General features: G+C 48.2%; 440 protein-coding genes, 5 tRNA genes, 1 other RNA gene, 3 pseudogenes and 1 riboswitch (2 of these 450 running past the window's edge). Of the genes and pseudogenes, 225 read left to right on the forward strand and 224 right to left on the reverse strand.

Features of this window, described 5'->3' with window-relative positions; translation table 11 throughout:
• Positions 1 to 1000 carry the 5' portion of a hypothetical protein gene (locus KME11_00565; GenBank protein MBW4513699.1) on the reverse strand. The gene continues 23 nt to the left of window position 1, outside the view, so 1000 of the gene's 1023 nt are visible here — the first part of the coding sequence; the start codon lies at positions 998 to 1000; its stop codon lies off the left edge, out of view.
• 119 nt (positions 1001 to 1119) lie between these two features.
• Between KME11_00565 and KME11_00570 the strand changes: the two genes are divergently transcribed.
• Both KME11_00570 and KME11_00575 read left to right on the forward strand, forming a co-directional pair.
• A complete protein-coding gene (locus KME11_00570) occupies positions 1120 to 1680 on the forward strand; it encodes a YIP1 family protein (GenBank protein MBW4513700.1) in 561 nt (186 codons plus the stop codon).
• A gap of 348 nt (positions 1681 to 2028) precedes the next feature.
• Entirely contained in the window at positions 2029 to 2862 is an 834-nt protein-coding gene (locus KME11_00575; protein ID MBW4513701.1) for an ion transporter, read from the forward strand.
• A 326-nt stretch (positions 2863 to 3188) separates the two neighbouring features.
• On the opposite strand, the gene KME11_00580 is transcribed toward KME11_00575, so the two are convergent.
• From KME11_00580 to KME11_00610, 7 genes are all read right to left on the reverse strand, one after another.
• A complete protein-coding gene (locus tag KME11_00580; protein MBW4513702.1) occupies positions 3189 to 6299 on the reverse strand; it encodes a leucine-rich repeat domain-containing protein in 3111 nt (1036 codons plus the stop codon).
• Positions 6300 to 6520: 221 nt separating this feature from the next.
• Positions 6521 to 7204 carry a class I SAM-dependent methyltransferase gene (locus KME11_00585; GenBank protein MBW4513703.1) on the reverse strand — a complete coding sequence of 228 codons (684 nt, stop codon included), beginning with the start codon at positions 7202 to 7204 and terminating at the stop codon, positions 6521 to 6523.
• Between the two features lie 79 nt (positions 7205 to 7283).
• Positions 7284 to 8642: an amino acid permease gene (locus tag KME11_00590; GenBank protein ID MBW4513704.1), complete on the reverse strand. Its 1359-nt coding sequence runs from the start codon at positions 8640 to 8642 to the stop codon at positions 7284 to 7286.
• A gap of 710 nt (positions 8643 to 9352) precedes the next feature.
• Positions 9353 to 9934, reverse strand: a complete 582-nt coding sequence (locus tag KME11_00595; protein ID MBW4513705.1) for a dCTP deaminase — start codon at positions 9932 to 9934, stop codon at positions 9353 to 9355.
• Positions 9934 to 10467, reverse strand: a complete 534-nt coding sequence (locus KME11_00600; GenBank protein ID MBW4513706.1) for a P-loop NTPase family protein — start codon at positions 10465 to 10467, stop codon at positions 9934 to 9936. The genes KME11_00595 and KME11_00600 overlap by 1 nt, the downstream gene beginning before the upstream one ends.
• A 214-nt stretch (positions 10468 to 10681) precedes the next feature.
• Positions 10682 to 11059, reverse strand: a complete 378-nt coding sequence (locus tag KME11_00605) for a type II toxin-antitoxin system RelE/ParE family toxin (GenBank protein MBW4513707.1) — start codon at positions 11057 to 11059, stop codon at positions 10682 to 10684.
• Entirely contained in the window at positions 11031 to 11618 is a 588-nt protein-coding gene (locus tag KME11_00610; GenBank protein MBW4513708.1) for a DUF4065 domain-containing protein, read from the reverse strand. Before KME11_00610 ends, KME11_00605 begins: the two co-directional genes overlap by 29 nt.
• Positions 11619 to 11790: 172 nt before the next feature.
• Here KME11_00610 and rph point away from each other — a divergent pair, with 172 nt between their 5' ends.
• Together rph and KME11_00620 are read left to right on the forward strand one after the other, a co-directional pair.
• Positions 11791 to 12543, forward strand: a complete 753-nt coding sequence (gene rph, locus KME11_00615; GenBank protein ID MBW4513709.1) for a ribonuclease PH — start codon at positions 11791 to 11793, stop codon at positions 12541 to 12543.
• A gap of 124 nt (positions 12544 to 12667) precedes the next feature.
• Positions 12668 to 17455 carry a translocation/assembly module TamB domain-containing protein gene (locus KME11_00620; protein ID MBW4513710.1) on the forward strand — a complete coding sequence of 1596 codons (4788 nt, stop codon included), beginning with the start codon at positions 12668 to 12670 and terminating at the stop codon, positions 17453 to 17455.
• On the opposite strand, the gene KME11_00625 is transcribed toward KME11_00620, so the two are convergent.
• Positions 17452 to 18813 (reverse strand): cobyrinate a,c-diamide synthase, encoded by a 1362-nt coding sequence (locus KME11_00625; GenBank protein MBW4513711.1) that lies wholly within the window; start codon positions 18811 to 18813, stop codon positions 17452 to 17454. The two genes, KME11_00620 and KME11_00625, sit on opposite strands and share 4 nt — an antisense overlap.
• 195 nt (positions 18814 to 19008) lie before the next feature.
• Here KME11_00625 and KME11_00630 point away from each other — a divergent pair, with 195 nt between their 5' ends.
• Entirely contained in the window at positions 19009 to 19167 is a 159-nt protein-coding gene (locus KME11_00630) for a hypothetical protein (GenBank protein ID MBW4513712.1), read from the forward strand.
• 49 nt (positions 19168 to 19216) lie between these two features.
• On the forward strand, positions 19217 to 22939 hold the full coding sequence (cobN, locus tag KME11_00635; GenBank protein MBW4513713.1) for a cobaltochelatase subunit CobN: 3723 nt from the start codon (positions 19217 to 19219) through the stop codon (positions 22937 to 22939).
• Positions 22940 to 23336: 397 nt separating this feature from the next.
• Here the strand turns inward: cobN and KME11_00640 are convergent.
• The 11 genes and pseudogenes from KME11_00640 to pilM form a co-directional block, all read right to left on the reverse strand.
• Positions 23337 to 23668, reverse strand: a pseudogene (locus KME11_00640) (DUF5615 family PIN-like protein).
• Positions 23665 to 23895: a DUF433 domain-containing protein gene (locus KME11_00645; protein MBW4513714.1), complete on the reverse strand. Its 231-nt coding sequence runs from the start codon at positions 23893 to 23895 to the stop codon at positions 23665 to 23667. The pseudogene KME11_00640 and the gene KME11_00645 overlap by 4 nt, the downstream one beginning before the upstream one ends.
• Before the next feature lie 26 nt (positions 23896 to 23921).
• On the reverse strand, positions 23922 to 24605 hold the full coding sequence (locus KME11_00650) for a lecithin retinol acyltransferase family protein (GenBank protein ID MBW4513715.1): 684 nt from the start codon (positions 24603 to 24605) through the stop codon (positions 23922 to 23924).
• A gap of 97 nt (positions 24606 to 24702) precedes the next feature.
• Positions 24703 to 26619 (reverse strand): pre-peptidase C-terminal domain-containing protein, encoded by a 1917-nt coding sequence (locus KME11_00655; GenBank protein ID MBW4513716.1) that lies wholly within the window; start codon positions 26617 to 26619, stop codon positions 24703 to 24705.
• 182 nt (positions 26620 to 26801) lie between these two features.
• Positions 26802 to 27203 (reverse strand): type II toxin-antitoxin system VapC family toxin, encoded by a 402-nt coding sequence (locus tag KME11_00660; GenBank protein MBW4513717.1) that lies wholly within the window; start codon positions 27201 to 27203, stop codon positions 26802 to 26804.
• Positions 27191 to 27427, reverse strand: coding sequence for a hypothetical protein (locus KME11_00665; protein MBW4513718.1), 237 nt, complete (start codon positions 27425 to 27427; stop codon positions 27191 to 27193). The genes KME11_00660 and KME11_00665 overlap by 13 nt, the downstream gene beginning before the upstream one ends.
• 21 nt (positions 27428 to 27448) lie before the next feature.
• A complete protein-coding gene (locus KME11_00670; protein ID MBW4513719.1) occupies positions 27449 to 27727 on the reverse strand; it encodes a hypothetical protein in 279 nt (92 codons plus the stop codon).
• A 127-nt stretch (positions 27728 to 27854) separates the two neighbouring features.
• Complete coding sequence (locus tag KME11_00675) at positions 27855 to 30239, reverse strand: AMIN domain-containing protein (protein ID MBW4513720.1); 2385 nt, start codon at positions 30237 to 30239, stop codon at positions 27855 to 27857.
• Between the two features lie 42 nt (positions 30240 to 30281).
• Positions 30282 to 31127, reverse strand: a complete 846-nt coding sequence (locus tag KME11_00680; protein ID MBW4513721.1) for a hypothetical protein — start codon at positions 31125 to 31127, stop codon at positions 30282 to 30284.
• On the reverse strand, positions 31124 to 31975 hold the full coding sequence (locus KME11_00685) for a PilN domain-containing protein (GenBank protein ID MBW4513722.1): 852 nt from the start codon (positions 31973 to 31975) through the stop codon (positions 31124 to 31126). The genes KME11_00680 and KME11_00685 overlap by 4 nt, the downstream gene beginning before the upstream one ends.
• A complete protein-coding gene (gene pilM / locus KME11_00690; GenBank protein MBW4513723.1) occupies positions 31976 to 33094 on the reverse strand; it encodes a type IV pilus assembly protein PilM in 1119 nt (372 codons plus the stop codon).
• Between the two features lie 916 nt (positions 33095 to 34010).
• Here pilM and KME11_00695 point away from each other — a divergent pair.
• The 6 genes from KME11_00695 (at position 34011) to KME11_00720 (ending at position 39667) form a co-directional block, all read left to right on the forward strand.
• Positions 34011 to 35456 carry a lipid-A-disaccharide synthase gene (locus tag KME11_00695; GenBank protein MBW4513724.1) on the forward strand — a complete coding sequence of 482 codons (1446 nt, stop codon included), beginning with the start codon at positions 34011 to 34013 and terminating at the stop codon, positions 35454 to 35456.
• Between the two features lie 105 nt (positions 35457 to 35561).
• The gene (locus KME11_00700) at positions 35562 to 36017 is read left to right on the forward strand and encodes a hypothetical protein (protein MBW4513725.1); all 456 of its coding nucleotides are present in this window, start codon (positions 35562 to 35564) and stop codon (positions 36015 to 36017) included.
• A 1082-nt stretch (positions 36018 to 37099) separates the two neighbouring features.
• Positions 37100 to 38185 (forward strand): RNA polymerase sigma factor, RpoD/SigA family, encoded by a 1086-nt coding sequence (locus KME11_00705; GenBank protein MBW4513726.1) that lies wholly within the window; start codon positions 37100 to 37102, stop codon positions 38183 to 38185.
• Between the two features lie 107 nt (positions 38186 to 38292).
• Entirely contained in the window at positions 38293 to 38787 is a 495-nt protein-coding gene (locus KME11_00710; GenBank protein ID MBW4513727.1) for a GNAT family N-acetyltransferase, read from the forward strand.
• A 92-nt stretch (positions 38788 to 38879) separates the two neighbouring features.
• A complete protein-coding gene (locus KME11_00715) occupies positions 38880 to 39083 on the forward strand; it encodes a glycogen debranching protein (protein ID MBW4513728.1) in 204 nt (67 codons plus the stop codon).
• 233 nt (positions 39084 to 39316) lie between these two features.
• Positions 39317 to 39667, forward strand: coding sequence for a metalloregulator ArsR/SmtB family transcription factor (locus KME11_00720; GenBank protein MBW4513729.1), 351 nt, complete (start codon positions 39317 to 39319; stop codon positions 39665 to 39667).
• 145 nt (positions 39668 to 39812) lie between these two features.
• Here KME11_00720 and KME11_00725 read toward each other — a convergent pair whose 3' ends face one another.
• From KME11_00725 to KME11_00735, 3 genes are all read right to left on the reverse strand, one after another.
• The gene (locus KME11_00725; GenBank protein MBW4513730.1) at positions 39813 to 40487 is read right to left on the reverse strand and encodes a GerMN domain-containing protein; all 675 of its coding nucleotides are present in this window, start codon (positions 40485 to 40487) and stop codon (positions 39813 to 39815) included.
• 174 nt (positions 40488 to 40661) lie between these two features.
• Positions 40662 to 41453 (reverse strand): DUF2993 domain-containing protein, encoded by a 792-nt coding sequence (locus KME11_00730; protein MBW4513731.1) that lies wholly within the window; start codon positions 41451 to 41453, stop codon positions 40662 to 40664.
• Between the two features lie 50 nt (positions 41454 to 41503).
• On the reverse strand, positions 41504 to 42997 hold the full coding sequence (locus KME11_00735) for an EAL domain-containing protein (GenBank protein ID MBW4513732.1): 1494 nt from the start codon (positions 42995 to 42997) through the stop codon (positions 41504 to 41506).
• Between the two features lie 186 nt (positions 42998 to 43183).
• Between KME11_00735 and KME11_00740 the strand changes: the two genes are divergently transcribed.
• From KME11_00740 to KME11_00815, 16 genes are all read left to right on the forward strand, one after another.
• Complete coding sequence (locus KME11_00740; protein MBW4513733.1) at positions 43184 to 43984, forward strand: PhzF family phenazine biosynthesis protein; 801 nt, start codon at positions 43184 to 43186, stop codon at positions 43982 to 43984.
• Positions 43985 to 44119: 135 nt separating this feature from the next.
• Positions 44120 to 45883: a hypothetical protein gene (locus KME11_00745; GenBank protein MBW4513734.1), complete on the forward strand. Its 1764-nt coding sequence runs from the start codon at positions 44120 to 44122 to the stop codon at positions 45881 to 45883.
• 105 nt (positions 45884 to 45988) lie between these two features.
• Complete coding sequence (locus KME11_00750; protein MBW4513735.1) at positions 45989 to 46498, forward strand: hypothetical protein; 510 nt, start codon at positions 45989 to 45991, stop codon at positions 46496 to 46498.
• A 46-nt stretch (positions 46499 to 46544) separates the two neighbouring features.
• Entirely contained in the window at positions 46545 to 47432 is an 888-nt protein-coding gene (locus KME11_00755) for a hypothetical protein (protein ID MBW4513736.1), read from the forward strand.
• 434 nt (positions 47433 to 47866) lie between these two features.
• Positions 47867 to 49108 (forward strand): glycosyltransferase, encoded by a 1242-nt coding sequence (locus KME11_00760; GenBank protein ID MBW4513737.1) that lies wholly within the window; start codon positions 47867 to 47869, stop codon positions 49106 to 49108.
• A 180-nt stretch (positions 49109 to 49288) separates the two neighbouring features.
• Positions 49289 to 50875, forward strand: coding sequence for a glucose-6-phosphate isomerase (locus KME11_00765; protein MBW4513738.1), 1587 nt, complete (start codon positions 49289 to 49291; stop codon positions 50873 to 50875).
• 5 nt (positions 50876 to 50880) lie between these two features.
• Entirely contained in the window at positions 50881 to 51477 is a 597-nt protein-coding gene (gene rimM, locus KME11_00770; GenBank protein ID MBW4513739.1) for a ribosome maturation factor RimM, read from the forward strand.
• Between the two features lie 311 nt (positions 51478 to 51788).
• On the forward strand, positions 51789 to 52634 hold the full coding sequence (locus KME11_00775) for a hypothetical protein (protein ID MBW4513740.1): 846 nt from the start codon (positions 51789 to 51791) through the stop codon (positions 52632 to 52634).
• A gap of 92 nt (positions 52635 to 52726) precedes the next feature.
• Complete coding sequence (locus KME11_00780; GenBank protein MBW4513741.1) at positions 52727 to 53095, forward strand: rhodanese-like domain-containing protein; 369 nt, start codon at positions 52727 to 52729, stop codon at positions 53093 to 53095.
• A 115-nt stretch (positions 53096 to 53210) separates the two neighbouring features.
• The gene (locus tag KME11_00785; GenBank protein MBW4513742.1) at positions 53211 to 55004 is read left to right on the forward strand and encodes an ABC transporter substrate-binding protein; all 1794 of its coding nucleotides are present in this window, start codon (positions 53211 to 53213) and stop codon (positions 55002 to 55004) included.
• Positions 55005 to 55039: 35 nt separating this feature from the next.
• Positions 55040 to 56839, forward strand: coding sequence for an ABC transporter substrate-binding protein (locus tag KME11_00790; protein MBW4513743.1), 1800 nt, complete (start codon positions 55040 to 55042; stop codon positions 56837 to 56839).
• A gap of 78 nt (positions 56840 to 56917) precedes the next feature.
• On the forward strand, positions 56918 to 57484 hold the full coding sequence (locus tag KME11_00795; protein ID MBW4513744.1) for a thylakoid membrane photosystem I accumulation factor: 567 nt from the start codon (positions 56918 to 56920) through the stop codon (positions 57482 to 57484).
• Between the two features lie 356 nt (positions 57485 to 57840).
• Entirely contained in the window at positions 57841 to 59772 is a 1932-nt protein-coding gene (locus tag KME11_00800) for a tetratricopeptide repeat protein (protein MBW4513745.1), read from the forward strand.
• Between the two features lie 212 nt (positions 59773 to 59984).
• Positions 59985 to 60509: a rhomboid family intramembrane serine protease gene (locus tag KME11_00805; protein MBW4513746.1), complete on the forward strand. Its 525-nt coding sequence runs from the start codon at positions 59985 to 59987 to the stop codon at positions 60507 to 60509.
• A 45-nt stretch (positions 60510 to 60554) separates the two neighbouring features.
• The gene (locus tag KME11_00810) at positions 60555 to 61217 is read left to right on the forward strand and encodes a DUF3386 domain-containing protein (protein MBW4513747.1); all 663 of its coding nucleotides are present in this window, start codon (positions 60555 to 60557) and stop codon (positions 61215 to 61217) included.
• 104 nt (positions 61218 to 61321) lie between these two features.
• A complete protein-coding gene (locus tag KME11_00815) occupies positions 61322 to 61561 on the forward strand; it encodes a NifU family protein (GenBank protein ID MBW4513748.1) in 240 nt (79 codons plus the stop codon).
• Between the two features lie 71 nt (positions 61562 to 61632).
• Here the strand turns inward: KME11_00815 and KME11_00820 are convergent, their stop codons facing one another.
• A complete protein-coding gene (locus KME11_00820) occupies positions 61633 to 61980 on the reverse strand; it encodes a hypothetical protein (GenBank protein ID MBW4513749.1) in 348 nt (115 codons plus the stop codon).
• Here KME11_00820 and KME11_00825 point away from each other — a divergent pair.
• Positions 61979 to 64213, forward strand: a complete 2235-nt coding sequence (locus KME11_00825; GenBank protein ID MBW4513750.1) for a glycoside hydrolase — start codon at positions 61979 to 61981, stop codon at positions 64211 to 64213. The two genes, KME11_00820 and KME11_00825, sit on opposite strands and share 2 nt — an antisense overlap.
• Here the strand turns inward: KME11_00825 and KME11_00830 are convergent.
• Entirely contained in the window at positions 64210 to 67509 is a 3300-nt protein-coding gene (locus KME11_00830) for a DUF4912 domain-containing protein (protein ID MBW4513751.1), read from the reverse strand. The genes KME11_00825 and KME11_00830 overlap by 4 nt on opposite strands.
• Positions 67510 to 67670: 161 nt before the next feature.
• Here KME11_00830 and KME11_00835 point away from each other — a divergent pair, with 161 nt between their 5' ends.
• Positions 67671 to 68081 (forward strand): hypothetical protein, encoded by a 411-nt coding sequence (locus KME11_00835; protein ID MBW4513752.1) that lies wholly within the window; start codon positions 67671 to 67673, stop codon positions 68079 to 68081.
• A 39-nt stretch (positions 68082 to 68120) separates the two neighbouring features.
• Here the strand turns inward: KME11_00835 and KME11_00840 are convergent, their stop codons facing one another.
• Positions 68121 to 68819, reverse strand: coding sequence for a DUF4079 domain-containing protein (locus tag KME11_00840; protein ID MBW4513753.1), 699 nt, complete (start codon positions 68817 to 68819; stop codon positions 68121 to 68123).
• 123 nt (positions 68820 to 68942) lie between these two features.
• On the reverse strand, positions 68943 to 69434 hold the full coding sequence (locus KME11_00845; protein MBW4513754.1) for a DM13 domain-containing protein: 492 nt from the start codon (positions 69432 to 69434) through the stop codon (positions 68943 to 68945).
• 319 nt (positions 69435 to 69753) lie between these two features.
• Between KME11_00845 and KME11_00850 the strand changes: the two genes are divergently transcribed.
• Positions 69754 to 71934 (forward strand): glycosyltransferase, encoded by a 2181-nt coding sequence (locus tag KME11_00850; protein ID MBW4513755.1) that lies wholly within the window; start codon positions 69754 to 69756, stop codon positions 71932 to 71934.
• Positions 71935 to 71940: 6 nt separating this feature from the next.
• Here KME11_00850 and mnmG read toward each other — a convergent pair whose 3' ends face one another.
• From mnmG to hslO, 8 genes are all read right to left on the reverse strand, one after another.
• A complete protein-coding gene (gene mnmG / locus KME11_00855) occupies positions 71941 to 73842 on the reverse strand; it encodes a tRNA uridine-5-carboxymethylaminomethyl(34) synthesis enzyme MnmG (GenBank protein ID MBW4513756.1) in 1902 nt (633 codons plus the stop codon).
• 120 nt (positions 73843 to 73962) lie between these two features.
• Positions 73963 to 74727: a Uma2 family endonuclease gene (locus tag KME11_00860; GenBank protein MBW4513757.1), complete on the reverse strand. Its 765-nt coding sequence runs from the start codon at positions 74725 to 74727 to the stop codon at positions 73963 to 73965.
• A gap of 32 nt (positions 74728 to 74759) precedes the next feature.
• Positions 74760 to 75911, reverse strand: a complete 1152-nt coding sequence (locus KME11_00865) for a sensor histidine kinase (GenBank protein ID MBW4513758.1) — start codon at positions 75909 to 75911, stop codon at positions 74760 to 74762.
• Positions 75912 to 75923: 12 nt separating this feature from the next.
• Positions 75924 to 77075 carry an FIST C-terminal domain-containing protein gene (locus KME11_00870; GenBank protein MBW4513759.1) on the reverse strand — a complete coding sequence of 384 codons (1152 nt, stop codon included), beginning with the start codon at positions 77073 to 77075 and terminating at the stop codon, positions 75924 to 75926.
• Between the two features lie 112 nt (positions 77076 to 77187).
• Positions 77188 to 77919 carry a cobalt-precorrin-6A reductase gene (locus tag KME11_00875; protein MBW4513760.1) on the reverse strand — a complete coding sequence of 244 codons (732 nt, stop codon included), beginning with the start codon at positions 77917 to 77919 and terminating at the stop codon, positions 77188 to 77190.
• A gap of 527 nt (positions 77920 to 78446) precedes the next feature.
• On the reverse strand, positions 78447 to 78773 hold the full coding sequence (locus tag KME11_00880) for a transcriptional regulator (protein ID MBW4513761.1): 327 nt from the start codon (positions 78771 to 78773) through the stop codon (positions 78447 to 78449).
• 13 nt (positions 78774 to 78786) lie between these two features.
• Complete coding sequence (locus KME11_00885; protein ID MBW4513762.1) at positions 78787 to 79146, reverse strand: type II toxin-antitoxin system RelE/ParE family toxin; 360 nt, start codon at positions 79144 to 79146, stop codon at positions 78787 to 78789.
• Between the two features lie 302 nt (positions 79147 to 79448).
• The gene (hslO, locus tag KME11_00890) at positions 79449 to 80351 is read right to left on the reverse strand and encodes an Hsp33 family molecular chaperone HslO (GenBank protein MBW4513763.1); all 903 of its coding nucleotides are present in this window, start codon (positions 80349 to 80351) and stop codon (positions 79449 to 79451) included.
• A gap of 213 nt (positions 80352 to 80564) precedes the next feature.
• Between hslO and KME11_00895 the strand changes: the two genes are divergently transcribed.
• The gene (locus KME11_00895) at positions 80565 to 80897 is read left to right on the forward strand and encodes an arsenosugar biosynthesis-associated peroxidase-like protein (GenBank protein ID MBW4513764.1); all 333 of its coding nucleotides are present in this window, start codon (positions 80565 to 80567) and stop codon (positions 80895 to 80897) included.
• Positions 80898 to 80956: 59 nt separating this feature from the next.
• On the forward strand, positions 80957 to 82108 hold the full coding sequence (gene arsS / locus KME11_00900; GenBank protein MBW4513765.1) for an arsenosugar biosynthesis radical SAM protein ArsS: 1152 nt from the start codon (positions 80957 to 80959) through the stop codon (positions 82106 to 82108).
• 13 nt (positions 82109 to 82121) lie between these two features.
• On the opposite strand, the gene KME11_00905 is transcribed toward arsS, so the two are convergent.
• The gene (locus tag KME11_00905) at positions 82122 to 82625 is read right to left on the reverse strand and encodes a hypothetical protein (GenBank protein MBW4513766.1); all 504 of its coding nucleotides are present in this window, start codon (positions 82623 to 82625) and stop codon (positions 82122 to 82124) included.
• A 177-nt stretch (positions 82626 to 82802) separates the two neighbouring features.
• Between KME11_00905 and KME11_00910 the strand changes: the two genes are divergently transcribed.
• Together KME11_00910 and KME11_00915 are read left to right on the forward strand one after the other, a co-directional pair.
• Complete coding sequence (locus KME11_00910; protein ID MBW4513767.1) at positions 82803 to 83573, forward strand: ferritin-like domain-containing protein; 771 nt, start codon at positions 82803 to 82805, stop codon at positions 83571 to 83573.
• Between the two features lie 27 nt (positions 83574 to 83600).
• Positions 83601 to 85238, forward strand: a complete 1638-nt coding sequence (locus tag KME11_00915) for a glycosyltransferase family 39 protein (protein MBW4513768.1) — start codon at positions 83601 to 83603, stop codon at positions 85236 to 85238.
• A 25-nt stretch (positions 85239 to 85263) separates the two neighbouring features.
• Here the strand turns inward: KME11_00915 and KME11_00920 are convergent, their stop codons facing one another.
• The 5 genes from KME11_00920 to psbZ form a co-directional block, all read right to left on the reverse strand.
• On the reverse strand, positions 85264 to 85689 hold the full coding sequence (locus tag KME11_00920) for a metalloregulator ArsR/SmtB family transcription factor (protein ID MBW4513769.1): 426 nt from the start codon (positions 85687 to 85689) through the stop codon (positions 85264 to 85266).
• 24 nt (positions 85690 to 85713) lie between these two features.
• Positions 85714 to 85881, reverse strand: a complete 168-nt coding sequence (locus KME11_00925; protein MBW4513770.1) for a metallothionein — start codon at positions 85879 to 85881, stop codon at positions 85714 to 85716.
• A gap of 130 nt (positions 85882 to 86011) precedes the next feature.
• Positions 86012 to 86083, reverse strand: a tRNA-Gly gene (locus tag KME11_00930).
• Positions 86084 to 86216: 133 nt separating this feature from the next.
• On the reverse strand, positions 86217 to 86792 hold the full coding sequence (gene ribH / locus KME11_00935; protein MBW4513771.1) for a 6,7-dimethyl-8-ribityllumazine synthase: 576 nt from the start codon (positions 86790 to 86792) through the stop codon (positions 86217 to 86219).
• A 145-nt stretch (positions 86793 to 86937) separates the two neighbouring features.
• On the reverse strand, positions 86938 to 87126 hold the full coding sequence (gene psbZ / locus KME11_00940; GenBank protein MBW4513772.1) for a photosystem II reaction center protein PsbZ: 189 nt from the start codon (positions 87124 to 87126) through the stop codon (positions 86938 to 86940).
• Positions 87127 to 87359: 233 nt separating this feature from the next.
• On the opposite strand from psbZ, the gene KME11_00945 reads away from it, so the two are divergent.
• Positions 87360 to 88988, forward strand: coding sequence for a Ppx/GppA family phosphatase (locus KME11_00945; protein ID MBW4513773.1), 1629 nt, complete (start codon positions 87360 to 87362; stop codon positions 88986 to 88988).
• A gap of 83 nt (positions 88989 to 89071) precedes the next feature.
• Complete coding sequence (locus KME11_00950) at positions 89072 to 91417, forward strand: hypothetical protein (GenBank protein MBW4513774.1); 2346 nt, start codon at positions 89072 to 89074, stop codon at positions 91415 to 91417.
• On the opposite strand, the gene lipB is transcribed toward KME11_00950, so the two are convergent.
• Positions 91398 to 92075: a lipoyl(octanoyl) transferase LipB gene (gene lipB, locus KME11_00955; GenBank protein MBW4513775.1), complete on the reverse strand. Its 678-nt coding sequence runs from the start codon at positions 92073 to 92075 to the stop codon at positions 91398 to 91400. The two genes, KME11_00950 and lipB, sit on opposite strands and share 20 nt — an antisense overlap.
• Positions 92076 to 92281: 206 nt before the next feature.
• On the opposite strand from lipB, the gene raiA reads away from it, so the two are divergent.
• Both raiA and KME11_00965 read left to right on the forward strand, forming a co-directional pair.
• Positions 92282 to 92929: a ribosome-associated translation inhibitor RaiA gene (gene raiA / locus KME11_00960; protein ID MBW4513776.1), complete on the forward strand. Its 648-nt coding sequence runs from the start codon at positions 92282 to 92284 to the stop codon at positions 92927 to 92929.
• Positions 92930 to 93016: 87 nt separating this feature from the next.
• Positions 93017 to 93676, forward strand: coding sequence for a GvpL/GvpF family gas vesicle protein (locus KME11_00965; GenBank protein MBW4513777.1), 660 nt, complete (start codon positions 93017 to 93019; stop codon positions 93674 to 93676).
• A gap of 48 nt (positions 93677 to 93724) precedes the next feature.
• Here the strand turns inward: KME11_00965 and KME11_00970 are convergent, their stop codons facing one another.
• Entirely contained in the window at positions 93725 to 94627 is a 903-nt protein-coding gene (locus tag KME11_00970; GenBank protein ID MBW4513778.1) for a hypothetical protein, read from the reverse strand.
• A 217-nt stretch (positions 94628 to 94844) separates the two neighbouring features.
• Here KME11_00970 and KME11_00975 point away from each other — a divergent pair, with 217 nt between their 5' ends.
• The 8 genes from KME11_00975 (at position 94845) to scpB (ending at position 102011) form a co-directional block, all read left to right on the forward strand.
• Positions 94845 to 96755, forward strand: a complete 1911-nt coding sequence (locus KME11_00975) for a S9 family peptidase (protein ID MBW4513779.1) — start codon at positions 94845 to 94847, stop codon at positions 96753 to 96755.
• Positions 96756 to 97071: 316 nt separating this feature from the next.
• Positions 97072 to 98649: an RNA-directed DNA polymerase gene (locus KME11_00980; protein MBW4513780.1), complete on the forward strand. Its 1578-nt coding sequence runs from the start codon at positions 97072 to 97074 to the stop codon at positions 98647 to 98649.
• Between the two features lie 96 nt (positions 98650 to 98745).
• Positions 98746 to 99057, forward strand: a complete 312-nt coding sequence (locus KME11_00985) for a nucleotidyltransferase family protein (protein MBW4513781.1) — start codon at positions 98746 to 98748, stop codon at positions 99055 to 99057.
• Entirely contained in the window at positions 99047 to 99400 is a 354-nt protein-coding gene (locus tag KME11_00990; GenBank protein ID MBW4513782.1) for a DUF86 domain-containing protein, read from the forward strand. Before KME11_00985 ends, KME11_00990 begins: the two co-directional genes overlap by 11 nt.
• A 199-nt stretch (positions 99401 to 99599) precedes the next feature.
• On the forward strand, positions 99600 to 99977 hold the full coding sequence (locus KME11_00995; protein MBW4513783.1) for a DUF433 domain-containing protein: 378 nt from the start codon (positions 99600 to 99602) through the stop codon (positions 99975 to 99977).
• Positions 99974 to 100366, forward strand: coding sequence for a DUF5615 family PIN-like protein (locus KME11_01000; GenBank protein ID MBW4513784.1), 393 nt, complete (start codon positions 99974 to 99976; stop codon positions 100364 to 100366). Before KME11_00995 ends, KME11_01000 begins: the two co-directional genes overlap by 4 nt.
• Before the next feature lie 135 nt (positions 100367 to 100501).
• Positions 100502 to 101353 (forward strand): ABC transporter ATP-binding protein, encoded by an 852-nt coding sequence (locus KME11_01005; GenBank protein MBW4513785.1) that lies wholly within the window; start codon positions 100502 to 100504, stop codon positions 101351 to 101353.
• Between the two features lie 58 nt (positions 101354 to 101411).
• A complete protein-coding gene (gene scpB / locus KME11_01010) occupies positions 101412 to 102011 on the forward strand; it encodes an SMC-Scp complex subunit ScpB (protein MBW4513786.1) in 600 nt (199 codons plus the stop codon).
• Positions 102012 to 102022: 11 nt separating this feature from the next.
• On the opposite strand, the gene KME11_01015 is transcribed toward scpB, so the two are convergent.
• The gene (locus KME11_01015; protein ID MBW4513787.1) at positions 102023 to 102892 is read right to left on the reverse strand and encodes an inositol monophosphatase family protein; all 870 of its coding nucleotides are present in this window, start codon (positions 102890 to 102892) and stop codon (positions 102023 to 102025) included.
• Positions 102893 to 103220: 328 nt separating this feature from the next.
• Between KME11_01015 and KME11_01020 the strand changes: the two genes are divergently transcribed.
• Both KME11_01020 and KME11_01025 read left to right on the forward strand, forming a co-directional pair.
• Positions 103221 to 103568 (forward strand): DUF952 domain-containing protein, encoded by a 348-nt coding sequence (locus KME11_01020; protein ID MBW4513788.1) that lies wholly within the window; start codon positions 103221 to 103223, stop codon positions 103566 to 103568.
• A gap of 23 nt (positions 103569 to 103591) precedes the next feature.
• Positions 103592 to 104827, forward strand: coding sequence for an ABC transporter substrate-binding protein (locus KME11_01025; protein ID MBW4513789.1), 1236 nt, complete (start codon positions 103592 to 103594; stop codon positions 104825 to 104827).
• Positions 104828 to 105008: 181 nt separating this feature from the next.
• Here KME11_01025 and KME11_01030 read toward each other — a convergent pair whose 3' ends face one another.
• Positions 105009 to 106883: a TolC family protein gene (locus tag KME11_01030; GenBank protein ID MBW4513790.1), complete on the reverse strand. Its 1875-nt coding sequence runs from the start codon at positions 106881 to 106883 to the stop codon at positions 105009 to 105011.
• Between the two features lie 514 nt (positions 106884 to 107397).
• On the opposite strand from KME11_01030, the gene serA reads away from it, so the two are divergent.
• From serA to prmA, 3 genes are all read left to right on the forward strand, one after another.
• The gene (serA, locus tag KME11_01035) at positions 107398 to 108984 is read left to right on the forward strand and encodes a phosphoglycerate dehydrogenase (protein ID MBW4513791.1); all 1587 of its coding nucleotides are present in this window, start codon (positions 107398 to 107400) and stop codon (positions 108982 to 108984) included.
• Positions 108985 to 109267: 283 nt separating this feature from the next.
• Entirely contained in the window at positions 109268 to 111097 is a 1830-nt protein-coding gene (locus tag KME11_01040; GenBank protein ID MBW4513792.1) for a hypothetical protein, read from the forward strand.
• Positions 111098 to 111145: 48 nt separating this feature from the next.
• Positions 111146 to 112036, forward strand: a complete 891-nt coding sequence (gene prmA, locus KME11_01045) for a 50S ribosomal protein L11 methyltransferase (GenBank protein MBW4513793.1) — start codon at positions 111146 to 111148, stop codon at positions 112034 to 112036.
• A gap of 16 nt (positions 112037 to 112052) precedes the next feature.
• Here prmA and KME11_01050 read toward each other — a convergent pair whose 3' ends face one another.
• Positions 112053 to 113444: an NAD-dependent malic enzyme gene (locus KME11_01050; GenBank protein ID MBW4513794.1), complete on the reverse strand. Its 1392-nt coding sequence runs from the start codon at positions 113442 to 113444 to the stop codon at positions 112053 to 112055.
• 129 nt (positions 113445 to 113573) lie between these two features.
• On the opposite strand from KME11_01050, the gene KME11_01055 reads away from it, so the two are divergent.
• A complete protein-coding gene (locus KME11_01055; GenBank protein ID MBW4513795.1) occupies positions 113574 to 114017 on the forward strand; it encodes an SRPBCC domain-containing protein in 444 nt (147 codons plus the stop codon).
• Between the two features lie 8 nt (positions 114018 to 114025).
• Here the strand turns inward: KME11_01055 and KME11_01060 are convergent, their stop codons facing one another.
• Entirely contained in the window at positions 114026 to 114889 is an 864-nt protein-coding gene (locus tag KME11_01060; protein MBW4513796.1) for a M23 family metallopeptidase, read from the reverse strand.
• 388 nt (positions 114890 to 115277) lie between these two features.
• On the opposite strand from KME11_01060, the gene KME11_01065 reads away from it, so the two are divergent.
• Positions 115278 to 116489 (forward strand): trypsin-like peptidase domain-containing protein, encoded by a 1212-nt coding sequence (locus tag KME11_01065; GenBank protein MBW4513797.1) that lies wholly within the window; start codon positions 115278 to 115280, stop codon positions 116487 to 116489.
• A gap of 31 nt (positions 116490 to 116520) precedes the next feature.
• Here KME11_01065 and KME11_01070 read toward each other — a convergent pair whose 3' ends face one another.
• Positions 116521 to 116886 (reverse strand): DUF760 domain-containing protein, encoded by a 366-nt coding sequence (locus KME11_01070; GenBank protein MBW4513798.1) that lies wholly within the window; start codon positions 116884 to 116886, stop codon positions 116521 to 116523.
• 243 nt (positions 116887 to 117129) lie between these two features.
• On the opposite strand from KME11_01070, the gene KME11_01075 reads away from it, so the two are divergent.
• Entirely contained in the window at positions 117130 to 117831 is a 702-nt protein-coding gene (locus KME11_01075; protein MBW4513799.1) for a Crp/Fnr family transcriptional regulator, read from the forward strand.
• A 145-nt stretch (positions 117832 to 117976) separates the two neighbouring features.
• Positions 117977 to 118249 (forward strand): hypothetical protein, encoded by a 273-nt coding sequence (locus tag KME11_01080; protein MBW4513800.1) that lies wholly within the window; start codon positions 117977 to 117979, stop codon positions 118247 to 118249.
• On the opposite strand, the gene urtE is transcribed toward KME11_01080, so the two are convergent.
• From urtE to rimI, 14 genes are all read right to left on the reverse strand, one after another.
• Entirely contained in the window at positions 118238 to 118939 is a 702-nt protein-coding gene (gene urtE, locus KME11_01085) for an urea ABC transporter ATP-binding subunit UrtE (GenBank protein ID MBW4513801.1), read from the reverse strand. The two genes, KME11_01080 and urtE, sit on opposite strands and share 12 nt — an antisense overlap.
• A 270-nt stretch (positions 118940 to 119209) precedes the next feature.
• The gene (gene urtD / locus KME11_01090; protein MBW4513802.1) at positions 119210 to 119983 is read right to left on the reverse strand and encodes an urea ABC transporter ATP-binding protein UrtD; all 774 of its coding nucleotides are present in this window, start codon (positions 119981 to 119983) and stop codon (positions 119210 to 119212) included.
• A gap of 3 nt (positions 119984 to 119986) precedes the next feature.
• A complete protein-coding gene (gene urtC / locus KME11_01095; GenBank protein ID MBW4513803.1) occupies positions 119987 to 121159 on the reverse strand; it encodes an urea ABC transporter permease subunit UrtC in 1173 nt (390 codons plus the stop codon).
• 30 nt (positions 121160 to 121189) lie between these two features.
• Positions 121190 to 122410: an urea ABC transporter permease subunit UrtB gene (gene urtB, locus KME11_01100; GenBank protein ID MBW4513804.1), complete on the reverse strand. Its 1221-nt coding sequence runs from the start codon at positions 122408 to 122410 to the stop codon at positions 121190 to 121192.
• Between the two features lie 300 nt (positions 122411 to 122710).
• On the reverse strand, positions 122711 to 124045 hold the full coding sequence (urtA, locus tag KME11_01105) for an urea ABC transporter substrate-binding protein (GenBank protein ID MBW4513805.1): 1335 nt from the start codon (positions 124043 to 124045) through the stop codon (positions 122711 to 122713).
• Positions 124046 to 124233: 188 nt separating this feature from the next.
• Complete coding sequence (gene ureG, locus KME11_01110; GenBank protein MBW4513806.1) at positions 124234 to 124842, reverse strand: urease accessory protein UreG; 609 nt, start codon at positions 124840 to 124842, stop codon at positions 124234 to 124236.
• 30 nt (positions 124843 to 124872) lie between these two features.
• Positions 124873 to 125586, reverse strand: a complete 714-nt coding sequence (locus KME11_01115; GenBank protein ID MBW4513807.1) for an urease accessory protein UreF — start codon at positions 125584 to 125586, stop codon at positions 124873 to 124875.
• A 10-nt stretch (positions 125587 to 125596) separates the two neighbouring features.
• Complete coding sequence (ureE, locus tag KME11_01120; GenBank protein MBW4513808.1) at positions 125597 to 126043, reverse strand: urease accessory protein UreE; 447 nt, start codon at positions 126041 to 126043, stop codon at positions 125597 to 125599.
• Complete coding sequence (locus KME11_01125; protein MBW4513809.1) at positions 126000 to 126155, reverse strand: hypothetical protein; 156 nt, start codon at positions 126153 to 126155, stop codon at positions 126000 to 126002. Before KME11_01125 ends, ureE begins: the two co-directional genes overlap by 44 nt.
• Before the next feature lie 21 nt (positions 126156 to 126176).
• Complete coding sequence (locus KME11_01130; GenBank protein MBW4513810.1) at positions 126177 to 126281, reverse strand: ribbon-helix-helix domain-containing protein; 105 nt, start codon at positions 126279 to 126281, stop codon at positions 126177 to 126179.
• Positions 126282 to 126358: 77 nt separating this feature from the next.
• Positions 126359 to 126550: a hypothetical protein gene (locus KME11_01135; GenBank protein MBW4513811.1), complete on the reverse strand. Its 192-nt coding sequence runs from the start codon at positions 126548 to 126550 to the stop codon at positions 126359 to 126361.
• Positions 126551 to 126899: 349 nt separating this feature from the next.
• A complete protein-coding gene (locus tag KME11_01140) occupies positions 126900 to 129359 on the reverse strand; it encodes a GUN4 domain-containing protein (protein ID MBW4513812.1) in 2460 nt (819 codons plus the stop codon).
• A 105-nt stretch (positions 129360 to 129464) separates the two neighbouring features.
• Entirely contained in the window at positions 129465 to 131942 is a 2478-nt protein-coding gene (locus KME11_01145; GenBank protein MBW4513813.1) for an ATP-dependent Clp protease ATP-binding subunit, read from the reverse strand.
• Between the two features lie 274 nt (positions 131943 to 132216).
• Positions 132217 to 132789 carry a ribosomal protein S18-alanine N-acetyltransferase gene (gene rimI / locus KME11_01150; GenBank protein ID MBW4513814.1) on the reverse strand — a complete coding sequence of 191 codons (573 nt, stop codon included), beginning with the start codon at positions 132787 to 132789 and terminating at the stop codon, positions 132217 to 132219.
• Between the two features lie 131 nt (positions 132790 to 132920).
• Here rimI and lysA point away from each other — a divergent pair, with 131 nt between their 5' ends.
• The 9 genes from lysA to KME11_01195 all read left to right on the forward strand — a co-directional run bounded on the left by lysA (position 132921) and on the right by KME11_01195 (position 140930).
• Positions 132921 to 134312 (forward strand): diaminopimelate decarboxylase, encoded by a 1392-nt coding sequence (lysA, locus tag KME11_01155; protein ID MBW4513815.1) that lies wholly within the window; start codon positions 132921 to 132923, stop codon positions 134310 to 134312.
• 57 nt (positions 134313 to 134369) lie between these two features.
• Positions 134370 to 135320, forward strand: a complete 951-nt coding sequence (gene cdaA, locus KME11_01160; GenBank protein MBW4513816.1) for a diadenylate cyclase CdaA — start codon at positions 134370 to 134372, stop codon at positions 135318 to 135320.
• Positions 135317 to 136078, forward strand: coding sequence for an isoprenyl transferase (locus KME11_01165; GenBank protein MBW4513817.1), 762 nt, complete (start codon positions 135317 to 135319; stop codon positions 136076 to 136078). Before cdaA ends, KME11_01165 begins: the two co-directional genes overlap by 4 nt.
• Before the next feature lie 125 nt (positions 136079 to 136203).
• A complete protein-coding gene (locus KME11_01170) occupies positions 136204 to 136680 on the forward strand; it encodes a phycobilisome protein (GenBank protein MBW4513818.1) in 477 nt (158 codons plus the stop codon).
• A 92-nt stretch (positions 136681 to 136772) separates the two neighbouring features.
• Positions 136773 to 137459 carry a 4-vinyl reductase gene (locus KME11_01175; protein MBW4513819.1) on the forward strand — a complete coding sequence of 229 codons (687 nt, stop codon included), beginning with the start codon at positions 136773 to 136775 and terminating at the stop codon, positions 137457 to 137459.
• Positions 137456 to 137794 (forward strand): hypothetical protein, encoded by a 339-nt coding sequence (locus KME11_01180; GenBank protein ID MBW4513820.1) that lies wholly within the window; start codon positions 137456 to 137458, stop codon positions 137792 to 137794. The genes KME11_01175 and KME11_01180 overlap by 4 nt, the downstream gene beginning before the upstream one ends.
• A gap of 47 nt (positions 137795 to 137841) precedes the next feature.
• On the forward strand, positions 137842 to 138345 hold the full coding sequence (locus KME11_01185) for a hypothetical protein (GenBank protein ID MBW4513821.1): 504 nt from the start codon (positions 137842 to 137844) through the stop codon (positions 138343 to 138345).
• A 58-nt stretch (positions 138346 to 138403) separates the two neighbouring features.
• Positions 138404 to 139063, forward strand: a complete 660-nt coding sequence (locus KME11_01190) for a 4-vinyl reductase (protein MBW4513822.1) — start codon at positions 138404 to 138406, stop codon at positions 139061 to 139063.
• 13 nt (positions 139064 to 139076) lie between these two features.
• Complete coding sequence (locus KME11_01195) at positions 139077 to 140930, forward strand: serine/threonine protein kinase (protein MBW4513823.1); 1854 nt, start codon at positions 139077 to 139079, stop codon at positions 140928 to 140930.
• Positions 140931 to 140951: 21 nt separating this feature from the next.
• Here the strand turns inward: KME11_01195 and KME11_01200 are convergent, their stop codons facing one another.
• Both KME11_01200 and KME11_01205 read right to left on the reverse strand, forming a co-directional pair.
• Positions 140952 to 141311, reverse strand: coding sequence for a redoxin domain-containing protein (locus KME11_01200; protein ID MBW4513824.1), 360 nt, complete (start codon positions 141309 to 141311; stop codon positions 140952 to 140954).
• 72 nt (positions 141312 to 141383) lie between these two features.
• Positions 141384 to 142061, reverse strand: coding sequence for a hypothetical protein (locus tag KME11_01205; protein MBW4513825.1), 678 nt, complete (start codon positions 142059 to 142061; stop codon positions 141384 to 141386).
• A 247-nt stretch (positions 142062 to 142308) separates the two neighbouring features.
• Here KME11_01205 and rpmI point away from each other — a divergent pair, with 247 nt between their 5' ends.
• The 5 genes from rpmI to KME11_01230 all read left to right on the forward strand — a co-directional run bounded on the left by rpmI (position 142309) and on the right by KME11_01230 (position 146092).
• The gene (gene rpmI / locus KME11_01210) at positions 142309 to 142506 is read left to right on the forward strand and encodes a 50S ribosomal protein L35 (GenBank protein ID MBW4513826.1); all 198 of its coding nucleotides are present in this window, start codon (positions 142309 to 142311) and stop codon (positions 142504 to 142506) included.
• A 160-nt stretch (positions 142507 to 142666) separates the two neighbouring features.
• Complete coding sequence (gene rplT / locus KME11_01215) at positions 142667 to 143017, forward strand: 50S ribosomal protein L20 (GenBank protein MBW4513827.1); 351 nt, start codon at positions 142667 to 142669, stop codon at positions 143015 to 143017.
• 9 nt (positions 143018 to 143026) lie between these two features.
• A complete protein-coding gene (locus tag KME11_01220; protein ID MBW4513828.1) occupies positions 143027 to 143935 on the forward strand; it encodes a transporter substrate-binding domain-containing protein in 909 nt (302 codons plus the stop codon).
• Between the two features lie 139 nt (positions 143936 to 144074).
• Entirely contained in the window at positions 144075 to 145010 is a 936-nt protein-coding gene (locus tag KME11_01225; GenBank protein ID MBW4513829.1) for a LysR family transcriptional regulator, read from the forward strand.
• Positions 145007 to 146092, forward strand: a complete 1086-nt coding sequence (locus tag KME11_01230; GenBank protein ID MBW4513830.1) for an anthranilate phosphoribosyltransferase family protein — start codon at positions 145007 to 145009, stop codon at positions 146090 to 146092. The genes KME11_01225 and KME11_01230 overlap by 4 nt, the downstream gene beginning before the upstream one ends.
• Here the strand turns inward: KME11_01230 and KME11_01235 are convergent.
• From KME11_01235 to cobG, 3 genes are read right to left on the reverse strand one after another with little or no spacing between them, the layout of a single operon-like run.
• Complete coding sequence (locus KME11_01235; GenBank protein MBW4513831.1) at positions 146070 to 146777, reverse strand: precorrin-2 C(20)-methyltransferase; 708 nt, start codon at positions 146775 to 146777, stop codon at positions 146070 to 146072. The two genes, KME11_01230 and KME11_01235, sit on opposite strands and share 23 nt — an antisense overlap.
• Positions 146778 to 147407 carry a precorrin-8X methylmutase gene (locus tag KME11_01240; protein ID MBW4513832.1) on the reverse strand — a complete coding sequence of 210 codons (630 nt, stop codon included), beginning with the start codon at positions 147405 to 147407 and terminating at the stop codon, positions 146778 to 146780.
• Positions 147404 to 148906, reverse strand: a complete 1503-nt coding sequence (gene cobG / locus KME11_01245) for a precorrin-3B synthase (GenBank protein ID MBW4513833.1) — start codon at positions 148904 to 148906, stop codon at positions 147404 to 147406. Before cobG ends, KME11_01240 begins: the two co-directional genes overlap by 4 nt.
• Positions 148907 to 148956: 50 nt before the next feature.
• Positions 148957 to 149089: riboswitch (cobalamin riboswitch) on the reverse strand.
• 100 nt (positions 149090 to 149189) lie between these two features.
• Between cobG and cbiE the strand changes: the two genes are divergently transcribed.
• Both cbiE and KME11_01255 read left to right on the forward strand, forming a co-directional pair.
• Positions 149190 to 150416 (forward strand): precorrin-6y C5,15-methyltransferase (decarboxylating) subunit CbiE, encoded by a 1227-nt coding sequence (gene cbiE, locus KME11_01250; GenBank protein MBW4513834.1) that lies wholly within the window; start codon positions 149190 to 149192, stop codon positions 150414 to 150416.
• A 53-nt stretch (positions 150417 to 150469) separates the two neighbouring features.
• Positions 150470 to 151303 carry a class I SAM-dependent methyltransferase gene (locus tag KME11_01255; GenBank protein ID MBW4513835.1) on the forward strand — a complete coding sequence of 278 codons (834 nt, stop codon included), beginning with the start codon at positions 150470 to 150472 and terminating at the stop codon, positions 151301 to 151303.
• A 22-nt stretch (positions 151304 to 151325) separates the two neighbouring features.
• On the opposite strand, the gene KME11_01260 is transcribed toward KME11_01255, so the two are convergent.
• The 3 genes from KME11_01260 to KME11_01270 form a co-directional block, all read right to left on the reverse strand.
• The gene (locus KME11_01260) at positions 151326 to 151760 is read right to left on the reverse strand and encodes a DUF29 domain-containing protein (GenBank protein ID MBW4513836.1); all 435 of its coding nucleotides are present in this window, start codon (positions 151758 to 151760) and stop codon (positions 151326 to 151328) included.
• A gap of 247 nt (positions 151761 to 152007) precedes the next feature.
• On the reverse strand, positions 152008 to 152274 hold the full coding sequence (locus KME11_01265; GenBank protein ID MBW4513837.1) for a type II toxin-antitoxin system RelE/ParE family toxin: 267 nt from the start codon (positions 152272 to 152274) through the stop codon (positions 152008 to 152010).
• On the reverse strand, positions 152261 to 152452 hold the full coding sequence (locus KME11_01270; GenBank protein MBW4513838.1) for a hypothetical protein: 192 nt from the start codon (positions 152450 to 152452) through the stop codon (positions 152261 to 152263). Before KME11_01270 ends, KME11_01265 begins: the two co-directional genes overlap by 14 nt.
• 47 nt (positions 152453 to 152499) lie before the next feature.
• On the opposite strand from KME11_01270, the gene KME11_01275 reads away from it, so the two are divergent.
• The gene (locus KME11_01275; GenBank protein MBW4513839.1) at positions 152500 to 153162 is read left to right on the forward strand and encodes a hypothetical protein; all 663 of its coding nucleotides are present in this window, start codon (positions 152500 to 152502) and stop codon (positions 153160 to 153162) included.
• 170 nt (positions 153163 to 153332) lie between these two features.
• Here the strand turns inward: KME11_01275 and KME11_01280 are convergent, their stop codons facing one another.
• The 4 genes from KME11_01280 to KME11_01295 form a co-directional block, all read right to left on the reverse strand.
• Positions 153333 to 155003 carry an NAD(P)H-quinone oxidoreductase subunit 4 gene (locus KME11_01280; protein ID MBW4513840.1) on the reverse strand — a complete coding sequence of 557 codons (1671 nt, stop codon included), beginning with the start codon at positions 155001 to 155003 and terminating at the stop codon, positions 153333 to 153335.
• A 161-nt stretch (positions 155004 to 155164) separates the two neighbouring features.
• On the reverse strand, positions 155165 to 155725 hold the full coding sequence (locus KME11_01285; protein MBW4513841.1) for a hypothetical protein: 561 nt from the start codon (positions 155723 to 155725) through the stop codon (positions 155165 to 155167).
• 91 nt (positions 155726 to 155816) lie between these two features.
• Positions 155817 to 156455 carry a peroxiredoxin gene (locus KME11_01290; protein MBW4513842.1) on the reverse strand — a complete coding sequence of 213 codons (639 nt, stop codon included), beginning with the start codon at positions 156453 to 156455 and terminating at the stop codon, positions 155817 to 155819.
• Between the two features lie 107 nt (positions 156456 to 156562).
• Positions 156563 to 157495: a DMT family transporter gene (locus KME11_01295; protein MBW4513843.1), complete on the reverse strand. Its 933-nt coding sequence runs from the start codon at positions 157493 to 157495 to the stop codon at positions 156563 to 156565.
• Between the two features lie 165 nt (positions 157496 to 157660).
• Here KME11_01295 and KME11_01300 point away from each other — a divergent pair, with 165 nt between their 5' ends.
• From KME11_01300 to KME11_01315, 4 genes are all read left to right on the forward strand, one after another.
• Entirely contained in the window at positions 157661 to 157957 is a 297-nt protein-coding gene (locus KME11_01300) for a hypothetical protein (GenBank protein ID MBW4513844.1), read from the forward strand.
• A 2-nt stretch (positions 157958 to 157959) separates the two neighbouring features.
• On the forward strand, positions 157960 to 158319 hold the full coding sequence (locus KME11_01305; GenBank protein ID MBW4513845.1) for a cupin domain-containing protein: 360 nt from the start codon (positions 157960 to 157962) through the stop codon (positions 158317 to 158319).
• A 467-nt stretch (positions 158320 to 158786) separates the two neighbouring features.
• A complete protein-coding gene (locus tag KME11_01310; protein MBW4513846.1) occupies positions 158787 to 160337 on the forward strand; it encodes an ammonium transporter in 1551 nt (516 codons plus the stop codon).
• 176 nt (positions 160338 to 160513) lie between these two features.
• A complete protein-coding gene (locus tag KME11_01315; GenBank protein ID MBW4513847.1) occupies positions 160514 to 161425 on the forward strand; it encodes a lysophospholipase in 912 nt (303 codons plus the stop codon).
• A 199-nt stretch (positions 161426 to 161624) separates the two neighbouring features.
• Here KME11_01315 and KME11_01320 read toward each other — a convergent pair whose 3' ends face one another.
• The 5 genes from KME11_01320 to KME11_01340 form a co-directional block, all read right to left on the reverse strand.
• Positions 161625 to 162590: a M48 family metallopeptidase gene (locus KME11_01320; GenBank protein MBW4513848.1), complete on the reverse strand. Its 966-nt coding sequence runs from the start codon at positions 162588 to 162590 to the stop codon at positions 161625 to 161627.
• A 52-nt stretch (positions 162591 to 162642) separates the two neighbouring features.
• The gene (locus tag KME11_01325; protein ID MBW4513849.1) at positions 162643 to 163314 is read right to left on the reverse strand and encodes a hypothetical protein; all 672 of its coding nucleotides are present in this window, start codon (positions 163312 to 163314) and stop codon (positions 162643 to 162645) included.
• Positions 163315 to 163512: 198 nt separating this feature from the next.
• Positions 163513 to 163890 carry a histidine kinase gene (locus tag KME11_01330; protein MBW4513850.1) on the reverse strand — a complete coding sequence of 126 codons (378 nt, stop codon included), beginning with the start codon at positions 163888 to 163890 and terminating at the stop codon, positions 163513 to 163515.
• Between the two features lie 30 nt (positions 163891 to 163920).
• Entirely contained in the window at positions 163921 to 164712 is a 792-nt protein-coding gene (gene larB, locus KME11_01335) for a nickel pincer cofactor biosynthesis protein LarB (GenBank protein MBW4513851.1), read from the reverse strand.
• A 201-nt stretch (positions 164713 to 164913) separates the two neighbouring features.
• Positions 164914 to 166128 (reverse strand): tyrosine--tRNA ligase, encoded by a 1215-nt coding sequence (locus KME11_01340; protein ID MBW4513852.1) that lies wholly within the window; start codon positions 166126 to 166128, stop codon positions 164914 to 164916.
• Between the two features lie 293 nt (positions 166129 to 166421).
• Here KME11_01340 and KME11_01345 point away from each other — a divergent pair, with 293 nt between their 5' ends.
• Positions 166422 to 168224 carry a penicillin-binding protein 1A gene (locus KME11_01345; protein MBW4513853.1) on the forward strand — a complete coding sequence of 601 codons (1803 nt, stop codon included), beginning with the start codon at positions 166422 to 166424 and terminating at the stop codon, positions 168222 to 168224.
• A 20-nt stretch (positions 168225 to 168244) separates the two neighbouring features.
• Here the strand turns inward: KME11_01345 and KME11_01350 are convergent, their stop codons facing one another.
• From KME11_01350 to KME11_01365, 4 genes are all read right to left on the reverse strand, one after another.
• Entirely contained in the window at positions 168245 to 168568 is a 324-nt protein-coding gene (locus tag KME11_01350) for a DUF1825 family protein (GenBank protein ID MBW4513854.1), read from the reverse strand.
• Positions 168569 to 168880: 312 nt separating this feature from the next.
• The gene (locus tag KME11_01355; GenBank protein ID MBW4513855.1) at positions 168881 to 169855 is read right to left on the reverse strand and encodes an S-layer homology domain-containing protein; all 975 of its coding nucleotides are present in this window, start codon (positions 169853 to 169855) and stop codon (positions 168881 to 168883) included.
• Positions 169856 to 170067: 212 nt separating this feature from the next.
• Positions 170068 to 170211: a hypothetical protein gene (locus tag KME11_01360; protein ID MBW4513856.1), complete on the reverse strand. Its 144-nt coding sequence runs from the start codon at positions 170209 to 170211 to the stop codon at positions 170068 to 170070.
• Positions 170212 to 170313: 102 nt separating this feature from the next.
• Entirely contained in the window at positions 170314 to 170877 is a 564-nt protein-coding gene (locus KME11_01365) for a Uma2 family endonuclease (protein ID MBW4513857.1), read from the reverse strand.
• A 148-nt stretch (positions 170878 to 171025) separates the two neighbouring features.
• Between KME11_01365 and KME11_01370 the strand changes: the two genes are divergently transcribed.
• Positions 171026 to 172279: an MFS transporter gene (locus tag KME11_01370; protein ID MBW4513858.1), complete on the forward strand. Its 1254-nt coding sequence runs from the start codon at positions 171026 to 171028 to the stop codon at positions 172277 to 172279.
• Between the two features lie 3 nt (positions 172280 to 172282).
• On the opposite strand, the gene KME11_01375 is transcribed toward KME11_01370, so the two are convergent.
• The 3 genes from KME11_01375 to KME11_01385 are packed head-to-tail and all read right to left on the reverse strand — an operon-like array spanning position 172283 to position 174493.
• A complete protein-coding gene (locus KME11_01375; protein ID MBW4513859.1) occupies positions 172283 to 173005 on the reverse strand; it encodes an amino acid ABC transporter ATP-binding protein in 723 nt (240 codons plus the stop codon).
• The gene (locus KME11_01380; GenBank protein ID MBW4513860.1) at positions 172998 to 173705 is read right to left on the reverse strand and encodes an amino acid ABC transporter permease; all 708 of its coding nucleotides are present in this window, start codon (positions 173703 to 173705) and stop codon (positions 172998 to 173000) included. Before KME11_01380 ends, KME11_01375 begins: the two co-directional genes overlap by 8 nt.
• Positions 173706 to 173707: 2 nt before the next feature.
• Positions 173708 to 174493 (reverse strand): transporter substrate-binding domain-containing protein, encoded by a 786-nt coding sequence (locus tag KME11_01385; protein ID MBW4513861.1) that lies wholly within the window; start codon positions 174491 to 174493, stop codon positions 173708 to 173710.
• A gap of 252 nt (positions 174494 to 174745) precedes the next feature.
• Between KME11_01385 and KME11_01390 the strand changes: the two genes are divergently transcribed.
• The gene (locus tag KME11_01390; protein ID MBW4513862.1) at positions 174746 to 175531 is read left to right on the forward strand and encodes an SH3 domain-containing protein; all 786 of its coding nucleotides are present in this window, start codon (positions 174746 to 174748) and stop codon (positions 175529 to 175531) included.
• 84 nt (positions 175532 to 175615) lie between these two features.
• Here the strand turns inward: KME11_01390 and KME11_01395 are convergent, their stop codons facing one another.
• Together KME11_01395 and KME11_01400 are read right to left on the reverse strand one after the other, a co-directional pair.
• The gene (locus tag KME11_01395; GenBank protein MBW4513863.1) at positions 175616 to 175927 is read right to left on the reverse strand and encodes a hypothetical protein; all 312 of its coding nucleotides are present in this window, start codon (positions 175925 to 175927) and stop codon (positions 175616 to 175618) included.
• Positions 175924 to 176229, reverse strand: a complete 306-nt coding sequence (locus KME11_01400) for a hypothetical protein (GenBank protein ID MBW4513864.1) — start codon at positions 176227 to 176229, stop codon at positions 175924 to 175926. Before KME11_01400 ends, KME11_01395 begins: the two co-directional genes overlap by 4 nt.
• On the opposite strand from KME11_01400, the gene KME11_01405 reads away from it, so the two are divergent.
• From KME11_01405 to KME11_01430, 6 genes are all read left to right on the forward strand, one after another.
• The gene (locus KME11_01405; protein MBW4513865.1) at positions 176228 to 177853 is read left to right on the forward strand and encodes a glycosyltransferase family 39 protein; all 1626 of its coding nucleotides are present in this window, start codon (positions 176228 to 176230) and stop codon (positions 177851 to 177853) included. The two genes, KME11_01400 and KME11_01405, sit on opposite strands and share 2 nt — an antisense overlap.
• A gap of 60 nt (positions 177854 to 177913) precedes the next feature.
• Positions 177914 to 178297 carry a DUF4346 domain-containing protein gene (locus KME11_01410; GenBank protein MBW4513866.1) on the forward strand — a complete coding sequence of 128 codons (384 nt, stop codon included), beginning with the start codon at positions 177914 to 177916 and terminating at the stop codon, positions 178295 to 178297.
• A gap of 147 nt (positions 178298 to 178444) precedes the next feature.
• Positions 178445 to 178915, forward strand: a complete 471-nt coding sequence (locus KME11_01415) for a 2TM domain-containing protein (GenBank protein MBW4513867.1) — start codon at positions 178445 to 178447, stop codon at positions 178913 to 178915.
• Entirely contained in the window at positions 178916 to 179212 is a 297-nt protein-coding gene (locus KME11_01420) for a (2Fe-2S) ferredoxin domain-containing protein (GenBank protein MBW4513868.1), read from the forward strand.
• A 178-nt stretch (positions 179213 to 179390) separates the two neighbouring features.
• Positions 179391 to 179795 carry a 4Fe-4S binding protein gene (locus tag KME11_01425; protein ID MBW4513869.1) on the forward strand — a complete coding sequence of 135 codons (405 nt, stop codon included), beginning with the start codon at positions 179391 to 179393 and terminating at the stop codon, positions 179793 to 179795.
• 199 nt (positions 179796 to 179994) lie between these two features.
• Positions 179995 to 180333 carry a P-II family nitrogen regulator gene (locus KME11_01430; protein ID MBW4513870.1) on the forward strand — a complete coding sequence of 113 codons (339 nt, stop codon included), beginning with the start codon at positions 179995 to 179997 and terminating at the stop codon, positions 180331 to 180333.
• Between the two features lie 65 nt (positions 180334 to 180398).
• On the opposite strand, the gene rdgB is transcribed toward KME11_01430, so the two are convergent.
• From rdgB to KME11_01470, 8 genes are all read right to left on the reverse strand, one after another.
• Positions 180399 to 180974 carry an RdgB/HAM1 family non-canonical purine NTP pyrophosphatase gene (gene rdgB, locus KME11_01435; GenBank protein ID MBW4513871.1) on the reverse strand — a complete coding sequence of 192 codons (576 nt, stop codon included), beginning with the start codon at positions 180972 to 180974 and terminating at the stop codon, positions 180399 to 180401.
• A gap of 26 nt (positions 180975 to 181000) precedes the next feature.
• Positions 181001 to 181438, reverse strand: coding sequence for a tetratricopeptide repeat protein (locus KME11_01440; GenBank protein ID MBW4513872.1), 438 nt, complete (start codon positions 181436 to 181438; stop codon positions 181001 to 181003).
• Positions 181439 to 181539: 101 nt separating this feature from the next.
• Positions 181540 to 182271, reverse strand: coding sequence for a hypothetical protein (locus KME11_01445; GenBank protein ID MBW4513873.1), 732 nt, complete (start codon positions 182269 to 182271; stop codon positions 181540 to 181542).
• A 587-nt stretch (positions 182272 to 182858) separates the two neighbouring features.
• Positions 182859 to 184322, reverse strand: coding sequence for a phosphoglucomutase/phosphomannomutase family protein (locus KME11_01450; protein ID MBW4513874.1), 1464 nt, complete (start codon positions 184320 to 184322; stop codon positions 182859 to 182861).
• Between the two features lie 102 nt (positions 184323 to 184424).
• Complete coding sequence (locus tag KME11_01455) at positions 184425 to 186083, reverse strand: sensor domain-containing diguanylate cyclase (protein ID MBW4513875.1); 1659 nt, start codon at positions 186081 to 186083, stop codon at positions 184425 to 184427.
• A 337-nt stretch (positions 186084 to 186420) separates the two neighbouring features.
• Positions 186421 to 187179: a M48 family metallopeptidase gene (locus KME11_01460; protein ID MBW4513876.1), complete on the reverse strand. Its 759-nt coding sequence runs from the start codon at positions 187177 to 187179 to the stop codon at positions 186421 to 186423.
• Between the two features lie 48 nt (positions 187180 to 187227).
• Positions 187228 to 187701, reverse strand: coding sequence for an NUDIX hydrolase (locus KME11_01465; GenBank protein ID MBW4513877.1), 474 nt, complete (start codon positions 187699 to 187701; stop codon positions 187228 to 187230).
• Between the two features lie 18 nt (positions 187702 to 187719).
• Positions 187720 to 188088 (reverse strand): hypothetical protein, encoded by a 369-nt coding sequence (locus tag KME11_01470; GenBank protein MBW4513878.1) that lies wholly within the window; start codon positions 188086 to 188088, stop codon positions 187720 to 187722.
• A 113-nt stretch (positions 188089 to 188201) separates the two neighbouring features.
• On the opposite strand from KME11_01470, the gene folD reads away from it, so the two are divergent.
• Genes folD through KME11_01485 form a run of 3 tightly spaced genes read left to right on the forward strand, consistent with a single transcriptional unit; the run spans position 188202 to position 190518 of the window.
• On the forward strand, positions 188202 to 189071 hold the full coding sequence (folD, locus tag KME11_01475) for a bifunctional methylenetetrahydrofolate dehydrogenase/methenyltetrahydrofolate cyclohydrolase FolD (GenBank protein ID MBW4513879.1): 870 nt from the start codon (positions 188202 to 188204) through the stop codon (positions 189069 to 189071).
• 19 nt (positions 189072 to 189090) lie between these two features.
• On the forward strand, positions 189091 to 190029 hold the full coding sequence (locus KME11_01480; GenBank protein ID MBW4513880.1) for a polyprenyl synthetase family protein: 939 nt from the start codon (positions 189091 to 189093) through the stop codon (positions 190027 to 190029).
• A 33-nt stretch (positions 190030 to 190062) separates the two neighbouring features.
• Entirely contained in the window at positions 190063 to 190518 is a 456-nt protein-coding gene (locus tag KME11_01485; protein MBW4513881.1) for a divergent PAP2 family protein, read from the forward strand.
• 42 nt (positions 190519 to 190560) lie between these two features.
• Here KME11_01485 and KME11_01490 read toward each other — a convergent pair whose 3' ends face one another.
• From KME11_01490 to KME11_01500, 3 genes are all read right to left on the reverse strand, one after another.
• Entirely contained in the window at positions 190561 to 191277 is a 717-nt protein-coding gene (locus KME11_01490) for a hypothetical protein (protein MBW4513882.1), read from the reverse strand.
• Positions 191278 to 191379: 102 nt separating this feature from the next.
• On the reverse strand, positions 191380 to 191709 hold the full coding sequence (locus KME11_01495) for a DUF2488 family protein (GenBank protein ID MBW4513883.1): 330 nt from the start codon (positions 191707 to 191709) through the stop codon (positions 191380 to 191382).
• A 32-nt stretch (positions 191710 to 191741) separates the two neighbouring features.
• Positions 191742 to 192479: a pyridoxine 5'-phosphate synthase gene (locus KME11_01500; GenBank protein MBW4513884.1), complete on the reverse strand. Its 738-nt coding sequence runs from the start codon at positions 192477 to 192479 to the stop codon at positions 191742 to 191744.
• A 606-nt stretch (positions 192480 to 193085) separates the two neighbouring features.
• On the opposite strand from KME11_01500, the gene KME11_01505 reads away from it, so the two are divergent.
• The 3 genes from KME11_01505 to KME11_01515 all read left to right on the forward strand — a co-directional run bounded on the left by KME11_01505 (position 193086) and on the right by KME11_01515 (position 194523).
• Positions 193086 to 193310, forward strand: a complete 225-nt coding sequence (locus tag KME11_01505; GenBank protein ID MBW4513885.1) for a DUF2811 domain-containing protein — start codon at positions 193086 to 193088, stop codon at positions 193308 to 193310.
• 142 nt (positions 193311 to 193452) lie between these two features.
• Positions 193453 to 194043: a protoporphyrinogen oxidase HemJ gene (gene hemJ / locus KME11_01510; protein ID MBW4513886.1), complete on the forward strand. Its 591-nt coding sequence runs from the start codon at positions 193453 to 193455 to the stop codon at positions 194041 to 194043.
• Between the two features lie 105 nt (positions 194044 to 194148).
• On the forward strand, positions 194149 to 194523 hold the full coding sequence (locus KME11_01515; protein MBW4513887.1) for a hypothetical protein: 375 nt from the start codon (positions 194149 to 194151) through the stop codon (positions 194521 to 194523).
• Positions 194524 to 194604: 81 nt separating this feature from the next.
• On the opposite strand, the gene KME11_01520 is transcribed toward KME11_01515, so the two are convergent.
• Together KME11_01520 and KME11_01525 are read right to left on the reverse strand one after the other, a co-directional pair.
• Positions 194605 to 194805 carry a hypothetical protein gene (locus KME11_01520; GenBank protein MBW4513888.1) on the reverse strand — a complete coding sequence of 67 codons (201 nt, stop codon included), beginning with the start codon at positions 194803 to 194805 and terminating at the stop codon, positions 194605 to 194607.
• 403 nt (positions 194806 to 195208) lie between these two features.
• Complete coding sequence (locus tag KME11_01525) at positions 195209 to 197590, reverse strand: ATP-dependent helicase (protein ID MBW4513889.1); 2382 nt, start codon at positions 197588 to 197590, stop codon at positions 195209 to 195211.
• 34 nt (positions 197591 to 197624) lie between these two features.
• Between KME11_01525 and KME11_01530 the strand changes: the two genes are divergently transcribed.
• From KME11_01530 to KME11_01545, 4 genes are read left to right on the forward strand one after another with little or no spacing between them, the layout of a single operon-like run.
• Positions 197625 to 198242, forward strand: coding sequence for a Uma2 family endonuclease (locus KME11_01530; GenBank protein ID MBW4513890.1), 618 nt, complete (start codon positions 197625 to 197627; stop codon positions 198240 to 198242).
• A 54-nt stretch (positions 198243 to 198296) separates the two neighbouring features.
• Positions 198297 to 198587: a hypothetical protein gene (locus KME11_01535; protein MBW4513891.1), complete on the forward strand. Its 291-nt coding sequence runs from the start codon at positions 198297 to 198299 to the stop codon at positions 198585 to 198587.
• The gene (locus KME11_01540; GenBank protein ID MBW4513892.1) at positions 198584 to 198970 is read left to right on the forward strand and encodes a type II toxin-antitoxin system PemK/MazF family toxin; all 387 of its coding nucleotides are present in this window, start codon (positions 198584 to 198586) and stop codon (positions 198968 to 198970) included. Before KME11_01535 ends, KME11_01540 begins: the two co-directional genes overlap by 4 nt.
• A 27-nt stretch (positions 198971 to 198997) precedes the next feature.
• Positions 198998 to 200788, forward strand: coding sequence for a glycosyltransferase family 39 protein (locus KME11_01545; GenBank protein ID MBW4513893.1), 1791 nt, complete (start codon positions 198998 to 199000; stop codon positions 200786 to 200788).
• On the opposite strand, the gene hpsP is transcribed toward KME11_01545, so the two are convergent.
• The 5 genes from hpsP to hpsL form a co-directional block, all read right to left on the reverse strand.
• The gene (gene hpsP, locus KME11_01550; protein MBW4513894.1) at positions 200779 to 201969 is read right to left on the reverse strand and encodes a hormogonium polysaccharide biosynthesis glycosyltransferase HpsP; all 1191 of its coding nucleotides are present in this window, start codon (positions 201967 to 201969) and stop codon (positions 200779 to 200781) included. The genes KME11_01545 and hpsP overlap by 10 nt on opposite strands.
• Entirely contained in the window at positions 201962 to 203146 is a 1185-nt protein-coding gene (gene hpsO, locus KME11_01555; protein ID MBW4513895.1) for a hormogonium polysaccharide biosynthesis glycosyltransferase HpsO, read from the reverse strand. The genes hpsP and hpsO overlap by 8 nt, the downstream gene beginning before the upstream one ends.
• Positions 203143 to 204141: a hormogonium polysaccharide biosynthesis glycosyltransferase HpsN gene (gene hpsN, locus KME11_01560; protein MBW4513896.1), complete on the reverse strand. Its 999-nt coding sequence runs from the start codon at positions 204139 to 204141 to the stop codon at positions 203143 to 203145. The genes hpsO and hpsN overlap by 4 nt, the downstream gene beginning before the upstream one ends.
• Before the next feature lie 28 nt (positions 204142 to 204169).
• Positions 204170 to 205180 carry an acyltransferase family protein gene (locus tag KME11_01565; protein ID MBW4513897.1) on the reverse strand — a complete coding sequence of 337 codons (1011 nt, stop codon included), beginning with the start codon at positions 205178 to 205180 and terminating at the stop codon, positions 204170 to 204172.
• A 63-nt stretch (positions 205181 to 205243) separates the two neighbouring features.
• Positions 205244 to 206896: a hormogonium polysaccharide biosynthesis protein HpsL gene (hpsL, locus tag KME11_01570; GenBank protein MBW4513898.1), complete on the reverse strand. Its 1653-nt coding sequence runs from the start codon at positions 206894 to 206896 to the stop codon at positions 205244 to 205246.
• Positions 206897 to 207258: 362 nt separating this feature from the next.
• Between hpsL and KME11_01575 the strand changes: the two genes are divergently transcribed.
• The 6 genes from KME11_01575 (at position 207259) to KME11_01600 (ending at position 212001) form a co-directional block, all read left to right on the forward strand.
• Positions 207259 to 208074 carry a dTDP-glucose pyrophosphorylase gene (locus KME11_01575; GenBank protein ID MBW4513899.1) on the forward strand — a complete coding sequence of 272 codons (816 nt, stop codon included), beginning with the start codon at positions 207259 to 207261 and terminating at the stop codon, positions 208072 to 208074.
• 192 nt (positions 208075 to 208266) lie between these two features.
• Complete coding sequence (locus tag KME11_01580) at positions 208267 to 208980, forward strand: heme oxygenase (biliverdin-producing) (protein MBW4513900.1); 714 nt, start codon at positions 208267 to 208269, stop codon at positions 208978 to 208980.
• Positions 208981 to 209158: 178 nt separating this feature from the next.
• The gene (locus tag KME11_01585) at positions 209159 to 209833 is read left to right on the forward strand and encodes a Uma2 family endonuclease (protein ID MBW4513901.1); all 675 of its coding nucleotides are present in this window, start codon (positions 209159 to 209161) and stop codon (positions 209831 to 209833) included.
• Between the two features lie 162 nt (positions 209834 to 209995).
• Positions 209996 to 211348 (forward strand): acetyl-CoA carboxylase biotin carboxylase subunit, encoded by a 1353-nt coding sequence (accC, locus tag KME11_01590; protein ID MBW4513902.1) that lies wholly within the window; start codon positions 209996 to 209998, stop codon positions 211346 to 211348.
• A 61-nt stretch (positions 211349 to 211409) separates the two neighbouring features.
• Positions 211410 to 211682: an AbrB/MazE/SpoVT family DNA-binding domain-containing protein gene (locus tag KME11_01595; protein ID MBW4513903.1), complete on the forward strand. Its 273-nt coding sequence runs from the start codon at positions 211410 to 211412 to the stop codon at positions 211680 to 211682.
• Positions 211666 to 212001 (forward strand): type II toxin-antitoxin system PemK/MazF family toxin, encoded by a 336-nt coding sequence (locus KME11_01600; GenBank protein MBW4513904.1) that lies wholly within the window; start codon positions 211666 to 211668, stop codon positions 211999 to 212001. Before KME11_01595 ends, KME11_01600 begins: the two co-directional genes overlap by 17 nt.
• Before the next feature lie 2 nt (positions 212002 to 212003).
• Here KME11_01600 and rsmH read toward each other — a convergent pair whose 3' ends face one another.
• Positions 212004 to 212876, reverse strand: coding sequence for a 16S rRNA (cytosine(1402)-N(4))-methyltransferase RsmH (rsmH, locus tag KME11_01605; protein MBW4513905.1), 873 nt, complete (start codon positions 212874 to 212876; stop codon positions 212004 to 212006).
• A gap of 153 nt (positions 212877 to 213029) precedes the next feature.
• Between rsmH and KME11_01610 the strand changes: the two genes are divergently transcribed.
• Both KME11_01610 and KME11_01615 read left to right on the forward strand, forming a co-directional pair.
• Positions 213030 to 214214: an NAD(P)H-quinone oxidoreductase subunit H gene (locus KME11_01610; GenBank protein MBW4513906.1), complete on the forward strand. Its 1185-nt coding sequence runs from the start codon at positions 213030 to 213032 to the stop codon at positions 214212 to 214214.
• 759 nt (positions 214215 to 214973) lie between these two features.
• A complete protein-coding gene (locus KME11_01615; protein MBW4513907.1) occupies positions 214974 to 215276 on the forward strand; it encodes a hypothetical protein in 303 nt (100 codons plus the stop codon).
• 56 nt (positions 215277 to 215332) lie between these two features.
• Here the strand turns inward: KME11_01615 and mnmE are convergent, their stop codons facing one another.
• Complete coding sequence (gene mnmE, locus KME11_01620) at positions 215333 to 216703, reverse strand: tRNA uridine-5-carboxymethylaminomethyl(34) synthesis GTPase MnmE (GenBank protein MBW4513908.1); 1371 nt, start codon at positions 216701 to 216703, stop codon at positions 215333 to 215335.
• A 46-nt stretch (positions 216704 to 216749) separates the two neighbouring features.
• Between mnmE and KME11_01625 the strand changes: the two genes are divergently transcribed.
• Both KME11_01625 and KME11_01630 read left to right on the forward strand, forming a co-directional pair.
• Positions 216750 to 216941: a hypothetical protein gene (locus KME11_01625; GenBank protein ID MBW4513909.1), complete on the forward strand. Its 192-nt coding sequence runs from the start codon at positions 216750 to 216752 to the stop codon at positions 216939 to 216941.
• Positions 216928 to 217137, forward strand: coding sequence for a hypothetical protein (locus KME11_01630; GenBank protein MBW4513910.1), 210 nt, complete (start codon positions 216928 to 216930; stop codon positions 217135 to 217137). Before KME11_01625 ends, KME11_01630 begins: the two co-directional genes overlap by 14 nt.
• A 27-nt stretch (positions 217138 to 217164) precedes the next feature.
• On the opposite strand, the gene aspS is transcribed toward KME11_01630, so the two are convergent.
• From aspS to KME11_01650, 4 genes are all read right to left on the reverse strand, one after another.
• Positions 217165 to 218952 carry an aspartate--tRNA ligase gene (gene aspS, locus KME11_01635; protein ID MBW4513911.1) on the reverse strand — a complete coding sequence of 596 codons (1788 nt, stop codon included), beginning with the start codon at positions 218950 to 218952 and terminating at the stop codon, positions 217165 to 217167.
• Positions 218953 to 219157: 205 nt separating this feature from the next.
• Positions 219158 to 219655, reverse strand: coding sequence for a TM2 domain-containing protein (locus KME11_01640; protein ID MBW4513912.1), 498 nt, complete (start codon positions 219653 to 219655; stop codon positions 219158 to 219160).
• Between the two features lie 119 nt (positions 219656 to 219774).
• On the reverse strand, positions 219775 to 219963 hold the full coding sequence (locus KME11_01645) for a hypothetical protein (protein MBW4513913.1): 189 nt from the start codon (positions 219961 to 219963) through the stop codon (positions 219775 to 219777).
• 86 nt (positions 219964 to 220049) lie between these two features.
• Positions 220050 to 225287: a caspase family protein gene (locus tag KME11_01650; GenBank protein MBW4513914.1), complete on the reverse strand. Its 5238-nt coding sequence runs from the start codon at positions 225285 to 225287 to the stop codon at positions 220050 to 220052.
• A gap of 617 nt (positions 225288 to 225904) precedes the next feature.
• Between KME11_01650 and KME11_01655 the strand changes: the two genes are divergently transcribed.
• The 3 genes from KME11_01655 to KME11_01665 all read left to right on the forward strand — a co-directional run bounded on the left by KME11_01655 (position 225905) and on the right by KME11_01665 (position 228793).
• On the forward strand, positions 225905 to 226315 hold the full coding sequence (locus KME11_01655) for a tetratricopeptide repeat protein (GenBank protein ID MBW4513915.1): 411 nt from the start codon (positions 225905 to 225907) through the stop codon (positions 226313 to 226315).
• A gap of 84 nt (positions 226316 to 226399) precedes the next feature.
• A complete protein-coding gene (hflX, locus tag KME11_01660) occupies positions 226400 to 228091 on the forward strand; it encodes a GTPase HflX (protein MBW4513916.1) in 1692 nt (563 codons plus the stop codon).
• Between the two features lie 27 nt (positions 228092 to 228118).
• Complete coding sequence (locus KME11_01665; GenBank protein ID MBW4513917.1) at positions 228119 to 228793, forward strand: TrkA family potassium uptake protein; 675 nt, start codon at positions 228119 to 228121, stop codon at positions 228791 to 228793.
• Here the strand turns inward: KME11_01665 and KME11_01670 are convergent.
• Positions 228790 to 230358 carry a sodium:proton antiporter gene (locus KME11_01670; GenBank protein MBW4513918.1) on the reverse strand — a complete coding sequence of 523 codons (1569 nt, stop codon included), beginning with the start codon at positions 230356 to 230358 and terminating at the stop codon, positions 228790 to 228792. The two genes, KME11_01665 and KME11_01670, sit on opposite strands and share 4 nt — an antisense overlap.
• A gap of 182 nt (positions 230359 to 230540) precedes the next feature.
• On the opposite strand from KME11_01670, the gene galE reads away from it, so the two are divergent.
• Complete coding sequence (galE, locus tag KME11_01675) at positions 230541 to 231539, forward strand: UDP-glucose 4-epimerase GalE (GenBank protein MBW4513919.1); 999 nt, start codon at positions 230541 to 230543, stop codon at positions 231537 to 231539.
• A 93-nt stretch (positions 231540 to 231632) separates the two neighbouring features.
• Here galE and ftsZ read toward each other — a convergent pair whose 3' ends face one another.
• The 4 genes from ftsZ to menA all read right to left on the reverse strand — a co-directional run bounded on the left by ftsZ (position 231633) and on the right by menA (position 237043).
• Positions 231633 to 232928: a cell division protein FtsZ gene (ftsZ, locus tag KME11_01680; protein ID MBW4513920.1), complete on the reverse strand. Its 1296-nt coding sequence runs from the start codon at positions 232926 to 232928 to the stop codon at positions 231633 to 231635.
• Between the two features lie 216 nt (positions 232929 to 233144).
• Positions 233145 to 234050 (reverse strand): FtsQ-type POTRA domain-containing protein, encoded by a 906-nt coding sequence (locus KME11_01685; GenBank protein MBW4513921.1) that lies wholly within the window; start codon positions 234048 to 234050, stop codon positions 233145 to 233147.
• Positions 234051 to 234186: 136 nt separating this feature from the next.
• Positions 234187 to 235884, reverse strand: coding sequence for a cellulase family glycosylhydrolase (locus tag KME11_01690; GenBank protein ID MBW4513922.1), 1698 nt, complete (start codon positions 235882 to 235884; stop codon positions 234187 to 234189).
• 250 nt (positions 235885 to 236134) lie between these two features.
• A complete protein-coding gene (menA, locus tag KME11_01695; GenBank protein ID MBW4513923.1) occupies positions 236135 to 237043 on the reverse strand; it encodes a 2-carboxy-1,4-naphthoquinone phytyltransferase in 909 nt (302 codons plus the stop codon).
• A gap of 258 nt (positions 237044 to 237301) precedes the next feature.
• On the opposite strand from menA, the gene KME11_01700 reads away from it, so the two are divergent.
• The gene (locus KME11_01700) at positions 237302 to 238600 is read left to right on the forward strand and encodes an isochorismate synthase (GenBank protein ID MBW4513924.1); all 1299 of its coding nucleotides are present in this window, start codon (positions 237302 to 237304) and stop codon (positions 238598 to 238600) included.
• Here the strand turns inward: KME11_01700 and KME11_01705 are convergent.
• From KME11_01705 to KME11_01740, 8 genes are all read right to left on the reverse strand, one after another.
• Positions 238592 to 239515 (reverse strand): glycosyltransferase, encoded by a 924-nt coding sequence (locus KME11_01705; GenBank protein ID MBW4513925.1) that lies wholly within the window; start codon positions 239513 to 239515, stop codon positions 238592 to 238594. The genes KME11_01700 and KME11_01705 overlap by 9 nt on opposite strands.
• A gap of 4 nt (positions 239516 to 239519) precedes the next feature.
• Positions 239520 to 241046 carry a glycosyltransferase family 4 protein gene (locus KME11_01710; GenBank protein MBW4513926.1) on the reverse strand — a complete coding sequence of 509 codons (1527 nt, stop codon included), beginning with the start codon at positions 241044 to 241046 and terminating at the stop codon, positions 239520 to 239522.
• A gap of 7 nt (positions 241047 to 241053) precedes the next feature.
• Positions 241054 to 242187: a glycosyltransferase gene (locus tag KME11_01715; protein ID MBW4513927.1), complete on the reverse strand. Its 1134-nt coding sequence runs from the start codon at positions 242185 to 242187 to the stop codon at positions 241054 to 241056.
• 26 nt (positions 242188 to 242213) lie between these two features.
• Positions 242214 to 243314, reverse strand: coding sequence for a glycosyltransferase family 2 protein (locus KME11_01720; GenBank protein ID MBW4513928.1), 1101 nt, complete (start codon positions 243312 to 243314; stop codon positions 242214 to 242216).
• A gap of 5 nt (positions 243315 to 243319) precedes the next feature.
• Positions 243320 to 244294: a glycosyltransferase gene (locus KME11_01725; protein ID MBW4513929.1), complete on the reverse strand. Its 975-nt coding sequence runs from the start codon at positions 244292 to 244294 to the stop codon at positions 243320 to 243322.
• A 62-nt stretch (positions 244295 to 244356) separates the two neighbouring features.
• Positions 244357 to 245367 carry a methyltransferase domain-containing protein gene (locus KME11_01730; GenBank protein MBW4513930.1) on the reverse strand — a complete coding sequence of 337 codons (1011 nt, stop codon included), beginning with the start codon at positions 245365 to 245367 and terminating at the stop codon, positions 244357 to 244359.
• A gap of 147 nt (positions 245368 to 245514) precedes the next feature.
• Entirely contained in the window at positions 245515 to 246726 is a 1212-nt protein-coding gene (locus KME11_01735) for a methyltransferase domain-containing protein (protein MBW4513931.1), read from the reverse strand.
• 138 nt (positions 246727 to 246864) lie between these two features.
• Positions 246865 to 246937: transfer RNA gene (locus KME11_01740), tRNA-Ala, on the reverse strand.
• Between the two features lie 202 nt (positions 246938 to 247139).
• On the opposite strand from KME11_01740, the gene menD reads away from it, so the two are divergent.
• Entirely contained in the window at positions 247140 to 248864 is a 1725-nt protein-coding gene (menD, locus tag KME11_01745; protein MBW4513932.1) for a 2-succinyl-5-enolpyruvyl-6-hydroxy-3-cyclohexene-1-carboxylic-acid synthase, read from the forward strand.
• Between the two features lie 3 nt (positions 248865 to 248867).
• Here the strand turns inward: menD and psb27 are convergent, their stop codons facing one another.
• Together psb27 and KME11_01755 are read right to left on the reverse strand one after the other, a co-directional pair.
• Entirely contained in the window at positions 248868 to 249266 is a 399-nt protein-coding gene (psb27, locus tag KME11_01750) for a photosystem II protein Psb27 (protein MBW4513933.1), read from the reverse strand.
• An 81-nt stretch (positions 249267 to 249347) separates the two neighbouring features.
• Positions 249348 to 250796, reverse strand: coding sequence for an MFS transporter (locus tag KME11_01755; GenBank protein MBW4513934.1), 1449 nt, complete (start codon positions 250794 to 250796; stop codon positions 249348 to 249350).
• Between the two features lie 567 nt (positions 250797 to 251363).
• Between KME11_01755 and KME11_01760 the strand changes: the two genes are divergently transcribed.
• The 3 genes from KME11_01760 (at position 251364) to KME11_01770 (ending at position 253335) form a co-directional block, all read left to right on the forward strand.
• Positions 251364 to 252758 (forward strand): GTP-binding protein, encoded by a 1395-nt coding sequence (locus tag KME11_01760; protein ID MBW4513935.1) that lies wholly within the window; start codon positions 251364 to 251366, stop codon positions 252756 to 252758.
• Between the two features lie 162 nt (positions 252759 to 252920).
• Complete coding sequence (locus tag KME11_01765; GenBank protein ID MBW4513936.1) at positions 252921 to 253142, forward strand: hypothetical protein; 222 nt, start codon at positions 252921 to 252923, stop codon at positions 253140 to 253142.
• Positions 253123 to 253335, forward strand: coding sequence for a hypothetical protein (locus KME11_01770; protein ID MBW4513937.1), 213 nt, complete (start codon positions 253123 to 253125; stop codon positions 253333 to 253335). Before KME11_01765 ends, KME11_01770 begins: the two co-directional genes overlap by 20 nt.
• 61 nt (positions 253336 to 253396) lie before the next feature.
• On the opposite strand, the gene KME11_01775 is transcribed toward KME11_01770, so the two are convergent.
• Complete coding sequence (locus KME11_01775; GenBank protein MBW4513938.1) at positions 253397 to 254548, reverse strand: AI-2E family transporter; 1152 nt, start codon at positions 254546 to 254548, stop codon at positions 253397 to 253399.
• Positions 254549 to 254629: 81 nt separating this feature from the next.
• Between KME11_01775 and KME11_01780 the strand changes: the two genes are divergently transcribed.
• Positions 254630 to 256354, forward strand: a complete 1725-nt coding sequence (locus KME11_01780) for an ABC transporter ATP-binding protein/permease (protein MBW4513939.1) — start codon at positions 254630 to 254632, stop codon at positions 256352 to 256354.
• A gap of 77 nt (positions 256355 to 256431) precedes the next feature.
• Here KME11_01780 and KME11_01785 read toward each other — a convergent pair whose 3' ends face one another.
• From KME11_01785 to KME11_01805, 5 genes are all read right to left on the reverse strand, one after another.
• Positions 256432 to 256863, reverse strand: a complete 432-nt coding sequence (locus KME11_01785; GenBank protein ID MBW4513940.1) for a hypothetical protein — start codon at positions 256861 to 256863, stop codon at positions 256432 to 256434.
• A 124-nt stretch (positions 256864 to 256987) separates the two neighbouring features.
• Positions 256988 to 257482 (reverse strand): DUF427 domain-containing protein, encoded by a 495-nt coding sequence (locus KME11_01790; GenBank protein ID MBW4513941.1) that lies wholly within the window; start codon positions 257480 to 257482, stop codon positions 256988 to 256990.
• Positions 257479 to 257922 carry a cyclic nucleotide-binding domain-containing protein gene (locus KME11_01795; GenBank protein ID MBW4513942.1) on the reverse strand — a complete coding sequence of 148 codons (444 nt, stop codon included), beginning with the start codon at positions 257920 to 257922 and terminating at the stop codon, positions 257479 to 257481. The genes KME11_01790 and KME11_01795 overlap by 4 nt, the downstream gene beginning before the upstream one ends.
• A gap of 41 nt (positions 257923 to 257963) precedes the next feature.
• Positions 257964 to 260972 (reverse strand): MFS transporter, encoded by a 3009-nt coding sequence (locus KME11_01800; protein ID MBW4513943.1) that lies wholly within the window; start codon positions 260970 to 260972, stop codon positions 257964 to 257966.
• Positions 260973 to 261124: 152 nt separating this feature from the next.
• Complete coding sequence (locus KME11_01805) at positions 261125 to 262042, reverse strand: tetratricopeptide repeat protein (protein ID MBW4513944.1); 918 nt, start codon at positions 262040 to 262042, stop codon at positions 261125 to 261127.
• 327 nt (positions 262043 to 262369) lie between these two features.
• Here KME11_01805 and KME11_01810 point away from each other — a divergent pair, with 327 nt between their 5' ends.
• The gene (locus tag KME11_01810; protein ID MBW4513945.1) at positions 262370 to 263530 is read left to right on the forward strand and encodes a hypothetical protein; all 1161 of its coding nucleotides are present in this window, start codon (positions 262370 to 262372) and stop codon (positions 263528 to 263530) included.
• 13 nt (positions 263531 to 263543) lie between these two features.
• Here the strand turns inward: KME11_01810 and KME11_01815 are convergent, their stop codons facing one another.
• Complete coding sequence (locus KME11_01815; GenBank protein MBW4513946.1) at positions 263544 to 264743, reverse strand: homocysteine biosynthesis protein; 1200 nt, start codon at positions 264741 to 264743, stop codon at positions 263544 to 263546.
• A gap of 231 nt (positions 264744 to 264974) precedes the next feature.
• Here KME11_01815 and KME11_01820 point away from each other — a divergent pair, with 231 nt between their 5' ends.
• Genes KME11_01820 through KME11_01835 form a run of 4 tightly spaced genes read left to right on the forward strand, consistent with a single transcriptional unit; the run spans position 264975 to position 266646 of the window.
• A complete protein-coding gene (locus KME11_01820; protein ID MBW4513947.1) occupies positions 264975 to 265190 on the forward strand; it encodes a hypothetical protein in 216 nt (71 codons plus the stop codon).
• Entirely contained in the window at positions 265187 to 266110 is a 924-nt protein-coding gene (locus KME11_01825) for a homoserine kinase (protein ID MBW4513948.1), read from the forward strand. The genes KME11_01820 and KME11_01825 overlap by 4 nt, the downstream gene beginning before the upstream one ends.
• 22 nt (positions 266111 to 266132) lie before the next feature.
• Positions 266133 to 266375: a DUF4160 domain-containing protein gene (locus KME11_01830; GenBank protein MBW4513949.1), complete on the forward strand. Its 243-nt coding sequence runs from the start codon at positions 266133 to 266135 to the stop codon at positions 266373 to 266375.
• Positions 266350 to 266646: a DUF2442 domain-containing protein gene (locus KME11_01835; GenBank protein MBW4513950.1), complete on the forward strand. Its 297-nt coding sequence runs from the start codon at positions 266350 to 266352 to the stop codon at positions 266644 to 266646. Before KME11_01830 ends, KME11_01835 begins: the two co-directional genes overlap by 26 nt.
• Before the next feature lie 124 nt (positions 266647 to 266770).
• On the opposite strand, the gene petD is transcribed toward KME11_01835, so the two are convergent.
• The 3 genes from petD to KME11_01850 all read right to left on the reverse strand — a co-directional run bounded on the left by petD (position 266771) and on the right by KME11_01850 (position 269316).
• Positions 266771 to 267253, reverse strand: coding sequence for a cytochrome b6-f complex subunit IV (gene petD, locus KME11_01840; GenBank protein MBW4513951.1), 483 nt, complete (start codon positions 267251 to 267253; stop codon positions 266771 to 266773).
• 51 nt (positions 267254 to 267304) lie between these two features.
• Positions 267305 to 267973: a cytochrome b6 gene (locus tag KME11_01845; GenBank protein MBW4513952.1), complete on the reverse strand. Its 669-nt coding sequence runs from the start codon at positions 267971 to 267973 to the stop codon at positions 267305 to 267307.
• Between the two features lie 89 nt (positions 267974 to 268062).
• Positions 268063 to 269316, reverse strand: coding sequence for a 1-acyl-sn-glycerol-3-phosphate acyltransferase (locus KME11_01850; GenBank protein MBW4513953.1), 1254 nt, complete (start codon positions 269314 to 269316; stop codon positions 268063 to 268065).
• A 177-nt stretch (positions 269317 to 269493) separates the two neighbouring features.
• Between KME11_01850 and KME11_01855 the strand changes: the two genes are divergently transcribed.
• The 8 genes from KME11_01855 to KME11_01890 all read left to right on the forward strand — a co-directional run bounded on the left by KME11_01855 (position 269494) and on the right by KME11_01890 (position 278818).
• Positions 269494 to 270669, forward strand: coding sequence for a transaldolase (locus KME11_01855; protein ID MBW4513954.1), 1176 nt, complete (start codon positions 269494 to 269496; stop codon positions 270667 to 270669).
• A 76-nt stretch (positions 270670 to 270745) separates the two neighbouring features.
• Positions 270746 to 271510, forward strand: a complete 765-nt coding sequence (locus KME11_01860) for a sirohydrochlorin chelatase (GenBank protein MBW4513955.1) — start codon at positions 270746 to 270748, stop codon at positions 271508 to 271510.
• Positions 271511 to 271614: 104 nt separating this feature from the next.
• Positions 271615 to 272385, forward strand: a complete 771-nt coding sequence (cobA, locus tag KME11_01865; GenBank protein MBW4513956.1) for a uroporphyrinogen-III C-methyltransferase — start codon at positions 271615 to 271617, stop codon at positions 272383 to 272385.
• A gap of 142 nt (positions 272386 to 272527) precedes the next feature.
• Positions 272528 to 272935, forward strand: coding sequence for a DUF29 domain-containing protein (locus KME11_01870; protein ID MBW4513957.1), 408 nt, complete (start codon positions 272528 to 272530; stop codon positions 272933 to 272935).
• Positions 272913 to 273890, forward strand: a complete 978-nt coding sequence (locus KME11_01875; GenBank protein ID MBW4513958.1) for an RluA family pseudouridine synthase — start codon at positions 272913 to 272915, stop codon at positions 273888 to 273890. Before KME11_01870 ends, KME11_01875 begins: the two co-directional genes overlap by 23 nt.
• Positions 273891 to 274500: 610 nt before the next feature.
• Complete coding sequence (locus KME11_01880; GenBank protein ID MBW4513959.1) at positions 274501 to 276213, forward strand: ATP-binding protein; 1713 nt, start codon at positions 274501 to 274503, stop codon at positions 276211 to 276213.
• A 531-nt stretch (positions 276214 to 276744) separates the two neighbouring features.
• Positions 276745 to 277737, forward strand: coding sequence for an RNA polymerase sigma factor, RpoD/SigA family (locus KME11_01885; protein MBW4513960.1), 993 nt, complete (start codon positions 276745 to 276747; stop codon positions 277735 to 277737).
• 514 nt (positions 277738 to 278251) lie between these two features.
• The gene (locus tag KME11_01890; GenBank protein MBW4513961.1) at positions 278252 to 278818 is read left to right on the forward strand and encodes a hypothetical protein; all 567 of its coding nucleotides are present in this window, start codon (positions 278252 to 278254) and stop codon (positions 278816 to 278818) included.
• A 198-nt stretch (positions 278819 to 279016) separates the two neighbouring features.
• Here KME11_01890 and KME11_01895 read toward each other — a convergent pair whose 3' ends face one another.
• Positions 279017 to 279871 (reverse strand): DUF72 domain-containing protein, encoded by an 855-nt coding sequence (locus KME11_01895; GenBank protein MBW4513962.1) that lies wholly within the window; start codon positions 279869 to 279871, stop codon positions 279017 to 279019.
• Between the two features lie 137 nt (positions 279872 to 280008).
• Between KME11_01895 and dnaK (KME11_01900) the strand changes: the two genes are divergently transcribed.
• Together dnaK (KME11_01900) and KME11_01905 are read left to right on the forward strand one after the other, a co-directional pair.
• Complete coding sequence (dnaK, locus tag KME11_01900; GenBank protein MBW4513963.1) at positions 280009 to 282645, forward strand: molecular chaperone DnaK; 2637 nt, start codon at positions 280009 to 280011, stop codon at positions 282643 to 282645.
• Positions 282646 to 282682: 37 nt separating this feature from the next.
• The gene (locus KME11_01905) at positions 282683 to 283621 is read left to right on the forward strand and encodes a J domain-containing protein (GenBank protein MBW4513964.1); all 939 of its coding nucleotides are present in this window, start codon (positions 282683 to 282685) and stop codon (positions 283619 to 283621) included.
• A gap of 279 nt (positions 283622 to 283900) precedes the next feature.
• Here the strand turns inward: KME11_01905 and KME11_01910 are convergent, their stop codons facing one another.
• From KME11_01910 to KME11_01920, 3 genes are read right to left on the reverse strand one after another with little or no spacing between them, the layout of a single operon-like run.
• A complete protein-coding gene (locus KME11_01910; GenBank protein ID MBW4513965.1) occupies positions 283901 to 284044 on the reverse strand; it encodes a hypothetical protein in 144 nt (47 codons plus the stop codon).
• Between the two features lie 25 nt (positions 284045 to 284069).
• The gene (locus tag KME11_01915; GenBank protein ID MBW4513966.1) at positions 284070 to 284339 is read right to left on the reverse strand and encodes a BrnT family toxin; all 270 of its coding nucleotides are present in this window, start codon (positions 284337 to 284339) and stop codon (positions 284070 to 284072) included.
• Positions 284340 to 284356: 17 nt separating this feature from the next.
• Entirely contained in the window at positions 284357 to 288223 is a 3867-nt protein-coding gene (locus KME11_01920; GenBank protein MBW4513967.1) for a DUF4347 domain-containing protein, read from the reverse strand.
• A gap of 421 nt (positions 288224 to 288644) precedes the next feature.
• Here KME11_01920 and KME11_01925 point away from each other — a divergent pair, with 421 nt between their 5' ends.
• From KME11_01925 to KME11_01935, 3 genes are all read left to right on the forward strand, one after another.
• Complete coding sequence (locus KME11_01925; protein MBW4513968.1) at positions 288645 to 289709, forward strand: fatty acid desaturase; 1065 nt, start codon at positions 288645 to 288647, stop codon at positions 289707 to 289709.
• Positions 289710 to 290058: 349 nt separating this feature from the next.
• Entirely contained in the window at positions 290059 to 290778 is a 720-nt protein-coding gene (locus tag KME11_01930) for a hypothetical protein (protein MBW4513969.1), read from the forward strand.
• A 138-nt stretch (positions 290779 to 290916) separates the two neighbouring features.
• Positions 290917 to 292212, forward strand: a complete 1296-nt coding sequence (locus KME11_01935; GenBank protein MBW4513970.1) for an AAA family ATPase — start codon at positions 290917 to 290919, stop codon at positions 292210 to 292212.
• Between the two features lie 241 nt (positions 292213 to 292453).
• Here KME11_01935 and KME11_01940 read toward each other — a convergent pair whose 3' ends face one another.
• The 3 genes from KME11_01940 to ffs all read right to left on the reverse strand — a co-directional run bounded on the left by KME11_01940 (position 292454) and on the right by ffs (position 293600).
• Positions 292454 to 292942, reverse strand: coding sequence for a hypothetical protein (locus KME11_01940; protein ID MBW4513971.1), 489 nt, complete (start codon positions 292940 to 292942; stop codon positions 292454 to 292456).
• Between the two features lie 86 nt (positions 292943 to 293028).
• Positions 293029 to 293409, reverse strand: a complete 381-nt coding sequence (locus tag KME11_01945; protein MBW4513972.1) for a hypothetical protein — start codon at positions 293407 to 293409, stop codon at positions 293029 to 293031.
• A gap of 94 nt (positions 293410 to 293503) precedes the next feature.
• Positions 293504 to 293600: signal recognition particle sRNA small type (gene ffs / locus KME11_01950), an RNA gene on the reverse strand.
• 596 nt (positions 293601 to 294196) lie between these two features.
• Here ffs and KME11_01955 point away from each other — a divergent pair.
• The 19 genes from KME11_01955 to KME11_02045 all read left to right on the forward strand — a co-directional run bounded on the left by KME11_01955 (position 294197) and on the right by KME11_02045 (position 312596).
• The gene (locus KME11_01955) at positions 294197 to 295153 is read left to right on the forward strand and encodes an RNA polymerase sigma factor, RpoD/SigA family (protein MBW4513973.1); all 957 of its coding nucleotides are present in this window, start codon (positions 294197 to 294199) and stop codon (positions 295151 to 295153) included.
• Between the two features lie 511 nt (positions 295154 to 295664).
• The gene (gene dnaK, locus KME11_01960; GenBank protein ID MBW4513974.1) at positions 295665 to 297560 is read left to right on the forward strand and encodes a molecular chaperone DnaK; all 1896 of its coding nucleotides are present in this window, start codon (positions 295665 to 295667) and stop codon (positions 297558 to 297560) included.
• 306 nt (positions 297561 to 297866) lie between these two features.
• The gene (locus KME11_01965; GenBank protein ID MBW4513975.1) at positions 297867 to 298406 is read left to right on the forward strand and encodes a DUF2808 domain-containing protein; all 540 of its coding nucleotides are present in this window, start codon (positions 297867 to 297869) and stop codon (positions 298404 to 298406) included.
• Positions 298407 to 298521: 115 nt separating this feature from the next.
• Entirely contained in the window at positions 298522 to 298662 is a 141-nt protein-coding gene (gene rpmH, locus KME11_01970; GenBank protein MBW4513976.1) for a 50S ribosomal protein L34, read from the forward strand.
• Positions 298663 to 298667: 5 nt separating this feature from the next.
• Positions 298668 to 299060, forward strand: a complete 393-nt coding sequence (gene rnpA / locus KME11_01975; GenBank protein ID MBW4513977.1) for a ribonuclease P protein component — start codon at positions 298668 to 298670, stop codon at positions 299058 to 299060.
• On the forward strand, positions 299050 to 299442 hold the full coding sequence (locus KME11_01980) for a PH domain-containing protein (protein MBW4513978.1): 393 nt from the start codon (positions 299050 to 299052) through the stop codon (positions 299440 to 299442). Before rnpA ends, KME11_01980 begins: the two co-directional genes overlap by 11 nt.
• Positions 299443 to 299547: 105 nt before the next feature.
• Positions 299548 to 300747: a membrane protein insertase YidC gene (gene yidC, locus KME11_01985; GenBank protein ID MBW4513979.1), complete on the forward strand. Its 1200-nt coding sequence runs from the start codon at positions 299548 to 299550 to the stop codon at positions 300745 to 300747.
• Positions 300748 to 300750: 3 nt separating this feature from the next.
• Complete coding sequence (locus KME11_01990) at positions 300751 to 301272, forward strand: RNA-binding protein (protein ID MBW4513980.1); 522 nt, start codon at positions 300751 to 300753, stop codon at positions 301270 to 301272.
• Positions 301273 to 301309: 37 nt separating this feature from the next.
• Entirely contained in the window at positions 301310 to 301810 is a 501-nt protein-coding gene (locus KME11_01995) for a DUF177 domain-containing protein (protein ID MBW4513981.1), read from the forward strand.
• A 34-nt stretch (positions 301811 to 301844) separates the two neighbouring features.
• Complete coding sequence (locus tag KME11_02000; GenBank protein MBW4513982.1) at positions 301845 to 303359, forward strand: AAA family ATPase; 1515 nt, start codon at positions 301845 to 301847, stop codon at positions 303357 to 303359.
• 30 nt (positions 303360 to 303389) lie between these two features.
• Complete coding sequence (locus KME11_02005) at positions 303390 to 303833, forward strand: SH3 domain-containing protein (GenBank protein MBW4513983.1); 444 nt, start codon at positions 303390 to 303392, stop codon at positions 303831 to 303833.
• A gap of 88 nt (positions 303834 to 303921) precedes the next feature.
• Positions 303922 to 304311: an FHA domain-containing protein gene (locus tag KME11_02010; GenBank protein MBW4513984.1), complete on the forward strand. Its 390-nt coding sequence runs from the start codon at positions 303922 to 303924 to the stop codon at positions 304309 to 304311.
• A 24-nt stretch (positions 304312 to 304335) separates the two neighbouring features.
• Entirely contained in the window at positions 304336 to 305499 is a 1164-nt protein-coding gene (locus KME11_02015; GenBank protein MBW4513985.1) for a cysteine desulfurase, read from the forward strand.
• A gap of 117 nt (positions 305500 to 305616) precedes the next feature.
• A complete protein-coding gene (locus KME11_02020) occupies positions 305617 to 306303 on the forward strand; it encodes a Crp/Fnr family transcriptional regulator (GenBank protein MBW4513986.1) in 687 nt (228 codons plus the stop codon).
• A 25-nt stretch (positions 306304 to 306328) separates the two neighbouring features.
• The gene (locus KME11_02025) at positions 306329 to 308131 is read left to right on the forward strand and encodes a M61 family metallopeptidase (GenBank protein MBW4513987.1); all 1803 of its coding nucleotides are present in this window, start codon (positions 306329 to 306331) and stop codon (positions 308129 to 308131) included.
• 95 nt (positions 308132 to 308226) lie between these two features.
• Positions 308227 to 308724, forward strand: coding sequence for a single-stranded DNA-binding protein (locus KME11_02030; protein MBW4513988.1), 498 nt, complete (start codon positions 308227 to 308229; stop codon positions 308722 to 308724).
• A 222-nt stretch (positions 308725 to 308946) separates the two neighbouring features.
• Complete coding sequence (nrdJ, locus tag KME11_02035; protein MBW4513989.1) at positions 308947 to 311241, forward strand: ribonucleoside-triphosphate reductase, adenosylcobalamin-dependent; 2295 nt, start codon at positions 308947 to 308949, stop codon at positions 311239 to 311241.
• Between the two features lie 113 nt (positions 311242 to 311354).
• Positions 311355 to 311939 (forward strand): hypothetical protein, encoded by a 585-nt coding sequence (locus KME11_02040; GenBank protein ID MBW4513990.1) that lies wholly within the window; start codon positions 311355 to 311357, stop codon positions 311937 to 311939.
• A 78-nt stretch (positions 311940 to 312017) separates the two neighbouring features.
• Complete coding sequence (locus tag KME11_02045) at positions 312018 to 312596, forward strand: hypothetical protein (GenBank protein MBW4513991.1); 579 nt, start codon at positions 312018 to 312020, stop codon at positions 312594 to 312596.
• Positions 312597 to 312960: 364 nt separating this feature from the next.
• Here KME11_02045 and KME11_02050 read toward each other — a convergent pair whose 3' ends face one another.
• Entirely contained in the window at positions 312961 to 313500 is a 540-nt protein-coding gene (locus KME11_02050) for a photosystem II reaction center PsbP family protein (protein ID MBW4513992.1), read from the reverse strand.
• Between the two features lie 135 nt (positions 313501 to 313635).
• On the opposite strand from KME11_02050, the gene KME11_02055 reads away from it, so the two are divergent.
• The 4 genes from KME11_02055 (at position 313636) to KME11_02070 (ending at position 318821) form a co-directional block, all read left to right on the forward strand.
• Positions 313636 to 315129, forward strand: a complete 1494-nt coding sequence (locus KME11_02055; GenBank protein MBW4513993.1) for a glycosyl hydrolase family 57 — start codon at positions 313636 to 313638, stop codon at positions 315127 to 315129.
• A 180-nt stretch (positions 315130 to 315309) separates the two neighbouring features.
• The gene (locus KME11_02060) at positions 315310 to 316467 is read left to right on the forward strand and encodes a hypothetical protein (protein ID MBW4513994.1); all 1158 of its coding nucleotides are present in this window, start codon (positions 315310 to 315312) and stop codon (positions 316465 to 316467) included.
• Positions 316468 to 316730: 263 nt separating this feature from the next.
• Positions 316731 to 318068, forward strand: coding sequence for an FkbM family methyltransferase (locus KME11_02065; GenBank protein ID MBW4513995.1), 1338 nt, complete (start codon positions 316731 to 316733; stop codon positions 318066 to 318068).
• A 186-nt stretch (positions 318069 to 318254) separates the two neighbouring features.
• On the forward strand, positions 318255 to 318821 hold the full coding sequence (locus KME11_02070) for a TIGR04376 family protein (GenBank protein ID MBW4513996.1): 567 nt from the start codon (positions 318255 to 318257) through the stop codon (positions 318819 to 318821).
• 227 nt (positions 318822 to 319048) lie between these two features.
• Here KME11_02070 and KME11_02075 read toward each other — a convergent pair whose 3' ends face one another.
• Entirely contained in the window at positions 319049 to 319267 is a 219-nt protein-coding gene (locus tag KME11_02075) for a DUF4327 family protein (protein ID MBW4513997.1), read from the reverse strand.
• Between the two features lie 319 nt (positions 319268 to 319586).
• On the opposite strand from KME11_02075, the gene rpsD reads away from it, so the two are divergent.
• Complete coding sequence (gene rpsD, locus KME11_02080; GenBank protein ID MBW4513998.1) at positions 319587 to 320195, forward strand: 30S ribosomal protein S4; 609 nt, start codon at positions 319587 to 319589, stop codon at positions 320193 to 320195.
• Between the two features lie 164 nt (positions 320196 to 320359).
• Complete coding sequence (locus KME11_02085; GenBank protein MBW4513999.1) at positions 320360 to 320833, forward strand: DUF29 domain-containing protein; 474 nt, start codon at positions 320360 to 320362, stop codon at positions 320831 to 320833.
• Positions 320834 to 320988: 155 nt separating this feature from the next.
• Here the strand turns inward: KME11_02085 and moaA are convergent, their stop codons facing one another.
• The gene (moaA, locus tag KME11_02090) at positions 320989 to 321996 is read right to left on the reverse strand and encodes a GTP 3',8-cyclase MoaA (GenBank protein ID MBW4514000.1); all 1008 of its coding nucleotides are present in this window, start codon (positions 321994 to 321996) and stop codon (positions 320989 to 320991) included.
• Between the two features lie 531 nt (positions 321997 to 322527).
• Between moaA and guaA the strand changes: the two genes are divergently transcribed.
• Positions 322528 to 324075, forward strand: coding sequence for a glutamine-hydrolyzing GMP synthase (guaA, locus tag KME11_02095; protein MBW4514001.1), 1548 nt, complete (start codon positions 322528 to 322530; stop codon positions 324073 to 324075).
• Positions 324076 to 324191: 116 nt separating this feature from the next.
• Here guaA and KME11_02100 read toward each other — a convergent pair whose 3' ends face one another.
• Positions 324192 to 326063, reverse strand: a complete 1872-nt coding sequence (locus tag KME11_02100; protein ID MBW4514002.1) for a serine/threonine phosphatase — start codon at positions 326061 to 326063, stop codon at positions 324192 to 324194.
• A 223-nt stretch (positions 326064 to 326286) separates the two neighbouring features.
• On the opposite strand from KME11_02100, the gene folP reads away from it, so the two are divergent.
• Positions 326287 to 327117 carry a dihydropteroate synthase gene (folP, locus tag KME11_02105; GenBank protein ID MBW4514003.1) on the forward strand — a complete coding sequence of 277 codons (831 nt, stop codon included), beginning with the start codon at positions 326287 to 326289 and terminating at the stop codon, positions 327115 to 327117.
• Here the strand turns inward: folP and KME11_02110 are convergent.
• From KME11_02110 to KME11_02125, 4 genes are all read right to left on the reverse strand, one after another.
• Positions 327114 to 327974 (reverse strand): paraslipin, encoded by an 861-nt coding sequence (locus KME11_02110; protein ID MBW4514004.1) that lies wholly within the window; start codon positions 327972 to 327974, stop codon positions 327114 to 327116. The two genes, folP and KME11_02110, sit on opposite strands and share 4 nt — an antisense overlap.
• Positions 327975 to 328105: 131 nt before the next feature.
• Positions 328106 to 328570 carry an NfeD family protein gene (locus tag KME11_02115; protein MBW4514005.1) on the reverse strand — a complete coding sequence of 155 codons (465 nt, stop codon included), beginning with the start codon at positions 328568 to 328570 and terminating at the stop codon, positions 328106 to 328108.
• 69 nt (positions 328571 to 328639) lie between these two features.
• A complete protein-coding gene (locus KME11_02120; GenBank protein ID MBW4514006.1) occupies positions 328640 to 330532 on the reverse strand; it encodes an alpha/beta hydrolase in 1893 nt (630 codons plus the stop codon).
• Between the two features lie 177 nt (positions 330533 to 330709).
• The gene (locus tag KME11_02125) at positions 330710 to 331714 is read right to left on the reverse strand and encodes a glycosyltransferase (GenBank protein MBW4514007.1); all 1005 of its coding nucleotides are present in this window, start codon (positions 331712 to 331714) and stop codon (positions 330710 to 330712) included.
• 148 nt (positions 331715 to 331862) lie between these two features.
• Here KME11_02125 and KME11_02130 point away from each other — a divergent pair, with 148 nt between their 5' ends.
• The 3 genes from KME11_02130 (at position 331863) to wecB (ending at position 334263) form a co-directional block, all read left to right on the forward strand.
• Entirely contained in the window at positions 331863 to 332135 is a 273-nt protein-coding gene (locus KME11_02130) for a hypothetical protein (protein ID MBW4514008.1), read from the forward strand.
• Between the two features lie 6 nt (positions 332136 to 332141).
• Entirely contained in the window at positions 332142 to 333008 is an 867-nt protein-coding gene (gene purU / locus KME11_02135; protein ID MBW4514009.1) for a formyltetrahydrofolate deformylase, read from the forward strand.
• A 133-nt stretch (positions 333009 to 333141) separates the two neighbouring features.
• A complete protein-coding gene (gene wecB / locus KME11_02140; GenBank protein ID MBW4514010.1) occupies positions 333142 to 334263 on the forward strand; it encodes a UDP-N-acetylglucosamine 2-epimerase (non-hydrolyzing) in 1122 nt (373 codons plus the stop codon).
• Between the two features lie 65 nt (positions 334264 to 334328).
• Here wecB and KME11_02145 read toward each other — a convergent pair whose 3' ends face one another.
• From KME11_02145 to KME11_02180, 8 genes are all read right to left on the reverse strand, one after another.
• Positions 334329 to 335033, reverse strand: coding sequence for a DUF4340 domain-containing protein (locus tag KME11_02145; protein ID MBW4514011.1), 705 nt, complete (start codon positions 335031 to 335033; stop codon positions 334329 to 334331).
• Complete coding sequence (locus tag KME11_02150) at positions 335034 to 336593, reverse strand: Gldg family protein (protein MBW4514012.1); 1560 nt, start codon at positions 336591 to 336593, stop codon at positions 335034 to 335036.
• A 37-nt stretch (positions 336594 to 336630) separates the two neighbouring features.
• Positions 336631 to 337428, reverse strand: coding sequence for an ABC transporter permease (locus tag KME11_02155; GenBank protein ID MBW4514013.1), 798 nt, complete (start codon positions 337426 to 337428; stop codon positions 336631 to 336633).
• On the reverse strand, positions 337425 to 338516 hold the full coding sequence (locus KME11_02160) for an ABC transporter ATP-binding protein (GenBank protein MBW4514014.1): 1092 nt from the start codon (positions 338514 to 338516) through the stop codon (positions 337425 to 337427). Before KME11_02160 ends, KME11_02155 begins: the two co-directional genes overlap by 4 nt.
• A 248-nt stretch (positions 338517 to 338764) precedes the next feature.
• Positions 338765 to 339724, reverse strand: a complete 960-nt coding sequence (locus KME11_02165; GenBank protein MBW4514015.1) for a WG repeat-containing protein — start codon at positions 339722 to 339724, stop codon at positions 338765 to 338767.
• A 31-nt stretch (positions 339725 to 339755) separates the two neighbouring features.
• Positions 339756 to 340163, reverse strand: a complete 408-nt coding sequence (locus tag KME11_02170) for a hypothetical protein (GenBank protein MBW4514016.1) — start codon at positions 340161 to 340163, stop codon at positions 339756 to 339758.
• Positions 340156 to 340989, reverse strand: coding sequence for an endonuclease/exonuclease/phosphatase family protein (locus KME11_02175; protein ID MBW4514017.1), 834 nt, complete (start codon positions 340987 to 340989; stop codon positions 340156 to 340158). The genes KME11_02170 and KME11_02175 overlap by 8 nt, the downstream gene beginning before the upstream one ends.
• 132 nt (positions 340990 to 341121) lie before the next feature.
• The gene (locus KME11_02180) at positions 341122 to 341895 is read right to left on the reverse strand and encodes an RNA polymerase sigma factor SigF (protein MBW4514018.1); all 774 of its coding nucleotides are present in this window, start codon (positions 341893 to 341895) and stop codon (positions 341122 to 341124) included.
• 443 nt (positions 341896 to 342338) lie between these two features.
• Here KME11_02180 and KME11_02185 point away from each other — a divergent pair, with 443 nt between their 5' ends.
• Positions 342339 to 343112, forward strand: a complete 774-nt coding sequence (locus KME11_02185; protein MBW4514019.1) for a hypothetical protein — start codon at positions 342339 to 342341, stop codon at positions 343110 to 343112.
• A gap of 73 nt (positions 343113 to 343185) precedes the next feature.
• Here KME11_02185 and KME11_02190 read toward each other — a convergent pair whose 3' ends face one another.
• Positions 343186 to 344022, reverse strand: a complete 837-nt coding sequence (locus KME11_02190; GenBank protein MBW4514020.1) for a photosystem II manganese-stabilizing polypeptide — start codon at positions 344020 to 344022, stop codon at positions 343186 to 343188.
• Positions 344023 to 344253: 231 nt separating this feature from the next.
• Between KME11_02190 and KME11_02195 the strand changes: the two genes are divergently transcribed.
• A complete protein-coding gene (locus KME11_02195; protein ID MBW4514021.1) occupies positions 344254 to 344559 on the forward strand; it encodes a hypothetical protein in 306 nt (101 codons plus the stop codon).
• Here the strand turns inward: KME11_02195 and lnt are convergent.
• On the reverse strand, positions 344556 to 346076 hold the full coding sequence (lnt, locus tag KME11_02200; GenBank protein MBW4514022.1) for an apolipoprotein N-acyltransferase: 1521 nt from the start codon (positions 346074 to 346076) through the stop codon (positions 344556 to 344558). The genes KME11_02195 and lnt overlap by 4 nt on opposite strands.
• Before the next feature lie 175 nt (positions 346077 to 346251).
• On the opposite strand from lnt, the gene KME11_02205 reads away from it, so the two are divergent.
• The gene (locus tag KME11_02205; protein MBW4514023.1) at positions 346252 to 347475 is read left to right on the forward strand and encodes a beta-lactamase family protein; all 1224 of its coding nucleotides are present in this window, start codon (positions 346252 to 346254) and stop codon (positions 347473 to 347475) included.
• 8 nt (positions 347476 to 347483) lie between these two features.
• On the opposite strand, the gene KME11_02210 is transcribed toward KME11_02205, so the two are convergent.
• On the reverse strand, positions 347484 to 348707 hold the full coding sequence (locus KME11_02210; protein ID MBW4514024.1) for an FIST C-terminal domain-containing protein: 1224 nt from the start codon (positions 348705 to 348707) through the stop codon (positions 347484 to 347486).
• 290 nt (positions 348708 to 348997) lie between these two features.
• On the opposite strand from KME11_02210, the gene KME11_02215 reads away from it, so the two are divergent.
• Positions 348998 to 349222: a Calvin cycle protein CP12 gene (locus tag KME11_02215; protein MBW4514025.1), complete on the forward strand. Its 225-nt coding sequence runs from the start codon at positions 348998 to 349000 to the stop codon at positions 349220 to 349222.
• A 35-nt stretch (positions 349223 to 349257) separates the two neighbouring features.
• On the opposite strand, the gene KME11_02220 is transcribed toward KME11_02215, so the two are convergent.
• Complete coding sequence (locus KME11_02220; protein ID MBW4514026.1) at positions 349258 to 349704, reverse strand: hypothetical protein; 447 nt, start codon at positions 349702 to 349704, stop codon at positions 349258 to 349260.
• A gap of 347 nt (positions 349705 to 350051) precedes the next feature.
• Between KME11_02220 and KME11_02225 the strand changes: the two genes are divergently transcribed.
• Positions 350052 to 351161 (forward strand): ferrochelatase, encoded by a 1110-nt coding sequence (locus tag KME11_02225; GenBank protein ID MBW4514027.1) that lies wholly within the window; start codon positions 350052 to 350054, stop codon positions 351159 to 351161.
• Here KME11_02225 and KME11_02230 read toward each other — a convergent pair.
• The 4 genes from KME11_02230 to murA all read right to left on the reverse strand — a co-directional run bounded on the left by KME11_02230 (position 351158) and on the right by murA (position 354165).
• Positions 351158 to 351463 (reverse strand): hypothetical protein, encoded by a 306-nt coding sequence (locus KME11_02230; protein MBW4514028.1) that lies wholly within the window; start codon positions 351461 to 351463, stop codon positions 351158 to 351160. The two genes, KME11_02225 and KME11_02230, sit on opposite strands and share 4 nt — an antisense overlap.
• Before the next feature lie 101 nt (positions 351464 to 351564).
• Positions 351565 to 351646: transfer RNA gene (locus KME11_02235), tRNA-Leu, on the reverse strand.
• A 79-nt stretch (positions 351647 to 351725) separates the two neighbouring features.
• Positions 351726 to 352619, reverse strand: coding sequence for a M48 family metallopeptidase (locus tag KME11_02240; protein ID MBW4514029.1), 894 nt, complete (start codon positions 352617 to 352619; stop codon positions 351726 to 351728).
• 214 nt (positions 352620 to 352833) lie between these two features.
• Complete coding sequence (murA, locus tag KME11_02245) at positions 352834 to 354165, reverse strand: UDP-N-acetylglucosamine 1-carboxyvinyltransferase (GenBank protein MBW4514030.1); 1332 nt, start codon at positions 354163 to 354165, stop codon at positions 352834 to 352836.
• A gap of 369 nt (positions 354166 to 354534) precedes the next feature.
• Between murA and KME11_02250 the strand changes: the two genes are divergently transcribed.
• Positions 354535 to 354618, forward strand: a tRNA-Leu gene (locus KME11_02250).
• 209 nt (positions 354619 to 354827) lie between these two features.
• On the forward strand, positions 354828 to 355604 hold the full coding sequence (locus KME11_02255; protein MBW4514031.1) for an RNA methyltransferase: 777 nt from the start codon (positions 354828 to 354830) through the stop codon (positions 355602 to 355604).
• Here the strand turns inward: KME11_02255 and KME11_02260 are convergent.
• Positions 355601 to 355855: a hypothetical protein gene (locus KME11_02260; GenBank protein MBW4514032.1), complete on the reverse strand. Its 255-nt coding sequence runs from the start codon at positions 355853 to 355855 to the stop codon at positions 355601 to 355603. The two genes, KME11_02255 and KME11_02260, sit on opposite strands and share 4 nt — an antisense overlap.
• A gap of 112 nt (positions 355856 to 355967) precedes the next feature.
• Between KME11_02260 and lpdA the strand changes: the two genes are divergently transcribed.
• The 5 genes from lpdA (at position 355968) to KME11_02285 (ending at position 361180) form a co-directional block, all read left to right on the forward strand.
• A complete protein-coding gene (gene lpdA, locus KME11_02265; protein ID MBW4514033.1) occupies positions 355968 to 357407 on the forward strand; it encodes a dihydrolipoyl dehydrogenase in 1440 nt (479 codons plus the stop codon).
• Between the two features lie 3 nt (positions 357408 to 357410).
• Positions 357411 to 358295 (forward strand): indole-3-glycerol phosphate synthase TrpC, encoded by an 885-nt coding sequence (trpC, locus tag KME11_02270; GenBank protein MBW4514034.1) that lies wholly within the window; start codon positions 357411 to 357413, stop codon positions 358293 to 358295.
• 120 nt (positions 358296 to 358415) lie between these two features.
• The gene (locus KME11_02275) at positions 358416 to 358673 is read left to right on the forward strand and encodes a DUF5340 domain-containing protein (protein MBW4514035.1); all 258 of its coding nucleotides are present in this window, start codon (positions 358416 to 358418) and stop codon (positions 358671 to 358673) included.
• 110 nt (positions 358674 to 358783) lie between these two features.
• Positions 358784 to 359923 carry a hypothetical protein gene (locus KME11_02280; protein ID MBW4514036.1) on the forward strand — a complete coding sequence of 380 codons (1140 nt, stop codon included), beginning with the start codon at positions 358784 to 358786 and terminating at the stop codon, positions 359921 to 359923.
• A 105-nt stretch (positions 359924 to 360028) separates the two neighbouring features.
• Positions 360029 to 361180, forward strand: a complete 1152-nt coding sequence (locus tag KME11_02285; protein ID MBW4514037.1) for an alanine--glyoxylate aminotransferase family protein — start codon at positions 360029 to 360031, stop codon at positions 361178 to 361180.
• Positions 361181 to 361201: 21 nt separating this feature from the next.
• Here the strand turns inward: KME11_02285 and KME11_02290 are convergent, their stop codons facing one another.
• From KME11_02290 to KME11_02300, 3 genes are all read right to left on the reverse strand, one after another.
• Positions 361202 to 361720 carry a DUF192 domain-containing protein gene (locus KME11_02290; GenBank protein MBW4514038.1) on the reverse strand — a complete coding sequence of 173 codons (519 nt, stop codon included), beginning with the start codon at positions 361718 to 361720 and terminating at the stop codon, positions 361202 to 361204.
• 69 nt (positions 361721 to 361789) lie between these two features.
• Positions 361790 to 362503, reverse strand: a complete 714-nt coding sequence (locus tag KME11_02295) for a response regulator transcription factor (GenBank protein ID MBW4514039.1) — start codon at positions 362501 to 362503, stop codon at positions 361790 to 361792.
• A 41-nt stretch (positions 362504 to 362544) separates the two neighbouring features.
• Positions 362545 to 363462: an NAD(+) kinase gene (locus KME11_02300; protein MBW4514040.1), complete on the reverse strand. Its 918-nt coding sequence runs from the start codon at positions 363460 to 363462 to the stop codon at positions 362545 to 362547.
• Positions 363463 to 363586: 124 nt separating this feature from the next.
• Between KME11_02300 and KME11_02305 the strand changes: the two genes are divergently transcribed.
• Positions 363587 to 363949, forward strand: coding sequence for a DUF1823 family protein (locus tag KME11_02305; GenBank protein ID MBW4514041.1), 363 nt, complete (start codon positions 363587 to 363589; stop codon positions 363947 to 363949).
• A gap of 18 nt (positions 363950 to 363967) precedes the next feature.
• Here KME11_02305 and KME11_02310 read toward each other — a convergent pair whose 3' ends face one another.
• A complete protein-coding gene (locus KME11_02310; GenBank protein ID MBW4514042.1) occupies positions 363968 to 364546 on the reverse strand; it encodes a L,D-transpeptidase in 579 nt (192 codons plus the stop codon).
• Positions 364547 to 364727: 181 nt separating this feature from the next.
• Here KME11_02310 and KME11_02315 point away from each other — a divergent pair, with 181 nt between their 5' ends.
• The 3 genes from KME11_02315 to KME11_02325 all read left to right on the forward strand — a co-directional run bounded on the left by KME11_02315 (position 364728) and on the right by KME11_02325 (position 366946).
• A complete protein-coding gene (locus tag KME11_02315; protein MBW4514043.1) occupies positions 364728 to 365555 on the forward strand; it encodes a rhodanese-related sulfurtransferase in 828 nt (275 codons plus the stop codon).
• Positions 365552 to 366178 carry a Holliday junction branch migration protein RuvA gene (ruvA, locus tag KME11_02320; protein MBW4514044.1) on the forward strand — a complete coding sequence of 209 codons (627 nt, stop codon included), beginning with the start codon at positions 365552 to 365554 and terminating at the stop codon, positions 366176 to 366178. The genes KME11_02315 and ruvA overlap by 4 nt, the downstream gene beginning before the upstream one ends.
• Before the next feature lie 330 nt (positions 366179 to 366508).
• Entirely contained in the window at positions 366509 to 366946 is a 438-nt protein-coding gene (locus KME11_02325; GenBank protein ID MBW4514045.1) for a hypothetical protein, read from the forward strand.
• Between the two features lie 103 nt (positions 366947 to 367049).
• On the opposite strand, the gene KME11_02330 is transcribed toward KME11_02325, so the two are convergent.
• The gene (locus KME11_02330) at positions 367050 to 367301 is read right to left on the reverse strand and encodes a hypothetical protein (GenBank protein MBW4514046.1); all 252 of its coding nucleotides are present in this window, start codon (positions 367299 to 367301) and stop codon (positions 367050 to 367052) included.
• 297 nt (positions 367302 to 367598) lie between these two features.
• On the opposite strand from KME11_02330, the gene KME11_02335 reads away from it, so the two are divergent.
• From KME11_02335 to KME11_02345, 3 genes are all read left to right on the forward strand, one after another.
• A complete protein-coding gene (locus tag KME11_02335) occupies positions 367599 to 369491 on the forward strand; it encodes an ABC transporter ATP-binding protein (GenBank protein MBW4514047.1) in 1893 nt (630 codons plus the stop codon).
• Between the two features lie 77 nt (positions 369492 to 369568).
• Positions 369569 to 369835 (forward strand): AbrB/MazE/SpoVT family DNA-binding domain-containing protein, encoded by a 267-nt coding sequence (locus KME11_02340; protein MBW4514048.1) that lies wholly within the window; start codon positions 369569 to 369571, stop codon positions 369833 to 369835.
• Complete coding sequence (locus tag KME11_02345; GenBank protein ID MBW4514049.1) at positions 369826 to 370149, forward strand: type II toxin-antitoxin system PemK/MazF family toxin; 324 nt, start codon at positions 369826 to 369828, stop codon at positions 370147 to 370149. The genes KME11_02340 and KME11_02345 overlap by 10 nt, the downstream gene beginning before the upstream one ends.
• Before the next feature lie 44 nt (positions 370150 to 370193).
• On the opposite strand, the gene KME11_02350 is transcribed toward KME11_02345, so the two are convergent.
• The 6 genes from KME11_02350 to KME11_02375 all read right to left on the reverse strand — a co-directional run bounded on the left by KME11_02350 (position 370194) and on the right by KME11_02375 (position 378319).
• Positions 370194 to 371477: a TIGR04283 family arsenosugar biosynthesis glycosyltransferase gene (locus KME11_02350; GenBank protein ID MBW4514050.1), complete on the reverse strand. Its 1284-nt coding sequence runs from the start codon at positions 371475 to 371477 to the stop codon at positions 370194 to 370196.
• Between the two features lie 15 nt (positions 371478 to 371492).
• Positions 371493 to 372950, reverse strand: coding sequence for an insulinase family protein (locus KME11_02355; GenBank protein MBW4514051.1), 1458 nt, complete (start codon positions 372948 to 372950; stop codon positions 371493 to 371495).
• A 78-nt stretch (positions 372951 to 373028) separates the two neighbouring features.
• Positions 373029 to 374561, reverse strand: coding sequence for an insulinase family protein (locus tag KME11_02360; GenBank protein ID MBW4514052.1), 1533 nt, complete (start codon positions 374559 to 374561; stop codon positions 373029 to 373031).
• A gap of 87 nt (positions 374562 to 374648) precedes the next feature.
• Positions 374649 to 375947 carry a sugar ABC transporter substrate-binding protein gene (locus KME11_02365; GenBank protein MBW4514053.1) on the reverse strand — a complete coding sequence of 433 codons (1299 nt, stop codon included), beginning with the start codon at positions 375945 to 375947 and terminating at the stop codon, positions 374649 to 374651.
• A 376-nt stretch (positions 375948 to 376323) separates the two neighbouring features.
• Entirely contained in the window at positions 376324 to 377538 is a 1215-nt protein-coding gene (gene purT, locus KME11_02370; GenBank protein ID MBW4514054.1) for a formate-dependent phosphoribosylglycinamide formyltransferase, read from the reverse strand.
• Between the two features lie 13 nt (positions 377539 to 377551).
• Complete coding sequence (locus tag KME11_02375; protein MBW4514055.1) at positions 377552 to 378319, reverse strand: hypothetical protein; 768 nt, start codon at positions 378317 to 378319, stop codon at positions 377552 to 377554.
• Positions 378320 to 378466: 147 nt separating this feature from the next.
• Between KME11_02375 and KME11_02380 the strand changes: the two genes are divergently transcribed.
• On the forward strand, positions 378467 to 379165 hold the full coding sequence (locus KME11_02380; GenBank protein MBW4514056.1) for a hypothetical protein: 699 nt from the start codon (positions 378467 to 378469) through the stop codon (positions 379163 to 379165).
• A gap of 24 nt (positions 379166 to 379189) precedes the next feature.
• On the opposite strand, the gene clpP is transcribed toward KME11_02380, so the two are convergent.
• Positions 379190 to 379798, reverse strand: coding sequence for an ATP-dependent Clp endopeptidase proteolytic subunit ClpP (gene clpP / locus KME11_02385; protein MBW4514057.1), 609 nt, complete (start codon positions 379796 to 379798; stop codon positions 379190 to 379192).
• 101 nt (positions 379799 to 379899) lie between these two features.
• Entirely contained in the window at positions 379900 to 380283 is a 384-nt protein-coding gene (locus KME11_02390; protein MBW4514058.1) for a DUF4359 domain-containing protein, read from the reverse strand.
• 150 nt (positions 380284 to 380433) lie between these two features.
• Here KME11_02390 and KME11_02395 point away from each other — a divergent pair.
• A tRNA-His gene (locus KME11_02395) sits at positions 380434 to 380507 on the forward strand.
• A 27-nt stretch (positions 380508 to 380534) separates the two neighbouring features.
• Here KME11_02395 and KME11_02400 read toward each other — a convergent pair.
• Complete coding sequence (locus KME11_02400; protein ID MBW4514059.1) at positions 380535 to 382247, reverse strand: hypothetical protein; 1713 nt, start codon at positions 382245 to 382247, stop codon at positions 380535 to 380537.
• A 144-nt stretch (positions 382248 to 382391) separates the two neighbouring features.
• Complete coding sequence (locus KME11_02405) at positions 382392 to 383918, reverse strand: ferredoxin:protochlorophyllide reductase (ATP-dependent) subunit B (protein MBW4514060.1); 1527 nt, start codon at positions 383916 to 383918, stop codon at positions 382392 to 382394.
• A gap of 415 nt (positions 383919 to 384333) precedes the next feature.
• Between KME11_02405 and KME11_02410 the strand changes: the two genes are divergently transcribed.
• The 13 genes from KME11_02410 to KME11_02470 all read left to right on the forward strand — a co-directional run bounded on the left by KME11_02410 (position 384334) and on the right by KME11_02470 (position 396525).
• Positions 384334 to 386265: a KAP family NTPase gene (locus KME11_02410; GenBank protein MBW4514061.1), complete on the forward strand. Its 1932-nt coding sequence runs from the start codon at positions 384334 to 384336 to the stop codon at positions 386263 to 386265.
• Between the two features lie 119 nt (positions 386266 to 386384).
• Complete coding sequence (locus KME11_02415) at positions 386385 to 386858, forward strand: type II toxin-antitoxin system VapC family toxin (GenBank protein MBW4514062.1); 474 nt, start codon at positions 386385 to 386387, stop codon at positions 386856 to 386858.
• A gap of 2 nt (positions 386859 to 386860) precedes the next feature.
• Positions 386861 to 387055 carry a hypothetical protein gene (locus KME11_02420; GenBank protein MBW4514063.1) on the forward strand — a complete coding sequence of 65 codons (195 nt, stop codon included), beginning with the start codon at positions 386861 to 386863 and terminating at the stop codon, positions 387053 to 387055.
• A 163-nt stretch (positions 387056 to 387218) separates the two neighbouring features.
• A complete protein-coding gene (locus KME11_02425; GenBank protein MBW4514064.1) occupies positions 387219 to 387542 on the forward strand; it encodes a nucleotidyltransferase domain-containing protein in 324 nt (107 codons plus the stop codon).
• 214 nt (positions 387543 to 387756) lie between these two features.
• Positions 387757 to 389529, forward strand: a complete 1773-nt coding sequence (locus KME11_02430; GenBank protein ID MBW4514065.1) for a PAS domain-containing protein — start codon at positions 387757 to 387759, stop codon at positions 389527 to 389529.
• A gap of 41 nt (positions 389530 to 389570) precedes the next feature.
• Entirely contained in the window at positions 389571 to 389957 is a 387-nt protein-coding gene (locus tag KME11_02435) for a response regulator (GenBank protein MBW4514066.1), read from the forward strand.
• Positions 389954 to 391546: a response regulator gene (locus KME11_02440; GenBank protein MBW4514067.1), complete on the forward strand. Its 1593-nt coding sequence runs from the start codon at positions 389954 to 389956 to the stop codon at positions 391544 to 391546. The genes KME11_02435 and KME11_02440 overlap by 4 nt, the downstream gene beginning before the upstream one ends.
• A 110-nt stretch (positions 391547 to 391656) precedes the next feature.
• Positions 391657 to 392400 carry a phycocyanobilin:ferredoxin oxidoreductase gene (locus tag KME11_02445; protein MBW4514068.1) on the forward strand — a complete coding sequence of 248 codons (744 nt, stop codon included), beginning with the start codon at positions 391657 to 391659 and terminating at the stop codon, positions 392398 to 392400.
• A gap of 727 nt (positions 392401 to 393127) precedes the next feature.
• Positions 393128 to 393646, forward strand: coding sequence for a phycocyanin subunit beta (locus tag KME11_02450; protein ID MBW4514069.1), 519 nt, complete (start codon positions 393128 to 393130; stop codon positions 393644 to 393646).
• A 93-nt stretch (positions 393647 to 393739) separates the two neighbouring features.
• Complete coding sequence (gene cpcA / locus KME11_02455; protein ID MBW4514070.1) at positions 393740 to 394228, forward strand: phycocyanin subunit alpha; 489 nt, start codon at positions 393740 to 393742, stop codon at positions 394226 to 394228.
• 154 nt (positions 394229 to 394382) lie between these two features.
• On the forward strand, positions 394383 to 395201 hold the full coding sequence (locus KME11_02460; protein MBW4514071.1) for a phycobilisome linker polypeptide: 819 nt from the start codon (positions 394383 to 394385) through the stop codon (positions 395199 to 395201).
• Between the two features lie 46 nt (positions 395202 to 395247).
• Positions 395248 to 396117 (forward strand): phycobilisome linker polypeptide, encoded by an 870-nt coding sequence (locus KME11_02465; protein MBW4514072.1) that lies wholly within the window; start codon positions 395248 to 395250, stop codon positions 396115 to 396117.
• A gap of 120 nt (positions 396118 to 396237) precedes the next feature.
• A complete protein-coding gene (locus tag KME11_02470; protein ID MBW4514073.1) occupies positions 396238 to 396525 on the forward strand; it encodes a phycobilisome linker polypeptide in 288 nt (95 codons plus the stop codon).
• 25 nt (positions 396526 to 396550) lie between these two features.
• On the opposite strand, the gene KME11_02475 is transcribed toward KME11_02470, so the two are convergent.
• The 6 genes from KME11_02475 to KME11_02500 all read right to left on the reverse strand — a co-directional run bounded on the left by KME11_02475 (position 396551) and on the right by KME11_02500 (position 400391).
• Positions 396551 to 397000 (reverse strand): HNH endonuclease, encoded by a 450-nt coding sequence (locus KME11_02475; protein MBW4514074.1) that lies wholly within the window; start codon positions 396998 to 397000, stop codon positions 396551 to 396553.
• Positions 397001 to 397011: 11 nt separating this feature from the next.
• Positions 397012 to 397431 carry a hypothetical protein gene (locus KME11_02480; GenBank protein MBW4514075.1) on the reverse strand — a complete coding sequence of 140 codons (420 nt, stop codon included), beginning with the start codon at positions 397429 to 397431 and terminating at the stop codon, positions 397012 to 397014.
• 12 nt (positions 397432 to 397443) lie between these two features.
• Complete coding sequence (locus KME11_02485; GenBank protein MBW4514076.1) at positions 397444 to 398028, reverse strand: hypothetical protein; 585 nt, start codon at positions 398026 to 398028, stop codon at positions 397444 to 397446.
• A 228-nt stretch (positions 398029 to 398256) separates the two neighbouring features.
• Positions 398257 to 398529 carry a hypothetical protein gene (locus tag KME11_02490; GenBank protein ID MBW4514077.1) on the reverse strand — a complete coding sequence of 91 codons (273 nt, stop codon included), beginning with the start codon at positions 398527 to 398529 and terminating at the stop codon, positions 398257 to 398259.
• A gap of 89 nt (positions 398530 to 398618) precedes the next feature.
• Positions 398619 to 398771: a DUF86 domain-containing protein gene (locus KME11_02495; protein MBW4514078.1), complete on the reverse strand. Its 153-nt coding sequence runs from the start codon at positions 398769 to 398771 to the stop codon at positions 398619 to 398621.
• 30 nt (positions 398772 to 398801) lie between these two features.
• Positions 398802 to 400391 (reverse strand): glycoside hydrolase family 57 protein, encoded by a 1590-nt coding sequence (locus KME11_02500; GenBank protein ID MBW4514079.1) that lies wholly within the window; start codon positions 400389 to 400391, stop codon positions 398802 to 398804.
• A gap of 138 nt (positions 400392 to 400529) precedes the next feature.
• On the opposite strand from KME11_02500, the gene KME11_02505 reads away from it, so the two are divergent.
• The 3 genes from KME11_02505 to KME11_02515 all read left to right on the forward strand — a co-directional run bounded on the left by KME11_02505 (position 400530) and on the right by KME11_02515 (position 406178).
• Positions 400530 to 403559, forward strand: coding sequence for a hypothetical protein (locus KME11_02505; GenBank protein ID MBW4514080.1), 3030 nt, complete (start codon positions 400530 to 400532; stop codon positions 403557 to 403559).
• Positions 403560 to 403891: 332 nt separating this feature from the next.
• Positions 403892 to 405898 (forward strand): DUF4912 domain-containing protein, encoded by a 2007-nt coding sequence (locus KME11_02510; protein MBW4514081.1) that lies wholly within the window; start codon positions 403892 to 403894, stop codon positions 405896 to 405898.
• Positions 405899 to 406025: 127 nt separating this feature from the next.
• Positions 406026 to 406178 (forward strand): hypothetical protein, encoded by a 153-nt coding sequence (locus KME11_02515; GenBank protein ID MBW4514082.1) that lies wholly within the window; start codon positions 406026 to 406028, stop codon positions 406176 to 406178.
• 62 nt (positions 406179 to 406240) lie between these two features.
• Here the strand turns inward: KME11_02515 and gatA are convergent, their stop codons facing one another.
• A complete protein-coding gene (gatA, locus tag KME11_02520; protein ID MBW4514083.1) occupies positions 406241 to 407692 on the reverse strand; it encodes an Asp-tRNA(Asn)/Glu-tRNA(Gln) amidotransferase subunit GatA in 1452 nt (483 codons plus the stop codon).
• A 74-nt stretch (positions 407693 to 407766) separates the two neighbouring features.
• Here gatA and KME11_02525 point away from each other — a divergent pair, with 74 nt between their 5' ends.
• A complete protein-coding gene (locus KME11_02525; GenBank protein MBW4514084.1) occupies positions 407767 to 408588 on the forward strand; it encodes an alpha/beta hydrolase in 822 nt (273 codons plus the stop codon).
• 23 nt (positions 408589 to 408611) lie between these two features.
• On the opposite strand, the gene KME11_02530 is transcribed toward KME11_02525, so the two are convergent.
• From KME11_02530 to radC, 5 genes are all read right to left on the reverse strand, one after another.
• Positions 408612 to 408896, reverse strand: a complete 285-nt coding sequence (locus KME11_02530) for a DUF1816 domain-containing protein (GenBank protein ID MBW4514085.1) — start codon at positions 408894 to 408896, stop codon at positions 408612 to 408614.
• A 104-nt stretch (positions 408897 to 409000) separates the two neighbouring features.
• A complete protein-coding gene (rlmB, locus tag KME11_02535) occupies positions 409001 to 410554 on the reverse strand; it encodes a 23S rRNA (guanosine(2251)-2'-O)-methyltransferase RlmB (protein MBW4514086.1) in 1554 nt (517 codons plus the stop codon).
• A 62-nt stretch (positions 410555 to 410616) separates the two neighbouring features.
• Positions 410617 to 411042 carry a ribonuclease III gene (locus KME11_02540; GenBank protein MBW4514087.1) on the reverse strand — a complete coding sequence of 142 codons (426 nt, stop codon included), beginning with the start codon at positions 411040 to 411042 and terminating at the stop codon, positions 410617 to 410619.
• 157 nt (positions 411043 to 411199) lie between these two features.
• Positions 411200 to 411583: an STAS domain-containing protein gene (locus KME11_02545; protein MBW4514088.1), complete on the reverse strand. Its 384-nt coding sequence runs from the start codon at positions 411581 to 411583 to the stop codon at positions 411200 to 411202.
• A gap of 192 nt (positions 411584 to 411775) precedes the next feature.
• Complete coding sequence (gene radC, locus KME11_02550) at positions 411776 to 412504, reverse strand: DNA repair protein RadC (GenBank protein MBW4514089.1); 729 nt, start codon at positions 412502 to 412504, stop codon at positions 411776 to 411778.
• Positions 412505 to 412610: 106 nt separating this feature from the next.
• On the opposite strand from radC, the gene KME11_02555 reads away from it, so the two are divergent.
• The 3 genes from KME11_02555 to KME11_02565 all read left to right on the forward strand — a co-directional run bounded on the left by KME11_02555 (position 412611) and on the right by KME11_02565 (position 415831).
• Entirely contained in the window at positions 412611 to 413006 is a 396-nt protein-coding gene (locus KME11_02555; protein MBW4514090.1) for a hypothetical protein, read from the forward strand.
• 39 nt (positions 413007 to 413045) lie between these two features.
• On the forward strand, positions 413046 to 414698 hold the full coding sequence (locus KME11_02560) for an ABC transporter ATP-binding protein (protein ID MBW4514091.1): 1653 nt from the start codon (positions 413046 to 413048) through the stop codon (positions 414696 to 414698).
• 104 nt (positions 414699 to 414802) lie between these two features.
• Positions 414803 to 415831 carry a long-chain acyl-[acyl-carrier-protein] reductase gene (locus KME11_02565; protein ID MBW4514092.1) on the forward strand — a complete coding sequence of 343 codons (1029 nt, stop codon included), beginning with the start codon at positions 414803 to 414805 and terminating at the stop codon, positions 415829 to 415831.
• 121 nt (positions 415832 to 415952) lie between these two features.
• Here KME11_02565 and KME11_02570 read toward each other — a convergent pair whose 3' ends face one another.
• Positions 415953 to 416291 carry a type II toxin-antitoxin system PemK/MazF family toxin gene (locus KME11_02570; GenBank protein MBW4514093.1) on the reverse strand — a complete coding sequence of 113 codons (339 nt, stop codon included), beginning with the start codon at positions 416289 to 416291 and terminating at the stop codon, positions 415953 to 415955.
• A 40-nt stretch (positions 416292 to 416331) separates the two neighbouring features.
• Positions 416332 to 416553, reverse strand: a complete 222-nt coding sequence (locus KME11_02575; GenBank protein ID MBW4514094.1) for a hypothetical protein — start codon at positions 416551 to 416553, stop codon at positions 416332 to 416334.
• A gap of 86 nt (positions 416554 to 416639) precedes the next feature.
• Here KME11_02575 and KME11_02580 point away from each other — a divergent pair, with 86 nt between their 5' ends.
• Positions 416640 to 417740, forward strand: a complete 1101-nt coding sequence (locus KME11_02580; GenBank protein MBW4514095.1) for a pentapeptide repeat-containing protein — start codon at positions 416640 to 416642, stop codon at positions 417738 to 417740.
• Positions 417741 to 417758: 18 nt separating this feature from the next.
• On the opposite strand, the gene KME11_02585 is transcribed toward KME11_02580, so the two are convergent.
• Together KME11_02585 and KME11_02590 are read right to left on the reverse strand one after the other, a co-directional pair.
• Positions 417759 to 418352: an HD domain-containing protein gene (locus KME11_02585; protein ID MBW4514096.1), complete on the reverse strand. Its 594-nt coding sequence runs from the start codon at positions 418350 to 418352 to the stop codon at positions 417759 to 417761.
• 66 nt (positions 418353 to 418418) lie between these two features.
• Positions 418419 to 418763, reverse strand: coding sequence for a hypothetical protein (locus tag KME11_02590; protein ID MBW4514097.1), 345 nt, complete (start codon positions 418761 to 418763; stop codon positions 418419 to 418421).
• Positions 418764 to 418930: 167 nt separating this feature from the next.
• Between KME11_02590 and KME11_02595 the strand changes: the two genes are divergently transcribed.
• The gene (locus KME11_02595) at positions 418931 to 420625 is read left to right on the forward strand and encodes an NAD-binding protein (protein MBW4514098.1); all 1695 of its coding nucleotides are present in this window, start codon (positions 418931 to 418933) and stop codon (positions 420623 to 420625) included.
• Between the two features lie 87 nt (positions 420626 to 420712).
• The gene (locus KME11_02600) at positions 420713 to 421324 is read left to right on the forward strand and encodes a Uma2 family endonuclease (protein MBW4514099.1); all 612 of its coding nucleotides are present in this window, start codon (positions 420713 to 420715) and stop codon (positions 421322 to 421324) included.
• A 188-nt stretch (positions 421325 to 421512) separates the two neighbouring features.
• On the opposite strand, the gene KME11_02605 is transcribed toward KME11_02600, so the two are convergent.
• Positions 421513 to 422925, reverse strand: coding sequence for a GHKL domain-containing protein (locus tag KME11_02605; protein ID MBW4514100.1), 1413 nt, complete (start codon positions 422923 to 422925; stop codon positions 421513 to 421515).
• 212 nt (positions 422926 to 423137) lie between these two features.
• Between KME11_02605 and KME11_02610 the strand changes: the two genes are divergently transcribed.
• Positions 423138 to 424130 carry an EI24 domain-containing protein gene (locus KME11_02610; GenBank protein MBW4514101.1) on the forward strand — a complete coding sequence of 331 codons (993 nt, stop codon included), beginning with the start codon at positions 423138 to 423140 and terminating at the stop codon, positions 424128 to 424130.
• A 66-nt stretch (positions 424131 to 424196) separates the two neighbouring features.
• Entirely contained in the window at positions 424197 to 425783 is a 1587-nt protein-coding gene (locus KME11_02615; protein MBW4514102.1) for an Hsp70 family protein, read from the forward strand.
• Between the two features lie 49 nt (positions 425784 to 425832).
• Here the strand turns inward: KME11_02615 and KME11_02620 are convergent, their stop codons facing one another.
• Positions 425833 to 426282: a hypothetical protein gene (locus KME11_02620; GenBank protein ID MBW4514103.1), complete on the reverse strand. Its 450-nt coding sequence runs from the start codon at positions 426280 to 426282 to the stop codon at positions 425833 to 425835.
• Here KME11_02620 and KME11_02625 point away from each other — a divergent pair.
• Positions 426281 to 427444: a pyridoxal phosphate-dependent aminotransferase gene (locus tag KME11_02625; protein MBW4514104.1), complete on the forward strand. Its 1164-nt coding sequence runs from the start codon at positions 426281 to 426283 to the stop codon at positions 427442 to 427444. The two genes, KME11_02620 and KME11_02625, sit on opposite strands and share 2 nt — an antisense overlap.
• 36 nt (positions 427445 to 427480) lie before the next feature.
• Here the strand turns inward: KME11_02625 and KME11_02630 are convergent, their stop codons facing one another.
• The 6 genes from KME11_02630 to KME11_02655 form a co-directional block, all read right to left on the reverse strand.
• Positions 427481 to 428866, reverse strand: a complete 1386-nt coding sequence (locus KME11_02630) for a hypothetical protein (GenBank protein MBW4514105.1) — start codon at positions 428864 to 428866, stop codon at positions 427481 to 427483.
• A complete protein-coding gene (locus tag KME11_02635; GenBank protein ID MBW4514106.1) occupies positions 428863 to 429291 on the reverse strand; it encodes a hypothetical protein in 429 nt (142 codons plus the stop codon). The genes KME11_02630 and KME11_02635 overlap by 4 nt, the downstream gene beginning before the upstream one ends.
• Positions 429292 to 429461: 170 nt before the next feature.
• On the reverse strand, positions 429462 to 429854 hold the full coding sequence (locus KME11_02640; protein ID MBW4514107.1) for a hypothetical protein: 393 nt from the start codon (positions 429852 to 429854) through the stop codon (positions 429462 to 429464).
• A gap of 92 nt (positions 429855 to 429946) precedes the next feature.
• Positions 429947 to 430918, reverse strand: a complete 972-nt coding sequence (locus tag KME11_02645; protein MBW4514108.1) for a hypothetical protein — start codon at positions 430916 to 430918, stop codon at positions 429947 to 429949.
• A gap of 265 nt (positions 430919 to 431183) precedes the next feature.
• Entirely contained in the window at positions 431184 to 432485 is a 1302-nt protein-coding gene (locus tag KME11_02650) for an insulinase family protein (GenBank protein ID MBW4514109.1), read from the reverse strand.
• 30 nt (positions 432486 to 432515) lie between these two features.
• On the reverse strand, positions 432516 to 433787 hold the full coding sequence (locus tag KME11_02655; GenBank protein MBW4514110.1) for an insulinase family protein: 1272 nt from the start codon (positions 433785 to 433787) through the stop codon (positions 432516 to 432518).
• Positions 433788 to 434010: 223 nt separating this feature from the next.
• On the opposite strand from KME11_02655, the gene KME11_02660 reads away from it, so the two are divergent.
• The 3 genes from KME11_02660 to KME11_02670 all read left to right on the forward strand — a co-directional run bounded on the left by KME11_02660 (position 434011) and on the right by KME11_02670 (position 437321).
• On the forward strand, positions 434011 to 435351 hold the full coding sequence (locus KME11_02660; protein MBW4514111.1) for a class I SAM-dependent methyltransferase: 1341 nt from the start codon (positions 434011 to 434013) through the stop codon (positions 435349 to 435351).
• Between the two features lie 363 nt (positions 435352 to 435714).
• Positions 435715 to 436143, forward strand: coding sequence for a type IV pilin-like G/H family protein (locus tag KME11_02665; GenBank protein ID MBW4514112.1), 429 nt, complete (start codon positions 435715 to 435717; stop codon positions 436141 to 436143).
• A gap of 446 nt (positions 436144 to 436589) precedes the next feature.
• Positions 436590 to 437321 (forward strand): phytanoyl-CoA dioxygenase family protein, encoded by a 732-nt coding sequence (locus KME11_02670; GenBank protein MBW4514113.1) that lies wholly within the window; start codon positions 436590 to 436592, stop codon positions 437319 to 437321.
• A gap of 5 nt (positions 437322 to 437326) precedes the next feature.
• Here KME11_02670 and KME11_02675 read toward each other — a convergent pair whose 3' ends face one another.
• On the reverse strand, positions 437327 to 437476 hold the full coding sequence (locus KME11_02675; protein ID MBW4514114.1) for a hypothetical protein: 150 nt from the start codon (positions 437474 to 437476) through the stop codon (positions 437327 to 437329).
• Between the two features lie 187 nt (positions 437477 to 437663).
• Between KME11_02675 and KME11_02680 the strand changes: the two genes are divergently transcribed.
• The gene (locus KME11_02680) at positions 437664 to 439052 is read left to right on the forward strand and encodes an NAD-dependent succinate-semialdehyde dehydrogenase (protein ID MBW4514115.1); all 1389 of its coding nucleotides are present in this window, start codon (positions 437664 to 437666) and stop codon (positions 439050 to 439052) included.
• A gap of 34 nt (positions 439053 to 439086) precedes the next feature.
• Entirely contained in the window at positions 439087 to 440724 is a 1638-nt protein-coding gene (locus tag KME11_02685) for an acetolactate synthase large subunit (GenBank protein ID MBW4514116.1), read from the forward strand.
• A 51-nt stretch (positions 440725 to 440775) separates the two neighbouring features.
• On the opposite strand, the pseudogene KME11_02690 reads toward KME11_02685, so the two are convergent.
• The 6 genes and pseudogenes from KME11_02690 to accA all read right to left on the reverse strand — a co-directional run bounded on the left by KME11_02690 (position 440776) and on the right by accA (position 445827).
• Positions 440776 to 441599: pseudogene (locus tag KME11_02690) on the reverse strand (HAMP domain-containing histidine kinase).
• A 241-nt stretch (positions 441600 to 441840) separates the two neighbouring features.
• Entirely contained in the window at positions 441841 to 442233 is a 393-nt protein-coding gene (locus KME11_02695; GenBank protein MBW4514117.1) for an amino acid permease, read from the reverse strand.
• 6 nt (positions 442234 to 442239) lie between these two features.
• Complete coding sequence (locus KME11_02700; protein MBW4514118.1) at positions 442240 to 442854, reverse strand: hypothetical protein; 615 nt, start codon at positions 442852 to 442854, stop codon at positions 442240 to 442242.
• 200 nt (positions 442855 to 443054) lie between these two features.
• Complete coding sequence (gene folE / locus KME11_02705) at positions 443055 to 443744, reverse strand: GTP cyclohydrolase I FolE (protein ID MBW4514119.1); 690 nt, start codon at positions 443742 to 443744, stop codon at positions 443055 to 443057.
• A gap of 41 nt (positions 443745 to 443785) precedes the next feature.
• Positions 443786 to 444508 carry an SDR family oxidoreductase gene (locus KME11_02710; GenBank protein MBW4514120.1) on the reverse strand — a complete coding sequence of 241 codons (723 nt, stop codon included), beginning with the start codon at positions 444506 to 444508 and terminating at the stop codon, positions 443786 to 443788.
• 335 nt (positions 444509 to 444843) lie between these two features.
• On the reverse strand, positions 444844 to 445827 hold the full coding sequence (gene accA, locus KME11_02715) for an acetyl-CoA carboxylase carboxyl transferase subunit alpha (GenBank protein MBW4514121.1): 984 nt from the start codon (positions 445825 to 445827) through the stop codon (positions 444844 to 444846).
• A 146-nt stretch (positions 445828 to 445973) separates the two neighbouring features.
• Between accA and KME11_02720 the strand changes: the two genes are divergently transcribed.
• A complete protein-coding gene (locus KME11_02720) occupies positions 445974 to 447188 on the forward strand; it encodes an aminotransferase class V-fold PLP-dependent enzyme (GenBank protein ID MBW4514122.1) in 1215 nt (404 codons plus the stop codon).
• Here the strand turns inward: KME11_02720 and rnc are convergent.
• Positions 447165 to 447836, reverse strand: coding sequence for a ribonuclease III (gene rnc / locus KME11_02725; protein ID MBW4514123.1), 672 nt, complete (start codon positions 447834 to 447836; stop codon positions 447165 to 447167). The genes KME11_02720 and rnc overlap by 24 nt on opposite strands.
• A gap of 279 nt (positions 447837 to 448115) precedes the next feature.
• On the opposite strand from rnc, the gene KME11_02730 reads away from it, so the two are divergent.
• Positions 448116 to 448328, forward strand: a complete 213-nt coding sequence (locus KME11_02730; protein MBW4514124.1) for a hypothetical protein — start codon at positions 448116 to 448118, stop codon at positions 448326 to 448328.
• 31 nt (positions 448329 to 448359) lie between these two features.
• On the opposite strand, the gene KME11_02735 is transcribed toward KME11_02730, so the two are convergent.
• Positions 448360 to 448884: a DUF4330 domain-containing protein gene (locus KME11_02735; GenBank protein MBW4514125.1), complete on the reverse strand. Its 525-nt coding sequence runs from the start codon at positions 448882 to 448884 to the stop codon at positions 448360 to 448362.
• Positions 448885 to 449168: 284 nt separating this feature from the next.
• Between KME11_02735 and KME11_02740 the strand changes: the two genes are divergently transcribed.
• Positions 449169 to 450017: a M48 family metalloprotease gene (locus KME11_02740; GenBank protein ID MBW4514126.1), complete on the forward strand. Its 849-nt coding sequence runs from the start codon at positions 449169 to 449171 to the stop codon at positions 450015 to 450017.
• A 138-nt stretch (positions 450018 to 450155) separates the two neighbouring features.
• Here the strand turns inward: KME11_02740 and KME11_02745 are convergent, their stop codons facing one another.
• The 7 genes and pseudogenes from KME11_02745 to dxr form a co-directional block, all read right to left on the reverse strand.
• Complete coding sequence (locus KME11_02745; GenBank protein ID MBW4514127.1) at positions 450156 to 450911, reverse strand: serine/threonine protein phosphatase; 756 nt, start codon at positions 450909 to 450911, stop codon at positions 450156 to 450158.
• A gap of 137 nt (positions 450912 to 451048) precedes the next feature.
• Positions 451049 to 451759: a DUF1995 family protein gene (locus tag KME11_02750; GenBank protein ID MBW4514128.1), complete on the reverse strand. Its 711-nt coding sequence runs from the start codon at positions 451757 to 451759 to the stop codon at positions 451049 to 451051.
• Positions 451760 to 451772: 13 nt separating this feature from the next.
• Entirely contained in the window at positions 451773 to 452294 is a 522-nt protein-coding gene (locus KME11_02755) for a hypothetical protein (GenBank protein ID MBW4514129.1), read from the reverse strand.
• A gap of 75 nt (positions 452295 to 452369) precedes the next feature.
• Positions 452370 to 453074 carry an HAD family hydrolase gene (locus KME11_02760; protein ID MBW4514130.1) on the reverse strand — a complete coding sequence of 235 codons (705 nt, stop codon included), beginning with the start codon at positions 453072 to 453074 and terminating at the stop codon, positions 452370 to 452372.
• Positions 453075 to 453255: 181 nt separating this feature from the next.
• Positions 453256 to 453591: a XisI protein gene (locus KME11_02765; protein MBW4514131.1), complete on the reverse strand. Its 336-nt coding sequence runs from the start codon at positions 453589 to 453591 to the stop codon at positions 453256 to 453258.
• Positions 453579 to 453993, reverse strand: a pseudogene (locus KME11_02770) (fatty-acid oxidation protein subunit alpha). Before KME11_02770 ends, KME11_02765 begins: the two are co-directional and overlap by 13 nt.
• A gap of 50 nt (positions 453994 to 454043) precedes the next feature.
• Positions 454044 to 455231, reverse strand: coding sequence for a 1-deoxy-D-xylulose-5-phosphate reductoisomerase (dxr, locus tag KME11_02775; GenBank protein ID MBW4514132.1), 1188 nt, complete (start codon positions 455229 to 455231; stop codon positions 454044 to 454046).
• Between the two features lie 282 nt (positions 455232 to 455513).
• Between dxr and corA the strand changes: the two genes are divergently transcribed.
• The 6 genes from corA to tkt form a co-directional block, all read left to right on the forward strand.
• Positions 455514 to 456725: a magnesium/cobalt transporter CorA gene (corA, locus tag KME11_02780; protein ID MBW4514133.1), complete on the forward strand. Its 1212-nt coding sequence runs from the start codon at positions 455514 to 455516 to the stop codon at positions 456723 to 456725.
• 40 nt (positions 456726 to 456765) lie between these two features.
• The gene (locus KME11_02785) at positions 456766 to 457278 is read left to right on the forward strand and encodes an adenine phosphoribosyltransferase (protein ID MBW4514134.1); all 513 of its coding nucleotides are present in this window, start codon (positions 456766 to 456768) and stop codon (positions 457276 to 457278) included.
• A gap of 54 nt (positions 457279 to 457332) precedes the next feature.
• A complete protein-coding gene (locus tag KME11_02790) occupies positions 457333 to 458379 on the forward strand; it encodes an ABC transporter permease (GenBank protein MBW4514135.1) in 1047 nt (348 codons plus the stop codon).
• A gap of 161 nt (positions 458380 to 458540) precedes the next feature.
• On the forward strand, positions 458541 to 458786 hold the full coding sequence (acpP, locus tag KME11_02795) for an acyl carrier protein (protein MBW4514136.1): 246 nt from the start codon (positions 458541 to 458543) through the stop codon (positions 458784 to 458786).
• A gap of 114 nt (positions 458787 to 458900) precedes the next feature.
• Entirely contained in the window at positions 458901 to 460160 is a 1260-nt protein-coding gene (gene fabF / locus KME11_02800) for a beta-ketoacyl-ACP synthase II (protein MBW4514137.1), read from the forward strand.
• Positions 460161 to 460354: 194 nt separating this feature from the next.
• Positions 460355 to 461373 carry the 5' portion of a transketolase gene (tkt, locus tag KME11_02805; GenBank protein MBW4514138.1) on the forward strand. Its footprint extends 994 nt past the window's final position, so only the first 1019 of its 2013 coding nucleotides appear in the window; it begins with the start codon at positions 460355 to 460357; its stop codon lies off the right edge, out of view.

Genomic DNA, 461373 nt, shown 5'->3' on the forward strand with positions numbered 1-461373 from the left:
TTGACCAGATTGGCAATCGATTAACTTTTTGAAGGCTAAGCTCGACATATTGAGTGTTGGCGGGGTTAGCGATCGCCAACCCAAAATATCCTTCCTCGCCATCATGGGTATGAGAACCACTGCTCATAGTGGTATATCGCCCTTGCCGACGGGCTTGATTGAAGGGAGAACCCACCACCCAATGCCAGCGCGAAGCGAACACAATCTGGGTGATGTCCTCAACCCAATCTCGCTCGCCATGCAAGTGATATACCTGATCTACCGTATCAAAACCATTCTCACCATTAAACGTTCCTCCCATCGAAACGACCGTTAAGCGTGCATTCAGCCACTGATCTAGGTAAGAAACTGCCCCCAAGGCGACTTGCACGCCACCGCTTGTACCAATCAGGATGACATTCAGCGGCTGTTGGTGGGAGCTTGGAATGGAATGAGCCGCATTCATACGGTCAATAATGGCATCAGCAATCCCCCGGTTGTAAATCGCCCCATAGCGATCGTCGGCAGAGATAGCAAACCGCCAGAGATTGCGAATCTTGATGAGAATATCCGCATTTTCCAGCCAACCATCTGCCTGTTTAGCTGCTTCCCAAAGCGGAGCCAGCAATCGTTCTCCATTCAAATCTTGATTAGCAGCAGAGTAGGGAAACACATCGCGAACCGCAACGCAGTTTGGATGCCACTCAACCAGGCGATTCAAAAACCGCTCTTCTCCTGGGGTCAACTGGTTAGCGGAGAAGTCTCCAACACCGGGTAGGAAGACAATGTAGCAGTTAATTGTTGAGGATGGAGTGGTTGAAGTTGCCCGATCGATCGCTGAAAGTTTCTCTAATTGATCTTTCTTCAAGCCCAGACTTTCAGTACTCTGCCTTAGCCACCAAACAATCGTACCAACTGGTGCTAACGTCCCCCAAACCAGCAGAATAAACCCTGCCAGCAGCAATAGCCGGAAAGTTCCACCGCGCAACCCTGTCCACATTCGTTTAGTCACCTGAAGCATGATAGGTCAGGAAGCACTTGTCCCATAAACCTGTTTTGAAGAAGAATCCAAAACCCAGTACCCTATACTCTAACCAACATGATTTTAGCAAGCATCTCTCATTAGCCATATCAATTTCTGTGAACCATCATTCGTCTCATACCACATTTTGGACAACCCTACGGAATGCTTTAGCATTGAACGCCAACTTCTACGAAGACGTTCGCAATACTTCTAAGAATCGTCGCATTGCTCGAATCATCGTGTTCTTGGCAGCTTTGTCTTACATGATAGGAAGTTCGGTCATTTTGTTGATTAACCGGGCAACGGTTTCCATACTGCTTCCAGCCCTGTTGTTCAATGGATTAATTGTGATCGTAGGCTATTACTTCTGGACATTTGTCGTGTTTAAGGTTGGCCAGTGGTTGAAGCCAATTGACCCAACGTATAGAGATTTGCTTAGTCCAATCGGGTTTGCCTACGCGCCACAAGTCCTAAACTTTTTGACGCTCATTCCCCTACTAGGACAACCCATTGGACTAATTTTGTCGGTTTGGAGCCTGCTGGCAGTAATTGTGTCGGTTCGTCAGGGATTAGACATTCGCACTCGTTGGGCAGGACTGATTTGCTTGCTCGGATGGATACCGATTCAGATCGTAATTGGGTCTGTTCAAGTCCTGGAACAAGAACTGGTGAAATAGGCAGGGAATAACACTATCACCCTCGACTTGTTACCCGTGTTGAGCGAGAATTTAACTTACCGATAGAAAGCCTTAGTTCGTCTTGTGCCATCTGAACTGCATCGACGGTATCAAAACGTGCCGCCGATCTAAGTGTGCAGACCAAAGTGGAAAGTTTGGTTGACAGTTGTATAGAGCAGCAGAATTAGCATATTAGGGAAAAGCTGGTAAATTTTCTAATGTTGCACAATGAAGGGATTAACACGAGAATGTAACCCTAAATTGCTTTGGATAAATATGCCTTAAGCGAGAGAGTGAATTCTTCTGCTATCCGACAGAGTTAGGTAGAACAGATAGGTGGCGCGATCGATGAGTAATCCAGAATTGCCTCAAAAATATGTCCTTGAGCAGCAGCGCAATGAAGTTTTGCAACAGCTTGAGGACTGGCTTGACATTCCCATGCTGATCTTCAGCTTTATCTGGCTGGCACTGTTTATCATTGAACTAATCTGGGGACTAACTCCCCTACTAAACGCGTTGAGCGTCACGATCTGGATCATTTTTATCCTTGATTTTGGGCTAAAGTTTCTCCTGGCTCCTCGCAAACTCAGCTACCTGAGACAAAAGTGGTTAACTGTATTGTCCCTGATGTTGCCTGCGCTGAGAACTCTCCGAATCATTCGGGTGCTTCGAGCATTGCAAACAGTCCGTGCGGTCAGGGGACTGCGGTTGCTTGGAGTGATGACCCGGACAAATCGGGGCATGCGTGTCCTGGCTGCCAGCATGAATCGACGGGGTTTTGGTTATGTTGTGGCACTGACCGCGATCGCCATTCTAACTGGAGCAGCAGGCATGTACGCCTTCGAGCAAGACGCGCCTGACTCCGGCATCCCTGACTATGGCACTGCCCTCTGGTGGACGGCAATGTTGATCACGACAATGGGTTCGGACTACTTTCCCAGAACACCGGAAGGTCGAGTTCTGTGCTTCGTCTTGGCAGTGTACGCCTCTGCCGTGTTTGGCTACGTCACCGCCACACTGGCAACATTTTTTATCGGTCGAGACGCGGAGAATCCGGAGGCAGAAGTTGCCGGAGGCAACACGTTAGCACAGCTTTCCGCAGGAATCGCCGATTTGCAAGCAGAAGTTGCAGCACTGCGAGCAGAGATTCAACTATTGCCGCCGCAGGAGAAGGCAAAATAGGAAGTGCGATTGCTCGTGTCGTGATGAGGCGACCTATCAAAAACGAACGAAATAAAGAACGAGGGGTTTAGTCATGGCGTTAGTAGACTTTGGCTGGAATGTCATTATCAGTTATGGGAAAGTTTGAAGTTTGAAGACGTTGCTGAATGCAAGTACGATTTACCCTCAGCCCCAACCCTTCTCCTGGGGAAGAAAGTAGGCGAACAGACTACAGAGGAAGCGATCGAGACTCATTATCGCAGAATTTGCTAACCGTCAAAGTGGGCTTTTAACGTGATGGTAGCATCGTTCTGTGGGTTAAGGATAGACTCTATATGATCGGGAGACTATGCGTTAATTTTTTGTTCAACTGCCTGCAATAATTCCCTCAAACAGTCCTCTAAGGTTGCGCCTTGTGTCATGTCTAAGTTGATAGTTTTCATGTCATAGAGGGTGGCGGTGAGTGTATCTATGATGGCTCTTATTTTGGTGTAAAGATTGAGTTCTGTTTGTGCTCTAGGCAGGTTAGCTGAGGATTTTAATTGTTTTAGTTTAGTGTCTAGGGCTTCAATTTTTTGATCCCAGTAGCTCACATAGTCCATGCTATCTATCACGTCATAGATTTTGGCGCTGGGTAACACAACAGGAAAGATGCGATCGCGCAAGGCTTCATTATCATGTGCGTTCTCAGCAATATTGACCAGTTCATACATGCAGTTTCTTTTCTTTAAATACTCGTCACTAATTACGGTAATAATGCATTTTCCACGTCCTAGCCATTCCATAAATTCTTTAGCACTAGCCTTGAATTTAAGATCGCGGATATCGCGGATAATCGTAATCCCTTGAGACTGAAAATATTGATCGAGAGTGTGGGCGATCGCCTCACTTTCCCCCTTGTCCCAAGCGTAAGAAATAAAAACTTCTCGTTCAGTTAGGCGGCGATCGGGAATGCCCAGATCCCAAAGATTTTGAGAATTATGAGGATCTGAAACACGGCGTTCTCTTCGCTCTTGGATTGGCTCGACCCCATCTAACAATTGTCTTAAGTTAACTTTGCGTTTTAGTTTACCAATGAAATAGGTTTGCTCTCCTGCTTCTTCTGCACTAATTAAATCTTCACAGTTTAGTAAGATGGGTGGGTCTTCCTGGTAGAGCAAGTATTCGGTGATGCCCAAGCGAGGAATAGTTCTATGAATTTCATCAAACTGGCTACGAATGATGCTTAAAAAGCTGCGACGGGTCGCAGGATTGCCTTTCACACGAATAGAGATGAGTTTATCTTCGCGATCGGCACGAATGAGAGCAGGATTATCTCGTTCTTTAAGAACAACGCCGCTACGCCAGTAGGTACGTTGACTAATTTTACTATTCATACGGACAATAAAACGAGAAATAATACTGGGTGGCAACACGTTGTAATGATATTGAAAGGTCAGAGAGCCTTCCCATTCTCCGGTGTAGGGTTCTTCTTTGGGAAGGAGACCAGGAATCAAAAATTTCTCATTAGAGAAACCATCTAGGTCAAAGCAGAGATCAAACTTGCGCATGATGCCAATGAGAAAACTATGTTTGTCACGAGGATAGCGATGAGAATCAAGAATGTTCAGCAAATGAGACTGGTTGAGAATTCCATTATGAACTGTGAAGAGTTCACTATTGTTAAGGATTTTGTAAACGCCGTTAGTTACCCATTCAGGATTGAGGACATTGGTATCGGCGAATTCTGGGCTGAGGCGAATGTCGTCTTGAAAATTAAGGGCAATGCCCAGGTTATGGAGCAGATGCAGCAGATCAGTTTGGCTTTGGCTATCGAGAACATCAGATTGAAGGCAGACTTGCTCGTAATCGTGCCGTGAAAGAAAGTCTTGAGTGCGTTTTTCGAGTTCTTCTTTAACGGTGAACCAGGTTTGGGGCAAAGGTTCGTGGAGATGGGGGAGTTGGCTAAGCTCTTGGATCAAGGTGGCTTTGAGGGTAGTAATACCTTGGTTGGCTTTGCAAGAGGTTTCGAGAATGGCGTGAAGGTTGGGGTATTTTTGGCTTAAGCCGCGTTGATCAATGTCAAGAGGTTGATGATCACATTGGTTGCCGACGAGAATGATAGGCGAGTCGCCGCCAAAGCTGGCAATAATTTGCAGCCAATATTCAAGCTGGTTTTGAACTTCACTTTGGCGGCAGTCGATGACGAGCAGATAAAGGCTACGTTTGCTTAGAAAAAACTGGTGGGTAGCGTGCATAATTTCCTGTCCGCCAAAGTCCCAGAGGTTAAGCTGTACGCTTTGTTGATTGACTTCAACATTCCAGGGTTGGATGGTAATGCCAGGAGTTTTGTTCTGGTAAGGATCGAAGCTATGACCTAGAAGTTGGCGGAGCAGGGAGGTTTTACCAACATCACCTTCACCTACAATTAGCACTTTGGCTTCGTTGAGAGGGCGGCTAGGTTGGGTGCGAAGTTGGAAGTAGTAGTTGAGAATGGTGGTCGGATCGCCGAAGTTACCCCAGTTACCTAAAATTTCGGGTGGAATAGATAGCTCTGGATTGGCGGTTAGATCAAGTTTCTCTAGCTTGGTGAGATTGCGGATATCCATGGGCAAGCTTGTCAGTTTATTTCTACTCAGGTAGAGCGTTGTCAGGTTCGTGAGTTGCGCGATCGCATCGGGCAAGCTCGTCAACTGATTGCTGCGGAGATGAAGCGTTGTCAGGTTTGTGAGTTGAGCGATCGCATCGGGCAAACTCGTCAGATGATTGTTGCCCACGTAAAGCCCTGTCAGATTTGTGAGTTGAGCGATCGCATCCGGTAAGCTTGTGAGTTGATTACCGCCAACATAAAGCTCGGTCAGATTTCTGAGATGAGCAATCGCATTCGGCAAACTGGTTAAATAATTTTCGCGCAGGTCAAGCACTGTGAGGTTAGTGAGTTGCGCGATCGCCTCGGGTAAACTTGTCAAGTGATTTCTGTTAAGCCTAAGCTTCGTCAGATGGGTGAGTTGGGCGATGGTGTGCGGCAGACTCGTTAATTGGTTGCTGCTAAGGGACAGGATTGTCAGGTTAGTGAGTTGTCCGATCGCATCTGGCAAACTCGTCAACTTATTGCTACCAAAGACATCACCCAGATTAAGTGTGGTCAACTGGGTCAGCAGTCCGATCGCATCCGGCAACCTCGTCAGCCGATTACCGCTGAGATCAAGCGTGGTTAAATGAGTCAACTGTCCGATCGCATTAGACAAACTCGTCAGGCGATTACTGCCCAAGGAAAGCACTGTGAGATTGGGGAGGTAAGCGATCGCCTCCGGTAAACTGGTCAGTTGATTGTAGCTAAGGTCAAGCCCAGTCAGGTGGGAGAGTTGAGCCATCTCTGGTGGCAGAGTCGTCAAACCTCGATCTGAAAGATTCAGTTTAGTCACGCCCTCTTTGGCAGCGCGATCGATAATCTGTAGAAGCTCGTCAGGGGTTATCATTTACACAATATCCCCTCAGACGTTGATGAAAGCAAGAAGGGCTTGCCCCATCCCCGACCCTTATCGCCCTAGAAAAGAGAATGTGGGGTTATGATTGGCGATCGAACTGTTCTTGATCCTAAACCACTTGAGTTGTCAAAAGGAACAAGGATCAGAAAAGTTGCGATCGCTGAAACTGCTATTAGACGAGAATTTTAGGCTTTGATTCATCTAGAAAGCAATTACTGAACTGAGTTTTCAGCACCTCTTTCTGGCACTGTCCAATAGTAGATAGTTTTACCGTCCACCTCTACAACCTGCTCCGGTTTCCAGTCACCCATATCGAATGCATGAGAGACAATGCGTGTACCAGGCTGCAATTCATTGAGCAGTTTGGGTCTTAAATCCAAATTCACTTGCGGTAGCAAATAAAGAGTGACAACTGTGGCTTCGCTAAAGTCTGTATCAAATAAATCTTGCTGACGGAACTGAACGCGATCGCTCACCCCAGCCCTTTGAGCATTTTGAGTTGCCTCCTGCACCCGCTGTGGATTAAGGTCTACACCCACGCCACGAGTACCAAACTTTCTGGCAGCCGTGATCACGATCCGTCCATCTCCGCTGCCAAGGTCATACAGCACATCATCCTTATTGACATTGGCAATTCGCAGCATTTCGTCAACAACGACTTGAGGAGTGGGGACGTAGGGAACATCAAGTTCAGGCGGTTGAGTTTGAGGAGTTGTATTTTCAACAGGGGCTGGATTTTGGGCAGGGGCTGAATTTTGGGCAGTTTCAGCCGTCGATTGAGCCGGACTCGTTTGTCCACGTACTTCGGCAACTGGTGTTTGGGTGCATCCCACAATACCTAAACCCACAATGCCGAATCCGGTAACAAGTAGCCGCAACATAGATTGCAATTTCATGATCGTTTCCTCGCTTTTGTGTCTTTGTTGATTCGCTATTTTTAATTTCCACTCCTCACTCAGCATTACACTCTCGGAATTAAGGATACTTTTGACGATGCCATTGAATGAATGGAATCCCTAAGGCAACAACCCCTATCCCGACGATCGCACCAACGCCTGTGTAGACCAAACTGGAATATAGCAAGTAACCACAGGCAACACAGAATAGGATGGGTAAAACCGGATACAGCGGCACCCGAAAAGGTCGCAGTTGATCAGGATCTCGAACTCGGAGCACTAACAGTGAGAGGCTGCTGAGCAAAAAGAAAAACCAAAAGATGGGAGCGGTATATTCCACCATTGTTTCAAACCCATTGCGGGTAATGGTGCCCAGAAGAACTAGTGCCAGGGCAATCGCTCCTTGCAACAAGTAGGCAGTGGTTGGTGTGCTAGGACGCTCTTGCCAAAGCCCCAAAAACTGAAAGCGCGAAACATCTTGCCCCAGCGCATAGTTGGTGCGTGCTCCGGTGAAAATAGTAGCGTTGATCGAATCAAGGGTGCAGGCTGCAACCAAGAGGCTAATCAGCACAGATCCCGGCTCTCCTAACGCTTGCCGCATCAAATCTGCCGCAACGGCTTGGGATTGTGCCATGCCTGCTACTCCTAATCCCTTCAAATATGCCAGGTTGATTAAGAGGTAAAGCACGGTAATAATGCCAATTCCCCAGAGGAGCGATCGGACAATATTGCGCTGATAGTTCTTAATTTCGGCAGAGATGTATGCCGCTTCATTCCAACCGCCGTAAGACAACAGCACAAACACCATGGCTAATCCCCAAGAATTAGAAGCAGGCGCAGCAGGAGTAGGCGAGGAAGCAGGGGGCGTTGCTAAGGTTAAGCCAATGACGATGACCAGCAATAACCCTAACACCGTTGCCATCGCCAGCCAGTTTTGCACCCGTTTGCTGTGCTTCAGTCCTAGAAGGTTGAGGGCTGTGAGTAGCACGATCGCTAGGGCAGCATAAATCGAAGGCGAAAAAGCTCCTAGGCGAAATAACTGGGACGCATAATCTCCAAACACAAAAGCCAGGAGAGCGATCGAGCCAGTTTGAATGACAGTCATTCGTGCCCAGGCAAACAAGAAGGCGATGGGTTGACCAAACGCCCGTTTCAAGTAATTGTAGCTACCGCCAACGTGAGGATATGCTGTTGCTAATTCTGCATAGCACAGTGCCCCCATAAACGAAATGATTCCGCCAACCAGCCAAACTTGCAAAATACCAGTTTGGCTTTCAACATTAGCCGCAACTAATGCTGGAGTTTCAAATATTCCAGCACCAATCACTAGACCTACAATCAGGGCGATCGCATCAAGCAATCCTAATGAGCGTTTTGGGGCAGGAACACCGATGTCTGCGGTTCGTTCAAGCAGATTTGGTTGCTTAGTTAGACTCACAGCATCACCTTTCTGTTATTGAATGGGTCTTCGTTTTCATTGAAAAACTGTTTGTCTGTCTTGAAATGTCTCAGCTTTAAGCAAGCCAAAGATCCTGTGCGTTACTCCTTTTAGAAAGAGCCTTTGAACAGGAGAATGCTATTCTCTGACTTTGATCAACTAAACACTTTGATCAACTAAACTTTAATCAATTAAGGTGAATGCATTGCACAAAACACTTCTGTGTTTATCCGTGCTGACCGTACTGCGTACAGTTAAGATAAAACGTTGACTTGAGTTAAACGTCTTTCGGAAGTTAGATGTCTATTTCTCTCTTTAGGCTATTTCTTTTTCCAGTATGTGAGAGCACGAAAGCAGGTCTATACCCTCTCTGCTCACGTCCTTTGGTAGGATCATTTAGATAAACGGTATCTCCCCGACTGGGGAGATACAAATTTTCTCGTGCTACCAAACTTCATTTCCTACTGCTATGCCACTGTCAATCTCGGTGTAAAGATTTTCTGGTGTGATTCCTTGAATAAGTTCATCAAGTGAGTAACGCTTTCGGCTTCCAGGCTTTATCACTAGCATTCCATCTACTATAGTGAGGTCTATCTCAGTGCCTTCAGCTAAGTGGATTTATTTAGCTAAATTCTGTGGAATACGAATAGCTAAACGATTCCCCCACTTTGCACCGATCGCCCTCATAGCCTAAGTCTCCATCGCGCTTACTAAACCCTCGCCAACGTCACCTTCTCCACCTGATCTTGATACTTACCATTGCGATCTTCATAGCTCACGGCACAAGGCGCACCTTCCAAAAACAGCAGTTGCACAATGCCTTCATTGGCATAAATCCGGCAGTCTGCACTGGAAGAATTAGAAAACTCTAGCGTTAAATGTCCTCGCCATCCCGCTTCAGCCGGAGTTAAATTTGCAATTAAACCGATGCGAGCGTAAGTGCTTTTGCCAATGCAAATTACTGTTACATTATCTGGTACTTTTAGCTGCTCTAATGCCACACCTAAACCGTAAGAATGAGCAGGAAGAATAAAGTATTGCCCGTTCCCATCAGTGTGCAGCGTTGCGGGTTCTAAGTTGGCGGGGCTGAAGTTTTTGGGATCAACGACTGTGCCGGGAATATGTTTGAAGATACGAAACTCTGAAGCCGACAAACGCAAATCATAGCCATAGCTGCTTAAGCCATAGGAAATAACAGGTAGCCCATCCACTCGCCGCACTAACTGAGGCTCGAAGGGGCTAATCATGCCGCTTGCCGACATAGTAGTAATCCAGGTATCGTTCTTAATCATTAGGGGCGATGGCTCCGGCGAAGTTCTGTGATTTGGTCTGCGATATCGAGGATGGCTTGGGGCATTTCGGGCCCTGTCAAAATCACATCGACTTGGGCAGGACGGTTTTTTAGGAAGTCTAGCACCTCAGCCTCTGAGATTAGCCCTAAGTTAATTGCCAAACTCAACTCATCTAACACCACTAAACAATACTGGTTTCTAGCCACGACTTCTTGGGTATACTCCCAAAGCTCTAGCAGCGCGATCGCCTCAGCCTGTTCTAAATGGGGCGTATCTAAGCAGCGAGGCAAATCGCAGCGCACCCACTCTAAATGCTGTCCGAGCTTGACGGGATTGTGAATGCCTTGCCCAATGCCGCCTTTCAAAAATTGCACAATCAGAACGGGCGTACCTTGACCCGCAATGCGCAGCGCTTGCGCCATAACGCTAGTGAAAAAGCTGCGGTGGGGACAGGTGAAAACTTGCACCAATCCCTCTACCGTATAAGGCAAAGAACTGGGGTTACGGCTCGGCGTTTCTAGTTGGGAAACCATGAATTCACTTCCGGGTGCTTCAGGAACAGGCGATGACTAAAGGATAGTACAAAACTCTATGTTTAGACTCAGACTTGCATTAACTAAAGTGAACATATAGAGTAAGATACTCATTTTTTTATCCATCAAACACTACATATACAGAGCCGTCAATAGGCTGTATGTACTAACTTCTTACGACACGTAGCACGGATTGGAGGCGCAAGTTTGCCTATCAACAATCCAAAATTTCTCGAATAACATCCTTCAAGTCTTTGTCTGGAGGACGTTTTGAGAACTGTTCATGGCTGTAAATCCAGAGGAGACGGATAACATAAGTGGACGAGTTGACCAAGTACATCAATCTAAGCTGCCCAGAAGCACCCTTAGAAATCCTGAACTCCAGCTTGTGAAATGTCCAGCCATCGGGCAACTGGATTTTGCTGGGCAGGGGTTCTTGACGAGAACTGAGGGGATAGGGATCTTCAATCATCCCTTCTAAGATGCCTTCAACCATTCCAAGGAACTTTCTTCGATAAACTTTTTCAAGCTTTTTGAAAGAGCGTTGGAATGAATCAGTACTTTCAATCGAGAAGGGAGGTAAGCCAGCCACGCACTTCTCCCTTGACAATACGGGGTGATAACTGGGAACTATCCACATCCTTCAAAATTTCAGCCATGACTAAATCGTAGGCTGGGTGCTCTCGTTCAATAGCTCTGAGTTTCTGTTTTCCTAGCTCCTTCATATCTTCAGGAAGAATTGCCTCAGTCGAGCTTGCATTGGGATGTAAACCCCGACGAGCTTTCTTCCAAGGAAACTCTAAATGAGTCATATCGCTTAAGAGGTAAGCATGGTGTGCGCCAAAATATTCCCATACTTCTTCCAAGAGCGTTACTGCGTCGTCATGGATTTCTGCCAAAAACTCTTTGCTGGGAATAGGAAGTTGCTTGGCTTCAAAATTGCTGTAGAAGCTATAGGCTGGAGGACAAACAGGTCCGTATCGCCACGCCTGAATCTCTTCATTAAATAAAGGTTGTTCGTACAAAGCTAAGTGTAGGCTTTGAGAGTAGTACAAAAGCTTTTGAACCTTCATGTTGGTCATTTGAGCTTCTCTACCGTCCTCATAGGCTTTGACGATAAAGTAACGAGACACGTCTAGACAGCTGACCATGTTAGGACTCGCACGTCAATAATGGATCTTAAACTATAGCAGTTTTTTGTTTGCTACACCTCTAGCATATAGTAAAAAAGATAAGTAGTGCATTTGTACTCAGGCTTGTCTACTTCATTCATGTCCCGTTCCCCGCTATCCTGATTGAGTTGAAACTTTAAGGCATATCAACATGGTTTGGCAGCGTCCCGACAATCGGCAACCCGACCAACTCCGACCGATGCGGTTTGAGCGAAACTTTACCAAGTTTGCCGCAGGATCGGTTTTGGCGCACTGCGGCGATACGCAGGTACTTTGTACGGTTAGCGTTCAGCCGGGAGTGCCACGGTTTTTAGAAGGGCAGGGGCAAGGCTGGCTGACCGCAGAGTACCGGATGTTGCCCACTGCCACCCATCCCCGGCACTCTAGAGAATTTATGAAGCTGTCGGGGCGAACGCAGGAGATTCAGCGATTAATAGGGCGGAGTTTGCGGGCGGCGTTGGATATGAAAGTATTGGGTGAGCGGACACTATTGGTGGATGCGGATGTGCTGCAGGCAGATGCTGGGACACGAACGACTTCGATTACCGGGGGCTTTGTAGCGTTGAACGATGCGATCGCCCAACTTTTGCAATCAGGAGAATTGGAGCGATCGCCGATTCGTCATCAAATTGCTGCCATTTCTGTGGGGTTACTCGACGGCATACCCTACCTCGACCTCAACTATCCGGAAGATGTAGCTGCCGATGTGGACTTTAATGTAGTGCTCAATGACGAGCTTAATTTAATTGAATTGCAAGGCACGGCAGAGGAAGGCAGCTATACCCGTGTCCAATTGAACCAAATGTTAGATTTGGCAGAAAAGGGAATTGGCGAAGTGATGGAGTTGCAGCGACAGGCGTGCTCTTTGAGATACCCGCAAGAGGTCGCGTCTGAGATATCTTGAGAAGAACACCATATTTCTGACTTCGGATTGATTGGATTATGCTGACTCCCAAGGAAAAAGGCATTGGGGTAAGATGCTTGCAAGGTAAGAGCCGTGGTCTGTTGGGTGAAAAGGTGAGTGTGACATGACGAATTCTCCGAACTCCGGTCATCAGCCTGAGAAAACACCGAGTCGCAGACGACGTTTTTTAATTCGTGCAGGTTTAGTGACGGGTGGGGTCGTTTTGGTCGGGGCGATCGCCGCTGCGTTATACGTCCGACAATTTATTCAAGAAAGATTAGCGCCATTAATTGCTGAGAGCTTAAGCGACACCTTAAACCGTCCGGTTAACGTGGGCGGCGTTGAGCGGGTTTCGCTGGTGGGCTTACGGCTGGGCGCTTCGGCATTGCCGCCTTTGAAAAATGATGCAGATCAGGTCAAAGTAGAGGCGATCGAAGTTGGGTTTAATCTGCTGGAACTTCTGTGGAGCCGGGATCTGCACTTCGACATTACGCTGGTACGTCCGGATGCCTTTATTGATCAAGATGAAGACGGGCAATGGTTCAAGACGAAAATTACCACGAACGAATCGAATAGTTGGATTACACCCCAGCTTGACGAAATTCGGGTGCAAGAGGGCAGATTGGTTCTTGCCGCAGCGAAGCAACTAAGAAACGACGAGACAGGCGAAATTGAACAACGCCCTGTGCCTGTGTTGACTAACGTAGAAGTGCGCAACGTCAATGGCTCGGCAACGCTACAAGATAAAAATCAGCGAATTAGATTTAATGTCACCGGAAATCCCCAAACGGGCGGGGAAATGCGGCTTCGGGGCGATATCAACCAAACCACAGAGTCGAGAAAGCTAACTGTGGAAGGACAGGGCTTGCTGGCACCCACCGTTAATGTGCTGGTACCTTTGCCCGTAACGTTTTTGACAGGGCGAGCGTCAGGTAAGCTCGATATTACCTTAGGAACGGAAGAAGACCCGCTTCTCCTCAACGGTAGGGTGCGGTTTCGGGATGGGGCAATGAAAATTGGAGCAGTGCCCAACACATTCAATCGGTTGAATGGCACTGTTCTGTTTCAAGATCAGCGGATCACGTTTCAAGATGCGCAGGGGCGCTATGGCGAGATTCCGGCGCGGGTCAGTGGCGGGTTAGACACCGAAAAGGGCTACGACATTTCGATCCAAGTGCCAAAAGTCAGCGCTTCGACGTTATTAAGAACATTTGATCTAAACTCGCCTTTTGCCGTGGCAGGCGTGTTTGGCGGCAACGTTAAGGTATCCGGCGCGATCGCCACCCCCAAGCTGACCGGGGTAGCCACCAGCCTCGAACCTGCAAAGATTGATCAAGTGACCTTTGCTAACGCCGATACTCGCTTTACCTTAACGGCTGACGCGCTAGCCTTCGATTCTATCCGGGCAACGCCGACCAATGGCGGTTTGGTGACAGGCAGAGGCGTGGTACGGTTTGGCGATCGCCAGTCTATCGCGTTCAATTTTCGGGGTCAAGACCTGGCAGGAGATGCGATCGCCAGGGCATACGGTAGTGCTCCCACGTTTACCATTGGTAACGTTAACACCACCGCTCAAATATCCGGCACCTACGACAATATCCAAACTGTTGCCCAATGGCAGGCTCCTCAAGCGACTTATCCAGCGCGAGGCACGGTCAGGGTGAGGGGAGATTTGGTGGAGTTTCGAGATACGGCGGTGCTAGTTGCAGGCGGCATGGTGCGGGGGAACGGTGAACTGCGCCAGGGGCGATGGAATGCGGTGGTACAGGCATCGGGGATTCGGCTGAATCAATTTTCAGCAGATTTACGCGGTTTCCTGAGTGGAACGGGCAGGCTATCAGGCAGTTTGGCGGATTCGAGTTTGGCGGCAATCAAGGCAGAGGGCAATCTGCGCTTTTCAGAAGGAATTGCCTTAATTGATCAGCCCTTAGATACCGCGGTAACCTGGTTAGGCGATCGCCTGCGAGTCAACAGCGCTACGGCTCCCGGCTTTAGCGCCAATGGCTTTGTCTTTGCGCAAGTAGAAGGCACCCCAGAAATTACCAATCTTGATCTGAATGTGCGGCTTCAGGGCTATCCCGTTGCGGCACTGCCCATTCCCACGCCTGAACAAATTGCCTTAAGGGGTAACGCCGATTTTTCTGGAAGATTGACGGGTGCGCTAGATGCCGTGAACGTTGCGGGGAACCTGAGGTTGAATCAGGCAGCAGTTAATCAGGTGGCATTCGAGTCGGCGCTAGACGGGACTTTTCAGTACCGCGCCAATCAATTTACACGGCTTGATGTGCGCGGCGACACCGATCGCATTGCGTTTGATTTAGATGGCACTAACCGCCCTAAATCTTTCTATGTGCAGCAAGGAGACACGATCGCCACGGGCAGAGGGCAGGGCGATCGTTTGCTGGCTGATCTGCAAAATTTTCCTCTTTCAATTCTCAGTTTTTCGCCTGCTGCGGCTTATGGACTGGGGGCGATCGAGGGTCAACTCAACGGGCGGTTTGATATTAACTTGGCAAACCTGGAAAACCCGACCGTGTTGGGTGAAGTGGCGATCGCCCGTCCGGCGCTGGGCTACATTAACGCTGACGAACTGACGGGCAGTTTTCGCTACAGTAATGGTATTGCTGTTCTTAACCAGGGCGAACTGGTTCGTGCTAACAGCCGCTATCAGCTTTCGGGCAGTTTTAATGCCGCTGCCACGCAGTTTCAGGGGCAAGTGACGACTGAGCAAGGCAGAATTGAAGATATTTTGACGGCTTTTCAGTGGTTTGACCTGTCCGATTTCAACCGGGGTATTAGTCCACCCACCTATGCCAGCGCCGCCGATGTACAAGCCTCAGAAGTGGGTAGACCGGGCGATCGATTCATCAACCAACTCCGCCGCTTTTCCGAAGTCGTGGCACTGCGCAATCAAATGATTGCGGCTCGTCAAGATGCCTCCATCATTCCTGATTTAGCCCAACTCGAAGGCGGCTTTTCGGGCAACGTCAACGTTGGTTTTTCGCCTCAAGAAGGTTTTGCCCTGGACTTTGGCATTGAGGGCAGAGATTGGACTTGGGAAGATTACGACATTAGCCTGGTGACCGCAGGCGGCAGTTTCAGAGATGGGGTTTTGTCACTGCGTCCTTCTCGCATCCAGTCGGGCGATTCCAGAGTAGCGTTTCAGGGGCAAATTGGAGCAGATCAACAAAATAACGGGCAGCTTGTAGCTGAGAATATTCCTGCTGATGCCGTCAGCGATCTTTTAAATTTGAACGTGCCTGTCGAAGGTAATCTTAATCTTAACGTCGGGTTGCTAGGCACCATCGGCAACCCGACGGTCAGCGGTGAACTGACCTTAGTGAATGGCAAAGTTAATAATTCTCCTGTTCCCGATCTTGGTGTTCTCATTGGTTACAACGATGCTCGTCTTACCGTGTTTGGCAAGCGATCGAATCCATTCACATTGGTGGGTGACATTCCCTATAAATTTCCGTTCATGACTGTTGAGCCAAGCAGCGATCAGTTTGCCCTTAAGGTTGATGTAGAAAATGAAGGCATTGCCCTACTGAGCCTATTTACCGACCAAGTGGCATGGAAAGGCGGCGAGGGTCAGGTCAACCTTCAGGTCAATGGCACGCTCCGAACCTTAGCTAATGGCGCGATCGATTTTAGACCCACCGCCACAGGCAGCGCCAGGTTCAGAGACGCTCGGTTTTCAGCGGCTGCCCTGCCTGAAGAAGATATTACTAATGTCACAGGCGATGTTTTATTCGCCAACGATCGCATTCAAGTCCAAGCCCAAGGACTTTTTAGCGAGGGCACGATCGCGGCTCAGGGTGTTCTACCCATTCTCTCTCCCTTGGAGACCACTGATCCAGCAATTAATACCCCTTTATTGGTCGATCTCAGCAATATTGCCTTGCAGATGGAGGATCTATACGATGGTGGCGTAGACGGTCAAGTGATAGTCACTGGCACCGCTTTAGCGCCTATTATTGGCGGAGAGGTTGGGCTAAGCGGTGGGCGAGTGTTCATTCCCGACGCGGCTCCAGTGGCAACTGTATCGGCTGGTGACACGGGCACCATTAGCTCCCCCCGACTCAATAACCTGGAATTGACCTTGGGCGATCGCCTCCGCGTGACCAGAGACCCCATCCTCAATTTCTATGCCAGAGGCAAGCTCAATATTAACGGCTTCCTCGATAACCTCAATGCCCAAGGCACCGTGCTGTTGCGCGGCGGACAAGTTAACCTTTTCACGACTCAATTTAGACTGGCACAAGGCTATGAGAGCAAAGCCGTTTTTGAACCCAACCGAGGGCTAGACCCGATTCTGGATGTCCGTCTAGTGACTTCGGTTCCAGAGGTAGTTCGGTTCCCTGTTCCCGACAATTCTCCCTTCGCCGCCGCAGAAGTCCGAGATACAACCATCAACGACTTTGGCGAAATTCAAACCGTCCGAGTGCAAGCCAGCGTTACAGGTCCAGCTAGCGAGTTTTCCCAAAATCTGCGCCTGACCAGTAGCCCCAGCCGCACCGAATCAGAAATTGTAGCGTTGGTGGGAGGCAACTTCATCAACAGCTTAGGGTCAGGGGGAGATGCGCCGTTGGCGATCGTCAGCGTTGCCGGATCTGCCTTTTTAAGTGATTTCCAAAACCTGATTGCCAACACCATTGGTCTCAGCGATTTCCGCATCTTCCCGACCACGGTTCTGTCTGACAATGCGCGCAGTTCAACGCTGGAGATTGCTGGAGAAGTGGGCTTTGATGTGACTCGCAATCTCTCCGTTTCACTCCTGCAAATCCTCACTGTGCAAGAACCCACGCAGTTCAGCGTCCGCTATCGTCTCAACGATAATATTCTGCTGCGAGGCACAACCAATCTTGAAGGAGATAGTCGAGCGGTAGTAGAGTTTGAGACTAGATTTTAAGACGTTGAATTCGATCGTTCACAATGTTCTAAGAACCTCGTTATTAATTCAGGTCGTACTCCAAAGTGAAGATGGGTATAAGAAGCATGAACTTGATAGCGCTGCCAGCCTTCTGATTTAAGGGCAATTTGCGAGTGATATCCTTGCAAATTAAAAACAGGTTGGGGCGACTCTTGGGCTAACGTGGAGCGGTGAAACTCGTGCCCCCAAAGGCGATCGCCTCTTTCTACCAACGGTGTATTTTGCAAAACAGTCGCCTGCCGATAGCCCAGAGTCAGACGGTTTCCCATCGTTGCCGTAGCTGGGAAAATGCCGACCATCGGGTAAGACTGTTCTGAGAAATCGACAATTTGCTCACACAAATACATGAGCCCCCCGCACTCGGCATAGGTCGGCATTCCGGCTTGAATAGCAGCTTTTACAGCTAAACGGGCCGATTGATTTTCGACTAATTCTGCTGCGAAAACTTCAGGGAAGCCGCCGCCAAAGTACAAGCCCTGTGTACCTTTGGGAAGATGTGAATCTGTCAGAGGACTCCAGGTCAGAAGTTCTGCGCCCAGATGTTCGAGCATTTCCAAATTGTCAGCATAATAGAAATTAAATGCTGAATCTTGAGCGATCGCCAGCCGAATCTTAGATTTTAACCCCTGAAATTGAGAGGGTGCGACAGACGCGGATTGATCACACTTTAAAAGCGGTGTTAACTTCTCCCAATCAAAACAAGTTTCGCCTAAATTAGCAAGGCGATCGAGAACGGGCTGAAGGTTTTGTAGTTCGCCACTGGGCACTAAGCCTAAATGGCGATCGGGAATCACGATTTCTTCCTGACGACGGAGAACGCCTAAAATCGGTAGGTTCAGCGGTTCTAAGGCGGCTGTCAGCAGTTCGAGATGGCGATCGCTACCGACACGGTTCAAGACAACGCCCGCAACCTGCACACGCAGATCGAACGAGCGATAACCGTGGGCGATCGCGGCAATGGAACGCGCCAAACTACTGCAATTCAAAATCAACAGTACGGGCAAATGCAACAATCGAGAAACATGGGCGGTACTGGCAAAATCATCGGCTCCACTCGCTCCATCAAACAGCCCCATTACGCCTTCAATCAGGGCATATTCTGCGTCTTGAGTATTTTTTTCAAAGCATTGTTGGACATATAGTTCGGAGGTTAGAACCGGATCAAGGTTGCGGCAAGCCCTGCCTGTAACGTGGCGATGAAACATCGGGTCGATGTAATCAGGGCCCACTTTGAAAGACTGCACGTTGTGACTGCGCTGTCGCAGTGCCGCCAGTAGTGCCAACGTTACAGTAGTTTTACCAACGCCGCTACGTTCGCCCGCGATCACGATTGCCATGTCATTCAGTATTTCTCGCAAGATGAATATGGGTGTGATTGATCATATCACTAGCTTTTAGGGGGTGCAGTGTGCTCTTCAAGATACTCACAAGGGGTTGCCCTGAGATACCCCTTGTGTCGTCGAACTTGAGAGTAGGATAAGCAAGGCATCGAACGAGAGGATATACTAAATCCTAGTATTGAATCTGCATTCATGAACAAGCTTATGCAACGACATGAGGCGATCGCTCAAGGCGGCAAAGACGACAGCGCTCCGGGTCTTCGCCCTCAGTCCCACGCTGGTTATTACGCCGCCTACGTTTTTGACCCTGATAGTTACAAGATCGAAGCCGTTTGCCATACACCAGAATAGAAAAATGCTGTAGTCTTCTTTTAACCCCCGTCCCTTTACTCAACCCTCTATGCATCGTCTCGCGACCATTCCCGGCGGTTGGAACCCTACTGCCGATGGCGTTATTTTTGTAGAGCAGCAGCCTGCCCCCATCGTCATCATTACTGCTGCGGATACCGACATTCAAACCTTTGCAGCAGCAGCTAATCAGTTGCCCGATGACTTTCCCGAACTGCGAGTCGTTAATTTGTTGCAGCTTCAACAGCAACTGACGATCGACACCTATGCCGATGATGTGTTGAGCAAGGCAGAGGTAATCGTCGTACGAGTGATTGGCGGGCGATCGTATTGGAGTTACGGGCTAGAAGTGGTTGAAGAATTGGCGCAACGCACAGGTGCAAAGCTGATCATCTTACCAGGAGACGAACGACCTGACCCTAATTTACTCAGTCATTCAACAGTTTCGTTAACGGAAGCCAATCAAGTTTGGCAATACATGATTGAGGGAGGCGTGAATAACTATTGCAATCTTCTAAAATTCGTTGCAACTCAGTTTCTTAATCAAAACTATCAAGTTCAGCTACCGCAATCCATACCGCGAATCGGCGTTCTCTGTCAGTTTCAAAATACGTGTGCCTCTTGTACATTCGAGTTAGGTCAAGCATCAAGGGTTGCAATTCTATTTTACCGTGCTCATTACTTAGCTGGAAACACAGCCGTTATCCATGCGCTGTGTGATGCATTAAAACAACGCAATTTAACGCCAGTTCCCATCTTTGTTTCCTCACTCAAGGAGCCGGACGTACAAAAAGAGTTGCTCAACTTTAAAGGGATTGAACTTATTCTCAATGCCACCAGTTTTTCCCTAGCGAGTTTAGATGCTAATTCTCCCCAAGTTGAACTTTGGGAAACGCTAAATGTGCCCGTATTGCAGATTATTTTTAGTGGTGGCACCAAAGAGCAATGGGCGACGGGAGTGCAAGGGTTAGCGCCTAAGGATATGGCGATGAATGTGGCGTTACCTGAGGTGGATGGCAGAATTATTACGCGGGCAGTTTCGTTTAAATCAGTGCAAACTGAGAACGCTAAGTTACAGGCTGATGTCGTGGTGTATGAGCCGATGGGCGATCGCATTCATTTTGTTGCCGAACTTGCTGCCAACTGGATCAAGCTGCGCCAAACACCACCGCCCGATCGCAAAATTGCCCTCATCCTCGCCAACTATCCTACCCGTGATGGACGCTTAGCCAATGGCGTTGGACTAGACACCCCAGCCAGCTGCATCAAGATTCTTAAAGCGCTTCAGCTTGCCGGATATTATGTTGAAAATATTCCTGAGACTGATCAAGAATTGATTCGGTTACTCACAACAAGCGTGACCAATGATCCGGAGGGCTGGACGTTGCGCAACGTTCGTCAATCACTGTCATTAGAAGATTACCAAACTCATTTCAATCAGTTGCCTATTGCCGTTCAGGCTGGCATTCAATCTCGTTGGGGAGATGCCGATACTGACATCCCGATCGCAGGTATTCAACTCGGTAATATTTTTGTGGGTGTGCAACCTGCTAGAGGTTATGACCGCGATCCTTCACTGAACTATCACGCCCCCGAGTTAGAGCCGCCGCACAGCTACCTGGCGTTTTACCATTGGGTACGATCGCAGTTTCAATCCCAGGCGATTGTTCATGTGGGCAAACACGGCAACTTGGAATGGCTCCCTGGCAAAAGCGTGGCGTTATCTGAAACCTGCTATCCCGAAGCCGTTCTGGGGGCAATGCCTCACCTCTACCCGTTCATTGTCAATGATCCGGGTGAAGGCGCGCAGGCAAAGCGACGCGCACAAGCCGTGATTATTGACCATCTCACGCCACCGATGACTAGAGCAGAACTATATGGCAATTTGCATCAGTTGGAGGGGCTGATTGATGAGTACTATGAGGCACAAACTCTTGACCCAGTGCGGTTGCCCTTAATCCGCGATCGCCTTGCTCAACTCATCACGCAAGAAAATCTCCAGCACGATTTAGGTATTACCTGTGAAACCTTAGACGATACTAGCCTGACCAATTTTTTGACTACTGCGGACGGTTATTTGTGCGAGTTAAAAGAGGCTCAAATTCGGGATGGTTTACATATTCTGGGACAATGCCCCCCGAGTCGACAGTTACGAGATTTGATTGTAGCGATCGCTCGTAATCCAACCCCCAATCGCGTTGGCCTGACCCGCGCCATTGCTCAAGATTGGCAGGTAGAGGTTGATCCATTGTCTGCTGATTGGGGTGAACGCTTTGATTCCACAAATCATCCTCATCTCATTCATTGCCGTATTGCAGGCGATGTGGTTGAAGTCATTGAAGAATATGCCGCGGATCTGGTAAATCAGTTGATGCAAGATTTAGAATTACCTACGATTGGATTAGCGACAACTCAAGAATTAGCCTGGATTAGCGATCGTCTTCTCCCTGCTCTCCAAGAAACCCATCAGGAAATTCGCAACCTTCTGCGCGGGCTCAACGGCGAATATATTCCCAGCGGTGCCTCGGGCGCACCCACGCGCGGCAGACCCGAAGTATTACCCACCGGACGCAACTTTTACTCAGTCGATATCCGCGCCATTCCTACTCAAACGGCATGGGATATTGGCAGGAGAGCCGCTGCTGCATTGGTCGAACGTTACACCCAGGAGAACGGCGAATATCCTAAAACCCTAGGGCTTTCCGTCTGGGGAACTTCTACCATGCGCACCGGAGGAGATGACATTGCTGAAGCGCTGGCACTGCTAGGAGTTCAGCCCGTCTGGGATGGCGTTTCTCGACGAGTCATTGATTTTGAGATTCTGCCGATCGCCGTTTTAGGTCGTCCGCGCGTGGACGTGACGCTGCGTATTTCAGGATTCTTTCGAGATGCATTTCCTAATTTAATTGATTTGTTTGATAGTGCGGTCACGGCGATCGCAGACTTAGAAGAACCTGATGATCAAAATCCATTATCAGCACAGGTCATGCAAGAGCGAACGTTTTGGCAAGCCCAAGGACTCAGTCTTGAGATGGCGGAAGAGCGATCGCTTTACCGTATTTTTGGCTCTAAACCTAGCGCCTACGGTGCAGGTTTGCAAGGACTCATTGAATCGCAAAACTGGAACGAAGAATCCGATCTAGCCCAGGCATATATCAACTGGAGCGCCTACGCCTACACCCGCAAAGCCGAAGGCAAATCTGCCCCAGAAGCCTTTAATCAGCGCCTTGGCAACATGCAAATTGTGCTGCAAAACCAAGATAACCGCGAACATGATCTGCTGGATTCCGATGACTATTATCAGTTTCAGGGGGGCTTAAGTGCGGCGGTGCGATCGGTTTCTGGAACGCAACCCAAAGCCTACTTTGGCGATAATTCTCGCCCCGAACAACCCAAAGTTCGGGCACTTTCTGAAGAGATTGCGCGGGTGTATCGATCGCGCGTCGTCAACCCCAAATGGATTGAGGGCGTGATGCGTCATGGTTATAAAGGCGCATTTGAAATGGCAGCAACGCTTGACTTTTTATTCGGTTACGATGCCACGACTCAATGCGTTCCAGACTTTATGTATCAAGGCGTTGCAGAAGCGTATTTGTTTGATCCAGCGGTGCAAGAATTCGTTCAGAACAATAATCCTTGGGCACTGCGAGATATGTCAGAGCGATTGTTAGAGGCGCATCAACGAGAAATGTGGAAGGATGTCACAGAGGATACTTTGGAACAACTGCGGCAACTGTTTCTAGAGGCAGATGGTGTGATTGAGAATCAGATTTAAACTGCTTTGTCTAATACTTGGATACGCAAAACTTCATTCTTTATTAACGGTCAATCTAAGACTCAGAAACAATTAAAACAACTATCGTTTCACCTACTGTATTAAACACTTCCAGGCTATAACCGTCTTCTCCATCGTTTACCGAATAGCGATCGCTGTTGGGATGAATCAGTGGAATTTAAAGAGATTGGTGGATTTGTGGCGATCGTATGATAAGGATCGGGAGCAAATGAGCTTAGTACTTCGCTCCATGGTGGATTAGTTACCTGCGATCGCCATTCACCTTACCGCAACATTCAACTTTAAGCGATCGCCCCACTCAAAAAACTTTTGTCTGAGCAAGAAGCAATCCTTATCCGCTCTGCGAAACAACGCGCAGTTCAGTTTACTGCAACAGTTAGTACAATTCAAGGCAATGTAGAGCGGAGTTCTTCAGAAGCTCTTGGATTGATCCAGAGCCAGAGCGAAGTAATCTTTCAACTTGGCAAGTTGAAAGATTTCCACAGCGCAACCATGCGACCTTAGACGGAGAGCCGTACAAACGGCTTCTTTCAGCAAAATCTGCATCTTGAGTCATAATGCAAAAGCCGTTCAACTTGGCAAACTCCCAAATTTCAGTATCAGTCTCTTCTGCTAATTGATGAAGCTGAACATGACTAGAATCAGGGTAAATGTCTATCAACCTTGCACCAGTTTACGGCTTAAGTTTTGGTCAAATAACAGCTTCAATCTATACCTACCAAAGCAACTAAGCGATGCTCACGGTCAGCCGCAAATTCTAAACAGGCTCTAATGTCTGCTTCTGTCAGTTCTGGAAAATCGTCCAAGATCTCTTCGTGAGCCATCCCAACAGCTAACCAACCCAATACATCGTAAACCGTGATTCGCATTCGTCGAATGCAGGGTTTACCGCCACGTTTATCTGGCTCAATAGTGATAATGTCACGATAGGTCATGAGAAATACAGGTAATATTTCTCATTCTAGACAATCGCACTCTGCTTCAAAGCCTGGCGATCGCGCTCAATAGTTTGTTGCAACGCGACTAGTTCATCCATCTGTTGTTGCAAATCCTGAACCTTGCGCTTAAAGGGATAACGTCGTTCTAGGGCAGCGCGTGCTAACGGCTCTTTGCCTTGCTTGAGGGCAAGTTGGGCGGCGCGCTGCCAGGTATCCATTTCTTTTTGGGCTTGCGTAAGCTGGGCTTGAATCTCAGCGTGAGCGATCGCCAAATTCCCCAGCGCCAGCCGAAACTGTTCCATCGCCGCCACCGGGTTGCCCTGTGCTGCCTCTTCCACAAAGCCTCGATCAAACTGCTTTAATAAACCTACATCTAACCCCGCAAGCTGGACACATTCACCTTCTCCAATCTTGCACCAAGTCGCAAAGTGTTCGCAGTTGTTGGTTAATAAACTGTACCGCCGTTCGCCCAACCGACTCTCTGCCCGCTCAATCACGACATCGGGTACATAAGAAGTCGTGTATTGCTTGGTATAGACGGGTCTACCCTGAGCAAAGGTTTCATAAGAAGTTCTACTAATCTCGGCTTCCCCAGGCTTGTAGTAATGAATGACTGTACCGTCACCACAGTCAATTCCGTGGTGTTGATACAAACTATCCAGTCCCGCCAAGGGGCGCATTACATAGATTTGGTCGCCGCGTGCCATGAGTTGAGGGTGAAATAAATGGGCTGATCAAGACATGACAGTTATACCCTAATACCCTACAACGCCAACGCCCTAGAAAGGGTGATTTGTCCAACCCTTAAACCCCAATGACATCACTCAAACGTGAAGAACCCAGGGTGTTTAGTCCGCTGGCTTGTGCCATGTGGTAAGCACAACCGCAGCGAATAAATAAGTCGTTGGAGCCGGGAGGTAAGCTTGAGATGATATTACTTGAGATAGTGTTATTGGCAGGGCTGGCAGTTCTGGAAAAGGAGAAGGGTTCAGCAGCGCCGTAATTAACGTTCCAGCCGATGTCGCGCAGAGAGGCGATCGTCAGTTGGCTGAGGGGAATTTTAATGCCTGCGCCTTCCGCTTCAGGAGTGAGCATCTCGTTACCAAACACGGCTTCGCTCCAGTGCCCGTAGATTAAGTTGCCAGCAGAATCTTTATCTTTGGAGAGGGGAACAGCAGTGGGGGTAAAAGTGCCCGCCAAATCACCGTAGGCGCTGCCTGCATAGCTATCGGCAGTATAGGTATCGTTCTTGGTATTAATCAAGGTGCGTCCACTATTTTCCCAAAGCGTGCCAATGCCCAACACATGGGCAAACTCGTGGGTGAGGATGGCGGTTAAATATTCGGGGTTGCTGTTAAAGGTGTTGGCGTAGCTGGTGTTAATGCGGACTCTGCCTGTGGTGGGCATCCATTTATTAGTTTTATCGGGAATGCCTTGTTTGTTAGTGGCGGCGGCGTACCAGTTGTCGGCATTCGATTCGCCAATTACATCAACATCTAGGGTGTGGGTGCCGTTGAGACTGCTGTAGGCAATGACGTTTTCCCAAACCTTTGCGGCTTGAGCGATCGCCCCTCTCACGCTATTGTTAATGCTGCCTAACCCTGCTCCAAAATTTAGCCGAATTGAAAACTGTTTGTCATCACTTGCCGCCGCGATAAAGTTTGTATTAACGCTGTAATTAGCAGTTTGATTGTTGTAGTTCATGACCTGCAACAAATAATTACCCGTTCCTACAAACTTACGAATCGACTCACTGGCTGTACCGCGCTCCCACTGCCAAGCCAAAACTTCGCCCTGATCGATCGCCCCATTATTATTTGCATCTTGCACCAATCGCACATCTGCATCACCCGTCAATCCTGTTAAATTGGCGGTAAATACACCCGATTGATTAACGTTAAAGCGATAGAAATCACTGCTCTTCGCTGCACTCACTTGCCCCGATTGTGAAAAGATAGGAGAACTCTGCATACTGCCAGAATTAACCGTAGAATTACCATTGGGATTACTTGTTGGATTACCTGGCAACGGACTGGATGTTATCACACCTGAACTATCTGCCGCCATTGCCAGCGTATACTTGACTCGCGACGAAAAAGGAGAAACTTGAACAAAATAAGTCCCTGCTTTTAACGATTGTCGAATCGACTCATTCGATCGCCCATCAGTTGACGATCGCGCAAGTTCATTGCTGTTTTTATCCAACAATATTAAATCAGCATCTCGACGCAAATCACGGAGCGACAAATCAATTGCGCCATCAGTTGTTAAATCAATTTGGTAAAAGTCTTGGCGATCGCTTCTACCGCCGACTCGCTGCTGGAACGTTCGCTTAACTCCGCTCAAAGTTCCGGCATCTAGCGCATCATTGATCTCATCGCCCGCATCGATCGCCCGTCCTGAACCTTTGAGGTTGAGCTTATAGCGAGCGTTGCTTTCCGTTGCCACCTGTATATAGTAATCGCCCGACTTCAAGCGACTATCAAAGGATTGCTTGCGGCTGTCTTTTGCTCGTTTCAGTTCCGAGCCATCTGCTTTAAGCAACTGCAAGCTGGATCTACCGCTAACTTGATCGAGAGAAAAATTCAGCCGACTGGAGCGATCGAGACTAAAACGATAGAGTTGTTTCGTGCTGCCTTGGCTGCGATAGTCTGCATCGCCGTTAAGATTGCCAATGTTTTGGGCGTTGCTGAGGGCGTTGAGGGCATTGCGCGTTTTCATAATGACAATCCTTGAGGGAGAAATGCAGACGTGACAAAATAGGGGTGTATTGCCCCATGCTACGAATGCGATTGTAGTTAATGACTGGCGATCGCCGTTTGAGTTCCGCGATCGCTTTTCACCCGATGATGGCTTGGCGATCGGGCTGTGTCACCTGCAATTGAGCCAGTTTCTCAATTGAGTCATTTCAGCAAACAAGTCTCTAGTTCAGAATATTGAGCAAACGAGCGATCGACACTGGCAAGCTTTGCCCCATATTCTAAAGCCGTAGCAATAATGAGGCGATCGAATGGATCTTTGTGAGTGGGAGACAAATCAACAGCACGAGCCGCGATCGCTTCGGTCATTGGCAACACCTCAACTCCCGCAGGTGTTAAAGCCTCACGAAACCAATCTTGCGCAGTAGAGGGGAGTCTAATACGTCCCTTTTTATGAGCCAGGGCAATTTCATAGCATGAGATTGGGGAAACCCCGACACAAGCCGCAGCCTTAATAGAGTCAAGCCAGCGAGACGGAAATTGATCAAAGTTAGCATTGATCAGCCAAAGCCAAATATGAGTATCAAGAACAATTATTTCAGACATTCCCAATCTTCTTCATCCACAATCGGACTGACAATATCTCCTAAAATTTCCACTTTCCCTGCCATGTCAGTCGGAAAAGTGCGCCGTTTTACAGGTAATGTTTTCTCCTCCAGAACTGTCACCTCCAAAACTGTCACAATTAGACGTGCTGATTCTACTGAGGGCTGTTCCCCTAGCCACTTCACTTGACCATTTTCGTAAATTGCTTCATAGCTTTTTAGCATGGCTGGTTTCCTCTGTATAAATTAAGGCTGCGATCGCGTTAAGACATATTGATGAATTACACTTGCGGCAAAAATTGGCACGGAAAGACCTGCCTGTTGTGCCAAAACTTGAAGCGATCGCAAATCACTCGCAGGGAGTTCAATCTTGACTTCCTCTAACCCTGCTGATAATTCTGCTACATAGGCTTGAGCATAGCTTTGGTAGCGTTGCATCTCTTGTGATCTATCCGGCACAGAATTCCACTCATCGGCTTCTATAGATTCTAGGACTGCCTGTTCTTCAGGATCTAAAAGGAGCATAGTTTTAGTCTCCCAAGTATTTTTTCTTCATCTTACGGCATGGATATCAGTTACAGAAATCAGCCAATAAAAAAGGTGGACTCGTTAGCCCACCCAAAAAAGGAGTCAGTTGTTCCAGTTAGCCTGTTTAGGGCTGCACACCTTGACGTTGTAAAAGCTGCTGAGTTTCTGGCATGGGCGTATAGCGATAGCCAAAGTTAGAAGTGTCATCATCATTCAAGATCTGGGGGGTGAGAAGCACAATCACTTCACGCCGACTGTTTTCTCGGCTGGTGCTTCTAAACAGTGCGCCCAGAATGGGAATGTCACCTAAAATTGGCACCTTGGTAATGGTGGTGCGATCGCTGTCTTGGATAATTCCCGAAACAATCAGGGTTTGACCATCGCGGAGACGTAGCCGCCCAGTGTCTAAATTTCGCCGATTCAAAAGCGTAATCGTGTTTGAGCCACCATTACCCAACCGAATTTCGCGGGTTTCAAAAGGCGATGTTACAGAAGGATTGATGTTCAAAGAAACAAAGCCGTTGTCATCAATGCGATCGACTGCAACCGTTAGTGTTAATCCCGCGTTAGCCTTCTCAATCTCTGTATTTGTAACGGTTTCGTTATTGGTAGAGGTTCGTGTTTCGAGAACGTTAGTGATCACTTCCTGTCCTAGCTCTACCTGTGCCTGTTCCCCTTCCTGAATGACCAACGTTGGATCAGTCAGAATTTTGGCATTGCCACTCACAACCTGTGCTTGCAAACCTGCCAAGAACCGAGAGGGGTATTGGAACAGACTTGGCAAAGCCGATTGAACTGTAGACGCAGTGCCCTGAGTAAAAGTAATTTCTCCAGTCTGAGCATTACGGGCAATTACCGTTGGCGTTCCAGGCTCAAAATCAGTGACACCAGGACGCAATGGGTTATCGTTCTGACCTAGGGGGGGAACGGGTTGAAGAAAGGTCGCATCGGTATTGGTAAAGCGTCCCTGATCGACTACGCCGCCACCACCACCCGGAACAACTAACTGTTGAGTCGCATCCAAGAATGGCGCATTTCCTGCGTAGGGATTATTAATGGTTGGCGGGCTATTCAAGCTGTTGCGCGCTTGATCTGCTGTTGCTGGATTAGTCCGACCGTAGTTGAAAACTGCCGCGCCTCGGTCAACTAAAAAGAAGCCATTCCCGGCACCAAACGAAAAGCTGGTGCTGAAGTTATCGGTTGCAAGCAAATTAATATCGACGATTTTAACGTTGACTGCAACTTGACGTTGGCGTAAGTCGAGCTGTCCTAGCATTGAGGCAGCCATTGCAACCTGATTAGGGCTGCCGACTAAAGTCACAGAGTTGAGCCGGGGGTCAGCCGTGACTGACAAACCTCGAAGCACTAAGGGACTTATTCCCTGCTCAACTGAAACAGTATCAACACGGGGAGGGTTAGGCTCTCTAATTGTGCGGCTCAACCCGGTTTCTTCATCTCGTTCTGTAACAATCCGCTCTCCACCTTCAAAAAACTGTCTTGTCTCAGCTCCTAAAGTTGCGAGGTAAGTCGCAGCACTAAGAGCCGTAGTTTGATTAACTCGAATCGTCCGAGTAAGAACGTTACGTGCAGAATCGGGCAATCGAGGACTGACAAAAATAGTTCTTCCTGCTCGGTTTGCTTCTAATCCTGCAACCCGCAAAACATAGTTAAAGACGTTCTGGACAGGTTCGTTCTCAATATCAAGTGAGATTTTAGCCCCCGCGCTAGTTGTAGAACCGTCGGAAGGCGCAGTAGGTGCAGCGGCAGCAGATTGATCGGCTGCAACGCTTTCATCTATGTAAGCAACATTCATGCCAGCGGCACGGGCAAGGAGAGACAGGACATCGCGCACGGGTGCATCGCGCAGCACCAAACGAGGAACAACTTCATTGGTTCCCAAGTTAATTTCTGAAGGAGAAGAATCGATGCTTGATACCGACTGGTCGCCTAAAGGAGGCGCGATCGCCCTCGGTTGAGTCGGCGGTACACTTTGCCCCGGTGCAACTCCAGGAGAACCCGGTAATGCTGGTGGCGGCTGACTCTGGGCAATTTGATTCGGAACAGACTGGTTCGGTAGAGGCAGACTAGGCGATGCAGCGGCACTGCCTGCGCCACCCACATTTAGCGTAATCAAACCCGAATCTTGACTCACCTGACCCGATGGGGCAGCATTCTCTCCGCTGACTTCCACCCGCACACTGTTACCATCCAACTGCGTTACCGACACCGAACTAATGCCGGGAGCCGGATCGTTCTTCAAAAAGCCATTGCCAGCAGAGAGTTTTAGCTCCGTGTTAATAATGTCGGCAATCAAGGCATTGCCTCGGCTGACGGTAAAGACCTGGGGGCGATCGCCATTCTTGGTTTGCAGTACCACCTGAACGCCGCCATCTGTCTGCTTCAACTGCACATCAGTAATCTGCGTTGAAGCAGCCTGGGCAGCCTGAGATGCCATCATCACCAAAGCTACACCACCAATTACACTACCAAATCCAAGATGCCGTTTCACGGAACACTCCTCCTTAAATATCAGACTGCTGTGGGGTTAGAGTTAGGGGCTGGGGGACGGGTTGGGGACTACCGTCGGGACTGCCGCAGGAGCCGCGCCTGCTGGATCATTAACTGCTGGGGCATTAGCTGCTGGGACATCTGCTGGAGCACTCACTGTAGGAGCAGACTCTTGCTCGATCGGCACTAGAGCAGCAAGCTGAAACCCAGTTATGATTCGGGTTTCGGGTTGTCCAAGCAATCTGCCCTGCTCGTTGAATAGTACTTCTTGGGTCGAACTATCTAAGTCTGTCTTAAAGTTACTAATCACCAAGAGCGGCTGTAATCGCTCAATGTTGCGAATAATCGACTGAGTTTGAGGATACGATCCTCTGATTTCTACCTGGTAAACTCGCCGTTCTAAACGGTTATCAACCTCAGCACCTAAAGACCCATCAGTTACTGGGCCTGAAGCTTCGGCATCCAAATCAAACTTAGAAAGCGTTGCCCGTTTATCGGGGTCAGTAATGCCTGCATTAACCGACTGAACCCGCTCATTCACATCTAAAAGCAAAGTATCTACACTTTTTTCAGAAGCAAACAAACTCAAAACATCTGCCCGCAACTGCTCAGCATCTTTCAGCCTCACGCGGGCATCTTCTATTTGCTTTTTAAATTGCTCTAGGTTTTGCCGTTGCGCTTCTTTAACGGCAATATCTTGGCTTAACTCTTGGTTGCGTTCCAGGGCAGGCTGCACCAAGTTAGAGAATAAGAGATAGGCTCCTACCAACCCCACCAATGCGACTAGAACACCATTCACCGTTGGGGTTAAAGACAGCCCGAACAGCTTAGGAAAATCGGGGGTGTCTGCTGTTTCTCCCGAAGGAACAAAATCTCCACCGTAGCTCATGGCTTTAAAACTCCTCTATCCCTGAGTGCTTGAATTCTGCTGGCTAACCCTACCGATAAGGTGCGCTCCAAATCCTGTAGTAGGGCAGAAGCAGGTAACTCGGTCAACGTTGTATCAATGGTATATTCCACAACTGGTGGAAATTTAACTTCAACTTGATCGCTAGAGGCAGTTTGTCCTTCTTCTGCCTCAAACGAGATTTTAGTAGGATTTTCGATCAGCTTCGAGGTTGCTAATTTAGTGTCTTCACTGGTTAAGAATGGCGATCGCTGCAACGTCAGTATGAAATCATTGACTTCGCTAAACGACTTGGCTCGACCCGTCACCCGAATTCTTTGAGGTTGAGGAGAAGCCGCTACAACCGGAACCTCAGGCACACCAGGAGAGGGGCTGGCTCCAGGACTGGGGCTAGGACTGGCGGTAACCGGAGCCGTCACGGGAATCTCTTCGGGCGGCAATTGTTCGATCAGGCTAATTTGTACACCGTTGGGAACGCGATCGCGGATGTCTTGCAGGATGCCCGACCAAGGCTTAATCCGGTCAAAGACCGTTGCCAGTGCCGTGTTGTCATCTTCGTAGTCTTTCACCCGTTGGGTAATCGCATCCACCTCAGCTTGCTGAGTTTGAATTATGGCTAGTTCGCTATCGAGTGCCGCTTGCCGTTGCTCTAGCGTGCCGTTTTGTGACTGCAACAGCGCCCATGCTCCTAGCGCTAAAGCAGGTAGAGCGATCGCCACTGCTAACCCAAGATAAAAAGGAGTCTGATTAACAGGGCCTTTTGGCTTAAGAGGGCTTTCAGATTGCCGCTCCGTCCGGTCATTGAGAAAATTAATATCTAGCGCGTACATTTACCATGCCTCCCGTAATCCCAAACCCAGAACTACACCCAACCCCGATCGCTGCGCCAACGGAATTTCCTGCGCTACCTCCAACGACATCGCGGCGATCGGATCAATCGGCGTGGTCGGCAAGCTCAACCGCTGAGAGAAGAACTCATCTAACTGCCCGATCGCTGCCCCCGGCCCCGCTAGCAAAAGCTGCGCCACCTCAGTGTTTTCACCCTGATTATGGTAAAAGTCGATGGAGCGGCGTAATTCATCCGCCAAATCGCCCAAAATTCGCAGCATCGCCGTTATCGCTGGGTTAGTGCCGCCTTTAGCAGGCGCATCCATAGAGTGATCCATGGGGCTAGAAGCCGGAACCGTCATGCCTTGCAGTAACTCGGTATTGCGTGAAGGCGGTAAGTTCATGGCTCGACTCAGCGAGGTTTGAATTTGATAGGTGCCAATCGGAACCGTCCGAGAAAACTGAGGCACTCCATCTACAGCGATCGAAATTTCGGTACTTTCAAACTGAATATCCACCAGCGCCACCGCTTCTTGAGGCGAGAACTGCCGCAACTGAGGACGAATGGTTCTAATCAATGAAAAGCTACTAATTTCTAAAACATCGACCATCAATCCTGCTTGCCGAAATGTTTCTAAATAAGAATTCGTGACATCTTTGCGGGTGGCAACCAGCAACACCTGCACTTTCTCAATGCCATCCTCATCCACAAACAAACCCAGCTTTTGGTAATCCACATCTGCCTCTTCCCGAGGGAACGGAAGATACAAACCTGCTTCTTGGTTCAACACCATTTCTCGCAGTTCGCGGTCATCCAACTCAGCCGGAACCGGAATGATGCGCGTCACCGTGTCTCGACCGCTAGGAATAGCAGTAGCAGCATGTTTTACCTTTAACTTGCTCTCTGTCAAAATCGATTGGATGATCTCAGCCATGGCTACCGTATCTGCAATCTGACCATCTTGAAAAATGCCTTCCGGCACCTCTGCCGAAGCCAAGGTCATGAGTTGAAACCCTTGCCCCTTCTTTTTAAGACGCGCTAAATTCACTCGGTCGGGGGTCAGTTCGACACCGACTCCTTTGTTCTTTTTTGAGAATAAACTTCGGAGGCTACTAACCACAGTTTTTTGTCCGTTAACGCATGAGTTTTAGAAGTGTCAGATCCGCAAAAGCGAGAAAATATGGGATTGATGCTGTTCAGAATACCCGCTTTAAAGTGAATTGAGCTATTGCCCCAAATTTATTATTTGATGACGCGGGTAACTTGTTTAACAGGAAGGATACAAAGCTTAGAAATCCTCTACTTCTCAAGATCCTGTTTAACTAAAGCCAAACGCGATCGCTTTTCTATCTACACTTTGTCGTTAGAGTCGAAACCGGCTTCCTGAAGGAACTTAGGTTGAGTCTTTTTACTCTACCCCTGGAGGTAACCATTAGTGACAGTCTTAGAGATAGCGTTCTGGCTAAATAGCCTGCATCTGCTGTCTGCTTGACTTTGACCAATGGCGAACACGATTTATTCTTCCTAATTAAAGAAACAAATCTCTACAGCATTCCCTTATAGACTTTAGATAGGTATGTCAAATTTTAGACTTTAAAAATAGGTTTTTAAGGTCACAATTGCACTACTGTGGATGGCTTATCGAAGGCTTAGCGAATAAGCTGCTCAAAGAATAACAGAGGTTCTGAAAAAGGGATCACGCTGAAGCAAAGGATATGAGCGGCGATCGCTCTACTGAAGCTTACTGAGAAACAATGACTACATCCAATAAATAACCGCAGCGATCGCACTTCTATAATATTTTAGTGAACAGTGAAAATTTGCTTCCCGATCTGCCTCAGTAAACTGGTCAGCAAAGCATCAGTAAGACTCTTTACTCTGTTGCAAATAATACATTGAGCAAAGCTGAAGATAAGGGCAAGAATAGTTCTATGAAAGCTAAAATCCTGTTCCACGAACGCAATAATCTCAGTAAAAAGCATTAGCATCTTCAACAACAAGTAACAATTAGCACAATACAGACGTAAACTAAATTTATGGCTCGTCCATCAATCGATCGCTCATCAGATCATCTCCCCCTAGACATTCTGATTCTCTCCAACGGCCCCGGTGAGATCACGACCTGGGTACGCCCTGTTGTCAAAGCGCTGCGTCAACAGCTTGGCGAAGATCGGCAACAGGTTCGTATTTCTCTCATCTTGTCCCCTTGTCCCAATGCCAGCGGAAGCGAGGCAGCGATCGCCCAGACTTATCCCGAAATCGATCGCATTCAAAGCGCCGATCGGTTTTTCCCTTTTTTGTTGTGGGGGCAAACAGCCGAGCCTTGGGATTGGCGAAAACAGGGCGTGACGCTTTTTTTAGGGGGCGATCAAATCTTTACCGTCATCATTGGCAAACGGTTAGGATATCGCACCGTGGTTTACGGCGAGTGGGAAACCCGCTGGCATCGGTGGATCGATCGGTTTGGGGTTATGAAGCCTGAACTGATTGAGCGGGTACAATCCCAACACGCGCATAAATTCAGTGTGGTCGGAGATTTAATGGCAGATATTGAGGCAGGCGACTCAACTCAGGATCTTTCTGAGAGGATGTCCGAGAAGTCTAAATTGCTGTCTGATCCGCCCCCTAAATCCCCCATTCGGGGGGACTTTGAAGGAGGGCTGATGCAGAAGTCCCCCAGAATGGGGGGTTGGGGGGCGAGTGCAAGAATCTTTGATACTTCTCAGACATCCTCTGAAGCAAAGGAAGAAATCATCGGCATATTGCCTGGTTCTAAAGGGGCAAAGCTGGCGCAGGGATTACCCCTAGGATTGGCGATCGCTCACTCCATTTATGGCGATCGTCCTCAAACCCGGTTCGTCATTCCCGTCGCTCCTACCCTTCATTTATCGACGCTGGCGAAATTTGCTGACCCGGCACAAAATCCCCTCATTGAACACTTTGGTAATTTCTCCGCAGACCTTATTCAAGATCAAGGACAGCCTTTTCTACAGATCAAAAAAGAGGGACAACCCACCCCAGTTCGCATCGAACTTTACACCCAATCTCCTGCCTATCCTTTATTAATAAAATGTCGTTTTTGCTTAACAACCGTTGGAGCCAATACTGCCGAGCTTGGCGCACTAGCAGTTCCCATGATTGTTTTGCTTCCTACTCAACAACTTGATGCCATGCGTTCCTGGGATGGTATACCCGGACTTTTAGCAAACCTGCCTGGAGTGGGCACTCTCTTTGCCCGCCTGATTAATCGCTGGTTTCTGCGTAAAACTCGGCTACTGGCTTGGCCCAACATTTGGGCAGGAAAGATGATTGTGCCAGAACTCGTCGGACACCTAATTCCGCAAGATTTGGCAGAACTGGCGATCGACTGGCTAGATCACCCTGAAAAGTTAACTTACATTCAAACCCAACTTCGCCAAGTGAGAGGCGATCGGGGTGCAGCACAAAAACTAGCTCAATTAGTGGTGGATTGCTTAAAGTGAAAGGTGTGCGAAAATCGGATAGTCATGGATTGAATCAAACGAGATCCCAACCCTGATTCATTCTGCTCACTTCATGAATGTCGGTTCTTCATCGGTTCTTCAACAGTGAAAAAGGTTCCTTGGCTGTCTCTTGGCATTTTGTTTTCTGCTTATGCTACCTTCAGTTGGTTTCTAACCCATTGGGTTATCTCTCGGATCAGCACAGGGCCAGCAGTTTGGACAGCCTGGGCAATTGTTCTGTTCTGTACTCTCCTGCAAGCCCTACTGCTCACTACGTTATTTGATGGACTAAAACTCTTTTTTAGAAAGTGGTTAAAGTCAGATATAGGATATTTTTCGCTCATCATGCTTGGCTCAATGGGAGTGACTGCTGCACTGGTTTGGTTCAAGATGTTTGGGTATGTTTTGGTTTTGGTTTCAGCCGAAATTCTGGCGCGCCTAGATTTGCAGAATGCTCACCTCAACCGTTGGCAATCCTTGATTGTTCTGACCCTGGTTTCTGTCGCTGGATTAGCAGTGGGTTGGGGGGCAAGGCTAACTCCACTTTTCTTACAGATTTAGATCATTAATTTTGCACTAAAAAACTTAGCTCAAAAAAGGCATCTCTGAATGAAAGGATGAATCTGCTCAGCGCCCCTATCCTGAAGGAAAGGGGTTGGGGGAGAGGTCTACTGAAACCCGAGTAGAACATTACTAGCTCAATGGGTGTTAATTGGATCACATCTGACGTTAATTTATATTAAGTTCGATAGACGTTTGGCTTGGGTTGAGGATAAACTTCTGCCTTCATGGTTCTGCCTTTATGGCAATCTATGAAAACTTAATCTATTGTAAGACCGAATTATTCAGCGCGACCCCTTGCAGGTGTCTCGAACGATCGCTTCAAATTGTTAAATCTTGTTGAAGATCGACTGAAATAATTTTCTAGGCTGATGGGTGCAAATCATTTTTGGGAATCCTTCCTAGCATCAACAAACTTTTAGTTTGCATTTTAGAGAGTTATCCATTACCCTGTAGCTGAACCATCAATGCCCTCAACACTCTCAGCAATTTCAGTATTTTCACTGGATCTGATTCTTGGCTTTCATAGTATCGTCAACATCAAAAATCAAAGCCAATTAGTTATGCAAAGTTAAAAGTGTAATCAGGGACATGGCGATCGTCGTCATTTGGCAGAAACCTAGTTGATGCAAGCTCGAGTCTCTCAGCTTGTTCGCTAACGGTCTGTTTTCGTTTGTGGTTGGTTCTATTTCGGTTGTTCCCTACAATTCCCGCTTTGGTCAACATGGCATTGTTTGCTAGCTTATTGCTTCAGATCAATGTATTTAAAAAAGTCTGATCAAAAGCCGCTTGGTATCTGGGTTAAACGCTTAGTAGAACAGAACGCGCAAAGAATTCATGGGGTAAATCTGGGTTTTCGTTAGAGCACCTATCCCACCTATTCTAGTTCAATTTCAGGTGAGTGAATCAAGGTTTTTAACCGTCATTTCATTCCATTAGCGTCCTTATCCATCGGCATAGCGATCATGACTGCATTATTCAATTACAAATTAGGACAGGCGATGAGCAGATCCACCTTAGACACGGCTAATTCTTCAGAGCTTCTGGCAGGTGCCGAAGATGATTTTCTAAACCCAACACCAATTGATTTGCGAACCGTGAATGATTTCAAGGATCGCTCGGACAAGGAGAGCGGGTCGGGTCTCAATACTGAATTTGGCTCTGAAGAAGATATTGATGATTTGCTAGAAAATCGGGCATCGGGCTATCGCAAAACTGTGACGGATGATGCGGTTGGAGCCTTTTTTAAGGAAATGGCGCGTTACCCGTTGCTCAAACCTTGTGAGGAAGTGGAGCTAGCTCGTCGGGTCAAGTTTTTGGGAGAAGTGGAAGAACTGCGGGAACGGCTGCAAACAGAGTTAGGTCGTCCGGCAAACAAGGCAGATTTGTGTCAGTCGATGAACGTTACTGAGCGTCAGCTTGAGCATCGTCTTTACCTGAGCCGTGTTGCCAAGCGCAAAATGATTCGCTCTAATCTGCGGCTGGTGGTGTCGATCGCCAAGCGTTATCTCAACCGGGGTGTGCCATTCCTAGATTTAATTCAAGAGGGAGCACTCGGACTAAACCGCGCTACCGAAAAGTTTGATCCAGATAAAGGATATAAATTCTCGACCTATGCTTACTGGTGGATTCGCCAGGGCATTACCCGAACGATCGCCAACGATGCGCGCACCATTCGTTTACCCATTCACATTGTTGAAAAACTGAATAAGCTGAAAAAAGCTCACCGTGAGTTGCGTAAAGATCTGAACCGTAACCCTACCGATGTAGAACTAGCAGCCTCTTTGGATATGACTCCAGAGCAGTTGCGTAATCTGCAACAAGTGCGACGGCGATCGCTTTCGTTGAACCATCGCGTTGGCAAAGGCGAAGACACCGAGCTAATGGAGCTATTGGAAGACAACAGCACCCAATCGCCCGAAGCGCAAATGAACGAAACCATGATGCGCCAAGAAATTTATGCCGTGCTAGGCGAAGTGCTAACAGAACGGGAGCGTGACATCATTGCGCTGCGCTATGGGTTGACCACTGGCGAAACCAACACCTTAGAAGAAGTAGGCGGTATGTTTAATCTTTCCCGCGAACGAGTCCGCCAAATTCAAACCAAGGCAATGCGCAAACTGCGTCGCCCTCAAGTTGCAGGCAGACTAAAGAACTGGCTGCGCTAAATTCTATTCCATGGGTCTGTGTATTCCCGGCTTTCCAAAAAAGTCGGGAATCTTTTACGAAGATCTATTCTTGGAAGATCTATTCTTGATGGAATGCCATCTTTTTTATGAACGATATTGAGATTCGTCCGGCAAAATCTGAAGATGTAGAAACCATCTTTCAACTGATTCAAGCCTTAGCCGACTATGCGCAGCTTTCTCACCAAGTTACAGGCACAGTAGCGCTATTGCACGAACATTTGTTTGGCGCACATCCCTGCATTGAGGCACTTTTGGCAGATCATCAAGGGAAGTCTATTGGGTTCGCACTATTTTTCACAAACTATTCTACTTTCCTAACCAAACCTGGTATTTATTTGGAAGATTTGTTTGTTATGCCAGAATACCGAAGCAAGGGTATTGGCAAAGCACTTCTTGCGGCTTTAGCGCGGCTAGCATTAGATCGCAACTGTGGACGCTTGGAGTGGAGCGTGTTGGATTGGAATGAGCCAGCGATCGCGTTTTATCAACGCATTGGGGCAACAATTTTACCTGAATGGCGAATTTGTCGAGTAACGGGAGAAGCGATCGCTCAATTAGGAAATAGTTCGTTTGGCATATAGTTTCGCAAACAAATAGTTTCGCAAACAAATCTTGCTTTCACTCTAGCTCTCTTGTACAACGAAGTTAACCGTTCTCATTGAAAGGAGTTTCCATGATTTGGGTTAATGAACAAATTGACGAATCAGGCATCATTCGCGCCTGTATTGCCTGCGTCAATCAACTTCAGGCACAAGAATGCCATGATTCTTTCACCACTAATCTAACGGCTCAACAGAAAGCAGAGGGCTGGATTGCCCGAATTCGCACCGTTGGCTCGTGGGATGAAGTGCCTGTGAACTCGCTCAAGCTGGATTAATTCAATCTAAGCTAGATTAATCCAAGTCTCTCTCAACTTCAAGTCTCGGCGACAGTTCAGTACAAACGACTTGATCAAGTTGGGTTGAGAATAGTGAAAACGATGCTATAGACAAGTCTATTCATCCCTCAATGGTGATATTTTCCATCTATTACTCCATTGGCATAGAAGGGTTGAGTGCTACAATATTGGGGATCAACCCTCATGCTGGGGATCGCTCAGCTAAGTTTCTTATGCAATTATCGGAATCTGTACCTTCTGAGGTTATCCAGCAAGTTTCAGAATATTTCAGCGTTTTGGGTGAACCCATGCGCTTACGAATTCTAAACTTGTTGAAAGATGGAGAAAAATGCGTTCAAGACTTAGTGGAATCGACTTCTACTAGCCAAGCTAATGTCTCCAAGCACCTTAAAGTGATGCTGCAAGCGGGAATATTAACTCGGCGGAGCGAGGGTACTTCTGCTTACTACAGTGTGGCAGATGACTTAACCTATGATTTGTGCCATTTAGTCTGCGATCGCCTCGCGACCCGCATTGAGCAACAAGCTAGACACTTCCGCGCTTTTAGCCTCACCGGACGCTAAAGCCTCAGATGCTTACTGTTTAATTAGCTGCCTCAGACGTTATCTAAAAAGTCTAGATTGCTGCCCGATTCGCCCCCTAAATCCCCCATTCTGAGGGACTTTGAAGGAGAACGGGTTCGGAAGTCACCCAAACTTTCAAGAGGCTCTAAAGAGAAAAATTCTGATCAAATTCTTGTCGAGTCATCGGTTGGTCAATTACCAATCCTTCACCGCCTAAAACCTCTAATGGCTCATCGTCAATTGAAATCCAAACGGGAGCATCAGGGTCTAATGTTGTGGCAGTGTAAATGACCTGAGCCACTCTGCCCATCATGGCTGTGCTGCCGCCGCCTGTCATGAATTCGGACGACAAATCCACATGAACGCCATCTGGCTGGATTTTTAGCTCCTGAAGTTTGGTATTGGCAGGAATTGTTGATGTTAGGGTTGGATCGGTTGAGCCTTGTAGCATTTTTTCAAATGCGGCTTTGAGGACGACGTTGGGTTGGGCTTCATTCAAGGCGATCGGAGCAGCAGCTAGCTCAATTTCGTTGCCTACTGCTTTAAGCCAATAAATTTGTACTGACTTCTCAGTCGGTGCTTTTGTAGGAGCAGGAGCCGTAAACTGATTCGGCTTAATGGGCTGAAGCGAGTTGGCACTGACCGAAGGCTTAGGGCTGGGCGTATTCGTCCACCAAGCAAGTCCACTTCCAACAGCAAAGGCGATCGCTGAGAAACCTGCCGCTAAGTAGAGAGGAAATGTCCGTCGCGATCGGAGTTCGGTGACGGGGGTTTGAGGAGAAATAGGTTGCTTTTTGCTAGGCTTGTCATCATGCATCATAGAGTTCCTCGGCTAAGTCATTCGCCCCAGACTACATCTGGAGAGTCCAACTAAGGCTGCTGGATGAGTTGCAGCTACACCAGGATAGAGAGGGTTTCCAGAATTTCCTTGTACTTTTTATTCTAAAGGTTTTTAAGGGAAGTCAGGTATTGCTCGGAATAGGTATCTTTTGAACTAACGACGAGTTAGGAATTTAGGCTCTACTTGTACAAACGCTGCTAAATCTAACTGGTCGTCTTGAATTTGAAAATTTAGCACCCTAGAAGTCAACCCTGACTCTTCTAATCTCCCTAGATCTAATTGTTGAAGTAAGCCAGCGGTGAGCAGCATGATAATCTCGGCAGGTACCGCTGTCTCGCCAAACATGACTTGGGGGTCAACAAGTTGCAGCCGTCGCCCAGCAGTGACTGTAAATCCAGATTCTGCGGTAATCCCCGATTGGGTGCCCGATCGCTGTCCTTGAAGCGTTGTCCAAACCTTCAGCCGATTGTTAGCTAAAAAATCGACTTGAATTTTTTTAACATTGTAGGGCTCAGCTGGTTCGCTGCTGCTACTAGGCAGATTAAGGCTCATCTCCTCCAAGCGTTCTCCGACTGCCGCAGACTGCAAAAAACGGTTGATGTCTGTCTCGGTAATTTCCATGCGGATGCCTGCTTGCAACGGTTCTTCTAGCTGGGGGTTGTCTTGGCGAAGGCTAGCGAGATTTAGGGCGATCGCAGCGGTTTCCAGTTCCAAGACGGCTATTCTGAGATCGGGTTGGGGCACAATGCCTCGACCGGCAATACGCACGCGCTGCACTTTGCCTTGTAAAAGCTGATAGCTAGGGGCATTATCAATCCGCACTGCTAATGTTTCAGCAGAATTGAGGCGATCGCGGATAGCACGAGTTGCCAGGCGATCGCTGACGAAGCCGATGGGGGCTAGCAGACCTAGCAAGCCCGAGAGAAGAATTGTGATGAGTTCCATCTAATCCATTTCCATCTAACCCAGTTCCTAACAAGTGCCATGATTTTATGTCATGGCAGCGTTCCACTCTCTTGAATTAGCTGCCTCAAATAAGTCGTGTGGTCTCTTCCTAAGCGATTCAGGTCTGGACTAGCTTTGCCAATAATATGCCCTTGTACATAGCGGATGCCGACTCGATAGAGTTGTCCTAGCGTGATGGGGCAACCATCATCAAATCCTTCTACTACGACTTTGGGCGCACGGAGGCGAGTGCTACTCGCAAGATCTAGGACAAAGCGCAAGGTAATCTCGGTAGCCTCTTGCTCTTGATACAGCAACTCGCGATCGATCTTAACATGGGAAGGATTGAGCCTGGTCAACCGGGAAACCGAGGCATGTCCTGCCCCAAAGTCATCGATCGAAAAGCCAACCTTTAAATCGCGCACATATCGACCGAGTTGCCTTCTGAACGCTTCCATGGGAGAGACACGGTGAATCGATTCGGGTAAGGGAAGCTTTTCAGAAATTTCTAAAATCAGCTTTTCGGGTTGAATTAACTTATCTTGAACAACATGACGAATCGACTCAAAATACTCGTCTTGCATGAGAGAAGGCGGATACACGTTCACCGAAAGCTCTCGAATATCCTCTTGTCTGCGCCCCGAATGAAACTGACAGGCATAGCGGTAGCGCTCAACGGATTGGCGCATCAGGTATGCATCTAAATGCACCATGAAGCGATCGCCCCATAGTTCTGCTGCTTCAAACAAATCAATAGGAGCGCAGTCAATCATGGGATCACGGGCAAGCGCTTCCCAACTATCGATATAAGGATAATCTGGATCGAGGCGCAGCACAGGTTCAAAGTGAATATGCATGTGGGAAAGGCGATCGCAAAATAACTCAAACCGACGATGGTAAAGAGACGAAGGCGCAAACCCATAGGTACGCCGCAAATCATCTAAAATTGCAGCTTCCACACAGGACAGTTGCAAGGTGCTGAACCCACAAGTAGCAACGTCTAGCGAAATTAAAATTTGACCACAAACATCACTGAGAATAATAGACTCCGGCGGCGCTCCTCCAATGACCATCAAGGTCTTGCTTTGACGAGACAAGAGCGGCACAAGGGCAGAAAATTTAGCAATTCCATCCTCTTCATAAGACTGAAAAATCCCATGGGCTTGATGAGTATTACGCTCTAGTGAATGAAAAGAGACGCGATCCGATACTTGTGTAAAAATAGCCTCTTTCCACTCTGGGTTGAGGCTGCTGTCTTTGTTATTAGATTGGCTTTGTTCGATGAGATCCCACCGACCCGACTCTTGTCTTAATACTGCTACAAAGTCTACATTTAATGCACAACGAATGGCTTCTAAAATTTGGCTGGGTGATTCGATCGGCAGACTGCACTCACCCAAAAATTGCATCAATCTTTTGATAAAAGGTGCGTAAGGTTCTAACGGATGATTTAAGGGAGTTGCTCTCAGCGGTTGCCTGCGGTCAATCACAATCACTATTCCATGCCACCCTATCTTTGCAGCGGTATTAACTTTGTCTGACACTAAGCTACAAGAAATAGGTTGTCAAAGGAAGGTTTTTAGATAATCTTTCTATCTTCCACACAAAACCAACCTGATTCCAATCAAAAACAAGAGACATCGTATTTCATCATTTAATGCAATGATTCAAATTCAGCCCATTCATCTGTCCATTCCTTTTGTAAAGACTGACTCAATTAAAAATATTCTATGCCTCTCATCATTCAAGTAGATGCTTTCACATCCCAACCTTTTGCAGGCAACCCTGCCGCAGTCTGCATACTGCCTACCGTTAAAGACTCGCAGTGGATGCAGAATGTTGCCCAAGAAATGAACTTATCGGAAACAGCGTTTTTGGTTAAGCAGGCAGATGGGTTTGATTTGCGTTGGTTTACTCCAACAACAGAAGTTGATTTATGTGGTCATGCCACCCTTGCCAGTGCGCATGTTTTGTGGTCGGAAGGACATTTAAAGCCCGATGTTGAAGCCCGATTTCAGACGCGCAGTGGTTTGCTAACTGCCAATTTCCAAGAGCAATCTTCAGGGGAAAACTGGATTGAACTTAATTTTCCTGCAATTCCGACTGTTGCTGTCCCCGTTCCTGCCAATCTGTCCACAGCGTTAGGAGTACCTGTTCGCCAAGTTTATGAAGGTTCGGTGGGGTTGGTCATAGAAGTAGATTCAGAGAGGACGGTGCGCAACATCCAACCTAATTTTGAATTGCTAAAAACCATTCCTTGCCAAGGCGTTATTGTGACTAGTCGAGCCGATTTTCAGTTCGATTTTGTTTCGCGGTATTTTGCACCTAGTTTTGGCATTGACGAAGATCCGGTGACTGGCTCAGCCCACTGTTGTTTGGCAACGTTTTGGCACGATCGCCTCCAAAAGACGGAGTTTTTAGCTTATCAAGCTTCTGCCAGAGGCGGCGTTGTTAAAGTACGTTATGAGGGCGATCGCGTGTTTTTGGGTGGACAAGCCATCACAGTGCTACGCGGAGAACTGATGGTCTAAAATCACAGGTACGTTTATCTTTAGTTCAGCTATCAGTCAAAATAAACTAGCTCTTGTCGTACCGGCTTGCCCGGTTCAAATCAACACCTTTATCCCATAGTTTTCATATTTCATAAGTGCATTAGCAGGAAAATCATGATGAAGTGGGTTAGATTTTTTTGGAATGTGCTGGTTCAAATCATCCGTCGCAAGGGGCGACCCATTGCCGATATCTCGAAGCGATCGTTCAGTTTGACTGCTCTTGTGACTGCGACCCTGCTAATTCTTAGCGCCTGTCTGAGTTCACCTCATTCGGCTCAATTCTCGTCAGGGTCATCTGCCCTGGCAGCACTGCCCACATCAGTTGGCACCAACCTAAATGGCATTGCCGATTGGTCAACCCAGCAGCCTTTTATCGATGCTTTCAAATCTTCTAGAAGCTGGATTACCCAGTGCCAAACTGGCGAACCCGGCTGCAAAGGTAACTGGTCTACTGATGAATTCGGTAAGCTTAACCTCGATCAAAGTGGCTGGGTTAAGTCGCTTCCTGCTCCCGCCGATCCTGCCGAATACACCCGCGTTAGCACCCTATTGTTCCGTGACTTAGCCGGACAATATCCTAGTGGCAAATATCTTGTGCTTTACGCGGGTGAAGGCACGATCGAATATGGCTTTGATGCCCGCAAAGATGAATCAACTTCTAAGCGCGGCAGAGACGTTCTCCTCGTTACGCCTTCTGATGCGGGCATTCTACTCACTATTACCGCAACCGATCCTCGCAAAACTGGTAACTATATTCGCAATATTCAGGTCATTCCTGAGCAATACGAGCAAACCTATCGCACCCAGATATTCAACCCTGTGTTTTTGGAGCGTGTTAAAAAATTTAAAACCTTTCGGTTTATGGATTGGATGCAAACCAATGGTTCTGAACAGGGTAACTGGGACACCCGCGCTAAAGTAACCGATGCGACCTACGCCACAGGTAAGGGCGTGCCTTTAGAAGTAATGCTGGATTTGGCAAACCGCATGGGGGTTGATCCGTGGTTCACCATGCCGCACAAAGCCTCTGATTTATACATGACCAATTTTGCTAAATTGGTTCGCGATCGCCTTAATGAGAATCGCAAAGTTTACGTCGAATACTCCAACGAAGTCTGGAACTGGCAGTTTCCACAAGCCCAATTTGCGTTGCAAGAAGGTAAATCTCGATGGTCGGTAGAGGGCGATGTGTTTGCCCAGTGGTACGGCTTCCGCACGGCACAAATGTCTGATATTTGGAAGCAGGTGTTTGGGCGGCAACGCAGCCGCGTAGTCTCGGTGATGGGAACCCAAACTGCTTGGCGCGGCTTAGAAAATGCTGCCCTTGACTGTCCGCTTTGGGTGGCAGAAGGCAACAAGCCTTGCTACCAGCATGGTATTGATGTTTTGGCGATCGCGGGTTACTTTGGCGGCAGCTTGGGGCAAGGAGCCAGTCAAGCCACCGTCGAAGCTTGGAGCAACGAGGGTGAAGTGGGCTTTAAAAAAGCGATCGCCCAACTCAATCAAGGCAGCCTCCTCCCCTCCGAAGGCTACGACGATAGCATTAAGGGATTAACTGACTCGTTTCGCTATTACCAAAACGTCGCTCGTTCCCGTGGGCTGCAATTGGTCGCATACGAAGGAGGACAACACTTAGTCAATTCCAACAACCCCAAGCTTTCAGAGTTCTTTATTAGCCTCAACCGCCGCCCTGAAATGACGGATTTATACACTCAGCTATTAGAGGCTTGGAAGCAAGCTGGCGGCACTGTGTTCATGAATTTTTCAGATATTGCTCGTCCGGGTAAGTGGGGAAGTTGGGGTGCTTTGGAGTACGTTGGGCAGGAGCGATCGCCTAAGTACAATGCGCTCATTCAATTCATCGATCGTAACTCTTAGGGCAAAACGTGCTTTATGACACATTAAGTCTTGCTGCAAACGGTTACGCGATTTGCCGTAATCAGAGAGAATAATTGAGTTTTCTTGGCGTTTATGGAGTTAGCTATGATAAGTACTCGTTGGCGTAGAGTATTTGCCTCTCTCTTGCTCAGCTTGGTGTTGCTGGTGACTGCTTGCAGTGCTCCACCTGCCTCACGCTATGATCAAACTCAGAAAGAGACGACTGAAAGAGGTGCGGCTCCAGCAGTTGCTAAGGCGGCTGAACAAGGCAGCAGTTTTAACAAGTTCTTTCCCAAAGGACAAAAAGGCTTCGAGGTCGTTCCGGCTCAAGAGAAAAAAGGCTTTGCTGAGTACAAAGTCAACCAAGGCGGCAAAAACGTTGCCATGTTAGCTATTACTGACACAACAGGTACAACCGCAGCGAACAAGTTTCAAGCCAGCACCTTCACGGTGAAGGGCTATCCTGCCGTTGAGCAAGGGCAAACCGCTACAGCCGTTTTGATTGGCGATCGCTATCAGGTCAAAGTCCTTTCTCGGGACGCATCCTTCACCAAAGAGAACCGTGCCGCATGGCTGGAAAAGTTTGACCTAAAAGGGTTAGAGCAGTTGAAGTAAAACCTCGCTCCCCGTTTACTTAGTATTTATTTAAGGAGATTAGACTGTGAGCAAACCGATTTTTGAATTGGTCGATAGTCTACCCACGGGTGGCATTACGGTCATGGCGCTAAAGTCTCTAGATTTTACGCTACCCGGTCAATGGCAAAATTTGGTCGGGTTCGATAACACCATTCGAGCCGTGACGGGCGAAACTGACGATGAATTGATTCAGCAAATTGGCGATCGCGCTGTGACTCTTTTCAACGATAAATCTCAGGGATACCAGCGAGCGCTCTGGCTCTATCAAACCGTCAGTTCTGCATCGGGTGCCCTCGGGACGGCAGCATTAGCGAACAAAATTGGACAAGACATCTCCTTCCTGGGGATTTTGAAAAACCTCACCCCAAAGCCCGAAAAAGCCCAAAGCATTGACCTCTGTGTCAAACTCGTCGCTGAGATCGTGGCGTTCTGCCAAATCAACGGTATTCCTGGCGATAGCGTCGGTGACTTCCTGGCAGCATTGAAGGATTATGGCGGTGAGTCATTGGTGCGGATGGCAGCGCTGGTGTGTTTTGATGGACTGATTCCTTTAGGGCCCGACTTTGCCCGCAAAGGCTTAGACTCTCTCAAAACAACCTCGCCCTCTGACCTGGAAAAGAACCAAACTTTTAAAGGTATTCAAGAGTTAATTCCAGGGAACAACCCGGAAGGCAAGCTAGGGTTTATTACAGAAAGCTTTGAATCTACCAAAGGGTGGATGGATGGGTTCGTCTCTGCTAATGGTTTGACCCCTGAAAAGGTAGTTGATAACTTAGGAAAGTTTGTCGATATCTCTAAGGACAAACTGGATTACCTCGGCGCGTTTTTAGACATGTATGTGAAGTCTTACGAGCATACGGGTATCCAAACTTTGGCACGGCGGCTGATTGAGCGGGCAGTCGCAGAAATCTAGGGATTAGAAAATTTAGAGATGACAATGGAGTCTCTAAAAAAGACGATCGCCCTCATGACATTGAGGGCGATTTTTGATATTGCTGGATCGTAGTTTGAAAATCTGGTTCTCCTGCCCTGTTAGGAAAGAGGCTAGGGGTTAGGTTGAGTCGATAACTCAGCGAGGCGACCTAACCCCCAACCCGTCTCCCGAAGAAAAGGGACTCTGAGCAGATTCATCCTTTCATTCGGCAACGCCCGATTTTTTATACCAGAAAAACTCTCTTGAAAATATTGATACCGATCGATTTCTTCATAACTACGTATTTTCCGTGGAACTTATTTACTTATCCTTAATATGGTTATAAAGAAACGATGTAGGTTGCTGTAGGTTACGGTTATAGAGTATTACCACTAGATAGATTTAGAGAAATCAATCAAAAGTGGTGAGGTCGTATGCGCCTGCTCATCGTTCAATATGCTGGTGATTACCGAGAAGCTTTTTACAACTTAACAGAAGGTAGAGGTGAAACTTACTACGCGCAACAATATTCTGTCGATACTGTATCGAAGCTTGCTGAACAGGTTGATGAAGTCGCTACCTTAAGTTTCTTGAGTAATGACCGCTATAACGAAGTTTTACCGAATGGCGTTAGGGCGATCGGGGCAGGCTTTCACCACAAAGTTGACAGCCAAACTATCTTAGAAATCATCAAAGCTCAAAATCCAACTCACATTGTTCTGAGAACTCCCAATCGGACGGTGCTGCAATGGGCAATTAAAAATAATGTTCAGGTCGTGGTCACCCTGGCAGATTCCTTCAACAGTCCTAGCCTCCGCGATCGGGTAGATCACTATTTCCTTGCCAATCTTCTTAACCATCCTCAAATAAGCTGGGTTGCCAATCATGGTGTTACAGCCTCCCAGTCTCTTGAGTCAATTGGTGTTAACCCTGAAAAGATTATTCCTTGGGATTGGCCCCACGCCGTTACTCCAGACCTCTACTCGCCGAAAACTCTTCGCCAGCCTTCAGACTGCTGGAAAATTCTATATGCAGGGCATATTAGCGAGGCAAAGGGCCTAGGAGATGTATTAGAAGCGATCGCTTTACTCAAAGCTCGGCATTTCCCTGTCCATCTCAAAATAGCGGGTAAGGGCGATATTGATTTCTTTCAAGCCAAGGTGCATCAGCTTCAAATTGAGGACTGCGTAGAGTTTTTGGGAATGGTCAAAAATACGGATGTCATTGGGCTGATGCGGGATGCTGACCTCGTGACGGTGCCTAGTCATCATGACTACCCAGAAGGATTCCCCATGACAATTTATGAGTCCCTTTGCTCTCGAACCCCCATCGTGGCTTCTAATCACCCCATGTTTGTGCGGCAGTTGCGCCACGAACAAAACGCCATGATTTTTCCAGATGGTGAGGCAACAGCATGTGCCTTGCAAATCGAGACGATTCTGACTCAGCCCGCTCTGTACGAAAAAATCTCCTACGCTACCCATGCCACTTGGAAAAACTTACAGGTTCCCGTGAAATGGGGCGATTTGCTTACATCCTGGTTGAAAAATTCTCCTGAAGACCAAAAGTGGCTGTTCCAACATCGCCTTTCATCAGGGCGTTACGGGAATCTCAACGTTGCTGCTCCCTCTCGATTCTCGTTGTACTTTGGTCAGCGGCAGGTTCGGCAAGCATAAGGGCGATCGCCCCCAGCAAAAAAAGATAGGTAGCAAAAGAGGGTAGGTCTAGTGTTCTATTCTTGCGGCAATTTCAGCACCTAGAGGCTTGAGTCAGGGAATTCTTAAATAAATTCAAATTTTGGATGCCATCTCAGTCTGTACACTGTGATAGATGGACGCGATAGGTGAAGACCGCTTATGGATGCTGCTACACTCTGGCAACGTTATCAGGACTGGCTATATTTCCATGAAGGGTTAGGGTTTTATCTTGATGTGAGCCGAATGCGGTTTGATGATGCCTTTGTGACTCAGATCCAGCCCAGGTTAGAAAAAGCATTCCAAGCCATGGTGGCACTAGAGGCAGGGGCGATCGCTAACCCTGACGAAAATCGCATGGTCGGGCATTACTGGCTGCGCGATCCTAGCCTGGCACCCACCCCAGAGATCAAGCAAGACGTTACCCAGACCTTGGCGCAAATTCACACTTTCGTGAGTAAAGTCCATAGCGGCGAAATCCACCCGCCCGATGCGGCAAAGTTCACCGATATTTTGTCGATTGGGATTGGAGGCTCGGCGTTAGGGCCGCAATTTGTGGCGGAGGCACTCTCCCCAGTCGATGCACCCCTAACCATACAGTTTATTGATAATACTGACCCCGCAGGCATCGATCGCGTGTTAGCTCAGCTTAAGGATCGGTTGGCTTCTACCCTCGTTTTGGTCATTTCTAAATCGGGTGGAACGCCCGAACCCCGCAACGGCATGGTTGAGGTTAAACATTTCTATGAAAAGCAGGGGCTAAACTTTGCTCAACATGCTGCTGCGATCACAGGCAACGGTAGCAATTTGGATAAAGTCGCTAAAGCCGAAGGCTGGTTAGAAACCTTTCCTATGTATGACTGGATTGGCGGACGAACTTCTGAGCTTTCTGCGGTGGGGCTGTTACCAGCCGCGCTGCAAGGCATTGATATTAACGCGATGCTGGCTGGGGCAAAGGCAATGGATGAGGCGACTCGCGTGCCCAGTCTCAAGGAGAACCCGGCAGCGCTGTTGGCAATAAGCTGGTACTTTGCTGGCAATGGCAAAGGTGAAAAAGATATGGTAGTGTTGCCTTACAAAGACAGCCTACTGCTGTTTTCGCGCTATTTACAACAGTTGGTCATGGAGTCTTTAGGCAAAGAGGAAGATTTAGACGGCAACAAGGTTTACCAGGGTATCGCGGTTTACGGCAACAAGGGCAGCACCGACCAACACGCCTATGTCCAGCAATTGCGAGAAGGGATTCCCAACTTTTTTGCTACGTTAATTGAGGTACTAGAAGACCGCCAAGGTGCCTCTATTGAGGTAGAGACGGGAGCGACTTCCGGAGACTATCTTTCGGGACTATTGCAGGGCACCCGGCAGGCGCTCTACGAAAATCATCGAGACTCTATCACTGTTACTATTCCTCAAGTGAATCCGCGCACGGTGGGGGCATTGATTGCTCTGTATGAGCGGGCGGTGGGGCTGTATGGCTGTATGGTTAACGTCAATGCCTACCATCAGCCGGGAGTAGAGGCGGGTAAGAAAGCAGCCGCAGCCGTGTTGGAGTTGCAGCAGCGAGTTGTTAAAGCCCTTAAAGAGGGAAGTGTGCCCATGTCATTAACCGAACTGGCAAGCTGTGCGGGTGCGCCTGACCAGGTAGAGGCAATTTACAAAATTGTTCGCCATTTGCAGGAAAATCATCGTGAGGTGGCGGTGACTGGAGATCTGAGTAAACCTGGAAGTTTGGCGATCGCCGCCTTATAGCCCCTATGGACGACTGGTTAAAAATTGGAAAAATTGTGGCTGCTCAGGGCTTGAAGGGTGAAATGCGAGTTTATCCTGACTCTGACTTTCCTCAACGGTTTGAGCAGCCTGGAGAGCGCTGGCTGTTGCGCCCTGGAGCAACAGAACCCGAAAAGGTTCAGCTTGTTTCAGGGCGATCGCTAGCCGGTAAGGGGTTGTATGTCCTCAGCTTTGCAGGGGTCAATAGCCGTGAGCAGGCAGAGGCATTACGAAATAGCTACCTCGTAGTGAAAGAGAGCGATCGCCCTCCGCTGGAGGAAGGCGAGTTTCATGTGATGGATCTGATTGGGTTAGAAGTTTTTGATCAAGCCAGTCAAGCCAAAGTCGGCACAGTCACCGATGTCTTTGCAGCAGGAAACGACTTGTTGGAGGTAGCACTGACAAGATTAGGGGGATCAAAAGTGTTGGTTCCCTTTGTAGAAGCGATCGTTCCTGTCGTTGATTTGCTCAGTCGCCGCATTGAAATCACGCCACCCTCAGGGCTAATTCCAGCGCCAACTGAGGAAGAGAAACCTAGCCAATTCAGTAATGCCAATCTAGAAAAGGAAACGCTGGAAAAATAGGGACATGATCAAAACCTGGTAAACCCTACTAGATAGACTAATCTACCCGAACAATCAATATAGTGTAAGTCTTGTTACCGTGGGCTGACTGGCAACAAAATGGCGATCGCTTGAAAGGCAAGAGATGATAAAAACTTAGTTGTAACAACTTCCACTTGACCGAACTTTAAACTCCTGAGAACCGAACCTTCTCTCAATAAGGAATTCTCGATCGCCTCTGTGAAGCATAGTTCATAGACCGCTCTAGACTAGAAACTTTCGTCATGGTTTAGAGGTCTATCTCTCTACTACCAGACAATATGAGAACTTCTATGAACCTTAAATCGATCGCCCTTGCTACCTTAATTGCCATTACTGCCGCTGCTTGTGGCGATCAAACCAAGGCTCCTACTCCCCAAGCCAATAATTCCCAGCCTCTCGTTCAACCCCAAGTGCCATTGGGCGGCAAAACTGAAGCTCAAAAGCCAGTTTCAAGTATCCCCGTTAAACCGTCACAAAGTAATACTCCAGGCAGTCAGAACTTGGGTAGAGGTGTCGCATCCCAGCATCCTACCGAGCTACCGTCTGATACACCCATTGCGCCTCCTCCTAAAATTGAAGCTCGTAGTACCTCAGAAGTACCCCTCCGTCCGGCTACAGACTCAGCTAACGGTGCGAAGCTAGGCAACATCGAATATCGTTCCTCGGAAACTACGCCCGATGCCGAAATTGAGCAGGCAATTGTAGAAAGCCTGGATGGCGATCGCATTGCTTTACAACAAACCCGCTATTACTACGATCGCATTGATCTAAACGGCGACGGCAAGCCCGAAGCTTTGGTTTATTTGAGTGGCTTCTACACTTGCGGCACGGGCGGTTGCAAGATGTTGGTTTTAGAACAGTCGGGACAACGGTATCAAGTAGTTTCTAAAATGACCCTAGTTAACGCCCCTGTGATTGTTTCTTCTGAAAGGTCAGCAGGTTGGAATGATTTGGTGCTGGAAGTCGCAGGTGGTGGCACAGTCAAACACTATGCCCAGATGAAGTTTGATGGCAGCACTTACCCTGTTAATCCTTCTACTGCGCCGGAAGTTGCTCCTAATACTATTAACGGTACGGCTGTCCTGAATGATAGTGTTACGGCGGATGGAGGTATTGCATTACAAGGAGAAGGGTAACCTTATACCTTCGTCAAGGTTTCCTCAACAAAATTTTGCATTTCTTAAGGATTGTTGTTAGATTGCAGGGATATCCCTCCTCCCACATCCTCATGAAACTACTGTTTGGCATTATTCCAACCCCAACGCCGCTAAAGCCCAAGTCTCGTGTTTATGATCTGAAAGCTCGGTTAGACTGGGGCGAGCCTGCTCTGACCATTATTGATGTGCGCGATCGCCAGGAATTTGCGGTCAACCATGTGATGGGTGCAGTCAATTTGCCAATGGCTGAACTTGTAGAGCGAGCGTCAGTTAACTTTGAGTTGACCCGTGATCTGTATGTCTGTGGTGATACGGACGAGGAGATTGCCGTAGGAGCCGCAAAGCTACGGGCTGCGGGATTTAGAAGCGTTTCAGAGGTACAAGGTGGCTTGCCCGCTTGGAAAGCAGTTGGATATCCGGTTGAAGCGGGCAGATCCTAAACTGATTAGCTCCTCAGTCGATCATTGATCAATGGATCATGAACAGATCAAGAATTATTGAAGGCTTAAAGCCCGTCTGCTCTATTATTCAGGAGAACTGGATAGGAAAGAAAAGATGGGCTTTGATTTGTTAAGGAGCTTCAAAGGCAAGCTAAGTGTAGGAATCATAGCAGTTGTAATAGGGATGGCGATCGCGTTGACAGGCTGTAATCTCAGCATTCGTACTGCCGCCGCCCGCATGCCTCAGTTGGTCTTTGCCAGTCCTAGTGATCCTTCCACCTTTAACTATCCTCTCAATGACTCATTGTTCAGCCTATTTGTCTACGGCTACCTTTACGAGGGGTTACTACGCGAAAACGGACTGACCCGCGAACTAGAGCCAGTTCTGGCAGAATCTTGGAAAATTTCGGACGATAAGCTGCGAGTTGAGTTTACCCTAAAAAATGGGCTGCAATGGTCGGATGGACAGCCTTTGACGGCAGACGATGTGATGTTCTCCTTTCAAGAAGTATATCTTAACCCCAAGATTCCAACGTCGGTTAGAGATATTTTGCAAGTAGGCGACAATGGCGCGTTACCCACTCTTCGGCAAATTGATCAGCAGCGCGTTGAGTTTAGAGTGCCAGAACCCTTTGCGCCTTTTTTAAGAAATGTAGGCGGACTGCCGATCCTCCCTGCCCACATTTTGCGAGAGTCTACTCAGCAACAGGACAGTAAGGGCAACCTAAAGTACCTTTCTACGTGGGGCACCGATACCGACCCCCGAAAAATTATTGCCAACGGCCCTTACGTCATGGAGAGCTACACCTCGGGGCAGCGGGTGATTTTTCGGCGAAACCCCTACTACTGGCGCAAAGACGCAGCAGGACAGCCCCAGCCTTACATTGAGCGAATTGTGACCCAGATCGTGGGTTCAGAAGACGGGCAGTTATTGAGCTTTCGCTCAGGGGATTTAGATGAGTTCTCTGTTAAGCCTGAGTCTTTCCAATTGATGAAACAAGAGGAGAAACGCGGCAAGTATCAGATCTACAATGCAGGGCCCGAAACTGGTTCTCGGTTTATTACCTTCAATCTTAATAAGGCAAAAAATGCTAAAGGACAACCCTTTGTAGACCCGATTCACTCGCAGTGGTTTAACAATCTGGCTTTTCGCAAGGCAGTTGCTCATGGGATCGATCGGGAACGGATGAGAACTAGCATTTATCAGGGTATTGGTGACTTACAAAACTCTCCCCTTGATAGCAAGAATCCTTTTTACCTGTCTCCAGAAAAGGGGGGTAAGGCTTATGATTACGATCCAGAGTTATCTAAAAAACTTTTAAAGGACGCTGGCTTTCAGACGAATGCTAAAGGTGAATTGTTGGATCAGTTGGGTAACCGCGTGCAGTTTGTACTACTGGTGAAGTCTGAGGAAAAATCGCGGGTCAGCGCTGCGGCACAGATTCAGCAAGATCTGACCCAACTGGGCATGAAGGTTGACTTGCAAATTTTGGCATTTAACTCGGTTCTTAAAAGGCTGATGAGTCGCAACTGGGAGTGTTATGTTGGGGGTTTTGGCGGGGGCGGTGCTGACCCGCACAGCGGTTCTAACATCTGGAGAGTCAATGGTTCGGCTCATCAATTTAACCAGGGTCCCGAACCTGGAGAGCCACCTATTAGCGGCTGGGAAACGAGCAAGTGGGAGCAGGAGATCGATCGCCTCTTTGCCGCAGGTGCCCGAGAGCTAGACGATAGCAAGCGAACAGTATTCTATAACAAGTATCAACAAATTGCTCAAGAACAACTGCCGTTTATCCATCTGGTTAACCCTCTGAGCTTGGATGCAGTCCGCGATCGCATTCAAAATATCAAGTTCTCTCCCTCTAGTGGAGCCTTCTGGAATCTGTATGAGTTGAAGGTGGCAAATTAAAATAGATACTTCTGCATTGACGAGGGTTTTTCATAATGGGTTCTGTATTTCTTAGGCTGCGCCTCAGGTGGCAATATTTAGGTTGGCAACAGGCGATCGCCCTCATTCTTCTTTGTCTTCTCACCTTGCCCCTCACTGCCTGCGACATCAGCAACTTTCGCACCCGATCGGCACAGGCATCTCGGCTAGTCGTTAGCACCCTCAGCGATCCCAAATCCTTCAACCCCATCACCGAATCGAATGAAGTAACAGGAATGCTGTTTGATGGGCTGCTTTCTACCAATGGAGTCACGGGCAAGTTAGAGCCAGGATTAGCAGAATCTTGGGAAATTTCGCCTGATCAGCGCACCATTACCTACAAGCTGCGGGAAGGGCTGAAATGGTCGGATGGCGTGCCTATGACCGTGGATGATGTCGTGTTTTACTACAACAAAATTCTATTTAACGAAAAAATTCCTAATAGCTCGGTTGATTTATTTCGCATTGGCGAGAAAGGGCTGTTCCCAATTGTGCGTCAAGTGGACGATCGCCGCGTAGAATTTATCTCTCCTGAACCCTTTGCCCCACTCCTCCGATTTGCAGGCGGCAGTGTTTTGCCCAAACACGCCTTAGAAAAATATGTGACTCAAGTGGATGACGAAGGCGTACCGTTGGTTGCCTCAGTTTGGGGAACCGACACTGATCCGAAACAACTAGTGGGCAATGGCGCTTACGTGTTGAAAAGCTATGAACCCGGACAGCGCCTGATGTTTGAGCGCAACCCTTATTATTGGAAAAAAGATCCCCAGGGTCAGCAGTTGCCCTACATTGATCAGTATGTGGTGCAGGTGATTGAGTCTACTGATGCTTCTCTTAGTCAGTTTCGGGCAGGTGGGTCTGATGTAGAATCCATTACCCCTGAGTATTTTGCGCTGATGAAGCGGGAGGAGAAACGAGGAAAATTCAAGATTTCTAATGGGGGCCCGGCGCTGAGTTCTTTGTTTGTGACGTTCAACCTTAACCAAGGCAAGCGTAACGGCAAGCCTCTGATTGAGCCGATTAAATCCCGTTGGTTTAACACGCTGGACTTTCGTAAGGCGATCGCCCACGCTATCGATCGCCCTAGCCTCATTAACAACATCTACCAGGGTTTAGGCGTGCCCCAGCATTCGCCCATCTACATTCAAAGCCCCTACTATTTCCCGCCGGAAAAGGGTTTGCCCACCTACGACTACAACCCCAGCAAAGCCAAGGAACTGCTTTTGGGGGCAGGCTTCAAATACAATGCTGCTAGCCAGCTTGTCGATGCTGAAGGCAATCGGGTGCGCTTCACCATGGCAACCAATGCAGGCAATAAAGTGCGAGAAGCCACAGGGTCGCAGATTAAATCTGACCTGGCAAAAATTGGCATCCAGGTTGATTTTCAGCCGATCGCGTTCAATACCCTGGTCGATAAGATGAGTAATACTCTCGATTGGGAAGCCATCATCATGGGGTTGGGTGGAGCCGGAACTGAGCCAGATGGTGGTAGAAACGTTTGGTCGCCCAATGGGCGGCTGCACTTTTTTAATCAAATTCCTGCACCGGGACAAGCGCCTGTTGAAGGTCGCCAAGTTGCAGACTGGGAAACCGAAATTGGTCGCCTTTACATTCAGGGTGGGCAGCAGCTAATTGACGAAAAGCGCAAAGAAATTTATGCCCAAATTCAGCGGCAGGCACAGGCGCAGGTGCCGTTCATCTATTTGGTCAATCCGCTCTTGTTGTCGGCAGTGCGCGATCGCGTGCAGGGTGTTAAGTTCTCTGCTTTGGGCGGCTCGCTGTGGAACCTTCCAGAGCTAAAACTTACAGAAGAATAAGACCCGAAGAACCCGAGGGCACAGATGTCAGGGATAATGGCAAGAGCAGTTCTCTTACAGAAATCCTTAACGAGTCCGATGGTGTTTTCAAGAATTAGGTCTATTTGGCAAACCGCGATCGCCCTCAGCGTCGCCCTTTTCCTCAGCTTTCTCTTCATCAGCTTTCCTGCCGGGGCAGTCCTGACCGATGATCACTTCGATGGCAATATTTTCCCCCTATATGCAGGCAATGGCTCTCTAGTTCCCCCTAGAGTTAGCCTAGTTGAAACTTTGCGGGAGCATAGACCCGCATTGCTGGTTTTTTATGCGGATGACAGTAGCGATTGCAAGAAATATGTTTCTGTTGTCTCCTACCTGGACTCCTTCTACGGTCGGGAGGCTAACTTTATTCCAGTGATTGTTGATGCGATCCCGCTCAAGTCTAGCTATGCGCCCACTGAAGCAGGCTATTACTACAAGGGCTATTTGCCCCAAACTGTTCTGCTCGACCAATCAGGTAAGGTGGTGCTAGATGCTGAGGGTGTGCTGCCGTTTGAGCAAGTTGATGATGCGTTTCGGGAAGTGTTTAACCTGCTGCCTCGCACTGAGTCTGTTGAGTTAAGACGACGACCTGTAAATGAGGTCAATACAGAACTCACAAATTAATTCCTTTCTAGAGAATTAAGAATTTCTACAGTTGCATCTTAAAACACCTGTGGTCTTGGGTCATTAGGGCTGTCTATAAAAGGTTTTCATAAATCAAGGTCTTAAGAAACCTAAGGGGCGATCGCCCCATTGATTTTTATCACAAGGCAGCCCAAGATACAAAAGTCGAACTAGGATTAAGTGTAAATACTGGTTAATCAGAGCATCGCATTGCTGGTGAGGAATCTGGAGGGGTGATAGAGTACATAGTGCATCTACGATCCATGCTGGTAAGCATACGTGTCAGTCTCAGGCAAAGACTCTAAACCCATCCAGGGCTTGATGGATAGAAGAAATTTGATGAAGCCAATGTAAACATGAGTCTCTCATTGCCCCAAAGCAGTTCAGAAATTCCTCTGGGCGGACGTTACAAAATTATTAGCCATCTCGGTGCAGGTGGATTTGGTCAGACTTTTCTGGCAGAAGATCTGCATTTGCCAGGGCATCCTGTTTGTGTGCTGAAGCAGCTTAAGCCCGAGATCAGCAACGACAATACCCTTCAAATGGCGAGACGCTGCTTCAACACTGAGGCAAAAGTTCTCTATCAGCTTGGCATCCACGAGCAAATCCCTCGGTTGCTGGCTCACTTTGAGCAAGACAAAGAGTTTTATTTGGCTCAAGAGTTTATCGAAGGCAATTCTTTAACTGAAGAGTTAACTGAAGGAAAGGTTTGGTCAGAAGACTACGTGATCAATCTGCTGAAGGAGATTCTTCATATCCTCAGCTTTGTTCATCAACAGCAAGTGATTCACCGCGACATCAAGCCGTCTAATTTGATTCGCCGTAAAAAAGACGATCGCATCGAACTGATTGATTTTGGAGCGGTTAAGCAGGTTGGCACGCTAGAAGCGATCGATGCAGAAAGCGGGCTCACGAATGTCACGATTTCGATCGGCACGAAAGGATACATGCCCAGTGAGCAGTTGGCAGGCAAGCCTCGCTTTAGCAGTGATATCTACGCTGTAGGCATTCTAGGCATCCAGGCACTGACTGGGGTACATCCTCGGCACTTTGAGGAAGATACTCAAGGCGAAATTGCCTGGCATCATCGAGTGGCTCAGGTTAGTCCTGCCTTAAGGGCAGTGCTCGATCGCATGGTCAACTATGACTTTCGATCGCGTTATCTCGACGCTCTAGAAGCTCTGGAAGCCTTAGAAGTCCTAGAAACTCTAGAAACGTTGCCGCTGCCAGCATCGGCAGTGCCCAAGACGGCAGGCAGGTTGAATTCGGCAACTGTTTTGCAAAACTTGACTCAGTTTCAATCTAAAAACGGCTCTACTGGGAGAGCCTCTAGGGGCAAGTCGGTAGAGCCACAGGGACAAGACGACGAATCTCCAGCCACTGCCATTTGGCTGACAGCCAGTTCAGAGAGTGGTGTCATGGAGCGCTCTGATTTAACGCATTTAACCACCCACGCGATCGGTCGATCGCGCCCTAGCACTGTCTCTACTAGGGTTGCTAGAGCAATGGGCGCTAGCGCTGGATCTGATGCTACGTCTATGATGGCTGAGGATAACGATCATCGGCGGCAACAGGCTTGGATTGGGCTTGGAGCGATCGCCCTGTTGGGTCTTGCTTACACCCTAGCCCAACTGTTTGTGCCCAACTGGAGCGAGCAGTTTTTGAACCCCGCCCAAACGCCTGATGCGCTCGCTCAGACTGATAAGGACGCGCTGACACCCGAAGAGCAAGCGATCGAATTCTTAAAACAAGCCAATCTAAAAATGCAGGCAGGCGAGTCCGCTGCCTCGTTGAAGCTGTACGACAAGTCGCTTGCCCTTAAAGCCGACTCCCCTGAGGCGAATGCAGGACGATGTGAAGCACTCAATCATCTCAACCGTCCTGATGAGGCGATCGTTTTTTGCAACGATGCTCTGGCATACAAGCCCAACTACTCTCAAGCTCTTTGGAGCAAGGGTAATGCCCTCTTCCTTCAGAAACGGCAATTTGAGGCGCTCAAGCTCTATGAAGAAGTGACGGAACGCAAGCCAGAGTTTGCCCCTGGTTGGGTAAGACTGGGTATGACTTTGCAAGCCCTGGGACGCTCTGCTGAAGCGCTGAATGCATTAGACAAAGGGATCGCGCTTTATCGCAACTCTGCTGAAGCGTGGGGAGCAAAGGGTAAAGCTTTGCTAAATCTGCAACGCTATGAACAGGCAGTGATTGCGTTTAATAAGGCGCTTCAGATTCAGCCTGACGATCTTCAGTGGCTGAAGCTAAAAGAGCAAGCGCGATCGCGCCAAAGATAGTAAACCCTACAGGAGCAAGAAGAACCCGCATTACACAAGGCATCTATCCACTCATTGGGCATCTCTACACTGTAGAAATACCAATTCTTTTATTATCTAGGGGTGACATTGTGTTAGAACAATCAGCGCTGGCAAATCCTTTGCTCGGCAGTCTTACCTCTCCAAACAATGACCTTAGTGGTTTAGGATATCGTACTACTGTACTACACGATATTTTAATCGTAACTTGGGGCTTGAACCTGATTAACTGGGTTTTTCTAGGCAATGCGCTCCATTGGTTTGGGCTGCGCCCTAGAACCTTGGTTGGATTGCTGGGCATTGTCTTTAGTCCATTTCTGCACAGCAGTATCGTGCATTTGTTAGGAAACTCTCTGGTTTTCTTTGTGCTGGGGTGGATGGTTCTCTATCGGGGTTCCGCTGATTTTGTCATCGTTACGATGATTGTGGCATTGGCTGAAGGGCTGGGCGTATGGCTATTTGGGCGATCGGCTAACCACATCGGCGGCAGCGGGGTCATCTTCGGCTACTTTGGCTTTTTGCTGTTTGGCAGTTTTTTTGACCAAGACTTGACGGCGCTAGTTTTATCACTGGCAGTGGGCATTTTCTACTGGTGGATGCTGCCCGGCATCATGCCAAGTGACGATCGCAGCATTTCCTGGGAAGGACATCTGTTTGGTTTTTTAGGTGGCGTAGTAGCCGCCCAACTTTTGCCTTTGATTCGTGGCTTTTATATCTAAACTAGAAGGTGACGCAATTAAGGCAGATGCAATTTAAGGAAGACTATGACAGAAGCAAAGGGAAATGACCAAGCCCGTGAGATTTTTCGGGCGGCTTACGAAAACCGCTATACCTGGGATCATAACTTTCCAGGCTATACTGCCGATGTGAGCTTGAAGCGAGGAGATGAGGTTTATACCGGGCAAGTGCGCCTACCTGCTGATGGAATGAAGGCAGAGGTCACGAATGTAGCTGATGAGCAAGCTAAAAAAGAGATTGCTGAGCAGGCTTGGGAAATTGGGGTTCATCGCGTGCGGCGCACCTTTGAGCAAACCCACGGACAAAATGTATTCAAGCTAGGCGAAACTGATAAAACGGGCGCTGTAGAAATATTTGTAGAAGGAAAGGCGATGGGCGATCGCTACAAAGTCCGCGATAACGAAGTGTGCTTAGTTCATCGCCACATTGGCAATGTTGTCGTGACCATTAACACCTACACTAGCCACAAAACGGGCGAAGGCTACCTTTCTCACCGCTATGACTCGGCTTACCACGATGCGGCAACAGGCGAAGCTAAGGGCGAAAGTGACTTTGAAGATACCTACGAAAAAGTAGGAGATTACTACATTTTGACCAAGCGACTCATTTGCTCAACTCAAAATGGAGAAGACGTAACTCACGAGTACAGCTTCTCCAATGTTCGCTTGCTTCAGCCTGCGATCGTTTAAGGCGGGTATTACGGCTGCTGTAGATAAACGGCTGTTCTAGATATAAACGGCTGTTCTAGATATAACCTACAATTGATGTAACGCGATTTTCTGCAAGGTGAACTATGCAAACATTGGAACTCACGTCTGAAAACGTGGAAAAGGTTTTGGATGAAATGCGCCCCTACCTGATTTCAGATGGTGGCAACGTGGAATTGGTGGAGTTGGAAGGTCCAATCGTAAAGCTACGGCTTCAGGGCGCTTGCGGCTCTTGTCCAAGTTCGGCAATGACGTTGCGAATGGGGATTGAGCGGAAGCTACGGGAAACGATCCCTGAGATTGCTGAGGTTGAACAAGTTTTTTAAGGAATCTTAAGATATCTGGGTTCTAGGTCACTGGGTGATACTGGAACTGTAGAGTTTAGAGCAGGGAGAACTTAAGGTTTTTCCTGCTTATTTTTTGCTAAGGGAGTTGCGTGAAAATAAAACACCAGTGAAATGCATTGACTTTTCAGCCCCCTAAATCCCCCATTCTGGAGCAGGACTTCCGAACCTTTCAAAGTCCCCCAGAATGGGGGATTTAGAAGGCGGTTCAGGGCGTTATTTAATTGCAACTCCCTAATTATGGCAGTTTGAGGTACGCATAGGGGTGCTGCTCCTGCGATTTTCCATAGCGGATGACGATCGCCCAGCGATCGCCCAGCGATCGCCTGAGTGATTCGGCAGCGATCGCTTTTCGCCAAGTTATGACCAGATTTTTGTCGTTTTTCTTGATCTTGACTCATGCCGCATCCTCTTTATGTCGCTTTCATTTGGCATCAGCATCAGCCGCTTTACAAGAGCCGCCTAGCGGGAGAATATCGCCTTCCTTGGGTGCGATTGCATGGTACGAAGGATTATTTAGATTTGGTGCTGATGTTGGAGCGGTATCCGAAGTTGCACCAAACGGTAAATTTGGTGCCTTCGTTGATGATGCAAATTGAAGATTATGTAGCAGGAACAGCGTTTGATCCCTACCTATCATTGGCGTTGATGCCGACAGAGATGTTAGAGCGGCAGCAACGACGGTTTATTGTTGAACATTTTTTTGATGCTAATTATCGGACGTTGATTGCGCCCCATCCGCGCTATGCCGAACTGTACAATCAGCGGCAAGATAAAGGTCAGGATTGGTGTTTAGAGAATTGGACTTTGCAGGATTTTGGAGATCTGCTGGCTTGGCACAACTTGGCGTGGATTGATCCCCTATTTTGGCATGACCCAGAAATTGCTCAATGGCTAGAGCAGGGTAAAGGGTTTAACTTGAGCGATCGCCAGCGCATTTATTCCAAGCAACGCGAAATCCTCAGCCGCATCATTCCTCAACATCGCCTGATGCAAGAAACAGGACAGCTTGAGGTCACTACGACTCCTTATACTCACCCCATTCTGCCGCTGTTAGCCGATACTAATGCTGGACGAGTGGCAGTACCCAATATGACCTTGCCCCAGCAGCGCTTTCAATGGGAGGAGGATATTCCTCGGCATTTGAGCAAAGCCAAGGTTATGTACCAAGAGCGATTCGGCTGCAACCCTAGGGGGCTATGGCCTTCTGAACAGTCGGTTAGCCCGATTATTTTGCCCTATGTTGCGGAACAGGGTTTCCAATGGCTGTGTTCTGATGAGGCGGTTTTGGGCTGGACGACGCAGCATTTCTTCCATCGAGATGGGTCGGGGACTGTCGAAGATCCAGAGTTGCTTTACCGTCCGTATCGTCTCAACACGCCCAACGGTGATTTGTCGATCGTCTTCCGCGACCACCGCTTGTCTGACCTAGTAGGCTTTACCTACAGCGCTATGGAGCCGCAGAAGGCAGCAGCAGATTTGGTAGGACATTTAGAATCGATCGCCCGTTCTCTGAAACATCATCAGCTTGAACAAAGCACGGTTTTAGAAAATCCTTGGCTGGTAACGATCGCCCTGGATGGCGAAAACTGCTGGGAATATTATGCGCAAGATGGTAAGCCGTTTTTAGAATCGCTCTACCAAAAGTTGAGCGACCATGACACTGTTGAACTAGTGACGGTTTCAGAGTTTATTGAGAAATTTCCGGCAACCGTGACCCTGCCGAGCGATCGCCTCCACAGCGGCTCTTGGGTCGATGGCAACTTTACGACTTGGATTGGTGATCCCGCCAAGAATCGCGCCTGGGATCTGCTAACCACTGCTCGCCAAGTATTAGCCAACCATCCCGAAGCCACTGAAGAAAATAATCCTGATGCCTGGGAAGCGTTGTATGCCGCAGAAGGCTCGGACTGGTTCTGGTGGTTTGGAGTGGGGCATAGCTCTAACCAAGATGCCATGTTCGACCAGCTATTCCGCGAACATTTGGCGGCTTTGTACGAATCTCTGAATGAACCTGTCCCTGTCGAAATTCGTCGCCCTATAGAAGTTCACACCGCCCAAGGTGCTCACAACCCTAGCGGCTTCATTCACCCTATCGTGGATGGCAATGGCAATGAGCAAGATTGGGATAAAGCCGGGCGCATTGATATTGGCGGTACTCGGGGCACGATGCACCAAAGCAGCACTGTTCAGCGCCTCTGGTATGGGGTCGATCACCTCAACCTGTATTTGCGCCTGGACTTTAAGCCTGGAGCCAAGCCCGGAGCCGATTTTCCGCCTGAGCTTCATCTGCTTTGGTTTTATCCCGATCGCCAGATGAAGAATAGTCCCGCCCCGATCGCCGAACTGCCCGACGAACTACCTGTCAGCTATCTATTCCACCACCATCTGGGTGTTCATCTCACAACTCAATCAACCTGGTTTCAAGAAGCCGTCGAGAATTATCAGTGGCACTCACGCCCCACTCGCGCCCAGGTTGCTTTCAACACCTGCCTAGAGATTGCCTTGCCTTGGGCAGATCTGCATCAGGTCGAACCAGACTGGGCGCTCCGTCTAGTTGTCGTTTTAGCCGATGAGGGGCGCTACATCGGATCAATTCCAGAAGATTCACTGCTTTCCATAGATGTTCCTTAAATTCCCCAGTTACCCCACTCGTCTTGTGCTTCTTCCTTCGTATTGGTATTGCGGGAAGGAGTTTCACGTTTGAAGTTGAGATGGACAGAGCGATTCTGTTCGCCATCGGCGGCGATCGCCATGATTGGGAAATCTAAAACGCCATCTTGGAAGGATAGTTGAATTCGGAAGGTGCCATCTGGGTTAAGTTGAATCGGCTGACCGCCAATGGTTAACTTTGCATCTGGTTCAGTGGCACCGTAAACGATGAGTTCGGCATCGGCTACCAGCCAGAACTGGCGAGGACGAATAGGTGGAATAGAGGCAAAGCCAATCCCCGACATCATGCCAATTCCTGACATGCCAATCCCCGACATATTCTGCCCTGACATCATCCCAATACCTGACATCCCTACTCCCGACATGCCCATTCCGATTCCAACCCCCGACATCCCTACTCCTGACATGCCCATTCCGATTCCAACCCCCGACATCCCTACTCCTGACATGCCCATTCCGATTCCAACCCCAGACATCCCCACTCCTGACATGCCCATCCCGATTCCAATCCCCGACATCCCTACTCCCGACATGCCCATTCCAATTCCAACCCCAGACATCCCTACTCCCGACATGCCCATCCCAATTCCAACCCCAGACATCCCCACTCCCGACATGCCAACGCCTGACTGTGTGACAAATGAGCTAACCGAGGGAACCTGTTGCACAGAGCCAAAGATAGAGCCTGCGACCCGCTGAGCCTCGGCAGCCTGAGCTAAGTGATAGGTGGTGGGAATGGTTTGGAAAGTGCGGCTGCTTCTAGGAGGAGAGAGTTCTAAGAAGGTTTTGTCTTTAAGAGTGTCATCCCAATTCAGGGTTATTTCCTGATCATCCACCCAATCGGAAGGATAGACAGGTGGAATGCGGATGGGGAGCGATCGCGCCAGCAACAACCACTGACCATCGGCAGTCAGATAACCAATCTCGGCTCGATAATCGCGATCGCTTACAGGCACTGGCAAGTACCAATCGCGCGCAAACTCTTCGCACTCAAACTGCTGCAAGCTGTGAGAATTGGTCACCGTCAGGTCAATATCGGTCACATCATAAAGCCGTAACGCCAACCGTGTACCGCCTTGCCGCCGCACTTCTTCCCGGTGCGACTGAGGCACATCCCAGTAGGCATAAGCCCAATGAGGATCACGAGGGATCAGAACAATCTGGCTTTCACCATAGCCATCGGGCAGGTCAGGCAGACCTACATCAACTGCTGCTAGTTCTTCGCGGGTTAAGTCGTTTTGCCCCACGTCAAACCTGGCAGCTTCGACAGCAGATTGAGCATCGTCTAGGGTGGCTGAAGGGGGCTGGACTGATTGAGAGGACGGTGATAGAGAGGACGGTGATGGAGAGGACGGTGATGGAGAGGACGGTGTAAAACGAGAAGTAATAGCGGCTCCTGCGATCGCCGCACCCGCCACGCCCGTTACATCCGCCAAGTCAGTATTCCAAAGAGGTTCTTCACTTGCAGATTCTTCAATAGGTGTTGGAACAGAAGCTTCTGCTGCTGACGTTTCCATCTCAATGGGAACCTCAGCTATAGGCTCCTGCACAACAGGCTCCTGCACTACGGGTGATACAGGTTCTTCTACTTTAGGCTCTTGTCCCACGGACGCTTCTACTAAAGGCGCTTGCGCAGATCCTTCAGTCTCTACTACCACTGCCTCAGGCGTAGACTCTTCAGGCAGAGGTGCTTCGTCGTCCCAAGGATTCGCTTCAACAGGGACATCTCTTCGAGGAATTGCCGACAGACCCGCGATCGCAGCGGCTCCAGCCGCTGCACCCATTGCTAACCCACTGACTCCAAACCTCTGAGATTCCTCACTTGCAGGCACCTCTCCTGAAGGCTCGCTTGTCAAAGGCTCGCTTGTCAAAGGCTCGCTTGTCAAAGGCTCGCTTGTCAAAGGCTCACTTGTTGAAGACTGAGTCGTCGATGTTTCTGGATGATTTCCACCATTCACACCATTAATTGCCACCCGATCGGCAGAAATAACCGATCCGGCTCTTTCTGCCAAACCCGCTCCATCAGTTGTGTTAGGAGGAGGTTCCACACTGACTGACTCTGTAGGTAACGGAGAGGTCGTTGCCTGAACCGAGGTGCGGCGGCGCTTAAGCCACCATCCCAGCAACAAGCCCAGTAAGGGTAATAGCAACCATCCTAACCAGGATGGTGTGTCTGCCGAATCGGGAGGTAGGGTGGCGACGGGCGCAGGTGCCTGGGTGACAACAGTATTTGGGTCAGTATTTGGGTCAGGAGTGGCAACAGCATTGGGATCAGGAGTGACAGAGGCTACTAGAGGCTGATCTGCTGGGGAAGTTCCTGCTGCTGGGGAAGCCCCTGAATTGGTTGCGGGGTCAGATGCGATCGCAGCAGCCTGTGCCGATCCGATGGCGGCTTGTCCTATGGCAGCCGTTGCCAGACCCAAGAACGTGGCTGCTGCTGGGCTGGGTGCAGTGCCCTGATAGACATACGCAAGCGGTTGGGAAAAAGGATAGCGTTGGTCAGAGGGCAGAACATCGTGCATCGGTACAATGCGCGCGCCTGGATAATCTTCTGGGCTAGCGTTTGGGTTGGCGATCGCGTAGCCAATTCCATCTGAGCCTAATTCTTTTAAGACCGTTGCTGTCGTATCATCAGTAAGCTTGACAGCGCTGGTTGCCGACTCAAACGGGCGGTTCTTAAAGACAGGATAGCGGCTGAAGGCGGTGCGAGTATCGCTGGAAACAGGGCGATCGACCACTCGAATAGCACCGGGAGCGCCTCCCACTTGTGACCAGTCTGTAATTTCGCCACGGAAAATTTGGGCAAATTGTGAGGTCGTTAAACTGCCTTGAAAAGCATTCTCTTCACCCACCAAGATCGCAATTTTGTTGCGACTCACGGGAATTTCTACCAACCCCTGAGCCTTTTCAGCATCGGTCAAAGGACGACCGATCGCCGCTAAGTCAACGTTGCCAGCTAACAAAGCCTGAATGCCTTCATCAGTTCCGGTGTATTTCACATCAACCGTTGTTCCTGCATACTGACTCTCAAACTTTTGTTTAAGCGCAGTATTGGCGATCGTCATGCTAGTAGAACCCTCAATTTTGACGGTTGTCTCAGGCGACACCGAAGGTTGCAGTGGGAAAGGAGGGGTAGATTGCGCTAAGAGCGGACTCGTCAACAGAGGCAGACGATTTGCTAAAGCTTTGGGCACTCCTGCAACTGAAAGCAGCAGAGCCAACGTCAATACAGAGGAACTTCTTTTTTGAAAGGTCATAAAGAATATACAGGCGAAATTTAGATAGCTCTATTAGCAGTTAATTTTTGCACAAGGTCATTGTAAAAAAGTTAATTTTTACACATCAATTTGCGAACTAATTAATTTTCCGTCTATTTTGATAGCGTTATGGGCCGCTTTCCCTTCGTGTCACGCTGTATATGACTCGCCCCGAAGACTTACCCAAAGAATTACTACCAGATTCTCAAACCCAATTTCAACAGCAAGTTCTTAGACTGCATCAGGTTACAGTGTATAGCCGCTGGTTGTTTGTCGCCCTGCTTTGGCTGTTCATTGCTCCACTTTGCTTGTGGCATTTACGCTCTGAAATTGAGCTATGGCTCGATTATTTTACCTGGACGGCTGTCCGTTATACGATCATCTACAATCGGGTTGCCTCGATTGGACTGGCGCTCTGTGTGGCTTGGACAATGAGCGTTTTACTGTGGCAAAGCCGTAATATTGTGCAAGGAATTTCGGCAGAGGAATGGCGATCGCTAGAAAAACAGGTTCTCAGAATTCGCCAACAAGGTAAAAGTCATCCTCTTTGGAAATGGGTTTGTAAACCCTAAAAACTGCTGGCTTGGGCGGGGATTTAATAGAACTAGAATTTATGGCGGACAAATCAATTTTGTAAAATCGCACTTATAGAGATGAGTTTGTTGCCAACTGAGCGGAATTTCTAACAAGTCGCGAGTTCCGGTGAAGGCTTGCCCCACAAACAGCAACAGCGCAATACAGTTAAGTACGATGTGAATATTGCGCCAGCGATTTGTCCGATCTTGGTAGATGTCAGGAAAAATGGCAAGGGAAAAAATCATCAGCATTGCTGCGGCAATGCCGTAGTAGTAGTGCGAGACATACCACTCGTAGCCCCGTCGAAAGACCTCGGGTTGGCAACCCAGCAAAATCAGCCCCATGCTTGTTAATGAGGCAAAGATTCCTCTCCAAAGTTTGGGACGCGCCTGGTTGAGAATGACGAGAGAGGCGATCGTCAGGGGGAAAAGCAAGACCACGAAGGTAAAGCGAGTTGCGTCTTTTGTCCAGGTTTGATCGGGGATCATTTTGGAGAAAATAGGATGCGCTACTCCAATTAACACTAGCCCCACGACTGAATTGCTAAGCCATTGCCCTAACTTAAGATGTTCAGAACCGACGTTAGACGGAATTTTTCCTTTGGTGCCGTCTGCTGCTTTAAGGCGACGTTGGCGGGTTTGCCAAGCGTAGTTAACCACTATGCCAATAATAGGAAATACAAAAAAGATGGCGATCGCCGGATGAACTAACCCTGCAATATCTTTCGCGCCCATATCAAGCCTCTTCGTCTCAAAAGTGTTCTCGTTCCCAGCATTCATGCTTCCAGCAGGTGCTTTTGCGAAATCACAAAAGCACCTGCTGGAAGCATAGCGCAATCAATACTTATAATGATCCACTTACAATGAAGTAAAGGGTGCGTAGCCGAACGTAGCGTTAAATTGACGACACCAGATTACCGCTGATTGAAAGTTGGCTAAGTCTACATCATCGGGAATGGCATAGCGCTGTTCGCCTTTAACGCTTTGTAATCTGCCCAAACTAATATAGTTCTGCGCATCATAAGTTTGGGGCATTTGATCTCGGTGCAGCAACACAAATAAATCGGGACCTTCATCCGACTTAAACGCTTGATCAAACACCAAATAACGCTTGCCGTTTTCTGTCACAATCCTCGCTGTGCCCTCAGTTGGATGCTCGGAGGCAACGAATTGACCGGATTGAGCTACCGGAGATGCAGCAAATATCTGCGGTTGAGTTGGGTTTGAGATCACAGACGAGGGGGTGACTGCCTCTGTAGGCTGAAGGGCGGCTTCATTTCGAGTGCAAGCTATGGTAAGGGTAGCAACAGCGACGATCGCTCCTAGCGTCAGGTACTTTAATGTCATCATGATTCAATTTCCCTAGTTCAGTTTTTAGTTAATTCTTCGTGTATCTCTCGGTTCTATTACAGCCGTAAGTAAACTTTAAGCAGTCAGGTTAAACCTAGAATGATTTTTAGCTGAGAAATAAAAGGAAAATTTTCGCTCGTTTTCTCAGATAATTTTCATCGGGTTCTCATCTTGATTTGAGAGCTTGAGAATTTGATTAAGGACAAATTTAATGAGAACAACCCCCCTCGACCGCCCTACCGATCCACCCGGCGATCGCTCCAGCCCAGCGCTGTCTCGACCTAAAAAATTTTTACGTCCACAAGCTGCTACTTTAGTCATGCTGGCGGTAATTGCGGTATCAGGGGCGATCGCGGCTGCCTGGTTTGCCGGACAAGGGAACATTCTCAAAATTTTTGCTCATCTCAACGAAATTCAGCAAAGCCCGCCCCTGTGGTTAGAAGTGCCCATGGTAGCCGGAGAATTTCTTGTTTTTCCGACCGTGGCACTGTTCTTAATTGTGTTAGGGGTGATGAAAGCCTCACCGCGACCCAAAGATTGGTCGCGGGTGGTAGTCGTTACAATTTTGCTGTTCCTGACTATTCGCTATTTACTGTGGCGATCGGCTTCTACACTTAATGTCAGCACGCCTCTAGATGGAGTCGTTAGCCTGGGATTATTTTTCCTAGAGCTATTCATGCTGCTAAGCAACTGCATTCTTATGTTTTTGATGCTACGTGTTCCCGATCGTCGTCGTCAAGCTGATCAAGTTTCTCTAGATGTGATGACGGGCACGTTCACGCCTACGGTAGATGTTCTGATTCCGACCTACGACGAACCTATGTTCATTTTGCAGCGGACAATCATGGGCTGTCAGGCGTTAGATTATCCTTGCAAAAAAGTTTATTTGCTAGATGACACCCATCGTTCTGAAGTTAGGGCATTAGCAGCAGAGTTGGGCTGTGAATACATTTCTCGTCCTGATAACAACTACGCCAAAGCTGGGAATTTGAACCATGCGATCGCCCAGACGACAGGCGAACTCATCGTCGTGTTCGATGCTGACTTTGTCCCGACTACAAACTTCCTCACCCGCACTGTTGGCTTTTTTCAAGATGCTCAGCTTGCTCTGGTTCAAACGCCCCAAAGCTTTTATAACCCAGACCCGATCGCCCGTAACCTCGGCTTAGAAAATGTTCTAACTCCCGAAGAAGAAGTCTTTTATCGCCAAATTCAACCTATCCGCGATGGGGCTGGTAGCGTGATTTGCGCAGGCACCTCTTTTGTCATGCGTCGCAGCGCCTTAGCCGCCGCTGGAGGCTTTGTCACCGACTCTCTTAGCGAAGACTATTTTACTGGCATTCGCATTGCCGCTCAAGGCTATCGACTGATTTATCTCGACGAAAAACTTAGCGCTGGATTGGCTGCCGAAAATATTACTGCCCATGCTATCCAACGCCTTCGTTGGGCAAGAGGCACGCTGCAAGCCTTCTTTATTAAAGCCAATCCTCTTACCATTCCAGGGCTCAACCTGGTGCAACGCTTAGCGCATTTAGAAGGTTTACTGCACTGGTTTACCAGCATTTCTAGGATCGGGTTTTTACTGGTACCGTTAGCGTATTCTTTTTTTGGTGTCATTCCCATTCGAGCCAGTACTGCTGAAATTCTTTACTTTTTTCTACCCTATTACCTGGTGCAACTCTCGGTGTTTTCCTGGCTCAATCATCGATCGCGTTCTGCACTCCTTTCAGATATTTATTCATTGGTGCTATGTTTTCCCTTGGCAGTAACGGTCATACGGGTAATGCTTAATCCGTTCTCACGAGGGTTTAAAGTAACGCCTAAAGGGACGGCAAGCGATCGTTTTTCCTACAACTGGAGATTGGCTTTACCGCTGCTCATTCTCTTTGTTGCCTCTGCCATTAGCCTTTGGATTAACTTTGGCAACTGCATGATTCAAGGCGGCTGGACAGAGGGCTACGATACTTCTTCTAAAGGGCTCGGCTTGGGCTGGATTTGGAGCATCTACAACCTGGTTATGATTGGTACAGCGCTATTGATTCTGCTAGATGTACCCAGACCTAGCCCCTATGAATGGTTTGATCTGCGGCGGACGGTGCAACTTAACTTAGGCAATGCAACATTCTGGGGTGTTACTACCATGATTTCGGAAATTGGGGTGGAAGTTGCCCTAACTCAACCAGGTTTCCCGGAACTAGCAACAGAAAGCTTACCGCTTACTTTGGAAATTTTAGAACATGGTCTCTCTATCGCAGGACAGGTGATTCGCACTGACTTTAGTCACGAGTTTCCAACGGTGCGCGTCATATTTCAGCAACCCAATTTAGAACAACAGCGACAATTAGTCAAAATACTATTTTGTCGTCCAGGTCAGTGGAAGCGGCGGCATACGCCTGGGGAGTTCCAGTCGATCTGGATTCTGTTTCGAGTGCTGTTACGTCCGCGTGTATTGTTCGATCGCCATGCTGATGTTAATGCAGTTTCGGTCGCGCAGATTTAATAGTTGTTATTGCACTGCCATCTGCCGCGATCGCACTTCTAAATGAACTAACAGCGCATTCACATCTGCCGGGTTTACCCCGCCAATTCGAGTCGCCTGCCCAATGGTGAGAGGCTTGACCTTCGCCAGTTTTTCACGGGATTCCTTTGACAGGGTGAGGATGGCGGCATAGTCTAAATCAGCAGGCAAAGCCCGGTTAGCCTGACGCGCAACCTGGTCTATTTGGGCTTGTTGGCGCTGAATGTAGCCGGAGTATTTGATATCGATTTCTGCGCCTTCGCGCTCGGATTGAGTGAGAGACGGATTGCTAAGACGATAGCGATCGAGATCAACGTAATGGAACCCAGGGCGACGCAGTAAATCGGCAAGGGTAACGGAGCCTTTGATCGTTTGCTGCGTATCCGCCGCAATTTGTTGCCCAATGGGATCGTGTTCCTTGACGCGCATTTCGTGAAGACGCTCTTTTTCAGCAATAATGTTGGCTTGTTTGTGGGTAAAGAGTGACCAACGGCGATCGTCAATTAAGCCGACCTCACGCCCCAAGGTTGTTAAGCGTTGGTCAGCATTATCCGATCGCAACAGCAGCCGATATTCCGACCGAGAAGTCAGCATTCGATAAGGCTCTCGCAGGTCTTTAGTACAAAGATCATCTAGTAAAGTACCCAAGTAGCTATATTCACGGGGGAAGATGATCATTTCTTGTCCCTTAACCATTCGGGCAGCATTGATCCCTGCAACTAGACCTTGTGCCGCTGCTTCTTCATAGCCTGTCGTGCCGTTGACTTGCCCTGAACAAAACAGCCCTTCTACCTTCTTTGTCATCAGGGTGGGATAGCACTGAGTAGCGGGCAGATAATCATACTCAACGGCGTAGGCAGGACGCAGCATCGTGCAGTTTTCTAAGCCGGGGAGCGATCGCAGCATTTGCACTTGCAAGCGCTCTGGCAACCCAGTCGAGAAGCCTTGAATGTAAAGCTCTGGAATATCTCGTCCTTCTGGCTCAATAAAAATCTGGTGGGATTCTTTGTCAGCAAAGCGAACGATTTTATCTTCAATGCTGGGGCAATAGCGAGGGCCTTTAGAATCGACCCAGCCGCCATAGATGGGCGATAGGTGGAGGTTTTCGCGGATGAGCCGATGGGTTTCGGGGGTGGTGCGCGTGAGGTAACAGGGCATTTGTTCGCGCTCGACCCACACTTCGGGGTCGAAGCTAAACCAGCGCACTTCGGCATCGCCGGGTTGGGGTTCGAGATGGGTGTAATCAAGCGATCGCCTGTCTACTCTCGCCGGGGTGCCAGTCTTCAGCCGCCCGGTTTCAAAACCCAAACGGTTTAAAGTTTCTGTCAGTTCAACAGCCGCAAACTCTCCAGCGCGTCCAGCAGGCATGGACTTATTGCCCACCCAAATAACGCCGCCCAGAAATGTTCCCGTCGTTAAGATCACCGCTTTGCACTCAAACGCCACCCCAAAGTAGGTTTTAACGCCAATAATTTCCTCATTTTTACCCAATACCAGATCCGTCACCATCCCTTCTCGGACGCTGAGGTTAGCTTGATTCTCGACAGTAGTTTTCATGACTGCCGCGTATTCCCGCTTGTCGGTCTGTGCCCGAAGCGCCCACACGGCCGGACCGCGCGAAATATTCAGCACCCGCTTTTGCAGATAGGTACGGTCTGCCACTTTACCAATTTCGCCGCCTAGCGCATCGACTTCGTTGGTAAGCTGAGTTTTGGCAGGACCTCCTACGGCTGGGTTACAGGGCTGCCAGGCAATTTTATCCAAGTTAAGGGTCAGCAAAAGTGTCCGGCAGCCTAATCTTGCCGCTGCCAGGGCAGCTTCGCACCCAGCGTGTCCCGCGCCAACGACGACAATGTCAAAGGAGTCTTGAAAATCTACAGGGGATGTCATGGCGGCTGGGGCTACGGTGTCTCTCCTACAGATTTTAGCGTTAGCCATGAGCAATGCGATCGCCGCTTAATCGATTCCAGCAAGATTTAGGAAAAGAGGCAAAGCTTTTGGGATGTAAGCTCAAGCGATCGCATCGGGATCAATGCCCTGTTTCCTCAATGCTTCTGCTAAGCGATCGGCGCGTTGCCGTTCTGTCTCAGCACGCTGCCGCTCTGTCTCAGCACGCTGTCGTTCTATCTCAACCTGTTCTAATGCCCAAGGCAATAATCTCGCCTCAGCATCCCACCAGCGCAGCCAGTAGCCAAAACGCCCTTCTTTTTCACCACGCCAAGCGCCCAAAAATAGCTGTAGCTCTTCAAACCAGTGGAAGCCATTTTCATTAGGCTGCTCTAGAGTGTAATGACCAGATTGTAAGCGGTAGACTTCCAACAGTCCCGATTCTGGCTCAAACACAATATAGGTAGGCACCTGCAACACTTGTTCATAAAAGAACCACTTTCCGACAGGGGGAATTTGGCGAATAGAATATTCACCGCCATCTGTGGCAGAGAGAAATTCCATCACAATGCTGGGGATGTCTCCTTCTAGTTTTGGAGTGTAGGTTTTGCGATCGCTCTGGGGTTTAAGAACGCTGGAGACATAGAGCCAATCTGGGGCTTTAACAGCCAGTTCACCACCGACTGTGGCACATAATCCAAAATTGGTGGCGATTAAGTTTTCAGGTTGAACGCGCTGTGCGATTTCTAAGCTTTCACTCAAGGCTCCAGCAATCAAAGGTTGGGTTGTATTGTCCACAGGTAAATGATCAAGTTGAAAGTCGGCTGGGGGTTTTTCCCAGGAGATAACCAATTCGGGTCTTTTCTTAAGGGGGGGAGTGGCGACCATCAGAGTGACCTCCAATTGAGAATGTTCTAAGTTTAGCGAGTTTCATGGTGCAAAGGAATTCTTATAATAAACTCCGCTCCTTGCCCCACAGATGATAGACATTCGAGAGTGCCCCTGTGGCGTTCGGTCACAGTTTGGTAGGCGATCGCCAGCCCCATGCCTGTGCCCTTCCCAACTGGCTTTGTCGTGAAAAAGGGATCAAACAATCGTTTTTGGTCAGCTTCTGCGATTCCCAAGCCATTGTCAACGAACCGAATAGTGGCATATTGAGCATCTGTCATTGAGGTAATGATACGAATAAAATTTTGTCGATCGCTTTGTGAATTTTCTAGCAAATCAACGTCCTGTCTTTGTTCGTCGAATGCATCAATAGCATTAACTAAAATGTTAACAAAGACTTGATTCATTTGTCCTGCATAGCATTCTACTAACGGTAAATGCTCATACTCTCGGATGATCTCAATGGTTGAACGATGAGCTTGTGCTTTGAGACGATTTTCTAAAATCATCAGCGTACTCTCAATTCCCTCATGAAGATCTACTGCTTTAAATTCAGATTCGTCCATGCGTGCAAAATTTCGCAGAGACAGAACAATTTTTTTGATGCGCTCGGTTCCCCGTCTCATGGACTCCAGCAATTTTGGCAGGTCGTCTCGAAGAAAGTCTAGCTCAATGGCAGCAATGGTTTTAGTAATAATGAGTTCAGGATTAGGATAATAGGTTTGGTAATGACCAATTAAACTGAGCAGACTGTGGAAATAGGCTTCGACATGGTTGATATTGCCGTAGACAAAACTGACAGGATTATTGATCTCATGAGCAATTCCAGCAACCAATTGCCCTAGGGAAGACATCTTTTCACTCTGAATCAGTTGCGATTGGGTGCGCTGAAGGTCATTCAAGGCTTGCTCTAAATTTTGTGCTTGCTGTTTAAGCTGTAATTCTGCGGCTTGGCGATCGCTTAGAGCTTGCTGTAACTGTTGCACCACTTGCTGAAGTTCGGCAGTGCGCTGTTCTAAAACATCCTGAGATTCTCGTGATTCTTGAATAATTTGACGTAGAAAGGCTTCTTTTCTTTGATTGGTTGCATCTAGCTCACGACAAGTTGCCTCTGCCCGCTCTAATTTCTTTTGCAAAATTCGGTTTTCTTTCTCCAGTGCTGATAAATCGTGAGTACCAACCATGTGCTTTTTCCCTCATCGGGTTCCAAAAATTAGAGTAATAAAGGTTTCATTATGATATTGAGTGTTGCCTGCTAGCTCAAACGGAGAGATTTCGCCATAAGTATAAAAACCACAGCTAGGTAACGGAGAAGATAAACAACTGTTGACCAACTGGTATTCTTCCTGAATTTGCATTCCCAAGAGTTGCCGCCGACCCACACAGGAAAAGAATAAAGCTGCGCTAGGTTCTGTGCCAGGATAGCTGCCTAGAGCCTGTTGCATTGAGGTTTTGGCTGCCGTCAGAATTTCGGCGCGACTAGCTTCGGTAATTTGAACGATCGCCCTCTCCGGAACATCTCCAGCAAACTTAATGCTGCCTTGTGCTAGATCATGAACTTCATGAGGTGCCCGCAAATAAAAATTTGCCGAATGATTATTGAATACAGCTAAAGGATATTCAGCAGAGGGCGGCAATCCGCCTAAATAGCGAGAATAGAAATCTAGAGCAGGTTTGTCATTGATTTCTTCGACCACATTTTGATGGCTCTTCGTCACTGTCCCCGCCTGCCCCACAGGCTGCCATCCACTCGCGACTCCGCAAGAGAGGTGCAAGTCTCCTGCAAACAGCAAAACGGGCACTGCGTCACTCAATACCTCAGTTTTAAAAAATTGGTAGGTTTGTCGTAGCCGCGACTGATCTCCGGTTAGTCCACCAAAAATGGGCACTTCGCCAAGCGCCAACTTTAACCCGTCTAGAATTAATGTGGCGCTAGTGGTCAGGCTTTCAGGGGTAGTTAGACACAATTTGGGAGGAAGGCTAAGGGTAGAACTGGCTTGTGCTACTGCTTGTTGGGTGGCAACACCCGGATTTTTTGAAACTGCTCGTCCAATGCCAGCCCTAATTTCTAGAGCGTCGGCACAGAAGAGCATGAGGGTGAGGGAATCTTGCTGAAAGCCCATGAGAGATGAGAGTTCGCCGTCGGTTGTGCCGCCGATCAGTTCGATTCCTGGCAATGCCTGGTCAATTTGATGCAGAATCAGCGAGTGGTCAAAATCGATCGCAGCAAACAAGATTCCAGCTTGGGGCTTTAAGCCTGATAAGGTGCTGACACATTGCTCTAAAACTTCAGTGATAGCGGCAGGAGAATCTGGATCGTTGCTGTGCCCAACGGCGACTTTCATGATTTTAAATAGGATTAATTAGGGGTAGGAGCGAAGACTTTAAGAGAAGCTAAGTAATTTAAGATTCCCTGAAAGTAAATCTTTCTCACAGAATTTTATCCAATAAGGTTCTTCTTTATTGATCTTTCAATATCCAATTCAATGCTTCCTCTACCCGCGTCGCTACTTCTCCTATTGGCATTATCGGACGTTGCACCATAACCACAGGAATTTCCATCTCTCTCGCTGCAATGATTTTGGCGTAAGTTGCCTCTCCACCGCTGTTCTTACTAACGATCGCCCCAATGTTATAGTTCTGCAACAAAGCTCGTTCATCTGCGACGGCAAAAGGGCCTCTCTCCAATAAAATCTTGCCGTTGGGTACCCTTGCATCTGACGTAGGCGGGTCAATCATTCGCATTAAAAACCAACAGTCTAACCGCTGCGCAAAGGCTGATAGTTCCTGGCGACCAATGGTTAAAAATATTCGCTGTGCGGGTAAAACGGTGGCGGCAATGGCGTTACTTTCTACCTCAATCCAGCGATCGCCCGCAGTCTTTTCCCAAGCAGAACGAATTAGCATCAGGTGAGGAATTCCGACTTCTTTCGCAGCGATTGAGGCATTCCAGGTGATTTGTGCCGCGAAAGGGTGGGTGGCATCAACGAGAAGATGGATTTGGCGATCGCGCAAGTAATCTGCTAAGCCTGCTGCCCCGCCAAACCCTCCAATGCGGGTATTCCCGGGGGCTGAAGCGGTCTGGGTACGTCCGGCAAGGGAGGTGATGGTTTCGAGGTAGGGAATTTGTGCCGCTTGTTTTGCTAAAGCGACTGCATCGCCTGTGCCGCCGAGAATCAGAAGCCGTTTCATTTTGCGTCCATGAAGCCTTTGAACAGAGCAACGATAGGTTTAATAGCCGGATGATCGATCGCTTCGTATGTAAGCTAGCTTTCTTTAAGAAGGCTCTTGGAAAACTTGCCATTTCGAGCTATCCCAACACCAAAATGCTTTCCGACCTTCTATCTCTAAACTGAATAACTATGTCAGAATTATCTCCCAAAATCTGGATAATCTTTGATGTTGGACTGTTGCCAATACGAAGATAGCTGAATGTCGTGGAGAGGTGAATGGCGCTCAGGAGCGAACCATCAGTCCAGCCAACGATACGAGAACTAGAAACTACCCACTACGATCGCCACAAGCCACACCGATACTTCAAGACCACAGTACATTCCACTTTTTTATCCCAACAGCGATCGCATATTTATCCCATTTCTATTCTTTCTACTGATCGTAGAAACACACGATTTTTATTACTAATTGTAATAAGGCAATCAACTCAGGACTGTTACTGCAACAAGTTCAGCACCCGATCGCGCTAAGGAAGGACGAGAACCTCAAGCTGTTCGCGCCGTTACATGTACTTTAATATCTACCTGGAGCCTTTTACGAAGAACAGTGAGAATAAGAGTCAGATTGTCCATCGTAGGATTACCCTTCAGAGACAGCATTCGATGGAGACTCTTACTCGGTTTAGATGTTTCAATTGAGAGTTCTTCAAAACCTACAGTTGTATTAATGAGATCTCTTAAAATAAGTCTTGCGGTTTCTGGCTCACCGTTGAGAAAAAGGGAAATGGCTTCATCCAGTAGAGCTATTGCAAATGCAGAATCTCTTTGAATCCGCGCATTAACTGTTTCTTCAAGGTCTCTTGTTAGTGCCATAATCATTGCCTCTTTACCTTTTCTTTTGTCTAACTTCTTTCTTCTCTTGATTACCAGCCTCTCTCTTTCGATTTTTGTACTCTTGGTAAAGTTTTTTGGCTTTCTCAATATCTGCTTGCTGTCCTTTTTTGGTACCACCTCCAAATAAGACGATGAGTTGCTTCCCATCCTGAGCTAGGTAAATCCGATACCCTGGGCCCCAATTAATTCTATATTCGCCAATTTCATCAAGCCATTTAACATTTAATGTATTACCTAACTCTAAACGAGAGGTTGCGGCTGTTACCTTCGCGGCGGCGATCGCATCTAGATTATCAAACCACTTTTGATAAGGGCTTGAACCGTCATCTCTGAGATATTCTTGAACCTTCATGTTAGAGGATGTCTGAGAAGTATCAAAGATTCTTACACTTGCCCCTAAATCCCCCATTCTGGGGGACTTCCGAACCAATGCTCCTTCAAAGTCCCCCAGAATGGGGGATTTAGGGGGCGGATCGGAAGCAATCTAAACTTCTCAGACATCCTCTTAGAGATAAGAGTAACATATAAGTTACTTGCCATCTAAGCTCTATTTTTGACTGAAGAATTATTTTTTATGTATGGTTTCTTGATCACCCCTTCTTAATTAAGCCAAATACCTGAAGACCTTCAGAGACTTAGAAGAGTGATATAAACCTATGCTTCGACTTGCTCCCCACGCAATTCCTCGATTAGCTTCTCTAACTGCTGACTGTCTGCCTGATAAACGGCGTTGCAGAAATGACAGATCGCCTCAGCCCCCTTATCTTTGATGATCATGTCTTGCAGTTCTGCCTCACCCAAAATTTTGAGAGCACCCAAGACGCGATCGAAGTCGCAACCGCAGTGAAAGCGAAGAAGTTGGGTTTCGGGCAGAATGTTTAGCCCCATGTCGCCCATCAGTTCTTCAAAAATTTGGGGAAGGGTTTTACCCGCTTGCAACAGAGGCGTAAAGCCTGCCATGGTTGCCACCCGTGATTCTAGTAGCTCGACTAAGGCTTCGTCTCTAGCCGCTTTAGGCAAGACCTGGAGCAGGATGCCACCCGATGCTGTCACGCCTTCTGCCCCCACAAATACGCCAACTAACAGGGCTGAGGGCGTTTGCTCAGAACTGACCAGGTAGTGCGCTACATCCTCGCCAATTTCTCCAGAAACTAGCTCTACGGTGCTGGAATAAGGAAACTCAAAGCCCACATCTCGCACTACGTACAAGAATCCTTCCCCGATCGCCCCACCCACATCCAGTTTGCCTTTAGCATTGGGCGGCAGTTCAACTTCTGGGTGATCGACGTAGCCTCGCACAGTGCCATCTAGCCCTGCATCGACCATCACCCCACCGAGAGGACCATCGCCCCGAATGCGAAGGTTTACCCGCGATTCTGCCCGCTTCATACTAGAGACGAGCAGCAGCCCCGCAGTCATGGTTCGCCCTAATGCTGCGGTAGCAACATAAGAGAGGTTGTGTCGCTGTCTAGCTTCTTCGGTGAGCCGCGTAGTGATGACTCCAACCGCCCGAATGCCGCCGTCTGCTGCCATTGCCCGAATTAAATGATCTGCCATGCCGACCCTATACATTTCTTTACAGTTTAGTCCTCTATTGTAAAGCGATCGCCCTCTTCTCAGCAGCTTCTCAGGAATATTTCAGCCAACAGAAATAGCCTGAAGAAAGTCTTTAGACTAATTGAGAGTTGAGCGAGTTTAAGGGTAGATTGCTGAAGCTTTCTGATTTAAAGGCTGCCTGATTTAAAAAACCTCAGACAAGGATCAACAGAAATGGATGAGTATTACAAGCCAGAACATTTAGCGCACTTTAGCAAAATTTCGGAGGGACAGCCGGAACTAGCAGAAAAGTTTTTTGCTTACTATGGAGCAGTGTTTGCCGATGGAGCACTGTCTATGCGAGAGAAGGCGCTGATTGCGCTGGCGGTATCTCATACAGTGCAGTGCCCTTATTGCATTGAGGCATACAGCAAGGAGTGCTTGCAGCAGGGATCTGACTTGGAACAAATGACTGAGGCGGTTCATGTAGCAACGGCGATTCGGGGCGGATCTTCCCTGGTGCATGGGATGCAGATGATTGATCAGGTTAAAAAGTTAGGGATGTAGTTCGGTCACAAAAGAGCGGAGAAAGTTTGGGAATGTTTGAAGCAACACAGGCGGAAGAAATGGCTGAAAAAGTAACTAAAGCATTAAATTTGAGCAGCGTGACAGCAGGGGCAAAGCCAACAACTTCGTTACATCAACGCCGATCGCCCCTAGCCTCCCCGAAGTACGAGATTGATACGCTCAATGCGATCGATTTATCTTACACGCCTCACAATGGCGACTTTGCCACCGCGATCGCCCATCATGGTTTTGAAAGCTTTCAGCCTGTCGCGTTGGAAATTTTTCAAATTAACATTGGCAAACTTTGCAACATGACTTGCCGCCATTGCCATGTGGATGCTGGACCCGATCGCAAGGAAAACATGGATCGAGACACCATCGACGCTTGTTTGCGGGCACTCGATCAGACGACTGCTCACACGGTAGATATCACGGGCGGTGCGCCTGAACTGAATCCCCATTTCTGCTACTTGGTCGATCAATGTGTGGCGCGGGGCAAGCAGGTAATCGATCGCTGTAATCTCACAGTGCTGTTATTACCGACGATGCAAGACCTGCCGGAATGGTTTGCAGAACGCGGCGTAGAGGTCGTGTGTTCGTTGCCCCACTATCGCAAGTTGAACACCGACACTCAGCGGGGCGATGGCACATTTGAGAAATCGATTGAAGCCCTGAAACGGCTAAATGCAGCGGGCTATGGCAAGGGTAATCCGCAGCAGCGGCTGACCTTGATGTCAAATCCGGTGGGGGCTTTTCTTGCCGGGAACCAAAGCAAGATGCAGCAAGAATGGCAGGCAGGACTGGAGAAAAATTACGGTGTGACGTTCGATCGCCTGATTGCGCTCAATAATATGCCCATCTCTCGGTTTTTAGAATGGCTGGAGCAGTCGAATAACTTGCAAGGCTATATGGAACGTCTGGTCAATGCATTTAACCCTGGCACCATTGAGGGAGTCATGTGTCGGAACACGCTATCGGTTTCTTGGGATGGACGGTTGTTCGACTGTGACTTTAACCAAATGTTAGATCTGGAGGTGCAACAGCCTGAAGGACAACAGCCCGCCCGTCCCCACATTCGAGACTTTAGCCTGGAGCAATTAGCTCAGCGGCAAATTAAGGTGGGGCGGCATTGTTTTGGCTGTACTGGCGGGGCGGGGAGTTCGTGTGGAGGAGCGATCTCTTCGAGAGACCCACAAGGGGGCGACCAGTAGCGTTTTTTTCAGACTATCGGTTGGGCAGCAAGTGCTTCACGGCGACAAATCCTAACCCAAATGCTGTTAACACGACAATTAAAACAGTCAGAAAAATTCCCATATTGCCCAGGTTTTTACATTGTTTTTGAGTGCTCTGGGGGCGGCTGGGTTCTTCGGTGAAGAGTTTATTAGGCAAGGAATTGCTTTCTAGCGGCAGATGATTCTGGGGCGATAAATCGCTCTTTGACTGGGCTGATAGATCGGCGATCGCCTGGTTCAACCCGTTTTCAGGCAGTGTCGTAAAATCAACAATTTGTTGCAGATTAAACGATGCTTGCACCACTCGTTCAACCTCTTGGCGAATCATTTGATTCTGGTGAACGATCTGTTGATTGCGGTTATTGAGAGATTCGATCATGGCACGGGTCGCTTGCAGTTCTGTCGCCAGTTCTTTGTAAACAGAAATGGGCACAGAAGGAGCGCTAGATAGGTTGGGCTGACTCGGCGCAAAATCGGAGTTGGGTTTAGATTTCATTGCTTTGCAAAAAGGAATCAATGATGGACAGGACTTGAAACCGTGGAATGACCATGCATCATAGTTGAATTCGTGGCAACTGACACTGCTTCCCTAAAAAATTTCATTAGCATATATGAAAGCCTATCCAGATAGCATTCTGATTTCTGCAAAACCACCCTTCCTAAAAACCCTTCTATGAACCTCCTGACCTATACACTCCACCTGATTGGCTCTGGCGCAACCGCCTACGTTATGGGTCGCAATATGCGCGATCGCCAAACCCGACCAGATTTATTAGCAGGGCTGCAAATGGCTGAATCGGGTTCTGTACCCTTTTTAGAGGCGCTGAGCCAACGGGCGATCGCTGAGGGCGATTTATGGCTAGCCGACCAACTGAAGACTCACGCCCAAGACGAGCAGCGGCACGGACAAATTTTTGCCCACGGGCTAAAGCAACTCAACAAACAGGTGATTGACTTCAAAGCAACTGCGGAAAAAAAGGCGGACAGCAAGCCAGATGAACGCCGCCGCAGCCCATTCTTTGATGCTTACTATCAAGGCTACGACAAAGCCAGCCTTGCCCCTGATCAAATTGATTGGCTAGTATTCTTTGGCAGTACTCATATCCTGGAACTGGATGCCTGTAAGGATTTTGTCCGCATGGCAAACGCCTTGCCTGATGATGATTTAGCAAGCATCAACCTTAAAAAAGGGATGTTGAGCATTGCTGAAGACGAGAAGGGACACGCGGCGTATTTGCTGGAGGCGATGCATCGACGGTTGCCTGCTGGGGCTGTGATGAATTTAGTGGATCAATGGCGATCGCGTAAGGTCGATGCCATGATGGCGATGGTTCGGAGCTTGCTTCAAAAGGGCGGCAATTTCCCTTCGTTGACACAAGATGGCGTACCTAGTGAAATGTCTGATGGCTTGTCGGATAGCCCAATGGAGCAGATGGCGGCTTAAAATATCCCCATCTCAATCACTTCCCCTATGACCGACCAGCCCTTGGGCAAAATGAAGCCCCCCGACCCCAGCGCCTCGACCGATCGCTTAACCATTCTCGCCTTGACTGTAGTGGCGATCGCGCTCTTTACCATCAACTTGGGCGACGTTCCTCTCCGCGACTGGGATGAAGGGCTGGTGGCACAGGTTGCCCGCGAAATTTGGCAGGCTCCAGCGGGTTCTCTCACCTGGCTCTATCCCACCATCTGGGGTGAGCCTTATCTGAACAAGCCGCCCTTGGTGCATGGATTAGTGGCGATCGCTTATTCTCTGGGCGGCGTTAACGAATGGACAGCCCGCCTTCCTGGTGCCCTGTTGACCGCTTGCTCAGTGCCGTTGCTTTACGCCATCGGACGCGAACTTTTCTATCAGCGTTTACCAGCAGCACTTGCTGCATTGGTGTATCTGACTTCGTTGCCCGTGGTGCGAAATGGACGGCTGGCAATGTTAGACGGCGCAGTGCTGTGCTTTGTGATGGTGATGATGCTGTGCGCTGTGCGAAGTCGGCGAGATTATCGCTATGCGTGGGGTATGGGGCTAGGACTGGCGCTAATTGCCTTGACAAAAGGGGTGATGATGGCGATCGTGATGGGGGCGATCGCCATGACTTTCCTGCTGTGGGATACGCCCCGATTGCTGACTCTGCCCTACTTTTGGTTTGGTATTGTGCTGGGCAGTTTACCCGCTACCCTCTGGTATGGGGCGCAGTGGGTTCATTATGGGCAACTTTTGGGCAATAACTTATTCAATCAATCGTTTCAGCGCATTTGGGCAGATGTAGAAAATAATCGAGGCGCACCCTGGTATTACCTTTTAGAAATGCTGAAGTTTGGAGTGCCGTGGATTCTATTTCTACCGTTAAGTGGTCGGCTAGCCTGGGTCAACCGAGATTTGAGTTGGGCAAAGTTGGCGATCGCTTGGGCTGGAGTTTACTTTGTGGCTATCTCGCTCATGGTGACCAAGCTGCCCTGGTACATTTTGCCTCTTTATCCAGCGTTGGCACTGCTTACTGGCGCTCAACTTGCTGCCCTTTGGCGACGCGGACAGCACGCTAGCATTCCACAGTTTTCTCCTAAGCCGTACTCTCCAGTTTGGGTGGGCTGGTTTGCGGGGTTGGCGCTAGCGGCGATCGTAGGAGTAGCGTATTTCAGCGGACAGCAGTTTACCGAACTCGACTTGCAGCTTGTGTTGGCAGCTTTTGCGCTCACGATGCTGGTGACAGCCGTTTTAATGGCAAGACAAAATCCACAGTTTATTGCGGTGTTGCTGTGGGGAACTTATCTATCGCTATTGTTGTTGATGGCTTCTAATAATTGGGTTTGGGAATTAGCAGAGCATTATTCGGTCAAACCTGTTGCCGCAATCGTTCAGCGCTTTGTTCCTAAGAACGAATCCGTATACACATCGTTTCCTGATGGTCGACCGTCACTAAGTTTCTACAGCGATCGCCCTGTGATTCCTGCTTCTCAACAAAAGCTGAGGCGAATTTGGAAGAGGGAAGCACAGCCTTATTTACTGTTGAACAAAGAGGCGATCGCATCTCTAAAGCTGAAAGAAAGTCGAGTTCTGGGTAAAGCTGAAGGATGGATGTTAGTGACGAAAATTGGAAAGGGACAACTGAAGTGACCCTGGAATCATCAAGCTTTAGTAATCATTCCTCGTTTTCATCCAAGTGTTCTGCGACTGCTTGGTAAAGACTCAAAACATGGTGATCTTGAAGTTGATAAAAGACGTGACGACCTTGCTTTCGGTAGCGCACTAGCCGCAGAGAACGCAGGGTTTTAAGTTGATGGGAAACCGCAGATTCGCTCAGTCCGATCGCCCCTGCCAAATCACCCACACACCATTCTTGCCTTGCCAACAGTGAAAGCAATCGCAGACGGTTTGCATCAGCCATTAGCGCAAAAAACTCTGCCATCCGCTGCGCCTTTTCAGGAGATAACAGTTCCTGCTGTACTTGCTGTATTTTCTCAGCATTGATAACGTGAGGCGAATCACAGATCTCTAGAGCGATCGCCTCAGTACTACCAGTACTACCAGCATTAGAAACTATTTTAGGAACGGCAGAGCTTGTCATTAATTACCCCTTAAATAGAACGGTTTAAGCATCACAGCCACAGCCAGTATGACCGCAGCCTTGACCATTAGTGTGACCAGTAGCACAAGCATCACAGCAATAGGGCTTACTATCTTTCATGACAGCATCAGCTAAGGAAACGATGCACAGGCAAGAGTCGCAAGCACATTTCATTTGAGTTACGGTAGCCATAATTATGTTTCTGTTTGGAGGTCTCCATCATCCTAACACATGAACACACATTCAGATATATGAACTTAATTCATTTCTACGCCTAACGTCAAAGCCTCTGACTCCTGAGAATCAAAGGCTTTAAAGTGGAAGCGGGTGATGGGATTCGAACCCACGACATCAACCTTGGCAAGGTTGCGCTCTACCACTGAGCTACACCCGCAGAATTTGCGCATCTCCTATGCTGCCAGACTTATGAACCGCTGTCAACTCCCAACCTTTATTTAATCTATGCTGCTATTGAGGATTCACTCAGAAGTGCGCCAGTTGTAGGCGATCGCACCTTCTCAACTGGCTTAGCTCTCAGCAGTGTCGGGGGTAGGCAACGCACTTCTGAGCGAATTCGGTAGAGTTTGCGGAGTCGTTCCACCTCCTCCATTTAGCGCGGTGCTAGCAGCATTGACCTGCCTCATCAAAGTTGCCATTTCGATCGCGCTCATGGCATATTCCCAGCCCAAATTGCTCTTAATGCCCGCCCGCTCTAGCGCCTGCTGCATGGTATCAGTGGTCAACACGCCAAACACGACTGGAATACCCGTTTGAAAACCTGCGGCAGCAATGCCCTTAGACACCTCAGCCGATACATACTCAAAGTGCGGCGTAGAACCTCGGATAACGGCTCCTAAGCAAATCACAGCATCATAGCGGTGCGACAGAGCAAGCTGTCGTGCCATCAATGGAATCTCAAAGCATCCAGGCACCCACGCATAATCAACCTGAGTCCCATGAGGGTCAGGATCAATGCCGTGGCGCTTCAAACAATCTTGGCAGCCTTCTAACAGTTTTCCCGTCACCAGGTCGTTAAACCGACCAATGACAATGGCAAACCGCAAAGACTCGGTATGGGTGAATGTCCCTTCAAAAACAGCCATTGCTTACTCACTACTCAATAAAATTGGGCAGGAACACACTCAGCTTTGTCCCTGCCTTAGTATCTTATACAGATTTGATATCGCTTGTTTGATGGTCTGGCAGAGCGTTTTCGTTAAACTGCCTGAGATTCAGACCAATCTTAGGCTAAACCACAAAGTAATTCAGACCACCGACCAGCAGCACCAAAACGATCCATAGCCCAGAGCCTAAATAAAGTAGCCGTTTAGACTGATCCCAGTTTTGGGGAGAGGCATAAGCCACAGGCACCGCAACAACCATGACAAAAGAGATGAACACTAAGCCCGCGAGGGCGATTTGAAACAAAATAGACATGACTGTCCTCCCAATTACAGCAAGCGAATCGTTACAGCAAGGAGATGGGGGCAAGGAAGCCTGCATCCGCGATCGTCCCTGAGTAGTAAGCTATCAGAAATTGCCCCCTCACGGAACAATGATAAGTTCTACACAGTCTTCATCTTTGTGAGCGACTGTGCTGCGGTACTATTTATGCGACTCTTGAACTGTCGTTAGTCTACGAAAAACCCCTCTGGCTTGCGTATACCGCCATGTCTGCCCCAACTTCGCAAAATTTAGCCCCCGATCGCTTCCTAGCTGCCATTGATGTGGGGACAAATTCTATCCACATGGTAGTGGTGAAAATTCAGCCGAGCATTCCAGCCTTCACCATCATCGCCAAAGAAAAATCGACGGTGCGCCTGGGCGATCGCGATCCAGAGACCGGACTGCTGACCTTAGAAGCAATGGCTCGGGCGATCGCAACTCTCCGGCGCTGCCAGGAAATTGCCGCTCGCATGAACGCTGAAGCCATTGTGGCAGTCGCGACTAGTGCAGTCCGAGAAGCCCCGAATGGACGCACGTTTTTGGCACAAATTGAGACAGAACTTGGTCTGACGATCAACCTGATTTCGGGACAAGAGGAAGCGCGGCGGATTTACTTAGGCGTGCTGTCAGGGATGGAACTACAAAACCAGCCCCACGTCATGATTGATATTGGCGGTGGTTCGACTGAGCTAATTTTGGGAAATGGAGAAGAGCCGCGATCGTTGAGCAGTACCAAAGTTGGGGCTGTAAGACTGAGCGCCGAGTTGGTTAAAACTGACCCCATTAGCAATAGCGAGTTTACCTATTTGCAAGTCTATGTCAAAGGAATGCTGGAGCGGGCGATCGAAGAAATTCAAGCCAACCTGAAGCCCGGAGAAAAACCGCGTATGATCGGCACCTCTGGCACGATTGAAACTTTGGCAGTCATCCATGCCCGCGAAAAGCTGGGAATCGTGCCCGCGCCGCTAAATGGCTACCAGTTTAGCCTCAAAGATTTACGAGAGATTGTTAATCGGTTGCGTAAGCTTAACTATGCTGAACGTTCTGCCGTTCCTGGCATGTCAGAGCGCCGTTCCGAGATTATTGTCGCGGGGGCTGTGATTTTGCAGGAGACTATGACGCTGTTAGGAATAGAGAATATTACAATTTGCGAACGCTCACTCCGCGAAGGGGTCGTAGTCGATTGGATGTTAACCCATGGGTTAATCGAGGATCGGCTGCGTTTTCAAAGTTCTATTCGGCAGAGAAGCGTTTTAAGGATTGCCCAAAAGTATGGGGTTAATTTAGAGCACAGCGAGAGAGTGGCAGCTTTTGCGGTTGACCTGTTTGATCAGACAAAAGGGGGTTTTCACGGGTGGGCAACGGAGGAGCGAGAACTTCTGTGGGCAAGCGCCATTCTGCATAACTGTGGGCACTTTATCAGCCACTCTGCTCACCACAAGCATTCCTACTACCTGATCCGCAACAGCGATTTGCTGGGCTATACCGAAGTAGAGGTAGAAACCATTGCCAATCTGGCTCGGTATCACCGCAAGAGCGATCCAAAAAAGAAGCACGATACTTACCGTAGCATTAGCAGTAAGCGGTATCGGCAAGTGGTCGAGCAACTGCATCCTCTGCTGCGATTAGCCGTGGCAATGGATCGCCGACAAATTGGGGCGATCGCCAAAGTTCATATTGATTTTCAACCCTCTTTGCAACAGGTTAATCTTCATCTCAAGCCTGCCCATCCTGAAGATGATTGTGCCCTAGAGCTTTGGAGTTTGGGTTATCAAAAAAGTAGCTTTGAACGGGCATTTAGGGTGAATTTGGTTATGGAGTTGGCAGGTCGGAAATTGGTGAATGGAAATTAGGAAACTAAAGGAAAAGGCGATCGTGGGGCAGAATACTTAACATATTCTGGATAACTGTAGAATAATCAATAACCCGATGCCTCATGCCTGTGGATGCTTTCTATCGGTTTGACCAGATTCAGCCTGCCTGCCGCAAATGGGTAGGTGACAAGTCATATTATCTAGGATTATTGGCGCAACAGGGCTGTCCCATTCTTCCAGGGTTTGTGATCTCTGCCAAAATGCTCCAAAAATTTCTGGAGCAAATTCAGTGGACAGAGCCGCTGTTCTCAGATTTTCCCAACTCTTCGCTATACCTAGATGTTGAGAATTATCAACAGTTGCAGGCGATCGCCCAACGCATTCGCCAAGCCATTCAAAGCACACCCCTTCCTGAATCCTGGCTGACTGAGGTAGAAACTGCGACTGAGAGTTGGCAGTCTGCCAGTCTCATTCTGCGTCCTTCTTTGTCCCTGTCGGCAAAGCTTGACCCGACTCTCAGCACCCGGACAGGAGGGCTAATGGCATCCCAAGTCTGTTGGTCGAATCGAGAAGCGATCGCCAACAGCATTAAACGAGTTTGGTCAGAGTTATTTCGTGCCAAAAGCTTGTTCTACTGGCAGCGATTAGGCATTCAAATCCAGCAGGTGCATTTAGCGGTTTTGGTGCAGCCGCTGGGGGCAGCGATCGCTTCTGGCGAGGTACGTCTTTTTGAGCAATCTTTAGAAATTCGGGCAGTTTGGGGTTTGGGTAAAGCCCTGGTCAATGGGGAAGTCAGCCCGACAACATATACGGTTCAAAATACGGTTCAAGAACAAACTGAACTGCCTCTTTATGACTCAGGTCAGCAAAACTTTGCCTACTGCATCTTAGATCTAAGCGCCAGATCAAATGCAAGCGACAGTGATGAACAAGCGCAACCCCTTCAAACGGTGCCTCTGGAGCTAGCCCAGCAAACGCGATCGCCTCTCAATCATGAACAGATTCAGCAAATCATTACTCTGACTCAAACGGCAGCAGCGGTTTTAAAAATGCCTGTAGAGCTAGAGTGGACGCTTGTTAAGCTAGCATCAGACACTCAGCCCATCCTTTACATTACCCAGGCCATTCCTCAATTTAAAGTGCCCCATCCAGCGCACGGGGCAAAGTCTAAAATGCAGCCTCTCTACGGATTGGCAGCGGCACCCGGACGGGTAACGGCGATCGCTTGGGTAATTGAGCCAACTGCCCTCCTACCAGCCCATCTGCCCGCAGGCGTGGTTCTAGTGACTCAAATGCTCTCGCCCGACTGGTTGCTGTACTTGAGGCAGGTCGCTGGCGTGATTGCAGAACAGGGTGGCATGACCAGCCATGCTGCTATTGTGGCGCGGGAAATGGGCATTCCAGCAGTGCTAGGAATAGCAGGCGCAACGCGGCTCATTCGATCGGGCGACGCAGTCGAGGTGGATGGCGATCGGGGGGAAGTTCACCTGGTTGATTGGGCGACCCTTGAACCAGGTAGCCTGAAACGAATAAGCACTGCCTTACCGAGTCCAGCAAAACCCTCGGCGGCAATTAAGACGCAGCGCGATCGCCCCACCCACATTATGCTTACCCTCAGCCAGCCTGAAGCGATCGCGCAATCCGTCGCTTTGCCCGTAGATGGCATCGGCTTACTACGCTCCGAACTGATGCTATTGGAAGCGCTCGATCGCCAGCATCCTAAACTTTGGCTAGAGCAGGGACGAAAACACGAGCTAATCGATCGCATTGCCCACCAAATTCGATCCTTCGCCGAAGCCTTTAATCCGCGTCCTGTGTTTTATCGCTCCCTCGATTTACGTTCTCACGAGTTTTCGACTTTAGTGGGTCAAGAGCCTTTAGAGCAATATCCCATGCTGGGACTGCGGGGAACCTTAAGCTATCAACGCACCCCCGCTCAATTTGAGGTGGAGCTATTAGCATTGCGACAAGTCCAGCAATGGGGCTATGGAAATGTTCAGTTGTTGCTGCCCTTTGTGCGAACTGTGGAAGAATTTGTCTTCTGCCGTCAAATGGTGGAGCGTGTAGGGCTAACCGAGAATCCTGGTTTTCAACTGTGGATTATGGCGGAAGTGCCCTCTGTTTTGATGCTGCTGCCCGACTATGTAGCAGCAGGCGTTCAGGGGATTGCCATTGGTAGCAATGACCTGACGCAACTGATGTTAGGGGTCGATCGAGAGCATTCAGGAATGGCGATCGCCTTTGACCAACATCACCCCGCGATGATGCGCACGTTTCAGCAATTAATTACGGGCGCACAGCAGGCAGGCATTCCTTGCACGCTCTGCGGACAGGCTGCAAGCCAGTACCCAGAAATGATTGAGGCATTAGTGAATTGGGGAATTACGGCTATTTCGGTGAGTCCTGGTGAGGTAGAGCAGGTACAGGAGGCGATCGCTCGTGCCAGTTTTACAAAATTGGGGCACTGATCCCGCTCATTTCTACCCAACGCATCTTCACTTTAAAGACCTCCGCAAACGCCCCTAAAACCTGTTGTTGCACCTCTGCCAACTGAATCCCTGGCACAAACTCCACAAGGCTGCCTACCGACCTATCACCAATGCCACAGGGCACAATTTGTTGGAACCCTGACAAATCAGGACAGACATTTAACGCAAAGCCATGCATCGTGATCCAGCGACTCACCTTAATGCCGATCGCCGCGACCTTGCGTCCTTCCACCCAAACTCCGGTTAACCCAGCAATTCGTTCCCCCTTAAGGCTATAAGTCGCCATCACTCGAATCAAGACTTCTTCAAGCTGCCGCAAATACCAATGCAAATCCTGTTGGTAGTAGCGCAAGTTCAAAATGGGATAGCCCACAATTTGCCCCGGACAGTGATAAGTGACTTCACCGCCTCGCTCGGTGCGACAAAGCAAGTGAGAACTTTGCGCTGGGTCAAACTTAAGAAACTCCAAACTCGAACCTTGACCCAGCGTATAAACAGGAGGATGTTCCAGAAGAATCAAAATATCTTCAAGACTATTGTCCTCTCGTCGCGCAGCCACTAGCGATCGCTGCCATTGCCAAGCCACAGAGTAGGGAACCACGCCAGGGGTGTAGAAGTGACAGTGACGAAAAGGCAAAATAAAGTACGACGCACGATCGCTAAGTATACCTAGTTTTTCAACAGGAGAACAAGCGGGATTCAACCGAAGTTTGCGTTAGAACTAGTATGTTCAAATCAAGAATTATCACATCCTGCAAAAGATTTTAAATGTCCCTGTCGTACAGAATACAAAGTGCTAGGGTTGAGAGGTATCACCCATATTTTTAGCGAGGGAAGCTCATTATGAAGCTTGTTATCCAGGGCAAAAATATCGAGATCACCGAGGCAATCCGAGACCATGTGCATCAAAAAATTGAGAAGGCTGTCAATCATTTTCAAGCAATTACGACCGAGGTCGATGTTCACTTATCTGTTGCCCGGAACCCCAGGATAAATCCCCAGCAAATTGCTGAAGTCACCATCTACGCTAACGGAGCCGTCGTGCGGGCTGAAGAGGGTTCTGACAACCTTTATGCCAGTATCGACCTCGTTGCCGATAAGATTGCTCGGCAATTGCGCAAGTACAAAGAGAAACGCCACGAGCAAACTCACACTTCTATTAAAGTGGTCGAGACCATTGAAGAAGAAGTTCCCTCATTAGTAAGCCCCTCATTGGTCAGCGATCGCGAGCCAGAACTACCCGGCACAGCGATTCGCACCAAGTACTTCTCAATGCCGCCAATGACCATTGAGGAAGCGCAAGAGCAACTCGAACTGGTGGGACATGATTTCTACATGTTCCGCAATGCGGCAACAGGCGAGATTAACGTCATTTATGAACGAAACCATGGGGGCTACGGTGTGATCCAGCCTCGCAACAATAACGGGCACACCAACGGCAAGTTTGCTGAAATTGCCCATCGTAAGCCCATAGAATCTCAAAAACCCTAGTGGCTTGCTAGTCTTCCTTGCACTTCGCCCAGCGTCTCTGCGTTACTTCAGCACAGGCGATCGCTGGGCGTTATTTAATTTTATCTTGTGTATACCTACGCTTTTCTCTCCACTATTCCATCTACCCTACCTGAGGGAATTTTTAGCTCACTCCAAATTGTTGCTATCCATGATTTAGCGGCTTTGGTAGAGCCAGATTTAGCGGCTGACTCGTTGCAGCAAGACGATCAGCAGTTGGTGCAGTCAGTCCTGTCTCACGATCGCGTTATTCGAGAACTTTTTGAACAAACAACAGTTCTACCGCTACGGTTTGGCACCTGTTTTGTGTCACGTCAAGGCTTGCTAGAGCATTTGCAAGCGAATCGTGCAGAATATTTAACTAAATTAGAAGAGCTAGAAGGTAAGGCAGAGTATGTCCTTAAGCTAAAGCCGATCGCCTTCCCTGAAACAGAGATTGGGTCAACCGTTAAGGGAAAAGATTATTTCTTAGCTAAGAAGCAGATCTATCAGGCTCAAGCAGCATGGCAGTTAGAGCAGCAGCAAGAGCTAGAGGACTTGTTTGAGGCGATCGCTCAGCAGTACCGCTGGGTACGAGGTGAGCCGGATGATGGCATTGAGCGAATTTACATGCTAGGCGATCGGCAATCGGAACCGTTGTTGCCGACCTCGTTCAAAACCTGGCAACTCCAGTCGGCTCACGAAGATCTTAGGCTAGGAAACCCTCTGCCCCCTTACCATTTTATGTGAAGATTTGAGCCTAGGAGTGCCAAGATCTGGAGAAACTAGAGATTGGGCTTAAGCGAACGTAAAGTCTGATGCAGACAGGGTGTTAGCGCGCACCTTAAATAAAATGGCGAGTTCGTCATTCCCCACAGAAATAACGGTGTTAGCGCCACGTTGCTCACGGGTTAGATTCCGAAAGGTCAAGCCATTTCCCAAGCCCAGACGATCTTGTCCATCTTTGAACTGGCGAATTTGATCCCGACCGCTCCCCGTAGCCAGAACTAAGATATCTCGTCCGCTGCCGCCATTCATAAAGTCGGCACCCGCACCCCCGATCAGCAAATCGTCGCCCGCATTGCCAAAGAGAGTATCTTGACCGTCGCCACCGTCCAATTCATCGTTGTCTGTGCCGCCTACCAAAATGTCATTGCCGCCTCTGCCTATCAACGTGTCTCGCCCTTTGCCGCCGTCCAAGATGTCATTGCCGCTGCTGCTATCGCTATCTCCTGAGAGTTCATCATCACCATCGCCGCCGTAAAGTTGGTCGTTGCCGCTGCTGCCAAAGAGTTGATCCGCATCACCCTCTCCAAAAATGCGATCGTCACCACTTTCACCACTGATGCGGTCTTCGTCATTACCTCCATAAAGGCGATCGTTGCCATCACCCCCGAAAATATCATCATCGCCATCTTCACCTCGAATATCGTCGTCATCGCTACCACCGCTCAAGTCATCGTCGCCATCACCTCCAAAAATGTCGTCGTCGCCACTGCTGCTCACCACCGTATCATCGCCCCTACCCGCATTAACCCTATCGTCGCCACCTCGCGGATCAATGCGATCGTCGCCTCCAAAAGCATCAATCACATCGTCGCCTCTGGTTCCCCGAATCGCCTCACTACGATTACTTCCTTTAATTTTTTTGCCATCGCCATCATCAAAAAGATCATCAAACAAACCTTTGGCAATCCGCATTTTCAATCCCCTTCTTAACAGTGTTCACGCTGTAGCTGTTCTCGACACATCCTGATGCAGACGCACATAGACGCACTGTTTCTTGAAAAGTTCCCTTACTCCATATCTTTTAACCTACAGGCAAAGTCATTGGTCACCTACTCCAAGTGTTCCCAATCGTTTACGATCGCCATACCTGCTTTTGTAAATACTCTCTAACAAACAATTAATTATCTATATGGTTATCTCTGCTCCCTACGGCTCTTGGAAATCTCCGATCACGTCTGACTTAATCGTGACAGGAAGTATTCGGTTGGGTGAAATTCGGTTGGAGGGCGAAACCGTTTATTGGAGCGAGGGTAGACCCACAGAAGGCGGCAGGAACGTGGTGGTGAGACGAACTCCCGATGGGCAAATCACCGATCTAACGCCCGCCCCATTCAATGCCCGAACTCGGGTGCATGAGTATGGCGGCGGCGCTTTCAATGTGTTTAATGAGACACTTTACTTTTCTAACTTTGCCGATCAGCGGCTTTATCGGGCGATCGGTGAGCCGGAACCTATTACGCCAGAAGCCAAGTTACGTTATGCCGATGTGATTGAAGATAGCCATCGATCGCGCCTCATTTGTATCTGTGAAGATCATACGGGTGGCGATGAGCCTGTTAATAAAATTGTGGCAATCTCTGCTTCTTCGTCTATCCAGATTCTAGTATCCGGCAATGACTTTTACGCTTCCCCGCGCCTCAGCCCGGATGGTTCTCAGTTGGCTTGGATCACTTGGAATCACCCGAACATGCCGTGGGATGGCACAGAACTTTGGGTCGCACCTGTGCAAACTGATGGTTCGTTGGCAGAAGCACAGCTTGTAGCCGGTGGACTGACAGAATCGATCTTTCAGCCCGAATGGTCGCCTGATGGGGTTTTGTACTTTGTTAGCGATCGCACCGACTGGTGGAATCTTTATCGCTGGAAGAATGGAGCGATCGTTCCCCTTTGCCCTAAAGCCGCAGAATTTGGTTTACCTCAATGGGTTTTTGCCATGACAACCTACGGGTTTGAATCTGCCGAAAGCCTGATTTGCACTTATGTAGAAGACGGCATTCAGCATTTGGCGCGGTTTCATACTCAAACGTTAGAACTAAGTGAAATTGAAACCCCTTACTCCAGTATTAGCGGCTTGCAAGTTGTGCCCGGATTTGCTGCATTTGCAGGCGGCTCGGCAACCGAACCAGGGGCGATCGCTCTCCTCAATCTGACTACGGGCAGCCTTGAAGAAATCCGTCGCTCTAGCGAAATTGCCATCGATCCAGCCTATCTCTCTGTTCCTCAAATGCTAGAATTTCCGACTGAAAACGGTCTAACGTCATACGGATTTTACTACCCACCTAAAAATCAAGACTTTATAGCACCCACTGATGAACGTCCGCTGCTGCTCGTCAAAAGTCACGGTGGTCCCACCGCAGCGACCTCTGCCACGTTCAATCCAGGAATTCAATATTGGACAAGTCGAGGAATTGCCGTACTCGATGTTAATTACGGTGGCAGTACAGGCTATGGCAGATCTTATCGTGAACGACTAAAAGGACAGTGGGGCATCGTCGATGTGAATGATTGTGTGAACGGAGCAAAATACCTGGTTGCACAAGGATTAGTCGATGGCGATCGCCTTTGCATTGACGGTGGTAGTGCAGGCGGGTATACCACATTAGCGGCTCTAACATTCCGGGATGTATTCAAGGCAGGAGCCAGTTTTTACGGCATTAGTGACCCCGCTGCATTAGCTACTGATACTCACAAGTTTGAGTCGCGGTATTTGGATGGATTGATTGGAGTTTATCCAGCCGAGGCAGAGTTATATAGAGCGCGATCGCCCATTTACGCCGTTGATCAACTCTCTTGCCCCGTCATCTTTTTCCAAGGCGATGAAGATAAAATTGTGCCGCCCAATCAGGCAGAAATGATGGTGGAAGCGTTGAAAGCTAAGGGCTTACCTGTGGCGTATGTGCTGTATGAAGGGGAGCAACACGGGTTTCGTAAAGCCGAGAACATTAAGCGAACGTTAGATGGAGAACTTTATTTTTACGCGCAGGTCTTTGGGTTTGAATTGGCGGATGAAGTGGAGAGGGTGGCGATCGAGAATTTGTAGAGTTTAGGGAAGGTTACAGAAGCAGATGCCATGTCTAGCTCTGCCTTAAATCATTTGCTGACGAGGAATACTGAGCTATGTCAATTCCAAAAAGAAATTAGAGCTCCACGCACTGACGCAACTTCACAATGGAAGAAGTTAGATCTACTGGTGAATGCTTATGCTTATTAAACATCTAATTTCTTAGGAGGCTTCTGGCTTGCGGATTGGGTGGTTCTTGAAGGTTATTTGTCTGCGCTTAGAAGTAAGATATATGAGGTGTTGAGTTTCATAGCTATAATTAAGAGCTAAACGAGTCGTCATTACTAGGAAATAGATGGATAGGAGAGATTTGATTGCTAGAGGTTACTTTCCTAGAGAACTCCCTCCACCATTTAAAACCAGCTCACTTGCTCACTTTGTAGTCTCTAACATTTCCTTACAACTAACTTCTAGAACTAATTCAAAACTTTACATACATAGCCATGTAAGATATGGCTCTTTGAGAAGAAAGTTAAGCATTCCAAATCCAGCTTTTTTTGTACAGATAGCCAAAGTTATAGATAATAATTGGAATGACATTAAATTAATAACTCAAAAATCTAATTTCTCGAAGAGCAAACCTGTCCACACACCACATCCAAAGCGTAATCGCTCAATTTCACCTTTACTTGATTTTCCTGATCTTCCTAAGGAAAGAGCTAAGAATAGAGCAATTGGTCGATATGCTTTACAGACAGATATTTCACAGTTTTATCAGTCTATTTATACGCATAGTATTCCTTGGGCTATACACGGAAAAGAAATTGCAAAAAGCCAAAGAAATGATCCCTCTTTACTTGGAAATCAACTCGATAAATTAGTTCGTAATAGCCAAGATAGTCAGACGATAGGTATTCCTATTAGCCCTGACACGTCGCTAATTATCGCTGAATTAATACTTTGTACTTTAGATTTAGAGCTAGAAAGACGAATTTCAAGCTCATGTTTACATCCATATAGAGGTTTTCGCTACAGCGACGATTATGAATTTGTTTTTCTAACTCGTTCAGAAGCAGAGACAGCTTTAAGCCATCTTCAGAAGATTTTGTCAGCTTTTGAACTAACTCTTAACCCTAACAAAACTAGAATTGTCGAGTTACCCTGCTCTTTGGACGCTACTTGGGTTTTAGAATTATCTGATTATAAGTTTAGCAATAGTAAGCTTGCTCAAATGCAGGATATTATTCGCTATTTTGATCGCGCTTTTCAAATTTCTAAGGAGTTTCCTCAAGAGCCAGTGCTTAAGTATGCGATTGCAAGAATTGAAAATTTTCATGAACTTCATCAGGATAATTGGTCATTGCTCGAAAGTTTGCTATTGCAGTCAGTAACAATTGAATCAAGTACTTTACGCGATGCCTTATCAATATTTCAGAATAGTCAAATTAAAAATTACCCAGTTGACCTAGACTCACTCGAAAAAAATCTTAATCTGCAAGTTCTTCAACATGCTCCGCTCGGACATAGCAGTGAAGTGGCTTGGGCTATATGGTCAATAATTGTATTCAAACTGTCTATCTACGAAGAAGCCAGTCAAGCAATTTCTGACATGGAGGATTCTATTGTTGCAATTTTAGCGTTGGATGCACAACAGCGAGGGAGAATCCCAAAAGGGTTAGTTACCAGGCAATGGGAACAGTTTTTAACAGAAGACGAGCTTTATGGAAATCAATGGCTTTTTTCATACGAAGCAAATCGACAAGGATATCTATCTACTGGGTATGATCACGTCTCCAGAGATCCTTGGTTTTCCCAATTAAAGCAAGGCAAAGTTACGTTTTACGACAGGGCAACACCACTCTTTATTCCGCCTGGAGAAACTAGTGGTCCGTCTGGTGAGATTGAGGCATTCGGTATAAATTCTAAAAGGTAATTGGTTCGACGTGGCGATGAGATTTATGAATCTTAGGCGCGATCGCCACTCAAAACAGATAAGCATGGAAAGATTGTCATGAAGTGAGGAGGCTAAATGAAAACCGCGATCGCCTTACCAATTGATCAAATTGAGAAATTCTGTCAACACTGGCAAATTATAGAACTCTCCCTCTTTGGTTCTGTCTTGCGGGACGACTTTCATGCAGACAGCGATATCGATTTCCTCGTTGCCTTTGCTCCTACAGCCAACTGGGGTCTGCTTGATCACGCCCAAATGCAGGAAGAACTCGAAATCCTGCTAGGCAGACCCGTTGATTTAATCAGTAAACGGGCGATCGAGCGCAGTTCCAATTGGATTCGTCGTCAAGCAATTCTCTCTACCGCCCAACCTATCTATGTCGAATAGCCGCGATCGTGCTTCCTTACTCGACATTTCTAGAGCCGCTCAGAAAATCCTGCGATACAAGTCGGGCATGGATAAAGCAACATTCTTGAGCGATGACAAAACCCAGTCTGCGATCGTGTTCCAACTTTTGATTATTGGTGAAGCGGTGAAACGCGTTTCCTCGGAACTGCGATCGCAATATCCAGAGATTCCTTGGTCACTCATTGCCAGAATGCGAGACAACTTGATTCATCGATATGATGACATCGACCTAGATGAAGTTTGGAAAACCTCAGAGGAAGACATTCCAACACTGCTGACTGCTTTAGAACCTCTACTAACACAGGAAGAATTGACCGAATAGCAGAGCGATCGCCTTGTTCCTTACAAAGCAAGGATTCACTCGTTAGCTCATGCGATCGCCACTCAAAACACATAATCATGGAAGGATTGGGGCGATCGCTCTTGAAACCAGAGCTTTTGAAGTCGTTGACGAGACTCTTGCGGCTACCTTGCCTTCAGCTAGGATATGATCAAGTAACTTCTGATCAGGAGTCTTTACTATGGCAGCAACACCCAACCAGAATCTAGAGATCATTCGGACAGAACGCGGATTGACGATCGCAAATACACGCATCAGTATCTACAACGTCATGGATTTTCTGAAGGCTCAGTATCCACCCAAGCTCATTCGGGAGCGCTTCAATCTCACCGATGCCCAGATTAATGCCGCCTTGGCTTACATTGAGGTGAATCGCACTCAAGTAGAAGCTGAATATCAAGAAGCCCTACGCACTAGAGAAGAGATTCATCAGTATTGGGAAGAACGAAACCGTGAACACTTTGCTCAACTCATGACAAAACCGCACAAACCAGAGCAAGAGGCGCTCTGGGCAAAACTTGAGGAACAGAAGGCGGGGCGTGTTTCAATAAAAGCATGAATTTTCTGGTTGACTACAATCTAGATGGTTACGCTGCTGTCTTATTTGGCATCTTGATGCAACGCGGTTGGCTTGAGTTTTTTCCCATCCAGTTCGTTACTTTTAGAGACGTTGGACTACCGATGGATATTGACGATCGCGCGGTCTGGAATTACGCTCAAGCAAATCAAATGATGATTCTCACCGCAAACCGCAACATGAAGGGCGAGGATTCCTTAGAGCAAGTGATGCGTGAAGAAAATGGCTCGGCTTCGTTTCCCATCATTACAGTTGCAGATCTGACTCGTCTTGACGAGACGGAATATCGAGAACGATGTGTTGACCGTCTTGTTGAAATCGTGCTGGAACTTGAGAATTATATGGGGGTCGGTCGGCTTTTCATTCCATAGATGATCAACAACTGAAATCTTTAGTGAGGCAAGCAGTTTCAACCAAAGTCAGCGAGTTTTACTGAATAGCCAAGCGATCGCCTTTCACAAACCGTTGTACCGTAAATGTAAGGATTCTCTTACTTCAACATCTCCATGCCTCCAGCCATTACTCTCCAAAATGTCCACAAGGTCTATAACGACAGAGTTGTTGTGAATGATCTGACGCTGACGATCGCCCCCGGAGAAGTTTTTGGTCTGTTAGGGCCCAACGGAGCAGGCAAATCTACCACTATTCGGATGTTGACGACTTTGACGCAGCCGACTCAAGGCGAAATTGTCGTAGCAGGCTATGACGTGGTGCGGCAACCTTATGGAGTTAAGCAACAGATTGGAGTCGTGTTGCAACAGACCAGCGTTGATCTGGATCTGACCGTTTGGGAAAATATGGAATTCCACGGGCGAATGCATCATTTGCCTAATCCCTATCGGCAAAAGGAAATCGATCGCTGGCTCGACTATGTAGAACTAGGCGATCGCCGCAAAGATTTGGTCAAAACTCTTTCTGGCGGCATGAAACGTCGTCTCCAAATAGCTAGAGCGCTTCTGCATCGTCCTAAAATCTTGTTTCTTGATGAACCAACAGTCGGGCTTGATCCGCAAACTCGTCGCCGCCTGTGGGAAATTATTCGCGGCTTAAACCAGCAGGGTATGACGATTTTACTAACGACGCATTACATGGAAGAAGTGGAGTATTTGTGCGATCGCATTGGTATTTTAGATGACGGTACTCTTATTGAAATAGGCACGCTCGATCAACTCCGCAGTAAGCACGGTGAGGGATTGGTGATGAAGCAAGAGGGCGATCGCTGGCAGTACCAATTTTTCCCAACGCTGCTTGAGGCAAAAACTCATCTAGAAGAGCAACCTGACAAAACGGGCATGATGATTCGTCCTTCTAATTTAGAAGACATTTTTGTAGAGTTGACTGGGCGAAACTTAGATTAGGCAGAAAGTTCGCTATACTCTCTAGTCATTCTTGTTGTACGCGCTCCAGTTACCCTCAATGTCATCGCTTGCTAGTCAAATTGAAGCCATTCTTTATCTCAAAGCACAGCCTCTGCCGATTCCCAAAATCGCTGAGTACGCGCGATCGGATCGAGATGCTGTAGAAGCAGGTTTGATTGAACTGATGGCGAGTTATGCCGAGCGGGACAGTGCGTTGGAAGTGGTGGAAACTTCGGAAGGCTACTGTTTACAGCTTCGGGAGTCGTTTCATAGTTTGGTGCAGACGTTGATTCCGGTGGATTTGGGAGTGGGCGCATTGCGAACGTTGGCGGCGATCGCTCTCACAGGTTCTATGAGCCAAACTGATTTGATTGAGTTACGGGGATCAGGGGCTTATGATCACGTGAAAGAGTTGGTCGAGCTAGGGTTTGTTCGCAAGAAACGGCAGACAGAAGGGCGATCGTATTGGCTCCAAGTATCAGATAAGTTTTACCAATATTTTCAAGTAGATAAGCTGCCTCAGCCCTCTAAGCTACCTGTCGGCAACTCGCCTCAATCTCAGTCGCTTCAGCCGGATGAAGCTCAGATGGAGCTTGAGATTATGGAATCATCTGACGAAGTTTTAGATGAATCAGGAGATGCGTTGGACGAGAATTGAAGAGCGCTCCGTTACGTTATCAGCACAGCTTCTTGGAGACGCGATCGCAACTTCTCAACATAGTGAGGCCATCCCACCACAATAGACTGCTGATGTGCCAGGGTTTTAGCGTCAATGCTATCGGGGGTAAACTTCAACGGATTGCCCTCCAAATCACAGCAAACCAAGCCCGCTGCCTGCGCCAAGGCTAATGGGCCCACCGTATCCCAAAGCTTGACTCGCCCGTTGAGGTAAACATACAGTCCCGCGTGTCCTCGAATCACCTGCAAAACCTTCAACCCAAAGCTGCCCATACTATCAAACTGCGCTTCTGGGATGACCTGGTTAATAGCGGCACCATATCGAGATTGATCTTTATAGCCAATCAGCATCGGACAGCAGGTGTTGGAGAGGTCAGGGCGAGTGGGAATCAGGGGTACGGGAGGGGAATCGCCTTCTAGCTGAAATAGTCCTATTTCTTGACCGCCATAAACTAATTGATCGAATGCTGGCGCATAGACCCAACCCGCAGTTGGCATATGGGCTTCTAGTGTACCGACCATCACCGAGTAATGGGGCTTGCCATGGATAAAATCATCTGTGCCATCGATCGGGTCAATAAACCATAGACGACGGTTGCTTTCATGGCTGTTTTCTTGAGAAAAACAAAACTGCTGCCAGGACTGATCGTTTTCTTCGCTAATCACCCCATCTTGCCAAAATAACTGGTTTAGCCCAGTTGTCAGTTGCATGTCTAAAGCGCGATCGACGTTAGTCACGTAATCATTTAGCCCTTTTTCGTAGACCTGGAATTTCTCAGTCGCCATTTGCAACGCCTGTTGACCGCACTGGCGCATCAACAGACCAATCACTTGGAGTTCGTGGGGAGAGAGGGAGGGCATGGCAGATTTAGAGATTCGCTTGGACACATTCTAGGATGGCACGGGCGATCGCTTCTGCCATTAGTTTTGTATATTTAAGGCTTAATGTTTAAGACTCGATATTTAGGGACAGACAACAACGCCGGATCTTCAGCGCCCTTAATATCAGCGCCCGTAATAAATTAACTGCGAAGAAAAAAACCTCCTGGTTTACCAGGAGGCTGCAATCAGGATGCATCTACCGCTCTCTTAATGCAGCAGAGTGGAGAGAGCTTCGGGAAAGTTTAGAAAAGAAAATCTGAAAAATCTCTACGATAATGACGGCAGATCTTTCAAATGCAGAACCGCCATGACGCTAATTTTCCACATTACCCCACGATCGCAATGGGAGTCTGCCCAAGCGATCGGCAGTTATCGGGGCGACACGCTGGATACTGAAGGGTTTATTCATTGCTCGAAGCTGGAGCAAGTGGTACGGGTGGCGAATTGGTGTTATGCAGGGCAGACGGGTTTGGTATTGCTGAGTATTGCGATCGCCCGTTTGCAAGCCCAACTTCGCTACGAAACTGTCGATGGCGAAGAGTTTCCTCATCTTTACGGAGCGTTAAACCTGGATGCAGTCGTTCAGGTGATAAACTTTGAGCCAGATCCAGCAGGATTTGCATTGCCCCCAGAACTCGTGAAGGAAGACCGATGATCAGTGGATTAAAGCAATGGCTGATGGGAATCTGCTGGGTCTGCTGCTTAGTTTTTCTCACCGCCTGTCAACCTGCTGTCACGTCTACTAGCGGCATTGTTCACCTCACTCTGTGGCAGGGCGTTAACCCACCGCCTAACCGAGATATTCTGCAAAAGCTGGTGGAGAAGTTTAATCAACGCCATCCTGATATTCAGGTTGAGTCGCTGTATGTGGGGCAGGGTGATCAGCAAATGCCCAAAATTTTGGCGGCAGTGGTAGGCAATGCGCCGCCCAATCTTCTATGGTTTGCGCCGACGATCACAGGACAGTTGGTTGAGCTAGATGCCATTAAACCCTTAGAAGAATGGTTAGCGACGACTCAGGTTAAAGATCAGATTGACCCAGTTCTGTTTGAAACTATGCAATGGGAAGAGCGAACTTGGTCGGTGCCGTTTGGGGTTAATAACGTTGGGATTTTTTACCGTCCTAGTTTATTTAAAGCGGCAGGAGTGACTCAATTACCCCAGACCTGGGAAGAATTGCGGCAAGTTGCCCGCCAACTGACGATCGCCAATCAACAGCACGGCATGATCCTCCCGCTGGGCAAAGGCGAATGGACGGTGTTTACCTGGCTGCCGTTTATGTGGAGTGGCGGCGGTGAATTGATGAGTGAGGGATCTGTCCAGATTTCTAATCCTGGGGCGATCGCTGCCCTTCAGCTTTGGCAAGACTTGCTGACCGATGGGTCTGCCGTTCTTTCTCAGCCAGAACGGGGCTACGAGCTAGATGATTTTTTGGCTGGCAAAGTTGCCATGCAGCTTACAGGGCCTTGGACGCTGGGGCAACTGCAAGCTACTGATGTTGACTACGCGGTTATGCCGATTCCTGCCGATGCCCGACCTGCCACTAGCATTGGCGGCGAAAACTTATTTGTGTTCAAAACTACGCCCGCCGAAGAACAAGCGTCTCTGGTGTTTGCAGAGTATGTGCTCAGTGAGGAATTTCAAACTGAATGGGCGATCGGCACAGGCTATTTGCCGGTTAACCTGAATGCCCGAAAAAGCGCAGCCTACCGAGAGTTTGCCCAACAGCAGCCAGCGGTAGACGTGTTTTTGAAACAGGCAGAATTTGGGCGATCGCGTCCCATTTTCCCTGGCTACAGTCGCATTTCAGAAAATTTAGGACGGGCGATCGAAGCCGTGTTGTTGCAAAAAAATACGCCCGAAGCCGCCCTCCAAACCTCCCAAAAGCGCCTGGAGCTAAGCCTAACACCTTGATGATCGGCGAAGAGGCAGAATTAGAACCCCTAAGAGGATGTCTGAAAAGTTGAGATTACTAGCCGATCTGCCCTAAATCCCCCAAAATGGGGGATTTCCGAACCAATTCTGCTTCAAAGTCCCCCAAAATGGGGGATTTAGGGGGCGAGTGTAAGAATTTTTGATGCTTCTCAGACATCCTTTAAGGCGTTTCAGACAAATTACCATCTGGCAAATTGCTGACAAATCGCTGAAGTTGAGCCAGAGAACGGTTGTAGTCTAAAATTGCCCCCAGGTTATTAACGCGCGATCGCGTTAAAGCCGTTTGCTGTTGAATCACGTCTGTCTGAGTTCCTACTCCTGCTTGGAAGCGCAGTCGGGCAAGGCGAAGTGCCTCTTCAGCGCTTTGAACAGCTAGGGTTGTAGTCTGGATGTTTTCAGAACTGGCTTGCAAAATAGAGTAAGATTGCTCAACCTGAAACCGAATCTGGTCGCGGGCGGTCACAAATTGAGATTCGGCGATCGCAATATTTGCCTCCTGCTGCCTTGCCTGTGCCCGAGCAGCGCCACCATCAAACAAATTAATACTGGCATTCAACGCTACAGAGGCATTATTAAAAAAGCCCTTACCCTCTGTAGAAAACTCAGAGCTTTCATTGCTGCTAGAGAGCAAGTTTGCTACCCCATAGGTGGCAGTTGCCCCAATCTGAGGGCCCAACTGACCCAACGCATTGCGCCGCCGCTGTTCACCAATATCTCGTTGGACAAGCTGTTGCTCTAGCTCTGCACGGTTCTTGAACGCCGTGACCACACTCTGCTCTAAGCTAAGTTCCCAACTGCCTGCGGCTGCCACTTCATCGGCAGCAGTAATATCAGTCGCTTGTGCCAAACTCAGACGCTGTGCTAAGGTTCGTCGAGCTACTTCCTGGCTGCTAAGTTGCTGAGTCAGGTCTTGCCGAGCATTAGCAGCATCAACTTCCGCTTGCAGCACATCAAACCGGGTACCCACTCCGGCACGTTCTAAAGCTTGGGCATCTCTAAGACTTTGTAGTGCCTCGCTGAGGGCTGCCTGGAAAATTTCCACCTGCTGATCAGCTTCCTGAAGATCGTAGTAGCTTGTGGAGACATCTAAAACCAGTTGCTTAGTCTCGACCTCCACTGCCAACTCTCGGAAACGCACGGTTCCCTCAGCGGCGCGGATGGAAGAAGAACGCTGCCCTGAGGTAAAAATGTTATAGTCCGCTTGTAAGCCCGTTTGCAAGTTTAGACTGGTCGTGGTGTCTCGACTGCTATTGCCCGTCGCCACACCTTGAACATTGCGATCGGAGTCCAGTCCCTCTTGAGCAGAGCCAGTTAGGTTTGAGGTGGCACTGAGGGTAGGAAAATTAGCTGCCTGAACTTCGCGCAGGGCATCTCTTGATTGTGATAGTTCTAGCCGGGTCTGTTGCAGAGTCGGGCTGTTGCGAACCGCTAGTTCGATCGCTTGCTGCAACGTGATCGGCTGGCTCTCTGATATTGTCACCTCTTCGGGAGTGGTGGGAAAATTCAGTGGGTTAGGGCTAGGGTTGAGGTTTTCAGGTGCCCTATTGGCATTTTTTCGACGATTCCCTGGCGCAGCAGGAGCGCTAGGCACTGAGTCTTCTTGACCTGATGAGGGCAAAGGCGCAGACTCAGTGGGTGCAGCAGAAGGCACTGGCGTTAGAGGCTCGGTAGGAACTACAAGCGAAGGGGCTGGATCAGTCGTTGCCGGAGGCACCGGAGCAGAAGTTGCCGGAGGTTTTGGGCTAGATCCCTGCCCTGTAGAAGGCTGATCGGGAGTTGGCAGGGGCGCAGAGGGAGTCTCTGGCGTGGAGGGTTGTGCAGGGGTCGCGGGTTGCGCCAGTTGGTCAGGGCGCTGGGACGCTGGAGAAGATGGCTCGGGCGCTGGAGGTGCCGCCTGAACTAATGTAAGTTCAGCAAGGCGCTGTTGCCTCGCTTCTGACGGCGTTGGGCTTTCTTGAGCCTCGGTACGACCTTGAAGGCTGGGAGCAGATTCAGCCCGCGCTGGATCGATCTTCACCAAACCTACGGCGAACATGGCACTTACGCTTAGAGCAATCAGAGAATTATAAGGTTGCATACTTTAGCCCTTGCAGTCCAGAAAAGCGCAAAATAGAGGGAAACAGTCTTCATGAAGAATACTGTTTGATAGATTACTTGGCAATTATCCCCTGTCAGGGAGAGATCGTGCGATCGAGTGTGAATCATTGCTCCAGGTCAGCATCCAATATCTTGAAATATCTTGAAGAAAATTCAGTTATTCAGCAGCGTTTGCTTTTTGAACCTTGTTAGATTGTTGTTTGTTAGATTGTTGTCCCTAAAGATGAGCTTTTCCATGTTCTTGTTCCTATACGCTCTTTGGAGAGCCTAAACAGGGAAAGACAAAAACTTTTAGCCGATCGCCTGTTCCTCCTGCCTCTTTGCAGTAAAATAACCCCGTGAGAAGCGCTATAAAAACTTCATTGAATTTTTTTGACATCGCCCTGCCGACATAACCATGTCGCGTTTTTGGGGTTGTTATCCCTGCAATTAATGTAACCCCCTGCCGAATCATGCCAAAGGTTTTAGTTTCCGATCCCGTTGACCAAGTAGGAATTGATATTCTGTCCCAAGTTGCCCAGGTTGATGTAAAAACCAGCCTTTCCCCTGAACAATTGCTACAAATCATTCCTGATTACGATGCCTTGATGATTCGCTCAGGCACGCGCGTCACCCAGGCGGTGATCGATGCAGGTAAGCAGCTTCGGATTATTGGACGGGCGGGCGTTGGCGTTGATAACGTTGATGTCCCGGCTGCGACCCGTCGGGGTATTTTGGTGGTCAATTCGCCTGAAGGCAACACGGTTGCTGCTGCTGAACATGCGATCGCCATGATGCTTGCTCTGTCTCGCCATATTCCTGACGCGAACCACTCTGTTAAAAGCGGCAAGTGGGATCGGAAAAGTTTTACGGGCGTTGAGGTTTATAAGAAAACCATTGGTATTGTCGGTCTTGGCAAGATTGGGGCGCACGTCGCAGGCATTGCGCGATCGATGGGAATGCGACTGCTGGCTTATGATCCCTTCCTTTCGAGTGAACGTGCTGAGCAGTTGGGCTGTCAATTGGTAGAACTAGACTTTCTGTTTAGGGAGGCAGACTATATTACTTTGCACTTGCCCAAAACTCCAGAGACGTTTCACCTCATTGATGCGATCGCCCTCGAAAAAATGAAGCCCAATGTGCGCATCATCAACTGTGCCCGTGGCGGCATTATAGATGAAGCAGCGTTAGCAGAAGCTTTGCAGCAAGGCAGAATTGGCGGTGCCGCATTAGACGTATACGAAGAAGAGCCTTTAGGAGAATCGGCGCTGCGAGGACTGGGTAAAGATCTGATTCTGACACCGCACTTAGGCGCATCGACTGAAGAAGCCCAGGCAAATGTGGCGATCGACGTTGCCGAACAAATCCGTGATGTCATCCTCGGCTTACCTGCGCGATCGGCAGTCAACATTCCTGGTCTGCGCCCCGACCTGATGGAAAAACTGCGCCCCTACCTACAACTCGCAGAAACGTTAGGTAATTTAGTCAGCCAGCTTGCCGGAGGTCGCATTGAGTCGCTAACAGTGAAGCTACAAGGCGAACTTGCCACCAATGAAAGCCAGCCTGTCGTCGTTGCTGCCCTTAAAGGTCTGCTGTCCCATGCCTTGCAAGAGCGAGTCAACTATGTCAACGCCAGCATTGAAGCCAAAGATCGCGGCATTCGGGTTATAGAAACACGGGATGCTTCGGTGAAAGATTACACGGGCTCCCTTTACCTATCAGCAAAAGGATCCTTAGGCGAGCATTCTGTCTCAGGTGCAATTTTGGGCGACAAAGAAATCCGCATCACCAGCATCAATGACTTCCCAGTCAATGTGCCACCTAATCGCTATATGCTGTTCACGCTGCACCGCGATATGCCTGGAATCATTGGTAAAATTGGCTCTTTCTTGGGCAGCTTCAATGTCAACATCGCCAGTATGCAAGTGGGGCGCAAAATCCTTAGAGGTGATGCTGTGATGGTCTTGAGCATTGACGATCCCCTGCCCGAAGGCATTCTGTCTGAGATCACCAAGGTGCCAGGAATTCGGGAAGCCTACGCGGTGACGTTGGCGGAATAGGAATAGTTGGGAATTGCAGAAAGTCTGATCCCAGTTTTACAACCTCACCAAAATCCTTTTTCCCAGGGAAAGGAGCCTTAAACTCTGGTTTCTCTTTCTTGGAAAAAATTTGGAGATAAATAAGCCTCAGTAACTGCAAGCCAACAATTGCAATCCAAACCTCTGGCTTGAGAGTCAAACGGTTCGCATACCCCATCTGCCGGGAGCGGAATCGTTGGATCTGACCCGCTTACATGGCTTAGTCACCTGAAGGGGTTTTTCACATAGTTTAAGAGCGTTAACCATGCCTCAAATAACTCAAACAACAAGAATTATTCAGCTCGATGAAAGGTCTGACACTGTCGATACAGCACCCGTGCTTTCTGCTAACGGTCGGTACTTGGCATTTGCCTACGGTTTGGGTAATTTAGTCCCCAACGATCCCGCAGGAGAAGGATCAGACATATTTTTGCTCGACTTAGTGACTAAGCAAATCCAACTGGTATCAGTCTCTTCTCAAGGGGCTAATGGCAATCGCTTTGCCTTCTTTGACTCCCTCAGCATTTCCGGTGATGGGCGCTATGTTGCCTTTGCCTCCGATGCTGATAATTTGGTGCCTAATGATGGGAATGGGGAAACAGATGTCTTTGTGCGGGATATTCTGAGCGGTACGACGATTTTGGCTTCGGTTAGTTCAAACGGGAGCCAACTTGCTGCCAATACACGGGATTTTAATCTTAGACCTGCAATTTCTGCGAACGGGCAGTTTGTGGTGTTTCAATCTCAAGCCAATAATCTTGTCCCAAATGATACCAATAATGATGATCAAGATATTTTTGTTCGAGATTTGGGGGCAGGAACAACGACTCGCGTTTCCGTTAATTCTCTCGGCGAACAATCAAAACCTTGGAACGTTATAGCTTCAGCCGACTCTCGGACTCCTTCGATTTCAGGGGACGGTAGATTTGTGGCATTTGAATCAAACGCCATTAACCTCGATCGCCGCGATACTGGAGCCAATAACTTTGATATCTTCGTACACGATCGCCAAACGTCTCAAACTCGGCAAGTTTCAGTCAATTCTCAAGGATCTGTGGCAGTTGGAGAAAGTTCTAAAGAAACTTCAATTGGATTCTCAAAGACGAGTTGGTCGAGCAATGCAGTGATTTCAGCAAATGGTCGCTATGTGGTGTTTCAGTCGGGTGCGACCAACCTTATCCCCAGCGATAACAACGATCGCGTGGATGTCTTTCGCCATGATCTACAAACGGGTGAAACAGGATTGGTTTCGGTGGGGTTGAACGGAAGCTTGGCAAATGCAGGCAGCAGTATTGGCCTTAGTGGAAATGGAGCAATTTCCAGCGATGGGCGCTATGTCGTCTTTCAATCGTTAGCCAATAATTTAGTTTCTAATGACACAAACAATGCCCTGGATGTATTCCTTCGTGACATGGTAACGGGCACCACTGAACGAATATCCGTTAATTCCAGTGGGCAGGAGGCAGTGGGGGGGATGCCTACGACTGTATCTGGCGACGGCACAATTTCTGATGACGGACGCTACATTGCCTTTTTATCTCAAAGCGCCAACCTGGTAGACGATGCGTTTGCCCCCTTTAGTGTGGGCATTTATCTGCGCGATCGCTCCTTCACTGGCAATTCTGGCGGGAGTCCTAGCGGCGGTAACCCTGGAGGCAATTTAGACTCAGGGAAAAGTTTGATCGGCAACGCTCGTAGAAATCGCTTGGTTGGCGGCAAGGGCAATGATTCTCTCAGCGGTTTGGGTGGCAGCGATCGCTTGATTGGCGGAGCCGGGAATGATCAGTTGTTGGGTGGAGCAGGACGCGACCAATTTATCTACAATCGCCTCTCCGATCGCCAAGACACCATTTTAGATTTCACACCCCGACAAGACAAAATCGTCCTGACCGGGTTACTCGATCGCACAGTGCGCGGTGGATATTCAGGGGGTAATGCAATCACCAAGGGTTATGTCAAGTTTCAACAAATTGGGAACGACACTCAAATTGATATTGACCGCAATGGTAAAAAATCTGGTGGGCTCACACCCCTAGTGGTTATCAGCGATATGTCGATCGCCAGCCTGAAGCAGCCTAATAACTTTGTGTTTTGATCAGAATCTGCATAGAATCTGGAGAGAAATAAGTAGTGAAGGAGAACTTTGGTAAGTAGCTGGTGGGAAATTCAGATTATTGCTGATCCAACGGCAGAAGACTTGCTCTTTTGGCGGCTCGAGGATTTTGGGTGTAAGGGTACGTCTTGTGAGCAAAAGGGACACGCTTGTCTCGTGCAGGCATATTTGCCTCAGTTCAAGGCGCAACAGTTAGACTTAGCAGCTTTGGCACTGCGGCTACGGCAAGATGCGTTGTGTGCTGAGATGACTGCTCCTGTAGTGCAATGGCGGTTAATTGACGAAGAAGATTGGTCAAGTAGTTGGAAGGCACATTGGCATCCTCAAGAAATTGGCGATCGCTTCCTCATCAACCCTGCCTGGATACCTGCGCCCCTTCAAACCGATCGCCTGATCATTACCCTTGATCCCGGCGTGGCATTCGGCACAGGTGCCCATGCCACCACCCAACTTTGCCTAGAGTCGTTAGAAATGCGCTTCAGCGAACCCCTGCCCGATGCAATCATTGCTGACATTGGCTGTGGTTCTGGCATTCTTTCGGTGGGAGCGTTGCTGCTGGGCGCAAAGCACGCCTATGCAGTAGATACTGACCCACTGGCAGTGAATGCAACCCGCGAGAACCGGGAGATGAATCACATTGCGGACGATCGCCTTACGGTAGCAGAAGGGAGCCTGCAAAAAATGATTGAGCTTCTGCCCTGCCCGGTTGATGGCTTCGTTTGCAACATTTTGGCAGAGGTCATTCTAGATTTGATCCCCGATCTGGATAAGATTGCTAAACCTACAACCTGGGGCGTTCTCAGTGGCATCCTGCTCGATCAAGTCAAACCGATCGCCAATACCCTAGAGCAGCACGGCTGGATTGTTGCAACCTTGTGGCGGAAGCAGGATTGGTGTTGCCTAAACATCCGCCGTTCTTAAGGCTTAAGTTGACAGGCTAGTTTCCGGCAATCCCTTCGGCACGGGCTGCGTGCTGCACGGCTGCCGATACTGCTGATGCGACCCGCTCATCAAACACGGACGGGACAATATGTTCAGGATCGAGTTCAGAGGTTCTGACTAAAGACGCGATCGCCATCGCCGCTTCTAAATACATGGTCATCGTCATGGCTTTTGCCCGACAGTCCAACGCCCCCCGAAAAATGCCAGGAAACGCCAGAACATTATTAATTTGGTTAGGATAATCGCTGCGCCCCGTTGCCATGACTGCCACAATATCGGTAATTAACTCTGGCTGAATTTCGGGAATAGGATTTGCCATCGCAAACACAATCGGGTCTTTTCCCATTGATTTAACCATTTCAACCGTGACTACGCCCGGCGCACTCACGCCCAAAAATACATCGGCTCCCGTCATTGCCCCCGCCAAAGATCCACTTTGAGCGACGGCAAACTCTAGCTTCTGAGGGTTCAAATCCTTCCGGCTGGTTGATAGAATGCCCCGCGAGTCACACATTAAAATCTTTGTTACGCCCGCTTTACGCAGCAGCCGAGCGATCGCTACTCCTGCTGCCCCCGCACCATTGATAACAATTCGCACCTCCTCCAACGACTTCTTGACCACCTTCAAGGCATTAAACAAAGCCGCCAAACTCACGATCGCCGTTCCATGCTGGTCATCATGAAAAATTGGAATATCGAGTTCTTTCTGTAACCGCGCCTCAATTTCAAAACAACGCGGGGCGCTAATATCTTCTAAATTCACGCCGCCAAAAACAGGAGACAGATTCTTGACCGCTTCTACGATGGCATCCGTGTCCTGCGTTGCTAAACAAATGGGAAAAGCATCAATCCCAGCAAACGCCTTAAACAGCATAGCTTTGCCTTCCATGACGGGGAGCGCCGCTTCGGGGCCCAAATTGCCCAAACCCAGGACTGCACTACCATCCGTGACGATCGCCACCATATTGCCCTTAATCGTCAGGTCATACACGCGCTCAGGGTTTTCGGCGATCGCGGTGCAAATTCTACCTACGCCCGGAGTATACGCCATTGCTAAATCTTCCTGATTATTCAGCGCCAGCTTCCCCTCAACTCGAATTTTGCCACCTTTGTGCAAGCTAAAAGTGCGGTCGTAAACGCTCAACACCTTCACTTCTTCAACTGCCTTCACCGCCGCCACAATCGTATCGGCATGGTCGCTACTGGAGGCATCTACGGTAATATCTCGAACTAAAATTTTGCGAGTGCGCTCCACCAAATCAATCTGCCCGATGTTGCCCCCCGCTGTGGCGATCGCTTGGGCGACACTCGCCAACATGCCTGACTGGTGGGGCAGTTGAAACCGAATTGTCAAACTGTAGCTAGGATTGGGTGTCAGATTGACCATAGTTGTGCAGCCGTGCTCCCTCGGATAAAAAAATACTTTGGACAGCCTACAATCTTACTGCCTCCCGGAAATGCAGCTTACACAACAATATCAACCTATCTCCAGATCAGCCTGTCTCAAGGTTCTGCTATGCCCAGCCTTTACACGCAAATTGAAATTAATGCCCCTAAAGCTACGGTCTGGCGATCGCTCATCCAAAAAGAAGCCTGGCTTTACTGGAACACCTTCCTCTACGATCGCAACCCTAGCCAGCCTTTTGTCCAAGGTCAAACCGTCCAGCTTTCTCTACGCCGTCTCCGGGAAGAAACCGAAACTGAATTTCAGCCCCAGGTAACGTTGCTAATTCCAGAGGTTTGCTTGCGTTGGGTGACGATCGCGCCTGGTTTTCGCAGCGAACACATTTTTGAGCTTCAGGACGTTGACCGCGATCGGACTAAATATATTCACCAAGAGCATTTTTCTGGTGCAATGACACTGCTGTTCCTACCGTTTCTGCGCCAAGATGAACAGCAAGGTTTAAGACGAATGGCAAGAAACCTTAAAAATTATGTAGAAGCCCCTCAGAGCAGATGATCACTCTTTCAACGCCGCCTCTCACGTCGCAATTCGCTCAAGTAGTTTCCTGGATCTTGTGCCACCCAGCCCAAGTTTGAGTTCGTTCTCACTTCAAATTCCAAGCGAGAACTAGAGTTCTGCGCCGCTGCCGCCACAGTTCCTAGCTTGTCGCCTTGCTTCACCTTTTGCCCCGCCTGTACCACTACCTCTCCTAACAGGGCATAGCGCGTTTGGAAGCCCTGCTCATGGTTAACCACTACCAGTTTGCCGTTATACTCCCTCTGCACCCCAGCAAACGCCACTGTTCCGTCACCCACTGCCAACACCGAAGTACCCGCAGCAGCTTCTAGCATCACGCCGTTGCTGTAGTCCACCTCACTGTTGGGTGAGTCAAGCTGCCAGCCAAAGTTCATCAAAATTTGAGCGGTTGCAGGCAAGGGATAACCCTTCAAAGGGCTGCTTGCAGTAGTATTACCCACGCTTTGATTAGGCGACCAATTAACACCCGGAATAAAGACCACTCTGGGCGAAGCTTGACAGCCATTGACCTCAAACAGCAAGTCGGCACGAACGTTGTAGGTTCGTGCCACATCTCGCCAAGTTTGCCCCGAAGGAACTTCGACCCGAATGCCATTGTAGGGAGGGATGGAAATCTCGGTGCCAATGGGCAGGCTGCCATCGCGCAAAACAGGGTTTAGACCAATGAGCGTGGCTGACAGGAGGTTGTAGCGCTGGGCAATGCTGGCTAGGGTTTCGCCAGAAGCGATTTTGTGACGAGTCAGACGCGATAAGGCGGCAGTAGGGCAAGTGGAAGCACTGGGCTGAGCAGAAGTGCCACCAGAACTGGGCTGAGCGATCGCCCTCAGCGGAGACACGATCGCCCAACCCATGATCAGAGCTAGCGAAACTAAGGGAAGGGAGCGAGGAAAAGGCATCATAGCGATTTTTCTACAAACGTTTAACAAGTTCTGAGCAAGCCGGAGGTTGCTCCTTTTTAACAAAGCTGGTTTCACAAAGCTGGTTTCACAAAGCTATGTGAAATGCGATTTAACAGTAGGATTTAGTTTTAGTTACAGTAGAAGTAGAGCTTTTCTAACCCGATCTATTCTCTTCTAGCTGACGCACGACTTCCCTGTAGAAGTTCCATTTTAATGAAGAATATCAGCGTTCGTTTTAGCGAAATGGGTCGTTAACCGTATACTAAAGCCATCTCTGCCCATCAACATGCGGACAGAATTTTTCTTCCTCTCATAACATCGCACTCCCTTACTAAAACCTATGGGCTTTTCATTGAAGCAAGCTGGCATTTACGCAGCCTTTCTGGCATTGGGCGGGGGCGTTGGCTGGGCAGGTAGCCAATCAATGCGATCGCCTCAAATGTCGCCTGTTGCATCAACACCCGCCGAATCGCCGAGCTACCGTCCGGTTCAAACCACCTCCATGCCACCGCTTGCCGCCCCTACTACTCCTACTAGCAACAATTTTATTGCGGCAGCGGTCAAAAAAGTGGGTGCAGCAGTGGTTCGCATTGACTCCTCTCGTACTGTGAGTCAACTGCCTGACTCGTTCCAAAATCCGCTTTTAGATCGTTTCTTTGGGCAAGACTTTGAGCCACCCCCAGATAATGTTGAACAAGGCACGGGCTCAGGATTTATTATTAGTGCCGATGGTCGATTGATTACCAATGCCCATGTGGTGCAGGGAGCGGATACGGTTACCGTGACCTTGAAAGATGGGCGCACGTTTAAAGGCAGAGTTTTGGGGGCTGACCCAGTTACGGATGTGGCGGCGGTTAAAATTGATGGCACCGCCCTACCAACCATAGTGTTGGGGAACTCGGCAAACCTGATCCCTGGAGAATGGGCGATCGCCATTGGCAACCCGCTTGGCTTAGACAATACGGTCACGGCTGGCATTATTAGTGCCATTGGTCGCTCTAGCTCAGAAGTCGGCATTGCCGATCGTCGGGTTCGCTTCATTCAAACCGATGCAGCCATTAACCCCGGCAACTCAGGCGGTCCCTTGCTCAATGATCAGGGCGAGGTGATTGGGATTAACACTGCCATTCGTGCCAATGCTCAGGGTTTAGGCTTTGCCATTCCCATTGAAACAGGGCAACGCATCGCCCAACAGCTTTTTGAGACGGGCAAAGCTGAACATCCCTATCTGGGCGTTCAAATGATGGATTTGACAGCAGAGGCGCGCGATCGGCTGAAGCAAGATCCAAGTATCAAGTTCTCAGTCACTGCCGATCGCGGTGTCCTTGTCATTCAAGCGATCGCCAATGCACCTGCTGCGATGGCAGGCATCCGCTCAGGAGACGTAATTTTAAAGGTCAATAACGTTGAAATTAACGCTGCCTCAGAGGTTCAAGACCAAATTGAGAAAACTCGCATTGGCGAGACTGTGGCGATCGAAGTTCAGCGCGGCAACGATAAAAAGATTATTCAGGTTAAGCCGATCGCTTATCCGGCTGACCAAGCAAGATAAGCAAGTAGCCCTCTGTTTTCAGCGCTAGTCCTTACCCTTCGTCAAAATTCTCGTTAGGTTCAATGCTTAAAGAGATAGAGCTGCGCACGCTTGCCTCTAGCTCCATGCGTTGCTCCATCCGCCGAAGGAAGTAGCCCGTCATCATGGCAGAAGCCAGCAAACCTGCCAAATTCTCGCGATCGGTCGTAATTTGGACATTGAAAACTTCTGAAGGCAGAACGCCCACTAACCCCTGTACGTTTTGAGAAATAATTTGCTTAATCTCCGGGCTAACTGACTTAGCAACCCGTGCCAGAACCTCTGGAGACTGGTGCTGAAGGTATTTCAACAACTGGTTTGCCTGACTTTCTTCAGCATCTTCACCGAAGAAATCAAAGTTGTCAGGGTTAAATACCATAGCAGCCCCTAGTTCCTAATGTTCTCAACAATTGCTTCAAATTCTTCACCATTGTTACATCATGCCTGCGAATGTGACCACTCGATATTCCACTTTCTTTGAAGAGAAGTTCAATAACAGGGCTTGGAATACTAACAGCGCCTCAACTTTTCTGTTATCTTCACTCACGGGCATTGATTTCCCAACTTGCGCCCCAACTGCGCTATAACTTCGTAAGTTAAAGTCTTGCAACTCGTGCAACTCATGTCCGATCGCCCCAACACTCGTGAAAACCGCGATGTTTCGCTTATCAAGTCTGCTCCCTTCTTTGCAGACCTGAACGATGCCTCCATAGATCAAGCCACCGCCCATGCGGTGATTCGCAGCCATCCTGCAAATCAGGTGATCTTGCTGGAGAATGATTGGGGTAGCTCGGTCTACTTCATTTTGGAAGGCTGGGTGAAAATTCGCACCTATAACTTAGACGGCAAAGAAGTCACGCTTAATATTCTAGGGAAAGGCGAAGTTTTTGGTGAAATGGCTCCTCTCGATGAAGCCCCTCGCTCTACCGATGTCATGACTCTGGTACCCACCATTATTGCCAACGTTCCTGCCCAAGACTTTGTTCACCTCTTGAGCATTGAGGCACAGGCAGGCATTCGGTTGGCGAAGCTAATGGCACGAAGGCTGCGTCAGGTCAATCGGCGGCTGCGCTTGCGCGAGTCGGATAGTACGTCGCGGGTGGCAGATGTGCTGTTGTTTTTGGCAGATGGACAGGGCATTCATGGGGATCAGGGCATTGAAATTCCTAACTTGCCCCACCGCGAACTAAGTAGTCTCAGTGGCTTGGCGCGGGAAACCGTCACACGGGTGCTGAGCAAACTAGAGAAGAAGGGTTTAATCCAAAGAAATCAAGATATTCTATGCATTCCCAGTGCGGCTGCCCTAGAAAAGATCATGGTTTAGCTTTAGGATTTTTGATTTTGCTTGAGGATTTTTGATTTTGTATGATGTAGATTTTTGTACGACGTAGGTATAGATACAAATAGATGGAGACCTGGGCATTATGGAGTAGCCCAGAGGAAATTCATAGAAGAGCGAGAATGACTCCATGTTCCCTATAGTCGTCCATGAAGCAACTGTTCGCGTGTTTAACTACTATTTTGAAGGACAAATTTGCCAAGGCATGTGCTGCTTTAGGAAATTTTATAGGCTTGTAAACACCTTCAGCCGACGCGATCGCTCTCAAGCCTGTACTACAGCCCAAGCTCTGAGCCATGAAGAAGAGCAAGCCGTGATTACAGCATCCGACCAATTCTATAAAGTTTGGCTTGAAATCCGCTCTTCTGTTGAATCTGAAGAAGGATCGGTGTTAGACAGCTAAGAAACGCTGAATCACTTCATTGCTGAGTTCATGAGTTGCCCCCGAAGCCACAATGCCGCCTTTTTGCATGGCGTAATACCAATCGGCTTGCCGCACAAAGTGCAGGTGCTGTTCTACTAACAGAACTGAAATGCCAGTCGTTGCGACAATTTTTCGTACGGCAGATTCAATATCTAAAATAATAGAAGGTTGAATTCCTTCGGTCGGCTCATCTAAAACCAAGAGTTGCGGCTTACCCATCAGGGCACGAGCGATCGCCAATTGCTGCTGCTGCCCCCCGCTCAAGTCGCCGCCCATCCGTGACAACATCGTCTCGAGGACAGGGAATAGCTCAAAAATTTCGTCGGGAACGACCTGCGTATTGTGAGGGCGATCGGCTCTAGCTTCATAGCCCAACAGCAGATTCTCTTTGACCGTTAAGCGGGGAATCACCTCACGACCCTGAGGAACATAACCAATGCCAATGCGAGCCCGTTGGTCGGGGCGCTTGGCTAGAATTCCTTGCCCATTAAACACCAAATTGCCACTACGGGGTTTCAGCAAACCCATGATAGTTTTGAGCAGAGTGGTTTTCCCTACGCCATTTCGCCCAATTAGGCAGACCATTTTCCCTTTCGGTACGCTTAAATCAACATTACGAAGAATATGGCTTTCGCCGTAATAAACATTTAGCCCCGATACTTGCAGCATAGAGGCAGTATCAGCAGGAGAAGTCAGGGTGACAGAATTAAGTTGGGTCATGGTGGAGTAGAAAGAAGATGAGAACGATTTTTAAGGGGATCATTTTTGAGGAACTCTTTAATGACGCTTAGGGAGTTGCAATTAAATAACGCTCCGAACCGCCCCCTAAATCCCCCATTTTGGGGGACTTCCGAACCTTTCAAAGTCCCCCAAAATGGGGGATTTAGGGGGCTGAAAAGTCAATGCATTTCACTGGTGTTTTATTTTCACGCAACTCCCTTAGTTTAAAATCATTACCTCTTCATGTCCCGCCTCCTGTCCCAAATACACCTCAATGACTCGGGGATCGACCTGAACCTTGTCGAATGCCCCTTCGCACAGCACAGATCCTTGGTGCAAAACCGTGACCGAACCTTGGGCAATTTGGCGGACAAACTCCATATCATGTTCAATCACAATGACAGAGTGACTTTCGGCAAGTGAAAGAAGTAGCTCGCCTGTCTTTTCGGTTTCTTCATCCGTGAGTCCAGCGACAGGTTCGTCTACGAGTAACAAATCAGGAGATTGAGCCACCAACATCCCAATTTCTAACCATTGCTTTTCGCCATGGGAAAGAAGATTTGCCGACAGGTCAGATTTATGAGTTAAACCAATAGTTTGCAATAATCCAGATACCGTACGACGCTCGGCAGAGGGAACGGGTTTAAACAAGCTGCTAAACACGTCTTTTTTACGGTTGCAGGCAAGCTCCAAATTTTCGCGAGGAGTCAAGTTAAGATAAACGCGGGGAGTTTGAAACTTTCGCCCCACACCCATCCGGGCAATTTCGTGTTCAGAGCGCGATCGCAAGTTCCGCCCTTTAAATAACACTCTACCCTGAGTTGGCTTTGTCTTACCTGTAATGATATCTAGAAAAGTCGTCTTACCGGCTCCGTTAGGGCCAATAATGACCCTAAGTTCCCCTGTATCCAAACTAAAGTTCAAATTATTGAGCGCCTTGAATCCATCAAAGCTGACCGTCAAATTTTCAATCTCTAAGATTTTCTGGCTCATGGTCTAGTCCTTGAATTGACTGCGTTCATACTGGGTTTCGGGATCTTCTTCAAGGCTGGGATAGGTAACTGCTTGACGCTGTCCCTTAAGGAACTTGAACGCATTAGCACCCTCAGTTCGGAACCAGCCTAAAATGCCATTGGGCAGAAACATCACCACGACCAAGAACAACCCGCCCTGAAAGAATAACCAGATATCGGGAAATTTAATGCTCAAAAGGCTCTTAGCAAAGTTAACCACTAATGCTCCTAGAATGGCTCCGACCAGCGTTGCTCGTCCGCCCACTGCGACCCAAATCACCATTTCAATGGAAAAAGCAATGTTCATGGTTCCAGGCGAGATGATGCCAGTTTGAATGGTGTACAGTGCGCCGGATATGCCCGCCAGTGCTCCAGAAATCGCAAATACCAGCACCTTAAAGCCCGTAGGATTGTAGCCTGTGAACCTTAGCCTAGGTTCGTCATCGCGGATTGCCACTAGCAGCCGTCCGAAGCGCCCACTGGTCAACCAACGACATAAGCCATAAGCCAACACTAACAAAACGATGGTGGCGACGTAAAAATAGTATTGAGGAACAAACTTATTAACGTCGTACCCTAGCAAAGTTTTAAAGTCGGTTAACCCGTTGGTGCCGTTGAACATCTTAAGCTGACCATTAAAGAAATTAAAGAAGATAATGGTGGTCGCCTGAGTCAAAATTGAGAAATAAACGCCTCGAATTCGATTACGAAAAATTAGGTAGCCCAGAACTCCTGCCACGATTCCGGGCACCAGAAAAATGGCTAATGCAGTAAAGGGAAAAGAGGCGAAAGGTGCCCAAAACCAAGGTAGTTTTTCGACTCCATACAAAGACATGAATTCGGGCAGCGGACTGCCAGCGCTTGCTGGAATCTGCATCTTCAGATGCATGGCTAGAGCGTAACCGCCTAAGGTGAAGAGGACACCATGCCCTAAGCTGAGTAGCCCGGTGTAGCCCCAAATTAAGTCAATGCCCAACGCTACGATCGCCAATGCCAAAAACCGTCCCATTGAGTTAAGCCAAAACCCTGGCAATACTCGCGGCACAACAATGATAAAGAATAGGGCGATCGCCGCGACAATGGCGACTTCAACCCAAGGCGATCGCGCCTTCGTTTCACTAATACTGCGGCGCACCTCGGCTAGCTGCACAGACATGATGATAGTTCCTTAATAACGAGTTTGGATTTAAGCATCTACCGATCGCCCCTTTTGGGGGAACAGTCCAGCCGGACGGAATTGGAGAAATACTACAATCAAGACAAACACCAGAACGGTTGCCATGCTGGTATCGCCAAAGAAAGTAAAAAAGTCAGAAATGGGCGCAAATTGGCTGGTCAACGGCACCAAAATTTTTGCGCCAATCACATAGTTCAGAACACCGATCGTCATCGCGCCGACAATCGCACCCACCAGTTTACCAACGCCACCCACGACGACCACCATGAATGTGTTGACGATGTAAACCTGCCCTGTGTTAGGCCCTACCGATCCCAGTAGGCTAACGGCGCATCCTGCTACACCTGCCAACCCCGAACCGATGGCAAACGTTAGAGCATCTACCTTTTCAGTAGAAATTCCCAGGCAAGCACTCATTGTTCGGTTTTGAGTGACCGATCGAATGCGAAGTCCCCAAGGCGATCGCTGTAAGAACTGATAAATGCCTAGCACGCATATTACCGTCAGCACCATGATAAACATGCGGGTATAGGGCAACTGGAAATTACCCATTGGCAACCCTCCTCGCAGCCATGCAGGAGCGGTAACATCAACGTTCTGCGCCCCAAACCATGGCTTAGTCACTGCCAGTTTGTAGGTGCTGCTGAGGATAGAGCCTACTACCAGAGAGATGGCGGCTGAGAGGGGAAGCAGAAGCGCAATCGCCCCTTTACGGATGCGATCGAAGTCACGACGCTGTTTGAGCAAAGCCATGCCACCCAAAAACAGCAGGCAAAACACAACCATTCCAGCAACCATTACCCAACTAACGCTGCGCACAAACTGTTGCAAAATCAGGCTAACGCCCCAAGTTGCCAACAAAGTTTCTAGAGGTCGCCCATACAAATAGCGAATAACCCCTCGCTCTAGAATTAAACCCATCAGCGCTCCGACCAGAAACGCCGCAATGAGGGCAAAGAAAATGTAGCTGCCAAAAACATACTCCCCTACTCCAGGCAGTTGTTTGAAGGGCTTAAAAATATTTTGAACCACAAAGGTTGTGTAAGCGCCAAGCATCATTAGCTCGCCGTGAGCCATGTTGATCACGCCCATTAATCCAAAAACAATTGCCAGCCCTAACGCTGACAAAAGCAGGATCGAGCCAATGCTCAAGCCGCTGAAAATGCCATCTAAAATACTGGGTAACAAAAGTCTCTCCCTGGTTAACGCCCTGATCCAAGCATAGTTCATCCCGAGGTACTCATTCTGTGTAAAAAGCTTCTGAAGTCATTCTGAGCGATCGGCTCCTCACATTTCCAACCTCTGGCAGACGAAAGGAAAAACGCAATTCTTTGCCCATTCATCCGACTCAAGATTTTTCAAAACTTTTGGGCTAGTCGATCTGAAGTCACAACGTATCTCAAATAGTGTCACAGAACCAAAATATTGCGGTTTAATTTGCTCTACCCAGAGTAGCGGTCGTAATTCTAAAGCTGTTCTTAGAACAGCCCTAACTCTGTTCAAAGTCAAAGGCTGTCCTAGTAAATCGTTCTAGATTTTGTATTTACCTGCCGTTTCACCGCTCTTCACATCGGTCTTTGTCCAGTCGCAAGTAAAGCCCTTGGTTTCTGTGACAAATTGGTTCCAAGGAATTGGATCAACAGGCTGAGGAGTCGAGTAGACAATCTCAAACTGACCATCGTCTCTTACTTCCCCAATCCGCACTGTCTTAGAGATGTGGTGGTTATTGTTCATCTTTACAGGACCTTCAGGCGCATCAAAGGCTTGCCCATAAGCTGCTGCCCGCACTTTTTCTAAGTCGGTAGGAGAACCTGCACCGCCCGCTTTCTCAACCGCTTGTTTCCAAATGTTGACCGAAATGTATCCGGCTTCCATGGGATCGTTGGTAACGCGATCGTCGCCGTACATTTTCTTGAACGACTCCACGTACTTCTTATTCTCAGGACTGTCTACAGTCATGAAGTAGTTCCAAGCGGCATAGTGCCCTTTCAAAAACTCAACGCCGATCGCCTTCACTTCTTCTTCAGCAATACTGACCGACATCACCGGATACTTGTCAGGCCCTAAGCCTGCACCCTGCATTTGCTTAAAGAACGCTACGTTGCTGTCACCATTGAGCGTGTTATAAATCACGCCGCCATTGGGCAGAATGCTCTTAATTTTGGCAATAATCGGCGCTACCTCGACACCTCCCAAAGGCAAATAATCTTCGCCTACAGTTTTGCCTCCCTTCGCTGCTAACTGCGCTTTGATAATAGTGTTGGCAGTCCGAGGGAACACATAGTCGGAACCTACTAAATAGAAGTTCTTGCCTTTATTGTCCAGCAACCAATCTACAGAAGGTTCAATTTGTTGGTTAGGCGCTGCGCCTGTGTAAAAGATGTTTTTAGAACACTCTTGTCCTTCATACTGCACTGGGTAGTAAAGCATGTGGTTCTTTTCTTCAAACACGGGCAAAACTGCTTTACGGCTAGCCGAAGTCCAGCAGCCAAAGATCACCACAACTTGGTCTTGCTCAATCAATTTCTTCGCTTTTTCGGCAAAAGTAGGCCAGTCAGAAGCGCCATCTTCTTGAATCGCCTCAATTTTTTTACCACCCACACCACCAGCAGCGTTAATTTCTTCGATCGCTAGCAACGTAGAATCCACCACGCTCTTTTCGCTAATCGCCATCGTGCCGCTTAAAGAATGCAGCACTCCCACCTTAATGGTGTCTCCGCTGGCGGCAGCCGGTGCTGCATTTGAGCCGCTAGATGCAACGGTTTCTCCACTGGGCGCTGGGGCACAACTTTTCAACAGCAAGCTAGTGCCTAGGGCTGCAGAACCATAAATCAAAAACTTACGACGATTTAATGGGCTTGACATTTTTAATTCACCACTCCTCTCGGATAGCGCCTAATACATAAAAGTTAAACTAACCGTGATGTTAGGGCTGAGGATGAACTCATAAGTGTATAGTAAGATACATTTATGCCTTTGAGTTTGTTGAAAAATTTAAATTTTAGTAAACATTACATCTGTAGATTGATGTTCTTGCTGGAAAGTTAAGGTAATCAAGTCTTTGGGTTACCAGCGTGCAGCCGAATGAAATCAATGATTTGATTGAGCCCCTGCATAGTTTTGAGGTTAGTAAAGATAAATAACTTATCTCCTCTCATTTTTTGAGAATCATGTTTCATGATGCCTAGGTCTGCACCGACTAGAGGTGCCAAGTCAATTTTGTTAATGATAAGCAAGTCCGATTTTGTAATGCCGGGGCCGCCTTTACGAGGAATTTTATCCCCTGCGGCAACATCAATGACGTAGATCGTTAGATCGACCAACTCTGGACTGAAAGTAGAGGCAAGGTTATCACCGCCACTCTCCACAAAAACTAGATCGAGAGTAGTAAACTTTCGCTCTAATTGTTCGATCGCCACTAAATTAATTGAGGCATCTTCTCGAATTGCCGTATGAGGGCAACCTCCCGTTTCCACTCCAACAATGCGATCGCCATCCAACGCTCCATGCCGCACTAAAAACTGCGCATCTTCCTGGGTATAGATATCATTAGTGACGACAGCAATGTCAAACTCGTCTCGCATCGCTTTGCAAAGTGCCTCAACTAACGCTGTTTTGCCTGAACCGACAGGCCCGGCAATCCCAACTCGAAATGGACTCATGCCTTCCTCCAAGATTATTCCAAAGTTTTATTAGCTGCGAAACAACCGGGAATAAAGCGTTTCATGTTGCATACTGGCGATCGCCAGTCCCCAGCCACAGTTCTTTAGATTATCATCATTAGCGTTCATTGCAGTTATAGCCGTCTGTTCTAAAACTGGGTAAAGATTAAGTAACAACTGTTGCCCTTGGGTTTGCCCCAGCGGAACTAAACGAACTCCCGCATTCGCCAGATTTGAAGCCCAGCTATACAAATAACCGAGGACGGCTGTTTGTGGATCAATCTGCCAATGATGAGCCGCGATCGCAAACGCTACTGTAAAGTTACAGTTCTCTCCGCAGTCTGTAATAGTGGGTTGTAATGTGGGCTGAAGATCAATTAATAAACGAGTTAGCGATCGCCCCATTTGCCAACTTTGTCGCCGCATTTCTTCTGTTTCTCGAAACGCCGAAAGCCAGTTGTTCCAGTGCTTTAGCCGATCGCGATCGCCATTCTCCACACAGACATAAGCCCTGAGTAAAACGATCGCTTCAACTGAAATCGCCCCATACTTTAGCTCTTGTTGCAACCAATCCTCTAGCGTTGCCAAATCTTCAACCTTACCGTTCTGCACCAAAGTTTCAATGCCTTCCGAGTAGCTGTAAGCCCCAACGGGTAAAGCTGGACTGACAAATTGTAAAAGTGCTAAGAGCGCGCTCTTCGAGATACCCGCAAGGGGTCGCCCATTTTCTATATTTGTTTGCATATCTAAATTACTAATGGTCATGGCTTTGAGCATGACTATATGCTCCCGTCTCTGGTTGAAATGGCAAAATCTCTTCTATCACTTGCGCTCCCAATTGCTCTAGCATAGATTTAAGAACTGAATCAGGCGAGAGTCGTAAATGAGTTGCAGTAACTTCTAGGGGAACATGACGATTGCCAAGATGGTAGGCGGCTTTGAGCAATTCTAGGGGCGTTTTGGCGGTCACAGTGATGACAGGTTCAGGCTTGGCGATAATCTGCACCAGTTCGCCCGATTCTGCTTTAAGTAAATCATTGTGATGAAGAACCGTTCCTCTGGGTAGTTGTAAGGAAAAAGATTGACCGTCAGACTCGAAATGATGGCGCGATCGCACTCGATCTTCGGCGGTGAGTGCCAGTGTAAAGCTGATTTTTTCAGTTACATTTGGTGGTATTTTTTGAGTCAAAATCATGTTCATTTGAATTCGTTAACTTAGCAAAAACAGCTTGTTCTTCTTCTTCTGTTGCAAAGTCTTCTGCATCTGCTTCAATGATTCCTTGGCGGATTTCCTCCATCTGCCACTGATGCATTTCCAGGTAAAAATTAATGCTTCATTGAGATACATAGCTTCTATCGCGCTCCATCCCAGCGGCGATCGCTTCCAGTGCCGATCGCTTCTCACTGTCAATCCGAAAGGTGATGTTTTCCTTCGCCATATCCTCGACCTAATCTACAAGACTTTAATCTTTATTATGCCTTGCAGCGCAATACGCGAGAAGATTCAGATGCATTTTTATTTAGCCCGTTGCTTTGCCCGCTGAACTTCGGGTAACTTATCGAGATCTTCAAGTGAGTTTAACTTGGGTCTAGGATCAGCATGAAAGCGATCGACCAATGCGTAAAACCCTTCTTGATCTTCTGGGTGAGAGATTACGTAAGCTCGTAAGTCAGCTTGGCTCATTGCTTCAAAGTTTAGTTGGCTCATAGGAATAAAGGATTTCCATTAGGGAGTATTTCTGCTTGAGTCTCTTCACCAGCCAATATATAAATGTTACCTGTTCGCTCGTCCAGGCGCACTACATAAATGGGTAAAAGCAGTCCAGTTAATTGTTGACAGATACGAAAACACGTTAGCGCTTGGGCTAAAGTTGGCAAAGGCGGGTTTTTCATTCAATTATGCACCACAAAGACTCCGAATACATTAGCCCAGAAACCTTACTCGCTGCTAGATTGAGTCGGTGCCAGGTAACGGATCGCTGAAAGGAAGGGAATTAACGTGAAAGAGAAGTGTTTACAAGCTTTGAAAAATGGCTAGGACTGTGATGCGCTACAGTTCACAAGTCTTTGTGCAAGAGAAGAGAACAACACAAAACTCTACATAATGCACCTAATGCATCCAAAGTCGGAACCATTCCTTGGGAGGTCAAAAAAGATGGGTTGATTTGTTCATAACTGAGCCACTCATTGTTTCTTCTCCAGCCAACGCGATCGCCAAACTCTTCCCAGATTTCGTCTTCAGGATCTTCGCCGTCTAGCTTACCACCACAAGCCACATAGATATCCTTCTGCACACTAAACCCAAAGTGACCCTTACTGAAATCAACCCATAGCTTATCGATCGCCCTCAACTCCTCACAAGGAAAATTCAAAAGTTCCTCTGACGTGAAGTGTTGCCCCACCTCCTTACCTACCGTTGTAATCATCAACCTGTAGGTTTCCTCATCTGCCTCTTTCCACTGCTGCCCAGTCAGCAATACCTCTAACTTCTGATACCGTGAGTCTTGCACCGTTTGTTTCAACGCTGTCAATTCCCGCTCTACATCTGCCTTCAGTTGAGAATCCACCTGCTTACTCGTCGCCTGCAAACAAGTATAGGCAAGATCTGTTGCGCCAAGGCTCATTGCTTTTCTGATCAGCGTCGAGGGTTTCTTAATTTGCGCCGCATATAGCAAAATTGTTTGCCTCCACCAGTCATCGGCAAAGTACTTGTACAGTAGTTGTTCCTGGTTTTGTTGCGCAATTTGTGTTGCTGCCAAATATTCTTGAAAACTCAGGTGGGCAAATTCGTATTCTTCTTCCCGCTTCACCAGCAGTTCGCTAATCTGTTCCACCTGCTCTAGAAACTCGGTTGCCTCAACGGTTTCTGCTTGAGCTTGCAAATATTGCGCCAACAGTTGCAGTAGGTCATGGCGCTCTAGCCGTTCTTGCCGCTGTTTCATCATCTCTAGCGCCAGCATTTGTAAAATCACCTGTGCCTCGCATTGAGTCAACAACGTTTCTAGCTTGCGGGCATTAGGACGATCTTTGAGTTGCAACCGACAAATTTCCTCATACAGGTTGACGCAGCGCTTCGGTAAGTCTGCACCCGGATACTGCCGATGAAACCGCAGCATCATATTCAGTAGCAGTGGATTTTTTGCCAAATCACGAAGCTGAAGTTCCTTTCGGTCTTCAATTTGTGCCAACAATTCAGTTGTGGCTTGCAGGGCTAGTTGGCGCACACTGGGGGTATCACGCCCTCCGTGGTTATAGCGCTCTTGGCACAAATACCAGCGTTCTACAAAATCTTTGCGCTGGTCGGCATTAAACTCTTGCACCCACAGTAAGGTGTCCAGTTCCAAACGTTCCCCCGTCTGCTCTTTATAAGCTTTGGGACGCGAAGTGACAATAAATACTGATTTTGGGTATTGCTGCATTTGCTGATTGATCCACTCTGACACTGCTGGACGTTGCAGCTTTGCCACCTCATCAAAACCATCTAACATCACGAGCATTTTCCCAGATCTAAGCTTTGCCTGTACCCAAGCAGTCGGTAAGGCATCGCCATCTGGCAGGTTAGCAGCATGATGAGTAGCAATCAGTTCAGGCAAACTCGGTGGCTCTGGTTGCGTCAACAACTCTCGATGTTTTCGCAGCGGCAAAAACACCGGAATACGAGGCGGCACATCATAGCGACTCTGCTGTCGAGAACTGTAAATGTAGGCAATATGCTTGAGCAATGTCGTTTTACCATAACCACCCCACGCCAAAACCACCAGTTGCCGACAGTTCCGTACCGTATCTGCTCGTGCTAAAAAATCCCAAATACTGAGTCCATTAGACAGGCAGCGTTCCAGATCAGAGGGAGTAAATCCGGGAAACATGGCGCTGGTGGATAGCGCTAAGGGCACAAACACCTCTTCAAGCAGAGTTGTAAAAATGCCTTCTTGCTGAGGGATGCCTTCCGATCGCATATCTTCAACGGCATAGCGTTGGCTGTCTAGATATCGCTCCTCAATCTCTTGATCGGATAATCCTTCAGGTTGGCTTGGTTTGGGTAAGCTCGATAGAGATTTGTTAGCAGGTAAAAGCAAGTTAACTGCTGCTAGAATTCCTTGGGCAATGTCATACAAAGCTTCAGCTTGATTGCTCCAACAGGTCACAGGAACCAAGTCTTTCGGATAGGCTTGCAGCGTATTGTAAATCGATTGTTTCCACAAACAAGGCTCTAGTAAAACAGGAATTACACAGGCTTCTCCTGCTTCGTGACGCTCCATTGCGCGAGGATATTCCACCTTCATGCAAAAGTCTGAACTTAAAAAGTTGGGGCTAATCAGTAGCAGAATAATGTCGGCAGCGTTAAGGCGATCGTCAATAACATTTGCCCATTGGCTACCCGCAGGAATTTGGCGATCGCACCAAGTCACCGCTATTTGCTGATGTTCCAGAATCTTCAATTGTTTTGCTAACTGATTTCGCAACTCTTCATCAGCATGAGCATAGGAAAAAAAGATACCGATCGGCTGTTCTGCCATTCTCAACCTCGTTTTGCGATCGCCCCATCTAAATCAATAAAACTAAACAAAAAAGAGAGGCTGTAGGACTATCCCACAACCTCTCTCACATAATCAATCTACAAACTATTCAACTGCCTGTGGCAACAACTCTCGCGTTTGCTCAGAGATGATGTTAACCACACCATCATCATTGACATCTACCATCGCAGTAGTGCCATTCTTGACGCGACCTGCCAGCATTTCCTCAGCCAGAGAATCCTCTAACAGGCGCATAATGGCTCTGCGCAACGGACGTGCTCCGTAGCTGGGGTTGTATCCTTCTTCAATTAAACGATCCATAAAGCGATCGCTGACTTCTAAGGTAATGCCCTGCTCCAGTAGGCGACCAAAGATCTCCTTCAGAAGAATATTGGCGATGAGCTTGATCTCTTCCTTCTTCAATTGACGGAAGACAATAATCTCATCTAGACGGTTCAAGAACTCAGGACGGAAGTACTGTTTCAGTTCCTCGTTAACCAAAGAACGAATCCGGTTGTAGTTCGCTTCATCGACCGTATCAGTCGAGAAGTCGAAGCCCAATCCACCGCCGCCTTTCTCAATCACCTTAGAACCAATGTTCGAGGTCATGATTAGCATCGTGTTCTTGAAGTCTACGGTGCGTCCCTTGGCATCGGTCAGGCGACCATCTTCCAAGATTTGCAACAGCATATTGAACACGTCGGGGTGCGCCTTTTCAATTTCGTCAAACAGAATGACGGTATAAGGACGACGACGAACTGCCTCGGTCAACTGACCGCCTTCGTTGTAGCCGACGTAGCCTGGAGGTGAACCAATCAGCTTAGAAACCGTGTGGCGCTCCATGAATTCCGACATATCAAGCCGGATCATGGCATCTTCGGCACCGAAGAAGTAAGCGGCTAAGGTTTTAGCTAGCTCAGTTTTACCCACTCCTGTTGGTCCAGAGAAGATGAAGCTGGCGATCGGGCGATCGGGACTCTTCAGACCCACTCTGGCACGACGAATAGCGCGGGAAATTGCCTTAACAGCTTCTTCCTGACCCACCATCCGGGTGTGCAGCGTGTCTTCCATGTGCAGAAGTTTCTCGGACTCAGACTCGGTAAGTTTGTTGACCGGAATTCCTGTCCAGGAAGCAACGATATGAGCAATATCTTCTTCGCCCACGATGGGAGAAGCAGAATCTTCACCGTCGGCGGCTTCAGTTTTTTTGTTCTGAGCGATCGCCCGAATTTCTGCCTTAATTTCCATTTCTCGATCGCGTAGTTCACCTGCGCGGTCGAAGTCTTGGGAACGAACAGCATCGTCTTTGTCTTTGAGGACTTGGCGCAGTTCTTTGTCTAGCTCTTTGGCTGCTGGGGGCAATTGAGAGTTGAGTAAACGAACGCGCGAACCTGCCTCATCCATTAAATCGATCGCCTTGTCGGGCAAGAAGCGATCGGCAATATAGCGATCAGATAGCTTGGCGGCTGCCTCTAATGCCTCGTCGGAAATTTTGAGCTTGTGGTGCTGTTCATAGCGATCGCGCAAGCCATGTAAAATCTCGATCGTTTCGGGTACGGTAGGTTCGCCCACCATGACGGGTTGAAAACGACGTTCTAGGGCGGCATCTCGTTCAATGTGTTTGCGATACTCGTCTAGAGTGGTTGCGCCAATACATTGCAGTTCGCCCCGTGCCAACGCAGGTTTGAGGATGTTAGCCGCATCGATCGCGCCTTCAGCAGCGCCTGCACCAATGAGCGTGTGTACTTCGTCAATGACTAGAATGACGTTCCCAGCTTGACGAATTTCGTCCATGATCTTCTTGAGGCGTTCCTCAAATTCGCCGCGATACTTGGTGCCCGCGACTAGAAGACCAATATCTAGGGTGACTACGCGCTTGTCTTCCAAGATATCGGGGATATCGTTGGTGCAAATGCGCTGTGCCAAACCTTCAGCGATCGCCGTCTTACCAACCCCTGGTTCTCCAATAAGAACGGGATTATTTTTAGTCCGACGACCAAGGATTTGGATCACCCGCTCAATTTCTTTCTGGCGACCAACAACCGGATCAAGTTTGCCGTCGGCTGCCATCTGAGTCAGGTTAGAACCAAACTCATCCAATGTTGGGGTTTTTGTGCGACCAGAGCCACCGCCAGGAGCGACCTCGGCTGTTTCTCCCAACATCCGAATTACTTGAGTTCTAACCTTCGAGAGGTCAACGCCCAAGTTTTCCAGTACTCGTGCCGCAACGCCTTCGCCCTCTCTAATTAAGCCAAGGAGGAGATGTTCGGTACCAATGTAGTTGTGTCCGAGCTGACGAGCTTCTTCTAGAGACAGCTCTAGAACTCGTTTTGCGCGAGGAGTAAACGGAATTTCTACAGCTACGAAGCCGGAACCCCGACCGATGATCTTCTCAACCTCAATCCGAGCGTCTTTGAGATTAACGCCCATAGATTTGAGGACTTTGGCGGCGACGCCTGTTCCTTCTCCTATCAGACCCAGGAGGATCTGCTCTGTACCCACAAAATTATGTCCCAGGCGACGTGCCTCTTCCTGGGCAAGCATAATCACCTTAATGGCTTTTTCTGTGAAGCGTTCAAACATGGCGTTCCTTCTAAGTACCTGGTGCGTGCCGTTGCAATGATTTTAGCATAGGCAAATCGCCCAACAGCTATAAGAAAGCGGTTAGTAACGGGTAGTAATTACCGAAGCGCTGTTAGCAGGCCTTAGAAAAACTACATTCACTGAATTAAGAGTGCTTGAGAGGGGTCTAAGAAGTTTGAGTTTGAGACTCGGAGCCATTCACAGACTTCCGGCTGGGCTGTTAACTCCCGACAAAAGATTTTTGTAAAAAACTGGTCAAATGTCAAGCTTTATACTAATTATGTTGCAAACTCCATCCGTTTTTTTGGAGACGATCGCCAGTTTCCTGTTCCCATTCTTCTAACTTCTGCTCAAACTCAGAACGCTGTATTCCTTTTCGCCATAAGATTAGAGCATTTTCTTCAGGGTTTTGATAATATTTTTTGCGCTCCCCCACTGCCTCAAATCCAAACTTTTTGTACAGAGCGATCGCTCCTAAGTTAGAAACCCGTACTTCCAGAGTTGCCCACTCTAACCCGCGCCTCCAAGCTGCCCTTAAGAGTGCCTGAAGCATTACCGATCCCCAGCCTTGTCGCTGAAAGGTGGGATCGATCGCCAATGTCGTAATATGAGCCTCATCCAGAATTGCCCAGACGCATCCCACTCCCAAAATCGGCTGCGAGATCGCTGACCCAGGAGGTGTCTGGGGCAAGATCGTCTGCCGCAGGATCAAAAGGTCACTGTTAGGGCTATCCATTTCCCGCCGATACCCCTCAATCGTCCACATTCCTCCCAAACTGCGCCGATCTAGCTCAACTACCGCCTCTAACTGATCTGGCTCTAATGCCTTCAACTCCAAAACTTTCATGAAATTCTAAAGTCAATTCAAAATATCTGACGTTTGCACACAGCCCTAGATTGTACACTGGTAACTTATTGGCAGTTGGGCAATGCTCTAGAGCCAAAGCAAAGCTAAGTTTTTAAGGATTAAGAACGCGAATGGTATCGACTCCTGCAAGAGAGTGGGTGAACTCAGGTCGTCAGTACCTGCCCACTCCCACTATGCCCAACCCTTCCCCGAATCAACACCTTCTGCCGCTAACGGCTCAGGTTAATAGCCAAGACCATTTAGAAGTGGGTGGCTGTGATGTGCCCGAACTGGCTCAACGCTTCGGCACCCCTCTCTATATCTTGGACGAGGATACTTTGCGAACCGCTTGTCGGCAGTATCGGCAAGCTTTCCAGCGTTACTATCCGGGTGAATCTTTAGTGATCTATGCCTCTAAAGCTTGGAACTGCTTGGCAGTCTGCGCGATCGCTGCGAGTGAAGGCTTAGGCATTGACGTGGTTTCTGAAGGCGAACTTCACACCGCATTGCAGGCAGGAATTAAGCCTGAGCTAACTTACCTGCACGGTAATAACAAGTCAGTCGATGAGCTACAACTGGCGATCGCCTCAAATTGCACGATTGTAGTTGATAACTGGCTAGAGCTAAAAACATTAGTGGAATTGGTAGAGCGTCCCGTTCGCATCATGCTACGCCTCACTCCTGGAATTGAGTGCCACACCCACGAATACATTCGCACTGGACATTTAGATAGTAAGTTCGGCTTTGACCCCGATCAACTGGAGCAAGTCTTCGCGTTTGTTAGCCAGCAGCCTTACTTAAATTGCATTGGACTTCATGCTCACATTGGCTCCCAAATCTTTGAGTTGCAACCTCATCAAGACTTGGCAGGTGTGATGGTGCAATGGTTCAAAAAAGCGGCTGAATACGGGCTGCCTATGCGAGAACTAGATATTGGTGGCGGGCTAGGAATCTGCTACACCGAAGCCGACGATCCACCCAGCATTGACGATTGGGCTAAAGTAATTTGCGAAAACATTGTCAAAGCTTGTCAAGAACAAAACGTTCCTTTGCCCAAAATTATTGCTGAACCAGGGCGATCGCTGATCGGCTCATCTTGTGTTACGGCGTACCGTGTCGGTAGCCAAAAAGTAGTTCCTGGCATCCGGACTTACGTCACTGTTGATGGTGGTATGTCCGATAATCCGCGTCCGATTACGTATCAAGCTGTTTGTCGGGCAGTTGTGGCAAATCAAATGTCGGCAGAGGCAACAGAGACAGTGGCGATCGCCGGAAAACACTGCGAATCAGGCGATATTGTCATTAAAGAAGCCAATCTTCCGCCTACACAGCCTGGAGATATCCTCGTCGTCTTAGCGACCGGAGCATACAATTACAGCATGGCTTCTAACTACAATCGTTTGCCTCGTCCGGCAGCCGTTTTAGTTCAAGCAGGTGAGGCAAATGTTATCATTCAGCGAGAAAATTACCAAGATTTAATGCGGCACGATCGCTTGCCCGATCATCTGCTTGAAAAAGGGTGAAGAATCGCCGATCTTCGCTTCGCCTTTCAGTAGCACGAGTAATCCAGAGTCTACCAAATGTCATCTCTGAGGGAGCAATTGCAGGCACCACTTCAATGGGCTTTATCCTGGATGTATCAAGCCATTGACCTTCATTCTGTTTTTCTGCGTGCAGTTGACATTGGACTAGTGCTGGTGTTGACCTATATTATTCTGGTCATTATTGGCGAGCGACGAACGCTCTGGATGGTGCGCGGCTTAATTGTCATGATGCTGGCGCTGGCACTGAGTCGAGCATTTAAACTAGAACTGCTGACGTTTGTCCTAGAGATGCTGGTGATTGGCTCAGCGGTGGCAATGGCGTTGATTCTTCAAGCAGAATTTCGGCGATTGCTGGAGCAATTGGGTCGAGGCGAAGTGATGCAGCTCTTTCATCCATCGCGCGAGTTAATTCCTCGATCTGATAGTGTAATGGATGAAATTGTAGACGCTGTCAAAGAGCTTTCTCAAAATCGCACAGGAGCACTGCTGATTCTAGAAACCGATCGCCCCATTGATGAGCGAGACTTTACAGTTGCCGGAGTGAGGTTAAACGCAGAAGTGTCTAAAGAGCTACTGCAAACAATTTTTCAAACTACAACCTTGCTACACGATGGTGCCGTGTTTATTAGAGGTTCAAGGGTAGTTTCTGCCGGGGTGATTTTGCCCATTTCCGAGCGCACCGCCTCGCGCCAACTGGGAACTCGCCATCGAGCCGCAATGGGAATTACTGAGCGAGTCGAAAATTGTGTTTGTGTCGTTGTATCTGAAGAAACAGGGTCTATTTCCCTGGCAGAACGGGGAACGTTAAATCGTCCGCTTACCAGCAGTAAACTGAAAGAATTACTGTTGCAGCGATTCTCTCAAGGTGCTGACCGTGAGGCAGTTGCACCGCAGTTGCGGACGCTGGGTCGCCAACTTCGCACTCAAATAAAAGCATTGCTTTCACGATTTCGCTCTTCATCATCGGCTTCTCGGGAGAAAAAATGACAGCTAAGCCTATCACGCTACAAGAGTTACCCACTGATTTGCGCCGCGATCGCCTTCCTCAGCACGTTGCAGTCATCATGGATGGCAATGGTCGTTGGGCTAAAAAACAGGGCTTACCTCGCATCATGGGTCATCGGCGCGGGGTCGATACCCTCAAAGAACTGTTGCGCTGTTGCAAAGACTGGGGCATTGGGGCGCTAACCGCCTATGCCTTTTCGACCGAGAACTGGGGACGACCGCAAGAAGAAGTTAATTTTCTGATGATGCTATTCGAGCGGGTGCTGCGCCAAGAGCTACGGGAAATGATGCAAGAGGATGTGCAAATTGAGTTTGTGGGTAACCTGAATGCCTTACCAGAATCGCTTCAGCAGGAAATTGCCAAATCTGTAGACGAGACGCGCCACAACACAGGCACGAAGTTTCGGGTTGCCACTAATTATGGCGGTCGGCAAGAAATCATCCAGGCTTGTCGGGCGATCGCTTTACAAGTGCAACAAGGGCACCTCCAACCCGACGAAATTGATGAAGCTATCTTTGAACGTCATCTTTACACAGCGGGCACCTGTGACCCAGATCTCCTGATTCGCACCAGCGGCGAAATGCGCATCAGCAATTTTCTGCTGTGGCAAGTGGCATACGCCGAGCTATATGTAACCAACACCCTCTGGCCCGACTTTGACCGAGCAGAGTTCCATCAGGCGCTTTGTGCCTACCAAGCACGCGATCGACGTTTTGGAAAAGTCTCAGCCGTTCACTAAGTTCGTCAAAATTTTGGTAAACCAAAAGTATTAACAAAGCTAACGAGAACTATGACTGTTCGTTAAGACTGAATTCAGACCGGGAATAATCACCATAAGTTCATAAAAATGTAAAGAGACGAACTATGTTGAGTCAGCTAGAACGTCTGAGCGGTGAGGTGGATGGTCGGTATGCCAGCGACGCAGAACTCCAGTTTTTAACAGACTACGTTCAATCCTTCAACCTTAGAGTACAGACCTACCAGAAACTCCAAGAAGTAGAGATTGCTCTAGTGCAGCAAGCTTATATGAAGCTGCGATCGCAAGACCCAAACTTCTTCAAAAATGGCACCGAAGATGTCAGCGGCAAGTGGAAACGAGACACCCTCAGAGTCCTACGATATGTCGCGATCGCAGTTTTAATGGATGACCCCGAAACCTTACGAGAACGATTTCTTCTCTGGTTTCAAACTATCATGCGAGCCTTTAGCGCAGAAAAAGCTTGCAACGCCACATACAGCGTCCTACAAGAAATTGTCAAGCAAAACTTGCCTGCCCCCCAAGCTAACTTGGTTTGTCCTATTTTAGAATTAACTCGCCGTTCCTTAGGAACTGTGTCCTAGCCCTACATTTTGCTTCTACACTTCAGCATTGATCTCCCGTTTTTCCCTCTCATTCATCTCCTTCTAATATCCTCTTCACTCCTTACAATCCTATGGTGATCGTTGCGTCTGATAGCCAGCATCCCGTCAAGCTCAAACATCCTAAGAAACATAACCACTACGGGTTTCGTGAGTTCTTCCAGTTTGACCCTGATCGAGGCACAATCACAGATTGGAATGGTGCCCAAAACCTGCTCACAACCGAAGATTTCATTATTGGGCTAGTAGAAGGGCTAGAAGAAGAAGTCGGTGACTCTGCGGCTGCCATTATGTATACCATTGGCTGCGAGTGGGGACAAAAAGATGCCTTCTTCTTTGAGAAATGGTTTGAAAAAGAGTTTGACCGCAGTATGCGTCAAGCCAATCTACTATTTTTGCTAGAAACCTGGTGGTGGCCTTTCACCTCGCAGGGTTGGGGGCGTTGGGAAGTCGATATGGGCGATCGCCGTCAAGGATTCATGTTCATCAACATTTTCGACTCTGCCGTGGCTCGGACTTTAGGCGATGTCGGTAAGCCCGTCTGCTATCTTTACGCTGGACTGTTTTCAGGTTTTTTTACTGAGCTAGTTCGCAAGCAACTGGGCTGCATCGAAATCCAGTGCTATTCCATGGGCGAAACCTACTGCAAGTTTCTGTTAGGCGGACAAGACCGGATTGATGCCGCTTCTTTTTGGATGAATGAAGGCGCGAACGCCAAAGATATTGAAAAGCGTCTGCGCGACGGGGAGTTACTCCGATGAGCCCTGTACTAGCCCCTACCAATGGCTCTAAGCCCCAAGTGAAAACAAGTTCTTGGCTCCAACAAACGGTTCAGCAGTTCTTCAACGGCTTTAACTGGGAAGACCAGCCCCCTGAAGTTCAACAGTTGCGCGCAGCATCTCAGGCGGATGACGCAGCCCCTCTCAGCTTAAAGCTAACTGTTAGTCAGTTTTTCGGCTCGATCAATTGGGAAGGTAATCGCTCGATCGCCGCGCCTATCCATCAAGAACTCACATTTCCCGAGGATTTATTGGCGATCGATGTTCCACCCGAAGATGACGGCTTTACCTTAGATGACTTCTCAGGCTTATTTTAAGGTTGTCTTTTTGACTGATTCTCTCACTCCATCACTATGTCATCCCCATGAATCCACAAATTGAAGCGGTGTTTGACGATGCCGATAATCGCTACTTAAAGCCAGAAGAACTAGGACTCTTGAGTCAGTACACTCAGTCCATTCCCGCCCGTCTAGAAACTTATCAAAGCCTGAGAGATTACGAGTTAGAGATCATGCAATGGGCTGCCGATCAACTTCAAGCAGAGATGCCCATTGAGCCTGTGGAGGATTTGGAGCGCAGTATTAAGAATGGTCTACTGATGCTGCGCTGTTGTGCCATGGCAATGTTGGTGAATGATCAGGGTTTGATCCGCGATCGCTTTTTGGTTTGGGCTAGTTCCATGACGACAGTCTATGATTCGCATCTTATCGATACAAAATTGTACGACTTGATCAATCGTCGGCTTAACCAAGTATTAGGAGTCGAGCGGATGGGGCTTCTAATGCCAATGCTGATCTATGCCCAAGACGTGCCTTCTATTTTGTCCCAGCCAATCCCTGAAGAGAATGGAATTGCGATCGGTTGGTAGGTTAGGAGCAGAGGCACTACCTTTACAGAAAACGTCCACTTATCCTCACTTTTTTGCCATGATTTCTGTTTCTGATTTGCTGACCAATAATCGCATCCCTGGTAACTGCTTTGCCGTTGGGGGTTATGTGCAAGGTGACCTGGAAATGGGGTTACTCGAAAATCGGCAGGGCGATCGCCTCATTGCTCTGCCCGAAACTTTGATTCAAGCGATTTACGCAGGGCTAGACAAAGAAACAGGACAAGCTTCTCGGCTAGTGCTGTTCAACTGTGGTCGGTGGTGGGGCAAAAACTTTTACACTCGCTTCTGTGAGCAGTTAACCAGCTACTATGGTCAAGCACCCGCAGACATGCCCATGATTCAATTTCTTCAGGCACTACAGCAATGTTGGGTCGTTCACGGTTGGGGAAAAATTGACCTCGACCAAACTTATCAAAATCGGGGTTTTCTAGTAGTTAAAATTTGGAACTCTGCTTTTGCCAAACACGCACTCCAAGCCACTCATCCTTCTTGTTCTCTTGAGGCTGGAATTCTCACCTCATTCTTAAGTCAACTGACAGGACGGGATCTGCACTGTGTGCAAACAACTTGCGAGTCCATGGGCGCAGATTGTAACCATTTCGTTCTAGGACTAGAAAAGCGCGTCACTCCAGCCGAAGCCATGGTAACCAAACTCGACCACGATGCTATTATGCAAACCCTTTGCCAGGGGTCATAACTAGGACTTCACCTTGTCAAACCCACCCAGGAGCCCACTAAAGCGTTCAAAGTACCGCATCCTTGGACTGGTTGGACAAGGACAATTTGGGCATGTGTACTGTGCAGTCAATCGGCAAACAGGTCTGCTTGTTGCCCTGAAAAGTCTCGACCAGCAACGATTTCCCACCCATAAATTTCTCCGCGAACTCCGGTTTCTGCTCAGCTTCCAGCATCCTAATATTGTCACCTGTCAAGCATTAGAGCATACGGCGACAGGGCGGTATTTGGTGATGGACTACTGCGAGGGCGGTACGTTACGGAGTTTAATGACAGACAGACAGCATTTAACCCTGCGTCAACGCCTCAAGCTAATTATTGATATTCTTCAGGGTCTAGATCATGCCCATAGTCGAGGGATTACTCATTGTGATATTAAGCCAGAGAATATTCTACTGAGTTTGCAGCCCATAGGCTGGACGGCAAGGGTTTCTGATTTTGGGATTGCCCATTTTAATCAAGAAGTGGGGCAGCGGGGATTGGGCAATACTGGGTCGCCTGCATACATGGCTCCGGAGCGCTTTTACGGGCAACATCCCTTAAACTCCGATCTGTATGCGGTTGGCATCCTGCTGTTCGAGCTACTACTAGGGCATCGTCCGTTTTCAGGTACGCCTAGTGAGTTAATGCTGGCTCACCTCAATTGCCCTGTTAAAATTCCTGAGACGATTCCAGAGGCTTGGCGCTCTATTATTTTGATAGCGTTGCAAAAGCTATCAGCTCGTCGGTTTTGCTCTGCCAAGGCAATGCTGGCAGCAATTCGAGAGGTGGCGACTCAAGAGGGTCTGGGGATATGGCTTGATCCGCAGGCTCCTGTACCTTTACCCGAAGTGCCAAGATTTTCCTCGACTGTTCCCTTTGTATTTCGCCAACGGGAAACCCTGAAACAACCTGTTACTGCCCTGGCTACCCAGTTTTCCAAAGAGGAATGTTCTCCTAAAATCCCATCATTATTTGAGGTATGGCATCGGATTTTTCCGGAGGACGCTATCCAAAATTTGCTTATCCGACCACAGGGCTGCTTTGTATTGACAAAGCGATCGCTTCATTTACTGCCTTGTGTTGCAGCAATCAATGAAACATTAAAAACGCATTTGCTGTTGGGACTGACCCATGATTATGTGGCGGCTATTGAACCAAAAGGACGTTGGTTTGTGACTTTGGAAAATACGAGAGCCGCGAAGCTGTGCTTTTGGCGGCTACAAAGTGACTCCTTGCAGGCAGAGAGCGACCCTTGCGGTATCTGCGAAGCAGCGCGCGCTATCCGCCTGACCTGCTCTACTATTACGCTTCAATCGATCCCGATCCTCCTGCCGTTCCTATTCGCCCTAGATGCCCGCCATGTTGCCGTCCTAACCAGAACTCCTGCCCATCAGCAGACGCAAAGCGATCGCCATGGGAAAGGTAGCACGTCAGTTCAGTTGCTAACTCGGCGAGGAACCCAAGTAGGGGTTTTGAAGTTGCCTGTACGGATAGGACAAGCGGTTCAAACCTGCGTGCCCTATCAATTGCTAGCAACAGATATCGATAACCCAGAGTCAATTTTACTCATTGACCTCAAGCCTTATCGCATCTTGCGATTGCGAGTGGGAATCGTGCCCAAGTTCTTGAGTGCAACAACGTGGGGATTTATTCTGGCAGACGCGCTCGGCACCATTATGTTTTTTGCCAAAGACGGAGAGGTTTTAGGACGGGTACAAGGCTTTACCGAGATGACGGCGATCGCGTCTTGTGGCACCCACAACATCCAAGTTGCGACCTGGAATGGTCACGAGGGTAGACTTTATACCTCAGACCTGAGAGATCTAGAGATAGACCTGCTGTTTTGAGCCTCTGTGTGCCCAAGCCCCTCAAGCAGAGTAGCTATATTCGCTGATTGACAACACCTCTAACGTCCGATGTAACTCGTTTGCCGCCTTCTGAAAATCGTTGCGGTTGCTTAATTTATCAACTCGATACAGCAGCGAACCCCGATCAAATAACAGCACAGTAGGTAGGGTTGTCAATTGGTAGGAGCTAGAGAGGCGAAGGTTTTCGTCAGCATTGATATCCACAATTTTAAGCTGTTTGCCCCATGCTGATTGAACCTCACTCAGCATGGGACTTACTAACTTGCAAACGCCACACCAAGGGGCCCAAAAGTTAACTAAAACAGGGGTTGAACTTGCTAAAACTTCCTGCTTGAAACTTAGTTGGTTAACCGTAAGCATCATGATTCTTTACCTATTTTTTCTAAAAAGATAAATTCAAACAAAGAGATTTAAACAAACGTTGGGATCATGCTACCAGCCTACGTTCCCTGTGGCATAGATCAAAATTGGATGGGCAAACCAAAATCCAAGGACAAAAATGATGATCCCGACATAGGCAGGACGGAGAAACTCTTTCAGAGCAAAGGTTTGACGACCTTGCACGATCGCCAAAAAAGGAATGATAGAAGTTCGGGATCTCAAGGTTTCAAAGGATTCGCCATAGCGCGCTTGGAGGCGACGATCGCCATGCCAAACCGCAAACAGATGATGCAGGATCAATCCCAAAGAAGTCACCATCATAAAACTTGTCCCTAACCAGAGCGCATGGGCAACGCACCAAATCACCTGTCCAACCATTTGGGGATGACGGGTGATCCGAATAATGCCAGTTTCATAGAGATGAAACTGTGGTTTTTGAATAGCGGCAACTTCCAGAAGATTGAAAGTAGAGGGGTAAAGAAATAGAAAGGAAATGGCTGAAAGAATCCAGATTGTTGTTTGAATGCCAGGAATCCCTTGCAGGTTCCAAAGGCGCAGCCCATCGTAGCGGTGATTAATAAAGTAGATGATCAAAACAGTGGCGAAGGGCACGCTGACCAAGGCAAACAGAACCCGGTAGAGCCTTGCGCCGATCAATTTTTCGCCTCTGGGTCGTAGAGCCGCAAGACCGCTGTGGGCGATCGCAAACCCCAACAACAACCCCACCATGACAACGTGACTCTGAAAAGATCCCTGGCTGTTGACAAGCCCATTAAACATATTATTTCTTTACATTTTTGAATTTTCTTCAGCATATCAGCCTTATAGAGGGTTCTGATAGGCAGAAGCTAACGACCTAATGAGAATTTAGAGCCGAGACTACAACAATGGAACAATAGAAAGAAGAGTTGCAAGATGTTTCAATTAGGCAGTAAGATTATAGACTGTGCAAATTATCCGAACATAAGGCAAACTCATGCCCAAACTTAAGACTCGTAAGGCAGCTGCCAAGCGCTTCCAAAAGAGCGGAACTGGCAAGCTCATGCGCCGCAAAGCGTTCAAGAATCACTTGTTGCAGCACAAATCTACCAAGCGTAAGCGCACCCTTTCTGGGTTAGCAGTTGTTAATGAGCGCGATGCTGATAACGTACAACTGATGCTTCCTTACCTCTAAAAATCCGGGTTGAGAACATCTTTGAATCAAAGACACTGTTCCATAACTCAGGCTAGGGCTAGGTCGAGTTTCTACCACCTACCGCCTGCCACTGGCAAGTACTTTAGCAACTGCCAATGCTCACTGTTCTACTCATACTTCAAGCGTAGGAAATTGTTCTATGACTCGTGTAAAACGCGGTAATGTGGCTCGTAAGCGCCGCAAGAAGATTCTAAAATTAGCTAAGGGCTTCCGGGGTTCTCACTCTCGGTTATTCCGGACGGCTAACCAACAGGTGATGAAGGCGCTGCGGAATGCCTACCGCGATCGCCGCAAGCGTAAGCGTGACTTTCGCCGTCTTTGGATTACCCGCATCAATGCAGCGGCTCGCCAGCATGGCATCAGCTACAGCAAGCTGATGGGTGCTTTAAAGAAAGCAAACATTGAAATCAACCGGAAAATGCTGTCTCAAATGGCTATCCTTGACCCGGCTGGGTTTGCAAAAGTGGTTGAACTTGCCCAAAAGGGATAAATTTGCACCATGACGCTGGCTAATCTACTAGCTAAGTATTCTGAGAGGAGGGCACGAGGAAATCGTGCCCTTTTTAATTGTGGGCAGTTTTTAACTGGCTTGCTTGGGTTCATGGCTTTAGGAGCGATGACCCTGCCCGTTGCTACCGCCGCAGATCTAGCAGAGATTCGGGAGCGGGGATACATTATTGTCGGGGTGAAGGATAACTTGCGTCCTTTAGGGTTTCGGAATGCAGCAGGGCAGCTGGAAGGCTTAGAAATTGATCTGGCGCGACAAATTGCCCAAGACATCCTGGGTAATGCTGAGGCAATTACCTTACAACCTCTCACAAATTCAAACCGCATCCCTGCCCTTTTAGCAGATGAGGTTGATCTAGTCATTGCCAGAGTTACTGCTACGCCTTCTCGCGCTCGCCTGGTCGATTTCAGCACTCCCTATTATTTAGATGGCACAACGTTTATAGCCCGAAGCGCCCTAACTCTAAAAGATTTGCAACAACAATCGATCGCCGTCTTGAATGGGTCGGAAACAATCGCGGTGGTGCGATCGCGTTTCCCCCAAGCTCGTCTGGTGGGCGTTGATTCTTATGAAGCAGCCCAAGAGCTTCTAGAAGCCAACCAGGTTAGTGCATTCGCGGCAGACGCTACGGTTCTAACGGGCTGGGTGCAAGAATTTCCACAGTATTATCTGTTGCCCCAATTGGTTTCGACCGCAGCACTGGCAGTGGCAATGCCCCGAGGATTGCAGTACGAGGATTTACGACAGCGGGTGAATGGGGCGATTATCAATTGGCAAGCCCAAGGATTTTTAAGGCAAAGCATTTTGAATTGGGGATTACCCGCAGAGGGTATACCGGCTTTAAGGATTAATCTAGGTCAGGAGACACCTCAAAGGACAGAGCTAGCCCCTAACCTCTAGGAAGCTTCAATTGCAGAATATCGTATCGATCGATACAAAGTAACTTAATGAATTCCCCTAACGTGGCGATACAGGTGAAAGCGGTCAGCAAAGCGCCTGTAATCTATTGATCCAATTGCTTTAGTCAGTTTTTAAGATTATGCGTCTGGAACAATTGCAAGCTTTTTTGGCAGTGGTGGAAGCAGGCAGCTTTCAGCAGGCAACCCAGCGCTGTAAGGTGACTCAGTCTACCATTAGCCGCCAAATTCAGGGCTTGGAAGCAGAGTTAGGAATGCCGCTGTTTCACCGAACTTCTCAGTCAAAGTTAACTTTGGCAGGCGAAATGTTTTTGCCTCGTGCCCGTCGGATTTGCCTGGAATGGGCGAATGCTTCTTCAGAGTTAGCAAAGTTGGTTTCGGGCAACCAACCCGAACTTTGTGTAGCGGCAATTCATTCGGCTTCTGCCCATCATTTGCCCCCGGTTTTACAGCAGTTTTGCCAGGACTATCCAGCCGTTCAGTTGCGCGTTACCTCTTTAGGCAGCGATCGCGCTCTTAAAGTTCTGCGAGATGGATTGGTTGACGTGGCGATCGTCATGAATAATCGCTTCTTGACTGCCAGCCCTGAAATGGTGGTGGATATTTTGTATGAGGAGCCAGTGGAGGTGCTGATGGCGACTGGTCATCCTTTAAGCCAGTACGACCAGGTGCCCTGGGCAGCGATCGCAGAATATCCTCAAGTAGTGTTTAAAGATGGGTATGGAATGCAACGAATGGTGCAAGAGCAGTTCCAGCGCAATGGGCTACAGCTTAAACCCATGGTAGAGTTGAATACCCTTGACGGGTTTAGAGGCATGGTACGCCAAAGCGATCTTGTTGCCCTCTTGCCTCGTTCTGCCCTCATGGAAATTGGCAATGATCCTACTTTGGTGGTTCGTCCAACTGCAAAACCTGTATTAAGCCGTCAGGTAGTTCTTGTCACGACTCAGGATCGTCTCGATATCCCACCGATTCAGCATTTCCGTGCCCTTGTCAAAAAGCTTGTCAGTAGTCCACTGGCAACTCCCTTAATCCCCACCCCCTTTCCTATTCCATGAGCGTTGTCTTCCGAGAACTTCTCCGCAAAGTGGGCAGTGGTTCCCATACTAGCGAAAACCTCACCCGTGCTGAAGCGGCAACGGCGACTGAAATGATGCTACGGCAAGAAGCCACGCCAGCCCAGATTGGTGCATTCATGATTGCCCATCGCATTAAGCGCCCAACGGGGGAAGAGTTAGCAGGTATTTTAGATGCCTATGATCATTTGGGCCCTAAGCTTAGAGGCTTTTCAGCGGCTTACCCAACAGTTGTCATGGGCATTCCTTATGATGGGCGATCGCGCACGGCTCCCATCAGCCCCATCACTGCGCTAATCTTGACTGCTGCCGGATGTCCTGTCGTCATGCATGGTGGACGACGGATGCCTACAAAGGAGGGCATACCCTTAGTAGAGGTTTGGCAAGGCTTGGGCGTGGATTGGACGCATCTCTCCTTAGAACAGGCGCAACAGGTTTTTGAGAGAACCCGCTTAGGGTTTGTTTATTTGCCACAGCACTTTCCCTATGCTGAAGAGATGGTGACGTATCGAGAGGAATTAGGGAAGCGTCCGCCTTTTGCGACTGCCGAACTGTTTTGGTGCCCTTACGAGGGCGATTCTTTAATGATTTCGGGTTTTGTCCATCCGCCCACCGAGGAGATGGCGCGAGCAGCGTTTGCCTTGCGAGGAGTGCAGCGCTTGATCACGGTGAAAGGGCTAGAGGGAAGCTGTGATTTGCCGCGCGATCGCACTTGCATTGTAGGCATTAAACAGCCTAGCGCAGAAGCCGAATTCGATCGCCTTCTGCTACATCCCCGCGACTATGGATTTGCAGCCCCAGAACTGGCACTGCCGTCTTCAGAGCAACTATGGGCTGATCTACAGGCAGCAGTGCAGGGTAAGACAGGTGAGATGTTGGAATCGGCGGTTTGGAATGGTGGGTTTTACTTGTGGCAAGCAGGCGTTTGCTCCACCTTAGAGGCGGGCTTGGAACAAGCGAGAACAACGTTAGGAAATGGACAGGTGGCGGCACACTTGGCGGAAGTTGTTGAGGCGATCGCGAGTGCAACGGCACCAGAATTTACTCCGGCTGCCATTGACTAGGAATCGAAATTAAGGCAAAGTAAGGCACTTCTGCCGGATTAACGTCTCGAATCGGCACAATTTTCTGGTTTGGCATCGTTGCTCGTTCAATGTAATGCGCCCTCTCAAGAAGCCCCATTTTCTCCAGGACGCTGTATACCTTTGAGAAGTTTTTTCCAAGTTTAATGATGACTGCGGCATCGGCGATCGCCAATCGTTCTGCCAAAATTTCTGCGGGTAAAATGCCAGGTAACACCACGAAAACATCATTGCGATAAGTCAGCGGAGTTTCCAACATTGACGCACTTGCCATGATCGAAGATACACCCGGAACCACCTCAGTTTGAAACTGATGGGACAAACGGTTGAACAAATACATGAACGTGCCGTAGAAGAACGGATCGCCTTCACACAACACCACCACATCTTGCCCTGCATTCAAATATCCTGCCAGCTTCAATGCCGCCTCATCATAATAAGGCTGGGATGACTGCTCTAACTTGAACGGATACCATAAAGGAACTTCAATTTGATCTTTCCGTAAATAGTCTGCCACGATCGATCGCGACAAACTTTTACCACCATCCGACACAGGATAAGCCACCACAGGCGCAGCTTGCAACAGCCGATACGCCTTCAAAGTCAATAGCTCTGGGTCACCCGAACCTAAGCCCAATCCATAAAGCCGACCCATAGAATGTTCCATTTAATATTCCTCCAGTTTTGCTAATGCATTAATCGCCGCTGCTGCCATAGCGCTGCCGCCTCGACGACCTTGCAAGGTAATAAAAGGTACGCCCCGGCTATTTTCAGCCAGAGCCGCCTTTGATTCTGCTGCTCCCACAAATCCGACCGGAAATCCTAAAATGAGCGCGGGTTTAGGTGCGCCTTCGTCCAGCAGTTCCAGCAGACGAAAGAGAGCAGTTGGGGCATTACCGATCGCCACTACCGCGCCTTCTAAGTGCGATCGCCACAGTTCCATTGCCGCCGCCGATCGCGTGTTTCCGATCTTTTGCGCCAGTGACGGAACCTCGGTTGCGTTTAGCGTACAAATGACTGCATTATCGGCGGGTAATCGCTTGCGAGTAACGCCTTCCGCCACCATTTGAGAATCACAGAGGATAGGACAACCCGACTGCAAAGCCGCTCGTCCAATGCTGCCCGCATTTGTAGAAGCCGCCAAATCTTTAACAATATCGGTCATACCACAGGTATGAATGAGGCGGACGGCAACAGAAATCAAGTCTTCGGGCAAGTCTTCTAACTGCGCTTCGGCGCGAATAATAGCAAAGGAGTTGCGGTAAATTTCATTGCCATCTCGAATGTAATCAATCATTTAATCTCCTCTTGATCTGCATCGCACCATTGACGTAACTGAGTGATGGAGTACTGATTGAAAAACGTGCGAAAAGATTGATTCTGAGAAGTTCGTTGCTGTTGATAAATCTGGAGAATTCGTAGAATTCTTGATGACAAGTGTTCTGGAAATACCTCCGTATACAGTCGACCAAAAGGGCGATCGCTTATGGGTATCTCAGACCCGTTCTCGCCGACGTAAATTTGATAGGCTTGACGCTGTTCAATCCATGTTCCAACTAACGTCAAATCACTGGCACCATGATGAGCACAGGATTTAGGACAACCGCTAAAATGAATTGTGATCGGTAGGTCAAGTTTAATCTTTTTATTTAAGTGTTCTGCCAACGCGAGCGCATCGGACTGAGTATCAGTTGCAGATGATGCACACATTTTTCCAGCGCAAGAAATCAACCCACTGTAGATATGCGTTGATGAATAATGAAGGTCTAGCTGTTGCATCTGTCGTTGAACTTGAGGAAGAACAGCATTAGGAACGTTAGGAAGCAAAAGATTTTGCCAAGGTGTAAGACGCAAGGTATGATCGCCCCATTCATCTACTAAATCTGCTAATCCCTTTAGCTGCCAAGATTCTAGCCGTCCTAATGGTAAGCTTATTCCCACATAAGAAAGATGAGATTGACGCTGGGCATGAATGCCAATATGAGTATGAGATTGAGACCTAAGTGGGACAAGCTCAGATGGCAGAGGAAGTAATGAAAGTTGAGCGCGATCGCACAATTCCTGAACACCGATATTTTGAATTAACTGCTTTACGCGCAGCTTACGAACTCCATCATGATCTTGGCTAGCTTTGAGATAGACTTTTGCTAAAGAAGCGATCGCCCCCAGACATTCTTCAGGTTTAATGATCCCAACTGGAATACCTGCTAAATAAAGGCAAAAGTGAACGCCATTCAGGTCGATCGCTCTCAGCAAAATATCGTTATGGGGAGCGATCGCTACCTGCTCACCACCATCGACTCCAATGCTAAACTTTGCTGATAAGTCTGCCAACTCTAAATGGCTAGAAAGATACTCGTCCAGTTCTTTAACCAATGGAGTCGTGTCAATGAGTTGGGCTACGTCAATTCCCGCCGTTGGACTCGCCATAATATTACGCAGATGATCAACCGCACTTAGCCGCGCTGCCAATCCTGCCTCTTGAAGCTGATTCAAAACCTCTAGTGGAATTTCGGCAGGCAGTCCGCGAATTTGTAGATTGGCGCGATTAGTAACTTGCAGCGGCTTACCCAGGCGACCCCTTGCGGGTATCTCAAAGAGATCGCTAACCGCAGCTAACACCCGCGCTTGCTGACTGCTCAGATTTCCTCCCGGAGTCCGAATCCGAATTAACCGCCCATCTTTAGCAAAAGTTGGGTAGAACAATCCAGGACAAGCATCATAGGCGATCGGCGGCTGAAAATCTGTTGAAACCTGTGAACTTTGAGTCTTGCAGTCAAGCGATTGAGGCGACAAGCGAAACACTCCTTCCCTGTGAAACGCAGGAAACTGAGAAAAATGATGCCTGATTTAGGCATCCCTGGAGCTGGTATTCTGGCTTTGAGTCAGGCTGAATTAGCTTCACCCCTTCTCTTTCACAGTTGCGGCACAGTGTCGGAATTGCACCGAACTTTCCCAGCCCAAGCCTGAGAAATATATCATGGGCGTGGCTGTCGATGATGAGATGCCTCATCTTTCTTATCGTTCTAAGGGCTTATCGTTCTAGGGAAAGTTTAATACTCGGTATAATCCAAAAATAATGACCCAAAAATGGTTAGCGGTAGTAGGAATTGGAGAGGATGGGCTACTGGGCTTAACCCCGATCGCCCAGTTTTTGGTCGAACAAGCTCAGGTCATTGTTGGGGGCGATCGCCATCTCGCCATGCTGCCTCCTGGCGATCAACGTGAGAAAATTTACTGGACTTCGCCCATCGAAAGTTCTATCAACGAAATCTTGAACCGTCGTGGGCGATCGGTCTGTGTGTTAGCCAGCGGCGATCCGCTCAATTATGGCATTGGTACCACTCTGCTGCGTCGAGTGGCGATCGAGGAAATGACGATTATCCCTGCGCCCTCGGCATTCAGCCTTGCCTGTGCCCGTCTCGGTTGGTCGCTGACCGAAGTGGAATCCCTCAGCCTCTGTGGTCGTAGTCCTGCCCTACTCCACGTAGCCCTTTATCCGGGTGCGCGGCTCCTCGTTCTCAGCGAAGATAGCCATACTCCTGCTACAGTCGCCCAACTATTGACAGAGCAAGGCTGGGGAGAAAGTCAAATTACTGTTCTTCAACGCATGGGCGGTGATGACGAGCACGTTACGACAGGGAGGGCTGCAACCTGGGCAGAGCAAGATTTAGTCAGCCTCAACTTTGCAGATTTAAATACTTTAGCGATCGCCCTCCCCATCCAATCCACTCCTCGTTCCTTATCCCGATTAGCAGGCATCCCCGACACCGCCTACCACCACGACGGACAACTCACCAAACGCGAAGTTCGGGCAGTCACCCTTGCCGCCCTTGCACCCCAGCCGGGACAACTTTTATGGGACGTAGGCGCAGGCTGTGGCTCCATTGGCATTGAATGGATGCGTAGCCACGGGCGATGCCGAGCGGTCGCCATTGAGCAAAACAGCGATCGGCTACAAATGATTGCCGATAATGCCACCGCACTAGGCACTCCTAACCTTAAGCTAGTGAGCGGACAAGCGCCTGCGGCACTCCACGATCTACCAGAACCCGATGCCATTTTTATTGGTGGCGGCGTTACAGCAGCAGAGATGATAGAGACTTGCTGGAATGCCTTACGATCGGGCGGGCGTTTGGTCATTAATGCGGTCACCGTAGAGAGTGAGATGGTGATCTTGCAGTGGCACAGCCAACTAGGGGGCGAGTTAAGCCGCATTGCCATTCAACGGGCAGAACCCATCGGCAAATTTTTAGGATGGAAGGCAATGGCACCCGTCACTCAATGGCGGGTTATGAAGCGCTAAGATGGCTTAGAACTTCTTAGATTTCCCGAATGCCCAGGTCAAAACAACTCACGATCTCCAAAGCAACCCGCTACCAAAATGCAGCATTGACTTACTATTTAGGTCTAACCGATTCGCCTTACCTGCACTACGGATACTGGGAACCCATCCCTGCGGCTGAAGACTTGACGATCGCCAAACTCGGTGTTGCGCAGGCAGCGTATTCGGCAAAGCTCTTAGGGTTCATGCCCAAAGGCATTAAAACCGTATTGGATGTGGGCTGCGGCATTGGCGGAAATGCGGCGTACTTGTTAGAGCGCGGCTTTGATGTGGAGGGACTTGCTCCTGACCCTTTTCAGCAAGAGCGGTTTCTCAAGCTCACACAGAATCGGGCAATTTTCCATCTCAGCCAATTTGAAACGTTCACACCGACCCATCCCTATGACCTAGTGTTATTAAGCGAGAGCAGTCAATACATGGCGGCGATCGATATTGCTCAATGCGCTGCCGCTGCTTTAAATCCCGGCGGCTACCTGCTCCTTGCCGATATGATGCGCTCCGATGCTCACTACACTGAAGGCATTTTCTCTAACTGTCATGTTGTGATGGATCTGCACGCGGCACTAGAGCAGGCTGGATTTAGGTTGGTGAAAAGTGAAGATATTTCTGCCCAGGCTGCACCTACGATTGAGTTATATATTGATGTGTTCCGACGGTTTGGACTCAGCACCATTCGTTACTTGGCAGACTTAGTGGCGATCGCCGTTCCACCCTTACACACGCTTTTACGATGGGCATATCGTCGTTGGGCAAAAAAGCTGGTGGTGGAAGGATTAGAAGCAGGTAAAATTTTTGAGAAGCATCTCTGTTATCAAATCCAGCTTTGGCAGTTAGTAAAGTCAGATTAATGGGGGCTTACACTTTGAGCTTTCAGATTGGCAAATGGAGCAGTTGCTGAACCGTATAAGGACATTTGGCTGGAAATATGTCTAGGGGCTTTTGCGTTTCCTTTGCTGCATCCCGGCGAGCGCGGCGGTAATATTTTTCTACCCACTCTGGGTTTTGAAGAAAACGCTGCAAGCTAGGAGTATCTTCTAAGCAATCCTGGATCTTGTCTCGACAGTTAGAAAGGGTATCGTTCCAACTTTTGGTTCTCCGCTCAGGCTGATACTGGCACTTAAGCAAATACATCATAAGAATCTGCAAGTAGCTACCCAGTTCCTTTTGCTCGCTGCGACCCAATGTTTCTAGTTCCTCAACCAAATTTTCAATGTCTAAGCTTGCCCACTGCCCTTTCCGCAAGCACTCAGCTTGTTGTTGAGTCCATTGCATGAAGTCTTGATCATAGAGTGTTGCTTTACTCATTTAGATGTCGCTCTGAAATTCAGAAAGAGTCACGTTCAGCGTAGAGTGCGCTTCAGTGGAAGTGTTAGCAACAGCGTAACGCATCACTCAACCAGATCAATAGCGATCGCATTACTTGTTCTTTATCTTCTATTTATGATGACTATTCAGTGGCTAGGCGATCGCTACCTAAACATCTTCAAGTGTAAATCTTGAGGTTGGTTTCCTGTGGATTGATGAGTTACAGTTAGAGGCTAATTCGATACGATTATAGATCACGGTAGACTTCGCGCCGATGACGGACATAATGAATCAAAACTTGTTTGAGGTGGGTGTCTACCTCGTAAATAATGCGGTAATCCCCAACACGGATTCGATAAAGTCTTTCGGTGCCGACAAGTTTGAGCGCCTGGGGTGGTGATGGTGCAGCTTTTAAGCTTTCTATACGAACCAGAATGCGATCGCAATTTTCTGCGGATAACTTCCGTAAGTCCTTTTCTACCGATGGCTGAAAGATGACCTCATACAGATCCATGATGACTCAACCGTTGTCTCATCTCTTCTAAGCTAATGGACTGTTCTTGTCGTCGTTCTGCAACGATCGCTAAATCATGAAGATCTTCTAGTAGTTTCTCATATTGCTCAATCGTTAAGATCACGGCGGTTTTATTACCGTTGGCATCAGTAATGTACTGTTCCTGTGCTGTACTCATGGTAGTTTCTCTAAAGGATGGTTGGCTATTCTACGGCAAAGCGATCAATGAAACTTTTAACAATAGATGAATTTAACCAAGCAGTAGGGGGGTGTGTTAGCCAAGTTTTTTTTAAGAAAGATCCTTGGTATTCATCATTTCAACCTCGAATAGCAGTCAGAAGAATAATTTACCCTATCAATGCTGTAATTGAGGGAGTTACCCTCAATGCTATTTGTGAAGCTGCTGAATCTGTTGGTGACGAGGGGTGCTACGTTGCAGATTTAAAATATAACAGGGAGCTATCGGACTATGTAGAGTATGCCCCTGTCTACTTGGACATTGCTGAGTTTCGAGAAGGATATGTTTTTGACTATGGAACCTTCATGATTTGCTCACCCTCTAGCTCTTGGGGAGTTCTGGGATCAGTTGAACATCATGCGTTAATTGGCGGCACCCACAACTTTATGGAAGTTTTTGAGCATGATTCACCAGATCTTGAAACTCAACTCAATGAATTTTTGAGATATCACAAGACCTACGCAACTCCTAGTGCTCTTGTAAATTTCTTGCCTGTGCTAAAAGACTTATTGTCGCATCTATACTCTACTGAAAGAGCAAAGCAGTTGATTAAAAAAGCAGGTTTCTTGAATATGCTGAATGATGTCTTAATGCATCTATATTCTGCTGAGAAAGTTGAACAGTGGATTAAAAAAGAAGACTTGATCTAAAATCATGCGTTACGTTGTTGCCAACATATCCACAAGATTGGCGATCGCCCCATCTGCTGCCACAAGTTGCTAGATTTTGACGAATCTTAGCTTGCTTCTTTTACAAAAGCTATTACTAAGTACAAAAAAGCCCTCCGAGTGGAGGGCTTTTAGAGAGGGCTGAGAAGAATCTATTTAACTATTCCTAAAATAACTTCCGGCTCTCTAATTCTTGGGAAAGCAAACCCTTTAGCATAAAGCTGGGGATTGGCTTGAGAAACTTGATGGTACGACTCCCGCACATGGGTATTTACGGCAACCGTTGTTGCATCATACATCTGAGTCATCAGCTTAGGATAAAACCCGATGCCAATAATCAGTGACAGGAAGCAAGCCGCAATGAACACTTCTCTGGGGCTGGCATCACTGAAGATTGCATCGGCAGGCAGAACGCAATCGGTACCAAAGCAAGACGCTTCTTGATCTCCATCACTGGTCATGACAGCACCAATGTCGCACATATTGCCCTGCCCATAGAAAACTTGGCGCAGCATTGAGAGCAAGTAAATAGGGGTAAGAATCACGCCAACAGCAGAGAGGACGACTGTAACAATGCGAAAGACAAAACTGTAGGTATCGCTGGTGGTAATTCCCACAAAGACGGCAATTTCACTGGCAAAACCGCTCATCCCAGGTAACGCTAACGATGCCATGGAGCTAATGGTAAAGAGCGCGAATACCTTAGGCATTGCTTGACCAATGCCGCCCATCTCATCCATTGCCATCGTGTGAGTGCGATCGTAGGTCACGCCTGCCAGGAAAAATAGCACTGCCGCAATTAAGCCGTGGGAGATCATTTGCAACAGTGCACCGCTGATGCCAACATCTGTGAAGGAAGCAATACCTAGCAGCACAAAGCCCATGTGCGACACCGACGAATACGCCAAACGCCGCTTCATGTTGGTTTGGGCAAAGGAGTTAAACGCTCCGTAAATGATGTTGATGACACCTAGAATAGCTAAGACGGGCGCGAAGTAAACGTGGGCATTGGGCAGTACTTCCAAATTGAGGCGAATTAAGCCGTATCCTCCCATCTTCAGCAATACGCCTGCCAGAATCATAGATACGGGTGCAGAGGCTTCGCCATGGGCATCGGGTAGCCAGGTGTGCAGAGGAAAGATGGCTAACTTAACGCCAAAGGCAATCAGCAACCCAGCGTAAACCAGTAGCTCCATGAGCAGCGGGTATTGTTTCTGCGCTAGCTCGGCGATATCAAAGGTAGGATTACCGCCGTAAAGACCCAGTGCTAAGCCCGCGACCAAAATAAAGATGGAGGAGGCTGCGGTGTATAGCAAAAACTTAGTGGCTGCATAGCGTCGCTTTTGTCCACCCCAAATACAAACGAGGAGATAGACAGGAATTAGCTCGACTTCCCACATGATGAAAAAGAGCAGAATATCTTGAGCGATGAACACGCCAATTTGGGCGGCGTACAACATCAGCATGAGGAAGTAGAAGAGGCGAGGACGGCGATCGACGCGCCAGGCGGCAAACATTGCCAGTGTAGTCACCAAACTGGCTAGCAGCACCAGAGGGGCAGACAGACCATCGACTGAAACTGACCAATTCAGACCAATTTGGGGTATCCAAGCGTACTTTTCCACAAGCTGAAACGTCGAACTGCTTGCGTCGTAATGATTCCAGAAGGTGTAGCATATCAAGAAAAAATCTGCGAGACCTACACCCATGGCATACCACCGAATCAGCTTGCCTTGTTTGTCAGGCAGCACGGGGATAAGCAAGGAAGCAACGAGGGGGAGCAGGACGATCGCGGTAAGCCAAGGAAATTGATCCGCTGTCATGGCAGTAGGAATTAATACTTATTAATGTGCTGCCCATATATTACTAGACTTTGTAACGATTTGTTATCAGTCTTTTCCCTGTACATTTAGCGTCACAGAGGTATCCATCTTCAAAGCTTAGTCTGAAGAGTTAACGGATAAATTGTTCAATTCAGTAAAAACTACCCTTCTTGCCACAGCCGCTCTAGTTGATAACGCCAAGCTTTCAGAACCTCGCCTCGCTCTTGTGAGCCTTGTTCCATGCCGCCTAACACGCCCTCTTGGTAAAGGCGATCGAGCATTTGTAGGGTAGCTTCTAGCGATTGTCCTTGCAGCTTTGCGACGCTAATGATCTGGCGTACCTGAGTTTCTGCCAATTGGCTAAAGCTCTCTGACAAACCTCGTTGAGGAAGAGCCACAAGCTGAGCGATCGCAGACTGAAAATCTGTGCTAGTTAGGCTTTCTAAGCTGTGCTGGAACACACCCCAGAGAATTTCTTGAAAGATGGCGTAGCGGGTTTCTTGGGTTTCATCAAAGTTGGCTGCCATCAGCTGGGGCAGAAATGGCTCAGCTTCTTGAGCAGATGTAATAGTAATGAGCGATCGCAGCCATTTTTGGTCTTCAGACAACAGCACCAGCAACCGCAGACTGTCTGCTTCAACCTGCCAGGAATCAGGTTCTTTCGCCTGGACAGTATCGCCAAAGATCTGAGCCAGCGTAGTAGTGATTTCTGAAGGAGTCATAGCCTAAAAAAATGGGACAGGGGAACTAAGAGCAGCTTAGCTGATCTTCAATTCCCCTGTCCCTATGTTTCTAATACTTATTCCCTAGTGCTTATTTGTCGGGTTGAGGAGTCATCCGCAAGTAGGGCTTAACTTGGGTGTAGCCCTTAGGAAACTTCTCTGCCAGTTCAGCAGGATCAGTAATAGAGGGAACAATGACGCAGTCGCCGCCATCAGTCCAGTTTGCTGGGGTGGCAACGCTGTAATGGTCGGTGAGTTGCAACGAGTCAACGACTCGCAGAATTTCGTCAAAGTTGCGTCCGGTGCTAGCAGGATACGTTAGGGTGAGGCGCAGCTTTTTGTTGGGATCGATGATAAACACCGATCGCACCGTCAACGTATTATTCGCGTTGGGGTGAATCATGTCGTACAGGTCAGAAACCTTGCGATCGGGGTCTGCCAAGATGGGGTAGTTTAACGCCGAGCCTTGGGTTTCTTCAATATCACCTACCCAGCCCATATGGGAATCAACATCGTCTACGCTAAGGGCGATCGCCTTAACGTTGCGCTTATCAAACTCGGGCTTAAGTTTTGCGACAGTTCCCAGTTCGGTGGTGCAAACAGGGGTAAAGTCTTTAGGGTGAGAGAATAGGATTACCCAGCTATCACCCGCCCACTCGTGAAAGCTAATCGAGCCTGTAGTTGAATCTTGAACAAAATCGGGAACGGTATCACCAAGTCTTAGTGCCATAACTAAATGTCCTGCTCTATTACATGTTTTTCGAGTCTAACGCTCTATCATCTCATTAACTCCGGTATTCCGAGCGGAGTTTAGAGGTTTCTTAACGATCTTATCTTCTATTGAGACGATCTGCGACCCATCGCAATACCCAAAGAGCCAACAACGACAAAGAAAGCCCCTGTAACTGCTAAGAAAGTAATGGGTTCTGAAGGAATCAGGGTAGGAAACAGCCACGAAACTAAAAAGACTGCACTCAGGGTCACGATCGGGGTCGTCGAAAGAACGGCACTGACTTTAGAAGCCTCCCAATGATCTAGGGCTTCGGCGAAAGCGCCGTAGGCAACAAAGGTATTGAGCGCACTAAACAACAGCATTCCCCATTGTAAAGGCGTGAGGGTTTGAAGACTTGCAGGCGAAGTGAAAGGGGCAAACAGCAGAGCGCCGCCACCATAGATAACTAGCATGATGATTGACGATGGAACTTGCTGCAACAATTGCTTTTGCGCCAGAGCATAGATCGCCCAGACGGCTGCGGCAATGACAATGTAAACACTGCCCCACAAAAATTGGGTGGGCGCAGTAGCCAGATGCTGTAACTGTTCGTTGAAGAAGAGCAGCATTCCTAAAAGCAAAGTGCCTAGCGCTCCCCATTGTTGGAGGGTGTAGCGTTCTTTGAAGATAATCAAGCCGCCAATGCCCATCATCACAGGGGCAAGTTGAATAATGACTTGGGCGTTGCTAGGAGAAGTGTCTTGAAGTCCTTTGAGATAAAAAAGATAGTTGGCAGCCAGAAAGAGAGTGGCGATCGCCAGTAAATCCAACCGAGTTTTTCCTAACTTGCGCCGTCCTGTGCTCAACTCTCCTTTAACTCCAAGATAGATTGCCAACAACCAAAACGAAACCAAGAACCGAAACCACGTCACCGTATAAACATCAACCGCCTGCAAAACAACTTTGAGAGCGATCGGCAGAACGCCCCATAAGCTTACTGTAACTAGCGCCAGAGACAAACCTAAACGCCATCGACCGGAACTCTGGTGCAGTCGCATTCATAACCTCAAGACAACGGGGTAGAAAACACCAATCAACCCTAAGACTAACGAATGATTTCGAGATATTAAGCATTCCTCTAAAATCTAAACAAGCAATCTTAAGCAGTGCAGACTGTACTACTGTAATTAATATCCCCGCCTAGGCGTTGCAGAAATCTCTATATGGCTCTATTCTTTTTCTTGCTTTCTAGTTTGATCCAGGTCATTCAGCCGTTTTTAACTCCCCTTTGTTTTGTGGTGGCTTGGGGAATTATTTTAATTACGGGTTGGAGCATTCTTGCAGGGTTACGAGATGGAGTAAAGCAGCTTAGACAATTGCATCAAATTCCTTGTGCAAATTGTCAATTTTTCACTAATAGTTACTATCTGAAGTGTCCTGTGCATCCATCAATGGCGCTGTCGGAAGAGGCGATCGGGTGTCGAGATTATCAGGCAGGCGATCGAGTTGGAAATCATTAACAATGCTGATTCAAAAGTTAAATAATTGCCCAGAGTTTGTTGCTGGAGATGGCACTTTGCTACGAGAATTGCTGCATCCTGACAAACAGGCGATCGCCTCACGCTACAGTTTGGCTCATGCGATCGTGCCTCCTGGTAAAGTCTCCATTCTCCATGCCCTGGCAACCACCGAGGTCTATTATATTCTGAGCGGCATTGGTGAAATGCACATTAACGACGAAACCCAGACCGTTGAGCCAGGTGACGCAGTCTATATTCCCGCCAATGCTAAACAGTTTATTCAGAACAGTGGAGCCGAGCCGCTAGTGTTTATCTGCATCGTTGACCCTGCTTGGCAAAAGGCAGATGAAACAATTTACTGAGTTCAAGCTCCGTTCAATCTTGTAGAGGGTAGATTCCCCGCCCCTTGGGGCGTAAGTGCCTAATTAAAAAAGGGCTGTTTGATAGCCCGTCCGCTTGCGGCAGGGTCGTTCTTTAGCACTTAAATCAGAGATGATTGCTCTACTCTGCAATAAGTCTCTGTAACTCTCTTTAGAATGCAGACAACTATTGAATGCTCCACTCTGTATTTTTCAATACAGAATTGCCTTACTAGAAATTGATGAAATAGGAACACTGAAAAAGGTTCTCCTCAGAAAACTTCACTAATGTTCTTACTGAATTTTCTCGCGGAACCGTTTTTGACATTCGTAACTGAGTCACTACAAGCTAGTCAGGAAATTTGTTTTAGCTCAGAGCGATACCACTCATGTCCAAGGAATTTGCATTCATTATGTCTAAATTAGCTTATCGAAAAAGGAAGCCTAGAGGTTGGCGAACGATCGCCCGAATGCCTATCAGCGCTGGTTTTAACGACTTGCTGAATAGTTTAAAAGATGTGGGTAAGCTTTCTCCAAGTTGGCAAGCCTGTATCCCACTAGCAGCGCTGCTAGTAGGCATATCTGCCTTCTCAGTTTCTGCCCAAACCGCGCCAACTCTTGCCGAAGTGAGTCAAGCAACTCAGGAACTGAAGGTGGGCATCGATACCATGTGGGTCATGGTGGCAGGGATGCTGGTCTTCTTCATGAATGCTGGGTTCTGCATGTTAGAAACAGGCTTTTGCCGCCAGAAAAATGCAGTCAACGTTCTCTCTAAAAACCTGATCGTATTTGCCCTTTCTACAATTGCTTTCTGGATATTAGGCTTCGGTTTGATGTTTGGAAATGGCAATGGGTTTATGGGGAGTGAAGGACTATTTCTTCTCTCTGGTGCTGACAATAGTCCTGCCATGGGAGACGCTTACCAAGGTGCCTATTCCTCCCTCAGTTGGACAGGCGTACCTTTACTGGCAAAGTTTTTCTTTCAACTAGTGTTTGCCGGAACGGCTGCAACCATCGTGTCAGGTGCAGTAGCAGAGCGCATCAAGTTCTTTGATTTTCTCATTTTCAGTGTGCTGCTAGTGGGTGTGGCTTACCCAATTACGGGACACTGGATTTGGGGTGGCGGCTGGTTGGCGGGCGCAGGCTTTTTCGACTTTGCAGGTTCTACTGTAGTTCACTCAGTAGGCGGTTGGGCAGCACTCATGGGTGCAGCATTTTTGGGATCTCGGATTGGTCGGTACAATTCGGATGGTTCCTCGACTGCAATGCCGGGTCACAACATGAGCATTGCAACGTTGGGTGCTTTAATTCTCTGGCTAGGCTGGTTTGGGTTTAATCCTGGCTCAACGATGGCTGTCGGCAACGGTTCGTTAATTGCCCACATTGCAATTACGACTAATACGGCGGGTGCTTTCGGCGCTGTTGCTGCGACTATTACTGCTTGGCTGGTGCTGGGCAAGCCTGACTTATCCATGATCATTAATGGTCTGTTAGCAGGTCTGGTTGCTGTAACGGCATCTTGTGCTTTTGTAGGCATCATTCCTGCTGCCATCATTGGCATCGTAGGTGGTGTTTTAGTTGTCTTCGCAGTTGTTTTCTTCGACAATATCAAGATTGACGATCCAGTGGGCGCAGTTTCGGTTCACTTGATTAATGGCATCTGGGGAACTTTGGCTGTAGGGCTGTTTGCTGTTGGACCTAGTGATGCTGCAGGCGCATTGTATAGCGCTGGCCCTGCGGCAGGTTTATTTATGGGCGGTGGTATTGCTCAACTGTGGGTTCAGTTTTTGGGCGTGATTACAGTGGGTGGCGTGACAGTGCTGTTGTCTTCTATTTTCTGGCTAGCTCTGAAAGCAACGCTGGGGATTCGAGTTAGCGAAGAAGAAGAGACTGTGGGTCTGGACATTAGCGAACATGGCATGGAGGCTTATAGCGGCTTCATTAAGGATACGAGTGGTATGAGTGGAACTCGATCTGCGTTGTATCCTAGTGGTTCGCAAGAGTCGCCCAGTAACCTTTAGGGGGCGATCGCCAGGTTTATTCACTATCTAGTCTGATTTACATAAGCTACAGAGCTAGTGAAATTCACTGGCTCTGTTTTTTGGATTTGAACAGATTTTTTCTTTTTCTTTGGCTTTGATCTGATTCTAGCGGGGTAGCTTAGCTTAGTATGTGATTTATTTCCTTGGGCTGAGCCGTGGTAGATAACAGGCAATGGGGACGAGTAGAAGACTGCACAGAAGACAGATTTCTCATTAAGAGGTTTTTTAACCGTCAGTTTCGAGAGATGGCGATCGCCTATAAGTTTTCGCCCTTCTTTCTGCGAATGCACTTATTGCCAACCTGGGTCTTTTGGTCGTTAGCGGCTAATGGAGCGTTAGTCTTAGTCGTCGGGATATTTCTGTGGCGGCAGATGGGCTTACCGGCTCCGGCTCGTCTGTCGAACCCCGCAGAAGCCGTAGCGATGCCGATTGATGCATCACATAGCTATCAGCAGTCGTTAGGACAGCTAAAGGATGATGCTCAGCTTGTTACTGTTCTCAAACCCAAGCATTTAGCAATTTTGGCTGGAGATTCTCTTAGCCTAAGGTTTCCATCAGGAAAATTGTCAGAATATCGAGTGTTAAACCAGGGAATTTCGGGCGAGACTACAGCAGGATTATTGAAACGGTTAAATGTATTTGACCAAACTCAGCCTGACGTAATTTTTGTCATGATTGGAATTAATGACTTACTGCGAGGCAAGTCAGATGATGAGATTTTAAGTGACCAGCAGCGGGTGATGGAGAACCTTAAAGCCGCTCATCCTGATACAAGGATTGTCATGCAATCGATATTGCCCCATGCCGTTGAACAGGTAACTTGGGAAGGGCACGATCGCCTCCTTGCGATTCCAAACCGACGCATCAGGGCGCTCAATGAAGAAATAGAGGCGATCGCTCAGGCTGAATCTGTTGACTTCTTTAATCTTTATCCGCTCTTTGCAGACTCTCAGGGTAACCTGCGCCGCGAACTCAGTTCAGACGGGTTGCACTTAAGCCTTCAAGGATATGAAGTGTGGGGAATTGCCTTGCAGGTTTACGGAGAAGAAATTTTGAAGCAGAAATAGTTGGGCGATCGGTTAGTCGAGCGGTTAAAAAGCTGATCCTCTAAGAGGATGTCTGAGAAGTATCAAGGATTCTTACACTCGCCCCCCAACCCCCCATTTTGGGGGACTTCCGAGCCACTCCTTCTTCAAAGTCCCCCAAAATGGGGGATTTAGGGGGCGGATTGGATAGCAACCTAGACTTCTCAGACAACCTCTAAAACTAGAGACTGCCTTTGCGGGCGCGATCGATCTCTCGCTGTAATTCCTCTACCTCGCGTTGGAGCCTTGCCACTTCAGCTACATCAGACGATACCGCCACATCCACTGCGCCTTCGCCTGTCCGTCGATAGTTGCCCTGGCGAATTTGCTGATACTCCTCAGAAACCGACCATTCTTGCAAATACTGCACCCGCTCTAGGGCAAAAGGATGGGTCAGAAAAACGCCTTGGGGCAGGTTATTGTACAGCAAAAATTTGTAGACCTGGTTAAAGCCGTCTTGATTTAGCCCTTCGTAGCGCTTGGCTTGGGCAATAAATTCGGGCAGGCTGATTTCGTTGGCATAGCGAGAACTGCCTCCAGCTAGGCGCATCATGCTGTAGAGAACAGGGTTGGGGTCGTCTAAAACTAAAAGAGCAGCGCGATCGGCAGAGAGTTCAGCTTTACGCAGCCATTCGTAAAAGGACATCATTAACCCCGTGCTAACCAGGGTGCTTAAGCCAAAGGTCATATCGGTTAGCCCGGCAGCCAGATTAATTGCCCAGGTTGCCATTTGATTCAGAGTCGTGTGTCCGCATTTAATGTGTCCTAACTCATGGGCGATCGTCGCCCTCAGTTCCGCCTCACTCATTAAATCTAGCAGTGCTGTATTTAGCACCACAGAAGGCTTCTCTTGCCCCAGCGCATAAGCATTAACCGATGGAGATTGAGACACAAAAATAGCAGGTTCTGGCGACACATCTAAATCGCGGGCGCATTCTCTAAACGCATGGTAAACCGAAGAATACTGCCGAGGTCCAACCTCAATGCTATTCCCCATTAAAAACAAATGTCGAGGTCGTTCATATGTGAACTCTACAAACTTGCGGGCAATCAGATCAAAGCCCGGAACACTTCTCAATGCTTGTTCTGCTTGAGCGTCGAGGGGGTGGCGAAAGGCTTCGCTAGAGATCCCAGTGTAGGTTGGCATGGAAATAATATTAGAAGAGAGTTCAAGGGGCACTTTCTGCCCCTATTGCATTCTAACGAGTAGAGCTATTCTGTAGGGCAAAGTCTGACTGTAGAGTCAAATCTAAGTCTTCCTGCGGGTTGATCACAATTACTTCAACCTCTTCCCGATCGCGAATTAGAACAGAAGCAAGTGCGCCTAAACCTGCTCCACCCAAAACTTCTAGGATATCAATGCTACCTAAAATTTCTGACAAAACAGCCGCTGCCGCTGCCCCGATCGCAGCCCCTTGCAAAATTTTGGGGTCGCTGCGTTTGTTAATAGTCTCTCGGCGGGTAATTACGTTAGAGGTGGCATCAATAGAAGTCCTGCTGCTGCGCCCATCAATAACCAGGCTCTGAGCAACGAACTGCGTGCCATCGCCAGTAGGTTCAAGTTCGCCCTCAATCACGCTGCCCTCAGGGATTAAAACCGTGCCGCCGCTAGTTGTGATGTCTTGGGCAACTTCTAGCTCAATCGGTGCGGTTTCACCTGGAGTCACAATGATCCTTTCTTTGTCAAAAGTGACAGGAATTTCAGTGCCTGAAGGAATCGTGTTTCTCCAGCTATCGGGGAAGCGCTGCGCCACTTGCATAGGAGCAGCCGTTGCAGGCTTAATAAAAGCTAAAGGGATGGCGATCGTTGAAAGAGTACTCATCGCCAAAGTCAGAGCAGTACCCGATTTCCAGCGGTTGCGAAGTAGCATAGGGTGATTTCCTCCAGAGTGAAATTTTAAAGACATTCCTTGATACATCCATTACTGTTCTTGACCTGAACTAGAAGGGAATGTTCCCAAATTTTTCTAAACTCTCCGGACGAAGTACTGTAGGTTGTGTTTTAGTAACAGGGATTATCTAAGTTGGAGACTCTTTAAATTGAGTCTAGTCAACTTAGCAGGTTTAATCTAGTTGGCTACCCATTCACGACAGCCTGCCAAGCCAAGGCTTGGGTTTTGCAAATAGAGGTTATCTGGCACCCAAATTTTGACTTTACGGTCTGCACCAACTTGGTATAAATAGGCGGCATCAGGGCGATAGTAGTTGACCCCCACCCGTAGGTTGGAATAGTCATCTTCACAAATTTCAAACCCAAACCGTACAATAATTTGCGCCACCAAGCACTCCGGAGTATCGGCAAACTCGCCAGAGGTTTCTCGCTCTTGCCAAAATTTGTCCAGGAAGGGCATCAAGATCGGCAGCATTCGGTTAGGTGAGCCATTGCGACTGGCGTAAATAATGGCAAGATTGCCCTCAACGAGGATGTGGCAGGACTTGCTGGGCATCAGGTTTTCTCCTTAGGCGTAAATTTAATTCTATGCCTCCTTCTGCATTCTTTCTCCTACTTTGCCAGCTGTTCTTAAGATTTGTCCGGCTAACATTGCTGCACCAAAACCGTTGTCAATGTTGACGACCCCAATTCCTACGGCACAGGAATTTAGCATAGTTAGTAGAGCAGAAAGCCCATTAAAGCTAGCTCCATAGCCAATGCTGGTAGGCACGGCAATGACAGGGCAGCCAGCTAGCCCGGCAACGACGCTAGGCAATGCCCCTTCCATTCCGGCGATGACAATTAACACATCGGCATCATAGATCAGGTGACGATTTTGCAAGAGGCGGTGAATGCCCGCTACGCCTACATCCCAGAGGCGCTTGACCTGGAAGCCGCAGAGTTCGGCTGTAATGGCGGCTTCTTCGGCAACGGGTAGGTCGGCGGTGCCTGCCGAGAGCAGAGTAATGGTGCCAGGATAACGGGCGGTGAGTGTCGGTGGAGCGATCGCGGCAATTCTGGCAGTGGCAAAGTATTGCAACTCGGGTATTTTTTTTTGAAGCTGCGTGGCGACTTCTGCCCCAATTCGGGTTGCCATGACGACCGGGTTATGAAGCCGCAGCGCGCCCATGATCTGGATAATTTGATCGGGGGTTTTGTCTTGTCCCCAAATCACTTCGGGGAAGCCTGTGCGGAGCGATCGGTGGTGGTCAATATTGGCGAAGTCAGAAACAGGCTCAAAGTCAAAGTGGCGGAGCTTTTCGAGAGCGGCATCGGGGCTGAGGCTGCCTTGGGCAACAGCATCAAGTAGGTTACGGATGGCTTCAGGTTGGGTCACGGCTGGTGTATGAATTCCGTACTAGAACACTTCAATTATGTTGCTTTAATAAAATTCAGTCTCTCCTCGTTGTACTTACGTAAGTAGAGGAGATATGGTGTATTGAAGCTAACACAGACGAGTTGGCTGACATAGGAAGTTAATCAGGATCTAGAGCGTAAGAGATTGCGCTCTTTTTTCCCTTCAAGCACTGGTTTTCCTCTAAAGCACCAGTCGCACAAATTTGTTCTTGCCTACTTGCAGAACTTTTCCCTGTAGCTCTGCCGCACTTTCAAAGACGAGGTTAAGGTCTTCAATGCGATCGCCATCCAGCCGCACCGCGCCACCCTGGATTTGTCGGCGCGCGTCCGAACTACCGCTGCACAAGCCACTGGCACTCAGAATATAGAATAGCTTTGCGGGGAACTGGATTGCTTCCAGGGAAAACTCTGGCACCGCATCGGCTTGTTTGGCGTTGCCTTGAACCAGGGTAATTGCAGCTTTTTGGGCTTCCAACGCCGCTGCTTCGCCATGATATTGAGTGACTACCGTTAGGGCAAGGAGTTTCTGGCGATCGCGCGGATTCTCTGGCAGTTCAGCCAGTGGCAGGTTAGTCAATAGCTCAAAATACTGAGTAATTTGGCTATCCGCCGTCTTTTCCAGCTTAGAGTACATACTGAGGGCATCTTCCTGTAGTCCTACAAAATTTCCGAGAGACTTAGACATTTTCTGCACCCCGTCTGTACCAATTAAAATTGGCATCAACAAGCCAAACTGCGGACGCTGACCAAAATGGCGCTGCAAGTCTCGTCCTACTGCCAAATTAAACTTTTGATCAGTTCCACCCAACTCCACATCTGCCTCTAGCGCTACTGAATCGTAGCCCTGCATCAGCGGGTACAGGAACTCATGGAGGTAAATAGGATTCTCTTTCTTGTAGCGTTCGGAAAATCCTTCTTTTGCCAGCATTTGCCCTACGGTCATCGTTGCTAAAAGCTCTTGGATCTTCCCCAAGTCGAGCTTAAACAGCCACTCGGAGTTATAGCGAATCTCCAGCCGTCCGAGCGTGTCGAAGTCTAGGATGGGGCGCACCTGATCAATATAGGTTTGGGCGTTCTGAAGAACTTCTGCCTCAGTCAACTGTTTGCGCACTTCCGACTTGCCCGTGGGGTCGCCAATGCGAGCCGTAAAGTCACCAATCAGCAAAATGGCAGTATGTCCGGCATCTTGAAACGCCCGTAGTTTACGAATGACGATGCTGTGTCCCAAATGAATATCTGAGCCAGTCGGGTCAATGCCAAACTTAATGCGGAGAGGGCGATTGCTTTTCTCTAGCCTTGCCTCCAAGTTCTCGTCGGGGTCAGTCGAGGTGGGCTGATTGGGAAAGATTTCATGGGTGCCCCGATGCAGCCAGGGAAAAGATTGAGATAGATTCATAGAAGACTATTTAACCGCGATCGCTGACCAATATCAAAATAAAACTACAATTAAACCTCACTATCTGGGCAGGGTAAACCCTTCAAGACTTTTCACAGCATTTGCCAAACTAGACACTATAATCACAAGCATTCAAGGAAAAAACCATAGCTGTGTCATCCAATACTGCTGAACCTAACCGCGCTTCTCAGAAACCTCCTAGTAAGGCAAGGCTTACTAAGCCCCTTTCGCCTACGCGTGAGTACCTCCAAGGGGTCGCGCAGGTGACAGCCGGAACGCTGCTAGGGCTGACCATGCTGGCAAGCTCGATCGCGGCAGGAGGCTTGGTGGGCTTGGCGATTAGCTTTCGCAATTTGCCCGATGTGCGGGTGCTGCGGAACTATATTCCTTCAGAAACTAGCTACGTTTATGACATCAACGGCACCCTGTTGACCAGTATGCATGATGAAGCCAACCGAGAAGTGGTTGACCTTAACGATATTACGCCGAATTTAAAACGAGCCACATTGGCGATCGAAGATAGCTATTTTTTCTCTCATCAGGGCGTTAACCCAATGGGGATTGCACGAGCCAGTCTTGCCAACTATCAAACAGGGAGAACAGTCCAAGGTGGCTCGACAGTCACCATGCAGTTAGTCAAAAATCTGTTCTTAAACCCAGAGCAATCAATCAAGCGAAAGGTTGCTGAAGCTGTTTTGTCCCTGCGGTTAGAGCAAGTGTTTACGAAGGATCAAATCCTGCAGATGTACCTCAATCAGGTGTATTGGGGACATAATACCTACGGTGCTCAGACTGCCGCCAGGAGCTACTTTAATAAGTCAGCAGCAGACCTGACCTTGGGGGAATCGGCAATGATGGCAGGCATTATTGCTGCCCCCGAAACCTTTAGCCCTTTTGTCGATTATCAGTTGGCAAGGAAACGGCAGGCGATCGTTTTAAACAGAATGCGAGAGCTAAATTGGATTACTGCTGCTGAGGAAAAAACCGCCCGTCTTCAAGAAATTAAGTTAGGACAAATTACCTCTTTCCGGCAAAGCCAGTCGCCCTACCTCACAGATGCCGTTGTCCAAGAACTGAAAAACCGCTTTGGCAAAGATGCCGTTATTAAAGGCGGAATGCGAATCCAGACGACTGTTGATCTCAACTTTCAGCGCATGGCAGAAGAGAGCGTGCGAGAAAGCTTTTATCGCATTCAGTCCGGTGGCGTTTATGCCGACCAAATGGCACTGGCTGCCGTTGATCCCCGCACTCATTTTGTGAAGGCAATGGTTGGCGGCGTTGACTATAAGCAAAGCCAATACAACCGGGCGACCCAAGCCCAACGGCAGCCCGGTTCGGCGTTCAAGCCCTTTGTTTATTACACGGCTTTTGCTAGTGGTCGGTGGGCACCCGACTCTACCATTTCTGACTCGCCCGTCAGCTATCCCGACGGCGACGCTTACTACAGTCCACGAAACTACGACGGTGGCTTTTCAGGGCCCATTTCAATTCGGACTGCCCTTGCCCTTTCTCGCAACGTTCCTGCCATACGTTTAGGGCAAGATGTCGGTCTTAATCGTGTCATTGAAATATGTCGAACGCTAGGCATTAAGAGTCCAATGGAGCCTGTAATCTCTCTGCCTCTTGGCTCGGTCGATCTAACCCCGATGGAGATGGCTGCGGCGTATGCTACTTTTGCTAGTGGCGGCTGGCAGTCACCAACTACCACGATCGCCCAAGTCACCGACAGTAAGGGCAACCTCCTTCTCGACAATACACCTAAGCCCCAACTTGTCCTTGACCCGTGGGCAAGCGCTGCCCTAACTGAGACACTGGAAAGCGTTATCACAAATGGCACGGGTAGAGGCGCACAAATTGGTCGTCCTGCTGCAGGTAAAACTGGAACCACATCATCAGAGCGAGATATTTGGTTTACAGGCTATGTACCGCAGCTTTCAGTGGCGATTTGGGTAGGAAATGATAACTATGCCCCCATTGGACAAGGGGCAACAGGCGGCGTATTTATGGCTCCCGCTTGGAGAGACTTTATGGTGAGAGCATTAGAAAATACGCCTGTCGAAGACTTTGCGCCTTCGTCGAACTTTACACGACCTTAAGCTTGATCAAAGCTACTGCACTAGGTTTGGCGTTCTAGCTCGGCTTTCATTCGCTCTAGCGTATAGTTCATCTGGTCGAACATTTGCTGGGGCGTGATGCCGAATTGATTAAGCTGTGTTTTCATTTGCTCGACGGTCATCTGTGCCATGAAATCTTCAGATAGCTCGAAGCGTTTCATGAAAATACGGTAACGATCCATCATCGCTTCCATTTGTTCGATGAACATCTTTTTCCCTTCGCGATCGAACTTGCCATAGTCAGAACCGAGTTGGGTAAGGGATTGATAATCCTCGAACAATTTTTTGGCTTCTTGTTGAACAATATCAGAATCAAAGAATCCCATTGCTGCCTGTGGTTGGTGTTTTTCTAGGTGCATGATTTATGGCTAGTAAACCATGAAATCTGAAACCTATTAGTTTTAATTTTAGTGCAGCTTTTGATTGGCTTAGAGGCGGTTTCCTCTACAAGAATGGAGTGGTCAAGAGGATAGCGATTACATTGATGTTGGTTGCTTCATTCATCTATGCTGCCTTCATAAAATATAGATGGAAGGCAATTCTACGGGGACACTATCACATTAGCTACAACTGATCGATCGCCTATAGATTGCTCGTTTGGCGATCGATCAGTTAACAATTGCACTTTAACCCCATAGTTAACGCGGATTAATAACATAAGCAGTCGCTGGATTATTAGCCAGCGGCGTTATTCTGCCTTTGGTTACTAGCGCCTGATGAACCCATGCCGCAACCTCTCCACGGGTCGCAGGTTGATTAGGGTTGAGCACTTTAGGATCTGGGTAATTAACTACAATGCCAGCTTGCGTTGCAGCTGCAATATCACCTACAACCTCCTGTGGAATCTGGTCAGCGTCTACATAGTACTCACTTACAGAAGGAGACTGTTTCGTAGGCTGCTGAGTTTGGGCAGGAGAATTTTCGACAGGCTGAGCGATCGCCTGGGATGAGTCAGGGGCGGGGCTGGCTTGTGCTGGACGATTGACAAGCGGTTGCATTAGCATAGTCATAGCTATGGGATACATTAATGCTCTTCGTTTTGGCGCTTGAGGACGAGCAGCTTGATTACTGACTGGGCTAGGCATAGCTTGATCAGGGGAACTTAGGACAGCAGCAACGGGTTGAACATCCGGGGTCGAAGCTTGTAAATCTAAGTTTTGCGCTAGAGATGAGATTGCGCTGGCTTTTGTGACAGGCTGCTGAGGGCGAAAAGAACCATCAGGATAACCTTGAACAAAGCCCATCTCGTATGCTTCTTCGATCGCCGGAGCCGCCCAATACCCTTCTGGAACGTCTTTATAAACGCTGCCATCAGCTAGTTGTTGTTCGTCTTCTCGGTCAAATGCATCTCGAATAATAGCAGCAAACTCGTCGCGACCCATGGGTTGGTTAGGGCGAAAAGTCCCATCGGGATAGCCTGAAACGATGTTTTGTTCGGCTAATGGTTGAATAAAGGGCTGTGCCCAGTAGCCTTGGGTATCTGAGAAGCGCAGGGTAGTGGGAGCAGCAACTGAAGTGGAAATAGGTAACGTCAAGGCTGCGATCGCGCCTACGGTGATGCTAGTAGTTGTTACCAATCCAAGAGTAATAGATCTTTGAGAAAGATAAATCATAATTTCTCCTGTAAGTTTGATGTAGATGATTTTAGAGTCAACTACGATTTCAAACTAGATTAATCGTTTTAAGCTCTCACTTTCCTCCATCACCTGACAGAGAAAAGAATCAGTAAAGATTTAAATAGAGCTAGTGGATTTCCGCGATCGAGGTGATCTCAACCTGAAATGTCATACTTCTGCTGCATTGACTAAATGAAATCACCCATGGGTCACGTTTGTCCTGCATTGACTTGATCAAAACCTTGTTGGATACCAGCGATCGTTTCCAACTGATCGAGCAGTTGGCGCAACTTTACAGCATCAAGTTTAGTTGGATCGAGAAAAGTCACAAAAACTTGAGTCGAGTTGCCCACATCTTGAGTTAACTTGGCGATCTGAACCTAACCATATTGATCGTTGTCAATGTAATTATTGTTCTAATTCTACTTAGTTCCCACCGTATGAGCTATCCTGTGCTATTCCGTTAACCAAGCAAAGAGTTGTCCTACTGTAAGTAAGAAGGATTCGGCAAATGGAGGGACGGGAATGCGATCGCCCATTCCCTCATATACTGCAACATGCTGATCTGAGAAATAAATAAACACCAGCTTTTCTTCAGGGTCAATTAGCCAGCTCATTTGAGTGCTATGGGCAAGGCAGTAAAGAATATTCCGAACCACCTTAGTTTGGCGCGGGTCAGGAGAGAGAATCTCAATTATCCAGTCAGGAGCGATCGCAAAAACATTAGCAAATTCGCCTTTTTTATCACACGGAATGCGCTCCCAGGTGAACACCGTCACATCAGGAACAACCGAGCGATCGCCAAAGGTACAGCGCAATTCAGGATAGGCACGGGCAATTCGATTTGGTCTAAGCGCCAGGTTAATGGTTGGAACAATCTCACCTTGAACCGTGCTGTGTTTTCCTTGAGGCATAGGTTTTTGAATCATTCGAGCCTCAACAAATTCGCTAGCGGGTTTAGTTTCCGGTAGCTTCAAGAACTCTTTGAGGGTTAAAAACTTTGCTGGGGTTTGAACCATGATCTGGGTCAAGTGGAGTGATGCCAGCATTCTACGCTAACCCATAATGTTTACACTACCTGACGGGAAACGATCGCAAACTACAAATTCCAGTAAGTTTCTGTAGCATCCTAGCGTTAGGATCGATAAGCTCTACCCGTCTGGATTTATGGTCAAGAAACTGCCAATGGGGTTGCCCCCGCTCGATCGCCAAGTTTGGATTTTAATCATTGGTCGGTTACTTTCTAATATTGGGACGGGTTTTGTGCTTTTTTCTGCACCCGTTTTCTTTGTCAACCAAGTTGGGCTTTCTGCGGCGGCAGTAGGTTTAGGAATTGGCAGTGAGTCGATTACGGGGGTAATGAGTCGAATTCTGGGCGGCTCTTTGTCAGATTCGCCACGATGGGGACGACGTAAAACGCTGATGATGGCAGTAGTGTTTTCGGCGATCGCGGATCTTGTACTAGCCACTAGCCACAATTTTCCCTCTTTTTTGGCTGGTAATTTGCTGTCGGGTATTGGCGTAGGGCTGTACTGGCCCTCTGCTGAGTCGATGGTGGCGGATTTGGCACCCTTGGAATATCGCAATGAAGCTTTTGCGTTGAATCGGTTAGCAGATAGCTTGGGGCTGAGTTTGGGTGTGGTGATTGGGGGCGCTTGGATTGCGGCAACGGGCGCTTATCGGGCGTTGTTTTGGGTGGATGCAATTTCGTTTTTAGTATTTTTAGTTGTGGCGGCAGTGGCGCTGCGCGAGTCGCGTCCGGTGGTGGCGGGTGAGTTGCAGAAGCGAAGTTTATTCCAAGGGTGGGGCGAGGCTTTGGGCGATCGCACCCTCAGAATTTTTGTGTTGGTCAATATTTTGTTCACCACATATTTAGCATTAGTGAGCAGCACCTTACCGATTTACTTTACTAATTTTGTGAGCAATGCCGAAACGGGTGAGTTTAGTTCTAAGGTCTTAAGTGCGCTGTTTGCAGGATATGTAGCGTTAGCCGCTTTTACCCAACTGCCGATCGCTCGTTTCTTAAAGCGCTGGAGCCATCCCCAAGCCCTAACGATATCGGCGCTGCTATGGGCAGTTGGCTTCGGAGTCATGTGGCTGACTGGAACCGTTGCCCAAAATCAGATTGCTTGGGCGGCACTGGGACTGGGCGTAATGGCGATCGCCACAGTTTCCTATACGCCTGCTGCCTCGTCGATTGTCACCGGGTTAGCACCTGCGGCGCTGCGGGGCGTTTATTTATCGATCAATTCTTTGTGTTGGGCGGCGGGTTATTTCATTGGTCCGGCAGTGGGCGGCTGGGCAATGGATCACGATCGGGCGATCGCGGTGAGATTTTGGATCGTTGCAGCGTTAAGTGTGGCGATCGCAGTGACGATCGCCCAAGTTTTACACCATCGGTTCCGCAAAGCTAAAGCTTGAACGTTACAAGACTTTTTCTAAAAACTGACAAGCGCGATCGCTTTTAGGCGTTGAAAAGAATACCTCTGGCGTTGCATCTTCTGCCAAACGTCCTTCATCCAAAAACAAAATGCGATCGGCAACCTCCCGTGCAAAACCCATCTCGTGAGTGACGATCGCCATGGTCATTCCAGTGGTTGCCAGATGTTGCATGACTTCTAACACCTCCTTCACCATTTCTGGATCAAGGGCAGAAGTAGGTTCGTCAAACAGCATCACTTCCGGTTCCATTGCCAAGGCACGGGCGATCGCCACCCGCTGCTTTTGTCCACCCGACAACCGAGACGGGTAAACCTCTGCCTTCTCTGACAATCCTACCTTTGCCAGTAGATCTAGACCCAGTTCGTGCGCCGCTGCGTGGGATAACTTTTTCACTTTAATCGGCGCATAAGTAACGTTTTCTAACACAGTCATGTGAGGGAATAAATTAAAGTGCTGGAACACCATGCCCACGTTTTGCCGCACCCTCATAATATCGATTTTAGGATTGGTAATGTCTACATTGTCGATATACACTTTGCCCTTAGTCGGCACCTCTAACAAATTCATACATCGCAATAGCGTTGATTTACCCGAACCCGAAGGTCCAATAATTGCTACCACTTGCCCCTTAGAAATCTCTGTAGAAATTTCCTTGAGCACATTTAACTTACCAAATGATTTACAGAGAAATTCAGTTCTAATCACTTTGTCGTAGCCTCACTTCTAACGTTTTGCCCACCCAAGCCAGCCCCATCACCAAGATGTAGTAAATCACGCCGATGAATATTAACGGTTCAAAGTAAACGAATTTCTCGGCAGCTACTACTTGTCCACGGCGCATCAAGTCCAGTACGCCCACCGTCGAAACCAGCGAAGAATCTTTCAGCAACGCAATACTTTCGTTGATGAGGGCTGGCATAATATTTTTGAACGCTTGCGGCAAAATCACATCTCCCATCATCAGCTTATAGGGAACCCCTAACGATTTCGCCGCCTCGCTTTGCCCTTTATCAACCGCTAAAATTCCGCCCCGAATGGTTTCAGAGGTGTATGCCGCCGAGTTCAGGGCAAAGGTCGCCACCCCGGCTTCGAGGGCAGAAATGCTGTATCCCGTCAGTTGGGGTGTGGCGTAGTACACCAAAGCCAATTGCAGCAATAGGGGCGTACCGCGAAACACCGAGGTATAAAAGTCGGCAAAGATTCGCAGCGGTCGCCATCCCGAAATCTTGAACAGCGACAGAATAGTGCCCCAAAGAAAGCCCAACAGGGCAGAGAGAAATGTGAACTGTAGAGTTTGCCCCATTCCTCCCAAAATGAAAGGAATAGAAGGAACAATCTTTGAAAAATCCAGGCTAAGTCCGCCAGGTGCGGTTTGGGCAATGATCCATACGATCGGGTGAATCATGCTCAACTTGCCTTTTGCAGGGCTGGACTATCTTCCCCAAACCATTTGTTCACCAGTTCTTCCAACTTACCGCTGGACTTCATTTCTTGCAGCACAGGGTTAAACTGAGCCGGGAGCGGAGAGCCTTTGGGGAAAGCGATCGCCGAACCTGCGGCTTCTTCATTAGGCAGGACATTGAACTCTAAATCTGGATTAGCGGCAATATATCCTTTCGCTACCGTATCTTCAATAATTGCCGCCTCAATGCGACCCGCCTTAATCTCCTGCACCATCTCATTAATTTTGTTCAAGGGCTGCATGGTAATACCTGGCATTTTCTCAGCAATTCCCTGCTGAATAGAACCGAGTTGTACACCCACTTTTTTACCTTTCAGGTTGTCCGCTGTCGCTAAGCCAGCGCCCTTTTTGGCAACGATCGTGTTCTTTGCCTCGTAGTAAATCTCGGAGAAATCGACGCTCTTTTTCCGTTCTTCTGTCGGAGTCATGCCCGCCATTACCAAGTCAGCCCGCTTGGCTTGCAGTGCAGGAATAAGACCATTGAAATCAATGTTGTTAATTTGCAACGTTTTTCCATTCTTTTCGGCAATATATTTGGCAATGTCAACATCAAACCCAATAATTTCTTCCTTGCCGCTAGAACTATCGATAAATTCATAGGGTGGATAATCGGCTGAAGTTGCCATGATAAGGGCGTTGCTGTTAGTGCTTGATGAATTGCAAGCGGTAACCACCGACAGGGTTAGCAACATGCTGAAAAGAGCAGTTAGTAAAAATTTGAAGCGTTTCATATGAGTCTCCAGGGAACAGTGTTTGGCTGTGAATACAGCAAGCACAGCCTTAATATCTACAAGAGTATTGAGATCAATCCTGTGTGTTTCGTTACTGTTTCACTTTACATTGTGCCAATTGCTGAAGCCTTAGTTTCTGTTGCTTTGAAAATATTCATTTGAACTGCTTAAATAAACGGTGCAATCCTACGAACAGGGCGTATTGGCTCAGGAAATTTGAGGGCAGAATAAAGCAAAATTAAGGTACGGGGCATGAACAGATTTTGTTGGCTGGCTGGAGCACTTTCTCCATTAATTGTTCTAGGGTTTGCACTGCCTGGCTGGGCAGATGTGGCGGTGCCGATGGACGATGTGTTGCCCAAGCTTCAAGAGACGACCCAAATCCCCATTCTGTTGCCCAGTCAAGTGCCGATGGATGAAGTGTTTTTAGATGTGGAAGCGGAGAGCGATCGCTATTACGTCGGTTTCGACTATCGCCCTGATTGTCGATCGTTAACGGCTTGCCACTTTGGTGAAATTATGGCGGAGCAAGGCAACTCAATGTCTGCTCCTGGTAACGCCGAGAAAATAATGTTAGCAGATGGTACGTCTGCTACGTTCTTTAGTACCTGTGGCGCGCACTGTACGGCGAGTGTGCAATGGCAATACGGTGGTGTAATGTATCGAGTCATGGTAAAGAATGGTGAGCGGGAGGGTACGATCGCCTTAGCAAATTCGGCAATACTTAGGGGCGATCGGCGTTCCTCTTCAAGTTCTGATGCTGGTTCTGTTGCTCGTTCTTCTTCAAGTTCTACAACTCGTGTTATGACTCCTCCCAGTAGCGGTATGGCGCGTCTTAAAACCCTTGACTCTGGTTCTGCCATCAATATTCGTGCAGAGGCAAGCACTACGGCTGAAATCCTTCATATGGGGTATTCTGGCGATCGGGTAGAGATTATTAGCCACGTTAACGGAGAGGGTGATTATCGCTGGTATAATATTCGGTTTCCTCAATCGGGCGCAATAGGCTGGGTGCGGGGAGATTTTGTTGTGCCTTAATGATTTTAGGTTGCATTGAGAAGCTGGGCGTTTAAGATACTGTGCTGGGTCAAACCTGTGGTAAAGCGAGGCGGATGAGCGGCTTTAACTCTCCTCATCTGCCCAGGTGGCGATCGCTCTGAACACTTCAGGAATGAAAAACTCTGGCTCTGGCACAAACTCCAGCGTTGTTTCTCGCAAACCTAAATAGCCCGATTCGCCGTAGGAAATCAGGACTCGTTGCAGGGCAAGCCACACCTCAGACTCGTACTCCCAATCGCGATCAAAAGGTGCGTGTCCGGCGATCGCCCGTAATGTCCAAAAGTAAGTGTTTCGCACCACAGAACCCGTCTTTTTGTAAGGCGGCACATCATCCTTATGCAGAAATAAAACGTCGTTGTCAATTCTGGCTCTCACGAGTTGTTTTCACCCTCTCCACGCTGATTTAGTAAGTAGTCTAAGATTCTCCGAGACTCTAGCCGTAAACCTGTGATTTCTTGCTGCATATCGTTTTGCTGCGCTGCCAAGGTGCCAACCATCCCCACCACATCTGTGATGCTGGCTCGCAGGTCATTAATTTGACTTTGTTGTTGTTGAACGGCTAGTAGCGTGGTTTCCGCTAAAGCTTCAAGGCGATCGATTCGGTTAGGTAGGTTAGTCGTCATAATTAGGCGATCGATGATAGGATTACTCGTTGCTGTTGAGGGGATAGAATGCATGAAAAATCACGCCAAACATACTGCGTCAAAAGGGCTGAGAAGCATACTTACTATTGTAATCATCCTGGGCATCGCCTTTCGATTCATCAACCTCGATCGCAAAGTCTACTGGCACGATGAAGTTTACACTTCTATGCGGGCGGCAGGGTTTACCCGTGGTGAAATTGATGAGGAACTGTTTCAAAATAAAATTATTCCGGCTTCCACCCTACAAAAGTTTCAACAAATTAAACCCGGCAGCACCGTTGCCGATACCATTAATTCCCTCAAAGTCGAAGATCCGCAGCATCCGCCACTGTATTTTTTAATGGCGCGATTTTGGATGCAGAATTTTGGAGGTTCGCTGATTGCCTCTCGTCTGCTGCCAGCATTGCTGAGCCTGGTCAGTTTGCCGCTGATGTATAAATTGGCAATGGAATTATTTAAGTCTCAGCGGGTGGCGTGGATGGCAACCGCGCTTTTAGCCATTTCGCCGTTTGATATTTTGTTTGCCCAAACGGCAAGGCAGTATGGCTTACTCACGACTTTGATAATAGGCAGCAGCTTATCTTTGTTGCGCGCTGCTTCGCAGATACCGCAAGGGTCGCTCCGTCACTCTAGTTGGAAAAATTGGACGGTTTACGGTATTGCCGTCGCCCTAGGACTCTACACTCATCCGTTTTTTGCTCTTACTTTGATCGGACAAGGCGTATTTATCCTTCTGAACAGTCGCTACTTTAAATCTCGTAAAGGCAGCGTTGCCCCTGTTGCCCCAGGCATCAATCACTGGCTAGGATTTACTGGCGCGATCGCCCTTGCCCTTTTGCTCTATGCCCCCTGGATTCAAGTTCTCTACAGCAACGCCCAACGCGCTGCCGCCACTACAGATTGGGCGCGCATTCCCCAACCATTTTCCTACCTCGCCAAACTCTGGACACTCAGCTTTACTTCGCTGTTCATCGATCTTGACTTTGGCTTTGACAATCCTTGGAACTTTCTACTGCGTGTTCCTTTTGTAATATTAATTCTGAGCGCATTCTATTTTGTTTATCGACGCACGCCTCGGCGAGTCTGGTTATTTATTCTAACTTCCGTGTTCGTGCCTTTTCTGCTGCTGGCACTGCCCGATCTACTTCAAGGCGGCAAGCGATCGGCAGTTAGTCGTTATCTCATCTCCTGCTATCCTGGCATTCAATTGGCAGTAGTGTATTTGCTGGCGATCGGGTTAACCACTGGCAGAGCGTTCTGGCGCGGAGCCTTAGCGGTGGTCATAACTGCCAGCTTTATTTCTTGTGGCACTAGCGCTTTGGCGGAAAGCTGGTGGAATAAAGATTTGAGCTATGACAACGCAACGGTTTCTCGGTTGGTGAATGCTGAGGCTGCTAAGAATCCGGTGCTGATTAGCGACATTGGCGATGACTTCACCAACACGGGTGACTTGATTTCTTTGAGCTTTCGATTAAAAGATAATGTGCGACTGTTTTTGATGAGCCGTCCTTCTAACTTTGAGGCAATTGCCCAAGAATCCGAGGTTCTGTTATTTCGCCCGTCTAATGCTATCCGAGAAGCGATCGCCCAAAAAGGTTGGAGGCTTCAAATGGTTTCTGCCCCCGGTAGACTGTGGCGCTTAATCCGCACCGCTTGAGCGCTAAAATAAAAATCCTGACCTGAAATCTCACTGATGCCTTTGTCTCCCCTATTCGCCATGCAACCCACCGTAGAGGAACTTGCCGCCCTCGACCACAAACTATCCAAACGCTTCATCGAACTCGACCCCGATGGCTATTTTTTAATCTACCTTGACCGCGACGCAAATCTGATTTGTGCCAAGCACTTTGCCAACGTCATCAACGAAAAAGGTTTAGCCTGCGACCCGATTACGGGTGAACCCATTTCCACCAAAGCAAAAGCCGACCGCGCTCCCACAAAGTTATTTACGGGCAGAACCGCCAAAGAGCTAGCTATCAAGATCTTTGAAGAAAACAAGCCCGCCCCGATCGCCTTTCCCGACCATGCAGCATACTTGGGGCGAGAGTTCGTCCGGGCAGAAATTGCGCTGATTAATGGGGCAGAATATGTGCAGGATTAGCTGATTATAGGGCTTGAATTTCTCTGGCTTAACTTTGAATTTAGAGTCGAGTGTCGGTTTTCCGTCCCTATTTCCAGCGTTTCCCGCCATCAAAGCTCTGAAAGATTTTGTATAACAGAAGTAAGCTAACCTTCTCCTATGCCTCCGATGCCTGAAGAAATTTACCGTCAAGAAGATGCTCAGCAAATTCTGCAATTGGCGATCGCTCGTCAAGCAGAAGAAGGTGAACTTTCCCGTACCCAGCTTTTTGAAATTGCCGCCGAACTCAACATTGCTCCTATCGATATTCAAGCCGCAGAGCAAGAATGGTTTGCGAACAAAGGCATATTAAGAGAGCAAGAGTCTTTTAACTTATTCCGTAAAAGTAAGTTCCAGCAGCGTTTGACTAAATTCCTCATCATCAACGGGTTTTTCATTGCTCTTGATTTGCTAACTGGAAGTGGCATCGGTTGGTCGCTTTACATCCTGCTTTTCTGGGGTTTGGGTATGGCGCTCAACGCTTGGAAAACGTTTCAAACGAGCGGCGAAGATTACGATATTGCCTTCCAGCGCTGGCGGCAAACTCGTCAGCTTAAAAAATCAGTCAATGGCTTGGTGAATCGGCTGTTGGGCGTTTAGATGGGCATCTCTGAACCGCATCATTGTGTTTTGGTTTGCCAGTATCATTCCTGTGCTCGAAATAGGGCTGCTAAAGTTCTAGAAGCGTTTCAACTAGCTGTTCCCCTGGGCGTACTGGTCACTGCAAGTGGTTGTCTAGGACAATGTTCATCGGGTTCTACAGTTTATATCACACCCGATCGCACTTGGTATTGCCGCGTTAAGCCCGAAGATGTTGCAGAAATTGTGGCACAGCATTTACAACTCAACCAACCCGTAGCGCGATTATTACATCCTCGCTTTCATCATGCCAATTAAGTCGGGGTTGGCTTCTCAATATAAGCGCGTAGAAATTGATATTTCTGAGTACAAAAGAGTAGAGATTAAGGTGGCTAACCTAGTGGTGAAAGAGACGATGACTGCCCACATCAATTAGGATGAAGAATGGAATCCACTGCACTCTTCGAGATACCCGCAAGGGGTCGCCCTTCTCTCTATGAAAAAAAGGGTCACGCTGACTTTTCCAAAACGCTACGTGCACACACCCGTCACCTACCGACTGGCAAAAGATTTTAATGTGGCTGCCAGCATCATTCGGGCGCAGGTCACGCCTAACCAAATTGGCACCCTGGTCGTAGAGCTATCGGGAGACATTGACCAGTTAGATGCCGCCTTAGACTGGATGCGATCGCACGATATAGCCGTTTCTTTAGCTAGTCGAGAGATTGCGATTGATGATGATGTCTGCGTTCATTGCGGCTTGTGTACGGGCATCTGTCCCACCGAAGCACTGACTTTAGATCCCCAGACCTTTAAGTTAAACTTCACGCGATCGCGCTGTGTTGTCTGCGAGCAGTGTATTCCTACCTGCCCTGTGCAAGCTATTTCTACAAACCTTTAATCCTCTACTACTGCCAATTTTGAATAAGATATTGAGAGATTGTAAGGGAAATCATCCATAATCAATCTCTAGTGGCAATATTGAGTGTTGTGCCCTATCCTGGCGACCGTAGTTAAAGCTACAAATCTCCAGTATTGTCAGTGATAGAACCATTGCAATCGATAAGACCGTCGATACGTACAAGGGAGTGAGTGTTTACATGAAAAAAGTTGAGGCGATTATTCGTCCATTCAAGCTCGATGAAGTCAAGATTGCCCTCGTCAATGCAGGCATCGTCGGGATGACCGTTTCAGAAGTTCGAGGTTTTGGACGGCAAAAAGGTCAAACAGAACGCTACCGGGGTTCTGAGTACACTGTTGAGTTTCTTCAGAAGCTCAAGGTCGAGATCGTTGTGGAAGACGACCAACTCGATATGGTGGTTGACAAAATTATTGCTGCGGCTCGGACGGGCGAAATTGGGGACGGTAAGATTTTTATTAGCTCAGTTGAACAAATTATCCGCATTCGGACAGGTGAGAAAAACATGGAAGCAATCTAGAGAGAGATTGTAGTTCTGCTTATCCAAGTCCCTGAATTCTCTAGAATTCAGGGACTTGTCGCTGTTTAAGCCAGGTTTTTAAGCTGAGGCAAAAGTGCTTGAAAGGCTCGTCCGCGATGACTGATCAGATGCTTGACCTGAGCAGGCATTTCAGCAAAGGTCATTTGCTGAGATGGGACGTAGAATACTGGATCGTACCCAAAGCCGTCCTTTCCTTGGGGTGCGTAAAGAATTTCGCCGGGGCAAATGCCCTCGGTTTGTAGGGCGATCGCGCCATTAGGACGAGCCACAGCCACAGCACAGACAAACTGTGCTGCCCGGCTCTTTTCGTTACCCAGTTCTGCTAACAGTCGCTCAATACGGTTCTGGTCTGAGGTGCCATACCTTGCCGAAAAAATTCCGGGTGCGCCTCTAAGAGCATCAACTTGCAGCCCAGAATCATCGGCGATCGTCCATTCTCCTAAAGCTTTTGCAACCTCGGAGGCTTTGAGGCAAGCGTTCTCTAAAAATGTGGCTCCTGTCTCCTCCACTTCCAGTTCGGCGGGTTTAAGCAGTAGTTGCCATCCCAATTCAGGATCAGTGAGATAGGCTTGTATTTCTTTAAGTTTGCCAGGGTTGCTGGTGGCGACAATCAAACGCATGAGAGGTTTTTTACGAGTTTAGCTTCTCAGACTTTTTGCCCAAGAGTACCAGTTTTGCACATCTCTGAACCGCCCTTATCCCCTAACCTTCCCTCAAAGAGAGGAGAGCTAGAAGTAGAAGTCTTTCTTACCAATAAATAAGCCAATCCTGTTCCTACTTTATCTAGTTGAGCGGTCAACTCATGCACCTGACTCCAACTGCGATCGCAACCCTTCCAAGTTCTCCTGCACGATCGCCAAATGTGAATGATTGGCGGATAAGCTTTCTCGAAGATAGAGAGCGATCGCTCATAGAACGCTTCTGCTTCACTGTGGAGTCTCTGAGAGTTGTAGAGCATTACTAGATTGTTGAGGCGGGTAGCGATATCGGGATGGTCGGCTCCCAGTTGCCGTTCCATGATGTCGAGCGATCGACTAATGGTCGCAAAACTGTTAACTATCCTCAACTCCGTCGCGGCTATCATTAAAAACAGCCATAATCAACCGGAAACTAATGATAGACATATCCCACCGCCGTTTGGTCTTTGCCAACGCCGCCTAGCCTAGCGATTGCGCCTAATTGCTCTCAATAGAGAAGACGTTGATACCCAATCTGATAGGCAGCGGTTTGGCATATTACAGTGCTGTATTGATTACTCCGAGTACGCAGAACACAAGTGCCTTCAACGTTGCCAGCCTCAGTTCCGACGTATACTTGTCCACTGATATAGCCTCTAGTATTTTCTTGCGTACGTGTATTTTCTTGCGTACGTGTTGGAGTAGAGAGAGTCACAAACGCTATCGGAGCACCCTCAAAGATGTAGGTAAAGTAGTAGAGTTCTCCAATCTGCTCAAGTTGGAAAGACTTGCAGGTATCTTCAACTTTGTCATTGATACTAAGCTCACAGAGGGCAGGATCTTCGTCTTTATATATTGTTGTTCGTTCTGTGGCATCAGCCTGTTCATTCCTAACAGGCTGCCGTTCGGTTTCTGTTTGCCTGGCATCTTGTTCTTCCTCCTGCCGTTGTCTGGCAGCCTCACGATCCTGGCGCTCTTGTTCCCTAGCTGCCTCCTGTTCCTGACGATCGCGCTCTGCCTGTTCTCTTCGTGCCCTTTCCTCTTGACGCTGCCTCTCACTATTAACTGTGTCAAGCACCCGATCTATAGTCCTAAAGAGATCTGCTAGGAGCGTAGGCTCCGATCGATCAGACAAGGTTGGACTGACCGAAGGAGCGGGGACTTGACTCAAAGCAAAATCTGGTGAAGCACCTAGAAGAGGAATAAGAACAATGCTTGATAGATTAACAACACGCTTCATAGAGAAATTCCCCAAGCCTATTAGAATATTGGTACAGAATAAGATCGTGCTATTTAACCGGACAGGTTAGGAAGTTGCAATTAAATAACGCCCCGAACCGCTCCCTAAATCCCCCATTTTGGGGGACCTCCGAACCTTTCAAAGTCCCCCAAAATGGGGGATTTAGGGGGCTAAAATTAATGCATCTCACTGGTGTTTTATTTTCACGCAACTCCCTTACTAGACTCAGCGTCTTTTTGTAGCCGGGATTTCTGACGGGCTGTCCCTAAATTCCAATTTTGAGCAGAACTACTTTATTTAAAAAGAATAACCCTAAAATTCTCATAAATATGCCTGAATGCGTCGTCTTTAGCTGTAAAACTCAAAGCAATTGACAGAAAAATTAGCACTCTAGCTTTTTTCTCAAAAATAAGTTAGTCCTGCTAAATAAGAGGGACTTAAATTAAGGATATAAGGAGATTTCCGAATCAGAATACACCCGTGGGGCAGGCATCTTGCCTACATACTGCTTTCAATGCAGGCAAGATGCCTGCCCCACAAAGGGATTTTAATTGATAGAAATCTCCTAACCCTAAAATATCAACCACTCAAATCGCCTTCGCCCAACTTTCTGCCCAAGCCAAATTTTGCCGCACATCTGCCATCGTCAAAGCTTCGGAGTAAAGCCGCAAAACAGGCTCTGTTCCACTAAATCGAATTAATAGCCAGCTTTGATTGGCAAGCTGAAACTTGTACCCATCCACGGTTAAGCACTCCGTCACTGCCTGCCCCGCGATCGCTTTTGGCAGGTTAGTCTCTAGTTCGTTCAACAACCGCGATCGCACTTCCATATTCGCTAGCGGCAAATCGGTGCGGTCATAAGTCGAGCTATACCCTGTAGTCTGTTGAAGCTGACGATAGCGATCGCTCAAATCCATTCCCGATTGCACCATCGCCTCCAACACATAGAGCGCCGACAGCAACGCATCTCGCTCAGGGATGTGATTGCCGTAGCCGATGCCACCCGACTCTTCGCCCCCCAACAGCACTTTGGCTTCTAACATGCGATCGGCAATGTATTTATAGCCGATCGCCGTTTCATGAACCGAAAGATTGTGCAGCTTCGCTACCTTGGGAATCAGGTTAGAACCACTGATTGTTTTGACAATTTCGCCCTCAAATCCTCGATGCACAGACAAATGTTCAATCAAAATCGGGATCAACACCTGAGAACTGAGAAAGCCTCCCTGCCCATCTACTGCGGCAATGCGATCGCTGTCTCCATCGAACACTAAACCGACTGACAACGCTGCACCTGGCTGCTGACGATACTCCTTCATGGCTCGAAATAATCCTGAAAGGTAGCGAGGTAAAGGCTCGGGCGCGCCTCCACCAAACAGCGGATCGCGATCGCTGTTGAGTTCCTGAATCGAAGCCCCCAATAACTGCGCTAATCCTCCAGCCGCCGCTCCATGCATGACATCGGCAAACACCATCAGCTTGCCCTGCACGATCGCTTCTTGAATTTCCTCAATGTTGACCTTGCTGCGCAACGCCTCACAGTAGCTCTGCCAAGGATTAAACGTTTGGAGTGATCCTGCCTCTGCCGCAGGGAGTTGCGTTCCTTCCTTCAGCATTGCCTCAATCTTCTGCGTCACATCTGGCGTTACCGACCCACCAAAAGCGCTTTTCACCTTAAGCCCAGAGTAGATCCCAGGATTATGGCTGGCTGTGATGACCAACGCCCCCAGGGCATTTTGCTGCTTTGCTGCCCAACTGTAAGCAGGCGTAGGCGCGTAGCCTTCCGAAAGCATCACATTATAGCCTGCTGTTGTGACTGCCTCAGCGGTGGCACTGGCAAATTCTTCTGAGAGGAAGCGGCGATCGTAACCCACAATGACGGTGCGATCGCGGTCTGGACTGCCATAGGTTTGCTCCAATGCCAGCGCTGCGAGCGGCGCAACTTTGATCAGTCGTTCAACAGTGAAGTCAGCAGCAATTACCCCTCGCCAGCCATCGGTGCCAAAGGTAATGGGTTTTGTAACAAGAGACGCAGGAGAAAAAGGAGCCATAAATTTAGGGGAATGAACAACCTTGAAGCTGTCTTGAGTTTACCTAGGAATAGGGGGGGAGCCGACCCGCTGAGTCATCTTTTCAGAGTAAGGGTAAGCGAATCAGGGAAGATCGAGAGATTCAACGCGATCGCGCCCTCGTCGTTTTGCTTCGTAAAGGGCTGCATCTGCCCGCTGCAAGACATCCCAGGCAGAGCGATCGAACTGTGGCTCCTGCTGTGCCATACCAAAACTAGCAGTGAATTGAATTAAGCCTGCTTTAGATTGAACAGGGTTGCTCCGAATCAATTGCCGCAGACGTTCTGCGACTTCTGCCGCTTTCTCAAGATAGGTTTCGGTGAGAATGATGACAAATTCTTCGCCGCCATAGCGATATGCCGGGGTTTCATGGCGGAGTTGATTTTGTAAACGCTGTGCTAATGCTTGGAGCACTTCATCGCCTGCTAAGTGTCCGTAGGTATCGTTGATTCGTTTGAAGTGGTCAATATCGCAAACAATGATGCTAAAGGGCTGCTGAATAGTCCAAGCTGTAGAATTACTCAGTTGTTCTAGCTCTTGCTCTAGGGCACGGCGATTGAGTAACTGGGTCAACTCGTCGCGCATGATTTCCATGCGGAGGGAATTGTTTTGCAGACGCAGAATTTCTTTTTTGTGCCAGAGGCTTTGATAGTGCTGGGCATTAGTGAGGGCGATCGCCGCCTGATCTGCTGCATGTCGAACCGTTTGGAGTTCATCAAGTAAGTAAGATCGCTCTTGTTGATATGACAACAGTGCTACAGCGCCAAAAAAATCATCTTGAATGAACAAGGGCACCAGCAACACAGCATGCGCCCCAACGTCTCTCAGCCAAAATTGAAGCGAGTCAGGATTGCGTTCATTTAAGCTCACTTCTAAGTAAGAAGCGCCGCCCTGTAAAAATATTTCAATTACGTCTTGCCAGCAGTTTTGGTGGGCTTGGCTTTGTCGTAGCGGGGGCAGCGATCGCTCAGGATGATCCCACGTGGCAAGCACATTAACCCGCTCTTGACGCAGATCGACCAGAATAGAGCGATCGCAATTCAACCCATGACCCAACTCTGCCACAATCCGCCCGACAATTTCATTCGGATTAAGAGTGGAATTAAGCAGCCGCGAAATGCGCCCAATCAAAGCCGCCTGTTGTCTCGATTGCTCTAGCCGCTGCCGCCAGTACAAGGCGCTGTAAGCCAGCCCTAACTGGCTACAAGTTACCTCCAGGCAATCCAACTCCTCTAAACTCCAGCCCCGAATTTCACACCTTTCTGCTGATGCTGCGGCAGGAATATCGGGGCGCTTAAGCTGCAACACAAATTGTAAGGGGTTTGCCACGGCGATAAGTTCCTGAATCGTTGGAGCTAAAAATCCGCCGCGAATCGTGACTGGAATAATCAGGTCGCCTGTTTGAAGCTGAGTAGTTTGAGGAGAATGTTGTTGGTCGAGGAACCACTGGGGCAGAGAATTTAGGCAAAATGGCTGAATGGATAAGTTGCTTAGGTCACTATCCCGTGAATAAAATGACGCGTCTATCGAGCCAATAAACAAAGACTGGCTTGCCACCTCAGCAGTGGTATACACTCGAATATTGTCTGAGACTCCTAGCTCCAAACCCGTCCACAGCAAGCAATCCGCCTTATAGTTGACCGTGATTTTCTCTACTATCTGACGGAGCAAAGAATCAACAGAATCTAAGTTTAATACGGCTGCTTTAACCCAGAGGTAGAGATGTTTCCAGGTTGTTTTCATGGGTTTTCCCAGAAGTGCTGATTTTGAGTGAACTCCGGCACAAACAAAACCAGAGACGGAAGTAGTAAGTATGGATTTTTATAAGTAATAAGTAAGACTCATTATGCCTCGGCGTATATTCTGAGGCATACCCAGACTTCAGTATAAATTGCTAGTTTTACAGCGAGAGGTTTTGTAAGAGATTGTTAAGGATTAAGGGATTGCTTAACTGTGTTTCTTGTTTATGTTTCTTGTTTGGGTAGATGGCATTGAGTACCAAAATATTTAGAGAACAGTTTTTTCAGTCTACTTCTAACCGATCTGTTCCCTTTCTCAAAGTGACAGAATATTAGCTGTCCTAGCCAGATGTTCGTTCAACCCACTCTGGAATGTAAATCCAAGCCTTGTTGAGTTCTAAGTCGATCGCACGGTAATTGGGCTCTTTTTTTTCAACCAGCGCCCAGAAGTGCTGGGAGTGATCAAGGTGAATGGTGTGACATAGCTCGTGAATGAGGACGTAGCGGACTAAGTGGGGCGGCAAAAACAGAAGCTTGAAATTGAGGCTGATGTTCTTTTTACTAGAACAGCTTGCCCATAGAGTTTTTTGACCTCGAACCGAAATTTGGTTGCAGGATAAGTTGATCTCATGGCTGATGAGGCGAAGCCAGGGGGTCAGGTGCGTTTCGGCTTTGCGCTTTAGCCAGTATTGAAGGGCTAGGGAACAGTTGGGTTGCTCGACCTTGCCCTGAATAATGATTTGGTGAGGGGCGGGGGTGCTGAAGGTGATTTGAGGTTGCTCGGTGGGCTGGTAGTGGATTGTCCATTCTTCTAGGAGCGATCGCAGGCTGAGTTGCTCTGGAAAAGTAGGGCTAGGGATTTGGGGCGATTGAACTAATTCGTGGGTAAGCGATCGCCGCTCTGCTGCAATTCTTTGGGTCGTCTTGGCAATCCATTCCTGTCGCTTCTGCAAAATTTCTGGAATCTGCTGCATATCAAAGCCGCGCGGCACGACAATCTCAACCTCACTGAGGTGAGAAACCTTGATGCTGACGTGCTTAGCGCGATCGCTAACTCGAACGTTGTAGGACGGGGGTTTAGAGGATTTAGCCTTTGCCATATCCTTACTTTACTGGGTTGCCTGGGTTCTTGTCGTCGGTGGGCAAATCTAATGAAGCCGCTCAAGATGCTCTTGAAAAAAATCTAATAAAAGCTGTTGATGTGGCTTTCCGAGCGGGCAAACGTAACCCGCTTTTTCAGAATAACAGCCGCCTTGCCGAATTTCTTCAAGCGTCAAAAATCTCATATCCCAACCTTCATGAAGCTGAAGATCGGCTAGGTCAACCGTCAGCGGAGCCTGGTAAACATGGCGGACAACTTGGGGATCATTGTAGGAACGGAAGTAGGTGAGATTAGGCGGATCGTAGCTAATTTCTTCTAGGAGTTCTCGGTGAATGGCAGCTTCATGACTTTCACCTGGATCTAAATGTCCTCCAAAAAATGCCCAATGTCCTGGATAGGCAATGGTGGGAATATTGTCTCGAAGCTGCATCAAAAACCGATCGTTTTGATAGAGAATGGCGATCGCCACCACAGGACGAGGCAGCGTTGTTACAACGGCATGGGTCACGGTATGGGTCATTGAGCAACCTCTGACTTTTTAAGATTGGGGGTCTAATTGTTCCTGCTCTTCAATATAAGCTTCGCTAAACTCCTGTCCATCTACAGAAATTTTTTCATATCGCACCTGCCCTTTGATGTAAACGCGATCGCCTTTTTTGGGCTTGGCTTTGGTGGTGAGTACCCAAATCTTCCCTGTGCTGTCTTGAAGTTGATAGATCTGAGCGTTGATCAAGGGGACGCGCTCACTCACCTGTCCTTTGAGATAAACCGTCGAGGTCAGCCAGTGGCGCTGAGGATGCGCCTGCACGTCTTGAACCAAGGTGACTCTGCTACAACCCGTTAAACCAATGAGCAGAGAAATAAAGCTAATTTGAAAAAATGTTGGAGGAAAATCAGGATTCGCCATGACAGAAACTCAATCTGAGTGCTAAATCTGCGAGACTGAGGAAGTTGCGATCGCAACAGAAAGATTCCGTCTCGGTTTCGCCCCTTAATCTACCCGATTTCCACACCCCAAACATGGCTGGTTTATTGGACGGCAAAGCGCTTGCAGCTAAGATGCAAGCCGAACTCACAGAGCAGGTCAGAGGACTTCAAGCCCAGGCAGGCAGACCGCCCGGACTAGCGGTGCTAATGGTGGGCAACAACCCTGCAAGTGCGGCATACGTTGGGCAAAAAGAAAAAGCTTGTGCCCGCGTAGGCATCACTTCTTTTGGCAAGCATTTTGCAGAGGATGTGACTCAAGCAGAGCTAGAGCAAACCATCCACGCCCTTAACCAAAATGAGCAGGTAGACGGGATTCTTGTCCAACTGCCTCTGCCCGATCGCCTGAATTCGGTCGCCCTGCTGAACAAAATTGACCCCGACAAAGACGCGGATGGCTTGCATCCTATCAATTTGGGACGGCTGCTACGAGGAGAATCTGGGCTAAGAAGCTGTACGCCTGCCGGAGTTATGGGTCTGTTGGAGGAATATCAAATTAGTCTCAAAGGTAAACAGGCGGTAGTTTTAGGGCGCAGTATTTTGGTAGGTAAACCCTTAGCGCTAATGCTATTAGAGCAAGATGCCACTGTGACGATCGCCCATTCCCGCACGCCCGATTTAGCGGCGATCGCCCGCACTGCCGACATCTTGGTGGCAGCCGTTGGACGCATTGGGCTAGTTACGCCAGCCATGGTTAAGCCGGGAGCCGTAGTGATTGATGTGGGCATTAACCGGACGACCGATGAAACAACCGGAAAATTCCGTCTGGTGGGAGACGTGCAGTTTGAGGCATTGCAAGATATTGCCTCCTGGATTACGCCAGTTCCGGGTGGAGTTGGCGCGATGACTGTGACCATGCTGTTGCACAATACAGTATGGAGTTATCGGCAACGCTTAGGATTATAAAGGTGTTGGGAGCGAAATGATGGTTATTTCAGCAAATACGAATCAAGGGATGCGGACACCAGAAGAGCCTTTGCCAAACTTTGATTTGGCGGCTTACTTAAAGAGACAGCAGGCAGCGGTAGAAGTGGCGCTGGATGGGGCGATCGCCATTGGTTACCCCGAAACTATCTATGAAGCCATGCGCTATTCCCTCATGGCAGGCGGCAAACGGCTTCGACCCATTCTTTGCCTCGCCACTTGCGAACTCATGAGCGGCACCTCTGACTTGGCAATGCCAACCGCTTGTTCGCTAGAAATGATCCACACCATGTCTCTGATCCACGACGATTTGCCTGCGATGGATAACGACGATTACCGTCGAGGCAAATTGACCAATCACAAAGTCTATGGTGAAGACATTGCCATTTTGGCAGGAGATGGGTTGCTGGCTTACGCGTTTGAGTTCATGGCGACTCAAACTCAGGCTCCCGCCGATCGCGTTTTAAAAGCGATCGCCCATCTTAGTAAAGCCGTTAGCGCAGCCGGACTAGTGGGCGGACAAGTTGTGGACTTAGAGTCTGAAGGAAAACCGGGTGTCACGCTAGAAACTCTCAACTATATTCATCGTCACAAAACTGGAGCTTTGCTCGAATCCTCTGTCGTGTGCGGAGCTATCTTGGCAGGTGCCGCTGATGACGACTTGGAACGCCTCTCCCGCTACGCCCAAAACATTGGGCTCGCCTTCCAAATCATCGACGATGTGCTAGACATCACCGCCACCCAGGCAGAACTTGGCAAAACCGCAGGCAAAGACCTCCAATCTCAAAAAGCCACCTACCCCAGCTTTTGGGGCATTGACGAGTCAAAACGCCAAGCCGACCAACTGATTGCCGCTGCCAAAGCAGAACTACAGACTTTTGGCACCCAAGCTCAGCCTCTCCTTGCCCTAGGAGACTACATCACGGCTCGCAAAAACTAATCCTCATTCTCTCCACCCTTAACCTAAATCCCCATGCAGGACTTCCCCGCTATCCTGAATAACCCCGTTCTCCTGGTTTCATTGTTTGCTTGTGTGCTAGCTCAGCTGATTAAAGTAGTGGTTGAACTGGTTCAACACGGCAAGCTTGACTTTCGTAGTTTGGTGGGCACAGGCGGAATGCCCAGCGCCCATTCAGCGCTAGTCACAGCTTTGGCAACTGGCATTGGGCAAACCGCAGGCTGGGATAGTGGAACCTTTGCGATCGCCATTATCTTCGCCATCATCGTTATGTACGATGCCTCAGGAGTCCGTCAAGCTGCCGGAAAGCAAGCCCGCATCCTCAACCAAATCATGGATGAACTCTCCCAAGGCGAAACCAAATTTACAGAAGATCGCCTCAAAGAATTGCTGGGGCATACCCCAGTTCAAGTCATCGCGGGGGCTGCCCTAGGGACAGTAGTTTCTTGGATTGCGGCTCCTACCTACTAATTTTTACAATCCTATCTATAGCACCACCTAGAACTTGAGGTTTTAACGCCGCACATCAGCCGTTAGCAGCACCACGCCCCGGCTATCAACCAGCACTGCCGTCAAGCCTGCTTGGGTCAACTGACTCAGCACCGTAGAAGCAGAACTGGCATTAGTTCCCTGAGCTGCCAGCAGATAGGGGCGCTGCTCAAACGATACTAAGCCCACATTGCGATTCGTCACATTACGGACATCAGCCGCAATCTCTGGACGGTTGAAATAGCTGACTAGCACTGCGTAGCCAGACCCTAAAGGTTGGGGATTGTAGCTGGCGCTAGTTGCAGTGGTGGTGGGCGTAGTCGGTGTGGTGGGTGTAGTATTGGGTCTTGGGAAGGAGCCAGCGCCAGAAGTGGTAGGAGGATTGGGAGCCGTAGAAACTGAAGTAGAGTTAGGGCTAGAAACGATCGCCTGTAGCCCTGCTTGGTCGCTCAAGTACTTTGCCCAAGCGTTAGCCACATCAGCACTGGCAAACCCTTCCACTCGCACCACACTTTCGTTGAGGTAATTACAGGGAGTTAACAACGCATTAGCAGGCAATAGCTGTCGTAGTTGAGATTGAGTATCGGTTCTGGGGTTGCGCACTAGCAGCAAATACTCGTTGGCTCTAGGAGATTGACAGGCCGTTCGAGTTTGGGCGATCGCGCTTTGGTTTAACCCAGAACCTATCGAAAGTCCCGTTGTCAAAACCACCCACCCCAACGCCGCAGAAAATTTTGTCATTTTAGATCTGATCACTTGGGGCATGACTTGAGGAAATTGCATAAAAACGTTCCTTTGAAAATAGGGGATGAGTATAGATTTAGCCCCTTTGCCCCCGATTCTCTAGCTCACTGGAACCAAGGATGCTAAGGGTTCTGGAATAGTAGCAGAGGGAGCCTGAAACTCGCCCGTACTCACGTATTCAAGCCGCAGCTTAAGCCAGGTAATAAATTGAGGATTGGTAGAAATAATTGCCACAGCGGGCTGAGGACATTTTGCCTTCAGGCTTGCCATTTCTGGAGCTTCTAAAAAAGCGGGCTGATGGACTAACCAAAAATCTATTTCTTTTTCCTGTTCGTGGTAATGCCGGATCCGCTCCTTCAGGGCTTCCTCAGTGGGTTCGTCTTCCAACATATACTTGCGGCTAGCTAAGACATAGTAGTAGGTGTTCATGAATTTGAGTCTTAAGATTTCAATCAATTTCGTTAACTAATTTTACCGTTCATTGTCTCCCGAATTGCCTGCTTCATCTCCCGTACTGCTCGCTCCATCCCGACCAGAACAGCGCGACTGACAATAGTGTGACCAATGTTTAACTCCTCCATGCCTGGAAGAGCCGCGATCGGATGAACGTTCCAGTAGGTCAACCCATGTCCTGCGTTGATGCGAAGTCCAGCCGCGATCGCCGCTTCACACCCTTGCCTCAACACTGCCAACTCTTTCTCCCGTCCTTTTTCATCCTTCGCCTCAGCATATTGCCCAGTATGCAACTCAATAAACTGTGCCTGTACGGTCGCGGATGCCTCGATCTGGCGATCGTCGGCATCAATAAACAAGCTCACCGGAATGCCTGCCCCTTGCAGCACTGCTACCACCTGCTTCATCCGGTCTAGCTGACCTGCAATATCTAAGCCACCTTCGGTTGTAATTTCTTCGCGCTTTTCAGGAACAAGGGTGACGTAATTTGGCAGGATATCGAGGGCGATCGCCACCATCTCGTCCGTCGCCGCCATTTCCAGGTTTAGGTGTGTCCGTACCGTTTGCCGCAGCAGCTTTACGTCCCGATCCTGCATGTGCCGTCGATCTTCTCGCAAATGTACCGTAATTCCATCTGCGCCCCCTATTTCTGCCAACACCGCTGCTGCTACAGGATCAGGCTCAACGGTTCGTCTGGCTTGCCGGACAGTTGCCACATGGTCAATATTTACCCCTAAGGTCGGCATTCTCACAGTATTTCTATCCTCCACGCTCTCGCCTTGATTCTACAGGCTAGGACAAAAATTCCCCATCTTGCTCCAATAACTCTGAAAGCCCCCTTTTTCCGTAAGTTTACAACTCTTATCATTGAGAGTATTTTTCCCCAAGTATTCCACAAGCTTTCCACAGGGACGAATGAGTTTTCCACAGGTTTTGAGGGGGTTTTCCACAGCTCTATACGAAGTGACGTGGGTTCACGGATTTCTTGGGGAATAACGAGTTGGCAACGAATCAGCCCTGATCTTCCTGAGATTACGTTAAGGAATGTAACAAAAAAGCTCTAGGAAGCTTATTATGCCGTTGGGCTTCTTGGTCGCCTGCAAAAACTGCACAAGTGTTCTGCATTGACAACCCTACCCCCCCATAGCGTACATTGATGCGACCAACCTTAAAGAGCGCTCCAAAACGACTCAACTCAAATCACCCATAGCATTTCCATATAAGGTGTTTGAGTCGGCAATAGCTGGAGTTAGCTCAACTTTTGGCTGCATACATCACAGTTATTCACTTAGATTTACTTAACAGGCTCATTCACCATGTACTCTTCGTACTCTTCCGATACAGAGGTTTCTATGAATTCAAACGTCAGCATTTTGGCTGAGATTCCTGAAGATTTGCACGAATCGCTTCAAGATTATCTGGAAACGCACCCCGATTGGGATCACGATCGCGTCTTTGCTGCGGCTCTATCGCTGTTCTTGCTGCAAAATGGCTGTAGCAACACGCCTGATTCTTCTCGTAGCTACCGTCGGGCAGCACGGGTTTATTTAGATTCGCTGTTTAAGCACGCGGTATGAGTTTGAGTCTACAGGATGGGATCTGAGGAAAGGACAGGGGGAAAGCGTCCAGCGCCCTTCACTACATGCCCCCTTCCCCTCTCCTACAGATTCCCCACTCCCGGTAGAATAGGGTTCTAGATAAGAAGAGGATTTATAACCCATGCCCTATCTCTGGTTTAAGGCTTTTCATATTGTGGGCGTTGTTGTTTGGTTTGCGGGGTTGTTTTATTTGGTACGGCTATTTGTGTACCATGCCGAAACCCTTGAACAGCCTGAACCTGCAAGAAGCATTTTGCACAACCAATATCAAATTATGGAGAAGCGGCTCTATAAGCTGATTACAACTCCAGGTATGGTGCTAACCGTGGGGATGGCGATCGCTATGCTGATAACGGCTCCCGCGCTTCTTAAAGAAACCTGGCTTCAGGTCAAGATGTCTTTAGTGGGCGTTCTGATTATTTACCATCATCTTTGTGCTCGTTGGATGAAGCAGCTTGCGGCTGGGGAGTTTAAGTTTACGGGGCAGCAGTTTCGATGGCTCAATGAAGTACCTACTGTGTTTCTGGTGATCATTGTCCTATTAGCGATTTTTAAAAATAACTTTCCCACTAGCGCTGCCAGTTGGGGTATTTTCGCCATGGTTGTGGCGATGGCGGCAATTATTCAGCTTTATGCTCGTAAGCGCCGATTAGATAAAGAGCGTGCGATCGCTGAGGCAGGAGAAGCAGCAGTAGAAGGATCTGTATCGTAAAAATTGCTAACCGCAACCTAGATACAACTTTGGGTAGAAGGAGGTTAAGCTGTAATTCGATAAGCTCCATGGGTACTAGAAAAAGTAAACCCATGGAGCTTTTTTATGATTAATTTATTTTCTCAGGCGATCGCTCGTCTCAATTCTTTTATCAGATCATTTCAAGTTAAACAGTTTTTTGCAGTTGCTTTAGTAGGAGCCATCCTCTTGCTTGCTCCTGCTGAAACGACCAAAAACAACCCAGACTTAGGTCGGCGCATTGATAACGTTTTAGAAAGAGGAGACTCAGAAAGACCCACTACTACTAGACAATGGCAACAAGAAGCCCGTGAAGTAGAGGGTAAACCTGGCGAACGGCTAAAAAGAATTGGTGAAGAATCCAAAGAAGCCATTAAGGAATTTGGTGGTCTTTACCCAGACACAGCCGAAAGAAGTGGTGAAAATTTACAAGATAATGTGGAGTTTCAGGGCGATCGGTAGTTTTAAGGCTTAAGGTAGTTTTAAGGCTTAAGGTAGGCAGGGGGCGCGTGTGATGCGATCGACATTCGCGCCTAACAGGATTTACTGTGCAGTTTCGCTGAGGGCAATATTCTTACGCATCCAGTCGTTGGCGATCGTTTGGATATTGGTTCCTTTGGCATCGGCAATGTCTTGGAGGAAGGCGATGAGGGCGCTTTCGAAGTAGATGGGCAATTCAAATTGGGCATCTGGATGGTAGAACTTGCCGCGTTGCCCCTGGGAGAAGTCGTAGGATTCTTTCATAACAGTCCTTAATGCCGGGGATAGCACAACTGCCGCAAGCTTAGCCGATAATTCTTTGCTGCGGCAACTTATAGATCTGTAGGGAGACGAGGGAAGGCGATCGCTGATTCTATCTTCTCTAAATCAATAAACGAGTGAGCAAAGAGTCCTTCCGCCCACTTCTTTCAGTAGATCACGCATCCCAAAATAATATTCACCCACCCTAAAACAACATTTGCCCACTTGTTTCAGTTGAGCGCGCACCCCAAAATAGTATTTGCCGACTCAAATACCATTTTTGCCGACTTATTTAAGGCGATCGCGCACTTAATCCTAATTTTTGACAGGAGTTGATACTCGCGGATGAATGATGAGGCAAAGCAACACAAGCAGATTGACAAGATCTCGTTTTGGCTGCTCCATTTCAGCCGCGATCGCTCTTGTCCTGGGATACAGCCTGCGGAAATCGCTGGGCTAGGGCAGGTAACACTGAACAAGCCTCTCGATCGCTCAGGTTTTCTGGCTTGCTCCAAGTGAAGGGAGCCAGGCGCGCGGCTGACATCCATAAAAGTTTACGGGCGCGGGTCATTGCCACATATAGCAGCCGAAATTCTTCTGCTGTCTTAAGCAAACCCGCGCGATTCCAAGCCGCCTCGATATTGGGCAGAATTCCTTCGCCGTGGATATGGGCACGGATTTGTGCCCTAGCCACTTCAGAGAGCGTGAAGTTACCCAGAAATTGGGCTTGAGGTAAAACCCGAAGACTACCGGGAATCAAAGAGTCGTGAAGAAAGGGTAGAAACACGTAGTCCCAATCTAGACCTTTGGCTTTGTGCATCGTCATAATAGTTAGCTGACGAGGGCGGATATATCGAGCTTCAGAATCGTCGGCTTCAACAGGTTCAAAGCGCTCGGAGCGGACAAGTTCGCTCAGGGCTTCAAGTACAGCAACCATTGATGAGTCAGCAGAAGTTTGTTGAGAGATCCGCTCTGCAAGTTTATCGGCGCTTGCTAGCTCGGCTTGGTCATATTGCAAGGTCATTGCCAGGAAAGAAATGAGTTGGTAATGGGGCAGTTCTAGTCGGGCACGAAGCAACCCTGCACAATAGCGACGAGCGCGTAGGACGGGTTCGGGTTGGGGTGGATCGAGAGGGGCAGGATAGAGGAATTGTTCGGGGAAACTGACTAAGCGGTTGAGGTCTTGAGGCGGAATGAGTTGACGATCGCTCAACACTCTGAGCGCTGCTTTCAGGTAATCGGGCGAATGGGGGCGATCGAGAAATTGCAACAGGGTCAAAATTTCGGCAGGCACATGGGAATGACGATCGCGATCGCCCACGTCGTAGATTTCAATTCCTATTTCTTCTAGGTTTGTCTCAATTCCATACTGAGCCGGATTGCGTAACACCTCTGCTAGAAACTTTCCCTGCCGATTTTCTCGGACTAATACTGCTGCTCGTGCCTCTGGATTATGAGTCAGGCGATCGGCAACCCGTTGGGCGATTAAATCAACGCTGCGATAAATGTCGCTAGGAAAGCAAATCTCCAAACCTTTTCCTTCAGCCACAGGGTTCGCATCGGCTTGTGGATCATTGGTAGAAACGGGATGAATGTACTGGTGACGAAAAGGTTGTGTCGAACCGATCTGATGGATTGTCTCAATCTCAGGGAGGGAGTAGCGAGTGTTGACCCAATCAAGGGTAAAGTTGGCTGCGTCGATAATAATTTGGGTACTGCGTCCGGCTTGATCCATCTCAGCTAAGCGACCTTCGGTTTGACAGCGTTGACAGAAGTCGTTAAAGAAGGAGGGGTCGGCAGGGGTGAAGGTAGAATTGATGGCTTGATTGGGGTCGCCCACCCGAATCAGATTAAGAGCAGGTTCGCTTGGGTGGGCTGCCAGGATTTCTAATAGACGGGTTTGCAGTGGCGAGGAATCTTGGGCTTCGTCTTCAAAAACAGCGTAAATTTGAGATTGCCAGAGGTGACGGGCAGCTTCGTTTTCGAGCACTCGCAGAGCCGCCAGAATCATCTCGTCGTAGTCAATGTAGCCTCTAGATTGCAAGAGCCTTTGGTAGCGATCGTACAGTCCAGCCGCTATTTCTAAAACGTTGTAAGTTGCACCCTCTAAAGAAGAGCGAAACTCTGCGTTGTTACTGATTTCTTGTAGATCTTGGGGCAGTAATCCTGAGCTTTTTGCCTCATGAATCGCAGTGAATGCTAGTTCTGGTAAGACCTCAGAGCGCAGAACCGACTGGCGGCGGAGGCGCTCTGTTTCTTCATGATCTGCCTGTCTTCCTTCCAAAAGCTGCTGATAGGCTTGAGGATTTGCCGAAACCCATTGCTCGACGCAAGCGCGAATCAAGCGACTGCTTTGACCAGGAGAAACCAATGTCATGCGGCTGAGGTTGAGTCCTGAAAGTTCTGGATGCTGAGTAGCGATGTTTAACGCCAGCCCGTGCAGAGTAGACACCATAAATCCTTGAGACGGCAAGGATAGCTCCTTCAAAGACTGACGAATTTTGCCTTTAAGGTTGGCGACGGCTGAGCGGGTGAAAGTCACCAGGGCAAGTTGTCCGGGTTGTGCATCTTTTCCTTGCTGGAAGCGGCGGGCAAGGAGCAGAGCAGAGGCGATCGCCATTCCCGTAGATTTTCCTGAACCCGGCACCGCCGAAACTGCTAATGCTCCTCCTTGCCAGTCTGCCATGCACTGCTGCCCCGGGCGCAGGCGATCGCGCAGAGCTTGTAGGGCTAGATTCCGCTCTGTCTGTTGTGAGCTTATCTCTTGTGGATCTGAAGACGCTACCATAATGACACGAGGCATTCAGCGAAGGACTCTAACGATGCAAGCCACCCAAACTCGTGACTACACACCCGAAGAATATCTGGCAATAGAGGAATTTTCCGAGTACAAAAGCGAATATATCAATGGACAAATTATTCCTATGGCAGGTGGAAGTACAAACCATAATCGAATTGCCCTAAATTTTAGTAGCGCATTGAATTTTGCATTTAAACAGCAAGACTATGAGGTTTTCATTGGTGATGTCCGGTTGTGGATACCTGAAAAGCAGATCTTCACCTATCCAGACGTAATGATTATTGCAGGCGAACCAGAATATGTTAGCAATCGCACGGATATAATTACCAATCCTGTAGTTATTATTGAGGTCTTGTCAAAATCTACTCAGGCATACGATCGCGAGGGAAAGTTTAATGCTTACCGCACTATTCCAAGTTTTCAAGAATATCTATTAGTAGATCAAACCCGAATTCATGTGGGGCAGTCTTTCATAACGGGTAAGAAACAAGGATGGTTTCGGGAATATGACGACGAAGATGAAGCGATCGCCCTTGCCGCAGTTCCCTTTCAGATTTCCTTGAATGATCTCTACAGTAAAGTCAAATTTGAGCAAGAGATAGAAGAAGAACTTCTATCCTCACAACTGCTGAATGAGTAGAGACGTGCTCTAGCGTTAGGATAGACTGTCAGGATAGCAATAGAAGGTAAAGCGATGTTTGAAGTTTACACACGCTACATCTTAAACCAAGACCATCAGCCTATTGCGGTACAAATCCCCATTGAACAATTTCAACAAATAACTGGAATTCTGGAAGCATCGGGACAAGTTCTCTTAATGAGGGAAGTAATAGGTGAAGAAGTGTTGGAAGAAGATGAAACCTGGATGCAAGCAGATTTATCAAGCCTCGGCAACCATGAACCCTATGATTGGCAGCCGGGTGAGCGAGAAGAGGGCTTACCTGTAAAATATGTACCCGGTAAAGGATTAACGATCGACAAATGACCCAGCGATCGTTGCAGTTTGGAGACATCGTCACAGCAATCTTCCCAGAGCAGATGCCAAAAGGGCGCGAGCAGCAAGGATACCGACCTGCAATTGTTGTAGCTATTCCTGACCTCCTTGACATCCCTCGTTTTCCGCTAATTGTGGTGATGCCACGCACTACAGATAGAGGTCAGAAATGGGCGATTGCTTCCTCCAACTTATATCCTCAATTCTCCGCAGGAGTCGGTGGGCTGCGTTCTCCCTCTATTGCTTTGCTAGATCAAGTGAGATCATTAGATATCAGCCGAGTAACGGCATACCGCGGCAGTTTATCCCTTGAGGAATATCAGCCAATTCTGTCCGGACTTCAGCGAATGTTTACCTGGACTCCTGTATCTTGAATAATCATCTATCGCTCTAAAATTTTTGTGCCCCTCAAAGTTTTTCCTCGTCCGATCGCTCATTACCTTCTACTTTTCACCATCCTGCTCTTAGGCTTGGGGCTACGATTTTGGCACCTTGATAGTAAACCTTTGTGGCTGGATGAAGTTCTGAGTGCGCTGTTTACAATGGGACGGAGTTATCAAGATATTCCACGGGAAGAGTTTTTCCCATTAACCGCACTAGATCAATTATTTACGCTGCAACCTGGGATAACTTGTCCTCAAATCGCTCAAACGATCGCCACCCAATCGGTTCATCCTCCCTTATTTTTCTGTTTAATGCACCGTTGGCTGAACTGGCTACAGCCCAATGCCGAAAACTGGGTTTGGGCAATTCGATCGCTGCCTGCATTGCTAGGCGTGGGAGCGATCGGAGCAAGTTATTATCTTAACCGCGTTGCTTTTTCTAAATCGGCAGGATTAGCAAGTGCAGCGCTGATGGCAGTTTCTCCATTTGCAGTTTATTTATCGCAAGAGGCGCGGCATTACACGCTGCCAATGCTGCTAATTACGCTGGCGTTAGCAGCATTGGTGCAGATGCAGCAAGACTTGACCCAGCAAGCATTTCGCCCATGGGTATGGTTGGGTTGGGTTGTTCTCAATAGTATTGGGCTATACGTTCATTACTTCTTCGCGTTGGCAGTGGTCGCACAAGTTATTGCATTGGGCGGATGGATGGGAATAGGGCAGCGTAGACCCCTTCACCATTGGGGATTTTTAGGAGGAGCGATCGCCGGGATTGTCCTCTGTTATTTGCCCTGGCTACCTACCCTGATCAGCCATACAGGTCGCCCCGAAACAGACTGGCTGATTCCTTATAAACCCGATTGGTTAGATCGGGTTGCCCCACTCTATCAAACGGTTGTGGGTTGGGTGCTGATGATCATTGCATTGCCTGTGGAAAACCAATCTTTTGCTATTAAAGTTGCATCGAGCCTAACTATTACAGTGTTTGGGTTGTGGCTGATTAGTCGCGTAGTAGTAGCATCCCGAAGCCTGTGGAAAACTTTTTCTTTACGTCCGGCAATCGTGCTGCTTTTGGGCTTTACCTTGTGCGTGATTTTAGAGTTTTTTGCGATCGTTTATGTTTTAGACAAGGACATTACAGTCGTTCCTCGATATAACTTTGTGTACTATCCAGGGATCTGTGCCTTGCTGGGAGCGTGTTTTGGAGGTGTTGGATCTGGGCAGGAGCCCTTACCATGGCGCATTTGGATTAGGGGAGTAGGGCGATCTCTTCGAGATACCCACAAGGGGTCGCTACTCATTATCCTGCTAGTCGGTTTAATTAGCAGCGGATTTGTGGTGAATGGGTGGGTATTTCAAAAGTCCTATCGTCCTAATGAAGTGGCTCAAGATATGGTTTTGAAGCCCGATCGACCCCTGATTGTGGTCGTTAGCTATACGTCGCTCCAAGACATTGCTTTAGGGTTAAGCTTTGCGTTGGAGTTGCGTAAACTGTACTCGGTAAAGGATGTGGAAAAGTCGGTACGGTTTGCATTTTTTGATCGTTCACAAAGTTATCAACAGATGTGGAAAACTTTAGCGCGATCGCCCCAACTGTTGCCCCTGCCGCTCAATCTGTGGGTTGTTACTTCTCCTGGAACCCGAGCAAAGGACTATCCAGAACGGCTCAGGTTAGCCAGCCAGCCAGGGCAAAGACGCACCCTTTGCCAAGTTGATCCTCAAGAATTTTATCGGATTGGGTTTCCCTACCAATTGTATCGATGTGCAGTGAAGGGAGGTAAGCCACTGTCGGATCAAGGTCAGGGGTGAAGGATCTGGTGGTAGGTTGCAATCATTTGCTGCGCGATCGCCCCCCAGCTATAGTTCTTCAACGCATGAGCTTTTGCATTTTCTCCCCGACGCTGCCGTTCTGCGCTGTCGGCTAGAGCCAACCGGAGTTGCTCTACCAATCCAGACACCGTACAAGGGCTAACCCATCCCGCCTCTGCCTGCTGAATTTGATCCCAGATGTAGACCTGATCTGAAATCACGACAGGCACTCCTGCAACCATTGCTTCTGCCACTGCAATCCCAAAGTTTTCGTAATAAGAAGGCAGCACGAATAAGTCGGCGGCTTGAAGCAGCATAGCTTTATCTTCGCCTGTAACAAATCCCGCGATCGCCGTTCGTTCCTTCAAAGTAGATTGCTGAATCTGGGCGAAGATCTCTTGCTCGTAGTCTGGATCTTGAGAATTAGACCCGGCTAGCACAAAGTGAAAGTCTTGTCCCGCTGCTGCTAGCTGCTGCAAGGCTGGGAGTAGCAGATCAAATCCCTTTTTGCGATCGAGGCGGGACATAAAAAGAATGATAGGGCGATCGCCAGGAATGGCGTACTGAGCGCGCATCACTTGTCTTGCCTGTAGATTCTGCTCTACAGGTTTTACTCCTAAAGGCAAGACTAATTCCCGGCTCATTGTTCCAAACCGCTCCGAGATTTTTGCCTCTTGGTCGCTAGTAAAGTGAAGGGCTGCGGCTCCTCTTAAGTTGGGGCGCTCTAATACCGCTGCGTAAAGTTGTTTAAGCTGACGTTTTTTCTGTAAGTCGGCGGGGTCGAGGGTGCCTAGCGGACGCAGGATGTAGGGAAGTTGCTGATGACGCGCCACTGTTGCAGCTAGGCTGCTGACAGGCGAGAACAGAGCATGAATATGGGCAAGGTCAAATTCGCGTCCGTGCTGTGCTAGCCATTGCAACAGCCCCAAGGAAAACTTGTAGCGGCGAAACGGTGAGCAGTGGAAGTATCGAATTTGATAGCCATCTTGTGAAATGGGGCGATCGCATGGCACATCTAAAGGTGGTTGTCCCACATCGCCATTAGAATCGGTTGTCAGAATCGTCACCTCTACACCCTTCTCTGCCAAAGCCTTAGAAAGTCCCAGTACCATTTGACTAGGGCCGCCGTAAACCAGCGAAACAGAAGGAATAATTTGGAGAATGTGAAGGGGTTTACTCATTCTTTTTCCCTAGCAAATGCTGATAAAAGTCTAACTGCCGCCGCGCTAAAGCTCGATTGGTGTAACATTCCATCGCTCTAGAGTAAGCCCGTTTGGAGAGATCGATCGCCAGTTCCGGCTGACTCATCAACCGCGCCAAACAATCCCGCAGAGCCTCTACATTGCCTTCAGGAAAGACCATGCCCGTGTCGCCAATGACATGGGGAATCTCGCCAGAATCAGAGCCAATGACGGGCACTTGACAAGCCATTGCTTCAATGAGAACGTGTCCAAACTGCTCTTTCCAGCCTGCCGAGGTCAAGGTTTTGAACTTTTGGGTGGATTGGGAAGGCAGCACTAGCACATTCATCAAGTTGATAAAGCGAGGAACATCTTTGTGGGCTACGCTTTCGATGATGATGAGGCGATCGCCAATTCCTGCTTCTTCAGCTTTCGCCATCAACTGTTCTTTTAATTCGCCCCGACCTAATAGCAAAAGTTTCCAATGCTTTTCTTTTGCCAGACCTGCCACTGCATCACACAGCGTTAAAAGCCCCTTCTCTTCAACAAATCGCCCGACAAACCCAATCACAAACTCATGCGGCTGAATCCCTAGCTGTGCAGCAAGTTTTGGCTGTGCTTGAGGACGAAAGAGAGACTCATCGACACCAAGTTGGGGCATAACTCGCATTTCGCCTTTGTAGCCGCGCTGCCGCAACACATCCACGCCATCTTGGTTGCCCGACACAATGCCGTGACTATGGTGCAGATTGTACGCCTCTAGTGCCGAAACGGGGAACTTGAGCCTATAGGGCAAGTTCCACCAGGTAAAGAAAAGGTTTTTGGCGTTGAGTTTGAGGAGACGATTCAGGGTAATCATTTGGGCATAAGCGATCGCCTTTGCCCCTTGCTCTACTTGAATAATATCGGGGCGAAACTCCTGCATTAAGGAGACTAAATCTGCGCCAAAACAGAGCATTCCCTGATTGTTTTGGCTAAAGTTCGACACGGGCACGACTCGAAAAGAACCCTTTTGCCAGAAGCGGGTTTCAATAAGTTTATTTTGCACGCCGCCGGGTCGCCATTTCCTAGGCACCACAATTGTTACTTCGATATTAGGTGCTAAGGATGCGAGGGTTTTGAACTTTTCGCAGTTGAGATCCACAATATAGGTATGGCTAGCAACAAGAATTTTCATGATGCCCATTCCCTCAAAGCAGGATCTACCCGGTCGCTTTGACTGTAAACTTGCCCGTCATTCCACAGCGACTTTACCATCGTTCCGACTGCCTTAATGAACGCAAGGATGTAGAACACGCCTCGACTCATGACCTTTAGCGGGGAACCGCTTTTGTAGCAAGGAGGGTGCCCCAAGACATGACAATCAAACAGCTTAATGAAAAACTGGAGACACTGCCCCGGCGTAAGACTTTTTAACCCCATTAAAAAGTGATTGTGGTAGAAAGTAACCTGGTATTGCAGCGATCGCGTACTAATGTCATGACAACCGCCTGTTTCCTCGCCCAAATGCACCAAATGCGCCGCTGGGTCATACCAAATCATTAGCCCTGTTTTGCGAATATGCAGACAAAAATCTGACTCTTCCCGTACCGCGCTGCCCCGAAACCGTTCATCAAACCAAATACCGTGTTTGGCAAAAATCTCGCGCCGAAAAGACATATTACAGCCCCGCGCCGTCAAGACCTGCTGCGGCTTAACCGTATGCACCAAATTAATGTGATACCAGGCTATCCCTGGATTCATCGCTTCCGGCGGCAAATCTTCGATCGCCAATCCTGACTGATGATCTGCTAATTTCATGCGATCGAACACGCGACCTGCAACAGCCCCAACCTCAGCGCGGGAATAGTTTTGGGCATGAGCCATTAAAAACCCCGGAGATAGCTGCACGTCATCGTCGAGGAACAGGACAATATCGGCTTGCGATCGCCTGACTGCATAGTTTCGCGCGCCTGGCAGACTTGCCCAATCTACCTGAAATAAACGAATTGTTTGCGCCGCAGCAAGCTGATCTAAATAAACCTGCGTTTCGGGCTGATGCTGCGGCTTTTGATCCACCACAATGACATCAAAGTGAGGATAATCTTGCTGCACCACATCGGCAAGGGTTTCGCGTAAAGTATCTTCGCGCCCATAGGTTGGAATAATGACAGAAATAGAAGGTAAGCTCACAGGCGGCTCCGTTGACTCGCCCTCTTAGTTATCCCAGAGGACGCACAAATCCTTCAAAATCTTGAGGCGAACCCAGAAGAAATGCCCTTGTTAAGGTTCGTTCTTTAATTAGAAAATAAATTGCGACTGGAATCAATGATGCTAGCAAGAACCGGATTTCGCTCGCAGTTTCCAGCTTTTTCAGTGTCAGTTGAATCGGCTGATGCAGATACATAATGACCATTGATGCTGCACCTAAATAAGATAATCCCTTTTGCAACATTCCTAAATACTGAGCAATTAGTTTAGACAAGCCGATTAAGATAATAATTACTGCTATTGAAAAGAGGGGCGTTATCAAAGGGATACCATACCCAGAACCTTTCATGTTGTAGGAAATTTCATAGCCATTGCTGATTAGCCAGAGGGCGATCGCCGTCATTCCTGCCGCTATTCCATAGGCTAGTTTGTGCAGATGAGTTTGCTTCAAATAAAACCCAAACGCAAAAAACGGCAACGCTGCAAAAACTACATTCACGTTCCAAGGAAAGCTCACCTGGAGAAAAAACCGCGCGTTGAGGTAGCTAACGCCAAGGGCGATCGCCAGGCAAATCAGCCAACCTTTTCGACTACAGCGTTTGTACAAAATATTAAACAATTGCTGCGTTAAGAAGAAACAAGTCACAAACCAAAACACCCCCGTCCATCCTTGCAACAACCGTCCGCCATAAATTGCAATTCCCACAATCTGAAACAGATCAGAAACCGTTGCTAAACTGGGCGACTTGAAAATGTGCAGCAACGCTGCCACAACATCTTTTGCCGAGAGTAATACCAGAAAAGAAAGATAGGGAATTAGTAAATGAACCGCTTTCTGTTTGAGAAAGGCACGATCGCTAGAGGGCGATCGGTACAACATTCCACCAATCACAAAAAACAACGGCATATGGAACAGAAAAATCATATCTCCTAGTACGCCGCCATAGATATGACCTGCAACTACTGAAAGAATGCCAATTCCCTTTAAAACATCAATCCACGCTAATCGATCTTTGCTCATGTTCTTGAAACCAATAATCTCTTTACTAACTCGTTCCAATTTGTTTAGGGTTAGCCCAAAATCTCATCCAAATCCAGACCGTTTAACGCGCTGTTTCTTGCCGATAGATTCTGGTACATCTTGCAGTTTTGCCTCTCGATTTTCCTGATTTTCAATTTCGGGCAGCTTTAAAGTCACCCCTGCAAAAAACCAGTAGTAAACAGCAACAGGGTCAACATCAAGGGGATAGTAGTAAGTGTTGTAGCTCATGGCAAAAATAAATAGCCAAAGCGCTGCACCATAGCTTCTCAGAGTACGATCGCGCCCTGAACGATAGGCTTTAAATGTGGCGATCGTTAAAGTAGTGACCAAAATCAAGAACGCGATCGTCCCTAAAATCCCAATCTCATAAATTAGCTTGGGGTAATAAGTCTCAACCAGCACCGTCTCTCCTAAAAACCGCCCCGAATTTGTTGCTCGTCCTAGCCCCCGTCCCAAAAAACCGCCTCGCGCCAATGACCACTGCAACTGCTGAAAAATAAAGTCATAGGGCGGAGACGCATTCCATCGGCTCATAAAGCTATCAATGCGCTCTTGCATAGTCGCGGCATTATTTGCTGCGCCAACTCCCAACGCCAAACCTAACCCGACGGCGATCGGCAAAAACCTCTTTAGGTTGGCAATCTGACCTGTAAAAATCAGTAGCACTGCAACCACTACAGGCACCAGCGCCAAGGCAATTCGTTGTCCTGACACCACCGCCATGACAAAAACTGCACCCAAGCCAACTAGCCCTAAAAGTCGCCATATTGGTTTGGGATCATTAAATGCAGTTGGAAAGGCAATAAATGCACTCGAAATAAGAAACCAGCCCCACTGCCAGGGCGCAACAAAAGTTCCAGGCAGACGAATAACGCCCTGGGAAGGACTGTAAAGCAACGAGCCACCAACAAAACATCGCGCCCCTAAAGATGCCCGAAATAAATCGCTGCCTTGGGCTAATCGTGTTCCCTGGCAAATTCCAGTCAACAGCATGAGGTATTGAATCAGCCCGAGTCCACAACAGAAGATGATCAACAGCAATGACAGCCGCATCAAAAACAAAAAATCCTGGCGATCGCGCAGTAAGTAATACGCACAAAACAACAGCGGCGCATAGCCCAACAAAATTTTGATACCAAAAATTCCCAAACCCAGAGGCACCCCTCCAGGTTTAGTCACAAACTGCTGGTAGCCATTGACAAACAGCAGCGTCAGGAAGCAGCAGGTCAACATAATTCCTAGCGGCACCGTTAATTGCTTAGGAATAAGGATGGGCAGTTTTTTCTGCCGACAGTACTGCACCACTCCGAGCACGGCAGGAATGTAAAATCCATCTTTTGCTAATTGCAGAATCGGGCTATTACCTAGCGCATAAATTACCGTTCCTCCTAGCGGTAAATAGATGAGAAATGACCACAAAGCTTGACGAGGATATTTGAAGGAAAGAGCGGTCACAAGGATGGCAACGATCGCCCCTACTGCTGCTTTTAGCCCCCCCGCGATCGCCGCCAGTCCACCTATAAACAGAGCAAACCCCAGGACAGAAACTGTAAAACTAATAAACTCTTTGCGAAGGCGATCGGCTTGACGTTTTTGTGCCAACTGCTCCTTCAAACTCAGTCCTGATTCAGCCGCTTTCCGACCTTTCTTCTTTTTGCCTTTTTTCGGTTTACTTTTAGGCTTTGTTTTTACCACGGTCGGGCACAGCTAGGGGTCTGATTAGGTAAGTTGTAGGTTTTCAAAAATCCTGACTTCTAGAGCAAAAAGTTTGCGCGGATATCCGTTTGCACCACTAGGATTAGGAGAGAGCAAGGGAAACTGGCATTGCTGAATCAAAATATGAATCCTTCAAAGTCCCTTTCCCTTAGGAGAGGGATTTAGGGAGAGGTCTGTCTCGCTGCGTTGTCGAAACCTAACCCCTAGCCCCTTCCCTGCGAGGGCAGGGGAACATGATTTTCATATCGCAATTCAGCAACGGCGGGAAACTTGGATTTTGACCTGCGGAGTTACAGCTATAGACTTCCCTTACCTTCATTAAAAGTAACGACGATCGCATCATGTCCTACAGTCTAGAAATTCATTCTCAGCCTGATATCATTGCCCTTCTACCCGCAGGCGGACAAGCCACCCGCCTTTCGCCGCTACCCCTCAGCAAAGAGCTTTATCCCATTGGCTTTCGTGCCACAGAGGGCGGCTTAAAACCCAAAGTCGTTGCCCACTATTTATTAGAAAAGATGCAGCGATCGGGCATCACAAAAGTCTTCTTTATTCTGCGCCCTGGAAAGTGGGATATTCCAGCGTATTTTGGCGATGGCACAATGCTAAAAATGCACCTGGGCTACCTAACTGTGCATGTGCCCTATGGCGTGCCTTATACGCTCAATCAGGCGTACCCATTTGTGCAAAATTCTTTGGTAGCGATCGGTTTCCCCGATATTTTATTTGAACCCGCCGATGCCTACACTCATCTCATCGCTCACCAGTCTAAAAGACAAGCCGATGTAGTGTTAGGCTTGTTTCCCACTGAAAACTACTGGAAAGCGGGAATGGTCGATTTTGATGATTCCGGGCGAGTTCGGCAGATCGTTGAAAAGCCGTTAAATTGTGAACTGAACTATATGTGGGCGATCGCCCTCTGGACTTCTCGCTTCACCCAGTTTATGCAGGATTATCTTGCCGCTATTCCCAACCCAGCCCAGGAGATTCCCATTGGCGATGTGATTCAAGCCAGCATCTCGTCTGGTTTACAAGTCGAAGCTGTCCCTTTCCCAAACGGCTCTTATTTAGATGTTGGCACCCCCGCAGATCTCATGACCGCAATTTTGGCACATACACCGCGATCGCCGTCCTCTCCATCGCGTCCCCACCCCTAATCATGACTAGATCGCCGCGATCGCTTGTTCACTGAACGCTACCTTCTCGTAAGATTTTTTAACAGAAACGCTCATCGAATCAGATTACTCTAACAAGTTGGGGGCTAATCGAGCCGTTGGTCAGCATTCAATTGTTCCGCAGATGAACATCACCTTTTATCAACCCTAGGTAGTTTTATTAGGAAATTTAGCATGGTCAATTTAGCACTCAAGCTGAAAGAAGGCACCAAGAAAGCCCACACAGCCGCAGAAAACGTCGGTTTCGTTAAATGCTTCCTGAAAGGCGTGGTAGAAAAAAGCTCGTATCGTAAGCTTGTCGGCAATCTCTACTTTGTCTATTCGGCAATGGAAGAAGAGATGGAACGCCTCAACCAAAACCCAATTATTTCAAAGATTAACTTTCCTGAACTGCACCGCAAAGCCAGCTTAGAGCAAGATCTGTTCTACTACTACGGCAGCAACTGGCGCGATCAAGTCGTGCTTTCTTCCGCAGGCAAAGCTTATGTCGATCGCATTCGAGAAATCGCCAAAACCGCCCCCGAACTATTGATCGCCCACTCCTATACCCGCTACATGGGTGACCTGTCGGGCGGTCAAATTCTCAAGGGCATTGCTCAACGCGGCATGAACTTGGTTGAAGGAGAAGGCACAGCCTTTTACGAGTTTGAAGGGATTCTTGATGAAAAGGCGTTCAAAGCAAATTATCGCCAGGCGCTGGATGCAATGCCTCTTGACGAAGCAGATGCAGACCGAATTGTAGAAGAAGCCAATGATGCTTTTGGCTTGAACATGACGATGTTCCAAGAGCTAGAAGGTAATCTGATTAAGGCGATCGGCATGTTGCTCTTTAATACGCTCACTCGCCGCAAAACACGGGGCAGCACTGAGTTGGCTACCGCTGAGTAGGTTTCATCGGTTAGAAAAGCAAGGGCTAGAGGTTTGGATGTTGAGTCTTGAGTGTTGGGTGTTTTAGCCCAAAGCTGAGGATTTAGGATTCAAAGCTCTAGCCCTAATTTTTTGGCTTGGCTGTACTGCGGCTCTGGGCGATCGCAGTACACTAGATCCATTCCTTAAGGGGGGCGCTATGTCACAAGTCTCAACGCCGTTACAACCCGAAATCATTTATCCGGACAGCGACGGCAAGCCCATGTCAGATAACACCAAGCAATTTCGTTGGATTGTCCTGATCCAGCAGAATTTGGCGGCAATGTTTGCCCAAGATCCTAACGTCTTTGTTGCCGGGGATTTACTTTGGTATCCAGTTGAAGGAGATAACAAAACCCGCTATGCTCCCGATGCTATGGTCGTTTTTGGCAGACCGAAGATAGATCGTGGTTCCTACCAACAATGGAAAGAAGAGGATATTGCCCCTCAGGTGGTGTTTGAGATTCTTTCTCCTAGCAATACTCAAACCGAGATGAACAAAAAGCTATTGTTCTACGATTGCTACGGTGTGGAGGAATATTACTTGTATGACCCGGATAAAAACGACCTCAGCGGTTGGCTGCGCCAAGGCGACCCTTGCGGTATCTGCGAAGCAGCGCGCCTTTCTGTTGTTGATCCGATTGCCAGTTGGGTGAGTCCTCGACTCAATATTTGTTTTGATTTAACGGACGAAAGGTTACAACTTCTGCGTCCAGACGGCACTCCGTTCACCACGCTGGAACAAGAATCTCAACGAGCAGAACAAGAACGCCAACGAGCAGATAAATTGGCAGCAAAGCTGCGAGAGCTAGGAGTAGACCCAACTGAAATCTAATCCTGTCGCTGAACTCATTTCTTCTTGAGCTACATCCTATGGTTGGAGGAAGGACATCCCACGGTAGAATCTGAGATTAGCGACTTCACGCTGGCTTTTCGTCAGCAGGGTTGCCCGATCGTTGCTGTAGCGCTTCCCATCCTTCATTTTAGTCCCACAACAATGCGTTTCGACAAAATTTTGATTGCCAACCGAGGAGAAATTGCCCTTCGCATCCTCCGCACCTGTGAGGAAATGGGCATCGCCACGGTTGCAGTCCATTCCACTACCGATCGCAATGCTCTCCACGTTCAACTTGCCGACGAAGCCGTTTGTATTGGCGAACCGCCCAGCAGCAAAAGCTATCTCAACATTCCTAACATCATTGCCGCAGCCCTGACCCGTAATGCTACAGCCATTCATCCAGGCTACGGTTTTTTGGCAGAAAACGCCCGCTTTGCCGAAATCTGTGCCGACCACCAAATTGTTTTCATTGGGCCCTCCCCTGACTCTATGCGCTCTATGGGCGATAAGTCTACTGCCAAAGAAACCATGCAGAAGCTCGGCGTACCGACGGTGCCTGGAAGTGATGGACTGATTGGTGATGAGCAGGAAGCCCTGGCGATCGCCAAACAAATTGGCTATCCCGTTATGATCAAAGCCACGGCAGGCGGTGGTGGCAAAGGAATGCGCCTCGTTCGCTACCCTGAAGACCTGATCAAGTTCTATATAGCTGCCCAAGGTGAAGCGGAAGCGGCATTTGGTAACTCTGGCGTTTACATTGAAAAGTTTGTGGAACGCCCTCGCCACATTGAGTTCCAAATTTTGGCCGATAGTCACGGTCATGTCGTTCATTTAGGCGAACGCGAGTGTTCCATTCAGCGTCGGCACCAAAAGCTGCTGGAAGAAGCGCCTAGTCCGGCTCTCACTCCATCTCTGCGAAAGAAAATGGGCGCAGCGGCAGTGCGGGTTGCTAAAGGCATTAACTATGTGGGAGCAGGGACAGTCGAGTTTTTGTTAGATCAATCAGGCAACTTTTACTTTATGGAGATGAATACCCGAATTCAGGTCGAACATCCGGTCACTGAAATGATTACGGGGTTGGACTTAATTGCTGAACAAATCCGCATTGCCCAAGGCGAAAAGCTTCAGTTCACCCAAGATCAAGTCGAGTTTCGCGGTCATGCGATCGAGTGCCGCATTAATGCCGAAGACCCTGACCACAACTTCCGCCCCAGTCCGGGTCGCATCAGCGCCTACTTGCCCCCTGGCGGTCCAGGTGTACGGATGGATTCCCACGTCTACACCGAGTATGAAATTCCGCCCTACTACGACTCTTTGATTGGCAAGCTAATTGTGTGGGGGCAAGATCGACCGATGGCGATCGAGCGGATGAAACGAGCCTTGCGAGAGTGCGCCATTACTGGACTCAAGACTACTCTTGGGTTTCACCAAAAAGTTTTAGAATCACCAGATTTTGTCAAGGGCGACATTTATACAAATTTTGTAGAACAGGTGATGATGAAAGGGAAATAGCATTTACTCATCTAACAATTTTTGCATTACTGTAATTACAGTAACTACAAATTATTGATTTATGGAAAAACAGTCCCGTAGTCGAAATGTCAGGCTGATTCAAATCGGGAACTCTAAGGGGGTTAGGTTGCCGAAGGCGATCTTGCAAAAATATGGGTTTGCAGACGCTTTGCTATTGGAAGAAACTGAGCATGGAATCTTGCTTAGAAACCGTGACAATCTCAAACTCTCCTGGGAAGAGACGTATAAGGCGATCGCCGCGGAGCAAGAAGATTGGGCAGATTTTGACGATGCTCTTGCAGATGGACTAGACCCCGATGAGTTTGATACCTAGGCAATATGAAATTTATCTAGCAGAATTAAATCCTATAGTCGACGCTGGAATTGGCAAAATTCGTCCTGTTGTGATCGTCAGCCAAAATGCAATGAATCGCTACTTGGAAACGATTGTTATCTGTCCTTTAACTTTCAAATTGCATCCCCAATGGCAGAGCCGATTACAGATTATCTGCGCTGGTAAGCCCGCTGAAATTGTTGTTGATCAAATTCGAACAATCAGCAAAAGTCGGCTGAGGAAAAAACTAGACAATCTATCAGTAGACAGTGCAGATCAATTGAGGCGATTGATTACAGAGATGTATGGGGAGTCGTAATCTCAATTTAGAACTCGCTCCGCTACTCGCAGTTTGGCAGACCGCGATCGCCCATTCACTTTCAACTCTTCTTCCCCCGCAATGACAGGCTTCTTAGTCAGCACCTTTAGCTCTTCTGATTCCTTCAGCGTGTGCTTGACAATCCGATCTTCCAAACTGTGAAAGCTGATAACTACTAGCCTTCCCTGGGGTTTTAGCCAGTGGGGAGCCTTAGCCAAAAACGTCTCTAACACTTGCAGTTCCTGGTTCACCGCAATTCGTAGTGCCTGGAACGTCCGGGTGGCTGGATGAATGCGTCCATAGCGATAGGAGCGAGGCACCGCATGAAAAATTGTGTCTGACAGCGCAGTAGTAGTTTCAAACGGGCGACGCTCGACAATGCGGCGGGCAATTTGGCGCGATAGCCGTTCTTCGCCATATCGATAGATCACGTCCGCAATTTTGACTTCTTCCCAGGTGTTAATCAAATCCGCCGCTGTCAAATCTTGCCGCTGATCCATCCGCATATCTAGGGCTGCTTCATGACGGAAGCTAAAGCCACGTTCGGGAATATCGAACTGGGCAGAACTTACTCCCAGGTCAGCAAGGATGCCATCGAATAACTGGTCGCCAGGATCATAATCAGCAAAGTTAGTCGCGTGGAATTGAACCCGATCGCCAAACTCTGTCAATTTCAGTTGAGCAGCGGCGATCGCCTGTTCATCTTGGTCTAACGCCATTACCTGCACATCAGACAGCGCCTCCAAAATCAACTGGCTATGCCCGCCACCTCCCACCGTCGCATCCAAATAATGCCCGCCTGCCCGTAGCGCCAGCCCCTCCATCACTTCCTGGCTCAGCACTGGAACGTGAACAAACTCAGTCTCTAACTGCATAAAGCCTCAATAACTTCCGCCCTCTAGCATCTTCTATTAAAGCGACAATTCACATCAAGCTATCACTAGGTTTCTAGCAACAGACTCTCTATAATCAATAAGAAGTTGAATCGGCGCAACACCCAGATCCTTAGCGGGGGAGATAGTTCATCTATGTCAATGATCGAAACCAAGACCGAACCCATGGTTATCAACATGGGTCCTCACCACCCTTCTATGCACGGGGTGTTGCGGCTTATCGTTACTTTAGACGGCGAAGACGTAGTAGACTGCGAGCCTGTCATTGGCTACCTGCACCGAGGCATGGAAAAAATTGCCGAAAGCCGCACCAACGTCATGTATGTTCCTTACGTCAGCCGCTGGGACTACGCCGCAGGGATGTTCAACGAGGCAGTTACCGTCAATGCTCCCGAAAAGCTTGCCGATATCCCTGTGCCAAAGCGCGCCAGCTACATCCGGGTGATCATGCTAGAGCTTAACCGGATTGCTAACCATCTGCTGTGGCTAGGGCCCTTTCTAGCAGACGTAGGTGCGCAAACTCCCTTCTTCTACATCTTCCGCGAACGAGAACTCATTTACGACCTATGGGAAGCCGCAACTGGCTACCGAATGGTCAACAACAACTACTTCCGCATTGGTGGAGTTGCCGCAGATCTACCTTATGGGTGGGTCGATAAATGTGAAGACTTCTGCGACTATTTCTTGCCAAAGGTGGATGAATACGAAAAGCTGATTACTAATAATCCTATCTTCCGTCGTCGCATTGAAGGCATTGGTACCATTACCCGCGATCAAGCCATCAACTGGGGGCTCTCTGGACCGATGCTACGGGCATCAGGCGTTCAATGGGATTTGCGCAAGGTCGATCACTACGAGTGCTACGATGATTTTGACTGGGATGTGCAGTGGGCAACCGAGGGCGACTGCTTTGCCCGTTATGTTGTCCGCATTCAGGAAATGCGTGAGTCTGTGAAGATTTTGTATCAAGCCCTCAAAGGTTTACCGGGCGGCCCTTACGAAAACTTGGAAGCCAAGCGGATGACTGCTGGACCCAAATCAGAGTGGAACAGCTTTGACTATCAGTTCATTGGCAAAAAGATTGCACCGACCTTTAAAATTCCTCAAGGTGAACACTATGTCCGAATTGAGAGTGGTAAAGGCGAACTCGGTATTTACATCATCGGTGATGATAACGTTTTTCCTTGGCGCTGGAAAATCCGGGCAGCAGATTTCAACAACCTACAAATCTTGCCCTATTTGCTGCGTGGGATGAAAGTCGCAGATATGATCGCTATTTTGGGCAGCATCGACATCATTATGGGGTCGGTCGATCGCTAAGTCAGGTGATTACTACGCTCTGCCTTCCGTTCCTTCAAGGGTCGGGAGGTTTTTTATTCACCTAACGCCATAGCCATTTTGTGAATAAAAAACAGTTTATTAATCCCAAGATTTTGTAGGTAAAAGATCTTCATAGAATCCTTAAGATTTCTTAATACTAAAAAGTCAGTCATAAAGCGCCAGACTCAACATTTGAGATCTGATTTTGCTAAATAGCACTCAGAATCAACTGCTTTGAGGAAGTTTTTTCTCGAATGGCGTGCCTTCCTTGATAAGGGTTACAAACTTAGAACACATTCATAGTCAGGAATTGAGCGCTGATTGAGTCAAGTTTTCGGTCATCTGCAAGAAGCGTTAGAAAGACATGTAGGCTTTGTGTACAGACTCCGCAGTAGTACTGAAGTGATGTAGGTCACTTTGAAAGAAACCTAAGGGTGTTTATCGAACCGTTTAATAAGTTCACTAGGTAGCATTGGGTGTCATAGGGGTTCTACTGATTAGAAACTTTATCCAACCTAGAAAGAACTCTTGCCTCTGGCAATATTTAACTTTCAAAGAAGGCTTAGTCTGCAAGAGTATGAAGTAGAGATGCTGAGTAAGGTTCACTTGAATTTATCTACTCTTAGCTCTTGGCGTATCTAAGTTTTCTGTCGCCCTTCCCCTCCAAGTTCGTGTGCTTGTATTCTACGTTTGCGGAATAGTTATCCCATAACAGAACCGCGATTCGGAGAATAATTACCTAATTTATAGCTAGAGAATATGAAAGACAACGACTTTAAAGCATTGGAATTGATCGCAGCACAACCCTTTGAGTACGAGATCGAAGAGAGTTGGATATTTCAAACTTGTCAATACGAAAACATTCCTCTCAGTGAAATTTTTGATCTGCTGGAGGGCGCTGTAGAGACATACAATGCGATCGCCCCTACCTTATCAAAACGTTTGAGGGAGAGCGCTGAGCAGGAAATTGACTTTTTCTATTCATTAATTCAAAAACGTCTCAGTTCTCTAATTGTTCAACCCAACTTGCTCCCTGTAAATAGTCAATGGGTTATGGCATAGTTGAGAATTAAATTTGTGGCTCAGCCTAACTGTATTTTGTGAATAAATTTTATTTTTTATTTTCCAATACAGAATCGGCTAAAGATTTGATCTAGAACCGATTCTGTAAGATCCTCGCCTGTAATTTCTCCTAAAGCTCGAATGGCTGTGCGGAGATCAATCGTCCAAAAGTCGAGGGGCAGTTGCTCGGCGATCGCCCCTCCCACATCAATTAAAGCTATCTTTGCCTGCATCAATGCTGCTGCTTGTCTTTGATTAATTGCCACATCCAAATTTGCTGCCTGTAAGTTTCCTGACTTAACAGCCGCCAAAATTGCCTGCTCTAATGCTTCGATTCCCTTTCCTTGGGCGGCGATCGTCTTGACCACGGAAGCAATCGGTAGATCTGAAAAGTCTCTATCTTCCGCCAAATCATTCTTATTAATGACCAAAATTAACGGACGATGATTGACCGACTCGTAAATCGCTTGATCATCATCTGTCCAACCCGTTTGCGCATCAATAGTCAGCAAAACTAAATCAGCCCCTTGCGCTACAGCCCGCGATCGCTCTACTCCAATTTGCTCCACCGCATCCACTGCCTCTCGAATTCCAGCCGTGTCTAGCACCTGCACCGGAATTCCACCTACCACCAATTGCGACTCCACAACATCTCGCGTCGTCCCTGGTAAGTTTGTGACAATGGCGCGATCGCTCCGACTCCACGCATTCAGCAAACTCGACTTGCCCACGTTGGGACGACCGACGATCGCCACCTTGAGCCCTGTCCGCAATAGCTGCCCCCGATCTGCCGTTGCCAAAATCTTTTCAACTTCTGCTAAAACCGTTGCTAAATCGTGCTTCGTCTGTACGTCATCCAAGGGGGGCAAATCATCGGCAAAATCAATCCGGGCTTCCACTTCTGCCAAAATATCTAAGCAATTTGCTCGAAGCTGACGAATTGGCTGTGCCAACTTGCCCTGGAGCCCGGCGATCGCGGTTTGTGCTGCTTGGGGTGACTGTGCCCCGACCAAATCCGCAACGCTCTCGGCTTGAGTTAAATCCAGCCGTCCGTTTAAGAATGCCCGAAGCGTGAATTCTCCAGGTTCCGCTAGTCTTACCCCCTGCTCTAAACAAAGCTGCAAAACTTGCTGCACCGCTATAATTCCACCATGGCAATGGAACTCCACCACATCCTCACGGGTATACGAACGGGGAGCCAACATCAATAACAAAAGCGATTCATCTATCAACTGCTGAGTTTGAGGATGACGCACATAGCCATAGAGAATTCGATGGCTTTCCCAAGGTTGATGACCCGGACTATAGAAAAGGATTTTGGCGATCGCCACCGACTCTGATCCCGACAGTCGCACAATGCCGACGCTACCTTGTTGCGGAACAATGGCAGTGGCGATCGCGGCAATGGTCGAAGGTGAGTAGGTCATGGGTTTGGGGTATTGTTAGGATTCGCTATTGTGCAAATACTGGTATATGCCAACCATTGAACAAGCCTTCGCCTGCGTTAGAGTTTGCCAAATGCTTTCCAGTGGGTTTCAGCCCATTCATTTATTTCGATACAATCGAAACACCAGGACGGTCTATATTCTGGCAGGGGTAACTGAAAGTATAGAAGTTATCGTTCATCCTAATGGGGTATGGAGGTTTAAGAATGACGAAGCCTGACTTCAATCAAATGAGCCGCCAAGAGTTGAGAAAATATGTTTTGGTTAACCGCGAAGATGATGACGCGATCGAGGCTCTGATTAATCGATTTGATTCAGATTCTCCAGCGTACCCCTGTCCCAAAACAGACGAGGAATTCCGGGAAATGGAAAAAATTTTCAGGGAAAGGCTAGGTCTGAACAGAGACTCAGCTTGATGCTGATTGATTCTGACCATTTGCTCCTTAGGTCTTTGGCTTGCTAACGGTAGAAATATGCAACTCCTTAAGCTGCTTAGTATCTACCTCCGAAGGCGCATTGGTCAACAAACAACGAGCCTGTTGAGTTTTAGGGAACGCGATCGCATCTCGAATCGACTCCTCACTCGCCAACAACATCACCAAACGGTCTAGCCCGTAAGCAATGCCACCGTGGGGCGGCGTACCAAACTCGAACGCTTCTAGCAAAAAGCCAAACTTATTCTGCGCCTCTTCATCCGATAGCCCGATCGCCTCAAATACCTGTTTCTGCATTTCTGGCTGATAAATCCGTAAACTGCCGCCGCCGACTTCAAACCCATTAAACACTAAGTCATACGCCTGTGCCCGCGCCGTTTTCAGGTCATGGGCATCTTCTGGGAATGGAGCCGTAAAAGGATGGTGCAACGCTTCTAGGCGCTTCTCATCAGCATTCCACTCAAACATCGGGAACTCGGTAATCCACAGTAAATTAGTTTTCTCAGGATCAATTAACTTTAACTCCCGTGCCACAACTTGACGCAGGCGATCGAGCGTCTTATTCACCGTCGGCGCATCCCCAGCACCAAACAGCAGCAGATATCCAGGCTGTGCTCCCGTCCGGCTCAATAGCTCCTGCTTCTGTGCTTCTGTAAGATTGTCTTTAATTGCCCCAATAGTATCGATGTCGCCATCTTCCCGCACCCGGATGTACGCCAGCCCTTTTGCACCAGCCTCACTCGCCTCTCTAAACAAATCTCCACCCGGCTTAATCCGTACATTAGAAATCGCCTCATTGCCCCCAGGAATCGGCAACACTTTAACGATGCCGCCACTCGCCACTGCTCCCGAAAACACCTTAAAGCCAGAATCCTGCATCAAATCAGAAACATCCACCAACTCCAGCCCATAGCGCGTATCTGGTTTGTCGGAACCGTAGCGCTCCATCGCCTGAGCATAGGTCAGGCGCGGAAAGGGCATGGGTAGATCAATTCCCTTAACTTGCTTGAAAATATGGCAAACCAAAGCCTCATTCAACGCCAAAATTTCTTCTTGTGACATGAAGCTCATTTCCATGTCTAGCTGTGTAAACTCTGGCTGCCGATCTGCTCGTAAATCCTCATCACGGAAGCAGCGAGCAACTTGGTAGTAGCGATCGAACCCCGACACCATCAGCAATTGCTTAAACAACTGCGGTGACTGGGGCAACGCATAAAACTCACCCGGATTCACCCGACTGGGCACTAAATAATCCCGCGCTCCTTCGGGAGTCGATCGCGTCAATATTGGGGTTTCAATTTCCATAAACCCCTGGTCATCCTCTAAAAATCGCCGAATCGCCTTGATGACTTGGTGCCGAAGCTGCAAATTCTTAGACATGCGCTCTCGACGCAAATCCAAGTAGCGATACCGCAATCGCAAATCTTCTCGCACCGATTCTGTTTCAGCGATCGACACTTGGAACGGTAACTGTTTGCGCACTGCATTCAGCAGTTCAACCTGATCAGCATAAATCTCTACCTCACCTGTGGGAATCCGAGGATTGAGAGAATCCTCAGGGCGCTTCGTCACGCGTCCCGTAATCTTGACTACATACTCGTTTCGCAGATCGCCTGCTGCTTCGTAAGAGGCAGGGGTACGCACCGGATCGCAGACAATTTGACTAATACCGGAGCGATCGCGCAAGTCCAAAAAAATCACGCCACCATGATCACGCCGCCGATCGACCCAACCAAAAAGGGTAACTGTCTCTTCAACATGTTCGGCTCGGAGTTGACCGCAGTAGTGAGTTCGCATGGCTCTAAAAATCGCTAGGAATATGGATTCAGTTAAGAAAACCTCTCCATTATCTAGCATCATGAAACTTTTGAAAGCATAAAAAAAGTATCAAGAACGAAATCAAGTTCTTCACCTTTTTTCAATATCGTTTTCGTTCAAAAACGACTAAAACCCTAACGATGCACCAGGTTCATTTGGCTCTGAGTCTTCAGGGTTTTAGAGTCTAAACATCAAAAAAGTACCGAATAGCACCTGTAGTAGGGTCGTTGCCTATGTGTGCATATCCAACCCTTTCAGCTTCTTGAAGCAGTTTTTTGATATCTTCAGCTTCCAATTCAGTGTGCATGGCAGCTTGAGCCATGGATAACTGTCCACCTTGCTCTTTCGCAGCCTTGAGCAATTTTTGCATGGGACTCTTACGAGGAGTCTCTCCAGACTTTAATCCTCCTAAACCTTTTGGTTGGGGAATATCTCCAATATTTAGTGTGACTAAATGATTAATATCAGATGCTGCTTTTCCCTGAAGATAAAAGTTGCGCTTTTCAACCATGCCAGGGATGAGAATCAAGTCAATCAATTGACCGAAACCGAAAAGACCAAAGGTAAAAAGATAAATTAACCCCATCCCGGTGTTCCCGGTATAAAACCGCTGCCCGCCACAGATACCAAAGAGACATAGACACCAAGTAATGTAAGCGTTGCTCGAATTTACTTGCTGCATAGGTATTTCCCACTCTCAAGCAATTTACTCTTACCTAAGCGTACTCACGATCTGGAAGAAGCAACGAATTCTTCATCTTTTCTCAATCACCTGTGGTTGACCTAATTTTTTAGCGATCGCTATTTCGGCAAATTACGATCTTTTGGCTGATTGATGCAACCTGGCTTTTGAGTGTACTGACAGACCTTTGTCCAGAGCGTGTCTCTATTTCCAGGTGAGCCGCTCGAAAACAAGACGCGATCGCCCCCAATCATGGCGACAATTTTTACTCCACAAACCGAACAAACTTTAGGCTCAGTTTTAGACATTGCAGCTGCTTCCCACTTCTCAATTGCGTTACTCATTATTTTTCCATGCCGAGTGCCACGTTGAGTAACATGCGCTAGTTCAATTGTTACGGAGTAACGGGCAGTTTAGGACAGGATTCAGCAGTGACCTTTAAGTATTGAACACATTCTTGAGGGGTTAATTGCCGAAAACTACGATCGCGCGCCAGCTTTAGCAACATATCCCAAGTTGCCGCCCACAGATAAATCTGTCCCTCTTCAGTCAATGTGGCTATATACTGCCCGTCGGGGCTGAAAAAGGCTTGCTGCATCTTCACTGGCTCTCCTGTCACCCCAGGATTTAACACTGCCAACTCAGTTCCAGTTTCAGTCTCCCATAGCCGAGCCGTACCATCTGCGCTAGCCGTCACAATCGATCGCCCATCGGGGCTAAAGTGTGCGTCCAATACAGCATTTTGGTGCCCCATCAAAAGAAACCGCTCTTCGCCTGTACGGGCATTCCAAACTTTGGCACCATCCCAACTCGCAGCCACAACTTGCTCACCGTCGGGGCTAAAGCGAGCGCTGTTAAGTTCACCCGTATGCTTTAGCTCTTTCTCCAATAACCCTGAGCTAACACGCCAAATTCGAGCCGTCCGGTCAAGGCTAGAAGTCACAATAAATTGCCCATCAGGGCTAAACTGAGCCTGCTGGATCGCTGCTGTATGTCCTTGGAACTCCTGAATAAATTGCCCAGACTGCGTATCCCAAACCCGTACTGTCAAATCATCTGCAATTCCTAGTAACTGCTGCCCATCAGTACTAAAAGCCAACTGTCGCACAGCCGCCGCTTTAGTGCCCTGATCTGGAGTCGTCTTGGGTTTTTCAGACTGAATCGGCGATAATTCGTTGATAGGCTGGTCATCGTCCCGCCAGTTTGAAATTCGATGCGCTAACTTCATTGACTGATTAGGACGAACTTGATACAGTTCAACCCATCCCTCAGTGTTAGCCGTTGCTACCATTTGACCATCGGGGCTTAACACTGCCCCCGACAGAATTTTGTTTGTAACAGGAAGTTCTGATGATGCAACTCCTGAAGAAGAGGCAACTGTGCCGATCGCCAACTGAGAACTATTCTCTAAAGAATCAACAGGTCGGATAACAGGGGGGCTTAATAGCTGAGTATTGACATTGAGCCGTTGAGTTCGCTTTCGCAAAAAGCTCATTAACCATTGGAAAAAATTAGAGGAATCTTGAAGCTTGGTCTCTTCGCTTAATGCAGATGAGCCAATCTGAGGCGCAGGCTCTTCGAGATACCCGCGAGCGGTCGCATCCGTCAGAATTTGCCAGCGTTGCAGTTGACCATTAGAGGCGATCGAAATCATTTGGTTAATAGCGGCATTAGCAGGTTTTCTCACCGCTGCTTGAGCGGGCTGGTCAGATCCCCATAAGCTTAAGCTGGGATTTTCCAAGCTCTTATTGCCCATTCCTAGTTCAGCAGAAGCTTGCCCTATCCGTCCTTTAGCTCCACCCTGGAGAAACATTGCCCAATGAACAGGTGCATCAGTTAGCTTCAGGGTTGGCAGTTCTCCCCCGGTTTTAGCCGACCAAAATCGTACTATGCCGCCCGCTGCCGTTGCAACATAAGTTCCGTCTGGGCTGAACTGAAGTCTGTTAATAGTGCCTTTCTGCCCTGGCAATGTGGCGATCTCCTGACCCGTTTGCAGATCCCATAGTTGAGCTGCCTGAGGTTCAGCGGAACTTGTCGTCTGAGGTTCAACCGTTGCCATGATTCGGGCATCTGGGCTAAGGCTCAGTAGGTTATTTTCTGCTTGAATTACAGTCGTAGTTTGGGAAGTATGGGGAATAGTCACGTCATTTTTAAGAGTCCCAGAAGCGATATCCCAGAGCCAGACTCGGTGAGAAGGATCGGTTGTGACAAGAATTTGCCCATTAGGACTAAATTTCATCTGCACCACAGGCTGAGCAGTAGTATCCTGTCCTTTTTGGGTCAAACTCTGTCGGTTCAAATTTACTCTGCCTAAGGGGTTAGAATGATGAAGTTGCCCCAAGGGTATTTGTTTTTTTTGCTCAAAAGTATGCAGCAGCTTTCCAGTAGCCGTATTCCATAGCTTAGCCTGACCATTGCTAGAAGCTGTTGCCACCCACTCCCCATTGGGACTGAAAACAGACTGACTCACACTACTACCATGGGATAGCGTAGAAATGAGGTAGCGCTTAAAGGTTTGCGTATCAGATTTTGCAGGGTCAGACTTTAAACGCCAAAGCTGTGCCCTACCATTAAGCGCTGTAGAGAGCAAAAACTGTGTATCTGGGCTAATTTGCAAGCTCTTGATGTCTCCAGCTTGGGGCAGATTGTCTTCGAGCCGTCCGGTCTCAGCATCCCAAATTGAGATGGATTGGTCACGGTAAGCCACAACAATCCACTTGCCATCTGGACTGAACATGACCTCGGTTGCTTCGGCTGAGCCAGCTATATTATCCAAAATCAATCTGCCAGATTCAACTGACCATACTTTGACTTGAGAGGAGTTTTCAGCGATCGCCGCCACATACAACCCATCTGGGCTATAAGCAACCGAAGTAACATTGGCGATCGCATCACTCTGTGGAGTGGGTTCTGCCCAAGTCAAAATTTGTAAAGGCTTAAGCACCGTGTTATAAACCGTCTGAGGATTGAGCGACCACAGTCGGATAGTACCATCGGCACTGGCAGTCGCTAGCGTTTGAAGCTTCTGGTTCTCAGGACTAAATACCATTTGATTGACGCTGTCTTCATGCCCTCGTAGCTCTAGCTGCAAGCGCAAATTTTTCAATGCAGATCGGATGCTTGCCTGCATTTCGTATGTTGCTTTACCATGCTCAGCAGCCAAACGACCGATCAGCAATGCCACCATGGGGTCGCTGTTAGAATTTTGCAGCACGGTTTGGGCAATCAGCGCTCGCTCTCGTGCAGTAGCAATTTGTAGTTGATAATGCTGTTTGGCTTGGGTTTGCATCGTGCCATAGTACTGGCTCAACACCATTGCCAACGTTGCCAATAACACCGAGGGAACAGCAATTTGAACTTGCCTTGATTCTCTTCGGGTTCGACGGATTGCCGATTGACTGACTGCTACATATTGCTGAGCCAATGCAGAAAGCTCTTGTGGATAAAGCTGGATAAAATCCTCAGCGTCTCGTAAGCGTAGCCCTTGCAGCAAATACTCTCCTTGAGCAGATTGTCCAGCAGCATCCCATTCTTGAGCAGTCGACTCAATGCGGCGCTGTCGCCGCAGCATATCTCGATTTTCATTAATCCAATCTTTTAATAATGACCAGTTGCGAATTAAAGCTTCGTGGGTGACATCTACAACTTCTTGAACTTGAGATTGAGCCTGAAAAAGTGGACTGGTAGATGAATGTGCCCCCTTGGGGACATCTCGAAGAGATTGCCCTGCTTCGCGCAAAGTTTGCTCACCCCCCATTTCTTGATTCGTGATCACTAACTTTGCAGCCACTAATTTTTCTAGCACCTGTTCAATCAAGTCGCTCGGAAAAATCGGGCTAACTAGCTCAGACTTAACCACCCGCCGCCGAGTATCTTCTGTGCCCTCACCCAATTGAGTTAGCGCTAGAAAAATTCGCTTAGCTACTGCTTGCTCTTCCAGCGTCAGACTAGAAAAAATTTCTGTGGCTTGTTTTTGTAGAGTACCCCGTACTCCTCCCAGTTCCCGATACGTGTCGAGGGTGAGACGAACAACACCTCCCTCGGCGCTGGTGCGGCGATGCTCCCAGAGTTCTAGTAAGGTGTATTGCAGCAACGGCAGTTCGCCAGGGGCACCGATAATATCCATCAGCATGGTGTAGACCAGGTTTGGCTCACAGACAAGCCCCACCTTTTGTGCTGGGCGGACAATGGTTGCTTTAATTTGCTCATATTTGAGTGGAGAAACCATTATCCGATGTTGCTCTATCTTCCGAGCCAGACCTTCATAAAGTGAGCATTTACCTATAAAATCTGCTCTCACTACGATCGCCAGACTCAAGTAATCGCTAACCATTTCCAGTGCTACTGCTAAGCAATCAAAGAATTTTTGACGCTCATTCTCAACATGGATACCCCGAGGTAACGTAAAAACTTCCTCAAATTGGTCAATGACCAGTAAAAGCTGAGGACGTTCTTTCGGAGATAAGCCTGTCGTACCACCTTCTACCGCTAAACTTGCCCGTACTAACTGCGCTAAACCCATGCCACCATCTTGCAAAAATGCCTCTGCTCGCCGGAGTTGTTCTGCGCGTTCAAGTTCGCTTAGTTCTGGATCAATGAAGGCGGCAGCTAAGCTTTTGAGTGGATGTTCTGTAGGAGTCAAAAGCTTGATTTTCCACGCATTTGCGCCAGTAGGGGTTCTTTCTTGCTGAAGCCGCGAAATTACTCCTGCCCGCAAGAGCGAAGACTTGCCACTGCCTGAAGCCCCTGTAACAGCCGCGAATCGTTCTGTTTTTAACTGGTCAATCAGCTGAGCCGTTAATTCTTCTCGCCCAAAGAAGAACTCTGCATGAGCTTCGTCAAAAAACTCCAATCCTCGGTAAGGACAAATATGGGTGGGTTTTACTGTTTTGATGGGGCTAGGCTGTCCGCCATTGCCACGAGTCAAGATGATTTCGCTCCCCGAGCTTTCAAACAAAGGCTGCTGAATTTCGCTTTTAAGAGAGTGGTTGACCCAATCGGTGAGGGAGTGGTTAGTCACGACTCCAGCTTCGACACGGTTAGGGTCTAACCCAGTGACTAAGGCTTGAGTGAAAACACTGTAGGGGCTTTCGAGGGATTCGTAGGCGGTTTCGTATTCTTTAGAAGCTGCCATAAATAGGCGATCGGTTCCAGCTTGGGCACCAGGATCAGCTTCTAGAAAATTGAGCAGTTCTCCACTATGGCAACAGTCAAGGATGACGATTCGTTGGCGGACGGGGCTTTCTTGAAGGAGCCGCCGCAACCAGAAGAGCGATAATCCGCAAAAGCCTTTGTCGGGATTAGCATCACTGACCGCCAAATAACCCTCTTGAATGCCTGCATCTCGCTGAATGCCGTGTCCAGAGAAATAGAATAGGGCAGTGTGGGGTGGATTATTGCCCTTAGGTTTGAAGAGATTGATGAGAGCAGTTTCTAATTCTTGCAGAGTAACAGGCGTTTTCTGTCCTATCTGGGATTTTCCAGACTGAATCATTTCTGGCAAACGATGAACCCGAAACTCACCGTAGGAGTGTAGTTGCTGGGCGATCGCCTCTGCGTCTTTTGCAGGAGCCTGCAAACTCGGCAAATATTGGTATGTATTAATTCCCACTATCAAAGCGTCGCGTGACATTTAAGCTATCCCCTACAAACCGTATCAATTACCGCTAGAGTTCTCTGATCTCAAAAAAGATCTAATCGAGTGCTAGTAATCAACTTAAACCGGACACAACAGGGGTAACGAACTCAGAATCAAGCCAGGTAAATCTACGTTAAATTACCGAAAATATTCATATCTTTCATCGATTTATTTCTAGCTGCTATAAGCGAAGATATCCAAACTATTACAAAATGCAAAAGGGGTGACAACCCCTAACTGGTAACACTTACAGCAATTCGGGTTTGAACCTAAAGTTGTCATAAGGCGAAAACAGAAATTATTTAAATCGATCAGCTAAAATACTGAAATTATTACTAGTGATCTATAAATACGAGAAAACTACTGAAGAGGATATACGGAATACTGCTGAATTTTCTCTTCGCTTACGATGAGAGTAAGTACAACTACTGGAACTTTGAGTTTCTTAATCAAACAATTGTAAGGAACTGATAAATACGTCATAAACTATAAAGTAAGTTTTGAGGATTAGTATAGTTAATGCAGTTAAACCCTACTCATTCAACTGCTGACTCTCAAACTTTATAGGGTGTGAGAGTTCGGGCGTTGCATTGTTTCAACTGAGTATAGACATGTCCCTTATAAAAATTGACCAAGCCTTAGCCGTTAATCCTGCAAGTAGTAGAATCTGGTACGAACGGGGTTGCACATTAGCAGATGCAGGAAATTACAGAGAGGCGCTTGTGAATTTTAATCAAGCTCTGACCTTGCAACCGAGTGATGCTAGGCTTTGGGTGTTTCAAAGCGTGATGTTGATTCACTTGGAGCGCTACTTGGAAGCGTTAGAAAGTTGCGATCGCGCCTTAGCCATCAATCCCAAAGATGCCGAAGCTCTACTATTCCGTGGTGTTGCCTTTCAGCGGCTAGGGCGCTACCGGATGGCGTATGCCAGCTATGAAAACGCTTTGGGTAGAGGTCAAAAAGCTTCTAGAGGCAGGTGGCAAAACTTTAAAGAGATTTGGAGCTCGTTGACTGCTAACTAGATTTCTTCTGCAACTGGAGAGCAGACTTTGTGAGCAAATCTGTAGAATGAATGTATTCGGATTCAGACCCAGCAATGGCTGGAAATACTTATCGAAACGATTTACGGAAACCTTCAGGGTCTAAAATCTAGCCAGCTTAAGCAGTTGCAGAAGCTCTATCATCAGCGGTTGCCGGGCGATCGCATGGCAACTACTGAGTTTGCTCAGCGCCTTGCAGCCGTGAGCGCCGAAATTAATCAGCCGATTTGCACCTACATTAACCGTCGAGGACAGGTGATTCGGGTCGGCATTGGCAGTGTGCGGCAAACGCAGATTCCGCCGATGGAGTTGCCGCGCTATGGTGCAGAGCGGTTGAGCGGTATTCGCTGTGTGGCAACTCAGCTTAAATCAGATGTGCCGAGTGAAGCCATTCTTACCTCTATGGCGTTGCAACGGTTGGATGTGTTGGTGCTGTTATCTCTGACGGGTACTGGTTTTGAGAAGCGGGGAGGCGGCGCAACAGGTTATGTCAGAGAGACTTATTTAGCGCATTTGGTGCCGCACCCAGAAACGACTTGGACTGTTTCTCCGCCTATGAGTTTAGAGGATCTGACCAGTCAAGATTTTCTCGACCTGACTGAGGGGCTAGAAGCAGAATTCCGGCGGGAGTTTGTAGCTCGGCAGGTAGGAGATGACCAGGATCGGGTGCTTTTGGTGGGCGTGATGACGCAACGTATGACGGGACAGCGATTTCAGGATGGGCTGAATGAACTGGATCGGTTGATCGATACGGCAGGGGGTGAGGTGGTGCACGTGGTGCATCAAAAGCGATCGTCCTTTCATCCGCAGACTGTGGTGGGAGAAGGGAAGGTTCAAGAAATTGCCTTAGCGGCTCAGACAAGCGGGGCAAATTTAGTAGTGTTTGACCACGATTTGTCGCCGACGCAGGTGCGAAACCTGGAGATGTTGATCGGGGTGCGGGTGGTCGATCGCACTGAGGTGATTTTAGATATTTTTGCCCAGCGTGCGCAGTCGAGGGCAGGAAAACTCCAGGTAGAGTTAGCGCAGCTTCAATATATGATGCCGCGTTTGGGTGGACGCGGAAAAACGATGTCGCGCTTAGGCGGCGGTATTGGGACGCGAGGGCCAGGGGAAACGAAACTGGAGACAGAGCGACGGGCGATTCAGCGGCGAATTCAGCGACTACAACAAGAGGTTGATCAGCTTCAGGCGCATCGATCGCGGCTTCGGCAACAACGGCAGCACCACGAAGTTCCGTCGATCGCCATTGTGGGCTATACCAACGCGGGCAAATCTACGTTGCTCAATGCCCTAACCAATTCAGAGATTTACGCAGCGGATCAGCTATTTGCAACGCTTGACCCTACAACGCGACGCTTGACGGTGACTGATCCGATGACTCAGGATTCTTTACCGATTGTTTTAACCGATACGGTAGGGTTTATTCAGGACTTACCGCCCGCATTGATGGATGCGTTCCGCGCGACGCTAGAAGAGGTCACTGAGGCGGATGCCCTTTTACATGTGGTGGACTTATCGCATCGGGCGTGGCAAAGCCAAATTCGGTCAGTCATGTCGATTTTGTCGCAGCTACCAATCACGCCAGGGCCAGTGTTGCTAGCGTTCAATAAGATGGACGAGGTCGATGGAGATACTTTGATGCTGGCAGAGGAAGAGTTTCCGCAGGCGGTGTTTATTTCAGCAGGCGATCGCTTAGGCTTAGAAACTTTACGGTTACGATTAGCGCAGTTAGTGCAGTATGCGATCGTGTCTTAGAAATTAGCCTGGGTGGGAGAAATTGCTATGTATGTTGTGGTTGGCGGTGCGGGGCTAATTGGGCTGAACCTTGCTCAGAAGCTGGTAGACCTAGGACATACGATCGCCATGATTGACATTGATCCGAAAGCTTGCCGCTACGCGCGGGAACAGCTGGGCGTGATGGCATTTGAGGGCAGCGCTGTGAGCACTGAGGTTTTGATTGAAGCGGGGATTCGTAAAGCTGATGCTTTGGCGGCGGTGCTGCGTAACGATGCTTTGAATTTGGCAATGGTGGCATTGGCAAAACACTACGGGGTGGCGCAAATTTTGGCGCGGATGCGGCACCGAGATTTTGCAGAGCCGTACCGAATTGCCGGAGCAACTTCGATCATTAATGCGATCGACCTGGCGGTTTCAACCCTGGTCAATGCGATCGAATATCCTCAGGTAGAGTCGATGCTGCATTTTGAGCAAGATCAGATTGAGGTATTAAAGCTGTCGATTCCAACCGAGTCTCCGATCGCGGGTCGCAGCTTAGCGAAAATTTCCCAAGATCCTAGCTGTCCTACAGGTTCATTAATTATTGGCTATCAAGCCCATCCTCATGAGGATTTGATCATCCCGAATGGTAGTACTGTCTTGGAAGCAGGCTCAACTATTTTGATGGTGACCAAGCCGGGGGCAATTCATCAGGTGGTGGATTTTGTGCTGGGCAGCTAGTCATCTCCCAGGCTGATGAGTTTTTCATCAATTTGCCGCAGACGCTCTTGCACAACATCTTCTGAGATGATTTGTTTGCGGAGGGCATCGCTTAAGGCTCCTTTTTCGGCAAGTAAGAGTCGGCGGCGAACTGCGTCCAGCCGAGACGGATCGGCTTGATTATAGAGGTCGCGGAGAACTTTTTCGGCTTTGGCAACTTGAATTTGGTAGAGCGATCGCATTTCTTCATAAACGGCTTTGGGCAACACTCCAGTTTTCAACATCCCATCCAGTTCATCTTGGGCGGCTTTGGCGGTAATCAGTTGTGCCCTTAATTCCTCAGCCTGTTGAGAAGGGGCTGACAAGGACTTGAGACGAAGACGTTTGACAAACCAAGGTAAGCTCAAACCCTGCATGACCAGGGAAAGCAGGACGGTGCCGAAGACGATTGCAATCAAGTCGCCTCGTTCAGGGATACTGGCAGGGAGACTGAGAGCCAGAGCCATTGATAACGAGCCTTTGATATTACCGAAGAAGAGGACGTGTTGCCAACGCAGAGGAATGGGGCGATCGATCCGTTGAGCGATCGCCAGCAAAGGATAAACTGCCAAAATTCGTCCAACCTGATAAGCCAAAATCGCCAGCAGCACCGCTGGCAAAGTTTGCCAAAGCGTCGTGAGGTTGACCTCCACCCCAATCAGCAAAAAAATAAAGGTATTGACCCCAAACCCGGCATACTCCCAAAAGCTGTAAAGCGTAACGCGGTTAGAGGCAGACCCTTGGCGCGACAAACCGACATTTCCCACCATCAGCCCTGCCACCACCACAGCCACCACTCCAGACACCCCAATCAGATGACCCACCTGGTAAGCACCTAATGCTACGGCTACCGTCAGTAAAATGCTGCTTAAGTTATCTTCTGAACGAGTAAATAACTCGGCGCTGAGATAGCCTAGCACCAGTCCGAGCAGCGTTCCGCCAGCAATCACAATAAAAAGTTGCTGTATGCCCCCAGCCACCGAGAATTTTCCCGTTGTATGTGCCAGCAATACGAGGTTGTATAGGACTAAAGCCACGCCATCGTTGAGCAGGCTCTCTCCTTCCACGATCGTTGTGAGGCGCGATGGAACAGAAATTTCTTTGAAAACGGCAATCACGGAAACAGTATCGGTGATGGCTAAAATGATCCCGAGCAAAAACGCTGAAACCCAGTCAAGTCCAAGTCCAAACTTTAAGCCCAGAGCGGTAACCCCGGCAGAAATAATGACTCCAGGGCCAGCCAGGAGAGAAATGGGCTTTAGGGTACTGCGGAGACGGCTGATGTCGGTATTAATAGCGGCTTCAAACAGCAAGATGGGCAAAAAGAGGTTAAGAATGAGGGCAGAGCTAAGCCCTGTACGACCTGGCAGGAAAGGGGCGATCGCCAATCCAGCAAACACCAATCCTGTTACATAAGGAATTCGTAGCCGCCGTGACAGCAACGCCACAACTGTCGCCACTAGCAACAAAATAATAGAGTCGGTCACAAATTCTGCAACAGGACTGACATCAAGCTCAGTGACAGCAAGATAAAAAGCAGAGGGCATAGAAGGCAAATATAAAGAGCAGCAGTCAAAATCAAGAGCAGATAGAGCCGGAGTGATGAATTGGATAATATAACCAGAGAATCTTGATACGAGGTGGAAAAACTGGTAGATGTGGATGAGGCTGCTTAAACATATTCTCCAAGGCAGTGGCTTCGATTATTTGTGGGGAAAGGAGTGTAAACGTGGCACAGGAAAAACCGACCATTTTAGTGACTGGCGGAGCAGGATATATTGGCTCCCATGCCGTACTTGCTCTTCAGAAGGCAGGCTATGGGGTAATTGTGCTAGATAACTTGGTCTACGGACACCAAGACATTGCAGATGTCCTGAAGGTTGAGTTGGTGATCGGAGATACGAACGATCGCTCCTTGCTCGATAATCTTTTTGCGACTCGAGAGATTGCCGCTGTCATTCATTTTGCAGCTTACGCTTATGTCGGCGAGTCGGTTTCAGATCCCGCTAAATATTACCGCAATAACGTCGTTGGGACTCTGACTTTGCTCGAAGCAATGGTGGCAGCTAACGTTAAAAAGTTCGTTTTCTCTTCGACCTGCGCTACCTATGGTGTCCCGATCGCGGTTCCGATTGCTGAAGATCATCCTCAAGCTCCCATTAATCCCTACGGCGCTACGAAACTAATGGTGGAGCGAATTCTGGCTGATTTTGATGAAGCGCACGAGTTTAAGTCTGTCTGCTTTCGATACTTCAATGCAGCGGGGGCTGATCCAGACGGGCTTTTGGGCGAAGACCACAACCCAGAAACTCACTTAATTCCACTGGTTTTACAAACAGCATTAGGCATTCGAGAGTCGATCGCCGTCTTTGGCACCGACTATCCTACTCCTGATGGCACCTGTATCCGCGACTATATTCACGTTACTGATTTAGCGACGGCTCATGTGCTGGGTCTAGAGTACTTGCTGCAAGGGAATAACAGCGATATTTTTAACCTGGGTAACGGCAGCGGTTTCTCGGTGAAAGAGGTCATTGAAGCGGCTAAGACGGTGACGGGGCAAAAAATTATGGTAGTAGAACGCGATCGCCGCCCTGGCGACCCTCCAGCTTTGGTAGGCAGTAGCGAGAAGGCTCAGCGCGTTTTGGGCTGGCGATCGCAGTACGCCGATATCCATCAAATTTTGACCCATGCTTGGAGTTGGCACCAGAAACGGCATGGGCATTAGCTAGAAGAATTAATCAAGAGGGGCGTGAGTCTGAAACTCATAACCCCTCTGATAAAAAACTTTGATAAAAACTTTGAAAGCGCTTCGCCACACTTAACGAGGAGGTCGTCGCCGCTGCAAGAACTCAGGAATGTCGAGTCCTGGCTTAGTGACCTTTGGCTCAGGGCCAGGAGTAAGCGGAACTGAAGGTTGAGAAGGGGTTGGTGGCGGCGGTGGCGTACTGGGGAGCGATCGCCGGATTGACGAAACGCGTGCAGCTTGCACTGGCGGCGCGACGAGAGCTTCGGGGGTAAACCCTGTAGCAATGACTGTAATACGAATTTCGCCCTGGAGGCGATCGTCTAACACTGCACCAAAGATAATATTGGCGTTTGGATCAACCGCTTCGTAAATAATTTCAGCTGCTGCATTAACTTCATGCAGGGTCAGGTCGTGACCCCCCGTAATATTAAAGACTACGCCCTTTGCGCCATCAATTGACGACTCTAGTAAAGGCGAGGAAATTGCTGCGGTCGCTGCTTCCCGTGCCCTAGATTTGCCAGAGCCAACCCCAATACCCATAAGAGCAGAGCCTGCATCCGCCATGACGGCTCGAACATCTGCAAAGTCTACGTTAACGAGTCCAGGAATAGTAATGATATCAGAGATGCCTTGAACCCCTTGCCGCAAAATATCATCGGCAACTCGGAAGGCTTCTTGCACCGGAGTTTGCTCTGAAATGACTGTAAGCAGCTTGTCGTTAGGGATGATGATGAGGGTATCAACCTGAGACTGGAGCGCTGCTACGCCATCGTCGGCTTGCCCGGTACGCCGCCGACCCTCAAAGGTAAAGGGACGAGTGATGACACCAACCGTCAACGCCCCAACTTCCTTGGCAATTTCTGCCACAATGGGAGCCGCGCCTGTGCCTGTACCGCCGCCCATACCAGCGGTGATGAAAACTAAGTCAGAATGGTCGAGCGCGGCAGCAATTTCGTCGCGGGATTCTTCGGCAGCTTTCTGCCCGATCGCCGGGTTTCCTCCTGCTCCTAGTCCTCGAGTTAGCTTCTGCCCAATTTGCAAGCGATTGACCGCAGAAGCATGGGTAAGGGCTTGTGCATCAGTGTTGATTGTCCAAAACTCTACACCAGAGACCTCACTCGCAATCATTCGATTGACGGCATTACAGCCGCCACCTCCTACCCCAATCACTTTGATCTTAGCAATGCTACTTGGCACAATCTCATCACTCCTGTCTTCTTCTCGCAGTGAGCCCCTCGGATCATGGACTTGACCCAAGTGTATACCAGAGTTAGAGAAAGGATTTGCGTTGTTCATTGGGAGTGAAAAGTTGACCTGACTTTCGCCGGGGGCATCGGAGTTATTAGCTACTTTATTATCAAACGTCATTGCGATTTAGAAGCCACTGGTACAAAGACTTTTTAGCTCTAGATAACTATAGGTTAAGTTGCTTGAAAAACCAAACTTTACCGTAGCTCTTTGAAACAGTTGCTGACCTTAAGGAAAGTTCAATTTTAGTTAATTTTCATGAAAGGAAGGAGGCGATCGCCCTTAGAGCAATTTCACTTGACTGCTCAGTTTAACCCTTGGCAATCTACTCAGACTTTACAGACCTTGGAGAGGCTCTTGCTCTAGCTCTGGAGGCGAATCTTCCTCCAAATTTACAGGCGGTGGAGGCGCAAACATTTTGACTTGGGGTGCTTTAGGCTGATTGAGGTCAATATATTCTATTTGACTAGCATCAACCTGTTCAGGCAGTTTTCGCATTTGGTCAAGCGCCTGAAGTTGCTCGGCTAGGCGCGAGTCTTTGTAAGAACCTAAGTGAACTTTTCCAAGTTCGGTGTGAAGAATTAAGTTGCCTGGTTCACGCCAGTTAATTTCTGAAATTTTGACGGGGCTTTGGCTAATCAATTTGTAAAGGCTTGCCCACTGAGAACGATACTGCTCCTGCATTCCAAATACTTTCAGGGTTGGTAAGTCGCGGGATTTATTTAAAGAAACATATTTTTCGTAAGAAAGAATGTAACCTCGATCGTCGAGCAGCGATATGGGGATGGGTTCAGCAGGAGGAGGGATTTTTTGCTGAGGATTGGGGGCGACTGCGGGAACCATGTAGACAACGGCGACAGCGTAGCGTTCTTGAATATGAACTGTAATGCCAGGTGGAAATAGACGACGGGTAATGTGGGCTTCGGCGATGGGGGCTTGAGAGTCTTCGAGTCGCTTGGCGATCGCATCTGGTTCCAGTGCCAGCAAGAACTGGGGATATTGGATGGCTAACAGCGATCGAATCGTGTCTGTTGTGAGGACTTTGTTGCCCTTAATTTCGACCTGAGCCGAATCGCGCAGAATCCAGTCGGGCAGGGTCGCTATCCATACGGCTCCAAAGGCTAGACCGCTAATAGCAAAGACTTGCCAACTCGTTTGTAAAATGCGCCAACGTCTCTGGCGACGCAGCTTTTGCCGTCGGGCAGCCAGTTCTGAACGAGAGATGGAGGAGATATCGGTCATGACCTGAGCGCCTATATTTGCCAGGGTTAAGAAGCTAGTGTAGTCGGTCTCAACTGCTGCATCCGACTCATTCTGCACCCAGAAACGATACCAATATACGCCAGGAATTCATTGATGGTTCACTCTGCCATAATCGTTAATCAATCTGCAAGGTGACTTGCTGAGGTGGATAATCAGAACCTTGCTTGGTGGCACAAAAGCCCAGATCAACGGTTTGGTCGGGGTAGAGCGATCGCCCCCACTCGAAGGGTTCCACCGTATACGCAGTACCCTGGCGATCGAACCGTCCGCCCCAGCTATTGTCAATCACCGCATCTGCCATTTGAAAGCGGAGTCGCCAATCGGGCGATCGGGCTGCTCCTTGATTTGTGACTTGCACCCGGAAGCAAAATCCAGTCTGCCAATCGGAGTCCATGTGGGTGGTATAGCGTAAGGACTCTACTGCTGCTCCTTGTGCTGCTCCTTGTGCTGCTACTCGAACTTCTGGAGGTTCTATCCGCTTTATTTCTGGGTCTTTAGCAGAAGAAGGAGGTGCCGCTGCGACTTCAGGAAAGGGGCTGGGCGTGACTCCTTGCGGGTAGCTTGAACGCGGGATCTGAGGAGAAATTTGAGAAGCAGCTTGGAGATCTGCGGATGTGTCGATTTGGGCAGTTGTTGTGCCTACGAAACCTATTTTTCCTAAGAGTTTGCTTAAATAGCGTTGTTTTCGCCCATCTACCGCTCGCCAGTCATCCTTTAAAATGCCACCCGTATTGTCGCTGTTGGGGTTCCAACTCCAATAGGCAAAGTTGAGGTTGTTCTCGCCTAAATAATCCATGAATTGCCGTTGCCAAACCCCTTCTTTCGACCAGTAGCCAATTTTGTGTCCACCGAACTCTCCTACCAAAATGGGAGCCAACTTGAGACGAGCAATGTATTGAAAGCCAATTTCCCACCTTCTGTAAAGATTGTTGGGAAAAGTGCGATCGCTGAACCAGGCTTGGGGAAACACGCCTGAGCCATATTCGTGGGGTGAATAGACTAACTTATCAAGCCTAGATAGACGGACAGGATAGTTTCGTACTCCCTCCAAATTGCCGCCCCACCAGTGAGTATCCAACACCTGACCTGGGACATTCTTTTCCACCCCTTCCACGACAATCAGCCAGTTGGGGTTAATGTCAAGAATGGCTTCTCCAGCGCGTTCTGCTGCCATCCGCCAATCGGTCGCCGTGTCACTGGTGCCCCAACTTGCGCGCCCGTGGGGTTCGTTCTTCAAATCAGCCCCAATCACATTGGCTTGGTGACGGTAGCGCTTTGCCAGCATTGTCCAAGTATTGAGCCAATCGGCTTCGGTGAAGCCATCGCCATACCATAGTTCAGGAATTTCCTTATCGTTAAGGCGATGGCTGTCGAGCAGCACCATTAGCCCGTACTGCCCTGCTTCTCCGATAATCCGATCCATGACTTCTAGAGGTGTTTTGCCCTCTAAATCCCGGTTGCTGCCTAGGGTGAAGTCAATGCCTTTGACCGCAGATTCTCGCAAAGATTGCACCGAGTAGGGTAGGCGAATCATGTTGAACCCCAGGTCTTTCATCTGAGCCAGCATCTCTTTGTAGTCCCTTGCCCAAAGACCATGGGGAACATGGGTATCGGTTTCAATGCCAAACCAATTAACGCCTCGGAGCAGAATTGGATGACCTTTAGCATCGACAATTTCAGCACCCCGAGTAGAGAGAGGCGTTTGAACAAGGGGGAGTTCTGCCACAGAGTTTTTGGAATAGAACGAGAATCCAATGATGAGGGACATCGTTAACAAACCGACCCATAGCCAACTTAGCGATCGCCTCAACATCTGGCTCCAAGTCTCCTACTTACAAATCAACACAAAAATCCAAGTGTAACCAGACGATTGACGAATCGCTTGAGCAGATGGGTTCTAATGTACGGATTTTCACCCAAACTTTATTTGAACTAATGGGTTAGCAAATTACGCTTGACGGAAGTAAGTGGGAATGGTAGGTAATTTCTTGCAAAATTAGCCTTGAAAAATTAGCCTTGCTAAAGACCAACCTTTTTAATGATCAGCTTTCTTAAGGATTAGCTTAAAACAAGAAGCCCAGACTTAACAGGATGCTGCTCCAAAAGTGGAGGGCGACGGCAATAAATTTGCTATTGCTAATGCGGGAGGGTTGGTTGTGATAGGTACGGACGTGGCGAGTCAGCTTGAGCGCAACTGGGAGGCTAGCAAAGATGAGCAGAGTCCCTAGGGGCAGAGTTCTCAGGGCAACAAAGATGACTGTGAGCGCGAAAATGCTGGCGGTTGCCAGGGTTAGCAGTTGAGAACCCTTGGCAGTGCCCAGCCGAACGATGGGCGATCGCTTCCCTGCTGCTAAATCATCCTCGACTTGGTGGAAGTGAGAGCAGAACAAAACCAGCGTAGTGCTGATGCCCAGAATAATCGAAGCGACAAGGCTGGGGTTTGACCAAGCCTTAGTTTGACTGTAGTAAGCAGCGGCAACTGCTAGGGGCCCAAAGCTAAAGAAGCAGAGAATTTCGCCCAGCCCCTGGTAGCCTAAACGAAAGGGCGGCCCTTGGTAGAGATAGCCCAGGCAGCAGCACAGGAGAATAATGCCCAGAATGGTGAAATCTTGCTGGAGGTAAGCGATCGCGCCAACTCCGCCAATTCCGAGCGCCAGCATGAGGTTGCCGATGGTTGAAATCAGCGATCGATTACCTGTGAGATTTACTAAAGAGTGGGCTTTGTGGCGATCGATTCCGGTATCAGAGTCAAACACATCATTGCTAAGGTTTTCCCACGCCAGAATTAGCACAGCAGAAACCAGAAATAGGCTAAAAATTTCCCAGTTAATGGCTTGCGTATCGGCGTAAGCGACTGCTGTTCCTAAAATAATAGGCATAATTGCCACGCTGTACATGGGTGGCTTAATCGCTGCCATCCAGAGCTTTTTTGAGATGGGCGGGTTGGAATAATCGATGGGTTTGAGGGTCATGGCAAGAATCGAAATTAGGCAACTCGTTTTCTTAGTATCCCATGGAGTAATCTACATCACGCTTCGACCCCTTAAATGTGTTAGTTGTATTCATATTGTGACCGCACACTTTAATGGATTTTTATAACCTCAATGCTATGCCAGCCCTCGGTTCCCACCCTTAGCTCCACTCAAGATTGTAAACAGTTATATCGGTTTGTTGAATTTTGCAAACAACAATCCATGATCGATCATCATCCCAAGGTTGCTAGCGTTACCTTGGGCATTCCAGTCGTTGATCCACTGCAAGTGATCCATGATCTGATGCAGCCGGATGAACTGCATTTTTACATAGAAAACCGGGAGGAGGGGATGGCGATCGCTGCCATCAACACCACTCTCATTCATCGATCTGAGGGCACTCAGCGATTCGCTAATGCCCAACAGTTTACGCAAAATTGGCTTCAGCATTTCATCACTGAGGGAGAACATTCGCCTTGGGCAGTGCCTCAGTTCTTTGGCAACTTCACGTTTTTTGATCAAGAGCCTACTTCTTGCTTTGCACCTGCCACAATTTTTTTGCCCCAATGGCAAATCGTTCGCCGTCAAGAGCAATGTGCTTTAGTCGCTAATTTTCTAGTTGATTTTCAATCCAATTCAGAACAATTAGCAATTAAAGTTTGGCAGCAGATCCAAACCGTGAATCGATTGCAGCACGATTGCCTATTTTTTACCAATGTTTTGCCGCATCCCTTAGAGCAATGGGACAGAAAGCAATGGCAAACTGAGCCGTTTCGATCGGCGGTGATCGCGGCGCTAGAATCGATCCAGAATCAGCAAATCCATAAGCTGGTTTTAGCTCATGCGGTTGATGTGCGATCGCCACTGCCTTTTCAGTGGGCGCATTCCTTGCACAACTTGCGGCAGCGCCATCCTGACTGCACAGTGTTTTCGGTAGGTAACGGTCAAGGGCAAAGTTTTATTGGTGCCAGTCCAGAGCGGATTTTAAGCATTCACAATCATCAGCTTGTCACTGATGCATTAGCAGGTTCATCCCCGCGTGGGCGATCGACAATTGAAGATGCTGATTTGGCACAGCGATTGATGAACAGTGATAAAGAGCGACGAGAGCATCAAGTTGTTGTAGATTTTATTGCGCAAAGATTAGTGCATTTAGGGTTGCAGCCTACGTTTATAAATAGTCCTACTATCTTGCCATTATCTAATATCCAACATTTGCATACGCCCATTCACGCGGCTATTCCTAATCACGTTCACCCATTTGAGATTTTGGCATCCCTACACCCAACTCCGGCGGTGGCTGGACTGCCTAGAGAAATTGCTTGTCAGCAGATTCGACAGTATGAAAACTTTGGGCGATCGCTCTATGCTGCGCCGCTGGGCTGGTTGGATGCTCAAGGAAACGCTGAGTTTATCGTGGGCATTCGATCGGCGTTGTTAGATGGGCACTGCGCTCGTCTTTATGCAGGCGCAGGCATTGTCCAAGGCTCTGACCCAGACCGGGAATTAGCAGAAATTAAGCTGAAGTTTCAAACGCTCTTGCAGGCGCTAGTTTGAAATCAGCCGCTTGAATTTTCGCCAGATCCGCCTGGCCAATCCCCCTGCCTTCAATTTCTCTAATTCATCCCGCAGGGTGCTCACTTGGACTTGCAAAGCATCTTCTTGAGATTCTAGATAAATAATACGCTGTTCTCTTTTTTGAGAGAGATAGTGAGTTTTTTCTAAGCGATCGTACTTGTCAATAAAAGATTTTTGAAGTTCTACTAAACGTTGATTGAGCCAATCTGGTTCTTGGTAAAGAGGAACTTGATTTTGAATGGCAAAAACTTCTTCAAATAAAGGGCGAATGTGACTTGATGCGCCTCCATGAGCATAAGATACAATCGTTCGAGGGTAATAGCCTAACTGAAGTGTATTATTTTGCAGCAATCGAGTGAACCATTCGTAGTCTCCAGCAATGTTATAAGACTCGTTAAATAGTCCCAACTTCTGAAACAGGGCAGCTTTAAAGAAGCTAGCAGGTTGAATGAAGCATTCTCCTAAGCAGACCATTTCTTTAAGAATTTGATCGGGTGTGGCAGGTTTATGAATAGAAGACTTACCGAAGTTGAATCTTGCTTCATGATCGCCGTAGAGGAAGTCATATTCTGGACGATCTGCTAGAAAGTGAACCACATCATGAATAACGTTAGGATCATACAAGTAATCATCGGAGTTAAGGAAGTATAAAATATTTCCAGTGGCAAGTTGAATGCCTTTATTCATGGCGGCATAGATGCCATTATCAGGTTCGCTAATAAAATAGGTAATGCGATCGCCATACTGCTCAATAATCGATTTTGTCCTATCAGTTGAATCACCATCAATCACAATATATTCAATTTGCGGATAGGTTTGAGTAACGAGACTTTGAATCGATCGCTCAATAGTTTTTTCTGAGTTTTTACAGACTGTGATGACAGAAACTTTCATAGACTTACTCTTGTTCAACAGATAATCCCAACCACCGTTTTAGTTTAAACCACGCGCTGCGGAGCTTCCAAAACTTGCTAGTTTCTATAGCGGTAAGGCGATCGCGCAATATTTGTACTTCTGCTTGCGATCGCTCTAACGATTGCCGGGCTTGCCGCCGAGATTCCTGCAATTCCTCTTCTGTAACTTTCAATGCCAGCGGATAAAACACTTTTTCAAAGCGCTTGCCCATCGCACCCGAACCCCTCTCACTGCTGTACTGCTTTGGAGCATTGTGTCTCAAGTCCTCATATAGTTCAAGGTATCGCTGTGCCTGCACCGTTAAAGCATACTGTTGTGCCATGACTTGCCGAGAGGCTTGTGCCCGGTGCTCTCGTAAATCATCAGCAAAGATGCCCTCTAAGATTGCTGCTGCCATTGCCGCAGTGTCTCCTAGCGGCACAGTCCAGCCCGTCACACCATTTTTAACCACATCTGGAATGCCGCCTACCTCAAACGCAATGACAGGCGTACCGCAACTCATGGCTTCTAGCATGGTGTTAGGAAAGTTGTCTTCGAGGGAAGGCAGGACAAACAGGTCGGCAGCGGCATAGACTTGGCGGAGTTGTAGGTCAGAGTCAATTCTGCCAAAGAAATGCAAAGGCAAGCCAAGTTCGGTGAGGTGCTCGTTGGGAGTGCCGAAACACCAAAGCTGGAATTTTTGGGCAGCAAGAAGAGCTTGAAATTGAGGATTTTGGCGGCAGAGGTGCAGAGCTTGCAGCAGTTCGACAAACCCTTTGCGATCTTCGTTACCGTTGTCTGCACCAATCAGGAGAGCGATCGCCCCTGCTTCAAGTCCTAATTCGCGTTTTGCCTCTGCCCGATTTAAGGGGAAAAAAACATCTGTTTCTAAAGAATAAGGAATTACCTCAATCCGTTGATTCTTCAACACGCGACTTTGCTTGGCGCAATTAGCTAACCACTGGCTAGGCGTAACAATCACAAGCGGTGTATCGCCCAACAAATCCAGCCGATCTTGCAACACTGCTGCGGTGAGGCTGTATGGATCAGCTTGGAGTTGAGGACACACGGCACAATTTTGTTGATATTGATTGCACCCTGCTGAGTAATGACAGCCGCCCGTGAATGCCCACATATCATGCAGCGTCCAAACCACAGGCTTGTGCATTAACAGATGATGTAGGCTGGCAGGGGATTGATAATAAGCAACCCAATGAAGATTAATAATGTCAGCAGTAACGATCGCATCGACAGGAGTTAAATCAATTCCGGGGTAGGGCAGTGAGAACGAAGTATTAGATAAAGGCGTGCGATTTTGGTTAACGTAACGCTTCTGAATGATGGAAAGGAAACTGGAATGAGGATTGGTGGAAGAATGATCAAGCTTGAGAACAGTTTTATCTGGCGATCGCCGATCCAAAACCAGCATTTGTGAGTCTTGCTGAATAGCAATTAGTCCTCGGTGCAAACGGTAAGCCGCTCGTGCCGCTCCACCCCGAATATCACTGTTGCTCACCTGAATAATTTTCATAGTTATATTACTCCTGCCTACGCAAGCGAAGCATTCGCTTAAAGCGAAACCATCCTTTGCGAATTGCCCAAAACTTGCTGGTTTCCATAGCGGCAATTTGCGATCGCGCTTGCTCTAGCTCTTGCTGAGTGTTGTCAAGACGCGATCGCAAATGTTCTATGCGGACTTTGCGATTCAGCAATTTTTCCTGGAGTTGTTCAATCTCGGCAGAGCGTGGGTCAGCCAAAGCTTTTCGTAAAAGGCGACGTTTCAGCATTGGGTCAATGCGGTTAGCTAACCTGTAGATGCGGATGTGGACTCGATTGGGCGCTTCATTGCGGTGAGCGATCGCGGCTTCGTACCAGCGTTCTAACATCACTTGATAGGCTTTGTTTGCCGTTTCAGGGGCAATGTTGCAATGCTGAAGGGCATACTTTAAAACCTGATAGCTTTCTTCGGCGTAAACGAGATATTTTAATGAGCCAGAACGAACGGAATGGGCATGGGTGCGAAAGTAGTTGAGCGGCGTGGCAACAAAGGCAATATCTGATTGCATGAGAATTTTAATCCAAGTGAGCCAATCACCACAGAGTTTTAGAGATTCTTCAGCCTTTCCGACCTGTTCATAAACATTGCGACGGATGAGGGTAGCACTAGCATTAGGAACTGTATTTTTGTAGATTAAATAGCGTTGACATTCATCTTTACCATTATTAATAAAGTCCTGTTGCCAGCGTTCTAAATCAAGAGTATCGGTATTGAGTTTCCACGATTGCAAAATGCGATCGCCTTCATCCACTCCCCACGATTGACAGTAAGCTAAACCGACGTTGGGATGGCGATCGAGAACGTCAACTAATCGCTCCAAAAAGTGTTTATCGGTATAGTCATCAGACTCGGCAATCCAGAGGTATTCGCCTTGGGCTAAGCTTGCACCTTTGTTCCACTGTTTGAAAGGAATACCGCTATTCGTTTCGTTTTTAATAACATGAGTAAAGTGAGATAGAAATGGGGCAACAACAACATCGCTATTATCAGTAGAAGTATCGTCGAGGTAAATGATTTCAAAGTCTTGGAAGGTTTGGTCAAGAATGCTTCGGACGCGCTTGGTGAGGAAGCGATCGTGATTATAGTTGGGGATGATGACGCTGACTTTAGGCACTGGTTTAAAACCGCTCGATCTGAGCTTTATCGTTGTTCTTTACTAATCCTGAAAAAGCGTTTAATGTGCAACCAACTTTTTCTAAGCTTCCAAAACTTGCTAGTTTCCATTGCCGCAGTTCTCTCCTGTGCTTCTGCCAGTTCTGCTCTGGTCTTTTGTAAATTTTGGCGCACACGCTTTAAGGTGACTTGTGCCTCTTGCAGTTGAGCTTGAGTTGAAGATGAAGTCTGATGTTCACCATGTCGCGGCGCACCAAACACGATCGTCATATCGTCATACTGTTCAATTAACTTAGAAAACTTTTTCTTAAAATGCTGTACCAATATCTCGGTGTAAGCATTAGTGGTATGAATCATCGAATTAGGGTGAACTCGGTAGGCACTTAAAATGTTAGGCACCAGCCTAGCGTCGTAGCCCGCTTGCGCTAGCTTTAGCCACAAGTCATAATCTTCCCAGCCTGACCAAGCAATCACCATGAGTTCGGTAGAATAGCCACCGACTTTTAGCAAAATGTCCTTTTTGAACATTGCCATAGCGTCAATATAGGGGCAAGTGAGCAACTCCCTCACATCCCACTCGTAAAAAGAAATTAATCCAGCGCCTTTACCTGTTTTACTATTAAAGCGATTAATGATGCCATACACTCCAGCAGATCCAGAGGTGTGAATGGCTTTATACAAAACGGATAAACAATTAGGATAAATCCAATTGTCGGCATCTAAAATGAAAACGAACGGAGCCCGAGCTAGGTGCAAGCCAGTATTACGGGCATCAGCTAAGCCTGTATTGAATGCTTTCTTGACAAGGCAGATGGGGGTTTTGAAGTTCTTAAGATAATCTTCAACTAGACTAGCTGATTCGTCAGTGGAGCAATCATCGATAATGAGCACATCAAAACCACCCGGTAACGGGTCGGTAATAGTGGCGCAAACGCTATCCAAACATTGTTTAATATAGTCAGCATAGTTGTAAAGGGTAATGATGACCGTCACACTCGGAGTGGTGCAGCCATCAAAAGCGGCATTACTGGTAACAACCCAAGGCTCTTTACCCAGGAAGGCACACAGCTTCGCCATTTCTAGCCTTGTGCCCATCATGTTGCGTTTTGCCGACTCAATACTCTCCATGAGGTCTATGCCTTTTGCAGATTTTTTTGTTCTAAATGCTGTCTCAACTCTTGTAATACTGATTTGCAGAGAATACCAGAGTTAAATTCTTGAGTAATAAATTCGTAAGCTTTGTTAACGATCGCTAATCGTTCTGATTCATGTTCTAGATAGTAGTCACATTGGGCAGCAATGTCGTCTATCTCGGTGATAATTAAATGTTTATTATTAATGAGTGGCTCAATGTAGTCGCTGGTTTCGGAAATGACAAGACAACCGTTAGCGATCGCCATCACGACTCTCAACCATTCAAAGTAAGTATTATCGTTAGCGTGAATGTTGACTAAGATTTTGCAGGAGCGCAAAAGTCGATTGCGATCGTGGTTGGCAAAAAATCCGGCAGTGTGGTGAAATTTAGGTTTTTCTAGACGGGTGATGACGATATTGCTGTTGTAACGATTGAACAGATCAGCATTTTGAGAGAGAAAGCGCTCACGTTTAGGGGAGTTGCTGCCGAGAAAAAGTAGGTCGAAGGTGCGATCGGGCAGATTTTTGGGATCGATCCCTGCTTCAAAACAGGTGGCGTAACCCAAGGGAGCATGGAGCGTGAAGATGCCGCGTTTGCGGTATTCGATAGCAGTGTGCTCGGTAATATCTAAAACGCCAAGAGAGGGTCTAGCGCGATCGCAAGCCATCTCAAACCAATGGGTGAGCGGTTGTTCGGCACTCAGGATATAGACCGATCGCACCACTTCTAAAACTTCAGTGGGGGTAAGCCGCGGTTCTAGAAACAGGTTGAAGAACTCGTGGGGAGCAATGACCAACTGCATCAATTCCGGTTTAGGCTGAAGGGATGGAATCTTATCAATCCTAATTTCTGACTGAATGCCGCTATTTCTGAAGCCTTCATCAAAAATCTCAGCAATCTCAATCATGAAATGATTGCCTAATGATGTGACAAATATTTTGACGGCTTGGATAAGAGGCTGGGAAGAAGACATTAATCTAGAGAAAAAACGGACTGGTCAAATCGTGACTTTTCAGGCATCTTTATAGGAGAAACCTAAGGTAACCTTCTCGCAATTAGAACGACCTCATAGGCTCCATTTTTGAAGACCAACTCAATATCAAATTTGATAGATAGATTTTGCTGTAAGTCGACAAAGAGTTTTAGCCACGAGGTTTGAGTAAAGACGTGATAGTGAATGCTGTAGTCAATCTCAATGAGATGGTCAATTTCACGGGCGATATCGGCTTCGTCTTGTTTTTTCCCAACATGACGTACCCAGCCTTCAAAGTGCTGGCGTTTTGACCACGCGGGACCCTCAGTATGATCGCGCCATATATGTTCTAGAGAGGTGACTTGACGATCGACATCAAAGCTAAAGCGTTTGTCGGGGATGGCGGTGTATAAAATGCCTCCTGGTTTGAGCACTCGGAGCATATTGTGAATGGCGCCAATGGTATCTTGACAATGCTCAATGAAATGGTTGGCAATGACAAAGTCTTGGGTGACATCTGCGATGGTTTCTAGTTCTTCGCCGTTGGCTAAGATGTCGGCTTCGACGAGGTCTATATCGTTGAGTTCTGGGTACTGCTGCCGTAGGTCTGCAACGGACATACGATCAACGTAGAGAACCTTGACACCTTCGGGGACAGCAAGAGGATGGTTTAAAGCCCCGATCTCAATACCTTGCCCTTTAAGATATAGTTCTGCGATGTGTTCGCGGGTCAACTCCATAATTGACTTCTGTTCTAATGGAAGCGCTTTTATGGGAGCTTCTGCAACCGCGCTGATGAGTTCGGTGGGCGTGGAAAGCAGATCAGTCGTATCAGGACGAGGCTGAGGGAGCGATCGCGTCTCGTGAAAGTTATCTTTGCCCAGCCTAAGGCTCTTTTTTAGCTCAAACCAAGCATTCCGCAATTGCCAAAACTTGCTGCTTTCCATCGCAGTGATAATCGAGGTGGCATAGTTATGTTCTTTTTGGACTTGCTGAAGCTTTCGTTTGAGTCGTTTAAGTTGGTTCTGGAGTTGCTGAACTTCTGGTTGTTCTGCGTCAATTTTTGTTTGCATCTACTTTACCTCATACAGACTAAACGCCCCTTGCCTCAAGCGCAGAAGGAATTCCGCAATGTGCAATACAAAGATTACCATTGAAATGTCCTAAACCCACCCACGATCATTGAAGGAATTGCTGACAATGAATGATGAAAGACAGCATTATTCTGGGGTAGACAGTCGCAAAAATCGTTTGAGCTTGAACCAGCCTTTTCTGAACTTCCAGAATTTACTGGTCTGCATTGCATTAATCTCGTTTTGCGCGTTGTCTCGTGCTACTCGGATTTCTTGTCGCTTTGCTCTGATTCGAGTCAGCCGATGATTAAGAACTTCTATATTGGTTTGAAGCTCCCAAATCTGATTCTTTGTATTTTCTAAGTCTGATTGAGTTTCACCAAGCTGCTCTTTGATTTGGTATCGCTCTACTTGAGTTTGGTGCAGCTTAGCATTGGCTTCGTAGAGTTCTACCTGTGTTTGATGAAGTTGTGTCGTCGCTTCGTAGAGTTCTACCTGTGTTTGATGAAGTTGTGTCGTCGCTTCGTAGAGTTCTACCTGTGTTTGATGAAGTTGTGCAGTCGCTTCGTAGGATTGGGTCTGGGCTTCATGAAGCTCTAATTGAGTTTGATGAAAATGAGTTCTAGAGTCATGAAGTTCTGTCTGAGCTTGGTGAAGTTGAGAAGCAAGGGTCACAACCTGTTGTTGTTCTCGAACCAATTTTTGAGCTGATACTGCATGGCTTATAAGGTAGCTGTCTTGCATGGCGATCGCCAGCACATCTTCTAAGCTATTTTCCTGAGTCTTTTGTAACTCCCAGATAGATATATTTTTGACATACCAGTCTAAAGTACTGACTAGACGAGCCTGGACTGATGCTTCATGAAGCAGCTTAAATCCTCGACTGACTAAGCAAGAGAACCAATGCGCTTCAGGCTTCTCGTTAATGTGTCCTGTACCACCTTGCCCTGGGGTTGCACCACTAAAAACAAGATAGCGATGGGTATGCCGGGCAATGTTATTGAACACAGTCTCCTCACAAGCCTCAGGAATATGTTCTACGACTTCAGTACACATCACAACGTCGTAGGTTTTTTCAAGATCAAAGGGTTGACTGAGATCCTGTTGAATTTGGTAGCCTGGGGCTTTAAATGATGTGCCTAGATCTTCTCCTTCTACTCCCCAAGCCTCAACTCTTTTTTCTCTAAGCCACTTAACGAAATAACCTTGACCACAGCCTAAATCTAGAACGGTTGTTGGTTGACAAATATCTAAGACTGATTGAATGAAGCCCTCATCGAATGCCGACTGATCAGGTAAACGATCAGCATACATTTCTTTCTTCCAAGGACCGCTCAAGTTGTCTGAAGCTAAATCCATACGGTGTTGTCCTATCTATAATAAAGGCTTAGGCTATGTCTCAAGACATTGTAAGTTGAATTAGCCCTTTGGCATAGCTCTCTATGGCTTGCTTCAAATCTAGACTACAGGTTCAACGCGATCGCCACTTCTAAGATATGGAGCTAAGGAGACTCGAACTCCTAACCCCCTCCATGCCATGGAGGTGCGCTACCAATTGCGCTATAGCCCCTTAAAACTGAATCTAAGCTTACACTAGCCTTGGCATTATTTCAATCTATTGGCGTTGAGTGGCAGTGGGGCGATCGCCTCTAAGCACTGCCAAGCCTGCATTTAAGATTAATCAACCTAGAATGGTTAAGATGCCTCTTTTGTGATGAACAAAGAGCTTGTAGGATCGAATCTGTGATGTATGTCGTGATTTAGGCTAAGGCGTGACGTTAATCGACTTCAGTAATACTAATACAATCTGGGCATCGATTTTGGTCGAAACGCTCTCTTGCTTGGGACTAGAGACTGTAGTAATTTCTCCGGGGTCACGGTCTGCACCTTTAACAATAGCGTTTGCTCGGCATTCCTCAATTGAAGCAATTCCTATTCTTGATGAGCGATCGGCGGCGTTCTTTGCGTTGGGTGTGGCACGTCGCACAGGCAACGCAGTGGCGTTAGTTTGTACATCAGGGACGGCGGGGGCAAACTTTTATGCGGCAATGATTGAGGCGCGGGAAAGTCGGGTTCCTTTGCTGGTGCTGACCAGCGATCGCCCACCGGAGTTACGAGAGTGTAATGCAGGTCAAACCGTTGATCAGCAAAAGCTATTTGGCGATTTTCCGAACTGGTATAGCGAAATCGCAGTGCCAGGATTAGACCTAAAGCTATTGCAGTACTTGCGGCAAACTTTGATTCAGGCTTGGGAACGGACGCTTTATCCGGTGCCCGGAGTCGTGCATCTTAATTTGCCCTTTCGTGATCCGTTGGCTCCGGTTGCTAAAGCAGACGCAGCAGAATTTGGGCGGGGGTTTCCTGAAGACTTTTTTGACTGGATTCCACGAGATCTTCTACAAACTCTTGCGGTCAGCGATCGCCATTCTCCTGTAAATTTTCTGCCGCCGGGTCGGACGATTCTGGTGGCTGGAGTGGCGCAACCCGCAGATCCACAAGCGTATTGTGAGGCGATCGCCCACATCTCTAAAACGCTTCAGATTCCGGTACTAGCAGAAGGTCTATCACCGTTACGAAATTACGCCGACCTCAACCCCTCTCTCATCTCCACCTATGACTGGATAGTACGAGATGTAGAACTCGCCAAAAAACTTGCGCCTGATTTTGTAGTTCGGGTGGGCGAGATGCCGACTAGTAAAACCTTGCGGCACTGGCTAGAGCAGGTTCAGCCGTTGCAGTGGGTGGTTGATGAGGGCGATCGCAACCTTGATCCGCTGCATGGTAAAACGCTTCATTTACGGCGATCGCTCCCATCCTTTGCAGCAAACCTCCCGGCTCAACCTTCGGCAGACTTGGCTTATTTGGAAGCATGGTGTGGGGCTGAGGAACGAGTGAGGCGATCGCTTGACGAAAGCCTTAGCCAAGCGTCTGAAGAAAAATTTGAAGGGAAGGCGGTATGGCTTTTATCCCAGCATTTGCCCACAGGCACGCCTTTAATCATTGCCAATAGCACAGCCGTGCGCTATCTGGAATGGTTCTGGAAACCGGGAAATCGAGCCATCCGTCCGTTCTGTAACCGGGGTGCAAACGGCATTGATGGCACTCTGTCAACGGCGTTGGGCGTGGCGCATCGGCAGCAAAGCAGCGTGTTGTTGACCGGAGATTTGGCGCTACTGCATGACACTAATGGGTTTTTAATTCGCAATTATTTTGTCGGGCATCTGACCATTGTGTTGATTAACAACAATGGCGGCGGCATCTTTGAGCATTTACCAATCGCCCAATTCAACCCACCGTTTGAAGAATTTTTTGCCACACCCCAACACATCAATTTTGCGCTGCTTTGCCAGACTTATAATGCAAAACACGAGCTAATCCGCTCTTGGGATCAACTCGTGCAGCGGTTAAATCCTCTGCCAGCAGAGGGAATTAGGGTGTTGGAAGTGGAGTGCGATCGCCAGTTCAGCACTCAATTTAGCGCTCGGTGGCAGCCCTAACCTTTAGCCTTCTTCTCTCTTCAATGCTGACTCTACTTGCTTAAACTCCTGGTCTAGACGGTCTTTCAGCTTTTGGGGCACCGGACGATTGGGGTAAGAGCTATAGTGCCCCGCCAAAGAATTGAGCGCAGTCCGCATTGTGGTGAACGAGCTGAGCTTAGCCAAGCCGCCATCCCGACGATAGCGTGCCGAAAACTCATTGATTTTTTGACGGGCTGCGGCTTGAGCATCCATTCTTTCAGGTGCTTCTTTGGGTAAGGCAACGGCAGACTTGAGCGTTTCAATTAAATCCAACGTATCTTGGCGATAGTTGCCACCCGCGATCGCAGGTGTTGCCAAACTCATCAGCCCGATTACACAAACCAGAACCAATGCAACCAAACGCGGTAGAACTCTTCTCATAAAACCTCAGGTGTGGAGCGCGAAGTTATCCTTCATGCAAGGCGGGGATCATAAGTCATCATATCTTGATTAGGGGACTCTCTACTCCTTTGCCTGGAGTTTACGTTCTTGCAATTTCAACAAAATTTCAGCGTGGACTTCGCGAGTGATGGGATAAAAGTATGCCAACACCAAGCCCAAGACTAGGGCGACCGTTGGGATCGGTCCGATCGCTAACCGAATGGCTAAAAGCGCTGAGGCAGGCTGAATGGGTGTAGGTTCTCCAGCCGCACTTTCAATGAATCCAGCGGTGTTGAGAGCCTGCCCAACTAAAAACAGCCCGATCGCTAAACCAATTTTTTGCAGCAGCACCATAAAACCGTAAAAAACTCCTTCGCGGCGCAGTCCAGTATTCAGTTCGTCTAGCTCAATCACATCCGGCATCATTGACCAAGGAATCAGGTAAGCCGTTGAAACGCCCACCCCTGCCATGATTGCCAACGGAAAGATCAAACCCGACTGATTAGGCTGCAAGAAAAACAAGCCAGCCTGAGCAATAATCCAAATCACCATGCCCATAAAATAGACCGCTTTCTTGCCTACCCTAGCGCTCACAGCACTCCACACAAACAGCATCACCAACGCCGTGCCCTGAACTGCCAACGCCACCGCTGTGAAAATTGACGACGGCTGCCCCAGCCAATTAACCACAAAATAGGGCAGAATTGCCGCCGTGATCTGAACGCCGAGCCAGGAGCAAAGGTAAATGCCAATCACAAACAAAAACGGACGATTACTAAACACAATCTGCATTTGTTGCAGATAGGGCAAGGGCGCGGGTTCTGCGACGCTGGAGGTAAGGTGATGTTGTGCTACTTCAATAGAACGGGCACGGGTGCCAAACACGCACCAATAAAGTGGAATTGTGGAAAGCACCGCACAAATCCCACCCAAGATTAAATAACGCTGTGCTGCATCAGCCACGTTCGCAAAAATTACCTGCGCCAATATCAACGACAGAATGCTACCGCCAATGGAAAAGGTGAAGCGAAAACTATTGAGGCTGGTACGCTCGTTGTAATCCTGGGTTAGCTCTGGCGTAAGCGCCGTGTAAGGTAAGTTGACAATGGTATAAAAAGTATTAAATACCACAGCAACCGCAATGTAATACCAAAATAAACTCGTTTGATTGGTCGCTGGGTCGCTGCTAAACTTAGGCACAATCCACTGCAAGAAGAACGTGATGCCAAAGGGAATGGCTCCCCACAGCATCCAGGGATACCGCCGCCCCCACTTGCCCGACCGGGTGCGATCGCTCCACATACCTACAATTGGGTCATTCACAGCATCCCAAATTTTGCTAATCAGTAACAGGCTACCCGCCAACGCAGCATTCATTCCCGCGACGCTGGTGAAGAAGTACAGTAAAAAAAATGCCAAAATGTTGGCGGTAATCGCCGGGCCCAAGTCTCCAGCACCGTATGCCATTTTGGTCTGGAAGGACATGGGTTTGAGCGGGGTCGGGAGGGTCGGAGTCGATGGAGAATCCATAGGAAGTTGCGATCGCTAAAGAGGATCTATATCTTGCCTCTATCGCGGAGGGTTGAATCATCCCCGTAAGAAATCTCTACCAGAACCTGCTTACAGGTATTGCTGAATCAGTAGTATAAATCTATTCAAAGTAAATCTATTCAAAGTCCCTTTCCTTCAGGAGAGGGGGTGGGAGAGTTCTATCTCGCTGCGTTGTCGACTCAACCTAACCCCGTTCCCCTTCCCTGCGAGGTCAGGAGAATGGGACTTTCATCCTACAATATAAATTTATGACGGTGGATGTACGGTAAATACGGATTAACTTGAGTTCCTAAAATACGTCAATTAACCCAATTAATTATGAAAAACAAGATACAAAATGAAGTGTAAAAAGACTAAAAAAGTTGGGCTTTGCTTACACATTGCCCAACTCAATTATCTACGCATGGATAACTGATGAATCATTTTACTGATGTATAACATCCATAAAATGTTACAAAAGGCACATCCTGAATTAAGAGTACCCAGTCTTAACAAAAATCAAGAATTAACGCGAAAATGGAACCATAATCCACGCGCCATAACCCAATGGATAACCCTTCGACAGGACTATTGAAAGCCAGCTTACAAGATTTTCAATTCAACCAAGCTCGCAGCAGTCTCAAACAGACTCTGAATCGTTACTCCCAGTTACCTCCGCGCAAACGCAACGCCGATGTTGCAGTCCGAGCCGCCCTCAAACGTGGCTTGGATGGATTGACCACGACACTAGATAAACTCAACAATTGCTTGATTCGGATTGCGGTATTTGGGTTGGTGAGCCGGGGTAAGTCTGCTGTGGTTAATGCACTGTTGGGGCAGAAGGTGCTGCAAACGGGCCCTATTAACGGCGTGACGCAGTATCCTCGATCGGTATATTGGGCGTGCTGCTCCGCAGATACCGCAAGGGTCGCCAACGGTCAACTGCGCGTCGAGCTAATTGATACACCTGGACTAGACGAGGTAGACGGTGATGTGCGGGCAACGATGGCGCGAGATGTGGCAGATCAGGCAGATTTAATTTTGTTTGTGGTGGCAGGAGATATTACCCGCACCGAGTATCGGGCTTTAGCAGAGTTGCAGGCGACCGATAAACCATTGATTTTAGTATTTAACAAAACAGATCTTTATCCTGAGCAGGATCGGCAAACCCTTTATCGTAAGCTGGAAACCTTGTTTGCCCGCAACGAAGGCAAGCGTCCGGTTTTGTCGCCCGATGACATTGTACGAGTAGCGGCTGAGCCTGCGCCGCTAGAGGTGCGCGTGGAATGGGCAGATGGGCGGGTAACGCATGAATGGGAAACCCCAGCGGCTCAGGTGAATGAGCTAAAAGAGAAACTGTTGACGATTTTGAACCGAGAGGGCAAATCACTGCTGGCGCTGAATGCATTGCGGCAAGCTCGGCAGGCTGAAACGACGATCGCCCATAACATGCTTAAGCTTTACCACAACGAAGCCGAAGACTTGATTTGGAAGTTTGCGCAGTGGAAAGCGATCGCCATTGCTGCCAACCCGATCGCTGTCTTTGATGTGATGGGCGGAGCCGTCACCGACTTGATCATGATTCGATCGCTAGCCAAGCTGTATGGGTTGCCCATGACTCGGTATGAGGCGGGTAAGCTGCTGAAGTCGATTTTGTGGAGCTCAGGTAGTTTGATTGTGGGTGAGGTGGGCAGTAGCGTGCTGTTGGGAGTGGGAAAGAGTATGGCGGCGATCGCGACTGCATTTGAAAGCGGGTCGGGGTTTGCAGCGTATTCTAGTGCGGCGATCGCGCAGGCAAGTTTGGCGGGATATGGTTCTTACCGCGTTGGTAAGGCGGCTCAAATCTATTTAGAAAAAGGCTGCACTTGGGGAGAGCAAGGAGCGAATACGCTAATTCAAGAGATTCTTCAGCAGGTTGATAAAGATACCGTGATTCATCGATTGCGCCGAGAGTTAAGCTAGAAAAGTTTAGATTCATTTAGAGGATTTTTAAAGAGCTTCTGACTCGTGAGAGTAGTAGGCTGACCAGAGAGCGCTTGATATGCAGCTTGAGGAGATCACTGCACCTTTGCTCTCAGGACTAACCAGAGTGCCATATTCATTCTTTAAAGAAGGAAGAGACGAATGACGACAGAAGAATCACCCCGACTAGACCGACTTGAAGCACTGGCAGAAGCATTACTTCAAGTCGCCCAACAGCAGCAGACTCGGGGCATTAGACATGAGAGTGACATAGATGCCTTGAAACAATCTACAGAGACATTACTTCGAGTCGCCCATCAACAGCAAACTCAGGGCATCAGGCATGAGGGCGAGATAGGGGATCTTGAAACAATCTACGGCTAATTTACGAGCCTCTACGGCTGATTTACGAGCGTCTACGGCTGACATGGTTAGCATGATTGGGACTCTAGCCAATCAACAATCTGAGATTGTGGAGGAGATTAGAGGAATTTTGTCAGAGGTTAGAGGACTTCGACTCGAATCTCATAGAATTTTGGATTACCTCTTTAATCAACAAGGTGGAGAAGCGACCTAACGTGTTTAACCCGGCTTCATTGAGGTCGAACCTCAATGAAGGAACACCCTAATTTAGGCTTTTAAGGCAGTTTTTCCGATCGCTTCTCTTCGTCAGAAGGATTGGATTGCTGATAACCTGGAGAATCTGTCGCAAACTCTGAAATCATCTGTTCTTCAGAATATTCTGGCGTTCGTTGTAACTCTGGTTGTTTCCATTGATCCAAAATATCTTTAATTAAGGCTTCCTGAATCCAAGTTTTGGCGACGACGGTGAGGGGAAGCGCTAAGAGCAGTCCTAGAAATCCAAAGAAGCTGGCGAAAAAGAGTTGCGCAATGAGGGTAAGGGCTGGTAGTAGGGAAACTTGCTTTGCCATCACGGTTGGCGTGATCCAGTAAGATTCAACCTGCTGAATGACTAGATAAAGGATAAGGACGGCGATCGCTTTCCAGGGTGCATCTAAGAAAGCCACCGTTAATGGAAAGACTAAACTAAGCGTAGGGCCAATATTGGGAATAAAGTTCAGCAGCCCTGCCAATAGAGCTTGGGCTAACACTAGATCAACCTGCAAAACCGATAGCCCGATCGCACTAAAGATTGCGACTGCTGTGGAACTTAACAAGGCTCCTCCCAACCAATTATCTAACGCGATTTCACATTTGGTCAGAATAAAATCGGCTCGTTGCCGATAAAAGGAAGGAAATAAAACAATGAACGCTTTTCGGTATGATGGCGGATCAGCCAAGAGCATAATGGTGAGAATGAAAACCAGTAAACCTTGTACAACTACGGTTAAAGAGTTGGAGAAAAAGGCGAAAAAGTTGCGAATAATATTTTGAAGAATTGGCTGGAGATCTTGAGTGAGCCTTGCTGTGGTGGGCAATTCGATCGCGGCTAGCCAGGATGGTAGCAGTTGGAGTTGGCGATCGCCCCACCTCACAGCTTGGTCAAAGCCTGTGGGGAGTAGCTCAAGAAGCTGTAAGAACTGACTAATGAAGGGCGGCACAATTAGAGCGACAAATAAAATGCCAGCCAGTACAGAAATCCCTAATGTCAACATTACAGCCCGACCACGCTTCATTCCTGAGCGGCGTAATCGCTGAACCAGGGCATTAAGCGCAGTTGCCAAAACCACGGCGGCAAATAGCAGCAGCAGCATCTGACGAACTTGCCACAAGATAATCAGAGCGAGGATAAGGCTGAGGAAGCCGAGCCATTGACCGAGTTTCATGATTATCGAGGGAAATGGGCTTACCTATAATACCGAACCTTGGCGATCGGGTGGTAATGGGAGCGAGCATTGTAAAATACGAGGGTGAAAAATCGTTCTAGCTATTGGCTGTTAATTCCGTACCTGCGTCCCCATTGGCGCACGATCGCTCAAGCATTTGTCTGTACCTTAGTATTTTCGGTCTGCTGGCCGCTGTTGGCGCAGGTCGGCGGGCAGATTCTAGACTTTTTAGTGAAGGGCAATGTCTCAGCGCTGGTAAAATCGGCGGGCGTTGTGGTCGGGATTTTTGTGGTGCAAAAAATCGCCCAATACGGTCAGGATTCGCAGATGGCGAAAGCGGCACTGGCGATCGCCCTAGATCTACGGAAGCACGTCTATGCTCATCTGCAAACCTTAAGCCTCAGCTACTTTGAAACGGCACAAACCGGAGACTTGTCCTACCGACTAACCGAAGATATTGACCGGATTGGCGAAGTCATCAACAAAGTTTTTCACGACTTTTTGCCCTGCGTGTTGCAACTTGTGCTGGTCTTTGGGTACATGATTTATCTCAACTGGCAATTAACGTTGGCAAGTTTGATTGTTGCGCCACTTATGGGTTTGCTAATTAGCTGGTTTGGCGAACGAATGCTAGTTTTTGCGCGCCGTAGTCAAAACTTAGTGTCGGATCTGTCGTCGCTGCTCACCGAAGTGTTTACGGGCATTCGATTGGTGCGTGCGTTTGCGGCAGAAGATTATGAGGTAGAACGGTTTAGCCAAGCGGCAGAACGCAATCGGCGAGCGAAGTATGAGGCAGCTTGGTTGAAGGCGGTGCAGTATCCAGTGGTCGGGTTTTTAGAAGTTTTGAGCGTGTTGTTGTTATTGCTGCTGGGTGGCTGGCAAATTTCGACGGGCAATTTGACGGGCAAAGAGTTTGGCATTTATGTCCTTGCCGCCGCCATGCTGATTGATCCTATTAACCACTTAACTGAAGACTACAACGAGTTTAAGCAAGGGCAAGCCTCGGCAGACCGAATTTTTGAACTGTTGACAATTCCTCGCTCTGTGCTAGAATCACCCACTGCTCAACCGTTGCCCCCTGTCACAGGCAAAGTAGAATATCGGGATATTTACTTTTATTACAATGCTGACCAGCCCGTGTTGCAAAAGCTGAGTTTATTAGCATTTCCTGGAGAGGCGATCGCCCTGGTTGGGTCTTCTGGCTCTGGCAAAACCACTCTCGCTAACCTCCTGCCCCGCTTCTACGATCCGCAAGCCGGACAGGTGTTGATTGATGGTATTGACATTCGTACGGTAACGTTGCCTAGCCTGCGTCGGCAAATTGGGATTGTGCCCCAAGAAACCATTTTGTTTTCTGGCACGATCGCCCAAAACATTGCCTTCGGGCAACAGCACTTTGATATCACTGCCGTCCAAGCTGCCGCCAAGGTGGCAAATGCTCACTCGTTTATCAGCCAATTCCCCAACGGCTACCAATCTTGGGTGGGCGAACGGGGCGTAAACTTGTCGGGCGGACAAAAACAAAGACTGGCGATCGCCCGTGCCATTCTGCTCAACCCGCGCATCCTAATTTTAGATGAAGCCACCTCTGCCCTCGACTCTGAATCGGAAGCGCTGGTGCAAGAGGCGCTAGAACGATTGATGAAAAATCGGACAGTGTTTATTATTGCCCATCGATTAGCAACCGTGCGCCGCGCCGATCGCATCTTGGTAATTGAACAGGGGCAGGTGGTGGAATCGGGAACCCATGAAGAGCTATTGGAAAAGGGCGATCGGTATGCCCGGTTTTATGCACAGCAGTTTCAGTAGGGGGCTGAAAAGTTAATGTATCTCACTGGGGCTTTTTTTCATGCAACTCTCTAACTTTCATTTAGCAATGCTGTTCTTCACGATTCTGGTTCGCTGTTGAAAAGTTCTAGAATTTGCCGACAAACGCCCTTTAAGGTTTCTTTGACCTCATCGACAGGCTGCTTCTCGCCCACAAACCGCCACTGTTCCACAGTTGAAACTCGCCATTGCTCACCCAAGTGGGTAAACCCTACCATCTCCAGCCCGATCGCCCTGCGAGAATGAGTCAGGGAATCTTGGTAAAAGCGAATTTGTACCAAAATGCTGCGGCTCTGAAGTCGACGACTCCAGCCAGGTAGGTGGAACCCAATATCAATCGAATCTGGATCAACCCATTCCCGTGTCCCGGCATCATTTGCCCAGGGCTTCAGGTCGGCATAGGCATCAGGAAATTGGACTTTAAATAGGTTCACCACGGCAGCAATTTTTGTGGCGACCTCAACTCCTAACGCTTGTTCTGCTGCATTCACGCCGATCGCTCCGATAACTTATGAACTATGGTGCCACAGAGCGCCAGGTCAGGCGTACAAAGAGATACCGTTTCGGATGCTTGTCCTATTTTTCACCAATATTCTCACCCGCTATTTCTCAGTTTTACCATCCCCATGTGCCTGGAGCGCCCTTAAAAGGCCCAATAATTTCCTTTGTAATCCAGCCGCCGTAGAAATCTCCTGGCTGAGAGGTGACTAATTCGTCGTTAATGTAACAAGCTTGCATTCGGCTGGGATAAAAGGCAACGTAATCTTTAAGAGCTAAAAAATCAGGAGTTGGGTCGGCGTAAAACCAGGCGGCATTATCTGCAACTTGCTCGCCAATGGCGATCGCATAATAGCCTGCCATTCCTTTCCATTCACAAAAGCTGGAGCGAGGCGTTTGCCGCAAATACTCCATGCAAATATCTTCTGGAGGAATGTAATAAACCGGAGGATGGCTGGTTTCTAAAACGCGCTTAGCTCGGTGGGTATCGGCAAGCATTACCTCATTAAATAAGATTTGGATGTGCTTAGGAGAATCCTCCAGCCGGGGCGGGCGGGGATAGTCCCAAACCGATTCTTGACCAGGGGCGGGAACGGGGCGATCGAAACTCATGGTCTTCCTTTTCCAATTTGATCTAACTTTTCATTTAAGTCGCGCGTGCGGCGAGAAAGCATCCGAATAATATTAATTGCTAAACCCGATGTTTCTTCGATCGCCTCATAAAGCTGCTGCTGGGTGAGCGTTAGGCATTCGCAGGTTTCTAAAGTCGTAATAGACGCAGAGCGGGGTTCGGCATCAAACACCGACATTTCGCCAAAGCATTTTCCTTGTCCTAGCTTTGCCAATTCCCGATCGCCACTGTGCACCTTGACGCAGCCTGACACCAAAATAAACAGCGATCGCCCTTCTTCGCCCTGCGTGACAATCGTGTGCCCTGGGGGAAATGACAGTTCTTGCATTGCCGATGCTAAACGTACCAGGAAGTCATCTCGCAACTCTTGGAAAATGCCGACTTGTCGCACAAACAACAGGCGATCGAAACTACTGAGCATAAGGGCAAGCAGACTAAGATTGACACGAGACGACGCTGAACTCAGCCCAGACGCTCGACCAACCGCAGTTTTTCTCTAGCAGAAGGCGGCGTTTTGCTTGAAGGGGTTGAGTTCAGCCCTAATTCTGCCATCAATTGATGAACTTGAGCAGAAACCAAGGGATTAGGATCATCTTTTAATGAGGGCAAAATTTGAGGAAGAACTCTAGGCGAGGCAACTTTCAAGTAGTTTAAAACAGCTTCGCGGACAAATCCAGTGGGAGAGTGCAAACAGGCTAAGGTCGGGTCAGCCGTTAGGCTCCAGCGGGCTTTGCTGGCAATGTGAAAGCAGCACGCCAGCACCCAGTCAGAGAGTAAATGGCGCAAATCAACTAAATGCCGGAGGCGATCGCTCGGTGTCATCGGCACATAGGGCATAAAATCTTCGAGGATTTGCAGTTTCTCTAGGGTAGGCTGGCGATCGAGAATATTGAGCAGCACAATTTTGCTGGAAATTTGAATGGTGTTATCCAAAATTTCCAATCCCTGCGCTATGCTTTCCCGCGCATTTGATTGCAGACTTAGAGATGCCGCTTGAATGTTGCTGGGTTCGTACAAAAACTGCATTAACAGAAATAAGCATTCCACCGCGTCTTTTTCAGAATCTTGAAGGGCGCGGTACAGAAACTGGGCTTCTTCAGTGGAGACAGTTTCCAGCTTCAAGTCTTGCAGGCTGGCGTAAAGATGCGCCAAGAACAAAATCTCCTGGTTCATCATGGTTTCTACCCCCGATCGCCCCAGCACGTCTGAAACCGCATCAATCCCGGCTTCGTTAGGCAGACGCAGCAAAACTCGCAGTAAACTCCGGCGGCTAGCTCCCCAAGCGGTCATTAGATGATTTACCAATGCCCGCGTTGACTCCATAGAGCCAATTTCGCCAATGGTCATCCAGGCTTGATGGCGCACGCCATCCGATTTATAAGGATCGGCAGCCAGGTTGATTAGCAGCGGCAGGGCTTCGTTTTGCAACTGAATCAGCGATCGCTTGGCTGCATCGCGGGTAGATTGAAAGTGAAAGCCTCGGATCAATGCGTCATAGTAATCATCGAGTTGAGTGGCGGCGATCGCCTCTAGCATGGCACATCGCACCCGTAGCGATTCATCCTGCAAAAGCTGATCAATGTAAAGGCGCAAAGATTGAAGATAAACGGCTTCACCCAACGCCCGACACCCCATAACGCGCTCCCGCTCCTGCTTGTGGGTCAACATCCGCCGCAAAATGCCAGTTGCTTTTCCCTTCTGATTGGAATCTCCATGACGCAAAGTTAACGAAGCCGCCAGCCCCCGCACCACCGGATCAACTTCATCTTTCATGTAAGCCTGAAGCACCTGGAAATCAGGATTCCCATCGGTATGCCAGATGAACTTCAGTGCCACCGCTAACACCTCAGGATGAAGACGTTGCACCGCTATCAAGTCCTTCACTGCACCCAAATAAGCAGGATTAGGGTAAGCAAGCATTGCTTGTAAACTCTGCCGCTGGAGCGCCGGAGAAAAAGTTGGCAATAAAGGCGACAGGACTTCTCCCACGCTTTTAGGATCATGATGAGCTAATAAATTGATGCAAGATTTCTTTTCGCTTTCGTCCTGCGATCGATTCAACGAGTCTACAATCCCTCTCATAAAACCTCGCATATCTGCCTTAGACAAGCTCAAATGTCCTCCCTGCTCAGCGCTCAGCACCAGCACCTCCACATACTTCGAGCGAAGGAACCACACTGTCAAAACCCACAGCAGCGCGGTCAAGGCAGTAAACAGCAGAAATACCCAACTCTGATTTTGGGCTTGATTGTTACTGTGCAAATGTTTCAGCACCGAAATTGTCCCCAACATTCCTACCCCAGTTAACCCGGTAACCAGTGGCTCTGCAATTCCCCGCACCATTGATTGAATTCGGCTCCGATTGGCGCTAGGAATGGGATGAAAGAGAACAGGCGCAATACTGGCAATCAAGGTATATCGCAAAAGTTCATCCACAAACTTTAGCGCTACCGTTCCATGAAACACATTTAAGATGCCACAGAGGGTTAAAAAACTGACAAAACCTAGTAGCGCAGGCGGTACAGCCGCAATCCAAAACACGCCCAAACGCTCAATAATTCGCCCTGAAATAAACCATTGGGTTGTCAACTCTACAATGCCTAGAAAGGCGCTAAATAATGCCATGAAGTCGGCAATTTTCTCAATTCGTACATCCAGACTGAGTTCAATCTGACTAAAGTACTGAAAGTCGAGCAAAACCGCCACAACTTGCACCATCACAAAAAAGACGACAACCAGGCTCACATAAGTCCACAACGAGCCACGTAGACGAATTGCCGTAAAGTCTTGCTTTTCAACGGTGCGCCGCCGAGAAGCATCTGGGAAAAAAGGGCGATAGGCTTTTACCAAATAAAGTAAGATACATGCCCCAATGAACAGCATCACACCTGCTGCCATGATGACATTGGGCAGCCCGATCGCACTCCGCAGTACTGGTAGCGAAAAGCCGCTGACTACATCTGCTGCCAACACGCCGCTGCTAATTAGCGGGTATGCCCGTCGAACTTCTCGGATAGTGAAAAGTTGGTTGGCAGTAATAGAGGTATTTAGCTCATTGACGACATGGATGGCTTCGAGCCATAGCCGCGCCAAAAAAATGGTATACCCGCCCAAAACTGCTGCCTGTAAATCTAGCCCGAAGAGGAAAAGCGGTAACCCAATCAACCCTGCTGTTAAAACTAAAACCCAACGTAGGGGCAAGATTTTTTGTAGCCCAGAATAGGCAAATCCAATGACCGAACCGATCGCCGCACTGGCAATATAAATCCAGGGCAAAGACGCAGCGCCATACTTTCCCAAAAACAATGCCGCTACACTGACTTCTAGCCAAAGAATGCCGACTGAAGTGAGCGTGTAAAAAAGAAACATCAAGAACGCCCGTCCGCTCTCTTCAGGACGAATATTGAGCAGCCGCAACCCAGATCTCAGGATATTTTTGGCTTTGGCGATCGCTTTTCCGTCTGGTTTCATGGGGCAATGATCCTGCAAGCAGCAAAACTATGACTCAGGATACCCAGATTGAAAGAGGATGTGGCGATCGCTTTTAGTAGCAGGACGTTACGAATGATGGGTTGTTTGGTGAAAGCGATCGTTACTTAACTATCAGCATTACAACGTAGGACTTACTCGTTTGGAGTCGGGCTCGTCGCTGGAGCCGGACTTGCTTCGGGGGAAACTACTGGAGTTGGATCTGCGCCCGGAGAGGTGATCGGGGCAGCAGGAGTAGGTGGTTGCCCAGCAGCAAGCTGTTTAATCCGATCCTTAAATTGGGCAGGAGCCAGAGCTTCAGCAGAAGCAAAGAGAGGTTTGGCTTCAGCATCCTTGCCTTGATCTTGCAGAACAAGCGCTTTACCCACGATCGGGCGATAATCTTGCCGATCGCGCTCTATAGCTTTATCAAAAATGGCGATCGCCTCATCAAACCGCGATTCAGTGGCGTAAACTTGCCCCAAAAGCATCTGAACCGCAGTCACATCCACACTATCTGGCTTAATCTTGTTTGCTTCCTCAGCCGTCTTCAGAGCATCTTGCAACACGCCGACTGCCGCTTCCGGTCGCTGCTGTTCTAACAAGAGCGCCACCAAACCATTCAAAGCCTTAGGGTTACCAGGCTGAGCCGCCAAAATTTTACGATAAGCTTCAGCCGCTCCTTCTCGATCCTGAAGCTGCTGCTTAGCTTGAGCTAGCAAAATGCCATAGTCTGCCTCGGTGGGGTTAAGTTCTGCTAATTTTTCTAAAGGCGCGATCGCCCCTTTCACATCTCGTTGCTGAATCCGTACATCTACCAGACCCCGAAGCGCCGTCTGATTATTAGGTTCCCGCTGAAGCACTGCCTGATAACCCCGTGCAGTTTCCTCTAACTCTTTTTGTGCCTCAGCAGAAGGGCTCGCCATGGCAGAAGGCGAGCTTGCTGCCTGGGGACTACTCTGAGATAGTCCACTTAAGGAAGCCGCCAGAGGCACGCCAATTAAGGCGATCGCCGCGATTCCAGAGACAATAATGATAAACCAGCGGTTGTTACGTTTCTCAGACACAGCAATTCAGCCCAAACTCTACTGCTTGCAATCTTAGTCTTTGTTTGGCGCAATGACAGAAATGCCTGGATTTTCTAGAAATCCCTGATTTGACTAATATTCACCTGTATAAACAACTTGAATGACCTGATTTAGATGACTTTCACAAAAAATCCTCTTATCCTAGGCAATTATTGGCAATTATTGATAGCAGAGCCAATTTGGCGTGAATGCTAACCTAGTGGATAAGCCTGCATTAAGATTTGAGGTTTGAATCTTCATCAAAGATTTATACCTCTGTTTTAATGGTGAAGCGTAGTGGCATAGGGTTCTGCTGGAAAGGAGGTCTTGAAAGTGAGTTCATCTCAAAATAACGTCCCTCAGTCGCCAAAAGCGGCTTCATCTGAGAATAAACAGGCGAATGCTTCGGCTGCCCCGCCCCCTAAACCTACCGCGTCACCTGAAATCATCATGGATCAGCATCTCAAATCAACGCTTGTCGCCACTCCCCCTGCCCCTCCAACTCCTCTAGAAGTCATGTCATCTACAGCCCCTGATCAGGCAGAATCTGCTGTCGCTCCTCTCTCTACCTCCACCACCGAGTCTATTGCCGAAGATTCTCCTCAGCCTACTATTCTCAGGCAACAGCCTATTCCGCCAGCCAGCGAACCCATGCAGTATCGGGCGATCGGTTTGGTACGAGGTAAATACGTTGCTACCGAAGATCAGTTTACTAAAGGCAACATTATTACTGACGATGGTGCTGCTGTAGATGCTGTTCTCCTGGGTCGGGTGATGAGTTTAGTTAAGAAACATATCAATTTAGAGCAGTCTCATCTTTGGGTCGTTTATCCTCGCACCCGTGAGAATGTGGAAGGTCTCCATGTGCAAATTGTGGGAGTTTGGGAACCTGAGAAGCTCAATCGTAGCGAAGCTCCTGGGGATACTGAAGCTGTGAATGGGGAGCCGACAACAGAGCCTGCTATTGAACCTCAGCCGGAACTGGGTGAACCTGATGACAAGTACTTCTCGGTTCGCGGCGAGGTGGTGTTCCAATCGCCTGACGATCGCAAGCTGTTAGTCAAAATTCGTCGCGCCCCTCAACAGGGTTCTGACGAGTCTAAAATCTTCAAAGTCTCGGTGCAGGGTGTTTTGGAAGGCAAAGTAGTCGGATATTTTTGGGATTTGCAAGTCGAACGCCAAGACAATAACTTGGTTTTGCGTGAAGGTACTCGAATCGGTATTGTGCCCCCTCAAAAGCGCAGCGCTTCGGACAGTGGACGAGGTAACGTTCGTCGGAATGCATCTCCTCGCCGAGGTAGCTTTAGTCCTCCTCGGCGGGAAGGCGGCAGCAGTCAACGTCCCATTCGGACAGGAGAACGTTCAGAGGTGGGCGATCGCCCTAAACCCATAACCAGTCAACCCGCCAGCCAACCCAATCCTCAGTTTTCCAAACCTATTAAGCGATCGAAGGAAGTCAAGCCCGAAAATTCCTCTGTCCAACCCGAGAGCTAATTAACCTGGAACGTTAATCTAGATTAATCTGACCGCCCCATCGTTCTTGTGCCAGAAATGCTCTGTCCATAGGAATTGGGGCGGTTGGTGCAGTGAGAGTAAATTCTCCTGCTTCGATCCACTGCTTTAGCTCTAGTGCCACCTGACGCGATAGAAAAAGGCTAGCAAGGGGGGCAACTCGCACAGATTTGCCATCTACTGTGATTCGTCCAGATTTGAGTTGGGCATAGCTCACTAAGCCAAACGTGGGACGAATGCGTCGAGGAATCGAAAAATCGACTACAGGGGCAACCAAATCTTGGTCGAGGACGGCACAATGGGCGATCGCTTCCTCATTTAACACCGGTAAAGGAACGCCTACGCCCAGCATCAGAGACGAGCCATAGCTTTTGAAATAACAGCCTCGAACCCAGCGAGCCTGCATTTGTTTGGCATCGCCAATGAGCGCTAGCGTTGCTGCCGGACCAATAGGTGTGTGGTTAGGCAAACGCTTTTGCAGCGAAAAGTGCTGAGTGCCTTCCCATGCCACATAGCCCACGCCACCGCCCAAGAAGATCTTGGTGCCAATGCCGACTAACTGCAAGTCGGGATCGTTCATGAGAGGGGAAAGGGCACCGGGGTTGGAGTAGACAGCGTTGCCTAAATCGGGCTGAAGGCAACCAAGGTAAGTGTAAAGGGGGCGATCGCCCCCATTGACTCCTACAATAAAATTTTGGTAAAGATTACGCGGGTTGAAGAGATAGAACTGGTTAATGGTGTCGCGGCTAATGGTGGTTTCAAAAGAAGCACGCGAATAGCAATCTGTGACTTGCCCGATCGCCTTCAAATGCACGGGTTTTCCGGCAATCAAATCGGCAATGACATGACCGCCGCCCCGTTCACGGAATTCCTCGTGATCTGAAGATTCGCTCATGCCCGTGTAATCTGCCATCTGGGTCGCGCCCAAATACAAATCGACTGCGCCAAATCCAGAGTATGCCGATACGCCATCCAGCCAGCATTGCCTAATCTTAATGGGTGGATCGGTTTGCCCAATATTGAGAATAGCGCCAGAAGATTCCATCGGCTCAAAGGTGCCTGTAGTGACCACATCTACTTCTTTTGCTGTCTGAGCCACGCCCACTTCTTGAACTCTTGCCTTTACCTCTTCAACGGTGAGAGCGATCGCCTTTTTCTGTTGAATTTTTTCATTAATTTCGTCGATCGTTCGCATGGGGGAAGGAAGTGGGATAGCCCTTAATTTATATCTTTTTCAGAAAGCGAGCTGCTACGCAGATACCGCAAGGGTCGCTGTTGTCCGCGCCAAAGCAACAGAATCGCCATCACAAGGCTAGGCAGAAGGATGGCAATTAGGGCGTTAGTTGAGGTGGCTGGGATATGGAGACTGGGAGCAAGGTATTTGATGGCGACGGAAAGTGCGGCGGAGATCAGAAGAAGTTTAAGGATGAGCCAGGTTTTATCATTCATGGAGCGATCGGGAAAGTTTGAAAAGATTGACTTCAACTTAGTACAGATTTGGGATGGTATGGAAATGAATTATTTTCCTGTAATCTTGTCCTGTGTCCTGCCTCGCATTCCCTGGTTTCTGGTAACGATGGCAATTCCTTCTAGTCATTCGCAAGTCGAGATAGGCACAGCATTACTCCTATTGGTTTTTTGATGGTTACCATTACTGTTCCGGCTACTACCGCTAATTTGGGTCCTGGGTTTGATTGCTTGGGCGCGGCTCTAAGCCTCTACAATCGCTTTCAGTTTTCGTTACTGTTGGCTGATGAAAAGGCTGTAGTGATTGAGGTGACTGGACTTGAGGCAGATTTGGTAGCCAGGGATGAAAGTAATTTGGCTTATCGGGCGTTTACTTATTTCTATCAGCAGATTGAGCAAGCCCCACCGCCTATCCATTTGGCGATCGCCCTAGAAGTTCCCCTAGCGCGAGGGTTAGGCAGTTCTGCAACGGCGATCGTGGCGGGACTATTGGGCGCAAATGAGTTGGCAGGATCGCCTGTCTCGCAAGATAGGGTAATGGAAATGGCGATCGCCCTGGAAGGACATCCCGATAATGTGGTTCCGGCACTGATCGGTGGCTGTCGGCTATCAGCATCAGGCTCAATATCAAGCAAAGACTCGGGCTGGACAATCTGTGAAGTTCCTTGGCACAGTGATATTGTGCCAATTGTGGCAATTCCCAACTTTGAACTCTCAACTACTGAGGCTCGACGGATATTGCCCCAAAGCTATAGTCGGGCAGATGCAATTTTCAATATGGCGCACTTGGGGCTATTGCTACGAGGCTTAGAAACAGGGCGGGCAGACTGGCTCAGCACAGCCCTACAAGACCGAATTCATCAACCTTATCGACAGCAGTTGATCCGGGGGTATGAGGCGGTGCAACGAGGGGCGATCGCGGCTGGAGCCTATGGCATGGTCATTAGTGGCGCTGGTCCAACCCTGTTGGCGATCGCTCCTATTGACCAGGCGGCTAACGTAGAGCAGAGAATGGCGATCGCTTGGACAGAAGAAGGGGTCGATGTACAGACTCAGATTTTGCAGCTAGATACCACTGGGGCAGTTGTGCACTAAGCCTTTGTATAATTTAACGGTTATGCCAACAGTTCTTAGAGTAAGGTCTTATCGCTTCTACTTTTACAGCCATGAACCAAATGAGCCACCTCATATTCACATCGATCGGAACTCATTATCAGCTAAGTTCTGGCTAGAAGAAGTCGGCTTAGCAACTAATATCGGCTTTAGCGCTAAGGAGCTACGGATTTTGCATTCTCTTGTAAAAGAGCATCAGAAAATTTTGTTGGAGGCGTGGTATGGGTATTTTGGCAATTCGGGCTGATGAGAGAGTTAAAGATGTCCATTTTACACAGGACTCAATTACTGTTGATCTCATAGATGGTCGAACTATTACAGTACCACTCGTCTGGTATCCGAGACTGTTAAACGCTACCTCTCAACAGCGGCTGCAATGGGAAATTTGTGGCGGCGGTTACGGCATTCACTGGGAAGAAATTGATGAAGATCTAAGCACTGAAGGGATGTTGCGGGGCGCGCCTGCTCCCAAAGCAGACAGCCTCCCGTCCCAGGGACTTTCTTCGCAAGCTCCTTGAATTCTTAGCTTTCAGCCAAGCTCAAAAACAAATTTGGCACCTACTCAGGCTAGACAGGATAATGAAACCCAAAAAAGCCAAACTAGATGCCAAATTTAGAGGAAACCTTCTAGCTAGCCTTGCCTTAGAACAAGCCCAAAGTTAAAGACTTGCTGATAGGGAAGGTTGCACCAATGCCCAACCATAGCGTAAAGACGGTTCCAAATAGGAAGAGCGTAGTAGCAAGGGGACGACGGAAAGGATTCTGAAACTTGTTGACGTTCTCAATGAAGGGAACCAAGATCAAGCCTAACGGTACAGCAGCCATGCAAGCAACGCCAAGAAGCTTGTTAGGCAGAATGCGGAGAAGTTGAAAAACAGGGTACAAATACCACTCTGGAAGAATTTCTAGAGGCGTTGCGAAGGGATTAGCAGGTTCGCCGACCAATGCAGGGTCAAGAACGGCTAGAGCGACGCAACAGGCGATCGTTCCTAAAATTACGACGGGGAAAATGTAGAGAAGGTCGTTAGGCCAAGCGGGTTCACCATAATAGTTGTGACCCATGCCTTTCATGAGCTTCTCACGCAAAATTGGATCGGCTAGATCCGGCTTCTTTTGGGTTGCCATGGTGAGTGTTCTCCTTACAAGGTTAAAGCGGGAAATATCTTGATCAAAGGCTTACAGAGGGCCAGAGATGCCTTGCTTGCGAATCATCAAAAAGTGAAGCAGCATGAAGACTGCAATGAACCAGGGCAAAACGAAGGTGTGAGCGCTGTAGTAGCGAGTCAGGGTTGATTGACCGACGCTAGTGCCGCCGCGCAACAGGTCAGCAATGAGGTGTCCAACCACGGGGATTGCTTCAGGTACGCCCGATACAATCTTGACCGCCCAATATCCAACTTGATCCCAAGGTAGAGAGTAGCCTGTCACGCCAAATGAAACAGTAATGACAGCTAAGATTACGCCTGTTACCCAGGTTAACTCACGGGGCTTTTTGAAGCCGCCAGTTAGGTAAACACGGAAGACATGGAGAATCATCATCAGAACCATCATGCTGGCAGACCAGCGGTGAATAGAGCGGATGAGCCAACCAAAGCTAACGTCAGTCATCAGGTACTGCACCGATTCAAAGGCTTCGGTAACAGTAGGTTTGTAGTAGAAGGTCATCGCAAAGCCAGTGGCGAACTGGATGATAAAGCAGGTCAGCGTAATGCCGCCCAAGCAATAAAAAATATTGACATGAGGAGGAACGTACTTGCTGCTAATGTCATCGGCAAGCGCCTGGATTTCGAGACGCTCCTCAAACCACTGGAAGGTTTTTGAGTCGGTTACTTGCTTTGTAAACATGAATCGAAAGTGCCCAAAGTTATTATTATGGCTGTCAACAAATGTAACATAGCTCTCAGGTTCATTTCATCCTGAAAGAGTATGACAGATTAGGGTTTTAGATCCTTTTGTGATGGCAGCTTCTTCAGTTTAGGCGAACCTTGGGCGAACCGAGGCGATCGCTCTGATAATTCGTTCAAATTCTTCTGCATCATTATCTGAAACTGCTGGAGTAATGAATCAACTGTGGCTGAACGATCTTGAACATAAGCCTGAAAATAATCTTTCAGGTTCACGGGTTCGCCGACTTGTAAAATGGCTTGCCGATGCCCTTTAGGTTGCGGTTGGTCAATGTCAAATACCTCACGTTCAAACCGGACTAACGTATCTAAAAAGCGTTCGGGCGTGGGGTGAGCAGCCACGTAGCCGTCGTAAATAGCATCGAAGTTAAGCATTCGCAGACTCGCTTTACGAATTATGTCCCAGCCATCTGTGCCATCGGGCAGCAGCGTATTGATACGAGAAGAGAGAATGTGGCGAATCCGGTAGACGCGCTCTCGATGGGGCTCGTGAGGGGCAGGCGTTAAGCCCAGTCTTAGTTCGCATTGCTGGAGGGCTTGGAATTTCAGGACAGCAATGCGCTGGTTCCAATTGGTGCTAGCAGGTGGAGTGATGCCATACTCCTGTTCGTAGCGGCGCAAAAGCTGGGCGGCAATAGCTCGGAGGCGCTGGTAGTAGTCGCCTTGTTGAGAAAGATTAAGGGCTTGTTCGAGTTGGTTAAGAGCGTGGGCGATCGCCTCTGTCATATCTCCGGTATAGCGATACTTGAGGCTGACGGGAACCACGTAAAAATCTTGCACTTTTTTGCCCCGCTTGACCTGCTTGGTCATTGCCTGGAGCGCCATTTGCACGCCCCCAGAGCGAAAAGGCATGATGGTATCGTTTTGAAACGAGCATCCTCCTTCGGGGAAAATTACTAATCGACAGTCACGCTTTTGCATCAGGGCAACGGTATAGGCGATGCTGGAGCGATCGGCAAGCCCTCGCCGAATGGAGTAAGCTCCCAAGCGTTGATAAAACCAGCGCTGTACCTGATCTTGAAATTGTTCGTAGGCTGCCAAGTAATAAAACGACACTCCCAGCCGAGCCGACAGCAAAAACATTACCATAGGGTCGTGGAAAGTTGGATGATTGCACAAAACCAGATAAGGTTTTCCCTTCAGTTTTCGTAGGAGTGCCAACGACTCTGGTGCAACCACCAAATCGACCTGCATGATAAGCCTTGCGACCCATGGCAAGACTTTTTGAGCAAGCCAGATGAGATAGAAATTACGTTTTGGAGGATAGAACGGTGTCTGAACCATGAGATAGATGCAAGTAAGCCAACATTAACGATACAAAACAAAACAAAATCTCAAGCCCGAATTCAAGATCTGGTTGGGTACAAGATCCGGAAAAATGTGGAAAAAACCCTAGATCCCCATTTTGCCCTCGTATCATGACAGCGGGGCTAGGAAGTACGTCATAGAGGAACTAAAATCATGTCTAATTTGTTAGAGCAATTGAAATCCATGACCACTGTCGTTGCTGATACGGGAGACATTCGGGCAATTGAGCAGTTTACGCCACGCGATGCCACTACCAATCCTTCATTGATCACAGCAGCGGCACAAATGCCGGAGTATCAAGAGATTGTTGATCAAACCTTAACTCAAGCGAGTCAGGATGCTGGACAAGATGCAAGTGCAGAGGAAATTGCGACTTTAGCGTTCGATCGCCTTGCTGTTTCATTTGGGCTAAAGATTCTAGAAATTATCCCGGGTCGGGTTTCTACAGAAGTCGATGCTCGCTTGTCCTACGATACCGAAGCCACGATCGCCAAAGCCCATCAGATTATTGCCCAGTATGAAGCAGCGGGTGTATCGCGCGATCGCGTCTTGATTAAAATTGCCTCGACTTGGGAAGGTATCAAGGCGGCTGAATCCTTAGAAAAAGAAGGAATTCACTGTAACCTGACGCTTTTATTTGGACTGCATCAAGCGATCGCCTGTGCCGAGGCAGGAATCACCTTAATTTCTCCTTTCGTCGGGCGAATTTTAGATTGGCACAAAAAAGAGACTGGCAAAGACAGCTATGCTCCTGCCGAAGATCCGGGCGTGGTCTCAGTCACAACCATCTATAACTACTACAAAAAGTTTGGCTACAACACCGAAGTGATGGGAGCCAGTTTCCGCAACTTAGGCGAAATCATTGAATTAGCAGGCTGCGATCTACTGACCATCTCTCCTGCACTTTTGGCAGAACTAAAGGCAAGCACTGATAGTTTGCCTCGCAAGCTTGACCCAGCAAAGGCAGCGGATATGGCGATCGAAAAAATCTCCATCGACAGAGCGACCTTTGACGAAATGCACGCTAGCGATCGGATGGCAACAGACAAACTAGAAGAGGGGATTAGCGGCTTTACTAAAGCACTAGTTTCCCTGGAACAGCTTCTAGCCGAGCGTCTGGAGCGCTTACAAAGCCAAGAATCTACTCCTCCTGCGGCAGCCGACGTTTTCCTGGTCTATGACTTAGATGGCGATGGCTTTATTACCCGCGAAGAGTGGCTGGGCACTGATGCGGTATTTGACGCGATGGATCTTAATAAAGACGGCAAGCTTAGCGCCGAAGAAATGGGCGCAGGCTTAGGCACAATGCTGCACTTGGCGAAAGCCTAGTTAACCTGCAAATTACTCCAGGCTCCCATCTCCAACTTAAGTTGGGAGTCTCTCAATTCTATTTTTATTACTTGTGATGCTGCCCAAAACTTCTTCCACTTACTTACTGGTGTCTCATGGCAGCCGCGATCCTCGTCCTCAAATTGCAACTGCCCAGTTAGCGGAATTAGTGGCTCAGCAGTTAAAGACGGTGGGAGAGTTGCAGCCTTTAGTCAAAACCGCTGTGTTGGATTGTGCTCCCACGCCTTTACATCAACAAATTCAAGTTTTTGCCCAAGAGGCACGCGCTTTGAGAGAGCTTCAAGGACTCGACCCTACTCACCTGCGTATCTCTGTTATTCCACTCTTTTTGATTCCTGGCGTTCACGTTGTCGAAGATATTCCGGCAGAGGTGGCGATCGCCCAACAATTTCTAGGCGACTCCATTGTCCTCAAGATTTGTCCTTACTTAGGAACCGATACTACCCTTTATGAACTGCTGACTCCTGCTACGCAGTCTGCTGCTAAGACAGGTTGTGTGCTAATGTCCCACGGTAGTCGGCGGGCTGGCGGAAATTCACCTGTAGAGGCGATCGCGACTCATCTCAAAGCGCTGCCTGCTTACTGGTCTGTTACACCCAGCCTAGAAACTCAAGTGAGCAATTTGGTGGCGCAGGGATGCGAAGAAATTGACATTTTGCCCTACTTTTTGTTTGAAGGCGGTATCACTGATGCGATCGCTCAAACCGTTGCCCAGCTTAACCAGAAATTTCCTGCTACTCACCTTAAAATGACTGAAACGCTGGGTGCAAACCCTGTCTTAGCAACACACATTGTCAATCTAATTTCCTACAATTTCTAAAATTTAGGATATTCTTATCTTGCAGTTTTTGATACTAATCCATCTGACTTAGCCCTACATACTTAATAGTCAGTTAGTTTTCATTAGGTTCAGTCAACATTTTCATGCAGCAATCTCCTTCTATGCAGGGCAAAGTTTATCTCGTAGGTGCAGGGCCGGGTGATCCGGGGCTGATGACATTAAAAGGCAAAACCCTGTTGGAATGCGCCGACGTCGTTTTATACGACGCACTCGTGAGCCCTCAAATTTTGGCAATGATCAATCCTGTTGCCGAGCAAATCAATGCCGGCAAACGCAGCGGACGGCATTCGTTACTGCAAACCGAAACAACACAACTCCTGATCGAGAAAGCTCAAACCCATGCGGTAGTCGTGCGGCTCAAAGGCGGCGACCCCTTTGTGTTTGGCAGAGGCGGCGAGGAAATGGAAGATTTGGTCAAGGCAGGAGTTTCTGTAGAAGTGATCCCCGGCATTACATCGGGCATTGCGGCTCCGGCGTATGCAGGCATTCCACTGACCCATCGCAATCATAGTTCTTCAGTTACTTTTGTGACAGGGCACGAGTCGGCAGGTAAGTATCGTCCGGCTATCAATTGGCAGGCGATCGCCCATGCTTCTGAAACGATCGTTATTTACATGGGCATTCACAATTTGCCCTATATTACCGAGCAGCTTTTTGCCGCAGATCTATCGCCCGAAACCCCGATCGCCCTAGTCCGCTGGGGAACTCGTCCTGAGCAAGAGGAATTGATTGGCACGCTAGGGAACATCTTGCAGAAAATTGAAGCGGTCGGGTTTGAGGCTCCGGCGATCGCGGTCATTGGCAATGTCGTCAATCTCCATAGTGTTCTGTCAGACAGTCGCCCAAGGGTCTGAGGATTGGCGCTACAATAGCTTGATGCCTTTGCGACTCAACGCAAAATTAGGAGGTTCGTCAGTGAACCCAATTGAAACAAGCCAAATTACCTCATTTTATGCCGAAGATTTTGGTTTATGGATTGAGTAAACGATTCGGCAGTTGCAAAACCATAAATTTGAGGCGTTAGATCTCGAGCATCTGGTTGAGAAACTGGTAGATTTGGGGAAATCGGAAAAGAATGCGCTGAAGAGCAATCTGACCCTTCTGCTAGCACATTTGCTTAAACTCAAAGTTCAGCATGATGTCTCTGAGCAGATGAAAGGTAGTTGGTACAGTTCAGTGTTGGAACATCGCCAACGAGTGCTTAACAATCTGATAGATACGCCTTTTCTGAAGACTTTTTTGGCAGAGGCAGTAGAAAAAGCTTATTTAGATGGTCGGGAACTAGCGATGAGAGAAGGTAAATTGGCAAAGTTAGGAGTACGAGTTCTAGAGGAAAACGAATATCCCATGACTTGCCCCTTCACAATCGAGCAAATTATTAATGAGGACTTCCATGGAGATTAGCGTCGAGGAATCAGGATCAGGCGCTTTGCTTTCTCCAGTCAACCTGCAAGTTCTAGAAGATAGCGATCGCCTCGATCGCTTCTTGTCAGACCAACTCCCTGATCTCTCCCGCGCTCGTATCCAAAAGCTAATCGAGCAGGAGCAAGTTCTAGTTAACGGACAAATTTGTGCCTCCAAAAAAGCCTCGGTACAAGTGGGCGATCGCATCTCTCTCTCTTTTCCCGAAGTGGCTCCTCTTGACTTGCAAGCCGAAGACATTCCCCTAGATATTCTCTATGAAGACGATCATCTCATTATCCTGAACAAGCCCGTTGGCTTAGTCGTTCATCCGGCACCGGGGCATGAGGGAGGCACGCTGGTGAATGCGCTATTGGCTCACTGCAAAAACTTAGCGGGGATTGGTGGCATACAGCGTCCTGGCATTGTCCATCGCCTTGACAAAGATACGAGTGGGGCGATCGCCATTGCTAAGACCGATCAAGCTCATCAACACTTGCAAGCTCAGTTCAAAACCAAGACAGCGCGACGAGAGTATTTAGCAATTGTCTATGGTGCTCCGGCTCCTACTGGTACGATTGATGCTCCTGTAGGTCGTCGTCCCAATGATCGCAAGAGAATGGCGATCGTTCCTGAGGAAAAAGGCGGGAGGCGGGCTATAACCCATTGGCAGGTAGAAGAGCGTCTAGGAAACTACTCGCTGGTACGGTTTCAGCTTGAAACAGGACGAACTCACCAAATTCGGGTGCATAGTGCTCACATGGGTCATCCGGTAGTGGGTGATCCGGTTTATAGCTTAGGGAAATCGGTAGGAGTCAAACTACCAGGGCAAGCGCTTCATGCCTGGAAACTGAGGCTTTTGCACCCGGTAACCGAAGAATGGGTAGAGGCGATCGCGCCTATTCCTACTGTTCTGACCAAGCTCCTAGACGTACTGCGCAATCGATCGGCAAACTAGGCTGGCTTAAATTGAAGCTATCACCAGGAACACTTGAGTTAATGCTGCAAAAAAATAACGCGAGATAGTTTATCCCGCGTCATCCCGCAACTGTCATTGAAACTTTAAGTCGAAAAAATGCATTTTACCTGTGTTTCCTCGACTTACCTAATATCCTACGTGTAAATATTGACTTTCAGAGATATTAAGCACTTTAGTTTACATTAAATTAACAAAGTTACCTTGAATTATGAAGCTTTATACTTCTTAAGAGAATAGAAAACCCCTCACTTTCTCAAGAACCTGAAACCTTTAAGCAGTTTCTACTCTTTCAAAAGCAAGGAGATTTGATCTCAAACCCTTAGTCATCATTACTCTTTACGCTGCATCTTCGCTGGATCAGTACAAATACGGAGCCTTGATTTGAGCTTTATAGAAAAAGCTAGCCTCTATTATTATTTTTATAGAGTCTAAGCATTGACGCTACTCGAAAGTTTTCATTCCTACACAGTCAAAGACAAATGTTTAAGGACTTTGCCCTTACTTGTTAGAACGGACGTATTAGCCGATAATAGAACGGGCGTATTGAAGCTTCATCAATCGATCGCCTCCATCTTTTCTGAGTCTGCACATGAATCCAGAAAAACCACTTGGTTCCGTTATTCAAGGTTCTCTCAGCAAGGGCCTAGAAGTACGGCTTCATCCCGATGTAGTAGTAGAAGATATGCGAGTCGGAAAATTTTTGGTAGTGCAAGGCGTGCGATCGCGTTTTTTCTGCATGTTAACCGACGTTGCCCTCGGTACAGCCAGCCAACGAATTTTGGCGAACCCGCCCGATCCAACCAATACATTTCTGCAAGAAGTCCTCTCTGGGACAGGAACCTACGGCACCATTGACCTAACTCCCATGCTAATGTTTACGCCGAAAGATGAGGGCAAAGTAGACAAATCTGTCATCAAAAATAAAAGTAAATCGAACCTTGCTTCCTATGAAGCGAACACCAGTGCCGTAGAACTCTCGCCCGTTAAGACGATCCCCAGCCACTTTAGCCAGGTCTACGATGCGATCGAGCGTGACTTTCGGGCAGTCTTTGGTTGGGAAGACGATCCTCATCGGCGCAACTTTTCGGTTGGACAGCCGATTGACATGGCAGTACCCATTTGTATTGATCTCGATCGCTTTGTCGAACGCAGCAACGGTATTTTTGGTAAGTCAGGAACCGGAAAATCTTTTCTGACCCGACTTTTGCTATCGGGGATCATCCTCAAAAGAGCAGCAGTTAATCTCATTTTTGATATGCACTCTGAATATGGCTGGGAAGCTGCCCGAGAAGGCAAGCACTTTAGCACCGTCAAAGGATTGCGGCAGCTATTTCCTGATCAAGTGCAGGTCTACACTCTTGATCCCGACTCAACTAAGCGGCGGGGCGTGCGCGATGCTCAAGAACTCTACATTAGCTATGACCAAATTGATGTAGAAGATTTAGCCTTAGTGAGGGGCGAACTAAATCTATCGGAAGCTAGCCTGGAAAATGCCATCATTTTGCGGAACGAATTTGGCAAGGCTTGGATCACTCGCTTGCTGTCAATGAGTAATGAAGAAATTCAAGAGTTTTGCGAAGTCAAAATGGGCAGCAAGTCTTCTATCATGGCGTTGCAACGTAAGCTAACTCGCTTAGATGACCTGAAATATTTACGTAGCACCAGTGCTAAAAACTATGTAGGGCAAATTTTAGAGTCATTAGAAGCGGGAAAGCACGTGGTGGTTGAGTTTGGCTCTCAGTCTAATATGCTGTCCTACATGCTGGCAACCAACGTTATTGCCCGTCGGATTCATGCCAGCTATGTTCATAAAGCAGAAAGATTTTTGCAGAGTAAAAACCCGATCGATCGCCCCCATCAGCTTGTCATTACGATTGAAGAAGCCCACCGCTTCCTTGATCCCGCTACCGTTCGCCAAACTATTTTTGGCACTATTGCCCGCGAAATGCGCAAGTATTTTGTGACCTTGCTAGTCGTTGATCAGCGCCCCTCTGGCATCGACAATGAAGTGATGTCGCAGGTCGGAACTCGCATCACCGCCTTGCTAAACGATGAAAAAGACATTGATGCCATCTTCACTGGGGTTTCAGGCGGGCAGGCCTTGCGATCGGTGCTGGCAAAGCTTGACTCTAAACAACAAGCGCTGATTCTAGGTCATGCCGTTCCTATGCCTGTTGTGATCAGAACGCGCCCCTACGACGAAACTTTTTATGCCGAAATGGGTCATACCAATTGGGACGATCTCTCTTCTGAAGATCTTTTCACGGCCGCAGAAGCCGCCAAAGCAGACTTAGGATTTTAGAACAAAGAACGTGAGCAAAACGCTCTTAACGTGGCTTAGTTCGGTTTCCTCTCTGTACTTCCCGTACTTCTGCTGAAAGAAAAACTGAGATGATATTGAGAATGTCCGAAAGGTGGCATTCATCCGATCGGTCGATTCCCTACCTCTTTACGGGAGATTAAATTTGTATTATCATTGTATTCAAAAGCAAACTCGTAACGATTCCGACTTCTTCCATCCTATTGTCACCCTTGCCCATCACCTGTAGGAACTGACCTAATTTCGTCTTTGGAAGAGATGCAAGAGACGAATTCTAACAACCTCTAATGTCAATTCATTTATCTGTTCAATCTATATTCACTCCACCTGTCTGACTGCTAAGGCAATCTTTACCCCCTGACCCGAAGTAGCGGTATTACTGTCAGGAGTTTTAAGACTCTCTAGTCCCTTTATTCTTTGGTCAAACGTTTCCACCTTCTTGTCTTAACGAAACTGTTTGTTTCTAATATTCGTACTTTTATTAACCCTGTTGCAAGGAGCCGATCGGTCGCTATGCCAACTGTCAATCTCGAAACATCTAACAAAAAGGCTACTCAACCGATGCTGACCGCAGATATGGTGCGGACTTATCTGCATGAGATTGGAAGAGTGCCATTACTGACTCATGAGCAAGAAATTATTCTTGGTAAACAGGTGCAGCAGATGATGGTGCTGCTAGAAAATCAGCAGCAACTTGCCGAGAAACTTGATCGGGAACCGACTCAAGTTGAGTGGGCAGAGGTAGCCCAGATCTCTGAGGTAGAGCTAAATCAAGCCTTGCGCACGGGGCAACGGGCTAAGCAAAAAATGATTGCGGCTAACTTACGCTTGGTTGTAGCGATCGCCAAAAAATATCAGAAGCGCAACCTAGAATTTCTTGACCTGATTCAAGAAGGCACTCTAGGCTTGGAGCGGGGCGTAGAAAAGTTTGACCCCATGCGGGGCTATAAATTCTCGACCTACGCTTATTGGTGGATTCGGCAAGCCATTACGAGGGCGATCGCGCAGCAAGCTCGAACGATTCGTCTACCCATTCACATCACCGAAAAGCTCAACAAAATCAAGAAAGTCCAGCGTGAACTAACACAGCAACTCGGTCGCAGTCCTAACCCAGCCGAAATTGGCGAAGCTCTAGAGCTAGAGCCTGCCCAAATTCGAGAGTTCTTATTACTGTCGCGCCAGCCTGTCTCTTTAGATTTGAGAGTGGGCGACAATCAAGATACCGAATTGCAGGACTTGTTAGAAGATGAGAATGCTTCTCCTGAGATTTATGCAACTCAGGAATCATTGCGCCAAGACTTACAAGATATGCTGCTAGAGTTAACACCCCAGCAACGAGAAGTTCTTGTTCTTCGTTTTGGTCTAGATGATGGTAATGAGCTTTCGCTTGCTAAAGTAGGGCAGCGGATGAACATTAGCCGCGAGCGGGTACGGCAGCTAGAACGACAAGCTCTAGACCATCTGCGTCGTCGCAAAGCGAATGTTAGAGGGTATCTTGCTAGCTAGTCTTTAAGTTTGGGAGTTTGATGAGATTGGGAGGCTTTTTGCCTCCCAATTTTTTAAGACCAAGACTACGACAATCTTTATTAGTAAAAATGTTTTACAAGCCTTTATCCTCATTAAATTAGAACTGACATACTTAATGCTGTAAGTCCTTGTTGAGATTGCTGTAGGTTGTACATATTTGGAGCCGTATATCAGTCTAGGGGCTGATATGCATCTAACAGGTTCTTTGATTACCATTAACGAAAGACGATACATTTTGTATCATTTTGTGAGTCCTGACTCAATGAAAAATCTTAGAATCCCAAGCTTTTTTGCGAAATTTTCTTGAATCAGACTGTAGCTCTTTTATGTGAGTCGTGAAGCGGACTATTAAGTTAAGTATTGACTCAGTATTTATCTATGTGAAGTCTTTTCTTAATTGTAAAAATGAGCACCTTTTTCCAACTAGAGTGAAATTATGTTCATCAGCTTTTAACTTTAACTTTTTTATTGATTTTGCTAGGAGGTAACTACGGTGTTTAATATTCCAGTTCGTTCCTCTAAAGGGTGGCTCTCTCTTTTTAAACAAATTGATAAGCCTATTGCGGGTTTGTTTCTTACTCTAAGTTTGGTAGCGGCAGGTTTACCCTCTCTACCTGCTTCTAGTCGTGAGGACTCTCTCAGCCTTACAGAGTCTGTACCCAAAGTTGCTCAAGTTGCTCAGAGTTCTACAGATCAACCTCTGGCAGATGGTGTTTATCTTTATGGACAATCTCCCAAGCGGGATCAGATTAATTCGGCATACCTTGTGTTTGAAGTCACTCGGGGTCAAATTATGGGTGCTTTTTATATGCCCCGCTCTTCATTCGATTGCGTATACGGCAATTTGCAGGCAGACCAACTAGCACTAAATGTAGTAGATAGCTACTCTCGTGAATCTTATCCCTATGCAGTTGCGCTGCAAACTGGTGGGGCGATCGCCAATGCTCAAGGTTCGGTTCCACCGGTTACCTTAGAGGGAATGCACCGCATCGAAAACATTACTAGCAACGATCAACGCCTGTTATCTACTTGTAAAGCTGACCGCCAATCTGCGTCTTAAATCGATCGTCATAAATAAATAGTTCTGAAAACGCATCACTTTAAAAGTAGACTTAATCGTTAATGAGCGGTCATCCGACGAACGACCATTGACCAGTGCATCTTCCAACCATCGGGCACATCGCATTGATAAACCTAATAGCTTCCTAGATCCTTTAAGAAATTGGGGGCTATTAGATTCAAAGGCATTTAGAGTCATCTAGAACAGACTGAGTTGGTCAGGCGGTGGTGTAATAGTATTCCAGGGCAAAGGGGGTACATTAACCCCTTGAGTTTCCAAAAGCTGCTGAAAATGTTTAGCATTCGTAGGCGAATGCACTTCTACCGGACAATGGACAAAAAAGTAAATCTGCTTTCCCTGCTGTAGCCACACCTCCATCTGTACCACCCATTCTTCTAAGAATGCTTGATTCAGTTCTAGCTGTGGATGGCTGATATAGCGAATTAAGCTGAAATCAGCCGTGAGCGTATGATGCAATGGCACTCTTGGCTTCCTTCGCTCTGCATAAATCTCTGGGTTGTCTGGACAATCGTAGACTGGTCGAGTGTCCAGCAAAACCCGCCCCACGCCTAACTCTGTGAGCAATTCATTCAGCTTCGTGGCGTGGGGTTCGTGGAACCAGTCAGAATGCCGAACTTCTAAAGCAAGACGAGTTTCTCGACGAGGAAAGGCTTCGAGAAAAGTAACAAGATCTGCGAATTGAGTGGGGTTATAGGTGGGAGGAAGTTGAGCAAAGTAAGGTCCCAGGCGAGTTTCTAATCCTTCCATTTGTTGCAGAAAATCTAAGGCTCCTTGCACTTTATCGGCTAACAATCCTTGATGAGTTAGATCGCGCGGCAGCTTGAGGCAAAACTTGAATCCGTCTGGTGTTTCGGTTGCCCACCGCTTTACCGTCGCTGCGTCAGGGATGGAATAGAATGTAGTATTGCCTTCTACAGTGGTGAAGCGGCGGCTGTAGAGATTTAGGAAATCTGTCGCACGGCTACCTGTGGGGAAGAGATCGCCTACCCAGTCTTTGTATGCCCAAATTGCGCAGCCGAGATGGAAGGTCATAGGTTTATGATACTCTCCAGTTTGACGGATATCCTCACTATGAGCATTACTAGAGGCATGTTGGTGGCAAGATAGAATGAATTCAACGATCATCGTTCTCAATATACTGATCGAGCAGGCGAGGAGTAACGTAGGGCATGGGAAAAGTAGTCGGCATTGACCTAGGGACAACCAACTCAGTTGTTGCCGTAATGGAAGGCGGTAAGCCAATTGTCATTGCCAATGCCGAGGGAATGCGAACGACACCTTCGGTTGTTGCTTTTACTAAGGAGGAGGAACGACTAGTCGGGCAAATGGCGCGCCGACAGGCAGTTCTAAATCCTCAGAATACTTTTTATGGAGTGAAGCGATACATAGGGCGCTTGTACGAAGATATTACGCCAGAGTCAAAGCGAGTCCCCTACACCATCCGCATGGACGAGTATGGCAATATCAAAGTTAAGTGCCCTCGGATGCGGAAAGAGTACGCACCGGAAGAAATTTCGGCAATGGTGCTACGGAAGCTGGCAGAGGAAGCTGAGCGTTATTTGGGTGAACCGATTACCGGCGCAGTGATCACGGTTCCGGCTTATTTTGATGATGCCCAACGGCAAGCAACGCGAGATGCAGGGCGAATTGCTGGGTTGGAAGTGCTGAGAATTTTGAATGAACCGACTGCTGCTTCTTTGGCGTACGGTTTAGATCGGCGCGAGAGCCAGATGATTCTGGTCTATGACTTGGGCGGTGGCACTTTTGATGTATCAGTGATGGATATTGGTGATGGTGTGTTTGAAGTCCGATCGACCAGTGGCGACACACAGCTGGGTGGTGTAGACTTTGACAACAAAATTGTGGATTGGTTAGCAGATCAGTTTTTTGAGCAGGAGGGTGTCGATTTACGTCGCGATCGCCAGTCTTTGCAACGCCTTATGGAAGCTGCAGAAAAAGCCAAGATTGAACTTTCTGGCGTAGCAGTGACTGAAATTAGTTTGCCTTTTATTGCCGCTACTGAAGATGGTCCTAAGCATCTTGAAACTCGCCTTACCCGTTCTCAGTTTGAAGGATTGTGCGGCGATTTAATTAATCGCCTCCGCCGCCCTGTCAAGCAAGCGTTGGATGATGCAGGCGTGAGCCCGGCGCAAATTGATGAAGTGGTACTGGTCGGAGGCTCTACTCGCATCCCGATGATTAAACAACTGGTGCGATCGCTGATTGACCGCGAACCCAACGAAAACGTGAACCCTGATGAAGTCGTCGCAGTCGGTGCCGCGATCCAAGCCGCGATTTTGAACCAAGAGGTTAAAGATATTCTGCTTCTAGACGTGACTCCTCTTTCTTTAGGGTTGGAAACAATTGGCGGCGTTATGAAGAAACTAATTCCTCGTAATACTGCCATTCCTGTGCGGCGATCGGACGTATTTTCTACCTCTGAGAACAATCAAACGATGGTAGAGGTGCATGTGGTTCAAGGCGAGCGGGAAATGGCAGCCGATAATAAATCTTTGGGTCGCTTCAAGTTGATGGGGATTCCTCCGGCTCCACGTGGCATTCCTCAGGTGCAGGTATCGCTAGATATTGATGCCAATGGTATTTTGCAGGTAACAGCCCTCGATCGCACCACAGGGCGTGAGCAAGGCGTGACCATTCAAGGCGCTTCAACCTTGAGCGATGCAGAAGTGGATCGGATGATTCAAGAAGCAGAGCTATACGCCGATCAAGATCGGCAGAAGCGCGATCGCATTGAAAAGCGCACTAAAGCCGAAGCTCTCACCTTTGAGGCAGAACGACAACTCAGGGAAGTCGCCCTAGACTTTGGAATGCAGTTTGCCAGTTCCTACCGCCGTAAAATTGAGAATTTGGTGCAAGAACTACGCGCTTTCCTCTCCAAAAATGACGATCGCGGCATCGATATTACTCAAGGCGATTTGCGCGACGCTCTCTATGATCTTCAGCAAGAAGTCTACAGCCTGACCCGTGAAGATGAAGACGAAGGTGATTTCTTTGGCTCTATTCGGCGCACCTTGTCTAGCATTGGTGAGGATTTCTTCTCCGATGACGACGATCGCGACTACTACGACAATCGGCGCGACCCCTACGGACGTGATTCTTATTTAGACCGCCGTGACTCCTACGGTGGTTCTGCCTACGGCACTCGTCCTAACCGCGATTTCTACAGCCCGGAGCCTTCCAGCCGCGACCCCTACAGCCGTGATTCTTACGATCGCAGACCTCAAGACGATTGGGATAACAGCAAACCTTACGGCAACGCAAACCGCGAACTTTACGATGCTAGCGATCGCAGTTCCTTCGCACCTAGGGACGATCGTGATTCCTATGGCAACCGAGAGACTAGAGGTAACGGCGATCGTGATCCCTACGCCAACCAGCGTGATGATGTTCCTAGAGATAGGGTTTCTAGAAACAGTTTTCCTGGAGACAACACTCTTAGAGACAATACTCCCAGAGACAGCACCCCTAGAGACAACCGTAATTCAAGAAACTCTGAGCAGGATGGCTATGAAGTTCGGAATGCCTACGAGGATCAGAATGACAGCAACGATCGCCAGCCCTATAGCCGCGATCGCCAAACTCCTGCCGAGCGCAACGAGCGTAATGCTCCCCAGGTCACACCCAAGAGCAGCCGTAACCTGGGTGCTGACGGCAATCGCGGAGACTATTCCAATGGCGATCGCCGACCTCCTAGTAGCGATCGTCGCCTCCCCTCCTCCGAATCCCGTCCTGATCGGTACACTAACACTGATGATGAATGGGGCGATGATGACGAATGGCTCTAACACAATATCTCTAATTTTTAACCCTTTGTTCTAGCCCATGCAAAACTTCCGAAACTACTACGCCATTTTGGGAGTGCCCAGAGACGCAAGCAGCGAAGACATTAAGCTCTCCTACCGTAAGATGGCGAGAAGATACCATCCTGACCTTAATCCGGATGATTTGGAGGCAGAGGAACGGTTTAAAGATTTAGGCGAGGCGTACGAAGTTCTATCAGACAGTAGCAAACGGGCGCAGTATGACCAATACAGCCGTTTTTGGAAGCAGAGTGGCTTTCAGGGTGCAGCGCGAGGCAAGCCAGGACGAGATGGCTTTGACTTCGGCAAATACCGTGACTTTAATTCGTTTGTTGACCAGTTGTTGAACCGTGAAGAAAAAGCCAGTCGCGCACCCCGTGATCCCTATCGTCCCGGCAGCAGTAAAACTGAGTACACGATTCCTCGCCAAAACCAGCCTTCCCAGGACAGCCCCCGAAATGCAGAAGCTTTGCTGACTGTTCCCTTGGAACGCGCGTTTACAGGCGGACGAGAACGAGTGCGCCTGGGCGATGGACGATCGCTCGAAGTTAATATGCCTGCCGGAATGTTCACAGGGCAAAAAGTTCGTTTAAGGGGACAGGGCGTAGCGGGCGGTGACCTGTATTTAAGAATCGATGTTTCTCCCCATATTTTCTTTAAAGTTGAAGGGGCAGATATTTCTTGCCAATTGCCTGTTACACCCACTGAGGCAGTACTGGGCGGAGCGATCGAGGTGCCAACGCTTGATGGCATGGTGAAGATGGTCATTCCGTCGGGAGTGCGCTCGGGGCAAAAGCTGCGGATGAGTGGCAAAGGCTATCCCGTTGATGGCGATCGGGGCGATCAAATTGTAGAGATTCAAATTGTTGCGCCCAAGGAAGTGACCTTGCAGGAACGAGAGCTTTACGAAAAGCTGCGGCATCTGGAAACCTTCAACCCGCGCGAAGATTTAATGGGGTAGTTCTTTCTTGTGCAAGTCAGGATTTGAAGCCTGGTTGACCGATGGTTCTGTCAGCTTTAAAATCTCTGCATGGTAAAACTTGCCCTACTTATTGGAATTAGTGAATACGAATCTGGTCTAGCGTCACTCTTCCTAACTTCAGACGCAACGCCAGTGAGTTCATTCAATAACTCAAACGAACTGGCTCACCGTTAGTGCGAACCCTTAACGAGGTTGCAGAACTGGTTGTGCAAAGCGCAGAATCCTTCTCTACAACTGAAAAAAAGCCCTAGCCCTGTCTTATTTCTGTCCTGGAGATTCTGTAATTGGCTGAGCTTTTTTGCTACGAATCATAGGTACACTGTTGACTCGCAAAGCTGCCCCCGCCATTTGAGCCTCAGTGACTTCGGGAATATCTGATAGATCAATGTCCTCATCTGACATCGCATCAATCCTGTCCCAATTATTTTCAGAGATGTTGGAGGAAGATGGCTTGTTCATGTTTGGTTCCTCCTCGCATTGAAATAAGTCTTATTTCGTTACTGTCTTCAGTATGAGCAATCACTACAACGTTTTCACGCAATAGCCCCAGCTTAATCCAACGCTGCTCACCATAGGTAAATCGAGTGTCTTCGTAAGTGAATGTCGCTCCCTCAACAACGATTGAGGCATCAGCAAAGTCAAATCCATGCTTAGAGAGATTTGAGCGGCGTTTACTATCGTCTCGGGTGAACTGCATGATGTTGCTAATTCAAGCTAAACAAAGTAATTCCCTACTACCAAAGTCCCCGCGATCGCATCTCCAGCTTTTAACTTAATCCCCGAAATAGCCACCACTAAATCTTGGTTTTCCGAGAACCCGGCGCTGCCACCGTTCACTGACAGATAGCTCTGATTCTGCCAGTTAAAGAGGACGGCTTCATTGACTGCCAATGGCTGTTTTCCGGAGCTGTTCTGGTTCTTGTCAGCATAGGCAGATTTAACGGCGGATTCTAAACTGGTGCCCTTGATATTGCCTGCATTGGAGAGTGATTTGGGACGATCGCTCGTCTTCAAGTCATCGTCAAAGTCGAGTTGGAAGCGATCGCCTTTTATAGGATCAAAACCTTTAATCCGGTCGGGCAGATCTACGAGAGAACCTGCTAATGCTTTTGCCTGAGTTGCACCAGAGAACACAAAGCGATCGGCTCCTGCCCCCCCATTCATTGTGTCTTGACCGTCGCCACTGACCAGGATATCGTTGCCGCTCCCCCCAATTAATGTGTCGCCACCGTCCAAGCCAATTAGTCTATCGTTGCCCTTCAGTCCTCTAAGGGTGTCGGCGTTATCGGTGCCTTGGAGAATATCAGCTTTGTTTGTGCCTCGGCGGTTGATGCCTAGATCGTCGGCATTAACCGAGACTAGATTTGTCCAGCGATCGCTGGCAGTCATGTTAAGAGGATTTCCGGCTGTATCAAACACGCCCGAGTCACTAGCAGAGATAGAAAGGACATAATCACCTCGGCGGTTCGTGAGCTTTTTAAGGTTGCTCAATGTCCAAGTAATGCCGTCTTCAGTGGCAAGGCTTGCCCCTTGCAAGGGCATGGTTTCACCGTTACGAACCAAACCTAAATCTGCCATATCAAAACCGCTGACGGCTTCAGCAAACTGAATCGTGATGGCATCAACTTTGGTGCTGCGCGTTTTAGGAGAAACATCAATAATGTTGACTGACGGAGAGGTGCGATCGAGGATATAAGCTTCTCCCCTAAAATTGCCATTGCCACTTCCCGTCCCGCCTAAAACAATTCCTAAACTGTTAAGGATGGAATCATCATCAACCAGGTTAAGTCCGATCGCTCCATTCCCTGAGCCAGTGTTGACTGCCACAGTATAGTAGCTACCATTGACTCGCGTGACTGTGTCAATTCTGGCTCCAGTTACGTTGCTGGCTAAGGCAAAGTCTGCAGCATCCACTCGCAGCACATTTTCACTAAAAATCACCGAGAAATTGACTATGGCAGCATTGGTGGGGCTACCTTCTAGGCGGCTGATGGATGCCACTCTGGGCGGTGTTTTAGTGATGTTATAAGCTTGTCCGGTCAAGTTGCCGTTGCCTGCCCCTGTCCCTCCAAGAGATAGGTTCACTGCGTTTTTAATAGAATCGTTGTCTACTAAGTTCAGACCCAGTGTGCCGCTGCCGTTGCCCGTGTTAACCAAGACGTTATAACTTTTACCGCTGCCTGTGACCGAGGTAATGCTAGTGCCCGTTAATCCTGAAGCGACTAGAGCAAAATCTGCGGCATCTACCCCAGTCACGTTCTGGTTAAACGTAACCGCGTAGTTAACGCTGCCAGCGGCGATCGGGTTAGGATTCACTAACGTAATGCCAGCTGCCAAAGGCGCACTCTTAATCAGGGTGTAAGATTGCCCAGCAAAGTTGCCATTGCCGTTACCAACATCTGCTAGCACGACACCCAGAGTATTTTTAATTGAGTCATTGTCAGTCAGATTAAGCGTCAGTGTGCCATCACCGCTACCTGTATTAATTGCCACGGTATAGGTTTTACTATCAATAGGCGTTACAGAGGCAATGCTGGCTCCCGTTATTCCAGACGAAACTAGCGTAAAGTCTGCGGTATCAACTCCTGTAACGTTTTGGCTAAAGGCAACGGTGTAGGAAACGCTCGACGCATTCAATGTCTCTAGTTCATTGCGAGTCATGGAAACTACAATAGGCGGGGTTTTGTCAATGCTGTAAATTGCGCCTGTGTAGTTTCCATTGACAGATCCAATGCCGCCCAATGCTAAGCGACGGGTATCATTACTAGCGATCGAATCATCATCCACCAGGTTTAGTCCTAAGTCACCATTTCCTGTTCCGGTCTTAACTTCTACGTCGTAGACATTGTTACTGATTTTAGTGACCGTATTAACAGTGGCTCCTGTAATGCCTGTGGCAACTAGGGCAAAATCTGTTGGATCAACTCCCGTAACATCTGTGTCGAAGGTGACTGTGTAAACGACTGTTGTAGATGCGGTGAGCGCATCTGGGCTTTTGCGAACGATGGAAAAGACTCTGGGCGGAATGCGATTGATGGTGTACTCTTCTCCAGGCATTTCACCATTGTTTATGCCTGTGCCACCGAGGGGGGTGCCGCTGGTTTCAATCGTGTCATCGTCTACGACATTGAGCCTGAGCGTGCCCGTGTTTCCGGTGCCTGTTCTGACCAACACGGTATAGGCTCTACCGCTACCTGTTATGGAGTCGATCGCCGCTCCAGTGATGCCGCTGGAAGCAGTGAGGCTAAAGTCACTGATATCAACACCTGTTACGTCTTGGCTAAAATTGACGGCGTACCCAACGATGCCGCTGGCAGTAGGATTTAGATCGGATCGGCTAATAGAAGCAACTGTAGGCGGAATAACGACGGCAACTGATCCAAACAGGTTAGGGGTGTCGGTTCCAGTGCTGCCAGCATCGGTTGCTGTGTTGAAACTGAAGAGTGGTGAATTTTCGGAGATGACTGTGCCAGCGACAGAGTTGACGTATAGAGCGCCCCCTTTGCCAATGCCACGGTTGCCTGATGTCGTATTGCCGCTGCCGCCTTCACCCCGTCTGGCAGCATTGGTATTGAAGGAAGTCGTGCTGAGCCGGAGAGTGCCGCCATTGACAAAAACGGCGCCCCCTAGACCATCGCCGCCATTGCCGCCGCCGCTACTGAAACTGTCGCCGCCGTTCCCCCCGATCGCCTGATTATTTTCAAACGTGACATTAATAGTAGTGACTGAGCCGCCGTTGATATAAAGCCCGCCGCCTTGACCATTGCCGCCGTTGCTGCCGCCTGTTGTGGTGCCGTTTATGCCTAAAGCGCCGGAGGCTCTGCCTTTGGCGATCGTCAGGTTAGAAACGCGAACCGTGCCGCTGTTGACGTAGAGAACACGGAAAGCATTGTTACCGCTGATGGTGCGGCTGTTGCCCACAAAGTCAATGTTGCTATTGATTTGTGGCAGTTCTTCTGACAGGGTAATGTCGTTATTGAAGTTAAATTTATCGTCTTCAAGAGTACCGTTGGCTGCGATAATGGCATTTTTAAGATCGGCAAAACTGCTGATGTTGAAGTTTTGTAGGGTGGTAGGGTAGGCTGCGAGGACTGCGGGGGCGATCGCCATGCCTGATTTCACTTCCCCCGTACAAAACCCTAGCTCCCAATCGCCGCCTAACTCCCTACTCCCAGTCAAATTTTCAGAAGCCGCAACATTTGCCCGTAGCCCTAAGCTCAACTGCTGCACGAACGCTTTGCCTAACCTCCCCGCTGCCAAATTGCACCCATATAATAGGACATCGGCATTTTTTGCCAGAGCCTTGCTCCACTGGCGTATTTCCTCAATGTATTGATTTAAATTAGTGGCGGCTAGCTCAGTCGAGCCTAACTGCAAGTTAGCTTCACTACCGTGGGAGAGAATTTGTAGACTCTCAATCTCTCGGCGCTCTGCTAAAACCTGGCTGATTTGCCGAATGCCATCTTGAGTCGGGTCAAGCACAATGACTTCGGCTTCTGAATGTACACCTTGAACCAGGCTGAGATAGTTATCAACGTGGGAGTCAATAAAAAGCAGAGTCGAAAGAGTTGAAGAAGTCATGGGTAGTGCTTTCTCAGCGGGAAAGTTGAGAGCGAAAGAGATGAAAGTTTTTCGCTTATGTGAATATTCCCTCTGGCACCAAGCAAGCAATCATTCTGTAGAAAACAGCCTTTTCTGTAGAAAACAGTCTTTAGTCATAAGAAAATAGCCTTTGGTTACACACACTTATTACAGATTTTGAGAGTCTCTTAACAAAGGTATACTTAGCAAGGCAGTTTAACCTGCCACGACTTGTGCACAGGTTGCCTTGTATAGAAGTAAGCTGTTGCAAGTTTAGCTTGCAGATAGATTTAGGGTAGAGATCCCAGAGGATCGTTAAGCCCGAAACTGTCTATCCTGCTCTGTCTAATCTGAAATTTTTCAATTGGACAGATAGTTTTTTGTGTCTAAATTTTCGTACATCCAGAGAGTTTCTTCATTCATGACGGTATCAGCGGAAAAGATTGAGAATTTGGCTCCTGCCACAATAAATGCCTTAGATGCCTCTTCCTTACGGCTCAGGCACATTTTACAGACGCTCCCTTCTGAATGCTTTCAAAAGAATCGTTTTAAGGCATGGACTGCGGCTTTGGTGAGTGTGTTGACTGTGACGATCGGCTATGGGGCGATCGCTTATTCCCCCTGGTTCTTGCTGCCCTTAGCTTGGGTGTTTACTGGAACCGCAGCAACAGGCTGGTTTGTAATTGGTCACGACTGCGGGCATCGCTCCTTTGCTAACCGCCGTTGGGTGAATGATTTGGTTGGGCACATTTTTATGATGCCGTTGGTGTATCCATTCCATAGCTGGCGAATTTTGCATAACTTCCATCACAAGCACACCAACAAACTAGAAGTTGACAATGCTTGGCAGCCGTTCATGACGGATTTTTATGATGAAATGGGTGGATTTCAGCAATGGGCTTACCGTCGAATGCGCGGCGGCTTTTGGTGGTTAGCTTCTACAATCCATTGGAGTTTGCTGCACTTTAACTTGAATGAGTTTGCGCCTAAAGATCATCGTAAAGTGAAGCTATCTATTGCTTCAGTTGTTCTATTTGCAGCGATCGCCTTCCCTCTTCTCATTGCCACCACAGGCATTTGGGGCTTTGTCAAATTCTGGCTCATGCCCTGGCTGGTCTACCATTTTTGGATGAGTACTTTTACTTTAGTACACCATACTCATCCTGAAATCCCTTTCACGCCTGCGGAAGACTGGAGTGAGGCAACGGCTCAACTGACCGGAACCGTGCACTGTGAATATCCTCGCTGGGTGGAGTTCCTTTGCCACGATATTAACGTCCATATCCCTCATCACATTTCCACCGCCATTCCTTCTTACAACTTGCGTATGGCACACCAGAGTCTTAAGCAGAACTGGGGAAAGCATTTGTTAGAGTACCGCTTTTCATTCGAGTTTATGAAGCAGATTGTGGCACAGTGCCATTTGCATAATCCTGATGATCTGCTTTATCAATCTTTCCGGCAGCATCACCAAAATGATCAGTAAAAATTCGGACTTGTAACGCTAGATACAATAGATAAGATCAGTGTTGAGGAAGAAGGTAAGCCTTCTGCAGACTTAGATCTAGCGGTTTCAATAGGCGATCGCCGTTCTTTAGCATTGAGAAGGAAACTCATGCTAAAAATAGTGAGCGATCGCCTATTTTTTATGGTTCACCGCTGAGTCAAGCTGCTAGAATTAGCAGGCGTAAGAGACAGATCTAAAGGTTTACTACCTGTAGGGTATTAGCATAATTTAATTATGTGTATATAGCGTCACTGGTACAGGTTTATCCTGATATCTAGCCTTTTCATTCAAGACGGTCATCTGGCTGTGGTGTAGAGGAAAACAAGGAATGAGCGGGGATACTGCGGCATTTTTAGCAGGTTGTGCCGTCACAGGAGTGGCGGCATTGCTGTTGGCAAAAGGCGATTTTGCTAACGGGCAGGTAGGGTCATTGCAGCCCATCCAATCCGTCGTACCTTCATCTTTGGCAACCCCTGCCCCTGCCTCAATATCTCCTACTGATCAACTAGAAGATGTTCAGCGTGGCTGGCAGGTTCAGACTAAATTAGAGCAGCAGCAAGATGTTGCCAGAGAGCTTTCCGATCAACTCAAGAGTCAACAGAGTTTGGCTGATGATTTGAAAAGTCAGGTGGCTAAGCAACAGAGCGAATCAGAGGATTTGAAAAGCCAGCTAGACAAGCAGCAAAGAAATACTGAGATGTTGATGGCGCAGTTGCAGGAGCAGCAGCGCATCATTGATAAGGTTGCCGCTGCCTCGCAGGCACGCCCTCTAGAGCTAACCAATCGCCCCTCAGATAATGGCAATGTGCAGATGGTGGTGTTAGCGATCGGGGCAGTGATTTTGGTCGTGATTGTAGTAGGTACGATCGTTTTGGTGGGCGTAGTGCTGCTGGTCGCTATGTCTCGTCGTCGTCAGCCTCGGACAGTGCACGTAATGCAGCAACCCATGCCTCAGTCTTACGCCTTTCCTGAACAGCACCTTTTGCCTCAGCGCTCTAACCGGATTAGACCTCCAAAGCAAATTGATGTAGATTATTACGCTGACTAGCACAGTAGAGTTAATAACTGAGTTAACAACTATTGATTGACGGCGTGAGTCCGGCAAAAGGATATAGTCTTAGCGTTCTCCATCTTGAAACCTGCTAAGTAAGCAGCGTTGCCGCTGCCCAAGCGATCGCCCAAAACTATGACTTACTACATTTCTCCCCGCTTTCTCAACAAGCTTGCCATTCACATTACCAAAAACTTTCTCAAGCTCCCTAACGTCAGAGTTCCGCTGATTTTAGGGATTCATGGACGCAAAGGCGAAGGCAAATCTTTTCAGTGTGAGCTAGTTTTTGAGCGAATGGGCATTGAAGTGGTTCACATGTCTGCAGGAGAGCTAGAAAGCCCAGATGCAGGCGACCCGGCAAGAACGATTCGGGTACGCTACCGCGAAGCCGCTGATCTGGTGAAGGTGCGGGGCAAAATGGCAGTACTGATGATCAATGATATTGATGCAGGCGCAGGACGGGTTGATCAATACACCCAGTACACTGTCAATACTCAGTTAGTCAACGGCACCCTGATGAACATTGCCGATAATCCGACCAATGTTCAGCTTCCAGGCAGCTATGACTCTGAGCCAGTGCAGCGAATTCCTATCATTGTGACTGGGAACGATTTTGCGACCTTATATGCGCCTTTAATTCGAGATGGACGCATGGAGAAGTTTTTCTGGGAGCCCAATCGAGACGATCGCATCGGGACGGTCAGCGGTATTTTTGAGGCAGATGCAGTAGCACGGGGCGATATTGAGAAATTAGTCGATACCTTTCCTGAACAATCTATCGACTTTTATGGAGCCTTGCGATCGCGCCTTTATGATGAACAGGTTCAGCAGTTAATCGAATCTGTCGGCATTGATGGCATTTCCTTACGGGTTGTTAACAGCGCCGAAGCACCCCCCGAGTTCAAAAAGCCCAACTTCAGCCTGCCCCATTTGCTCGAAATTGGTGGTGAAATGGTTGCAGAGCAGAAGCGAATTCAAGAAATGCGTTTAGCTGAAGAGTACAACAAGTCTCTTTACTTCACTCGAAAAGGAGAAGCGATTGCTCAGCAAGCTTCTGTCTCTCAATCTCCTTTCCCCTCTCCCGTTTCTCAGTCTCCCATTGCTTCTCCGTCTGTTGCGTCTAATGGTTCTTCTCAGAGCTATGCAGGACAGCCTGCTTCAACTCGCTTAACTCCAGATATAGTAACTGAGGTCAATCGAATTTTGGGTATGGGCGATCGCCTGGGCATTGAGTGGGTAGACGAGCGCCGCTTTCGGGCAAACTCATGGAATTGCTACAACACCTTACAGGGAAACGGTGCAGAGGCATTGGCGGTTTTAGAGACTTGCTTAGAAGAACATTCTGGGGACTATATTCGTCTGGTCAGCATTGCTGCTAAAGACCGACGGAGAATTTCTGAAAATATTATTCACCGTCCTTCCAGTCGGTAAGAGCGATCGCAGTCAGTAATGCTAAAAAAATAAAAACCCCTAGCTAATTGCCAGAGGTCAGAATCATCAGGGTGCATCTACCACTACTTTTTACGCTGTTTTTCTGGGTAAGTCCGGGACGTTTTGAAGACTTAAAATTTTTAAAGGCTTAAAACTTTGATAGAGAAGCTTATAGGTTTAAGAGTTTACACGTAACTTTTCAAAGCCCCTAAAGCCGAGGACTGAACCTCTAATATTGTCTCTAAAAATCATCTTCTGAAGAGTCTGTAGCGCTAAAAGGCAGTCGCCATACGATCGCTTCTTTATCTGCACAAAACTCCGCTCCATCCACAACGCCGTAGGGATGCATGGCACAAATAAACGGCGTTCCATTGTATACTTCGCCATGGTAGTGACGACAGCCCTGGCAAATAGGATGCTGAATGCTCAGAGATTCTGCTGAAAAATCGGTGAAATCTGAAATCTGATCGATCCACTGAAGCTCGTACAGAAAGCTCTCAAGTTCAGCCCCTAATTCGAGAAAAGGATCTAGCCATTCTGTAAGTTGACTTTCTAGTTGCTCAATGGCAGGTGCGATCGCCTGTTCTATCTCATCTATAACTTCATCACTGAACTCTATTAAAATCAGTGCCCCACTGCCCATCTCTTTACTGGCATCTTGAAAAAACCTTTCCAGGCTAATAGCGGCTGTTTCTACATTTTTGACCCAATCCTGCTGCCAGTTTTCCATATTACGAGGATTTTAATGAAGGATTTTGTATGAAGGTAATGCTCTCAGGCGAAACGCTTGAGAGAAAACTTGAGTAAGAGAAGCTTTTAATTTTTTTTGAGCCGTTGAAGCTCTTCTTGAAGCCTGACAATTTGGTCGCGGAGTTCGTCAGCAGCGCGATCGCTTGGGGCACCTGGATTCACTGGGTCGTCTTCTGAAAGAATTTCGATGCGGCGAGGTTGACTGGGCTGATCGGTAGCGCTTGATGACTGAACAGGGGGCTGTTGCTGTGCCCGACTGACCATTTCATCAACCATTTTCTTGGCATCCTCAGCAGTGATTTCTCCCCGTGCCACCATTTCATCAGCTAACTTTTGAGCCTGCGATCGCAGTTCTCCCAAAGTGCTACCCGCTTTTTCTGTGGCATAGGAAGCAATTCCCACACCTAAATAAAACGCTTTTTGTACTAAATCTCCAAAACCTGCCATTGCTTTAGCTCTCCTCAGTAGACCGAGAGGTTACAAGTTCCAGGATAAGAGTAAATTCAGAAAACTGACTAGGATGAATCAACCTTTAAAACCAGGAGACCCGGAGTTCACGCCTACCTCAAGCATCCCGTGTTGCTGCTACCTTCCGGTCCTGACAAGATTTGGGCGTTGCGATCGCATGAGTCCGAGTCAATATTCAGAATAACATGCATTGCTCTCGACTGAATGTATGGCGCTTCTAACTTTGGGGGGATGCAGTCACTAGGGCTTTCGCGGTGAAATCTTAAAAGATATTAATAAATCTCAGCTTCAAATAAAAATGGCTCTAAGCAAAAAGAAGCGATGATTTGTTTCTCAAGATGCAGTTGAAATTGAGGTAGGCACCTATTGTAAGAATCTAAAGCTAGCTTCTCACACCCATTATTTTTTAACAGAGTGTGACAATTTTATTAACAAATGTTACGATTATTAGAAGAAGTAAACGTAATCAGTGAAAAGTTCCGGCGACAGCAATCTTTACTTAATCTGCTGCCGTATTGGTCACACCAATAGCGCCAAGAGGCGTGATGGACAGTCTAAATGGATATGTGCCTTCATTTTGGGGCTGGGCTAGTTTCTGAGATGAAGTCAGTGCTATAGGGCAACTTACGACTAGGCTACACTGCGGAGTTTAGCTGGCGTTTCTGCATTTGCCTGGTTATTCAGTTAAGTCATTTACCTGCGCTCAGTCTTAATGATATTAGTACAATTGTCCTATTCAGTTCCTTGTAATTTGGGATGCGGCGACATGAAAACGACTTCAACTTCTGCTGATATGGTGCGCGCCTACCTTCGAGAGATTGGGCGTGTTCCTCTTTTGACACATGAGCAAGAGATTCTTTTTGGAAAGCAGGTGCAGCGCTCGACTGCGCTCCGAGGTGTTAAGGAATTGATGGAAGAACGGCTGGGACGGGCTGTGAACCAGGAAGAATGGGCACAGGAATCACAGGTTTCTACCGAAGAGTTAGCTCGGATGATTGCCGAGGGTGAAATTGCTAAACGAAAGATGGTCGAAGCTAATTTACGATTGGTTGTATCTGTTGCCAAAAAGTACATTAAGCGAAATGTCGATCTTCTTGATTTAATTCAAGAAGGAACTATTGGGATGCAGCGGGGTGTAGAGAAGTTTGATCCGACTAAGGGTTATCGGTTCTCGACCTATGCTTATTGGTGGATTCGTCAAGCCATTACACGGGCGATCGCTGAGAAAGGACGCACAATCCGTCTGCCTATCCATATCACTGAAAAGCTCAACAAAATTAAGAAGGCACAGCGTTATTTAGCCCAAACCTTAGGACGAGCGGCAACGGCAGCTGAACTAGCTGAAGAGTTAGATTTGACTCCAAAGCAAGTAAGAGAGTATTTGGAGCGATCGCGCCTCCCGCTTTCATTAGATTTGCGAGTTGGAGATAACCAGGATACTGAGTTAGGGGAATTGCTAGAAGATACAGGGCCTACCCCTGAAGATTTTGCGGCTCAAGCCTCCTTGCGAACAGAACTAGCCCATTTAATGGAAGACTTAACGCCTCAACAGCAGGAAGTTTTACGGCTACGATTTGGGCTAGATGATGGGCAGGCTTTGACATTAGCAAAAATTGGCGACATGCTTAGTATTAGCCGCGAACGAGTTCGGCAGATTGAACGAGAAGCCTTGACCAAACTGCGTAAGCACCGAGCCGATATTCGAGAATATCTAGCAAGTTAGGGAGCCAATTCCTCGTTAGCAACTACCTAAAACTTATCAGTCATGGGCAATAGAGCTAGGTCTATTGCCCATATTTTTATTCATACTTTTCGGTGCAGTTATACTTTTCCTTGCAACACACCGTAAAAAAATACGGGCGTTCAAACAGCGCTTGCAAATGCCCAAACTCCTAGTAAGACAGGCGGCAAACACCCCACATCAATTACGGTTCGCCCCAATTACCGGAAGCCTTGCTGTCTCTAAACTGATAGACATGAACTCAATAAACCGTCCTTCCTCGGTTCGGTAAACACGCCTTCATCAGAAGCGGCAAAGGTACGCAGTATATAAAGAGTTCAATGCCCTTATTGTGCTTCTTCTTGCTACTCTTGGCGGAATGAAAGAAGCGGGGCATAGAAACTTTCTGTAAAAGTGGGACGCATAACACTCCCATTGATGACCGAGGGATGGGCAAAGTCAAAAAGTTTTCAAGTTAAACCTAGAACCTGTAGAACCGGAGCATATCGTTAACATGGCAAAAGTTGTTGGAATTGACTTAGGAACGACCAACTCTTGTGTAGCAGTAATGGAAGGGGGCAAGCCCACTGTGATTGCTAATGCGGAAGGTTTCCGCACAACGCCGTCGGTGGTTGCTTACGCAAAAAATGGCGATCGCCTTGTGGGGCAAATTGCAAAGCGTCAAGCGGTCATGAACCCCGAAAATACTTTTTATTCAGTAAAGCGCTTTATTGGTCGTCGTCATGACGAAATTTCTAACGAAGCGACAGAAGTTGCTTACAAAGTAGTAAACGTGAATGGCAACGTTAAGATTGATTCTTCAACAGTGGGCAAACAGTTCTCTCCTGAAGAAATCTCTGCTCAAGTCCTTCGTAAGCTGGTTGACGACGCAGGTAAGTACTTAGGCGAAACAGTAACTCAAGCTGTCATTACTGTTCCTGCTTACTTTAATGACTCTCAGCGCCAAGCAACAAAAGATGCAGGCAAAATTGCTGGGATCGACGTTTTGCGAATTATCAACGAACCAACCGCTGCTTCATTAGCCTATGGCTTAGATAAGAAAAGCAACGAAGTTGTTCTCGTATTTGACTTAGGTGGCGGTACGTTTGACGTATCGATCCTAGAAGTAGGCGACGGTGTTTTTGAAGTCCGCTCTACCTCTGGTGACACCCACTTGGGCGGCGACGACTTTGACAAAAAGATCGTTGACTACATGGCAGAAGAGTTCAGAAAGTCGGAGGGCATTGACCTTCGTAAAGATAAGCAGGCATTGCAACGCTTAACGGAAGCTGCTGAAAAAGCCAAAATTGAGCTTTCTAGCGTCACTCAAGCAGAAATTAACTTACCCTTCATCACAGCAACTCAGGATGGGCCTAAGCACATCAACATGACCTTGACCCGTGCTAAGTTTGAAGACCTCTGCACAGACTTAATCGATCGCTGCCGCATTCCTGTTGAAAACTCGCTTCGTGATGCCAAACTTGACAAGGGCAGCATTGACGAAGTGGTGTTAGTTGGGGGTTCAACTCGGATTCCTGCTATTCAAGAGCTAGTTAAGCGAGTCTTGGGCAAAGACCCTAATCAAACAGTTAACCCTGATGAAGTCGTGGCAGTTGGTGCCGCTATTCAAGCAGGTGTGCTATCTGGTGAGGTCAAAGATATTCTGCTGCTAGACGTGACACCTTTGTCTCTGGGGGTAGAAACCTTGGGCGGCGTAATGACCAAAATTATTACTCGCAACACTACCATCCCGACCAAAAAGTCAGAGACTTTCTCAACGGCTGCTGACGGTCAAGCAAACGTGGAAATTCATGTTCTGCAAGGCGAACGGGAAATGTCTAACGACAATAAGAGCTTAGGAACTTTCCGTCTAGATGGCATTCCTGCGGCTCCTCGTGGCGTTCCTCAAATTGAAGTCACATTTGATATTGATGCTAACGGTATTCTCAATGTTCGTGCCAAAGATAAGGGTACGGGCAAAGAACAATCTATCAGCATCACAGGTGCATCGACACTGCCTCAAGATGAGGTCGAGCGGATGGTGCGCGAGGCAGAAGCCAATGCAACTGCTGATAAAGAACGTCGGGAGCAGATTGATGTCAAAAACCAAGCTGACTCGCTTACCTATCAAGCTGAGAAGCAGATGACAGAGTTAGGCGACAAGGTTTCGGCTGAGGAGAAAACCAAGGTTGAAGGTTTGGTGAAAGACCTCCGAGAGGCGATCGTTCAGGATGACTTTGAGAAAATCAAGGCAATGACTACTGAGCTTCAGCAAGCGCTCTATGCCATTAGCAGCAACTTGTACCAGTCTACGAGTGAAGGTGCGGCTCCGGGGGATGGCAGTAGTGGTGCTTCTACCAGTGGCGAAGATGATGTCATTGATGCTGAGTTCTCAGAAGACGATAAGTAAGCATCGGTAGGTCAATGGGGGTAGTCATTGGCTATCTACTGTAGATTCTGTAGAGGTGCTTCCTGGAGTAAACATCTCTACAAGACTCTTCTCTACAAGACTCTACATATAAAGGCTTGTGTCGGTGTGGTGCCATAGGCGATCGCTCGACACAAGCCTTTTTTATGGAACCCTTCAAGGTTGTTTTTCGTCGTTAGAATTGCCATTGAAGAATTTTCAACAGGTTCACAGATAATTTTGGTAAAGTGATTAACTGTGACAACTCACAATAAAACTCAGTAGTGCTACACACAGGTACAGAACCTTATGTCACGTCAAAAATCATCATTGATTTGTCTATTTTCCGGTCTGGCAGCCGTTGGATGTCTGCTCACAGGTCTACCGACCGCTAGCTTGGCTCAAGGGCTACCAGGCTTAACTATTTTTAGCGGCGTTGACCGAGAAAATCAACTTGGGTATCGGTTAGACTTTGGCGGCGAGATTTCTCGAACCGATCGCTACCGTCTCAGAATCCCTCAACGGAAGATGACATTAGCAGCCTCTGAGTTTATTGTTGCTTACCCCGATACCTATACGGGCAAATTTGATCCTGACGAAGTTGAGGTGAAGGTTGATGGCGAAGAAATTGCGTTGGAATCTGTCAACTGGGATCAAGAAAATCGGGTAATTGAAATTTATCCGCAAGAAAGTGTTGCGGCAGATACGCGGGTTGAAATTATTCTATCGGATGTCCAAAACCCTCGGCGCATCGGGACGCACTATTTCAACGCATTGGTTCGTTCTCCAGGAGATGTGCCTCTGAACCGTTATTTGGGCACTTGGATTTTGAGCATTGGCAACGACTAAACCTTGTCTTCTGCTCTTAGGAAGCCGACTTCTTTTCAAAAGTCGGCTTCCTAAGAGCAGAGTCAGTGCTATTATTTAGGACTGTGATTTTTTAAGATTTGCAAGGTGAGTTTTCATGACCAAGCGGACTTTAGGCGGCACCAGCCGTAAACGAAGAAGAACTTCTGGCTTCCGGGCACGGATGAAATCCCATACGGGACGGCGTGTGATTCGGGCAAGACGGAGTAAAGGACGGGCTAGGTTGGCTGCTGTATAGCGATCGTGGCGCTGCCTAAGGGTCATCGATTAAAACGACGGCAAGACTTTACTAAGGTCTATCGGGCAGGTTTGTGTCGGCATACGCCGAACTTAACTCTCAGAGCGTTGCGTCAACCTAAACTTACCTCAGAGGGCGATTTTGCTCCCCTAAGAGAGCCTGTTCAAACTTGTATCGGAATTTCGATCGGGCTTAAGGTTAGCAAGCGGGCTGTTGTTCGGAATCGAATTAAGCGGCGCATTCGTTCGGCAATGCAAGAGCTTTTGCCCCATTTGGCTTTAGGCTGGCAAATTGTAATTGTGGTGAAGCCAAGTGCTACTCAATGCAGTTATGAGCAATTTCTGCAAGAATTAAAGCAGTTACTTGTCAGCGCTGAGGTTATTATTAATGAGCATTAAGGAAGAAGTTTATTTTGAGGGTGCGCCCCATGTGGGCGACTTAATTACTAATATTCTTTTAGGATTTACTGTTATTTGCTTGCCTTTAACGGTGGGGGCGATCGTTCGAGCGATCTGGTTGCGTTACCGCATTACCGATCGCCGCATTACAGTGATTGGTGGATGGATGGGGCGCGATCGCTCCGATATCATTTACTCGGAAATCACTAAAGTTGTGACTGTTCCTCGGGGCTTAGGCGCTTGGGGAGATATGGTCATTACCCTAAAGGATGGTAGCCGCCTAGAACTTAGAGCGATGCCCAAGTTCAGGGAAATGTACGATTTCATTAACAATAAACTGTCAGCTAAAGCCCAGGGGGCTAGCGGCCCTATTGGCAAGTAGGGAAATCCTGTACGGGTCTGGGTAAGCTCCTTGACTGGCAGATTGATACCCATATAGCTATTATTTAGACCGGATCACACACTCAGACGCAGGTAGACACAGAGCATGGACTTCGGTGTTGGGTTTCTCTCAAATAACGTAATGCTGCCGATCCTAGATTTTTTCTACGGCATCATTCCCAGCTATGGTCTTGCCATTGTTGCGCTGACCTTAGTGATTCGGTTTGCGCTCTATCCTTTAAGCGCAGGCTCTATTCGTAACATGCGGCGCATGAAAGTCGCTCAACCTGCTATGCAAAAGCGGGTCAAAGAGGTGCAGGAGCGTCATAAAGATGATCCGGCCAAGCAACAAGAGGAAATGAGCAAGGTTTATAAGGAGTTTGGTAACCCCTTGGCAGGCTGCTTCCCGGTTGTCTTGCAGATGCCCATCTTGTTCGCACTTTTCGCAACGCTGCGGGGTTCACCGTTTTCTGATGTGCCCTACAATATCAACCTTCAAGTGTTGCCTAAGGAGCAGATTGAACAGATTCAGCCTCAGGCTTATACGTCTAAACCTCAAAATATCTATGTGGCTGATGGAACCCATATTCCAGTTTCAGCGCTAATTCCAGGAGGCGATCGCCTCACGGTTGGTGAGAAAACCAGCATTGAGTTTCAAACTGTGGCAGGCAAGCCCTTAACTGATGTGTTAGCCGAGTACCCCGACAGCGAGATTAAACCCACTTGGAAGATTACTAAGGGCGACAACCTCGTCAGGTTCGATGAAAAGGGCAATCTTGAGGCATTGGCTCCTGGTGACGTGACCTTGCAAGGAAGCGTTCCAGGAATTGCCTCAAACAAAGGCTTTCTCTTTATCACTGCTCTCGGACGGGTTGGAGCCTTTGGCGAAGATGGCGCTATCAACTGGGACATCTTGGGGATGGTTGTATTCTTTGGCATTAGCCTTTATGTCAGCCAGCTGATTTCAGGACAAGGCGCAACCGATAACCCTCAGCAGTCTGCGGTTAATAAATTTACGCCAGTGATCTTTTCGGGCATGTTTCTGTTTTTCCCTTTGCCGGCAGGAGTGTTGATGTACATGGTGATTGCCAACATGTTTCAAACGCTCCAAACCTTCATTTTGTCAAAGGAACCATTGCCAGAGAATCTTCAGAAGATTGTAGACGCTGATGAAAAGAAAAAGGCGATCGGAGAAGAGCGGCAGTCCTTACCCTTTGAACCTAAAGCAGTAAAGAAAGAGGAAGCTCCTAAAAAAGAATCTGGCGGAACAGACAAGGTTTCAAAAAAGAATAATAAAAAGGGTTGAAGTATGGATGAGCAGCAGGTTCAGGATGGGCAGAAGTGGTTAGTAGATTTATTAAAGCTTTCCGGATTACCAACCCAGGTTCAAGCCGATTTAAACAAGGTTGAGATTGAGGAAAGCTGTTGGTTAACACTAGATGCTGACCACACTCTAATCTCTGAACAAGTGCAAGCTCTGATTGGCGTTCAGGGTGCTGCGTTGGATGCTTTGCAATATTTAGCTAACACAATCCTGAACATGGGGCGAGGTGAGGGTGAGCAGCTGGCGTTTACCCTTGAGTTGAGTGGTTATCGGGCACGACGACAGTTAGAACTGAAAGAACTATCAGATCTGGCGGCACAAAAAGTTCTGGAAACCCAAGAAGAATATGAAATGTCGGCACTGTCTTCGGCAGAGCGACGCCTAGTCCATACGTACCTAAAATCTTTTGATGACTTGGAAACCTACAGCCGAGGGCGCGAACCCGATCGCCGTTTAGTGGTTCGTCTTGCTCAGCCTCCTGCGGTTGATCCGTCCAAATTTGCCTGATCTCGTTTTGTCTTCGCGCTGAGCGGCGCTAAACATGATGGAACCCATTTATATCCCCCACATTGCTAGAGCACCTGGCCAGACCTGGAAAGTTCCAGTCCAGGATCGTCTGCAAGATTTAGAAACCCTGACTCCAGCGCAAGGCTCGGTTCAGATTGTCCACCGAGGCAGCTTTTTGGAGGTCAGTGCCCAAGCAGAAGCAATCATGACGTTGACTTGCGATCGCTGTCTTCAGCAATACAATCATCGCGTCATTGTCAACACTTCTGAAATTATTTGGTTACAGGAAGTCGTCGAAGAAGAAGTCGATCCGATGGTGGAACGAGAAGTTGCCCTAGATGATCTGGTGGATTCCCTTCCTCCTCAAGGTCACTTTCGCCCCGATGAGTGGCTATATGAGCAGTTTTGCCTCAGCATCCCGCAGCGGCAATTGTGCGATCGCCAATGTCCTGGCATTCCTATCGAAAATCCTCCTGAGTCTGCCCCGATTGATCGACGCTGGGCTTCTTTAGAATCTTTTAAGAACCAACTGAGTTGATAATAAATGTATCAACCCAAATGTTTCCCTTATCATGAGTTTCAATGAAGAATTTGAACTCCTCCTTCGCGCCCGCCATGCGTTGATCTATCTGCCGACACGAGAAGAGGAGCGTGTGGAAGCCGCGATCGCTTACTCTGCCAAACAGCAGGGCGATCGAGGGGTATATATCTGGGACTTTGTTGATGGCTACCAGGGCAATCCCAATGATGCTGGATTTGGCAAGCGCAATCCATTACAGGCGCTCGAATTCGTTCAAAAACTACCCGCCTCTGTGCCTGGGATCTTTGTTCTGCGCGACTTTCATCGTTTTTTAGAAGATGTTGCCATTGCCCGTAAGCTGCGCAACCTTGCCCGCTTGCTAAAATCTCAGCCCAAGACCATCGTGATCGTGTCGCCCCAAGTGACGATTCCCGATGATTTGAGTGAGGTGATGACGGTTCTAGAGTTTCCTTTGCCAGGAATTGCCGAGATTAAAATTGAGCTAGAGCGATTGATTGCTGGAACTGGGCAAGCGCCTCTAGAGCCACGGGTACTAGATGAATGGGTACGCTCTTGCCAGGGGCTATCGATGGAGCGGATTCGGCGAGTGCTGGCAAAAGCGATCGCTACCCACGGTTCCCTACAAGCCGATGACGTGGAGCTCATTCTCGAAGAAAAGCGCCAGACCATTCGTCAGACCCAGATTCTAGATTTCTACCCTGCGACTCAGCAGATCTCTGATATTGGGGGGCTGGATAACTTGAAGGACTGGCTGTTGCGTCGGGGCGGAGCTTTCTCAGAAAAGGCACGGCAGTACGGGCTGCCCCATCCGCGCGGATTGCTGTTAGTTGGCATTCAAGGCACTGGTAAATCGTTAACGGCAAAAGCGATCGCCCATCACTGGCATTTGCCGCTGCTGCGGCTAGATGTGGGACGGCTCTTTGCTGGATTAGTCGGAGAATCGGAATCTCGGACACGCCAAATGATTCAGTTAGCTGAAGCCCTCGCTCCTTGCATTCTATGGATTGATGAAATCGACAAAGCTTTTTCAGGGCTAGAAGGTCGGGGCGACTCAGGCACCTCTAGCCGGGTATTTGGTACGGTAGTGACTTGGCTGGCTGAGAAAGCTTCGCCTGTCTTTGTGGTGGCAACTGCCAATAATATTCAAGCTCTTCCTCCTGAAATGCTGCGTCGAGGACGGTTTGATGAAATCTTCTTTGTAGGATTGCCGAACCAAGAGGAGCGTAAAGCCATTTTTGCAGTCCACTTAGCGCGGCTCCGTCCTCATAATCTCAAGAGTTATGATGGCGATCGCTTGGCTTACGAAACTCCAGATTTCTCAGGCGCAGAGATTGAGCAAATTTTAATTGAGGCGATGCACATTGGCTTTAGCCAGAACCGCGACTTTACCACTGAGGATGTGTTGGAGGCAGCCAGTCAACTCATTCCCTTAGCCCGCACCGCCCAAGATCAAATTCAACTCTTGCAAAATTGGGCAAGCGATGGCAGAGTAAGGCTGGCTTCTCGGCAAGGAGGGCTAGGACGTGTACAACAGCCCTTGCTCTAAAGATTGACGCAAGTTAAGGGGATTTGAACCATGCTAGTTGGACTTAGTAAGTTTCTCTTGGGGTTTACATTGGCGGTTGCCATCCTCTTTGGGGCAGGAGTCGTCTTCACTAACTTTGTCATTGGTCGTCTTTCTAGTTTGCCTGCCCGCCCTACCTTTCCAAACGATATTCAGCCTAAAAGTAGCGCTACCCCAAATGCCCCGAAGCCTGCCGCTGATGACGCTGCCAAAGCTCCTGAGCCTGCGGCGGCAACACCGCCTGCCGCCGCAGGCTATGCGGCTAAAGTGACTCAGCCTATTGGGTTACTAGTTCGCGAAGCGCCAAGCGCTGATTCTGGGCAGGTTGATGGAGTCGCCTTGGATGAAGAGGTAACCGTTTTAGAAACTTCCTCTGATGGCGAATGGCAGAGGATTAAAACTGGCAACGGCACCGAAGGTTGGGTAAAGGGTGGCAACACAGAGCAGCTAAATTGAGTCCTTGTTCCTCTTTGTAGGGCAACATAGAAATTAAGGTGGCGATCTTGCTATAGGCTGCCAAGCTCTTTCTCCAAAGAATTTCCGCGTGATTACACTGTCTCTCCTCCATCCGGTTAAGCACACCCCTGTACAGGTTTGGTCTTTCCCTAGCGAGCCGATCGTGCGCATCGGTCGTTCTAGCGATAACCAGGTTGTGCTTTATAGTGCTGTTGTTTCTCGATATCATGTAGAACTAAGACAGAGCGGTTCGACATGGGAAGTGGTTAACAGTGGGACAAACGGGACTTATGTAGACGGCAAGCGGGTGAACAAAGTGGCGATCGCTGATGGCGCAGTCATTCGCCTTGCTCGCTCAGGTCCCAACATTCAGGTCAATCTTGGAGTTGCCCAAAGCGAGTTTTCCTTGCCTACCACTGTTGTCCCGCCCAAAGCCTCTGATGAGCCGCCCTGCACCTCATGCGAAACTTCAGACTAATTCTTTGCCCTCTTCTATTGCCCCATGCAAATTTATCTCGACCATAGCGCTACAACTCCTCCGCGCTCAGAAGCGATCGCCCTAGTGCAGCAGGTCATGACCGAACAATGGGGTAATCCTTCTAGCCTGCATCAGTGGGGGCAGCAGACAGCAGAGATTATTGAACAAGCTCGGGCGCAGGTAGCGGGCTTGCTCAGTGTGAAGCCAGAGGCGATCGTGTTCACATCGGGGGGAACTGAGGCAAATAATCTTGCCATTCTGGGGATTGCTCGGCGGCATACAATCCCTCAGCATCTGGTAATCTCTAGCGTTGAACATTCAGCAATCTCAGAACCCGCTCGCCTCTTAGAGCAGCAAGGCTGGCAGGTGAGTCGGTTGCCAGTTAGCGCCCAAGGACGGGTCGATCCAGTAGATTTACAGGCGGCACTTCAACCTAATACGGTGCTAGTTTCAGTGATTTATGGACAGAGTGAAGTGGGGACGCTGCAACCCATTGAGGCGCTGGGACAGATGGCGCGGGCACATGGAGCGTTGTTCCATACGGATGCTGTGCAAGTGGCGGGGCGGCTGCCGATTAACTTGCAACAGTTGCCAGTGGATTTGCTGTCGCTTTCTAGCCACAAGTTTTATGGAGTACAGGGTTCGGGGGCGCTTTATATTCGTCCGGGGGTAGAAGTTTTGCCGCTTTGGGGTGGGGGTGGGCAAGAATTCAATTTGCGCTCTGGAACTCAGGCGGTTCCCTCGATCGCCGCTTTAGGGATTGCTGCCGAGTTAGCTGCTCAAGAGATGAGTGTTGAAGTCCCTCGGTTGATGCACCTCCGCGATCGCCTCTTCGATTTATTGGCAGATGTTCCAGACTTGGAAGTGACGGGCGATCGCCTGCATCGGTTGCCCCATCATGTCAGCTTCTATCTGCCTCACGCTGAAACCATTAGCGGCAAAACCCTGGTGCGACACCTCAACTTTGCAGGAATTGCAATTAGCTCTGGCTCTGCTTGCAACAGCGGTAAATTGATTCCTAGTCCCGTACTCCTGGCGATGGGATATGGCGATCGGGCGGCAAAGTCTGGAATTCGGCTGACCTTAGGGCGGCATACCACTGCTGCTGATGTCGAGTGGACGGCAATGGTGATCCGGCAAGTTCTAGAGCGCTTGAGCTTAAAACCTGCCCTCTCGCTCCGCCCCTAGTTTCTCCTGATCTGAATCGATCCCCAACCCTTAGTATTGAATGGGAGATCCGTTTAGAGGGCTGGGTATCATAGGCATGACCGCAACCCCCGCCTATTTTTACCTTGAGCGTATTTCATGCAGACTGCTGTCTTTAATGAGTTATTTCCTCTCTTCAATGCTGCCAGCCCTGAAACCCTTGAGTGGCTGATGTCGATCGCTGTTGAACATGAATATCCCACCGATAGGGCTGTTTTAATGGAAGACGCTTGGGGTAACGCGGTTTACTTTGTAGAGTCGGGCTGGGTGAAAGTTCGTCGGCACGTCGGTGAGAATGTGGCTACCTTAGCGATTTTGGGGCGAGGGGATTTTTTTGGCGAAATGGCAGTTTTAGATGAGTCGCCTCGCTCTACAGACGTGGTGGCGTTGTCTTCAGTTAAACTGCTCAGCATCTCTGCCCAGCGTTTCATTCAAGCTTTGTTTAAAGACTCTCAGCTACACCACCGAATGTTGCAGCTTTTGGTACGCCGCTTGCGTCAAACTAACTTTCGGTTTCAGTTGCGCCATCAGCCGCCAGCCATCAAGTTAATCAATACGCTTGTGTCTTTGGGAGATAGCTATGGCACTGCATCAGAACAGGGCACTGAAATTTTTAACATTCCGCTTGGAGATCTAGCAGAGGTGAGTGATGTAAGTTTGGAGGAAGTGACGAAGATTATGGAGAAGCTTCAGAGTAAAGGATGGATTAAACCCGACCCCAGGAATCAAGTGCTATATCTGTCGAATATGCAACAATTGGCTCATCTCCTGGTTGGGAGAACTTAAAACTGAAAAAATCTCAAGCCTTGCCATGACAGCTACCCAAGTTCGCGCCCTGTCTCAGCCCCGCACCCAACTCGAAATTCTTTATCAAGTCGCCATGCCGCAGCCGCAGTCTCACCTGTTTGAGGTGACCTTGCAAGTGAAGGGATGGCGACCCCTTGCGGGTAAGTCGGAGAGATCGCCGTTTTTAGACTTGAAAATGCCTGTTTGGACTCCAGGCTCCTACCTGATTCGTGAATACGCACGGCACGTCCAAGATTTTGCAGTGAACGGACAGGCTTGGCAGAAGATTGCGAAAAACCATTGGCAAATTGAAACGGCTGACCTGTCCGAGATTACGATGCATTATCGGGTTTTTGCCAATGATTTAACAGTTCGCACCAATCACTTGGACGCAACCCACGGCTATTTTAACGGGGCGGCTCTGTTTTTCTATCTGCCTGGATTTGAGAATAATCCTATCCAAATCACCGTAGTTCCGCCCCATTCTGACTGGCAAGTAGCAACGCCATTGCCTAGGGTAACGGGACAAGCCTATACGTATCTGGCAAATGATTTCGACACCCTGGTGGATAGCCCGTTCGAGATTGGGCTGCATCAGCGGTATGACTTTGAGGTGCGGGGTAAGCCCCATCAACTGGCAGTCTGGGGGCAAGGAAATGTAGAACCCGATCGCCTGATTGCTGATACCCAAAAAGTGATCGAGGTCGAGGCAGATTTATTTGGCGGGTTGCCCTACGATTCCTATTTATTTTTGCTGCACCTGTCGGCTCAGAGCTATGGCGGGTTAGAACATAAAAATGCCTGTACTCTGAACTATCCGCGCTTAGGCTTTCGGACGGAAGATCGCTATCAGCGGTTCATGCAGTTGGTGGCACACGAGTTCTTTCATCTATGGAACGTCAAGCGGATTCGTCCTAAGGGGCTGCAAGTATTTGACTATGAGGGGGAAAACTACACGCCTTCTCTCTGGTTTAGCGAAGGAACAACGAGCTACTACGATTTAATGATTCCGCTACGAGCAGGAATTTATGACGCAAAAGGATTTCTGCAAAACTTGAGCAAGGAAATCACTCGATTTTTGACGACTCCAGGGCGACAAGTTCAGTCGTTGAGCGAGTCGAGTTTTGATGCTTGGATTAAGCTATATCGCCGAGATGCCAATAGTGACAATAACCAAATGTCCTATTACCTAAAGGGCGAAATGGTGTCGCTGCTCCTAGATTTACTGATTCGATCGCGCCATAGCAACAGGCGATCGCTTGATAATGTGATGCGCCAAATGTGGCAGCAGTTCGGGGTTTCTGAAACGGGCTTTACTCCAGAACATCTCGAAGCTGTTATTACCTCAGTGGCAGAGGTTGACTTAACTAACTTTTTCCAGCGTTTCCTGCACAGTACTGAAGAATTACCCTTTGATGAATATCTGGAACCCTTTGGCTTGAGGCTACAGCCGGAAGAAACGGCGAGTAAGCCTCCTTATTTAGGGCTGACAGCGAAGTCGGAAAATGGGCGAGAGATGATTAAGTTTGTGGAAATGGGTTCTCCAGCAGCAGCGGCAGGAATTGATCCAGATGACGAACTGTTGGCGATCGATGGCTTGCGGGTTAAGGCAGAGCAATTGGGCGATCGCCTCAAAGACTACTCGCCTAAGGCTCAAATTAGTCTCACCTGCTTTCATCAAGACGAACTCAAAAACTACACCGTTACGTTAGCGGAGCCACGCCCCTCCATCTATCAACTGGTAGCGGTTCCTGCGCCGACATCTCAGCAGCAAGCGAATCTGCAAGGATGGATAGGAGTTTCTACTGCTAATGGGAATGAAAAATAGGAAACGCGGCTGATTTTGTGTCACTTTTTCGTCTATGGTCTAGAGTTGGAGTACTGCTTTTAATTGATTAGTACATTTGGGGGGAAAGCTGACCTATGAATAGCTGCATCTTGATGGCGGAAATTACCCAAGATCCCCAGCTTCGCTATACGTCTGATAATCAGACAGCTGTGGCAGAAATGGTAGTACAGTTTGCGGGTTTGCGAGATGATGAGCCAATGGCGACGATGAAGGTCGTGGGCTGGGGAAACCTAGCGCAAGAAATTCAGGAGCGTTACCACCAGGGCGATCGCGTCATTATTGAGGGTCGTTTAGGCATGAATACGGTTGAGCGCCAAGAAGGATTTAAGGAAAAGCGGGCAGAATTGACAGCCCAAAAAATTCATTTGTTAGATGCGGGAACAACGATGACGACCACTACAGAAGCGATTGGGGTAACTAGGGCAGTAGAGCCAACTCCAGTGGCTTCGGCTCCAACGAGTCAGCCCTCTAGCCCCCCGATCGCCGCCAAGGCGGCTCCGGCTAGAGTGCCAGCTGCGGCAGCCAAAGCGGCTCCCCCCGTAGAGTCATTTGAGGACGAGATTCCGTTTTAGCAGCAAACTCACTCAGCAATATCAACAAATTTGCAATATCAATAAATTCAAGGAGGGCTAAGTTTAATGAAGAACTTGCCCTCTTTCTATTTTTAGAAATTCCGCTAATATGTCAGGAGTAGCCTTCACTTCAGTAGGTAGACGCTATATGTAGGGTTTTCCTGTCAGAAGTGTTTCCTCAAAGGTCAGTTCTCGGTTCCTTCTCAACAGCGTGAATTACTTATGGTTCAAAATATCGAACGCACCCGTCATCTCGATCAATTTCCGGAGTCGGCTCCTGCCGCTAACCCAGTTTTTTTTAGAACTTATAGTCGTCGAGACAAGAAGGTCGGGAATCTGCGCGAAACTTGGGGAGAAGTGTGCGATCGCACCCTCAGCGGCATCGTTAAGTTGGGTAAGTTAACCTCCGACGAGGCAGCGTTAATCAATCGAATGCAGCGCCAACTCAAAAGTCTGCCGTCGGGACGCTGGCTGTGGGTCGGTGGCACAAGCTGGATTGAGAATCCCGAAAACTTTTCAGGCGCGTACAACTGCACCAGCACGAATGCAGTGGACTGGCAGGCGTTTGGGCTAATGATGGACTTAGCTATGATGGGCTGTGGCACCGGAGCAGTTTTGGAACCTAAGTACACCAACCAATTGCCTGCAATTCGCAACCGTCTGGTTGTCAGACTCCAGGGTGAAATTGGCACTACTTCTGCGGAACAGCGCCGAGACAGCACTGAGGTAAAGATCGATGGCAACCAGGTCACGCTTCATGTCGGTGATAGTCGCCGGGGCTGGGTCAAGTCGTATCAAACATTGCTAGAACTTTCGACCGACGATCGCTTCACGGGCGATATTCAGGTGGCGATCGACTTGAGCGATGTTCGTCCGGCTGGCGAAACCCTGAAAGGCTTTGGCGGCGTGGCGAACCCTGTCCGTTTACCCGCACTGTATGAGCGCTGTGCGGCGATTTTGAACAAGGCGAATGGGCGGCAGTTGACCACGGTAGAATGCTGCTTGCTGATCGATGAAGCCGCCGTAACCATTGTCGCGGGTAATATCCGGCGATCGGCAGGAATGCGTCAAAGCGGCAGCGATGATGTGGCATTTGCGATGGCAAAGGAAAACCTGTGGCAGCAAGATGCAGAAGGGAATTGGAGCATCGACCCAGAACGGGATGCCCTGCGAATGGCGAACCATACGCGGGTGTTTCATCACAAGCCGACGCTCAGTGAGTGTGTGGAAGCGGTACGGAAGCAGTTCTATTCGGGAGAAGGGGCGATTCAGTGGGCAGGTGAGGCGATCGCCCGTGCCAATGCTGATTTACTCGATACTCCCGCAACCCGCAAAGAATTTTTGCAGGCATACGAAAACGGAACGGCGGCTCAGTGGTTAAGCGAGCGCCACATTGCACCCGTAGAAATTGAGCATCGGTTAGGGCGCTACGGGCTGAACCCCTGCGGCGAAATTTTGGGCGAAAACTTCCACTGCAACTTGTCAGAAGTTCATCTCAACCAACTCGATCCTAAAAATATTCAAGATCAAGAGGATGCGTTCAGCGCCGCTGCGCTGTCAGTCACGGGTCTACTCAATCATCAGTTTGTTGAATCCCGCTATCGTCAATCGCGGGAGTTTGACCCGATTGTGGGCGTGTCGTTTACAGGATTGTTTGATTTCTTTGTCAATGCGTTTGGCTCGGAGTGGCTGCGCTGGTGGGAGCAGGGTCGCCCTGACACGATCGCCGGACTTAGCTTCAAGCAACAGGAGCAAAAGTATTTGAGCCATTGGAAGGAAGTCGTGCATCGGGTAGTGTGGGATTATTGCGAGCGCCACAATCTCAAGCGTCCTAACCGTTGCACCACAGTTCAACCCGCAGGCACAAAATCACTGTTAACTGGCGCTAGTCCTGGCTGGCATCCGCCCAAGGCACAGCGCTTCCTTCGCCGCATTACATTCCGCAAGAACGATCCGGTGGCGCTGGCTTGCCTGGACTATGGCTACAAAATTACGCCTTCTCAGTCGGACAAAGACGAAAACGGCAGATTATTAGATGATGCCTTTGACCCGCGTTGCACAGAGTGGCTGGTGGAAATTCCGGTGGAGGTGCCTTGGGCAAACTTGCCAGGTGCAGATGCGATCGACATTTCTAAATTCACGGCGCTGGCGCAAATGGACTTTTATATGCAAGTCCAAAAGTTCTACACGGCTCACAATACTTCGGCAACGGTGGAGCTGCGAGAGAACGAAATTGAGGGCATGGGGCAGCGAATTTATGACGCAATTCAGAATGATGAAGGCTATATTTCTGCGGCTCTTCTGGCTCGGTTTGATGACCTGCAAACGTTTCCTCGTCTGCCCTTTGAGCCAATTTCTAAGGAGATGTACGAACAGCTAACCGAAGAGGTGAAGGCGCGCCGCAAATTGGTGGATTTCCATCAGGCGTTGAGTCGGTATGACTCTGGCGAGTTGATTGAGGCGGGTCCGGCTGGCTGTGATAGCGATAAGTGCATGATGCCGGAGAAGAAGGGGTAAAAATTGAGTTGATGTTTGCGATCGCTCTCTGCTGTGGTGGGGGGCGATCGTGCTTCTGAATCACTATTCTAAATCGAAGAGTTGCACGTCTGATTGCAGTTTCTAACAAAGCTATGGAGAATTTAGACAAGAACGATTGTGAAGCCAAGGAAAGGTTGTTTTACAGCGCCATGTTAAGCGCATGGCTAAACACAAGACTTGAGCTTGATAAGCAATTATTAGGACTATCAGTCACAGCTATTGGGTTGTTGGTTACTTTGTTAAGAACGTTGGGTGTTTCAAACTTCTCACAGATAGTGCTTTTTGGGTTTGCACTCTTTGCCTATTTGACCACAGTAATATCAGTCATTTATATTCTGCACGAGAACTCCGAGCACATCGAAAAGCTGTTAAATAGTTCAGAAGCTGAAGAAAGCCAATTTTTAGCAGTTCTAGACACAGTTGCTGGAATTAGCTTTGTTATAGGCATGATGCTGACAGTTACAATTGGGATACATTCGGCAGTAATTAATTTAAGCGAAAAAGGAGCAATTGTGAGCCAAGAACAGCCTAAAAACTTTAGCATCCAAACTGATAGCTGGAATGGTGTTAATAAACTACGCCCTCAGCCTCCGAAAAAAGACTCTAACGATACTACTAATGAATCAAAGCCTTCAAAAACTTCTGAAGGCTTTGACGATAGCAAGTCAAATAACTGATTGTTCCCAACCCTAGCCTTTCTCTCATTTTCAGTCTCCAGGCTATGAAGGCAGGGCTATTCATCATTGTGATCTTTAATGAGTCAGTCTGCTACTGAAGAAGTGCAATTATTCATCACCGAAGCCAAGAGGCTTTCGGCTAAATCGTTCTATCAGCATTTTAAGCATGATGAGGAACTCGGTTTTTCAGATGACTCTTTTCCTGAAAACACGCCTACAGTAGAACAGCTTGAATCTTATCTTCTGCACTTTCGCAAATTTGTTCAGAAGAACGATCGCGTCTGTATTCATAGCGTGAATAAATACGTTCATGAGCTTGCAAAAGAGCAGAGTGTTTTTCTTAATGAATGGAACACAGCATACAAATCTTTCCAAGAGTTTTTAGAAGCTAAAGCCTTGACTGGAAGAATGATTACTCATGTTCCAGAAATTCCTGACCTATCGCTACTTGACCTCTTTAAGGCTAGAACTTTTGGTGACTTGTCACATCTTGATCCAAAAAAGCAAGCCCTTCACCAGAAACTATCTTCGACCCATCAGTTAAATGGCTTGTATCGATTTGAGTACTATGACTTCTTGTTTGAAGTCGGTGAATTTATTGTTGAAATGGCAGACCTTTGCGTAGGGCTGCTTGGTTCTATAAATGATCAGATATGACTATGCCTGACGCTCCCCCCTCTTCCTCGCCTAAAGCTAAATGCCCTGCTTAAGCTATTTTTATTATTGGTGCCGCCTTCCAACTCAGTTAACTCATCGTTTTAGACAAGTTTCTTAAGATGGGTGAAGGGCGATCGCAACCTGGTTTGGGCGCTTAATACGCTACTAAAATAGGGTTAACCTCTCCCTGAATGTCAATGATGGATGGAACCTCGGTACCTGTGAAGCAGCACGCGTCAGTTTCACGCCCACCATCCCGGCACCATTTGCCAGCGGCAAGTACATGAGCGTCTTGGTACGATAGTCCAGCGCGCCAGGGGCTACCGTATCTTTATGCTGTAGCCCCTGACAATGCGATCGCCCTCTAGTAAACCGAGAAAGAATCTACAACTCTTTTGAATAAATCAGGAACCTTTTCCCATCTTTTTTCGCTGGTAGAAAGGTTGAATGTGAACAGTTGACCCCGGCGAACAACGACGCTGGCCAGGTTGTGACGAAGCTGATCGGGCAGCTTGACGGCATATTCCAAAATATAGTAAGTCTCGTTGTCAACTTCATGAGCGATCGCGTTCACTAACTCAGCCGTGCGACCCGAACCGGGAGGAGCGATCGCATTCTTCGACAACCGATATCCGACCTCGCTCGGCGTACCCAAATCCTTCAGCGTCTTGCCTTCAGGCACTGGATTAATAATGACGCTAACGTTCTCAGTTTCCTCAATAATGTCATGCAGCACGACATCAGGGCCGCCCTCAACTTTTACAGTCATCCAACCGCTGGGGTAAAGAAACTCGTACCCGTCATAATTATCTGAATAGCTCATTAAACTAGTGGTCGCCGAAGCACAACTCTGCAAACTTAAACTCAGCACAATCAGCAGCACCGCCGCAATTCGCTTCAGCATTTCCTAAATTTCCTTATAATCCAGTCCGTTATAAATCTTACCGTGTTGGCACCGCCTACTCAGGTAATTCGTAGCATTTAACCTCCCGGCGATCGGTCAGAATAAGAAGAAGCGCCCCCTACTGGTTGAATTGCCATGTCTGCCTCTCTCCAGCCTTCTCGCTTTGCCACTCTGCCCAACTTAAACGACCAAATCGACGGGTTACCTAACTTCTCAGGATGCGAATCTGCGGTACAAAAGGTCAGCCAGGTTAATCAGGCGCACTGGTTGCCCAAAACGAACGTGCAGTTTGAGCAAATTTCAGCAGGATTTGCGATCGCCCTTCACATGCACCAACCCACTATTCCGGCTGGCATTCACGGTGCTCTCATCAGCAACCTTCAGCGCATGTTCGAGCATCCCTACGAAGGCGATAATCACAACGCCGGAACGTTCCTGTGGTGCTATACCCGCATGGCAGAGTTTATTCCTGAATTGATCAATCAAGGCTGTCGCCCCAAAGTCATGCTTGACTATTCAGGAAATCTGCTTTGGGGACTAGGACAAATGAAACTCGATGCTCTCGATCGCCTCAAGCGCATCACCTGCGACCCGACCTATCAACCCTATGTAGAATGGCTGGGAACCACCTGGAGTCACGCAGTTGCACCTTCTACTCCCATCCCCGACCTGAAGCTTCAGATTCAGGCATGGCAGCACCACTTTGCCGCCATCTTTGGCTGGGAAGCGCTCGTACGGGTCAGGGGCTTCTCGCCTCCCGAAATGCATTTACCCAACCACCCAGACACGCTCTACGAATTTGTCAAAGCTCTCAAAGACTGTGGTTATCGCTGGGTGATGGTGCAAGAGCATTCGGTTGAAACTTTATATGGACATTCTTTAGCATCGAGACATTTGCCCCATCGTCTGGTTGCCCGTAACTCGGTAGGCGAAACCGTCAGCATCACCGCCATTATTAAAACTCAAGGTTCAGATACTAAGCTGGTTGGGCAAATGCAGCCTTATTACGAGGCGAAAACCCTATCTCGGCAGGACATTAAAGGCATTTCGGTACCGCCTTTGGTGACCCAAATTGGCGATGGCGAAAATGGCGGCGTGATGATGAACGAATTCCCGAGTGCCTTTAAACGCACCTGGCACGAGGTCGCACAAGATAGTAGCGTTGCCGGAATGACGGGCAGCGAGTATTTGGAACTCATGGAAACGGCAGGATGTGAGGATGAAGATTATCCTGAATGCCAGGCGATCGCCCAACACCTGATCTGGCAACGGGTTGACCCTAACCACGCGACCCCCGAAGCCGTCCAGTCAGCCATTCAAGCCCTCCAGCACGAAAACCCTAACTTTCACATGGATGGAGCCTCTTGGACTAATGATCTAAGCTGGGTCAAAGGCTACGAGAACGTCCTGACCCCCATGAGCCACCTCAGTACGTTGTTTCACCAGAAAGTCACTCCGTTAGTGACGCAAAATCCTGAGCTAACCCAACAAACCCGCTATCGTAAAGCCCTACTACACAATCTATTGTTACAAACTAGTTGCTTTCGCTATTGGGGACAAGGCGCTTGGACAGATTATGCCCAGACAATTTATGAGCAGGGAAAATCGATCATTGAGCAGGAGTTTTGATCAGGGCAACGCCTGGGTAGGATTGGGAGACGATCTTTGACAGGAATCTCAATGCGACTCTTCGCAGGTAACTCGAAGAATCTGCTGCCATTAATTTAGTTAATAAATTTTGGAAAAGAAAGATCGTTTTAGAGTAAGCCTGTTAAATTTTAGTGATTTCCCTGCTCATCTGATGGATCTATGCCGCAACCCAGCCCTTCCCAATCCGTCCTCAAGGGTGCTAATCCCTTTCTAGAGGATGACATTCCCGACTCAGAAGATATTTATGAGCCAACACCCTTTGGCATTGCTGCTCTAACCAATGTCGATCACCTGATGAATGAAATTTTTCAGGATATGGAGCAGACATTGGAGCGGGGAACCGCTCTGCCTGCCGATCTTCACCAGGAACCTGAGCCTGCAATTGCTCCTTTTATGACTCCTGTTACTCCTTTAGATGTCCCACTGCTCTCACCTGGACTTCCCTCGTCTCCTCTGTTGGAGTCCGTCGCGCCCTACCGATTGCCTGAAGACGATTTGCTGAGTGACCCTGACCTTGAAGAACTGTTAGTCATCGACCAAGAGGTAGCTAAACCTCGTCAGTCGAGCGGTGGCTTTCTCCTCTCTGCTGTGTTGGCAACGCTTATTCTCACAGGCGGCTTGTTTGCAACAGTTAAATTTCGGCTCTATCAAATGATTCCTGGTTTCTCGGGGTCAGAAGTGGTAGAAGGACGTGTGCCCCCCATTACGGTGCCCGAAGCAGCGCAGACTGGAAAAGATCAACAGTTTTTAGAGTATGTGGGACGATCGCTCAATCGCATCGATCGCACCGCTACTCGCAACAGTGGTACTTCTGGGGCGATCGCTACCGGAATCGCCACCCTTCCTCCACCTCCTTCTGTTGCCCCCTCTCCCCTGGTCGTTGAACGCTACGTCCCAGTTTACCAACCACCCCTTTTCGGCTCCTTCACGAGTCCTCCTGGAACAACGACAAGCAACACGAACGCTATGACCAGGACAGCAGTGGCTGCTGCTCCCGCTATAGTCGTACCGCCTGCCCCTACCGTCCGTCCACCTGTAGTCCGCGCTGCTGTACCTGCGCCAGTGGTGCCTAGTCCTAGTCCAATTGCTGCGATCGTCCCTAGCATTGACCTTTCTGAAACTCATGCATTAATTGGTTTGCTTGAACTCGGCGATCGCTCGGCTGCGCTTCTCGAAGTTAACGGGGTTCCTCAGCGTATTCAAGTCGGTGAAAAAATTGGAGCAAGCGGTTGGAAAATCATGTCTATCTCTAATCAAACTGCCATTATTCAACGCAACAGCGAAGTGCGATCGATCCATGTCGGTCAAAAGTTCTAAAGAGGTTAGGGAGTTGCAATTAAATAACACCCCGAACCGCCCCCTAAATCCCCCATTCTGGGGGACTTCCGAACCTGTCAAAGTCCCCCAGAATGGGGGATTTAGGGGGCTGATAAGTCAATGCATCCCATTGGGGTTTTATTTTCACGCAACTCCCCTAGCAGTTTTGGCAGCAGGTTCTAAACGTCTTATCATTCGCTGTCCCGTCTATCCTGTAAGCTATTGCCAAACGCTAATTCTAAGGACTTAGGGAGCTTGTCGGGATGCCAGAAGTTGGGATGTCAGAAGATAGTTATTGGTCGGATGCGAGGGGTTTTCTGCGTCAGCATGTTCACCCTGGAGAAAAGCTGATTGCTCCGGTTCGGCTTAAAAAAGAGTTTGAGCATCTTTACTCCTACAGCTATTCCTATGGGTCTGAGGTTGATTTTTTCGACTGGATGCTAATTCACAAAGGCATGATCGAAAAATTCGATCATGCGTTTTTAACTGCTGCTGTGAAAACCTTTAAGCCCATTTTTGCCAATGAGGTTTTTGTCATTTTGGCGAAGCAAGATTTAGCAGGGGCGATCGCCTCTCCTCACCATCTGAAGCCTCTTTTAGACGCACTCAGTTCTGTCAATCCTCAGCCTGACCGCTCCTGGCTCAAACGAGTCAAAGATTTTTTTCATGACAACTCGGTTTCCCAAAAACTCGATCTCACATTAAAGCGTCTAGCTAGTTTAGATACTCAGGTGAAGCAAATAGAAAAACGAGTGCAAGGTAAAACTCGTACTTTTGACAGTAAAGCGATCGCCACCTTATCTCATGAGGAGTTTGTCAGCCTTTGTCGGGCTGCTTGCCAAAGTGCATATTTAGGCAACGGCACAATTTTATGTCGAGTGCTCAGTCGCTATCTGATGTATGTAGACAGCCAAGATATTAGTCTTGCACCCCACCTTCTCCTCAATGGGTACTGGGAACCTGCCGTTACCTTTGCCTTTGCTCGCAGCATTCAGCCCGGTTGGAACTGCATTGACGTAGGTGCAAATCACGGTTACTTCAGTTTGCTAATGGCAAGTATGGTTGGCAAAACCGGAAAAGTGCTGGCGTTAGAACCGAATACCAACCTCGTGCAACTGATTCAGCAGACTTTAATAGTTAATGGGTTAACCGAAAATGTCACTGTTTCTTCACAAGCTGCTGCCGATACCAACGGCGAAGCCGTGACCCTTGCTGTTCCTAAAGGACAAATTGGCGGTGCCAGCATTGTTCGTCAAGTCGGTGCAGGCGATGACGCAATCGCTACCGAGACTGTGACGATCGATCGCCTAACAGCAGATTGGGAACACGTTGATTTCATTAAAATTGATACCGAAGGTGCAGAGGAATCTGTCTGGAGAGGGATGCGCCAGACGCTTCAACACAATCCTCATATCATCGTCGTGCTAGAGTTCGGAGCCACACGCTATCCCGATGGTAAAGCATTTCTACAAGAAATACTGAACGAAGGCTTTATTCTGCGCTATATCGATGGCAGCATAGAACATGGCTCTCTGACTGTTGAGCAATGCCTGACAGAACGAGGCGACAAACACTGGGATTTGTATCTCAGTCGGTATTAATACTGACTGAAGTAAGACAATTTGAGATATGAGGTTCGGCTCAGGAATTGAACATAAAATTAACGGGTTCGCAGACGTCGTAGGGGAACAACAATCCCACGATCGGTTCAAATTAAAACCTCCTGGTGTGTTCAGATTGAAAGCAGAAAGTTAAGGTTGGGAGAAAGGCAAGAAAGGAGCGATCGCATGGGCATTTTTGAAGACTTCAGCAAATTTTTAGAAACGCGCCTAGAAGAATTTCTACGCAACAATCCACACTTAGAACTTCAGGCACTAGAAGAAAAGCTCCGCGAACAAGAAGAGGAAGTAATTCGGCTAATTGCCGACCTCCGTCTGCGCGAGAAGCAGCTTGAAGCCGAAATTTTAGCAACTGCTCAAGAGATTCAGCGTTGGCACATTCGCATTGATAAAGCAAAGAAAGCCCAGCGATTTGATCTGTCCAAACCTGCCGAAGAACGTGAGGCTGCGCTCCTTCGTCAGGGCAACCAGCTTTGGGGGCAGATGGAAATGCTAAAAACTCGTATTCAGCAAACAGGTGAACTGCAAAAACAAATTCAACTCCGCAAGCAAGAAGTTAGAGTCAAAGTCGCTGAGGCGAAGGCTACCAACGCTGAGCAGCAACGACAAACTAGCGCCTGGAACACTCGCTATCAGTCTAGCTTCTCCAGTTCATCTGATCCTTTGGAGCAAACCTTTAGACGATGGGAAACTGATGCAGAACTAGATGAGCTTAAGCGCAAAATGGGGCGTTAGGTGAACCAGAAGATTAGGAAAGACAAACTAACTGAGTAAATCAAACTGGCAAAGTTTAAGATCTCATTAACTTTGCCATTGTTTTCCACAGCACCAACCCACTTTTCCACAGACTTTAGTGGGTTTTTCCACAGACCAGGGAAAAGTTAGGTTAAGAATAGGTGTAACTAGAAGACCTGAAAAAACCTATCTCAGGAAAGAATTCGGCTAAATCCATAGGCACAACTTTAGTTATCGTCCCAAGATTCAACCGCGAGGAGATCACTAATGGGATCTTGCATTGAAAACTCGAAATCTTCAAGCTCTTTTTTCAAGTGACTCCATTCATCTCCGTAAAGAAGGGCAATTTTCCATAGCCGATCTGTGGGACGGATTACCTTAGAATCTACGAGCGATCGCACTTGACGTTGAAACTTACCCATGGGGTGAGCAACCATTTGGTTCATAACAATTAAGGAAATGTAGATTGTGGAACGAATTACTTTTCAAATCGTCTTCTGCATCTTGAAAATCAAGACAGCGCGTATGAGGCTGATGTCGGCTGAAGTGACAGTGGCAAAACAACGTTTCTGATTAGCTATTCTAGCACAGCAAACTCAAGCGTGCCAGATCAACTAGAGCCAAAACGGCAACTATTACTGATGCTAATGGGAGATTATTAGAAACAAAATCAAACTAATCAGACAAAAGCGTTTACATTCTTTCACTCTGCGTCGCTAGGTACTAGAATGGTACCTTTGGGCAACTTTACAAAGAGGAATCTAGATGTCTCGATATAGAGGTCCCCGCCTCAGAATTGTGCGGCGCTTAGGCGAATTGCCTGGCTTATCCCGCAAAACTCCGAGACGGGCATACCCACCCGGTCAACATGGTCAAGCTCGTAAGAAGCGTTCTGAGTACGCAGTTCGACTTGAAGAAAAGCAAAAGCTACGGTTTAACTACGGCGTTACTGAGCGTCAGTTGCTCCGCTACGTTCGTAAGGCTCGTCGTGCAGCAGGTTCTACAGGGCAGGTGTTGCTACAGCTCTTAGAAATGCGACTCGATAACACGGTGTTTCGGATGGGTATGGGCCCAACGATTCCAGGTGCGCGTCAGTTAGTAAACCATGGTCATGTGACGGTAAACGGCAGAGTTGTGGACATTGCCAGCTACCAGTGCAGACCCGGCGATGTGATTGGAGTGCGCGATAGCGATCGCTCTCGTCAACTCGTTGAAGCAAACTTGCTCTTCCCTGGACTGGCTAACTTACCTAGCCATTTAGAGTTTGACAAAGCCAAGAAAATTGGCAAAGTTAACAGCGTCGTCGAACGCGAATGGATTGCGCTGCAAGTGAACGAATTGCTGGTCGTTGAGTTTTACTCACGTCAAGCCTAGAGATTGATGGCGACGAACACCGTGCGGCTGTGGTGCGCGATCGAATAGTTTTTTCAAGCTCTCCAAACCTGTCAGTTGGGGAGCTTGTTTGGTATTTGGGGAGGTAGTCAAAGTCGCTATAGTGAAAAAGGATATCGCCCAACTCACCGTTTGAGGATTTTGCGATGAAAGCTCCTATTTCTCTTCCTAAGATCCAAGGGCTATACCAAACTGATTATCTGCAATGGATAGAAGCCACTGTGCAAAAAATTCAGAGCCGAGCGTATGGGGCTGTGGATTGGGAGAACTTGATTGAGGAAATTGAGGATATGGGGAGGCGAGAACGCCAGAGCTTAGAAAGTAATTTTATTACGATAGTAATTCATTTGCTCAAGTGGCAATTTCGACCGCAGAAGCGAAGCGGCAGTTGGGAAGGCAGCATTATTGAGCATCGTCGCCGAGTTAACAAGGCGCTGAAAGATTCTCCTAGCCTTAATCCATATCTTGAAAGCGTTGAGGCTGAATGTTATGAACAAGCTGTTAAGCAAGCTAAAGCTGAGACAGGCTTGCCGTTAGAATCATTTCCCCTAGATTGCCCTTACAAATTGGCAGATATGCTGAAGGAAGATTTTCTACCCTCAGAGCAAACTTCTCTTTAGAGGTTGTCTGAGAAGTCTAAGTTGCTATCCAATCCGCCCCCTAAATCCCCCAGAATGGGGGACTTTGAAGAAGGCGTGGCTCGGAAGTCCCGCAAAATGGGGGGTTGGGGGGCGAGTGTAAGAATCTTTGATACTTCTCAGACATCCTCTTAATCCTATCCGCCGATCTGCGACATTGTGCGGCTGTAAGATCCGGTGGTTCCAGCGTCTCGCATTTTGTAGTTGATGTCAGGTTTCGCGGTGAGGAGATCTTGCACTTCCGCTCGAATTTGTAGGAGCGGAACGCCTGACCGCAGAGCCATTTTTAGGTCTAGCTGTCCGGTTTCGTTGAGGAGGCAGGGGCGCAGCCAGCCATCAGCAGAAAGACGCATTCGGTTACAGCGATCGCAAAAGCATTCCGACATTTGGCTAATAAACCCCAGGGTGCCCTTGGCTCCTGGAATTTGAAACACATCGGCAGGGCCGTTCCCCGCGACTTGTCCTGCGGTTAAACCCCAGCGCTCCCGGATTTGTTGGCGCAATGCTTCTGAATCTACCCAACCTTTTTCACCAAATAGTCCTGCATTACCAATGGGCATGAATTCAATGAACCGGATGTGCCACTGGCGATCGAGACTCAGTGCGGCTAAGTCTAAAACCTCATGATCATTAACGCCAGGAATCACCACCACGTTGAGCTTAAGCGGATCAAATCCAACTCGGTGCGCTGCCTGGATACCGTCCCAAACTTGCTGCCAACGCGATCGCAAAATGCCTCCAGCGGTCGGTCTTTTACCGACAATGCGATCGAAAGTTTCGGGTTCTAAAGAGTCGAGGCTAATATTAATGCGGCGTAACCCAGCAGTGTGGAGATCTTGCGCCATGCCCGCTAACAAAAACGCATTGGTCGTCATGGATAAATCTTGGGTTTGAGGTAAAGCCGCGATCGCCCGGACAATATCGACCACGCCCGGACGAATCAACGGCTCGCCGCCCGTCAGCCGAAACCGAGTAAACCCAACTGGAATAAAAACTTCTCGCAGCAGCAATAATAGCTCTGCTTGAGTAAGCAACTCTTGCTTTCTGACAAACTCTAACTCTTCTCCCTCTGGCATACAGTATTGGCACCGAAAGTTGCAGCGATCGATCAGGCTAATGCGCAGATAATCAACGGCGGGAAGCATTGTAGGATTTACAGAAGAGGTTATGGCAGGGTTCACAACAGTCATTAAATGTACCCGTCCTTTAAGATTAGGAACAAGGGGTCAGTCTCCATCCTATCGATAAGATTCAGATTGCTGAAAGGAAAATGAAACGGTTGTCCACCTTTTTGCCCAGGTTTGCTAATCTAAGTAAAACTCACAAAATCATAGTCTTGTAACTCTGAGCTTAGAATGTCTTTGCTCAACCCCTTTTGGCTTTATCCTTGGATTTTTCCAGAGTTTGAAGCGTTTTTCTAGGTTTTAAGGCAAGACTTTCTGGTTATTGTCATGCTTAAAGTTGCTTCCTGTGAAACGTCTAAATCATTAGATCCGTTTAACAGTCTGCTTAATGAAAGCTTAGTTCTATTGTTGAAAGTCAAATCATTTAATACCCCCTTTAATTAATTTCTCAGCTTCTACCTCACACTTTAGGACTTATTGCAGGATTTAACCGTGACCCTTCAAACTGAACAACCTCCTCAGGTGACATCTGTAAACCAGATCGATCGCCAGATGGTCGCTATTTTGGACTTCGGCTCCCAATATTCTGAGCTGATCGCCCGTCGCATTCGAGAAACCCAGGTCTACTCTGAGGTGCTGTCTTACCGTACTACTGCTGAACAGCTTAAGCAACTGAACCTCAAGGGCATTATTCTTTCGGGAGGGCCCAGTTCTGTGTACGACGAAGGAGCGCCCCAGTGCGATCCAGAAATTTGGGACTTGGGCATCCCTGTTTTGGGAGTGTGCTATGGAATGCAGCTAATGGTGCAGCAGCTAGGGGGCGGCGTTGAACGGGCAAGCCGAGCGGAGTATGGCAAGGCATTTTTGCATATCGACGACCCCACTGATTTGCTGACTAATGTAGACGATGGCACGACGATGTGGATGAGTCATGGCGACTCGGTCACTCATTTACCAGATGGCTTTGAACTGCTGGCACATACCGATAATACTTCCTGTGCCGCGATCGCCAATCACGATCGCAAGCTTTATGGTGTGCAGTTCCACCCCGAAGTGGTGCATTCCTTGGGCGGCATGGCGCTGATTCGCAACTTTGTTTACCATATCTGCATTTGTGACCCCACCTGGACGACTGCTGCCTTTGTCGAAAATGCAGTTCGAGAAATTCGTGCCAAAGTGGGCGACAAGCGTGTACTGCTGGCACTGTCGGGTGGGGTTGATTCATCCACGCTAGCGTTCTTGCTGCATCGGGCGATCGGCGACCAGCTTACCTGTATGTTCATTGATCAGGGTTTTATGCGGAAGCTAGAGCCAGAGAGATTAGTCAAGTTGTTCCATGAGCAATTTCACATTGATGTGCAGTATGTTCATGCCCGTGAGCGCTTTTTAGCCGCGATCGCTGGAGTCACTGACCCTGAAGAAAAACGGAAGCGGATTGGTCACGAATTTATCCAGGTGTTTGAGGCAGAATCTAAGCGGCTGGGGCCTTTTGATTACTTAGCACAGGGGACGCTGTATCCCGACGTGATTGAATCTGCTGATACCAACGTCGATCCTAAAACGGGCGAACGGGTTGCTGTCAAAATCAAGAGCCATCACAATGTCGGCGGCTTGCCCAAAGACTTACGCTTTAAGCTTGTGGAGCCTTTACGGAAACTGTTTAAAGACGAAGTGCGGAAGGTAGGGCGATCGATCGGCTTGCCCGAAGAAATTGTCAACCGTCATCCTTTCCCTGGGCCCGGATTAGCCATTCGGATTTTGGGAGAAGTGACCAACGAACGCCTGGATATTTTGCGCGATGCCGATTTGATTGTGCGGCAAGAAATTAACCGCAGCGGCTTGTACCACGAAGTATGGCAGGCGTTTGCGGTATTGCTACCCGTTCGTAGCGTTGGCGTAATGGGAGATCAGCGAACTTATGCTTATCCAATTGTGCTACGCATCGTCTCTAGTGAAGACGGCATGACAGCAGACTGGTCCAGGGTTCCCTACGATTTGTTAGAGGTTATCTCCAATCGAATTGTTAACGAAGTGCGAGGCGTTAACCGAGTCGTGTACGATATCACCTCAAAACCGCCTGGAACGATTGAGTGGGAGTAGTTCTAAGCTTGAAACCTTGTCTAGCATTGTCCACAAAAATACAATCTCCCTCAAAGCCTCTCTCCTGAAGGAAAGGGGCTTTGAGGCTTCGCATCCCTAGGTAAACACTCGGTCACTTAAACATCGGCTGATTGCAAGGGTTGGCTTACACTAGACGCAAACCGCAGACGAATGACGATCGCCGTAATATTGTCATGTCCATTATGCTGATTAGCTAGCTCAATTAAATGGCTGACCCCGATATCTAAACTCATTTGCCCTGACAGCAATGGGGTCAAGTGGCTTTCCCAATAGATTTCTAGCAAATCATTGTCGGTCAGACCATCTGAACAAAGCAACAGCAGCATATCTTCGTTGAGTTCCAGAAAGCTGATAGCGGGTTTAATGCCGTTCTCATCCCGTGGGCCAAGCGCCTGGGTAAGCTGGTAGGCATCGGGACGGGCATAGGCGATCGCCTCTTGCACGCCCCGCTGAATTTCCCGCTGCCCCACTTCATGATCCACGGTAATTTGTTCTAGTCCATTTCGGCTGCTGAAACGGTAGATGCGACTGTCGCCCACGTGGGCGATTGCGAGTTGGTTGTCTTGCAACAATGCCATTGCCAGAGTAGTCCCCATCCGACCGCTGCCAGAACTAGCACGCTCTTGGTTAAGATCAAAAATGGCACGATTTGCCTGACCAATAGCTTCTTGAATTTGCTCTTCGCTAGGCAACTGGTCTTGCCAATTTTCGGCAAAGTAGGTTTTTAGCGTTTCTACCGCCAGCGCACTAGCGACTTCGCCACCTGCATGACCGCCCATGCCATCGCAAAGAATGTAAAGTCCCTGAATTTGCAGGGTTTTGCCTTGGGGACTTTCAGTTTTTTTAACGTCTGATTGCAGGCTGAAGCAGTCCTCGTTGTGGCTGCGTTGACTGCCAATGTTAGTGGCTCCGGCATCTTCAAAGCCCACGAGTTGAAGAGCCAGCGCGACAGGAGAATAATCGGAAACACTACGGGTTAGTTCTTGACTATCATCTAGGTCTTCATCCCAGTCGGGAAGCGTGTCCAAGTTGACGAGGGATGGAAGGATGGGTGGCTCTGGGCTGGGTGCGTCAGAATCGTTGACTGCCTCTTTGATGACTGTGAGACGCGATCGCAGTTCTGTAATAGATGTTACAGAGCCAGACTGTACATCATGAAACATCTGGGCTATGTCGCCCCGCTGAGTCCGTTGAGATTGAGAAAACAAGGTCTGCCAGGTTTCGCCCAAGTCTGTTAGTTCAGCAGGCTGAGCGGCATCATCTTCATAGAGGCGTTGCAGGCACAGAAGCCCGTTGTCGTCGATCCTAAGGTTATCTAGCACTTGAAGGCTGGTACCACAGTTTTGAGGCTGGAGGGCAACCCAAAGTTCGATCATTTCATCCAGCCAATCAATAATTTCGACTAACAAGGCTTGTCCACCCCATACAGAGAGAAGGGAGGGGAAGTGCGATCGCTCTTCAAGCAGCACCACGCTAAGTCCCTCTTGCTCCCAAGCATCATGAATTTTGGGCAGTGATAGAAAAGGATATTGTTTTTGAAGTTTTAAGTAAGGCTGAGCGGCGGCGGGAATTGCTTGGGTTTGTTCGGGCGGGGAAGTACTACTAGAACTAATTTGTTGGCGGTAGAGATCGTCTAAAAGAGAAGGCTGGAGAGGCTTGCAATCAATGACGACGGTTTCAATTAGGGCGGTAGAGTCGGTGATGGGTAAATCGGCAGTCAGTTGGTAACGCTGTTGATTATCAAGAAATTGTTGGGCAGCCAGCCGACTCACTGATCCTGACAGAAGGGCGTGTCGGCGAACAGTCGTAGGACTAGGTACAGAAGTAATATCCAGATCTTCTGAGTCAGGATGGGAATTAGGTAAGAGGCTGTTGGGTAAGAGATCCTTGACCAAAGCTCCTCCACACTTTTGACAAAACCGATTCTTATCCGGGTTTATGGACTGACAGTGGGGACAAGCCTGCATTTGAAAAAATCCTCGACTCCGGACAGATGACCTCTAAGGCTTTTAATCTTACCGCTTAGCTTCTTCTGATGCTATGAGTTTAGAAGGTCGATTTAACGCCTTGAAGCAGCTTAATTTGCGAGCCTAATCAGTTCTCTCAGGGTACCCCAGATTATTCAGCAGCGACCAAGCAGAGTTTTATTTTGCAGGAAAGTAGAGCATTATGCCTAATTTTGTAGAATGGATGGTCAGAAATCAGGTTTTTGCTTGGGGAAGGCAAACTTATTTAATGGGGATTTTGAATGTAACGCCGGATAGCTTTAGTGATGGCGGGCAATTTGACACCTTAGATGCGGCGATCGCCCAAGCGCATCATCTGATTGAATCGGGGGCACACGTTTTAGATGTAGGCGGACAGTCAACCCGACCCCAAGCCGAAGAGATTTCTCTAGATGCTGAGCTAGAACGGGTGGTGCCTGTGATTCAGGCACTGCGAGAGAGCGGAATTAATGCGCCCATTTCGGTGGATACGACGAAGGCGGCAGTGGCACGGGCAGCCGTGGCAGCAGGGGCAGATTGGGTGAATGATATCTCTGGAGCACTCGTTGACCCTGAAATGCTAGGCGCGATCGCTGAGCTAAATATTCCGGTTGTGCTGATGCATATGCGAGGAACGCCTCAGACGATGCAACGATTAACGGAATATCAAGATTTGATCGGAGAGATTTACGAGTTTTTGGCACGTCGAGTGGAAGCAGCGATCGCTCTAGGCATTCCTTCGCGTCATATCATGCTCGACCCAGGAATCGGCTTTGCCAAGAACTATAGTCAAAACCTAGAAATTCTGCGGCAACTCTCTAAGCTGCGATCGCTAGGGTTTCCTTTGCTAGTAGGCACTTCCCGCAAAAGTTTTATTGGACACATTTTGAACCAGCCCAACGCCCAAGAACGAGTATGGGGAACAGCAGCAACTTGCTGTGCAGCGATCGCTCAAGGTGGCGATGTACTACGGGTTCATGATGTTAAAGAGATGAGAGATGTGTGTTTGGTTGCCGATGCCATTTGGCGGCACTAGTTACCATTTCCACTATGACCGCCTTCTAACGTATTCCGCCCCGAACTACCTTCAGATTGAATGAGTTCTGTTATGCCTTCAGTCAAGGCTTTAGGATCCATGAAAACAATTTTAGAGTTGTTGCTTTCGCCTAACTTGAGGCTGGCATCAACGTAATTTTGGGCAACAAGGTACTGGAGGATGTGCTGGCTATCGGGGTTGTTACGAAGGGCTTCGGCAATGCGTTGAACTGATCCGGCGATCGCCTCAGCTTCCTCCATGGCGGCTTTTTTCTTTCCGGCGGCTTGCGTCTCTAGGGCAATGCGCTCACTTTTTGCCGATCGTTCTTTTTCCAACGCCAGCTTGATACTTTCAGGAGCTTCAATATCTTGAATTTCGACCCGAGTAATTTTTACGCCCCAAGGTTCAGTGGCTTCATCCAGGTTTGCTGCTAGCTCCCGGATAATTTTGTTTCTAGAAGAATTCGTTTCTTGTAGATCCATCATGCCGATGACAGACCGCAATGTCGTCACGACTAAATTACTAATCGCGTCTTCAATGTCTTGAATTTCGTAGTAAGCCTGCTGCAATTCTAGAATCTTCCAAAAAATAACCGCATCCACTTTGACTCGAATATTGTCTTGGGTGGTGGCATCGTTGGGAGGAATGTCAAGGATGCGCTCTTTAACTGAGCCTTCTGTAACCACTTCATCAATAAATGGAATAATCCCAAAGTTAAGCCCTGGCTTAAGCTTGCGGTGATACCGCCCCAAACGCTCTACTAAAGCCTCGTTGCCTTCATTAATTCGTCTAGTTGACCCAACTGTTGCTCCCAGAATGGTCAAAATGGCAGCAAATGTCCAAACAAGTGAACCCATACGTTTTGATCCCTTCTGATGCAGCGAGTTTAGAAGTTAATGCCGTGCAGCAGTCTCAATATATCGCTCTAAATGATTTTCGGCACAGGTTAGCATCGGTGAACTCAAAGCCTGGTTAGCAATCAGCCTAGTTAGCGATCGCTGGGTTCTTCTAAAAAGCGGGTGGGCATGACAATTAAGGTCAAGCCTTGCCGCGCCACGACCTGCACCACTTCTCCAGGCGTAATGACAATATCTGAAATTTGGCAGCGGGCTTTCCAAAGCGAACCTTCGTACATCACTAGCCCAATACCGCCTTTGGTAATAACTTCTGAAACCGTGGCTTCTGCATCGGGCGACAGGTCGAGGGACTGCTTGGGAACCATGCCTCGCAGAACAATGATCAGACAAACCGATAAAATGCCCCAAAGTAGTAGTTCAATGGCGATCGACTTGACTGTGATAGCAGCGATCGCCGTGATGACTGCCGCAATGCCTAGAGAGGCAACTACGGGTTCTCCTGCAACCATGCTTGCGCCTAAAAGTAGTAACCCTGTCAGCAACCAGGCGTATGCCCGCTGCTCTGATAAAAATTGTATTAAATCTGCATTAGCCACAGTCGGTTCTGCCCCTGCATATCGAAGACTCTCTATCTTAAATTTAGCGGCAAGGCAGATTTATGGAGGTCAAGTATCATTGCGCCCTGATTTTTTTGGGGTTGTTTTTTTGCGCTGGCGGCGAAATTGACGGAAGGGATGCCCCATAAGCGGGAAATCTCCTGGCAGGATAAACATGACTAAAGGAAGGCTATGGTTGAGTAAACACTCTAAATTTTCAGTACATTGCTCTGTCTGACGAGAAGGCAGCGTACTGGCAACTAATTTCTCCATCGGCAGTGCCGCCACTCTTAGCCAGTTAGAAAAATTTGGGGGCAAATCTGCATTCAATCGTAGCTTCAAAGTCTCTGTAGAGAAAGACTGCGCATAGGTAGGCTTCAGAAAAGGAACGTATTCTTTGGCTTGGGGAGTCCGTTGTTTAATAAAAGCAAGGCTCACTCCCTTGAGTAAATTTCGTAGTGGTTCTGTGGCTTCTGCCGATCGCTCTCTGATAAAAATGCTTTGGGTCAAACTCTGGTTCAAGTTCGTGGGATCACCCGCACTGAGATGGGTGCCCCCGATCGCGGTAAGGAGATATTTTGAGGTTTGCAGTTGTGTAAACGGCAAAAACTGCTGACTCACTGCTGGGGTAATGCCATCATCGGTGCTTGCCAGCATGAGGGTGGGGATTTGTACTTGGGCTAGACCCGTTTCATCAAACAGTCGTCCAATCACAGGGTTGAGCGTGATGGCTTGCTTAATCCGATTATCTTGTAAATTAAGAGGGGGATCGGGTAAGTCGGCAGCGTTGCATTGCAGCAAATCGGCAGGGGAGAAAACGACTGGGTTAGGGTCGTCGCAGAAGGCTCGCAGGCGCTTCAGGTTGAGCTTTGCGCCTGCGAGTGCCAAGGCAGTGTAACCTCCTAGAGAATGCCCAATCAGCGTTACTTCTTCGGTGTTAAACTTGCCTCGCAGGTGTGCCGAAAATTGATCAAGCTGGCTGAGACGATCGAGCACAAATGATACATCTTTGGGGCGATCGACAAATTCGGTGGCAGGCAGCAGGTTATTTCCCTTTGCTGTCGATTGACCCATATCGCTGCTGGTTAACCAGGCTACACTGCTGCCCGGATGCTCTAATGCTGCAACAGTGAGTCCATGGGACGCTAAATGCTCGGCAAGATAAGTTAAGAATCGGCGGTCTGCTCCAAACCCATGGGACAAAATGATTAAGGGCCCTTGGGTTTCGCTACCCCAGTAAATATCTACAGGAACGGTGCGATCGCGCGTATAGTCGCGCATGGCGATCGTTTGATGCTGCACCCAGCTTTTACCAGGCTGAGTGGGGTCTAAGTCAGTAGGCAAAGGTTTTCCTTTAACGGTTAAATCGCGATCGACGATGGAGCTCAGGGTCTGACTTTGCCAGTACGGTAAGTTCATTTGCGAAGCCAGGGTGATGACTGAAGAAGCATCAATGGTGACGGTTTTTGCTGGAAAAGACTCTAAAAATCCTAGTAAGCTCATTTGGTCAGGCTGCTTTGCCGCCAATGTTAGCGCTTGCTGGAGTTGGGCTGGGTTGCTGTCAGGGATCGCTACCTGCAAAGTATTGATAAAGCGCTCACCTGCCGATGAATGCAACAGATCTTCAACCAGTTTGTCGCCCACGTTAGGGTCAAGCTGAAGGCGCGTGCTGAGGGCTTGTTGCACATCGGCAGTTAGCAGGGGCGTTAGCAACTGGAGAGAGGCAGGAACTTCCCCAGTCAAGGCAAATCTTTGTAAATCAGCGATCGCCACTGACTGCTGCAAAGGCCCTAACTGTACTGCAATATATTCCGCAGCTTGCCCCGGTGCTGAAATTCCTAAGGTAAGCGCAACCCCGCACGCCAGCCCTCGAATGAATTTTTTAATTCCGGTAACCTGCGGATAACACCGTCCGAGAGTTTGGAAAGGGTGGGCGTAGGAGTTAGGGGAAGGAACATTCACTGGTACTTCTCTAAGGAACAATCACACAAAAGGCGCACTATCTAGTCTATTAGTATCTAATTTATTAACCAATCCATTAATCAGGCTATTACTAATTTAAGCGATACGGCAGACGACAAAACCGCCAGAGTAGTAATCATTGTGAACATTGTAAATTGTGTTCTATCTTGCCCAACTTTATCTATCATTTTCCATCTCTACGATCGCCCGTGCTGCATCCTCCAACCTAGCTTGCCGTTGTCCTTGGGCGCGGGCTTGTCCGCATATTAAAGTGATGGGAGTATCCAGTAATACATCGATAAAATTAGGTACACTAGACTGCATTAATTTATTCTTAGCAGCGATCGGCACCTCTTTCAGTAGCCAACGACTCCAACGGTATAAATAATCTCTCCGACTCATCTCTTTAGTCAAGCTGATGCCATGGAGATCATGGAGATATCGATTCGATCGCCCGTATCTTTGCCATTGGCTACGCAGTTCTGCCAGAGTCGAGCGATGTCGATGCCGCACGATCGCACTTGCCGCAAACTGCAATTGCCAAGGGCTGGCTTGAAGGCTATCTGGTTGAAGGCTGTTTTGTTGAAGAAGAATCCGCCAGCAAAGGTCGGCATCACCCCCCGTGGTTAAATAGGGACGAAAGAGCCCCACTTGTTCAAATATCTGTCGTCGCACCGCTAGGTTTGCCGTTTGTCCGTAGGAGCAAAAGGGATGGGCAAGGGTGTGCTTTTGAGAGAGTGTCTCGTGGCGATCGGCGTATCGTTCTAGCAAAGTGTGACCTGGAAGCGCCAAAATTTCTCCGGCAACAATAGCGACAGTCGGATTGACAAACGGTTGAACTAATTCAGTGAGCCAGCCAGAATGGGGACGACAATCGGCATCGGTGAACGCGATAATGCTACCTTTTGCCGCTCGGATACCTGTATTACGCGCCGCGTAGGAGCTTTGGATTTGAGTTTCGCTGAGAGTGCGGACTTGTGGATTGGCTTGCAGAATCGCCAGAGTGCGATCGCGGCTGCCGTTATCCACCAACAAATACTCTGTTAAATGGGCAGGATAGGTTTGCGATCGTAAGCATTCCAGCAATGCTGGCAAATCATCCTCACCGTTATAAATCGGAATTACCACAGAAACATCAGGCTGAAAGCTTGACTCGGCTGGCTCAATTATAGGAATCGGCATTTTAGGGAGAAATAGTTGGATCTAGCTCCCAGTTTTCCCATCTGTTCTCAACCTATCTCCCCTTTAATAAATGCCATAAACTTGCAGTTTAATAAATGCTATAAACTTGCAGTGGCTTAAGTGTCCCTTCGCACTTTGTAGAAATCCTATGAACGACAACCCAGAGAACGTTAAAGACCAATTCTTCAATCCTCAGAGCACCTACCGAGGAGAATTTACTCCAGAGAGTCTGGCATTTAACGCTAATCTCCAAGAGTTCGCCAACCGTATCTCTATCATCTGCAACCTGGAAACAGGTGGACGCATTCCTGCCGAAGAAGCATACAAACAGATTAAGCAACTCTGGAGACAGTTGAAACAATCGAAGGTCGAGTTATTGGATACGCCCCATCCTCCTAAGCCAGACCTACCGCCAGAGTAATTCCCAATGTCGAAGCCCAGCGTTTCACCGACTGCAACCCTGTTGATTTCTTGCCCCGATCAGCGAGGGCTGGTGGCAAAGTTTGCCAGCTTTATTTACTCCAATGGTGGCAATATCGTTCATGCTGATCAGCATACTGACTTTTCGGCAGGGTTGTTTTTAACCCGAATTGAGTGGCAGCTTGAAGGATTTAACTTGCCCCGTGAGGTGATTGCACCCGCATTTCGAGCGATCGCCCAGCCCCTCAATGCCCAGTGGCAGCTTCACTTTTCTGATGCGCAACCCCGCATTGCAATCTGGGTCAGCCGCCAAGATCATTGCCTGTTTGACTTAATTTGGCGACACCGGGCAGGCGAATTTGCTGCGGAAATTCCTCTGATTCTCAGCAATCATCTCCATTTGCAAAGCACCGCCGAGCAATTTGGTATTGCCTATCACCACGTTCCCATCACACCCGACAATAAAGCCGAACAAGAATATAAACAGCTTGAGTTACTAAAAGAGTACTGTATCGATCTAGTGGTGCTGGCGAAATATATGCAAATTCTGAGTCCTAGTTTTGTGGCTCAATTCTCTAACATCATTAACATTCATCACTCATTTCTACCTGCCTTTGCCGGAGCTAATCCTTACCAGCGCGCCTACGAACGGGGTGTAAAAATTATTGGCGCAACAGCCCACTACGTCACGAAAGACCTAGATGAAGGCCCCATTATTGAGCAGGATGTAGTACGGGTGAGTCACCGTGATCAAGTGCCCGACCTCATTCGCAAAGGCAAAGATTTAGAGCGGATGGTCTTGGCAAGAGCCGTTCGGCTGCATCTTCAGAACCGAGTGCTGGTTTATGATAACCGGACAGTGGTGTTTGAGTAGCAAAATCACATCTTGCTGAAGCAAACTGCGTGGAATCACATAGATTTTCACAGTTTTTCATGTGCATTCATATACACTAAATTTTGTGCTGGTTAATTATTTTGAAGTCATTCAATAAAATAAAGGAGAGTCCATGTCGCAGCCACAGCAACCTATTCGCGTCTGTATTATTTTGGGCACTCGCCCTGAGGCGATTAAGCTGGCACCCGTAATTCAGCAGTTTCGCAAAAACCCGCTGTTTGATACGCAAGTTGTATTAACTGGGCAGCACAAGGAAATGGTGGCGCAAGTCATGCAGCTATTTGATCTACAAGCTGATCATGATTTGGCGATTATGCAGCATGGGCAAACCTTGACGGATATTACCTGCCGGAGCTTGCGGGGGCTAGAGACGCTATTTAAGGAGCTAAAGCCGCAGATGGTGTTAGTGCAAGGTGATACAACTACAGCACTAGCAGCAGCGATCGCCGCCTTTTACCAGCAAATCCCAGTAGGGCACGTTGAAGCTGGACTCCGTACTGATGATATCTATAACCCTTTCCCAGAAGAAGCTAATCGCCGCCTCATTTCCCAAATCACCCAGCTTCACTTTGCCCCGACTAGCCTTTCGGTCGAGCATTTAGAGCGATCGGGCGTAGTCGGCAAAATTTACAACACAGGCAACACAGTTATTGATGCCCTGCTCAGCGTGGCAGCCCGTCGGCTCGAATGCCCCATTCCTGAATTAGATTGGAGCCAGCACCGCGTCATTCTTTCCACTGTCCACCGTCGCGAAAACTGGGGTGAACCTCTCAAAGACATTGCCCAAGGCTTCCTTCGGGTCTTAGAAAAATTTCCTGATGCTGCCCTAGTGCTGCCACTCCACCGCAACCCCACTGTGCGCGAACCCCTCACCGCCATTTTGGGCGACCATCCTAGAGTATTTTTAACCGAACCGCTCGATTACGGCGACCTGGTGAGCGCCATGCAGCGCTGCTATTTGTTGCTGACTGATTCGGGAGGATTGCAGGAAGAAGCGCCGAGCCTGGGTAAGCCGGTCTTGGTGCTGCGCGAAACGACGGAGCGTCCAGAAGCAGTCATGGCAGGGACGGCAAAGCTCATTGGCACTAGCTCAGACAATATCTTTAGAGAAGCGGCTGATTTGTTGGGGAACCCGGAGTCGTATCGAAAAATGGCGAACGCGGTTAACCCGTTTGGAGATGGGCATTCGTCGGAGCAGATTGTCAAAATTGTTGAGGAGTATTTTGGACTTTGATAGCACGTCTCAAGATGATCCTTCCGGAGACAAGCGGGCGCAGTGTTCGATCTGCAATGTTCGATCTAAGGGGTAGGGGAGGATGAAGCTTCTGGAGAAAGAGTTGGGGAGGGTGCTGAGGAAGGTTCTGGAGAGGTTGAAACCGGAGGCGGAGAGGCTTCGGGGGAGGCTTCGGGAGATACTCTAGGGGAGGCTGACGGGCTTTCCGAAGGCGAAGGGTTAGGCGCTAACTCCTTCCATTCTTCCAACGGGCGATCGACTGCATTTTCAAAGCTAGGTGAAGCCAGAAATACTTTGATCTCTCCTGAAAGAGCAGGGGGCGGATCAACCAGGGCGTAAATGAAGCTGCGGTTGAAGTCGTAGCCGCCTAACAACAGTCTGTGTGTCTCCTGGTTATTCAGCACGACATTAATGGTGGCGAGGGGCTGGTGGAAGCTGAAGGATTCTCGATCGCCAGCCAATGCTGTGAAAGTGCGATCGCTCTTACCTGCTAATAAGCCGAGCAAATAGGCGATCGAAGCATCGCTAGCAGCAGCTTTATCAGGTTCGATCATTTGCCACTTGCCGCTTTGATCGCGCTCAAACTTGAGCGATCGCAACCGCGTCTTCACCGTTAACGACTGCACCTGCTTTTCCTCAAAAGCAAATAGCTGTTGCCCCTCGTCGTTTTCAGTCTGCTCTGGCGGACGCTGGTTGCCCACCACCATGACCACACCGCCCAGCAGCAGCGCCGCCAACACTAAAAATAAAGTCGCGGGTTTAATTTTCATTTACCTTCTTCTCCACCACATTACGGCTCCAGCCCCAAAGCCCAGAACAGGGAGCAACACCATTGAAATCAACGCCACGCTAATCTGCTGCCCTAACGTCATGACAATACGGCGATTTTTCATTTCTCTGGGGCGAATGGCTAAGACTTGATCATCGCTTTGACTTAACCAACTCACAGCATTGAGGAAAATATTGCCGTTTAACTGCTGCTCAAACAGTCCATCTGTTGCAAATCGAGAGTTGCCGATTACCACCAGACGAGACTGAGGTTTTGCCTGTGAATCTGTGGTGGCAAGATCTTCTGTTGCTAAGCGACTGAAGGCAATGCCAATCGCGTAAGGTGGCGATGGATCGGCAGGATCAGCTTTAACGCTGCCAGAGGCTTTATCTAGCTTCTGGGCTTGGGTGCGATCGCTGGTGAACAAGAACGGCACCGTTTCTACGCCTGAAACAGAAGTGGTCGCCAAGGGTCGCGCCAAGGGATAAAACGAAATCCCGTTGCCTAACCCTTTACTAATGGGATGGTCGCCATATTGATTGACAATTGTCACCGCTGCTCCCAAGCCCGACGCTTGCCCCGCCGGATCAACCACGATGCGATCGCTCAACTGTACGCCCCAAGCTTCCAGCAGCTTGCCTACTTTTGGGTCGGTTTCCGGATCAATCATCAGCATTAACCCGCTTCGGCGCTTCAGATAATCTTCTAGAATGGTCACCTCCTTTTCTAGTAACGCCCGTTCTGAACCTGCTACAACCACCACTGAAGCGTCATCAGGAACTTTAGAATTTTCAATTAAATTCAATGTTTCATGGGTAAAATTTTCTTCGCCTAAACGGGCGATCGCCTGTGACATGCCGTCTTGACCCGCCTCTAGCACGCGCTCACCGTGCCCTTGCACAAAGTAAACCTTCTGTTGCCGCGCGTCGGTAATCTTGACTAAGGCGCTTGTCAATTGCCGTTCCGACAGGCGTTGCTGAGGGTTAACCGTTTGCACCAGACGCCGAGCGCTACCCGTTTCTAAATACACTTCCCCAATTGACTTAACGCCCAACCGCTGGGCAATCCCTGGCTTTGCTTGAGGGTCAACAAATTCATAGCTCACCTGGCTATTCTGCCGCCGATAGTTATCCAAAAGCTCTCGATCGATTGGATTTGGAGCCGTATCAAATACCCAAACTTTGACGGGCTGCTTTAGCGTCTGCACAACCTGCTGCGTTTGAGGTGCCAGGGTAAAGATGCGAGTTTCGGTTAAATCAATGCGGCTAGAATAGCGCACTGCCAAAATATTGATCATTCCCACAATCACCAAAACCGCCACTGTAGACAGAATTGCGTTGGTACCAACCTGCGCCGATCGCCCACTCCAGAAAGGCTGCCGCGATTGTCCTCCCGACATCAACCACCAGCCCAGAATTACTATTCCAGCAGTAATTAACGCCAGCGGCACTGCCCCCCAACTCCCGTTGACTACGCCCACCACCAACCCAGCAGAAATCAGCACAGGGCTAAGCCAGAAGAGATATTTCAGCAATTTCCAATTGGGGGCAGAAAGTTTCATGGCAAAGTTTGGGGAAAGTTAGAGGAATAAGAAAAAATTAAGACCGCTGAAACCGAAATGCCTCAATGGCTTGAGCCGTCAAGAATAATCCCAAAACAATATAGCTAACAAAAACCACAATGCTGCTAGGGTCTAAAGTCCCTTGAACCAGGTTCGTGTAGTTCTTCACTAATGATAAATGTCCTAACGCGCCGCCTAACGCCCCACCGATGCCTGTTGCAACCAAATCGACCACCCACAGGAACAAAATGAGCGCAAAGGTAAGAATCGCTGCCAGAATGGTGCTGTCGGTCAAGGAAGAAATAAACATTCCTAAGGATAATACGGCAGCGGCTAGCAAAATTAATCCAGTGTGTCCTAGTAAAAGAACGGTGGGTTGAATAGGTGGATCGGAAGCAGAAAGAGCGATCGCCTCATACACTAACAATGGCAGAATTAGCGTTAAAAAGAACGTTACCACACCCAATAATTTACCTAATGCCACCGCCCAATTTGTAATAGGAGATGTTGCCAATAATTCCAATGTACCGCGTTTTCTTTCTTCGGCGTATAGCCCCATTGACAGTATCGGCAGAATAAACAACGAGAGAGAACCCAATACACCCAAATACACGCTCAGAAACTGATACGGCACATCTACAGGCTCAGTAATTCCCTGCGCATCTCGGTTGGCAACCTGAGCAATTAAACCATCGGGCCCCAACAGAATTGCAATAAAAAAGAATCCACTCAGCAGCCAAAAAACGCCTGCAATAACATAAGCAAACGGTGAAGAAAAATAGCTTTGAAGTTCTCTACGGTAAATTGCAACAACGTTATTAAAGACGGTTTTCATGACCGCTGTGCTCCTTCTGCAGGTTGGTCTGTAGATTGATTCGAGTTCTGACTTATGGGTGAAATGATGGATGAATCTAGAGACTGATTAGTGGGCAACGATCGCTCCTGCTCGTCCCCGTTTTCAATTTCTCCTTCTGTCAGGGGTTTCTCTTCTGTCGTCAACTCTAAAAATACATCCTCTAAGCTGACCTGAATTCGCTTCATTTCATAAAGCCCTAGCCCCATTCCCACGATCGCCGCCGAAATTTCTCGCCCTGGGTCAGTTCCCGGTTCTAGTGCCACCTGAACGCGATACCGATTTCCCAGCAGATCGCTTCCGGTCATGAGTTCGGCAGTTTTAACCCCAGGAATATTGCGAAGCCTGGGCTGAAGCACCTCAAAATCACCATTGATCTCCAGTTCATACGCCGAGCCACTCCTGAGTTGCGCCATCAGTTGATCAGGGGTATTGGTGGCAACCACCCTGCCTCGGTTAATGATGGCTACCCGGCTACAGGTCATGCTCACCTCTGGCAAAATATGCGTAGACAAAATAATGGTATGTTCCCCAGCCAAACTTTTAATGAGGTTGCGCACATCAATAATCTGCCTCGGATCAAGCCCCACGGTTGGCTCATCTAAAATAATGGCGGGAGGATCATGAACGATCGCTTGGGCAATACCAACTCGCTGCCGAAACCCTTTAGACAACTTGCGAATTAACACCTTTTGTTTCTCTTGCAAGTTGCAACGCTGAATCGCCAGCTTGACCCGAGTTGGGCGATCGCCAGCCGACACCCCTTTAATGCGCGCCACAAAATGCAAAAATCCTTCCACCGTCATGTCAGGATACAGCGGCGGCGTTTCTGGCAAATAGCCAATTCGTCGGCGCACCTCCATCGAATCCTCATGCACATCAAACCCGGCAATTTTGGCAACCCCGCTAGTGGCAGGCAAATATCCTGTCAAAATGCGCATTGTTGTAGTTTTGCCCGCGCCATTTGGCCCTAAAAAGCCTAAAATTTCCCCTTTTTCTACCTCAAACGTCACATCTTGAATGGCGGGGGTATCGCCATAGATTTTGCTGAGTTGCTCAACTTGAATCATTTTTGGACAGGGGGTAGAGGGGCACCGATCGCGAAAGTCACAGATTGAGAAACAGCACTTATTGTAAGTTACAGGAGTGAATTGTACTCAAAATGACATTTCTTTGTTGATCCTTTGTTGAGTAGTGGCAGTTTGCTGTCCCCTCGTTATCTTTATCAAAATCAAAGAAAATATCCAGCAAAAAAAGTTCCTAGCTAAAGCTAGGAACTCGTCAGGGTGTATCTACCTGCTACAAGATCCGCAGATCATCAGGGGCTGTCAGGACGAACTGCTCTCAAAAATTCTCCATTCGGAGCAATATACCGAAACTGATCTTCTAATTGCACCCAAGCCCAGCCTCCAGAGAAAGAGCCAGTCTTTTGAAACTGCGGCTCAATCACTACTTCCCCCATTTTATTGATAAAGCCAATCTTTCCAGCAACCTGAACCGCAGCTAGTCCTTCCGAAAAGTCCGACGCAAACTCGAACTTAGGCACGATCGCCATCTCTCCCGCACTGTTGGTATAGCCCCACGTCGTTCCCACCAAGACCACCGCCAAGCCTTCCGAAAAGTCCGACGCAAAATCAAACTGCGGCGCGATCGCCCATTCTCCCGATTGCCGAATATATCCCCACTTACTCTCCTTCCTGACCCGTGCCAGCGTCTCCGAAAAATCAAACGCTCCATCAAACTGGGGTGCGATCGCCACCTTACCCATTCGATCAACATAGCCCCATTTCCCCGCCGCCCGAATTACCGCCAACGATTCTGAAAAACTCCAGGCATCAGTAAACTGTGGCGCGATCGCCCATTCCCCTAAACGATTGACATACCCATACTGCTCATCAATTTTGACAGCGGCTAACCCTTCAGAAAAATCGCTTGCCAAAAAAAACTGCGGCTCAATCGCCCATTCCCCATCCAAGTTGATATAGCCGTAGCGATTCCCATTGCGCACGACCGCCAGCCCATCCGCAAAACTATTAACTCCTAAATATTGCGGGTCGATCACCACAGCGCCCGTTCGGTCAAGATAGCCATAGTAATCATTGACACGAGCGATCGCGCGTCCTTCAGAAAAAGGTGAAACACCGTCAAAGCTTGGATCTACCGCAATGACTGTTTTGCCAGTCGGGTCAATGTAGAAATAGCGATCGGAAGTTTGAACCACCGCCAGTCCTTCCGAAAAGTTTGAAGCGCGATCGAATTGCAGAATTGATGAAGCCATTGGCAGAGGTAATCTAAATCTTAAATATCCCTCAAAATGGAAGTTTGTCTGTACCTGCGTTGATTTCCGACAAGAGTGTCGATATTACTTTTCTAACTTCTGGTGAAGACAGTATTTCGCCAAGAGCTTGCTCGAACGCTTCCTCAGAGTCGCATTGTCTGTGGTAGGTATCATTTGCTAAGTTGTTCAGACTTAGAGGATAGAGTTTAATATCGTGAATAACCGAAAGTATTGAATAGCGATAGTTATCGAGGGATGGAGCAACGACTCGAAGCTCTATATTCTGCTTCTCCTGATTCTGAATCCGTCTAACATCGCCAACGAGTAAACCGTCAGTAGCCTCAGACAGAATTGCAGCCTGTTCTTTCAAAATAGTGAAGGGAGTTCTGACAATATCAGGTTTCGATAAATCACCCCAAAGACTTTTTTGACTATTCATAATTCATCGTCCTTTCTATACTTAGCCTAACTAACACAGGCAGATGATCTGAAACAGATTTCAGTAATCCAGTTTCTGCTAGCAAGCTCTTACTCCCCACTTCTGAAATAACCTGTAAGCTCTCCTGAGAAAAATGATTTAATAGGTCGGGTCGCAATAGCACTTGGTCAAAGGTATTCCAAAAATAATTGATATACCCTCCTTTACTGTCATAATACGTCCCTGAAGAGCCTGGAGAAGAATCCCCCATCAGTCCCCACATAGGATTGTAGAAAAACGGCTTGTCTTCCCCTTGCACAGATCTACTCCGTCTCCTGGCTATTTTCTGATCCATAACAGCATGAAAGCCATCTGATGCAACTAAGCCAGGTTCAAATGGGTTCATGTTGAAATCTCCAATCACCAGAGTTCTAGAATGTCCTACGTTTCTTTCAGCTTCTTGAATTGTCTTAGATATTCTAGTGGCGTGCATCATTTGCTCACGTTCATCAAGGTGCAGCTTGCTTGGTAAGTGTAATCCTACCAGTAGTAAAGAAACTCCAATGGGCGGGGAGATATGTCGAATCGAAACACCTCCACTATCAGCAACTGGACGAACTGATTGATGAGGATATCGAAAGAAAAAGGATAAGCGCGATGCCAAATTGTTAAATAATCCAAAGTACAAACCGTTCGAGTCAGAAGAATTGAGGGAGGGTAGAAGGTTGGCATCTGATATCTGGGATTCTGCCAAAATTAGGATATCAACATTGTGGTGATGGCAAAGATACACAATATCTTGCAGGAGATTTTTCTTGTTGATATTCCAGAACAGTATCGTTGCCATCGTTTGAAGGATAGAGCCCGCCCATAGCTTATAGAAGAATAGGAGCGATCGCCACCCATTGACCGACCCCAACAAAAAGGGCGCAGATGAACTGCACCCTCGAAGAGCTATCGACCTCTGACAAACTTTGCGTTAAGCGCTTGCCACCATCAACGTTCTCAACGTTTTTAGCCCTCGCTTCACCCGGCGAGAAACCGTTACGGCGCTAATTCCTAAACGTTCTGCCGTTTCCTTTTGAGTCAGGTCATGCAGAAACACAAATTCTAAAACCTCACGAGTCCGATTTTCTAGCTGAACCAACGCTTGATGAAGACGAATCTGATCTTCTTGAGCCAACTGAAAGCTTTGGTAGTGATTATCAGGAACCAAGTCGCCCAGAGAGGTCGATCGCTCATCTTCGTCGCGCATGGGTGCATCAAGGCTGAGGGGAGCGCGATTGCGATATGCCAGTTTAATGTCTTGCCATTCCATTACCGAAATTGCTAATGCTTGGGACACTTCCACGTCAGTCGGTGGACGGTGCAACTCGACTTGAAGCTGGCGAGTAATGTTAGAGGCTTGGTGCTGTAGAGCTTGCCAGCGGCGCGGAATACGAACTGGTGAACCCTTGTCGCGCAGATAGTGTTGAATTTCGCCCCGAATGTAAGGAATGGCAAAAGAACTGAAGGCGTTGCCCCGAGACATATCAAAGCGTTCGATCGCTCGGATTAAGCCTAAGCTGCCCACTTGAAGTAGATCTTCATAGCTTTCGGTACATTGATTAACCCAGTGATGAGCTTCCTTTCTCACCAGCCCAAAGTTAAGCTCAACCAACTGATTGCGGATTTCGGCACAGGGAGATTTGTAGTACTCCCGGAGCAACTGTAAACTTTCACTTTTAAGTTCGTTCGCGACTGGGGTAAGCATGACAGGGTTCAGGTAAATGAGGTAAGTGCGCTCTATCAAGACTCGTTGAGGTAGCTGTTATGAAGACCGATGTCCGGTGATTCGCTCAGCAAACTTCTAGATTTGATGACAACTTTAGGCTGAGCCTCAGACCTGAACCACTGCGTTTTTACTGAACCTCTGGCGATCGCTCAAAGTTACTCTGCGTCTAATTTTGAGCTAAAAAAACGGCTCAAAAACGAGTCCATCAAGGTACTCAAATTTTTGAACCCGTTTGGGCAAACCATTGTTTTTACGTAGAGGCAATCTTCATGTTAAGAAGTCTTTACTTCAAAATAGATAGGTATGGGTCTAGTATGGATTCCCAAAAATTAGGCAGCCGCCGTCAATTTTCCCCGCCAAATTTGAGTTAAAAATCCGGCTAAACTACTCCCTAGGTTCATTTGTTGACAAGGAACTACATTATGTTCAACATTGAAGTGCGATTTCAGGGTGGCTTAACTTCTGCACAGCAAGCTGTGTTTGAAACTGCAACAACTCGATGGTCACAAATTATTGTGGGCGACTTGCCTGCCGTGCGGATCAACAACGAAGTCATTGACGATTTGGTCATTGAGGCGCTTGGAACCCGGATTGATGGCTCTCTTGGCATTCTAGGACAAGCGGGACCTCGTTTTTTACGTCCCAACACGTTTTTGCCTGCCCTAGGCAACATGGAATTTGATATTGATGATTTAAGCCGTCTAGAAGCAGAAGGCAGCCTGGAAAACGTCATTATCCATGAAATGGGTCATGTCCTAGGAATTGGCACCATTTGGCAACAGCTTAGGCTATTGCAGAATGCGGGGCGGACAAATCCCATCTTTATTGGCATCAATGCTATGAGAGAGTATGCGACCTTAATTGGTAGACAAACTCCTACGCCTGTCCCTGTTGAAAATATGGGTGGTGCCGGAACTCGTGATGGACACTGGCGAGAACGCATATTGGGTGTTGAACTAATGACGGGGTTCCTCAATGCCAATGTCAACCCTTTGAGTCGTTTAACGGTTGGGGCACTTCAAGACATGGGGTATCGAGTGAATTACGATGCCGCCGATCCGTACGACCTGCCTAGTCGGCTAGAAGTTTTGATGTTCGGCATTACAGGCGAGCCTAACTACAACCAGTGCCGGATGTGTGGACATCGGCGCAGAGGAGTAGAGCCTGTGGTGTTGCCTGAGAGCGCGTTGGTTTAGAGGTCGAAAAAAAGAGGGGTGATTTCTACCCCTCTTTTTTTGATTACGCCAATTTTGATTATGCCAAGATCTACTAGACTTGAGCAGGATCTACTCTGGCGTAGAACAATCCAATAATTTTCACATCTACAGGAGCTTTACCCCCCATGTCAGTATCAGAGGGCTGGATGCTCTCAAACGTGCCTGCAATTTCGCCTGTAGCTGCATTAATTTTAGCGACTTGTAGAGAAATTTCACCTTTGCCTAAGTCAAAGCTTTTGATGTTCTCTCTGAGTAGCTCCTCATTATCGGCTTGTGCCGGTAGCGCCACGGCGTTGTCGTAGCCCGCAGTTAAACCCCGACCTTTAGGATCGAGAAAGTTAGAAGTTCGGTAAGAGGGAACTCTAAACTCGCCGATGAAATCGGTGGAAGTGGTAATGCTGTCGGCACTGCCTTGAGCTTTGGCAACCAAGCCTTTAATAGTGAAGAGGAATGGATGCATTTCACCACCTGGCATTTTGACAGTGGTTGCTTGGAAGTCAAATCCGTCTTTTTCCTCAAATACCAAGCTGCCATCAGCATCAGCCGAGAGTTTGCCCGATACTTGGTCAATAGAAGAGGTCAACCGAGTTAGAGGCTTGCCTGCAATGAAGGATGCGCCTTGCCGTCTGTTGGTAGATTCTTCTTTGACAAAGTAATTTGTTGGCTCTAAGCACAAGCCTGTGATGACGTATTCTGATCCGCGTTCGATCGGGATGGTTCCTCGTTTTGCCTCGGTAATTTGAGGACAGTTGTTTGCCAGACCCGTGTTGCGAATCTGGTCGTAGGTCAATTCTTCGACGCTCGATGCGGATGCAGGACCCTCACTACAAGCAGTAAGAAATCCTAGACAAAGCGCTAGGAGTGCGGCGATTACAGCACGATACCTCATAGTCAACCTCTAATATCTAATGTGAAAACCCAACCAGTGTGATCTTAAAAATATAGATTCCTGGGGAATTTGATTTTGCCAGTTGGCGAACCTGTTGGCAGGCATTAAGTACCTTCATCTTTGATTTTACAGGAGGTTGATACCTTTATAGAGGGATCAAAAGGATTAGGGGAATTACAGGGATTACAGGCATTACAGGCATTAGAATGTGTACTGAAAAAAGGTCTGAGCATGAGCGAGAAGGAGACGAGATTGGAGCATTTGCAGAATGACTTGGAGGCGATCGCCACAACGGTTAAGAAAACCGCGCAACAATGCCAGGGCAATAATCTAAAGTTACTGGCTTTGCTGAGGCTTTTAGAATCGCTGCATCAAGAAATCCGGGATGGGTTGTTTCAGGACTCTCTACCTGACAACCGACAGGCGCTCTATGCCCTGCTGAAGGACATTGAAAATAATGGCGGCTGGCCCCATATTTACCGAATGCGGTTGCAGAATTTTTTATGCAATTTGATTCCGGAGGAGGAGCATCCTTAAGCCCTCCGGCTTTCTATGCCAACGCGAATAAGCGCCGCCACTAGCAGTAGGGGCAGCAACCAATTGCCCCAACGCACATAAAGGGTCTGGGTTTGGCGACGGTAGATGGTGTGGGCATGGGTTTCGTAGGTTCTAAAGCCAGAGAGCCATTGAGTTTTACCGTGGGGATCAACGATGCCAGAAAAGCCTGTGTTGGTCGCCCGGACTGCCCAGCGATCGCTTTCGATTGCCCGCATTACGTCTTGGGCATGGTGTTGTGCCATCATCGTGGCGTTGTAGGGATCGTTGTTGGAAGCGGTCACAATGAATTGTCCTCCAGCAGCAGCTTGATTACGAAAGATCCAGGGAAATGCGGACTCGTAGCAGATGGCGGCGATCGCTCTGCCCACGGGCGTATCGAAGTGTTGATTCACTGCTCCAGGCAGCATGGATGAGCCAACAGGTGAGAGGCGATCGATAAATCTCCCTAAAAATGACTCGAAGGGAATGTACTCGCCCAGGGGAACGAGTTTGATTTTGTCGTAACGACCTATGATGACTCCAGTGCCAGTAATAGAGAACAGGGTTTGTGTTACCCTGCCTGCGCGCATTCCAACAGTACCGATTAAGGCAGGAACACCCCTATCAAGAATGGCTTGATAGAGAGCGTTTTGACTTTGCCTAGGTCTGCCTAACCAGAGCCAAGGGAGTGACCCTTCAGGAGTCAGGACGAGATCTACTCCTTGGTCTGCCAGGATTTGATAGCCTTGAGTGTAGCGATCGAGCGAAAGTTTCGTTCCTTCTTCAAAAAGTTTGATGCGGGTGGGAATGTTGCCTTGAACAATTCCCACCTTGACCGCCGATGCGGGTAATTCGGTGAGAGGCTGACTGTAAAGTGCAAATCCAATCAGATGAAGCGCCACAAAGAGGGCAACCGGGGAAACGGAGAGCCAGAATCGCTGGGCAGGACTTTGGGAACAACGATGGAGCCAAGCTTCTGCAATTAGTCCATTAACAGCAACGATCGCCCCAGTCACGGCAGTAGAACCTGAGAGTTGTCCTAAGTGCAAAATTGCCAAGTTGTGAGGACTTTGGGTGAAGGAGAGCGAAGTCCAATCCAGGGGCCCACAGTTCCATAAAATGCTGAGAGTACACCAAAGCGCTGTTCCTAAAAGAACGCGGGTAAGGGAAGACAGTCCCTTGCGAGTCTCTCGAACTCGCCTTAACACAAAGCCAAATAACCCTGCCCAAGTTACCCCCAGGGCAGCGCCCCAAAGGGTGATGAACGCCCAAGAAAACCCTGTGATTGCGACACTTGTTCCCCAAGGTAATCCCATCCAGGTTAATGGATGTAGCCCCCGAATCCAAGCCAATGCTAAACCGTGATACCCTACTCCCCAAACAAAGGGAACCCACAGAGTCATTCTGCTTGCCTTGTCGCCTGTGCTACCGCTTTCCCCAACCACTAGCACCCACAGCGGAGCCAGAGCAACCCACGCTAAGCCCCACAGATTTGCTGGAGCAGGGGTTAAACCCATCAAAACTCCGCTGGCAAGAGCGATCGAGAGGGGCAAGAGAGGGCATGATTTGAAGGGTAGTTTAAGGAAAGAAGTTTTTACGGAAAGCGGTTGGCTCACAAGAACTCGGAAGAGGTAGGTTGATTTTGGCACGATCGCAGTAAGCTGGTTCAGGATAGGGTACAGAGGGGCACGCATGAAGCTGAAAAGATGGGCGCGCTGCTTTGCAGATACCGCAAGGGTCTCCACCCTTATTATTATCCTGGGCGGTGCTAGCTGTCGGAAAGAGCGGGCGATCGAGGCTCCGCCTCTGTCCATTCGTCGTCAAACTCAAGCGACAGCGGCTCAGACCCCGGTTAAAGCCGAAATTTTTTCTGCTCAAGTCAGTAGCCAACTTCGACAGAATCTTGATCAAAGCCTCTCAAAGGATCTGCCGGGAGCCGTGTTGTATGTGGCAACATCTGATGGGACGTGGATGGACGAAGCAGGGTGGGCAGATATAGAGAAGCAGAAGCTGATGCAGCCGACCGATCGCTTCCGGATTGCCAGCTTAACCAAAATGTTTGTGGCAGTCGTTTGTTTGCAGTTGGCGGAGGATGGACAGTTAGATTTGAGCGATGCGATCGTAGACTGGCTGCCGCAGGAAGTAGGCAGTCGCATCTCTGATAGTAGAGAAATTACCATTCGCCAACTCCTTAACCATACCAGTGGCTTACCCGACCCGTATAGTGATGCTTTCAAGCAAGCGGTCATGGCAAACCCTACCCATAAATGGCAAGCCAAAGAAGTTCTGGAATATGCAGAGGGCAGAGGTGCCGCAACGTCGAGAGGGTCGTTTTTTTACTCTAACACCAATTATTTGCTACTAGAGTTAATTGTGGAGAAGGCGACGGGCAACTCTCTTTCCACCGAAATTCGGCAACGCATCATAGAGCCGCTGGAACTGAATGACACTTTTATGGAGGCGCATGAACCCATCCCCGGTGGATTTGTTCAGGGCTATCAAGATTGGAATGCTGACGGGACTCCTGAAAATGTCACTCAGCCGCTTCTCAATGATGGTTTGGGGTTGGGCGATGGAGGATTGGTTTCGAGTGCTCCTGATCTTGCCCGGTTCATGCGATCGCTGTTTAGCAATGGGGTGCTGCTGCGCTCTGAAACCCTAGAGAAAATGATGACGCTTGTGCGAAGTGACAAGCGGGGCGGATATGGGCTAGGCATAACCTACACGCCTACCATTTGGGGAGAAGCTTGGGGGCATACCGGCAAAACGACGGGCTTTGTGTCAGATATCCTGTATTTGCCTGCTCACGACCTGATTATTGTGGCTTGGACAAATAGTGGCGACAGTCGGCAAACTAACCCATCTGACCTAATTCAGGAGAGCTTACGGATCATTTTGGACGTAGAGGGTCGCTGAACGGGTCGTTAGATCTGACGACAAATTCCAAAAACAGATGTGTAGCCATGAAGAAAAGTGGTGTTGCCGACAGGGCCAATCTCGCCGTTACAGAAAAAGCCGCTCAGCGGGACATTCAGATAGCGGGTAAATAGGCGAGAGTCGAAGTTAGGTCGTTTATAAAGTCCTTCGCCTCGTCCTAAACAGGCAAACATCAGCGCTCCGGCAGGCGATGAAGATTGATCTTGGTTTTGATAACGTTCTAATAACATCGTTAGATCGTCTTCCGAAGCCTCAGCATCGCGCAGGTGAAACTGGATGCGTTGACCCGGACGAACGCGATCGCCAATTGCCATTGCTCCGGTTCGAGGATCTACGCCTAGCACGTTACGAATCAGAAAATCTCCCTGCTCTAGGGTTTGCTTAAAAGCACTTTGGGCAATGCCAATCGAGAGCGATCGCTGTGCCAGTGCCCGGTCTTCTTCATCCAAACCCTCAAAAATCCCTTGCAAAATTTCTAAGGGTGTGTGGGTTTTGCCATAAGCCGACTCTTCCAGCTTCAGCAAAATATTTCGCTCCCCTTCTACTACCTGATAGGGCTGACCAATGGGACGACAGCCTTGCGCCACAATCGTTTCCATGACCAAATTGCCGCTGAGTGCCACGCCCACTACGCCCTCACGGTATTGCTTAAAGTCGCAAAATAAGCTGCTATGACTACCAGATAAGCCTGCATCTGCTAAGCCACCCACCTTAGCTGCTCCGGCATAGGCAAAATCCAATCCTTGCAGCAACTCATTAGTACCTGAGGACATCGGATCACTCAGCAGGATGAAGTGAGGTTGATCTTGTGGGGGTACGCCCATCAACTCGACCCAATCATCTGGCGAACTGTCGGGATCAGGTAAAACGTCTGTTGAAATATGAAACGTCTGCACTTTAACATCAGGCAAGCGCGCCAAAGTCAGGCTGAGGGCAGCACCATCTTCCACTTCCTGAACGCTGCCGTGATCATCTATCCCGACAATGCCCCCCCCACAGCAGCCAATGAGAGCGGGCAGGGTCAACTTTTCTTGTAACAATTTTTCTTGTAACAGGGGCATCAGACGAGAATATTCACTCGCAAAAGCAGAGGAGATGAAGACCAGCCCCAAGTCTGCGGGAACCCGAAGCAGCTTCTGAGCTTGTTCCACAACATCCTCCACTGCTGCCTCTAGGGAGGGGCGGGTTGATAGGGCGTTGACCCACTTCATTGGCTGCGTCATGGCTTCCACTTACAAATCGATAGTCTTATTATCCGCTGTGCTGGATAGGAAGGAGCAGTTCCTTTTGTTCAATCCTGTTATCCAAACCATAGGCTATTTGTGAACTGGGAAGAGCCAAATCTTAAGAAAAAGGTTGCAATCAACTCCAATTTTCTGATCTCGTGTCGTAGTAAAGAGGTGAGACAATTTGGCAAGCGCTTTAGGAAAGTCAATACAAATTTGGATGCGCTAACCTAGAGCTAAAGGCTATGTACATTACGAGCTAAGGCAAGATACCTATGAGCAACGACATTCAAGCAAAAATTGACCAAGAACGCCAGGCAGCACGCGAAGCCTGCGAAACCAGCGGCCCTGGCTCTGCCGAGTGTGCGGTGGCATGGGACACTGTTGAAGAACTGCAAGCAGAAGCTGCTCACCAAAAGCAGAAGGTTTCTAAGAATTCTTTGCAAGAATACTGCGATGATAACCCCGATGCTTTAGAGTGCCGGGTTTACGACAACTAAGCGAATGAGTAAATGAATTAGTAAAAGTGCATCATTTACAGCGGGGTGTCCAACGGGACATCCCGTTCTTGCGATCGCCACCATTGCTTTAGAAACTTGCCCCACTGCACTGCCAATTCTAAGTCTGTGAAGGGAATCTCGGTAGGTTTCTCAACATTTAATAGACGAAACGCGATCGCCACTTGACGAGCCTTAATAGGCGGACTTTCTAAATTTGTGGGTTGTCGATCGACAACTAAGTAAATAGACTCAACCTGCTGTCGGTTGAAGGTTTGCAAGTCAAGAATGCCCTTCCGGGTCGGTTTGCCCCAGGTTAAATCATCTCCCCTTTGCCCCAAGACTGAGTAGATATCAAACTTGGCACGGTCAAATTGTTCCGCCCAACCTCGGTAGACTTCCAGCTTTTGATATTCGTTCCAACCTGCCCAGGCAAGTCCAATAAAAACAGCAAGGAGAGGCAGCCAGAGAAGTCCGCGTGTCATAAGAAAATCAGGGAAGAATGAAATTGCTTTTGTTCTGCCTTTAGCATCGCTTGCTTTTGCACTCTTGAGAACGACATCTTACCTGAGACAGTCATCCAGGCTCAAAGTCTATGCTACAAACTATTTGTTACAGAAATCCTACGATTGAAAAATCCCCCTCCCCCGGATAGGGATAATACGTTATTGTCTTTAATGGAAAGGTTACAAGGCTGATCCTCCTGATGCGATCGATCGCATCTTAAAACACGTACAGATTTGAGGTGTAAAGCGTGGTTGCTACTCCAGAAAAAATTCAGCAAAATCAAGGCTCGGCAGCCTACGGGGGCGATCGCGTAGCCGTTCTGCTCATGGGCTATGGCGAAGTCGAAAGCTACGAAGACTTTGCGAACTACAACGAGCAGGCATTAAACCTCCTCACCGCAAAATTTGCGCCCGTGCCTACTTGGATTTATCCTCCCCTTGCTAAACTGCTGGCAATGTTCGATCTCCACGAATGGAGCCACCAGCATGATCATTTTATTTCTCCCCACAACGCCATTTTTGAAAAACAGCGGGCAGGCATCGAAAAATGTCTTCAAGAGCGTTGGGGAAATCAAGTTCAGGTTTTCAAAGCTTTCAACTTTTGCGCCCCTTTCTTGCCCCAACAAGTGCTAGCCGAGATTAAGGCAAAAGGCTTTGACAAACTGCTAATTTACCCGTTGCTAGTCGTCGATTCTATCTTCACAAGCGGTATTGCCGTCGAGCAAGTCAATCACGGCTTATCACAGTTGTCTGATGGCGCGGAGCATTGGGTTAAAGGACAACGCTACATTCCCTCGTTCTACAATGAGCCTGCTTACATTGATTTGATGGCGCGGTTAGTCGAAGAGAAAATTGCCAAAGAACTGGCTGTTGCTCACCTCCCTTCGCAAACTGGCATCGTGTTGATGAACCATGGCTGTCCCCATAAGGCAAAAGGCTTTACGTCTGGCATTGACGAGAGTCAGGCAATGTACGAGCGCGTTAGAGAGCGTTTAATCAATCGCTATCCTCTAATTTCGGTCGGCTGGTTGAACCATCAAACGCCCCTAATTGAATGGACGCAGCCCAACGCAGATCTGGCAGCCAAAAATTTGATGGCGGTAGGCGCAACGGCTCTTGTCTTTATGCCAATTGGGTTTGCTACAGAAAACCATGAAACCCTCCTAGATGTGGATCACATCATCCATGGGTTGCGTCGTCAGCGTCCTGATGTAACCTATGTGCAAATGGCTTGTGTGAACGACCATCCTGAGTTCTTACAAATGGTGGCAGACTGGGCAGAAGACCAGATTTCGGCACTACTGTCAGAGCAGGCTCTGTCAGTGGATCCGGCGTTGGCTAAAGTTCAAGCTGAAGCCAGTCACAGCCATGACCATCACAGCCACGAGCCTCATAGTCATGACCATCATAGCCACAATCATCCTCATCCCCACTAACCAAGTGCCTTAGCGTCAGATTCGCTACCTGACGCTGTGAGGAGTCTGTGAGAAGGACAGTTAAACGCACCGCTAAACAAAAACGCTTCATCAAACAAAAAAGGAGAGAACGCTAGGTTCTCTCCTTTTTTGTCTCTGTTTAATGGTGATTGATCGTTGTGCCCGTCAGTTTGATCTTTGAGCCGTCGTCGTAGTGCCTGTCTTTGCTTTTTGAGTTGCCTTTGCCGAGCGCTGCCGCCTCGTCCTTTGTCGTTTCTTCCTTCGTTGCGGGGAGACTCCCACCGCTTTAGTCGTTGCGCCATTGAACTCTCCTCAAGTTACCTTACTCTATGCTATCCAAGCTGCCATGGAGGTGAAGATGAAACAGATGTCTCATCCTTATTAATATTACTTGGTTTGATCATGGGCGGGGAGAGACTCGAACTCTCATATCTTTCGATGCCACATTTTGAGTGTGGTGCGTCTACCAATTCCGCCATCCGCCCTTGGACTCGGCTGTCCAATTATTATAGGTCATTAAGCACTTTTTATTTCAGATATTAGTCAAAAACTACTGATTGATGCTTACCAATTCCGCCAACCGCCTTTAACTTCATCTTGCTGAGAGAAGGGCACGCTGCTTTGCAGATACCGCAAGGGTCGCCTCTCTAAAAGGGATTGGTATTCCTGGGTGCTTGCCCAGCGATCGATTTCCCTGGCTCTAAGTACAGGGACAGGATGGCTAAGTTGAGCCGTCTGCAATTGCCTCAGCATTTTGCCCAGGTCGCTAGTGCTCATATCTTCGTAGGAGCGGGCTTGGGCGAGGAATGCATCTAGGTTGAGTTGTGGTGCAAGGGTGGGAGAGCCGCCACTTAGCTTCATAAGAACTGAAGCGACCACTCTAGGGTTTTGAGCCACTAAGAGAGCCGCGCGATCGCAGGTAAACTCGGCACAGCGTACCCATTCCATCAGTTGTGCTTGCAAGCTTTGAGTCAACAAACTCCCCCCAGGGACTAACTGTCCTGCTAATACCACCAGATTAGCCAACGTTAAGTAGACGCTGTGTTCGCACTTAAGATGCCCTAACTCGTGGGCAATCACTGCCTGAGTTTCTTCAGGGGTAAGGAGTTCAATTAAGGAAGTATGAATGACAATAAAGGGCTGTTTGCCTCGCATCGCAAAGGTGTAGGCGTTCGGAGCAGGATTTTGCCGCACGTAAAGCTGCGGGGGTTCCAAATCTAAAATCTTGCATGCTTCCAACAAAAGCTTATGTAAGTCGGGCAACTGCTGATCGCTAACCAAAACGCTAGAGGCAATATTTTCTAAGTAAAAGAATTGCTCTGCAACAGATCCCAATACATTCCGCAGCAATACATCTAGCCCAAGCAGTTGTTTCATAGCCTGCGTTGCCTGGAGATCTAACGGATGTCTGAACTGGTCAGACTTTAAACCCACGAGAAGCGTTTTGGGTAAAGACATGAGAGTACTAATTTTGAATTTTGGGCTAGGAAATATTTAGAGCGCTCTCCTATTGTACAGACCAATTCTTTGCAGATGAGGTAGGTCGTGTCGTCCTCTGCCCAAAACCTTTTAATCCGATCGCCCTAACCTATTCAAATTTGCCCATCTCAAGCAAATAAGGTAAAGCAAAAAGGGGCGCGATCGCCCCTCTACAACTCCCTAACTTAAGTCCCTATAACGAAACCAACGACGGCTCAATGGCGATCGGTGGTTTCACTTCATCTTCCGACACCACCTGAACGCGCTGAATCTTTGCGCCTAAGCCCTTCAGCTTACCTTCTAAATCGTCGTAGCCCCGATCCATGTGATGTAGCCCGCGAATAGTGGTCATCCCCTCAGCCGCCAACCCCGCCAGCACTAACGCTGCAGAAGCCCGCAAATCTGTTGCCATTACGGGTGCACCCGACAGAAAAGGCACACCTCGAATAATGGCGTGGTTGCCCTTGACCCGAATATCTGCTCCCATTCGATTCAGTTCTGGCACATGCCCCAGACGATTTTCAAACAAAGTTTCAGTGATAACACTGTTGCCCTCGCTCAGGGTCATCAAAGTCATTAAGGGAGCTTGGACATCGGTAGGAAAGCCCGGATAGGGCAGCGTTGTAATGTCTGTAGCGTGGTAGTCTAACCCTGGTACCACCCGCAGACGATTGGGTGCATCTTCGACGATGCCTACTCCAATCTCACGCAGTTTGGCAATGACGGCAGTAAGGTGTTCTGGAATGACCGAGGTAAGGATAATTTCAGAGCGAGTTACCGCGCCTGCAATGAGGTAGGTACCTGCTTCAATGCGATCGGAAATGATGTTGAAATCTGTGGCGTGAAGGCTAGCTACTCCAGAAATCACGATCGTATTGGTGCCTGCGCCCCGAATGTTTGCCCCCATAGAGCGGCAGAAATTGGCTAAATCCACGACTTCTGGCTCTTGAGCAGCGTTCTCAATAATGGTTTCGCCCTCAGCTAGGGTTGCTGCCATCATGAGGGTTTCGGTCGCCCCCACGCTAGGCATATCTAGATAAATTTTGGCTCCCTGCAACCGCTTCTTGCCGCCGGTAATGTAGGCATGAACAGTGCCATGCTCAATTTGAACATCTGCCCCCAGCGCCTGCAACCCCCGAACGTGCAAATCAACCGGACGAGCGCCGATCGCACATCCCCCTGGTAATGGCACCCGCGCCACGCCCAGCCTTGCCAGCAGAGGGCCAATCACAAAGAAGCTGGCTCGAAGCTGACTGACTAAGTCATAGGGCGCTTTAGAATGCCCAATGTGACGAGTATTAACTTCCAAAACATCGCCCTGCCGCTTAAGTTGAACGCCCAGAGCCGAGAGAATTTCGCCCATGCGATCGACATCAGCAAGGGAGGGAACATTGCTGAGGCGACAATCTTCACTACAGAGGAGAGTCCCTGCCATAATCGCCAATGCCGAGTTCTTGGCACCGCTGATTTTGACCTCTCCCTTTAAGGGGTTTTTTCCCCAGATTTGTAGAACCGTTTCACCCACGGCAGGCTGAGAATCGGAAGTTAATAGGCTGGTTAATGAGCTAGTAGAGGGATTGATAGCGTTGACCTCCGGGACGGATATAAGCTGTTTTTGTCTAAATGAATGCACTGTTGAGAGGGCTTCGTTGAGCTAACTTTACAGATGCTTCAAATTTGGTTTGATTGTACCGGAAAGATCCACAATGTCCAGTCAGTATTACGGACAGATTTTGAATTTTTTATTGATTCAGATAAAAATTACCTTAACTGAGCAATCTGCCTGGACTACGTGACAAATATCCTGGGGCGATCGGTTGACGAATTGCACCGCTTGGCGGGATGATTAAAAATCGCAGTCTTCAAAAAATGGGTTTTTGAAAAACTGTGAAATGCGGAACTGGCGGAATTGGTAGACGCGCTAGATTCAGGTTCTAGTGCTCGCAAGGGCTTCCGGGTTCAAGTCCCGGGTTCCGCATCCTGTTAGTGAAAGTTACTTAAACTGACGAACATAGAGGCTCAGTGCATTCCCCGGAGTGTACTGAGTTTTTGGTTCAGTAGGTCGATTTCAGATCCGGACTGAAATAATAGGCACAACTGATGCAGTGAATGATTTTTTTAACAAAAGTTAAATCACTTCCCTCGTGGATCTTTCCCATCACGAATCTTTTATTTTGAAATCCTCCTATGCTGACCAGTCTGCAAAATCCCTTAGTCAAGCAACTCCGAAAACTTCAGCAAGCGAAGGAGCGGCGAGAGCAACAGATGTTTTTGCTAGAGGGAACGCATTTGTTGGAGGAAGCTTGCGCGGTAGGTTGTCCGCTGGCGATCGTCTGCTGTACTCCTGATTGGCAGGAACGATATCCGCAGATCTGGGAACGAGCGATCGCCCTTGCTTCCAGGGTTGAACTCGTTAGCCCAGAAGTGCTACAAGCGATCGCCACGACCCAGCATCCCGATGGTGTCGTTGCTACAGCCCACCGCAATATTCCGACCGCGCTCCCAATTCCGACTCTAGGCATTGCCCTAGAAACTCTTCAAGACCCCGGCAACCTGGGCACCGTGATTCGGACTGCTGCCGCCGTTGGAGTCGATGGCTTGTGGCTCAGCGCCGATAGCGTAGATCCAGATCATCCTAAAGTGCTTCGAGCCTCGGCGGGGCAGTGGTTTCGGTTACCCATGGCAGTTAGCCCCACTTTGCAAGAGGAAATCGGGCAGTTTCAGAGCCACGGAGTACAGGTGATAGCAACCTTGCCCACGGCAGAACTGACTTACTGGGAAGCCGATTTAAGCCAGCCAACGTTGATTTTATTGGGGAATGAAGGAGCAGGATTGTCGGCAGAATTAGCAGAAATGGCAGATGTGGGGGTGAAGATTCCCTTAGCAGTGGGCGTGGAGTCTTTGAACGTGGCGATCGCCGCTGCCTTGATTTTGTACGAAGCAAAACGGCAAAGGCTCCGTTAAGTCAATTCATCCGTTGATATTGCCTCTATGCCTCCTTTGGTCTGCATATACTTCTCAATATCTGCTGCCGCTGCTTCTAAATCCTCTAGATCAATAGGCAGAGTCGGTTTAGTCGGCTCTACGGGAACCGTTAACTCTTCAGAAACAGGTAGGCTCATCCCCAAATGGTTGAGCGACTCCATGAAGGCTTGGTTGGCAGCGCGGCGCTGTTCTCTCTGACTTTGATCCATCTCAAAATCGACTTTTTCCAAAAGAATATGCTTAGAGTGCCCAAGTAACTGGCAGATTGCTCACTCGCCCATTGCGGAATCGACCCCTCACCCTTGAGAATGAAGGGACGAAACTTTGATGGGGATGAGCGAAGTGAGTCACGGATTAGACTACGACTTAGTAATTATCGGTGCAGGTGTGGGTGGACATGGGGCTGCTCTGCACGCGGTAAGCTGTGGGCTGAAGACTGCCATTGTTGAAGCAGCAGAGATGGGCGGCACTTGTGTTAACCGTGGCTGTATCCCTTCTAAGGCATTGCTGGCGGCTTCGGGTAAGGTGCGCGAACTGCGCGATGCCCATCATTTAAAGGCACTGGGTATCCAGGTCAATGACGTGGCATTCGAGCGAGGCGCGATCGCTGCTCATGCTCAATCTATTGTGACTAAACAGCGCGAAGGGTTAATTGGCAGCCTCAAGCGCCTGGGGGTTGATATCATTTCTGGGCGAGGCAAGTTGGCTGGCGCACAAAAGCTAACGGTGACTTCTCCAGAAGGCGAAAGAACGGTGACAGCACAAGACATCATCATCGCTACAGGTTCTATTCCCTTTGTGCCGCCTGGTGCCGAGATCGATGGCAAGACGGTCTTTACCAGCGACGATGCCGTGAGGCTGGAGTCTCTACCGCCCTGGATTGCGATCGTGGGAAGCGGCTACATTGGTTTAGAATTTGCCGATGTTTATTCCGCGTTGGGCTGCGAGATTACTTTAATTGAGGCGCTAGATCAACTGATGCCAGGCTTTGATCCTGATATTGCCAAGCTAGCCAAGCGTGTGCTGATTGACCCACGAGATATTGAAACGAAGGTAGGACTGCTGGCGAAAAGAGTCATTCCGGGATCTCCTGTCGTGATTGAATTAGCCGATGCCAAAACGAAGGAAGTCGTAGAAGTACTGGAAGTCGATGCCTGTTTGATTGCGACTGGGCGGATACCGCTAACAAAGGATTTGGGCTTGGAAACCGTGGGAGCAGAACTCGATCGCCGGGGCTTTATTCCCGTGAATGACCAGATGGCAGTGTTAACCCAAGGTCAGCCAGAGCAGCATTTGTGGGCGATCGGGGATGCGACAGGCAAGATGATGTTGGCACATACGGCGGCGGCTCAGGGTGTGGTAGCGATCGAAAATATCTGTGGTCGCCCTCGGACGGTAGACTATCGCAGCATTCCAGCAGCAGCGTTTACCCACCCCGAAGTTAGCTTTGTGGGCTTAACAGAGCCGCAAGCAAAGGAACTAGCAGCGACCGAAGGCTTTGAAATTGCTACGGTGCGATCGTACTTCAAAAGCAACGCAAAGGCATTAGCAGAAGGCGAAACTGACGGTATTGCTAAAGTGATTTACCGTAAGGACACGGGTGAAGTTTTGGGCGTTCATATTTTTGGACTCCATGCGGCTGACCTGATTCAGGAGGCAGCAAACGCCATTGCCCTGCGGCAATCGGTGCATGATTTGGCGTATGTTGTCCATACCCATCCCACCCTATCGGAAGTCTTAGATGAAGCTTACAAACGAGCCGTGGGAGCAGAAGCGCATTAAATGATTCAAATTCGTCGTCGTCACCCCAGTCCCGAAATTGCAGTCGATGCTGTCCGGTTTCAAGCCATGGTTTCTGACCTAGAGCCGCTGAATATTTTAGAAGAAATTGTTTGGCAAAAAGAAAAAGAAATCACCCAGATGCGAGAAAGAACACCGCTGGATGAGCTACAGCGACAAATTGTAGATTGCCCTCCTCCTCAAGATTTTGTGAGGGCGCTGAAACAAGGGAAGACTCAGCCCGCGCTCATTGCCGAGGTGAAGAAGGCTTCGCCCAGTAAAGGCGTGCTGCGAGAAGATTTTGATGCAGTGGCGATCGCCCAGTCTTATCAGGCTGGGGGCGCCAGCTGCCTCTCGGTTTTGACTGACGAAAAATTCTTTCAGGGCAGCTTCGCCAACCTTAAGAACATTCGGGCTGCGGTCGAAATTCCACTGCTCTGCAAAGAGTTCATCATCTATCCTTATCAGCTTTACCTGGCTCGAATCAATGGTGCTGATGCTGTGCTGCTAATTGCGGCAATTTTAGAAGATAGGGATCTGCAATATTTTCTCAAAATTGCCAAAGTCCTGGGCATGGTGGCATTAATTGAAGTGCATACCTTGGCAGAACTCGATCGCGTTTTGGCGCTAGATGGGGTGGCTTTAGTCGGCATCAACAACCGTAACCTAGAAGATTTCTCAGTAGATTTGCAGACGACTGAGCAGATTCTAAAGGCAAGAGATGAAGCGCTCAAAACTCGTGAAATCCTGGTGGTGAGCGAGTCAGGTCTGCATCAGCCAGAGGACTTGCAGCGAGTGCGGCAGGCGGGAGTTGGGGCAGTCCTCATTGGCGAATCTTTGGTCACACAGCCCGATCCGGGAAAGGCGATCGCTAATTTATTTTTTCAATAAATCTCTTCAGTCCGTATCCTACCCATCCTTTGCGAGTTGGGATTTAGGTGCATACTGAAAGAGTGTTGATATATATTCATACTTTTCACGTTTATTCCCCATCATTGAGTTACAGTCCGCATGGAGCCGATTCCTCTTCCTTCTCATATTCACTACGAGCTACTGCTGCAACTCCTGGAACGCCAGACTATGCGCTCGGTAGACCGAAATCATGTCCTCCAAGAGCAAGTGCAAGAACTGATTGTTAATCTTCGCAAAGCAGCTTCGCAGCAGCGACAGATCGAGGAAAGCTGTCGGCGATCGAACTTAGCAATTGATTATCGATGGTCGTTAAACGAATCCAATGAAGCAGTTTCCACACCCATGCCCAAGGAGTAGCAGCCCTAGACAAAAGTAGAAGAAACCCGATCTCTTGCCCAATAACCTGTTAGAATTCTCTGGACAAATGACCCCACGCTTCGAGGTCTTGAGTGTCGCAGTTAAGCTCTATGCACGACAGTTGTCTTCCAGTTAACCCGCTTAATCCTCCCTTTTCTGAAGTGGAGGAGGACATGGCATTGAAGCTGACCTGTTCTCTAACCGCCCATCAGACGCTTTTAAACGAGTTGGCAGTTCCAGCCTCCGAGCAAGAAAAGATCTCCCGAATTTATCACTTAGAGCAGGCACTAGACCAGGCAATTCAGTGTATCAGTGATCTGAAGACACAGGTGCAAGACCAACAGGTTTTGGAGTCGCAGCTTGCTAACACCGAGGAATTTGCTTATGTACAGCAGCAGGCGATCGCGCGTCTCAAGTTGCAAATTGTAGAGCAAGGACAGGCACTAGAAGCTCAAATTCTTGAAACCCAGCAGCGTGATCAAGCTGTTGAAGAGTTATTAGTGAGCGTTGAGGTCATTACCCAAACCCAGCAGCAAGAGCTAGAGCGGTTGCGCCTCAAGCTTATGGAAGACCAGCGGGAGGCACAAGGACAGCGGACTCGCATGGGCATCCAACTTCAGGATGTGCAGACTCAGCTAGAGTCGCGGCAGCTACGGGTCAGCGAGTTAGAGTCAGAAACCTTGGCAGTCCGGGCTTCGACGACAAGTTTGCAGGTGCAGCTAGACTCTGCTCGCGACCAAATTCGAGAGCTATCGGCAAAAAGTCCGGCACTGGTGGCAATGCGCCAAGACTTTGCTAAGGCACAGGGACAAGTGGAAGAACTGGAGCAGCAGATTGCGCAACAGACCATGAACCATACCCGTTGGCAGCAGCTTCATCAGGAAATGGAAGAAGAGCGCGATCGCCTGCAAATTCGGGTGACCAATCTGGAGCTACAAACCGCAGAAATGCAAGAGCAAGTGCTGCACCAGGCACAACATGCCACCGAGCAGGAAACCGCAGTGCAGTATTGGAAAGATCGCTACCTCGCTAGCCAAGAAGAAAGAATGCAGATTAAAGAGCGCCTGCAACAGGTGAATGATCCAATAGTGCGATCGCTCCTGGCTCAACATTTCAACGACCTCCGCCCCGAGAAATTGGAACCCCGCTCTCTTGCTGCCCTGCCTCTTCCCAAGCTGTTGCCCCCCGATCTGCCAGATTTTTTGACGCGGCGACGGGGCAATAAGCCAAAACCCAGTATAGAAACCTAAAAACCGCAAAACCTAAAATCGCGTTAGCCAAACCAAATCGCCAAGTTGTATCATCCTGATCTAGACATCGACGATGAACAATCCTCACAAAGGCAGGGTAGACGAATGGACGATAAACTAATGCTGATGATTCCGGGCCCCACACCCGTACCGGAACAGGTCTTGCTGGCACTAGCCAAGCACCCGATTGGGCACCGGAGCGGTGACTTTAGCAAGATTATGGCAGAGGTGGTAGAAGGCTTAAAGTGGCTGCACCAAACCCAAAACGATGTGCTGGTGCTGGCGGCAAGCGGCACGGGCGCAATGGAAGCGGGAATTATTAACTTCTTGAGTCCTGGCGATCGCGTTTTGGTCGGTTCTAACGGCAAGTTTGGCGAACGCTGGGCAGAAGTTTGTCAAGCCTACGGTCTTACGGTCGAGAGCATCACCTCAGAATGGGGCAAACCCCTCGACCCTGAACAGTTTCGCGCTTCTCTAGAGGCAGACACTGATAAGCAAATCAAAGCGGTCATTGTTACCCATAGCGAAACCTCCACAGGCGTTCTCAACGACTTGAAAACCATCAGCCGCCCTGTGAAAGCCCACGGGGCACTCATGATTGCCGATGCCGTCACTAGTTTAGGCGCAACCAGTGTGCCCATGGATGAGTGGAACCTAGATGTGGTTGGATCTGGCTCTCAGAAGGGCTTTATGCTACCTCCTGGTTTAGGCTTTGTGGCGGTCAGTTCTAAAGCATGGGAAGCTTACACCCACGCCAAGTTACCTCGCTACTACCTGGACTTGGGCAAGTATCGTAAAGACGCGGCAAAAAACAGCACACCTTTTACGCCTCCCGTTAATATGTTCTTTGCTCTACAAGTGGCGCTGAAGATGATGCGGGCAGAAGGATTAGAGAATATCTTTGCGCGCCATCATCGACAAATGAACGCTACCCGCGCCGCGATGAAGGCAATGGGGTTGCCGTTATTGGCAGCAGATGGATATGGGAGCCCAGCGATCACAGCGGTTGCGCCTATTAACGTGGATGCCGAGAAGATTCGGTCGATTGTGCGGAAGCGGTTTGATATTGCGATGGCAGGAGGACAAGATCATCTGAGTGGCAAAATCTTCCGGGTAGGGCACTTAGGGTTTGTCAGCGATCGCGATATTCTCACGGCAATGAGTGCGTTAGAGGCTGCTCTTCAGGAGTTGAATTATGAAGGATTTACACCGGGTGCTGGGGTGACAGCAGCAGCAAAAGCCTTGGCAGCAGGGTAGAAGGAGATCTAACCCAGAACTTTAGGATGAAGGGCGATCGAGAAACTCGACAGAGACGCGATCGCCTACCTGAAGTCCTAGTTCCTCAGCCCGACCGCTCCGCAGTTCGATCACTTGATTAACAGACTCCTTCGAGCCGTAGGTGGGGCATGGGTTGGCGGCACAAGGCTGGGCATCAGCAGCGATCGCTTTCACTTCACCGTCGAGCAAGAACACAATATCCAATGGCGAAGGCGTATCTTTCATCCAAAATATGACCGGGCGAGGCGGCTCGAAGGGAAATAACATGCCGCGATCGTCAGCAAGGGGAGGACGATTCATTAACCCGATTTCTTGTTGCTCTGGAGTTCCGGCGACCTCAAGCTGAATGACCTGATCTTCGAAGGTCACTTTGGCAGTAATGGGCAAGGTTTGCAGAGGGCTTGCTTGGGAGAGGGTTGCTGGCACTTGCGCAACGGGTGGAGAGGAAGAGGCACAGCCTAAGAGTAGAATGCTGGCTGTCATGCCCACTAAACTCTTCAGCACAGAATGATTAATCATTTGATTATTTTGACTGATTATTATTTTGACGACTTTAACTTCTGATCATTGTTTTGACCATTGACTGTATTACGCTTCTCTTAACACATACCCCACTCCCCGCACCGTTTGGATGAGTCGTTTCTCGCCCTCGTCTTCAACTTTCAGCCGCAGATAACGCACATAAACTTCTATTACATTAGATTCACCGACAAAATCGTAGCCCCAGACATTTTCGAGAATTTGTTCACGGGTTAACACTTCGCGGGGATGTTCCATTAAAAACTTGAGGAGTTCAAACTCTTTCATCGTCAGGTCAATCAGCCGCGCATTGCGGCTGGCTCGGCGGGTAGCAAGATCGAGTATTAAGTCTCCAAACCGAAGCTGCTCATGGCTTGGAGCCTCGGTCTTGAGGTAGAGCCTGACTAGCTTGAGAAAGTCATCGGTGCGATAGGGCTTCAGAAAATAATCATCGGCTCCTGCCTCTAAGCAAGCCACTCGATCGTCGACGGCATCGCGTACCATCAACAAAATGATCGGGCTGCGAGTGCCGATCGATCGCAAATGGTTCGCTAGCGTTAACCCCGATTCGCTGGCTAGCATCCGATCTAAAACAATCAGCGCTGGCTGTAGCTCCCGGACTTTCCGTAATCCTATGGCAACATCTGGGGCGATCGCCGTTTCGTAGCCAGCCTCCTGTAAATCTAGGCTCATTTGCTTGGCTAACACTTCATCGGTTTCAATGACCAAAACATGGGGCGTTTTGGTATTGCTGTCTGGAAGGGTAGGGGGAGCATTGCTCATAAGACCCGGGTGTGAAATGGCAACTCAGTTGTAGCACGACATTACGGCAATTCTACCGAGGTTGGTTTTGCCACATGGGGTAAGCCCCATCCTAGCTTTTCGCGCAAGACATGGAAAAACTCGTTGGGGCGGAGGCGAATAAACCGAGCAGAATAGGGCGATCGGACAATTCTCACCCGGTCTTCGGGCATAACCGAGCAACCCGCATTGCCGTCCACTACCATAATCAGCGGATCGGCATTAGCAGGAAAGATTGTCACAGGTTCGGTATCGGCAAACACTAATGCCCGTGAAGCTAACGAATGCGGACAAATGGGCACAAGCTGTAGTGCTGCTACCCCCGGAGCGACCACCGGACCGCCTGCCGAGAGAGAATAAGCTGTAGAACCCGTCGGGGTAGAGACAATCACGCCATCTGCCGCAATATCGACAGGAGCATGTCTGCCTAGCTCAATTTCAAAGTGGCACATACTGGTCAGTGGCTCTCGGTGCAGCACCATTTCATTCAGGCAAAGTACCTCCCAGACCAGGGCATTATCTCGCCAAACCTGCACCGCTAGCATCGCCCGTTCTTCAACCTCATACTGTCCTGCTATGAGCACCTCAAGCGCCTGGGGCACCTGGTTGACATAGGCTTCGGTTAAAAAGCCCATGTGACCTGTATTCACCGTTAGTACGGGGATGCCACAGGGCGCAACTTGGCGAAATGCCGATAAAACTGTGCCATCTCCCCCTAAAGCGACAGCAAACGCCATATCTTTATCAAACCCAGGCGGTGTCAGTTGGGTAATAGGCGTATGGCAAATGGGGCGACCCGGTCGAGAGTAGCCTAGAATGCCACCGATCCCGGTTGCCAAGATAACTTCCCAGCCTTTTGCCAATAGCTCTTGTCTAATTTCTTCGGCAACTCGGTTAGCCAGAGGTTTAGCATCGTTGTAAATAACGCCAGCTTTGGGCACAAGCAATGTCCAATTCAGAACTTAAAGGAATTAAAACTTAAAAGTGGGCGTTTCCTAATTAATTAAGAAACACTCTCCTATTAGATTATTACGTTATTCGACCATTCCCTAATTCTAAAACCCTATGCCCGACTTACCCCCTCTTACAAATGAAACACTTTGGGCAATTCTGAACGATGAACTGGAGGATGCGATCGCCAACCAACTCATCTGGCAGTGCCTCGGCTATCGTCGTCAGCAAGACCAGTGGGATGCGGCTGCCGTTGACCCAGTGTGGCGCGAAGCGTATCCTGAGCCACCAGACTTTATTGAGAGCCGTCCGGCAACGGTTAAGTTAACGCGATCGATCGCCCAAGAGCATAAGCAGCTTTTGAAGGAGGAACTAAAGTTCGAGGGCTATTCAATCAGCGAGCTAGTGCCTCGCAAAACTCGGCGGGCAACGATGGTGAACTGGTTGTTGGCATACCGTAAGAGTTCTCAAAGCTAGAAGCGGTAGGGGCAGCAGCTACGGAACGACCTCTACTGGGGTGCCAACGCGAACTATTTCAAACAATGAAACGACATCTTTGTCATACATCCGAATACAGCCGTGGGAAGCAGACGTACCGACGCTTTCGGGATTAGGGGTACCGTGGAAGCCAATGTAGTTGGCACCGTCTGTCCAGAAGCCAATCCAGCGAGAACCTAGAGGATTATCATTGCCGGGGGAGACAATTTCGCCTGTAAAGGGATTTTGCCAAGCAGGGTCTATGATTTTATCGATCACTTGAAACTTGCCAGCGGGCGTTTCCCAGCCGCTCCGTCCGATCGCAATGGGAAAGCTGGTCGTCACTTTGTCGCGATCGTAGACGTAGACGCGGCGATCGCTCAGCCGAATCAGCAGATGTACTTTTGCGACGATATTCGGAGACGGCAGGTAGCGATTTGCGCCCCCTAGCTCCGGTACTTCTACTACAGAGGAAGGACTGAGTGCTAACAAGGAATCGAGCAGCGGTTTTAGTTGAGCGGATGAAAGGTTGGCAGAGGTGGAAGCTGATCCAGATGCCGATGCGGGAATTGTTTGCGCGATCGCTCCTCTTGGCATTCCAAAAAGCAACAGCAGTAAGCCCAGCCCTAGCTGTTTAGAATAAATCATTCCCTCTTCTCCCCATACGACATTCTTAGATAGCCCAGCCTTCTCCAAATTCTAAACGCCGATCGCCCTGCGAGTTTTGTTATCCTAACAATCTGTGCCAGAGTACTTAACCAAAAGTTCAGTTGAAACGATGTCATTGGTTGTTGCCACTTTCTATAAATTTGTTCGATTGCCCGATTTTGCCGAGATGCGATCGCCCCTTCACGATCTTTGCGAGTCTCTGGGCATTCGGGGCACCATTCTGCTGGCTGAAGAAGGCATTAATGGCACCTTGGCTGGAACGGCAGAAGCGATCGCCCAACTCCTGAACCATCTTCGTGCCGACCTTCGCTTTGCCAATTTAGAACCCAAAGAATCTTCTGCCGAGTTGCCGCCGTTTGATCGCCTCAAAGTTCGTCTTAAAAAAGAGATCGTTACCCTGGGCTTACCCGTTGACCCTAATCATCAAGTCGGTACCTACGTGCAGGCTCAAGACTGGAATGCCCTGATTTCTGATCCTGACGTAGTGGTGATTGATACTCGCAATGATTATGAAGTCAGCATTGGCACTTTTGAGCGATCGCAAAACCCCAAAACGCGATCGTTCCGGCAGTTTCCAGAGTACGTTCAGCGGCACCTTGACCCGGCGCAGCACCCCAAAGTAGCGCTGTTTTGCACAGGCGGCATTCGCTGCGAAAAAGCTTCATCCTTCATGCTGGCACAGGGTTTTCAAGAGGTTTACCATCTTCAGGGTGGCATTTTGAAGTATCTCGAAGAAATCCCCGACGATGAGAGCCTGTGGCAAGGAGAATGTTTTGTGTTTGACCAGCGGGTGGCAATTCAACAAGGACTCGCTTTAGGAACTTACCAGATGTGTCCAGCCTGCGGACATCCCATCTCCCCAGAAGTTTTTTCCTGTCCCCATTGCGCCCCTCTAGCCGATTCCGTAGATTTGCTCTCTCACCTTGATACAAAATGATTAGCTACCTCAAAGGCATCGTTGCAAGCGTTCAAAAAGTGAGCAATACCCGCGTAATCCTCACCCTGGAAGTCAACCAAATTGGCTACGATCTCCAAGTTGCTCCCCGCCTCATTCAAAAGATTCCGCCTCAAGAGGAAACGATGCAGGTGTTTACACACATGCAAACCCGCGAAGACCAGACTGTGCTGTTTGGCTTTGAATCCGTTGCGGAGCGGGATTTGTTTCGGCAACTAATTAGCGTCAGCGGCATTGGGCCCCAGATGGGACTGGCGCTGCTCGACTCATTGGGCTTACAAGAGTTGGTGCAGGCGATCGTCACTAGCAATACGCGCTTGCTGTCGCGGACTCCTGGAGTAGGAGCAAAAACCGCCGAGCGCATTGCCCTAGAGCTAAAAACTAAGCTAGCAGAATGGCGGCTTCAATCAGGAATTTCAACTGCGCCCGATGCATCTCCGGCTTCGGCAATTCAAGAGGATGTGGAGATGACACTGGTGGCATTGGGTTATACAAATGGCGAGATTACGCAGGCATTGCGTACCGTAGGTCAGAAAACGGCGCTGGCAAAGAATGCCAATGCAGAAGCCTGGATACGAGAAGCGATCGCCTGGTTAAGCCAGTAAGAGGTTGTCTGAGAAGTCTAGGTTGCTATCCAATCCGCCCCCTAAATCCCCCATTTTGGGGAACTTTGAAGAAGGAGTGGCTCGGAAGTCCTCCAAAATGGGGGGTTGGGGGGCGAGTGTAAGAATCTTTGATACTTCTCAGACATTCTCTAAGAACTAGAGCCTTTTGATCAAGCTAAGGAGGCTATTGAGATGAAGGTATAGGTTTCTTTGAGCTTCATCATCAAGCCTCAAACTTTTTCTGACTTTCTCTCACTGACGATTCAAAGCTAGGTTCATATCTTGGAAGGAGTGAATGACCTGTTACTTTGAATTTCAAGGAGATTGACAATGGCACATCCGGTTCTTGTCCCCATTTACGAATATTACGTGATTGATGGAGGAAAATGGCGCTTTCAATATTCTGCTAGTCCTGACATTCGAGAGGGTTGGAAGCGATCGGGTATTGCTTTCTTCGCCTTTACGTCAAACCACCCTGAAGTTCTGCCAATCTATCAGTACCATGCTGAAGATCCGTGGCGGTATCAATATTCTAGAGATCCAGATATTAAAGACGGTTGGATTAAAGATCATGTAGCGTTTTATGCCTATACCTTTCAACATTCTGATGCCCTTCCCATTAATCAATATTCTGCTCGTGATCCTTGGCGATATCAGTATCGATCGCTAATTTTAGGAACTCATCCCATAACAGGATCAGACTGGTTGCATGAAGGCATTGCTTTCTATTGCTATGCAGCGTCTTCGTTTCGGTTAACGTATGAGTGAATGTCGTCAAGTTTTACGCGATCGCTTTGCAAGGATTTCCTCGTTCGTTTCAATAACTTTAGCTTCAAGAATTTTCTGTCGGCTTTATTAGCGAAGCCGCACACTATTCTAAAAGAGCAACATTTGGCGAAAATGGAGCTAAAACCTCTAACCGCGCCATATCTCCTTGATAATGACGGTTGACTAACTCTGCTTTTGAACGAAGGCGATCGCCCACATAGCACAAATCTACAGGTAGTCCATGCATCAAAAGAAACGCGGCTAATTGTTCAGCATGAAGATAAACGCCCGACTGGTGAAGGCGTTCTAAGATTTCTTCAAAAGAAGACCAAGGCTGATTCACTGGAGGGACCATAAGCAAGACAATGAGGTTGTAGTCTATATTACACTTTATCTTTCTTAGGCATGAATGCAGAACAGATCGGGGTATTTTGCAGTGAGTTTTTTCTTGAAGCTGATACTGAGCCAGAATTTGTGATGTAGCATTTTTGGAGAAGGGTTCATCAAAACATTCTGGCTCACTGAATCAGAACTGCCGAGTTTGAAAAGTGTAATCTTCCTAACATTTCAACTATCCTTAGTTTCAATAGACTGCAACATATCTAACTTTTGCGCTTCGCTGTAGCCTGGACACGCCCAGTACTTACCCTCTATGACCGATACTATTCTCGATGTTCGGAACTTGCAAATTCAGTTTCAAATCGACGATCGCATTATTAATGCTGTAGACGGCATTTCTTTTGCAATAAACCGTGGGCAAACCTTAGGAATTGTCGGAGAATCTGGCTCTGGCAAGTCGGTAACCGCGCTGGCAGTTATGGGGCTAATTCCTTGCCCACCCGGAAAAGTAGCGAGCGGTGAGATTTGGTTTAAGGCAGAAGACGCTGCTCCAGCTGATTTATTGACTGTTTCTCAAGCGCAAATTCAGCAGTACCGGGGCGACCAGATCTCAATGATTTTTCAAGAGCCGATGAGTTCTCTTAACCCAGTTTATACCTGCGGTTACCAACTCATTGAGGCGATTCGGCTGCACCAAGAAATTCCTATGCCTGAAGCGCGTCGTCAAGCCCTCAGCTTGCTGCAAGAGGTGAAACTGTTGCCCAGTGATGAGCAACTGGAGCAAGAATGTCTGGAGGATTTACAGAAAGACGGTAAGCTTTCTGAGCGAGATTTGATGCAGGCAGTGAATCAGCGTAAGCAAGCAATTTTGGAACGCTACCCTCATGAGCTTTCTGGCGGACAAATTCAACGCGTCATGATTGCGATGGCGATTTCTTGCAACCCAACTTTACTCATTGCTGATGAACCCACGACGGCGTTAGATGTAACGGTACAGGCAACAATTTTGGATTTGCTCAGAGAACTGCGCGATCGCCGGGGCATGTCCATCATGTTTATCACTCATGATCTAGGCATCATTGCCGAAATCGCCGATACTGTTGCGGTCATGTATCAGGGCAAAATTGTCGAATCAGGAGATGTGCTCGATATCTTTGCTGCCCCTCAGCATCCTTATACCAAAGGCTTACTCGCTTGTCGTCCTCGTCCTCAGCAGCGAATGCGTTATTTGCCAACCGTCTCTGATTTTATGGAAGTGAAGACAGAAGGAAACGCCACGATTATTCAGCCGAAGGTCATGACCGTAGAGCAGAAGGCGCATTTTACTGCCGAAGTAACGCCTGAAGAGACAAGCCAAAGACTGACCGCATTGGAAAAGCAACCGCCGCTACTGTCGGTTGATAGCCTGCAAGTGGGCTTCCCAATTCGCGGCGCTTTTGGTCAGACAAAACGTTATGTCATGGCAGTCAACAACGTTTCTTTTCAGGTTTATCCGGGCGAAACGCTGGGTTTGGTAGGCGAGTCGGGCTGCGGTAAAACCACACTTTCCCGGACGCTGCTACAACTGATCAAGTCGATGAGTGGCAAAATGGTGTTTGAAGGTAAAGATATTACCCAACTCAAGCCACGTGACCTACGCCAATTGCGGCGCGATATGCAAATTATTTTTCAAGACCCCTTTAGTTCGCTCGATCCGCGCACTTCGATCGGCGATGCTGTCATGGAGCCGTTGAATATTCATCAGGTAGAAAGCCGCCGCGATCGCCAACAGCGGGTTTCTTACCTGCTCGATCGTGTCGGGCTTGATCCGGCTTGGAGTAAACGCTTCCCCCACGAATTTTCGGGCGGACAGCGTCAACGGGTTTGCATTGCGCGGGCATTGGCGCTCAACCCTAAGTTTATTATTTGTGATGAATCAGTTTCGGCGCTGGATGTTTCAATTCAGGCGCAAGTGCTGAACCTGTTGAAAGAACTGCAAGATGAGTTCAAGCTAACTTATATTTTTATCTCCCATGATCTGAGCGTGGTTAAGTTTATGAGCGATCGCATCATGGTCATGAACCGAGGCAAAATTGAGGAGTTGGGCCCTGCCGATCGCGTTTATAATCAACCGCAGCAGGCTTATACTCGCCAACTGATTGCTGCAATTCCGACGGGAAACTTGCAGTCGATTCGCGATCGTCGAACTCAGCGGGCTAACTCCTGAGATTGCTCAACCTCCTGATCAATGGACTACAATAATGTAATTACATAGTAGATACGAAAGTGGCACGAGGAGCATTTGTGAATACAGTTGTCAGTACGCGCATTGTTAAAATCGGCAATTCTCAAGGCATTCGTATTCCTAAGCTGCTGCTAGACCAGCTTGATTTGGGCGAAGAAGTAGAACTAGAAGTACTGGATAACCAGCTAGTAGTACGCGCCATTTCATACCCTCGTCATCACTGGGACGAACAGTTTCGTAGTATGGCAGAACATTGTGACGATAAGCTCGTCGATCAGCCTATCGTCAGTCTTACAGACTGGGACAATGAGTGGGAATGGTCGTAAAACGGTTTGAAGTTTATTTGATTGCTCTTGACTCAACAGTGGGCGATGAAATCCAAAAAACTCGACCTTGCTTAGTCATCTCACCCGATGAAATGAATCGCTACATCAGCACGGTGATGATTGCGCCCATGACCACCAAGGGCAGAGTTTACCCTAGCCGAGTCACCTGCCGCTTTCAAGAAAAGGAAGGGCAAATTGTGTTGGATCAGATTCGCACAGTAGACAAGACACGGTTAATCAAGCGGTTAGGACAGCTTGAGGAGATAGTACAGAAAGATGTTTTGGCAGTTTTAGCAGAAATGTTTGCGCTGTAGTCGGCGGCAATTATAGCCATTACAATCCATTTGGATTTGAAGCTTCAGCGTCGGCGATATAAGCGCGCGATGCGTTCGGGAGAAATGCCTAGAGAGTAGGCTGCAATCACGAGTTGGTTGATTAGCGTGGTTTTAATCACCCCCAACCTTTGCCATCTGCGCCCCGATGTAATGACTGCGGCAGGGGCGATCGCAATTTTCCCTAATTTCTGCAATCGCTTAATAAACTCAAAGTCCTCCATGATGGGCAGTTGAGCAAAACCGCCTAGTTGCTGGAAGGTTTCTGCTTTTAAGAAAATCGCTTGGTCGCCGTAGGGCATTTGCAAATAGCGCGATCGCCAGTTTACGCCCCACTCAACCCAGCGTAATCCTGGAATATTGCCCTCAATGGTTAATTCAAATGCGCCTGCCACGATCTGGGGCTGAGCTAAGGTTTTTTGAATCAGTTCTAGATAGTGCTGAGGTAGGCGAGTGTCGGCGTGGAGAAACAGCAAAATGTCGGATTGGGCGATCGCGGCCCCCTGGTTCATTTGCTGGGCGCGACCTGGCTCAGAGGTCAGCACTATTGCACCTAGCTCTTTTGCCAAAGCGATCGTCTCGTCTGCGCTGCCGCCATCCACGACAATCAGTTCGCCTGAGTTTGCTTGATGCTCCCACCGTTCTAGGGCTTTGGCTTCATTTAACGTCGGGATGATGATTGAAATAGGTGGGCGTTGGGCATTGAGGACGGCTTGCCAAACGGGCAGATCTTCGGGATAGTCTATATCGCTCAGAGCCGGCAGGTGGGCAACGGTCAGTCCTAACTGACTGGCGATCGCGACAGTCTGTTGCCGAACTGCCGACGTGCCCCAAGGGATCTCCTTAAATAATTCAGGGATCGATCGCTGTAAGCCAATCAAATAATAGCCTCCGTCGGTTGCGTCGCCCAGGACTAAATCATGATTTTGGAGGGCTTGAAAGGCTTGGCTCAGGCGATCGGCATCCAGCCCAGGGCAGTCGGTGCCAATGATGACGACTCGTTCCATGCCTGCGGCAAACGCCGTTTGAAAGGCATTGATCAAGCGATCGCCCAGATCTCCTTCGCCCTGAGGTTGATACACCCATTCGGTTCCCAGCCACTCTTGCATCTGTCCCTGCTCTAAGCAATCATCAGCAAACCAAATTTCTACTGATATAGAAGGGTCTAGCTTTTTGACCTGAGCCAAAGTGTGTTCCGTCATCTGGCGCTGTAAATTAGCAGCGCCTTCGGCTCCGAGGGCAGGAATCAGACGAGTTTTAGCTTTGCCAGGACGGGGGTAGCGGGTGAAGATAATTAGGCGTTCTGTCATTAAGAATGGATAGTCCTAAGCTTTTGGCTCTGGGATTGTCACATCAATGGGAGTCACTTGGGTGTTAGGGCTAAGAGTCGTGAGGGCTGGATTAATTTCTTGAGCGTTACCAACAACTAAGATGACGATGTTTTCGGGCTTAAGATGGGTTTGGGCTGCTTTCTGAATTTGGGCGATCGTTGTTGCTTCGACTTGCTTTTGATATTGAAAGATAAAATCTTCTGGGTAGTCATAGTAGTCGTAGCGCATGACCCGTGAGAGGGTTTGCCCTGGAGTTGCGAAGCTGAAAATGAAGGAGTTGATGACTGAGTCTTTGGCGCGGGTTAGCTCTGGGGCAGTGATGGGCGCGGTACGAACTTTTTTCAGTTCAGCCAGGGTCGAGTTAACGAAGGGGACAGTGGCATCAGAGCGGGTTTGCCCCCCGCCAATGAATACGCCAGGATAGTCAAACCGGGCTGACCAATAAGCGTAGACACTATAGGCTAAGCCTTGGCGCGATCGCACTTCATTCACTAATCTGCCACCAAAACCATTCAGCACTTCGTTCAGAACCGATAGGGCTGCGTAGTCTGGGTCGCTGAGCTTGCCGCCGAGGTGCCCAATGAGAATGTTGCTTTGAGTCAATTGGGGCTGGTCAATCAAGAAGACCCCGCCTTTTTGAGCTTGGGCAACGGCGGGTAAGGTGCTCCGGTTTTGAAAGGCAGCGGCGTTGGGGTTAGGTTGCCAATCGCCTAGTTTAGCCTCAATGAGCGATCGCATTTTTGCAGGCTCAAAATCACCCACAATGCCCAACAGCATGTTGTTCGGGTGATAGTACTTGTTATAAAAACCGACAATATCATCGCGCGTTATATTGTCGAGCGTTTCGTATTCAACGGTACGAGCGTAAGGGCTATCGGCTCCATAAATCAGCTTTTGAAACTCTCGGCTAGCAATATCGGCAGGATCATCGTTACGACGAGCAATGCCACCTTTCGTTTGGTTTTTAGAGAAATCAATTTTTTCTTGAGGGAAGGCAGGTTGACGCAAGACCTCGGCAAATAAGCCAAATACTTCGTCTAGATCTTCACTGAGGGCGCTAAAGCCAGCGCTACCCGAGTCAGTGCCAATGCCTGCTTCAACCGAGGCAGCGCGTTGTTCTAGAGTTTGGTTAAGAACATCAGGAGGATACTGGGCAGTGCCCCCGCTGCGCATTACTTCGCCGACAATGCTGGCTAAACCTACCTGAGTCACAGGTTCAAGGCGATCGCCCGTGTACACGGTCACCGAACCTCCCACCAAGGGCAGTTCGTGGTCTTCCATAAGATAGACCTTCATACCGTTTTTCAACTCAAAGCGCGTGAGGTCGGGCACTGTGATTTCAGGTGCAGGCGAAAACTTCAGGTCAGTGTAATGGAGGGGAGTGACGGCAAGAGCAGAGGAGCGACCAAAGACAGTCAGGACAAGGGTTAGCACCGCTAATCCAATGATCATTGGGTTCGCAAATCTTCTACCTGGAAATTTCATGCTCATTTAAGTTTCAACTTTTGAATTTTTCTAAATCCCGACTGCTTAGCTCGCGGATAACAGCTTTCCAACGGTCAAATTTTTGGGCTGGAACGTCTCCTGCGCCACTCGCTGAACGTCTTCAGCCGTGACTGCTTCGATCGCCTTGAGGTCTTCAAACAGGTTGCGCCAGCTACCCGTTTTAGCTTCATATTCTGGCAAAAGGCTTGCCATGCCTTGATTAGAAGCAAGGCTCCGGAGTAAACCTGCCCTAGACTGTGTTTTGACGCGATCGAGTTCTTCAGCAGAAACGGGTTCAGTCTTGAGTCGTTGAATTTCGCTGTCGAGGGCGGCGGCAACCTCTTCAACGGTGTGACCAGGGGCGGTGAGCGCGTAGAGCAACATTAAATTGGAGTAGCGATCGCCTGGAAAAGTGTCGGAAACGTTGACACTGAGGGCAAGTTGCTGCTGCTCCACTAAAGATTTGTAGAGGCGAGAGGTGCGTCCAGCAGTCAACAAGCTGCTAATCATTGAATAGATAGGGCTATCAGGGCTAGTGATAGCGGGGCGCTGATAGCCTTCCATATACCAGGGCTGGGTTTGCAGGTTAACTATTACCTCCCTAGGAGCAACTTGAGCAGGCACATCGACCGTAAGACTGGGCGCACTAGAGCGGGTTTTGAACCGCCCAAAATAGGCTTCTGCCATCTGCTTAACTTGCTTCGGGTCAACATCGCCAACTACGGCTGCAATAATGTTGTTGGGAGTATAGTAGGTTTGATAAAACTCCTGGATGTCTGCACGGGACATATTTTGCAGATCTTCGGCAGATCCAATCACTGGGCGACCATACGGATGTCCTGGTAAAGCAGTTTTCAGGAACTCTTCGATCATTTTGCCAATGGGCGAGTTATCGGTTCTCATGCGGCGTTCTTCTAGAATCACGTCTTTCTCTTCATGAAACTCCCGAAAAACAGGATCTAGAAAACGCTCAGACTCCAGAGACATCCACAGTTCTAGCTTGTTGGCAGGGAAGCTGTAGAAATAGCGGGTGGCATCAGCGGAGGTGGTAGCGTTGAGTCCTACACCGCCTGCTTGTTCAACAATTTGCCCGTATTTATTTTGCTCAATATACTTTGCCGCCTTGGCTCTAGCAGCGTCAAAGGCAGCTTGGAGGCGAGTCACTTCCGCAGTGTTTGCGGCGACCTTTGCTGCCTGAAGTTGCGTAAACAGTTTGTCGATTTGCTCAAGGCTGGCTTTTTCGGCTGGGTAGTTGGTGGTGCCAATGCGTTGGGTGCCTTTGAAAGCGAGGTGCTCTAGAAAGTGCGCTGCTCCAGTTTTGCCCTCGGCTTCGTAGGCTGCGCCAATGTTGACGTAGGTCATTAAGGATATGACAGGTGCCTGATGACGCTCCATGACAATAAACTTCATGCCGTTAGCAAGGGTAAATTCTGATATCTTGCTGATCACCCCGTCAATGTAGGGCTGGATATTAGCGGTTTGGGCGAAGGCAGTGGCAGGAGCGCCCAAAAGGAGAACGATCGCCAAGATTGCGATCGCCAGTTGCCGCTGAAGCTTGTTCAAGAAAGACGAACGCATAAGAACCTGCCCAATCAACACAATTTATTTAGGATAAGTGAATTCTGGATCTATTGCTGCTGACAGATGTCAAAGGAACTCCATCCATTAGCGCTCGTCCCACTCTTGGGCAGCATCGGCGATCGCTTGATCAACCGTCTTTTCGTCTAGCATTGCGGCTTGCAGGTTATCGTAAATAATTTTTTGCAACTCTTTAATATCTTTATTCGCAGGCAGTAAGACCTCAGCATCCTGCATTTGTTTAGCGCTAATGAGGCGAGCTTGCTCTAACGGAGTCTTGGCATCAGCGGTAAAGTAACCATCTGCGAGAGCGGCAGTGGTGGAGGGCAAAACGTTGGCGGCTTTAGCAAAATTCAGTTGATTGGCATTGTTGGTGACGAAAAGAGCAAAGTTGAGAGATGCATCCGGTTGGTCAGTGTTGCGAGGAATGACGAGATTCATGACCGCGACGTTCTTTTTGGCAGTGTCGCCAGAGATTTGGGGAGCCGTACTAGAGGCTTTGGCGATCGCTGGAGCATTGGTTTCAATAGTTTTGAGAAACTGTGATCCCGAAATCAAAATTGCCGTTTCGCCCGCCTGGTAGAGTTCGATCGCCCTTCGATGTCCTTGAGTCAGGGCTTCTTTGGGCAAAAATCCCTGCTTATAAAGATCAGTCCAATACTGAAACACGGCTTTCCCAGCAGCAGTATTAAACGCCGCTTTTCCTTGAGCATCGAGCAGCGGCACACCCATTTGCACAAACGACTGAAGCGCCTCCGCAGAATCTTCAGGTACAAACGTTGTGAAGAAAGCATACTTTCCAGTTTTTTCTTTTACCTGCTTAGCAACCTGTGCTAGTTCAGCATAGGTTTTGGGCACTGCTACACCCGCTTTTTTCAGCAAATCTTGGTTGTAAATGGTCACGCTAGTGGTGAGATACCACGGAATCCCAAAAGTTTTGCCATCCAAGGTTCCAGATTGCCAAATTTTGGGTAAATATTGCGATCGGTCTTGGGCAGGAATGCGATTATCGAGATCCATCCAAGCATTGCGCCCCGCCAGTTGAGCCGCAAAGTCGGGGTTAAGGTTCACCACGTCGGGGGCAGTTCCGGCTGAGGTTGCAGTAAGAATTTTGCTCTGCATATCTGCCCAAGGCACATCAACCCACCGGACTTTTGTCCCTGGATTTTCTTTTTCAAACTGAGCAATGAGGGCGTTGAAATAGTCAGTAAATTGGGGCTGGAGTTGCATTGTCCAGAACTCAACTTCTGCTGGACTGTTTGCTGTTGTTCCAGTGCTGCCAGTGCTGCTGGTTGGGGCAGAAGGGCTGCAACTACTGATGATCCAGCTTGTTAGCAGTCCCAACAGGGCAAGCGTTCCTAACTTTTTCCAGGTTCTCATCTGCATTGTCAATTTCCCATGTCTCCCACTCAATTTACCAGTCAGATGACCCAAAAATTTACTCTCTCCTGCTGTTACTCTCTTTTTGCCTCTCACCCGCCATCCCTTTCGGGGGGCGTGGGGGAGTTAGGCCCCCACATCGCGGGGGTACGGGGGGAAGTCCCCCGGATCGCGGCGGAGTCGCCCAATCCTTTACGCTTCTAACCCAACCTCGAAAAATTATGACCTCAAGCTAAAGAAACTGAAAAACGCTTAAGTTGGTTGAAGCCGAGCCTTGAGGGGCTTCCCCTCAAACTCCCCAGCAGGGGACGATTGCTTCCCCCACACCCCCTCCAAACGAGACAAAGGGCAGGTGCACCGGGATATTGAAAGGTGGGAAAGATTAGGGTTTAGCGCTGATCATCTTTACTTCATCAGCAGTAGCTTTTGCTCGGGCTCTAGCTTCCTCGATCGTCGAACCCAACGCCAACGCCACACCCATGCGACGATTTTTGTGGCTAGTGGGTTTGCCAAATAGTCTGAGCTTGCTAGTCGGAACCTGTAGCGCTTTGTCAATTCCTGTAAATTGAGGGCGATCGCTCTCTTTGGTTGCCAAAATTACCGCCGATGCTCCAGGGCTAACGAGAGCGATCGCGCCGATCGGCAGACCTGCGATCGCCCTCACATGCAGTTCAAACTCCGACATATATTGGCTCACCATTGTCACCATGCCAGTATCGTGCGGGCGAGGGCTAACCTCGCTAAAGTAAACTGTTTCACCCTGAATAAATAGCTCTACGCCGAACAAACCCCAACCGCCTAACGCCTCAGTAATTTTGCCGCTCACGTCCTGACACTGCTGCAATACGTCGGTTGCTAGTGGGCAAGGCTGCCAAGACTCCCGATAATCCCCGCTGATTTGGACATGACCAATCGGCGGGCAAAAATGAGTGCCATCGATCGCCCTCACCGTTAGCAGCGTAATCTCAGTATCGAAATCAACGAACCCTTCCACAATGACCTTGGCATTCTTCGTCCGCCCACCCGACTGAGAATAGTCCCAAGCCGCCTGAATCTCTGCCTCAGTGCGCACGGTGCTCTGCCCTTTACCCGAAGAACTCATTACAGGCTTGACCACGCAGGGTAAACCTAATGCTGCGATCGCCTCTCGATATTCTGCCTCTGTCTTGGCAAATTGATAGGGCGAAGTCCTCAATCCCAACTCCTCAGCCGCCAACCGCCGAATGCCCTCCCGGTTCATGGTGAGAAACGTCGCTTTAGCCGTAGGCACTACTCGCCAGCCTTCTTGCTCTAGTTCCATTAGAGTCGGAGTAGCGATCGCTTCTATTTCTGGCACGATTAGGCTAGGACGCTCCTGTTCGATCAGCGCTCTCAGCTTGGTTCCATCCAGCATATCGACAACGCACGATCGATGCGCTACCTGCATCGCGGGGGCATTTGCGTAGGAATCCACCGCAATGACTTCTATGCCCAATCGCATCGCCTCGATCGCCACTTCTCGCCCCAGTTCTCCTGAACCGAGCAGCATTAAGCGTTGAGCTTCTTCTTGTAAAGGTGTGCCCCAAGGGGATAAGGTTTGCAACAAGGAAAGATTCATAGAGTCAGGATATTTAAGGAACTTCAGACGGAATTTCCTGTGATTCTCTCACAGCTTCTATCGGTTCCAAGGGTTCTTCTACTGCCCCTTCTAATACAACCTCTGATTCTTTGCGCTTAGAAAACCCCCACGTGAAGAGGAGCGCGATCGCTGCAATCATCATCCATTGCGGCGGCACATAGCTATCATTCACCACCTTCAGCAACAGCCTTAAGCCCACCAATCCCACTGTCACGAAACCCGCATCTTCCAAATGCTCAAACTCATCCAACCATTTGATAAATAAACCTGCCATGAACCGTAGTGCTACGACCCCAATTAAGCCACCCGTCAGCACTAGCCAAGTTTGGTCAGAAACCGCGATCGCCGTCGTTACACTATCTAAAGAAAACGCCAGGTCTGTCACAGCAATCATCGGGATGGCTTGCCAGAGTGAAGTAAACCGAGGTCCGTGATGATGCGACTCGCCCTCCTCATCCTTGCCGCTAGACGTAAAGTACTGAAATACCAGCCAAAGTAGATAAACCGCCCCTGCCAACTCAAATTGCCAAAAGCGAATCACCCAACTCGCAGTCAAAATTAAACCAACCCGCAGCACAAAGGCACACACTAAGCCAAAATTCAGAGCACGACGCTGCAACACAGATCCTTCTAACCCCTGGGCAATAGCAGCTAGAGCGATCGCATTATCTGCCGACAGCACGGCTTCCAACGCCACTAACACAGGCAGCAATGCCAGCGAGTCGCGCCACTCTGAAGATGAACTTAATAGATCGAACATTCCTTAGCGATATCCTGAATTTGAATTTTATAGAGATGTTTGTCGTGAGGTGTCGAATGAGCCACACAGTTCTTAGAATAAAGCATGGGCAAAGATGCTGCTTGCGAGTAGCACTTCCCCTGTATTAATTCTGATGTATTTAATCCCTTGCAATCTTCTCCTCTGCTCCTTTCATCCCTTCTCGCTCGTTTTCGAGCCAGCTATCCAACGGGTAGCCTCATTTCTGAATTTCTAACAGTAAATGATGGCAACTATGCCATCCGTGCCCTGGCTCAAGTGGGCGGCATTACCCTTGCATCGGGCATGGCAGCACACCCTAACCTAGAAATCGCCGAAGATCAGGCTAAGGCACGGGCTTTAGAGGCACTGGGATTGACTCCACCGCCTGTTGAGCCACCCTCCTATCCGTTGCCATCATGGGACAGTTATAACGTCCCCGTTGAGCCTGCTCCTGTCGCTCCTCCAAAATCACCCACTTTAGACCGCCCAACTCCGCCAGGACTCGATCAACTTCAGTCTATCCCTGAGCCGATCGCCACGGAATCACCTCCAGAAAAAATGCTGGAGCTAGTACCTCAACGGGTAGAAAGCCCTGAAACCAACAAAACGATCAAGCCCAAAAAAGATAACCCAGAAGAGTCGTCACTTGCAGAAGAGACTCAAGATCGCTCTGACGAGATTGCTCGGATTGGCGTAGAAATGAAGCGCTTGGGCTGGACAACTATTCAAGGACGAGATTATCTGAAGCAACGCTACGGCAAGCGATCGCGCCAAGAACTCAACGACTCCGAACTACTAGATTTTTTGGCTTACTTAGAGTCTCAACCTGCCCCCTCTTCCAAATAGTGGGAAGAGGAGGAAAGGAGGAAACTAGACTGCGATCGCCGCTGGACGGCTGCCAACAGCCCGCCGATCAATTACTTGATCAACCAAGCCATATTCCATTGCCTCATGAGCCGACATAAAGAAGTCCCGCTCCGTATCTTGTTCAATCTTCTCAATGGGCTGCCCTGTGGTACGAGCCAGGGTATCGTTCAACTGCTTCTTCAGGTACAAAATTTCTCGCGCCTGAATTTCAATATCCGTCGCTTGCCCCTGCGCCCCACCCGAAGGCTGGTGAATCATAATGCGCGAATGAGGTAAGCTCATGCGCTTGCCCTTGGTGCCTGCACTCAACAAGAAAGAACCCATGCTGGCAGCCAAGCCCACACAGATTGTGCAAACATCAGGACGAATTTGGTTCATGGTGTCAAAAATGCCCAAGCCTGCTGACACTGACCCACCCGGAGAATTGATGTAAATATAAATGTCCTTCTCAGGATCTTCTGCATCCAAGAACAGCATTTGCGCTACGACCAAGTTTGCCAAATCTGCATCAATGGCTTGCCCTAAGAAAATAATCCGTTCTCGTAGCAGCCGAGAATAAATGTCGAAGGCTCTTTCGCCGCGACCAGATTGTTCAATAACGGTAGGAATCATGGACAGTATCTCTGCAATATGGTTCTCTCCATTTTAACGACTTAGGGGCAAAGAAATAGAGGGCTGAAATAGGGGGGAAATCGGTAGGGATCTCCGTACCCCTACTGTTTCTTGGCTTCGACGATGTGGAAACTGCTAAAGACACCCACTGTCTCAAAGTGATAGGACGGGACTAAGTTATCCAAGAACGAGGGCAGTAACTTTCCTACTGACAGATCTGTTTTGTAAAGGCTGACAACTCCAAAATTTTGGCGTTGAGTATTGGCAGAAATCAGTTCTTTAATTTCAGATTGATTCTCGTTTAATAACTGGTTGCACCCATCTCTCAGCAGTTCCCCGGCATCAGCACAAGTATTGTCGCGCAGGTAGGCGGCTAGTTGCTGAGTAGCATATTCTTCATAACTGTCTTGACTAGGATTGGTGACAGCCATCGCTATACCCAATCCTACCAGTGCCATACCCACTAAATAGAGAGCCGTTTTCATAGGGTGTTGAATCAATAGTTTTATTTTCTACCCTACTGGATACAGATGGCGATCGCTTGGTTTCGGTGATGTTTTGTGACTAGCAGCAAAGTTTTGCAGGGTGAATAGCCCCAGTTTTAGGCAAGTAATGTTATATTCATTAACGGTATGGCGAGCGTAGCCAAGTGGTTAAGGCAGAGGTTTGTGGTACCTCCATCCCGCGGGTTCGATCCCCGTCGTTCGCCCTTTTAACAGGTGGCTAAAAAGCTTTCCTAGACTATCTCGATTTTGACCTGCTCGTACATTGCAGTTACGCCTGCATCAACCTGTAGTTTTACTCGCGCTGAAAACATTGGGCTTTCGTCTTCCACTTTGCCGATCGCACGAATTAATTCCCAGTTGCCGCTACCAGAATGACGGGCGATCGCAAAATCGCGCCAAGTCTCAGTGCTTTGCAATCGTAATGTTGCACCTGGTCGGTCTGCCTTGACCCAGCCTTCCACCTGATAGAGTGTGTGTCCCTCACCTACAAATTCTTGGCTGATCCATGTGAGATTTGTAGCCTCGACCCGTAAACCGAGATCTCCATCGCGGCTGGCTGTCGGATCGGCAAGCACTTGTCCGTCGCCATCAATCTGCCAAGCTGTGGGTTGGGAGGGTGTGATCCATTGTTCAAAATTACTGTTGATAAGGGAGAGCGATTGCGCATCAGAACGGCTGAGTTGCGTTAAAACATTCTGTGTGATTTGAGAAACTGGGCTGTCCGGATCTTGCAATCCCCTTGCCCATTCGATCGTGCCTGCGGTGAAAACAGTACCTTTATTTCGATAAATCCCCATCGTTGCCATGCCTGCCTGCCCTAGACCCCTACCCCAATCTTTCAGTGCGGCAAAGGCAAGAACAATAAGGTTTCGGGGAGTACCGTTTGCTCCTGTAACCATTGGGATGCCTTGAATTTCACGGAACTGCGCCGCGTCGGTTTCGTAGCCAATAATATTGTCATCTGCACCAAATCTGTCATCGTAGGCGAGTCCCGTCCCGTCAAAAACCCAATGCTGCGGGAACCGAACTCGATAGTCTACAGCGGGACGATCGCCATTTTCACCACTCCAAAAGGCTCCGTGGGCAAAACTCATGCCTGTCATTTGTTCTTCGGGACGGTTGACAGGTTGCTCGCGCCATCGAACTGTTGTACGGCTGCGATCGCTCACGGGGTCTTGGTTGGCATCGTGGTAACAAACCAGGGTGCGATTTCGTTGTTCTAGCCGTGCTTGCCACCAACAAAGATTGGCACCAAAGAAAGCAACATTGCCGCCTTGAGCAATGAACGCTTCAACGCGATCGCGCATTTCTTTTGACCAGTATTCATCGTGTCCAATACTGAGAAAAAGTGAATAATCATTTAACAACGCGGGTTCGTCATGCAAATCTACATTGGTGCAATAGTCTACAGCAAAACCGTTAGACTCGATCCACCGAACAAAGTGAACATCCCACTGAACAAAGAAATTTGCTTCAGGATCAAGTGGGCGATCGAACGAAACTTTATTAGATTTAACTTGATCTTTAGAGTTATAGTTATAGAGGCTCTTACCGCCCCAGTTATTGTAGGCTTGATAAGTATTAACCGCTAACTGCAACAGAATTTTAGAATGATCGGAATGAGCAGATTTAACAATAAATAATACATTGGTAATTGCTCCTAAACTGCTGATGAGCCGAGCAATATAAACGCCACTTTTCCAAGCATTCGGAATGGTAAATTGATAGGCAGGTGACCAATCACAACCCACTTCGTAAGCGTTGATCGGTGTGTCGTAGTCTTGGGCGATCGCGGTAGCCTGATGCATCAGAACTTCGGTTTCACCCTGGCGATAAATCTCAATGCGAAAGCGAAAGTGTCCAAGTTCAGTACGAACATGGAATGCTAAGGGGTCGCCAGGATAGACAGATATGGCAGATGCATAGGCTTCGATAGGGTTCATGATTCTGTCCCTTAATTGCTCCTCATTATCCGAGGTCAAAAGTGGAAAAGTCAGTCCCCTAGCGGGTAATCTTTAATGTAGAATTTCTCTTAAAAAAAGAGGCACCCATTGGGTGCCCCTCATCTCTATCAGACCTAAAAAATCTTAAGCTCCTACAGCTTCCTTAGCTGCATACAAAACCTCAGCGGTGATTTTCTCAACGCCTCGCTCACGCGCAAACTTTTCAGTGTTGCGCTTTACCTTACCCCGGACAAAACCCGGAATTTTGTTCAGTTCAGCCAAACCATCTTTGCTCCAACCTAAGTCAGAGTCAGCCGAGATGCCTTTAGTAATGCCCTCTTTTGTATCGTGTCCACCAAAGATTTCTAGCAGATGATCTTCCATGCCGAGAGTAAAGGAGTTGTAGACTAAATCAGCAATTTGGTTAGTGCCCTCGTAACCCATGAATGGCTTGTAGCCAATGGGAAAGTTCTGGATGTGAATAGGGGCAGCAATTACGCCGCAAGGAATGTCGAGACGCTTACCGACGTGGCGTTCCATTTGGGTGCCAAAGATAGCCGAGGGTTCTAAACGGGCGATCGCATCTCCAATTTCCCCGTTATCTTCGCTAATCAATACATCATCACAATAGCCGCTCACCTGCTCTCTAAACCAGTCAGAATCATACTTGCAGTAGGTTCCAGCCAGCACCACCTTAATCCCCATTTCCCGCGCCAAAATCTTGGTCATTGCCGCCGCATGAGTATTATCGCCAAACACAACGGCTTTTTTGCCTGTCAGGTTTTGGCAGTCAATGGAGCGAGAAAACCAAGCAGCTTGTGAGACATATAAAGTCTGGTCGTTAATGTATTCTTCGTAATCTACTGCTGCGCCTTGCTCGTTCAAAACCTGCTGAATCTTGCGAATGCAGCGAGCAGTCTCGACCACGCCCATCGGGGTGATATCGACGTAGGGCGTATTGAACTGCTCTTGCAAGTATTGGGCAGTCGTCAAACCGAGTTCGCGGTAAGGGAGCAGGTTGAACCAGGCGCGAGACATATTTTTAATGTCGTAAACCGAAGCCCCTTCGGGAATGACCGCATTCACCTCAATGCCCAAAGCTGCCATTAACCGCTTCAGTTCGGTGCAGTCATGATGATTGTGGAATGCCAGGGTGGAAATGCCGATGATATTAACCGAGGGCTTTTCGGTTTTGCCTTCAGGGAGTTCGCCGCGCTTGCGGGCTTTCTCGGTGTAGTAATGAACGACTTGTTGCAGAGTACGATCGGCAGCTTGCAACTCGTTGTAGCGGTAGTGGTTAACATCTGCCAATATCACGTCGCCTTTGGATTCAACCTGGGCACGATTGACGAAGTTCTGCAAATCTTCTTGCAAAATGCTGGAGGTGCAGGTCGGGGTAAGCACAATTAAATCAGGGTGTTCTTCGGCATCTTTGCGGGTGATGTTGTCCACCACTTTTTCTTGGGAACCGCGCGCCAGAACGTTGCGATCGACCACGCTAGTGGTAACAGGGGTGAAGTCCCGCTCGCGTTCTAGCATGGAGCGCATGACGTTGAAGTAGTCGTCACCTAAGGGCGCGTGCATGATGGCGTGGACGTTCTTAAAGGAGGTGGCAATGCGAAGGGTGCCAATGTGGGCAGGGCCAGCATACATCCAGTAAGCCAATTTCATAAAAACGATCTCCGTTATGCTGAGTTTAGGTGCGCCGAGCACGATTTGAAGAAGCGATGGCGGCAAGTTTGAGGCTGTTTCTGATTGTCTCAGAGATGGAGCGTTTGAAAATAGGGATGTAAAGGGAAAATGGAGAGGGGGCGATCGCTCTATTCCTTGCTGTGCAAGGCTTAGATGCTTGTTTGTGGTTGGCGATCGTTAAACAATTCTCAATAACTCTTAATGCGGTAAGCCAATCGAGGTTTGGGAATGCTCAATCAGTTGCTTCAGATTTGTGATTGATGGGGCGATCGTTTTCCATAGGACCAGTTTCATAGCAAACGCTTAAACGGTATATTAAGATTTTCAGCGATGCTTAAAGTTGCTCGGAGTTTTAGTAGGTTTTGATGATGGGAGAAATAGAGTGAGAGAGCCAATGACTCAAGGCAATCAAATCAATCATCATATAGAAGAATATCTAGACTATTACTGTGGATTATCTCATGCACCTGGTTTTGCCGTTCTACTGAAGGGACAATGGGGATCTGGTAAAACATGGTTTACCAACAGATATTGTGAAAGATTTCAAGAGAGTGAGCAGGAAGAGAATGAACAGCGATATTTTTATATAAGTCTTTATGGTGTTACTACTCTTTCTGAAATAGAAGATAAATTCTTTCAGTTACTGCACCCTATACGGTCATCAAAGGGAATGGCAATAACAGGAATAATTCTTAAAGGACTGCTAAAAGGTGCATTAAAAATCGACTTAACTGGCGACGGCAGAGATGATGGAACATGGAATATTCAAATTCCAGAAATTAATCTTCCGAAGCATTTAGAGAATGTCAATCAGAGTATTTTAATTTTTGACGATTTAGAGCGTTGCAAAATAGACCTTGGCAGCCTATTAGGGTATATCAACTATTTTGTCGAGCATCAGGAATTAAAGGTAATTCTTATTGCTAACGAAGATGAATTATTCAAAAACATCAACTATCAAGTTATCAAAGAGAAGCTAATAGGTAGAACTTTCGGTGTGTCGCTTGACTTTGAAGGAGCATTGGAGAACTTCATTACTAGAACAAACGATTCAGGTGTCAAAACTTTTTTATCTGACAACACTAAGTTAATAAAAGATTTATATGACAAAGCTGAATATGGGAACCTAAGAACTCTGAGACAAATTATTTTAGAATTTGAGAGGATTTTTAAGACACTTCCAGATAGGGCAAAACGAAAAATAGAGCTTCTGCAAGACTTGCTAAAATTACTAATAGTTTTTTCTATTGAGATTAAACAAGGAACAGTATATCCAAAAGACATTAGTAACTTGGACAAAAAATATCAGTCGAGTGAAGTATCTGACAGATCATCTAGTCTAACGATGAAAGGCAATGCCGAAGATCAAACTTCTCTACAGAGAATGTTGAGCGATAAATACACCATGCTCGACCTGTATGAGCCATTCCCAAGTAAAGTTTGGTGGCAAATATTTTTTGATGAAGGCAGCATCAATACAAAGGAATTAGAGCAATCAGTACTAACCAGTAAATACTTTCAGGATGAAAATACACCTCATTGGGTTAGGTTATGGCATTTCCGAAATCTTGCAGACGAGGAATTTGGTTGTGTACTAAAAGAGGTTGAATCGGAATATTCTGATAGAAAGTTTCTTGATCCTCAAGTGATCCAGCATGTTACTGGAATTTTTCTGACTCTGTCTGATATCGGGCTATATTTTAAAGATAAAAGAGACATATTGTATGATTCAAAGCTTTATATTAACCAGATGAAAGAAAATGATCAGCTAGAGCCTCTACCTCAATATGTTCCTTTATCTGAAGCAATTGGATATATGTCTGGGAGCTATCGTGGACTTGGATTTTATGGTAAGGAGCTTCAAGAGTTCAAAGAATTTAGCTCTTACCTTGATACAACTCGTGAGTCGGTGAGAATTGAGAGAATGCCAAGTGCTGGTCAAGATCTACTTGCCATCATGCAGAATGATGTCTGGAAGTTTCACAGCATAATTTGTCTCAGTGGCTCTGAAAATCAAGATGCAACACAGAAATATTATGAAACGCCTATATTCAAATATATAGAACCAACTGATTTTATGGAAAAAATTTTACTTGCTAAGCATGAAGCCCAACGGCTTATTTTTTGGTCACTTGCCGAGCGGTACAAATATGATAGTACTAATGAAAAGTTAATTGAAGAATTGGAGTGGCTTAAATCTATTCGGAGCCTTTTGTATAAAGAAGTGAGTCTAAAAGGAAATAGAGTCAGCGGATATAATCTAAAGTCACTAATCGGAGAGTACTTGGATAAGATAATTGAGAAGCTTCAGGTAAAAAGAGTATAAATACAAATCAATAAGTACTGATGTATATTCACGTTGTTCGTTCTAGCACCACAACATAGGTTCTAAGATGGATGACATACAGTGTAGGTTAAAATGGAGAAACTGGTAACACATTTCAAATGAGTGAAACCGTCTACATAGAAACCAGTATGGTTGGTTACTTGACAGCCAGACCCAGCAATAACTTGATTCTCATGGCAAACTTGGAGGTTACGCAAGAATGGTGGGATAATCGCCGAGATCAATTTACTCTATATATCTCCCAAGTTGTTTTGGACGAGGTGGCGCGAGGCAATGCAGAAATAGCAAATAGGCGGCTTGAGATCCTGCGTGATTTTCCATTGCTCAAAGTCAACGAAAGCGTTCAAGGTTTAGCAACCCAGTTCCTCGCAAAAAGTAATCTTCCTGCTAAAGCTTTTGATGATGCGCTTCATATCGCTGTAGCTACGTTTTATGGACTGGACTATCTTTTAACTTGGAACTGTAAACATATTGCCAACGCTCAAATTCAAAAGAAACTCGCACAAATCAGTACTGAAGCAGGATACGAGTTGCCGACGATTTGTACACCCTACGAACTAATGGGAGAGTAACCATGTGGAATGATGAAGTTCTCGAAGAGATTTATAAAATTCGAGAAGAACACGCTAAGTCTTTTAACTATGATTTGCAGGCAATCTGCGATGACCTTCGGAAAAAGCAAGCTACTAGCGGCAGAAAAATTATTTCCGCTCCGCTCAAGTTTCGCAGTCAGCCGCATAAAAAAAATGCTGGAACTGACCGTGTATGAGGTAATCTTTCAGATACTAAGGTTACTAGCCGTAGATCAGTTCAATAGTTAGGACGATGAACTTTCAAGTCAGTCAGAACAGTGCAATGTGTTGGACTTGAATTGGCGATCGCCTTACAAAAATGGATAAATCAGAAACTTGAAGCCTTAGGAGCAACATGAGATGACTATTACCATTACCGCAATCAATCTGCCGATGGAAAAAATTGCTGAGTTTTGCGATCGCTGGCAAGTCATTGAGTTTGCCCTGTTTGGCTCTGTCCTACGCAATGACTTTCGCCCTGAAAGCGACATTGACGTGATGGTGCAATTTCACCCAGAAGCCCATCCTACTTTCAAAAGCCTAGATCAGATGGAAGCAGAGTTAAGAAGCATTTTTCATAGAGACATTGACCTAATCACCCGACAAGGTATTGAAACCAGTCGTAACTACTTACGTCGCCAAGAAATTCTTTCCTCCGCCCAAGTGATTTATGCAACGGGATAAGTTACAAATTCCGTCTGAAAGTTTAGGTATGATAAGCAATTGCTAGTTTTAGAAAAAATGGGCGATCGCTAAATAATTCTCAATAACTATGAGCTTTTTGCCAAAGAATCGTTGTCCAGCTTGATCTCAAAATTCTAGAGTTTCAGGAATTGAAGGAATCTACCAGAATCAGGCAAGATTAAATAGAGATCCTTCAATCTGTGCGATCGCCGATATGCCTAAGCGTTCCTCCCACAAATCTTCATCGCGCCGCAACTCGAAGCCTAGCCATTCACGGCAAATCAAAGACGAGCGATGGCAACAGCAACAATGGATTGAATTGTTTTCAGAAGTCACATTTAAAATTCGGCAATCGCTACAGCTAAAAGAGATTTTGCGGGCAACTGTCACCGAAGTGCAACGGATTTTGCAAGCCGATCGCGTGCTGATTTACCAGGTTTTTGCTGATGGGACGGGCAAGGCAATTAGTGAAGCAGTTCTGCCAGAATATACTGCAATTCTGGACTTGCAGTTTCCTGAAGAAGTCTTTCCCCGAGAATATCAAAAGCTATACTCAGAAGGGCGAGTACGGGCGATCGCCAACGTCCATAGTCCGGCTGAGGGGTTAACCGATTGTTTGATCGAGTTTATCGACCAGTTTGAGATTAAAGCAAAGCTAATTGTTCCAATTCTACAAACCCCCCATACTCCGAGTGAAGTCCATCACCCAAAGCTGTGGGGCTTATTGATTGCCCACTATTGCGATCGCCCTCGGCGATGGGGCGAATTTGAGTTGCAGCTAATGCAACAACTGGCAAATCAAATTAGTATCGCTCTGGCTCAGGCACAACTGCTTGAACATTTGGAAGAAATGGTTGAAGTTCGTACCACTGAACTCAAAGACGTTAACCACAACTTGCAACAAGAAATTAATGATCGGATGCAAGCAGAAGAAGCTTTGCGCCGTAGCGAGGAGCAGCTACGCCTAGTGACTAATGCCCTGCCCGTGCTGATTGCTTATGTCGATGATCATCAACATTATCAGTTCAATAACCAAGCCTACGAAGATTGGCTCGGACAGTCGCCCACAGATATCTATGGCAGTCATCTTCAGGAGGTATGGGGCGCGGAATGCTACCAGCGAATGCAAGTCCATGTGGAAGAGGCATTGGCTGGACGAGGGGTAACTTACGAAAATGAAATAGTCCTTAAAGACGATCGCCCTTGCTCAATCAGCATGACCTATATTCCCCACGTGAACGAGCAGAATACAGTCCAGGGATTTTTTGCGTTAGCAAGTGATATCAGCGATCGCAAAGCTATTGAACGAATGAAGGATGAATTTATCTCAGTCGTTAGCCACGAACTGCGCACGCCTCTGACCTCTCTTCACAGCGCTCTCAAAATTTTGACTACTGGGCGGCTGGGAACTCTTTCAACCGCTGGTCAGCAAATGCTAGAGATTGCTGATGATAACACTGAAAGATTAGTTCGTCTTGTTAACAATGTTCTGGACTTGCAGCGAATTGAAGCAGGCGAAGTTACTATGGAAAAACATGGCTGTAACGCCACCGAATTAATGGTGAAAGCAACTGAAGCAATGCAGCCAATGGCACAACAGCATGAAGTCAAATTTTCAACGCAACTCGCTAATATTCAACTCTGGGTAGACTCTGATTATATTGTCCAAGCGCTCACTAATTTACTCAGCAATGCCATTAAATTTTCACCTGAAGGTGGAACAGTTTGGTTAACAGTTGAGAGACACAAGGCTGAAGCACTGTTTCAGGTACGGGATCAAGGACAAGGAATTCCAACAAATAAGCTAGAAAGCATCTTTGAGAGATTCCATCAGGTAGATTCTTCCGATTCGCGCAAAAAAGGGGGCACCGGATTAGGGTTGACAATCTGTCGTAAGATTATTGAACAGCATGATGGCAAAATTTGGGCAGAAAGTGCGCTGGGACAGGGGAGCGTTTTTTCTTTCACTTTGCCAGTTCAAGGCTGAATCCCAGGACTAATCTTAGATCCGACGAGAGATACAGCTTTATGGTAACCAAACGAATTTTAATTGTTGATGACGAAGAAACTATTCAAACCGTTGTGCAATTCGGTATTCGGATGCGGGCAGGTTGGCAGGTTCTCACAGCCAGTTCGGGGCTGCAAGGCATTCAAATCGCCCAAGCTGAACAACCTGATGTGATTTTGTTAGATGTAATGATGCCCGAAATGGACGGCATTGACACCTTTAAAAGCCTCCAGTCCCATCCTAAAACCGAACGGATTCCGGTGATTTTTCTGACTGCTAAAGCTCAAACTGCAGAGAAACGACAGTTTAATGAGTTAGGAGTCAACGGAGTGATTACCAAACCCTTTAACTCTCTAGATTTACCGGAGCAAATTGCAAAAATCTTGCGCTGGTCATTGCCGTTATGAAAATTTTACTGGTTGATGATGATGACTTTTTAGGCGATCTCCTGACCCGAAGTCTTGCCGCCTACCATTATGTGGTGGATACGGTCAAAGATGGAGAAATGGGTTGGACTTACGGTTCTACCTTTGACTATGACCTGATTGTGCTAGATATCATGTTGCCAAAGCTGGATGGCATTAGTCTCTGTCAGCGGTTTCGCGCAGAGGGATATACGACTCCTATTCTGTTGCTGACGGCACAAGATACCAGCATAGCAAAGGTGAATGGATTGGATGCCGGAGCCGATGATTATGTTGTTAAACCCTTTGATGGGGCGGAGTTAAGTGCGCGGATTCGAGCCTTGCTTCGACGCAGCAGTGTTAATCCTTTTCCGTTACTAATTTGGGGTGACTTGCTGCTTAATCCTAGCTCATGTGAGGTCACCTATAATGCTCAACCGCTTACCCTGACCACTAAAGAATATGAACTATTAGAGCTTTTTATGCGTGAAAGTCAGCACGTTTTTAGTACTGATGAAATTTTGGGGCGGCTCTGGTCTTCAGAAGAATTTCCATCGGAGGCAACGGTTCGATCGCACATTCGTCGGCTGCGTCATAAGCTAGTTGCAGCGGGTGCTCCTCCAGATTTTATTGCCACAGTTCATGGTCGCGGTTATTTCCTCAAGGCAGGCGGCGAGATGCAGTACGGGACACAGAGCATAACCCCCGATCCTTTCGAGATACTCGGAAGAAGTCGTTCTGAGCTATCTGTAGGCGATCGTCACACCGTTGCCCAAGCCCAGTACTTAGCATTTCTCGACGAAACCTGGCTCGCCCAAAAAGCCAAAATTCTCAACCAACTAACCATTTTCGAGCAAGCGATCGCCACTCTTCCTCAGCGTACAATTCCCCCCTCTTTACAAGAAAAAGCCTACGCCGCTGCCCATAAACTTGCAGGCACTTTAGGCACCTTTGGGTTGTCTCAAGCCATGGCTTTCGCGCGTCAACTAGAGCAAAGCTTCGCTCCTGCTAGTCCCCAGCCCAGCATTATCGATCTGGTGACTTTGCTCAACGCCCTTCAACAAGAAATTCAAAATTGGCAAACGCTCGACAACCTCCCGGCGGGCTCTTCGAGATACCCGCAAGGGGTCGCTTCAAAAGACTCGCAGGGACGCGTTGCACCCTTATCTTTAGAACAAGATATTTTTGAACAAAACGCTTTTGAACAAAACGCTAAAGTCATGATTGTCGATGATGATCAGCATTGGTTAAAAACTCTACCCAATTTGCTCAAACCGTGGGGCTTCAAAATCACCACCTTGGCAGAACCCCAGCAATTCTGGACGGTACTACGATCGGTTACCCCAGACCTTTTAGTATTAGATGTCAATATGCCCGACGTGAATGGTTTAGAACTCTGTCAGGCATTGCGACACGACCCCCGCTGGCAACGGCTGCCTATTGTGGTTTTAAGTGGGCTAACTGATCAAACGACCCAGAATCAAGCTTTTACCCTGGGTGCCGATGACTATTTGTGTAAGCCTGTTGTGGGCGTTGATTTAGCAAACCGAATTCTTAATCGTCTCCGTAGAATTAGAGCCTGGGCAACCTAATCGCCTCTAATGCCTGTAGCTACACACATTTTGCACAAGCTATCCGGCAATCTAGGGTATAAACATTTCTAATGAAAGAGAAATTTATGAATAAGTCGATGCCCGAATCGATGCCAGACTCAGTGAAACCAAAATCGGTTAGAGAACAGCAGCATCCATTGATTCAACGGCTTGCCAATTGCATTGAAGCAACCTGGCAGCAGCATCTTGACCTATCACCCTACCCAGTTCCCGCAGATTTAGGCTATGTGGAAGGCAGCTTGGAAGGAGGGCGACTGATCATTGAAAATCACTGCTATCAAACTCCACAGTTTCGCAAACTTCACCTCGAACTTGCTCGTGTGGGCAACGCTTTAGATATCCTTCACTGTGTCATGTTCCCTAACCCTGAATATGCCCTGCCCATTTTTGGCGCAGATTTGGTGGGCGGACGGGCTGGGATTAGTGCCGCGATCGCCGATTTATCTCCTGTCAATGGCGATCGTTCTTTGCCGCAAAATTACCAAACTGCATTGTCTAAGCTTGATTCCTATCCCTTCACCCAGCGGAGAGAACTGCCACCCTGGGGCAATATTTTCTCAGACTTCTGTCTATTCGTGCGTCCTGCGACTCCCCAGGAAGAAGATGCTTTTTTGGAGGAGGTTCAAAGCTTTTTGACCTTACACTGTCAGTTTGCTGGTGCCACATCCCCCCTAAACTCGCAAATTGAGGTCGCTAAAGTCCGGGTAGGGCAGCAATATTATTGTCAACAGCAACAGCAAAATGATAAAACGCGGCGGGTTCTAGAAAAATCTTTTGGTTCAGAATGGGCTGAGCGCTATATGACAACAATGCTATTTGATTACGTTGCTTAATAGCATTGCTGAATCGTGATGTGAAAATCATGTTCCCCTGCCCTCGCAGAGAAGGGGCTAGGGGTTAGGTCAAGTCCTGCAACGCAGCGAGAGAGACCTCTCCCCAAGCCCCTCTCCTGCGAGGGCAGGGGCTTTGAAAGATTCATACTTTCATTCAGCAGCGTCGCTTAATAACCCACTAGGAAGCATTCTCATTGTGTTATTGATCTACCCAGGAGCGATTATAGCCATTGGGTGAAATTGACGATCGTCACAATGCTTAACAAATATCACCTAACATTAAGATAAATCAACAAATTCTCATCTTTGAAAAAACCTAAAAGACTTGTAGAATAAGGGTTTCAGGTTTTCTTATTATTTCTTAACGCGCTTGCTGATCTACAGTCTGAGAATTGCACAATAATTGCACAAATGAATTGCTTTAATCAAATTGTTCAAAAGCCATTGAACCCTTGACTTGCAAGGTCAGGGTTCAGATTCTTCAGGCTCACGGTAAGGCACTGACTGCCCTGCTCGGCTGGAAGACTAGATTGAAATTTGATTGAATTTGCCCGATAGGACGTTGCTCTGAGCTAATTGTTAGAGTTTCGCTCTCTTTGCCATGCCCATTCAAGCTGGGTTTGGTTGACTTGTTGCAGTTTGCTTACTCTGCCCATTTGTGGCTCTGTTCTTTCATTTCAGTCGGGCTTTGAACCCTTACTTCGTGCAAATCTTAGGAGATACTTGAATGCTAGACGCTTTTACTAAAGTAGTTGCCCAAGCAGATACTCGCGGCGAATTTGTGAGTGATGCTCAAATCGATGCCCTCAAAGCCATGGTATCGGAAGGACCCAAGCGCATGGATGTGGTGAATCGCATTACCTCTAACTCATCCACCATTGTGGCAAATGCAGCACGGGCTTTGTTTGCAGATCAACCTCAGTTGATTGCACCCGGTGGCAATGCCTACACCAACCGCCGCATGGCAGCCTGCTTGCGCGATATGGAAATTATTTTGCGCTATGTTACTTACGCGGCATTTACCGGAGATGCCAGTGTATTAGAAGATCGCTGCCTCAATGGTCTACGGGAAACCTACTCAGCTTTGGGCGTGCCCGGTGGCTCGGTTGCAACTGGCGTGAACAAGATGAAGGAAGCGGCGATCGCCATTGCCAACGATCCTAACGGTGTAACCCGTGGCGACTGTAACTCACTGATGTCTGAGTTGAGCAGCTACTTCGACAAAGCTGCCTCCGCTGTCGGTTAGTACTTTCTCTTTCTTAATTCGACTTCAATCTGAAGTCACTTTTCAAGCTCAAAAACAATTCACAACTTTTCACAACCAAAAGGACGACTAAGTATGAAAACGCCTTTAACAGAAGCGGTCGCAACATCAGATTCTCAAGGACGCTTTTTGAGTTCCACCGAACTCCAAGTTGCATTTGGTCGCTTCCGTCAAGCCGCAGCTAGCCTTGATGCTGCCAAAGGCTTGAGTTCCAAAGCTTCTAGCTTGGCTGAAGGAGCGGCTAACGCGGTTTACCAAAAGTTCCCATACACCACCCAAATGCAAGGGAACAACTATGCTTCCAGCAACACAGGCAAGGCAAAGTGCGCTCGTGACATCGGCTACTACATCCGCATGATCACCTACTGTTTGGTCGCAGGCAGCACGGGCCCCATGGATGATTATTTGGTGAGTGGTTTAGCCGAAATCAACCGCACCTTTGAATTGTCTCCTAGCTGGTATGTAGAAGCGCTAAAGCACATCAAATCTAATCATGGTTTGAGCGGTGACCCTGCTGTAGAAGCCAACTCCTACATTGACTATGCCATCAATGCCCTAAGCTAAGGGATTGTTTTCGCCCAGAACAACAAAATGCTGTGGATGCTTGTTTGCATAGAATGCTTAGTTGCATAAAGTGCTTAATTGTATGAACAGCGATTGTTGTTCTGGGCGCGTTTTTTGTCATTAATATTCCCATTAACATTTAAGGATTTTAGACATGACAAGTACTATGGCAGCTACCCAGTTAGGCTTCGAGCCATTTGCCGTCACCTCTCCGGTAGAACTACGGGCAAACTGGTCGGAAGGAGATGTGCAAGCGGTAATTGCAACAGCGTATCGTCAGGTGTTCGGAAATGATCATTTGATGCAATCCGAGCGATTAACTAGCGCTGAGTCTTTACTGCGTCGAGGCGACATTAATGTGCGTGAATTTATTCGTGCGTTAGCGCAATCAGAGCTATATCGAAAAAAGTTTTTTTACTCCACTCCCCAAGTGCGTTTTATTGAACTGAACTATAAGCATCTACTGGGTCGGGCACCCTATGATGAGTCTGAAATTACAGAGCACGTAAATCTCTACATTGAACAAGGCTATGAAGCTGACATCGACTCTTATCTGGATTCTATGGAGTACCAGGAGAGCTTTGGCGACTCGATTGTGCCTTACCACCGGGGCTTTGCGACTCAACGGAACCAGAAAACCGTCGGGTTTCCTCGCATGTTTCAGCTTTACCATGGCTATGCCAATAGCGATCGCGCTCAGGGTAGAAACAAATCGGCTTGGCTAACTGAAGACTTGGCGCACAATACAGCAACCTCCGTGCGAACTCCTAACTTTGGCAAGGGGTTAGCCGGAACGACCACTGGCGATCGGGGTGATCTTTTCCGAGTGCGAGTGATGCAGGCAAATCGCAGCAACACGCCTCAAGTTCGTCGCAGTGTGAGCGAGTATTTGGTAAGCTACGATCAGCTTTCACCTACCCTTCAGCGCCTTAACCAGCGCGGCGGTCGAATTGTGAGTATTCTCCCCGCCTAATTTAAACTCATGCTGAATCTCTTAATCTCCAAAGAAGACTAAACCTATGGCAATTACTACTGCGGCTTCCCGCCTCGGCACCAGCGCCTACACCGACCGACCTCCCGTCGAACTTCGTCCTAACTGGACACCCGAAGAGGGCGCTAATGCCATTCAGGCGATTTACCGCCAAATTTTGGGCAACGATTACCTGATGGCAACCGAACGCCAGGTGGGTCTAGAATCTTTGCTGTGCAATGGACAAATTACAGTGCGTGAATTTGTCCGAGCTTTGGCTAAAACAGAGCTCTACAAGACCAAATTTCTTTACCCTCATTTTCAAACCAGGGTCATTGAATTGAACCTCAAGCATTTGCTAGGACGCGCGCCCTACGACGAATCTGAAGTGGTCGAGCACTTGGATCGCTATCAAAATCAAGGTTTTGAAGCAGATATCGATTCCTACATCGATTCTGACGAATACGAAGCCAATTTTGGCGATTCTATTGTGCCTTACTATCGAGGGTTTTCTACCCAAACGGGGCAGAAAACGGCTGGTTTTACCCGGATGTTTCAGCTTTATCGGGGATATGCCACTAGCGATCGCTCTCAAATTGCGGGTTCTTCCTCGCGTTTGGCAGGTGAGCTAGGTAGAAATAGCGTCTCTGCTGTGGTCGGGCCTTCGGGTGCTAACGAGGGCTGGGCATACCAACCTTCTAAGCAAAACGTGGCACCTGCCCGTGCATTCGGGCGTTCATCGGTCAATTCATCCGATCGCCTCTATCGCATTGAAGTATCGGGTATCAGCTTGCCCAGATATCCCAAAGTGCGGCGCAGCAGTCAAGAGTTCATCGTGCCCTACGAGCAACTCTCTAGCACGCTCCAGCAAATTAACAAGATGGGCGGTAAAGTGGCTAGCGTCTCGATCGCCCAATAACAGCATCAGTAAGAGCAAAGCATTAGATCGAAGATTTTTGCCAATTTTTGAAGATTCTTGATCCTGTGCTTTGCTCCTCCCATTACCAGATCAAACATCAATAATTAACATCTTTAGGAGATGACCCCAACGATGCTAGGACTATCTTCTGCCAACGATCGCGTGTTTGTTTACGAAGTCGAAGGGCTACGGCAAAACGAACAAACTACAAAAAACAGTTATCCAGTACGCAACAGCAGTAACGTGTTGATTCAGGTTCCTTACAACCGGATGAATGATGAAATGCTTCGCATCAGTCGGATGGGCGGCAGTATTGTCGCAGTTCATCCCCTTGCTGGTTATTCGGCAGCTAAGCAAGAGAATTCATGTGAGCATGATGCTCCTGTTGAAAACAATTCTGGCGAATAATATCAAACTAGCCTTTTGCTAATTTTTAACTTTTAAGAGACTTTAGCAGAAGGCTAGGACGAGCAGCCTGCACATTGGAGTAAAGCTTAGGACTATGAATAAACACATAATGTTCATATTCATACCAATGCATTTCACCCTTTTCTTCGTTACACATTTGGCAAATCACCCATAAATTCTCAAAATTCATCGATAGCCAAGGATATTGCGATCGCGGCAGTTTATGATCGATCGTTCTTCCTCCCCGGTCAGCATATCGCTGTTCACAAATGGGACAGTTCCAATCAGAATTTTCGTCTATCCAATCTTTACTCTGTCGAGTCGATCCACACTCACCATCTCCATTAACGCATCGCCAGTAATCATATTTTCTATAGTCTTCAAAATCTTGCTGTGTGAGCCTGTGATATCGCCTTCTACCAACCCGATCTGCCAGATCAAACAACTCTTTTAAATCCTTACTTTCAGAATTCATAGATTCTTTCATTAGAGTTTTACCGTTCTGGATGTTTTAGAATTGCGACTTTTTCGAGGTTTCTGATGAGAAACTCCAAAATCAATAACTTCAATTTCGGTATCAGGGAATTGGCGATCGATCGCCTCTGATACTTCGTTAACTTCTTTCGCTAACTGCTGGTTAAATTCTTGAATTTCTTGAGGGCTTTGGTACTGATTACCAATGCGATCGGCTTCCAAAAATAAATCTTCAAGCGTTAGATCCTCTAATGGATTTAACAACTCCTCTATTTTCTGATAAAGGCTGATGACATTAATCCAGCCAACATTCCTATACTGATTATCTTTTAACCACTTTTGATTCTCTTTACTGAGCTTGCTCCGATTCTTTGTGTTAGCACATTGAACCTCTCGATAGCTCATTTCATTAAAAGTCTTCTTGCTTACCATTAGCTATTTCCCTCAACCGAGAGTCCATTTAAATAATTTAATGAGCGCTTTACGAAGTTCATTATCTTCATATTTCAGAAGTTCATTTGTATCCCTCGCTAGCCTCAATCGGATCGCATCTACTACATTTTTCAAAGACTTATTATCTTTCTTGAGTTCATCATTAGCTTCAAGTAGTTCGTTGTTATTTGAAGTTAGATGACCAACCCGAATCTCCAACTCCAGGTTCTCAGAAGATAAGCCCTGAATTTGAGATTCTAGAGTTTTCTTTTCCTGCTCTAATTGTTGCTTCTTGCTTTCGAGCGTGGTCTTTGATGCCTCTATATTTTTAATAGAAATTTCTAGCTCACGATACTCTGTTTTGACAGACTCCAGCTTACGTTCTGCTTGGCTACGCCTTAACCCAAGACTACGACTGCTATCACCTAATTCAGAATTTTTTTGAGCAAAAGATTTAATGAGTTTCGCAGCAGCCACTTCGCTATCAAGCATCTGGAGGATACTTTCACATTCCTGTGCGGTGAGTGGATCGCTTATGCCTTTATTAATGTCATGTTTTGACTTCAGAAGATCTTGCAACTCATTCTTAGATGCCATTTTTATACCCTAATGAATCAAACTAATCTTGCTCAGCTGTAGCCCGATCGCCCCTCCACAGCCTCTATTGCGATTATCCTTGTTCCCTATTCTTCCCATGTCCAGTTTTTAGAGAGATTAGAAAACTTTTACTGTATCTTTATGCACGTTAATAACCTGCTAACTAAAAGCGACGATTGCCCCTAAGTCCAAGAGCGATCGCCGCCATACTTTCCTCAAAAACTTAAATTAGTGATGTAACAAATGCCCTGCACTTTCTAGCAAATGCCCTACTCCCGTACCCACAGCCTCCACTCCTGCTTCAAACCCAGCCTCCACCGTTGCACTAGCAGGCTTAGAGGGATCAAGATACCCAACAGATTCCAAACCTTGCTCAACAACCGAAGGAGCAAGCAAATCATGCTGAATATTCCAGTCCTTCACTTTTCGCAAATTTTTGTATAGATAAAAGAATCCGATCGCTAGAGGAAATCCAATCAAGGGGAGGAGTAGGGCGTGCATATGAAGATTTCTCTTTCACTTTCCTCTCATAATAGTGATTGTCATGAGCTTGATGAAAGTACCCTAGAGGATGGGAAAACCCAACCAACTTATGCTTCAGGTAATGGAGCCAATAGGGGTTCTAGCTGACTTAGTAGAGGAGATAGTTCTGAGCCAGCGATCGCCCACAAAATATCTTGATCGACCTCCTCATATCGATGGATCATAATATTGCGTAGGCTGGCAATTCGCTGCCAATCGATCGCCCGATGCGCTTGCCTAAATTCTTAACTCTATAGAGGTCGATAAACTCGATAGTTTATCTCTGGGAAAATATTATCGATCGCCTCTACTTTCTCCAACCATCCTGAATCAATCTTCCCTGCCAAAATATCATCCCGAATCTTGTTAAACCGCTGCAAATGCGACTTAGTTCGTCGCACCGCATACGGCACCATTGTCCCCGTCCGCATAATAAACGCCCAATCCGACGACTGCGCCAACAGCAACTCCCGTGCCGCCTGATTCAGCGATCGCCACTCCAACTCATCCTCCGGCTCCCGCTTAGAAAGCTCAATCATCCGCTCAGCCGCCTTATGTAAATGCGGATAAATCCACGCATTCGTCTCATTCAACCAATATTCATGAAAGCCTCGGAAACCCCAACTCGATTGAGAAGGGCGACACACCTGCTGCGTAGGGTAGGCTTGCAAATAATCAGCCAAATGGGTCATAGCATACGTATTCTGGTCATGCCAAGTTTTGCGGAACAGATAGTCAATGAACCAAGGTCCTTCGTACCACCAATGCCCAAACAGTTCAGCATCATAAGGCGACACAATAATAGGCGGACGCTGCATCATATTGTGTAAATGCTCCACCTGCTGCACGCGGTTGTACATAAAATTGCCTGCGTGCTCCGCTGCCTTTTCCTTTGCCCAGTAAGGATCGTAGAGGCTCTTTTCGCTAAGCCCCAAACCTTTCCCCGTAATTTTGTGATATTTTACGCCCGTATTTTTTCTTTGCCCATTGGGCATGATGTAAGGGCGAATATATTCATATTCTGCATCCCAGCCTAAATCTCGATAGAACTCCCGGTACTCCGACGCGCCGGGATAGCCCACTTCAGAAGACCAGACCTGTTGCGAAGATTCATGATCTCTACCAAACGCAGCCACGCCACACTCAGTATAAATTGGAGCATAACTACCAAAACGTGGACGCGGGCGAGCATAGAGGATACCATGTCCGTCGGTGAGGAAGTAGCGCAGACCTGCATCTGCTAACATACGCTCTAATCCCTCAAAATAGGCGCACTCTGGTAGCCAAATTCCCTTAGGAGGTCGCCCAAAGCTTTGCTCGTAATGCTCACATGCCACCTGGATCTGTGCCCACACGGCTTGTGGATACATTTTCATCAATGGCAAATAACCGTGGGTTGCCCCACAGGTAATAATTTCTAAGTTGTTACTGTCAAGAAATTGTTTGAAAGCTGCCACTAAATCACGGTCATAACGCTCCCAAGTTTGGCGAACCTTGTTAAACTCTGTTGCGTAATACTCAGAAAGATACCGGAGGTGAGCATTTTGGCTATTATGTTCTACCTCCAGCTCCATTAGTTTTTGTAGTTGAGTGAGGTGATGATCGTAACGTTCTTGTAGTAAGGGATCTCGCAGCATCGACACCAACGGCGGTGTCATACTCATGGTCATCTTGAAATCAATCCCATCCCGCTTTAGTTCCTCAAAGACCTGAAGCAAGGGGATATACGTTTCTGTAATTGCCTCAAACAGCCACTCCTCCTCTAAAACGAAATCACTCTCTGGATGCCTTACAAAGGGTAGATGGGCGTGTAATACGAGGGCAAGATATCCAATACTCATAGGGTTGAGGTATAACGTGAGGGGCGTGAGGGGCGTGAGGGGCTGTGGAGGGGAAATTGATGAGCGGGATCAGAGTTAAGTTATTGCCAAATTGTAAAGCAAAAGTTAAGCCAAAAGATTGATGCACCAAATTGAGTTATGACACAGTCAAACCTTCTTGAATTGGCACAACAGGGTGATCCCCAGGCGATCGCCGCTCTAATGAATCAGTCGCTCCAACCTCGGGGCATGACTGCCACTGTCGAACGAATGGGCGATCGCCTTAGCGTGTTGCTAGAGGCAGATCAGGTTCCCAATCGTCAAACGTTAACGGCTTTTGTCCAGCGAGGCATTAGCAATCTGGGCATTGAATCGATTCGTTCGGTCAAAGTTTTGGGTCAACAATCGGGCACAAACCTCCCGGTCTGGACTCAAGACTTAACGCTGGAGCTACCGACTACAGCCGCCGATGCGATCGACGCTGTTAATTTATCTCCCGCGATCGATTCTAGGGTGGATCTGCCTCTAACAGATACCACTGACGACGACGCCCTATGGATTGCCCCCTCTGATGAGCAATCCCAAGATTCTCTGGCAGACCTGCTGGCAGATGAACCCACAGACGATCTTCAAGACTTATTTGATGACCAACCCGAAGAATTAGAAGTAGGAACAGGCGTTGACAACCCGCTAGAAGACTTGCGCAGCATGTTTGGTGAGCAGTCAGAAGCAGATTTTCCACCCCTAGAAGAGTCATCTTTTAATGAAATAGATTTGAACAGCGGGGGTGGGTTTGAAAGTAACAGTCTGCAAGATTTATTTAAGGAAGACGCTGAAGTAGATTCCTCATCCCAATTTAGCGGGAGGTTCAATGAACCGACGGCTACAGAATTTACCTTGGGTTTGAGCAACGATTTAGATAACGATTTAGATAATGATCTGGATGGTAATTTGGACAGTCTAGAGAGTGATCTAAGCAATGATCTAGGCTTAGAATTAAGCCACTCTGATAGCCTGGCGGATTTGTTTGGCGATCGGGCACCAGTGGAAGACTTAGGCATACTTGAAGAAATCCCTCCCAACGAAGAAGAGTTTCAAGAGTTGTTTGGGGAGACTGCTTCTGACCCAGCGTCTGATGTAGAAGCACTAGATGGTTTTTTAGAACAACCCTCACCTGAAGCGATCGCCCCTGAAACCTGGTCTCTACTAGACGAAGTTCCTGATCTAACTGAAAGAGCTAAGGCTGACGAGCAGCTGATGGACTTCTTGAGAGAACCTTCTGGGGGAGGTCAAGAGCCGTCTTTTAACGATACGTCTTTTACAATCGCGAATGAACAGTTGCTCAATCCCTCCGATCAAGAACTTTCAGACTTATCGTTTCTAGAAGAGTCTTCTTCAGAGAGAACCTTTCTGAGTGAACTGAGTGAATCAGATGAAGATTCTTTACTAGACTTTTTAGATCAAGAATCTGAGCAGCCTGAAGACCATTTGGGTGAAAGGTTTGCAGGATCTGAGGCAGAGGTTTCTAAGCCAATGTTATTCAATGAGCCACGGGATCAGCCCACGTCTTTAGGTGACATTGAATTGGTTGAAGAGCCACTGTTGTTCAATGAGTTCGGTGACGAACCCATGTCCTTCGAGAGCGCTGAATCTGAGAGCGCTGAATCTGAGAGCGCTGAATCGATCAATGAACCGCTATTGTTCGACGAGCCGCGCAATGAGCAAGAGCCTCTTGGCAATGCTGAATTAGTCGAAGAGCCGCTGTTGTTCAATGAGCTTAGTGATGAGCCCGCGTCTTTTGAGAGCGTTGAACCGACCAACGAACCGCTGTTGTTCGACGAGCATGATCGTGAGTCTGTGTTGTTTGAGAGCGCTGGATTAGTTAGTGAGCCGCTGTTATTTGATGAGCTTATTAACGAGCCTGTGCCTTTTGAGAGCGCCATATCGATCGATGAGCCACAGGATCAGCCTGAGTCTCCTGAAGGCAGTGAGTTAGTTTCCGAACCACTGTTGTTCGATGAGCCGCTGTTATTTGATGAGCCACAGGATCAGCCCATGTCTTTCGATGACATTGAAACTGATGAGCCAGTGTCTTTCTCTGAGTTCTCTGAACCAGAGCCGTCCCTTACAGGCACCTCAATTAACCCGGTCAGAAGTTTTCAAGAGCAGCAAGCCCTTGCTGACTTCTTTGCTGATGATCCGTTAGCAGATTTCTTACCCCAATCTGTTCAACCTCCTGGGGAAGAATTCCTTGAGGGCGGCTTGTCTGAACCGATGGCGGCAGCAACGGCTCAGGATTATTTTGACTCACCAGAGCCGAGTCCTGACTTCCGAACCGATAACTTAAATTCTGTCCCCCCCCTTCTACCCGATTTGGAAGATGATCAAGATTTCCTGAACCCAATACTTCAACCCGCAGCGCCAACCGATTTATTCCTAGAGCGGATGGATAGCTTAGAAGCTGAGTTCCCTCGGGATTTTCAACAAGATTTTCAAGCCGATCCATTGGAGCAACTCGATCGCAATTTCTTAGGCGATGATGACAGGGCTTCTTTAGATAGTTGGGATGGAGCACTTGAAAACCCACTTCCCGATGTTGAGGTTAACCAGGCTGATACAATCTCGTCGCTAGAAAGTCTCACTGATGACTCAGATCTCCTGAACTTTCCAACCCAGGCTTTATCTGAAGAACCGTCCTTCGATCGGTACGCTGAAGCAGAACCTCATGCTTTGCCAGAGTCTCTACCCAACCGCTGGGATCTGGACTCGGATGATGAACCCACGGCGATCGAAAACCCATTGCCGCCTGTTGTAAGATTTGGAGAATCACCCAGAGCAGGTGCTTTGGAGGACTTGACCATCAGTTTGCCCAATTTGCCAGATGACGGCTATGAGCAACCTGTGGCATATCCCTCTTTGAATGATCCCACTCAAGCTCCGCCCCAGCCCAAAGGTTCGCCTTGGATTTTTCCTCTGGTACTCTTTGGCTTAACAGGATGGATCTTGGCATTGATTGGACTCTCCTACTGGTTGAAAGACCGAGATACCACGCAACCCCCCATCGTGCAGCCGTCTACGGCTCCAGAGCCCTCAGTTCCCTTAGCTCCAGCTTCGCCTTCCTCGGCGTTGCCAAGCTCTGAAGATTCTGCGGCATTACCCGAAAATCTAGATTGGATGGCAGTTGATTAATTCTTAATTTGCTGAGCGGCGCAGGTTTTACGGTAGATTTCTACTCTAAAATCCGCGCCGTTTTTTTGTGGTTTAACTCAGTAAAACGTTATGAACACTAACCCCAATGAGAGGACAATGAAAGGATAAGTTATGAGTATTCGATGGCTTAATGGAAGCTTCACAAGCTTTCCATAAAAAATAAGCTGGAAGACTTCCGTTTTCGCAGATTTGTTGTATCGTTATCACTCAATCTCATACGCTCAACCTCACAACTGTAAGGGCTGTATAATCGGCATATCTTTTCAGTACGTTGATGTAGTCAGGGTTAATTAAGCCACTTTATTACCATTATGATGTTGCCAAAAAAAGATGCTCCGGTAGTTGCGATCGCACTACTGCTTGCCCTCACCAATGCCCCCAAAACCTTTGCGGCATCTTGGAATCTTCAGTGGGTAGGCACAAGCGCTAATCTTGCGACGTTTCCCCTTCCAACCAGTGTGCCCAATGGTACTGCTGTTAAAATTGCGAGTTCCAGCGGTATGGCAGCCATTAGCCAAGCGCTGAAGCAAGGATTTGAAGGGAAGTTTCCAGGTTCGGCGATCGCTTCTGAAACCAGTGATGCTAACACTGCTATTAAACAACTGCTTGATGGCAAGGTTGATTTGGCGGCAATTAGTCGCCCCCTGACCGCTAATGAAAAAGCGGCAGGGTTGGTCGATGTGCCAGTTAGCCGTGACAAGATCGCGGTTGTTGTGAATGCTAACAATTCCTTTAAAGGGGAATTGACTGACGAACAATTTGCCAAGATTTTTCGGGGTGAAATCACCAATTGGTCGCAAATTGGCGGTCAACCAGGTGCTATTCGGGTGATCGATCGCCCCGAAACCAGCGATTTACGTCAATCCTTTCAGGGCTATCCTATATTTGCTGGCAACTTTGCTACAGGTTCAAATGCAGTAGCACTATCGCAGGATAGTACCGACGAAATGCTAAAGACGCTAGACGCTAATAGCATTAGCTATGCCACCGCCAGGCAGGTTCTAGACAAACCCGGTGTGCGCGTTATTTCGATGTGGGGGACTCCTCCTACCGACCCACGCTATCCTTTTTCTCAGCCTTTCACCTACGTTTACAAAGGTCAAAACCCTACTCCAGCAGTACAATCCTTCCTCGGATATGCATCTGCTCCGGAAGCCCAACCTGCCATTGAGCAGGCAAAAACAGCAGCGATCGCCCCTGTGGTTACTGCTCCGCCATCGCCTGCCTCATCGCCTGCCTCATCGCCTACAGAGGGTTTAGTGGCAAGTCCGTCAGCAGCAGTCTCTCCGACTACTCCTGTTTCTCCAGCCGTTACCCCTTCGGGCGCAGATCAGGGTGCAACAGCACTTGTTCCAGGCGCTGAACCTGCTGCTACAGACTGGAGTTTGCCATCTTGGATTTGGTGGCTGTTGCCCCTTGGGTTGCTGGTGCTATTGCTGGGCTGGTTGTTTGGCGATCGTCGGACTGAAGAAGATCCTGAACTCATCGCCGAGGGCGGTAGTCCTCCAGATCTCGAGGACTTTGGCAGCAGGTCAACAGCCGGATTTGCAGACAGCACCTTAGGTTCAGGGGGTGCAGCAGTGGATTATTCTGGAAATACACCTGAACCTGGAGTAAGCAGTTTTTCTAACTTTGCAGAAGATACGCCTGTTAGGGCAGACAATGTCGCTGTACCAGATGAGAATAGGTTCACCGGACTGTGGGGCGATACGTCTGATTCAGTCCCAGACTCCGCAGGCAGAGAGGATGCTCCTTTGTCAGGCGATAATTCCTTCTCTGGATTATTTGGCGAGGCTTCTGACATGACAGGAAATGACCTGGAGTTGGGTGATGAGACTAACTTCGGGGGCACTTCAGATAGGACGGGTATGAATATCGAAGGAGGCGCGATCGCGGGTGGTGCGGCAATGGCGGCGGGTGCAGCGGCTACCGCTGGATCTACATTTTCAGGCGGCACAGATGCACCCGTAAGTCCGCTTACCGCAGGCACTAACCGCATCGTACTGGTTCCCCGCGAACCCCATCGTGCTCACGTTTACTGGGAAATTCCTAATGCTTACAAAGATGCCATTCGACAAAAAGGTGGCGAGCATCTGGCTCTGCGGCTGTATGACGTGACAGGACTGGATTTGAGCTATCAAACGCCCCATAGTGTCCAGCAGTTTGATTGTGGCGAACTTGCCCGTGATCAAGATATCCCAATAGAGCAAAGCGATCGCGATTACATTGCCGAGATTGGGTATCTGACGGCTGACCAACGCTGGCTTAGAATGGCGCGATCGGCAGTCGTGAGAGTGCCCTCAGTCGAAGGCTACTAACTTCTTATTTGCTTAAACTGATCTGCTCAAAGCCAATCCCCTCGCCTCTAAAAGAGTTGGGGGGATTTTTGGTGTTGGTCTGTAGCTGAAATTCCATGAATTAGGGAGTGAGGGAGAGCAAAAAGAAATGTCATTCAGCGCTTATAAAGCAGCCAGAGCCGTGGTCAAAGATTTTCAAATTGTTTATGGCGAAGCCATTTTTATTGTTGAAAATCCTGTCACAACTAATCTCTATTTTCAAGGGAATTTAGAAGAACTTCAGCTTGAACAAGCGCCTTGAAAGAACCCTGACCTCAACAATCAGCCAAGGCTCCGAAGCTGGTTAGGGTTCCGAAGATAGTTTTAAACAACAGGCACTTTCTTATGCCACTCTGTCACCTGCTCGTAGGCATATGCTGCTTGCAGAACCAAGTCTTCTCGAAGCACATTGCCAATAATTTGCAGCCCAATGGGTAATCCCTGCTGATCAAACCCGCAAGGCAAGCTTAATCCTGGTAATCCTGCCAAGTTGACCGGAATCGTCATCAGGTCAGACAGATACATACTTAAGGGATCATTCGTCTTTTCACCTGCCTTAAACGCTGTGGTAGGCGTTGTCGGACAAACTAGAACATCGACCTGGGTGAACGCCTGCTCAAAATCTTGCTTAATCAACGTTCGCACCTTTTGTGCCTTGATGTAGTAAGCATCATAGTAGCCTGCCGATAAGGTGTAGGTGCCAATCATAATGCGGCGCTTCACCTCTGCACCAAAACCTTGGGCACGGGTTTGGGTATACATCGACATTAAATCATCGGGATTTTCAGCCCGGAAACCATACTTTACGCCGTCGTATCGGGCAAGATTTGCTGAGGCTTCAGAAGGGGCAATGATGTAGTAAGTGGGTAAGCCATAACGAAACTTGGGACAGGAAACTTCGACAATTTCTGCTCCCATTGCTTCGTATTGAGCGATCGCCGCCATCACGGCTTCGCTGACCATGGCATCCAGTCCCTCTCCAAACGTTTCTTTAATGACGCCTACCCGGAACTTAGGAGGCAGTTTGGGAGACAGGAGACTGACATAATCGGGAACTTCGACTTTGAGGCTAGTGGAATCTTTGGGATCATGCCCGGCGATCGCCCCTAGCAAAATGGCTGCATCTTCGACCGATCGCCCAAACGGCCCAATCTGATCCAACGAAGAGGCATACGCCACCAGTCCGTAGCGGGAAACTAACCCATAGGTCGGTTTCATTCCCACTACACCACATAACGCTGCGGGCTGCCGAATCGATCCACCCGTATCAGAGCCGATCGCGATCGTGCATTCGCCTCCCGCCACCGCTGCTGCCGATCCCCCTGACGAGCCACCCGGCACGCGCTCTAGATCCCAGGGATTAGCAGTCAGTTGGTATGCCGAATTTTCGGTTGAGCTACCCATGGCAAACTCATCAAGATTAGTTTTGCCGACCATGACTGCGCCAGCCGCTGCCAGCCGCTCCGTTACCGTCGATTCGTAAGGCGGCACAAAGTTTTGCAAAATTTTTGAACCGCAGGTAGTGGGAATACCCTGGGTACACATATTGTCTTTAATGCCAGTCGGAATGCCCGCCAGCCAACCTATTTCTTCGCCAGCGGCAATTTGGGCATCGACCTGCTGGGCTTGCTCTAGCGCTCGGTCTGCGGTGACACATAAAAAGCTGTGCAGCTTTGGCTCCAGTGCCTGAATGCGATCTAAGGATTCTTGAGCAATTTCGACAGCAGAACGTTCTTTTGTAATGAGTTGCTGGTGCAACTCGCGGATGGATGCCATGCAATGACCTCGCGACTGAGCAATTATAAAGTGTATCGTCAAAGGATCTACTTTAGAACCCAGCGTATCGCAACATGACCCAACGCGCGTTTGACCTAGCTGTTCAAGTTCAAGGAAAAGGCTTCCCGATTCTCTGCCTCCATGGGCATCCTGGCTCGGGGCGCAGCATGTCGGTGTTTACGGATCATTTATCGCAGCGGTTTACGACGATCGCTCCTGATTTACGGGGTTACGGTAAAAGCCAGACACGACAGGATTTTGCCATGATCGATCATTTGATTGATTTGGAGGCATTGTGCGATCGCCTCCATCTCGACTCGTTTATCCTGCTAGGCTGGTCGCTGGGCGGCATTTTAGCCCTGGAGCTAGCGCTCAAGTTTCCGCAACGGGTCAAGGGTCTGATCATGATTGCTACGGCTGCCAGACCCTTTGGCAACCATCCACCTATTAGTTGGCAAGATAATCTGTTCACCGGGATCGCAGGGTTGATCAATCAAGTGCAGCCCGGATGGAATTGGAATATTGAAACCTTTGGGAAGCGATCGCTCTTTCGCTATTTAATTCAACAGCATACTGCCAGCGCTTATCAATATCTTGCCAGCGAAGCTACGACTGCCTTTCTGCAAACCTCAGGTGCCGCCAATCGCGCCCTCAATACTGCTCTCAATCAGCGCTACAACCGCCTAGCAGAAATTAATCAGATTTACTGTCCTACTCTCGTGTTGGCTGGAGAGTGCGATCGTCATATTACCTCTCAGTCCAGCCTCGAAACCGCCCAGCATCTCTCTAACTGCCAATCGCACTGCTACGCTAACGTTGCCCATCTATTTCCATGGGAAATTCCTGGGCAAGTGTTAGCAGACATTGACCGATGGTTGGCAGAAAATTTGGAGTAGAGGCACCAAACCAGAGCGTGTCCTTAGGAGGAACTGCTGAGACTGGGTGCAACGCGTCGAACCTGGCTTTTTTCAGAACTTTCATCAAAAATCGTTAGTCGGGAAGGCTTACAGCGCTTAATTGCCACTTGAAACCCTTGTGCACCTTCTTCTTCTAGGTCAAAAATGTAACCAGGCTTAGCAGACTTAGCCTCTTGAGCGTTAGGGAAAGGTCCAAAGTAGTAGGTACAAGCAGGGGTACTTGTAACAACTTCCACCCACCAAGCCAAACCAACACTCTCAAGAATACTGATCCAAATTTCATTCATAAAAATCTGCCTGCTTGATGGAACGTTACGAGTGCTCAATGGCATATCGTGGCGACAACTCAAGTAATTAACGCTTTTTACATCCTGGTTATACTCTGTTGAACCTACTTTTGCAAAGCGTCTTTTGCAGGAGTTTCCAGATGGTGAATACGCGATCGCCGTTGACGCGATACTTCGTAAAGCGCCATTCCGGCTGCCACTGAAGCATTAAGACTAGGAGTTTTACCTCGAAGCGGAATCGAAACCAAGACATCACATCGCTGCTGCGTTAGCAAACTCAGCCCATCGCCCTCAGATCCCACAACTAAAACAGTTGCCGGATGAAACTTAACAGTATCAATGGGTTCAGCCGCCGTTGCCGCTGCTCCATAGATCCAAAAACCCGCATTTTTCAAGTCTTCCATCGCTCGGTTGATATTAACCACCCTCGACACTGGCAAGCTTTCCAATGCTCCCGCCGCCACCTTGACTACGGTAGAAGTAATTCCAGAAGCGCGTCGTTGTGGGATCACTAATCCTTGTGCCCCAAGCGCTTCCGCCGTCCGGATAATTGCGCCCAGATTATGGGGATCGGTAATGCCGTCGGCAATGACTAAAACGGGTTGGTCGGTCGCCGCCTTCGCTCGTTCAATCAGGTCGTCAAGATCAACGTACTCATAAGGGGTTGCTTGGGCTGCAATTCCTTGGTGGTTAGCACCTTGGGTAATTTGGTCTAACCGACGGGGTTCGACTTCATCAACTACAATCCCATTGGCTTTTGCTTTAGATAAAAGTGAATGAAACCGAGGATCGTAACGCAGCTTAGTAGCAATCCAAATGCGATTGAGATGACGCGTACCCTCGATCGCTGCCAGAACACTGTGACGACCATAGATCAAATCTACGTCTGGCTCAGTATCAGGCATAACTTCTTGAATCTCAGACTCATCAAATTCGGCGCGATCGACACGGAACGACTTGGATTTAAATGTCCTCTCTGGGGAAGAATTTCCTCCTTGCCCACCCCGATCGCTCCGCCGATCAGAGCCTCTACTAGAGCCGCCAGAGCGACCTCCTCGGTCATTCTGCCATTCCGATCGCTCAGGACGTTCAGAGCGGACTGGGCGATTGCCTTGGGCTGGACGATCGGAGCGCACCGGACGGACTGCTTGAAAATCCCGATCGCCTCCGCTGCGTTCTCGATCATTGGGTTGATCTGGACGGTTGGGGCGATCGCCGCGAGTAGGGCGATCGGAGCGCACCGGGCGAACTGCTTGAAAATCCCGATCGCCTCCGCTGCGTTGCTCCATTTCAGGACGATCGCCTCGGTTCTGCCATTGCGAACGCTCAGGGCGTTCAGAGCGTTCTGGGCGTTCAGATCGATCTAGGCGTTCCCGCCGCTCACTCTGCTGCTCGGTTCCCTTTGCTAGATAAGGTTTTTTCACGCTTGGGCGATCGTCTCTAGAACTTCTAACCTTGATCACCCTCCCCTTAGAACCATTGGCTTTTTTAGGCGGCACAACCGCACGACCCTCCGAGCTATAGTCCTCGTTACGGCTAGCTTTGGGCTTGCGATCGCCCCTAAAAGAAGGCTGATCAGACGGAGAATCTCCACGCTTGGGCGCACTCTTGCGACGCGGCTGATCCGAGGAATTTGGGCTGCGAAATTTACCAGGCATGTCTTGAGTTCTCCGTGAAATTACATAATACTAATCATTCTGCAAGGAATCAGCCTTAAGCATTAGCCGTTGATTTTTACAGGTTCTTCAAACTGAAGCTGTGCCAGGAGATCCATTAATCTTCGCGGGTCAGCGAGATACAAATATCCCAGCAGGGTTTCCAAACTTGTCGCCTGCTGGTAAATTTCTGGGTTAAGTCGCTTCGGACCTTTTGAAGCAGCATTCCTGCCTCGCTTAAGGATTTCCATCTCGGCATGGGTGAGATAGGGCTGAAGCGCTTGTAAATGCTGTGCTTGGCTCTCAGCCCTAACTTGAGCTACCACTTGCTCATGATAAACATGTACCCGCTTGGGTGGCAGAAGGTAGTGCGTCCGAATGTACAATTCATAAATTGCGTCACCTACGTAAGCCAAGGCAGCAGGCGAAACCTGGTTCAGTCGGGGAGACGAGCCCAAGGACTGAAGTTCATCACTATTGAAGGATATCAATGATGCTAGTAACTGAGATGGAGAAAAGCCTAGGATTTCTTCCTCACTCGACTTCACGCTAACCCAACCTCGCTAATGTGATCATTTTACAACGCTTATGCATAACATTTTCGAGGGCTGTGTCAAGTGAATGAAATCAGAGTCAGAGTCCAAGAAATTAGCTCTTCTTGAGATTCTCAAGCGCTACATCAACCGAAGTCTGTAGAGACAAAAACTGCTCTAGACGAACGAGCTTAACGGTTTGAGTAACACGCGGATTGGAGACGATTTGGAGAGTCCCTCCAACGCCCTGAACCTTTTTGACGAGTTGAACTAAGGCACCTAATCCAGAACTATCGACAAAATCAATCTGGGAGAGGTCAAGAATAAAGTTCTTAGGACCTTCCTCCACAAATTTATCTAGCGTCTTGCGGAATGTTGGCTCAGAGAAAGCATCGAACAATCCAGCAAGACGAAATAGTTGGCAATTGTCCCTAACTTCGCGTGTGCCTCTTAAACTAACGGTTAGGGTAAGTGTTTCAGGAATAAAGTCCTCCTGCAGGGGTACTTTCTTAAGGTTTTCAATATGATATTTGAGGCTCAAGTATAGGGCAAGATGGCTAACGGTGCAACCGAAATTGCTTGGCTTAAGACCTAACTCAGTATAACGAAGGATGGAAAGACTGACTGGAATCTTAAAGCGCAGGAATTAAGTGCAGGCATAAGCGCAAGAATTTCAACCCTAAAGCTTGGCTTATCTCTCCTCTACCCCTTGCCACAAAGCTGTCGTTTGCCGCAGGCTGCAATGGTTGCCATTGCCTAAAATTAAATGATCGAGCAGCGGAATGCCTAAAAGCTGACCTCCTGCTAAAAGCTGTTTGGTCAACGCCAAATCTTCAGCGCTAGGCTCGAGGATGCCAGAGGGATGATTGTGTGCCACGATGACCCGCACTGCGCCTTGCCGGATCACCTCCCGAAAAATATCTCGCGGATGGGCGATCGTTTCTGTTGCAGTGCCAATGCTAATGATTTGGGTGCCAACCAGTCGATGCTTAATGTCTAGCAGCAGCACCGCGAACTTTTCTTGGGTTTGCCACATCAAGTCTTGACTGAGAACTGCCGCTGCGATCGCCGGATCATCTACTACTGCTCGTTCTGCCGGACGAGAATGAAGCACCCGCTTGCCTAGCTCGATCGCTGCCAAAATTGTGGTGGCTTTGGCAGGCCCTACTCCTAATATCTGCGTGAGTTCTCCAACACTAACGTCCCGCAGCACTGCTAACGGATCGCGTTGATTGGTGCTTAGCGTATGTAAAATATGCTGCCCTAGTCCAACTGCCGAAAGCTTCCCGGCTCCTTGTCCTGTCCCTAGCAAAATTGCAATTAATTCTGCTGTCGCTAAGCTCCTGGCTCCTTGTGCTTGCAGCCGCTCGCGAGGTCGTTCGGTGGTGGGTAGGTCGGCAACCCGGACAGAATAGGTCATAACAGAAAAATCAGTGGATTGTCTTATCTCATTCAGTTATCCCAAATCCCTGCCTCTGATACACTCAACTACAGTTCAATGCAGCGCCCTTACTGAGCAGTTAGATATGCAGTTAGAATTTGTCCCTGTTGAAGAATTTTATTTTGCCTTGACACTATCAGTCAAAACGCTAGATGAAATAGCAAACCCTGAGTTGCTAGAACAGGTGCGATCGCGCCTATCGGAAAAATTTGGTCAGCCTTCGACGATCGCCCCCAGTCGGCAAAACTTTAATTACGTGTTTCGGGTCTGCGAGTACGACAGAAACTCGGTAGATCATTCAGCGAAACCATTGATTGTTTCAATTTCAGATTGGCAAGATAAACTGCGACTGAGCAGCGACTATGGTTGGGTTCTAGATGCCGAACGGAAGCCAGTTCGATCGGCACAGTTTGAGAAGCGAGATGAGTTTGCCGAGGAACTCCGAGCGCACTTACAGGACTGGCTTGGCGTGCAGCTTTAACTTTCTAGTTTTTCACTTTCATAGCCATAGCATTTGCCCATGACCGTCCCTCTTTTCCAGATCGATCGCCTTCGTGTTTCCTATCCTCACTCTCCTGCGAACAGTGGGGGATGGGCAGTTGACGATGTTTCGATAACGCTGCAACCCGGAGAACGGATTGGTTTGGTGGGTGAGTCGGGCTGTGGTAAATCAACTTTAGGACGAGCAGCAATGCGACTGCTGCCAGGGTCAACTCGAATTGAGGGGCAAGTAACCTTTAAGGGCGAGTCAGTGTTTGATCTTTCCGTAGAGGAACTCCGGCGGTTCCGGGGCGAGGCAGTGGCGCTGATTTTTCAAGATCCGATGACTCGGCTTGACCCGTTAATGACCATTGGGGAACATTGTGTAGAAACCTTGCGGGCGCATCGGCAGTTGTCGCGGCACGCTGCGAAGGAACAGGCGATCGCCACTTTGGCAGCCGTCAAAATTCCAGCCAGCCGCTGGGCACAGTACCCTCACGAGTTTAGCGGCGGCATGAGGCAGCGTGTGGCGATCGCCCTGGCTCTTTTACTCGAACCCAAACTCATCGTTGCCGACGAACCCACAACCAGTCTTGATGTCACCGTCTCAGCCCAAATTTTGCAAGAGCTAACCCGTCTTTGCCAGGAACGACAAATGGGGCTAATGCTGATTTCCCATGATTTAGCAATGGTAGGAGAATATTGCGATCGCATTGCTGTCATGTACCGGGGCAAAGTGGTGGAAACGGGAGGAGCGATCGAAGTCCTCAGCCATCCTCAGCATCCCTACACTCAATCTCTTTTGCAAGCCGCCCTCCACATCCAAGCCACACCTCCCTCCTTGCCCGATAGTCTTTTTACAGCGCCGCCCCTACTGCGTCTGCAACACCTACAACAGCATTACACCCTCGAAGAAACCTTTTTCTCCCGCTTCTTCTCTAAGCCGCAAGACAAAACTATCCGAGCCGTCGATGGCATTGATCTGGATCTCTATCCTGGCGAAATCCTGGGGCTAGTCGGAGAATCGGGCTGCGGTAAAAGCACTCTGTCTCGGACGATTTTGCAACTGATTCGCCCCACAGCAGGCAAAGTCGAGTTTTTGGGGCAAGAGCTTACAACGCTCTCTCGGCAAGGCTTGCAGCAGCAACGGCGACAGATGCAAATGGTGTTCCAAGATCCCCACGCCTGTCTCAACCCCTTGATGACCGTTGGCGAAAGCATTTCCGATCCTTTATTGATTCACGGTTTGGCGACAGCGGTAGAAGCTAAAACTCAGACCCAGCAAATGTTAGAGCGCGTGGGTTTGACCCCAACCGCAGAGTTTTACAATCGCTATCCCAAAGACTTGTCGGGTGGGCAACAGCAGCGAGTGGCGATCGCCCGTGCCCTGATCACTCGCCCCAAGCTACTGATTTGCGATGAACCTGTCAGCATGTTAGATGCCAGCGTTCAGTCGCAGGTACTAGCGCTAATGCTGGAGCTAAAGGAAGAGTTTGACTTAACTTACTTGTTTATTACCCATGATTTGTGGGTAGCAAGATTTTTGTGCGATCGCATTGCTGTGATGAGCGCAGGTAAAATTATCGAACTGGGCAAAACAGAAACAATTTTTACCCACCCCCAGCATCCTTATACCCAAACTCTATTAGCAGCAGCGCCCCTTCTCTCTCGCTTATCTTCAACCAACGGTTAATCTTTGACCGCCAAACTTATGTAGTATCCTGGATCGAAGTGCCTCGATTTTACTTTCAATAATTTCGCGGCTTCTCACCCTCCACGCCAACCCAGAGCCTGTCCATGTTTGGTCTAATTGGTCATCTTACGAGTTTGGAACACGCCCAGTCCGTCGCCAAAGAATTAGGCTACCCGGAATACGCTGATCAAGGGCTTGATTTTTGGTGCAGTGCCCCACCACAAATTGTAGACACTATTAAAGTTACTAGCGTGACCGGGCAACAAATTGAAGGGCGCTACCTGGAATCTTGCTTTTTACCCGAAATGCTGGCAGCCCGACGCATCAAGGCTGCCACCCGCAAGATTATCAACGCAATGGCACACGCCCAGAAACACGGCATTGACATCACGGCATTAGGTGGCTTTTCGTCCATCATTTTTGAAAACTTTAACCTCAGCCAAATTCGCCAAGTTCGCAACATTCATTTAGAGTTCGATCGCTTCACCACAGGCAATACTCACACCGCCTACATTATTTGCCGCCAAGTCGAGCAATCTGCCAAAAAACTCAACATTGATCTATCTCAGGCGACGATCGCCGTTTGTGGTGCGACTGGCGATATTGGCAGCGCCGTTTGCCGCTGGCTCAGTGCCCGTTGTGATGTTGCAGAACTGTTGCTTGTTGCCCGCAACCCAGAGCGGCTTCAGGCGTTGCAAGATGAATTGGGGCGAGGCAAAATTATGGTTTTAGAAGAAGCGTTGCCCCAAGCCGATGTTGTGGTTTGGGTTGCCAGTATGCCTAAAGGAGTCGAGATTGACCCCACTACGCTTAAGCAGCCTTGCATCCTAATCGATGGCGGCTATCCCAAAAACTTGGGGACAAAGGTAAAGCATCCAGGGGTTTATGTTCTCAACGGTGGCATTGTGGAGCATTCTCTAGATATCGACTGGAAGATCATGTCGATCGTCAATATGGATATTCCAGCGCGACAACTCTTTGCTTGCTTTGCCGAGTCGATGCTGTTGGAATTTGAAAAGCTGTACACCAATTTTTCTTGGGGACGCAACCAAATTACCCTTGAAAAAATGGATTTAATTGGACAGGTTTCGATGAAGCACGGTTTTCGACCATTGCTAGATTTAACTTCTTAGAGGTGTTCCGCGATCGCGTTGGAAAGTTGGAAGCATGAGTGATTCTCAAACTTCTGAATGAGATCATGAGAGGACTTATTGATGCGCCTTGCCAAACCGCATTGGGTCTAGCTGCCTTCCTCTAAATCGCCAGAACGATCGCTAATGCTTCAGAGATAAGCCGCATCGTTGGGGTACTCAGTTGACCCAAATACTTAATCAAACGCATTTCAGAGATGGAGCGTACTTGAAACGTATCTACTCCCGAATTTTTGCTGAGTCCGTTTTCTGAATCAGGTTCTAGGCAAATCATCCAAGGTCGAGTTGTAAATGTCTCTTTCCAGTCAGTAATTGGCACAATGACTTTAAGGGGTAAAATGCCGATTGAATCGTCGTTTACAATCACTGCTGGGCGAGTTTTACTGATCTCTGTGCCTATAGTTGGATCAAGCCTAACTAGCCAAATCTCGCCCCTATTCATTGAAATTCTCCAGTTTCTCTTTTTGATCTACTTTGGCTCGTCATACAAAGTCTTCTCCATCTAAAGCTGTAAAAGCGGTTAATTCCTTGTCTGACGAGTAATCAGAGATAGCAGTCAATGCCGCGATCGCCATCTGTTGCCGACGCTGCTCTTGAGTCAGCGGTTGTTCTTGTTGCACGAGACGAAGGGCGGCTTCGGCAATTTGAAGGCGATCGCTAATGGGCAGATTGGGGAGAGATTGCAAAATTTCTGTAGTGTTCACAAAACTCCTGTGGTGTTATTGGAGGTAATGGTTAAGCTTGGCTCAATTATGTCTTAATTAGCCCAATAATAGGAAATCAGCAATAAATGAAGCTTCCTCAAAAAATTCTCAACGCTCGACAAACTGTATCTTCCAAGATCAATAAACAACTGTTACCAACTCTTCAACAGTTTTGGACATGGACAGAGTTAGAAAAGAAGAAGCCATGGGATTACTTGGAGCTTTTAGTCGTTCCTCTTTTTTTAGCTTTAGCTACTTTATATATTAGCGATCAGTCTTCCCGTTCCCAGAAGAACGCTGACATAGCTCGTGCTTCTCAAGAAAAGCTTGCTGCCCAATTAGAGTCCGAGAAGGATCAAAAATTGGCTGACCAGCGTTACCGACAAAATGCATTAGAGTCATATCTTGACGATATGACATCACTAATTGAAAAGGGCTTACTCGACGAAACCAAAAATAAACAACTAAAAACTATTGCTAGAGCAAGAACAATTACTGCGTTGAAAATTTTAGATGGTGAGTCAAATCGGCTAGTCATTCAGTTCCTTCGGACTGCGGGATTATTTAGTAAATCTGACAACATTGCATCTTTACCCCCAGTGGATCTATACAATGCTGATTTAAAGGGTGCTGATCTTGCAGGTGTTAATCTTAGTAGTTTGAGTCTTGGAAGGTCTTCATTTCAAGACTCAAATTTGAGTGGAGCCAATTTAAGTTTCTCTTATATGGGGAAAGTTAACTTCAATGGAGATAGGCTCAGTGTTAACTTCAATGGAGCTAATCTCAGTGGAGCGATAATAAGAGGCTCAGACTTGACTGATGCACAATTAGAAAATGCCAATTTAAGCAATGCAAATCTACAAGGTTCAACCTTGGAATACTCTAATTTGAGAAATGCAAATTTAACTAAAGCAAATCTACAAGGAGGAGGTAGTCGTGCGATGGCAAAGGATTACATCAATGGTAAACCTCCGGAACCTGCTAGGCTCTTTGGATCTGATTTGACAAATGCTGATTTGAGAGGTGCAAATCTCAGTGGAGTTGACTTGACACAAGCTAGATTATCTGGTACTAATTTCCAAGGCGCTAACTTGGAAGGCGCAAACATCCCTGAACTAACTTCTAGCTGGTTTTGTCGGACAATCATGCCAGATGGAACAGTAGCTAATCCCAACTGTGAGAAATAGGACAATTTTTGCGCCCATTCAAGTATTCAAATACCCTGCCGCCACACATTCTTCGATCGCCTCTTCCACCATCGACCACAGAGCAGGCGCGCCGACTTCTACAGGACGCATTCGTGCAACCACGCGATCGCGCCTAATCCCGTACTTGCGCCAAGTGCCACCCTGGTTTTGCTGATTGAGTAAGAAAGGCTGAATTCGATCGAGGGCTGCTGCAAATTGGGCAGTTGGGGTTTGTTGGGCTTCAAACTCGTTCCAGAGCGATCGTAGTTCGTTGCCTTGATCGGCAGGAAGTAGCCCAAATAATCTTTCGGCGGCTCGTTCTTCTCGTTTTGCTTTGTTTCTGTTGCCTACTTCGTCGAACGCAAACGTGTCGCCTGCATCAATTTCGACGATATCGTGAATCAGCAGCATTTTAGTGGCGTGGAGTAGGTCGGTTTCGGGTGGGGCGTACTCGATCAGTACCGTTGCCATCAGAGCGATGTGCCAGGAATGTTCGGCGGTGTTTTCGGGGCGCGATCGATCGGAAATGTAGGTTTGGCGAAGGATTTGCTTGAGGCGATCGATTTCGATAATGAAGGCGATTTGTTGAGTAAGGCGGCTGGTTTTTCCCATGAGTTACTGAATTCAGTACAGGGGAAGCGTATCAGAAGAACGCCTTCTTTTATGGGAAAAATCGCATCAGTAATTCAAGAATAACGTGTCAAATGCAGCATCGGTGAGCTTTGTGGGCTGACGGGCTGGCAGCGGAGACGCTGGTACTTGCGGGCTATCTGAATTTGCCGGAGTTGCTTCTGCATCTCGAACCTGGTGTGCTGTTTGCTCTAAAGCTACAATGTGCTGTTCTAGAATAGTGAGGCGATCGCAAATTTGTTGGCGGCGATCGTCCATGCCTTCTAGCTCTTGTCGGAGCCGTTTTTTTTCAATGACTAATTTATAAATATCTAGGTAAGCCGCTGCCTCGGTTTGTTGCCGGGGCATGGTGCTAATTTTAGGACGAATTTGACCTTTAGGAATGCGCAGCATAGGAGGGAACCTAATTTTGTCCTAGTGTGCCCTTGCTCTGAAAATTTTCATCGCCGCCAATTTCTAAACTTTTGCAACGTCGTACTCCGAGCTACAGTTTAGAAGTTTGGGGTAGCTGACAATGAGGCAAAACTCTGCACAGTTCCTTTGCCATGAAGTCTTTTGCTATGAAGCCCCGAATTATTGTTTGTGGTTTAGGTCGAACGGGTTATCAAGTTTTTCGCTTGCTTCAGCAGCAGGGTGCAACCGTAATCGGAATCCATTCTCAGCCGCTGTCGTCACATGAGCGAGATGACAATATTATCTTGGGAGAATTATCAGCAGCAGCAACGCTGATTGCAGCAGGAATTCGGGATGCAGATACGTTGGTGATTGTGCATGACGATGACGCGGTGAATTTGTCAGTGTTAACTCAGGCACGGGTGTTAAACCCTTATATTCGTGTAGTTAATCGGTTATTTAATGCGAGCTTGGGCGATCGCCTTGACCATTCATTATCCGATCATTTCAGCATGAGCGTGTCGGCATTATCGGCTCCTATTTTTGCATTTGCGGCGTTGGGCAATCGGGCAATTGGACAGTTGCAATTGTTCAATCAAACCTGGGCAATTCGAGAAGAATATGTAGACGAAGGGCATCCCTGGCTGGGGCAAAAACTAAGCGAACTTTGGGAAGATCGATCGCGGATGTTAATCTATTATTTACCTGCCTATAGCCAGATGGATTTAGTCGCGGCGGTGGTGAGTGGACAATCATTGCAAGTGGGCGATCGCCTAATTATTGCCACCCAACCGAAGCCGCAAACAGTTCAACGGACTTTGAAGCAAAAGCTTTCTGGATTATTAGCAGGTCTACAAACTTTTCACATTCACATTAAACCAACTATTCTAGTTTCGTTAGCATTACTGTTCACAATTTTTATTGCCACGTTGACTTATACCGTTACCAATTTCCGTATTTCAGCGATCGATGCGCTCTACTTTTCAGTTGGCATGATTACAGGCGCGGGCGGTGGCGAACAGGTTGCAGAGCAAGCGCCTGATAGCGTTAAATTTTTTACTATTGTGATGATGCTAATTGGTGCAGCGGTGGTTGGAATTTTCTATGCATTGCTCAATGATTTTGTCTTAGGAACCCGCTTTCATCAGCTGTGGAACACGGCTCAAATCCCTCATCGAGGGCATTACATTGTCTGTGGGTTGGGCGGGACAGGCATGAATGTCATGAGCCAACTTTGTGCAAACGGGTGCAGTGTGGTGGTCATTGAGCGAGATGCTAATAATCGTTTTTTAAATGCGGCGCGATCGCTCAAAGTTCCAGTTATTCATAGTGATGCTAATTTGCTGCCTACACTTCAGCTAGTTCGTTTAACAGAGGCAGCAGCAGTTTTGGTAACGACGAGTAATGATGTCACCAATTTGGAGATTGCGCTGACGGTCAAAGGAATTGCACCCAAAGTGCCTGTTATTGTGCGTAACCAAAACCCTCAATTTGCGCCCTTAGCCCAGCAGGTATTTGATTTTGAGGCAGTGTTAAGTCCGGCAGAGTTGGCGGCTCCTTCCTTTGCGGCGGCGGCTCTGGGTGGGCGAATTTTGGGGACGGGGGTAACGGCAGACATTCTTTGGGTAGCGCTGGCGACAATGATTACTCCGGCTCATCCGTTCTGTGGCAAACGGGTGCAGGATGTGGCAATGGATGCTGATTTAGTGCCGCTCTATTTGGAAACGGAGCGTCAAACCATGCACGGGTGGAAGTTACTAGAAATGGAGTTATCGATTGGAGATGTTCTGTATTTAACAATTCCAGCAATGCATCTCGATCGATTATGGCGAGGGGCACGGCAGAAGCTGAATTTTGGGTAGGGCTTGGGGCTATAAATTTCTAGGTATTGCTGCGCGATCGCCTGACACTATAATGAAAAAGCTTTTCTAAACGGAGTGAAGCGACCTATGACTAATCTTGTAATTCAATTTGCACAGATGCCATTGCCGATCGATCTCTCTTCCCTGACTGCAATGGCGAAGATGAGCGATCAACAGTTTTATGAATTTTGTCGCACCAATCCTGAACTGCGAATTGAACGCAATGCTGCTGGAGAAGTGATTGTTATGCCACCTGCTTTTGCTGATACTGGAAACCGCAACTTCAAAATTTCGCAACAGATGGGCAACTGGGCGGATGAAGATGGGACAGGAGAACCATTTGATTCTAGTACGGGTTTCACATTACCTAATGGGGCAATTCGGTCTCCTGATGCCGCGTGGATTTTATCCGATCGCTGGAATGCTTTGGCATCTGAGGAAAAAACATCTTTTGCGCCGATCGCACCGGATTTTGTGGTGGAATTACGTTCGAGTAGTGACCGCCTAAAAACTCTGCAAGATAAGATGGCGGAATATATTGAAAATGGTGTGCGGTTAGGACTATTGATCGATCGCAAGAACTGTCAGGTTTATGTTTATCGTCCTGATCAAGACGTAGAAGTTTTAGATCATCCTGAAGCCGTGAGTTGTGAACCGGAGATGCCAGGGTTTGTTCTCAAGATGGGGAAAATTTGGTAAAGACAAGTTGTTGGTAACAACAAGTTGATCATGATCAAGATAGTGGTAAAGACATACTACGCGACGACTTTCGCCCTGACAGCAATGTTGATATATTATCGTTCTTGACCCTGATGCTAGAACGCATCTGAGCCTCATAGATTTAGTCAGAATGGAATACCACTAAGCAGCAAGAATCGAACTTGCAGCTAAAGCTTCTGAAGCTTTACCTCTACAACGGTTCCCAGCAATATATTAGATTTGATTTCTAACGTGCCGCCGTGCGCCTCAACAATACGTTTCACGATCGCTAGCCCTAATCCATTTCCCGTCGCTTTAGTGGTAAAAAAAGGCTTAGTGATCTGTTCAATTTTATCAGCAGGAATAGGTTCGCCCCCGTTACGAACTTTAATGCTGATTTCTTCCGCCATTAGTTGAACGCTCCAGTAAACCGTTTCGTTCTCGTTCACTGCTTCACAAGCATTACAAATTAAATTGATGAACACCTGCTTTAGTTTATCCTTGTCTCCTTGAATCACAGCAGGCGTATTAGCAGGCGTAAATCTGATGTGCTTGCCGTGAGTAGCAGGCATCTCTCGAAGCATCTCTAACATTTCGCTGATTAATAGGTTTAGATCTAGCTCAATGATGTTCAGCGTTTGGCACTTGGTGTAGTTCAGAATTTCATTTAGCAAACGTTGCAGGCGATCGGCTTCTTCCAGGGCAAGATTGAGGCGAAATTGGGCTACAGCAGGTAAATCTATCTTCTGAAAAGATTGAAGTCCCATTAGAACTGTAGTGAGCGGATTACGAACTTCATGGACAATCATGGCAGAGAGTTCCCCGACTTCGGCAAGGTTAGCAAGGGCACTTTCGGCTTGTTTACGCTCAGCGATCGCTGCCGACACTTGCTGATACATTTGGCTAAAGGCAGCAATCACATCTCCGAGTTCGTCGTGCCGCTGGGTTTGTAAAGATTCAAAAGGCGGGGGAGCTTCGTCTTGCAGAACAGCGGTTCCTGCATTTAACAAATCTTTCCGCAATAACATAATGGGTGTAATGAGCAGCGGCTCTAAAGCGACTAAAGTAGCAATGGTAACAAAAATAGAAATAATCAAAACAAGTCCAGCAATGCGTCCAATAAAGGCAATAATATCGGTTTGCACTGAAGTGGCATTATGACGAATAATCAGGACATATTGCCCTTCAAGGGGAGCGATCGCCCAAGCCGCATCATATTCATGACGTTGATACAGATTAGCGCCAGGATTTGCTTGAACAGCGGTAAAACTAAGCTGTGGCATTTTGCCAAAGGTGCCGACTAGGGTGCTGTCGGGACGATACAGCGCGCCTCCCAAAATTTTAGGGTTAAGGATGCTTTGTTGCAGCCGATCTAACACTTGGCGATCGGTTGTTCCAGCAGGCAGCATCCTGAGTGCGCCCGAAGTCTCGGCAGCAGAAATTTCTTTAAGCTGCGACAATAGCTCTTGCTGACGGCGGTAAATGGAGGGCAACAAAATCAACGCTTCAATCAGCACAATACTGGCAAATACCGACAACACAATCTGCCGAGATAAGCGTGCCTGAAACAGATGTCGTAATGCCAGTCGTCGAGAAGCCAATTCTTTTACCTCTTGCTGTCATCCGAAAGGCTAATCATAATAAAGCCGATTATGGTAAAGCCGATTATAGTAAAGCCGACTATGGAATATCTCAGTTTTGCATGACGATCGCAATTTTCGATCGATCAACCTATGGGGATTGAGCCTACTGGCAATGAATTGTAAACTTTCCTCAAAGCCCATTCAAAACTTCAGAGCCCTACTGTTTCCCCATGACTTCAGATCCTAACCATAAGTTCATCGTTAAGCGTGGGCCTGGTAGCTTCTTTGCAGGCGCAGTGTACCCTTTCCGGGCACTGGCTTTGTTTGCAAAAACGCCTCGCCTGCGCCGATATGTGTTGTTTCCCATTGCAGTTAACCTGTTGGTGGGTGGCACAATTTATGCAGCACTGCTGTTTGCTGGATTCCGGGCGATCGACACTATTGTTGCCGACGTGCCCAACTGGACAGGCAATTTAGCGCACCTTTCTCCCCATCTCCCCGCCATTCCACCCATTAGCCTGCCGCAGGTCAGCTTATCACCTGGGCAGATGAGTTTCCCCGATTGGTTGCCCCATTGGAATCTTGCGCTCCCCGATTGGCAACTGCCGAGTCTACCAAGCTGGAATCTTCGCGCCCCCGGTTGGGCGATCGCCATTGCCGATACCCTGGGAGCTTCGTTCCTGTGGATTTTGCGCTTGCTGCTAGTGCTGATCTTGTTGCTGGTTACAGGGTTTATTTTTCTTCAGTTTGGGGTGCTGCTGGGTGCGCCTTGGTATGGCAAACTGTCGGAGGAACTGGAACTGCTAAAACTGGGCAAGTTACCGCCTATGGATTCAAGCCTTAGCCGGACGGTTCAGGATGTGGGGCGGGCAATTTTGTATGAATTGAAAAAGCTGGTGCTGTTGATTTCAGTTGGGCTGCCCTTGCTGCTATTTAACTTTCTGCCTGGAATTGGCACCGCGATCGCCTCTGTGGGTTACCTGACTCTCACTGCAACGATCGTTTGCCTCGATTTCTTTGACTCTGCTCTCGAGCGACGGCGATTGCGGTTTCGGCAAAAATTAGGCGTGGTGCTGCGAAGCTTGCCTGCCAGTGCGGCATTTGGACTCGTCTGTCTGGTGTTGGTCAGTGTGCCCTTGATTAATTTGCTGGCAATTCCAGTGTGTGTGGCAGCAGGAACTTTGTTTTTTTGCGATCGCATTCAACCCTGGCTTGACCCCTAACGCTTGTCCTTTGTCCCTCATTCTTGGTATGAAAAATAGAACAATGATCCATCACTCCTAACGCTCATGGTCTACGCGATTGACTTCGGTACAAGCAACACCGTCATTACCCGCTGGAATGCTGCGACTCAGCAGCCAGAAACCCTGACGCTTCCGGGATTTTCGCTGAAGCTGGCAGAGAATCCGCCGTTGGTGCCAAGCCTGCTGTACGTAGAAGACGGCAGTTCTGGCAAAGTTACTGTAGGTCAAATGGTGCGCGATCGCGGACTCGACTTAAGTGGCGATCGGCGGTTTTTTCGCAACTTCAAGCGCGGTATTGGTGCAGAAATCCAGGGCTTTTTGCCAGAGTTAGATGGGGCTACTATCAGCTTTGAGCAAGCAGGTACCTGGTTCTTAACAACTCTTCTGCAACAGCTTCAAGCCACCGATCCAACCCTTGACTCGCTCGTTTTTACGGTGCCTGTAGACAGCTTTGAGGCGTATCGCAATTGGTTAACTCAGGTTTGTCGATCGCTGCAAGTAAGTCAGGTGCGGATACTGGATGAACCCACAGCAGCAGCTTTGGGCTACGGGCTGAAAGAACAAAGGACTGTGCTAGTCGTTGATTTTGGCGGCGGCACTCTGGATTTGTCTTTAGTAAAACTGGAAGGTAGACCGGAGCAAAAGCCTGTCGGATTTTTGCTGAAGTGGGGGCAGAAAGTGCTGGAGGAATCAGCACAGCGCCCAAAAATTGCGCGTGTTTTGGCAAAGGCAGGACAGAACTTAGGTGGGGCAGATATTGATCAATGGTTAGTGAATCATTTTGCAACGACTCAAGGACTAGCAGCGACATCGCTAACGTTACGATTAGCAGAACGTCTTAAAATACAGCTTTCGCAACAGACTGAAGCCACTGAAGTTTACTTTAATGATGAAACGTTTGAAAGCTATGAGCTACAAATCAATCAAGATCACTTTAATCAATTATTAGCAGAGAATCAGTTTTTTACCCGTCTTGATGAATCAATGAGCCAAGTATTGCAACAGGCTCGTCGTCAAGGATTAGAGCCTGCGGACATTAACGCAGTTTTACTGGTGGGTGGTACTTCCCAAATCCCTGCGGTGAAAGCCTGGGTTGAACAGTATTTCTCACCCGAAAAAATTCGTTCAGAGCGACCCTTTGAGGCGATCGCCCAGGGTGCATTGCAAATTTCTCAGGGTATAGAAGTAAAGGATTATCTCTACCACAGCTACGGCATCCGCTACTGGGACAAACGCAACAACCGCCACGCCTGGCATCCTTTAATCAACGAAGGGCAGCCCTACCCCATGCCGCAGCCCGTAGAACTTTTCCTGGGCGCGTCTACCGAAAACCAACCCAGCATTGAATTAATCATGGGCGAATTGGGCACAGAAACGGGCGGCACAGAAGTATTTTATGATGGCGATCGCCTCATCACTCGTTCCTCCTCCGGTGCCTCTGTAGCAAAGCCGCTGAATGATAGCGTTGAAGCTCGAACCATTGCCCAACTCACTCCTCCTGGTTATCCGGGGAGCGATCGCATTAAAGTATTGTTTTGGGTTGATGAATCTCGGTTTTTGAGAATGACGGTCGAAGATTTATTAACCGCAGAAACGCTGCTAGAAAACCAGGCAGTGGTGCGGCTGAGTTAAACTTCTAGGAATTAGCCTGGTCAATAAAATTCAGGATTCTTGAGTGACGCTATTTTAAGGTGAGGGTGCCCTGTTCATTGACCCGATACTCTTTGCCAACATAGCCTGTACGATTATAGAAAACTTGATGAATGTACTGATCCAGTTCAACCTCATCAGGAATTTGGGGACGGTAGTAATCCTTAATTTGTTCTTCAACTCCTAGCTCATTGAGGCGATCGTGAAGTGCCTGATTATCGCTTTGAAAATATGCCGTTAGAGCAGGTTTATCTTGCAAAAAGGTTAGGATAACTGACGACGGGACACCACCAATCAACAACCCCCCTGAAAAAAACCAAACTGTAGACAGCCCCAAGCAGATCACGGTTATCAGCGTCACAATCCGCCTTAAAATGGCTGGTGTTTGAGAAGATTTCTCCTGATTGCGCGATCGCTTTGATTGTTCAAGCTGTCCCATTCGTTCCTCCCACCTAATAATTTCTAACCCTACCTTAGCCATGCTCCCCTCTAATCGTCTACAGGCAGTGCAGACCCCTATGATTCCTATCGTGGGAGAACTGATTCGCAACTCGCCTGGAACGATTTCTTTGGGTCAGGGTGTCGTGTCCTACCCACCACCGCTCCAAGCAATCGCCCAAATTACTCAATTTCTAGCGCAGACCACCAATCATCAATATCATCCTGTGCAAGGCATTCCGGCATTGCAAGAGGCGATCGCCACGAAGCTTTTGGCAGAAAACGGTATTTCTATTGGCGCAGAGCACTGCGTTGTAGTGACCGCAGGCAGCAACATGGGTTTCTTAAATGCGGTGCTGGCGATCGCCGATCCGGGTGATGAAATTATTTTGCAAACTCCCTATTACTTTAATCACGAAATGGCGACGGTGATGGCAAACTGTCGCCCCGTTCTCGTCAATACAAACAAAAACTATCAACTCAACCCCGACGCTATTCGTCAAGCCATTACGCCGAAAACTAAAGCTGTTGTTACGGTTTCGCCCAACAATCCCACGGGTGTTGTCTATCCCAAAGCCGTTCTTCAAGAAGTTAACGAAATTTGTCGAGAGCGAGGTATTTATCATATTACCGACGAAACCTACGAATACTTTACTTACGACGGTGCTTCTCACTTTTCAGTCGGATCAACGTTCGGCAACCATACCATTTCGCTGTTTAGCTTATCGAAAGCTTACGGTTTTGCCAGTTGGCGAATCGGCTACATGGTGATTCCAGCACACCTGATGTCGGCAGTGATAAAAATTCAGGATACTAACTTGATTTGTGCCGCAGGGATTTCACAGTATGCCGCGTTGGGAGCATTGCAGGCAGGTAAACAGTTTTGTTTAGACAAAGTGGAGGCGATCGCTCAAGTTCGCCAAATTGTCCTCCAAGAACTTGCTACTATCCCTCACCTTTGCACTATTCCACCGACTCAAGGCGCGTTCTATTTCCTCCTCAAAGTTCACACAGATTTGGATTCTTTAGAACTCATCAAACAGTTAATCCATCATCACAAAGTTGCTGCCCTTCCGGGTTCTACCTTTGGTATGGAAGGCTGTTATTTACGAGTTGCCTATGGCGCTCTGGATCAAAAAACAGCGGCAGCCGGGATAGATCGATTAGTGCAAGGTTTACAAGAAATCATTAAAAAAAGGCGATAACAAATCGCCTCTTTTCATGCAACGCTCGATCGCCCCCTAAAATGCAAACCCAAACAACTGTTGAATTCCCATAGGTTCATTTGCCACAGGACTCGAATCCGCTGGAACTTGATCACCCCCAAACAACTCAACAATTTTCTCAGCCAAAAGTTGGGCAATGCCTTGTCCTGCCTGTGTAGATGAGGTCGATTGCGCCGTCACAGCGGCTTTAGTCGGTGAACTAGCAGCGTTCGCAGCAGTTGGATCTGGCAAACTGGCAACGTTTATAGCCTGTTTAACCGCATCCTGATTTACCGCGATCGCTCGGGCGATCGCAGCCATTCGGCGCGCCTGGTCGTGCCCAATGGTTTCGGCAGTATTTCCTAACCCAGGTGCATCCCACCGCTGAGTAGCCGGATTAATGAACGCGCGAGTGCGTGCCCACAACACCGCATCTGAACCGCTCATACCCTGCTGACGCGCTTGGGCTAACCAGTCTACATACCCACCCTGATCAAGAGCGGCTTTAGGCGCTTGATTTGCTAGATCAATGCCGTTGAGCTTTTCTTCTAAAGTCAATTGCAAGCCGTGGTCAGCCGCCTTTGCCTCAATAACTTTTGCCTGATCGGCTAATCGAGACAACTGTTTTTGATCGGCATCTTCAGGAGATTGTGCTGAATGTTGGTAAGAGAAACTGCCTCGGTTCCAAACTTGGTTGCCTGGATCAACGTGACCATAATAAGCATGAGTGCGATCGCCCTCCGGAGTCCGAGTTCCCTCAGCGCTCCCCACTGCCTTTGCAACTAAAGAATTTGTATTGCCTGTGAATAACTTGTCTGTAATCACTCCCACCTTCAAATTTGCATCCTCTTGAGGAGCCGCTGCTACAGAAGGCACGCCTTGCTCCGGCTCGTAAAGCGGTTCTGTGGGAGAAAGGCTAAATCCTAACTCGATCGGCTTGCGAGAAGCAGAGGGCGCTGGAGGTTGGACAGGTGCAGGTTGGATGGGTGTAGGTTGAACTAATGTATCTTGAATCGGTTCAGCTTGAACGGATTCAGCTTGAGTAGATCCACTTTGAGCGACAGGTGCTCCCACAGACGTGGGTGGTTCAGCAAACGACAGGACGGGCTGAGCCGGAGCTTCTTTGCTAACAGTATCGCCCAGCTTGTTAGCAGATTTTACAGAGAGTTCCGAAGCTGTGGAATCCGGCGCGATCGCCACTGGTAACGCTTCCGTTCCTTCATTCGTTACCGTTGTCGTTGCATCAGAATTCTCCTTTTTGAGGATCGGATCTGTTGCCATCCAAATGCTACCTTCTGTTGCAGGGGGCGCTGCATGGGTAGAAGATTTGTCAAAGTGCAATGCTTCATCTGCTCTAGCCAAAGGTGCATAGCTGACCATAACCGTAACCAAACCCAGTAAACACAGGAAACGAGTTTTCATAGCGATCGCAATATCCGTTCTAAAATGTCTTGTGCAGGCTCAACCATTGCCCAGGTGCCATCCGTTTGCTTCCTCAACGTGGCAAAGTGCAAATAAGCCCCTGAGCCGATAACCTCTCCTTGCTCGACCTCTCCCAACTTCAGGTTTTGCAACCCACAAAGCCGAAAAAGATAAGCAGGAATTTCTGGACTAGAGAAAACCACGCAGTTTTTAATGTTTGGCTCTAGGGGCTGTACCCGTCCGCCAAACGGCGCATAGGCGCTGTCGCCGTTCAGGTTAATTGAAATATCGCCTAATCCTGCTGCCACCTGATGACCGCCAATTGTGTCTCCCGGTTGCAACTGCCAAACTTGCTGAATTTGAATGGTTCGGGGTGGCTCTGTAGAATACTGCATAGAACAAGCGCTGCTCAGAAGTATCATCACCGCCAGCATTCCACGCTTCCCAACCCAACCAATAAACCGCATACCTACTCCGAATACTGACGCAGATACCTTTAAAGCATCCTCATTAAACTTTATATAGGGCACATATGTCCTGATCAAACAGCCTGCTTAAACAACCTGACCAAGCAGACGATCGATATCAAATCGACTTACTGAATCAAAAATCGATATCCGGCATACTCGTCCTCCTCATACAGTACGATCAGCCAAGTTTTAGGATCAAATGCCAACGGATAAACCAGTCGTTCAGCGGTAGCTCCGGCTCGCACACTCAAGTTGGGCAACTGACAATAGGGCGATTTCAAGATATCCTCTACCCTCGTCCGTGGATCTCGCTCCGAAATAGTTAGAAACTCTGCAAGCTGCTCCCGCGAAATGATCACACCTTCGTTTACAGCACCTTGGCAAGTTTCTGTCCGCCCTGGTATACGACCTGAAGACCCTATGCCTAAATCGATCATTAAAATAGCAACCAAAGGCAGCAAAAGAGCGGCAATTAGCAGCAGTTTAGAGGGAGGAAAGCTAATTTCAGGATGTGTCATTGTTCTTTATCCTCGAACCCCATTGAAATGATGCAAGATAAAACGAGGGTAATCCAGAGTATGCCAAGGAGAAGAAGACTCATGGTAAAGCACTAAATTCTGCCGCCAATCAACAGACCGAGCAAGACGATAACTAAACGGTAACCCCAGATCAAGCTAGATTCGGAGGTGAGAGGACGACGATAGATGGCGATCGCGCTGGGTGTCACCATGATGGCGATCGCGGGTAACCACAGCCCAGGGAAGATCGTGAGGAGCGTATCTAGTAATACACGTGCCACGATCGCGCCTACAAGTAGTATGACAGTATTGCGAACTCTAAAAGGAGAACCTTTAGAACGTTGAACAGACCGTTTCTGCATCTTAGACTGAAGCGTTTTAGACTGGGACGTTTTAGGCTGAGGTCTTTCGACCAACCAGTTCCAAACACGGCGGAATAAAGAAGAATTCTGTCGTGTTCTCATGGCACGATGACGAAGCTCTTCTGCATTTAACTCAGCTTCTCGCTCTGCCTTAAACAAATCTACAGAACGAGAAGTGACCACAAATTTACCCTGCTGATCCTTTTCAATATGAGGTACAGCAGTTTCCAAATACTCACAAATGGGCGGAAGTCGGACAGCTTTTCCTGAACTAGCTAGATTTTTTGAATCAGATGATTGCCAATCTTGCCCGACTTGCTCGGCGATCGCTTTTAGCTTCAAAATAGCTGCCTCTTGCGCCGCCGAAAGCTGATTAACCTCTTCCGCTTGCGCATCCAGCCGCTGAAAAGCCTCATCTAAACTGTGAACTACAGGCGGCTTGGGCTGCTCCAGCTTTTTCACATAAGTACTCGTCAAATGACTTAGCCGTTGAGTTTCCATTGCCAGTTCCTGACCCGTTGCTCGATGAGTCCGCTCTGCCAAAGGCTTAATCTGCTGCATACGAGCCGGACGAGAAGAAGCTAGCGTAGGAGCATGAGCAGAACCGGGAGCAGGTGCCGGAACAGACGAACGAGGTTCATTGGCTCGGATTGAGCGCAGGGCAACTTGAATCGCCTTGATTTCTGTTTGAAGTTCTTCCATGGCAGTTTGTGAGTGTGAATGAATAGAATTTGAAGGGAATAAACTTGTTTAATACTAATGTACTATTTCTAGATTAAATATAGTACCTAAGTACTAAATTTGCAACTCATTTCTATTAAAAACAATAAACAGGGCTAGGCAGCCCAAACGAAAAGGCGCATCAAGCAAAACTCAATGCACCTGTACAAGTGATTTGACACAGATTTTCAAACTAGTTCATAAACCTGTGCAGTTCGCCTATCTGGCTCGGCATCTCAATTCCCGACTACCCCAAAACAGCCTGCTCCACCGCGATCGCCGGACCAACTAAAGAAACGTAAGGTTGAGTAAAACAGGTCTGCGCCGCTTTCCGGGCACCTTCAGCCGTTACACCTGCTACATATTCTTGAAACTGCTCATCAAACTCAATTCCTAACCCTAACGTCTCATATAGCCCGAAAATCTGAGCAATCTGTCCATTGGTTTGTTTCCCTAGCGCGTATTGCCCCAGCAACTTATTCTTCGCTGCTTGCATTTCATCCGCCGTCAACAACACTGAACACAGCCGATCCACTTCCTGCTGCAACCCTTCTAATGCGATCGCCGCATTATCGGGTGCAGTTCCCATATAAACGACAAACTGCGACTGATCTAACCGCGTTGGATAGAACGCTGATACCTCATACGCTAACCCTCTTTTCTCCCTCAACTCAACGAATAATCGACTCGACAACCCATTTCCCAAATACGTATTCAACAATCGCAACGCAATATGTTCAGGGCTATTCACTGGAATTGCTAAATACCCCAACATAACGATCGCCTGCTGCGTATCTTGCACGGTCAAAACCCGTTCTGGCTGTGCCGCAATTTTTGGTAAATCTAAGCGTGGCAAAGGTATCACGCCTTGTTCTCCTTGAGGTGCCTGCCAATCTCCAAAGTGCTGCTCTAGTAGAGCGATCGCCTGTTCTGGCGCAATTCGCCCTGCCACAGACACAATTAAATTATCAGGACGAAAGAAAGTTTGGTGATATTCCAGCAAGTCCTCACGGCTCAAATGCGAGGCTGTCTCTTCAGTTCCCAAACTCGACATAGCATACGGATGATTTTGGAACATTGCCTGCCGCAACTGGGCATTCGCCACTGAAAACGGCTGTTCCTGCATTGAACGAATTCCCTGCACTGCCTGCCGCCGCTCCAAGTCCACCTCATCCTCAGGAAAAGACGGCGATCGCATCACCTCTGCCATCAAATCCAGCATCTCCTCAAAGTCTGCTGAAACGGTCTTCAGGCTCATCAAAAAATAATCTGCTGCCGAGTCTGCTCCTAAACTTGCCCCAACTGACTCTACGCGCTCAGCAATTTCCTGAGACGATAACCGCTCAGTTCCCTTTGTAATTACCGCCGACAGCAAATGGGAAATTCCTGCTTTGTCTGCCGTCTCGTATCGCCCGCCCGCTCTTAAAAAAAACCGTGCGGCAACAATGTCTGCTGCGGAGTTCTCAACGGCTAGTACCGTGATGCCGTTACTGAGAATCGTGCGATGGATCGTCCGGTTTTGTAGCGTCAGAGTCGTAATATGGGGCATTGCAGAATGGAAGAAGGTCGTTGAGAAATGCTAACACGGCTGCATGACTACTGCCGCATACCGCAGCGGCGAAAGGTATTGCTCTGCCATCTGCTGCAACTCTTCTGCCTCCAGCGACTGAAGCACCGTAGGATAAACCGCCGAGAGCTCGGCTTCAGCAATAGTATTGTAATAGCCGTAAAGCCCTGCAATCTGGCTAGCTGTTTCAATTGAAAAAGCGTAGTCATTTTTGAGTAAGCGCTTGTAGCGAGTTAACTCGGCGTGGGTAACAGGGGCATTGGCAAGGTGGGAAAGGCGATCGCCAATAATTGCCTCAACTTGTCCCAAATGCTCTGGCTCTAACCAAGCCGTCAACATCAACAAGCTAGAATCCCGTTGCAGCGAAAAACTGCCCCCAATTTCGTAGACCAACTGCCGCTCCTCTCGCAGTTCCCGCACCAAGCGTGATGTCCGTCCTCCTGCCAACAGAACCGACAGCAAATCTAGCCCATAAGCGCTACGCACATCTTCTACTCCAGGGGCACTCCAAGCCATCATCAAGCGAGCCTGCCCCAACCGAGGCAACTCCATTTCTTGTCGCCGAATCTCATTCATCGGCGGTTCGACAGTTACCACCGGACGTGGACAAATAGCAGCAGGCGGAAATAGCCCAAAGGCCTCGTTCACCAATGCCAACGTTTGCTCTTGAGGAATATCTCCTATCACCACTACCGTCATATTCTCTGGCTGGTAATGGGCACGATGAAAACAACGCATCTCCTGGGGCGATCGCGCCATCAACACCTCTTCAGCCCCCAACACCGGACGACCATAGGGATGCTTTGGATGCAGATTCGCCATCAGCGCCTCAAACCCCATGCCATCTGGGTCATCCTGAGACTGCCGAATTTCCTCCAGGACGACATCCCGCTCTAACTCAAATTCGTCATCTGGAATTGTGGCGTTCAGCAATAGATCTGCCAGATGAGGCAATGTGTGAGGTAAGTCAGCCGGGGTCGTATTAATAAAGTAATGGGCGTAGTCGTGGCTGGTTGCCGCGTTCGTAATGCCGCCTCGGTTCTCAATAATTTGATCAAACATCCCTGGAGGCAAGCGATCGGTGCCCTTAAAAATCATATGTTCGAGGAAGTGTGCCATTCCCGACCAAGGCTCGGCGATCGCCCCAGCTTTGACCCACACATCTACCACTACAGGCGCGCCCACAACTCGCTGATGAATAACCGACAACCCATTTGCCAACTGGCAACGGTACGCCTCAAACTCACCAAAATTTGATAGTTCTGTCTTTAGGAGTGCAACCAATGGCTTACGCTTAACGCTCCGATAAGATAGCGATAACCTACTTATATTAACGCTTCCCGACCACCCTACTACCTACGGGTTCACAGAATAGAATCAATTAATACATAGAATCACCTGCTACAGAATCTTCTGGTCTGACCGATTCCTCGTAAGCTTGGGAACTCTGAACATGAAATCTTGATGCTTGACGCAGCCCCTGTCCTTGAAAACTCGGAGATGATTGATGAATCCTCAACTACTAGCGCAAACTGAACTGACCGAACTCGACAAAATTCGGCAGCAGTACGACAACACTCCCTATCCCAAAGTCCCATTAGAAACTTCTCCCAAAGCTGACCACGAGTCTTTATACCTAAACAACCTGGTCACGCCTTACTACCTGAAGTATCGGCAGGTTGTTGAAACTGAGGGCAAACTGATTCTAGATGCAGGTTGCGGCAGTGGATATCAAGCTTTAAAGCTGGCGACAGCAAACCCTGGAGCAAAAATAGTTGGAGTTGATTTGTCTCCGGTGTCGGTAGAGGTGGCGCAGGCACGTATGAAGATGCACAACTGCGATAATGCCGAGTGTCACACTTTATCCATTTTTGATCTCCCCCAGCTTGGACTAGAGTTTGATTATATTAATTGTGATGAAGTTATTTCTTTATTCCCCGACCCAGTGGCAGGGCTACAGGCATTGAAATCTGTCCTCAAGCCAAATGGCATTATCCGAACCAATTTTCATAATGCTTACCAAAGGGCAAACTTTTTTCGATCGCAGACCTTATTCAAAATGCTGGGCTTAATGGATGAAGGTGCAAAAGATTCTGAGCATCAAGCAGTGATCGAAACCATGCAAGCGCTTAAAGATCAGGTTCAACTTAAACGGGAAACGTGGGGCGCAGAGTTTGAAAATCCTGAATCAAGTCAAACCATAATTGGCATGAATCACCTGCTGATAGGCGACCACGGATTTACAATCCCTGATTTGTTCAACACGCTGGAGAGAAGTGATCTTGAGTTTTTCAGCATGGTGGAATGGCGGCACTGGGATATTCTTGATTTGTTCAAAAATATCAATGATCTACCTGCACTTTGGGACATGAGCCTAGCGTATGCGTCGGTTGAGGAAAAGCTGCACCTATTTGAACTTCTACATCCTATTCATCGGCTCATGGACTTCTGGTGTACCCATTCAGGAGTAGAAACCGGCTCACCTGTAGACGACTGGAATACATCGGATTGGCAAAATTCGACTGTCCATGTTCATCCCCAGTTACGCCATGAAGATATTAAAGCAGAAGTTCTGAACTGTATTGAATCGGGACGATCGCTGGAAGTGAGCCGCTATATCAAGAAGCCAGCCTTAGTTCCGATCCTTCTTGAGAGTACTGTCCTGGCTTGGTTATTGCCGCTTTGGGAAGGGTCACAGTCTATGAAGGCACTGTGCGATCGCTATCTCAAAATCAAACCGCTTCATCCAATCACGTTAGAACCTCTCAGCGAATCAGCAGCTTTTGAAGAGGTCAAAACCATCTTGAACCGTATGGATGCTTTCTTATACCTATTGGTCGAAAAATAGCGACTGAACCCAACTTCAGCACCCTGAACCCGCCATTCCATAGGAGTAGACTGGCAGTATTAGGGTGCTTTCTAGCCAGTACTCTGTACTAAATAGAGGGTAAAAAATAATGATGAATGTGGCAAATTATGCCAATTCCCCCAAAAAACTACGGAACAACTCTCAGTACTCCAGAAAACTTTTCTAGTTACTTTAACGCTCAAACCCTTGCTGTAAGAGCCAATGAACTTTGTCTGCTAAACCTAATTCAAAAAAACGTCCGGAATCTTTGAATGGGGTGATATGAAAATGATACCGGGTGGGCAAGTTAACTTCAGGAGTTAGAAATCCCGCAACCGCAACTTAAGGAGACGTTTACTAGCTATGAAAACTGAACTACAAGCAAAATTCTTGCACCACCTGCTCAGCAAAAAGAAAGGCAATGAAGGGTTCACATTGATTGAACTTTTAGTTGTAATCATCATCATTGGTATTTTGGCTGCGATCGCGTTGCCTTCGTTCTTAAACCAAGCCAACAAAGCACGTGAGTCTGAAGCAAAAACCTACGTTGGCTCAATGAACCGGGGTCAGCAAGCCTACTACCTAGAAGAGGGCGAATTTGGAACTCTAGCCGAAATTGGCATTGGGATTCCTGAAACGACTGCGTATTACAAGTATGCCTCCGCTGATACTGGACTTTCCACAGGAGATAGCATTAAAGGTGCTGTTCGAGACTATAGCGGTATTGTCACAGTGGCTAAGGGCACCAGCATTGCCAAAATCTGTGAGGGTGCGCTGACTTGTGCTCCTTAAGCCTAAGCTAAAACGCTAAAACAACTGTTTAGCTACAACGTAATTCATTGAGAGGCTACCAAATGTAATGTATTTGGTGGCCTTTTTATTGATGTCTCAAATGTGCATAGTTAAATTAGAGAACTTTGCCAAATATTAGTATCAGTACCTGTTAACAGATCGGCAAAGATGGATGAAACAGAAATAATGTCAGGATTTTAGCTCTTTTCGTAGAACTGTAGATTGTTTCTAGAAGGAGGGCATACTGATGGCGGCAGATTCAGAAGCTCAGGGGGAACAAATAATGGTAGTAGCAGTCAAAGCTCAATCTTTACTGAAACAAGTTCAAGATCTATTACTTTTGGCGATCGCTCAACCCTGGTTTATCTGTTGCTGAAGATTGGAGTCGCAATCCGCCCAGCACCATTGCTCTCGAATCTGAAGACCTGGAACAAGTTCTACAAGACTTGCGAAAAGACGGTTATTTTCAACTTGATGCCATTCTGCCAGAAGCCGAAATTCTGCGCATGGCGATCGGGGTTGATGAGCTAGTCCAGCAAGGCTTGCCCCCGGTTTTTGCCTTTGTTTACGACGAAATTTGGCGATTGCGTCAGCGGGTCACGGTTCTTCTCACAGCTATTTTAGGGGAAGGATACCTGCAACTTCCTGACTTCTGGGCTTGGTATCTGCCGCCCATTGATGGTTACGCCGGGTGGAGACAACACCGCGATCGCCAAACCAAAATGCTCTGTCCCGATGGAATGCCCACCTCTCTTACCCTTTGGCTGCCGCTGACCGATGCAACTCCTGCCAATGGCTGTATGTATATGGTTCCGGCATCTCAAGATCCCAATTATCCTGAGCAGTTGCAATCCACCGAAATTACTAACTTGCAAAGTATTCGGGCTTTACCTGCTCCGGCTGGCTCTATTTTGGGCTGGAACCAGAATGTTTTGCATTGGGGCGGAAGTAGCAGCAGCAAAGCGATCGTTCCTAGAATTAGCATTGCTTGGGAGTTTCAACGGGGAGATATGCCAGCGCAAAGATCGCCGATGCTGTTGCCCACATCGCTATTAACTTTTCCGCAGCGGCTCACCCTCATTGGTCAGCAAATTGCTCAATATCAGCACATGTACTGTCTGTCTGAAGAACTGGCTGAGATCGCTGAAGCTTTACAGCACCTTAGCCCACTGGAGTAAGGATGTCACTTGCCATTGGTGCCATAGGTGGCGATCGGGTCAGGCGAACTTGGGGCTGTTGCGAACCTGTGGGCAGTTGTTACGCCAACAATCCCTAAAAATAACAAAGTAGACAGCACAATCACAAATTGTTGGGTCGGATCTTGACGAACCATAGATTTGCACGGATAGATTGCACTTCTATTGTGCCCAGCCTTCCTCAGATTCTTACCCGGCTTTTTGAGCCTTTGTAAGGATATGCAAATAGTAATGACGCACTGTTAAAACATTGGTGGAGTAACAGGTTGAAGCCTAATAAAGTCGCTACGCTGGAAGAATATTGCAATTAAAGGGGAAAGGCTAATGGCGATCGCAACAATTAACCCGACCACCGGAAAATTAATTAAAACTTTTGAGCCGCTGACGAGTGAGGCGATCGCTCACAAGCTAGACATCGCCCAAACTACTTTCGAGCAATACCGCTACACCTCATTTGAGCAGCGGGCAACCTGGCTTAAGGCGGCGGCAGATCTACTGCTGGCAGAGAAGGAGAGGTTTGGTCAGATGCTAACGCTGGAGATGGGGAAGCCCATTAAAGCGGCGATCGCGGAGGTGGAAAAATCGGCTTTGGTCTGTCGTTACTACGCCGAGCAAGGGGCGAAACATCTGGCAGATATGGCGATCGCTACGGATGCCAGTCACAGCTTTGTTAAATATCAGTCCCTTGGCATTGTCTTGGCGGTGATGCCCTGGAATTTTCCGTTTTGGCAAGTCTTCCGGTTTGCGGCTCCGGCTTTAATGGCGGGGAACGTGGGAGTACTCAAACATGCTTCTAATGTGCCACAGTCGGCGCTGGCGATCGAGGAGATTTTATTGAAGGCAGGATTTCCTGAGGGTGCGTTTCAATCGCTGCTAGTAGGAGCAGATCAGGTGACAAACATTTTGGCAGATGAGCGCGTTAAGGCAGCAACGTTGACGGGCAGTGAACCTGCGGGGGCAAGCTTAGCCAGTGCAGCCGGAAAGCTCATTAAAAAGACGGTGCTGGAGTTGGGCGGCAGTGATCCGTTTGTGGTGATGGAGAGCGCGGATTTAGAGGCGGCGGCAGCAATGGCGGTAACAGCGCGGATGATTAACAATGGGCAGTCTTGCATTGCAGCCAAGCGATTTATTGTGCAGGAGTCGATCGCAGATGCATTCATTCAAAAGCTTGTAGAAAAATACGCTGCGCTTAAAGTGGGCGATCCAATGAACCTTGAAACAGAGATTGGGCCGCTGGCAACTGCAACGATTCTTCAGGATCTAGAGGCGCAAGTTCAGAAAGCAGTTCAGCAAGGCGGCAAAATTTTAATTGGGGGCGATCGCTCAGCGCTAATTCAATCGAACCCTGCTCTTCAGCATGGTAACTTCTATCCGCCTACGATTTTGGTGGACATTGATATAGAGGCGGCGATCGCCCAGGAAGAGTTTTTTGGCCCTGTAGCGATGGTATTTCGGGTGCCCGATCTAGATGCCGCGATTCGGTTGGCAAACGATACGCCGTTTGGGTTGGCAGCAAGTGCTTGGACGGCAGTTGAGGAGGAGCGCGATCGCCTAATTTCAGAGATTGAAGCAGGCTCGGTGTTTCTCAACAGCATGGTCAAATCTGATCCACGATTACCCTTTGGCGGCGTGAAGCGATCGGGCTATGGGAGAGAGCTAGGCGCAGCAGGAATCCATGAGTTTGTGAACGTAAAAACGGTTTGGGTGAAGTAAAACGATACGTGTGAGGAACGGAAAGATGAATGATATGAATACGGCAGAATTACTGGTGAAATGCTTGGAGAATGAAGGCGTTGAGTACGTCTTTGGACTGCCTGGAGAAGAGAATCTGCATGTATTGCAGGCACTTAAAGATTCTTCGATTCGGTTTATTACTACCCGCCATGAACAAGGTGCAGCCTTTATGGCAGATGTTTATGGACGGCTGACAGGCAAGGCGGGAGTTTGCCTCTCTACCCTGGGCCCTGGAGCCACTAACTTAATGACAGGTGTAGCAGATGCCAATTTAGATCGGGCACCTTTGGTTGCCATTACTGGGCAAGTGGGCACCGATCGTATGCACATTGAGTCCCACCAATATTTAGACTTGGTGGCAATGTTTGCACCTGTTACCAAGTGGAGTACTCAAATCGTTCGCCCCAGCAATACCGCCGAAATTGTCCGACGAGCGTTCAAAGTGGCTCAAGCTGAAAAACCAGGCGCTGTGCATATCGATGTCCCAGAAAATATTGCAGCAATGGCAGCAGCGGGCAGTCCGCTTAGGCTGGATGCGCGGGAGAAAGTCTATGCTTCTTTTCAGAGCATTGAACGGGCAGCGACGGCAATTTCGCAAGCCAAAAACCCAATTATTTTGGTGGGGAATGGAGCTATTCGAGGCAACGCCAGCGCTGCGCTAACAGAATTTGCGACGAAGCTGCATATTCCGGTCGCTAACACGTTTATGGGGAAAGGGGTGATCCCTTACGAGCATCCTTTGGCGCTGTGGTCGGTGGGGTTACAGCAACGTGATCATGTGAGTTGTGGGTTTGATCATACTGACCTGGTTATTGCAGTTGGCTATGACCTGATTGAATATTCGCCAAAGCGCTGGAATCCGGATGGGAAAACACCGATTATTCATGTGGGACAAATGCCTGCGGAGGTAGACAGCAGCTACATTCCGTTAGCAGAAGTGGTCGGGGATATTTCAGATTCATTACATGAGATTTTGCGGCGGAGCAGTCGTCAAAATCAACTTGAACCTTACGCGGTAAGTCTCCGTTCAGAAATTTTAGCAGATTATGAGCAGTACGCCGATGATGATGGTTTTCCGATTAAGCCGCAAAAATTAATTTACGATCTGCGGTACGTCATGGGTGCAGCAGATATTGTTATTTCGGATGTTGGCGCACACAAAATGTGGATGGCACGGCACTATCATTGTGAACGTCCTAATACTTGTTTAATTTCCAACGGTTTCGCAGCAATGGGAATTGCGATACCGGGGGCGATCGCCGCAAAATTAGTAGCGCCCGATCGCAAAGTCGTTGCGGTAACCGGAGACGGAGGCTTTATGATGAATTCTCAAGAACTAGAAACGGCGCTCCGCGAAAAAACTCCCTTTGTAACTATTATTTTTAACGATGGTGGCTACGGCTTAATTGAGTGGAAGCAGCAAAATTATTTTGGAGAATCCCATTTTGTTCGCTTCACCAATCCCGACTTTGTTAAATACGCCGAAAGCATGGGGCTGAAAGGCTATCGAATAGAATCAACTGCTGACTTTATTCCTACCTTAAAAGAAGCTTTGGCACAAGAGGTTCCCACCATCATCGATTGTCCAGTAGATTACCGGGAAAACCTGCGCTTTAGCCAAAAAGCTGGAGACTTGACCTGTACGATTTAGCGCTCGATGGCGGACTGAAAGGGGCGATCGATCGCTTTAAGGTTGTTAACCTTAACGCGAAGATGGCTTTACCTGCCGAATTGGAATTTGAATCACAAACTCAGATCCTGACCCGGGCTTAGAGAAGCACTTTAATTTACCACCATGTTTTTCGGTAATGATCTGGTAGCTGATAGACATACCCATGCCCGTTCCTTTGCCAATGGGTTTAGTCGTAAAGAACGGATTGAAGATGCTTTGCTGAACGTTCTCTGACATGCCAGATCCATTGTCCGCGATCGCAATTTCTACCCATTGCGCATCTATTGCGATCGTCCGAATCGTAATCTGATTAGGTTGCGTTTGGATCTCTTGAAACGATCGCTTGGCGTTGGTTTCATCTAAAGCATCAATTGCGTTTGCCAGAACATTCATTACCACCTGATTTAATTGTCCCGGATAACATTCTACGGACGTAAATTGCCGTAGCTTTTAATGATCTGAATCGCTGGGCGATCGGACAATGCTTTCAAACGATGCTGCAAAATCAACAAGGTACTGTCAATTCCTTCATGAATATCAACTGCCTTAAACTCAGATTCATCCAACCGAGAGAAGTTGCGTAAACTCAGCACAATCTGACGGATGCGATCGGTTCCCATCTTCATAGAAGACAGTGTTTTTGGCAGGTCATCTCTTAGAAACTCCAGGTCAATGTCGAGTATTATCGCTTGGATATCTGGGTCTATTCCAGCGTAACGTTGCTGGTAAAGATTCAGTAGCTTAAGCAAGTCTTGACTGTACTGATCGACATAACTCAGGTTGCCGCTAATAAAATTGACGGGATTGTTGATCTCATGTGCGACTCCAGCCACAAGCTGACCCAAACTAGACATCTTCTCTGTTTGGATGAGTTGAGCCTGGGTGCGTTGCAGGTCTTGTAACGTATATTCCAGTTGCTCTGCTTGGGCAATTGCTGTCGTTGCGAGTTTTTCTTTAGCTTGCAGGGTTTGCCAAAGTTCTGCCTCAATTTGCTTGCGCTTCGTGATATCTCGCAAAATCACAATATATTCCTGAATTGCCCGATTCGATCGCTGAGAAACCGTGACTTCGATCGTGCGTCGGGCTTGATAGTCATCAACTTAATGCTGGAACCATTATGCCTCGTCGAGTCACCACTGCAAATACTGGAGCAGCATATCCATCTAGGGCAAGCTGGTACAAAATTCGAGGACAGTTAGAAACTGCTGTGGCAGAACTTAGCAAGCAACTACAGACTAGCAGCAAGGTGATGAGCCATGAGGCAGATTGACCCCAAAATAGGTTCGCTACAGCCAGCAAATTCAAGAATGGGCTATCGCCAAGTCTGGGCTGGGTCGCTAGCTGCATCAGTAGCCAAGAACCCCCTAGATAGATCGGTGGAATCAGCCAAGCGGAAAACGTTAGAGCTTGCAGCGTTCGGGTTGGTCGTTTGCTTTCAGCAACAAAGGAAGAGCTAGTTTCACAGTCATAAATAGCGTAGACAGCAATGAAATATCACTTTGCCCAATCAGGAAACGAGAAGCTAGCCCAATTGTGAGGGAGCAATCCGGGACTGGTAGGAGCGATCGCCAACCAGCCCAGCCCTTGAAAACAAAAGACCAGTAATAGTCCTAAGGCAGGAAACACAAAACACAAATGCAGAATGCCTAATGCCCGCGTGCCGCTAACTGCCAAAACAAACGGCAGTAAGACAAATCCAATTCTTAGCAATGTCTCAGGACAAGCAATGCCTAAAGAGGCTAGCTCTGTTTTAAGCAGATCAGTCAAGATAATTGCATTGATTGCCGGAACCGATGACCACCCAATAAAATAGCCGATCGCCGCAATGTGAGCTAGGAATGGATGATTCTTGAGCAAGCGACTGGTATAGTTCGCGTTTCCTCCCGACATTTCAGGATAATGAGTCCCTAAGCGTTTCACTTGAAGATTTAAGAGTATTCCGACAATGGCACTGGGTAGCCAAACGGCGATCGCTTGTGGCCCCAAGGCGGCGTGCATTTCCGATCCCGTATTAATCCACAAGAGCAAACCGCTAAACCCAAAACCCCACGTCTCTAGTGAAGTCAGGCTGCGGGGAAGTGCAGAAACAGAAACTTGTGGCTGACTCATATTAAAAGCAGAGAGTGGAGTGTCTTTTCCGTAAGATTCCCCAAACTCAACCTGACGCTATTAATTTCTGCACAAATTTGTCTGCGCTTGCTGCTCGTGCCTGATATCAAAAAAGTGAAATTTGACTAAAAAATTGGGGATAAGGGATCATTGCCCCTTTACCCCAATTTATAGCCCTCATTTGAAAAGGATGCTACACCCTAAAAAGAAGGCTGATGACGAATCAGGCTCAGAAACTCTTCACGGGTTTTCGATTCTTGGAACGCCCCTAGCATTGCACTGGTTACCGTCCAAGAACCTGGTTTTTGAACGCCCCGCATCACCATGCACATGTGGCTAGCTTCCATCACAACCGCAACTCCTTGAGGCTCAAGAATCACTTGAACTGCTTCGGCAATTTGGCGAGTCAGGCGTTCTTGCACTTGCAAACGACGGCTATACATTTCTACAATACGCGCCAGTTTGCTCAACCCCACGACCTTTTGATTGGGAATATATGCCACATGGACTTTGCCCATGAACGGCAGCATATGGTGTTCGCAAAGGCTAAAAGCAGTGATGTCGCGCACCAATACCATTTCGTTGTGCCCTTCATCGAAAATGGCTCCGTTAACCAATTCTTCTAAAGACTGATCGTAGCCGCTGGTCAAGAATCGCATCGCTTCGGCAACGCGCTTAGGAGTTTTGAGCAGACCTTCGCGCTCAGGATCTTCACCCACTCCTAGCAGCATAGTGCGGACAGATTCCATCATGTCCTCTTGCGTGACCACAGGCTGTGCCAGAGGTTCTTGTTTGTAAGAAGTGGTGCGATCGGGACGGCTCGCAATCCGCAGGGCTTCAGCCGCTGCATCTTTATTGTTATTGATGTTGTTGGAAGAGGCAATAGTCATGATAGGAATAAAATCTCCAAAAAATTAAGTCAAATGACAAGTTAAAGCGCCCCAGCACTAGGTGTAACCATTAATTCTTCAATAACCGCTTGGGGTGGAAGCAAGGCGGTATGAAGAATAGACTGGGCAACTAGCTCAGGGGTCAGCATTTGGGAGCGATCGAAATCTGGCATGGTATCGGCATCCCAAATTGGGGTGTTGACTGCACCTGGAGAAACGGTGACCACTCGAATACCGTGGGCGCGTTCTTCGGCTGCCAGAATTTTAGAAAGGCAAAGGAGTCCTGCCTTGCTGACGCTATAAGCTCCCCACTCTGGAAAGGCTTGATGGGCGGCGATCGAGGCAATGTTGATGATGATGCCATTTTGCCGATCGCGCATTCCGGGTAAAACGCCCTGGATGCATTGCAAAACGCTAGTGAGGTTGAGGTTAATTATCTGCTGCCAATCCTCTAAGGAGAGGGTTAACAACTCTCCTGTTCCACCCATTCCAGCACTGTTAACCAGAATGTCAAGGTTGCCAAAATCGGTGGCGATCGCTCCAATTTTTTCCTTCACCTGCTCCATAACAGACAAATCCAAGGGATAAACCTTGACTTCTACCCCAGTCCGCCGAACCTCCTCAGCGATCGCGTTTAATTTTTCGACAGAACGCCCCACCAGCGCCAAATCAATGCCTGCTTCAGCAAAAACTAGAGCAGTTGCTCTGCCAATTCCACTACTCGCGCCCGTGATCAAAGCGCGATGATTGCTTTTAAAAGTCATGAAGTGTGTAATTCTTTGCTAAGGTCAGCAGGTTTGAGAATAAAATGACCGACAGTCTAAGCAGGCTGTTCATCAGTTCATAAAAAAATTGGCGTTGATTGGAAGAATTGGTTAAGAGAGCACCAAGACTTCATTTCGCAGAACCCGACAGGGGCACAATTCAACCAGAAAAACAGCTTTCGTTCAAGGTAATAGACAAGCTCAATAAACTACAGAACTAAAATCAGTGTAACTAAAATGAGAACAATGTAAATAATTGTATCTTTTTTGAGTATAACATTGACAGAGTTTGGCGATCGCATCTACTCAAGCTAAGACTGTATTTATGTCTCTTCTTAAGCAGAAACCTCTGAAAACATACCAATATTACGAAATTTCTGATAGCGTAAATCCCGGCGCTGTTGTTGCGTTAACCGATCTAGAACCTCTAAGTTTTCTAGGAGTGCTTGTTTCAAGGTTGCCGCTGTTTGCAAGGGGTCGGCATGGGCACCACCAATCGGTTCTGGCAAAATTTGATCAAGAATGCCTAGATTTTTAAGATCAATCGCCGTAATTTTCAGGGCTTCTGCGGCTTGATGAGACTTTGCCGCATCCTTCCATAAAATCGCAGCGCAAGCTTCAGGACTCGCAACAGTGTAAACAGAATGCTCAAACATCATCAAGCGATCGCCCACACCAATGCCTAAAGCCCCACCCGAACCCCCTTCGCCAATTACCGTGCAAATAATAGGTACATCCAACCGGAACATTTCTCGCAGGTTATAAGCGATCGCCTCTCCTTGCCCCAATCGCTCTGCCTCCAAGCCTGCATAGGCTCCGGGCGTATCGATAAAGGTAATAATGGGCATTCCAAACCGATTGGCGTGATCCATTAACCGCATGGCTTTCCGATAGCCGCCGGGACAAGCCATGCCAAAATTACGAGAAACGTTATCCTTGGTATCTCGCCCTTTTTGGTGCCCCAACATGACGACCGGACGACCTTCAATTCGGGCGACCCCACCGACCATTGCCCGATCGTCAGATCCTGTGCTGCGATCGCCATGAAGCTCAATCCATTCATCGCTCACAGCTTGAATATAATCTAGGGTACTGGGACGACGCGGATGCCGAGCCACTTGCAGCCGCTGGGACGGGGTGAGACTGCCAAAAATTTCCTGACGAAGCTGCACCGCTCGTTCTTCTAGCTTCAAAATTTGGTCAGAGACATCAACATCATTTTCCTCTGCTAACTCCCGAATTTGAAAAATTCGCCCATCTAGCTCTGCTAAAGGCTTCTCGAAATCTAAAAGGATAGTTTTTTTGTCCGAAGTAGCCATATTTATGCAGTCTCGACCTAACTTTGTCAGTATCTTCATCGTAAGATATTGCTGCTCATTTTTTCCTTAGGTGCCCTTCCTAATCTTTTCCTTGAGCGTTCTTATGATCTAAAGCAGGACTCGAACACTTAATGGGGATTCCTCTTATGCTCTCATCTCGGATTCGCCCGATCTATCTAGATTGTCATGCTACTACCCCGGTTGACCCAAGAGTTTTGGCAACGATGCTGCCTTATTTCACTGAGCATTTTGGCAATCCGGCAAGCAGCACCCATGAGTATGGTTGGGAAGCAGAAGCCGCTGTTCAGCAGGCACGAGCCGCGATCGCCGCCAGTATCCACGCCACCCCCGAAGAAATAGTCTTTACCAGCGGTGCCACTGAGGCAAACAATCTTGCCATCAAAGGCATTGCTGAAGCTTATTTATCTAAAGGTCGTCACTTCATTACAGTTCAAACCGAACATAGTGCAGTGCTTGATCCTTGCCAATACTTAAAATCTTTGGGCTTTGAAGTAACCGTCTTAGCCGTTCAAACTGACGGCTTGCTGAATCTAGAGAAGCTTGCTCAAGCCTTTCGCCCTGATACCATTCTTGTATCTGTGATGGCGGCAAATAATGAAATTGGCGTGCTACAACCGATCGCGGCGATCGGTACCCTCTGCCGCGCTCACCAAGTTTTATTTCATACCGATGCAGCACAGGCGATCGGTAAAATTCCTCTCAATGTCCAAACCATGAACATTGATCTGATGTCTCTTACTGCCCACAAAGTCTATGGCCCTAAAGGAATTGGGGCACTCTATGTGCGTCGTCGCGATCCTAGAGTGCAAATTGCTCCCCAGTTCCACGGTGGCGGGCAGGAGCGGGGGCGGCGAGCGGGGACGCTATATTCTCCTCAAATTGTTGGGTTTGCTGAGGCAGTTAAGCTGGGATTGGCTGAGATGGAGATGGAAACTGAGCGGGTGAAGAAATTGCGCGATCGCCTCTGGCAAGGGTTCCAGACCTTAGGCGGCGTTTATTTGAATGGGCATGAAAGTCAAAGATTGCCAGGTAATCTGAACCTCAGCATTGAAGGCGTAGATGGACAGGCATTGGCGATCGGGCTTCAGCCTTTCGTGGCAGTGTCTTCAGGTTCTGCTTGTACGTCTGCTAAAAGTGAGCCGTCCCATGTGCTGCTGAGTTTAGGTCAATCGCCTGAGCTAGCTTTCGCCTCTATCCGGTTTGGAGTCGGGCGGTTTAATACGGCTGAGGAGATTGAGCAGGTTCTTGAAGGGGCGATCGGGGTCATTGAATCTTTGAGGAAGCAGCGTTTCTCTGTCAGCTTTCCCCCTAAAGAGTTACGTCAATCCCAATCCTCTTAATGCGTTTTTGGCAGCATTTTTTTCAGCATCTTGTTTCTTGCGACCTTTACCATCGCCATATTTGCTAAATCCAATCCAGACTTCTGCCTCCCACTCCCGATCGTGGTCTGGCCCTGATTGCTGGGCGATCGTGTAGCGAGGAATCTCTCCAGTCTTTGCTAACGACCACTCTTGAAACCGACTTTTGTAGTTATCGCTAGATGCAGAAATCACTAGCTCATCAACAACAGCGGCGAAAAAAAGCTCTATGTATTCACGAACAGGGTCAACGTTCGAGTGTTGATCAAGAAAGTAAGCTCCAATTAGAGCTTCAAAGCCGCTGCTCATTAAATTGGCGTTTTCTCTCCCCCCATTTAACTCAGTCCCCTTCGCCATGCGCAGAAGTTGACCAATCCCTAAAAACTCGGCAAACTTCGCCAGTTGCCTTTCCTCGACTAAAGCCGCGCGCAAAGGCGTTAGTTCCCCTTCAGGCTTTTCGGGATAGCGCTTATAAAGAAATTCTCCGCTCAGGAAATTAAGGAGCGCATCGCCTAAAAATTCTAGGCGTTCGTTGTGCTCCTCGACTTGGGTATGTTCGTTGAGATAGGAGCGATGGGTAAGGGCAGTATCTCTTAATTGGCGATCGTGGAATTGAGGAAACTCAAACATACAAAATCTTGAACACTCAAAGAAATAAGATCTTCATAAAGATTTAATACTACTTTGCTTTTACATGAAGCTTTGGGAATATTAGCCTATCAAGATAAATTTTTGGTTTTAGTTTCAGATGAATTGTATTGTTTGGATGAACTACAACTCATCTTAACGAAGCCATAACTAAGTTCTTGGGTTGAAGCCCGGACTTTATCTAACTGAGCCTGTTGATTCCTTAAGAGCAAGTATCATCCTTGCACGATAACCACCACCCCAATCCTAAGGTCAATTACAATGAGAGCAAATTCCAACAGCGGTGCGTTTTGCCAAGTGTCTCCTGAGCATGTGATGCATCGGATTGTCGCATCAGGAAGAATTACAACGGTCGATAGAGACTGTCTTTTACAAGCAGCACTCAACGAGAAACCCCTCAGTGCCGAACTCACTGATCACATGACCAGATTGTTCGATCGCCTCCAGATGGGTTTGCTAAAAGTCGTTGATTAGTATCGGCTGCCAACAAGCAGACGACCTAATCCTACTTCTTGTCTAAAATTCTCACGCCCACCACAGGTGAACTAAACCGATAGGTTAATCCTTCCAACTCCATCGGCGTACCGACCTTAATCTTGCTATTTCCCAGAACAGCGCCATCATCGGTAATTTGAGCATCGCCACCCAGCGTAATCATCATATCTACGGTGTATTGCAACTCGGGTCGAGGATCAGGGAAAGGTTTGACGCTGCCATCGGGCTGAGGCACAGCAACAGTGCGAGGAAGATTTTCTACTTTCAGCACATTCACTTCGCCATAGGGCTGGTTGCGAATAATAATTTTGGTCTTCTTTTGCTCTGTCAAAGATTTAACCAGTGCCTGTGGATCGCGGGCGGTTAAGCCCCGCACAATGACATCAACTTCGATAGGCTGTATGGTGCTACTAACCTGAGCCACTGAGTTGCCAAATAGCAGCCCTGCGACTGCCATCAAAATAATGATCCCTGCGCCAATGTCTAAGACGCTGACTTTGCCAAACAGGCGACCTTTAGAATCTAAAATAGCCATTGCAAAAGCGTTCCAGTTTGTAAGAAAAGTCTTGGCTCACGACCTTAAGTAGCTCGTGACCTTTGTAAGAGTACCACGAGGCAAGCTCCTAAATCTTGGCTTAATCGCTTGCCCGATCGCCTTCATGATTCCTCTCACCATTCCCATCCCAACCTTTTGCAAAAGTTCTAAAATTTGGATAAATGGGAACTAAAGCGATCGCTCCTTCGTCTTTACAACTAAATGGTGAGGCTAGTCCTTATCTCCATAGCTCTGTTCATTAACCTGTCTTCATCATTCTGATTATGTTTTACCGCTTCTCCAACCTCTATAAGCAATTGCGTCGGCGTTGGTTTTATGGCTTTCTGTCAACCCTTGTGGCAGTGGGGCTAATTGTTAGTACGCCTCAATCGGCTCCAGCTATTCCTTGGGGTGAGTTGATCTTGCGTGGCATCCAAGTGGTGCAACTCTCTAGCATTTCAGATCAGCAGGAAGTTTCTTTAGGCGGCAAGATTAATGAGCAATTGATTGGTCGGAATGACGTGAAGCTGTATGCCAACAGTAGCGTTAAGCAATACATCAACTCTATCGGTCAGCGGTTGGTACCCGAGAGCGATCGCCCCAACATTCCCTACACATTCCAAGTCGTCGAAGACAGCGCCCTTAACGCCTTTGCAACAATGGGCGGCTATGTGTATGTTACCACTGGGTTGATTAAGGCTGCGGACAATGAAGCACAGCTTGCTAGTGTTATAGGGCATGAAATTGGGCATATTGCGGCAAAGCACGCCCTCAAACAAATGCGAGAGGCGGCTCTGACTCAAGGCGCTTTGAGTGCTGCGGGTCTCAACACTAACACTGCGGTCGGCATTGGAGTTGAACTGGCGCTTAATCGTCCTAACAGTCGGCAAGATGAGTACGAAGCAGATGAATTAGGACTCGCTACTTTGACCCGTGCCAGCTATGCTCCGGGGGCAGTAGTGGCATTTATGGAAAAGCTATTGAATCAAAGGTCGGTGCCGACTTTCCTCAGCACTCATCCAGCAACGGGCGATCGCATTACTCGTTTAGAAGAGGCGATCGATCCGGCAACAGAAAATAATGGTGATGGCTTAGACCGGACAGCTTACCGCAAAAAAATCAGTCCGTTATAGCTAAGTCAGGACGGTATTAGTAAACAGAGTTATGGCGATCTGAAGGAGTGTCATATTCTCAGCCTTAACTCTGTTTGCTAAGCTCTTCTTCTTAGCTATTGCTATGACTGTAGATTGACTACGAGTAAAGAAGATTGACTATGAGTGAAGAACCTGTCGCCGCCGAGCCAGGATTTGCTCGGGTAGAACAAGCGTTATAGCATCTGCTAGGGGTAAAGTGCGAGAGCGCCGCTGAAAAACATTAACTTGGTGAACCATTTGATTGGTGAAGTCAAACCCTGTCAGCCAGCCGCTTTTTGGATGGTACGCCCCGGTATCAATATCTAGCCAGCCTTGCCCCTGGGCTAGCATTCCGGGTCGGATTCCTGGAAGGGTAAAAGTAATCGTGTGCCCTGTAATAATCAGCTTGTCTGGAAAGTATGGCTTGGGAATACTGTGGAACTCTTCACGAATCCAGCAGTATTCTTGAGACGTTTGTTCAGCAAGGGGTAGGTGAGGATGTAAGCCCGCATGAACTAACCAAACATCTCCTAAATCCAAATAGGTCGGTAAGGTTTGGAACCAGTCAAGATGCTTCAATAAACCGGCTGCATCGCTGAAGCTATTGACTGTATTTTGCCCGCCACTATGGAGCCAAGCGCCTAAACCAGGGGTAAAGGATCTGCCTTCGGGAAAAGCTTCCAAGAGTAGCTGCTCATGGTTGCCCAGAACACACGGATAATTGTGGTTTTGAACAAATTGAATCACTTGGGCGCTTTTAGGACCGCGATCGATCAAATCGCCTACAAAGTAAACCTGATCATCTTGACCAGGGGCGATCGCTTCCATTAGCTTCATCAAGCCATCAAAATGACCATGGACATCTCCGATGAAAATGCGACGACATCCAGACACGCTCTCTAGGCTCCTATCAAGGTAATCAGTACAACAAACGTTCTTTTAGTTTGCCCAAGAAACCGTTTACTAATCTGATGAAAGTATAAAGATCCCTTAAAGGTTTGATAGAGTCTAGCCGCAAGAGCAGCTCACAATCACTGGCTGAGCGCCCGAAGGAACTGTTGTAGTGATGCTAATATTCCTTTTTTAGAAGGTTTAGGAGTATCGGGTGATGTGCCTGCTGCCTCTGCCAAAATTTGGTCAAGGACTTCGCCAACGGGCTTTTGAGGTTGTTCTGCTACTAGTTCGTAGCCTTCTTCTTTTTCAACCCAAACTTGCCAGGGGTATGGGTAAGCCCGCAGAATGGCTGCACCTTCAAGCGATCGCAAGTAATAGCAAGACTCGAAGGTACTCAAAAATCGCTCTCGTAACCTTCGTCCAGCATAGCCAATCCCAATAATTGCAATATCTTCCATGCGAGGATTAAGCAGCACAACAGGACGATCCGTTGCCTGTTCGCAAAGCTTTTCAACCTGCTCTACTTCTACTGAAGAAGGCTCAATGAAAATAAACAGTTCCTCTTCAGACTGAATCTCTGCTTTAACGTCGTTGATGCCCCGAATCGGGTAAGGCTTTTCGCCCCAGTCACGGCGGGCAAGTGCAGCCGAACCTGGATCAGGAAAATAGACCCGCAGCTTATTACCTAAATGCTCGAAAGCCGGAAGAAACTGTGCTGCAATGGGCATGATTTTAAGTTCTGGAAAAACCAACTCGACCTGAAGACGCGGATACCCAGCGGCGATCGCGGCTAGGGTTGCTTCACGGGCTTGAACGACTGCTTCGTCTAAATTATTGGGAAGAGGCATAGGTAAATAGAGTCTATACTCGGGTCGGGTCAACGTAACCCTGAATGCTTTCGGGCTGGAATTGGCGTAGAATACGGGTTGCCTTGTTGGTTAGGTTTGCAGCCCCTTTGACCACAACCAGATATTTACCTTCGCTGAGGCGGTTGCGATAAGGCAGAGCATCGCCACCGCCGCTGGTAAGTCCAACGCTGCCGCCCACAAAGAAGCTCCCCATTGCTCCACCGATCGCGCCAAAAATGCCGCCAATGATATGGTTTCCTATCATGCCTGCCCAGTGGAACAGGTCGTACTGAGTGGCAACGCTAAAGCCGAAGCCTGCCAAAAAACCAAAAGGTACCAGCCAGTACGACATCAAAGTTGCTTGGCGACGGGCGGGCTGTTTAGGGTCAATAAAGCCAAATTCGTCAGCGGTTTTATAGCCTTTGCCAAGAATAGTGACTTGGCTGACGGGCACTTTCTCTTTCTCAAGGGCAACATAGGCTGCTTCGGCTTGGATGCGATCGGACAGGACTGCAATAACGTAATTATCCATCATAAGATGTAATCGAGGAGGGCTGAATCCTTGAAATACACACCTTACACCATAGCAGGATTGATGCGCTGGGAGCTTCTAGCTAACTGTTTCCAGGTTAGGAAATTGACTAAGAACGACCTCAACGGCTTCCTCTAGGTGATCCACAATCCAATCAGGGTGGTGCTGCTGAAGTTGAGTCCGATCGCGAATGCCCGAGAGTACGCCAATCGCGGGGATACCATTAGCTTGTGCCGAGAGAATATCCGCTTCAGTATCACCAATCATCCAGGTTGGGGCAGGTGCCAGTTCTGAAAGCGCCTGGGTCATCAGTTGAGTTTTGTCGGCGATGTCATTAGTTTTGACGTAGTCGTTGCTGAGGCAATAGCGGCGATCGGGGGCAAAAAACTTGCCTAAGTCGTACCGAGTTAGGGCATTGTCTAGCTCGTCAACTCGGCGCATCGTCATTGTAACAAGTTCGATCGAGTCCAATTGGTGTAAGCGTTCAAGAGTGGCGATCGCGCCAATTACAGGTACGTCATAAACCAGGTACGGTTGAGTGTGGACAGTTTGCCGCCGGATACGAGCAAATTCTAGAGCCTGCGTTTCGTCTAAGCCAGAAAGCTGACCAATTTGACGTTCAGGGACTTGCGATCGCTTGAGATGCCAAAACTCGTCTTTGCTAAGGGTTGTAGTGGCTTGCTCAGGCAGAGTCACGCAGCTTAAACAAAACAAGTAAGTTTGGTAATACCGCTCAGAAACGTCCATGATAGGTCCATCGAAGTCGGTAATAATTCTCAGCATTTTAAGAAGCAAGTTTAATGAAATTATTAACTTTCATTAAACACTTTTTTGACGGATGGTCACAAGAAAGAGATTCTGTAATCTATGAAAAATTTTGGACGGAATATTTAGGTTTCTGCTCAGTTCATTCTGCTATCTCTAGGTGCTGATTCTCTAGCTTAAGTTTTCTCCATGAGCAAAATTACGAAACAGCGTATTGAGAATACTGCCTGAGTGAGGGATGGTGAAACCCAACCACTATCTCTTGCCTTGAGATTCCCATCTCTTCTAGCTCATCCCCGATGTCAATATCTGTATTATTTTCCTGAAGCCAGATTTTTTCCTCTTTAATATCAAAGTGAAAGATGCAGGAGTGAACTCGCCGTTTTTGCTCCCACCCTGTCCGCAGCAAAAGATAATGGTCGTGCTCCTGATCAAATACTACCTGGGTTTCCATACTTGGTTCCCCTAACCTATGACTAGCATAGTCAGTGAGGAACTTACGCAAGCATTGACGATAGTAATTTAGCTTATCCATAACTGAATCTCCTCAATATCAGAATTGTAGACAATGAGTTTGATGGGATAGCACTGTAAGACTTTCTGAATTAGTACTTCTCTAAATAAAGACTCGTAGGTTAAGTCCGGAACTGCCATATAGTGTACGGTCTGGATCTTTTTCATTGAGAGCAACCTGATAGGCTAAGTACTGCCCTAATGCACTATAGAAATCTGTGATTTTCGAGGCTCTGAGGAAACTCTTGACTTCAACTGCAATTTTTCTGTTGTCTTTCTCAGCGGCGATTAATTGTTCAGCAGCTAAGTCGATTTGAAGGTTCAAATTACCAATACTTAAGTACAAAGGGTCGTGAGAGATTATCCACCCATCTTGATTAAGAGCATTTTTGACTAAATCATGGAAGATATCTTTTCTAGACATAGTTTCATCCTTAGTCAGTTCCAAGGACGATCGCTGACCTCTAAAAAGTTCTAAAGCGCGATCGCCCCCTGCACCCTTTTCTCAGCCGCTGCTAAGACTTCGCCTCTCGCCCATTGATCGGCTTCTATGATGTCTTCTAAAGTGGGACTGGCTTGATTGTGAGGATGATGGCGATCGCACACTGCCTCGATCACCTTGGGAATATCTAAAAACTGAATCTTTTCTTCTAAAAATAATGCGACTGCCTGCTCATTCGCTGCGTTCAGAACCGCAGGCATAGAGCCACCTGCCCGACCCGCCGCATACGCGAGTTGCATACAAGGATATTTTTGATGATCGGGTTCGCGGAAGGTCAAATCGCCTGCCTTAACCAGATCAAGGCTCTGCCAGTCGGTGTAAATTCGCTCTGGGTAGGACAGGGCATAGAGCAACGGTAGCCGCATATCGGGCCAGCCCAACTGCGCTAAAACCGATGTGTCTTGAAGCTCAATCAGCGAGTGAATAATGCTTTGGGGATGAATGACGATATCAATATGGTCATAATCAACGCCGAACAGGTAGTGCGCCTCAATCACTTCCAATCCTTTGTTCATCAATGTGGCAGAGTCGATCGTAATTTTCTGCCCCATTGACCAGTTAGGATGCTTGAGCGCGTCTGCTACTTTGACGGTTGCAAGTTTCTCTACAGGCAAATCTCGGAAAGCGCCACCGGATGCTGTCAGAATAATGCGCCGTAAGCCATTTTTGGGTACGCCCTGGAGGCATTGAAAAATTGCTGAATGCTCGGAGTCGGCAGGAAGAAGCTTGACTCCGTATTCTTTGACGAGGGGCAAAACGACTGGGCCACCAGCGATCAAGGTTTCTTTATTAGCAAGGGCGATGTCTTTGCCTGCTTTGATGGCGGCTAGAGTGGGCAACAGTCCGGCACAACCCACAATGCCTGTAACGACGGCTTCTGAGTCGCCGTAGCGAGCCACTTCGACGATCCCCTCTTCGCCGCTTAGGAGAATCGGCTGAGGAGAAAGGTCAGCGATCGCCGCTTTCACGATTTCTAGCTGCTCAGGATCGCAAATTGCCGCAATTTCTGGGCGAAATTGTCGAATTTGTGCTGCCAGCAAGGCTCCATTGCGCCCTGATGCTAGACCCACCACCCGGAATTGATCGGGGTTTTGCTGAACAATATCTAAGGTTTGAGTGCCGATGGAGCCGGTCGAGCCGAGCAAAGTAATGGCTTTCACAGTTTTTTCATGATTAGCAGCTCTTCAACTATAAAGTGCCAGGGGGACAGGAGGATGGAGTGACTTTAAAGGAAAGCTAGATTTCGATCGCTCTAGATCAGCCACGGCTCTTAGCCCTACTTCTTAGCCCTACTGAAGAAGGTTGCTGTAATCTTGCTGAAATCCCACTGAGGAGTGAGGCTAGAATCTTAACTATTGGCAACCTTCCACCTCTTCCTACCCTTAAAATCTATGCCTGTGCGCCCCCCTCACAATGCTTCTCGCTCTGCTGATGCTCTAGCCATGGCAATGCAATCTGTCACGCTGGGCAATCCTGTTCTAACCGCCGATACGGAAGATGATGGAGCCAACTTAGACGACTTTTTCTACGACGTACCCGGCAGTATGCCCGGAACGCTGAGCATTGAGAGCGATGCTCACCCCCCGACTATTTTTTTGATCGACTACAACAGTGAGGCGGCTACGCGCATTAAGTTAAATACGCCCGAGGAATGCATCCCCTATCTAGATTCTCACTCTGTCTCTTGGGTTGACCTGCAAGGACTGGGAGATGAGGATGTGCTGCGTCGCTTGGGCGGAGTGTTTGGGCTGCATCCCCTAGTGCTGGAAGATGTGGTGAACGTCCCGCAACGCCCCAAGGTGGAAGAATACGACGAGCAGCTTTTGCTGATTGCCCGGATGATTATGTTGAAGAAGAGCGGCAAAGGGTTTATTAGTGAGCAGGTCAGCTTTATTTTGGGGCGGCATTACCTACTGACTGTGCAGGAAGAACCTGTTAATGATTCTTTTGACCCGGTGAGAGAACGGATTCGCAACAATAAAGGCTGTATTCGGCGAACAGAGTCTGATTACTTAATGTATGCTCTGCTGGATTCAGTAATAGACGGGTTTTTTCCGGTGTTAGAAGGTTATGGCGAGGCGATCGAAGATTTAGAAGATGAAGTGGTGGATAATCCCACGCGCCAAACCCTTGAGAAAATCCATAAGCTGAAGCGAGATTTATTAATGCTGCGGCGAGCAATTTGGCCTCAAAGAGATGCCATTAATGCTTTGATTCGGGATGGCAGCGATTTAATTAGCGATGATGTGCGGGTCTATCTGCGAGATTGTTACGACCATGCGGTGCAGGTGCTAGATATGGTAGAAACTTACCGGGAACTAGCTTCCAGCTTAATGGATGTGTATTTATCTTCCATTAATAACAGAATGAATGAGGTAATGAAGCTGCTAACGGTAATTTCAACTATTTTTATTCCGTTAACCTTTATAGCAGGGGTGTACGGCATGAACTTTGACACCGAAAAGTCGCCGTGGAATATGCCGGAGTTAAATTGGTATTGGGGTTATCCTCTATGCTGGGGAGTGATGGTAGCGATCGGCTTATCTTTGGTCTACTATTTCTACCGCAAAGGATGGTTCGAGAACCTCTCTGATATTAAGCCAGACAGCAAGCCAAGCAGCAAGCCAGATATGAAGCCGGGTCTGAAGGAGTGATAGGATTCTACGGAACCTTCTTATATAACGAGTTCTGGCTATGGATCTAAAGTCTCTGATTCGAGATGTTCCTGACTTTCCCAAACCGGGCATTGTGTTCAAGGACATTACCACGCTGCTCAATCACGCTGAAGGCTTCCGCTACTGCATTGATTCTATGGCGGAAAAGGTGACTGACCTCAACGTCGATTACATTGTGGGAATGGAATCACGAGGCTTTATTTTTGGAACGCCGTTGGCATACAAAATGGGCGTGGGCTTTGTGCCTGTGCGGAAGCCTGGGAAGCTACCCGCTGCTGTTCATGCAGTAGAATACGCGCTGGAATATGGAAGCGATCGCCTAGAAATTCACCAGGATGCTTTCCACCCCGGCAGCCGCGTGTTAGTTGTTGATGACTTAATTGCCACTGGAGGAACTGCCGCTGCAACCGCCCAACTGATTGAGCAAACGGGCAGCTTGCTTGTAGGATTTGGTTTCGTCATTGAATTAACTTTTCTAGAAGGGCGCAAGAATTTACCCAACGTGCCGATCGTCTCCCTCCTCGAATATTAGAATTGAAGCTTAGAATTGAAGCCTAGAAACTATGAGCCTTACCCTGAGCCTCAAATGACTGCCAAATCTTCCCTCCTTCAGCCTCTGCTGCAAAACGTTATTGGCTTCTTGCAAAGCGAGACGCTGGTGTATATTTTGCGGCGGCTGCTGCAAGCCTTTTTAACAATATTGTTAGCTTCCGCTCTGAGCTTCTTCATTATTCAACTGGCTCCGGGGGATTATTTGGATGCACTCCGGCAGAACCCTCAGATTTCGGAAGAGACGATTAAAGGATTGCAGCAGCGGTTTGGGTTGGACAAGCCGATCGTCGAGCAATATTTTCTGTGGCTGAGACAAATTGTGACCCAGGGCGATTTTGGCATTAGCTTTGCCTATCAGCGTCCGGTGGTAGCTTTGCTCTGGGAGCGGGTGCCAGCGACACTGCTGATTGCACTGGCATCGCTGGTGGTGACTTGGGCGATCGCCATTCCCCTAGGAGTCCTGGGTGCAGTGCAGCAGAATCATTGGAGCGATCGTGTCATCCGCACCATCAGCTACATTGGGCAAGGCTTCCCAACCCTGATTACAGGCTTACTGCTCCTCTTCTTCGCCCAACTTACTTCTCCCCTTTTCCCAGTGGGCGGCATGACCAGCATTGAACACGAAGACCTCACCGCCTTTGGTAAAGTTCTAGACATCGCCTGGCACATGGTTCTACCCACGATCGCCCTCAGCATTACCAGTTTCGCTGGACTACAACGCATTGTGCGGGGCGAGTTGTTAGATGTGCTGCGCCAAGATTATGTCCGTACTGCCCGCGCTAAGGGCTTGCCTGAGAACCGAGTGATTTATGTTCACGCACTGCGCAATGCTGTTAATCCGCTGATTACTCTTCTTGGCTTTGAGTTTGCCGGACTGCTGGGCGGAGCCTTTATTACTGAAACCTATTTCAACTGGCCTGGTCTAGGACGATTGACGCTGCAAGCCGTGCAGAATCAAGATATTTATCTGCTGATGGCAAGCCTGATGATGGGCGCAGTACTGCTGATTATCGGAAATTTGCTGGCAGATTTGCTGCTAACGGCGATCGATCCCAGGATCAAATTATCAGATATGCAATAGGCAGATAATCCTTCCTCTCAATCTCGTCCCCCTTTCAGATAAGATTGGAGATGCTTAAATTTGCGATCGTCCGCGTTCTCAGATTTAAGCAAATTGTTTGATTAAATTTAACGGCAGCCGCAATCCGGCGCGCTGCATCTAGGTAGGGAAGAAAACCTGGTATGAGCAAAGAGGCTATTTACGACAAGGTCAAGAAAATTGTGGTAGATCAACTCAGCGTTGACGCTGATGCTGTGAAGCCCGAAGCTAGCTTTGCCAACGATCTCGGCGCAGATTCTTTGGATGTCGTCGAACTCGTGATGGCTTTAGAAGAAGAATTTGACATCGAAATTCCTGACGAAGCAGCAGAAAGCATCGCTACAGTTCAGGCTGCGGTGGACTATATCGACAGTAAAGCTGCTGTGTAAGAAGACCCAAAAACTGCTTGGAATGAGGGTAAGTCTGGTCTTAAATCTGCCTTACTTCTCATTCTTCAAAAAATGTTACACGTTCCGGGTGTCGAAGCCCTCGAAACTGCCGTCATGACAAGTTATGAATTGAAGCGAGTTGTGGTTACGGGCTTGGGTGCCATAACCCCCCTGGGTAACACTCTGGCTGAGTACTGGGAAGGACTATTAAGCGGTCGTAATGGCATTGCGCCCATTACACTGTTTGATGCATCGAAGCACGGTTGCCGCATTGCCGGGGAGGTCAAAGGGTTTGATCCTCATATTTACCTCGATCGCAAAGAAGCAAAACGAATGGATCGTTTCGCTCAGTTTGCGGTTTGCACTAGCAAGCAGGCAGTAGCAGATGCTGGACTAGAAATTAATGACCTGAACGCGGATCAAATTGGGGTGGTCATTGGTACGGGCATTGGCGGTTTAAAGGTCATGGAAGAGCAGCAGGAAATCTATCTCAATCGAGGCCCCGATCGCTGTAGCCCCTTCATGATTCCGATGATGATCGGCAATATGGCAGCGGGTCTAACTGCTATTCAGCTAGGGGCGAAAGGACCTAACTCTTGTCCAGTCACCGCCTGCGCATCGGGGTCTAATGCTGTAGGTGATGCTTTCCGCTTGGTGCAGAGAGGCTATGCTCAAGCCATGATTTGCGGTGGCACAGAGGCAACAGTAACGCCGTTGACGGTGGCAGGGTTTGTGGCTTGCCGCGCTATGACCAGCCGCAACGACGACCCTGCCCATGCCAGCCGACCGTTTGACCGCGATCGCGATGGCTTTGTTCTGGGCGAAGGCTCCGGCATCCTGATTTTAGAGGAGTTAGACCATGCTCTCAGCCGAGGCGCAAAAATCTACGCTGAAGTCGTGGGCTACGGCATGACCTGTGATGCCTACCACATAACCTCTATCGTTCCGGGTGGAGAAGGCGCAGCCCGTGCCATTCGGCTGGCGATGAAAGACGGCGGTTTAGCCCCTGAAGACATTAGCTACATCAATGCCCACGGCACCAGCACGCCTGTCAATGATCCGACAGAAACAGCGGCAATTAAAACGGTCTTGGGCAAACATGCTTACAAGGTTGCCATTAGCTCTACCAAATCTATGACGGGGCATCTTTTGGGTGGTTCGGGCGGCATTGAAGCCGTTGCTGCTGTGATGGCGGTGGCAAACGATCGCATTCCTCCTACGATTAATCTGGAGAACCCTGACCCTGAGTGCGACCTAGACTACGTGCCTAACAAAAGTCGATCGCAGCCTGTAGAAGTTGTGCTTTCCAATTCCTTTGGGTTTGGTGGACATAACGTCACGTTGGCGTTTCGCAAGTTTAAGCCCTCAGTTTAATCTGGGTTAAACCCTCCCATCAGCAAGGCTCTTCTGTTTCTGCTAACAAACAGTCCTAGATCATTGACCCTTTACGATATACACTTTAAAGAACAACGAATAGGTATACTTGCCTACCGTTTTTAGGTAATTATCGCCTTCTTCCCTGCCTCACTTGCCCGAAGCTCCTAACCCGTCGTTGAGTAAAAGACATTATGGCTGTTGCAACCCAATCCCTCGAAGAACTCTGTATTAATTCCATTCGCTTTTTGGCAGTTGATGCTGTTGAAAAAGCAAAGTCTGGACACCCCGGACTGCCGATGGGCGCAGCGCCAATGGCGTTTGTCCTATGGGATCAGTTCATGCAGTTTAATCCTAAGAACCCCAAGTGGTTCAACCGCGATCGCTTTGTCCTGTCAGCAGGACATGGTTCCATGCTGCACTATGCTCTTCTGCACCTGACGGGTTACGACAGTGTTTCCATCGAAGACATTAAACAGTTCCGCCAATGGAAATCGAGAACCCCGGGACACCCCGAAAACTTTGAGACGGCTGGCGTTGAAGTGACCACAGGTCCCTTGGGTCAAGGCATCGCTAACGGCGTTGGTTTGGCATTGGCAGAAGCTCACTTAGCAGCAAAGTTCAACAAGCCCGATTGCACTCTAGTGGATCATTACACCTACGTCATCCTAGGCGATGGGTGCAACATGGAGGGTGTTTCTGGTGAAGCCTGTTCCATTGCTGGACACTGGGGCTTGGGCAAGTTGATCGCGCTGTATGACGACAACCACATTTCCATCGACGGTTCTACCGACGTTGCTTTCACTGAAGATGTGAGCAAGCGCTTTGAGGCGTATGGCTGGCACGTGCTGCACGTAGAAGATGGCAATAATGACTTAGATGCTATTGCTAAGGCGATCGCCGAAGCCAAAAAAGTCACCGACAAGCCGACGATGATCAAAGTCACCACCACCATCGGCTACGGTGCACCCAACAAGCAAAACACGGCTGGCATTCACGGGGCAATGCTAGGCACCGATGAGGTCAAACTCACCCGCGAAAACCTCGATTGGAACTACGAACCCTTCGAGCTACCCGCTGACGCTGTGACACACATGCGTAAAGCGGTTGAGCGCGGTGCCACCTCTGAAGCCGAATGGGAAAAGACTTGGGCAGAGTACAAATCCAAGTATGCTACCGAAGCGGCTGAGTTCGATCGCATGATCAGCGGCAA

The organism is Timaviella obliquedivisa GSE-PSE-MK23-08B, assembly GCA_019358855.1.
In the GTDB taxonomy this organism is placed as follows: Bacteria; Cyanobacteriota; Cyanobacteriia; order Elainellales; family Elainellaceae; genus Timaviella; species Timaviella obliquedivisa.

What these genes read in the sequence shown, in the direction of transcription:
- KME11_00665 (MBW4513718.1), bottom strand. Translation starts at nt 27,427, where the DNA reads ATGCTAAAAAGCTATGAAGCAATTTACGAAAATGGTCAAGTGAAGTGG.
- KME11_01500 (MBW4513884.1), bottom strand. Translation starts at nt 192,479, where the DNA reads ATGCCGACCTTAGGGGTAAATATTGACCATGTGGCAACTGTCCGGCAA.
- folE (MBW4514119.1), bottom strand. Translation starts at nt 443,744, where the DNA reads ATGACTATTGCCTCTTCCAACAACATCAATAACAATAAAGATGCAGCG.
- KME11_00655 (MBW4513716.1), bottom strand. Translation starts at nt 26,619, where the DNA reads ATGAAAACGCGCAATGCCCTCAACGCCCTCAGCAACGCCCAAAACATT.
- KME11_02615 (MBW4514102.1), top strand. Translation starts at nt 424,197, where the DNA reads ATGGTCTACGCGATTGACTTCGGTACAAGCAACACCGTCATTACCCGC.
- KME11_02025 (MBW4513987.1), top strand. Translation starts at nt 306,329, where the DNA reads ATGACAGCTACCCAAGTTCGCGCCCTGTCTCAGCCCCGCACCCAACTC.
- KME11_01720 (MBW4513928.1), bottom strand. Translation starts at nt 243,314, where the DNA reads ATGGAGAGTATTGAGTCGGCAAAACGCAACATGATGGGCACAAGGCTA.
- KME11_01405 (MBW4513865.1), top strand. Translation starts at nt 176,228, where the DNA reads ATGAAAAATCACGCCAAACATACTGCGTCAAAAGGGCTGAGAAGCATA.
- KME11_01800 (MBW4513943.1), bottom strand. Translation starts at nt 260,972, where the DNA reads ATGAAACCAGACGGAAAAGCGATCGCCAAAGCCAAAAATATCCTGAGA.
- KME11_01640 (MBW4513912.1), bottom strand. Translation starts at nt 219,655, where the DNA reads ATGCAGCAAGTAAATTCGAGCAACGCTTACATTACTTGGTGTCTATGT.
- KME11_01920 (MBW4513967.1), bottom strand. Translation starts at nt 288,223, where the DNA reads ATGACTTCTTCAACTCTTTCGACTCTGCTTTTTATTGACTCCCACGTT.
- clpP (MBW4514057.1), bottom strand. Translation starts at nt 379,798, where the DNA reads ATGATTCCTACCGTTATTGAACAATCTGGTCGCGGCGAAAGAGCCTTC.
- KME11_01755 (MBW4513934.1), bottom strand. Translation starts at nt 250,796, where the DNA reads ATGGATTCTCCATCGACTCCGACCCTCCCGACCCCGCTCAAACCCATG.
- urtA (MBW4513805.1), bottom strand. Translation starts at nt 124,045, where the DNA reads ATGTCAAGCCCATTAAATCGTCGTAAGTTTTTGATTTATGGTTCTGCA.
- KME11_00730 (MBW4513731.1), bottom strand. Translation starts at nt 41,453, where the DNA reads ATGGAACTCATCACAATTCTTCTCTCGGGCTTGCTAGGTCTGCTAGCC.
- scpB (MBW4513786.1), top strand. Translation starts at nt 101,412, where the DNA reads ATGTCATCGCTTGCTAGTCAAATTGAAGCCATTCTTTATCTCAAAGCA.
- KME11_00575 (MBW4513701.1), top strand. Translation starts at nt 2,029, where the DNA reads ATGAGTAATCCAGAATTGCCTCAAAAATATGTCCTTGAGCAGCAGCGC.
- KME11_02065 (MBW4513995.1), top strand. Translation starts at nt 316,731, where the DNA reads ATGCCAGAAGTTGGGATGTCAGAAGATAGTTATTGGTCGGATGCGAGG.
- KME11_00785 (MBW4513742.1), top strand. Translation starts at nt 53,211, where the DNA reads ATGGGCTTTGATTTGTTAAGGAGCTTCAAAGGCAAGCTAAGTGTAGGA.
- KME11_01940 (MBW4513971.1), bottom strand. Translation starts at nt 292,942, where the DNA reads ATGGAAAACTGGCAGCAGGATTGGGTCAAAAATGTAGAAACAGCCGCT.
- KME11_01275 (MBW4513839.1), top strand. Translation starts at nt 152,500, where the DNA reads ATGAAACTTTTAACAATAGATGAATTTAACCAAGCAGTAGGGGGGTGT.
- KME11_00915 (MBW4513768.1), top strand. Translation starts at nt 83,601, where the DNA reads ATGACCGACCAGCCCTTGGGCAAAATGAAGCCCCCCGACCCCAGCGCC.
- menA (MBW4513923.1), bottom strand. Translation starts at nt 237,043, where the DNA reads ATGACCCTCAAACCCATCGATTATTCCAACCCGCCCATCTCAAAAAAG.
- KME11_00825 (MBW4513750.1), top strand. Translation starts at nt 61,979, where the DNA reads ATGCCGCATCCTCTTTATGTCGCTTTCATTTGGCATCAGCATCAGCCG.
- KME11_01065 (MBW4513797.1), top strand. Translation starts at nt 115,278, where the DNA reads ATGGGCTTTTCATTGAAGCAAGCTGGCATTTACGCAGCCTTTCTGGCA.
- KME11_02740 (MBW4514126.1), top strand. Translation starts at nt 449,169, where the DNA reads ATGTTTTACCGCTTCTCCAACCTCTATAAGCAATTGCGTCGGCGTTGG.
- KME11_00815 (MBW4513748.1), top strand. Translation starts at nt 61,322, where the DNA reads ATGCAAACATTGGAACTCACGTCTGAAAACGTGGAAAAGGTTTTGGAT.
- KME11_02150 (MBW4514012.1), bottom strand. Translation starts at nt 336,593, where the DNA reads ATGAAACTTTCTGCCCCCAATTGGAAATTGCTGAAATATCTCTTCTGG.
- KME11_02600 (MBW4514099.1), top strand. Translation starts at nt 420,713, where the DNA reads ATGACTAATCTTGTAATTCAATTTGCACAGATGCCATTGCCGATCGAT.
- KME11_00810 (MBW4513747.1), top strand. Translation starts at nt 60,555, where the DNA reads ATGACAGAAGCAAAGGGAAATGACCAAGCCCGTGAGATTTTTCGGGCG.
- KME11_01880 (MBW4513959.1), top strand. Translation starts at nt 274,501, where the DNA reads ATGAATCCAGAAAAACCACTTGGTTCCGTTATTCAAGGTTCTCTCAGC.
- KME11_02450 (MBW4514069.1), top strand. Translation starts at nt 393,128, where the DNA reads ATGCTAGACGCTTTTACTAAAGTAGTTGCCCAAGCAGATACTCGCGGC.
- KME11_00600 (MBW4513706.1), bottom strand. Translation starts at nt 10,467, where the DNA reads ATGGTTTCCCAACTAGAAACGCCGAGCCGTAACCCCAGTTCTTTGCCT.
- KME11_01855 (MBW4513954.1), top strand. Translation starts at nt 269,494, where the DNA reads ATGTCTAATTTGTTAGAGCAATTGAAATCCATGACCACTGTCGTTGCT.
- KME11_01460 (MBW4513876.1), bottom strand. Translation starts at nt 187,179, where the DNA reads ATGGCAAAGGCTAAATCCTCTAAACCCCCGTCCTACAACGTTCGAGTT.
- KME11_02230 (MBW4514028.1), bottom strand. Translation starts at nt 351,463, where the DNA reads ATGGCGCAACGACTAAAGCGGTGGGAGTCTCCCCGCAACGAAGGAAGA.
- KME11_02005 (MBW4513983.1), top strand. Translation starts at nt 303,390, where the DNA reads ATGCTAGTTGGACTTAGTAAGTTTCTCTTGGGGTTTACATTGGCGGTT.
- KME11_00950 (MBW4513774.1), top strand. Translation starts at nt 89,072, where the DNA reads ATGCCTGTGGATGCTTTCTATCGGTTTGACCAGATTCAGCCTGCCTGC.
- KME11_01565 (MBW4513897.1), bottom strand. Translation starts at nt 205,180, where the DNA reads ATGAGCAAAGATCGATTAGCGTGGATTGATGTTTTAAAGGGAATTGGC.
- KME11_00670 (MBW4513719.1), bottom strand. Translation starts at nt 27,727, where the DNA reads ATGCTCCTTTTAGATCCTGAAGAACAGGCAGTCCTAGAATCTATAGAA.
- KME11_00980 (MBW4513780.1), top strand. Translation starts at nt 97,072, where the DNA reads ATGGATAGGAGAGATTTGATTGCTAGAGGTTACTTTCCTAGAGAACTC.
- KME11_02610 (MBW4514101.1), top strand. Translation starts at nt 423,138, where the DNA reads ATGACTTCAGATCCTAACCATAAGTTCATCGTTAAGCGTGGGCCTGGT.
- KME11_01665 (MBW4513917.1), top strand. Translation starts at nt 228,119, where the DNA reads ATGTATGTTGTGGTTGGCGGTGCGGGGCTAATTGGGCTGAACCTTGCT.
- KME11_01365 (MBW4513857.1), bottom strand. Translation starts at nt 170,877, where the DNA reads ATGGTTCAAACCCCAGCAAAGTTTTTAACCCTCAAAGAGTTCTTGAAG.
- KME11_02460 (MBW4514071.1), top strand. Translation starts at nt 394,383, where the DNA reads ATGACAAGTACTATGGCAGCTACCCAGTTAGGCTTCGAGCCATTTGCC.
- KME11_01075 (MBW4513799.1), top strand. Translation starts at nt 117,130, where the DNA reads ATGTCCGATCGCCCCAACACTCGTGAAAACCGCGATGTTTCGCTTATC.
- KME11_02195 (MBW4514021.1), top strand. Translation starts at nt 344,254, where the DNA reads ATGAGCGAGAAGGAGACGAGATTGGAGCATTTGCAGAATGACTTGGAG.
- KME11_02470 (MBW4514073.1), top strand. Translation starts at nt 396,238, where the DNA reads ATGACCCCAACGATGCTAGGACTATCTTCTGCCAACGATCGCGTGTTT.
- KME11_01235 (MBW4513831.1), bottom strand. Translation starts at nt 146,777, where the DNA reads ATGGAACATTCTATGGGTCGGCTTTATGGATTGGGCTTAGGTTCGGGT.
- cdaA (MBW4513816.1), top strand. Translation starts at nt 134,370, where the DNA reads ATGTCATCTCTGAGGGAGCAATTGCAGGCACCACTTCAATGGGCTTTA.
- KME11_02015 (MBW4513985.1), top strand. Translation starts at nt 304,336, where the DNA reads ATGCAAATTTATCTCGACCATAGCGCTACAACTCCTCCGCGCTCAGAA.
- KME11_00845 (MBW4513754.1), bottom strand. Translation starts at nt 69,434, where the DNA reads ATGATGACATTAAAGTACCTGACGCTAGGAGCGATCGTCGCTGTTGCT.
- corA (MBW4514133.1), top strand. Translation starts at nt 455,514, where the DNA reads ATGGCAATGCAATCTGTCACGCTGGGCAATCCTGTTCTAACCGCCGAT.
- KME11_02210 (MBW4514024.1), bottom strand. Translation starts at nt 348,707, where the DNA reads ATGAAGTGGGTCAACGCCCTATCAACCCGCCCCTCCCTAGAGGCAGCA.
- KME11_00880 (MBW4513761.1), bottom strand. Translation starts at nt 78,773, where the DNA reads ATGGCACTAACAAGAGACCTTGAAGAAACAGTTAATGCGCGGATTCAA.
- KME11_01725 (MBW4513929.1), bottom strand. Translation starts at nt 244,294, where the DNA reads ATGTCTTCTTCCCAGCCTCTTATCCAAGCCGTCAAAATATTTGTCACA.
- KME11_02325 (MBW4514045.1), top strand. Translation starts at nt 366,509, where the DNA reads ATGGCACATCCGGTTCTTGTCCCCATTTACGAATATTACGTGATTGAT.
- rimI (MBW4513814.1), bottom strand. Translation starts at nt 132,789, where the DNA reads ATGAAAGTTTTGGAGTTGAAGGCATTAGAGCCAGATCAGTTAGAGGCG.
- accA (MBW4514121.1), bottom strand. Translation starts at nt 445,827, where the DNA reads ATGGCTACTTCGGACAAAAAAACTATCCTTTTAGATTTCGAGAAGCCT.
- KME11_01400 (MBW4513864.1), bottom strand. Translation starts at nt 176,229, where the DNA reads ATGCATTCTATCCCCTCAACAGCAACGAGTAATCCTATCATCGATCGC.
- KME11_02185 (MBW4514019.1), top strand. Translation starts at nt 342,339, where the DNA reads ATGTTCAACATTGAAGTGCGATTTCAGGGTGGCTTAACTTCTGCACAG.
- KME11_02625 (MBW4514104.1), top strand. Translation starts at nt 426,281, where the DNA reads ATGCTCCCCTCTAATCGTCTACAGGCAGTGCAGACCCCTATGATTCCT.
- KME11_01935 (MBW4513970.1), top strand. Translation starts at nt 290,917, where the DNA reads ATGACTTACTACATTTCTCCCCGCTTTCTCAACAAGCTTGCCATTCAC.
- KME11_01220 (MBW4513828.1), top strand. Translation starts at nt 143,027, where the DNA reads ATGACGCTGGCTAATCTACTAGCTAAGTATTCTGAGAGGAGGGCACGA.
- KME11_02390 (MBW4514058.1), bottom strand. Translation starts at nt 380,283, where the DNA reads ATGAAAACGGCTCTCTATTTAGTGGGTATGGCACTGGTAGGATTGGGT.
- KME11_02130 (MBW4514008.1), top strand. Translation starts at nt 331,863, where the DNA reads ATGAACGACAACCCAGAGAACGTTAAAGACCAATTCTTCAATCCTCAG.
- KME11_01685 (MBW4513921.1), bottom strand. Translation starts at nt 234,050, where the DNA reads ATGACCGATATCTCCTCCATCTCTCGTTCAGAACTGGCTGCCCGACGG.
- rph (MBW4513709.1), top strand. Translation starts at nt 11,791, where the DNA reads ATGGTTTGGCAGCGTCCCGACAATCGGCAACCCGACCAACTCCGACCG.
- KME11_00650 (MBW4513715.1), bottom strand. Translation starts at nt 24,605, where the DNA reads ATGGCACGCGGCGACCAAATCTATGTAATGCGCCCCTTGGCGGGACTG.
- ribH (MBW4513771.1), bottom strand. Translation starts at nt 86,792, where the DNA reads ATGGCTGTTTTTGAAGGGACATTCACCCATACCGAGTCTTTGCGGTTT.
- KME11_01125 (MBW4513809.1), bottom strand. Translation starts at nt 126,155, where the DNA reads ATGCATCAGTGGCAGATGGAGGAAATCCGCCAAGGAATCATTGAAGCA.
- KME11_00710 (MBW4513727.1), top strand. Translation starts at nt 38,293, where the DNA reads ATGAACGATATTGAGATTCGTCCGGCAAAATCTGAAGATGTAGAAACC.
- KME11_01925 (MBW4513968.1), top strand. Translation starts at nt 288,645, where the DNA reads ATGACGGTATCAGCGGAAAAGATTGAGAATTTGGCTCCTGCCACAATA.
- KME11_01955 (MBW4513973.1), top strand. Translation starts at nt 294,197, where the DNA reads ATGAAAACGACTTCAACTTCTGCTGATATGGTGCGCGCCTACCTTCGA.
- KME11_02580 (MBW4514095.1), top strand. Translation starts at nt 416,640, where the DNA reads ATGAAGCTTCCTCAAAAAATTCTCAACGCTCGACAAACTGTATCTTCC.
- KME11_01795 (MBW4513942.1), bottom strand. Translation starts at nt 257,922, where the DNA reads ATGCTCAGTAGTTTCGATCGCCTGTTGTTTGTGCGACAAGTCGGCATT.
- KME11_00630 (MBW4513712.1), top strand. Translation starts at nt 19,009, where the DNA reads ATGAACAAGCTTATGCAACGACATGAGGCGATCGCTCAAGGCGGCAAA.
- KME11_02030 (MBW4513988.1), top strand. Translation starts at nt 308,227, where the DNA reads ATGAATAGCTGCATCTTGATGGCGGAAATTACCCAAGATCCCCAGCTT.
- KME11_02410 (MBW4514061.1), top strand. Translation starts at nt 384,334, where the DNA reads ATGACTCAAGGCAATCAAATCAATCATCATATAGAAGAATATCTAGAC.
- KME11_02730 (MBW4514124.1), top strand. Translation starts at nt 448,116, where the DNA reads ATGAGAGCAAATTCCAACAGCGGTGCGTTTTGCCAAGTGTCTCCTGAG.
- urtE (MBW4513801.1), bottom strand. Translation starts at nt 118,939, where the DNA reads ATGCTGCAAGTATCGGGGCTAAATGTTTATTACGGCGAAAGCCATATT.
- rimM (MBW4513739.1), top strand. Translation starts at nt 50,881, where the DNA reads ATGGACGACTGGTTAAAAATTGGAAAAATTGTGGCTGCTCAGGGCTTG.
- KME11_00780 (MBW4513741.1), top strand. Translation starts at nt 52,727, where the DNA reads ATGAAACTACTGTTTGGCATTATTCCAACCCCAACGCCGCTAAAGCCC.
- dnaK (MBW4513974.1), top strand. Translation starts at nt 295,665, where the DNA reads ATGGCAAAAGTTGTTGGAATTGACTTAGGAACGACCAACTCTTGTGTA.
- KME11_02100 (MBW4514002.1), bottom strand. Translation starts at nt 326,063, where the DNA reads ATGCAGGCTTGTCCCCACTGTCAGTCCATAAACCCGGATAAGAATCGG.
- KME11_02765 (MBW4514131.1), bottom strand. Translation starts at nt 453,591, where the DNA reads ATGGATAAGCTAAATTACTATCGTCAATGCTTGCGTAAGTTCCTCACT.
- KME11_02255 (MBW4514031.1), top strand. Translation starts at nt 354,828, where the DNA reads ATGCTGACCAGTCTGCAAAATCCCTTAGTCAAGCAACTCCGAAAACTT.
- KME11_01525 (MBW4513889.1), bottom strand. Translation starts at nt 197,590, where the DNA reads ATGGTAGCGTCTTCAGATCCACAAGAGATAAGCTCACAACAGACAGAG.
- KME11_01735 (MBW4513931.1), bottom strand. Translation starts at nt 246,726, where the DNA reads ATGGATTTAGCTTCAGACAACTTGAGCGGTCCTTGGAAGAAAGAAATG.
- KME11_02650 (MBW4514109.1), bottom strand. Translation starts at nt 432,485, where the DNA reads ATGCCCCATATTACGACTCTGACGCTACAAAACCGGACGATCCATCGC.
- KME11_02590 (MBW4514097.1), bottom strand. Translation starts at nt 418,763, where the DNA reads ATGCTGCGCATTCCTAAAGGTCAAATTCGTCCTAAAATTAGCACCATG.
- KME11_02330 (MBW4514046.1), bottom strand. Translation starts at nt 367,301, where the DNA reads ATGGTCCCTCCAGTGAATCAGCCTTGGTCTTCTTTTGAAGAAATCTTA.
- KME11_00795 (MBW4513744.1), top strand. Translation starts at nt 56,918, where the DNA reads ATGGTGTTTTCAAGAATTAGGTCTATTTGGCAAACCGCGATCGCCCTC.
- KME11_00800 (MBW4513745.1), top strand. Translation starts at nt 57,841, where the DNA reads ATGAGTCTCTCATTGCCCCAAAGCAGTTCAGAAATTCCTCTGGGCGGA.
- KME11_02425 (MBW4514064.1), top strand. Translation starts at nt 387,219, where the DNA reads ATGACTATTACCATTACCGCAATCAATCTGCCGATGGAAAAAATTGCT.
- KME11_02110 (MBW4514004.1), bottom strand. Translation starts at nt 327,974, where the DNA reads ATGGGTTCACTTGTTTGGACATTTGCTGCCATTTTGACCATTCTGGGA.
- KME11_01915 (MBW4513966.1), bottom strand. Translation starts at nt 284,339, where the DNA reads ATGCAGTTCACCCGAGACGATAGTAAACGCCGCTCAAATCTCTCTAAG.
- mnmE (MBW4513908.1), bottom strand. Translation starts at nt 216,703, where the DNA reads ATGACCTACTCACCTTCGACCATTGCCGCGATCGCCACTGCCATTGTT.
- KME11_01425 (MBW4513869.1), top strand. Translation starts at nt 179,391, where the DNA reads ATGAAAAAAAGGGTCACGCTGACTTTTCCAAAACGCTACGTGCACACA.
- purU (MBW4514009.1), top strand. Translation starts at nt 332,142, where the DNA reads ATGTCGAAGCCCAGCGTTTCACCGACTGCAACCCTGTTGATTTCTTGC.
- KME11_01055 (MBW4513795.1), top strand. Translation starts at nt 113,574, where the DNA reads ATGCCCAGCCTTTACACGCAAATTGAAATTAATGCCCCTAAAGCTACG.
- KME11_02175 (MBW4514017.1), bottom strand. Translation starts at nt 340,989, where the DNA reads ATGGCAACGATACTGTTCTGGAATATCAACAAGAAAAATCTCCTGCAA.
- lnt (MBW4514022.1), bottom strand. Translation starts at nt 346,076, where the DNA reads ATGGGTTTAACCCCTGCTCCAGCAAATCTGTGGGGCTTAGCGTGGGTT.
- KME11_00595 (MBW4513705.1), bottom strand. Translation starts at nt 9,934, where the DNA reads ATGATTAAGAACGATACCTGGATTACTACTATGTCGGCAAGCGGCATG.
- KME11_01850 (MBW4513953.1), bottom strand. Translation starts at nt 269,316, where the DNA reads ATGGTTCAGACACCGTTCTATCCTCCAAAACGTAATTTCTATCTCATC.
- KME11_02375 (MBW4514055.1), bottom strand. Translation starts at nt 378,319, where the DNA reads ATGTTCGATCTATTAAGTTCATCTTCAGAGTGGCGCGACTCGCTGGCA.
- KME11_02040 (MBW4513990.1), top strand. Translation starts at nt 311,355, where the DNA reads ATGGAGAATTTAGACAAGAACGATTGTGAAGCCAAGGAAAGGTTGTTT.
- KME11_01995 (MBW4513981.1), top strand. Translation starts at nt 301,310, where the DNA reads ATGGAACCCATTTATATCCCCCACATTGCTAGAGCACCTGGCCAGACC.
- KME11_02530 (MBW4514085.1), bottom strand. Translation starts at nt 408,896, where the DNA reads ATGAATGAAATTTGGATCAGTATTCTTGAGAGTGTTGGTTTGGCTTGG.
- KME11_01885 (MBW4513960.1), top strand. Translation starts at nt 276,745, where the DNA reads ATGCCAACTGTCAATCTCGAAACATCTAACAAAAAGGCTACTCAACCG.
- KME11_00715 (MBW4513728.1), top strand. Translation starts at nt 38,880, where the DNA reads ATGATTTGGGTTAATGAACAAATTGACGAATCAGGCATCATTCGCGCC.
- KME11_02555 (MBW4514090.1), top strand. Translation starts at nt 412,611, where the DNA reads ATGCAGTTAGAATTTGTCCCTGTTGAAGAATTTTATTTTGCCTTGACA.
- KME11_01290 (MBW4513842.1), bottom strand. Translation starts at nt 156,455, where the DNA reads ATGGCACTAAGACTTGGTGATACCGTTCCCGATTTTGTTCAAGATTCA.
- KME11_01265 (MBW4513837.1), bottom strand. Translation starts at nt 152,274, where the DNA reads ATGGATCTGTATGAGGTCATCTTTCAGCCATCGGTAGAAAAGGACTTA.
- KME11_02190 (MBW4514020.1), bottom strand. Translation starts at nt 344,022, where the DNA reads ATGAGGTATCGTGCTGTAATCGCCGCACTCCTAGCGCTTTGTCTAGGA.
- KME11_01305 (MBW4513845.1), top strand. Translation starts at nt 157,960, where the DNA reads ATGCTGATTCAAAAGTTAAATAATTGCCCAGAGTTTGTTGCTGGAGAT.
- KME11_01760 (MBW4513935.1), top strand. Translation starts at nt 251,364, where the DNA reads ATGGATAACCCTTCGACAGGACTATTGAAAGCCAGCTTACAAGATTTT.
- KME11_00875 (MBW4513760.1), bottom strand. Translation starts at nt 77,919, where the DNA reads ATGAAACGGCTTCTGATTCTCGGCGGCACAGGCGATGCAGTCGCTTTA.
- KME11_01410 (MBW4513866.1), top strand. Translation starts at nt 177,914, where the DNA reads ATGCAACCCACCGTAGAGGAACTTGCCGCCCTCGACCACAAACTATCC.
- KME11_01615 (MBW4513907.1), top strand. Translation starts at nt 214,974, where the DNA reads ATGAAAGACAACGACTTTAAAGCATTGGAATTGATCGCAGCACAACCC.
- KME11_01165 (MBW4513817.1), top strand. Translation starts at nt 135,317, where the DNA reads ATGACAGCTAAGCCTATCACGCTACAAGAGTTACCCACTGATTTGCGC.
- KME11_01200 (MBW4513824.1), bottom strand. Translation starts at nt 141,311, where the DNA reads ATGCTTACGGTTAACCAACTAAGTTTCAAGCAGGAAGTTTTAGCAAGT.
- KME11_00925 (MBW4513770.1), bottom strand. Translation starts at nt 85,881, where the DNA reads ATGGCTACCGTAACTCAAATGAAATGTGCTTGCGACTCTTGCCTGTGC.
- KME11_02645 (MBW4514108.1), bottom strand. Translation starts at nt 430,918, where the DNA reads ATGGAAGAACTTCAAACAGAAATCAAGGCGATTCAAGTTGCCCTGCGC.
- KME11_02680 (MBW4514115.1), top strand. Translation starts at nt 437,664, where the DNA reads ATGGCGATCGCAACAATTAACCCGACCACCGGAAAATTAATTAAAACT.
- KME11_02145 (MBW4514011.1), bottom strand. Translation starts at nt 335,033, where the DNA reads ATGAAAATTAAACCCGCGACTTTATTTTTAGTGTTGGCGGCGCTGCTG.
- folP (MBW4514003.1), top strand. Translation starts at nt 326,287, where the DNA reads ATGGTCAGAAATCAGGTTTTTGCTTGGGGAAGGCAAACTTATTTAATG.
- KME11_01020 (MBW4513788.1), top strand. Translation starts at nt 103,221, where the DNA reads ATGACGCTAATTTTCCACATTACCCCACGATCGCAATGGGAGTCTGCC.
- KME11_01710 (MBW4513926.1), bottom strand. Translation starts at nt 241,046, where the DNA reads ATGAAAATTATTCAGGTGAGCAACAGTGATATTCGGGGTGGAGCGGCA.
- cobA (MBW4513956.1), top strand. Translation starts at nt 271,615, where the DNA reads ATGCAGCAATCTCCTTCTATGCAGGGCAAAGTTTATCTCGTAGGTGCA.
- hpsP (MBW4513894.1), bottom strand. Translation starts at nt 201,969, where the DNA reads ATGAGTAAACCCCTTCACATTCTCCAAATTATTCCTTCTGTTTCGCTG.
- KME11_00720 (MBW4513729.1), top strand. Translation starts at nt 39,317, where the DNA reads ATGCAATTATCGGAATCTGTACCTTCTGAGGTTATCCAGCAAGTTTCA.
- KME11_01595 (MBW4513903.1), top strand. Translation starts at nt 211,410, where the DNA reads ATGGAAAAACAGTCCCGTAGTCGAAATGTCAGGCTGATTCAAATCGGG.
- rpmI (MBW4513826.1), top strand. Translation starts at nt 142,309, where the DNA reads ATGCCCAAACTTAAGACTCGTAAGGCAGCTGCCAAGCGCTTCCAAAAG.
- KME11_01930 (MBW4513969.1), top strand. Translation starts at nt 290,059, where the DNA reads ATGAGCGGGGATACTGCGGCATTTTTAGCAGGTTGTGCCGTCACAGGA.
- KME11_00905 (MBW4513766.1), bottom strand. Translation starts at nt 82,625, where the DNA reads ATGAAATCTAAACCCAACTCCGATTTTGCGCCGAGTCAGCCCAACCTA.
- KME11_01690 (MBW4513922.1), bottom strand. Translation starts at nt 235,884, where the DNA reads ATGTTGAGGCGATCGCTAAGTTGGCTATGGGTCGGTTTGTTAACGATG.
- KME11_01905 (MBW4513964.1), top strand. Translation starts at nt 282,683, where the DNA reads ATGCAAAACTTCCGAAACTACTACGCCATTTTGGGAGTGCCCAGAGAC.
- KME11_00970 (MBW4513778.1), bottom strand. Translation starts at nt 94,627, where the DNA reads ATGCGGATTGCCAAAGGTTTGTTTGATGATCTTTTTGATGATGGCGAT.
- KME11_02060 (MBW4513994.1), top strand. Translation starts at nt 315,310, where the DNA reads ATGCCGCAACCCAGCCCTTCCCAATCCGTCCTCAAGGGTGCTAATCCC.
- KME11_01610 (MBW4513906.1), top strand. Translation starts at nt 213,030, where the DNA reads ATGTCAATGATCGAAACCAAGACCGAACCCATGGTTATCAACATGGGT.
- KME11_00995 (MBW4513783.1), top strand. Translation starts at nt 99,600, where the DNA reads ATGGCAGCAACACCCAACCAGAATCTAGAGATCATTCGGACAGAACGC.
- KME11_01025 (MBW4513789.1), top strand. Translation starts at nt 103,592, where the DNA reads ATGGGAATCTGCTGGGTCTGCTGCTTAGTTTTTCTCACCGCCTGTCAA.
- KME11_02295 (MBW4514039.1), bottom strand. Translation starts at nt 362,503, where the DNA reads ATGAGCAATGCTCCCCCTACCCTTCCAGACAGCAATACCAAAACGCCC.
- KME11_01630 (MBW4513910.1), top strand. Translation starts at nt 216,928, where the DNA reads ATGACGAAGCCTGACTTCAATCAAATGAGCCGCCAAGAGTTGAGAAAA.
- KME11_01515 (MBW4513887.1), top strand. Translation starts at nt 194,149, where the DNA reads ATGATTAATTTATTTTCTCAGGCGATCGCTCGTCTCAATTCTTTTATC.
- KME11_01070 (MBW4513798.1), bottom strand. Translation starts at nt 116,886, where the DNA reads ATGGTATTTAACCCTGACAACTTTGATTTCTTCGGTGAAGATGCTGAA.
- KME11_00610 (MBW4513708.1), bottom strand. Translation starts at nt 11,618, where the DNA reads ATGGTCAGCTGTCTAGACGTGTCTCGTTACTTTATCGTCAAAGCCTAT.
- guaA (MBW4514001.1), top strand. Translation starts at nt 322,528, where the DNA reads ATGGTCGCTATTTTGGACTTCGGCTCCCAATATTCTGAGCTGATCGCC.
- KME11_02345 (MBW4514049.1), top strand. Translation starts at nt 369,826, where the DNA reads ATGGTCGTAAAACGGTTTGAAGTTTATTTGATTGCTCTTGACTCAACA.
- KME11_01730 (MBW4513930.1), bottom strand. Translation starts at nt 245,367, where the DNA reads ATGCAAACAAAAATTGACGCAGAACAACCAGAAGTTCAGCAACTCCAG.
- KME11_01005 (MBW4513785.1), top strand. Translation starts at nt 100,502, where the DNA reads ATGCCTCCAGCCATTACTCTCCAAAATGTCCACAAGGTCTATAACGAC.
- KME11_01835 (MBW4513950.1), top strand. Translation starts at nt 266,350, where the DNA reads ATGGGTATTTTGGCAATTCGGGCTGATGAGAGAGTTAAAGATGTCCAT.
- KME11_00775 (MBW4513740.1), top strand. Translation starts at nt 51,789, where the DNA reads ATGAACCTTAAATCGATCGCCCTTGCTACCTTAATTGCCATTACTGCC.
- KME11_02000 (MBW4513982.1), top strand. Translation starts at nt 301,845, where the DNA reads ATGAGTTTCAATGAAGAATTTGAACTCCTCCTTCGCGCCCGCCATGCG.
- KME11_01535 (MBW4513891.1), top strand. Translation starts at nt 198,297, where the DNA reads ATGTTTGAAGTTTACACACGCTACATCTTAAACCAAGACCATCAGCCT.
- KME11_02045 (MBW4513991.1), top strand. Translation starts at nt 312,018, where the DNA reads ATGAGTCAGTCTGCTACTGAAGAAGTGCAATTATTCATCACCGAAGCC.
- urtC (MBW4513803.1), bottom strand. Translation starts at nt 121,159, where the DNA reads ATGTCTGTGCAGCTAGCCGAGGTGCGCCGCAGTATTAGTGAAACGAAG.
- KME11_00820 (MBW4513749.1), bottom strand. Translation starts at nt 61,980, where the DNA reads ATGAGTCAAGATCAAGAAAAACGACAAAAATCTGGTCATAACTTGGCG.
- KME11_01130 (MBW4513810.1), bottom strand. Translation starts at nt 126,281, where the DNA reads ATGGCGAAGGAAAACATCACCTTTCGGATTGACAGTGAGAAGCGATCG.
- KME11_00750 (MBW4513735.1), top strand. Translation starts at nt 45,989, where the DNA reads ATGATAAGTACTCGTTGGCGTAGAGTATTTGCCTCTCTCTTGCTCAGC.
- KME11_01465 (MBW4513877.1), bottom strand. Translation starts at nt 187,701, where the DNA reads ATGACCCATACCGTGACCCATGCCGTTGTAACAACGCTGCCTCGTCCT.
- KME11_00765 (MBW4513738.1), top strand. Translation starts at nt 49,289, where the DNA reads ATGGATGCTGCTACACTCTGGCAACGTTATCAGGACTGGCTATATTTC.
- KME11_01895 (MBW4513962.1), bottom strand. Translation starts at nt 279,871, where the DNA reads ATGACCTTCCATCTCGGCTGCGCAATTTGGGCATACAAAGACTGGGTA.
- psb27 (MBW4513933.1), bottom strand. Translation starts at nt 249,266, where the DNA reads ATGAGAAGAGTTCTACCGCGTTTGGTTGCATTGGTTCTGGTTTGTGTA.
- acpP (MBW4514136.1), top strand. Translation starts at nt 458,541, where the DNA reads ATGAGCAAAGAGGCTATTTACGACAAGGTCAAGAAAATTGTGGTAGAT.
- KME11_00920 (MBW4513769.1), bottom strand. Translation starts at nt 85,689, where the DNA reads ATGACAAGCTCTGCCGTTCCTAAAATAGTTTCTAATGCTGGTAGTACT.
- KME11_01440 (MBW4513872.1), bottom strand. Translation starts at nt 181,438, where the DNA reads ATGATAGCCGCGACGGAGTTGAGGATAGTTAACAGTTTTGCGACCATT.
- KME11_02660 (MBW4514111.1), top strand. Translation starts at nt 434,011, where the DNA reads ATGAATCCTCAACTACTAGCGCAAACTGAACTGACCGAACTCGACAAA.
- KME11_02055 (MBW4513993.1), top strand. Translation starts at nt 313,636, where the DNA reads ATGTCTGCCTCTCTCCAGCCTTCTCGCTTTGCCACTCTGCCCAACTTA.
- KME11_02405 (MBW4514060.1), bottom strand. Translation starts at nt 383,918, where the DNA reads ATGAAATTGGCTTACTGGATGTATGCTGGCCCTGCCCACATTGGCACC.
- KME11_01650 (MBW4513914.1), bottom strand. Translation starts at nt 225,287, where the DNA reads ATGTCACGCGACGCTTTGATAGTGGGAATTAATACATACCAATATTTG.
- KME11_01765 (MBW4513936.1), top strand. Translation starts at nt 252,921, where the DNA reads ATGACGACAGAAGAATCACCCCGACTAGACCGACTTGAAGCACTGGCA.
- KME11_02760 (MBW4514130.1), bottom strand. Translation starts at nt 453,074, where the DNA reads ATGCTGAGAATTATTACCGACTTCGATGGACCTATCATGGACGTTTCT.
- KME11_01170 (MBW4513818.1), top strand. Translation starts at nt 136,204, where the DNA reads ATGTTGAGTCAGCTAGAACGTCTGAGCGGTGAGGTGGATGGTCGGTAT.
- mnmG (MBW4513756.1), bottom strand. Translation starts at nt 73,842, where the DNA reads ATGACATCCCCTGTAGATTTTCAAGACTCCTTTGACATTGTCGTCGTT.
- rdgB (MBW4513871.1), bottom strand. Translation starts at nt 180,974, where the DNA reads ATGCGTTTGATTGTCGCCACCAGCAACCCTGGCAAACTTAAAGAAATA.
- KME11_01280 (MBW4513840.1), bottom strand. Translation starts at nt 155,003, where the DNA reads ATGACAGCGGATCAATTTCCTTGGCTTACCGCGATCGTCCTGCTCCCC.
- KME11_02430 (MBW4514065.1), top strand. Translation starts at nt 387,757, where the DNA reads ATGCCTAAGCGTTCCTCCCACAAATCTTCATCGCGCCGCAACTCGAAG.
- KME11_01320 (MBW4513848.1), bottom strand. Translation starts at nt 162,590, where the DNA reads ATGCCAACCTACACTGGGATCTCTAGCGAAGCCTTTCGCCACCCCCTC.
- KME11_02505 (MBW4514080.1), top strand. Translation starts at nt 400,530, where the DNA reads ATGACACAGTCAAACCTTCTTGAATTGGCACAACAGGGTGATCCCCAG.
- KME11_02280 (MBW4514036.1), top strand. Translation starts at nt 358,784, where the DNA reads ATGCACGACAGTTGTCTTCCAGTTAACCCGCTTAATCCTCCCTTTTCT.
- KME11_00760 (MBW4513737.1), top strand. Translation starts at nt 47,867, where the DNA reads ATGCGCCTGCTCATCGTTCAATATGCTGGTGATTACCGAGAAGCTTTT.
- KME11_01230 (MBW4513830.1), top strand. Translation starts at nt 145,007, where the DNA reads ATGAGCGTTGTCTTCCGAGAACTTCTCCGCAAAGTGGGCAGTGGTTCC.
- KME11_02360 (MBW4514052.1), bottom strand. Translation starts at nt 374,561, where the DNA reads ATGCGTTCGTCTTTCTTGAACAAGCTTCAGCGGCAACTGGCGATCGCA.
- KME11_01625 (MBW4513909.1), top strand. Translation starts at nt 216,750, where the DNA reads ATGCCAACCATTGAACAAGCCTTCGCCTGCGTTAGAGTTTGCCAAATG.
- KME11_02355 (MBW4514051.1), bottom strand. Translation starts at nt 372,950, where the DNA reads ATGATCATTGGATTAGCGGTGCTAACCCTTGTCCTGACTGTCTTTGGT.
- KME11_02400 (MBW4514059.1), bottom strand. Translation starts at nt 382,247, where the DNA reads ATGAACCCTATCGAAGCCTATGCATCTGCCATATCTGTCTATCCTGGC.
- KME11_01505 (MBW4513885.1), top strand. Translation starts at nt 193,086, where the DNA reads ATGAATTCAAACGTCAGCATTTTGGCTGAGATTCCTGAAGATTTGCAC.
- KME11_01080 (MBW4513800.1), top strand. Translation starts at nt 117,977, where the DNA reads ATGTTCCCTATAGTCGTCCATGAAGCAACTGTTCGCGTGTTTAACTAC.
- KME11_02790 (MBW4514135.1), top strand. Translation starts at nt 457,333, where the DNA reads ATGACTGCCAAATCTTCCCTCCTTCAGCCTCTGCTGCAAAACGTTATT.
- KME11_01830 (MBW4513949.1), top strand. Translation starts at nt 266,133, where the DNA reads ATGCCAACAGTTCTTAGAGTAAGGTCTTATCGCTTCTACTTTTACAGC.
- rplT (MBW4513827.1), top strand. Translation starts at nt 142,667, where the DNA reads ATGACTCGTGTAAAACGCGGTAATGTGGCTCGTAAGCGCCGCAAGAAG.
- KME11_02290 (MBW4514038.1), bottom strand. Translation starts at nt 361,720, where the DNA reads ATGATTAATCATTCTGTGCTGAAGAGTTTAGTGGGCATGACAGCCAGC.
- KME11_02415 (MBW4514062.1), top strand. Translation starts at nt 386,385, where the DNA reads ATGAGTGAAACCGTCTACATAGAAACCAGTATGGTTGGTTACTTGACA.
- KME11_02735 (MBW4514125.1), bottom strand. Translation starts at nt 448,884, where the DNA reads ATGGCTATTTTAGATTCTAAAGGTCGCCTGTTTGGCAAAGTCAGCGTC.
- KME11_01140 (MBW4513812.1), bottom strand. Translation starts at nt 129,359, where the DNA reads ATGGCAGAACAGCCGATCGGTATCTTTTTTTCCTATGCTCATGCTGAT.
- KME11_01000 (MBW4513784.1), top strand. Translation starts at nt 99,974, where the DNA reads ATGAATTTTCTGGTTGACTACAATCTAGATGGTTACGCTGCTGTCTTA.
- KME11_00680 (MBW4513721.1), bottom strand. Translation starts at nt 31,127, where the DNA reads ATGAGCTACGGTGGAGATTTTGTTCCTTCGGGAGAAACAGCAGACACC.
- rsmH (MBW4513905.1), bottom strand. Translation starts at nt 212,876, where the DNA reads ATGCAGTTAGAGACTGAGTTTGTTCACGTTCCAGTGCTGAGCCAGGAA.
- psbZ (MBW4513772.1), bottom strand. Translation starts at nt 87,126, where the DNA reads ATGTCTATTTTGTTTCAAATCGCCCTCGCGGGCTTAGTGTTCATCTCT.
- KME11_00830 (MBW4513751.1), bottom strand. Translation starts at nt 67,509, where the DNA reads ATGACCTTTCAAAAAAGAAGTTCCTCTGTATTGACGTTGGCTCTGCTG.
- rnc (MBW4514123.1), bottom strand. Translation starts at nt 447,836, where the DNA reads ATGTTTGAGTTTCCTCAATTCCACGATCGCCAATTAAGAGATACTGCC.
- KME11_02180 (MBW4514018.1), bottom strand. Translation starts at nt 341,895, where the DNA reads ATGCTTACCCCAGTCGCGAACGAACTTAAAAGTGAAAGTTTACAGTTG.
- KME11_01190 (MBW4513822.1), top strand. Translation starts at nt 138,404, where the DNA reads ATGATTTCTGTTTCTGATTTGCTGACCAATAATCGCATCCCTGGTAAC.
- KME11_01705 (MBW4513925.1), bottom strand. Translation starts at nt 239,515, where the DNA reads ATGAAAGTTTCTGTCATCACAGTCTGTAAAAACTCAGAAAAAACTATT.
- urtD (MBW4513802.1), bottom strand. Translation starts at nt 119,983, where the DNA reads ATGAGCCAGAAAATCTTAGAGATTGAAAATTTGACGGTCAGCTTTGAT.
- ureE (MBW4513808.1), bottom strand. Translation starts at nt 126,043, where the DNA reads ATGAACATGATTTTGACTCAAAAAATACCACCAAATGTAACTGAAAAA.
- serA (MBW4513791.1), top strand. Translation starts at nt 107,398, where the DNA reads ATGCCAAAGGTTTTAGTTTCCGATCCCGTTGACCAAGTAGGAATTGAT.
- KME11_02465 (MBW4514072.1), top strand. Translation starts at nt 395,248, where the DNA reads ATGGCAATTACTACTGCGGCTTCCCGCCTCGGCACCAGCGCCTACACC.
- KME11_00885 (MBW4513762.1), bottom strand. Translation starts at nt 79,146, where the DNA reads ATGAAGGTTCAAGAATATCTCAGAGATGACGGTTCAAGCCCTTATCAA.
- KME11_00835 (MBW4513752.1), top strand. Translation starts at nt 67,671, where the DNA reads ATGACTCGCCCCGAAGACTTACCCAAAGAATTACTACCAGATTCTCAA.
- KME11_00895 (MBW4513764.1), top strand. Translation starts at nt 80,565, where the DNA reads ATGGATGAGTATTACAAGCCAGAACATTTAGCGCACTTTAGCAAAATT.
- cpcA (MBW4514070.1), top strand. Translation starts at nt 393,740, where the DNA reads ATGAAAACGCCTTTAACAGAAGCGGTCGCAACATCAGATTCTCAAGGA.
- KME11_02075 (MBW4513997.1), bottom strand. Translation starts at nt 319,267, where the DNA reads ATGAACCAAATGGTTGCTCACCCCATGGGTAAGTTTCAACGTCAAGTG.
- KME11_01380 (MBW4513860.1), bottom strand. Translation starts at nt 173,705, where the DNA reads ATGATTCACCCGATCGTATGGATCATTGCCCAAACCGCACCTGGCGGA.
- KME11_02440 (MBW4514067.1), top strand. Translation starts at nt 389,954, where the DNA reads ATGAAAATTTTACTGGTTGATGATGATGACTTTTTAGGCGATCTCCTG.
- KME11_01350 (MBW4513854.1), bottom strand. Translation starts at nt 168,568, where the DNA reads ATGGGATTCTTTGATTCTGATATTGTTCAACAAGAAGCCAAAAAATTG.
- cbiE (MBW4513834.1), top strand. Translation starts at nt 149,190, where the DNA reads ATGACCCAAAAATGGTTAGCGGTAGTAGGAATTGGAGAGGATGGGCTA.
- KME11_01845 (MBW4513952.1), bottom strand. Translation starts at nt 267,973, where the DNA reads ATGTTTACAAAGCAAGTAACCGACTCAAAAACCTTCCAGTGGTTTGAG.
- KME11_02515 (MBW4514082.1), top strand. Translation starts at nt 406,026, where the DNA reads ATGTCATTCAGCGCTTATAAAGCAGCCAGAGCCGTGGTCAAAGATTTT.
- rpmH (MBW4513976.1), top strand. Translation starts at nt 298,522, where the DNA reads ATGACCAAGCGGACTTTAGGCGGCACCAGCCGTAAACGAAGAAGAACT.
- KME11_02155 (MBW4514013.1), bottom strand. Translation starts at nt 337,428, where the DNA reads ATGAAAACCGTCTTTAATAACGTTGTTGCAATTTACCGTAGAGAACTT.
- KME11_00860 (MBW4513757.1), bottom strand. Translation starts at nt 74,727, where the DNA reads ATGGTCGCCACTCCCCCCCTTAAGAAAAGACCCGAATTGGTTATCTCC.
- KME11_02305 (MBW4514041.1), top strand. Translation starts at nt 363,587, where the DNA reads ATGCCCGACTTACCCCCTCTTACAAATGAAACACTTTGGGCAATTCTG.
- KME11_01670 (MBW4513918.1), bottom strand. Translation starts at nt 230,358, where the DNA reads ATGCCCTCTGCTTTTTATCTTGCTGTCACTGAGCTTGATGTCAGTCCT.
- KME11_02365 (MBW4514053.1), bottom strand. Translation starts at nt 375,947, where the DNA reads ATGCAGATGAGAACCTGGAAAAAGTTAGGAACGCTTGCCCTGTTGGGA.
- ureG (MBW4513806.1), bottom strand. Translation starts at nt 124,842, where the DNA reads ATGAGTCCATTTCGAGTTGGGATTGCCGGGCCTGTCGGTTCAGGCAAA.
- KME11_00745 (MBW4513734.1), top strand. Translation starts at nt 44,120, where the DNA reads ATGATGAAGTGGGTTAGATTTTTTTGGAATGTGCTGGTTCAAATCATC.
- fabF (MBW4514137.1), top strand. Translation starts at nt 458,901, where the DNA reads ATGACAAGTTATGAATTGAAGCGAGTTGTGGTTACGGGCTTGGGTGCC.
- rlmB (MBW4514086.1), bottom strand. Translation starts at nt 410,554, where the DNA reads ATGCCTGGTAAATTTCGCAGCCCAAATTCCTCGGATCAGCCGCGTCGC.
- KME11_01945 (MBW4513972.1), bottom strand. Translation starts at nt 293,409, where the DNA reads ATGGCAGGTTTTGGAGATTTAGTACAAAAAGCGTTTTATTTAGGTGTG.
- KME11_02275 (MBW4514035.1), top strand. Translation starts at nt 358,416, where the DNA reads ATGGAGCCGATTCCTCTTCCTTCTCATATTCACTACGAGCTACTGCTG.
- KME11_02420 (MBW4514063.1), top strand. Translation starts at nt 386,861, where the DNA reads ATGTGGAATGATGAAGTTCTCGAAGAGATTTATAAAATTCGAGAAGAA.
- KME11_01300 (MBW4513844.1), top strand. Translation starts at nt 157,661, where the DNA reads ATGGCTCTATTCTTTTTCTTGCTTTCTAGTTTGATCCAGGTCATTCAG.
- KME11_01355 (MBW4513855.1), bottom strand. Translation starts at nt 169,855, where the DNA reads ATGATTTATCTTTCTCAAAGATCTATTACTCTTGGATTGGTAACAACT.
- arsS (MBW4513765.1), top strand. Translation starts at nt 80,957, where the DNA reads ATGGCTGAAAAAGTAACTAAAGCATTAAATTTGAGCAGCGTGACAGCA.
- KME11_01135 (MBW4513811.1), bottom strand. Translation starts at nt 126,550, where the DNA reads ATGAGCCAACTAAACTTTGAAGCAATGAGCCAAGCTGACTTACGAGCT.
- KME11_01495 (MBW4513883.1), bottom strand. Translation starts at nt 191,709, where the DNA reads ATGAACACCTACTACTATGTCTTAGCTAGCCGCAAGTATATGTTGGAA.
- petD (MBW4513951.1), bottom strand. Translation starts at nt 267,253, where the DNA reads ATGGCAACCCAAAAGAAGCCGGATCTAGCCGATCCAATTTTGCGTGAG.
- KME11_00645 (MBW4513714.1), bottom strand. Translation starts at nt 23,895, where the DNA reads ATGACCTATCGTGACATTATCACTATTGAGCCAGATAAACGTGGCGGT.
- KME11_02675 (MBW4514114.1), bottom strand. Translation starts at nt 437,476, where the DNA reads ATGGTTCGTCAAGATCCGACCCAACAATTTGTGATTGTGCTGTCTACT.
- KME11_00660 (MBW4513717.1), bottom strand. Translation starts at nt 27,203, where the DNA reads ATGTCTGAAATAATTGTTCTTGATACTCATATTTGGCTTTGGCTGATC.
- KME11_02565 (MBW4514092.1), top strand. Translation starts at nt 414,803, where the DNA reads ATGTTTGGTCTAATTGGTCATCTTACGAGTTTGGAACACGCCCAGTCC.
- KME11_02285 (MBW4514037.1), top strand. Translation starts at nt 360,029, where the DNA reads ATGGACGATAAACTAATGCTGATGATTCCGGGCCCCACACCCGTACCG.
- ftsZ (MBW4513920.1), bottom strand. Translation starts at nt 232,928, where the DNA reads ATGACGTTTGATAATAAAGTAGCTAATAACTCCGATGCCCCCGGCGAA.
- KME11_02785 (MBW4514134.1), top strand. Translation starts at nt 456,766, where the DNA reads ATGGATCTAAAGTCTCTGATTCGAGATGTTCCTGACTTTCCCAAACCG.
- gatA (MBW4514083.1), bottom strand. Translation starts at nt 407,692, where the DNA reads ATGGCATCCATCCGCGAGTTGCACCAGCAACTCATTACAAAAGAACGT.
- KME11_01585 (MBW4513901.1), top strand. Translation starts at nt 209,159, where the DNA reads ATGTCACAAGTCTCAACGCCGTTACAACCCGAAATCATTTATCCGGAC.
- KME11_00620 (MBW4513710.1), top strand. Translation starts at nt 12,668, where the DNA reads ATGACGAATTCTCCGAACTCCGGTCATCAGCCTGAGAAAACACCGAGT.
- KME11_02240 (MBW4514029.1), bottom strand. Translation starts at nt 352,619, where the DNA reads ATGTCTTTACCCAAAACGCTTCTCGTGGGTTTAAAGTCTGACCAGTTC.
- KME11_00790 (MBW4513743.1), top strand. Translation starts at nt 55,040, where the DNA reads ATGGGTTCTGTATTTCTTAGGCTGCGCCTCAGGTGGCAATATTTAGGT.
- raiA (MBW4513776.1), top strand. Translation starts at nt 92,282, where the DNA reads ATGAAGCTTGTTATCCAGGGCAAAAATATCGAGATCACCGAGGCAATC.
- KME11_01175 (MBW4513819.1), top strand. Translation starts at nt 136,773, where the DNA reads ATGGTGATCGTTGCGTCTGATAGCCAGCATCCCGTCAAGCTCAAACAT.
- hpsO (MBW4513895.1), bottom strand. Translation starts at nt 203,146, where the DNA reads ATGAAAATTCTTGTTGCTAGCCATACCTATATTGTGGATCTCAACTGC.
- KME11_01990 (MBW4513980.1), top strand. Translation starts at nt 300,751, where the DNA reads ATGGATGAGCAGCAGGTTCAGGATGGGCAGAAGTGGTTAGTAGATTTA.
- KME11_01260 (MBW4513836.1), bottom strand. Translation starts at nt 151,760, where the DNA reads ATGAGTAAAGCAACACTCTATGATCAAGACTTCATGCAATGGACTCAA.
- KME11_01910 (MBW4513965.1), bottom strand. Translation starts at nt 284,044, where the DNA reads ATGTCAGATGAGGACATTGATCTATCAGATATTCCCGAAGTCACTGAG.
- KME11_02070 (MBW4513996.1), top strand. Translation starts at nt 318,255, where the DNA reads ATGGGCATTTTTGAAGACTTCAGCAAATTTTTAGAAACGCGCCTAGAA.
- KME11_01145 (MBW4513813.1), bottom strand. Translation starts at nt 131,942, where the DNA reads ATGTTTGAACGCTTCACAGAAAAAGCCATTAAGGTGATTATGCTTGCC.
- KME11_00580 (MBW4513702.1), bottom strand. Translation starts at nt 6,299, where the DNA reads ATGATAACCCCTGACGAGCTTCTACAGATTATCGATCGCGCTGCCAAA.
- KME11_01330 (MBW4513850.1), bottom strand. Translation starts at nt 163,890, where the DNA reads ATGCCCAGCAAGTCCTGCCACATCCTCGTTGAGGGCAATCTTGCCATT.
- wecB (MBW4514010.1), top strand. Translation starts at nt 333,142, where the DNA reads ATGTCGCAGCCACAGCAACCTATTCGCGTCTGTATTATTTTGGGCACT.
- KME11_01965 (MBW4513975.1), top strand. Translation starts at nt 297,867, where the DNA reads ATGTCACGTCAAAAATCATCATTGATTTGTCTATTTTCCGGTCTGGCA.
- KME11_01340 (MBW4513852.1), bottom strand. Translation starts at nt 166,128, where the DNA reads ATGAATCTATCTCAATCTTTTCCCTGGCTGCATCGGGGCACCCATGAA.
- KME11_01325 (MBW4513849.1), bottom strand. Translation starts at nt 163,314, where the DNA reads ATGCTACTTCGCAACCGCTGGAAATCGGGTACTGCTCTGACTTTGGCG.
- KME11_01450 (MBW4513874.1), bottom strand. Translation starts at nt 184,322, where the DNA reads ATGGCTCCTTTTTCTCCTGCGTCTCTTGTTACAAAACCCATTACCTTT.
- KME11_01240 (MBW4513832.1), bottom strand. Translation starts at nt 147,407, where the DNA reads ATGATTGATTACATTCGAGATGGCAATGAAATTTACCGCAACTCCTTT.
- KME11_00585 (MBW4513703.1), bottom strand. Translation starts at nt 7,204, where the DNA reads ATGAAATTGCAATCTATGTTGCGGCTACTTGTTACCGGATTCGGCATT.
- yidC (MBW4513979.1), top strand. Translation starts at nt 299,548, where the DNA reads ATGGACTTCGGTGTTGGGTTTCTCTCAAATAACGTAATGCTGCCGATC.
- KME11_01485 (MBW4513881.1), top strand. Translation starts at nt 190,063, where the DNA reads ATGCAGGACTTCCCCGCTATCCTGAATAACCCCGTTCTCCTGGTTTCA.
- KME11_01040 (MBW4513792.1), top strand. Translation starts at nt 109,268, where the DNA reads ATGCCTCAAATAACTCAAACAACAAGAATTATTCAGCTCGATGAAAGG.
- KME11_02710 (MBW4514120.1), bottom strand. Translation starts at nt 444,508, where the DNA reads ATGACTTTTAAAAGCAATCATCGCGCTTTGATCACGGGCGCGAGTAGT.
- KME11_01580 (MBW4513900.1), top strand. Translation starts at nt 208,267, where the DNA reads ATGGTCAATTTAGCACTCAAGCTGAAAGAAGGCACCAAGAAAGCCCAC.
- KME11_02490 (MBW4514077.1), bottom strand. Translation starts at nt 398,529, where the DNA reads ATGCACGCCCTACTCCTCCCCTTGATTGGATTTCCTCTAGCGATCGGA.
- KME11_02560 (MBW4514091.1), top strand. Translation starts at nt 413,046, where the DNA reads ATGACCGTCCCTCTTTTCCAGATCGATCGCCTTCGTGTTTCCTATCCT.
- dnaK (MBW4513963.1), top strand. Translation starts at nt 280,009, where the DNA reads ATGGGAAAAGTAGTCGGCATTGACCTAGGGACAACCAACTCAGTTGTT.
- hslO (MBW4513763.1), bottom strand. Translation starts at nt 80,351, where the DNA reads ATGGCAGATCATTTAATTCGGGCAATGGCAGCAGACGGCGGCATTCGG.
- KME11_02585 (MBW4514096.1), bottom strand. Translation starts at nt 418,352, where the DNA reads ATGGGAAAAACCAGCCGCCTTACTCAACAAATCGCCTTCATTATCGAA.
- KME11_01530 (MBW4513890.1), top strand. Translation starts at nt 197,625, where the DNA reads ATGCAAGCCACCCAAACTCGTGACTACACACCCGAAGAATATCTGGCA.
- KME11_01310 (MBW4513846.1), top strand. Translation starts at nt 158,787, where the DNA reads ATGCCTATCAGCGCTGGTTTTAACGACTTGCTGAATAGTTTAAAAGAT.
- KME11_00840 (MBW4513753.1), bottom strand. Translation starts at nt 68,819, where the DNA reads ATGGGCGCGAAAGATATTGCAGGGTTAGTTCATCCGGCGATCGCCATC.
- KME11_02335 (MBW4514047.1), top strand. Translation starts at nt 367,599, where the DNA reads ATGACCGATACTATTCTCGATGTTCGGAACTTGCAAATTCAGTTTCAA.
- KME11_02205 (MBW4514023.1), top strand. Translation starts at nt 346,252, where the DNA reads ATGAAGCTGAAAAGATGGGCGCGCTGCTTTGCAGATACCGCAAGGGTC.
- radC (MBW4514089.1), bottom strand. Translation starts at nt 412,504, where the DNA reads ATGACCTATTCTGTCCGGGTTGCCGACCTACCCACCACCGAACGACCT.
- KME11_02475 (MBW4514074.1), bottom strand. Translation starts at nt 397,000, where the DNA reads ATGAATTCTGAAAGTAAGGATTTAAAAGAGTTGTTTGATCTGGCAGAT.
- accC (MBW4513902.1), top strand. Translation starts at nt 209,996, where the DNA reads ATGCGTTTCGACAAAATTTTGATTGCCAACCGAGGAGAAATTGCCCTT.
- KME11_00850 (MBW4513755.1), top strand. Translation starts at nt 69,754, where the DNA reads ATGCTGGCGGTAATTGCGGTATCAGGGGCGATCGCGGCTGCCTGGTTT.
- KME11_02350 (MBW4514050.1), bottom strand. Translation starts at nt 371,477, where the DNA reads ATGACAGAACGCCTAATTATCTTCACCCGCTACCCCCGTCCTGGCAAA.
- KME11_02050 (MBW4513992.1), bottom strand. Translation starts at nt 313,500, where the DNA reads ATGCTGAAGCGAATTGCGGCGGTGCTGCTGATTGTGCTGAGTTTAAGT.
- KME11_01345 (MBW4513853.1), top strand. Translation starts at nt 166,422, where the DNA reads ATGCTGGCAAGCTCGATCGCGGCAGGAGGCTTGGTGGGCTTGGCGATT.
- KME11_02435 (MBW4514066.1), top strand. Translation starts at nt 389,571, where the DNA reads ATGGTAACCAAACGAATTTTAATTGTTGATGACGAAGAAACTATTCAA.
- KME11_02665 (MBW4514112.1), top strand. Translation starts at nt 435,715, where the DNA reads ATGAAAACTGAACTACAAGCAAAATTCTTGCACCACCTGCTCAGCAAA.
- KME11_01270 (MBW4513838.1), bottom strand. Translation starts at nt 152,452, where the DNA reads ATGAGTACAGCACAGGAACAGTACATTACTGATGCCAACGGTAATAAA.
- KME11_02500 (MBW4514079.1), bottom strand. Translation starts at nt 400,391, where the DNA reads ATGAGTATTGGATATCTTGCCCTCGTATTACACGCCCATCTACCCTTT.
- KME11_02480 (MBW4514075.1), bottom strand. Translation starts at nt 397,431, where the DNA reads ATGGTAAGCAAGAAGACTTTTAATGAAATGAGCTATCGAGAGGTTCAA.
- KME11_02125 (MBW4514007.1), bottom strand. Translation starts at nt 331,714, where the DNA reads ATGCCGATTCCTATAATTGAGCCAGCCGAGTCAAGCTTTCAGCCTGAT.
- KME11_01180 (MBW4513820.1), top strand. Translation starts at nt 137,456, where the DNA reads ATGAGCCCTGTACTAGCCCCTACCAATGGCTCTAAGCCCCAAGTGAAA.
- KME11_01015 (MBW4513787.1), bottom strand. Translation starts at nt 102,892, where the DNA reads ATGCCCTCCCTCTCTCCCCACGAACTCCAAGTGATTGGTCTGTTGATG.
- KME11_00740 (MBW4513733.1), top strand. Translation starts at nt 43,184, where the DNA reads ATGCCTCTCATCATTCAAGTAGATGCTTTCACATCCCAACCTTTTGCA.
- KME11_01060 (MBW4513796.1), bottom strand. Translation starts at nt 114,889, where the DNA reads ATGGGTTGGGCGATCGTGTCTCCGCTGAGGGCGATCGCTCAGCCCAGT.
- KME11_02750 (MBW4514128.1), bottom strand. Translation starts at nt 451,759, where the DNA reads ATGCCTCTTCCCAATAATTTAGACGAAGCAGTCGTTCAAGCCCGTGAA.
- KME11_02215 (MBW4514025.1), top strand. Translation starts at nt 348,998, where the DNA reads ATGAGCAACGACATTCAAGCAAAAATTGACCAAGAACGCCAGGCAGCA.
- KME11_00695 (MBW4513724.1), top strand. Translation starts at nt 34,011, where the DNA reads ATGGCTCGTCCATCAATCGATCGCTCATCAGATCATCTCCCCCTAGAC.
- KME11_01980 (MBW4513978.1), top strand. Translation starts at nt 299,050, where the DNA reads ATGAGCATTAAGGAAGAAGTTTATTTTGAGGGTGCGCCCCATGTGGGC.
- KME11_02620 (MBW4514103.1), bottom strand. Translation starts at nt 426,282, where the DNA reads ATGGCTAAGGTAGGGTTAGAAATTATTAGGTGGGAGGAACGAATGGGA.
- KME11_01430 (MBW4513870.1), top strand. Translation starts at nt 179,995, where the DNA reads ATGAAAAAAGTTGAGGCGATTATTCGTCCATTCAAGCTCGATGAAGTC.
- KME11_01645 (MBW4513913.1), bottom strand. Translation starts at nt 219,963, where the DNA reads ATGTCTAAAACTGAGCCTAAAGTTTGTTCGGTTTGTGGAGTAAAAATT.
- aspS (MBW4513911.1), bottom strand. Translation starts at nt 218,952, where the DNA reads ATGCGAACTCACTACTGCGGTCAACTCCGAGCCGAACATGTTGAAGAG.
- cobN (MBW4513713.1), top strand. Translation starts at nt 19,217, where the DNA reads ATGCATCGTCTCGCGACCATTCCCGGCGGTTGGAACCCTACTGCCGAT.
- KME11_01655 (MBW4513915.1), top strand. Translation starts at nt 225,905, where the DNA reads ATGTCCCTTATAAAAATTGACCAAGCCTTAGCCGTTAATCCTGCAAGT.
- KME11_02220 (MBW4514026.1), bottom strand. Translation starts at nt 349,704, where the DNA reads ATGACACGCGGACTTCTCTGGCTGCCTCTCCTTGCTGTTTTTATTGGA.
- KME11_01420 (MBW4513868.1), top strand. Translation starts at nt 178,916, where the DNA reads ATGGGCATCTCTGAACCGCATCATTGTGTTTTGGTTTGCCAGTATCAT.
- KME11_01445 (MBW4513873.1), bottom strand. Translation starts at nt 182,271, where the DNA reads ATGAAGCGTGTTGTTAATCTATCAAGCATTGTTCTTATTCCTCTTCTA.
- KME11_01815 (MBW4513946.1), bottom strand. Translation starts at nt 264,743, where the DNA reads ATGCGAACGATCGACGAAATTAATGAAAAAATTCAACAGAAAAAGGCG.
- KME11_02570 (MBW4514093.1), bottom strand. Translation starts at nt 416,291, where the DNA reads ATGAATAGGGGCGAGATTTGGCTAGTTAGGCTTGATCCAACTATAGGC.
- KME11_01030 (MBW4513790.1), bottom strand. Translation starts at nt 106,883, where the DNA reads ATGTTCGCCGTAGGTTTGGTGAAGATCGATCCAGCGCGGGCTGAATCT.
- rpsD (MBW4513998.1), top strand. Translation starts at nt 319,587, where the DNA reads ATGTCTCGATATAGAGGTCCCCGCCTCAGAATTGTGCGGCGCTTAGGC.
- KME11_02700 (MBW4514118.1), bottom strand. Translation starts at nt 442,854, where the DNA reads ATGAGTCAGCCACAAGTTTCTGTTTCTGCACTTCCCCGCAGCCTGACT.
- KME11_00625 (MBW4513711.1), bottom strand. Translation starts at nt 18,813, where the DNA reads ATGGCAATCGTGATCGCGGGCGAACGTAGCGGCGTTGGTAAAACTACT.
- KME11_01295 (MBW4513843.1), bottom strand. Translation starts at nt 157,495, where the DNA reads ATGCGACTGCACCAGAGTTCCGGTCGATGGCGTTTAGGTTTGTCTCTG.
- KME11_02640 (MBW4514107.1), bottom strand. Translation starts at nt 429,854, where the DNA reads ATGACACATCCTGAAATTAGCTTTCCTCCCTCTAAACTGCTGCTAATT.
- KME11_01415 (MBW4513867.1), top strand. Translation starts at nt 178,445, where the DNA reads ATGCCTGAAGAAATTTACCGTCAAGAAGATGCTCAGCAAATTCTGCAA.
- KME11_02685 (MBW4514116.1), top strand. Translation starts at nt 439,087, where the DNA reads ATGAATACGGCAGAATTACTGGTGAAATGCTTGGAGAATGAAGGCGTT.
- KME11_02525 (MBW4514084.1), top strand. Translation starts at nt 407,767, where the DNA reads ATGACCCAACGCGCGTTTGACCTAGCTGTTCAAGTTCAAGGAAAAGGC.
- KME11_01820 (MBW4513947.1), top strand. Translation starts at nt 264,975, where the DNA reads ATGAGCCAGGTTTTATCATTCATGGAGCGATCGGGAAAGTTTGAAAAG.
- KME11_01875 (MBW4513958.1), top strand. Translation starts at nt 272,913, where the DNA reads ATGAGGACTTCCATGGAGATTAGCGTCGAGGAATCAGGATCAGGCGCT.
- KME11_02510 (MBW4514081.1), top strand. Translation starts at nt 403,892, where the DNA reads ATGATGTTGCCAAAAAAAGATGCTCCGGTAGTTGCGATCGCACTACTG.
- KME11_02485 (MBW4514076.1), bottom strand. Translation starts at nt 398,028, where the DNA reads ATGGCATCTAAGAATGAGTTGCAAGATCTTCTGAAGTCAAAACATGAC.
- KME11_01790 (MBW4513941.1), bottom strand. Translation starts at nt 257,482, where the DNA reads ATGAGTTTCGATCGCCCCGTTCCCGCCCCTGGTCAAGAATCGGTTTGG.
- urtB (MBW4513804.1), bottom strand. Translation starts at nt 122,410, where the DNA reads ATGAACTATGCTTGGATCAGGGCGTTAACCAGGGAGAGACTTTTGTTA.
- folD (MBW4513879.1), top strand. Translation starts at nt 188,202, where the DNA reads ATGGCTGGTTTATTGGACGGCAAAGCGCTTGCAGCTAAGATGCAAGCC.
- KME11_00910 (MBW4513767.1), top strand. Translation starts at nt 82,803, where the DNA reads ATGAACCTCCTGACCTATACACTCCACCTGATTGGCTCTGGCGCAACC.
- KME11_02165 (MBW4514015.1), bottom strand. Translation starts at nt 339,724, where the DNA reads ATGGCTTCATCAATTCTGCAATTCGATCGCGCTTCAAACTTTTCGGAA.
- moaA (MBW4514000.1), bottom strand. Translation starts at nt 321,996, where the DNA reads ATGCTTCCCGCCGTTGATTATCTGCGCATTAGCCTGATCGATCGCTGC.
- KME11_02020 (MBW4513986.1), top strand. Translation starts at nt 305,617, where the DNA reads ATGCAGACTGCTGTCTTTAATGAGTTATTTCCTCTCTTCAATGCTGCC.
- KME11_00975 (MBW4513779.1), top strand. Translation starts at nt 94,845, where the DNA reads ATGGTTATCTCTGCTCCCTACGGCTCTTGGAAATCTCCGATCACGTCT.
- ruvA (MBW4514044.1), top strand. Translation starts at nt 365,552, where the DNA reads ATGATTAGCTACCTCAAAGGCATCGTTGCAAGCGTTCAAAAAGTGAGC.
- KME11_01470 (MBW4513878.1), bottom strand. Translation starts at nt 188,088, where the DNA reads ATGGCGAATCCTGATTTTCCTCCAACATTTTTTCAAATTAGCTTTATT.
- KME11_01050 (MBW4513794.1), bottom strand. Translation starts at nt 113,444, where the DNA reads ATGGTCAATCTGACACCCAATCCTAGCTACAGTTTGACAATTCGGTTT.
- KME11_01185 (MBW4513821.1), top strand. Translation starts at nt 137,842, where the DNA reads ATGAATCCACAAATTGAAGCGGTGTTTGACGATGCCGATAATCGCTAC.
- KME11_02310 (MBW4514042.1), bottom strand. Translation starts at nt 364,546, where the DNA reads ATGCCAAGAGGAGCGATCGCGCAAACAATTCCCGCATCGGCATCTGGA.
- KME11_01370 (MBW4513858.1), top strand. Translation starts at nt 171,026, where the DNA reads ATGGTCAAGAAACTGCCAATGGGGTTGCCCCCGCTCGATCGCCAAGTT.
- KME11_02225 (MBW4514027.1), top strand. Translation starts at nt 350,052, where the DNA reads ATGGGCTATGGCGAAGTCGAAAGCTACGAAGACTTTGCGAACTACAAC.
- KME11_01115 (MBW4513807.1), bottom strand. Translation starts at nt 125,586, where the DNA reads ATGCAAACAAATATAGAAAATGGGCGACCCCTTGCGGGTATCTCGAAG.
- KME11_02720 (MBW4514122.1), top strand. Translation starts at nt 445,974, where the DNA reads ATGCTCTCATCTCGGATTCGCCCGATCTATCTAGATTGTCATGCTACT.
- purT (MBW4514054.1), bottom strand. Translation starts at nt 377,538, where the DNA reads ATGAATCTTTCCTTGTTGCAAACCTTATCCCCTTGGGGCACACCTTTA.
- KME11_00945 (MBW4513773.1), top strand. Translation starts at nt 87,360, where the DNA reads ATGTCTGCCCCAACTTCGCAAAATTTAGCCCCCGATCGCTTCCTAGCT.
- KME11_02315 (MBW4514043.1), top strand. Translation starts at nt 364,728, where the DNA reads ATGTCATTGGTTGTTGCCACTTTCTATAAATTTGTTCGATTGCCCGAT.
- KME11_01285 (MBW4513841.1), bottom strand. Translation starts at nt 155,725, where the DNA reads ATGACTCCTTCAGAAATCACTACTACGCTGGCTCAGATCTTTGGCGAT.
- KME11_02755 (MBW4514129.1), bottom strand. Translation starts at nt 452,294, where the DNA reads ATGATGGATAATTACGTTATTGCAGTCCTGTCCGATCGCATCCAAGCC.
- KME11_02630 (MBW4514105.1), bottom strand. Translation starts at nt 428,866, where the DNA reads ATGAAAACTCGTTTCCTGTGTTTACTGGGTTTGGTTACGGTTATGGTC.
- KME11_01575 (MBW4513899.1), top strand. Translation starts at nt 207,259, where the DNA reads ATGTCCTACAGTCTAGAAATTCATTCTCAGCCTGATATCATTGCCCTT.
- KME11_00985 (MBW4513781.1), top strand. Translation starts at nt 98,746, where the DNA reads ATGAAAACCGCGATCGCCTTACCAATTGATCAAATTGAGAAATTCTGT.
- KME11_01490 (MBW4513882.1), bottom strand. Translation starts at nt 191,277, where the DNA reads ATGACAAAATTTTCTGCGGCGTTGGGGTGGGTGGTTTTGACAACGGGA.
- KME11_02445 (MBW4514068.1), top strand. Translation starts at nt 391,657, where the DNA reads ATGCCAGACTCAGTGAAACCAAAATCGGTTAGAGAACAGCAGCATCCA.
- KME11_01225 (MBW4513829.1), top strand. Translation starts at nt 144,075, where the DNA reads ATGCGTCTGGAACAATTGCAAGCTTTTTTGGCAGTGGTGGAAGCAGGC.
- KME11_01455 (MBW4513875.1), bottom strand. Translation starts at nt 186,083, where the DNA reads ATGAAAACAACCTGGAAACATCTCTACCTCTGGGTTAAAGCAGCCGTA.
- KME11_01540 (MBW4513892.1), top strand. Translation starts at nt 198,584, where the DNA reads ATGACCCAGCGATCGTTGCAGTTTGGAGACATCGTCACAGCAATCTTC.
- KME11_00990 (MBW4513782.1), top strand. Translation starts at nt 99,047, where the DNA reads ATGTCGAATAGCCGCGATCGTGCTTCCTTACTCGACATTTCTAGAGCC.
- KME11_02170 (MBW4514016.1), bottom strand. Translation starts at nt 340,163, where the DNA reads ATGAATAGTCAAAAAAGTCTTTGGGGTGATTTATCGAAACCTGATATT.
- nrdJ (MBW4513989.1), top strand. Translation starts at nt 308,947, where the DNA reads ATGGTTCAAAATATCGAACGCACCCGTCATCTCGATCAATTTCCGGAG.
- KME11_00865 (MBW4513758.1), bottom strand. Translation starts at nt 75,911, where the DNA reads ATGGTTGGTACTCACGATTTATCAGCACTGGAGAAAGAAAACCGAATT.
- KME11_01860 (MBW4513955.1), top strand. Translation starts at nt 270,746, where the DNA reads ATGCTGCCCAAAACTTCTTCCACTTACTTACTGGTGTCTCATGGCAGC.
- KME11_01390 (MBW4513862.1), top strand. Translation starts at nt 174,746, where the DNA reads ATGAACAGATTTTGTTGGCTGGCTGGAGCACTTTCTCCATTAATTGTT.
- hemJ (MBW4513886.1), top strand. Translation starts at nt 193,453, where the DNA reads ATGCCCTATCTCTGGTTTAAGGCTTTTCATATTGTGGGCGTTGTTGTT.
- KME11_02085 (MBW4513999.1), top strand. Translation starts at nt 320,360, where the DNA reads ATGAAAGCTCCTATTTCTCTTCCTAAGATCCAAGGGCTATACCAAACT.
- KME11_00725 (MBW4513730.1), bottom strand. Translation starts at nt 40,487, where the DNA reads ATGATGCATGATGACAAGCCTAGCAAAAAGCAACCTATTTCTCCTCAA.
- KME11_02160 (MBW4514014.1), bottom strand. Translation starts at nt 338,516, where the DNA reads ATGATTCAAGTTGAGCAACTCAGCAAAATCTATGGCGATACCCCCGCC.
- KME11_00685 (MBW4513722.1), bottom strand. Translation starts at nt 31,975, where the DNA reads ATGTACGCGCTAGATATTAATTTTCTCAATGACCGGACGGAGCGGCAA.
- KME11_02595 (MBW4514098.1), top strand. Translation starts at nt 418,931, where the DNA reads ATGAAGCCCCGAATTATTGTTTGTGGTTTAGGTCGAACGGGTTATCAA.
- KME11_01600 (MBW4513904.1), top strand. Translation starts at nt 211,666, where the DNA reads ATGAGTTTGATACCTAGGCAATATGAAATTTATCTAGCAGAATTAAAT.
- KME11_01205 (MBW4513825.1), bottom strand. Translation starts at nt 142,061, where the DNA reads ATGGTGGGGTTGTTGTTGGGGTTTGCGATCGCCCACAGCGGTCTTGCG.
- KME11_01385 (MBW4513861.1), bottom strand. Translation starts at nt 174,493, where the DNA reads ATGAAACGCTTCAAATTTTTACTAACTGCTCTTTTCAGCATGTTGCTA.
- KME11_01480 (MBW4513880.1), top strand. Translation starts at nt 189,091, where the DNA reads ATGGTTATTTCAGCAAATACGAATCAAGGGATGCGGACACCAGAAGAG.
- lysA (MBW4513815.1), top strand. Translation starts at nt 132,921, where the DNA reads ATGGTATCGACTCCTGCAAGAGAGTGGGTGAACTCAGGTCGTCAGTAC.
- KME11_01520 (MBW4513888.1), bottom strand. Translation starts at nt 194,805, where the DNA reads ATGAAAGAATCCTACGACTTCTCCCAGGGGCAACGCGGCAAGTTCTAC.